Below are 443,694 nucleotides of genomic sequence, written 5' to 3'. Positions count from 1 at the left end.
GCGCGACATTTTTGTTATCGGGGCTTGCGCTTCCCAATCCATAGAGCAAGGATCGCAACTACTAGTGTAATAGGGGACACTGTAGAAATGGCGAAATCCACGTTCCTGGGCGCAACCGCGCTCCGGTCAGCCGCGCTTTTTGGCTTGGCGATCACCAGCTTCTCATCGGCGCTCGCGCAAGACTCCAGCGACACTGCGGCACAGGTAGAAGATGATGGCGACGCGGTTGTCATCACCGGTTCGCGCATTGGCAGTGTCACACCGTTCAACAGCCCGGATCCTATTTCGGTGATCGATCCGGCGATTATGACGAAGGAGGGAAAGTCCGATCTCGCCGCTATGCTGCAGAACTCACCGATTGCAGCAGGCTCGACACAGATCACGGCAGCCATTTCGTCTAACTTCGTTACCAATGGCGGTCCCGGCGCACAAACAGTCGATCTTCGCGGCCTCGGTCCCAACCGTACGCTTGTCTTGCTGAACGGCCGCCGTGCCGGCCCTGCAGGCACGCGCGGCGGCGTCTCGTCCTTCGATCTCAACGTGCTGCCGGTATCGATCGCCGAGCGGATCGACATCCTCAAGACCGGCGCCTCGTCCATCTATGGTTCGGATGCGGTCGCGGGCGTGGTCAACATCATCACCAAGGCCGATACCAACGGTATCGAGCTGAGTGGCAATGTCTCCGCGCCGTTCGACGGCGGCGGCGAACAGTATCGCATCAGTGCGATCTGGGGAAAAACCTTCGAGCGGGGCCATATCCTGATCGCGGGCGACTATAGCCACACCAACGAATTGAAGCGCGGCGATCGCGATTACCTTGCCTGTCCGGAAGCCTATACCTTCCGTGAGGACGGCAGCCGCGCCGACCTCATCAACCCGCGCACCGGCAAGTACAAGTGCGAGGATCTGACCTGGGGCCATATCTGGCTGTACAACACCGGCCGCCCCGGCAACCTGCAGCTTGACGGACCGGGTGGACCGAACACGGGGCTCAACACCTCTCCCAACCGCCAGACGATTCTGATGCAATATCAGTATCCCGGCGAGAATCTGGGTATTCCCGCCTATGGCGCGCCCGTCAATGGAAGCGATTTCGGCGCCCCCGCCGGCTGGTTCCCCACCGGCTATACGACGGGCACGCTCGCGGTACAGAATTCGTACCATCCGTTCCAGGAAGAGCAGACGATCATCCCGAAGACCGATCTCTACACGGCCTATGCAGAGGGTTCGTATGAGATCACCAACAATGTCGAACTGTTCGGTGAATTCCTGTTCAACCGCCGTGAGACCTATCAGAACGGCTGGCGCCAGTTCTGGAACTATGGCTACACCAGTTCGATCTGGGCATCGGGCTTCACGGGGCCGAACCTGCTCAGCCCGCTTGCCATCACCAATCAGAACGACAGCAGCCAGAGCGTCGACTATTATCGCGGCGTCGGCGGCCTGCGCGGCAAGTTCGGCGGCAACTGGAAGTGGGAAATCTACGGCCAGTACAGCCGGAGCGTCGGCAAGTACCGCAATCAGCAGATCCTCCGCGATGCGTATCAGGCAGGGTATTTCCAGACATCGTCGTGCGTCGGTACCACGACCCCGGTTTCCGGGCGCAAGTGCGTCGACGTTCGCTGGGGCAACCCCAACTTCCTGCGCGGCGACCTGACGCCGGAGGAAATCGGCTTCCTGTTCGAATGGGATGAAGGCAGGACCGCCTACACCCAGCTCACCGGCGAAGCGACGATTTCGGGAGAGTTGTTCAAGCTTCCTGGCGGCCCGGTGGGTATCGCGCTTGGCGCCAATATCCGACGCGACGAAATCAATGACACACCGAGCCAGATGGTGCGGGACGGCAATGCGTGGGGCACTTCGACCGCCGGCATTACCGCCGGTTCGAGCGTGACCACGGAAGCCTTCGGCGAACTCAGCCTTCCGTTGCTTGCGGATATCTCGTTCTTCCGGGAGCTCACGCTCTCGGCCGCCGGGCGCGTCACCAATGTGAAGGCAACCCGGGCCACCCCGATCCCGGGTGAAATCAACGAGTCCAGCACCAACGGCAACTGGACCTACAAGGTCGGCGCCAATTGGGCGGTGAACGATTGGCTGCGCTTCCGCGGCAGCTACGGAACATCGTTCCGGGCCCCTGCCCTGTTCGAACAGTTCCTGGCCGACGAGACCAGCTTCCCGTCGCAGGGGAACATCGATCCGTGCATCAACGTCGATACCAACCTTGCCCTTGGCCGGATCAATCAGCGGACCCGCGACAATTGCGTGGCCGGCCGATCGGCTGCCGACCGGATACCGGTCGACTATGTCGGCGGCACCATCACGGCCACGGCGGTTTCGCAGGGCGGCCTTGGCAAGCTGCGGTCCGAAACGTCCAAGGCATTCGTCGTCGGCGGGATCCTGACGCCGAAGTTCAACTTCATGGGCGAATCGACCCGTATCAGCATCGCCGTCGATTATTTCGACATCCGGGTAAAGGGAGAGATCACCCAGCTCGGTGCCCGAAACATCATCTATGGCTGCTATAACTCGCTCGATTTCCCGAACGATCCTCTGTGCAGCCTGTTCACGCGCGGTCAGAGCGGAAATCCGCTGGGTATCGATGAGGTGTTCGACAAATATGTGAACATCGCCAGCCAGCGGAACAGCGGCGTCGATCTGACCGTCAACATCCGCCAGGATCTGGGCCGCTTCGGTTCGTTCAGCGCCACCGCGGACATGACCTGGCAGACCACCGACACGTTCCAGTTGCTGCCGACCTCACCGACGACGTCGGATAATGGCGAAGCAGGCTCGCCGCGCTGGATCGGTGACTTCCGGTTCGTCTGGGATCTTCCCAGCACCGGCACGAGTGTCTTCTACGGCCTCAACGTCATTGGCGGCACGTCGGATCTTGGGGACTTCCTGCGGAACAATGGCGGAAATCGCTGCATTGTTTCGTCACTGCGCGGAACCTACTGCCCCAATCTCGATGTCCCTGCGGTCTTCTACCACAACCTGTCGGTTACGCAGGAGGTTGGCGACAGGTTCGAACTGACGCTTGGCGTCAGCAACCTGTTCAACACCCGCCCGCCGCGCGTCTCCGTGCTCAACGGGGGCGAGATCTCGATGATGGGTCCGGTGGTCGCAGCATCGCAGTACAGCTTCGTCGGGCGTCGCGCGTTCATCAACGCCCGGGCAAAATTCTAGGCATATCGAAGCTTCCGATCGACCGGGCGGCATGGCAACATGCCGCCCGGTTCTTTTGTGCCTTGGATTGAGAAAGCGTCCCGTTCATGCCTGAAGTTATGGTGAAGCCAGACACCCTCGACGCCGAAAATCGCCGCTTCGCCCAAGCGCCACTCCGCCAGCCCGTTTTTCTGAACAGCGTGCCCAAGAGTGGCAGTCATTTGCTGCGCAACATCGTGCGCATGTTCGTACCGGTCGAACAGCAATATGCCGCCGATTTCATCCAATGGCCCAACCTGCAGCAGCACCGGCACGCGTTCGACCCTCGCGCACCGAAGCTCAGTTGGGGCCACCTCTTCCTGGCAGACGCTTCCGCGATCGAGACGGCGCCCGCACGTCGTATCCTGCTCTATCGCGACCCCCATGATTGGGTGATTGCCCGCGCCCGCTTCTTCCTGTCCGAACAGTTTAGCGGCAATGTCGACCGTCTGAAGTCAGGAGACCTCAACATCGACGAACTGTTGACCATGATGATCTTCGGACTTCCGGGTAAGGCCCCTTCGCTCCGCGACATCTACGAGATGAACGCCGCCGCCTGGCTCGGCGCGCGCGCCCATGTTGTGAAGTTCGAGGATCTGAGCGCGAGTCTGCGCGATCTCGAAGCCCCTGCCGCGGCCAGTTTCTTTAGCAACCTGCTGGAAGCCTGCGGCATCGATCTTCCCGGAGATTGGCGCGAGCGTGTCCGGATCGGTTCGGATCCGCTGCAAAGCGGCACCGCGCGCGAAAATCTGACCGGGATTACAAAAGAGCTTCCGCAGACGCTCGGGCCGCGCCATCGCGCGCTGGTCGATTATCAGGCCCCCGGCCTGCGCGCGCTGCTCGGCTATCAATGACCAGAAGATCGGGACCAGCATCGATTCCATGATCACCGCCTATCCTCTCCTAAGCGAAGCGGCAGATCTCGCCGCCAATGGCCAGCTTGACCAAGCCGCGCAGCGAGCGATCGAACATCTCCGCCGGCATCCGAACGAACCTCGCGGCCTTGCCCAACTCGGTGAAATCGCGCTGCAGATGGGTGCGCTCGGCCAGGCGGAGAGCTTTCTGCGCTCGGCAATCGCGAATGGCGCGTCCGACCTCGCGGTCCGCCGCAACCTTGCGTCGATCCTCCACCAGCAGGAGCGTCTGGACGAGGCAAACGCCATACTCGAACAGCTGGAGCGGGAAACGGACGATCCCACCCTTTCGGCGACGCGCGCGCTCATCCTCGACAAGCTCGGCCGCAATGCCGACGCATTGGCGGTGCTCGAGCAACTGATCGTCTCGCACGGCGACCGCACGCATTTCTGGATCGCATACGGCCATGCGCTTCGCGCAGCGGGCCGGGTTGCCGATTCCATCGACGCCTATCGCAAGGCCGCGACCATCGATTTCGAGTGCGGCGAGGCCTGGTGGGGGCTGGCCAGTATCAAACAGCGGATCCTCACGGACGAGGATATGGTGGAAATTCGCCGTGGCATCGACATCGCGATCGATGTGCGCAACAGCGCGCCGCTCCACTTCGCCCTTGCCCGCGCACTGCATGACCGGTCGCAGTTCGAAGACGCGTTCCATCACTATGCCGAAGCCAACAGCCAACGCGCGGAAAGCATCGGCTATGACTCCCGCGAGCTTACCGGCGAGGTGACCGAGGTTGAGCGCAGGGTCGATTCTGCCTTCATGCATCGCCTCGGCACGCGGCCGGTCGGCGAAGCGACCCCCATCTTCATCGTGAGCCTGCCGCGCTCGGGCTCAACCTTGCTGGAACAGATGCTGGGCAGCCATCCGGAGATCGAGCCCACCGACGAGCTGCTCTACATTCCCGCCATCCTCCGTTCGGCGATGGAAATGGCGACGCGCCGCGGCCCCGTGACCGTGCCGCAGCTCATCGCCGGTATCAGCGACGACTATGCAGCCGCGATGGGCACGGAGTATCTGCGCCGTGCCGCGCTGCACCGAAAGACCACCCGCCCCTTCTTCATCGACAAGCTGCCGAACAACTGGAGCAATGTCCTCTTCATCCGCCGCATCCTACCACACGCCCGTTTCGTCGACATCCGTCGCAACCCGATGGATTGCTGCTTCTCGAACTTCACCCAGTCCTTCTCGAGCGCCCATGCTTCGTCGTTCGCGCTTCGCGATATCGGTCAATGCTATGCCGACTATGTCCGGTTGATGGCGCATCTCGACCAGGTCGCGCCGGGCATGATCCATCACCTAAGCTATGAGCAGCTAGTCGAGGATGCCGAGCCGAACCTGCGGCAGATGCTCAACTATCTGGGTCTCGACTGGGATCCCGCGCTGCTCGACTTCCACCGTCTCGATCGCGTCGTGCGCACGCCGAGCAGCGAACAGGTGCGCCGTCCGCTCAACCGCGAGGGAATGAACATTTGGAAGCCCTATTCGCAATGGCTGGATCCGTTGCGCGACGTACTCGGCCCGCTCGCCAGCTGACATGAAAAGGGCGCGTCCATCGCTGGACGCGCCCCTCTCGTTCGGCTTGCGCCGATCTCAGTAGCGGTAGTGATCCGGCTTGAACGGACCGTCAACCGGCACGCCGATATAGTCGGCCTGCTTCTGGCTGAGCTTGGTCAGCTTCACGCCCAGCTTCTCGAGGTGCAGCTCGGCAACCTTCTCGTCGAGATGCTTCGGAAGGACGAACACGTCGTTCGCGTACTCGCTGCCCTTGGTCCACAGTTCGATCTGCGCCAGCACCTGGTTGGTGAAGGACGAGGACATCACGAACGACGGGTGGCCGGTCGCGTTGCCGAGGTTCACCAGGCGGCCCTTCGACAGGATGATGATCTGCTTGCCGTCCGGAAACTCGACCAGGTCGACCTGCGGCTTCACTTCGGTCCACTTGTAGTTCGACAGGGCGGCGATCTGGATCTCGCTGTCGAAGTGTCCGATGTTACACACGATGGCCATGTTCTTCATGCCCTTCATGTGCTCCGCGGTGATCACATCGGCATTGCCGGTCGCGGTGCAGAAGATGTCGGCGCGCTCGACGGCCTCTTCCATCGTCACGACCTCAAAGCCCTCCATCGCTGCCTGCAGCGCGCAGATCGGATCGATTTCGGTGACGAGGACGCGCGCACCGCCGTTGCGCAGCGACTGGGCCGAGCCCTTGCCGACATCGCCGAAGCCGGCGACGCAGGCGACCTTGCCGGCCAGCATCACGTCGGTGCCGCGGCGGATCGCATCGACCAGCGATTCCTTGCAGCCGTAGAGGTTGTCGAACTTCGACTTGGTGACGCTGTCGTTGACGTTGATCGCCGGGAAGGGCAACTCGCCCTTCTTCGCGATCGCATAAAGCCGATGCACGCCGGTCGTGGTCTCTTCCGACACGCCCTTGATGTTCTTGACGGTCTCGGTGAGGTAGCCCGGACGCTTGGCGATGAACGCCTTCAGCGCGCGCTGCATCTCGACCTCTTCCTCGTTCTCGGGCTCAGGCATGGTGTGCCCGGCCTCGAGCTTCGCGCCCCACAGCGCGAACATCGTGGCGTCGCCGCCATCGTCGAGGATCATGTTGCAGGTCTGGCCTTCGACCTCGCCGTCCCAGCTGAAGATGTCGCCGACATAGTCCCAATATTCGGCCAGGCTCTCGCCCTTCACCGCGAACACCGGAACGCCCGACGCAGCGATTGCGGCGGCGGCATGATCCTGGGTCGAGAAGATGTTGCACGTCGCCCAGCGGACCTGCGCGCCGAGCGCGGTCAGCGTCTCGATCAGCACCGCGGTCTGGATCGTCATGTGCAGCGAGCCGGTGATGCGCGCGCCCTTCAGCGGCTGCGAGGCACCAAACTCGGCACGCAGCGCCATCAGGCCGGGCATTTCGGTCTCGGCGATGTTCATCTCGGCGCGGCCGAAATCGGCGAGCGAGATATCCTTGACGACGTAGTCGGTTTTTTCGAGCACGGTGGCCACGCTGGTTCTCCGGTGATGAATCTTCCTGGCGCCGGGAATCCCGGCGGCATCACCGCGCCCCTAGCGAATAAGCCGCGTCAGCGCAAATGAAACATAAAGATATCTTTATATGCCATTCGCGCCGACTGGCGAACCGCGTGCGATTCACGCCGCGACGCGGGTGAAATCCATGTGCCAGTTGCTCTCCCAGCTTTTGCCGCCGTCGGTAGAGAAAGCCTGCTCCCAATGCGCGGAGGTCGCGGTGATCGCGGACCAGCGGAACATCGCCGTTACCGGGATGCCCTCATGCGTGTCCGCGCCCATGAAGGTGCCGACCCCGTCCCGGAACTCGCCCCAGACCGGCGGCTCCATCCGGGCATAACGGGAATCGATCCACCAGATTCCCCATTTGCGGGTCTCCGGATTGAAGCAGCGCACGCTGACCCCGCGATAGTCGCCCGCGGGCAGCTCGATCACATTGTCATCGACATTCGCGGCGCCGCCCATCAGCGGCCAATTGACGCAGGTGCCGTCGAACTCCTGCCATTCGGTACTGCCAGTCAGCCGCGACTTGAGCCGGCGGTGCCGCACCTTCCAGCTTCCGGCGAGCCAGGCCCAATCCGATTCCGGACCTTTCGATGCCGGCCCTGCCGCATCGGCGCGAAAACCCTGAACCAGCAGTCCGCCGGCCGCGGCGAGCCCCAATGCCTGGACAAGCGCACTGCGGCGCGTTTCGAGAGTCGGCATATGCATAGCGTGTATCTCCGGTCGATTGCGTGCGGCCGGACATTGCGCCCCTAAAGCTGACATCTTTTGTCAGCTATTCCTGATACACGTTCGAAATGCGCGCGAGCCGCCTCGTTTCGATCCTTTTGCTGCTGCAGGCCCGCGGCCGAATGACCGCGCAGACGCTGGCGGACGAGTTCGAGGTTTCGGTCCGCACCATCTATCGCGACATCGATGATCTCAGCGCCTCGGGCGTTCCGGTCTATGCCGATCGCGGGCGCGAGGGCGGGTTTCAGCTGCTCGAAGGCTATACGACGCGGCTGACCGGCATGACCCCGGCCGAGGCGGAGTCGCTGTTCCTCTCCGGGCTCGAGGGCCCGGCGGCCGAGCTGGGTCTCGGCGAATCCACCGCAGCCGCGCGGCTGAAGCTGCTGGCCGCGCTTCCCTCCGCCCGCCGCGCCGACGCCTCGCGCGTCGCAGCCCGCTTCCACCTCGATCCGATCGACTGGTATCGCACGGCGAGCGACATCGCCTTCCTGCCCCGGCTCGCCGCTGCGGTATGGGGAGCCGAACGCATCCAGGTGCAGTATGAAAGCTGGAACGCCACGACCGAGCGCACCCTCTCCCCGCTGGGCCTCGTCCTCAAGGGCGGCATCTGGTATCTCGTCGCTGCCGGCCGCTCGGTGCCGCGGACCTACCGCGTCGATGCGATCCGCGCGCTCGACCTGACCGGCGAGCAGTTCGAACGTCCCGCCGATTTCGACCTTGCCGCGCACTGGACCGCCAGCGTCCGCGCGTTCGAGGCGAGTCTGTATCAAGGAACCGCGACGATCCGTCTTTCGCCGCTGGGCATGGAGCGGCTGCCCGTCCTTGCCGCAGCCGCGGTCGAGATGGCGCGCCGGACCGCATCTGCGCCCGGTGCCGACGGCTGGGTGCAGGCGACGATCCCGGTCGAGACCATCGACCACGCCGTGCGCGAGTTGCTCAAGCTGGGGATCGAGACCGAAGTGCTGGCGCCGCCCGGTCTGCGCGACGCAATGTGTGATGCCGCAGCAACCCTCGCCGCGCGGTACGCAAGCTAGGCGGTGCCGGTGACCGGCGCGAGCAGCCGAGGATCGATCCCTTCGCGCGCGAACCCCTGCTCCCAGCGCCGATAGACATCGACGTCATAGAGCAGATCGATCGCACCCGGCACGTTGAACCAGCCGTGGCGAGTCATTTCCTCGTCCAGCTGCCCCTCGCCCCAGCCAGCATAGCCCAAGGCGACCAGCCAGTGCGACGGCCCCTTGCCTTCGGCAATCGCACGCAACACGTCGATCGTGCCCGACAGCGCCCAGCGCCCGGCGACATCGACCGTGTCCTGCCCGCCCCAGTCGGGCGAGTGGAGCACGAAACCGCGCTGCGGTTCGACCGGCCCGCCGAAATGCACCGGCGCGTCGGGAGCCTCGCCCGGATCGATCTCGAATTGCTGGAGCAGTTCGTGCAACCCCAGGCCCGATACCGTCTGGCCAATGCCGATGCCCAATGCGCCATGCTCATCATGCGCGCACATCGCGATCACCGCGCGCTCGAACCGCGGGTCGCCGATCCCGGGCAATGCGAGCAGGATCTGGCCGACAAGATACGCTGAGGACTCCATATCCGCTCAACATATCGGCAGCCGATCGGCTCCGCCACGCTTGAAAAAGCCGCGCCGTGCGCCAATTGAGGCACGGCCCGCATGTCGCGGCGCGAGAGGAGATTCAGCATGACCATCCAAGTCGGCGATCGCGTGCCCAGCACCACCTTCGTCAAGCCCACCGAGAACGGCCCGGAACAGGTCAGCTCGGACGAGTTCTTCGCTGGCCGCAAGGTCGCGCTCTTCTCCGTACCCGGTGCCTTCACCCCCACCTGCTCGGCGCGCCACCTGCCCGGCTATGTCGAGAAGGCGGCCGAGCTCAAGGCCAAGGGCGTGGACGAGATCGCCTGCACCGCGGTCAACGATGCGTTCGTGATGGGCGCCTGGGGCAAGAGCGCCGATGCCGGCGACATCGCAATGCTCGCCGACGGCAATGGCGAGTTCGCCAAGGCGGTCGGCCTGGAAATGGACGGCAGCAAGTTCGGCCTCGGCACCCGCGGCCAGCGCTTCTCGATGCTCGTCAATGACGGCGTCGTCGAGCAGCTTCACGTCGAGGCGCCCGGCGAGTTCAAGGTCAGCTCGGCCGAGTATCTGCTCGACAATCTCTGATCGCGTTCACGATCGCCTGAAACGTTTCGCGGGCGCGACGGTCCCCTCGGCCGGGGGGAACCGCCGCGCCCGCAATCGGTTCTTTCGGTGGAAAGGAGACGCGTGATGATGGAAGAGACCACGCCGCCTGTGCTTGAGATCGAAGCCGAAGAAAAGTTGCTCGACCGGACCAGGGATGCGCTCGCCGATGCCCGCGAAGCGGTGACCGAGGCTGTGAACAGCGCGATCGAGACCGCGAAGAAGCATCCGGCGGCTACCGCAGCAGTGGCGGCCGGGGCGGCGGCTGCAGTCGCGGGCGCTGCCTATGGCATCAGCAAACTCCGCGAGAAAGAAGACGCCAAGTAAGCCGGTCTAAAACTCGGCTGGGCGCGCGGGTTCTGCCCGCGCGTCACATTCCCGGCGCGCGCCAGTCTTGCTAATGTCATCCTGGCGCATTAGCCGTGGAAGATGACAACAGCAGAAAACATCGTCGCCGAACTGGATCGGCTTTACACAGCGTCCGTCACCCGCCTTCAAGACGCCCTTACTCTTTATCTGACACAGGGTACTCCGCCGGATCCGGCGCGCCGCAAGGACGGCAGCTTCGCCTATCCCGAGATTCGCGTCAGCTACCGCAACGAAGTCGATCGCCCGACGCCGGCGCGCAGCTTCGGCCGCCTCGTCACGCCTGGCGACTACGCCATCAGCGTGACCAAGCCGGCAATGTTCGCCGACTATCTGGTCGAACAGCTCACCCTGCTGATCGAGGACTATGACGTCGAGGTGACCGCGGTTCCCGGCCGACAGGAGATCCCCTTCCCCTATGTTCTCGATCCCGGCCATGCGCTGCGGCTGGACGAGGTCTCGGCGCTGGAGCTGGCGCGCCACTTCCCCGCGACCGAGCTGGCGCATATCGGCGACGAGATCGCCGACGGCACCTGGATCAGTCTGGACCAGACCCGCCCGCTCGCACTGTTCGACGGGCTGCGCACCGACTTCAGCCTCGCCCGACTGCGCCACTATACCGGCACCCCATCGGAGCACAGCCAGCAGTACATATTGTTCACCAACTATCATCGCTATGTCGATGAATTCGTTCGCTGGGCATGCGCGCAGCTGGGCGCGAACGAGGCTGGAGAGGACAGCCGCTTCACCGGCGTTTCCGGTCCCGGCGGCATCGTCATCCGTGCGGGCGACGACCCTGAAACGCTGCTCACCGACGGCGCCTGGCGCCGGCACCAGATGCCCGCCTGGCATCTGATGGCCGAGGATGGCACCGGCATCACGCTGGTCAATATCGGCGTCGGGCCGTCCAACGCGAAGACGATCACCGATCACCTCGCAGTGTTGCGGCCCGAGGCATGGATGATGATCGGCCATTGCGGCGGCCTGCGACCCAGCCAGCGGATCGGGGACTATGTCCTCGCTCACGCCTATCTGCGCGACGATCACGTCCTTGATGATGTGCTGCCGCCCGAAATCCCCGTCCCCGCCATTGCCGAGGTCCAGCAGGCCCTTGCACGTGCCGCCGAAGTCGTTTCGGGCCAGTCGGGCGAGGAACTCAAGCGCCGCCTGCGCACCGGCACGATCGTCACTACCGACGATCGCAACTGGGAATTGCGCTTCTCGCGCTCGGCGCTGCGCTTCTCATTGAGCCGTGCCGTCGGCGTGGACATGGAGAGCGCGACGCTTGCCGCTCAGGGCTATCGCTTCCGCGTCCCCTACGGCACCCTGCTCTGCGTCTCGGACAAGCCGCTTCACGGCGAGCTCAAGCTGCCCGGCCAGGCCAACCGCTTCTACGAACGCGCGATCGCCGAGCATCTCAAGATCGGGATCGAGGCGTGCGAACAGCTCCGCCGCGAGGGCGCCAAGCTTCATTCGCGCAAGCTGCGCGCGTTCAACGAGCCGCCGTTCAGATGAACGGCGGCGGCGCTGCGCCGCCCTTCCCGCCAGCCATCCTGCATTGACGGTGGAAACCGATTTGCTTCACGGTGGTTACAGACACGAAACCACTGGAGGATCGTGATGGCCAAGGCGCCGACCAAGACGACGACCGACGGGGCCGAGGCCCCGGCCGCAAAGAAGCCCGCCGCGCGGAAGGCGCCGGCCAAGAAGCCCGCGGCAAAGCCCGCTGCTGCGCCCAAAGCGGAGGCCAAAGCTCCGGCCAAGGCCGCTGCCAAAGCTGCGCCGCCCCGCCGCAAGGCTGCCGCGCGCAAGCCCGCGGCGACCGCGGCGAAGCAAAAGGCTCCGGCCAAGCCCAAGGCCGCGTCCAGCGGCCCGCGCGCCGCCGCGCAGGCTGCAGCCGCCAAGGTCAGCGCCGCTGCCCAGTCGGCTGCGCATACCGTCAGCGAATCCGCGCCGGCCCAGTTCGTCGCCGAGAAGCGCGAGCAGATGGGCGACCGCAACTTCTTCGCCTCGGTGATCGGTGGCGTCGCTGCGATCGGCGCGGCGGCCGCGGGAATCTTCTACGCGGTAAGAAAGGGGGGCGGCGGCTCCGCCGGCACCCCGGCCGCCAAGGACGGCAAGCCGAAGAAATGACGACCCGCGCCGCGCCTCATCGAGGCGCGAGCGCGAAGCCGTTCCACAATGTCACGCGCGGGTACACCTCACCCGCCGAGATCGGTGTTCCGACATTGCCCGGCATGAAAAGCGACGTCATGGGCTCGCCGCCGAAATAAGGTGCTACTTCTTCGCCGGCCGGCAATCCTTCAGCCAGATCTGGGACCGGCCGGCCTCGTAGCTGTCGAACATACCCGTCATCTCGACATGCTTGTCCGGCTTGAGGCCCAGTGCGAACACACCCTGCCCTTTCGCCAGCACGCAGATAACCGCTAGGTTCGCGGTCGAACGCCCCGGAACGATGTCGGTCAGCATGTTGGCAAGCAGCTTGTACTCGACGCGATAGCTGTCGCCCATCGCATCGACCGAGGCGACGGGGCCATAAAGGGTGAAGGACTTGTTGCGGTAACGCAGCGGGATCGCCGCCGGGTTCTTGTTCGCCTCACCGCTCAGGTCCTGGGAGAAGCGCAGCACGCTCATCCGCAGCGGTGCCGCCGCGGCGGTCTGCGTTCCCATGCCCCTGGCTGCCAGCGCCTGCCCAGCCTTGCCGCCCTTGAGCTGCGCCAGGATACCGCACATCTCGGCCTTTGCCGCGGCTTCGGGCACGCCCATCGCGCCGCGCAATTTCGCTTCCATGCGGACCGAACCAACGCCACCGGCCTCGGTCGCGGCGATCTCGATCGGGAAGGAACGCGCCTTGCCGGTCGCGGGCTGCTCGATCAGCATCGACCCGCCTTCGGGCTCGGCGACCAGCACGTCATAACCCTTGGCGGCGACGATGCCCTTGAGCTGCCCGATCGCACTGTCCGGCGCCATTCCCGGCACCGTGGTCGTCGCGATGAAACGCAAGCCGGTCACCGGATTGCCCTTCTTGACGAAACCATCCTCGCACGGTCCCGCATGGGCCGTGCCGGCAGCGCCCAGCAGCGCCGCAGCCGTCAACATCAGCTTTCTCATTGGCTCCCGCTCCCCACTATTGATTGCAGCATAGACGGACTGGCGGATCGCAACCCGCCAGTCGGTTTGTTTCCCGCACTTACCAGCCGGTCGGCTTGCCCTTGTTCTGCTCGTCGAGCCATGCCTTGAGCGGCGCGAAATACTCGACCATCGCGGCGCCGCTCATCTCGCGGCTGCCGGTGAAGGCTTCGAGCGCGTCGGGCCAGGGCTTGGACGCGCCCATTTCAAGCATCGCATCGAGCTTCTTGCCCACGTCCTTGTTGCCGAAGAACGAGCAGCGGTGGAGCGGCCCCGTCCAGCCTGCCTGATCGCATGCTGCCTTGTAGAACTGGAACTGCAGCAGCCGCGCGAGGAAGTAGCGGGTGTAGGGCACGTTGGCCGGAATATGGTACTTCGCGCCCGGATCGAACTTGGTCTCGTCGCGCGCGACCGGCGGGGCGACTCCCTGATATTGCAGCCGCAGCGCATCCCATGCGCCCTGATAGCCGGTCGGCTTGATCCCGCCCGAGAAGACGCCCCAGCGCCATTTGTCGATCAGCAGGCCGAACGGCAGGAACGCCACCTTGTCCATCGCCTGGCGCAGCAACAGCCCGGTGTCCTTGTCCGCGCTCGGCACCTTGTCCTTGTCGAGCAGGTCGATCGAAACAAGGTAGTCCGGCGTGATCGACAGCGCGACGAAATCGCCGATCGCCTCGTGGAAGCCGTCATTGGCGCCGGTGCGGTACAGCAAGGGCTGCTTGTTGTATGCGCGCTGGTAGTAATTGTGGCCCAGCTCGTGATGGATCACGACGAAGTCGTCGCCATTCACCTTGATGCACATCTTGATGCGCAGGTCGTCGACATTGTCGAGGTTCCAGGCCGAAGCGTGGCACTGAACCTCGCGGTCGGCAGGCTTCACGAACAGCGAGCGCTTCCAGAACGTGTCCGGCAGCGGCGCGAAGCCGAGCGAGGAATAGAAGCCCTCGCCGGTCTTCACCATCTTGATCGCGTCATACTTCTTCGCGTTGAGCAGATCGGTGACGTCATAGCCCAGGTCGCCCGAACCCGGCGGTGCGACGAGATCGTAGATATTACCCCATTCCTGCGCCCACATATTGCCGAGCAAATCGGCGCGGATCGGGCCGGTCTTGGGCTGGACGGCGTCGCCATATTTCTCGTTGAGCTTCCAGCGGACATAGGTGTGGAGCGACTCGTAGAGCGGCTTCACCTCGTTCCAGAGCTTGTCGGTAAGCTTCGCGAACTCCTCGGGCGGCATGTCGTAGTTCGAGCGCCACATCGCGCCGACATCCTTGAAGCCCAGCTCGCGCGCGCCTTCGTTGAGCAGGCCGGCCGCGCGCTGATAGTCAGCGCGCTGCGGTGCGCCGACATTGTCGTGCCAGCTCGTCCACATCTCCTTGAGCTCGGCCGGGTTGCGGTTGGTGCCCATCGCCGCCTCGATGTCGCTGCCGTTGATCGGCTGCCCCTTCAGCGTGCCCTTGCCGGTCCCGTAGACCGTCTGCATGTCGGTCTGCAGCTTGGAAAGCGACGCCGCGGCGCCTGCCCGGGTCGGCGCAGGCGAAGTGATGCCGCTGCGCAAGATGTCGAGCTGGCGCTTCGTGTCGGGCGACAGGCCGCTCACCTTATCGAACCTCGCCGCTTCCAGCGCAAAGCGCACCGCCATCTCGGTGCCTTCGGCGCCGCTCTTGGCGACCAGCGCAGACGTGTCGTCGTTGATATAGGTCGCGTAGAGCCACTGGATCCGCGCATCGTCCTCGGAGAACTCGCTATACTCCTTGGTCGCGCGCTCGAGGAACGCGTCGGCTGCCGCCGGAGTCGCGGCGCCGGGCGCCACCTTCTTCTCCTGCGCGACGGCAGGCGCCGCCAGCAGCATGGCAAGCGCGATGGTCGAAATTCCGGTGCGGATCATGGGCCCCTCTTAAGACTCGTGTTTTGGGATAGCGGCGGACACTGCGCCCGCCCTCGGAACGGGTCAAGCAGTCAGGAATGTTACGATCGCGTCGCCCAGTTCCGCACGCGTCACCGCGCTCATATGGTTGCCTGGGATCTCGACGAAGCGGCCGTCAGGCAGCATCCCGACCAGCCCTTCGAACGATCCTACCTCGTCGTCTGCCTCACCGCCGACGACCAGCACCGGCAGGTCGAATGTCGCGACCTCGGCTTCCGGCGTATCCACGAAGGTGTCGAGGATGCCGAGCAGCGCCTGCGGATCGCCGCCGGTGGTCTTGAGGAAAGCCTGCGACATGAACTCCTTGTCGCCGTGCCTGAAGCTGCCGAAGTTGGTCAGCACCCGCCGGAAGAAGCCCGCGCGCCGCCCGGTATCGACCACGCCCTCGTCGCCCAGCCCCGACAGCACCGCCCGGCGCGGCCGTGGCGCGATACCGCGCGCCAGCACGCGGACAGTGGTCCGCGCACCCAGCGAATAGCCGCCAAGGTCGTAATCGGTCAGACCAAGGTGCTCGATGAACGCCTCCGCATCCATCGCCAGCGCGTCGGGCGGATAGGCCTCGCTCCCGTGCGGCCGCCCGCTTTCGCCATGCGCGCGCAGGTCGGGCATGATCACGCGGAAGCCGGCCTCCACCAGCTTCGCGGCGGTGCCATATTTGATCCAGTTGGTGTTGGCGTCCGAGAAATAGCCGTGGATCAGCACCACCGGCCTGCCCTCACCCATCTCACGCCACGCGATCCGGGTGCCGTCGAAGCTCTCGAAAAACTGAGTCTGCATCGCTGCGGGATGCCGCACTTTGCCGTACCATGAAAGCCTTGCTGGTTGCACAGGATGCAATCGTCAAATCTAACAATGCAATTCGTGAGCCTCGCAATATATAAGCGTGCTTATTATGTCGCGCGCCATGACCGACTCACTTGGCTTCCTGATCAGCGATATCTCCCGCCTGATGCGCAAGCGCTTCGACGAGCGCGCGCGCCTGATCGGCGTCACCCGCGCGCAATGGCGCACGCTTTCGATCCTCAAGCGACATGAGGGCAGCAATCAGGGCATGCTCGCCGAGCTGCTGGAAATCGAGCCGATCACGGTCGGCCGCATGATCGACCGGCTCGAGGAAGCGGGACTGGTCGAGCGCCGCCGCGACCCCGCCGACCGCCGCGTCTGGCGCATCCACCTGACCGAGAAGGCGCAGCCGGTGCTCGCCCAGCTCCGCTCGCTCGCCGATGCGATGTTCGACGAGATGATGACCGGCATTGCTCCGGAGGAGCGCGAGCAGATGCACAGCGCACTCGCCATACTCCACGCGAACCTCACCCTCGATGAGACCCGAAAGGCCGCCAATGGCTGACGCAGACCCCAAGCTCGATCCTGCCGAAGCGATCGAGATCGCTGCCCCTGCCCCCCGCAAGCGCAACTGGCTGCGCCCGATCCTGATGTTCGGGGTGCCGCTGCTGCTGATCGCGGCGGTGGGAAGCTGGTGGGCATTGTCAGGCGGAACCGTCTCGACCGACAACGCCTATGTCCAGCAGGACAAGGTCTCGGTCGCCAGCGACGTCGCCGGTCGTATCGTCGAGGTCGCGGTGAAGGAGAACCAGCCGGTCAAGGCCGGCGACCTGCTCTTCCGTATCGACCCCGAGCCCTATCGCATCGCCCTCGAACAGGCGAACGCCGCCGTCGCCAATGCGCAGGTCCAGGTCGGCACGCTCCAGGCGAGCTATGCCGGCACCGGCGCCGACATTCAGGCCGCGCGCGACCGCATCGCCTCCGCGCAGGAGGATTATGACCGGCAAAAGGCGCTGATGGACCGCGGCTTCACCACTCGCGCCCGCTACGAACAGGCGCAGCACTCGGTCGAGCAGGCCAAGGCGAGCTACCAGAGCGCCGTCGCCAGCGCCGCTGAGGCGCGCTCCAAGCTCGCCGACGGCGCCGCCGTCCCCGGCGTCAATCCTGCCATCGCCGCCGCCCGTGCCCAGCGCGACAAGGCCGCGCTCGATCTCTCGCGCACCGCGCGCTATGCCCCCGTCGATGGCATCGTCAGCCAGGCGGACCGGCTTCAGGTCGGCCAGATGATGATGTCGGGCCTGCCGGCCGTCACCGTCATCCGCTCTGGCGGCTCGTGGGTCGAGGCGAATTTCAAGGAAACCGATCTCGACAAGATGCGTGTCGGCCAGCCGGCCGAAGTGAGTTTCGACGCCTATCCAAAGCTCAAGCTCAAGGGCCATGTCGCCTCGATCGGCGCGGGCACCGGCAGCGAATTCTCGGTGCTCCCGGCCCAGAACGCCAATGGCAACTGGGTCAAGGTCACTCAACGCGTGCCCGTCCGCATCGCGATCGACGAGAAGAGCCCGCGCGAGCTGATCGCCGGTCTCTCTGCCGATGTGAAAGTGGATGTGAGCAAGTAAGCCGCGCGATGGCCACCGCCGCCGCCTCGCCCGCTGCCGCCGCACCCGCCACGCCCCCTCGGGCGCGGCGCTGCCGGTGCGCAACAAGGGGCTGCTCACCTTCGGGGTGATGCTGGCGACGATCATCCAGATCCTCGACACCACCATCGCCAATGTCGCGCTGCCGCACATGCAGACCTCACTGGGCGCAACGGCGGACACGATCACCTGGGTACTGACGAGCTATATCGTCGCCTCGGCGATCGCGATTCCGATCACCGGCTGGGTTTCCGACCGGATCGGCTCGCGCAACCTGTTCCTCATCTCGATCGTCGGCTTCGTCGTCGCCTCGGCGCTGTGCGGCATGGCCCAGAATCTCGAAGAGATGGTGTTCTTCCGCGTGCTCCAGGGCATCTCGGCGGCGTTCATGAACCCCCTCAGCCAGACGGTGATGCTCGACATCAACGAGCCGAAGGACCAGCAGCGGGCGATGGCCGTATGGGGCATGGGCATCATGATCGGCCCGATCCTCGGCCCCGTCCTCGGCGGCTATCTGACCGAGAATTTCAACTGGCGCTGGGTGTTCTACGTCAACCTCCCGCTGGGCGCGATCTGCCTCGTCATCCTGTGGTGGCTGCTGCCCAGCCGCCCGATCCGCAAGCGCGGCTTCGACGTGTTCGGCTTCTCGCTGCTCGCCATCGGCATCGGCGCGCTTCAGCTGATGCTCGACCGCGGCCAGGGGGAGGACTGGTTCAGCTCGGCCGAGATCTGGGTCGAGATGCTCGTCGCGGTCATCGCGCTGTGGATGTTCGTCGTTCACATGGCGACCGGCAAGAACCCGATGTTCGAGCGCGGGCTGTGGAAGAACCGCAACCTCGTCACCGCCCTCGCCTTCATGCAGGTCGTCGGCGTCGTGATGATGGCGACGATGGCGCTGCTCCCGCCGATGCTCCAGACTCTCTACGGCTATCCGGTGGTCGATACCGGCCTGCTGCTGATGCCGCGTGGCATCGGCGTGCTGGTCACCATGGCGCTGTCGGCCCGGCTGATCGCGCGCGGCCTCGATCCGCGCATCGCGGTCGGCCTCGGCTTCGCGCTCGCAGCCTGGTCGCTCTACGACATGACCCAATGGACGCTCGAGATGGGCAGCACGCCGTTCATCGTCTCGGGCTTCATCCAGGGGCTGGGCATGGGCCTGATCTTCATGCCGCTGAACGGCATGGCCTTCGCCACCCTCGCCCCGCACCAGCGCACCGAAGCGGCGAGCCTACTCAACCTGTCGCGCAACATCGGTGCGTCGATCGGCATCTCGGCGGTGACGACGGTGCTCGCGCGCAGCAGCCAGACCAGCCATGCCGATCTCGCCCAGCACGTCACGCCCGAACGGCTCCAGACGCTCGATCCCGGCCTGCTCGCCAATCTCGGCGGCTCGACCGATACGCTGCTGGCAATGGCCAATGCAGAGGTGACGCGCCAGGCGGCGATGATCGCCTATTTGAATGACTTCAAGGCGATGATGATCGTCACCGCGCTCGCGATCCCGCTGGTGCTGTTCCTCAAGAAGCCGAAGGGCCGGGTAGAGAACGATCCGGCCGCTGCGGGGCACTGATCCACGGCAACACTGTGAGGCACCCCAGCAGCGCCAGCGCCATGTCCTTGGGCGCGTCGAACATGTCGCCCTGCTGCCCGTTATACTGATCCGCCGCCTCGGCGTTCATGCCGATCGTCAGCATCCATTCGAAGATCTCGTAGAGCGCGCCGATCGCCAGCACCGCGAGCACCATGACGACGATCGCCATGCGCCGTGTCAGCCCGGCATAGCGCATCCCGATCTCGACCAGCGGCCGGGCGAAGCACAGGCCGGACGCGAAATGCACCAGCCGGTCGAACATGTTGCGCTTGAACCCCAGCGCATTGTCGATGCTGAACCCGAACGCCGCCTGCCCCCAGGCGTCATAGGGCACGCTGCTATAGGTCCAGCGCGCCGCGAACAGGTGAAGCAGGATGAAGGCGCCAAGCCAGCCGACACTGGCATCGCTCAGCGGCCAGCGCCGCAGCGCCCACCAGCCGAGAACGACGCCGATAACGACCGGCCCGACCTGGAGCCAGGTATTGGGCGGATACACCGCCCCCACCGCGCTCAGCGGCACGCCCGCCAGGCAGGCGAGCAGCCACCATCGCTGCACGGCGGGAGGGCGCATCCCCCTATCGATCACGCCTTTTTGAGGTGCCGGCGGCCGAGCAGTTCGGCGATCTGCACCGCGTTGAGCGCCGCGCCCTTGCGGAGGTTGTCGCTCACGCACCAGAAGGCGAGGCCATTCTCGACGGTCACGTCCTCGCGCACGCGGCTGACGAAGGTCGCATAGTCGCCGACGCACTCGACTGGGGTGACGTAGCCGCCATCCTCGCGCTTATCGACCAGCATGATGCCGGGCGCCTCGCGCAGGATCTTCTGCGCGTCCTCGGCCGACAGCTCGCGCTCCAGCTCGACATTGACCGCTTCGGAGTGGCCGACGAACACCGGCACGCGCACGCAGGTCGCGGTCACCTTCACCTTGGGATCGAGGATCTTCTTGGTCTCGACGACCATCTTCCACTCTTCCTTGGTGTAGCCATCGTCCAGGAAGCTGTCGATGTGCGGGATCACGTTGAACGCGATCTGCTTGGTGAACTTCTTGGGCTCGGCCTGATCGCCGACGAAGATGTTGCGCGACTGTTCGAACAGCTCGTCCATGCCTTCCTTGCCGGCGCCCGACACCGACTGATAGGTCGCAACGACGACGCGCTTCACACCCGCGGCATCGTGCAGCGGCTTGAGCGCAACGACCATCTGCGCGGTCGAGCAGTTCGGGTTGGCGATGATGTTCTTGGCCTTGTAGCCGTCGATCGCCTCGGGGTTCACCTCAGGCACGATCAGCGGGACGTCCGGGTCCATGCGGTAGAGCGACGAATTGTCGATCACCGTGCAGCCCGCCGCGGCGAAGCGCGGGGCGTGGACCTTGGTCGCCTCGCTGCCGATCGCGAACAGCGCCATGTCCCAGCCGGTCGGATCGAAATGCTCGATATTCTGGATCTTATACTGTTTCCCGGTCTCGCCGAAGTCGACCATGTCGCCGGTCGAGCGCGACGAGGCGAGCACCGCCAGCTCGTCGATCGGGAATTCCCGCTCGGCCAGGATGTTGAGCATCTCGCGGCCGACATTGCCGGTAGCGCCTGCGACAACGACACGATAACCCATGTGAGACCCTTTCATGCGGTCAAGCCACCCGGAATTCGGGCAGCGACATAGTCATTTTTCGGTGGGAAGTCAGCGGGCCGTTCGCCCGCCGGTTGAAGATGTTTCGCGGCATAACCCGAACGCCACGACCGGCTGGTTCAGCGGGTCGCGTTCCGGGTGGTCATAATGGGCCGTTTTCGAAACATGAGCGCGCCCCTAGCAGCCAAATTACGCGGGCGATAGCGAATTTCTTCTTTCGTTGCGGCAAAGCGCGGGTTCATCCGGTGGACGCAGCGGCGGGGCGTCGCCTAGAACGGGCCAGTTCCTCAGGAGATGACCCCTTGGCCGATCCCTATGTCCGTCCGGACGTCCGTGTCTTTCTCGACATGCTCGCCGCGATGCCCCAGCCCGAATGGCCGCCGCAGCCTGCGGTCTTTCGCGCGCAATATGCGGGGATGAAGGATCTGGTCGATCTCCCGCCCGGCGACCTCGCGGTGATGCGCGACCTCGCGATTCCCGGCCCCGCCGGCACCATCCCCGCCCGGCTGTTCGACGCGCGCGAGCGCCGCGAACCCGGCCCGGTCGTCGTCTATTTCCATGGCGGCGGCTTCGTGATCGGCAATGTCGATACCCATGCATCGATCGTCGCCGAAATGGCGCGCACGCTCGATCTGCCGATCGTATCGGTCGACTATCGCCTCGCTCCCGAACACCCCTGGCCCGCCGCCTCCGACGATGCCGAGTCCGCGGCCCGCTGGGTCGCCTCGAGTCCCGCCGAACTTGGCCGCGCGGTCACCTCGATCGCACTCGCCGGCGACAGCGCGGGTGGACAGATGTCGGCGGTTGCCGCGATCGAGTTTCGCGACAATCCCGCCGCAGTGCCGGTGATCGCCCAGCTGCTCATCTACCCCGCCGCGGATCTGCGCACCGACTATCCCTCGCTCGACAGCTTCGGGGAGGGCTATCTGCTCACCAGACGAAGCCTCGACTGGTTCGCCGAATGCTATGCCGCCGACACCGCGCACCGGCGCGCATCGCCGATGGCCAATGACTCGCTCGCCGGGCTGCCGCCCGCGGTGATCGTCACCGCCAGCCTCGATCCGATCCGCGACCAGGGCCGCGCTTATGCCGCCGCGCTGATCGGCGCCGGCGTGCCGGTGGTGTTCCGTGAGGCGGCGGGCAATATCCATGGCTTTATTACGCTGCGCCGCGCGATCCCGTCCGCGCAGGGCGATGTCGCGGGCATGCTCGTCGCCTTCAAGGACGTGCTGGTCGAGGCCGAGGGCAATCGCGTGATGATGCAGGCCGCGGCATGAAGGACCTCGCTTCCCTCCCCTACCGTCCCTGTGCCGGGGTGATGCTGCTCAGCCGCGACGGGCAGGTCTTCGTCGGCCAGCGTCTCGATTCCACGCTCGAGGCCTGGCAGATGCCGCAGGGCGGGATCGACCCGGGCGAGGACGCGCTGGAGGCCGCCTATCGCGAGCTCTGGGAGGAAACCGGCGTCGTCCGCGACGCGGTCGAGTTCGTCGCGGAAGCGCCCGAGGAGCTGCAATACGACCTGCCCGACGATCTGATCGGCAAGGTGTGGAAGGGCAAGTGGCGCGGCCAGCGCCAGCGCTGGTTCCTGTTCCGCCTCACCGCCGGCGACGAGGCGATCGACATCGCCACCGCCCACCCCGAATTCCGCGCCTGGCGCTGGATCGACCCGGCCGAGCTGCCGCATGTCATTGTCCCGTTCAAGCGCGCGCTCTATGTCCGCCTGCTCGAACTCTTCGCCGAACCACTGGGCTTTCCGTCGAGCGAACCCGATCTCGGTGGTAACGCAGTTTAAGCCCTCTCCCTTTCAGGAGTTGCTTCACTAACCTCTCCTATTCACGAGGCCGGGATTTTGGGCTGTTCTGATTGTGTTCAGCCGATAGCGGTTTGACCTGGGCGAGCGCCATCGGCGGTGTTTTTCACCGTGTCAGGAGCGATGGGCTTTTCAGGGTTGAAGGACGAGGGCTCGGGGTCTGGGCGGCGCTGCCGCGCTGGCTATGTAGGAGTTGGCCGGAAGCTGGTGGCGATGTCTTTGAACACGCTGGCATCCGGGCAGGCTGAAGCGAAGGCAATGCGGATACGCGAGGCGCTTTCGATGACGCGGGCAGCGACCTTGAGCAGCCGCAGGCGCAGGGTCGCGAACTCGGCAGCGGCCAGCGCGGTGGCCTTGGGAATGGCCTGCTGGATGCGCCACATCAGCCAGTAGGCGGCGGTGTGCAGAATGAGGCGCATCTGGTTGGCATTGGCTGAGCGGCACGAAGTGCGATCGCTGGCGAGCTGCGACTTGTGGCGCTTGATCAGGTTCTCGGCCTGGCCGCGCGCGCAGTAGAGCGTGTCGTAGATATGCTCGGCCGATCCGTCCTGAAGCGAGGTAACGACATAGCGGATGTCCATACCCAGCGTGCTGGCCTCGATCCGGGCGACGACGCGGCGCCGACACTTCCAGCTTTTGGCGCCGTAGCGGGTCTCGGCATAGTTGCGCAGGACGGGGTATTGGCGCTGAGCGCGCTTGACCGCGCAGGCATCGGCGGCCGCGACGATGACCGGATCGGCACGCAGCGCGGCGTTGGTTGGCAAGCCGAACACGTAATCGACGCGGTGCGCCTCGCAGAACGCCATGACCTCGGGCCGCCCATAGTGCCCGTCACCACGGATGGTGATGTGGGTATCGGGCCAGTGCCGGCGGATATGGCGCACCAGGCGCCGGATGTGGCCGGCAGCTTCGGCGCCCGACGGCGTCTTGCCGGTCCGCAGCAGCATCGCCACCGGGCGGCCGGTCGCAGTGTCGTAGACGTGGATCGGCAGGAAGCAGCGCTCACCGTGATGACCATTCCAGAACGACAACTGCTGGTAGCCGTGGACGACATCGCAGGTATCATCGATGTCCAGCGTCACCGCCGCCGGCGGGGCGGGATAGCTGGCGCAGTAGATGTCGATCATCGCACCCATCATCCTGGCCAACTCACGCGTGGTCGGTGCATTCTCCCACCTGCTCATCGTCGGTTGGCTCGCAAGCCCGGCACCTGATCCCGGCAACTTGCCCAGCGCCAGGCGGAAGCCTGGATCGTCGCGCAGGGCATCGAGATCATCGGCATCCTCATAGCCGCAGGCGATCGCGAACGTGCGGGCACGCAGGATGTCATCGAGGCGATGGATCACCCGCGCAGGATCGCGCGGGTCGGCAATGCAAGCCGCAAGCCGACGGCAGATCCCCATCGCGCGCTCGGCCTGCGCCAGCAGCAGCACACCGCCATCCGAGGTCAGCCGGCCACCGTCGAACGCGGCTGTGAGCTTTTTGCCGCCAATGGCTGGAAACGAAAATCCAAGCGCGTTATCCTCGCTCTCGGCGGGTGTGGCCTGTGGCATTTTTTGCCTCGCTGCAGGACTGGTCTAGACACCCATTTTCCTACTGCAAAGCAAACGCTTACGCCACTCCCGCCAACCCTTCACCCCCACCGCGGTGAATAATTCAGGCTAAATTTGCGCATGAGCCGGACAAGAACGGCAACGTGATACGCCGAACGCGCATGCAATGGCATTGAAATAGATACAACCAGATCGGAATGCAAAATGGAAAGTAGAGATTTCACGCGGGAAATATCAAGATACCGATATCGCAACACAGACTACATGTTCTTTCTGGAGCATTATAGAGATGGATTCGGCATCCTCATAGAGAACGCCGAATCAAAGTATGATCTTAAACACCATGCCAGCCGTGAAGATTCCGAAGGTAAGGTTGTGTGGCACATTTCCTGGCATCCTTCATGGGGTTCTGAAGATCTTCCGGAAACCGGGCGCAAGATTTGCGATCTGGTTCGTGAATTCCTCGTTTTCTATGAACCGGATAAGCAAGTCGAAGTCTTGTTCGGCCGATAAGTCCCATCAAGCGGGGGCGATGCGGGCCGGTAACGACATGTCGCCACTCGATCTCGATTTTGCCGCATTGCCGCATTAACAGGACGCCCATGCGCCGGACGATCCCCCTGATCCTCGCCCCGCTGCTGCTCGCAAACGCGCAGGCGGACGAAGCCCCGCCCGAGATGCCTGACACGGTCAAGGCAATGCTCGACGCTGCGATGAAGGCGGGCGACGAGGCCGCGGTCAACGCCATCGTCAAATATGCCAAGGCCGCCGACAAGGCGAGCGTCGAGGTCGCCGAAAAGGCGGCGGGCTCATGGAAGCGCGAGCGCCGCGAGGCTGCCGAACGCCGCGTGCGCGAGGCCCGCTTCCTCGATCTGGTGAAGGGCCGCGCCGAACTGGGCGGCTATGTCACCACCGGCAATTCCGAGACAGTCGGCCTCACCGGCGTGCTCGACGTCAAGCGCGAGGGGCTGCAATGGCGCCACAAATGGCGCGCGCAGGCCGACTATCAGGAAAGCCTCAACCGCGTCGTCCGCGAACGCTATCTCGCCAGCTACGAGCCCAACTACAAGGTCAACGACCGCCTCTACGCCTATGGTGCGGCGCTGTTCGAAAGCGACCGCTTCCTCGGCTTCAACGAGCGCTACTCGGTCTCGGCCGGGGCGGGCTACACCGCGGTCAACGACGGCAGGCTGCGCATCGATGTCGAGCTCGGCCCCGCCTATCGCCACACCGCCTTCACCGACGACACGATCGAAAGCCAGATCGCCGCACGCGGCAAGCTCGATCTCGACTGGAAACTTTCGTCCGCGATCACGCTCAGCCAGGACGCGTCCGCCTATCTGCAGCAGGCGAACAGCACCATCACCACCAAGACCGCGCTGCGCGTCCGCCTGTTCGGCCCGCTCTCGACGCAGATGTCCTACGCCGTGAACTATGAAAGCACGCCACCGGCCGGACGCAAGACGACGGACACGACGAGCCGCGCATCGCTGCTGATCGATTTCTAGGTACGCATGTCCGCAACCGGCTCCACGAACCGCAGCTGGTCAAGGCGGCACTTGATCGGCGCTATGGCGGCGACGCCCTGGCTCTTGCCCGGGCGCCCCACTGCGTCCGGACTCACGCCCGGCCCCCTTGCCGACCTGCCGCTGGATGGTGCGCCAGGCCTCGCCGCAGGCGTGGTTCGCAACGGCAAGGTCGTGATTGCCGGAGGCGAAGGATCGGTCCGCAGCGGATCGCAGACCGCGCCGGATGCGCAGACAGTTTTCGAGATCGGCTCGCTCACCAAGATCTTCACCGCATCGTTGATCTTCCAGCTCCAGGAAGAAGCCAGGCTCCGGACTGAAATCCCGATCGGCAGCTATGTCGCAGAGCTTCCGGCCCGATGGCGCGAGCTCACGCTTGCCCAGCTGCTCAGCCACACTTCGGGTCTTCCCGAGTATCTCGACGAGAGCAATTTCTTCGCGGTCATGGGACAGGATCTCAAACCGCGGGAAATTGTGGCGATGGCGACCGATCGGCCCATGCAGTTCGCCCCCGGCGAAAAGCACGCCTATAACAATCTCGGCTTCATTCTGCTGGGGATGGCCGCGGAAGCGGTGACCGGCAACGGCTATTGGGACGAGCTGGAGCGCCGGTTCTTTGCCCCCGCCGGCATGTTATCGACCGGCCCGCGAAACCGCCTGCCCGGCAACGCACCCTGCGCCTCGGGCCATTTCTGGAGGGGCGACAGCTATGAAGACAACCCGCCTCGCAGCGCACCGGGCGCAACCTGGTCGGCAGGCGGCCTGCTCTCGACCGCCGCCGACATCAACCGCTGGTCGGTTGCGCTCGATCGCGGAACGATTCTCAGCGCCGAGGTTCGCCGGAGGATGTGGACGCCCGCCCAGCTCGCCAACGGCCAGCCCGCCGGATGGGGCTATGGCTGGGAGGTCGAGACTGTCGGCGGACGGACAATCGTCTCGCACGGCGGTGGCACAGCCGGCTTCTCCTGCTGGTATCGCCGTGACGTCTCGCAACCGCTCTCCACGATCATCCTGACCAACCAGAATGGTCGCGCGGACCCCAAGGCGATGACCGGCAGGCTGCTGGAACTGATGGCGCGCGGCTGAGTGTCCTTTAGCCGCCGCTGGTGACCAGCGCGGAGAAGATCCGGCCCTCGCCTGCTCGATCTGCATATCGGGTCCGCAATGATCCATCCCAGCAGCGCGGCGCTCGGGCAAGATGACCCGTCTTGCTCGGTTCAGCCTGGTCAGCGTCGTACAGGTCGCACGGGCCAATTCTGCGGAATTGGGTCGGAGCCTTCCGCACACGGTCCGGGCCGCCGCCTTGCAATGTAGGATTCCCCCTGCCCCACTCTCCGTGCCCGGTATGCCGGGCCGCCCTTTGACGCCGTAGATCAGCGCCTGACACCCGCACAGAAAAACGCGCCAAAACCGTCAACTCCGTCAGCCCTTGCGGACGCGCAGGGGCGTGACCTTTGGGACTTTCCAGAGCGTCCGGCGCCCCAACCGGTACCGCAGGAAACTTTCCACGCACCGGGGGTTCACCCGCCGCGTATCACCCGATACACCTGCCGCGCATGGCTCTCACCGCAATCGAATCCGCCGCGATCGAGCACGCCCGCGCGGCCCCGATGCTCGCTCAGGTCGAACGCTGGGTCGCGGTCAACAGCGGCACGCGCAATCTTCCCGGTCTCGCCACGATGGCGGATATGCTCGCCAGCGCCTTTGCCGCGCTTCCCGGCGACCCGACCCTCGTCGATCCCGCGCCGGTCGAGACCGTCGATACCAGGGGCGAAGTCCTCCCGCTTGCCCATGGCCGCCACCTCCATCTGCGCGTGCGGCCAGAAGCGCCGGTCCAGATGCTGTTCACCGGCCATATGGACACCGTCTTCCCCGCCGATCACCCCTTCCAGTCTGCGACCTGGCTGCCCGACGGCCGTCTCAACGCGCCGGGGGCGGCGGACATGAAAGGCGGGATCGCCGTAATGCTCGCCGCGCTCCGGGCCGTCGAAACAACGCCCGCCGCCGAACGCTTCGGCTATGAGGTCGTGATCAACTCGGACGAGGAGACCGGCTCCTTCGCTTCCGCCGCGCTGATCGCACAGGCAGCCCAGGGCAAGGTCGCCGCACTCACCTACGAACCCGCCCTTCCCGACGGCACATTGGCCGGCGCACGCGGCGGCACCGGCAATTTCTCGATCGTCGTCCATGGCCGCAGCGCCCATGCCGGCCGCAATCCGGAGGAAGGCCGCAACGCGATCGTCGCCGCCGCCGACCTCGCCCTGCGCCTCGCCGCTGCGAAGGGCGAGGGCCTCGCGGTCAACCCCGCGCGGATCGAGGGCGGCGGTCCCAACAATGTCGTGCCCGATCTCGCCATCCTGCGCGTCAATTTTCGCCCCGCCTCGCATGAGGCGATCGCCCGCGCCGCCGCATTGGTCGAGACCGCGACCGCCGAAGTCGCCGCCGCGCACGACGTCCACATCCATGTCCATGGCGGCTTCAACCGCCCTCCCAAGCCCCTCGATCCCGGCGCCGAGCGGCTGTTCGGGCTGGTCAAGCAGGCCGGCGCGGATCTCGACATCCCCGTTGCGTGGAAGGCCACGGGCGGGGTGTGCGACGGCAACAACATCGCCGCCTGCGGCGTGCCCGTGGTCGACACCATGGGCGCCCGCGGCGGCGCGATCCATAGTGCAGAGGAATTTCTTATCCCTGAAAGCCTGCCCGAGCGCGCCGCGCTCTCCACCCTCACCATCCTGCGCATCATCGAGAAGGGCCGCGTATGACCTTCCTGATCCGCCCCGCCCGCGAAGACGACCTTCAGGCGCTCTATGAGATGGCGAAGCTCACCGGCGGCGGCTTCACCAATCTGCCGCCCGAAAAGCCGGCGCTGCGGGCCAAGCTCGAGCGCAGCGCGCTGGCCTTTTCCCGCACCGACGATGCGCTCAAGGACGAGCTGTTCGTGCTCGTGCTCGAGAATAGCGAAACTCACGAAGTCCGCGGCACCTGCCAGATCTTCACCCAGGTCGGCCAGCGCTGGCCCTTCTACAGCTATCGCCTCGGCATCGAGACCAAGCACAGCGAGGCGCTCGCGCGCACCTTCCGCGCCGAAATCCTCAGCCTCACCAACGATCTGGAAGGCTGCAGCGAAGTCGGCGGCCTGTTCCTCCACCCCGGCGAGCGTGCCGGTGGCCTAGGCATGCTGCTCGCCCGCAGCCGCTATTTGTTCATCGCGATGCATCGGGCCCGCTTCGGCGACCGCGTTCTCGCCGAACTGCGCGGGGTGATTGACGAGGCCGGCGGATCGCCATTCTGGGACGGCGTCGCGGGCCGCTTCTTCGGCATGAACTTCCAGCAGGCCGACGAATTCAATGCGATCCACGGCAACCAGTTCATCGCCGATCTGATGCCCAAGCACCCGATCTACACCGCGATGCTGACCGAGGGTGCGCGCAGCGTGATCGGCCTGCCCCACCCCTCCGGCCGCGCCGCGATGCGGATGCTGGAACAGGAGGGCTTCGCGTTCGAGAACTACATCGACATCTTCGACGGCGGCCCGACCATGACCGCCCGCACCGATCAGGTGATGACCGTCCGCGATTCGCGGACCGACAAGGTCGTCGACATCGCCGATGGCGGCAGCGCCAGCATCATCGCCCGCGGCACGCTGAGCGACTTCCGCGCCTGTCACGGCCGCATCGGCCTCAGCGATGGCGGAGTCACCGTGGACGCCATGTCCGCATCGATCCTCGGTGTCGAAGCGGGACAAGAGGTTCGTCATGCCCCGCGTTGAGATCAATTTCGACGGGTTGATCGGTCCCAGCCACAATTATGCCGGCCTCAGCCCCGGCAATCTCGCCGCGACCCGCAACAGCGGTGCCGTCTCGCAACCCCGCGCCGCCGCGCTTCAGGGCATCGCCAAGATGCGCGCCAATCTGGCGCTCGGGCTGACCCAGGGCATATTGTTGCCCCACGCCCGCCCCGACCATCGCTGGCTGGACTCGCTCGCGACGAGCTACACCGACGCCGCCGCGCACCTCCAGGCACAGGCACTGTCGGCCTCGTCGATGTGGGCCGCCAACGCGGCGACCGTCTCTCCGGCCCCCGACACCGCCGACGGCCGCTGCCACCTGACCGTCGCCAATCTCGTGACGATGCCGCACCGCAGCCACGAATGGCCGGGGACGCTGGCGCAGCTGCGCCTCGCCTTCGGCAACGACGCCTTCCGGGTCCACGGCCCCGTTCCCGCCCCGTTTGGCGACGAAGGCGCCGCCAACCACATGCGCCTCTGCCCGGAGCATGACGCACCCGGCGTCGAAGTGTTCGTCTATGGCGTCTCCGGCGGGCCCTTCCCCGCCCGCCAGCACCGTGAGGCCAGCGAAGCCGTCGCGCGCCGCCACGGTCTGGACCCGGCCCGCACGCTGTTCGTCCAGCAGTCGGAAGCGGCGATCGCCGCCGGCGCCTTCCACAACGATGTCGTCGCGGTCGCCAATGGCCGCGTCCTGTTCGCGCATGAGCAGGCATTCGCGGACAAGCAGGGCTTCTACGCCGACCTCCGCCGCGTGATGCCGGAGGTCGAGATCGTCGAGGTGCCCGCCTCTGCGGTCAGCCTTGCCGACGCCATCTCCTCCTACCTGTTCAACGCGCAGCTGGTGACCCTGCCCTCGGGGGAGACCGCGCTGGTCCTCCCAACCGAGGCGCGCGACACACCGAGCGTCTGGGCCTGGCTTCAGGCGCATGTCGCCGGGAACGGCCCGATCCGGCATCTGGAGGTGGTCGATGTCCGCCAGTCGATGGCCAATGGCGGCGGCCCTGCGTGCCTCCGCCTGCGCGTCGTCGCCGATCCTGCCACGATCGATCCGCGCTTCCTGGTCGATCCGGGAAAGCTCGATCGCATCGCCGCGCTGGTCGAGATGCACTGGCCCGAGACGATCGCGCAGGACGAGATCGGCGACCCGGCGCTGATCGCCCGGATCGAAGCGGCCCGCGCCGCGCTGCTCGACCTGCTGGGAATCGTCGAGTTAATTGACAGCTAACCATATCGATTGGCGCGGAATCGCGGTTTTCCGCCACTGGCCCGCTTCTTGCGTCAATCCGGCCATGCTTGCCCGCGTCAAACGCCTGTTCACCATCAAGACCCGTTTCGAAGCCTTCATGGTGATCTACGCGCTCGGCGTCGGCGCAGTAGACCGCGGCCTGCACTATCTGGAGCAATATCCCGGCATGGGCGGCTGGATGCTCTTCGCCGCCTGCCCGATCACGGTGTTCATGGCCGGCGCGCGGATTCTGGACTCGCTCGATACGGAATTGAACTAGCGCCCGCCAGCCGACGATCTCCGTCATGCCCGCCTGCGCGGGAATGAGGAAATGGATCGGTTGTCGTCAGCCTATTCGAACTCGAGGATCGCCGCGTCTACCGCTAGGCTCTCGCCCGCGCCGAAATTCACCGCCTTGACCACGCCCGTCTTCTCGGCGCGCAGGATGTTCTCCATCTTCATCGCCTCGACCACGGCGAGCGGCTGACCGGCCTCGACCTTGTCGCCCACCGCAACCTCGACCCGCGTCAGCAGGCCCGGCATCGGTGCGAGCAGGAAGCGGCTCATGTCCGGCGGAATCTTCTCGATCATGTGCTTTGCCAGCTCGGCGACACGCGGGCGATAGACCTCGACGCGATGCGCCGCGCCGCGGGTCGTCAGCACCCAGCCGGTCCGCGTCTTCGCGACCCGCACCGCCAGTTCGCCATCGTCGCCGCGCGCCACCGCAATCCGGTCGCCCGGCGCCCATTCGACGCTGCCCTCGACCAGCTCGCCATCGACGATCGCGCCGTCGCCCAGCGACACCTCATGCGCGATCGCGGCCAGATGTACGACCCAGTCGCGCTTCGCCACCGGCATCGCGCCCAGCTGGCCCGAGATCATCGACGCGCGCTCCGACTGTCGCCAGCTCAACACCGCTGCAATCGTCGCGAGCCGGCGGGTCAGCATGGCATCCGCCGGCGCACCCGCGAACCCTTCGGGATATTCCTCGGCGATGAATCCGGTGGTGAGTTCGCCCGACCGGAAGCGCGGGTGCTGCATCAGCGCGGAGAGGAAATCGATGTTGTTGCCGAGCCCCTCCAGTTCGAACCGGTCAAGCGCCGCGACCTGCAGATCGGCCGCCGCATCGCGCGTCTGTCCCCAGGTGATCAGCTTGGCGATCATCGGGTCGTAGAACATGCTGACCTCGCCGCCCTCGGCAACGCCATCATCAACGCGGACATAGCCCTCGCCACCAACCTCGCCATAGGGCGTGTCCTGCGCCGCGGGCGGGCGATAGCGCACCAGCCGCCCGGTAGAGGGCAGGAAGCTGCGATACGGGTCCTCGGCATAGATGCGGTTCTCGATCGCCCAGCCCGTTAGCTTCACATCGTCCTGCCCGAAGGCCAGCGTCTCGCCCGCCGCGACGCGGATCATCTGCTCGACCAGATCGAGGCCGGTCACCGCCTCGGTCACCGGATGCTCGACCTGAAGCCGAGTGTTCATCTCGAGGAAGTAGAAGCCCTCGCCGCTGGTGTCGGCGCCGCTGACGATCAGTTCGACCGTGCCCGCGCTGTAATAGCCCACCGCCCGCGACAGCGCGACCGCCTGTTCGCCCATTTTCCGGCGCATCTCCGGCGTGACGAAGGGCGATGGCGCTTCCTCGACAACCTTCTGGTGGCGCCGCTGGATCGAGCATTCACGCTCGCCAAGGTAGACGATGTTGCCATGCTGGTCGCCCAGCACCTGAATCTCGATATGCCGCGGGCTCTCGATGAACTTCTCGATGAACACGCGGTCGTCGCCGAACGATGCCAGACCCTCGCGCTTGGTCGCCTCGAAGCCTTCGCGCACATCCTGCTCGCTATAGGCCAGCCGCATCCCCTTGCCGCCGCCGCCGGCCGATGCCTTCATCATTACCGGATAGCCGATCTCGGCGGCGATCTTCACCGCATGCTCGGTATCGTCGATCACCCCGACGAAACCGGGCACCACGTTGACGCCCGCTTCCTTGGCGAGCTTCTTGGACTCGATCTTGTCGCCCATCGCCGCAATGGCCCCCGGCGGCGGCCCGACGAACGCGATCCCCGCCTCCGCGCACGCCCTGGCAAAGCTCTCGCGCTCCGACAGGAAGCCATAGCCGGGATGGATCGCATCCGCGCCGGTCGCCTTCGCCGCCGCCAGGATCAGCTCGGCCTTCAGATAGCTTTCCGCTGCCGGCGCCGGCCCCAGCCGAACCGCCTCATCCGCCATCAGCACGTGGGGCGCGCGCGCATCGGCATCCGAATAGACCGCAACCGTCGCGATCCCCATCCGCTTGGCGGTACGGAACACGCGGCATGCGATCTCGCCACGGTTGGCGACCAGGATCTTCTTGAACATTCGGGTTTCCCTGTTGAATCAGTTCTTGCGCAGATCGATCAGCTGTTCGGTACGATCGCGCGTCAGCGCTTCCCTGCAGCCCCACACGAGCATCGGCTCGGCCGATCCGCCGCGCATCTGGTATCCCATCGTCCGGCAATGCGCGTCGCGAAAGGCGATCCACGCGCGCTGCGCTTCGGTCAGCGCTGCGGCATAGCCGGGGCGCGTATCGCCCGCCGGATGGCTGCCCGGCTCGGCATCGAGCTTGCGCATGATCGCCATCGTCTGCCTGTACTCGGCGTTGAGCAGCGCATCGGCCTTGGCGAAGGATTGCTGCGCGCACTGCGTCATCGCGGATTGCGTGACCGCATTGTCGCAATCGATCGTCTGCGTCTGCGCAGCGGCGAGCAATGTCAGCAGGATCATGTCACTTCCCCTTTTCCGGCAGCACAGGAAAGAGCTGGCGGATCGCCGCAAGCGCGGCACCGTGATAGATGGTCGCGTGAGCCTCATCCGGCCGCGGCGCATAGGTCCAGACCAGCCCGGCAGGCGCCTGTTCCTTGAGCAGCGTGGCGAAGGGCGCGACACCCATCCCCTGCTCTTCGGCGACGGTCAGCCACAGCCGCCCTCGCGCCCTTGACAACAGTGCGGGCGCGGCCTTCACCAACGCCTCATTGTCCCACCACAGGCTGGGGCTGATCGCGATATGCGTGTCGAACAGCCCTGGCGCGCGCAGCATCGTCTCGACCACGAACAGCCCGGCGAGCGACTCCCCAATCAGCGCATTCTCGCCGCTGGTGCGAAAGGTCTTCTCGACCCACGGTTTCACCTCGTCCGCGATGAAGCGGCGGAAGCGTTCGGACTGACCCGCGGCGGGATAGTCCGCCTTGAGCCTGGCGTCGGTGACAATCGGAAAGGCCAGCTCGTTGCGCCGGTCGACCGTCTCGATCCCCACCACGATCACATCGCGCGTCGTCCCGGCGATCGTGCCGAGCTGCGCCAGCCCGGAAATATGGTGGAAGTCCTGATCCACACCGCCGTCGAGCAGGTACAGCACCGGATAGCGCTGTGTCCCCTTCTCATACCCCGGCGGCAGCCAGACATTGATCGTCCGCGCCGCCCCCATCGTGGCCGAAGGGAACGTATGGGACTGACCAATGACAATGGGTTTGTTGACGGTCTGCGCCAGCGCAGGCAGCGGAATCAACACGACCAGCAACGCGACGAGAAGTCGGACAATCACCGGCGGCTCCAGCGTCTGAAGAGGAGAAGTGTGACCTTGTACCCGGCCAGAGAACCGCCGAATGCGAGAAGCAACGCGTAGAGTATCGCATTGTCGCCTTTGCCGACAATCAGCGAGAACACGAGAAAAAGAACCGGGCCGCCGATCATAACCCACAAAGTGGAAAGCAATGCGCGGCCGAGATAGCCCCAGCTTCCCTGCTTGCGAGCGCGCCGCTCAGCCCAATTTGTGAAGCCGGCGGAGTTCACTCCGCCGCTTCCAGTTCGACCTTCACCTCGCCCTGCATCGGCCGCATCCCCAGGCGTGCGAACAGCGCCGCGTCCTTGTCGTCGCCGGCGTTGCCGGTGGTCAGCAGCTTGTCGCCGGTGAAGATCGAGTTCGCCCCCGCCATGAAGCACAAGGCCTGCGTCGAATCGCTCATGCTCTCGCGCCCGGCGGACAGGCGCACCATGCTCTCCGGCATCGTGATCCGCGCCACCGCGACCGTCCGCACGAACTCGATCTCATCGATCTTGGCGAGCGGTGTGTCGGCGAGCATGTTGCCCAGCACGGTGCCCTTGACGGGCACCAGCGCGTTCACCGGCACGCTCTCGGGATGCTTGGGCAGGGTCGCGAGCGCATGGATAAAGCCGACGCGGTCGCCGCGGGTCTCGCCCATGCCGACGATGCCGCCGCAGCACACATTGATCCCCGCCTCGCGCACATGCTCGAGCGTATCGAGCCGATCCTCGAAGGTCCGCGTGGTGATCACCTCGGCATAACGCTCGGGCGAGGTGTCGATATTGTGGTTATAATAGTCCAGCCCCGCATCGGCGAGCTGGGCTGCTTGCTTCTCGCTGAGCATCCCCAGCGTCATGCAGGTTTCCATGCCCATCTGGCGCACGCCTTTCACCATCTCGACGATGGCGGGCATGTCGCGGTCCTTGGGGTTGCGCCACGCCGCGCCCATGCAGAAGCGCGACGAACCATTGTCCTTCGCCTGCGCCGCCGCCTGCAGCACCGCGCGCACGTCCATCAGCTTGGTGGCCTTGAGGCCCGTCTCGGCGCTGGTCGACTGGTTGCAATAGCCGCAATCCTCCGGGCAGCCGCCGGTCTTGATGCTGAGCAGCGTGGACAGCTGCACCTCATCCGCCGCAAACTGCACGCGATGCACTTCCGCCGCGCGGAACAGCAGCTCCGGGAAGGGCAGGTCGAACAGCGCCGCAATCTCCTCGCGGGTCCAGTCGGTACGCATCATAACATCGGCAGTCATTCGGCCGCTTCCTCCTCGGGGGGCAAATTGTGGCCCAGCAGCGTCAACACGTCCGCGGCCGCATTTACAAGGTTCGTTCCGGGTCCGAAGATCGCCTGCACCCCGGCATCGCGCAGGAACTGATAGTCCTGCGCCGGGATCACCCCGCCCGCGATCACCTTGATGTCGCCGCGCCCGGCGTCTTTCAGATGGCCTATCATCTGCGGAATCAGCGTCTTGTGACCCGCGGCAAGGCTGGAGGCGCCGACCACGTCGACATTCTCCGCAATCGCCAGTTCGGCGGCTTCCTGCGGCGTCTGGAACAGCGGCCCCGGCACGACCTCGAAGCCCAGGTCGCCGAATGCGGAGGAGACGAGGTTGGCGCCGCGGTCGTGACCGTCCTGCCCCATCTTGGCGACCAGCATCCGCGGCTTGCGGCCGAGGCGCCGTTCGGTCGCCGCGACGCCGTCCTTGAGCCGTTCCCAGCGCCTGTCCTCGGCATAGGCGCCGCCATAGACGCCCGACACCGGCGTCGGCACGGTGCCGTGGCGTCCGAACACGTCTTCCATCGCCAGGCTGATTTCGCCCAGGGTGGCGCGATGGCGGGCGGCTTCTACGGCGAGGGCGAGGAGGTTTTCCGTCCCGCGCGCGCCTTCGCGCAGCGCATCCAGCGCCGCCTGGCACTTGGCCTCGTCGCGGGCAGACTTCACTTTCTTGATCCGCGCGATCTGCGCCTCGCGCACCGCGTGGTTGTCGACGTCGAGGATGTCGATCGGATCTTCCTCGGCCTTGCGGTATTTGTTGACCCCGACGATCACCTGCTCGCCGCGGTCGATCCGCGCCGCGGTGGCGGCCGACGCCTCCTCGATCATCGCCTTGGGCCAGCCCGCGGCGACCGCCTTGGCCATGCCACCCTCGGCCTCGACCCGCTCGATGATCTCCCACGCCTTGTCGACCAGTTCCTGGGTCAGCGCCTCGACATAATAGGAGCCGCCGAGCGGATCGACGACCTTGGTCATCCCCGTCTCTTCCTGGATCACGATCTGGGTATTGCGCGCGATCCGGGCCGAGAAGTCGGTGGGCAGCGCGATCGCCTCGTCCAGCGCGTTGGTGTGCAGGCTCTGCGTCCCGCCCAGCATCGCGGCCATCGCCTCGATCGTGGTGCGGATGACGTTGTTGTACGGGTCCTGCTCGGTCAGCGACACGCCGCTGGTCTGGCAGTGCGTCCGCAGCATCTTGCTGCGCTCGTCCTTGGCGCCGAGCTTCGTCATCACGCGATGCCACAGCACCCGCGCCGCGCGGAGCTTCGCCACTTCCATGAAGAAGTTCATGCCGATCGCGAAGAAGAAGCTCAGCCGCCCGGCAAATTTGTCGATGTCGAGGCCGCTGGCGACCCCGTATTTCACATATTCCATGCCGTCGGCGATGGTGAAGGCCAGCTCCTGCACCTGCGTCGCCCCGGCCTCCTGCATGTGATAGCCGGAGATCGAGATGCTGTTGAACTTGGGCATCTCGCGCGAGGTGTAGCCGAAGATGTCGGAGATGATCCGCATGCTCGGCTCGGGCGGGTAGATGTAGGTGTTGCGGACCATGAACTCCTTGAGAATGTCGTTCTGGATGGTCCCGTCGAGCTGCGCGCGCGGCACGCCCTGCTCCTCGCCCGCAACGATGAAGAAGGCGAGGATCGGGATCACCGCACCGTTCATCGTCATCGAGACCGACATCTCGCCGAGCGGGATGCCGTCGAACAGGATCTTCATGTCCTCGACGCTGTCGATCGCGACGCCGGCCTTGCCGACATCGCCCGGCACGCGCGGATGGTCGCTGTCATAGCCGCGGTGGGTCGCCAGATCGAACGCGACCGACAGGCCCTTCTGACCGGCGGCCAGGTTGCGGCGATAGAAGGCGTTCGATTCCTCGGCGGTCGAAAAGCCCGCATATTGCCGGATCGTCCAGGGCCGCCCCGCATACATCGATCCGCGCACCCCGCGGGTAAACGGCGCGAAGCCGGGCAGGCCCGGATCGGCCGTCACGTCCTCCGCTGTGTAGAGCGGCTTGACATCGATCCCCTCGGGCGTGCGCCAGGTCAGATCGCGGCCCTTCACTTCCTTTTCGGACAGCGCCTTCCAGGCGTCGAGCGTCGGCTTGTCAGTCATAATGCTACCTGTTCGAGCGCGGTCCATCCGAACAGATGACGTCGCCCCGCAATGGAAAAGGCGTGGACATTGCCCCCGCCGGGATGGCCGCCCTCAGCGGCCTGATCCGCCGTGCGGGCGATCGGTTCGCCCTTCACATGGCATTTGAGCAAGGTGCCGACGCCGCCATGGCCGACGAACAGCACCGGTGCTTCTCCGTCGGCCAACGCCGCATCGACTGCGCCGACGATGCGTGCCTGCGCATCCGCGGCCCGCTCCCATCCGCGCACCGACTGCTCGGGCGCGGCGAAGAAGGCGTCGGCCGTCACCTCGAACTCCGCAGGCGGCAGGAAGCCGGTTGCCGACCGGTCATTCTCATGGAAGCCGGGCAGGATCTCGACCCGCGCGCCGTCGGTCATCGGCATGAGCGCTTTCGCCGTCTCGATCGCCTTGCGCTCGTCGCTCGACACGATCCGCCGCACCGTTCCCAGCCAGCCCGCGCCGGCCAGCGTCGCCAGCCGCGCGCGGCCCGCATCCGACAGCCCCCATTCGGGCACCGGCACCGCCGGATCGATCTGCACCTGCGGGTGCGAAAGATAATAGGCGATGGTCATCGCCCCCTGAACTCCGGTGCGCGCTTCGCGAGAAACGCAGTCACGCCCTCACGGAAATCCTCGGTCTTGCCCGCGGCGCGCTGGTTCTGTGCCTCGATGCTCAGCGTTTCCGACAGCGTCGAATTGAGCGCGGCCTTCACCTGCGCACGGATCAGGCCGAGCGCGACCGTCGGCTTGGCGGCAAGCTTCGCAGCGATCCCGCCCGCCGTCGCCAGCAGTGCGTCGTCCTCGGCCACGCGCGCGACGAGCCCCGCGTCCTTGGCGTCGTCGGCGCTCACCTTCTCGCCGAGCAGCGCCATCTCCAGCGCCTTGGCGCGACCCGCCGACTTGGCGACCAGCCAGGTCGCGCCGCAATCGGGCACCAGCCCGATATTGCTGAAGGCGAGCAGCAGATAGGCCGACTTCGCCATCACCACGATGTCGCCCGCGAGCGCGATGCCCACGCCCGCCCCCGCCGCCGGACCGTTCACCGCCGTCACCACGGGGATCGGCAGCTTCGACAGCGTCTCGGCCAGCGGGTTATAGTGGAATTCCAGATTGTCGGCGGGATCGATCGGCTTGCCGTCCATCCGCCCGACCAGGTCGGCGCCCGAGCAGAAGGCTCGCCCCTCACCCGTCAGCAGCACCGCCCGCGCGCCCTCGTCCACCGCGCGCAACAGCGAGGCGCGGATCAGGTCGAGCATCTCGCCGGTCACGGCGTTCAAGCGGTCGGGCCGGTTGAGCCGCAGCGTCGCAACGCCATCGGTCAGGTCATACAGAACCGTCTCTTGGCTCATACCTGGCCCTCTCCGTCACCCCGGCCTTGTACCGGGGTCCACTTCGCCGCACGCAATGCCCTCACCTTGGGCACCATCACTCGCAGCCCTGTGGATCCCGGAACAAGTCCGGGATGATGGTGGCGAGGATCAGTGCAGATCGTCACGCGGCGACTCCATGATCTCGGTCAGCACCCCGCCCATATCCTTCGGATGGACGAAGAAGATCGGGGTCCCGTGCGCCCCGATGCGCGGCTCGCCCAGCACCTTGGCGCCCTTCGCCTCGAACCATGCCTTGGCTTCGTGGATATCGGGCACTTCATAGCAGACATGATGCTGCCCGCCCGCCGGGTTCCTGGCGAGGAAGCCATGGATCGGCGAATCCGCGCCCAGCGGCTCGATCAGCTCGATCTGGGTATTGGGCGTATCGACGAAACACACCTTCACCCCCTGCGCAGGCAGGTCGAACGGGGCGTGGATCGTCTGCGCCCCCATCACGTCGCGGTAGAAGGCAACCGATGCCTCGATCGAGGGCGTGGCGACGCCGATATGATTGAGACGGCCGAGTTTCATCATTTCTGCTCCCAGCCCAGAACGGACAGCCCCTTGCGCTGCCACTGGCCGTAGTCGCCATAGCTCGTCACTCGGATCAGCCGGCGCGTGCGCGCATGGGTGAAATTCGCCACGCAATACCCATCGCCCGAACAGGCCTCGATCTCCGGAAGCTCGCGGCAAATGTTGGGCTGGCCCGGCTTGCGGGTGCCGTCACCGCCATAGACATTCCGGACGCAGTCCGGATCGGCCTTGGCCCGCCAGCCGGCGGCCAGCAATGTGCGGCGGAACGCGGCATAATCCATGCCAGCGCGTACCACGCCCTTGGCAAGGCCCGCGGGCACCGGCGAGGCGAACGAACGCTCGCTCAGTTGGGCGGCGGCGGGGTGCGTCATCGCAAGGGCGCCAAGCGCCGCGAGGATCGGAAGCCTGCTCATCTCAGCACGTCTTCATCCGGGTCTTGCCTTCCAGCGTATAGCGTCCGTCGGCTCCGCGGACATAGCGTTCGGAAAAGCTGTCCGATCCCGCATAGCTGACAGTGAAGCTGCGGCCGGGTTCGGCGGCGGTGATCGTTCCGCGCAAGGTCGGTCCGTTGTCGCGGCTGGCGTCGGAATAATAGATGGGAAAGCGCGCGATCTCGACCGGGCCCTTGGCACCAAGTTCGGTCAGCACGGCGACGTCGCAGCTATAGCCCTGCCAGGTGCCGCCGCCCTGCGTGTAGAGCACGGGGGTGCCGGTGATCGCGTCGGTCGTGCCCCACCGCGCCGCCGGATTTCCCCAGGTGCCCCTCGCCCCGATATCCAGCCATTCTCCGATCTTCGCATAGCGATGGCCGGCCTTGTCGCGCCGCAGATAGTGGACCGAGTTGAAGCCCGCACAGGCATGGGCCTCGCAATCGCTGGCGCCGGTGCTGACCAGCGCAGTGACCTCGCCCGGCAGCTTGACCAGCGTCAGCGGGACGAAGGTGACCTTCTCCCCCTTCACCGTCCGCTCCGCTTCGTTCCTGGGCGACTCGCCGAACACCGCCCAGAACGCCTCCGGTGTTCCGGCCGGCACCGTATCGCGATCGACATCGGTAACGGGAAACAGGGGTTGAACGGTCTGCGCCGCAGCCGGAAGCGCCAGAACCAACCACGGCAGCACACCAACAAGGAGTCGCATTCACTTCACTCCGATCGCGAGATCACAACGGAATATTGTCATGCTTCTTCCACGGATTCTCGAGGCTCTTGTTCCTCAGCTTCCGCAGGCCCAGCGCGATGCGGCGGCGGGTCGAGTGCGGCATGATCACCTCGTCGACGAAGCCCTTGCTCGCCGCGACGAACGGGTTGGCGAAGCGCGCCTCATATTCCGCTGTGCGCTCGGCGATCTCTTCGGGCGTCTTGCCGCGGAAGATGATCTCGACCGCGCCCTTGGCGCCCATCACCGCGATCTCCGCGGTCGGCCAGGCATAGTTGAGGTCACCGCGCAGATGCTTCGACGCCATCACGTCATAGGCACCGCCATAGGCCTTGCGCGTGATCACAGTGATCTTGGGTACCGTCGCCTCGGCATAGGCGAACAGCAGCTTGGCGCCATGCTTGATGATCCCCGAATGCTCCTGCCCGACGCCCGGCAAGAAGCCCGGTACATCCACGAACGTCACGATCGGAATCTCGAACGCGTCGCAGAAGCGCACGAACCGCGCCGCCTTCTTCGACGAGTTGATGTCGAGCACGCCGGCCAGCACCATCGGCTGGTTGGCGACGATGCCGACGGTGCGCCCCTCGATCCGGCCGAATCCGATGATGATGTTGGCGGCGTGGGTCGGCTGCACCTCGAAGAAGTCGCCCTCGTCGACCGTCTTCCGGATCAGCTCGTGCATGTCGTACGGCTGATTGGCGCTCGGCGGGATCAGCGTGTCGAGGCTGTCCTCGATCCGGTCCCACGGGTCCTCGCACGGTCGCTCGGGAACCGGCTCGCGGTTGCTGGCGGGAAGGAAGTCCACGAAGTCGCGGGCCGCGAGCAGCGCCTCGATATCATTTTCGAAGGCCACGTCAGCGACCCCCGACTTCGTGGTGTGCGTCACCGCTCCACCCAAATCCTCCTGCGTGACGATCTCGTTGGTAACGGTCTTCACTACATCGGGGCCGGTGACGAACATGTACGACGAGTCCTTCACCATGAAGATGAAGTCGGTCATCGCGGGGGAATAGACGGCGCCGCCTGCGCAAGGGCCCATGATCAGGCTGAGCTGCGGTACCACGCCGCTCGCCAGCACGTTGCGCTGGAACACCTCGGCATAGCCCGCAAGGCTGGCGACGCCCTCCTGGATGCGCGCACCGCCGCTGTCGTTGAGGCCGATCACGGGCGCGCCGACCTTCATCGCCATGTCCATGATCTTGCAGATCTTCTGCGCGTGCCGCTCCGACAGCGACCCGCCGAACACGGTGAAATCCTGGCTGAACACGAAGACGAGGCGGCCGTTGATCGTGCCACTGCCCGTTACGACGCCGTCGCCCGGCACGACCTGATCGGGCATGCCGAAATCGACACAGTTATGCTCGACATACATGTCGAGCTCCTCGAACGATCCTTCGTCGAGCAGCACCTCGACCCGCTCGCGCGCGGTGAGCTTACCCTTGGCGTGCTGCGCGTCGATGCGCTTCTGCCCGCCGCCCAGCCGTGCCGCGGCACGGCGCCGCTCCAGTTCCTCGATCGTCGAAGACATGCCTTACTCCCTGGCTCGCGTGCCTGCACAGGACACGGCGCCACTTGCAAATGCAATGTTGCGAAGTTGCATCGTTCATATCTGCAGATATTGTGGAGTCATGGATCAGCCTCGCCGCCGCCTCTTCGCCGGAGCCCGCGTCCGCGACCTGCGCAAGCAGCTCGGCATGCCCCAGGCGGCGATGGCCGCCCGGCTCGGCGTGTCGGTCAGCTATCTCTCGCAGATCGAGAATGAGGAGCGTCCGTTGACCCCGCCGGTGCTGATCGCGCTCACCCGGGAGTTCCCCCAGACATGGGGCGATGTGGGCGAGGATCACAACGTTGGCGATCTCGTCCGCGCGATCGAGGCGGGCATGGATTCCAGCATCCCTGCCGCATTGATCGACGAACCCGCCGCGCAACGCGGGGTCGAAAAACATCCCGCGCTTACCCGCCGCATGGTCGCAATCCATGATGCATGGCGCCGCAGCCAGGCGCAGCTCCGCGTGCTCGACGACAAGGTGGAGAGCGGTGGCGGCGCGGCGGGTTCGCTTCCCTGGGAGGAAGTGCGCGACTGGTACCAGGCCGAGGGCAATTATATCGACATTCTCGACCGCGCCGCCGAATCGCTGGTCGACACGCTCGACGGCCCGCGCGGCATCGAAGGCCGCCTGCGCACCCGGCATGACGTCAAGATCGAGGAGGCGCGCGACGACGACACCCGGCTCTCGCGCTTCGCCGCCGACAGCCGTCGGCTGGTCATCAGCGGGGTGCTCCCGCCCGAAAGCCGCGCCTTCCTGCTCGCTCAGCGGCTCGCGGTGCTGGAGTTCGGGGAGGAGATGCGGGCGGTGAGCGAGGGCAGCGGCCTCGCCTCTCCCGCGGCGCGCGAATTGCTGTCGCTCGGCCTCGCCAACTATGCCGCCGGCGCGCTGCTGATGCCGTATCACCGCTTTCGCGACGCGGCTCGCGCGGTACGCCACGACATCGACCGGCTGCGCCAACGCTTCGGCACCAGCTTCGAGCAGACCTGCCACCGTCTCTCGACCCTCCAGCGGCCAGGCGCGCAGGGCATCCCCTTCTTCTTCTGCCGTGTCGATATGGCCGGCAACATTACCAAGCGCCACTCGGCGACGCGGCTGGAATTCGCGCGCTTCGGTGGTGCCTGCCCGCTGTGGGTGGTGCATGAGGCGGTGGCGATCCCCGACCGCATCCTCGTCCAGCTCGCCGAGACGCCTGACGGTGCGCGCTACGTCTCGATGGCCAAGGGGCTGGTCAAGCCGTCGGCCAGCTACGCCCGCCCGCCCCGCCGCTATGCGGTCGCTTTAGGCTGCGAGGAGGCGCACGCCGCCGACTTCGTCTATGCCGACGGCCTGCGTACCGGCGGCGTCGCCACGCCGATCGGCACCAGCTGCCGCATCTGCCCGCGCCCGGATTGCGACCAGCGCGCCTTTCCGCCGGCGGCGAGCGAGATCCGCATCGATCCGGATGTCCGCGCGCCAGTGCCCTATGAATTCTAGCGACGCACTCGACGCCACGCGTTCGTCACGGCACAACCACGCGCTGGACCGGAAGGGAGTGTGCGAATGACGGACTCGGCGCTGGTGCGATATTCACGCGGCGCGATCCTGCTTCACTGGCTGATCGCGGCGCTGCTCATCTTCAACCTCGCTTATGGCTTCCTGCACGACAGCCTGCCGCGCGACTGGCGGATCATGCCGATCCACAAGGCGATCGGGATCACCGTGCTCGTCCTGACCCTGGCCCGGATCGGCTGGCGGCTCACCCACCCTGCGCCCCGCCTGCCCGCACATATGGCCGGGTGGGAGCGGACCGCCGCGCATGTCTCCCATTTCCTGCTCTACGCCTTCATGCTCGCGATCCCGTTATCGGGTTGGGCGATGGCGTCCGATCCGAATCCGAGGCCGCTCACCTGGTTCGGCCTGTTCGACATTCCCTATCTGCCGGTGTCCGAAGCGATGTCCGAATTCGGGCATGAGGCACATGAAATCCTCGGCTATGCCGCGCTTGCGCTGCTGCTCGTCCATGTCGGGGCGGCATTCCGCCACCATTTCCTCATCCGTGACGAGGTGATGGCGCGGATGACCCCCGGGGTGCGGGTGCCCGCCCCACCGACCTGACGGTTGAGCGTCCGGCGAGCGCCGCTCGCCGGACCTTATTCCTCGCCCATCCGCAGCGCGGCGATAAAGGCTTCCTGCGGGATGCTGACCGAGCCGTACTCGCGCATCTTCGCCTTGCCCTTCTTCTGCTTTTCCAGCAGCTTGCGCTTGCGGGTCGCGTCGCCGCCATAGCATTTCGCGGTAACGTCCTTGCGCATCGCGCTGATCGTCTCGCGCGCGATGACCTTGCCGCCGATCGCCGCCTGGATCGGGATCTTGAAGAGATGGCGCGGGATCAGTTCCTTGAGCCGCTCGACCATCCCGCGGCCGCGCACCTCGGCGGTGGAACGGTGGACGATCATGCTCAGCGCATCCACGGGCTCCTCGTTGACCAGGATGCCCATCTTCACCAGATCGCCGTCGCGATAGCCGATCTGCTCGTAATCGAAGCTGGCATAGCCCTTCGAAAGCGACTTCAACCGGTCGTAGAAATCGAACACCACCTCGTTGAGCGGCAGTTCGTACGTCACCTGAGCGCGCCCGCCGACATAGGTCAGGTTCTGCTGGATGCCGCGCCGGTCCTGGCACAGCTTCAGGATCGAACCGAGATACTCGTCCGGCACGTAGATGACGGCCCGAATCCAGGGCTCCGCGATGCTCTCGATCTTGTTCGGCTCGGGCATGTCGGCCGGGTTGTGCAACTCGATATGCCCGCCGCCATGCGTCAGCTCGATCTGATAGACCACCGAGGGTGCGGTGGTGATCAGGTCGAGATCATATTCGCGCATCAGCCGCTCCTGGATGATCTCCAGGTGAAGCAGGCCGAGGAAGCCGCAGCGGAAGCCGAAGCCCAAAGCCGCCGAAGTCTCCATCTCGAACGAGAAGCTGGCGTCGTTGAGGCGCAGCTTCGAAATGCTCTCGCGCAGCTTCTCGAAGTCGTTGGCGTCGACCGGGAACAGGCCGCAGAACACCACCGGCTGAACTTCCTTGAAGCCCGCCAGCGGTTCCGCGGCAGGCCTCTTGGCGTCGGTCAGCGTATCGCCGACGCGCGCCTGCGCCACTTCCTTGATCTGCGCGGTAATGAAGCCGATCTCGCCCGGCCCCAGATCGGACAGGTTCTCGATCTTGGGCCGGAAACAGCCGACGCGATCGATCAGGTGCGTCGTGCCCGACTGCATGAACTTGACCTGCTGGCCCTTCCGGATCGTCCCGTCCATCACGCGGACAAGGATGACGACGCCCAGATACGGGTCGTACCAGCTATCGACCAGCATCGCCTTGAGCGGGGCGTCGGGGTCCCCCTTGGGCGCAGGGATGCGCTCGCACACCGCATTCAGGATCTCGTCGATGCCGATGCCCGACTTGGCCGATGCCAGCACCGCGTTCGACGCGTCGATGCCGATCACCTCTTCGATCTCGTGCCGGACCTTCTCGGGTTCGGCCGACGGCAGATCGATCTTGTTGATGACAGGCACGATCTCGTGATCATGCTCGATCGACTGATAGACATTGGCGAGCGTCTGCGCCTCGACGCCCTGCGCCGCATCCACGACCAGCAGCGCGCCTTCGCACGCGGCGAGCGAGCGGCTCACTTCATAGGCGAAATCGACATGCCCCGGCGTGTCCATCAGGTTGAGGACATAGTCGAGCCCGTCCGGTCCCTTCCAGTCGAGGCGCACGGTCTGCGCCTTGATGGTGATGCCGCGCTCCTTCTCGATGTCCATATTGTCGAGCACCTGGCTCGACATCTCGCGCTCGGTGAGGCCGCCGGTGCGCTGGATGAGGCGATCGGCCAGCGTCGACTTGCCATGGTCGATGTGCGCGATGATCGAAAAGTTGCGGATACGGGAGAGTTCGGTTGCCATGATTCCGCGCGCCTAGCAGGGGTAAAGGGTCTTGCGAAGTGGGTTGCAGCAAGACAGCCTGCACCGATGCGCAACCTGATCCTCGCTTTCGCCTGTTTCCTCGCCGCTCCCGCCCTGGCGAAGGAGCCCCCGATCTACGTCACCCGCCACTATGATACGCCCGCTGGCGAACGCGATCCCGACCTGCTCCCGCAGGGCAACGCACGGGCCGAGAAGCTCGCAAAATGGTTCAGGGGTAAGAAGCTCAAGGCGATCTACGTCAGCGATTTCAAGCGCACCCGCCAGACTGCGGGTCCCCTTGCCGCAGCGCGCGGCATCACGTTGGAAACCTATGACCCGCGCGACACCCCCGCCATCGTCGCCCGGGCAAGAGCCGCGAAGGCGCCGGTGCTGATCGTCGGCCACAGCAACACCGTGCCCGATATCGTGGCCGGGCTCGGCGCAGAACGCCCCGCCGAACTCGTGCATGAGAACTTCGGCGATCTCTGGAGGGTTAGCGCAAACACCGCGTCCCATTTCCGGATCGAGCAGGACTAGTACGTTTTTTCGCATGACGTCCGCCCTGCCCCTTTGGTAATGGCCGGGCCTCAGGGGGAGGCGCGAGCCTCCAGTGTCAGAGCGTATTCGTCGGCCGGTCGGGGGAGTCCCGAATGGCGGCATGCAGACTGCGGGACCTACTTGTCCCGCAAGGGAGGACTATTGATGCGTATCGTTCATAGTGTCGTCGCCACCGCCGCGCTCGCACTTTGCCTTGCCGCGCCCGCCGAGGCGCAGCGACTCGCAAAGAAGAGCGGCGGCCAGAAACTGCAGGACGCGACGATGCAGGATGTGCCGCGCTGCTTCCGCAAGCTCGGCACCATCTCCGTCGTCGATGGCGACGATCCCCGTCCCTGGACGCAATACTCGCTCGCTCCGCCGCAGAAGCTGCTCAAGGTGCTGATCCAGCGCTCCGGGTGCTTCAACCTGGTGGATCGCGGTTCGGGCCTGCAGGCGGCTGAACGCGAGCGCGCGATCGGCGGCAATCTCGGCCATCAGCGCGGCGCGAATGTCGGCCAGGGCCAGATCAAGGCCGCCGATTACGTCATGGTCGCCGAAATCCAGGGCGCCAACAGCAACGTCAGCGGCAGCGGCGCAGGCGGCCTTATCGGCGGCCTCATCGGCGGCCGTCTGGGCGGACTTGCCGCTGGCATCGGCAGCAAGAAGATGGAAGCCAACACCGTCCTCTCGGTCACCAACGTCCGCACGACGGAAACCATCGCCACGACCGAAGGCTATGCCGCCAAGAACAACCTGACCTTTGGCGCCGGCGGCGGTGCCGGCTTCCTCGGCGGCGGCGTGGGCGCAGTCGGCGGCGGCTATGACAACACCGATATCGGCCGCATCGTCACTCTGTCGTTTATCCAGGCTTATACCAAGCTGGTGACCGAGCTCGGGCTGGTCCGCGCCGGCGACACGGGCACCGCAGAGGCGACCCCAGCCAAGACCTTCACGGCGCAGCGCCCGGTGGCGATGCGCGCGACGGCGGCTGCCGGCGGGAAGATCATCCGCAACCTTCCGGCGGGCGCGATCGTCTATCCGACCGGCAACAAGAACGGCCTGTGGTGGGAAGTCGCCGACGAGAACGACAATGTCGGCTGGGTGCTCAACACGGGCCTGGCTCCGTCGCAATAAGCTGCTTCGGATAGGTTTCGCAAAAGGCCCGCTCCACGATCGTGAGGCGGGCCTTTTCGCTTGCGGGGCCCCACTGAAACGCACAGTCTTCCGCCGCTCAAGCCGGAGAGACCGATGCACCGCCTGATCCTCGCTGCCGCCCTCCTCGCCACCGCCGCCCTTCCCGCCGCAGCGCGTGACCTGCTGCTGGTCGGCAACAAGGGCGAAGACAGCTTCGGCATCTACGACCTCGCCGATGGCAAGCAGCTCGCCAAGCTCCCCACTGGCAGCCAGCCGCACGAGATTGCGGTGATGGGCGACGGCACCCAGGCCGCGGTCGTCAACTATGGCAGCACCACCATCGACATCATCGACCTCGACCCGCTGGGCAAGGTCGCGACGATCGAGCTTGCTCCCAACAAGCGGCCCCATGGCCTGCTCTGGATGCCGAAAAGCGAGCGGCTGATCGCGACGACCGAGGGCAGCAACTCGGTCGCGATCGTCGAACCCGACGGCAAGATCACCTCGATCGCCACGGGCCAGCAGGGCTCGCATATGGTCGCATTGCTCGGCGAGGAGCGCGCGTTTGTCGCCAATATCGGCTCCGGCACGGTCAGCGTGCTCGATCTCAAGGCCAATACCAAGCTGCGCGACCTCACCATCGGCGGCAAGCCCGAGGGGATCGCAGTCGCGAGCGGCAAGGTCTTCGTCGGCGATCTCACCGCGCTGCGGCTCAGCGTGTTCGACGCCGCGACCTACGAGAAATTGGGCGAGCTGACGATCGACGGCAATGCGATCCGCGTCATCGCCAGCCCCGACGGCAAGACCGTCGCCACCAGCAACGTCAACAAGGGCACGGTCACCCTGGTCGACGCGGAGACCCATAGCGTGCTGCGCAGCTTCCCGGTCTCGGGCGACCCGGCCGCGGCTCAGGTCACGTTGATCTGGTCGAGCGACGGCAAGCGGCTCTACGCCGCCGAGACCATGCGAAACCAGATCGCCGAGATCGATGCCGATACCGGCAAGGTGCTGCGCCGCATCGATGTGGGCAAGAATGGCGACGGGCTCGCGGTGACGCGGGTCCCTTAGTTCAGGAAGCCGCCTCGACCGCGCGCAGCACGCTCTGCCACCTTGCTTCGCCCTCGCCGCTGACCAGCGCCCAGCGTACCCCGCGCCGCTCGAGCTCGGCCTTGGACAGGTCGAAGAAGCGCTGCCGCTGCGCCGGTTCGCCGAACATCCGAGTGCCGTCTGCGACCCACGGCAGGTCGATGTCGAACAACAGATAGAGGTCCGCGGTATCGTTCCAGGCGTCGAACCACGGATCGCGCCGTCCGAACAGCATATCGGCCCACACTGCGGTCATCAGCGGATCGGTATCCAGGATCAGCGGCGTCAGCCCGGCCGCGAGCATCGTCTGCACGCCCGCGTCGTGAGTCCGCGCGATCTCGACCAGATCCTGCATCGTGAAATCGATGCCGCGCGCCTCGGCATATTCGCGGCCATATTCCTCGGCGACCTCACCGCCGAGATGGGCAGCGAGCCGTGGCGCGAGCGTCGATTTCCCGGTGCTTTCAGGGCCATGGAGGCAGATGGTACGTGGCGTCATGCGGCCGCCCTACGCCGGCTATGCGCCCGAGACCAGTCGATCAGTCCCCAGATCGAGAGGCCAAGCAGGATCACGTAGACGCCGGACGTCAGCCACAGCCCGCGCACCGCGAACAGCGGGATCGCGACGATATCGACCAGGATCCACAACACCCAATTCTCCAGATAGCGGCGCGCGAGCAGAATCTGCGCTGCAACGCTGGTCATCGCCACGCCCGCGTCCCACCAGGGCATCGCCGCATCGGTCATCCGATGCATCAGCCATCCCCAGCCGCCGGTCAGCAGGGCACATCCCGCCAGCCAGCCGAGCCGCGCAGGCCAATCGAGCGTCAACACGACAACCTCGCCGGCATCGGCCTTCGACCGAGACCAGTTCATCCAGCCATAAAGGTTGAGCGCAACGTAGAAGAGCTGCAGCAGCATGTCGCTGTAGAGCTTCGTCTGGAAGAACAATACGCCGTAGAGCGTGACCGCGGCGATCGCGAAGGGGTAGTTCCAGATACTCCGCCGCGCGACCAGCGCGATATTGGCAAGCAGCAACAGCGATGCAGCGACCTCTAACGGGTTCATGCCCTTGGCATGCCGCAGGAAATCGCCCACGTCGAGTGCTTGCCCTCGCCGCAATCCCCGCTAGGCTCGGTATCCACGTGGCGCCGGCCCGCTCCCCCGCCCGGCAACCCGGCGCCAGCATCCTATGGGTGGCCGGGCGAGGGAGCGGGCCGGCGCCGCCTCCGCGAGCCGTAAGGCTCGCCTCAAGAAACGAGGGTCGGGGCATGCGGCATATCGCGGTGATCGGTTCGGGGCCGGCGGGCTACTACACTGCAGAGGCGGCGCAAAAGCAGTTCGGGGATGATGTCCGTGTCGACATCATCGATCGCCTGCCCGTTCCATTCGGCCTGATCCGCACCGGCGTCGCACCCGATCACCAGTCGATCAAGGGAGTTTCCCGGCGCTATGAGGCCACCGCGCTGACCGAGAATGTCCGCTTCGTCGGCAATGTCACGATCGGCGAGCAGGTCACGATCCCCGAGCTGGTCGATCTCTACGACGCCGTCGTCCTCGCCACCGGCGCGCCGCGCGACCGGCCGCTCGAAATTCCCGGCGCCGACCTGCCCGGCGTCACCGGTTCGGCGGCATTCGTCGGCTGGTACAACGGCCATCCCGATTATGCCGCGCTGAACCCCGATCTTTCGGGGCCTGGCGCTGTGGTGATCGGCAACGGCAATGTCGCGCTCGACGTGGCGCGCATCCTCGCCAAGACGCAGAACGAGTTCGCCGGATCGGACATCGTCGGCCACGCGCTCGCCGCGCTGGAGGGATCGTCGATCGAGACCATCACCCTGCTCGGCCGCCGCGGCCCGCACCAGATCAACATGACCCCCAAGGAGCTCGGCGAGCTCGGCGAACTCGAGCGCGCCGCGCCGGTCATCGACGTCGCCGATTTCCCCCCCGAAATCGACGATGCGATGCTCGAGCCCGGCCACCGCAAATCGGTGACCCATCTGCGCAACTTCGCGGCCGCGCATGTCGAGAAGCCGGTCCACATCATCTTCGACTTCTATGCCAAGCCCGTGGCGATCGAAGGCGACGGCAAGGTCGAGCGGGTGATCGTCGAGCGCACCACCCTCGACGCGCGGGGCGCCGCGGTTGGCACCGGCGAAACCTATGCCGTGCCCGCCAGCCTCGTCGTCTCGTGCATCGGCTATCGCACCCCGCCGATCGACGGCGTCCCCTATGACGATCGCGCCGGACGCTTCGCCAATGACGAAGGGCGCGTGCTTCCCGGCCTTTACGCGGTCGGCTGGGCGCGCCGCGGCCCGACCGGCACGATCGGAACCAACCGGCCTGACGGGTTCGCGATTATCGAAAAGATCGCCGCGGATACCGAAGCCGGCAGCCGCAAGGCGGGCCGCCCCGGTCTCGACGCACTGCTCGCCTCGCGTAACGTCGATGTCGTCACCTTCCGCGACTGGCAGAAGATCGAGGCTGCCGAGGTCGCCGCAGCTCGCGACGGGGCCCCGCGCGAGAAGTTCACCAGCGTCGAGGCGATGCTCGCAGCACGCACCACCTGAAAAAGCTTGCGAACACCCGCTTGCGCAGCACGAAAGTGCTGGTTATAGGCGCCGCTCCAAGCGAAAGCCGGTCCGCCCAACCCGGGGCATTTTGAAGGACTCGGCACTCCGTCGGGGAGTAGCTCAGCCTGGTAGAGCACTGCCTTCGGGAGGCAGGGGCCGGAGGTTCGAATCCTCTCTCCCCGACCACATCTTCTTTCGCGTAAGCTACTGGAACATCGGCACTTTCCGCGTCTCGCCGGATTTTTTCGCGCTTTGTCGAAAATAGTTCGTCGCGCGTGTCGATTCCCCGCAAGCTCGCTCGTCGTCAGGATAGAAGGCCGATTCAGGCCTTCGCCAACGAAGGAGAATTCCGATGCGTGTGATGGTGTTCGTCAAGGCGACCGAGGACAGCGAAGCGGGCATGAAGCCGTCGCCCGAGCTCAACCAGCTGTTCATCGACATGGGCAAGTTCAACGAGGAACTGGTCAAGGCCGGCGTGCTGGTCGCGGGCGACGGCCTCAAGCCCTCGTCGAAGGGCAAGCGCGTCGCCTTCGATGGCTCCAGCCGCACTGTGATCGACGGCCCGTTCGCCGAAACCCGCGAGTTGGTCGCCGGCTATTGGCTGTGGGAAGTCAAGGACATGGACGAGGCCGTCGAGTGGGTGAAGCGCTGCCCCAACCCCATGTTCGGCCCGAGCGAGATCGAGATTCGTCCGCTCTATGAAATGGCGGATTTCGGCGACGTCATGCCGGACGAGGCCGCCGTGATCCACGACGGCATCGGCGAGAAGCTCGCGAATAGCTGATCCGCTTGCCCTGCCCCGCCATGCTCCCCTAACCCTTGGGCATGGCGACGGACAGGGAAACCCAGCGGGCGATCGAAGCGGTCTTCCGGATCGAGCGGGCGCGGCTCATCGCGAGCCTCGCCCGCATGACCCATGATGTCGATCGGGCGGAGGAGCTCGCGCAGGATGCGCTGCTCGTCGCGCTCGCCGAATGGCCGAAGACCGGCGTGCCTCAGAACCCCGGCGCATGGCTTACCGCCGCGGCGAAGCGCCGCGCGATCGATGGCCTGCGCCGCGCGAAGATGCAGGAGCGCAAACATGCCGAAATCGCCCGCGGCCTCGACGAAGCGGACAGCAGCGAGGTCGAGGCGCTGGAGGCCGCCATGGACGACGATATCGGCGACGAACTGCTCGGGCTTATCTTCACCGCCTGCCACCCGGTCGTCTCGGCCGAGGCGCGCGCGGCGCTCACCCTGCGACTGATCGGCGGCCTCACTACCGACGAGATCGCCCGCGCCTTCCTCTCGCCCGAACCGACGATCGCCCAGCGCATCGTCCGCGCCAAGAAGAGCATCGGCAATGCCGCCCTCGCATTCGAGGTACCGCGCGGCGCCGAGCGCGACGCCCGGCTCGCCTCGGTGCTCGAGGTCGTCTACCTCATCTTCAACGAAGGCTATGCCGCAACCGCCGGCGAAGACCTGATTCGCCCTGCCCTCTGCGCCGAGGCGCAGCGGCTCGGCCGTATCCTGGCTGGCCTGATGCCCGGCGAGCCCGAGGTCCACGGTCTGCTCGCGTTGATGGAGATCCAAGCCTCCCGCCTGCGCGCCCGCACTGCCCCCGACGGCGCCTTTGTCCCGATCACGCAGCAGAACCGCGCGACCTGGGATCAGCTGCTGATTCGCCGTGGCCTCAACGCGCTCGCCCAGGCCGAAGCACTGGGCGGCGCCGATGGCCCCTATGCGCTTCAGGCTGCGCTCGCCGCCTGCCATGCGCGCGCGCGCAGTTCGGAAGATACCGACTGGCCGCGGATCGCCGGGCTCTACGACCGATTGCGCATGGTGATGCCTTCGCCCGTGGTCGATCTCAACCGGGCCGTCGCGTACAGCATGGCGTTCGGGCCGGAGGCGGGCCTTATCCTGGTCGACGAACTCGCCGAGGCCGCGGCGCTGCGCAACTACGCCCCCCTTCCGGCCGCGCGCGCGGACTTCCTGTTCCGGGCCGGCCGCCTTGCCGAGGCAAAGACCGCGTTCGAAACCGCGGCCGCCCTCACCCGCAACGCGCGCGAGCGCGACTTTCTGCTCGAACGCGCCGCCGCCTGCGTTTCACACGGCTGAAGCTTTGCTTTCGTAACTCCAAAGGATGATCGCGCGGTCGCATCTTGCATGACTGCCCCCCGGTTTGGCATTTTGCGCACAAGGGAGACTGCCATGACGCTCGCGCTTGCACCCGCCCCGCATCGCTTCTCGGTGATCACGCTGAGCGAATCCGAGACGCCCGCCTGGAGCACCCGCTTCGGCTGGCCGGCATTCGGCGACACCCATCTTGCCATCAACCCGGACGCAAACCGATCGATCCTCGCGGCGCAGATCGATGATGCCGTGCTGCGGGCCGACCGCGCGGTCCTGCTGGTGGCTGAAGGGCTGGGCTGCTTTGCCGCGTCCTGGTGGGCACGGCTCTCGCCCTCCCACTATGTCGAGCGCGTCGCAGGAGCGCTGCTGTTCGATCCCGAAACCGCCGAGGAAAGCGCGGGGCGCCGCGATCGATTCGCCTCGCCGCGCATCGCGCTCCCCTTCCCCTCGATGGTCGTCGCAGACCGGCTTCCGGGCAGCGATCCCGCCGATCTTTCTCCCCTCACGCAAAGCTGGGGCAGCCGCCTGATCGCGGGCAATCGCCACCGCACTGCCGAAGCCTCGGCATGGCGCAGCGCGCAGCGGCTGGTCGGACGGCTCACGGCGTCGGTCGTCGCCCGCGATATCGAGCGCGGTCTGGCGCTGCGCGGCGAGGGTTAGGCTGGACGGGCTCAGCTTTGCTGAACCCTGGGGGCTAGAGCCCCTCGCCCCCCACCCAATGCGCATTGGATAGCCGTCGCGCGACATCCCAGGTCTGGCGACGGATGTCCGGCACCGCGACGATCTCCCAGAAGGCGCCGCGCGTCATCGGCCCCAACGCATAGAGCCGTTCGCTCGCACGTCCGTTCGCGCCGATCACCTGCCCCACGCCGTTGACGTCGATCCCCAGATGCGCCGCGTCGGGTCGGATCGCGCCGCGCTCGCGCAACGAAACCAGCAACGGATCCGTCGTCCGGTTGAGATCACCCAGCGGCCCCGTGCAGTTGACGATCCGCCGCACCGCCATGGCCTCGTTCGTATCGCCTCCGCGCGGCCGCCAGGTCATCGTCACGCCGCCATCGCTCGACGAGAATGCGATCGTCTTACCCGCCAGCACATGGAGCTGCCCGCGATCCTGCATCGCCGCCAGCCGGTCCGCCACCTCGGGCGCGAGCCGGTGCCGGTGCACGTCCCACCAGGGCCGCAGATGCCGCAGAAAGCGCGCGCGCTCTGCCTCGGTGGCGTTGGCCCACATCGGCTGGGTAAAGGGGCGCAGTTCGTCGACTGCATTGCGCCAGCCCACCGCGTCTGCACGCTCGCGAACCTGCCGCACAAGCCCCGACGCCACCGTCGCGGGCCTGTCACCGATCTTCGCCCAGTCGTTCGCGGCCTCGTGCCGCCTCGGCAGCAGCCCACGTCGGGACAGCGCGACGATCCTGCCTTGAAACCCGCGCGCTTCCAGCATCAATGCGACGTCGATCATGGTGAGCCCGGTGCCGATCACCAGCACCGTATCGTCGGCGGTCAGTCCATCGGCGACGCTGCCGGCCCAGGGATCGCCCTTGTAAAGATCGTCGGGCAGCGCGCCGTCGTTCAGTCCAGGCGGATCGTGCGGCGGCAGATTGCCCACCGCCAGCACCGCCGCATCGGCATCGAGCGCCTCGCCATCGGCCAGCTTGAGCGCGACTCCCCGCCCGCTCTCCACCGCGTCCACGACCTCGCCATAGCGCACCGTCAACCGGCCGGCGCTGGTCGCCAGCGCCGCGTCGAGCATCTCGCGCAGATAGATGCCGTAGGTGACTCGCGACGCGAACGAATTCGCCGCATCCGCAACACCGCGGGCCTCCAGCCAGCGCGCGAAATGCCCGGGATCGTCAGGCAGCGCGCTCATGTTCCCGGCGCGCACGTTGAGCACATGGCTCGGATGCGCGGCGCCATAGGCGAGTCCCTCGCCCGCGCGGCTTCCGCGTTCGATCAGCGTCGCGCGCGGACCTTCATGGCGGAGCAGGTTGATCGCCTGGAGCGTGCCCGAAAAGCCCGCGCCGACAATCGCGACATGTTCGACCGGCATCGATGCCCCCCGCCCTGACCTAGATCTCGTATTCCATCTGCCAGGACGGCTCGGTGAAGGCCGGCGGCTTCTCGGCAAAGGCGGGCTGGCGGGCCTTCATCCGGCCATAGAGGCCCTTCACCGTATCGCTCGCCGTGCGCACGAACAGCGCCGGAATAACTCCATGGACGATGCAGGCAAGCCCGCCCACCACCATGCGCGCGCCAAACCCGGTCGCGGTCGCGAAATGCTCGCCATAGCTCTCGCCCACATCGCGCGGGTGCTTCAGAAAGAGTTTGTCGAACATGTACGCTCCTTGGTTTCGGCAGAAACTATAGCCGGGTTCGCTAGCCCCTTGGGGTGAAATCTTCGACCAGTTGATAATGATCCGCCGGGAACACCTGCCGCGCAGAGGTGACGGGCTCCTTGCCCCGCCACGTCCAGCGCTCGATCTGCAGGCACGGCGCGCCCGCGACGATGCCCAGCTCCTTCGCCGCGACCGGTTCCGCGCCGACCGCGCCGATCCGGTGCCGCGCCTCGGTCCAGGGCACATTGGCCAGCAGCCACGCGCCCGGCGCATTGGCGGCGAAATCCGCATCCTCGGCGCCCGGCGCCACCGCCAGGTCGAGCCAGCGCTCCTCCCAGCCGAACGGGGTCTTGCCCGCATGATGCACGCCGCTCAGCGCCAGCCAGCATCCGCCGGCGCGTGCAGGAAAGCCCTCGGGGGCGCGGCGTTGCAGTTCGACCGATAGCAACTCCCAACGATAGGGCTCACCCCGCGCTTCGATCAGCGCGCCGATATCGGGTACACCGACCACCGCCGTGCGGATCTGCGGCCGCGCGACAAAGCTGCCCGCGCGCCGACGGCGCTCGATCAGCCCCTCGCGCGCCAACCGGCTCAGCGCCTTGTTCGCGGTCGCGCGGGCGCAGCGATAGGTCGAGACCAGCTCATGCTCGGTCGGCACGCGCATACCCGGTGCCCATTCGCCCGAGCGGATGCGAGTCTCGATATCGTTGCGGATACGCGCTTCGATGCTCACGCCATCAGCCTGTTCAGCGCCACGCGATAGCGCGCCTCGATCGCGTCGCGATCCCGATGGCGTCCGCCCGCGACCTGCTTCGCCCCGCCGCGCCACACGCAATCCACGCCGGCCCGGCTCGCAAAGACCCAGCTGTCGACCAGCGCATCGCCCTTGCGCTCGGCAAAGGCGGGATCGTCACGGTTCAACGACACGATATCCGCTGGCCGCCCCGCCGCGAGGCCCGTTTCGACGCCCAGCGACCGCCCGCCGCCAGCCACCGCCGCCGCGAACATGCGGGCGCCCGTCGCCGGGCGATCCCCGCCCGCCAGCACATTGCGGGCGCGCCGGGTCAGCCGCTGGCCATATTCCAGCAGCCGCAACTCCTCCGCCGCGTCGATCCGCACGTTCGAATCGCTTCCGATCCCGATCATGCCGCCCAATGCCATGAACTCGGCCGCGGGAAACACCCCATCGCCCAGATTCGCCTCGGTAATCGGGCACAATCCCGCCACCGCGCCGCTGGCGGCGATGCCGGCGACCTCGCCCGGCTCGACATGAGTCGCGTGCACCAGGGTCCAGCGCGCATCGACCGGCATGTTGTCGAGCAGCCAGCGCACCGGCCGCTTCCCGCTCCACGCCACGCAATCCGCCACTTCCTTGACCTGCTCGGCGATATGGATGTGCACCGGGCCGCGATCCGCCATAGCCAGCAGCGCGCGCAATTCCCCGGGCGTCGCCGCGCGCAGGCTGTGCGGCGCGATCCCGATCACCCCGTCCGACGCCAGCGTCGCCCCGGCACGCTCGACCAGCGCGGCAAAACCATCGACATCGTTGAGGAACCGCGCCTGCGCCGTCCCCGCCGGCTGACCGCCGAACCCGCCATGCGCGTAGAAGACCGGCAGCAGCGTCAGGGCGATCCCCGTAGCTGCCGCCGCCGCCGCGATCCTCCCCGACATCTCGGCAACGTCGTCGTAGCGCCCTCCGCCCGGCGTGTGATGCAGATAATGGAATTCGCCGACTCGAGTGAATCCACTCTCCAGCATCTCGGCATAGGCCAGCGCCGCGATCGCTTCGCACTCCTCAGGCCCGATCCGCCCGACGAAGCGGTACATCAGCTCGCGCCACGACCAGAAATCATCATCGGCGCGCCCGCGCGCCTCGGCCAACCCGGCCATCGCGCGCTGGAAGGCATGGCTGTGGACATTGGGAATGCCCGGAAGCGCCACGAAGTGCCGCTCGTCGCCCGCCTCCGGATCGACCCCGGCCTCGACCGTCTCGATCTGCCCGTCCGCCAGCGTCAGCCGCACGCGTTCGGACCAGCCATTTTCGAGCAGCGCGGATTCAAACCACAGGTTCATGCCGATTATGTCTAGACATATTAACGCGCTTGTCCAACCATAAGCGCATGGCGATTCCCGCGGACACACTCTGGCGCAATGCCCGTCTGGCGACGATGACGGGCGACGGGCTGGGCATTGTCGAACAGGGCGCGATCGCCGCGACCGGCGGCACGATCAGCTATATCGGCCCCGACTCGGACGCCCCCGACGCCGCCGAGATCGTCGATTGCCAGGGCCGCTGGATCACGCCCGGGCTGGTCGATTGCCACACCCATCTCGTCCATGCCGGCAACCGCGCCAGGGAGTTCGAGGCGCGGCTCGAAGGCGCGACCTATGAGGAGATCGCCCGCGCCGGCGGCGGCATTCTCTCCACCGTCACCGCGACTCGCGCCGCGAGCGAAGACGAGCTGATCGCCAGCGCCCTGCCCCGACTCGATCAGCTGATCGCGGAGGGTGTCACCACGGTCGAGATCAAGTCGGGCTATGGCCTCACCCTCGACGACGAGCTCAAGATGCTTCGCGCCGCGCGCAGCCTCGGCGAAGCACGCAACGTCCACATCCGCACCACCCTGCTCGCCGCCCACGCCGTCCCGCCCGAATATAAGGGCGATGCCGATGGCTATGTCGATCTGGTCTGCGAGACGATCATCCCCGCCGCTATCGGCCATGCCGATGCCGTCGACGCGTTCTGCGAGGGCATCGGCTTCTCGCCCGAACAGACCGACCGCGTCCTCGCCGCCGCCGTCGCCCATGGCCTGCCCGTCAAGCTCCATGCCGAGCAGCTCTCCAACCTCCATGGCGCCGCGCTCGCCGCGCACCACAATGCCCTCTCCGCCGACCATCTCGAGCATCTCGACGAGGCGGGCATCGCCGCAATGGCCGCCAGCGGCACCGTCGCCACACTTCTTCCCGGCGCCTTCTACTTCACCCGTGAGGAGCACCGCCCGCCCATCGCCGCCCTGCGTGCCGCCGGCGTCCCGATCGCCCTCGCGACTGACTGCAACCCCGGCACATCGCCAATGGCCTCGATCCTGCTCGCCGCGAACATGGGCGCGACCTTCTTCCGCCTGACCGTCACCGAATGTCTGCGCGGCATCACCGTCAACGGCGCGCGCGCGCTCGGCCTCCGGACCGGCACGCTAGAACCCGGCGGGCCGGCAGACCTCGCCATCTGGAACGTCACCGACCTTGCCGAGCTGGTCTACCGCATCGGCGCCAACCCCCTCCATTCCCGGATTTACGCAGGCACATGATCACTCCCGGCTACACCCCGCTCTCGACCTGGAACGCCATCTATCGCGGCGAGGCCGCGCCGCTCGACCCGTCGTGCCGTGACAAGATCCAGGCCAGCGCCGATGCAGTGGAGGCGATCCTCGCCCGGCACGAGCCGGTTTACGGCATCAACACCGGCTTCGGGAAACTGGCCTCGGTCCGGATCGGCGACGAGGATCTGGAGACGCTCCAGCGCAACATCGTACTCAGCCACGCCGCCGGCGTCGGCGCCCCGATGCCCGCCCCGGTCGTCCGCCTGATGATCGCATTGAAGCTCGCCAGCCTCGCGCAGGGTCATAGCGGCGTCCGCCCTGCGACGATCGCGATGCTGCAGGACATGCTCGACCGCGGCATCACCCCGATCATCCCGTCGCAGGGCTCGGTCGGTGCCAGCGGCGACCTCGCCCCGCTCGCCCATCTCGCCGCCGCGATGATCGGCACCGGCGAGGTGCTGGTCGACGGCGTCGTCCGCCCGGCGCGCGACGTGCTCGCCCCGCTCACCCTCGGTCCCAAGGAGGGCCTCGCCCTTCTCAACGGCACCCAGTTCAGCACCGCCTATGCCCTTGCCGCGCTGTTCGAGACCGAGCGGCTGTTCCGCGCCGCGCTGGTCACCGGCGCGCTCTCGACCGAGGCGGCCAAGGGCTCCGACACGCCGTTCGATCCGCGCATCCATCAGGTCCGCGGCCATCGCGGCCAGATCGAGGTCGCCGATGCGCTTGCCGGCCTCATGTCCGGCTCGGCGATCCGCGCCTCGCACCGCGAGGGCGACGAGCGGGTGCAGGACCCCTATTGCCTGCGCTGCCAGCCTCAGGTGATGGGCGCGTGCCTCGACCTGATCCGTCAGGCCGCTGCCACGCTCGCGATCGAGGCGAACGGCGTCACCGACAATCCGCTGATCTTCCCCGATACCGGTGAGGCGCTGTCCGGCGGCAACTTCCACGCCGAGCCGGTCGCCTTCGCCGCCGACATGCTCGCCATGGCATTGTGCGAGATCGGCAGCCTGTCCGAACGGCGCATCGCGATGCTGGTCGATCCCGCGCTGTCAGGGCTCCCCGCCTTCCTCACTCCGCGTCCCGGCCTCAATTCGGGCTTCATGATCCCGCAGGTCACTGCGGCGGCATTGGTGAGCGAGAACAAGCAGCGCGCGCACCCCGCCAGCGTCGATTCGATCCCGACCAGCGCCAATCAGGAAGACCATGTCTCGATGGCCGGGCATGGCGCGCGCCGCCTGATGGAGATGGCCGCGAACCTGGCCAATGTGTTGGGCATCGAATATCTCGCGGCGGCGCAGGGCTGCGACTTCCACGCTCCGCTCACCTCCAGCGAACCGCTCGAAGCCGCCCGAAGCCTGCTGCGCAATCAAGTCCCGCATCTTGAGGACGACCGCCACTTCGCCCCCGACATGGCCGCTGCCACCGCGCTGGTCGCCGGCGGGATGCTGGGTCCGTATCTTCCGGGGATCGAGCGATGATCCATGTCGAACAGGGCAGCGCTCCGCTGATCGTCAGCGTTCCCCATGCGGGTACGGTCATTCCGGCGGATATCCAGGGTCTCGTCTCGCCCGAGCTCGCCCGGTACGACGCGGACCTGTACGTCGATCATCTCTACGCCTTCGCGCGCGGGCTCGACGCGACGATCGTCCGCACCACCGTTTCGCGCACGGTGATCGACGTGAACCGCGACCCCAGCGGCCAAACCCTCTATCCCGGCCAGTTCACCACCGGCCTCTGCCCGATCCAGACCTTCGACGGCACCCCGCTCTACGAGCCCGGCGCGCTGCCGGACGCGCATGAGATCGAACGCCGACGCGCCGAATGGTTCGATCCCTATCACACCGCGCTCGCCATCCAGATCGAGCGGCTGCGCGCGATCCACCCCGCGATCGTGGTCTATGACGCCCATTCGATCCGCAGCGTCGTCCCCAAGCTGTTCGACGGCGAGCTGCCCAACTTCAACATCGGCACCAATGACGGCACCTCCTGCGCGCCCGCACTGACACAGGCGGTCGAGGCGATCTGCGACGCCAGCCCGTACAGCCGCGTCACCAACGGCCGCTTCAAGGGCGGCTGGATCACCCGTCACTATGCCCGGCCGGCCGGCGGCGTGCACAGCATCCAGATGGAGCTGGCGATGCGCACCTATCTTGTCGAGACCCCCGCCCATTGGCCTCCGCCTTGGCACGAGGAAACGGCGCAAGCCTGCCAGTCCGTCCTTCGCCCGATCCTCTCCGCAGCCATCGACTTCGCGAAAGCCCCAAAATGACCAGCGCCATGACCAACCGCACCGACAATAGCCGTCACATCAAGGCCCCCACCGGCACCGAACTGTCCGCCAAAAGCTGGCTCACCGAAGCGCCGCTACGGATGTTGATGAACAACCTCGACGCCGACGTCGCCGAGGCGCCGGAATCGCTCGTCGTCTATGGCGGTATCGGCCGCGCTGCGCGCGACTGGCAGAGCTATGACCGCATCGTCGACGCGCTGCGCGCGCTCGACGCCGACCAGACGCTGCTGGTCCAGTCGGGCAAGCCGGTCGGCGTGTTCCGCACCCATGCCGACGCCCCGCGTGTGCTCATCGCCAACTCCAACCTCGTGCCGCATTGGGCGACCTGGGAGCATTTCAACGAGCTCGATCGCAAGGGGCTGGCGATGTACGGCCAGATGACCGCGGGCAGCTGGATCTATATCGGCACCCAGGGCATCGTTCAGGGCACTTACGAGACCTTTGTCGAGGCCGGCCGCCAGCATTATGGCGGCGACCTGTCGGGCAAATGGGTCCTCACCGCCGGCCTTGGCGGCATGGGCGGCGCGCAGCCGCTCGCCGCCACCATGGCCGGCGCCTCATGCCTCGCGGTCGAGTGCCAGCCGAGCCGGATCGAGATGCGGCTCAAGACCCGCTACCTCGATCGCGCCGCCAACAGCATCGACGAAGCGCTTGAGATCATTCGCACCTCGGACAAGCCGGTCTCGGTCGGCCTTCTCGGCAACGCCGCCGAAGTGCTGCCCGAACTGGTCCGTCGCGGTATCCGTCCCGACATCGTCACCGACCAGACCAGCGCCCACGATCCGGTCAACGGCTACCTTCCCGCCGGCTGGACGCTCGACGAGTGGTTCACCAAGCGCGAGACCGCCCCGCACGAGGTCGAGAAGGCGGCGCGCGCCTCGATGGCCACGCATGTCCGTGCGATGCTCGACTTCCATGAGATGGGGATCCCGACGCTCGATTACGGCAACAACATCCGTCAGGTCGCCAAGGATGAGGGCGTCGAGAACGCCTTCGCCTTCCCCGGTTTCGTCCCGGCCTATATCCGCCCGCTGTTCTGCCGCGGCATCGGCCCGTTCCGCTGGGCCGCGCTGTCGGGCAACCCGGAGGACATCTGGAAGACCGACCGGAAGGTGAAGGAACTGCTCCCAGGCAACCACCACCTCCACAACTGGCTCGACATGGCGAAGGAGCGCATCGCGTTCCAGGGCCTGCCCGCGCGCATCTGCTGGGTCGGTCTCGGCGACCGCCACCGCCTCGCCCTTGCCTTCAACGAGATGGTCGCATCGGGCGAGCTCGAAGCCCCGATCGTCATCGGCCGCGATCACCTCGACAGCGGCTCGGTCGCAAGTCCCAACCGCGAGACCGAAGCGATGATGGACGGCTCGGACGCCGTGTCCGACTGGCCGCTGCTCAACGCGCTGCTCAATACCGCGTCGGGCGCGACCTGGGTCTCGCTCCACCATGGCGGCGGCGTCGGCATGGGCTATTCGCAGCATTCTGGCATGGTCATCGTCGCCGACGGCACCCCCGAAGCCGCCAAGCGGCTCGAGCGTGTCCTCTGGAACGACCCGGCTACCGGCGTGATGCGCCACGCCGATGCGGGCTATGAGATCGCAAAGAACTGCGCGACCGAAATGGGGCTGGATCTGCCGGGGATTCTGTAGGCCGACCGTTCAAGTCACCCCGGTAGAAGGCCGGGGTGACATCGCCAGCGTTCGACACCCCGATCGTCACACCGATCTTTCGAGCCCTATGGCCGCCCGTCGCTGAACTTGTCCACCGGGCGAACCCCTCCCGGCGACAACCGGCCGGCCACCCGTTCCTTGGCGACATGATCGATAAGCGGCTGCACAGCCTCGACCAGCAAGGTCTTCGGGTTTTCGCTACACCATTTGTCGATGACATTCTCCGTCAATGGGTCATCCGCGACCCCGATCGCATCTCCCAACGGGTCCGGCCCCCACTGGTTGTACGCGGTAATGTGGCCGTGCAGCAGGGTGACATAGGTCAGTCGCAGAATCCTGTTCTCGCGCGCGTCGATCCAGTCGCGACAGCTATATGCTGCGACAACCATCGCCTTTCTGTTGGTATTCCATTGGGCGGTCGCTGGAATTTCCCGCCGTCGAATGATTGCGGTAATGACCGGTCGCATCGCATCGACCACCATCCGCGACGGATTGCGGGTACAATAGCCGTCGATGGCACCATAGACCTCCTCGCGCGTCGCAGTGCCGAGCAGGTCGCCGGTCTGATCCGGCCCGATCATATTGAACCCCGTAATGTAACCAAGCACCCAGGTCCGGTAATAGGCGACGAACAGGTCGGCATTCTCGCCCTTGCCCGCGCGCGCGTCACGCCAACTGGCGCAGGCCGGCGAGTCGTTCGCGCGAAACACCGCCTTGGTGTCGGGAGGGAGCACCGGCGTAGGCGAGATAACCGGAGGTGTTGCTGACTGAAACGTGAGCAGCAGCACGAGATAAAGGTGATTCATTCCGCCACGATCCCCCCGATCATTCTCGCGCCGTACGTCCCGGAAGTTTGCCGCCAGCATTTAACTTGCATTCTATCTGGCCGCCACGCCGATATCCGCATCGAACGGTCTCGACGTCAAGCAGCCGTGGCTTCGTAGGCCTGGAGCCATCTGCCCGCCTTCCACCGACCACGGCCAATCGAGCCGGCCTCGCATCCGTCCAACGCCGCCCGTTCGCCTGATGCGCCGTTGAGACCCATATGTTCTTCGTCGTGCTGGCCGGGCCGATCGCTCCAGTAATCGGCTTCGCCCGGTACCAATTCGGTCTAGCGCCATGAACAGGGCGCCGCGGCGGGCCCGGTCGCAGCCGCGCAGGGGCTCGGGTTCATCACCGGGCCGCTGGCGGGCACCACGATCTCACGATCGACAATGGCCTGCCCTATGCGCTGGTCGGTGCGATGCTGGTTGTTGCCGCGCTCTGGCCGGTACGTCGCACGCTGCCCGGGCGACCCGCAACAGTCTAGGCTGCTACCCGCCGCCGCCAGTTCACGATATGCGCTCCGGCGAGCAACACGCTGCCGGCAACCGTCACGCCCGTCTCGACCGCGACCCAGCTCTCGAAGGCCAGCCCCAGGGCCAGCAACGCCAGGCCTGCGCTTCCCACGAACAACGGAGCCACCCCGCGATGCCGCCGCCACCCCTCGATCAACGCGAATGCACTGGTCGGGATTGCGAACAGCAATACGCCAAGATGGAACCCCTCACCCGGATCGAACCGGCTGGCGATGGCGGGAAGCGCCGCGATCAGCAGCGGAAGCGCAAGGCAGTGGATCAGGCACAATGCCGAAGCGCCCACTGCAAATCCGTCAAACCACTTGCCGATCGTCGTCCGCATCACGCCACTCCAAGCCTTGAGCAGCGCAGATGATATAGTATATCATAGATTTCAAGGGACTGATCGCTTCCCATGTCGGATTTCACGCGATCCGGTCTTGGCGTCGGCCTGCCCCACGCCCTTCGAACCGTCGAGCCCGCAGTGATATGCGCCGCGAAACCCCGCAATCGCGTCAACTCTGTCAAGCTGCACCGCCGCTCGCGCGCGCGGCAGTGTGACTATTGAAACTCTTGCCGCCTTCAGCCGCCCGCCAGCGGTGCCTCAGGCGGGACGGCGGCATTGCGCCAGCGTGCCACCGGCAGCACCTCGACCGAGCCGCGGTCGTCGCGCTTGCGCTGGATCAGCGTCGCACCATCCTGCGCGGTTCCGCCGATTGTCGCTCGCACCCGCACCCAGAAGGTGTTCGACTGGAACGAGGTCCCCGGGGGCTGGCGCACCTTCTGCTCCGAAAGGTCGCGTAGCGTGATCTGCCCGTTGCGCTTGCGGATCGCGACCAGCCGTTCGGCGACCACCGGGTCATCGAACAGGATCGCAAGCAGTTCCTGATCGGCCGTATTGAGGTTGACCTGCGTATTGCCCGGCAATGCGGTCACCATCCGTTCCAGCCGCGCGACGGCGTCCTGCGCCACGCCGGGCAGCAGCCGGATCGGCCGAACATCGGTCACCGGCCCCTGCCCGCGGACATAGGCGATCGCCTCCGTCACCTGCGCTTCGTCAAGCCCCGCGATCGCCGCGAGCTTCTGGAACAGCAGCACGGAGGCGACCTCCCCGCTGCGCAACGAATTGACGTTGAAGCGCCCCTCCGCATCGCTCACCGCCAGGTCGAAGCTGCCTCCGTCGATCGAGACGCCCTTTGCCCCGATCGATGCCCAGCGCTCGCCCGCATGGTCGGCGTCCGGCGCCTCCTTGGCGTCCTTCCGCAGCGCGCTGATCGCCGAAAGCTCTCCGCCGCGCACGATCGCCGCCGCCCGCGCCGCCTCGCGCCCGCGCAGCGACCGGTCGAGCGCGAGTTCCTCGCGGCTGATCATCAGCAGCACCAGCCCGCTCGCGATCGCCACGAACATCAGCACATTGACCAGGATCATGCCCTGTTCGTCGCGATCGCGCCGCATCACTTGTCCCTCGGCTGATCGGGCAGCACGACGACACGGCGCAAAGCGCCCTGGGGGCCCTGTACTCCGGCGATCTGCATCTCGAGCGAAACGGCGCGCGGCCATTCGTCCTTGCGCTGCTCGTTCACCGGCCAGCGATCCACCCAGCGGTCTTCATCGCGAAAGCGCCATCTGGCTCCAGCCACCCCCTGCAGCAACAGCTGCGGCTGCGGTGCTGACCGGACCAGCGCGCCTTGGGCTGCGTCATAGCGCACCGGCATCGGCGGCCCGCCCTGCCCCCCGGCGATCCGGGTAAAGGCTATGCCGCCGTCGCCGCCCGAAACGGCGCCTCGGGTGATCTGGTCGAGGTCGCTCTGCACCACGAACATCGCGCGCTGCAGATCGGACAGCCGATTCAGCCGCTCCTCGGTTCGCCCCTGCACGTTCAGCACGCTGTCGAGCAACCCCAGCCCCGCCACCGCGATCAGCGCGAACAGGCCAAGCGAGATGATGAGTTCGAGGAGCGTGAATCCCGAGTCCTTGTCTGAAGGACCGCACCGGCCCGCTCCCCCGCCCGGCCACCCACATGATGCTGCCGCTGGGCGGCCGGGCGGGGGAGCGGGCCGGTGCCGCTCGGCAGGCATCGTCACGCGCCCAGGCTCACCGCGACAGGCTCATAGCCCTGCGGCCCGGCGAGCAGGATCGCGAGTTCACGCGCAACGCTGCCGTCGCTGCGGAACCGGGCGTTGCCGGTCACGCAGGGATAGCTCGTCTCGGCGAGCAGCGCCTTCTCGCTGATCTCGCCCTTGCCCCTCAGCACCTTGACGATCCCGCCTGCGTCATAGGCCAGCGCCGCCAGCGCGCCGGGATCGCCGCCATGCCGCGCGCGATACTCGCCAGCGAACCGCCCGAACGCCGCCGGATCGGGACTGGCGAGCCATGCACCGTTCAGCACCTCGAGCGCCGCCGGCCGGTGATCCAGCGCCTGCACCGTGCCGAGCAACTGGATGCCGGTCTCCTTGAGGTTGCGCGCCGCCGCCAGAACCGCTTCGCCACTGCCCGGCAGCAGCACTGCGTCGGGCGCGTCGCCGGCTACCGGCAGGGGCTGTCCTTCGGTCACAGTCAGCACCCGAACATCGATCCCGACCTCGCCCTGCACCTTGCCCGCGGCCAGCGCCGCTGCGGCGCTCCAGGGCGATGCGTCGTCGATCACCACGACATTCCTGATCCCGCGCGACCGGGCATAGCGCAGGATCGCGCTGGTCACCTGGCTGGGCGTGATGCCGAACACCCAGCTGCCGGGCGCCCGAACCACCGAATTGTTGCTGAATGCGACCACCGGCACGCGCCCCGCGACCTCGCGGGCCGCCGCGGTCATTTCCTCGGCGGTCACCGGCCCCAGGATCATCGCGGATTTGGCCTTCAGCGCATTGCGCGCCGCCAGCGCGGCTCCCGCCGCCGTCCCGCCGGTGTCATAGGCGGTGATTTCCGGTCCAGAATCCGCAAGCAACGCCGCCTGCCGCATGCTAAGGCCCAGCGCGGCGCGCGGCCCGGACAGCGGCAGCAGCATCGCCACTTGCCGCTTGTCGCGCTTGGGCTTCTTGTCCTGCACGGAAACGGCCAGAACAGAGGGACTCGCAAGCAATGCCGGCGGCAGCAACAGGCCTGATTTCAACACATCGCGGCGATGAAACGCCGGTGTCCGGATTGGCATCTTGGTCGGCACGGCGGCGTCTTACCGTCTTCGTCGTGCTGGGCATAGCCGCTTATGCGCTGGCGATGTTCGCGACGATGCCCGCCAGCGTGTTCCTCAAGAACCGGCCGTGGCGCACCGGCGTCGCCGGCACCGTGTGGAATGGCGAGGTCGGCGTTGCCGGCGGCAGCAAGTTCGAATGGAGCTGGGCGCCGCTGCGCTCGCTCACCAGCCTCGCCTTTGCCGTTGACTGGAAGGCGACCGGCCCCGACACCGACATGGGCGGCCGCGGGCTGACGCGGTTCGGCCGCACGGTGCTCGACGACGTCAGCGGCAGCGCGCATAGCTCGGTCCTTCAGGCGCTCCAGCCCAATCTTCCCTTCACCTGCGATCTGGTGATGCAGCTGCAGTTCGCCCGGATCGCGATCGGCGGCGGCGATCAGGCGATCGACGGCAAGCTCACCACCGAGCCTGGCACCTGCACCGCCAAGAGTGGCGGCACTGCCACCGCGGTCCCCGCGCTTGCGCTCACCGCCGAGAAGACCGGCTCCGCGACCCGCATCCGCATCGCGCCAGCGACGCAGCGCCGCCAGACGCTGATGGAGGCGACGCTCGGCGAGGACGGCCGGCTGAGCATCCACATGACCGCCGACGGTGCCCGCATCCTGCCCTTCACCGGCATGCCCGCGGGCGCAACGATCGAAGGAGCCATGTGAGGATGCGCAGGTTTCTGGCCGCGATCGCGGCGCTGCTCGTCGCCGCTCCGGCCACCGCCCAGACCCCGGCGACCCGCTGGCCGGTGGAGGAAGCCAATTACGAGATCGCCCGGTTCCGCTTCCACGATGGTGCTACCCTCCCCACCGTCCGCATCCATTATCGCACCCTCGGCAAGCCGCACCGCGATGCCTCCGGCGCCATCGACAATGCCGTGATGGTCCTTCACGGCACCGGGGGCACCGGCGCCCAGTTCCTCCAGCCGCAATTCGCCGACCGGCTGTACGGCCCCGGCCAGCCGCTCGACATCACTCGTTACTGGATCATCCTTCCCGACAATCTTGGCCATGGCGGCTCGTCCAAACCATCGGACGGCCTGCGCATGCGCTTCCCCGCCTATGACTATGACGACATGGTCGCGGCCCAGCACCGCCTGCTCACCGAGGGGCTCGGCATCCGCCGGATGCGCCTGATCATGGGCACGTCGATGGGCTGCATGCACAGCTTCATATGGGGCGAGACCCATCCCGACTTCGCCCGTGCGCTGATGCCGCTCGCCTGCGAACCGATCGAGATCGCCGGGCTCAACCGGATGTGGCGGCAATTGCTGATCGACGGGATCAAGGCCGACCCCGCCTGGGCCAATGGCGATTACAGGGCCCAGCCTGCTCAGGGGCTTCGCACCGCGGCCAGCATGTTGTTCGTCGCTGGCGGCGCACCGCTCTACTTGCAACAACAATTCCCGACGCGCGACGCTGCCGTCGCCTATGTCCGCGAACGCGCCGAACGCTCGATCGCCGGGCTCGACGCCAACGACCTGATCTATCAGGTCGATGCCTCGCGCAGCTACAATCCCTGGCCGCGGCTCGAAGCGATCACCGCGCCGATGATGTGGATCAACTCGGCCGACGACTTCATCAATCCGCGCAATCTCGACGCGCCGGAACGCGCATTGAAGCGGATGCCCAACACCCGCTTCCGCATGATCCCCGAGACCGCCGAGACGCGCGGCCATGGCACGCATACCTGGGCGGTCTTCTGGGAACAGGATCTGCGCGACCTGCTGACCCGCACGGAGAGATAGGCTCTCTCAGGCGATCGCCCTACCTGATTTGAGGGAGGCGCGAATGCCTCAGAGCGTCACCAGATCGTTGAGGTTGATGATCGGCAACAGGATCGCCAGCACCATCATCAGCACGATCCCGCCCATCAGCAGCAGCACCAGCGGCTCGACCAGCGCCACCATCGCGCTCGTCACCGCGTCGAGCTCGCGATCGAGCTCGTCCGCCGCACGCGACAGCGCCGGACCCAGCTGCCCGCTCGCCTCCCCCGACGCGACGATCGCGGTCAGCATCAACGGGAACACCCCCGCCTCGGTCATCGCCGCGCGCAGGCTGATCCCCTCGCGCACCCGCGCCGCGACATGCAGCGCGCGCTCGCGCACCCAGCGGTTGGGCGTCACCGCCGCCGCCGCGTGCAGCGCCTCGACCAACGGAACCGCGCTCGACACCAGCGTGGCGAGGCTCCCGGCGAAGCGCGCGGCATTATGCTGGCGGCTGAAACGGCGGAACGGCCAGCGCTCGGTGAAGGCGCGATGGACCTTGAGCCGGTTCGCCGGGTTCGCCACCCAGCGGCCATAGATCACAAAGCCGATCAGTGCCGCGATCAGGATGTACAGGCCCCATGCCTGCAGGAAGCCCGAGATCGCGATCAGCGTCCGCGTCAGCAGCGGCAGATCGGTCCCGCGCGAGACGAACACCTTGACGATATCGGGGATGACATAGACCAGCAGCAGCACGATCACGCCCAGCGACACCGTCGCCAGCAGCCCGGGATAGAGCAAGGCGAGCTGCAATTTCTGGCTGTTCGCCTGCCGGTTCTCGACGAAATGCGCGAGGTGCTCCAGCACCTGAGTCAGCTTGCCCGAGGATTCCCCCGCCGCGACCGATGCGCGATAGAATTCAGGGAAAGTCTTGGGATGCGTTCCTAAGGCATTGGCAAAGCTACGCCCATCCAGGATCGCCGCGCGCACCTCAAGCAGGATCGACGAGACTCGTTGCGCCTCGGATTGGCTCGCCGCCAGCCGCAGCGCCTCCTCGACCGGAATGTCCGACCCCACCAGCGTCGCGATCTGCCGCGTCGCCGTCGCCAGCTCGCGCGCGCTCATCCCCGAACGGCCGAGCCCCGGCAGCTTGATGCTCCCGATCGAGCGCCGTTCCGAAGCTGCATCCACCGCCAGCGGCAACAGCCCCTGCTCGCGCAGCATTGCCCGCGCCGCGGCGGCGCTGGTCGCTTCGATCAGCCCCTTCTTCTCGGCGCCCGCGCTCGTCGCCGCGCGATAGGCAAAGGCGGGCATCAGGCCTCTTCCCGCACCACGCGGGCGACTTCCTCGACCGTTGTCACGCCAGCCTTCGCCTTGGCCACGCCATCGTCGAGCAGCGCAGGGCTGGTCTTGCGCGCATGCGCCTCGATCTCGGCTTCGGACGCGCCGTCATGGATCATCGCCTGAAAACGCTCGTCGACCGGCACGACTTCGTAAAGCCCCGCGCGGCCGCGATACCCGTCGCCGCCGCAATCCTCGCACCCCACCGCGCGCCACACCGGTTCACCGGCTTTGATCGCGCCGCCCAGCAGCATCGAATCGCTCTCGCTCGCGACATCCTCGCGCCGGCAGCTCGGACATAGCCGGCGCACCAGCCGCTGCGCCGCCAGCCCCACCAGCATCGGCGCGAGCAGATAGCGCTCGACCCCCATGTCGATCAGCCGCGTCACCGATCCCACCGCGCTGTTGGTATGCAATGTCGAGAGCACGAAATGCCCCGTCATCGCCGATCGCACCGCGACCTCGGCGGTCTCATGATCGCGGATCTCCCCGACCATGATCACGTCCGGGTCCTGGCGCAGGATCGCGCGCAGCCCGCGGGCGAAGGTCATGCCGGTGCGCGAATTGACCTGGGTCTGGCCGATCCCGGCGAGTTCATATTCGATGGGATCTTCGACCGTCATGATATTGCGTTTGCGGTCGTTCAGCCGCTGGAGCGCGGCGTAGAGGCTGGTCGTCTTGCCCGACCCGGTCGGCCCGGTGACCAGCAGCATCCCGTGCGGCCGTTCGAGCAGACGCGCGAACACCTCCCGGTCGCGCGCGCTCATCCCCAGATGCTCGAGATCGAGCTTGAGCGATCCCTTCTCCAGCAAGCGCATCACCACGCGCTCCCCATGCTGGGTCGGCAGCGTCGAGACGCGCGCGTCCACATCGTGCCCGCCGATGCGCAGCGTCACGCGGCCGTCCTGCGGCACGCGCTTCTCGGCGATATCGAGTTTCGCCATCACCTTGATCCGGCTGACCAGCAGCGGCGCCAGCTCACGGCGCGGCTCGAGCTTGTCGCGCAGCACACCGTCGATGCGGAAGCGCACCACGACGCGCTTCTCCTGCGTCTCGACATGCACGTCCGACGCGCCTTCCTTCACTGCTTCGAGCAACAACGCGTTGATCAGGCGGATAACCGGCGAATCGTCGCGCGTGTCGAGCAGGTCGTCCACCGCCGCAGCGCTGTCGGCCAACGCCGCGAGATCCATCCCACCCAGGTCGAACTCGGCCGCGGCGCCCGCGCTGCCCGAATAGCTCGCCGCCAGCGCCTGATCGAACGCCGCATCCTCGACCGCCACGAAGCGCGCCGCCGGTGCGATTCTCTGAACCTCGAGCAGCGCGTCGAGTGCCGCATCGGGCCGATGCACGCATTCCAGCCCGTCACTGCCTGCCCGCAGCACAACGCCCGCGCGCCGCGCATAGCCATAGGGTAAAGTCGACTCGGCGGTCATTGCGCGAACTCCACGCTCGCACTTACCCGCCCGGTCGCGCCGCCTTTGCGCAACTCGACCTTGCGCGCACGAAGCGGCGTCGTCCGTTCGACATTGGCGATCCAGCCGACCACCGATTCATAGGGTGCCTCGGCCACCTGCGCGGTCAGCCCTGCCGCACCCGGCACGATGTTCGCGGTGATCCCCGCTTCGCCCGCCGCCGCCTGCGCCGCTTCAGCGGGCGAACCGCCGCGCTGCTGTGGCTGGCTTCCCTTGGGTACCAGGGTACCCGCAGCGCGGACTCGCGCGGTCAGCGTCTCATAAGTACGGATATCCGCCAGCGCGTCGGCGCGTGCCGCCTGCAACGGCTGGATCACGGCAAACACCAGAACCAGCACGCCCAGAAGCACGCCGAGCGATCCGACCATCCACCGCTCGCGCGAGCTGAGGCCGCTCCACCATGCACCGATCTTCGCGCCCCACGCATCGAGCGTCGGGCTGCGGGTGATCCGGATCGCGCTCATGCCCGCACCGTCAGGCGCAGCGCGCCGTCCTGGCCTGCGGCGAGGTCGGCAGTCACCCCGGCCGCGCGCATCGCATCGCGCACCCGCCCGGCAAGCCCCGGCTCACCCGGCTCGATCTCCATCACAAGCGCATTTCCTTCAAATCGCATCGACCGCGCGGTCACCGCACTCGACAGCGGCGCAAGCGCGTTCGAGGTGCGGGTGACGAGCGGCACGAACTGGCTCGCGGCCGCTCCTGGCGGTGGCAGCATGTCGGCGACACTGACCCTAAGGTCATCACCCAGATTAGCCCCCGGCGCAGCCTGCGCCACCGCGGCGCGGGTATCGTCTGCGCGCCGCTCGGCGATCGCGCGCAGCATCAGCGTGTCCGCCCCGGCGATGACGACATGCGCCGCGACGCCTGCCGCCGCGATCCAGCCGAGCCGCTTGACCCAATTGCTCCCGCTCGCGGTCCGTCGTGCATAGATGCCTTGCCGCAGATCGATCGCGGGCCTGGCCAGCCGCTCCGTCAGCCCGCCATTGCCTGCGGGCCACGGTTCCTGAGGAAGTTCGCCGACCGGCGCCGCCCCGCAATTCCAGATACGTGGCCGGCCTGCGGCTTCCCATGCCTGCCCGATCAGCGCCGCCGGCATCGCAAAGCCGGTGCCGTCCGCGCCGCGCACCAGCACCCGGCCATCGCCTGCTTCGGCCGACCAGCCTTCGCCCGGCACGGGCAGCGCCAGCGCGTCGGGCACCATCGCTGCGTGCGCGAGTCCCTCGGTGTCGGCAATCTCCACCCACTCGCGCATCACCGCATGCCGCACGACAGCGACCAGATAGCGTTTGGGTGCGATCTCATCGCCCAAGGCCAGATGGACCGATTCGAGCGGGTCGGCGATTCGGTCCTCGATCGCGAAGGGAAGCGCCGTCAGCCGCTTGGCGTGCGTGCCCAACGGCAGATCGACGGCCAGGACTAATACCGATTCGCTCGGCACCAGCACGGTTGCAGGACCATCCGGCTCGGCTATGATCGCCCGCCCGCCGGACAGCGTCCAGACGCCGCCGGTGCGGGCTTCCGCGGCACCGGATTGGACTTGGCGAGTCATCATTCCGGGAACCTCGGCTGTAACATTGCTTTCACGAGAAGGACGCATGGGGCCGCGATGCGCATAGTTTTGAAACAGTTCCATGACACGGTGGCAGGCAAGCCCAATAAGGGCAAGCGCCGCAACATACCACACGCAGAAGCCGGCCTTACCCTGCTCGAGATGATCGTCGTGCTCGTCATCATCGCGATTGTCGCGGGCCTGGTGACGATGAACGTGGTCGGCCGTCCCGATCAGGCCCGCGTCACCACCACCAAGACCAACCTTGCCAGCCTGTCGAGCGCGCTCAAAATGTATCGTCTCGACAACGGCCAATACCCCACGACCGAACAGGGGCTCAAGGCGCTTGCCGAAAGGCCGGTTACGCCGCCCGTTCCCTCCGCGTGGCCCGAAGGCGGCTACGTCTCGGAAAACCCGGTCGATGCCTGGGGCAACCCCTATGTCTATTCCTCGACCGGCAACGGCTTCGACCTGAAATCGCTCGGCAAGGACGGCAAGCCGGGCGGCGAAGGGCTCGACGCCGATCTCGACGCCAAGGGCGGATAAGCCAGATGCGGGGGCGTGTCTTTTGCGGTCGCTCCGCGACGCGGGACCAGCCCGCTCCCCCTCCCGGCCACCCAACGGCAGTATCATATGGGTGGCCGGGAGGGGGAGCGGGCTGGTCCCGCACTTCTCGCAATGACTCCGGCATGACGCTCATCGAGATGCTGATCGTGCTCGTCATCATCGGCGTCGCCGCGGGCGGCGTCGCGCTGGGCGTCGGCGCCGCGACCCGCGCGCCCTCGGTCGAGACCGAAGCCCGCCGCCTTGCCCTGCGGCTCCAGGCAGCCGCGGACGACGCGATGATCGGCGATCGCGTGATCGCTTTCACCGCTCAACCGCATGGCTATGGCTTCGCGGCGATCGGCCGTGACGGCAAGCTGGCTCCGCTCGGCGACGCGCTCGCCTTCCACACGCTTCCCGGCGGCATCGTCGTCACGCTCGATGTCCGCCCGCCGGTGGTTCTCGGCGTCGACGGCGGCGGCAAGCCGCTCACTGCCACGATCGAGAATGGCGCTCAGCGCTGGGTCGTCCGCTATGACGGCATGACCGCCACCGCGACCAAGGTGGAGGCTGCTTCGTGATCGCGCTGCGCGCGATGGCGGTACCGGCCCGCTCCCCCGCCCGGCCACCCAGCGCCAGCATCCTGTGGGTGGCCGGGTGGGGGAGCGGGCCGGTACCGCGTCCCGGCAATGCCGGGACACAGATCGAAGAAGCCGGCTTCTCGCTGATCGAGGCGCTGGTCGCGCTCGCGGTGCTCGCCATCGCCACCGTCGGCCTGATCCGCGCGGTCGAAAGCCATATCGATTCGACCCGCGCGATGGAACGCCGCGCCGCCGCGATGTGGGTGGCCGAAAATCGCCTCGCCGAGATCCAGCTGGCCGATCCCGCCGCGAACGCGTCCGAGACCGATCTGCTCGGCCAGCAATGGAAGGTCGAAATCGCGCGCACCCGCACCGAAGACGCCGGAATCGACAAGGTTCGCATTCAGGTATTCGCGGCGGGCGAGCGGTCTCCGCTTGCATCGCTCGACGGGTTCGTCGAGGGCAGCCGTACATGATCCGTCTGCCCGACCTTTCGCCGCGCCAGGCCCGCACCACGCTCGACATCGCGACCGCTGCGGTGGTGGTGTCGGTGGCGATCGCGCTCGCCGGGTTGACCTGGCGAATCGCCGGTCATGCCAGCAGCGGCGCGGTCACCGTGCCTTCAGGGGTCCGCTCCGCCGCGGCCCCGGCCGACGTCACCGCCGCGCTCGCCTTCGCTCCGTTCGGCAAGGGCGCCGTCACCGATGCGTCGCAGGCGACCGCGCTCCCCCTCAAGCTCAAGGGCGTGTTCGCCGCCTCCCCGGCCGACCTCTCGGTCGCCTATATCGAAGTCGGCGGCGAACCCGCCAAGGCCTTCCGCGTCGGCGAAGCGCCGGGCGGCGGCACGATCGAAGGGATTTTGCGCGATCGCGTCCTCCTGCGCGTCAACGGCCGCATCGAATATCTCGCCTTCCCCGATCCCACCTTGACGGTCGAGCAACAGGCGCAGGCGGCGGCAGGGCCCTCACAGCCAACAGCCGCCCAGCCTTCGCCCAACACTCCACCGGCTCCATCCGCGCTGATGTCCAGCCTGACGCCGGTCCCCGGCGGGGTGCAGATCGGCAGCAATGCCCCGCCGGGACTTCAGCAAGGCGACGTCATCACTTCGGTCAACGGCCAGGCGATTTCCAGCCAGGCCAGCGCCGCTTCCGCTCTCGCCGCCGCCCAGTCGCGCGGTACCGCCCAGATCCAGATCACCCGCGACGGAAAGCCCGTGACGCTGACCGTCCCGACCCGCTAGGTATCCCGCCCGTGCCGCATCCGATCCGCAACATCGCCCTCACCTTCGCGCTTGCCTCCATGGTCGCGCAGCCGGTTCTCGCCCAGCAGGGCGAGGCCGCGGACATCGTCGTCAACATGCGCGGGGTCGAGATCGCCGATGTCGCGGACCAGATTTCGCGTCTTACCGGCCGCACGCTGATCCTCGATCCGGCGGTCAAGGGCACGGTCACCGTCACATCCGCACAGCCCCTCTCGCCCAGCGGCGTGTGGGAGCTGTTCCAGTCGGTCCTGCGCGCCAATGGCTATGCCGCGGTCCGCTCGGGCCGCGCCTGGCGCATCGTGCCTCAGGGCAATGCGGTGCGCGACGGCGGCGTGCCCTCGCGCGGCGCATCGGGCCAGGAACTCGTCACTCGCATGATCCGCCTGTCGAACGTCCCGTCGGCCGAGGCGGCACGAGTTGCGCGCCCGCTGGTCGCCAGCTTCGGCAGCGTGGAACCGCTGGCTCAGCCCAATGCCGTGGTCGTCACCGACTATGCCGACAATGTCCGCCGGATCGAAGGCATCCTGCGCGCGCTCGATGGCAATGGCAGCGGCCTCACCTTCGCCACCGTGGCGCTGCGCAACGGCAACGCGGCGGATGTCGCGCAGGCGCTTCAGGGCGTGCTCGGCGATCCAGCGGCAGGCGGCGCGCGCGTCGCGGCCGACCCGCGCAGCAACACCATCATCATCCGCGGCACGCCGTCCGCCGTCGCCGATGCCCGCCGCATGGTCGCCTCGCTCGACGCGCCGGGCGGCGCGACCCCGATCACGCGCGTCTTCCGCCTGAGCTATGCCGACGCCGAATCGGTGACGGAGGTGCTGCGCGGCGTGCTGGGCCAGGAGGCGACGACCAACAATGCCGTCGCACGCAGCCTGTCGAGCCGGAACAGCAATTATCGCAGCCCCACCAGCGTTCTCGGCGGGCTGGCCCGTTCGGGTGGCAGCAACCCCGCGGATACCGCGGCCGCCGCCGCCACTGCCGCGCTCCAGGCGCAGCAGAGCCAGCTTGGCCAGCGGACGAGCGAGACGCCGCAGGGCTTCTCCACCCCGGACCTCAGCGTCCAGCCCTCGCCCGACATCAACGCGGTGGTCGTGCGCGGCACGCCCAGCGCCATCGCCGCGATCGAGCCGCTGATCACCGATCTCGACGTCCGCCGCCCGCAGGTGATGATCGAGGCCGCGATCGCAGAGATCACCGGCGAGGAAGCCGAAGCGCTCGCCGTCCAGCTCGGCACCAGCGGCGCGGCGCTCAGCCAGATCGAAGGTGCGGCAACCTCGTTCAGCACCAGCCCGGGGCAGCTCTCGCTCGGCACGATTCTCAACGCGCTCGGCGTGCCGATGGCCAAGGCGCTCGGTCCGGGCCTCACCGCCAATATCGGCATCGGCAATGATTTCTCGATCCTGGTCCAGGCGCTCGGCACCTCGACCAAGTCGAACCTGCTTTCGACACCGCAGATCACCACGCTCGACAACAAGCTGGGCGAGTTCGTCGTCGCACAGGAAGTGCCGTTCATCACCGGATCGATCCTGACCGATTCGTCCAGCAACGTGCGCCCCTACACCTCGATCGAGCGCAAGGATGTCGGCATCACGCTCAAGGTGCTGCCGCGCATCAACGCCGGCGACACGATCCGGCTCGAAGTGGTTCAGGAAGCCTCGTCGATCGCGGCGACGCAGCTGAGCGAGGCCAGCGACCTCATCACCAATCGCCGCGCGATCAACACCACCGTCCTCGCCGACAATGGGCAGACGATCGTGCTCGGCGGTCTCACCTCGGACGATTATGGCCAGATCAAGAGCCAGGTGCCGATCCTGGGCGACATCCCGATCCTCGGCGAGCTGTTCAAGAGCCGCAAGGAATCGCGCAACAAGCGTACGCTGTTCATCTTCCTCAAGCCCACCATCCTGCGCAGCGGCGAGGAAGCGGCAGCGCTCGCCAAGGCGAAATATGCGCGCCTGCGCAGCGAGGAACTGGATCTCAACACGCCCAGCAACCTGCTGCTCAAGCCGCTCCGTCCGCGGCTGACGCTGGAGATCGACGGAATCTACTGACCGGCCGGGGCCTCGGCTTCTTCCGCCGCGGGTTCGGGCGTCGTCATCGCCACCCGCACACGCTCGCGCCCGCGGGTGAAGAACGCCGCGTCGATCGCCAGGCTCTCCAGCCGCCAGCCATCGACGCTCTCGCCGACGCTCAGGCTGCGGGCGCTTCCGTCGGCGAGCCGCACCATCGCCACCGCATCCTTGTTGAGCCGCCCCGCAATCCCGACCAGCGCGGGCGCGTCGGCAGGCGCTTCCTCTCCGCCCTCCGCGACTGCGAAGACGGGACGCTCATAGATCGCGGCAATCGCCGGCACCGGTGGCGGGATCACTGCACGCTCGGCCGCAGCAGGCGCCGGAGCCGCGCTTCGATTGTCCGGCCATAGCAGCAGCACCGGCATCGCCACTGCGAACATCGCCGCCACGCCAAGCGCGATCCCGCTTTCCCGCGTCAACGCCATGCCGCCACCGCCTCGCCTTCGACCCGCAATCCTCCGCCGGCCAATGCGCTCACCTGCCACGATGCGAAGCGCAGCAGCGGCGCCTCACGCTCGATCCGGTCGGTCAGTGCCACCACGGCCTTGTCCGGGCCCGACAGGCGAAGCCGCAGCCTCACCAGTCCTTCGCCGCCCGGAACCCGCGCCGCCTGTTCGACGAGCACGCCGCCGTCCGCGGCAAGCCGCTTTACGCGCTGCGCCAGCGCCGCAGCGGCAGCCGCCTCATTCCCGCCCGGCGCGCGCAGGCCGGCGGCGGTCAGCGGCACCGCGGCACGTACCGGCGCGTGCGCGGCTGCCCGCGCCCCGGCCGCCGCCGTGCGCGCGCGCTCGAGCTTGCCGAGTGCGGTTCCGGTCGCCGGCGCCAGCAGCGCCACTGCCGCAAGGCCACCGGCAACTCCGGCGATCAGCGTCGCCCGGTTCATGCGGCACGCCTCAGCGTCACCGCGATCATCGCCCCTGCACGGCGCTGCCCCGTCTCGCGAAACGACGCCAGCGCCGGATTCCGTCGCAGCGCCGCGCGCAACAGATCGGGGTCCGGCGCAGTGATCTCGATCTCCATGGCGCCATCCGCGGCCTTGCGCATCCGCGCGACCCGCGCATCCGCGGGGATCGCCGCCGCGACATGGTTCAGCAGGATCGCCGCCCCGGGTTGACGCACCGCTTCGCGCAGCACGGCACGGGCTGCCCGCGCGCTCGCCTCCGCCTTCAACCGCGGCGCGGCCTGCGCGGTCAACCGTTCCGCTTCTGCCCGTGCGCTCCGCTCAATGATTGCGGCCCCGGTGATCGTCGCCAACGGCCCCAGCGCGATCACCGCCGCCAGCGCCAGCGCCAGCCGCCAGTCCACCGGCGCGCCCGGCAATCGCGGTACCCGCGGCGGCCCAGCGGCCAGGCGCTGTGCCATCCGGTCGGCAAGGCTGTCCTGCTTGTCCATCGCCGCCCCCTACCCCGCACCGCCGCCCTCGAACAGCCTGTCATCGAAGAGTCGCGAAACCGACACGACTTCGTCAACGCTCGTCCATCACGCCGTAAGACGGCCCCGCCACAGCCCCGGGCAACCGCATCCGTACCGGATTCGGATCATAAAGGGGGTCTCAGAACATGACCGCGAGCACCGATCTGGCCATTGGATACAGCGACGGCGACGTCGATACCAACAACACCGCCAATCCCACGCTCAATGCGCTGATCGAACAGCGCTATTCGCGCCGCGACACGCTGCGTTCGGGCGCCTCCGCTGCTGCGGTCGCGGTGTTCGGTGGCGGCATCCTCGCCGCATGCGACAGCGCCAATGCCGGTGCGGACCCCTTCCCGAACCTGATCTCGGTCGGCTCGTCGGGTTCGGCGACCTCCGGCCAGGTGGTCACGCTCACCTCGAACGCGACCGACAATGGACCGATCACCTCGGCTTGGGTTCAGACGGGCGGCCCCGCCGTGACGCTGATCGGCGCGAGCTCGCCGAACGCCAGCTTCATCGCGCCCAGCGTCGCCTCGACCACGACCCTGAGCTTCCAGTACAGCGCCACCGATAGTGCAGGGCAGACGACTCAGGGAACCACGACGGCCGCCATATCGCCTGCCGCGCTCAGCTTCACCTCGCTGTCGAAGAACAAGAACGACGTCGTCACCGTCCCGGCCGGCTACACCGTCACCGTGATGACGCGCCTCGGCGATCCGATCGCCCCGGGCGTCGCCGCCTACAAGAATGACGGCACCGACACCAACTTCGCCCAGCGCATCGGCGACCATGGCGACGCGCTCTACTGGTACGGCCTGTCGGCCGCCGGCGCACGCGACGACAACAATTCGGTCCGCGGCCTGATGGTTCAGAACCACGAGAACCTGAACGTCCAGTACCTGCACCCCGCCGGCCCGACCAACACCCTGCCCCGCCCCGAAGCCGAGGCGATCAAGGAAATCGAGGCGCACGGCGTGTCGGTCACCGAATATGTCGAAGGGGCGAACCGCGCCTGGACCTATGTCCAGAACTCGACGTTCAACCGCCGGATCACGCCGAATACGCCGGTCGTGTTCAATGGCCCGGTGAAGGGCACGCACTGGCTGTTCACCGCCTTTTCGAACGACGGCACCGCTGGCCGCGGCACCATCAACAACTGCGCCAATGGGCACACGTTGTGGGGCACCAACATCACCTGCGAGGAAAACTGGGCGGGCTATTTCGCGCGCCCGAGCGCTGACAACGCCGCGCGCAGCCCGCGTGAACTCGTTGCGCTGCGCCGCTACGGCGTCACCAGCACCAACGGCAATTATGGCTGGGCTTCGGTCGTCCCCGCCGACGCATCGAACACCGTTTTCAAGCGCTGGGATGCCCGCGCCACCGGTGCGTCGGCCACGGCCGACTATCGCAACGAGCCGAACCAGCTCGGCTGGTGCGTCGAGTTCGATCCCTATGACAAGGCCGCCGCGCCGCGGAAGCGCACAGCGCTCGGTCGCCTCGGTCACGAGGGCGCCTGGCTCGGCAAGCTGACCCCGGGCAAGAAGGTCTCGGTCTATCTCGGCGACGATTCGCGCGGCGAATATTTCTACAAGTTCGTCTCGAACGCGAACTGGGACGCGGCCGACGCACAGAGCGCCAACCGCCTGTCGATCGGCGACAAGTATCTCGACGCCGGCACCCTCTACGTCGCCAAGTTCGCGGCGAACGGCACCGGCAGCTGGGTTCCGCTGACCTTCGGCACCGTCCCGAACCGCCCTGCCCAGGGCTCGGACATCGAATATGTGTTCGAGAGCCAGGCCGACATTCTCGTCAACACCCGCCTGGCGGGCGACGCGGTCGGCGCGACCAGGATGGACCGTCCGGAATGGACCGCAACCAACCCGGCGACGGGCGAGATCTACCTCACCCTCACCAACAACAACGCCGGAACCCGTCCGCTGAATGGCACCGACGCGGCCAACCCGCGCCACTATAACGACCCGACCGGCCCGTCGAACTCTGCTCAGTTCGGCAACCCGAACGGCCACATCCTGCGCCTGCGCGAGACCGGCGACGACCCCGCCTCGCTCACCTTCGCCTGGGATATCTATCTGTTCGGCGCCGACTCGGCGGACTCGAACAGCGACGTCAACATCTCGGGCCTCACCGCCGCCAACGACTTCTCCAGCCCCGATGGTCTGTGGTTCTCGCGCCCGACCAACGCGGGCGGCCTGGTCAAGCCGCTGCTGTGGATCCAGACCGACGACGGTGCCTTCACCGATCGCACCAACAACCAGATGCTGGTCGCGATACCCGGCACGGTCGGCGACGGTGCAGCCGTGACGATCACCAATCGCGGCACTGGCGGCGCCACCGCGACGCAGACCACCCGCCGCGGCGCACTGGCGACCGACACGACGCTCAAGCGCTTCCTGATCGGTCCGGTCGAGTGCGAGATCACCGGTGTGGACTCGACGCCGGACGGCCGCACGCTGTTCGTCGGCATCCAGCACCCAGGCGAAAACGGCACGCCCGCTTCGCCGTCCAGCGCCTGGCCGGCCAATCAGGCTACCGGCAGCGCGCCTGCCGGCACGCGTCCGCGCTCGGCGATCGTCGCGATCACCAAGAATGACGGCGGCGTCGTCGGCCTCTGAGTTCAACCCCCGACTCGATGGGGAGGCAGGTCATGGCCTGCCTCCCCTATTTTTTCGGGTCAGTTCGCGTCCGTCCGGCTGACGATCTTGGCGGTGCCGTCGCGGGTGATCGAGATGATGTGCGGGTTCTTGCCGCAATAGATGCGCCAGCTGGGATTGCTGTTGACCGGATCGATACGCTCGGTCTGCGTCACCTCCTGACAATTGAACCCGGCATCCCGCACCGCGCGCAGGAAAACGCCGTCCCGCGCCGCAGGTGCCAGCGCGATCACTTCGGCCTGATAGTTGGTCGCGTCCGCCGCATTGTCCGCAGCAGCGTTGACGGCCGCCACATTCTCGGCCTTCTCGCCGCCGCCGCATGCGCCGAGCAAAAGCGCGCCGGCCATCGCCACAACAGTTTTCCGCATGTTTCGCATCTCCTTCACGGCGACAACGCCGATCGTCACGGCTTCGATCCGACCATCTTGAGAAACAACCGCGTCGCGCGTTCGACGCGGAAGCGGATCGCATCGGGGGTGGGCGGAGGTTCCAGCCCCAGCTTGATCCCCATGTCCGAAAGGCCCTGCCACAGCCCGCACAGATCCTCCGCGGCCATCCAGGGATCGTCGATCTCGATCTCGCCCTGATCCGCAGCTTCGCTGAGCGCATCGGCCAGCCGGCCGAGGCAAAGCGCCGGCCCCGCCTGAAAGAAGCGCTCGGCCAGACGCCGCGACTGGGCGATTTCGTTCATCAGCACGCGATCGACCGCGATATGCTCCTCGCTGAAAATGAACTCCATCAACGACGTGCCATAGGCGTTGAGCCGTTCCTCGAGACAGCGGCCCGCGGCGACCCCGTCGTCGAACACCGCTGCCATCCGCCCGCTCTCCGCGCGGATCACCTCCTCGAACAGGGTCTCCTTGTCACCGAAGCGGCTGTACACGGTTACCTTGGAAACGCCTGCCGCCTGCGCGATGTCCTCGATCGTCGCGGCCTGGAAGCCGCGCGCGAAGAAGGCTGCGCGCGCGGCTTCGATGATCGCACCATATTTGGCCGGATCGCGCGGACGGCCGGCGCGTCGCGGTCCGACCGCGAAGCCGCCGGCTTTCTCGGCCACGCTCAGCGCTCGTACGCCTTGGGCAGGGCGCCTTCCTTCGGATCGAAGTAGCGCTGCTTGAGCCTGTCCTGCCGCGTCGTCAGCGGCTGCTCGACCCCGTCGATCCACACGCGCGTGGCCGCGGTGCCGATCTCCAGCGGATCGCCGTCCCACACCACCACGTCGCCGCGGCGGCCGGGACGGAGTGACCCGAACTCGCCGCCCATGCCCATCGCTTCGGCGGGCTTTGAGCTGATCGACGCGAATGCCTGTCCCCAGTCGAGGCCTGCCGCACCCGGCAGCTTGCCCAGCGCAACAAGATTCCCCGCATATTGCTTTACCAGCCGTGCCTGCCGCGTCTCGTCGTCATTGATCATGCCGATCCCAACCATCACCCCCGCCGCCTGCAGCCGCCCGATGTTGGACTGGGTTGCGGCAAGCTGCTCGAACGACGCGGGCAGATCGGCCAGCGCCGACGCCAGCACGGGCACCTTAGCCGCTGCGATCTGCCGCGCCACGCTCCAGCCCTCGGTCGCGCCGACCAGCACCAGCTTGAGCGCCGGCACCTCGCGCTTCAGATCAAGGATGACGAGGATATCCGACGCGCGCTCGACATGCACCAGCAGCGGTACCGCGCCGGTCACGACGGGCACCAGCGCCTGTGCGTCGGCGCGGGTCAGCAGCGCGTCCTTGCCGCGATCCGAGAAGCTCGCCGGCGCACGCGCGTAATCGCGGACCTCGAACAGGATGTTCTTGAGCATCGCATAGGCTGCCGGACGGCTGCCTCCGGCGCGTGCGGCGCCGGACTCGCCATATTCCATGAACTGGAAGGCGCGTGCCTTGGTCACCGCATCCATATCGGCACCCAGGTCGATGATCGCGCCCTGTCCACCGAAGATCGATCCGCGTGCCTGAGGGGCAACCACGGCGCGGGTGATTCCCTCTGCGCGATTGAGGATAATCGCGCTGGTCTTGGGGTTCACCGCGGGTACCACGTCGATTGCGGCGTTGAAGGGCGAGCTACCCGCTCCCGCGTCATTGGTCTCGCTCACCCCGTCGACCTCGACGATGCCCATGCGGGTGAAGCCGGCGAAGATACCCGGCGTCACCCAGCGGCCGCCAGCGTCCACCACCGGAACGCCTGCAGGCACTGCGACGCCGCGCCCGGCTGCGATTACCCGCCCGTCGCGTACCACCACGGTACCGCCCTCCACCGGGGCCGAGCCGTCACCGATGACGAGCTTCGCATTGGTCACCGCCACGGTCTGGGCGGCGGCGGGGAACGCCACGCCCAGCGCGACTGCTGCTGTAAGAAGGAGCACCTTCATTTCACGTCTCCCTCGCCCGGCTGTCCAAGCTCGAAGTCCGATACCGGTCTGCGTTTCGGATCATTGGCATCATAGAGCAGTGCGCCATCGATCCAGACCTTCTCCGGCCGCGTGTAGACGCTGAACGGATTGCCGTTCCACAGCACCACATCGGCCATCTTGCCCGCCTTAAGGCTGCCGGTGACCTTGTCGATTCCCAGGGCCCTGGCCGGGGTGATCGCCGCCCATTTCCACGCCACCGCCTCGGACACGTCGAAACCGGCACGCTTCGCCGACGCACGCACTTTGGCGATCTCCTGGTTGAGCCGCTGGATGCCGTTGGCGTCGTCCGAATGGATCATCCCGCATGCGCCTTCACGCTCGAGGATCGCGAGATTCTCCCCGATCGCATCATAGGACTCCATCTTGAAGCCCCACCAGTCCGCCCACACCGCTGCGCAGGTGCCGTTGGCCTTGAGCAGGTCAGCGATCTTATAGGCCTCCACCGCATGGTGGAACGTCCCCACCTTGTACCCGAACTCCTTGGCCATATCGAGGACGATGGCCATCTCGTCGGCGCGATAGCAATGGTTGTGGATGATGATCTCGCCGTCGAGCACGCCGCGCAGCGTATCCATCGCCAGATCGCGCGCGGGCGCTTCGCCGCCCTTCTCCTCATATTTGTCCCAGCGGCGCTTGTACTCCTGCGCCTTGGCCCAGGTCGCGCGATCGACCGCGATATTGCCCATCCGGGTCGACGGCATCCGCCCCTTGCCGCCATAGACGCGCTTGGGGTTCTCGCCGCACGCCATCTTGAGGCCATAGGGGGCGCCCGGGAACTTCATCCCCTGCATCGTCCGCGCATAGACGTTCTTGAGCGTCACGCTGCGCCCGCCGAACAGGTTCGCCGACCCGGGCAGGATCTGCAGCGTCGTCACGCCGCCATTGGCCAGCGCGCGGCTGAAGCCCGGGTCCTGCGGCCACACGCTATGCTCGGCCCACACCTCGGCTGTCACCGGCCCGGTCATCTCGTTGCCGTCGGAATGCGCCTGCACGCCGGGGCTGGGATAGTCGCCCAGATGGCTGTGCACGTCGATCACGCCTGGCGTCACATATTTTCCGCGCCCGTCGATCACGCTCGCGCCCTCGGGCGCCGCGATCGACTGACCGACCTCGACGATCTTGCCGTCGCGGAACAGCACCGCGCCATTGTCGATCCGTCCGCCTTCACCGTCCAGGACGGTGACGTTGGTCAGCAGCGTCGGCACCCCCGGATAGGGTTTGTAGGTCGAAGGATAGGGATTGTGATCGAACCCCTTGCCCTTGCCGGGCCCGCGCTGCGCGGGCGCATCGGATGCGGCGGTCTTGGGCTTGTCCTCCGCGCTGGCTGCGCAAGCCGCCAGGCTGGCGGCGGCGGTGACGCCGATAATGATGCGGATCAACTCGTACTGCTCCCCTGCTCGATTTGTCCGGTATCGAAAGCCACCGGTTTCCCAACCGTTAGGAGCGAAAAGCGTTGCGCGCAATTTGGCGATTTGCTCCAACCGTCGCGATGGGGGGATTCACGTGACGACGGCACCGGCCGCACAGGGAAGCGCCCCGCAGGCCCCGGTCTTTGGCGATCCTGCAGCGGTCGATGCCGCGCATCGGGCCGTCCGTGCCGATTCGTCGATCCAGTTCGACCTCCCTTGGCAGCAGCCCGACCCTTCAAATCCGCCCCCGCGCTGGCTGATCGAGCTGTTCCAGTCGCTCGGCCGTTTCGTCGAATGGGTCGGCGGCGGCTGGTATCTACTGATGTGGATCGCGATTGCAGTGGCCGTCGTCGCGATCCTGCTCGCGCTGTTTCCCGCGGCCCGCGAATGGTTCGCCGCGCGCCTGCTCCGCCGGGGCGAAGCCGCGCCCGAACCGCCGCGCTGGGCGCCCGATGCCCATGTTGCCCGCGCGCTGCTCGACGAAGCGGATCGGCTCGCCGCCGCCGGTCGCTACGCCGAAGCCGTACGCCTCATCCTGCACCGCAGCATCGAGGATATCGAAAAGTGGCGCGGCGATTCGCTCCGCCCCTCGCTCACCAGCCGCGACATCGCGGCGTTCGAAAGCCTGCCCGACACCGCCCGCAGCGTGTTCCGCCGCGTCGTCGCCGATGTCGAACGCAGCCTGTTCGGCGGCAACATGCTGGGCGAGGGTGATTGGACGCGTGCCCGCGCCGATTATGCGGACTTCGCGCTGGGCCGCCGATGAGCAGCGAGACCGTCAGCCCCTTCCGCAAGCGCACCGTGCTGCTCCTGATCGCAGCCGGCCTCGTGCTCATGCTCGGCTTTCTGCTGGTCAACGCCTATGGCGACCGTATCGACCGCCAGCGCGGCAACACCCCTAGCCCCACCTCGCGCTTTGCCACGGGCTTCAAAGGGCTCAGCGACCTGATCGAGAAGTCGGGCGGCACCGTCAGCCTTTCGGGCGATGCCGCCGATCGCCCACAGCACGGGATGATGATCCTCACCCCCAATCTTCGTACCAAACCCGACGAGCTCATGGCGTCGCTGAGCGATGCGGCGGGTGAGGCAGCGCCTGTGCTGATCGTCCTGCCAAAATGGGCGACCCGGCCGCAGAAGCGCAGCCCAAGGCGCGAGGAGCGGATGACCGGGATTCCTCCGGTGCAGCTCGCCGGGATGCTCGCTCCGCTCGTGAAGGTCGAGGTGCGCCAGACCGAAAAGGTTCAGCTGCGCTACCCCACCAGCCTCGACCTGCGCCCGTTCCGCACGCCGGAGACCCTCCAGACAATCGACGGCGAGAAGATCTACCCGTTGATCACCGCATCGGACGGGAACGCCGTGCTGGCCGAGGTGCCGGGCAAGAATATCTACATCCTCGCCGACCCCGATCTGCTCAACAATTTCGGCCTCGCCGAACGCCAGAATGCCTTCGCCGCGATCGCTCTCCTGGCAGCACTCGATCCCGACAATCCGGGAACGATCGTGTTCGACACGATGCTTCCCTTCGGCGCGGGGGGCCGGAACCTCGCCCAGCTGATGTTCGAGCCGCCCTTCCTTGGCGTCACGCTCGCTTTGCTCGCCGCCGCTCTGCTCGCCGGGATCGCCACCTGGGCACGCTTCGGCCCACCCCGGCGCGAACCGCGCGCGGTTGCGTTCGGCAAGCGTGCGCTGATCGAGAATATCGTCAGCCTCGCCCGGCGTGCGCAGCGCGTGCGCGACGGCGGCGGCGCTTATGCCGATTCGGTGCGCGACTGGGCCGCGCGCCGCCTCGCCCTTCCCCGCACCTTGCAGGGCGAAGCGCTCGACGCGCATCTCGATGCGCTCCCGACCCAAACCCCCTATGCCGCCACGATCGACCGCGTGCGCAACGCAAAGACCGAGGCGGAACTGCTCCACGCGGCGCAGAAACTCGACGATTGGCGAAAGGAAGTGAAGGCATGACACTCGAAGACGTCCGCGCGTTCGGCGCGGCGATCGATGCCGAAGTCTCGAAAGCGGTGGTGGGCCAGTCGGTCGCGACGCGCCTCCTCACCGTCGCCCTGCTATCGGGCGGCCATGTCCTGCTCGAAGGCGCTCCGGGTACTGCGAAGACCCTGCTCGCCCAAAGCTTCGCGCGCACCCTCGGCCTGCAGTTCGGGCGCATCCAGTTCACGCCGGATCTGATGCCCGGCGACATTCTCGGTACCAGCCTGTTCAACTTCCAGACCTCGACCTTCGAGCTGAAGCGCGGCCCGGTCTTCACCGAGCTGCTGCTCGCGGACGAGATCAACCGCACCCCGCCCAAGACCCAGGCCGCACTTCTTCAGGCGATGCAGGAACGCACCGTAACCATCGATGGAGACACGGAAAAACTCTCCGATCACTTCACCGTGGTCGCGACGCAGAACCCGATCGAGCAGCAGGGCGTCTATCCGCTGCCCGAAGCCCAGCTCGACCGTTTCCTGTTCAAGCTCGCGATCGACTATCCCGGCGAAGAGGCCGAGCGCGCGATCGTCGCGCAATATGGCACGCGCACCGGATCGCCCCGGCCTGAGGACAGCGGCGTCGCCCAGGTCGCCGATCATGCCGGAATCGCCGCGGCGAGTTCGGCGGTCCTCGGCGTCCGCCTTGCCGACGAAGTGATCGCCTATGTCGTGTCGCTGATCCGCTCGACCCGCGGCCATCCCGACATCGCCAATGGCGCCTCGCCGCGCGCTGCCTCGGCACTTGCCGCTGCCGCCCGCGCCGCCGCGGCGCTGGAAGGGCGCGACTACGTCATCCCCGATGACGTAAAGCTGCTCGCCCAGCCCTTGCTTCGCCACCGAGTCGTACTCTCGCCCGCGGCGGAGATCGACGGACGCCGCGCCGACGACATCGTTGCCCAGCTCATCGACCGGGTCGAGGCGCCGCGTTGATCGTTCCCACCCAGCGCGCCGTGACGCTGGTGCTGGCGGGGGCTCCGCTGGCGCTGGTGCTCGGCGTCATGCGCCCCGACGGGTGGCTGCTGGCGTTGCTCTGGATATTTGCGATCCTTGTCCTCACCGTCCTCGACGGCGCGCTGGCGCCACGGCTCCGTGACGCCGACCTTGCCGTTTCGCCGCCCGGTTCGGTCGAGGTCGGCGATCGCGTCCAGCTTGCGCCCGCGGGCGGCGGTGCCTTGCGCTACGCCGCGGATGTCGGCGCGCCGCTTGATCCAGCTGATGCGCCCCTCACCTGGTCCGCAGCCCGCCGCGGCACGGCCAGGATTGCGCGCATCTGGGGCCGCACCGGCGGTCCGCTCGGCCTCGCCTGGCGTCAGCGCAGCCGCGCGATCGACGAAGAGATTCGCGTCCTCCCCAGCCTGCGCCCGGTGCGCGAGCAGGGCATGCGCCAGTTCCTTCGCAGCCGCCAGTTCGGCTCGCGCATCCGCCCCGACAGCGGCGACGGCACCGAATTCCAGTCGCTCACCGATTTCCAGCCGGGCATGGAGCGTCGCGCGATCGACTGGAAGGCATCGGCCCGCCACTTCTCGCTGCTCGCGCGCGAATTCCGCACTGAGCGGGACAACAGCGTCGTCTTCGCGATCGACTGCGGCCGCGCGATGAGCGAGCCGGTGGACAGCCAGCCGCGTATCGACCGTGCCGTCTCGGCCGCGCTGCTTGCCGCCTTCGTCGCGTTGAAGTCGGGCGATCAGGTTCGCCTCTTCGGTTTCGCCGGCCGCCCCAGTGCGGATTCGGGCAGCGTTTCGGGCACCGCCGGCTTTGCGACGCTTCACCGTACGGCGGCGGGGATCGACTATGGCACGCAGGAGAGCAACTACACGCTCTCGCTGGTGACCCTCGACCAGCGGCTCCAGCGCCGCAGCCTCGTCATCCTGTTCACCGAGTTCACCGACCCCACCGCTGCGGAACTGATGATCGCCGCCGCCGCGCGGATGCTCAAGCGGCACCGCGTGCTGTTCGTCCTCTTCCACGACACCGAACTGGACGCGCTGCTCGGCGCCCGACCCGAAGAGGCAGACGACGTCATCCGCACCAACATAGCGCACGGCCTGATCCGCGAGCGCCGCATCGTCATCGAACGTCTCCGCCGCCTCGGCATCGACGTGCTCGAGGCCGCGCCCGACGATCTCGCCCTCGCGCTGGCGGAACGCTATGTCCGGGATCGCGAACGCCCATGAGCAGCGCAGCAACCCCCGCCTTTGGCGTCCGCCATTTTCGTGCCGAGCGCGAGGCCGACTGGCAGCGGCTCGAAGCCCTGCTCGATCTGGTCGAGAAGAAATCGCCCAAGCGGCTCACCAACGACGATCTCGTCGAACTTCCGCGCCTCTATCGTGCCACGCTGTCGGCGCTGTCGATCGCGCGCGAAACCTCGCTCGACGCATCGATGACCGCCTATCTCGAGAGCCTTTCCACCCGCGCCTATTTCGTTCTCTACGGCTGCCGCGATCCGCTCTGGCGGCAGATCGGCGGCTTCTTCACCCATGGCTGGCCCACCGCGGTGCGCGGCATTGTTGGCGAGACATTGCTGATCGCCGCGCTGTTCTTTGCCTGCGCGCTTGCCGGCTATTTCCTCGTGGCCGGCGATCCGGCCTGGTTCAACGCACTCGTCCCTGCCGAAATGGCTGGCGGGCGCGACATGAACGCCACCGCCCAGTATCTCCGCTCGACACTTTACGACGCCCCCGATCAAGGCGGGCTCGAAGTATTCGCCACCTATCTCTTCACGCACAATGCACAGATTTCGATCCTGGCGTTCGCGCTCGGCTTCGCTTTCGCCATCCCCACCTTCTTCCTGATCGCCAGCAACGGCGTGCTGCTCGGCGCCATGTACGCGGTGTTCGTGCCCAAGGGCTTGGGCTTCGGCTTCACCGGCTGGCTGCTCATCCATGGCTCGACCGAGCTCAGCGCGATCATCCTGGCGGGCGCCGCAGGCCTGCACATCGGCCGTGCTGTCGCCTTTCCAGGGCAGCGCACCCGCGTGGCCGCCGCGGGCGAAGCGGGGCGCCGCGCCGCGCTGGTGATGATCGGCGTGGTCATCATGCTGCTCGTCGCGGGCCTGCTTGAGGGGTTCGCGCGCCAGCTCATAACCGACGACTCAGCGCGCTACGGGATCGCCGCGACGATGTTCGCGTTCTGGGTCGCCTATTTCGCGCTCGGAGGTCGCCGCGCGCATGGCTAAACGTCCCAAGGTGAAGGCAACTCCGGCCAACGATATCGCCCGCCGCACCCGCGCGCTGGTGACGCCGGAAGGCGTGACGCTGCATCTGCGGCTCGCCACCGCCGGGGCCCGCGCCGGCGCCTTCACGATCGACGCGCTGATCATGCTCGCGGTGCTGATCGCGCTCACGGCCGGAGCGATCACGCTGTGGGGCAGCACGGGCAGCGGCGGCCCGGCCGCGATCATCTGGCTGCTCGGCTTCTTCCTGCTGCGCAATTTCTACTTCACGCTGTTCGAAAGCGGCACGCGCGCGGCGACCCCGGGCAAGCGTGCGCTCAAGCTGCGCGTCGTCGCGCGCGATGGTGGACGGCTGACCGGCGGCGCGATCCTCGCGCGCAACCTGATGCGCGAGGTGGAGGTATTCCTCCCCCTTATCTTCCTGATGGTCGCGCAGGCGGAGGGATTCAGCAATCGCTGGCTCGGCCTGCTCGGGCTCGGCTGGACCGCGATCTTCATGTTCATGCCATTGTTCAACCGCGACCGGCTGCGCGCGGGCGATCTGATCGCGGGAACCTGGGTGGTGGAGAATGAGCGGCCCAAGATCGCGCCCGACCTGCTCGCCGCCAACGACCGCGACGCGATCGACGCCTATGGCTTCACGCCGCAGGAACTGGAAACCTATGGCCAGTTCGAGATCCAGCGGCTCGAAGAGGTGCTCCACCGCAACGATCCCGACACGCTCACCACGGTTGCATGCGTCATCCGGCGCAAGATTGGCCGCCGGGACGAAGGCGTGACATGGGGGCACGACCGCGACTTCCTCGAAGCCTATTATGCGGCGGCTCGCCTGCATCTCGAGCGCCGCCTGCTGTTCGGTCAACGCAAGCGCGACAAGTTCGATTCCGCCGGTTAAAGGACCGGCATGACCGACACCACACCCCCCGCCGCCCGGTCCGCACGTGACACCGCCGGTGTCGTCGCGCCGCCGCCGCTGATCTATCTGGGCTTCCTGATCCTCGGCCTGGCCCTCGAATTCCTGGTGGTGCGCACTCAGGGTCTCGACATGCCTGTCTCGCTACGCTGGACGGTGGTCGCAGTCCTTATCCTCACCGGCGGTGGCGCGATCACGGCAGCGGTGCTGCGCTTCCGCCGCGCCGGTACGCCTGCTCCGCCCTGGCAGCCGACCACCGCATTCGTCGCGCAGGGGATCTACCGCTTCACGCGCAACCCGATGTACCTCGGCATGACGCTTATCTACTGTGCGCTCGCCGTCGCTGCGGACGCGCCCGTGGTGTTCTGGATGCTGATCCCGCTCTGCGTCACGATCCATTACGGCGTGGTGCTGCGCGAGGAACGCTACATGGCCGATCGATTCGGCACGGCCTATATCGACTACGCCAACAGCGTTCCGCGCTGGCTATGAGCCGCTGCGCGTGACCCGGCACGAATCCTCGCAGACGCCACAGATGTGAGCTGCCGCAAGATCGTCCGGCTGAACATCGATGCGCTGAGCGCGTCGGGCAGCGGCATCCGCTGCGCGACGCAGCAGCAGCCCGTCTGAGGGTTATCCCTCGCGCTTCCCGAAGAAATGCTCGACGATATGCTCGGCGATCCGTGCCGGGCGCAGGGTCTGCGCATCGACACAGCACCAGCGCGACTTGACCTCGGCCAGCACCTCGTCGCCGCGACGGATCACCGTTTCGTAGAAAGCGCTCACGCCCTGCACCTTCTCCAGCAGCACGGTCGCCACGACCTCGTCGTTCAGAAAGGCGGGTTTGCGATAGGTGATCTCATGCTTGAGCGCGACCCAGAGATGCTTCGCCACCTCCTCGGCCGGCGCCAGCTTCTGCCAATGGCTCAGAACGGCTTCCTGTACCCACTTCAAATAGCTGGCATTGTTCACATGCCCCATAAAGTCGATATCCGCCGGATCGACAGGGATGGGAACATCGAACGGAGCGGAAGCGCGGGTCATGAGCTCACCCTAACGTAAAGCGCGGAACTACGCGAGAAGATTCAGCTTCAACACGGTGCTTGAAGACTTTTTTGAATTGACGGTATGCTCGACACGATCAGGAGAAACACCACGATGACCGACCTTCCGTCACAAGCCCGCCAGCTCTTCTCGACCGTCACCGAGGACGGCCAGCTCCAGCTCTCCCTCCGCGAGGTCCCGGTACCCGCTCCTACAGGCGACGAAGTGCTGGTGCGGATCGACGCGACCCCGATCAACCCGTCGGACGTCGCCGTGCTGCTCAGCGCCGCCGACGGCAACGCTTTCACCGCCACCCCTGACGGCGCGACCGCCGCCATCCCCGAAGCGTTCCTTCGGGCGGTCGCCCCGCGCCTCGGCAAGCCCCTCCCGATCGGAAACGAGGGCGCCGGCACGGTCGTCGCCGCGGGCGATGATCCCGCCGCGCAGGCGCTGATCGGCAAGACCGTCGCCGCGGCCGGCGGCGCCTTCTACGCGCAATACCGCCTGCTCCGCGCGCGCGAGTGCTTCGCCCTCCCCGACGGCATCAGCGCGGAGGAAGCTGCGTCCTCCTTCGTCAATCCGATGACGGCGCTCAGCATGGTCGGAACGATGCGGCGCGAGGGCTTTACCGGCCTCGTCCACACCGCTGCCGCTTCCAATCTCGGCCAGATGCTGGTCAAGCTGACGCAAAGCGAGGACGTGCCGCTGGTCAACATCGTGCGCAGCCAGGCCCAGGCCGATCTGCTCCGCAGCCTCGGCGCAACGCATGTCGTCGACAGCAGCGCACCCGATTTCATGCCTCAGCTGATCGAGGCGATCGCGGAAACCCAGGCCTTCCTCGCCTTCGACGCGATCGGCGGCGGCAAGCTTACCGGGCAGATCCTCAATGCGATGGAGGCAGCCGCAGTCCGCACCAACCCGGCCAACGGCCCGTACGGCTCCAGCACGATGAAGCAGGTCTATATCTATGGCGGGCTCAACATGGCACCGACCGAGATCAGCCGCGGCTTCGGCATGCGCTGGGGCGTCGGCGGCTGGCTGCTCACCCCCTATCTGATGGCCGCCGGTCCCGAGGAGATCGGGCGGATGCGCGCCAAGGTCGCGGCGGAGATCCGCACGACCTTCGCCAGCAGCTACACCAGCCGCATCACCCTCGATCAGGCGATCCAGCCCGACATCATCGCCGCCTACAACCGGCGCGCAACGGGTGAGAAATATCTGATCCTGCCCAACGGCTAGGACGCGTCGACGTTCAGTTCAGGCGGAGCCGAAACCTGCGATGTTCGAGCATCGATGCGCAGCGGACTCTCGGTCCCTGAGCACCGAAGCACAGAACAGCGCGCTTTGCCGGCCCACATGGGCTGGATGTCGCTCCATCCTAGGCCACCGCCATCAGGCTGGCGTTGCCCCCCGCCGCCGTGGTGTTGACCGAGGTCGAGACTTCCTCGACCAGCCAGTCGAGCCGCGGCGTTCCGGCCTGCGCCAGCACGATCGGGCCCGGCAGCGCGGCGATCTCCGCCAGCGCCGCGCTTCGTGCCGCCGCATCGCCCTCGATCAGTGCGCCGCCATATGGCCCGGCCTTGCGCCAGTCGTCCGCCCAACTCAGCCGCGCCGCTACCCGCTCGGGCAGCCCGGCCAGCTCGCCGCGCAGCGCGGTATTGCCGATCACCGCGCGGTTCCCCGTCGCCAGCGCCGCCGACACCTGAGCGATCAGCCCTTCGCGCGTCTTCGGTAGCAACAGCACGCTCCCGCGCGGATGCAGCGCGTAGATGTTGCGCTCGCCCACCGGCCCGGGCAGTTCGACCTCGGCGCCCAGCAGGGAAGCCTCGCCCGCGGCGCGCGCGGCCTCGCCCTGCTCGCCCAGCCACAGCGCGAAATCGCGCAGTGCCGGATCACTGGTGTCCGAGGCTACGCCGGGCGGCACCGTCGCCGTCTGCACCAGCCGGCCGAGATAGAGCGGCCCGCCCGCCTTGGGCCCGGTGCCCGAAAGACCACGCCCGCCGAACGGCTGCACGCCCACCACCGCGCCGATGATGTTGCGGTTGATGTAGAGGTTCCCCGCCTCGACCCGCTGGCTGACATGCGCGATCGTCTCGTCCAGCCGGGTGTGGAGGCCGAAGGTCAGGCCGTAACCCGTGGCGTTGATGGCATCGATCACCCGATCGAGGTCGCGGCGCTTGTAGCGCACGACATGCAGCACCGGCCCGAACACCTCGCGCTCCAGATCGGCGATGCTCTGAAGCTCGATGATCGTCGGCGGTACGAACGTTCCCTGCGCGGTCTCGCCGGCGAGCTCGATCTGCTCGACCCCGCGCCCCATGCCCAGCATCCGGGCGATATGCCCCTCGATATTGGCCTTGGCCTCGGCGGTGATCACCGGGCCGATATCGGTCGACAGACTGTCGGTCCGCCCGATCGAAAGCTCGTGAAGCGCGCCCTTGAGCATCACCAGGATACGGTCGGCGACATCGTCCTGCAGGCACAGCACGCGCAACGCCGAGCAGCGCTGGCCGGCGCTGTCGAAGGCGGAGGCGATCACGTCGCCCACCACCTGCTCGGCCAACGCCGAGCTGTCGACGATCATCGCATTCTGCCCGCCGGTCTCGGCGATGAAGGGCACTGGATCGCCGCCATCGGTCAGACGCTTGGCCAGCTCCTTCTGGATGATCCGCGCCACCTCCGTCGAACCGGTGAACATCACCGCCTGCGTGCCAGGCGCGGCAACCAGTGCCGCACCGATCCGCCCGTCGCCCGGCACCAGTTGCAGCGCGGCCGCCGGAATTCCGGCCTCATGCAGGATCGAAACGCCCTGCGCGGCAATCAGCGGCGTCTCCTCGGCCGGCTTGGCCAGCACGGTGTTGCCCGCCACCAGAGCCGCCGCGACCTGTCCGGTGAAGATCGCCAGCGGGAAATTCCAGGGGCTGATGCACGTCACCGCACCCAATGGCTTGTGCGCCGCGCCCAACATCGCGCGCGCCTGTTCGGCATAGTAGCGCAGGAAATCGATCGCTTCGCGCACCTCCGCGATCGCATTGGGGGCCGACTTGCCCGCCTCTCGTATGATCAGGCCCATCAGGATCTGCATCCGATCCTGCATGATATCCGCTGCGCGATCGAGACACGCCGCGCGCTCGGCGGGCGCCACCGCCGCCCAGTCCGCCGCGGCCGCCTGCGCCGTCGCGACAGCAGTCTGCGCCGCCTCCGGCGTCACCTCGACCACGGTGCCGACCACGTCCTTGCCGTCCGCCGGATTGTACACCGGACGCGAAGTGCCGATCCGGTCGGCCGGCTCCGCCGCCCAACCCGCCGCCGCGCTCACCTTGAGTGAGGCGGCGAGCTCAGCCAGCACGTTCTCGTTCGACAGGTCCAGCCCTTCCGAATTGCGCCGCGCGCCATAAAGACCGGTCGGCAGCGCGATCAGCGGATGCTTGGCGCCGACCACGTCCATCGATCGCACCTGATCGACCGGATCGGCGACCAACTCGGCGATCGACACTTCGGGATCGGCGATGCGGTTGACGAAGGAAGAGTTCGCGCCGTTCTCCAGCAAGCGCCTAACCAGATAGGCCAGCAGCGTCTCATGCGTCCCCACCGGCGCATAGATGCGGCACGGCCGGTTGAGCTTCGTCGCGCCGACCACCTCGTCGTACAGCGGCTCACCCATGCCGTGCAGGCACTGAAACTCATAGTCGCCGACGGAAAAGTCCGGCCCCGCCATCTGGTAGATCGTCGCCAGCGTCTGCGCATTATGCGTCGCGAACTGCGGGAAGATGCGGTCGCGGTTTGCCAGCAGCTTCCGCGCGCAAGCGATGTACGCGACGTCGGTATAGATTTTCCGCGTGTAGACCGGGAAGTCGGGCAGCCCGTCCACCTGCGCGCGCTTGATCTCGGCGTCCCAATAGGCGCCTTTGACCAGCCGGACCATGATCCGCCGGTCGGCACGCTGCGCCAGATCGACGATCCAGTCGATCACGAACGGACAGCGCTTGCCATAGGCCTGCACCACGAAGCCGAGGCCGTCCCACCCCTTGAGGTCGGGATCAAGCGCAAGGCTCTCGAGCAGGTCGAGCGACAGTTCGAGCCGGTCGGCTTCCTCGGCATCGATGTTGAAGCCGATGTCATAGCCCCTGGCGAGCACCGCCAGCGCCTTCACCTTGGGCAGCAGCTCGTCCATAACCCGCCCAGCTTGGGCCCGAGCATAGCGCGGATGCAGCGCCGAGAGCTTGATCGAAATGCCCGGCCCGCCGACCACCCCGCGCCCGGCCGACGCCTCGCCGATCGCACGCACGGCATTCTCGTAATCCCGATAATAGCGATCGGCGTCCGCCATCGTCGTCGCCGCCTCGCCCAGCATGTCGTAGCTGTACTGGAAGCCGCGCGCCTCCAGCGTCCTCGCGCGCTTGAGCGCCTCGGCGATGGTCTCGCCGGTCACGAACTGCTCGCCCATCATCCGCATCGCCATGTCGACGCCGCGGCGGATCACCGGCTCGCCCGCCCGCGCGATCAGGCGGGTCAGCGCCGCGCCGAGACCGGCGTCGTTGACGCTGCCGGTCAGCTTGCCCGTGACCACCAGGCCCCAAGTCGCGGCGTTGACGAACAGCGAGCGCCCGTCGCCGATATGCGACTTCCAGTCGCCATCGGCAATCTTGTCGCGGATCAGCGCGTCGCGCGTCGCATCGTCGGGGATGCGCAGCAGCGCCTCGGCCAGGCACATCAGCGCCACGCCCTCCTGGCTCGACAGCGCATATTCCTGCACCAGCCCTTCGACACCGGTGCCCTTGTGCTTGGCACGCAGGGCAGTGATCAGCGTCGATGCCGTGATCCGGGCCGCCTCGCGCGTGCCCTCGGGCAAGCTCGCCTGCTCGACCAGCGGCGGCACGCACTCCGGCTCGGGCCGGCGATAGGCGGCCGTAATCGCGGAACGAAGCGGGGTCTGCGGGCGGATCGGCGGGGCGAAATCGGCGAAGGGCGCGGTCATCGGACAACCTCGTGAGGGGTGATTGCCGCACCATATCAGCTTTGCGAACCGCGATTGGACTTTTGCGCGCCAACCGGCGTATCACTTCGCCTTCATTTTGAGGCATTCGAAGGCAAATATGACTGAGAAATCAACCGATCCGGTCATTCTGGATGCGTTCGACCGCAAGATCATCGACGTGTTGCGCGCCGATGGCCGTATCGCGATCACCGACCTCGCCGCGCGCGTGGGCCTGTCCAAGACGCCGTGCCAGGTCCGGGTGAAACGGCTGATCGCCAACGGCACGATCCGCGGTTTCCGCGCGATCGTCGATCCTGAGCGCCTTGGCCTCGACCATATCGCCTTTGCCGAGGTGAAGCTGTCCGACACGCGCGAGGAGGCCCTAGCCGCCTTCCGCAACGCGGTACTGAAGATTCCCGAAGTCGAGGAATGCCACATGATCGCGAGCAGCTTCGACTATCTCCTGAAAGTCCGCACTGCCGATATCCGCCGTTACCGCGAAGTGCTGGGCGAGCGCATCTCCAGCCTGCCGCACGTCGCCAGCACCTCCACCTTCGTCGCGATGGAAACGATCCGCGATTCCGGCATGGGCGGCGCTTAGGCTGACCTTCCGGCCGGCATCCGTATGTCGCACGCGGTGAAGGCGCCCAAGCGACATAATTCGACATGGCCTTTGTGCGTCGGCCCAGCCACCAAAGGCACGGGCAATCCGCGCGATCACCAAAAGCGTTTGGTGTCGAACAACTCGTCATGCGCACGTTTCGCGCGCTCGAGCATTTCCTTTTTGCCTGTTTCACTGGAAAGAAACGCCTCTGCTCCGTCTTGATCGGCGATTCCAAGTTTAGTCAGCAGGACCGGGACAGTAGCGAGGTCGTTGAGCTTCCCCAGACGATCCTGTAGTTCTTCAAGCGCCACGACAAAGCGCCTGTGCCTCCGCTCCTCGCCCTTTCGATCGAACAGGGAAGCGAAAAACTCACTCGCATAGCGCAGCTTTTTCGCATCTTTGCGGAGCTCGTGGCGTGTTTCGTCGTCGGCAGATGCAAGCCCCTCACCCCGGCGTTTGACCTTGCGCCGCAGGTGCGCGAGCGCCTTTGCAGCAAAGGTACGGGCCAGATCATCTCCATCGACCTCTCCGCCATTGCCGTCAGTCCAGCGGCTCTGTTCCAGCCAATGCGAGAGGTTCAACATCACGATGCGGACCCGGTGATCCGCCAATGTTTCGATTAGCCTGAATTATTCACCGCGGTGGGGGTGAAGGGTTGGCGGGAGTGGCGTAAGCGTTTGCTTTGCAGTAGGAAAATGGGTGTCTAGACCAGTCCTGCAGCGAGGCAAAAAATGCCACAGGCCACACCCGCCGAGAGCGAGGATAACGCGCTTGGATTTTCGTTTCCAGCCATTGGCGGCAAAAAGCTCACAGCCGCGTTCGACGGTGGCCGGCTGACCTCGGATGGCGGTGTGCTGCTGCTGGCGCAGGCCGAGCGCGCGATGGGGATCTGCCGTCGGCTTGCGGCTTGCATTGCCGACCCGCGCGATCCTGCGCGGGTGATCCATCGCCTCGATGACATCCTGCGTGCCCGCACGTTCGCGATCGCCTGCGGCTATGAGGATGCCGATGATCTCGATGCCCTGCGCGACGATCCAGGCTTCCGCCTGGCGCTGGGCAAGTTGCCGGGATCAGGTGCCGGGCTTGCGAGCCAACCGACGATGAGCAGGTGGGAGAATGCACCGACCACGCGTGAGTTGGCCAGGATGATGGGTGCGATGATCGACATCTACTGCGCCAGCTATCCCGCCCCGCCGGCGGCGGTGACGCTGGACATCGATGATACCTGCGATGTCGTCCACGGCTACCAGCAGTTGTCGTTCTGGAATGGTCATCACGGTGAGCGCTGCTTCCTGCCGATCCACGTCTACGACACTGCGACCGGCCGCCCGGTGGCGATGCTGCTGCGGACCGGCAAGACGCCGTCGGGCGCCGAAGCTGCCGGCCACATCCGGCGCCTGGTGCGCCATATCCGCCGGCACTGGCCCGATACCCACATCACCATCCGTGGTGACGGGCACTATGGGCGGCCCGAGGTCATGGCGTTCTGCGAGGCGCACCGCGTCGATTACGTGTTCGGCTTGCCAACCAACGCCGCGCTGCGTGCCGATCCGGTCATCGTCGCGGCCGCCGATGCCTGCGCGGTCAAGCGCGCTCAGCGCCAATACCCCGTCCTGCGCAACTATGCCGAGACCCGCTACGGCGCCAAAAGCTGGAAGTGTCGGCGCCGCGTCGTCGCCCGGATCGAGGCCAGCACGCTGGGTATGGACATCCGCTATGTCGTTACCTCGCTTCAGGACGGATCGGCCGAGCATATCTACGACACGCTCTACTGCGCGCGCGGCCAGGCCGAGAACCTGATCAAGCGCCACAAGTCGCAGCTCGCCAGCGATCGCACTTCGTGCCGCTCAGCCAATGCCAACCAGATGCGCCTCATTCTGCACACCGCCGCCTACTGGCTGATGTGGCGCATCCAGCAGGCCATTCCCAAGGCCACCGCGCTGGCCGCTGCCGAGTTCGCGACCCTGCGCCTGCGGCTGCTCAAGGTCGCTGCCCGCGTCATCGAAAGCGCCTCGCGTATCCGCATTGCCTTCGCTTCAGCCTGCCCGGATGCCAGCGTGTTCAAAGACATCGCCACCAGCTTCCGGCCAACTCCTACATAGCCAGCGCGGCAGCGCCGCCCAGACCCCGAGCCCTCGTCCTTCAACCCTGAAAAGCCCATCGCTCCTGACACGGTGAAAAACACCGCCGATGGCGCTCGCCCAGGTCAAACCGCTATCGGCTGAACACAATCAGAACAGCCCAAAATCCCGGCCTCGTGAATAGGAGAGGTTAGATGGTCATAGGATTTCTCGCGTGCGGCAGCGATGCGATCGCGTAACGCTCCCGATGGCGCCCGTTCGAGAAGCACGTCGAGGTCGCGGGCCTCCCCAAAGCTTGCGGCGAGCCATTTAAGCTCCTCGCGCAGGCCCGCGCCATCGTCTCCGATCATCGGTCTGAAAACTGAAAAGGCCGACCGCATCCGGCGGATTGCTACACGCGCCTGGTGCACCGCATCTGGGTTGCGGCTGGAAAGGAGCAGGTCTTCGTTGAGCCGGAATTGGCGAATGCCTGACTGGACGATCTGCTTGAAGGCCGCTGCGGCGCCTATATCGGCTCCCAGGGCAAGAGGCTCGGCCTTGACGCTTGTCAGGTCGGGCTCTGCCAACCGGTAACCACGTTCCGATTTGGTCAGCACGCCGAGGCGTATCGGAGCGATGACGTCGATCTTGCGCGCAAGGCCGAAAAGTGCCGCCGGACTCCCCGCCTTTAGTTCGAGTTCGATCTCGCAGACTGCGTCCGACCGGTCGCCTGCGTTGACAGCGCCGCGATCGAGAACGACCTCGATTGACGTTCCATCCTCTTCGACAAGCCATTTGCACCGCTCGACCTTGACAATGAAGCGAGGCGTAACCTTGCCGGCATCGCCGCCGATGACGGTGAGCAGCGGGGTCGCATGGTCGAGCACGGGGGTGTCATCGTCCACCGCACGCTCCCATTCGGTGCGGGCAAAGAGCCCGGCCGAACTTCCTCCACCGGCTTTGATCGTCTGAACGCGCATATTGCCGGTGCGCCGGATGCGGAGTGAAAGGCCAGCCTTCGCAAGCGAATTCTTATCGGTATCGAAATAGGTCGAGACCTGCTCAGCGACCTTTGCCTTTTCACCGAACAGCTTCGAAGCAACGATTCGAGCCGCATCGGCAGGGGACAATTCAAGTTTCAGTTCGATTTCATCGCCCATGAAAAGCCGGTCCCGTTGAGCAAAGCTCGGCATTGCCGAGCGCGGTCGTCCAGTCCGCCGACACCGCACCATTGAGCGCTGTCGCGCCTAGCCATCCTCCTCGGCATCGATCAGCTGGTCATACACGAGTAGCTGCCCGATCTCTTCGACTCAAATCGGCCATTCCTCGATACCAACAAGAACGGTTGGTTCACGCGCAGGAATTTTTCCATCTCAAGACGCCCTGCGCGCCGGCACGGGCCCCGTGCCGGCTTCTTTCCGATCACGCTTCGTATCAGAAGATCGCGGCCTTTACCCCCAGCAGGAACCGCGGGCCGTAATATTCGACCTGCAATGGCCGCTCTTTGCTGCCGAGATAGTAGTGGAGCTTCTGGTTGGTGAGGTTGCTCGCCTCGCCGAACAGCGTGAGCGAGGGCTTCACCTTCCAGTTCACGGTGAGGTCGAGGCTGGTATAGGCGCCATAATAGCTGTCGCTCGCGGCACTTGATCCATATTCCTCGATGAACGCATCCTTGTAGTTCATCGCGAGGCGCGTCGAGAAGGCGCCGTCGTCATAATAGACCGCGACGTTGGCAAGGTTGTTCGCTTGGCGCGGCACGCGCACCTCGCGTCCGTCGGGCAGCGTGAAGTTGGAGCGGATCAGCGTGTAGTTGGCGTTGACGCCAAGGTTCGATAGCGGCCCGGGCAGGAAGGTCAGGCGACGCTGGACGTTGAACTCGAAGCCGTAAAGGTCGCCAGCCTTGCCGTTGTCGGGCGTCAGGAAGGCGACGCCGTCGATTCCGCGATAGGTGCCGATGCGGCGTGAATCGTAGATCGGGTCGCTGATGCGCTTGAAGAAGACCCCCGCCGAGATCACCCCGGCATTGCCCCAATAATGCTCGAACAACAGGTCGGCGTTCCAGGCGTAGCTCGGCTTGAGGCCGGGATTGCCGCCGGCGAACTCAAGATCGGCCTCGCTGAACGCGCCGCCGGGGGCAAGGTCACCGAAATCGGGCCGTGCGAAGCTGCGCGTGACCGCGGCGCGAATATTGGTGTCGCGGTCCAGACGATAGGTCAGGTGCAGCGAGGGCAGCACCGCAAGATAGTCGTTCGAACGGCGCTCGCGCTCAAGGGCGCCGTTGACCAGCACCTGCCCATCGACGGTGGTTTTGGTATGCTCGAGCCGCACGCCACCGAGTAGCGTGACCGACTCGCTGGGCTCCCAGGTTGCCATCGCGTAGCCGGCGAGGTGCTTCTCGGTGAGGCGGAAGGTACGACCAAGCGCGCCGCCATTCGCGGCGGTCGCCGAACCGGCGGCGTCGAAGAGCAGGTTGCCGCGATTGGCCTGATACCAGTCGACCAGCCCCTTCTCGGAAACGACCTGCGAGAATTGGCCACTATATTGCGATCCGATCGCCAGCTCGTCGAGGAAACCGCCACGGCCCGGCTGGTTCATCAGCGTGAAGTTCGCGAGCGTCGGCACCGGACCCATTGCGGGATTCCAAGTAAAGAACAGGTCCTCGAAGGTAGCGTCGCGCAGCTTGTCGCGATATTTCGCGCCGGTCTTGAAGGTCAGCCCGTCGCCAGCCGGGACGGTCAGATTGCCCTCGAGCACGATCCGGTCGGTTTCCTTGACGCGGATCTTGTAGAGTTCGACATTGGCGAGGCGAGTCAGCGCCGGATCCATCCGGAACGCGGACGGAAGATGATTGCTGATCGCCTTGGCCGGATCGCTGCCGCCGTCGATCGTGTTGTAGGCGAGCGTGCCTGCGCCACGATTCTCCAACCCCTGATAGCCGACACCGCGCTGGTCGAAGCGGACCACGAAATAGCTGTTGTCGCGCCCGTCCGGCGTATCGCCATAGCGGAACAGATTCTCGTAACGGGCGACCTTCCAGTCGAACTTGGCGCCGTCGCCCAGCGTATGGACGCCGCCAACCTCGCCACCGGCCAACTCGGTGATCAGCGTGTTGAAGATATGCTGCACCTCGACCCGGTTCGAGGCGAAGTTGAGGCGGTGTTTGTAGTGCGTCTCATCGTCGATCAGCGTGCCGTAGATGCCGCGGGCATAGAGCTTCCCACCATCATCAAAGGCATATTCCATTGCGCCGTTGATGCCGATCGTCTCGCGCACGCCGGTATAGTCGCGCAGCTCCAACCGGGTGATGCCGATGCCGTCGCCGCCGCGGCGCGGTTCGTAATTGTCGGTCGCCCATTGGCGCTTGAAATAGGTGCCGGAGAGCACGAAGCCGAACTTGCCGAGCCGGTCGCCATAGAGCGCACTGGCGAGATACCCGCCCTTGGCCGCCTTCTCCGAATAGTTGCCGCCAGCGGTGAGCTGGAGCGTGCGCTTGTCGGGCGCGGTCTTGGTGATGAAGTTGACCGAACCCCCGATTGCGTCGCCCTCCATGTCCGGCGTGATCGCCTTCGCGACGATGACCTGATCGATCAGTTCCGACGGAAAGAAGTCGAACGCGGTCGCGCGGCTGGTGGTCTCTTCCTCCGCAGTTGGCAGGCGGCTGCCGTTGATCAGGGTCGAGTTCCATTGCGAAGGCAGACCGCGCACCGCGACGAAGCGGCCTTCGCCCTGGTCGCGCTCGATCGCGACACCAGGCAGGCGCTGCACCGCCTCGGCGGCATTGCGGTCGGGCAGGCGGCCGATGCCGTCGGCGCTCAGCACGCTGACGATGTTGTCCGCCTCGCGCTGCGCCGCGATCGACTTCATCTCGCCACTGACGATCGTACCGGTGACGACGATCTCCTCGGCGGGTGCCTCTTCGGCCGGCGGCGTGCTGGCCGTACCAGCAAGCGTCTCGGCATTGACGGCGGTGGCAAGCATCAACACGCTCGCACTGACCGCCGACTTAAGAATAGCGCGCTTCATCCTGTCACCCCTTCGCAATTGACGGTGGCAACCTTGGCCACCTGATTACGAAGCGGCGCTTGCCACGTGACTCGCGCGCGCTCCAATTCATTGGGTGCATCGCAGCAATAGACGGCGGATCGCAATTCATGTACGAAAATACCCCGCCCAGCGTCGCCGGGCGAGGTTGTGATGCATATGGTTCGCGCCTTTTACTGGCGTTTCCGGTTCGACTATTTGAGACGGCTCCAGAAATAGAATGCGGAGACGGTCGCCATGGCAAAGCACATCGCGGCGCCGGCATAGGCAAGCCAGATGAAGAAGTGCAGCCAGTCGAGAGTCACGCCGGGCAGGTTACGCAGCAGCGTCAACACGACGCTTCCGGCATAGCCCGACGCGTCCGCGACATAGATCAGGAACGCGGCCGTCCCGGCCCGCCGCGTCGCCGCCACCAGCCGGTCGAACAGCATCGCGTTGAACGGGGTATAGCCAAGATAAAGCCCGAGCCCCGACAGGATCATCCAGGGCAGCGGCGCGAGCCACCCGGCCTGGAACGCAAGTGTGGACAGCGCGATCAGCGCAGCGCCGCCCACCACGATGGCATGGATCACCATCAGTGCGCGCAGATTGTCACGGATGAACACGAGGCTGGCGAGGATCGCGAGCGTGACCAGCGCGATCGGCAATTCGCTCGCGGTGAATATGCCCGAAACGCCGGCGTAACCGAGATCGGCCCAGATCTCCGCAGCGAAATTGTCTCGGAAATCGCGGATCGCAGTGAACATCACATAGGCGAGGACGATGAACGCGACGCCAGGCCCATAGTCGCGCAGAAAGGCGCGGCGTGCGGCCTGCGGCATCGGTGGCCTGGCCATGCGCTCGGCCTGTTCGGCCGGCGTTGGCGGCGGAAGCTGGGCAAGCCCGATTACTGCGGCCAGCAGCACAGGAAAGAACAGGAAGCCGGTCGCAGCGGGCATCCAGAACTCACTGACCTGCAGCTGCGTCATCAGCCAAAGGCCGACCGACTTCACCATTCCTGACGACACGATGAAGCTCGCGCACAAGATCGCGCCAAGTACCTCGCTGGTGCGGCGGCCCTCGACATAACCGAATACCAGCCCCCAGATCATGCCGAGCGGCAACCCGTTGAGGAACAGCGCCGCCACCTTCCATGCGGGCGGCAGGATCGCGAACAGGACGAGCGCGAGCCATGACAGCCCGATTAGCCCGACGATCGCCAGCCCGCGGCGTCCGGCCGCCATTTCGGAGACTACCTTGACGCCGATGAACTTGGACAGGGCGTAGCCCGCGACTTGTGCGATCACGAGCGCGATCTTGAAGTCGATCACCCCGTCCCAGCCGGGCACATCGGCATAGGTCGCTGCAGTGAATGGCTTACGAAAGGCGTACATCGAGAAATAGGCGGCGAAGGCCGCGAGACCGCCATAGAGCGCGAACAGCACGGGATGCGCGGTGGCAAGGCGCTCGCTCAGCCTCCTGCGACGCGTCACCGGCACGTCTGTCGCGGCCAGCGTGATCATACCGGCTGTTCGATAAGCGTGCGGGTCGGTCGAGCACCCGGCAGTTCGCCCTTCGCGAGTGCTGCCTCGATCGCGCCAATTGCGGCAGCGAGATCGGCGACGCTCTCGATCACGAAGTCCGCGCCGGCTTCGGCAAAGGCGTCAACCACCGGCGCCATGCGTGCAGCCCGCGCATCGAGCGGCAGCGCAGTGAAGTCCGCATGCGTCATGCCGACGCCATTGCCCGATCCGGCCACACCGATCGTCCAAAGCCCGGCATTTCGCCCCGCGGTTATCCCCACCGGCGCATCGTCGACGGCGACGCAGCCGCTCGCCGGCCAGGCGCCCAGCTGCGCCATCGCCGCCCACAGCATCAGCGGCGCGGGGCGGCCCTGCGCAGTCTCGCCAGCACAGACGATCGCATCCGGCGAATAGCCCTGTTCGGCTGCGGCGGGGATGATCTCCGCCATCATCGTGCGTGTGTAGCCTGTGGTCGAACCGACCATCACGCCCTTGTGGCGCAGCGCCGAGGCGGCGGTCGCGGCGCCCGGGATCAGCTCGCGGCACGCCCCGGCGCTGGCCTGCATCGCCGGCTCGAGCTCGATCATCAGCGCATCGACGTCGCGCTCTTGCCAATCCGCGCCCTTCGCTGCCCGCCAGCGCGTCGCCATCGCGGGTTCGGACAGGATCGACACGACATGCTCGCGCTTAGCCATGCCCATGTAGCGGCGGATCACCGCCTCGTCGGCGGGAGCGCCTGCCCGTTCGAACACCTGAGCCATCGCCATGACCGGCGCGCGCGAGCCGAAATCAATCATCGTGCCCGCCCAGTCGAACAGAACCGCAACGATATCGGACATCATGCAAACTCCTTGATCGGGGCGTTGAGCGCCGCGCCGACCACCCGCTCGCCGATGGCGAAGGCGGTCGACATGCCCGCGCCATTTGTCACGACGGTGACATGCACATCGGAGGCGACGGTGCGGCTGAACCAGTTCTGCTTTGGCGATGAGGCATAGACGCCGATCCATCGCTCGATCGTTGGCGGCGGCGCGCCCAACACCGCGCCGAACTCCTCGAGCATCAGCGCGTCGATCCGGTCGTGATGGAAGGGATCGGGGGCGTCGCCATAGTCATGGCTGTCGCCGACCACCAGGGATCCGTCGGCCGACTGGACCGCAATCAGGTGGATGCCGGCGTCGAGCTGCGCGGACTGCTCCGCATGCAACTGGGCCTTGAGCGGCTCGGCCTCGGGGAGCGCGGCATAGCCCTCATAACGGGCGAGGCCGAGGTCGCTCATCACCGGCCGCGCCATGCGCCAGCCGGGTGCAGCGAGCCGCAGCATCTGCAGCTTGCAACGAGTGACCGCATGTTCGGCCATAACCTGGGGGAACAGCGCATTGAGATCGTCGCCGGGGCAGACGAAAATCGCCTCCGCGCGTATTTCGCCTGCACTGGTGACGACGCGGCCCTGTTCGCATGCGATCACGGCTGTCGGCGGCGCGAAAGTAACGTCGAGCTCGCGCGCCATCCATTCGGCCAGCGCCGGGATCGCCGCGCGCGCCTCGACGCGCAGTTCATGGGGGCTGATCAATGCCGCCTCGCATCTGGCGAAGGGCGTATCGGGATCGAGCTGGCGCAGCCCGCTATCGTTCACCAGCGTGCAGCCCTCGCCCATCTCGGTCGCCAGAAAGGCTTCGAGGAGCGCAACGCTGGCTTCGCGGCGTACCGGCAGCACCATGCCGGTCTGTTCGATCGCGATGCCGGCGCGCGGCGCCACTTCGGCCCAGATGTCGCGCGCGCGCTTCGCCAGGGGCCACATCTCGTGGCGCTCCTGGCCGGTCACAGTAACGAAGCCGAAATTGCGGATGCTGGCGCCGGTGGCACGCGCATGACGATCCACGACCACCACGCGCTTGCCCGCGCGCGCCGCGGCGAGCGCATGAGCGAGACCCACGATCCCGCGCCCCACCACCGCCACGTCGAAATTGCTGTCCATTCTGTTGCCTGTGACCTGACTTGTAACAATCCTGCGGCACAGGGCTTTGATCGCCCCGGCGCATCAGCGCCAATGCATTGGGGGCATGGGGATCATAGACGGTGCGACGCACGCACCGCGGGAGTCGGTTTGAGCATCAATTTCCTGCATCTGCGCTCGTTCTACGCGGTCGCGAGCGAACGCAGCGTCAGCCGCGCCGCACGACGGCTGAATATTTCCCAGCCAACGCTGTCAAAGCAGCTCAAGGCGCTCGAGGAGCGTTACAAGGTCAAGCTGATCGAAGGCTCCCGCCCGCCGCTCACGCTGACCAATGCCGGCCAGGAGCTATTCGAGAAGGCGCGGCAGCTGTTCGCCGTCGCAGACGAGATCGGCGCGCTGCTCGGCGAGGACGATATCGACAGCGGCACCCTGCTCCGCCTCGGCGCGGATTCGCCCCCCTATGCCGCCGAGTTCATGGCGGCGTTCAAGGCAGCAGTGCCCAGCGCTCAGTTCCGTGTCACCATCGCCAACGCCCTCCAGACCAACGAGCTGTTGCTCCGTGCCCAGGTCGATATCGGCATCATCTGCGAACCGACAATCCAGAACGACTATACCTATTCGCCGATTTACAGCGACCGGCTCGTGGCGATCATGCCCGCCTCCTGGCCGGACGAAGGTCTTGCCGCCTTTCCGCTCGAGCGGCTCGCGCGCGAGACGCTACTGGTTCGCGAATCCACCTCGCGCACGCTCGCGACGGTCAATCGCCTGCTCGCCGATGCGGAGATCGCACCGGGCAGAACGATGGAACTGCACACGCGCGAGATGATCCGGGAGGCGGTCGCGCAAGGGATCGGCATGAGCCTGATGTTCGAGAAGGAATGCCCGCCCGACAGCCGCATTCGCGTAATGCCCCTCGATACGCGTTCGTCGCTGATCGAGATCAAGGGCTATCTGGCGGTCCGCACTGAACGCAAGCGGATGCCGTTGATCCGGCAAGCGCTGGCGATCGCAAATCGAATGTCGACCATGTGAGACAGCTTCCTGCAGCGCTCAGGACAGCAGACCGATAAATCGTGCGCTAGCCAGTCGCGCGCCCGGAAACGCCGACTAGATTTCGATAAATCCTCGCTTGGCCGCGATCACGACCGCGTGTGCGCGATCGGACGCGTCGAGCTTGGCGAAGATGCTCTTCATATGCGCCTTGACCGTATCTTCGGTGATCGAGAGCTGCCAGGCGATCTGCTTGTTGGCGTTGCCCCCGGCGGCGAGTTGCAGCACCGATATTTCGCGGTCGGTCAGGTCTTCGTCGCCGAGGTGCGCCGCAATCTGGCAGGCGATGTCCGGGGGAACGCGGCGTTGCCCCGCGTGCACGACGCGAATCGTGTCGAGCAGATCCCGTCGCACCGCACTTTTGAGAAGATAGCCGACGGCCCCGGCCTTCAGCGCCCGCACCGCCTTGTTCTCATCGGCGTAGGTCGTCAGCACGATGATCCGCGCGCTCCCGAATTCGGAGCGGATCGCGGCAATCGCGTCGAGTCCGCCCATCTCGGGCATCTGTAAATCCATCAGCGTGACGTGGGGCTGGAAGCGTCGGTAATATTCGAGCGCCTCGATCCCGTTCGAGGCTTCGGCGACCAGTTCGATATCGGATTCGGCGCGGATCAACGAAGCGAGGCCGTCGCGCAGCAGTGGATGATCGTCGACCGTCATCAGCTTGATCACGGGCGCTGGTTTTCGAGCGGGCATCATTCACTTTCCGAGCAAGGCACGGCAACCGAAGAGGCGTTTCCTTTTCCCCTTCTGCAGATAGGCTATGGACGCCGGCACGGAGAGTGTCACCTGGGTACCGCTTCCGGGCCGGCTGGCGATCGAAAAGCGGCCCCGGATTACCTCCGCCCGCTCGCGCATGCCGATCATGCCGAAATGATTGTGCCGCCCTCCCTGTTCGATCAGGTCGGGTGCGATGCCGATTCCATCGTCGTCGATGTGAAGCCTGAATTCACGCGGATGATAGACGATATTCACCACCGTCTTCTGCGCACGTGAATGGCGGATGGCATTCAGGATGGCCTCGTCGCCGATGCGGAAAATTTCAGTGCGGACGACCGGCTGAAGCGCACGGGGCCGTCCTTCGGTGACGATCTGAAACGCACCGCCGTTCGCTGCGTCGCTCTGCGCTGCGATGTTCGCGAAATGCTGCGCGACATCGTGATCGTCGACCGGGCCGGTCCGCAGATTGCGCACGCGGTCGCGTCCTTCGGCGAGTGCAACGTCGGCGAGGTCCAGCGCTTCTTCGAGATCGGCGCGCGCGCGATGCGACTTCGGGAGCTGATTGATCGCTGACTGAAAGCGATAGACGAGTCCCTGAAAGCCCTGCAGCAGCGTGTCGTGGAGTTCGCGCGCGATGCGTTCGCGCTCGCGCAAACGCTCCTCGAGCTGCAGCCGGATCGTCGCGGCGATCTGACGCATGCGCATAGAATAGAGCCACCAGGCACCGGCCAGAAGCGCGCCGGCGATCATGATCTTGAACCAGATGCTCTGCAGAAACGTCGGGGGAATGATGACGGTCAGCGTCGCGCCGGTATCGTTCCAGACTCCATCGTTGTTGGCGGCTATAACCCGGAACCGATATCGGCCAGGTCCAAGCCCGGTATAGAAGGCTTGCCGCCTCCGCCCCGGATCGACCCAACCGGGATCGACGGTTTCGAGCTGATACCGGAAGCGCACGCGTTCGGGTATCGAGAGGCTGAGCGCGGCATAGTCGATCTGGAAGCTGCTTGTTCCGGCAGGAAGCTCGATCGTCGCAAGTCCTGCGAACGATTGCCCGCCGGCAACGAGCCTGACAATCGATACGGGAGGCGGGAGCGGATTTTGCGACAGGTTGCGCGGATCGATCGACGCGACGCCATGGCTGGTGACAAACCACAGCCTGCCGTCGCTCGCGGAGATTACCGTCGGTGTATTCGAATCCTGTTGCGCGACCCCCGGCAAACCGTCGTCGAGATCGAAGAGCGTGGCGCGCAGATCGCCATCGGGACCGGCAAAAGCCGAAGCCAGATCGGCAGGCTGGATGCGAACGACACCTTTGAGCCCGTTGAGCCAGATCGCGCCGTCTGCGCCTTTGGCGATGCCTGAGATGCGGCTCAGCGCGGGATGGCGATCGGATCGCAGCGTCCGGAAGCGTCGTCCGTCGAACCAGGCCAAGCCAAAGTCGCCGAGCGCGTAGACCTTGTCATCGAGGGCCGTAACGATCTCGATGCTGCCGATCGCAAGATCCTGCTTTGCCTCGAAAACCCGCCGCTGCGCACCATCGAGCATCACGAGCTGGTCTTCGTAATTGAGCCAAAGCCGGTTCGCGTTATCCGCGATCATCTGTATCGGGGCGCGCTGCAGGGTGCCGAGCGGTGCCGGGGCGCGCACCCAACCGGTCGGACTGTCACAGTAGATGCCTTGACCGAGCACAGATGCGCAGAGCAGGCCGCCCGGGGTTTCGAGCCAGCCGAAAACGGCGCCGCTGGCACCCCCGTGCAATGTCACGAAGCGGAGACGCGTGCCATCGAGACGGGCAATGCCCCGATCGAACCCGATCCAGACGCTGCCCGCACGATCGACATGAATCGATCGAGGCCGCTGTTCAAGCCGCGTAATCACCTCGGCATTGCGGTCGGGACGGACCTTGAACAATCGGTCACCCGTGACCACGAAGACGGCGCCGTCTTTGTCGGCTGCGGCCTGGAAACCCTGGCGCGACGTGGTGGGCAAGCCTGACGCCGCGATCGCATTGGTGGCGCGAAACCGATCGAGGCCGAGATTGGTACCGACCCAGATATTCCCTTCGCGATCCTCCAGCAGCGGACTGGCGATGTCGGAGCTCAGCCCGTCGGCAAGCGTGAAGCGCTCGATCGGCAAATCGGTCGACCCGGTGCCGTGCCGCGCGGGAGCAATCCGGAAAATGCCGCCGCCCCTCCGTGCGCCCCAGAAAACATTGTCGCGATCGACCCAGAGCTGCTCACCGCTTCCCTCGACGCCCGGCGCGACGGGCGCCATCGGCGAAACACCGAGTCCCGGCGGCTGAAGCGCATCCGCGATGGCATGGATCGGCAGGCTGCCGCCCGGCGAGAGCCAGATTCGGCCGTCGCGCGCCTGGAAGATGCGCGCGCGATCGAGAGCTCGCTCACGGGTCCGCTCGAAGCGTTGCGCCTTGGGCCGCAGTACCCATAGCCATCCGGCTGTTGCGGCCCAGACCGATCCGTCGCGCGCAGCGAGCACGCTCGAGACGCCTCCGGGCGGCAAGCCGCGCTCAGGCCCCACAATCGTCCATCTGCCGCCGGCGAAGTGCGTAAGTCCGCCCTGCCCTCTGCTCGTCGTCGCCGCCCAAATGCCGCCGTTCCGATCGCCGGCAATCTGAAAGACCGACGCGCCGCTACCGGTTGGCGAGAAGGTCTTCAGCCTGCCGCCCCGCAACCGCGATATCTGCCCCGCTTCGAAGCCGATCCAGAGATCGCCGCCGGGAGCAGCGTAAAGGGAGTTGATATTGGCCGAAGGGAGGCGCTCGCCCGGAGCGGGCCGAAACTCCTCGAATCGAACGCCGTCGAACCGGTAGAGGCCGCCCCCGGTCCCCAGCCACAGAAAGCCGTCCGCCGATTGCGCGAGCGCCCAGACATCGGGCGGCGCGCCATCCTCGATCGTCCACGCCGTGTGGTGGAGCTGGGCGAGCTTGCGCTCAGGGTCGAGCGCGCGCGCGGGCAGGATCATGGCGAGCATCAGCGCGCCGATCAGCCAGGCGCCAACCCGTTTCCCACCGCGAATCCCGATGTCCCCGTCTCCTCGCAAATCCTTGCCGATGGGAGCGGCCATGCGCCGCGCGGCGAGCGTGCGGCAAACCCGAAAGTGTAGTCGCGCTTCCCCCCTTTCCGGCATAGCGAACGGCAGGCCCGCTTCCTAGTCTCGAGCTGTGACCAGGAGCCTCTTTCAGTATCCGACGGGCCTGGTTGGATGGGCTCTCCTGCTCCTCCGGTTGTCGGTGGCGGCCGCGCTGGCATTCAGCGCAACCCTGACTGCGGCGCCGTGGGCGGAGTGGCCGATCTTTATGGTCGCGGCGATGCTCGTCCTCGGCGCCCTGACGCGCTTCGCGGGGGCGTGCGGCCTGGTCGCGGCGGTGTGGATCGGTTCCGATATCGGTGGGGCGCTGGGCTTGTCCGCGCTGCTGCATGGCGTTGCCGCGGCAGCGCTCTCGATGATCGGGGCCGGTGGCTATTCGATCGATGCGCGGATCTTCGGGCGCAAGGTCATCGCGCTGGAATAGGCTCCTCGAAGGCAGGACGCGATGGGAGACGAAGGGACGGCTATGAACAAGGGACCACAGATCGAACGCCGAGAGCTTCTCGGCGGGGCCGCCGGAATGGCGGCTGCAATCGCTTTCGCGGGAACAGCGGAGGCAGGCGCCACTGCGGCCCTGCCGATCTCACACTCAGCTTCGACGGGAGATGCTCCAATGAGCCAGGATTACGTGACGACCAAGGACGGAACGGAGATTTTCTACAAGGACTGGGGTCCGAAGGACGCGCGGCCGATCGTGTTCCACCACGGATGGCCCCTGTCGGCGGACGACTGGGACAACCAGATGATGTTCTTCCGGCTGCAGGGCTTTCGCGTCATCGCGCACGATCGCCGCGGGCATGGCCGCTCGACGCAGACCGACACCGGTAACGAGATGGACACCTACGCGGCCGACGTCGCCACGCTGACCGACCATCTCGACCTCAAGGGCGCGGTGCATATCGGCCATTCGACCGGCGGCGGCGAGGTCGCGCGCTATGTCGCCCGAGCGAAGCCGGGCCGCGTCGCCAAGGCGGTGCTGATCGGCGCCGTGCCGCCGATCATGCTCAAGACACCTGCCAACCCCGGCGGCCTGCCGATCGAGGTGTTCGACGGCTTTCGTGCGGCGCTTGTCGCCAACCGCGCGCAATTCTTCCACGATGTGCCCGCGGGCCCCTTCTACGGCTTCAACCGGCCGGGCGCGAAGGTCAGCCAGGGCGTCATCGACAATTGGTGGCGCCAGGGCATGATGGGCGGCGCCAAGGCGCACTATGACTGCATCAAGGCGTTCAGCGAGACCGATTTCACCGAGGATCTCAAGGCGATCACCGTGCCGACGCTCGTCATGCACGGCGATGACGACCAGATCGTCCCCTATGCGGACTCCGCGCCGCTCTCGGTCAAGCTGCTGAAGAAGGGCGAGCTCAAGACCTACAAAGGTCTCCCGCACGGCATGTGCACAACGCACCCCGACACCATCAACGCCGACCTGCTCGCCTTCATCAAAGCCTGACCACGGAGCCAATCATGACTGACCCCAAACTTGAACTGCTGACCCCCGACAATTGCCAGCTGATCTTCATCGATCACCAGCCGCAGATGGCGTTCGGCGTCCAGTCGATCGATCGCCAGACACTCAAGAACAACACCGTCGGCCTCGCCAAGGCGGCGAAGCTGTTCGATATCCCGACGACGATCACGACCGTCGAGACGCTCGGCTTTTCGGGCCATACCTATCCCGAGCTGCTCGCCGTGTTCCCCGAGCATCCGATCCTCGAGCGCACATCGATGAACAGCTGGGACGACCAGAAGGTGCGCGATGCGCTTGCAAAGAACGGCCGGAAGAAGGTCGTTGTCTCGGGCCTTTGGACCGAAGTGTGCAACAACAGCTTCGCGCTCTCGGCGATGCTCGAGGGCGGGTACGAAATCTATATGGTCGAGGACGCCTCGGGCGGCACCAGCCAGACGGCGCACGACTATGCGATGCAGCGCATGATCCAGGTCGGGATCGTCCCGGTGACCTGGCAGCAGGTTCTGCTCGAATGGCAGCGCGATTGGGCACGCAAGGCACGCTATGACGGCGTCATGGCGATCGTCCGCGAGCATAGCGGCGCTTACGGCATGGGCGTCGATTACGCCTATACGATGGTTCACGGCGCCGACGAGCGCGTCGCGCACGGGCAGCGCCTCGATCCGGTCGCGGCAGCCTGACCCTCGCGGGCCGGCTAGCCCGGCCCGCACCCATCTTCCGGAGACCCGCGATGGCTGACTTCAAATCCTATGCGATTGCGCTGGCGGTCGGTTTGCTCGTCGGCGGCATCTATGGAGGGCTCAACGTCCGCTCACCCGCCCCGCCCGTGATCGCGCTCGTCGGCCTGCTCGGCATTCTCATCGGCGAACAGATCGTACCCGTCGCCAAGCGGCTGATGCGAGGCGACGAAGTGGCGGCATATGTCCGCACCGAATGCGCCGAGCATGTGATGGGACAGCTTCCCACGGCGCGGCCGGATCAGTCCGACAAGCAAGGGTGATGCACGCGGCCATGCCCGAAAGGAATCTGCGATGACCTATCTGCAGCTGATCACCGTGGTTCATACCGCGATCTGCTTCGCCGCGATCGGCGCCGGCGTGGTTGCGGTTGCGGGCCTGTTTCGAAGCGATGGCTACCCCGGCTGGACCCGATGGTTTCTCATCCTTGCCGCGGCCGTCAGCATCACGGGCTATGTCTTTCCGTTCCAGGGTATCACGCCCGCCGTCATCGTTGGCGTGATCGCGCTCGCCGTCATCGCCCTGGTGCTGTTCGCGGTCTATCGCTTCCGCCTCGCGGGCCGTTGGCGCGGGGTCTACGCCGCAGGCCTGGTGGCGAGCCTCTATTTCCTCGTATTTGTCAGCATTGCCCAGGCGTTCCAGAAGATCGCCCCGCTCAACCGCCTGGCGCCGACACAAAGCGAGCCACCCTTCGCAATTGCTCAGGGCATCGCCCTTCTCCTGTTCCTGATCCTGGGCTGGCGGGCCACGCTCCGATTCCAGCCGCTAGCGATCAACAGGCGAAAGGCAGAGGCTGAAGGATTTGCACCATGACCGAGCTCAACCGCCGCACCATTCTCGCAAGCGGCGCGTCCGCGCTGCTCGCGACCAACGCATGGGCCCGGAACAAGGAAAACAACATGCCCGACATCCTGATCCTCAACGCCAAGATCACAACGCTCGACCGCGCCAATCCTAGCGCGCAAGCGGTCGCGATCCGCGGGGGCAAATTCCTCAGCGTCGGAAGCGAGGCCGAGGTGCGCGCCGCCGCCGGGCCCGATGCGGAGATCATCGACGCCAAGGGCCGCCGTCTGATCCCGGGGCTGATCGACAGCCACATCCACGTCATTCGCGGCGGTCTCAACTACAATATGGAGCTGCGCTGGGAGGGCGTCCCGAGCCTCGCCGACGCGATGGCGATGCTGAAACGCCAAGCTGCGAACACGCCGCCGCCCCAATGGGTACGCGTCGTCGGCGGCTTTACCGAGCATCAGTTCGCCGAAAAGCGGCTGCCGACGCTCGACGAAATCAACGCCGCCGCGCCCGAGACGCCGGTGTTCATCCTCCACCTCTACGACCGCGCGCTGCTCAATGCCGCGGCACTCCGCGCCGTCGGTTATACGAAGGACACGCCGAACCCGCCGGGCGGCGAGATCGTCCGCGATGCCGCGGGCAATCCGACCGGGCTACTGCTCGCGCAGCCCAATGCGACGATCCTCTACGCGACCCTCGCCAAGGGACCCAAGCTTCCGCAAGACTATCAGGTCAATTCGACGAAGCATTTCATGCGCGAGCTCAATTCGCTCGGGGTCACCAGCGTCATCGACGCGGGCGGCGGCTACCAGAATTATCCCGACGACTATGCGATCATCGAGAAGCTGCACCAGGACGGCGAATTGACGCTGCGCATCGCCTACAACCTCTTCACGCAGAAGCCGAAAGAGGAACTCAAGGATTTCGCGACCTGGTCGACTAAGGTGAAACCCGGCGACGGCGACGACACCTATCGGCACAATGGCGCGGGCGAGATGCTCGTCTATTCGGCCGCCGACTTCGAGGATTTCCGGGTCGAGCGCCCCGACATGCCGCCGAACATGGAGGCCGACCTCGAACCCGTCATCCGCCTGCTCGCCGAACGCAAATGGCCTTGGCGCCTTCACGCGACCTACGACCAGACGATCTCTCGCGCGCTCGACGTGTTCGAGAAGGTGAACCGGGACATTCCGCTCAAGGGGCTCAACTGGTTCTTCGACCATGCCGAGACGATCAGCGAGCGCAACATCGACCGCATCGCAGCGCTCGGCGGCGGTATCGCGGTACAGCATCGGATGATGTTCCAGGGCGAATATTTCATCGAACGCTATGGCGCGAAAGCCGCCGAAACGACGCCGCCGATCAAGCGGATGATGGATGCAGGCCTGCCCGTCGGCGCGGGCACCGATGCGACACGCGTCGCAAGCTATAACCCCTGGGTCTCGCTGTCATGGCTGGTCACCGGCAAGACGCTCGGCGGCACGACGCTCTATCCTGTGCGCAACCGCCTCGACCGCGAGACCGCGCTGCGCCTGTGGACCGAAAAGAACACATGGTTCTCGAACGAGGTCGGCAAGAAGGGCCAGATCAAGGCCGGCCAACTCGCCGATCTCGCGCTGCTGTCGGACGATTATTTCAGCGTCGCCGAGAGCGAGATCGTCCACCTCCGTTCGGTCCTGACCATCCTCGGCGGCAAGGTCGTGCACGGCGAGGGCGATTACGGCCCGATCGCCCCTGCGCTGCCGAAACCAATGCCCGACTGGTCGCCGGTTGCCACCTTCGGCGGCTATTATCGCCGGCCCGAAGCCGCGCAGAAGATGGCTTCGGCCTGCGGCTGCGCTTCGGCCTGCGCGGTCCACGGCCACGACCATGCCGCGGCGCTCGGCGCCAATGTGCCAGCCGCCAATGTCCAGAGCTTCTGGGGCGCGTTCGGCTGCGGCTGCTGGGCGGTCTGACCGATGGCCACCCCGACCCCCATCGCTCGCCTGCTCGGCGACGATCGCTTCGCGGTCCTCGCTGCAACGCTGCTGACGCTCCCCTATTGGACGAGCGGCACCGCCAAGCTCACCGACCTGCCCGGCGCGCTCAGCGAAGCGCGGCATTTCGGGCTCGAGCCCGCGATCCTGACCGTTGCCGCGACGATCCTCGTCCAGATCGGCGGGTCGCTGCTGATCATCCTCGGCCGCCAGGCTTGGCTCGGCGCGGGCGCGCTCGGCGTGTTCACCGCAATCGCGACGCTGATCGCGCACCCCTTCTGGCAGGTATCCGACCCGATGGCGCGTTTCCACGAGCGCAACACCTTCCTCGAACATCTCGGGCTGATCGGCGGACTGATGCTGGCGGCCATCCTGCGCGACCGCAAGGGATGAGCGACGCCGCCCAACCCGATCAGCGCCCGCTGGCGAATCCCGTCTTCCGCGCGCTGTGGATCGCGACCGTCGTGTCGAACATCGGCACCTGGATGCACGATGTCGGCGCGGGCTGGCTGATGACCTCGCTCTCGCCAGATCCGCTGATGGTGGCGCTGGTGCAGGCCGCGACCACCTTTCCGATGTTCGTGCTCGCGCTCCCCGCCGGCGCGCTCGCCGATATCGTCGACCGGCGCAGGCTGCTGTTGGGCGCCCAGCTCTTCGGCCTTGTCGCCGCGATGACGCTCGCGGCAATCACGCTCGCCGGCTTCACGACCGCTTGGATCCTGCTCGTTTTCACCGCCGCGATCGCGATGGGTGCCGCATTTTCGGCGCCCGCCTTCCAGGCGATCGTCCCCGAACTCGTCCCGCGATCCGCGCTGCAACAGGCGGTCGCGCTCAATTCGCTCGGGGTGAATATCGCGCGCGCGATCGGCCCGGCGCTCGGCGGGCTGATTATCGCCGCGTCGGGACCCGCCGCGGTGTTCGCGGCCAACGCGCTCTCGATCCTCGGCATATTGGCGGTGCTAGCACGCTGGCGGCGCGTGGCGCCCGACCGCCACCTTCCCGCCGAACATATGGTCGGCGCAATGCGCGCCGGGCTCCGCTATGCGCTGCGCGCGCCGGAACTGCAGGTGGTGCTGATCCGGTCGGTCGGCTTCTTCCTCTTCGCAAGCGGGCTCTGGGCGCTGCTCCCGATCATCGCAAGGCGCGATCTCGAGCTGGGCCCGCTCGGCTATGGCGGCCTGCTCACCTTCATGGGCCTCGGCGCCATTACCGGTGCGGTGCTGATGCCGAAGCTGCGCGGGCGAATGGGTGCCAATGCGATTACGCTCGCGGCTTCGATCCTGCTCGCTGCGGCGATGGCCGGCCTGTCGCAAGCGAGCGTGTTCGCGACCGCCGCCGCCGCGCTCTTCGTTGCCGGGCTCGCGTGGATCGCGATGATGGCGTCGCTGAACGGCGGCGCGCAGGCGACCTCGCCCGGATGGGTCAAGGCGCGCGCGCTCGCCATCTATCTTCTCGTCTTCCAGGGATCGATGGCGGCGGGCTCGACCTTGTGGGGCTCGGTCGCCTCGGCAATCGGCGTGCCTTTGACGTTGCTCGTCGCGGCCGGTCTGCTCACCGCCGCCAGCCTGATCCTCGCCTGGCGCTTTCCACTCGACCGCGCGAGCACGCTCGACCTCGCCCCCTCGGCGCATTGGCCCGCGCCGCTCGTCGATGGCACGGTCGAGCATGACAGCGGCCCGGTGCTCGTGACGATCGAGTATCGCGTCGATCCTGCCAAGGTCTCCGACTTCTTTGCCGCGATGCAGGAGATGCGCCGCATCCGCCGCCGCGACGGCGCGATCCATTGGGGCGTCTACGAAGATACGTCGCAGCCCGGCACTGTGGTCGAAACCTTCACCGTCGAAAGCTGGCTCGAGCATTTGCGCCAGCACGAGCGCGTCACCAATGCCGACCGCATTCAGCAAGAGGCGCTCGCCGCTTTCCGTTCGGGAGATGCGCTGCCCGTCGTGCGCCACTTCGTCACGCGCCGCTGATGCGCGCGCTGGCGCTTCTTGCCGCACTCGCGCCCGTCGCCGCATGGGCGCAGCAGGTCGAGCAGACGAACCTGCGCTATGACGAGGACTGGTCGGTGCTGCGCGAAAAGGAGCAGCACGACTGGCGTCAGGCCAAATATTTACCGCTCGACGCGGGCGGCGACATCTATCTGACCCTCGGCGGCGAAGCGCGCGCGCGGTTCGAGGGCTTCGACAATAATCTCTGGGGCGATCCGCCCGCACCCGACAACGGCTATCTCTGGCTCCGCGCCATGCCGCATGCCGATCTGCAGGCCGGCCCGGCACGCGTTTTCGTGCAGAGTATCGCGGGCTATGCGCGCGGCGTCGGCGCAGGCAAAGGCCCGTCCGACGAGACCGGGATCGACCTGCTCCAGGGGTTCGCCGAGATCCGCTTCCCGCTCGGCCAAGAGAGCTTCCTGACCCTGCGCGGCGGGCGCGAGCTGATGGCGCTCGGATCGGAGCGGCTGGTCGGCATCCGCTACGGCCCCAATATCCCTCAGGCCTTCGACGGGGCCCGGCTCATCGCCGGGCATGGCGCGATCCGCGTCGATGCGTTCCATCTGCGCCCCGTCGCCATCGGCGGCGGCGATTTCGACGACGAGGCCTCCAGGACCCGGCGGCTCGACGGCATCTACGCGACCATCACCGCCGCAAAGGAAGTCGGTATCGACGTCTATTGGCTCGGCTATGAAAATGAAGCCGCCGGCTTCGCCGGCCGTACCGCACTCGAGACACGCGGCACCTTCGGCATCCGCTTCTTCGGCAAGCGGGGCAATTTCGGCTGGAACTGGGAAGCGATGCTCCAGCGCGGACGCTTCGATGGCGACAGGATCCGCGCCTGGTCGCTGGCAACCGAGACCGCGTGGAGCTTCCCGCACACGCCCCTCAGCCCTCGCTTTCGCTTGCGCGCCAATATCGCGAGCGGCGATCGGGACGCAGCCGATGACAAGCTCGGCACCTTCAACGCGCTCTTTCCCAAGGGCAAGTATTTCGGCGAACTATCGCCGATCGGCCCGCGCAACATCGTCAATATCCATCCAAGCACCGATCTCGACCTGGGCTCCGGGGTCAGTGTCGAGATCGCCGCCGCTGCCTTCTGGCGTCAAAGCCGCGGCGACGGCATCTACGATATTCCCGGCCAGCTGATCCGGCCGGCAGCCGGAAGCACCGCGCGCCATATCGGCAATCAGGTCGAGATTTCGGCGAGCTGGCAGGCGAGCGAGATCCTTTCCTTCACCGCCTCGCTGTCGGCCTTTCGCCCCGGTGCCTTCATCGAGGAAACGGGTCCCGCACGCACGATCCGGATGGTCGGGGCGGAATTCATGCTGAAACTCTAGTCTCCGCATGCGTTGGCCGGCAAACGGACTGTTGCCCCATCGTCACGAACGCCCGGGCGAATGCGATACGTTTGCTCCACTTCCCTGGAACCCCGGCCGTATACCCGCCTGGCGAACGTACTGATTGGCGCTTCCCATGAGGCAGATATGCTGAGCCAGGGCCTCAGATGTCGGGAAGTCCCGGTCGGACCCCGGCTTCGTCGCCGATCGCCACGAACCGGTCCAGTAACCAGGCTGCGGCAGGGCCCGGTGGGGTGTCTCGGCGATAGATGCCAGAAAAACGATAGGCGCCGCCCGGCTGCTCGGGCATCGCGAGCCGAACCAGCGTGCCGTCCACCAGATCGGGCTCGACCATCGGCAGCGGCATATTGCCCCAACCGATCCCCTGGCGCAGCAACTGGTGCTTGGCGCCAAGATCGGCGAGACGCCAGGTCCGAGGACTTTGCACGGCGAAATCGCGCCCCTGCGTGAGCGGAGAGCGATCGGTCAAGACGAGCTGGATATGCCCTCGCGCGGCACCTGGCGGCATCGGATGAAGCTGTGCGAGCGGATGATCGGGCGCGGCGACCGGGATCATCTCCACCGATCCCGCCGCGACCAGTTCGATGCCATCGGCATCGGTGGCAAGCGGACCGCTGATCCCTACTCCGGCCTTCCCATCGAGCACCAGCGCGGTCACCGCGCCCAGCGCCTCGACGTGCAACCTCAGCGACACGGTCGGAAAGGCGATGCGGAACTCGCGGAGCGCAGTACCGAGCCTCTCTGCCGGAACCATGACATCGACCGCTAGGCTCACCTCCGCCTCGAGTCCCTCAAGCAGCCCGCGCACCTTGGCCCGCAACCCGTCCATTCCCTGCGCGACCGTTCGCGCTTCTGCCAGAACAGCACGCCCAGCAACGGTGAGTTGCGGGCGCCGCGAGCCTTCACGCTCAAACAGGTCGACGCCAAGCTGCGCCTCGAGATTGGTGATGCCGTAGCTGATCACCGAGACCGCGCGGTTGAGCCGACGCGCCGCCGCGCCAAAGCTCCCCGCCTCAACCACGGCGAGGAAAATGCGGAGCTGGTCGTAGGTCGGCGTACCGGGCTGAACCATTCTATTTTCTCGAACAAATCGAACGATTTTATTCCACTGATCAATACCCATGACAAGGCCTATCTCCGCCTCACAGCTGCCGCGACCAGACAGCGCGGCAGCAAGGAGACAAACAATGATCGAACTTCGTCCTTTCGACAGCCTTGGCGGCGACAATCATGGCTGGCTGGATGCCAAGCATCATTTCTCGTTTGCCAATTATCACGATGAGAAGCGCGTCAACTGGGGCAATCTGCGCGTCTGGAACGACGACACGATTCAGCCCAAGACCGGCTTTCCGCCTCACCCCCATCGCGACATGGAAATCATCACCTATGTCCGAAAGGGTGCGATCACCCATCAGGATAACCTCGGCAACAAGGGCCGCACCGAAGCGGGCGACGTACAGGTGATGAGCGCCGGCACCGGCATCACGCACAGCGAATATAATATGGAGGATACGGTCACCCAGATCTTCCAGATCTGGATCATTCCGACCCGCAATGGCGAGAAGCCGAGCTGGGGCTCGCGACCCTTTCCCAAGGGCGATCGCACCGGCCAGTTCGTGACGCTGGCGAGCGGTTACGATGGCGATGGCGACGCGCTGCCGATCCGTACCGATGCGCGTGTGATCGCTGCAACGCTCAAAGCGGGCGAGAGTGCGGAGTATCCGCTGACCGCAGCGCGCAAGGCCTATCTCGTCCCCGCGACGGGATCCGTGGAAATCGAGGGCGTTCGCGTCAACGCCCGCGACGGCGCCGCGATCAGCGATCTCGAGACGCTGCGCGTCACCGCGATCGAGGACAGTGAGATCGTGCTCGTCGACGCAGCCTGATCCCCCGGCCGCCGGGCCATACCCCTCCCCTGCCCGGCGGCCACCTTTTTTGAAGACAACAGGAGACCCAAGACATGAACACCACCACCGCTTCGCCTGCCCTTGCCACGGCTTCGGCCGTCACCACCGCCGGCGTGCTTCCGCTGATTGCACGCGTGTCGATCGCCGCGATCTTCATTCTCAGCGGCCTGTCCAAGCTCGGCGCGCCGGCCGGCACGATCGGCTACATCGCCTCGGCGGGACTCCCGTTGCCCGAGGCAGGCTATGCCATCGCCCTTCTGGTCGAGATCGTCGGCGGGCTCCTGCTCGCTATCGGCTACCGCACCCGCTTCGTAGCGGCCGCGCTGGCGCTCTTCACCGTCGCCGCGGCAATCTTCTTCCACAATGCACTGGGCGACCAGAACCAGTTCATCCACTTCTTCAAGAATCTCGCCATCGCCGGCGGCCTGCTCCAGGTCGTCGCATACGGAGCCGGCCGGATCAGCTTCGACAAGCGCTGAGCCAGCATACAGACAAAGAGACCGGGCGGCCGAGGGGTGGCCCGGTCTCCTATGTCTGCGACACACGCAATTTAGGATTGGTAGCGGAGGAGGGACTTGAACCCCCGACCCCAGGATTATGATTCCCGTGCTCTAACCAACTGAGCTACTCCGCCCTACCAAGGCGGCCCGCGATGCGGGCGAGCGGCGCACATAAGAGCGGTTTGAAACCGGGTCAAGCGAACATATGTCGCGACAGCGGTTCCCATGGCCCGCCGCGATACCACCACGCCGCCAGCCCCGCGATCTCCACATCCCGCGCGCGGAATTCCTTGCCCAGCGCGCCCAAAAGCAGCTTCGCCATCGACGGAGCGACCTTGTTCTGGATCGTGATGTGCGGCCGCCATCCGCCGGCATCCTGCGGCATCAGCAATCCCGCAAACGCTTCGCTCAATTCGTTGCGGATCGCAGCGAGCCCCGGCGATTCGATCTTCACTGCGACCCCGCGCCCCAGCGACATCAGCCCCGCCGCCTTTGCCGCCGGCGCCCGTACGCCACGCGTGGCCGCGTTCAGACGATGTTTCAGTTCCTCCTCCACCGAAGGCGGGAGGTGATGGAACAGCGTCAGATGCGCGGGCAGCACGTTGCGATCGGGCGGATAATGCTCGCGCCGCATTGCATCCAGCGCCGCCTGATCCGCACGCCCGAGCAGCGCGGTAACGATGATCGGCGCGCTGCCCGCCCGGACCTGATCCGGGGTCAAATCTCGACCTGGCTGCCCAGTTCGACGACGCGGTTGGTGGGCAGGCGGAAGAACTCCATCGCGCTTTCCGCGTTGCGCAGCATCCAGGCGAACAGCTTTTCGCGCCAGATTCGCATCCCCGGCCGTTCCGAGGGCAACAGCGTCTGGCGGGACAGGAAAAAGCTCGTGTCCATCATGTTGAACGCACCGCCGCACTTGCCGCCACAGGCCCCCACCGCTTTCAGCGCTCCGGGCACGTCGGCTTCCTGCATGAAGCCGTAATAGAGCAGCATACGGTGAAAGCCCTGCCCCAGATCGTCGACCTTCACCCGTGCTTCCTCGGCGACATAGGGCATGTCGGCGATCTTGACGGTCAGCAGGATCACCCGCTCGTGCAGCACCTTGTTGTGCTTCAGATTGTGAAGCAGCGCATGCGGCACGCCTTCGGGGGTCGAAGTCATGAACACCGCGGTCCCCGGCACCCGCGCCGCCGATCCCGCGGCGGACTGGATGAACACCTTGATGGGCATCGCGCTCTCACGCATCCGCTCGACCATCAGGCGGCGCCCCTTGGCCCAGGTGGTCAGCAACGTGAAGATCACCACGCCCGCCAGCAGCGGGAACCAGCCGCCATCGGGAACCTTGGTGAGGTTGGCAGTGAAGTAGGCGAGATCGACGAGGAAGAAGAGCGCGAGCAGCGGAATCGCGTAGCGCTTCTTCCACTTCCACAGCGTGAACAGCACGACCGCGATGAGGAAATTGTCGATCAGCATCGCCCCGGTCACCGCGATGCCATAGGCCGCGGTCAGGTTGGACGAGGTCTGGAAGGTCAGCACGAGCAGGATGATCGCGATCATCAGCGCCCAGTTGATCAGCGGGATGTAGATCTGTCCCGCGGTCGACGCGCTGGTGTGCGTGATGCGCAGGCGCGGGATGAAACCGAGCTGGATGCCCTGCTGGGTCACCGAGAAGGCGCCGGTGATTACCGCCTGCGACGCGATGATCGCGGCCATCGTCGCAATCCCGACGAGCGGCAACCGCAGATATTCGGGCGCGAGCATGTAGAACGGGTTCTGTAGCGCCGTCGCGTCGCGCATCAGCAGCGCGCCTTGCCCCAGATAGTTGCACATCAGCGCAGGCAGCACGAACCACAGCCACGAGAAGCGGATCGGCTTGCGGCCGAAATGCCCCATATCGGCGTAGAGCGCCTCGGCGCCCGTCACGGCGAGCACCACCGAACCCAGCGCAAGGAACGCCGCGAATGGATCGACGACAAAGAAATTAAACGCGTAGCTGGGCAGAAAGGCCCACAATACGCCGGGCGTCTGCGACGCGCTGATCAGCCCAAGCGTCGCGATCGTCGCGAAATAGGTGAGCATGATCGGCCCGAACATCGCGCCAACCCGCGCGGTGCCGGTGCGCTGGATCGAAAACAGGATAACCAGGATCGCGATCGCGATCGGAAGCACCCAGTTCGAGAAGGCTGGCGCGGCGACCGCAAGCCCCTCGACCGCCGACAGCACCGAAACCGCCGGGGTAATCATCGAATCGCCATAGAAGAGCGCCGTGGCAAACACGCCCAGCAACACGATTCCCGCGGTCCATCGCTTCTGCCCGCTCGACCTGTTGATCAGCGCGAGCAGTGCCAGGCTTCCGCCCTCGCCCTTGTTGTCTGCGCGCATGATGATGCTGACATATTTGAGCGTCACCACCACCATCATCGACCAGAACATCAGGCTGATGACGCCGAGGATGTGCAATTCGTCGAGCGGCAGGGGGTGTTCGGGGTGATGCGCCGCGCTGAACGTCTCGCGAAACGCATAGAGCGGGCTGGTGCCGATATCGCCGAACACGATTCCGATCGCACCGACCGCGAGCTTCCACAACGCGGCCTCGCGGCCATGCCCATGATGCTGAGCGTGCGTGGGATGCGAAGACGAGTCGTCGGCCGGCTCGGGGCTTCCGTTGGCCTCGCTCACGGGAGAAACTTGCGCACCGTGGCGAGCAATGCAGTGGTCATGTCAGACCGGCTACCTGTCCGTTGAAACGGCGGCGCAGTTAGCACGTGCAACATCAAGGTGCAATTGCGGGGACCTTTACCGTCCCGTCGCTGGAAACAGCGCATTGGCCTCGCTCCGTGTCGGCACGGCACGCAGCACGAAGCTGGAGCTGATCTTCACCACGCCGGGCAGCCGCCCCATCTCCTCTCGGTGAAGGCGCTCATAATCGTCCAGATCACGGCACAGTATCTTGAGGCGATAGTCGTATCCGCCCGAAACCAGCGCGCATTCGACGATTCCGTCGATCTGCGCCACCGCCGCCTCGAATCGCGCCAGATCCTCACCCACTTCGGTCCCCAGCGTGATATCGACCATCGCGGTGACGCTATAGCCCAGCCGCCGCAAACCCAGCCGGGCGCTGTAGCCCAGGATATGCCCCGACGCCTCGAGCGCCTGGATGCGGCGGGTGCAGGCCGATTGCGACAGGCCCACCTGCCCCGCAATCTGGCTCACAGGCGCACGGGCGTTGAGCGAAAGCTGCTTCAGGATCGCTTCGTCAATCCGGTCCATTTTGCATAAATCTCACTTAAGGGCGCAAGGATCAGCATATTCATGCAATCCGACCACGCAAGGCACATAAGTTTGCAGAGATTCACGGCGGTATCCTGCGTTACGCTCCGCTTCGAGACAAATCGAATCCAACAGATCGAATCCGGAGAGTGAAGATGCGCGTCGGCGTTCCCAAAGAGATCAAGAATCATGAATATCGCGTGGGCCTCACGCCCCCGCTGGTCGCCGAACTGACCGCGTCGGGTCACGACGTGATCGTCGAGACCAAGGCGGGCTCGGGCATCGACTTCGAAGACAGCGACTATGTCGCCGCCGGCGCGCGCATCGTCGCCACCGCCGCCGAGGTCTTCGCGCAGGCCGACATGATCGTGAAAGTCAAGGAGCCGCAGCCGCAGGAAGTGGCGATGCTCGAACCGCGCCACACGCTCTTCACCTACCTTCACCTCGCCCCGGATCCCGAGCAGGCGGCAGGCCTGATCAAGTCGGGCGCGACCTGCATCGCCTATGAGACCGTCACCGCCAACGATCGGTCGCTCCCGCTGCTCAAGCCGATGAGCGAGGTCGCAGGCCGCATGTCGGTGCAGGTCGGCGCGCACTATCTTGAGAAGGAACAGGGTGGCCGCGGCGTGCTGCTCGGCGGCGTTCCGGGCGTCGCGCCTGCCAAGGTCGCGATCCTCGGCGGCGGCGTGTCGGGCATCAACGCGGCGCAGATGGCGACAGGCCTGCGTGCCGACGTCACCATCTATGACATCAACAACTCGCGCCTTGCCGAACTCGACATGCATTTCGGCAGCCAGATCAAGACCGCCTATGCCAGCAAGGCGGCGATCGCCGCCGCGGTGGCGAACGCCCATCTCGTGATCGGCGCGGTGCTGGTGCCCGGCGCCGCTGCACCGAAGCTGGTGACGCGCGACATGCTCAAGACGATGAAGCGCGGCTCGGTGCTGGTCGATATCGCGATCGATCAGGGCGGATGTTTCGAGACCAGCCATGCCACCACGCATGAGGATCCGGTCTACGAGATCGACGGCGTGATCCACTATTGCGTCGCCAACATGCCGGGCGCGGTCGCGCGCACCAGCACCTTTGCACTCAACAACGCGACGCTGCCCTTCGTGATGAAGCTCGCCAATCTCGGCGCGGAGAAGGCGATGGCGGCCGATCCGCACCTCGCCGCCGGTCTCAACGTCTACAAGGGCGCGATCACCCATGAGGCGGTGGCCGAAGCGCTCGATCTCCAGTTTACGGCCTGGAAGCCGTAAGCCGCTCGCTCGCCGCCGCCTTTCCCTCTTCCCGGGCGGCGGCGGGCAACCCTGAACGGTCCTAGTCCAGCGCCGTCAGCCAGGTCTCCGCCGCGCTCGGCGACAGGAAGATGTTCTGATATTCGACCAGCGTACGGCGGAGCTGCATCTTGAGCAGGCTCGATTCCACGATCAGCGCGACTCGATCGCCGTCGCGATACAGCGCCAGATTCCCCGTCCGCATCCGCTCGGCCGCTTCCTGGGTACGGATCGGCGAATTGCGCAGATCGGCAAGGACACGCACCTTGCCGAAGCGAAGCCGTGCATCGCGCACGACATCGCCCAGTGTCGCCAGATAGCGATCGACATCGGCGAGCTGCTGAACGGCAACGCTGTTGATCCGCAGAATCTTGACCCGGTCGTCGCGGACGATCTCGTACAGGCCGGGCTCCGACGCCACGACCACGCACTCCGCATCCGCCGCCGATGATGCCACCGGTGCCACTGCCCCTCCCCCGCTATCTGTTGGGCGCGTGGTTTGGCGTGCCAAGGTAAACAATCCGTGTTGACCCATGGTGCGGCACGCGAATTCTGGGATTTCCTTGCCTTTCGCACCCGCTGCGGCTAAGGCGCGCTCCGTCCGGCGGGCAAGTGCTCGCGGAGGGGGGCGCGGAGAGATGATCTCACGCGCCATTTTCGCTTTGAACAAAGCGCGACACCCGCTCCGCAGCGCGCGCTCACCGGATGCCGTGACCGGCATGCGGCCGCCACGGCATTTCGGCCTTCAAGACCGCTGGATCCAACCAGCCGGCCGGAAAAACGATAGTTAGGACTGAACCCTTTATGGCCACTTCGGCAAACCCAACGCGCGACGATTTCGCCGCGCTGCTCGACCAGACCCTTGGCGGTGCGGAGAGCTTCGAAGGCCGTGTCGTCATCGGCACCGTCACCGGCATCGAAAACGACCTCGCCATCATCGACGTCGGCCTCAAGAGCGAAGGCCGCGTGCCGCTGCGCGAGTTCGCAGCCCCCGGCCAGCCCGCCGAACTCAAGGTCGGTGACGAAGTCGAGGTCTATGTCGACCGCGTCGAGAATGCGAACGGCGAAGCGATGCTCAGCCGCGACCGCGCCCGCCGCGAAGCGGCATGGGACAAGCTCGAGCTCGAATTCTCGCAGGGCAACCGCGTCGAGGGCATCATCTTCGGCCGCGTCAAGGGCGGCTTCACCGTCGACCTGTCGGGCGCCGTGGCGTTCCTCCCCGGTTCGCAGGTCGATATCCGTCCGGTGCGCGACGTGCAGCCGCTGATGGACCTGCCGCAGCCGTTCCAGATCCTCAAGATGGACCGCAAGCGCGGCAACATCGTCGTGTCGCGCCGCGCCGTTCTCGAAGAGAATCGCGCCGAGCAGCGTTCGGGCCTGATCCAGTCGCTGGCCGAGGGCCAGGTGATCGACGGCGTGGTCAAGAACATCACCGATTACGGTGCGTTCGTTGATCTCGGCGGCATCGACGGCCTGCTGCACGTCACCGACTTGAGCTACAAGCGCGTCAACCACCCGTCGGAGATGCTGAACATCGGCGACACGGTGAAGGTGCAGATCATCCGCATCAACCGCGACACCCAGCGCATCTCGCTCGGCATGAAGCAGCTCGAAAGCGATCCGTGGGATGGCGCGGGTTCGAAGTACCCGGTCGGCGCCAAGCTGTCGGGCCGCGTGACCAACATCACCGAATATGGCGCGTTCGTCGAGCTCGAGCCGGGCATCGAGGGCCTCGTCCACGTCTCGGAAATGAGCTGGACCAAGAAGAACGTCCATCCGGGCAAGATCGTCTCGACCTCGCAGGAAGTCGATGTCGTGGTGCTCGAGGTCGATCAGGACAAGCGCCGCATCTCGCTGGGTCTCAAGCAGGCCCACCAGAACCCGTGGGAAGCCTTCGCCGCTGCTCATCCGGTCGGCACCGAGGTCGAGGGCGAAGTCAAGAACGCCACCGAGTTCGGCCTGTTCATCGGTCTGGACAACGACGTCGACGGCATGGTCCACATGTCGGACATCGCCTGGGGCATCTCGGGCGAGGACGCGCTGGCGCTTCACCGCAAGGGCGAGATGGTCAAGGCCGTCGTCCTGGCCGTCGAGCCGGACAAGGAGCGCATCTCGCTCGGCATGAAGCAGCTCGAGCGCGGTGGCGTCCCCACCGGTGCGGCTGCTGCCGGCGCGAGCGCACGCGTCAACAAGAACGAAGTGGTTACGGTCACGGTTCTGGAAGTGCGTGATGCGGGCCTCGAAGTGCAGGTCGGCGACGACGGCGCAACCGGCTTCATCAAGCGCACCGATCTCGGCCGCGACCGCGACGAGCAGCGTCCGGAGCGTTTCCAGGTCGGCCAGAAGTTCGACGCGATGGTCACCGGTCTCGACCGCTCGAAGAAGCCGACCTTCTCGGTGAAGGCGATGCAGATCGCCGAAGAGAAGCAGGCCGTTGCGCAGTATGGCTCGTCCGACTCGGGCGCGTCGCTGGGCGACATTCTCGGCGAAGCTCTCAAGGCGCGCGAAGAGAAGAAGTGATTTGGTGCGGGGCGAGCGGTTTTTACCGCCCGCCCCGCCAATCTTTTCAACAGCTTCCCTGCCGCCCCTCCAAAAACGGGATTCCCGCCGCAAGATTTTATTGATGCCGCTGCGGAATCGGGCCTAGACTCAGTCCCACGCTCCCCCTGCGAAGGGCCGAGAGGTGATTTCCCGGTTTGATGACACCGCCGGGCATTTTGGGGACACGGAATGATCCGTTCTGAACTCGTGCAGATGCTGGCGGCGGACAATCCCGACCTGTCTGCGCGTGAGATCGAACGCATCGTCGATACTTTCTTCGAAGAAATCACCACGCGCCTGGTTTCCAATGGCCGCGTCGAATTGCGCGGTTTCGGCGCTTTCTCCACCCGCGCCCGCGATGCACGCACCGGCCGTAACCCCCGCACCGGCGAGACCGTCGATGTCGGTGCGAAGCGGGTCCCCTATTTCAAGCCCGGCAAGGAAATGCGCAGCCGCCTCAACGTCTAGAGGCTGCACCGCCAACGCGCTTGGCACCCATCCATTGAACCGATAGAGGCTTTCCGCACGCGCGGGCGTGGCGGAATGGTAGACGCACCGGACTTAAAATCCGTTGGGCTTAGGCCCGTGGGGGTTCAAGTCCCCCCGCCCGTACCAGCAGCATTCTCGGGCCGTACCGGGACCTCATCGATGATCAGCCCCGGCGCGGCCCTGTCGATTGGCGCACAGTCAGTGACGGGAAAACCACAACCGGCCCGTCTGGTGCGGCCTCCCCGCCCCGTTCGGCGATGATCAGTTCGACGGCGCGCGCCGTCACATCAGCGATGGGTTGCGTAACCGCGGTCAGGGACGGGTGGTGAAATCTTGCGATCGGCGTGTCGTCGAAGCTGATGAGAGAGAGATCACCAGGTACCTCCAGCCCGCGCTCGCGCGCGATTTCCAGCGTTCCCAGCGTCATCTGGTCATTGCTTGCGATGATCGCAGTCGCCCCCGCCTCCAGCAGGCTCGGGGCTGCGGCACGGCCCGACTGACGCGAGAAGTCGCCTTGCGCCAGCAGTCCTTCAATCGACAGCCCTGCCTCGGCCATCGCCGCGCGCCAGCCATCGACACGCCAGCCGCTCAGTTCATACTCGTCCGGCCCGGCGATCAGCCCGATCCGCTCATGGCCCAGCTCGATCAGATGCCGGGTGGCGAGCCCTGCCGCGATATCGTCCCCCATCGTCAGCCGGAACCCTGGCCCTTCGGCCAGCGACCCGATCCGGGCGAGCCCAATATGCGCGTCGTCGAGCAAGGCCAGAATCGCGGGATTGGCCGAGTGCGGCGGAGTCAGGATCACGCCATCGGGCTGCAGCGCCGCAAGGGCCGCGCTCAGCTCGCGCTCGATATGGTCGCTATGTGTGTCGACCAGCTCGACGATCAGTCGGTAACCATGTTCGGCGCAGGTCAGCATGCCGCCGAGCAACATCTGATCGACCCAGTCGGTGCCGTCGCGCGCACGCCAGCCGTCGATCGTGCGCTCGCGATCGTTGAGCGCCATGATGAGATAGGACCGCGATCCGCTCATTCGCTGCGCCGCGATCGAGGGGACATAGCCCAGCTTGGCGATCGACGCGCGGACACGCTCGGCCATTTCGGGCCGGACATTCGGCTCCTTGTTGATCACGCGGCTCACCGTCTGGAGCGAAACCCCAGCATCGGCGGCGACGTGCCGGATCGTGACGGCCTGTTTGCGGCGTGCCATGTGTTCGTTCGTTCCTTCAGGCCGCCAGCGGATCGGCCGCGCCGCAATATTGTGCGACATAGGTATGATGTTCGGGCAGCGTCGCCACGGTTCGCGTCACGTCCTCACGCAGCGTCGACATCAGGCGCATCAGTTCCTCGTCGGACAGCTTCTCCGCGATCGGGTGCCAGCTCTGCGGATCGATCCCCTGCCCCATCATCACCTGCACCCAGCTATTCTCCGCGAACAGTTCCTCGTTCCTGCGGAAGGTACGGCCGGTCTCGCGGAACAGCTCGATCTTCTGAGACAGCGAATCCGGCACCGGCATTGCGGCAACGTGCCGCCAGAAGGCACTGTCACGCCGGTCCGTCGCTTTGTAATGCAGGATCACGAAGTCGCGGATCTGCTCGATATCCTGGCGCTGCTGCTCGTTGAACTCGGCAGCATCGCGCTCGCTTACCCGGCCGTTGGGCATCAGCCGCACGAAGCGCAGCACCGCGCGCTGGATCAGGTGAACCGTCGTCGCCTCCAGCGGCTCGACAAAGCCGCCCGACAAGCCGATCGCGACGCAGTTGCGATACCATTGCTTTCGCCGCACGCCGCCGCGGAACTTGATATCAAAGGGCTCGATCAGTGGTTCGCCCACGGTCGAGATCAGCCGGTGATGCGCCTCGTCGCGCGACAGATAACCGCTCGAATAGACGATGCCCGCGCCCATCCGGTGCTGGAGCGGGATGCGCCATTGCCAGCCGGCATCGTGCGCGATCGCCTGCGTATAGGGTTGCGGTGGCCCCAGATGCCTCGCCTGCACCGCGATGGCGCTGTCGTTGGGCAGCCAATGGCCCCAATCCTCGAACCCGGCATGCAGCGCGCCTTCGATCAGCAGGCCTCGAAAACCGGTGCAATCAACGAATACATCTCCCTCGATCCGCCGCTCACCATCGAGGTGCAGGGCGGCGATGTCGCCGGTTTCTCCATTCAATTCAACGCGTTGGATCTTGCCCTCGACGCGCTTCGTTCCGGACTCCTCCGCGAGTTTGCGCAGATAACGGCCGTATAGCGTCGCATCGACGTGATAGGCATAGTTCATCCGGTCCTGCGGCAGGTGCGCGAACTTGCCCTGCATCGCCGCAGCAAGCTCAAGGCAATAGTCGTCATAGGGCTCGGGACAGCCTCGCGAGCGCGCGTACAGCCAGAAATGCTGAAACCCCGCCGACCAGTGATCCTTCCCCGACAGGCCGAAGCTGTGGAAATAGCTGTGCCCGTCATGCTTCCAGTTGTCGAACAGGATGCCGAGCTTGAACGTCGCCTGCGCCGCGGCCATGAACTCGGCCTCGCCGATCCCGAGGATGCGGTTGAAGTTGACCAGCGGCGGGATGGTCGACTCCCCCACTCCGATCGTACCGATCTGCTCGGATTCGACCAAGGTCAGGTCGACCGTGCGGCCCATCGTCCGGCTGATCGCGGCGGCGGCCATCCAGCCCGAGGTGCCGCCACCGGCAATGACGACGCGCGTGGGGCGTTTCTCCGTCATTGGCTGAGCTGCCGCAGCAGATAGGCGCGGATGCGCGACGCGGTTTCGGGTGTCAACGGATCGAGAATGCCGCGCGCTCCTTCGGGCAGATGTTCCGTCACGTCATCCCCATTGGCAAAGACATAATGATCGAACAGCGCGCGCCACCGCGCCTTCTCCTCCCGCGGCAGATCGCGGATCGCGAGCAGCGCATGGTGCAGCGCATCCTCGGGCTGGCCAAGCCAGCCGGGCGTCTCGCGCCACCAATAGTTGATCAGCACGTTGAACGCCGAGCGCCCCTCGACATTGTGGTACCACATCGAAGGGATGAAGATCGCGTCACCGGGCTCCAGTTCGGCGACCTGGGCGTGCGCCAGCGCCTCGCGGAACCTGGGGTGCGCAGCGAAATCGGGCTCCGCGAAATCGACCATGCTCACTGCGCGGCCCGCAGGTGTGTTGTCGAGCGGCCCCAGATAGAGATTGCCGAACTGATCCGGCGGAAACAGCGTGAAACGCCGCCGCCCCACCGCGACGCAGGCGAGATTGTCCGGGAAATCGTTATGCGCCGCGATCCGCGTGCGCGTGCCGATCCAGATGCCCGCCCGGCAGCGGCGGTCGCCCAGCGCGACATGATTCTCGGCGTGCAGCCCGTCGAAATAGTCGTGCACGTCGGTCGATGCGACATAGATGGGCGGCGCGGCAGGATCGTTCTCCGCCGCATCGATGTCCGCGAAAATGTCGCTCAGCCGCCCGCGCAGGGTCCGGAAGTTCACCGCCATTGCAGGATCGTAGAAGATCCGCGCATCCCCGGCCGCATTGCCGACCGCGACGGTGAAGGGCACGTCGCGATGTTTGCCCAGCAGATAGTCGCGCGCAGCCTGGCCCGACCACTTGCCCGCAGCGACCAGCGGCCAGTCCACGACCAGCCCGCGCACCACGAACGGCGCCCCGGCGGTACGCAAGCGCGCATCGAGTTCGGCCGCGCTCGCCACCGCGATCTCCGGCACCGTGGCCAGTCCGCTCAGGGCGCCGGGATCGGCTTCAGCCATTGCTCAGCCGCAGGTTCTTGCGCGCGACCAGCGCGTTGAAATTGCCGATCGACGCGACCGCCATGAAGATGGGCATCAAATGCCCCTCCGCATGCAGCGCGCCGAGCGCTGAGGCATCCAGCGCAGCCAGCCGTGCCTCGTCGATCACATGAAACCCGACCAGCCGGTTGACCGATCCGTCGTCCAGCGTGATCTCCAGCGTCAACGGCTCGAGCAGCTCGTATCGCCGCAGCGCCGCGAAGAAATCGCCCGACGCGCGATAGCCTTCGTCGAGCTCGCCCAATTGCCCGGCGACCGCCTCGAGATAGGGGGTCGGCTGTCCCGCATCGTCGAACACGCGCTCGCCCGCGCCGATCCGCGGGCTGGCCAGATCGACATGCACCTGTCGCGCATCGGCCGTCCCGCCGATCAGGAAGGGCTGGATATCGATCGCGAGCGGCACATAGTCCGCACCCCACATCCCGCCTTCCAGGAACAGGTTCTCGCCCTCCTGGAAGCCGAACAGCGCGATCGCGGTGAACGCGTCGCGCTCGGCATTGCGCCGGAACAGGATCGGATAATGCACCTGCACCCGCCGGAACTCGGCGGGCATGGTCACGCAGCTCATCACCGCATCGCCCAGCGCCGGCCCGCGGTCGCGGCGGACGCTCAGCTCGCGATGCGCCTCCGCCGTCAGCAGTGCGTGACCCGTCGTCGTCACCGTTTCGCCCATTGCCTCTCCAGTTTCCCCACCCGTAACAAAAAAAGGCCACCCTCCGAAGAGGGTGGCTGGGGAGGAGGCTCAGAAATTGAAACGGACACCGGCCGCGTAGCGGGCATAGCCAGGCGAGGCGAAATAGACGTTGCGATCCGACCGGCGATGTCCGCGCCGGCTTTCGCCCGTCAGGTTGATCACCTCGCCGAATACGGTCAGCCCGGGCATGAACTCGTAGCTCGCACTGGCGTCGATCTGGCCATAATCCTCGACATAGGACGGGTTGGCCCCCGTCCCGGACAGGAATTTCTGGCGCCAGTTGTACGCGACGCGGGCCTGGATACCGTTCTTGTCGTAGAACAGCACCGCGTTCGCGCTGTCGCTGAGGCCGGTCAGCGCGAACTGAGGCGGCGTCACCGAGGACGGCTTGCTGTTGTCGTAGGTCGCATCGCCCCGGACGATCGTATAGTTGAGGATGGCCCCGAAGCCGGTATCCCAGAAGCTGTGCTGGACCGCGAATTCGAAGCCGTAGAGGTTCGCCGTCCGGTCGTTGTTGACCGGCGTGTTGACCTGGAACGGCACCAGCGGATCTTCGGGCAACGCAAAGATCTTGCCGGTGATGTAGCCAGACGGATCGACGCCGGTCCGCTGGGTCGAACCCGGGAAGTTCACGAAGATATATTGGCGGATATCCTGCGCACTGGCGTTGGAGCCGAGTGCCGCGAGCGCCGCCTGGTAGCGCGGCCCGCCCGCCACGGTGCGCAGACCGAACGCAGTTTGGGTCACGCGGTCTTGCGCGATGAAGTTCTCGACATCCTTGTTGAAGAAGCCGACCGAGATGTAGCTGCTCGGCCCGTAATACCATTCCGCCGACAGATCGATATTCTTCGACTTGTACGGAAGCAGACCTGGGTTGCCGCGGCTGCCGCCGCCGAACGCGATACGGAACTGGGTGTCGAGCGTCAGACCGCCCTGGAGGCTCGCATAGTCCGCACGGGTGATGGTGTGGCTGTACGAAGCGCGCAGCTTCACATTCTCGAACGGCGAGATGTCGAAGTCGATGGCGGGCAACCAGAGCTCGTAATCGCCCTTGAAGCGCGAGAAATCCGACTGGCCCGAATAGGAGATATAGAATTCGTTGGCCGCGTCCCACGACGTGCCGTTGGGGATCGGCACCAGCGCCATCGAATCGATGCTGGTATGCTCGTATCGAAGACCGGCAACGACATGCGCGTCGTTTCCGAAGGCGCTGAACTTGCCCGCGACCTGTACATAGGGCGACAGCGTCTTCTCGGTGATGCGCCGGTCGATCGTGAAATCGGCCAGGCAGCTTCCCGCCGGCGCCTTGCCCGTCTGCGGACGGCTGCAGGTGCCGTAGCGCTGCTCGATGATATCGACCATCCGCTCGAAATCGAAGCTGTAGAGGCTGGGGATGATATTGCCTGCGCCGTCCAGCCCGCGGAACTTGTCGGGCAGGCTCACCAGCTTGAAGATATCGTCGGGAATGTCCGAAGCCGGCCCTGCCCCGCTCCAGGTTTCGTTCTGAAGGAATCCATAGGCCGAACGGACCTTGTTCTCGACGTACGAGACGCCGAAATCGATGCTGTCGAGCAGCCCGCCTTCGTGATCGTAGCGCGCCTTCAGCTGCGCCTGATTGATCTCGTCCCGGAAATAGGCGTTGCGGAACGCGTTGCCGGTCGGGGTGATCTGTGACGTGTCGAGTGGATTGAAGCCAGGGTGGAAGCTGGTGGTGATGACCGGCAGATAGGTGTCGAAGTTGATCCGCTGGTTCGCCAGGCCGAATACCGCGTTCCCTACCGATACGCTGGTGCCGTACTTGTTGGTCGGCTTCGACGTCGCGGTCGAATGATGGAAATCGAGCTGCGCAGTAACGCCGCCAGGCGCCTCCCAGGCCAGGTTGCCGCCGAACGAGTGATTCTCGCTGCGGTTCGCGGTCAGCGCGCCGCTGTACGACAGGTCCTTGCGCTCGTTCGCGCCGAACGCTTCCGAATAGAAGACCGGTCCGGCGACCGGCCCGTCGGTCCAAGCGCTCGATGTGTCGTTGTGGTTGAACCAGATGCCGACGCTGCTCGTCCGCACCTCCACCGTATTGCGGGAATAGGTGTAGTCGAACGTCGCGGTCAGCGATTCGATCGGGCGGAATTGCAGCACCAGCTGGCCGTTGATCCGCTCGCGCTCGATATCGTTGAGGTTGTACGATCCGTTCTGCGCGACCTCGTACACGTCATTCGCATCGGGCCGGTTGGTGATGTTGGCGTAGCGCGGGTCGCCCGGCTGCGCGAGCGAGCCCCAGTTGTTCTCGCTGCCCAGATAGCCGTCGCGCCAGTCGGTCTTGTAGTCGTTGTTGCTCGCCTTGCGCTTCTGGTACGAGCCCGCGATCAGGATCCCCACCTTGTCGTCGGCAAGGGTCGTGCTGAAGATGCCCGACACTTCGGGCGTGATCTCGTCGCCCTGATTGTAAGAACTGTCGAGCACGCCCTTGACCGCGATGCTCCCGCGCAGACCGGGCCGGTCGAGCGGGCGCGGCGTCTTGATGTTGATCGACGAACCGATGCCGCCCGAAGGGATCGCCGCACGGCCGGTCTTGTAGACCTCGACCCCGGCAATCCCTTCGGACGCGAGATTGGCGAAATCGAAGGAACGCGTGGCCGGCGCGCTGGCGCCGTCGCCAAGACCCGATGTCGGCATCTGCCGGCCATTCAGCGTCACCAGGTTGAATTCCGGGCCGAAGCCGCGGACCGTGACGAACGAACCCTCGCCGTTCGAACGATCGATCGAAACGCCGGTGATGCGCTGAAGCGATTCCGCCAGATTCGTATCGGGAAATTTGCCGATATCCTCGGCGGAGATCGCATCGACCACGCCCTGCGCGTCGCGCTTGATCGTCATCGCCTGCGCGAGGCTGGCACGGATGCCGGTGACGAGAACCTCTTCCGCTTCCTCGGTCGGAGGCGGCGCGTCCTGCGTGTCCTGAGCCAGTGCCGGAGTCGCGGCGATCGCGAGGCTCGAAGCCCCGATCGCCAGTCGAATCGAAAGGCGCGCATTGTTCAGGCGCGCATTTGAGCGAGTCGTGCCCCGCATCCTCATCCTCCCCTTCAGCGGCACGGTGAATCCGCACTCGTTGAGAACGTTCACTTGAACCCGTTGTACAACGTTGTCAAGTGCCGCGCACCCGGTGCACGATCTACAGAAATGGCGGAAAACCGATATTGTGAACGTTCCCAAATTATGCTGTTTTGCCTGCACGCAGCCAGACCGGGCGCACCGAAAATCAGGAGAGGAAAACGCATGAGCAGGACCATCGCCGCATTGCTTACGGCCAGCGCGCTCGCTGCCTTCACGGCGACGCAGGGTGTTGCGCAACAGGCGCCTGTCCCCGCCGCGACCGACGCCCGAGTCCGTGCCGAATCGATCGTCGCGCGGATGACGCTCGATGAGAAGATCGCGCTGGTCCACGGCCTGTTCCCGCCCCTGACTAAGGTAAAGCCGGTCAACGAACTGGTGCCGTCGGCGGGACATATCGAAGGCAATCCGCGCCTTGGCGTGCCGCTTGTACGGGAGAGCGATGCGTCGCTCGGCGTGGCCAACCAGGTCGAGCAGCGCAAGGGCGACGTCGCCACCGCCCTCCCCTCCAGCCTCGCCACCGCCGCGACCTTCGATCCGGAGATCGCGCGTGCAGGCGGCGCGATGATCGGCGCAGAGGCGCGCGCCAAGCGCTTCAACGTGCTGCTCGCGGGCGGGGTCAACCTCAACCGCGACCCATGGGGCGGGCGCAACTTCGAATATCTGGGCGAGGACCCGCTGCTCGCCGGCGAGCTGGCCGGCGCGCATATCGCTGGCGTCCAGTCGAACCGGATCGTCTCGACGATCAAGCATTTCGCGCTCAATTCGCAGGAAACCGGCCGCATGGTGCTCGACGCCCGCATCGGCGAGGCGGCGCTGCGCGAGAGCGACCTGCTCGCCTTCCAGATCGCGATCGAAAAGGGCAAGCCGGCGTCGGTCATGTGCGCCTACAACAAGGTCAATGGCGACTGGGCGTGCGAAAACGACTTCCTGCTCAATCAGGTGCTGAAGCGCGACTGGGGCTTTTCCGGCTGGGTGATGAGCGACTGGGGCGGCGTCCATTCGACCGAAAAGGCGGCGAAGGCCGGGCTCGACCAGCAATCGGGACAGGAACTCGACCGCGCGATGTATTTCGATGCGCCGCTCAAGGAGGCCGTCGAGAACGGCCGCGTGCCGATGGCGCGGCTCGACGACATGGTCGTGCGCTATCTGACCGGCCTGATCGAGAGCGGCGCCTATGACACGCCGATGCCGGCCACCGCACAGACTCCCGACTATGCAGCGAACGCGCTGGTCGCGCAGCGCGCGGCCGAGGCGGGGATCGTGCTGCTCAAGAACCAGGGCGGGATCCTGCCCCTTGCCGCCACCGCGAAGAAGATCGTCGTGATCGGCGGCGGCGCGGACGTGGGTGTGCTCTCGGGCGGCGGGTCGAGCCAGGTGCGGTCGGTCGGCGGCGCGCCGATCGAGATCCCGCTGGCGCACGGCCCGGCGGCTTCGTTCGTGCGCGTGACCTATCACGCCTCCTCCCCGCTCGAAGCGCTGCGCAAGGCTCTGCCGGGGGCGCAGGTGAGGTTCGTCGACGGGCGCAACCTCAACGCCACGGTCGATGCGGCGAAGGCCGCCGATCTCGCCATCGTCTTCGCGACCCAATGGACGACGGAGGCAGAGGACGTGCCCGACCTCAGGCTCCAGAACCATCAGGACGCGCTGATCGCGGCGGTCGCCGCCGCGCAGCCGAAGACGGTCGCCGTGCTCACCACCGGCGGGCCGGTGACGATGCCCTGGCTCGATCGGGTGCCCGCGGTGGTCCAGGCCTGGTATCCGGGCCAGCGCGGGGGCGAGGCGATCGCCAATATCCTGACCGGCAAGGTCAATCCGTCGGGCCGGCTGCCGATCACCTTCCCCGCGCATGAGGGGCAGGCGCCGCGCCCGCAGCCGGTGGGGCTCGATACCTTCACCGCGCTTCAGGCGGCCGCGGCGGCGAACCCTGCCAATCCCGGCGGCTACGAACTCAAAAGCTTCCCGGTCGACTATGTCGAGGGCAGCGATGTCGGCTATCGCTGGTACGAGAAGCAGGGTCACAAGCCGCTCTTCGCCTTCGGCCATGGCCTCAGCTACACCAGCTTCGCCTATGGCAAGGCGGCCGTCACCGGCGGCAAACGCCTCACCGTCGCTTTCGATGTCACCAATACCGGCAAGCGCGCGGGCGCCGACGTGCCGCAAGTCTATGTGACCCGCGAAGGATCGAACATCCCGATGCGCCTCGCCGCCTTCAAGCGCATCGAATTGCAGCCGGGCGAGACGCGTCGCGTCACGCTCACCGCGGAACCGCGCATCCTTGCCGACTACGACACCAGCCTGCCCGGCTGGCGCATCCGCGGCGGCACCTATCGCATCGCCATCGCGCGCGATGCGACCGATCGTTCGATGCTGCTCACGACGAGCCTCGACCCTGCGACGATGAAGCCCTAGCTTCGCGATCGCTCCGGCGGTGCCTGCGACCCATGCGGGCGCGACGACCGGTGCGCGGGGGTGCAGGTTGGCGAGCGAGTTTCAGTCCGGGCGACGGTCGCTTCGCTTCATCCTGCTCGTCGCGCTCGCAAATGCCGGCGGTGTCATCGGCTTTCTGCCGCTGCTCACGCTGCTGCTTCCGGTCAAGATCGCCGAGGTGGCGGGCGACGATCGCATCGCCGTCTTCACCGCCACCGTCATCGCCGGAGCGATCGCGGCAAGCGCATCGAACATCCTGTTCGGCTGGCTCAGCGACCGCTCGGTCGCCCGCGGCAACGGACGGCGCAAGTGGATCGTCCTCGGCTTGGCCGGTCTCGCCGCGTCCTTTGCAGCGGTTGCCGCCGCCGCCGCGCCATTGCAGATCATTCTGGCGGTGGTGCTGTTCCAGATCGCGCTGAACGCCGTCCTTGCCCCGATGTTCGCAGTCATGGCCGACGAAGTCCCCGACTCGCAGAAGGGCCTGTCCGGCGGCCTGATCGCCTTGGGCGCGCCGCTTGCCTCCGCAGTCGCCGCGCTGATGCTTGCGATCGGGTTCAGCGACGAACCGACACGGCTTGCCTTCGTCTTCGCCGCAGCGCTGCTCTGCATCCTGCCGCTGATCGTCACGCCCGCACGGACCGCGCCCGCGGCCATTGCCGCGGAGGAAGACCCGCTGCTGGGTCGCGACCTCGCGATCGCCTGGACATCGCGGCTGCTGGTGCAGGTCGCCGGCAATGTGCTGTGGCTCTACCTCGTCTATTACTTCGCCAGCATCGACCCCCACACCCCCGCATCGAAAAGCGTGGGACCGCTCGGTCAGCTGATGACCATCGCCTATTTTGCCTCCGTACCCGTCGCGGTGCTGGCGGGGCGCTGGTCGGACCGGATCGGGCAGCGGAAGCCGTTCCTGATCGCCTTCGCGCTGTTGGCTGCGCTGGGCCTGGTCGGCCTCGCCTTCGCGCGCGACTGGACTATGGCGGCTTCGTCGTTCACGCTCTACGCGCTTGGCTCCGCGGCCTTCCTCTCACTCCATTCGGGCTTCGCCATGCAGTTGCTGCCCGATCCGCGCCACCGCGGCCGCGATCTGGGGATCATCAACCTGACCAACACGCTGCCCGCGCTGATCGGGCCCCTGCTCACCTGGGCGCTCGCCAAGCCGCACGATTTCCGCGCGGTGATGCTGGTGCTGGCCGGCCTTACTCTGCTGGGCGGGCTGCTGGTCCCGGCGATCCGGCATCGGCGCTAGCCCAGTAGCGCACGTAATCGACCTGCATGCGCTGCGGCAGCGCGGTATCGTCCACGCCCTTCTGCCCGCCCCAGTCGCCGCCGACCGCCAGGTTGAGGATCAGCTCGTACGGCTTGGTGAACGGCCATGCCGCCGCACCACCGGGCTGATCGTCCTTCACCCGCATATGTCCACGCCCGTCGATGCCGATCGTGATCGAATCCGGCCGCCAGTCGAGTTGGTAGGTGTGATATTGCGTACAAGCCGTGGGCAGCCTCACCTGCGCCCCGCGCTGCGTTCCCTTGACGTGGTAGAATGCGGAGCTGTGGACGGTCGCGTGGATCACGTTCGCGTCCCAGCCGACCATCTCCATGATGTCGATCTCGCCGCCTTCAGGCCATTTGCCGTCGGTCGGCAGCATCCAGATCGCCGGCCACATGCCGCGCCCGCACGGCAGCTTGGCGCGGATCTCGTAGAAGCCGTAGCCGTAGCGCTGGCGCGTCACGAGTTTGGCCGAAGTGTAGGCCTGCCCGCCCCAGTCCTTCGCCCTCTCGAGCGCTTCCCGCCGCGCCTCGATCACCAGTGCGCCCTTCTCGATCCGGGCATTCTCGGGCCGGCCGTCGGCGTAATATTGCAGCTCGTTATTGTACCAGCCGGTCTTGTTGCGGTGCGTGTCGAACAGCCATTTACCGGTGTCGATCCGGGGCCCGTCGAACTCGTCGGCGAAGCTGGGCTTGGTCGTCGGCGCGACCATGGGCACGTCGGCGGAGACGTTGGTCGCGCTCAGGGTCGATTGCAGCGCCAGCGCAAACGTGACGAACATCGCCTACCCTCCCCTCGGCACTGTGAACGTTCACAAGATGCCAGATTGGAGGCGCTTTGCAAGAGCGGCAGTCAGGCCTGCGGGGCGACCAGCCGGTAGCCGACGCCCGGTTCGTTGCGGATCAGCGCGGGGCGGCTGGCGTCGGCCTCGAGCTTCTGGCGGAGGTTGCGGACGACGATACGCAGATAGTCGACGCGGCCCTCATGCGCCGGGCCCCAGACGGTGCGCAGCAATTGTGCGTGGCTGATCACCCGGTCGGGGCGTTTCGCCAGTTCGGCGAGGACGTCATATTCCTTGGGCGAGAGATGGACTTCCTCCCCCGCCCGCTTCACACGGCGATGGGTCAGGTCGATCTCGACCTCGCCCAGCGACACCGTCGCCTGTTCGGCATCGCTCGCCAGCCGGTGACGCAGCGCGGTGCGAATGCGCGCGAGCAGCTCGTCGGTGTCAAAGGGCTTGGTCAGATAATCGTCGGCGCCGAGATCGAGCGCGGCGACCTTTTCCGCCACATCCTCGCGCGCGGAGACCACCAGCAGCGTGGCGGTCGAGCGCGCCTTGATCGGCTGGATCAGCTCCAACCCGTCGCGGTCGGGCAGGCCGAGGTCGAGCAGCACCGCGTCGGGCTTGTCGATGTCGAGCAGCGACAGCCCCTCGCGCGCAGTCGCAGCCTCGACCACCGCATGCCCCGCGCGCTGGAGGGCGGCGCGGAGCAGGCGGCGGATGTGGACATCATCCTCGACGATCAGAACCTTGGTCGGCAATGCCATCCCCGGGGCTTAGCGCCCGGCCGTCATCTGGTCGAGCGCGCGGTTGAGCGCGAGGACATTCACCCGCGGCTCGCCAAGGAAGCCAAGCAACGCGCCTTCGCGATGCTGCTCCACCAGCGCCCGCAGCTTTTCCGGTGCGATCCCGCGCGCTCTGGCGACGCGATCGACCTGAAAAAGAGCCGCCTCGGGGCTCACATGGGGGTCAAGCCCCGAGGCGGAGGTCGTCACCAGGTCGGTTGGGACCGAATTGGCTGGTGCGTTGCGGATGGCATCGGCATCGGTCTTCACGCGATCGATCAGCGCTTGCGATGTCGGGCCGAGGTTGGAGCCGGCGGAGGCGGCAGCGTCGTAGCCGTCACTGCCCGCCGCGGAGGGGCGGCCGTGGAAATAGCCCGCGCCCGCGAACTTCTGGCCGATCAGTTCGGAGCCGATCACGCGGTCTCCCTCTCGGATCAGGCTGCCATTGGCCTGATGCGGGAAGACCGCCTGACCAATGCCGGTGAGCAGGGCGGGATAGGCGAGACCGAGCAGCGCAGCGAATAGCAATGTCAGCACGATCGCCGGGCGCAGAGCGGATTTGAGGTCGGTAAGCATGTCTATTGTCCTCAGGCGAGGTTGAGGCCGGTGACGGCGAGGTCGATCAGCTTGATGCCGATGAACGGTGCGACCAGGCCGCCAAGGCCGTAGATCGAGAGGTTGCGCGCGAGCAGCGGCCCCGCCCCCATCGGCTTGTAGGTCACGCCCCGTAGCGCCAGCGGCACGAGGCACGGGATGATCAGCGCGTTGAAGATGATCGCGCTGAGGATCGCGCTCTCGGGCGAGCCGAGGCCCATCACGTTGAGCACGCCCAGCCCCGGATAAAGGGTGACGAACATCGCCGGGATGATCGCGAAATACTTCGCCACATCGTTGGCGACCGAGAAGGTCGTCAGCGCCCCGCGCGTCATCAGCAGCTGCTTGCCGAGGCCGACGATCTCGATGAGCTTGGTCGGATCGCTGTCGAGATCGACCATGTTGCCCGCTTCGCGCGCCGCCTGGGTGCCGGTGTTCATCGCCACGCCGACGTCGCTCTGGGCGAGCGCGGGCGCGTCGTTGGTACCGTCGCCGCACATCGCGACGAGCTTGCCGCCCGCCTGTTCCTTGCGGATCAGCGCCAGCTTGTCCTCGGGCGTCGCCTCGGCGAGGAAGTCATCGACCCCCGCTTCGGCCGCGATCGCCGCGGCGGTGAGCGGGTTGTCGCCGGTGATCATCACCGTGCGGATGCCCATGCGGCGCAGCTCGGCGAAGCGTTCGCGCACCCCGGCCTTGACCACGTCCTTGAGCGCGACCGCGCCGAGCAGTCGCCCGTCCTTGGCCACCGCGAGCGGCGTCATGCCGGCGCGGGCGATCTCGTCGGTCAGCTTGCGCAGTTCCGCGGCGGCAGGCGTGTCGCCCAGGCCGGGATTGGCGCGAAGCACCGAATCCACTGCCCCCTTCTGGATCAGCGTCCCCTCGACCTTCACGCCCGAGATGCGGGTCTGCGCGGTGAAGGGGATCACTTCGGCGCCAGCGGGCAGGTTCGGCACCGAGATGCCGAACTTCTCGCGCGCCAGCGTCACGATCGAACGGCCCTCGGGCGTCTCGTCGGCAAGGCTTGCGAGCAGCGCGGCACGGGCAAGGTCGTCGACCTGTACCGCCGCGAGATGGCGGAACTCGCTCGCCTGGCGGTCGCCGATCGTGATCGTGCCGGTCTTGTCGAGCAGCAGCACGTCGACATCGCCCGCCGCCTCGACCGCGCGGCCCGATTTGGCGAGCACGTTGAAGCGCACCAGCCGGTCCATGCCCGCAATGCCGATCGCCGACAGCAGCGCGGCAATGGTGGTGGGGATGAGGGTGATCAGCAGCGCGGCGAGGATCGCGACCGGGATGCTGCCGCCGGCATAGCTGGCGAAACCGGGGATGGTCGCGACCGCGATCAGGAAGATGATGGTCAGGCCGACGAGCAGGATCGTGAGGGCAATCTCGTTCGGGGTCTTCTGGCGCTCGGCACCCTCGACCAGCGCGATCATGCGATCGAGGAAGCCCTGTCCCGGCTCCTGCGTCACGCGCACCTTGATCCGGTCGGAGATGACGCGCGTGCCCGCGGTGACGGCCGAGCGATCGCCGCCCGCCTCGCGGATCACCGGCGCGCTTTCGCCGGTGATCGCCGCCTCGTTGACCGAGGCCACACCCTCGATCACCTCGCCATCGGCGGGGATCAGGTCGCCGGTCTCGACCAGCACCACCTCGCCCCGCTCGAGCCGGGCCGCGCCGACCAGCTCCCACGCCTCACCCGTGCCGATCAGGCGCTTGGCCTGAAGCTCGGACTTGGTGGCGCGCAGCGACGCGGCCTGCGCCCGGCCCCGGCCCTCGGCCAGCGCCTCGGCAAAGGTGCCGAACAGCACGGTCAGCCACAGCCACACGATCAGCTGCGCCTGGAAGGGGATCGAGAGCCTCTCCCCGCCCAGCGCAAGCAGCACCGTCAGCAGCAGTGCCACCACCGCGGTGGTGAACAGCACCGGGTTCTTGATCAGATCCCGCGGGTTCAGTTTCTTGAAGGCGTCGCCGATCGCCGGAAGGATCAGCTCGCCCGAGAACATCGTCTTGGTCGTCATGGAATGCGTCCTCAGAAGAGCTGGCCGTTGATCATCGAGAGATGATCCGCGATCGGGCCGAGCGCGAGGCTGGGAAGGAAGGTCAGGCCGCCCACGATCAGGATGATCCCGACGAGCAGGCCCACCCACAGCGGTCCGGTGGTCGGGAACGAGCCCGCGGTGGCCGGGGTGTACTTCTTGGCGGCAAGACTGCCCGCGATGGCGAGCACCGGCACGATCATGAAGAACCGGCCGAGCCACATCGCGACGCCGAGCAAGCCGTTGTAGAAGGGCGTGCCCGCGGTGAGGCCGGCAAAGGCCGAACCGTTGTTCCCGGTTGCCGAGCTATAGGCGTAGAGGATCTCGCTGAAGCCGTGCGGGCCCTTGTTGAGCGGCCCGGCCAGGCCCGCCGGAAGGACGGCGGACAGCGCGGTGAAGCCGAGCACGCAGAGCGGCACGATCGCGATGGCGAGCACCGCCAGCTTGACCTCACGGCTTTCGATCTTCTTGCCGACATATTCGGGTGTGCGGCCGACCATCAGGCCCGCGACGAACACCGCGAGGATGGCGAACAGCAGGAAGCCGTAGATGCCCGCGCCGACGCCGCCGATCACGATCTCCCCCAGCTGCATGTTGAACAGCGGGATCATGCCGCCCAGCGCGGTGAAGCTGTCGTGCATCGCATTGACCGCGCCGCACGATGCCGCGGTGGTGATGACCGAGAAGAGCGCACTGGCGGCAATGCCGAAGCGAACTTCCTTGCCCTCCATATTGCCGCCCATCGCACCCAGCGCATGCAGGTTCGGGTTGCCCGCGGCCTCGGCCCAGTAGGTGACGCTGACGCCGGCGAGGAACAGCACCAGCATCGCCGACAGGATCGCCCAGCCCTGGCGCGGGTTGCCCACCGCCTTGCCGAAGGTCCATGTGAGGCCTGCGCCGATCACGAAGATCGACAGCATCTGGACGAGGTTGGTAAGCGCGGTCGGGTTCTCGAACGGATGCGCCGAGTTGGCGTTGAAGAAGCCGCCGCCATTGGTACCGAGCATCTTGATCGCCTCCTGCGAGGCGACCGGGCCGAGTGCGATCGACTGTTTCGCACCTTCGAGCGTGGTGGCGTCGATCATCGCGGCGAAGGTCTGCGGCACGCCGCTGGCGATCAGGAAGGTCGCATAGACGATGCAGACCGGGAGCAGCAGATAGAGCGTCACGCGCGTGAGATCGGCCCAGAAATTGCCGACCGTGCCGCTTTCCCGGCGCGCAAAGCCGCGGAAGATCGCGAAGGCGATGGCGATGCCGGTCGCGGCGGAGAGGAAGTTGTGGATGACCAGGCCGAGCATCTGGCTCAAGTTGCTCAGTGCGACTTCGCCCGCATACCATTGCCAGTTGGTGTTGGTGGTAAAGCTGATCGCAGTGTTGAACGCGCCGTCCGCGCCGACCGGCGCCAGCTCGCGCGGGTTCATCGGCAGCACGCCCTGCAGGCGCAGCACGGCATAGGTGAACAGGAAGGTCGCCAGCTGGAACAGCAGCATATGGATGGCATAGCGGCGCCAGCCCTGCTCCGCCGCGGGATCGACCCCGGCAAGCTTGTAGAAACCCCGCTCGACCGGCCCCAGCACGACGTGGAGCGGCGTGCGGCGGCCTTCATAGAGCGCGAACAGCCACATCCCCACCGGCTTCGCGAGCGCGACGAGAATGGCGACAAAGACGAGGATCAGCCCCCAGCCCTGGATGGTCATGTCGGTTCTTTCAGAACTTCTCGGGCCGCACGAGGACGGCGACGAGGTAAAGGAGGAGGCCGAGCGCGGTCAGCCCGGCGAGCGTCAGATGGATGCTCATCTCAGGCCTCGTCGCAGAGGCGAAGATAGGCGAGCGTCACGAGGAAAAGCCCGCCGAGCGCGGCGAGCCAGATCACGTCCTGCATGGGGCAGACTCCGAATGGTTTCGGACGCTCAATTAGGCGTGCATGCCGTTAAGGTTCGCCGGTGAAAGCCGCGGGCGGGCATTAAGAAAGCATAAGGATGAAACCCCGCCGGTGGCGTTCGCCGCTGCGCGCGCGTAATTGTCGCGCGATGGAATCGCGTCCCTCGCCCGAAGCCCTGCTCCGCGCCGCCAAGCGCGAGGCGCGCGGCAAGCTCAAGATCTTCCTCGGCGCCGCGCCCGGCGTCGGCAAGACGTTCGAGATGCTGCGGGAGGGGGCGGAACGGCTCAAGGCCGGCACCGATGTCGTCGTCGCGGTGGTCGAGACGCATGGCCGCGCCGAGACCGCGGCGCTGCTCGAACCGTTCGAGGTGATCGCGCGCCGGACCATCGACTATCAGGGCCACGCGCTGCCCGAGATGGATCTCGACGCGATCCTCGCGCGGCGCCCGTCGCTCGCGCTGGTCGACGAGTTCGCGCACACCAATGTCGAGGGCAGCCGCCATCCCAAGCGCTGGCAGGACGTGCAGGAATTGCTCGACGCCGGGATCGACGTCTACACCACGCTCAATATCCAGCATGTCGAGAGCCTCAACGACGTCGTCGCCAGCTTCACCCGCGTCCGCGTGCGCGAGACCGTGCCCGACAGCGTGTTCGAAGGGGCCGAGATCGAGGTGGTCGACCTTCCCCCCGACGAGCTGATCGAGCGCCTGAAACAGGGCAAGGTCTATATCCCGGACGAGGCCAGCCGCGCGCTCGGCCACTTCTTCTCCAAGCCCAACCTCTCGGCGCTGCGCGAGATGGCGCTGCGCCGCGCCGCGCTGAGCGTCGACCGGGCGTTGCTCGACGAGCTTGATGCAAGCGCGGTGCAGGGCACCTTCGCCGGCGGCGAGCGGGTGCTGGTCGCGGTGAGCGAGCTGGCCGGGTCCGACACGCTGGTGCGCGCCGCCAAGCGGCTTGCCGATGCGCTGCGCGCGCCGTGGCAGGCCGTCTATATCCGCACGCCCCGCGCCGAGGGGTTCGACGAGGCGCAGAAGCGCCGCATCGCCGATACGCTGCGGCTCGCCGCCAGCCTGGGCGCTACGATCGCGACGGTGCCTGCCGAAAAGGTGATCGACGGGCTGGCCGAGCATATCCGGATGACCCGCACGACTCAGCTCGTCATCGGCAAGTCGGTGCGCAGCTGGTGGTTCGAGCTGCGTCACGGATCGGTGGTCAACACGATGCTGCGCACTGGCGACGGCGTGGCGGTGCATGTGATCCCCGCGGTGGTATCGGGCGAGAGTTCGTCTCGCGCGCCACGCACGCTTGGGCGTTGGGGCAATCCCGCCACCTATGCGGTGGTCGCTGCGCTGGTTGCGGCGGCAACGCTGCTCGGCAAGCTGGTCGAGCCGCTGATCGGGCGCGGCGGGGTGGACCTGATCTACCTCTCGCCGGTGATCCTCGCCTCGGGCCGCTATGGGCTTCGCCCGGGCCTGCTCACCGGGTTCGCCTCGGCAATGGCGTATAATTTCTTCTTCCTGCCGCCGGTTCATACCTTCACCATCGCCGATCCGCAGAGCCTTCTGACGATGTTCGTGCTGATCGGGATCGCGGCCTTCACCGCCAACCTTGCCGGACGGCTCAAGACGCGCGCCACGCTCGGCGCCCGCAGCGCACAGGAGAATGCCGCGGTCGCTGCCTTCGGCCAGATGCTCGCGCGCGTCTCCGACTGGCAGACGACCAGTCAGCTGGTCTGTGAGGAGATGGCCCGGCTGCTCGAAGTCAACATCATCCTGCTGCGTGAACGCGGTGGCGAACTCGTCCGCGCTGGTGCCTCGCCGGAAACCGGCCCGCTCAATCCGGTCAACCAGGCCGCCGCGGAGTGGGCGATGAAGCGGGGCGAGCCTGCCGGTGCGGGCACCGCCACGCTCAACGCCGCGGACTGGCAGTTCCATCCGCTCAAGACCGCGCTCGGCGTGCTCGCCGTGGTCGGCCTGTCGCGCGACGACGGCCGCGAACCGGTAACCGCCGATCGCGCGGTGCTGCTTTCCACCCTGCTGGGCCAGGCCGCGCTCGCACACGAGCGGCTGAAGCTCGAGAGCGAGGTACGCGAGGTCTCGGTGCTCAAGGAACGCGACCGGCTACGCGCGGCTCTGCTCTCCTCGATCGGGCATGATCTGCGCACGCCGCTCACTTCGGTCGCCACCGCGATCGAAGGACTGGGCGTCGAGCAGCCCGGCTCCCCTGCCCTCCCTGTCGCTCGGATGGAGGTCGCGCGCCTGCGCCGCTTCCTCGACAATCTGCTCGACATGGTCCGCATCGATTCCGGCGCGCTCACGCTCGCGCCCGAGCCGATCGACCTGACCGATGCAGTCGCCAGCGCCGTCCATGACCTCAAGGATCTGTTCCGCGGCCGCCATATCGACCTCAAGGTTCCCGCAAACCTGCCTTTCGTCACCGCCGATCCGACGCTGCTCCACCACATCCTGATCAACCTGCTCGCCAATGCTGCGCAGCATGGCGGAGAAGCGGGCCGGATCACGATCGAGGGTTCGCGCACGCCCGATGCGGTGCTGCTCGCGATCCGCGATCAAGGACCAGGTCTGGAGCCCGGGATGGAAGAACGCATCTTCGAGACGTTCGCGCAGGGCCGCGGCAGCGATCGCCAAGGCGGCAGCGGTCTCGGCCTGGCGATCGTCAAGGGCTTTGCAGATGCCATGTCGATCGGCGTGCGGGCGGGCAACGGCCCGGACGGCGGCGCGGTGTTCACCATCGGCTTCCCGAACCAGCTCGTCCATAGCGGGACGCATGCGGGCGAGGTCTAGCGCCTCCCCGATTGCACGCACTCGCGATACACCGACGCCACACCCGAAAGCTGCTGGCACCAATCGTGGGACAAGGCCGATCGCGCCGCCGCAGCGCCAAGCGCCGCGCGCAGCGGGCGGGAGATGACGAGCCGCTCCAACGCATCGGTGTAGGCCGCTATCGCCCCGGCCTCGACCAGCAGCCCCGAAGATCCGTGTGCGATCAACGCCTCGGCGCTGGCCACCCGTGCCGAGATCACCGGAACGCCACAGGCCATGGCTTCGAGGTTCACATTGCCGAACGCCTCGGTCACCGACGGGTTGATGAGGACATCCGCGCTGGCGACAGCCATGCCGAGCCGCTCGCCCGAAAGATGCCCGAGGAAGGTCGCATCCGGCAGCTGCCCTGCGAACCACCGGCGCGCGGGTCCCTCGCCGACGATCATCGGCCGCAGCCGGTACCCCCGCTCGCGCGCGGCGCGGATGACGCCGGCAAAGACGGCAAGACCCTTTTCGTGCACCAGCCGGCCGAAGAAGAGCGGCGCGATCTCGTCCGGTGCGTAGCCCAGTTCGCGGCGCAGTTCCGGGCTCCGGCGTCCCGGGTTGAACTGGCCGCGATCGACACCGCGCCCCCAGACCGCGACACGCCCGTCCAGCCCCTGGCTCCGGAATGCGCCGGCAATCGCCTCGGTCGGTGCAAGGACGCGATCGCATCCGCGATAGAAGCGGTTCAGATAGTGTTCGACCGGCGCCCTGAGCAGCCGGAGGCCGTAATAGTCGAGATAGGTCTCGAAGCGGGTGTGCAGGCTGCTCACGACAGGCACTCCGATCTCGCGCGCGAAACGCTGGGCGCTCCGGCCCAGCCAGTCGGGTGCCGACAAATGCACGATATTGGGGGCGAAACGCCGGATATCCTCCCGCACTTTCGCCGGGAGTCCGAGCGCGACCCGGTACTCGCTGCGACCAGGAATTGCGACGGAGGGCACCGGAACGACGTCGCCGGCCGACTTGAACGCCGGCACCGCCGCCACCGGCGAATAGACGCGCACGGCGGCACCTTCCTCGGTCAGCAGATGATCGACCAGCCGGTTGAGCGCCTGGTTCGCACCGTCCCGCACGCAATCGTAATTGCCGGAGAACAGGGCGATGCGCAGCCCCGGCCCCTCGGTCCGTGGCGCTTCCCAGGCGCGCGCGCCGTTCATCGGATATGCCGCCATCACTCGCCTGCATCGAAGCTGTTCATCGCATTGCGGTGAGCCGGTTCGATGCAGCCTGCGTCGGCAGAGGATGGAGATTCCATGGATCGCCCGCCGGATCGGTTCCAACGCGCCTGGCTCGACCCGGCATCGGCACAGCCTCCACCGAAGCTCCACGGATCGGCGCCAGAGGACGTTCCGTCGATCCGATCCGGGTCGCTGTTGTGGAGTTAGATCAATGAAGAAGACTATCCTGCTTAGCGGGCTCGCGCTTGTCGCCGCCCAGACCGCGCATGCGCAATCCGGCGAAGACAAGTCGTTCGACGGGTTCAAGGTCGGTGCCTCGGCCGGCCGGACCAGCCAGGATGTCGATCGCAAGATCACCGGCGAGACCGCCAAGCTCGACATCGACAAGAAGTCGTTCGATTGGCGCGGCTATCTCGGCTACGATATCCAGACCGACAGCAACATCGTGATCGGCGCCGAAGTCGGCATCGGCGGCGGCGGCAAGACCCTCGAGCAGAAGGTCGGCGCGACCAACGTCAAGGTCAATCCGCGCCGCACGATCGATGCGACCGGCCGGATCGGCTACGCCGCGGGCAATTCGGTCCTCTTCTTCGCCAAGGGCGGCTGGGCCTGGCAGCGCTTCGACGTCAACGCCAAGTCGACCGCGGCGGGCGCGAAGGCCGTCGACACCAAGATCAAGGAAAACGGATTCCTGTATGGCGCAGGTATCGAATACGCGCTGAGCCCCTCCTTCTCGCTCCGCGGCGAATTCGACCGGGTCAAGTTCAGCGATGAACTGAAGCGCGACCGCCTCCTGGTCGGCGCAGCGGTCCGCTTCTGATCTTCCTTGCAGGACTGAGGCGGTTCGCTTCGGCGGGCCGCCTCTTTTTGTGCCTGCGCTTCCCTCCATCAACTCTCCACAATTCGTCCGCTTGGCCTCGACCGTGTAGGGACAGAGCGATTCCCGGGAGTTGTACATGGAAAGCGCATTGATCCTGATTGTCGAGGACGAGCCGGAAATCGCGTCGATCCTCGATGCCTATTTCACCCGGGACGGCTTTCGGACGGTGCTGGCCTCCAATGGCGAGATCGCGTTGCAGCATCATGCGATGCTCTCGCCCGACCTGATGGTCCTCGACGTCAAGCTGCCCAAGGCGGACGGCTTCGCGGTGCTGGCGGAGATTCGCCACCGCGGCGGAACACCGGTGATCATGGCGACCGCGCTTGCCGAGGATCTCGACAAATTGTCGGCGCTGCGCCTTGGCGCGGACGACTATGTCGTGAAACCGTTCAACCCGCTCGAGGTCGTCGAACGGGCGAAGGCGATTCTGCGCCGGGGCCGGATGCGTAGCGACGGCGTCGTGCGGCACGGACCGCTCGAGCTCGATAGCGCGGCGCATGCCGCCTATGTACAGGCTGGCGGCCGGCGGCAGCTGCTCAATCTCACCACAACCGAGTTCAAGCTGCTCGCGCACATGATGCGGACGCCGACCAAGGCCTTTTCGCGCGGCGAGCTGCTCGATGCGTGCATGCCCGACAGCGATGCGCTCGAGCGTACGGTCGACAGCCATGTCAGCAATCTGCGCCGCAAGCTGCACGTCGCGGGGGCCACCGATCTGCTCGGGGGTGTACGGGGCGTTGGGTACCGCCTGCTGCCGCTGTGAGGCGCACGGTCGCTCGTCCGCAATGGCACGGCACGATGCCGTGCTGGGCATCAACTCTTGCGGCGCACGGGAACGAACCACAGCAGCCAGAGAAACCAGCCCAGCGAAAGAAATTGCCACGCGCTTTCGCGCCCGTGCAGGGCAAGGAGCATGTCGGGGACGTTGTAGAAACCGATCAGACCGAAAAACCCAAGCCACCATCGTTGCTGCATCTGCACGGTCAACTCCTCGCAATGCGCTTGCCCCTGTGCAGCGCGGATCCGCTATCACGACGGCGCGTCGAGATACGGTCGAGAGTTGATGCGTGCATCGGGCAGCGGCCGGCGCATCCGGACTTCAACCCCATGGCCTGTGGCAGACGCATATGAAAGCTGACCCCGACACCTATCCGCGCCGGGCAAGCCGGCCAAGTCCGACCAGCCTTGCGGGATTGCGCGGGGTGATCGGCCGCGCGCGGCACCGCCGCCGCGCGCGGCTCGCGACCCAATTGACCGCCGCCATGGCGATCATCACCTTTCTGAGCGTCGTGGTGATGCTCGGCGGCATGATCGCCTTCTATGTCTGGTCCTACAATCTGTTCCGCGGCACGCTCTCTCCAAGCGCGCAGCGTGCCTACGATCTGGTCGAGCTGAACCAGCTCCCGTCGCAGACGGAGCTCGAAGCGCTGCTGAACGCCTATCAGGCATGGGAATCCGGCTTCGAGTTCCGGGAGCTGATCGCACTGATCGGGCTCGGCATCGTCGCGCTTCTGGTCGGCATCATCGCCGGGCGATGGCTCGCGGCGCGGATCAGCGACCCCGTGCACCGGGTCGCCGCCGCCGCCCGGCGCGTGGCAGCGGGGGACCGCACGGTGCGGGTCGCGGTGCCCGGCCACGGTGTGGGTGAAATCCATCAGCTGATCGCGGACTTCAACATGATGGCGCGCGAAATGGAGCGATCGGAACGCGAGATGCGCGAGAGCATCGCGGCCATCGCGCACGAACTGCGCACCCCGCTGACGGTCCTGCGCGGTCGCCTGCAAGGCATGGCCGACGGCGTCTTCGCGCCCGACCGGAACGGACTGGACGGCCTGATCCTGCAGACCGATGCGCTTTCCCAGATCATCGAGGACCTTCGGATCCTCAGCCTTGCCATGTCGGGCCGGCTGGTGATGCGGCCAACGATGATCGAGCTAGCGACGGAAGCCGGCCAGACGATCGATGCCTTCTCCGCCGAGCTGGCACGAGCGGGCATGACCGCCGAACGCGATCTCGGGCCGGTACGCCTGGCGGCGGATGGCGCGCGATTGCGCCAGATCCTGCTCGCGCTGCTCGACAATGCGCGCCGCTACGCCGCATCGGGCGGGACGGTAAGGATCGAGACGGGCTCCGACGCCCGGGGCGCTTTTCTTCGCGTACTCGACCGCGGCCCCGGCATCAGCGCCGAGGATGCCGAACGCCTGTTCCAGCGCTTCTGGCGTGCCGACGATTCCAGATCGCGCGATTCGGGCGGGACCGGCCTTGGACTAGCGGTGGTGAAGGCGATCGCCGAAGCGCATGGCGGCAGCGCGTGTGCGGCGCGGCGCGACGGCGGCGGCGCCCAGTTCGAAGTCCGCCTCCCCTGTTGAGCCTCGCTCTCGACAGCGCCTCCACATTCCGCGGGGCCTAGCTCCACGCTCCCCCGTCATTGCGCCAGTCATGATCTCGCTGGCCCGCAAATCCATCCTGCACGAATGGCGCCGCTTCGCGCCTGCGATCTTCGCGATCGCCTTCTCCGGCATCCTGCTGGTGATCCAGGCGGCGCTCGCTGTCGGCCTCTTCGCGACGGTCGCCGTCTATATCGAGAAGTCGGACGCCGAACTCTGGGTCGGATTCCCGGGCACCCCGAGCATCGATCAGGGCCGCTATATCTCCAGCCGCACCGAATCCTTCGTGCGAATGCATCCCGATGTCGACCGGACCGAGCCCTTCTCCTGGGCCGGCGGCGTCTGGCGCTCGCGGCCCGGCGCGGGCGACGTGAGCGTCGTGCTCGCGGGGATCGATCCCCGCCCCGGCTCGCTGACCTTCGCGCATGCGGTCTCGCCCGACCTGCGCGACAAGCTGACGATCCCCGGTGCCGTGCTGGTCGACATCGCCGACCGCGACAAGCTGGGCGTCTCGATCGGGTCGAATGCGGAGATCAACGGCAAGAAGGTCCATGTCGCCGGCTTTACCGAAGGGCTGCGCGGCATCGGCAGCATCAACGTCATCTCCTCGCTCAGCACCGCGCGGCATCTCGATCCCGGCCTCCACCACACCGACGACGTCGCTTATTATCTGGTGAAGCTGCGCGCCGGCGCCGATCCGGCAGCGGTCAAGGACGCCCTCTCGCCCAAGGAGCAGAACGCCCGCTACCAGGCGTGGACGGCGAAGGAATTCGGCGACCGTTCGACCAATTACTGGCTGTTCGAATCGGGCATGGGAACCGCGTTCGGCCTCTCCTCGCTCGTCGCGGTCATCGTCGCGATCGTGATCACCAGCCAGACGCTGATGGCCGCCGTCGCCGCATCGATCCGCGAGTTCGCGACGCTGCGAGCGCTGGGCGCACCCGGCAGTCATCTGCGCAGCGTCGTGCTGCAGCAGGCGCTGTGGGTCGGCATGGTCGGCCTGGTGGTCGCGGGCCTCGTTTCCGCGCTCATCCTGTGGCTCGCGAAGCTCGCCTACATCCCGGTCTCGGTCTCGGTGCCGATCACCACCGGCTGCGCCGTACTCGTTCTCTGCGTCGCGATCCTTTCCGGCTTCGTCGCGCTCAGTCAGCTTTCCAAGGCCGATCCGGCCGCTCTCCTCCGGTGACCATGATGATCAAGGCCGATGCGGCAATCGACGCCCGCGAAGTCAGCAAATCCTACACGGTGGGCCAGGTCCGCACTCAGATTCTGTTCGGCGTCAGCGTATCGGTGATGCCCGGCGAGTTGACGCTGGTGGTAGGCCCCTCGGGCTGCGGCAAAAGTACGCTCCTCGCCATTCTTTCCGGGCTGACGCTTCCCGACCAAGGTGAAGTCGACGCACTCGGCAACCCGATCTGCCGGATGAAAGCCGGTGCGCGTGATGCCTTTCGTCTGGCGAATACCGGCTTCGTCTTCCAGGGCTTCAACCTGTTCAACGCGCTCACCGCCGAAGAACAGGTCGCCTATGTGCTCCAGTGCATGAAGGTGAAGCCCGCTGAGGCAAGGCAGCGCGCCCGCGCTGCGCTCGAGGCGGTCGGGCTCGGCCCGCGGATGCGATTGCGGCCGTTCGAGCTGTCGGGCGGCGAGAAACAGCGCGTCGCGATCGCGCGCGCGCTGGCGAAGCAGCCCCGCATCCTGTTCGCCGACGAGCCGACCAGTGCGCTCGATTCGCACAATGGCCATGCCGTCATCGCCCTGCTGCGCGACATCGCCCACAATCAGGGCGCTGCCGTCCTGTGCGTCACCCACGACCCCCGGCTGCTCAGCTTCGCCGATCGCATCATCCACATGGAGGATGGCCGGATCATCCGCGACGAGCGCCCCGATCCCACATCCGCCGTTCAACGCGAGACCCATTGATCATGTCCAACCGCTCCATCGTGCCGAGCTTCGGCCTCATGTTCCTTTCCGCTGCCTTGTTGAGCGGTTGCGGGGATCCGGCCGAGCTTCCCGCCGCCACTGCGACTCAGCGCGACTTCGTCGCGATCGCCAAGGGCAAGATCGACGTCGAAGGCGGGGTGATCCGCCTCGCCGCCCAGCGCGAAGGCCTGATCCAGGCCGTGTTCGTCGAGGAAGGCGATCGCGTAAAGAAGGGGCAAGTGCTCGCCCAGATCGATACCCGTCAGGCCGAGTTGGGCGTGGCACAGGCACGTGCCGACTTAGGCGAGGCGCAGGCCCGGCACGGCATCGCAGCGGCGCGGCTGCAAGCCGCCGAGCGCGAGGCCAAGCGCCTCGCCGACCTGGCCGCGACCAAGGCGGTTCCGGTGCAGGACGCCGACAAGGCGCGTGACGAGGCACGCGTCCAGCGCGGCGAACTGGCCACGGCCGCGGCCGCAATCGCGGTGGCGCGGGAGAAGCTCAAGCGCGAACTGTTCGAGATCGAAGCACGCCGGATCCGAGCGCCGCTTGACGGCCGCATCGTCCGCCGCTCGGCGAAGCCCGGCGACGGCGCCTCCACCTTCAACGTGACCGAATTGTTCTTGCTCGCCCCCGAAAGCGACCGCATCGTCCGCGCCGAGCTCGACGAACAGTTCGTCAGCAACGTCCGCCCCGGCCAGCGGGCGCGGATCCTGCTGGACTATGACGGCAAGCAGGCCTTTGCCGGCCAGGTCTTGCGGCTGGGCGAAGTGTTCGGTGCGCGCAAGCTCGCCAATGACGATCCCAACGAACGCCAGGATATGCGAGTGATCGAAATGGTCGTCAGCGTCCGCGACAGCCAGGCGCTTCGCATCGGGCAGCGTGTCCAGGTCCAGGTGCTCAAATGAGCCGCGCTGCCACCCTCCTGCTACTGACGGGAGCGGCGCTCGCCCTCCCCGCATGCGCGAGCTTTCCCGATGCGGCGGGCGCAGGGCGAATCGTCCGCGCCGCCGATCTCCAGCCCGCGACCCCGCGCAGCTGGCATTATGATCTGGGCGACCCGGCCTTCGCCGCGCTTCTCGATCGCGCCGATCTCGGATCGCTCGACGTGAAGGCCGCGCTCGCCCGGGCAGCGGCGCGTGACGCGGCGATCAGCGTCCAGCGCGGCGGGAACCAGCCTGGGGTCGAGGCCTCTGCCGGATGGCAAACAACGCTCACCGGTGCGGAGCGCCATTCGCGGGGAGTCGATCTGGGTGTGACCGCGAGCTGGACGCCCGATCTCTGGGGCAGCGTGCGCGCTGCGGTCGATTCCGCGCGTGCCGAAGCGCGAGCGGCGGGCCACGATGTGGAGGCGGCCCGCGCCCTGCTCGCCGCCGATCTGGCACGCAGCTGGCTTGCGCTCGTCGCCACTGACGACAAGCTGGCCCGCATCGCCCGGCGCGAGGCGATGGAGCGCGAAGGCCATGCCCTTGCCGGCCGGCGCATCGCGGCCGGCTATGCCACGCGCGACGAACTGCTGGCCCGTGAGACCGCGCTTGCGCGGCTTGCCGACGAGAGGCTGACCGCTGCAAGCGATCGCGAGACGATCCGCCTGCGCCTGGTCGCACTCGCCGGGCTCGGCCCAACCGCTCGTTTCGACGCGCCGCAAGGGCTCGACGCGCTCCAGCTCTACCGGCCCGCAACGCTGACGCTCGAGCAGCTCGATACCCGTCCCGATATCAAAGCCGCCGAGGCGCGGCTGGCCGCCGCGGACTCGCAGCGCCTTGCGGAGATCCGCAACGCCCGCCCGCGGATCGCGCTCAGTATCGGCGGCCAGGGCGGCAACCAGACGCTCTCCAGCTTCCTCAGCAATCCCGGCTTCAGCCTCGTGCCCGGTATCCGGCTCGAAGGTGCGATCTTCGACGGCGGCAAGTCCCGCGCACGCGCGGACAGGGCCGCCGCCGAGGCTGCCGAGGCAGAAGCTCTGTATCTGAAGACGATGATCGGGGCGCAGCGTTCGCTCGCGACAGCGCTTGCTGCGTTCATGTCCGCGCAGGATCGCCAGGCACCGGCGGGCGCCGCCGTCGGACATGCACGGGAACGGCTGAAACTGGTCGGTGACCGCTTCGCCCGCGGTACGGCGAGCCGGATCGACCAGATCGAAGCCGAACGCGCGCTGGTCGAGGCCGAGGAAGCCGGCGCGGAAGCCCGCCGCGCATGGCTGGCCGCCAGCATCGAGGTCCATGCCGCCTTGGCGGGCGCATGACCGCCACCGTCCTGATCGTGGCGAAATCCCGTTTGATCCGGGAGCGATAGCGCGACTTTGTCCGGCGTCGTCGGCGCGGCTATGGTCCGGGGCGCGTGCCGCGGGATCAAGGCGCGCGGGAGCGGAATCGAGTGAGCGAGATGCAGGAAATGCGCGGGTTCGAACGGATCGATCCCTCCGGCAAGCACCAGGCGGTGGATCGTCTTCTGGCTCAGGAAGTGCCGGTCGCACTCGAGTTCAACGGCATCGGCTACGCGACGCTCATGGCGACGCCGGCGGATCTGGAGGATCTCGCCCGCGGCTTCGCGTTGAGCGAGCGCCTGATCGACCGCGCATGCGACATCCTCGACCTGGAGGTCCACCCGGTCGAAGGCGGGTTCATCGTCCGCACGACGCTTGTCGCGCATCTGTCCGATCGCCTCTTCGAGCGGGTGCGGCATCGCACGACCGATTCATCGTGCGGCCTGTGCGGTATCGAGAACATCGAACAGGCCATGCGCCCGCTCCCGCGTGTCGCCGAGCGCTGGTCGGGCTCAGCCGATGCGGTCTTCGCAGCGGCTGCGGCGCTCTCCGTGCACCAGCCGCTCAACCGCGCGACCGGAAGCGTCCACGCCGCCGCGCAGTGCGCGTTCGACGGCACGATCCTCGCGGTGCGGGAAGATGTCGGCCGGCATAACGCCTTCGACAAGCTGATCGGTGCGATGCTGCACGCCGGGGCCGGATGGGATGGCGGGTTCGCCCTGCTCTCGTCACGCTGCTCGTACGAGCTGGTCGAGAAAGCCGCGATCTCCGGGTGCCCGATGCTGGCGACGATCTCCGCACCGACGGACCTGGCACTGCGCCGGGCACGCGAAGCGGGCCTGACCCTCCATGTGCTCGTCCGCCCCGACGCGCTGCTGGCGGCGCGCGTATGATTCTCGGTGCGATCCTCGCCGGAGGGCAGTCCTCGCGCTTCGGAAGCGACAAGGCGATTGCGCTGCTCGAAGGACGCACACTCATCGAGCACGTCGCGAGGGCGATATCGGGCGAAGTCGACGGCATGATCGTTTGCGGGCGCGCCTATCCGGGCCTGCAAGCCGTGCCGGATCGGCCCCGCTCCGCGCTCGGCCCGCTCGGCGGGATCAATGCGGCGCTCCGCTACGCGGCGGACAATGGCTTCGCGAAGGTTCTGACGGTGCCGTGCGATACCCCCTATATCGGCAGCGATCTGCTCGCCGCCCTGATTTCGGCCCCGGCACCGGCCTATCTGGCTTCGCTGCCCGTGCTGGCATGCTGGCCTGGCGATCTGGCGGTTCGGCTCGATGCCTATCTCGATCAGGCCGCCGATCGCTCGGTCCGGGGCTGGGCCCGCACCGTCGGCGCGACGGCGCTGGACCATCCGGCGCCGGTCAACCTCAATTCGCGCAACGATCTGGATATGCTGAGCCGCCGCTGACCAGCCCGGCTAGCCGCCGCACAACCCCGTCAGTACGCGGCGCGACGGCGCAAAGAAGACGGTGCCGGTCGTTGCCGTCGAAAAGTCCAGCAGCCGGTCGTAGCTGCCCGGCGGATCGCCCACGAACATCCGTTCGAGCATCCTCTCGATCACCCACAGGCGGCGCGAATAGCCGATGAAATAGGTCCCGAACTCGCCGCGCCCGGGGCTCCCGAACGGCATGTTGTCGCGCAGGATGTCGAGCTCCTCGCCATGCTCGTCCTCGATCGTCGCGAGCGATTTGTGCGACTTGCGCGGGGCATCGTCGTCGTCGATCTCGACATTGTCGATCTTGGTGCGACCGACGATCGCTTCCTGCTCGCCGGTGGGCACGGCATTCCATGCGGCGAGGTCGTGCAGATATTTCTGCACCACGACATAGCTGCCGCCCGCGAAATCGGGATCCTCATCGCCCACCAGCGCCGCGAGCGGAATGTCGTTGCCCGCCGGATTAGCGGTGCCATCGACGAAGCCGAGCAGGTCGCGCGCATCGAAATATCGGAAGCCAGTTACTTCATCGACGACGCGCACGGCATCACCCAAAGCCGCAAGCAGCAGGCGCTCGAACTCGAAGCACAGATCGGCACGCTCGGCCCGGATGTGGAACAGGATGTCCCCCGGCGTCGCCGGCGCTGCGTGCACCGGGCCCTGCACCGGCCTGAACGGGTGGAGCTCGGCGGGGAGCGAGGCCGCGCCCAGCCGCACCCACAGCCCGTGCCCGATGCCGACGACACAGGACAGGCGTCCGGACAGGTCGCGGAACCCGACCGTCTTGATCAGGTCGTCGATCGCCGCCAGTTGCCCGCGCACGCTGGCCAGTGCGGTTTCCCCCTCCGCGACATCGACCACCAGGAATACCGCCGCGCTCGACAACGGCGCCTCGACGCTCTGCGCATCGATTGGAACGCGTTCCCAGGTCTGTCCGGTCATGGTCTGCTGTTTCCCCGCCATTCTCTATGCCGGTGCGGCCTCAAGGACCGTCACGCCGCGACGACCTTGACCGGGATCGACTTCGCCGTCGGTGTCCCGCTGATCTCGTCATAATAATCAAGCGGCAGTAGCGGGTTGAGCTCCGGATAATAGCCCGCCACCGCGCCGCGCGACATCGGATAGTCGATCACCGTCAGCCCCTCGACCCGGCGGGTGACCCCGTCGCGCGCGATCGTCTCCAGCGCGATGCGCGCGCCCGCCTCAAGCCCGCGCGCCGCACGATCCTCGGCGCTCATGAACAGCACCATGCGATCATTGTACACGCCGCGATAGCGGTCGTTGTAGCTGTAGATGGTGGTGTTGAACTGATCGTGGGAGCGGACCGTCGCGAGCCGCAGCATCGCCGGATCGTCGATCACGTCGTTCACTTCGAGGCCCGGCAGCGGCAGGAAATTGGCCTTGCCGTTCGGGGTCGGCCACACGCGCCGGCGTGGCGGGATGTCGAGGTGGAACCCCGCGGGGTTCTCGATACGCTTCGAGAAATCGGTGTAGATCGCGGGATAGACTTCAGCGATCTTGTCGCGGATCGGGCCATAGTCCGCGATGTAGCTCGCCCACGGTACCTTGCTGTCCGGCAAGGTCGCCATCGCCATGCGGCAGACGATCTCGACCTCGGGCAGCAGATCGGGGCTGGCGGGTGCGAGCACGCCGCGCGACGCGGTGACGTTCGACATCGAATCCTCGATCGTCACGAACTGCTCGCCGGCTTCGGTCTCGATCCGTTCGGATCGCGCGACTACCGGCAGCAGCAACGCCTCCTTGCCATGGATCAGGTGCCCGCGGTTGAGCTTGGTCGTAATCGCGACAGTCAGGTCGAGCTTGCGCATCGCCGCATAGGAGCGCTCGGTGTCGGGGATGGCGCGGACGAAGTTGCCGCCGAGTGCAATGAACACCTTGGCGGTCCCGCGATGCATCGCCTCGACCGCCTCGACCGTGTGGTGGCCGTATTCGCGCGGCGGCTCGAAGCCGAACACGTCGCGGACCCGGTCGAGATAGGCCTGTGACGGTTTCTCGTCGATCCCGACGGTACGGTCGCCCTGAACGTTGGAGTGGCCGCGGATCGGCGAGATGCCAGCGCCCGGCTTGCCGAAATTACCGCGCAACAGCAGCAGGTTCGCGATCTGGCGGACCAGCCTCGATCCCTCGCGATGCTGGGTAATACCCATGCCGTAGCAGATGATCGTCGCCTTCGAACGGATGTAGATTTCCGCACAGCGCCGGATCTGCGCCTCGTCGATCCCGGAGACGCGGACGATATCGGCCCAGTCGAGCGAGACGACCTCATCGCGGATCGACTCCATCCCGACGGTGTGCTCGCTCAGGAAGTCATGGTCGAGGATGGTCTCGCCCGCCGCCTCGCGCTCGAACATGACCTTCATCATGCCCTTGATCAGCGCCAGGTCGCCGCCGATGCGGATGTGCACGAACTCGCTCGCGATCGGCGTCGAGCCGAACGTCGCCATCTGGACGATGTCCTGCGGTTCGGTGAAGCGGATCAATGCGCGTTCCGGCATCGGGTTGACCGCGACGATCGGCACGCCGCGTTTGCGCGCCTCGACCAGGTTGGTCATCATCCGCGGCGAGTTGGTGCCGGTATTCTGCCCGATCACGAAGATCGCCTCGGCATGCTCGAAATCCTCGAGCACCACAGTCCCCTTGCCCACGCCGATCGCCGGAGGCAGGCCGCGGCTGGTCGGCTCGTGGCACATGTTGGAGCAATCGGGGAAATTGTTGGTCCCGAACTCCCGCACGAAGATCGAATAGAGGAACGCCGCCTCGTTGGGCGTCCGGCCCGAGGTGTAAAACTCCGCATGGTCCGGGCTGTCGAGTGCGCGCAGGTGCCGGCCGATCGTCGCAAAGGCATCGTCCCATGCGATGGGGACATAGCGGTCGCTTGCCGCGTCGTAGCGCATCGGCTCGGTCAGCCGGCCCTGCATCTCGAGCCAGTAGTCGGACTTCTCGTTAAGCTCGGTCACGCTGTGCTGCGCGAAGAAGTCGCGAGTAACGCGGAACTTGGTCGCCTCGTGCGCCAGCGCCTTGGCGCCGTTCTCGCAGAACTCCAACTTCTTCGTGCAATCGGCATCGGGGAAGGCGCAGCTCGGGCATTTGAATCCGCCCGGCTGGTTCATCGCCAGCAAGGCGCGCGAGCCCTTGGTCACCACACTCTGTTCGAGCAACACCTTGGCGGTCGCTGCGGCGGCCCCCCATCCCCCCGCAGGACTGTTGTAGGGGGCGTATCTCGCTTTACCGTCCGCCACGATCCGACTCCATCCAGGCGGAGGCATCGTCGCATCGATTGCCGCGCGCAGCAATCTGGCTCAGGCCCTGAGCCAGAAGCGGATGACGAATGCGACCGCGCCCAGCACGGCGAGGCTCATCGCCCAGATCGCCACCAGCCAGGCGACTCGCTTCCACCAGGGACCTGCGTCCTCGCCGTCCATCGTCAATGATATCCCTCTGCGGTCACCTTCCCGCGGAAAACCCAGTAGGAAAAGGCCGTGTAGCTGAGGATGATCGGGATCAGTACCACCGCACCGACCAGCATGAACCATTGGCTCGATGCGGGCGCCGCGGCCTCCCAGATCGTGAGGTGATCCGGCACGATATAGGGATACATGCTGATGCCGAGACCGATGAAGCTCATCAGGAACAGCGCCAGCGCGAGGAAGAAAGGCCGCGCCTCGCGCCGCTTGCGGATCGAGCGGTAGAAGGCGAAGGCGATGATCGCGGTGAGCAGCGGCACCTGAGCGGTCAGCAGCACCGCCGGATAACCGAGCCACTTCTCGCGATAAGCATAATCGAGATTGAGCGTCGCGAGGCTGACCAGCCCGATCACCGCCAGCGTCGCGATGCCGGCGGGCTTGGCGAGGCGGAAGGCGCGCTCCTGTATGCTGCCGTCGGTCTTCCAGATCAGCCAGGTCGCACCGAGCAGCGCATAGCCGCATACCACGCCGGCGCCGGTCAGCAGGCTGAACGGGGTCAGCCAGTCGAGCCAGCCGCCCGCATAGACGCGGTTCTCGATCGCGATACCCTGAAGCATCGCGCCGAGCGTGACGCCCTGACAGAAGGATGCGACGATCGATCCGCCGGCAAAGGCGATGTCCCACCAGCGCCGGTGATCAGGATCGCGCCAGCGCGCCTCGAACGCGACGCCGCGAAACACCAGCCCCAGCACCATCGCGATGATCGGCGGGTAAAGCGCGGTCATCACCACGCCATAGGCCAGCGGAAATGCCGCCATCAGCCCGCCGCCGCCCAGCACCAGCCAGGTTTCGTTGCCGTCCCACACCGGCGCGATCGAATTCATCGCGGTATCGCGCTCCTGCCCGACCTTGAAGGTCGGAAAGAGGATACCGATCCCGAGGTCGAACCCGTCCATGACGATGTATGCGAAGACCGCAAAGGCGATGATGAACGCCCACACCGTCGCGAGGTCGAAATCGACGGCGTTCATTGCTTGCCCTCCGGGCGCTGTGCGGGTCCGGGGGTGATGCCGGCGGTGCGGATCGGTGCGTCCACGTCGATGGCGTCCTCGCCGCGATGCGCGCCCTTGGCCATCAGCTTGAGGATGTACCAGGTGCCGAAGCCGAACACCGCGAAATAGACCAGAACGAAGGCGATCAACGATGCGCCCACTGCGGGCGCTTCCAACGGTGACGCGCTATGGGCGGTGCGCAGGAAGCCATAGACGGTGAAGGGCTGACGCCCGACCTCGGTGGTCACCCATCCTGCCAGCACCGCGACGAAGCCGGATGGCCCCATCACCAGCGCAGCGCGGTGCAGCAGCGGCCAGTCGTACAGCCGCTTGCGGAAGCGCGCGAACAGACTCCACAGTCCGATGCAGAGCATCGCCATGCCCATGCCCACCATGATGCGGAACGACCAGAAGACGATGCCGACCGGCGGCTGGTCTTGTGGTGCGACCGTGTCGAGCCCGGCGAGCGGCGCGTTCGCATCATGCTTCAGGATCAGCGACGAAGCCTTGGGAATCTCGACGGCATAGTCGACGCGCTTTTCGGCCGAATTGGGGATGCCGAACAGGATCAGCGGCGCGCCGTCCGGGTGGCTCTGATAGTGGCCCTCCATCGCCATCACCTTGGCCGGCTGATGCTCAAGCGTGTTGAGACCATGCATGTCGCCTGCGACGATCTGAACCGGCGCGACGATCGCCGCCATCCACATCGCCATCGAGAACATTTTCCGCGCATGCGGATCGGCGCGATCCTTGAGCAGATGCCACGCCCCGACCGCGCCGACGACGAACGCGGTGGTAAGATAGGCGGCGATGACCGTGTGGGCTAGGCGATAGGGGAAGCTCGGGTTGAACACGATCGTCCACCAGCTGCCCGACGGGACGAACTGGCCCGCCGCGTTGATCTCGAACCCGACCGGCGTGTGCATCCAGCTGTTCGCCGAGAGGATCCAGGTGGCGGAGATCAGCGTGCCGATCGAGACCGCGAGGGTGGAGGCGAAGTGCAGTCCCCGGCCCACCTTGTTCATCCCGAACAGCATCACGCCGAGGAAGCCGGCCTCGAGGAAGAAGGCGGTCAGCACCTCATAGGCCATCAGCGGCCCGATGATCGGCCCAGCCTTGTCGGAGAATACCGCCCAGTTGGTCCCGAACTGATAGGACATGACGATCCCGGACACGACACCCATCGCGAATGCGACGGCGAAGATCTTCACCCAGAATTTGAACAGGTCGAGATAGAGCTGCTTGCCGGTCTTGAGCCAAAGCCCTTCCAGCACCGCAAGGTAGCTCGCCAGCCCGATCGAGAAGGCGGGGAAGACGAAGTGGAAGCTGACGGTGAACGCAAACTGGATCCGCGCCAGCAGGATCGGGTCAAAGCCCTCGAACATGAAATCCAACCTCATGCCCTTGCCCGCCTGGAATGCGCCGGGCTTCGGGTGCCGGTCAATCCCTGGATCGAACCGGGCGGCGATCCCATTGGACAGATTGTCTTGGACAAATCGTCCAGGGCACTCGCTCATTGCGACTAACCGGTTATCTGCTGTCTGGCCCGCCCTTTTCGGCCTCGCGCCGTCCCCAACGGCCAAGGCGCAGGAACGCGATCGTTCCGTAGAGCAGGGTCAGCCCCAGGAGATTGACCAGCTCCGGCCATTGCTCGGTGAGCGACGCCCCCATCTGGTTGACCCCGACCATCAGATGGATGCCCGGTGTCGTCGGAAGCAGGCGGCCGAGCATCGCGAGCCAGTCCGGCGTCGCCTCCACCGGCCAGGACAGACCGGACAGGAAGAAGATCGGAACGGAGGTGACGATCCATAGCTGGATCGGCCGCTCGCGCGTGCGGAAGAAACTTGCCAAGGCAAGCGCCCCCGCCACCGTCGCGGCGATGAACGCAGCCGCCGACACCAGCAAGACACCGATATTGCCCTGCGCCCGGGGATAGTCCTGAAACCAGAAGACGAAGCCGGTGAAATAGGCAACGTCGGCGCAGCCGATCACGAAGAAGGCAAGCGCGACACCCAGCAGCGTTGCTGGCGCCAGCCGCCGCATGCCGTGCCGTTCGCGGATCGTGCCCGCCAGCAGCGCGAGCCCCATCAGCAGTGTCTGATGGATGATCAGAAAGGCCACGCCGGGAAAGATCGTGCTGCCATAGCCTTCGCGCGTGTTGAACAGCGGCCGCTGGATCAATGCGAGCGGCGGCGGCGCAGGGGCACCCAGCGCCATCGCCTGGCCGGTCGCCGCCTCCAATCCAAAGGCGCCAATCGCGCTGCCCACCCCGGCCAGCGCGGTGCTGCTGCGCAACAGATAGGCCCCGTTACCGTATAGCGCGACATTGCCCTGCTCGCCGCGCAGGATACGCTGTTCGAACCCCGCCGGGATAACCACCGCAGCGCTGGCGCGACGATCCGCGATCCACTTCGCGGCTTCGTCGGGCGAGGACAGCCGCGCGACGAGCCGAGCCGACTGAACCGCCGCGAGCTTGGTCGTGAGCGACCGGCTCGATCCGCTATGATCGAGATCGACCGAGACCACCGGCATCCGCTCCGGCACCTCTCCCGAATAGGCGGTGGGATAGAAGAAGGAATAGAGGATCGCCGATCCGATCAGCAGAAGCAGGGCGCTGCGATCGCTCAGGATCGTTCGGAACGCACCGGCGAACCCGCGCCAGATCACCGGCGCCCCCAGCTGTCGGGCTGTGCCGCGGCGGCGATGTAGCGCGGCAGGCCGATGGCGAGGCCGACGGGGAGGAAGATCAGCATGACCAGCAGATGCCGCAGCGAGACCACCACCGGCGATCCCATCATCCATTGCTCCGCCAGCAACTGGGCGAAGGCGGTATAGGGAAGCAAGGCGCTCCACAGTTGCGCAAAGGCCGAGGCAGCCTCGATCGGAAAGATCGCCCCGGCAAAGGCGAAGGAGGCACCGGCATAGAGGCCAGTCAGTGACAGCGCCGAACCCATCGACAGGGTCAGCCCGGCGAACAGCAACGCGACCCCGACATAGGCGAAGTACATTGCCGCATATCCCGCCAGCAGCAGCGCGACGCTCCCCGTCACCGGCCAGCCCCGCCCAAGCGCGAGATAGGCGGTCGCGAGTGCGCCCCAGCCCATGAAGACCAGGAAGTACGGCGCGATCTTGCCCGCGATCCGCATCGCGGCCTCTCCCTTGCCCGTCTCGCCGATCCACGCGCCGATGGTGCCGTCGCGCAGTTCCCGTCCCAGCGCGCCGGCGACCGCGACCATGAAGATGAGGTGGAGCAGCGCCGGATGAATGAGCGCTACCAGCTGGAGTTCGTAGCTTCCCTGCGGGTTGAACAGGATGCGCGACTGGACCGCGATCGGCGGGCGGCGGACCTTGCCGGGCCCGGCGACGATCGCGGACTGCTCCGCCGCGAGCTTCGCGGCGTAAGCCTGAACCACGCCCGCAATCTCGCGCAGCGCGGCCCCCGACGCGGTCGAGTAGCTGGCATTGTGGAAGGCGAGCACGCGCGCGGTTCCACCGCGCATCACGGTGCGTGCGGTCCCGGTGGGGATCAGCACCACCGCATAGGCATGCCGCGCACGCACCAGACGCTCGGCCTCTTTCATGTCGCCCGCGAGCGCGGCGACGCGAAGGCCAGGTGCTGCGTCCAGACGCCGCGCGGTCTCGCGCGCGATGCCGCTGCCGTCCTGATCGACGACGATGATGGGCAGGTCGCGCATGACCCCCGCCGAAAGCTGGATCGCCACCGCCGCAAGCAACAGCAGGGGCACCCAGGTCAGCAGCGCCAGGTCCCAGAAACTGTGCCGCAGGAACCGCGCTTCCCGCCGGAACCCCGCAGCAAAGGCGGCGGCTGGCTTCATTGCGGCCAGTCGAACAGCACGGTCATCCCGGGTCTGAGATTGCGGATCGGCGCCACCGGCACCACCCGGATCTCGAAGCTCTTGACGTCGAACCCGCTAGATTGGCGGGTCGCGCGCCAGGTGGCGAAATCGCCCGCCGGCGCCAGATAGGCGACGCGGAAGCGCGCGCGCTGCCGGCCGAGCGCCGGGATCGTGCCGCTGATCTCGGCGCCGCGGGCAAGGCCGCGCAGCTGATCCTCGCGCAGGTTGAGCGTGACCCAGGGCCGCGCCACGTCGGTCAGCAGGAAGACGGGAAAGCCCTGCGGCACCAGCTCGCCCGGCTGGGCAAGGCGCTTGCCGACTTCGCCGTCCGATGGCGCAAGGATGCGCGTCTCGGCCGCGGCTGCCGCGACTTCCGCCGCAGCGCCGCGCGCCTGCTGCACCTGCCCGGCCGCCGCCGCCTTGTCCTGCCGCCGCGCACCTGCACGCGCCAGGTCATATTGCGCGCGCGCGGCCTTGGCCGCTTCGGCGGAGGCGATGGCGTTCGTGCGCGCCTCGTCCGCCTTCTGCCCGGCGATCACGCCTTCGTTGAACAGCCGCTGAGTCCGCGCCGCCGTCGCTCCGGCCAGATCAGCCGCAGCCTGTGCACGGCGCCACTGGGCTTCGGCAGCGCGAATATCCTCGGTCCGCGCGCCCTCCTCGGCCTTGCTCTCCACCGCCTGTGCTGCTGCAAGCGCGCCGCCGGCCTGCTGCTCCTTCGCGGCGACTTCGGGGCTGGTGATCGTGTAGAGCAGCTGCCCTGCACGCACCGCCTGGCCTTCCTCGACATGGAATGCGGCGATTCGCCCGGTCACCTTGCTGGTGACGCGCAACTCACGCGCATCGACCATGCCCTGAATCTGGTCGGGCACGGGCCGGTAGCTGAGCCACAAGCCAGTGCCGAGCGCTGCAATGATCGCAATGACGATGACCTGGAGCAACCAGCGAGGCCGATCGCGCTGTGCCGGCTCCGCTTCAGGTACGGGATCAGGCTCCGTCGCCGGGGCGGGCGCAGCTTCCGGCTTTTCAGGCACCACAGCCTTACGAGGGGGCGGCTCGGGCTTGGCGGCTTCTGCGGGCGTCTCTTCGTTCATGGGATCACCTTGTCGGCCTGTGCGACATAGTCCGGCATCTTCGACATCTGCCCGCTGACATTCAGCAACTGGGCGAGCGCCTGCACATATTCGTTCGCCGCCTGCGCGCGCTGAACGCGGACGCGACCCAGCCCCAGCTCGGCATCGATCACGTCGAGCGACGTCGCCTGCTGCTCGCGGAAGGACAAGGTCTGCAGCCGCAGATTTTCCTGCGACGAGGCCACCGCGCCGTCGAGAAGCAGGAAACGTTTCCGTGCGGCCTCGACCGCGTACCAGGCTTGGGTGACGCCGATCTCAAGCTGCGTCCGTGCCTCCCGGACGCCCGCTCTTGCCTGCTCCGCGACCTGCCTTGCGGCCTCAACCGACTGGCGACGGCCAAGGCCTGAGGCGAGCTTGTACTTGACCCCGATCCCGACGGACCAGTCCGGATCGGTGAGCAGCGAATCCCGGCGGTCGAAATTATACTGGCCGAATGCATAGACCGTCGGCCGCAGCTTGCTCTGCTGCAGCGTGACGCCGGCCGCCGCCTGATCCTCGAGCGCCTCCAGCCGGGCAAGCTGCGGGTGGTGGTCGAGCGCCGCCGCCTTGAATACCGCAAGAGGGGGAAGGCTGTGCGAGATAATGAACAGCGGACTGATCGGTCGTACCCCGGCAGGCGCGCGGAGCAGGCCGGCAAGTGCCGCGTTCGCCGTGGCTAGGTCCGCGATCGCCTTTTCATATTCGCGCGCCGCATCGTCGCGCGCGACTTCGGCCTGCAGCCGTTGCGCCCGGCTGATGAACCGTTCGCGTTCCAGTTTCGTCGCGTCGGACACATGGCGCTCGAGACCGGTCAGAACATCGCGGCGTACCCCCAGCGCCCGCTCCGCCAGCTGCTGCCCGTAATAGGCGTTCACCAGCTGAACGAGCGCATTGTCGACCGCGAGCGCCTGGTCCGCCCTCGCCTGCGCGACCTGTGCCTTCGCGCCGGCCTGGGTGCCGGAAATCTGCCCGCCGGTATAGATCGGCAGCGTCGCGGTGACGATCGGCCTGGCGCTGTCGCGCCGCTGCTGGAAGCGCAGCGGATCGCGGATCCCGAACGCCTGCGCCACCGGTGCCAGCGAGCCGAGCGGCAGATACAGGGTCTTCTGATATTCGAGCAGCTGCGCCTCGAAATCCACATCCGGACGAGTCAGCGTGCGCGTTGCCCCTTCCTGCGCCTCCTTGCTGCGAACATTGGCGTCCGACGCGGCGATGGCATCCGATCGCTGAAGCAGCCGCGCCTGCGCAGCGCCATAGTCGAGTGCGGCCGGATCGGCATCTTGGGCCAATGCGGGTGTCGCGACGGCGGCAGCGCAGATCCAGAACCACCGGTAGATACTCATCGCCCCTCCCGAGCCTGATGCGGGGTCCCGCCAGTCTAAGCCGAACCACGCCGGGACCGCCACGGGATTTTCGCGCACGGTGCCCGCCAATCGGAATTGCCGCAAAGGGCGTCCGATCCGTCGCGCGCGTGCCGAACGATTCGGCAAGATGCGCAGAAACGGAATCGATCTCGTGGCGCCGCCGTTCCGGGCGTTTCGACGCGGATGTTCGGTCAGATCAAAGCCATCGGAACCATCCCCCCCTCCGCACGCTTGACGGTCTGGAGGTTCCGCATGGCTGCACGCGCATATTGGCAAGGCCAGATCAAGCTGGCGCTCGTGTCCATCCCGGTCGAGGTCTATCCCGCGACCAAATCCGGCGCCGCGGTGAGTTTCCGCCAGATCCACGAACCCACCGGCAAGCCGATCCGGTACGAAAAGGTGGTCAGCGGCGTCGGGCCGGTCGATCGCGACGAAATCCTAAAAGGGTATGAGCTGTCGAAGGGCAATTACGTCCTGCTCGAGCAGGACGAGATCGACGCGGTGAAGATCGAGAGCCGCAAGACGCTGGATCTCATCCAGTTCGTCGACGCGGACGCGATCGACGTCCTCTATTACGAAAAGCCCTATTTCGTCGTCCCCGCCGACGATCTGGCGGAAGAGGCCTATGCCGTGCTGCGCGACGCCCTGCGCCAGACGAGGAAGGTCGGCCTCGGCCAGCTTTCGGTGCGCGGGCGCGAGCAGCTTGTCTCGCTCAAGCCGTGCGGGCGCGGACTGGTGCTCGAAGTGCTGCGCTATGCCGATGAGGTGAACAAGGCGCAGACCTATTTCCGCGGCATGCCGGAGGAGACCGCCGATGAGGACATGCTCGACCTTGCCACCAGCATCATCGAGAAGCGCACCGCCCCGTTCAAGCCGGAGGAGTTCCACGATCGCTATGTCGATGCGCTCCACCGGCTGATCGACAAGAAGAAAAAGGCCAAGGGCAAGCGCATCATCGAGGAGGTCGACGACCAGCCGGGCGGGCGAAGCGGAAGCAACGTCATCGACCTGATGGCCGCTCTCAAGAAATCAGCCGGCGAGGCCGCACGCAAGCCCGCCGCGAAGAAGGCGCGTAGCCCAGCGAAGGCACCCGCGACAACCAAGCGGGCAAGCCCCGCCAAACGCAAGCGCGCAGGATGATCCTAAACCCGGATACACCGCTTCACCTGATCGACGGGCCGGTGCTGCTGCGGCTCGGGGCCGCGACCGTCCTGGGGCTGCTGCTGGGACTGGACCGGGAGCTTCGCGGCCATCCCGCGGGTCTGCGCACGCATGGCATGATCTGCTTCACCAGCGCGCTGATGACGGTCTGTGCCATCGCCCTGCACGGACAGCTGCGCGGACAGGGCAGTATTGACCCGCTGCGGGTATTCGAGGCGTCGGCCGCGTTCACCGGCATCATCGCGGCCGGGCTGATCGTGTTCAGCAAGGGCGAGATCAGGAATCTCACCACCGCCGCGCATGTCTGGCTCGCCTCGATGATCGGCATCGCCTGCGGCGCAGCGCTGTGGCCGCTCGTCGTCAGCGCCACCATCGTCGCGGTCGCGATGCTGAGCCTGCTCGGCTTTGTCGAACGCCGCTGGCTGAATCCGGATGGCGAGGACAAGCAATGACGGCCGCGAACCCCCTGGATATCTACAACGCTAAACGCGACTTCACCCGCACGAAGGAACCCAGGGGCAAGGTCGCGAAGAAGCGCGGCAACAGCTTCGTCGTCCAGAAGCACGCCGCGACGCGGCTTCACTGGGATTTCCGGCTCGAGATCGACGGCGTCCTCAAAAGCTGGGCGGTCACAAAGGGCCCGAGCTGCGACCCCGCCGACAAACGCCTGGCGGTCCGCACCGAGGATCACCCGCTCGACTATGGGGAGTTCGAGGGGAATATCCCGAAAGGCGAATATGGCGGCGGCACCGTCATGCTGTGGGATCGCGGCACCTGGGAGCCGGTCGCTGGCAAGCGCGCCGACGACCTGGAGGACGGCCATCTCCACTTCGTCCTCCATGGCGAGCGGATGAAAGGCGAATGGCTGCTGGTGCGCATGAAGGGTCGCCCGGGCGAGAAGCGCGAGAACTGGCTGCTACGCAAGATCGACGATGCGGAGGCGGGCCAGGGCGACACGCTGGTCGAACGCGGCCTCACCAGCGTGCTCACCGGCCGGTCGCTGGCGCAGATCGAGGCGGACACCGCCGGCACCCAGTCGCTCAAGGGCATCAAGGGCAAGGCATTCGCCCGGAAGATGCAGGCGGCGAAAGTGCACAATGCCCGCATCGGGGGCAAGGCACAGGAAAAGAGCAAGTCGCGCGCGGCCCCGCTCCCCCGCTTCGTCAAGCCGCAGCTGGCGACGCTGGTCGATGATGTGCCCACCGGCAATGAGTGGCTGCACGAAATCAAATATGACGGTTATCGCCTGCTGATCGCGGCGCGCGGCGGCGAAGTGAAGGTCTACACCCGCAACGGCCTAGACTGGACCGCCAAGTTCGGGCCTCTGGTACAGGCCATCGCCGCGCTCGACCTTCCGCCCGCGCTGATCGACGGCGAGGTGGTCGCCTTCGATGCGAACGGCAATCCTAGCTTCTCCGTGCTGCAATCGGTGCTCAAGCGCGGCCACGGCGAACAGCGCGCCGACACGCCCTTTCACTTCTTCGCCTTCGACCTGCTCTCGCTCGACGGAGCCGACCTCAAGCCGCTGCCCATGATCGAGCGCAAGGAGCGGCTGGAAGCGCTGCTCGCCCATGCCGAGTCACCGATCCGAGTTGCCGATCACCTGATCGGCGCGGGGGAAAGGCTCTACCGGTCGCTATGCGATGCGGGGCAGGAAGGGATCATCGCCAAGCGCATCGACGACGCCTATCGCAGCGGTCGCACTCGCAACTGGGTCAAGGTCAAATGCACCCGCCGGCAGGAATTCGTGGTGATCGGCTGGACCGCGAGCAAGGCGAAGGGCCGCGCCTTCGCCTCACTCCTCCTCGCCCAGCATGAGGGGAAGACGCTGACCTACAAGGGCAAGGTCGGCACCGGCTTCGACTCGGGCACGATGGACGAACTCGCCGCCGCGATGAAACCGCTCGCCACCCGGGACGCCCCCGCCGAAGTTCCCCGCGCCGAGGCGCGCGGCGCGCACTGGATCGAGCCGAAGCTGGTCGCGGAAGTCGCCTTCGCCGAATTCACCGGTGACGGTCGCGTCCGCCATGGCAGCTTCCTCGGCCTGCGCACCGACAAACCGGCAAAGTCTGTGAAACCGGAAAAGCCGGCCCCCGCGCCGCCGCCCGAGAGCGGGGTGAAGATCAGCAGCCGCGAACGCGTCATCTTCCCCGACAGCGGTCAGACCAAGGGCGATCTGGCCGACTATTATGCGCGCATCGCCCCGCTGATGCTCCCCTTCGCCGCCAACCGCCCGGTCAGCCTGGTCCGTTGCCCGCAGGGGCGCTCCAGGAACTGCTTCTTCCAGAAGCACGACAGCGGCGCATTCGGTGATCATGTCCATCACGTGCCGATCCGCGAGAAGGACGGCGGGACAGAGGACTATATCTATGTCGACGATGCCGACGGCCTCCTCGCCTGCGTCCAGATGGGAACGATCGAATTCCATGGCTGGGCGTCTCGCGCCGACGCGGTCGAGCTGCCCGACCGGATGATCTTCGACCTCGATCCGGACGAGGGCATGGACTTCGCCCGCGTGCGGACGGCTGCCGCCGACATCCGCGACCAACTGAGCGCCATCGGTCTCGTCTCCTTTGCCATGTTGTCGGGGGGCAAGGGCGTGCATGTCGTCGTGCCGCTGACGCCCGGTCATGACTGGGAAACGCACAAGGATTTCGCTTCCCGCTTCGCCCATGCGCTTAGCGCGGCCGAACTGGATCGCTTCGTCGCGACGATGAGCAAGGCGAAGCGCAAGGGCCGCATCTTCATCGACTGGCTTCGCAACCAGCGCGGCAGCACCGCAATCCTGCCCTATTCCGCGCGGGCGCGGGCAGGCGCGCCTGTCGCGATACCGATCGACTGGACCGAGCTTTCGGGGATGAAGGACGCGCACCCGTTCGATATCGGGGACGCCGAAACGCTGTGGGAACGGTCGAAGACGCTGAAAGGCTGGGGCTTCGCGGCGCAGCGATTGCCGCAACTATGAATCCCTCCATCGGCCTGCCCGCTGCGCACCGATCCGGCGAAGATCTTCCACGAAGCGCGCATATTCCTCGTCTTTGTCCTCCCGCACGCGCAGCAAATAGCTGGGATGGACGGTGACCCAGGCCTCCCCGCCCTCGGGCAGCGGCTGCGCTTCGCCGCGCAGCGCCGAAACCGTCACGGCCCTGCCGAACAGCGATCGCGCCGCCGTCGCGCCGAGCGCGACGGTGATCCGCGGGCGGATCAGCGTCAGTTCGCGTTCCAGCCACCAGCGGCAGGCTGAGATTTCACCCGCGTTGGGCTTGTCGTGAATGCGCCGCTTGCCCCGCCGCTCGAACTTGAAATGCTTGACCGCATTGGTGACGTAGGCGCGCGTGCGATCGATTCCGGCCTCAACCAGCGCACGGTCGAAAAGCTGCCCCGCTGGGCCGACAAAGGGTCTGCCCGCGAGATCCTCCTGATCGCCCGGTTGCTCGCCGACGAAGACAATGTCGGCATCCAGCGGCCCCTCACCGAACACCGTCTGCGTCGCGCATCGATGAAGGTCGCAGCGGGTGCAGCGCTTGGCCTCGGTGCGCAGCGCGTTCCAGCTCTTCGTCGCATTGTCGCCGGTCATCCCGGCGGCGGAGGTCGCGACCATTGCCCTCTCCTGCCTCTGTGCGCCCGCGATCAGGCCCGGCACCAGCGCGGTCTCGGGCATGTTTCTCCAGTACTTCTTCGGCATCTCCTTCAGCATCGCGCCGATCTTCACGCGCGCCGGGTTGAAGATTGACGCATAGTAAGTCTTCCAGACTGCCTCCACCGGATCACCGTCCGGCGCCTCGGCCCTGCTCGCGCCCGGCCCTTCCGACAGCGCTTCACCGTCCCAGTGGAGCGAGAGGTCGGGGGTCAAAATCGACCAGCGCATGCTGGCAAAGCGGCGCACGAAGAACCCCGCATTGGCGCGCACGATGTGATGCTCGGGCTCGAACCAGGCGACATAGCGCCCCTCCTCCCCCTCACTCAGCTCGCGGAAACGCAGAAAGGCGCGCATCTTGTGCATGTCGCGCCGGACCGCGCTGGCCAGGCGGGCGAGCCGGCGAATCAGCGGATCGGCCCCGTCCTCCATCGCCCGCGGCTCTTCGCGCAGACGGCAGAGCAATCCGAATAGCAGCGAGAAGCGCTCGGGATCGCGGTGACAGATCACGGTCCGCGCGAGATCGACGAAGGGCCGCGGAACGGAAAAGGCACCTTCGGCAATGGCGGCCATCGTGGGTGGCGCACCGAACAGATCGTCTTCGCCTTCGACCTGCCATAGCACGTCATCCGGCGCGGTGCCGTCCAGGATCAGCGCCCGGGCCGCGCTTCGCCAGCCATCGAAATCGTCCGGCGCGGCAAGATGGGCCGTGCGGAGTTCACGCACCGAACAGCTCCAGCTGCCTCGCCTTGGGTGCGCGCGGCGCCAGCAGCGCATCGGCGAGCGCGGTGGGGCGCCAGTCGGCGGCGATGAGGAACGGGCGCAATCGCGCGATCGAGACGGTCAGGCGGCCGATATCCTCGAGCCGAAGCCGGCGATGGCGCCGCGCGGCGATGATGCCGTCCACCGCGCGCACACCGAGCCCAGGAATGCGCAACAATGCCTCGCGCGGTGCCCGATTGGCGTCGAGCGGAAAGAAGTCGCGGTGCTTGAGCGCCCAGGCGAGCTTGGGATCGATATCGAGCGGAAGGTTGCCCCCGGCGTCCGCCGAATCCGCGACCTCACGACTGGAATAGCCGTAGAAGCGCATCATCCAGTCCGCCTGGTAGAGCCGGTGTTCGCGCATCAATGGCGGCCGGATGAGCGGGAGCACCGCGCTCGCATCCGGAATCGGCGAGAAGGCCGAGTAGTAGACGCGGCGGAGGTGAAACCGGTCATAAAGCGACGCCGCGCGTTTCACGATCGCCGCATCGGTGGCCGCGTCCGCCCCGACGATCATCTGGGTCGACTGGCCTGCCGGGGCAAAATCGGGCGCCGACCTGTAACGCGCCTTCGCATCGGCGCCGTCAAGTATCGCCGCGTCCATCGTGCCCATCGCACCCTCGATCCGTCCCGCGTTCTTCTCGGGCGCTAGCCGCTCCAGGCCCGCGACGGTCGGCAGCTCGACATTGATCGAGATCCGGTCGGCGTGGAGGCCCGCACGGCGGATCAGGTCGGGATCGGCATCGGGAATGGTCTTGAGATGGATATAGCCGCGAAAATCATGATCTTCCCGCAATGTCCGGGCCACCTCGACGATCTGCTCCATCGTATAGTCGGGTGAGCGGATGATGCCGGACGAGAGGAATAGCCCCTCGATATAATTGCGCCGGTAGAATGCGAGGGTGAGATCGGCCACTTCCCGCACCGTGAAGCGCGCACGGCGAACGTTCGAACTCTTGCGGTTGATGCAATAATGGCAGTCGAAGATGCAGCTGTTGGTCAGCAGGATCTTGAGCAGGCTGATGCAGCGGCCGTCCGGCGCATAGGCGTGACAGATGCCCATACCTTCGGTCGATCCGATCCCCTTACTGCCGGCGCTGTCGCGCTTCTTCGTCCCGGACGAGGCGCACGACGCGTCATATTTTGCCGCATCGGCAAGGATCGCGAGCTTTTCCCGGACATCGAGCTGGGCCATGAGTTCTTTATATGTTCCACATTTTCCCGCATCAAGACAGTATGTTGGTCAGATCCAACCCCCGCCATGGATAGGGGCACTTCAAGATAGGCACGCAACCGCCGCCTTCGATTCAGCCGGACGCAAGCCTGAGCGCCGAGAACATCCAGCGCGCGGCTGGTGGGAAGAAGTTACGGTAGGTCGGCCTGGAATGGCCGACCGGGGTCGCGAGCGATCCACCGCGCAAGACCATCTGATTGACCATGAATTTCCCATTATATTCGCCGACGGCTCCTGCAGCGGGCGCGAAGCCGGGATAGGCGACATAGGGGGAAGCGGTCCATTGCCAGCCCTGGTCGAATAGCTGCCGGAGCGAAGATCGGGTCGCCGCGGTCTCCCATTCCGCTTCGGTCGGCAGGCGGTGGCCCGCCCAACGGGCATAGGCATCCGCTTCATAATAGCTGAGATGGAGAACGGGCTCGGAGAGATCGAGCGGCTGGCGTCCGTCCAGGGCAAAACGGGTCCAGCCGGAGTCGCTCTGATGCCAGTAGAGCGGCGCGCCCCAGCCGTTCGCCTCAACCGCGGCCCACCCGTCGGACAGCCACAACTCCGGCCGCCGATAGCCATTATCCTCAATGAAGCGGAGATACTCGCCCGCCGTTGTCAGCCGGTTGGTGATACGAAAGGGCTCCAGCCATATCCGATGACAAGGCCCCTCGTTGTCGAAGGCGAAGCCTTCGCCGTTATCACCGATCGTGTACAAGCCACCCGGGATCTCGCTCCATTCAAGCTCGCCTGGTGCGGCGAACCCGGGGCCCTTCTCACGATAGGCCGGCGCGATCGGATTGCAGGAAAGCGCATGCTGAATATCCATCAGAATGAGTTCCTGGTGCTGTTGCTCGTGATGGATACCGAGCTCAAGCAGACCCAGCCACCGCGCCGGAGCGACGCTGGCGATGAGATGGAGCATGGCCTTGTCGATATGCCGGCGATAGGCATGGATATCTTCGAGCGAGGGGCGTGAGATCAGGCCCCGTTCGGCGCGCGGGTGGCGCGCGCCGACACCCACATAGTAAGAATTGAAGAGGGTCGCATAGGCGGGATCGAAGGCGCGATAGCCGGGAAGCAACGGCAAAAGGAGGAATGTCTCGAAGAACCAGCTTGTGTGTGCAAGATGCCATTTCGCCGGACTGGCGTCGGGCATCGACTGAACCTGACAATCTTCCGCCGACAAGGTCGCGGTGAGGGCTTCGGTTGCATCGCGGACCAATCGAAAGCGCTGCTCGGGATCCGGTCGGCCGGACCGCACCGGTCGGGCGTTCTGCGTCACGGCCCGGCCTCATCGTCGGCCGCGGCCCAGACATGCAGGCCGAAACAATTGTGCGGATCGGTCCAGAACGCCAGCGGCTCCCACCCCGAGGCTCGCGCGAGCAGCCGCGCTTCCTCAGGGGTATACTTGTAGCTGTTCTCGGTATGGATCGTTTCGCCCGCTCGCATGCTGAACTGCTGCCCCGCCACACGGAACGTCATATCCATATTCGCAAGAAGGTGCATCTCAATCCGGCCAAGCCCATCGTGCCAGACCGCACGATGCTCGAAGGCGTCCACGGCTATCGTCCCGCCGAGCTCGCGATTGATCCGGTGAAGAAGGTTGAGGTTGAAGGCAGCCGTCACGCCGCACGCATCGTCATAGGCCGCTTCGAGAAGCCGCGGATTCTTGCGTGTGTCGATGCCGATGACGAGACGGGCATTCTCGCCGAGGATCGCGCGAAACGAACGCAGCAGGTCCGTCGCGGCCCGGTGTCCGAAGTTACCGATGGTCGAACCGGGGAAGAAGCCGGTAAGCGGGCCACTGAAACGGGGAAGAACAAGGGACTTGGTGAAATCGCCGATAACCGGGAGCACCTGCACCGTCGGATAGCGTTGCTTGAGGGCGGCGGCCGAATCGTTCAGGAACTCGCCCGAAATGTCGATCGGGACATAGGTGGGCGCGGCAATCGCGGTCAGAAGCAAAGGAGTCTTGGTCGCCGAACCCGCCCCGAATTCAACCAGCGTACGGCCGTAACCGGCAAGCCGTGCGAGATCGCCGGCATGCACGCGGAGAAGATCGGTCTCGGTACGGGTCGGGTAATATTCGGGGAGCCGAGTGATTTCCTCGAACAGCTCGGAGCCGCGCCGGTCATAGAAATAGCGCGCAGGGATCGCCTTCTGCGCAAGCGAGAGGCCGTTGAGAACCGCCTCGCCAAAGTCGTCCAGGACGTCCGTATCCGTTTCGAGCATGCGCCCTCCTTCTGTCTGGGTGCTAGGCGGCCAACGCGTCGAGGCTGCCGCTTTCGGGCACCGCACGGCCGCGCGCCTTTGCGCCTTCGATATATGCGAAGATGCTAACGACCGGATCGTCCGCCTCGTCGAACTCGGCCCGTGTCTGCGCCAGCTTTCCGTCTCCCATCAGCGCCTCGAGCGTGGCCCGGGCTCGCGAAACCCGGCTCTTCACCGTACCGGTCGCGACGCCGGTGATCTTCGCCGCCTCTTCGTAGGAGATGCCTCCGGCGCCGACGAGGACCAGCGCTTCTCGCTGGTCCGGCGGAAGTTGCTGAAGCGCGCGCAGCATATCGCGAAGCTCGACGACACCATCCTGCGCGGCCGGCGCGCAGAGCAGGCGCTCGGCGACCAGATCGTCCCACTGCCCAACGAAGCGCTTGCGGCGCTGAAGCGTGAAATAATGGTTCCGCAGGATCGTGAAGGTCCAGGCCCGAAAGTTGGTGCCGGGTTCGAACACCGTCCTGGCTCCCCAAGCCTTGAGCATCGTCTCCTGCACCAGGTCATCGGCAAGCTCGCGTTCGCCGCAAAGGCTGCGTGCGAATGCGCGCAATTGGGGAATGACGTCGGCCAGCATTTGCTTGAAATCGCGATCCGCGATCGGCGTTGAACAGGAATCCGATGATAGCGCGCCACCCATGGCATCTTCCCAGCTGCTAGAGATAAAAGCACAACATTCCAATCACGTAACGGTTCCCCAGCAGATTTGGCGGGCGCTTCCGGACGGCTGTCCTGGCGTGCCTCCAGAGTGGATAGGCGAAGCGGGAACTCTTCCCCCGTGCGGCGGTTTTCTGCGAGAGGATCGGCGAGAGCAGAGCACCAACCCGAATGCGCCCAAGGTCACCCTCGCCGGCCGTCTCCGCCCGCCCGGCACATGATGAGCACGCGTTGACTTCGTCGTGGTGAGCGCGGGCGCGGCGAGCTGGGTCGAACCCCATTCACACGGGCTGTATGTGCGGCCTGCCGATCTGTGGATTGATCCGTCCCAACCGGTAGAACGCGCCGTCGTGACGCATGGCCATGCCGATCATGCGCGCAGCGGGCATGGCGCCGTGTTCGCAACGCCTGAGACATTAGCAATCATGTCGCTGCGCTACGGTGTGGATGCCGGGGCGGCTCACAATGCTGCCTTTTCCTATCAGGACGGATTCGAACGCGGCGGGGTGCGTTTCACCTTTCATCCGGCCGGGCACGTGCTGGGCAGCGCACAGATCGCGATGGACTATGCAGGCGAACGGATCGTCGTGACCGGGGACTACAAGCGACGGCCGGACCCGACCTGCGCGCCGTTCGAGGTTGTGCCGTGCGATATCCTCGTTACCGAGGCGACCTTCGGCCTGCCGGTGTTCCGACACCCGCCGACCGCGGACGAGGTTGGCAAACTGATCGCCGCGGTCCGCGCCGAACCTGAGCGCTGCGTCCTCGTCGGCGCCTATGCGCTGGGCAAGGCGCAGCGGGTGATCGCCGAACTGCGCGCGGGTGGATGGGCGCTGCCCATCTATATCCACGGCGCGCTGGAACGGATGTGCGCGCTCTATACCGAGCATGGCGTCGAACTGGGTGATTTGCGGCTGGTCAGCGAAACCGCCAAGGACGCGATGCGGGGACAGATCGTGCTCGCGCCACCCGCCGCCCTGAATGACCGCTGGTCCCGGCGGCTGCCCGATCCCATCACCGCCATGGCCTCGGGCTGGATGCGTGTGCGGCAACGCGCGCGGCAGCGGATGGTCGAGCTGCCGCTCGTGATTTCGGATCATGCAGACTGGGATGAACTGACGACGACGATCGCAGAGGTGAACCCGAAGGAGAGCTGGATCACGCATGGCAGTGAGGAAGGCTTGTTGCGCTGGTGCGCGCTCAACCAGCGCAAGGCGCGAGCCCTGCATCTCGTTGGACGCGACCTGGAGGAGGAGGCTTGAAGCGATTTGCCGCCCTGATCGACCGGCTGATCTACACCCGCTCCCGCAATACCAAGCTGGCACTGATCGCCGACTATCTGCGCCATACCCCCGACCCCGATCGTGGCTGGGCGATCGCCGCGCTGACCGAGACGCTCGATTTTCCGGCGGTTAAATCCGCGATGGTACGGGCATTGCTCGCGACGCGAGTCGACGAGGAGCTGTTCCGGCTGTCCCGGCATTTCGTCGGCGATACGGCGGAGACGGCGGCCCTCCTCTGGCCGGACGCGCTGCGCAAGCAGGATGATCCCAGCGTATCCGAGGCGGTCGCCGCGCTTTCCGCCGCGACGCGCGCCGATGCCCCGCAGGTCGTCGCGGGGCTGCTCGACCGGCTCGATGCCGATGGGCGATACGCGCTGCTCAAGCTCGCGCTTGGCGGCATGCGGATCGGGGTATCGGCGCGGCTGGCGAAACAGGCATTTGCCCAGGCTTTCGACGTGCAGATCGACGATGTCGAGGAGGTCTGGCACGCGATACCGCCACCCTACGCGCCGATCTTCGCATGGGGCGAAGGCAGAGCGGCGCGGCCGGATCTTTCCGATCTTCCCTTCTTCCGCCCGTTCATGCTGGCGCATCCGCTCGAGGCCGGGTCCGTCGATCTCGATGACTATGCCGCAGAATGGAAATGGGACGGGATCCGCGTCCAGATCGTGCATGGCGGTGGCGAGACCCGCATCTACAGCCGCGGCGGGGAGGAAATCAGCGGAGCGTTCCCGGAACTGATCGCGGCATTCGATCAGGATGCGGTGATCGACGGCGAGCTGCTGGTACGCGGCGACGCGCAGGGCGGTGAGGCGGCAAGCTTCAACGCCCTCCAGCAACGGCTCGGCCGCAAGACGGTGTCGAAGCAGATGCTGGCCGAGTATCCGGCATTCGTGCGGGTCTATGACTTGCTGGCGGTGGATGGCGAGGATCTGCGCAGTCTGGCCTGGCATGATCGGCGGCGCAGGCTCGAGACCTTCCTGCCCCGTCTTGCCGCCAGCCATTTCGATCTTTCGCAGGTGATCGATGCCAAGGACTGGGACGACCTTGCCGCGCGGCGTACGGGCGCGCGCGACGCTGCGATCGAGGGCGTCATGCTCAAGCGGCGGGATGCTCCCTATGTCCCGGGACGGCGTGCCGGCCTGTGGTATAAATGGAAGCGTGATCCGCTTACCGCCGATTGCGTGATGATGTACGCGCAGCGCGGCAACGGGCGCCGTGCGAGCTTCTATTCGGATTACACATTCGGCTGCTGGAGCGATGCGGGCGAATTGCTCCCGGTCGGCAAGGCCTATTCGGGGTTCACCGACGAAGAGCTGAAATGGCTAGACAATTTCGTGCGCAACCACACCGTGGCCCGGTTCGGGCCGGTCCGTGAGGTGGAGAAAACGCTGGTACTCGAAGTGGTCTTCGACTCCATTCATTTGTCGAAGCGGCACAAATCGGGATTGGCGATGCGCTTTCCCCGGATTCTGCGGATCCGTCGCGACAAGCCCGCCGAGGAAGCCGATCGGGTCGCCACCCTTCGGGTCATGGCAAGCTGATTGCCGTATCTCCACTCAGCCCGAGATACACAGGGAACTGCCGATCCATTCGCGATTGCACGCCGCCCCCACCAGCGAACCGGACCGCTCAAATCAGGAATTCAGTGAAGAACTGGCTGGGGCGGCTGGGTTCGAACCAGCGCATGGCGGTAGCAAGAACCGAATTCCTACCGCCGGCAAGCGCTCGAAAAAGCCTATAAGCACTTGAAATGCGGTATATTCTCTTGTGAATTTGACCCACTGTCCCAACCGAGCCACCCGACGAAGCTTCTTCTCCCGCGGGCCAACGGCAGTGTCAGGCGGCTTCAAGCCGTGAATTTTCAACAGCTTCGTATGCTAGCTCATCGTTCAGCCCGAGACCTTGGACGTCGATTGACGGCGCTGCTTCCGGTATCGGGGCTCGCCGCCGCTCGGAAAGCGAACCCCAGAATATAGACGTAACCGATCATCGGTATCACGAAGGTCCAACCGAGGCCGGCCAGATCAGCGATCCGGCCGACCAGGAAGGGCAGCACTGCGCCAGCGCCGATGGCGACGCACAGCAGTCCCGACGTCGCCGCCTCACTCACGCCAGACCGTTCGAGCGTTAGGCCGAAGACGGTCGGGAACAGGATCGAGTTGAACAACCCGATCGCGAGCACGCACCAGGCTGCGGCCGGTCCGGGCAGGACAAGCGCCGCCAGGCACAGGGCTGCGGCGCTCCCCGCGAACAGTGCCAGCAGTCGCGCCGCGGGGATGAAGCGCAACGCCCAGCTGCCGAGAAAGCGTCCGGCCAGCGCGCCACCCCAGTAGAGATTGGCGACATAGGCCCCCGCGACCGCGGCGGGGAGCCCCAGCGTGTCGGGAGATGACAGAAACGGGATCAGCACGCTACCGATCGATACCTCGGCGCCGACATAGAGGCCGATCGCAGCTGCGCCCGCGATCGCCCAGCGCGACCGCAACGCATCGCCCAGCCCGCCCCCCGGCGCAGGGGCTGGCGCAGCACGCTCGATCGTCCGACGCACGGCCAGGGTCAGCAGGGCGAGACCGAAGGTGAGGCCGCCGATCACCAGAAAGGCGTGCGCGATGGTCGGTGCGCCAGCGACGCGACTGGCGGGCATCGCCGGCGTGAGATTCACTTCCGCCAGCAGGAACTGCGCGCCGAAATGGGCGCCGCAGACCATGCCGAGCGAGTTGAGCGAATGTGCCAGCGTGAGGCGGAAGTGACGCTGCCCGGGCGGTCCCAGCGCCGCCGCGAGCGGGTTGGCGGCGACCTGAAGCGTGGCGACACCGGCGGCGAGCAGGAATAGTCCGCCGAGGACGACTCCAAACGCTGGTACCCAGCGCACCGCCTGAATGACGAGGCAACCGGCTAGCATCGACCCAAGCGCGATCAGGATCGTCCGCGTCGCCCCTGCCCGTGCGAGCAATGCAGCAGCCGGAAGCGAGACGGTCGCGAAGGCGAAGAAGAAGACGATATGCGTAAGCAGCGCCTCGGTCCAGGACAGGCGGAAGACGTGACGAACCGCCGCAATCAGCGGATCGTTATTGGCGCAGACGAAGCCCCAGGCGAAGAAGAGCGCCGCGACCGCAGCAAAGGCGGCGCGGGTGCTCAGCGCGGCGCCCGCCATCGGAAGGTGACCGCCGCGCCCGGCGCAAGAGTATAGGCGAAACGTCGGCCATCCGCCTCGACGGCGAAGGCCTGCCCCGCGGCGCCCGCATTGAACGCCAGCAGCACTCGCGTCCCCCCCGGGTTGAGGAACGCGACAGTCTCGATCCCGCCCGGAGTGCTCGCGGAGGCGATGCGCCATGCGCCCTGCTCGACGAAGCGGCTGGCATGGCCGAGCGCATAATATTCAGGGTTGCGGGTCACCTGGCCGGTCTTGCTGTCGATCCTGACCACGCCGCGGCAGTTCCCGCACCCGCCGAGACGCGGCCCGTAATTCTCGTCAAGCGCCAGGTTCCACATCAGCACGCCGCGCGCCCAATGCCGGACACTACCGATCACCAGCGTCCGCACCGTCCAGGCCCAGCTGTCGGGCCAGGCCTTTGACCATTCGCCGCCCGAGCATTCGGTGAAGAAGGCATCCTTGTCGGGATGCGCCTCCCGCACCTTCGACTGCGCGGCGACATCGCCGCCATAGCAGTGCCACGCGACACCCGAGACATATTTGGCAGCCACCGGATCGGCCAGCACGCCGAGCGGCTGTTCGGGTTTGTCCCAGTTGTGGTCCCAGTCGAGGATCTTCGTATTCAGCCCCGCACGCGCGAATTCGGGTCCGACATGCCGGCCGATCACCTCGGCGCGCTGGGCGGGGCTGAGCCGCATGCCCGGATAGTCTTCGGGTTCGAAATCCGGCTCGTTCTGGATGCTGAGATAATCGACCGGCCCGGCCTCGCGTGCGAATTCCTGCGCGGTGCGGCGCAGATAGGCGGCGAAGGGCGCATAGGCCTCCGGCTTTAGCGTGCCCTTGATCAGCGAATCCGTGCTCTTCATCCAGCCCGGCGCGCTCCACGGCGATATCATCAGCGCGATCTTCGGATTGATCCGCCGGGCAGCCCGTACGGCGGGGAGCACCACCTCTCTTGCCGGAGCGATCGAGAAATGCCTTAGCTGCGGATCGGTCTGGCCTTTGGGCCTGTCGTCATAACTGTAGTGCGTGCGCGAGAAATCGGACGCGCCGACGGTCAGGCGGGTGAAGCTCAGATTGATCCCCGGCGCGGGACCGAACAGGTCCTTGAGCAGCGCGTCACGCTGCGCCGGAGACATCTTCTTCTCGATCAGCCAAGCCGAAGCGTCGGTGATCGAGGCCCCAAAGCCGACAATCTTCTGAAAGCGCTGCGCGGGGTCGACAGCGATCACTATCGTCCCGCCCTCGCCACCGAAAGGAATCGGGGATTGCTGCGCGAGCAGCGCCGACTGGTCCGGCAGCGTCAGCCATGCCTCGACGCTGTCCGTCCCCGGCGTCGCAGCGGCGGCACATCCAGCCAGCGCCAGCGTGGAAAATCCGGCCATGATCCGCATCGTTTCTCTCCTCACCACGCCGTCAGGAAGCTCGTGCCGGGCAGGTCCTCGCGACATAGGCCGCGTGGTCGGGCATCACATCGACGCACTTGCGGATGACCCGCTCGATGTCGCCCAGATACTGCGCGATCTCGCCCTCGTCCTTGACATCGACCAGCGGGTCATAGCCGCGCGGCATCACGCCCTGGCCCAGCAACACCTGGATCCAGCTCTCTTCCGCGAACAGCTCTTCGTCCTCGCGGAAGATGCGGCCGTTGGCCGCGAACAGGTCGATCTTGCGCTGGAGCGTGGTGGGGACGTCCATGTCACGGCAATAGCGCCAGAAGGGCGTGTCGTCCCGCTCCGTCGCCTTGTAGTGAAGGATGATGAAGTCGCGGATGCGCTCGTACTCGAAGTCGGTCTGACGGTTGAATTCGGCGATGCCGGCGGGATCGAAGCCGGCATCGGGCAACAGCCGCACCATCCGGATGATCGACGACTGGATCAGGTGGATGCTCGTCGATTCGAGCGGCTCGAGAAAGCCCGAGGCGAGCCCGATCGCGACGCAGTTGCGGTTCCAGATCTGCTTGCGCTTGCCGGTGGTGAAGCGGATGCGGTTGGGCTCGGCGAGTTGCGCGCCGTCGAGATTGTCGAGAAGCTGACGCTCGGCCTCGGCATCGTCGATATACTGGCTCGAATAGACATGACCGTTGCCGGTGCGGTGCTGGAGCGGGATGCGCCACTGCCAGCCCGCAGTGCGCGCCGTCGCCCGCGTATAGGGAGTGAACGGCTCGATCCGCGCGCAGGGCACCGCGATCGCGCGGTCGCAGGGCAGCCAGTGCGTCCAGGTCTCATAGCCGGTCTGCATCGCCTGTTCGATGATCAGTCCGCGGAAGCCCGAGCAATCGACGAAGAAATCAGCGGCGATCACTTCGCCGTCGGCCATCGTCACGGATTCCACGAACCCGTCATCGCCCCGCAGCGTTACGTCCATCACCTTGCCCTCGCGCCGCCGGACGCCGCGCGCCTCGGCGTAGTCGCGCAGGTATCGGGCATAGAGGCCAGCGTCGAAGTGGAACGCGTGCGCAATATGCCCGATCGGCGATTCAGTCATCCGCGGATCGGCGCGCATGAACTTGTCCGCGAGCGCGGCGGCGGTGTTGATCGAATAATTTGAGAAGTCCGATGCGCGGCCCTGCCCACGCATCTTGAGCCAGTAATGGTGGCAGCGCAGCCAGCCGAGGTCCTGGCCGATCAGGCCGAAGCCGTGGATATAGCTCTCGCCGTTGCGCCACCAGTCGACGAACTGGATACCCAGTTTGAAACTGCCCTGCGTACGGCGCATGAAATCGTCTTCGTCGAGCGCCAGGAGTTCGTTGTACTTCTTGATCGCGGGGATCGTCGCCTCGCCCACGCCGATGGTGCCGATCTCCTCGGACTCGACGAGGGTGATTTCGTAAAGCCCCTCGAACAGGCGCGCGAGCAGCGCGGCGGTCATCCACCCCGCCGATCCGCCGCCGACGATCAGTATGCGCTTGATCTGCTTCATGTTCCCCCCGGGAACGTCATCGGCATGCGGCGGGCACCGCCGGCTCGGGAAGCCGAACGGTCCGCTTCGCCTTGCCATAGCTCAGCCCATAGCCGCGCGGAAACTGCACGATGTCTCCTGGCGCCTCGCCGGTCGAGCACGCCGAGCCTGGCCAGGCGAAGGACAGCCGCCCGGTAAAGTCATGCCCGCGCTTCAGCAGCACGTCTGCCAGGCCATCCGCCTCGGTCCCCGGAAGGAACGCCGCCACGAACGCATCGGAGCGGTTGATCAGGTCGTTCGCATAGGCCGGGCGCCCCGAATAGAGGATTGTCACGACCGGCACGCCCTTCCCCGCAACCGCGTCGATCACCGCGCGGTCGGACGGGCGCAGCTGGCTGTGCGCCACCGGCCTGGGGAAGCGGACGTCGCCGTGATATTCGGCATAGGGCGTCTCGCCGATCACCGCGACAACGCGATCGAACCGCGTCACATCGACGTTGCTCCCGTCGGGCGAATAGGTGACGTTGGCCTCGCCGAGCGCCTTGCGCAACGCGGCGAGCAGCGTCGTGCCACCGCGGAAATCGGCATTGCCGTTCTCGGTTCCCTGCCAGGTGAGCGACCACCCGCCGGTCTGGTTGGAAAGGCTGTCCGCGCTTGCGCCCACCACCAGTACGCGCTTGTCCGGCGCCAGGGGCAGCGCACCGCCGTTCTTGAGCAGCACGACCGACTTGCGCACCGCCTCGCGTGCCAGCGCGCGATCGTCGAGCGCCTCGGGCCGCGCCGCCCAGGCGGTTGCAGCCGGATTGCGCTCGAACAGTCCTGAGCGGAGCTTGACGCGCAGGATGCGGGTCACCGCGTCATCGATCCGCGCCATTGCGATGCGGCCTTCGCGCACATCGGCGACGGTGTTCGCGATGAACGCCTTCCAGTCCTCCGGTACCATCACCATGTCGATCCCGGCATTGATCGCCTGCGGGCAATGCGCCTTGCTGCAACCGGGCACCTGCTCGATGCCGTTCCAGTCGGAAACGACGAAACCGTCAAAGCCCAGCCGCCCCTTGAGCACGTCCGTCAGCAGCTCGCGGTTGCCATGAATCTTTCCGTAATCCTTGCTGGCAGCGACATCCTTCCAGCTGTTGTAGGTCGCCATCACCGTCTGCACGCCGGCATCGAGCGCAGGATAATAGCCCGCAGCCTGGACCTGGATCATGTGCTTGCGGCTCGCGCGGTTCTCGCCCTGATCGACGCCCTGGAAGGTGCCGCCATCGCCCAGATAGTGTTTCGCGGTCGCGACCACGTCGCCGTCGCCCTTGAGGCCGCCCTGCAGCCCCCGCACCATGGCCGCGCCATAGCTGGCAACGATCGCCGGATCGCTCGAATAGCTTTCATAGGTCCGGCCCCAGCGGCGATTCTCGCCGACCGCGAGCGTAGGCGCGAACACCCAGCTTATGCCGGTCGCGCGAACCTGCTTCGCGGTCGCGCGGCCGATCCGCTCGACCAGGCCGGGATCGCGCGCCGCGCCGAGGCCGATATTGTGCGGAAACAGCGTCGCGCCGGCGACATTCCCATGTCCATGTACCGCGTCGGTGCCCCAGATCACCGGCACTTGCACCTTCATGTCGGTGGACATCGACGCGCGGTAATAGGCGTCGGACAAGGCAGTCCAGTCGGCCAGCGCAGCGTCCTTCCGCATTCCCGGCCATGCGCCGCCGCCGTTCAGGACCGAGCCGATATAGTGGGTCCGCACCTCATCGGGCGTGACGTAGCGGATATCCGGCTGGGTCATCTGCCCGATCTTCTGCTCGAGCGTCATCGCTGCCACGATCCCGGCGATCCTCGCCTCCATCGCGTCATCGCGCAGAATCGGCGAAGTCTGCACAGGCCAGTCGTCCCCCCGCCATGACGTACTGCGCCGCGCGTCCTGCGCGGCCGTGGACCCGACAAGGATCGGGAGGAGCAAGGCAAGACCAGTCAGGCTACGCATCATTGCAGGCACTCTTGGCTAGGCCGGATCAGCCCGGCACCGTCGAAAAAGGGGCGGGAAGGCACTCGCATGCCCTCCCGCAATGCCCCGGGGAAGCGATTGTCCGGGGAGAGGATCAGAACCGGTAGTTGAACCCCAGAAGGAACTGCCGGCCGTACTTCTCGTAAGTCTCGAGCAGCGTACCGCCATCGGCAGTCGTCGTGCCGCCGCCATCGAGGCCGAGCCGCGTACGATAGGGCGAGTCCGTCACGTTGTTCACCTGGAACAGCACGCCGAGCCCTTGGAGCGGCCCGCGCTCGAACGTATAGCCGATCTGCGCATCGACCTGCCGGTCGGCGAGAATTTCGGTAAAGCCGCGCGTCGCGAACAGCTGCACCACCTCGCCCTTGAACTTCGACCGGTAGCGATAGCTGGCGCGCGCCTGGAAGCCGCCGCTCTCATAATAGCCGGTGATATTGTAGATCGTGCCCGACAGGCCCGGGATCCGCACGTCCTGACCATTGTCGGCGGGGTTGAGGTCGGAGTCGGTCAGCGAGAGGCTGCCGATCACGCCGAGCCCGGCGAGCGGCCGGACGATCGTGCCGAAATCCAGCGCGCCGCTGATTTCGACTCCCTTGATGATGCCGCCATTGCCGTTGGCGGGCAGCGTGATCTGTCCGATCGGACTGATCACCTGATTGGCATAGGCGGTCTGGCCGATGACGGGAACCGGAATGCCGCTGAAATCGAACTTATCGGTTCGCTGATAGATATAGGTATCGAGATCCTTGTAGAACCCGGCGACCGAGAAATAGGTCGTCCGATTGATATACCATTCATACGCCACGTCGAACGCCGTGGCCCGCCACGGCTTGAGGTTGGGGTTGCCGCCCGTGGCCGACCAAGGATTGACCGTCTGCCCCGGCGCGCAGCCCGGACCGCTCGAACATTGCATCGCGTTGAAGCTGGGCGTGACGTTCGCGCGCATCTCGTCCATGCGCGGGCGCGCCATGGTCTTGGACGCCGCAAAGCGCAGCCGGTGCCCCCCGCCGAGTTCCCAGATGATGTTCGCGCTGGGCAGGATATCGAGATACTCGGCGCCCGCGGTGCGCGTCGTCGGCACGATCGGCTGACCGGGCTCAAGCCCGTTGATCACCATACCGGTCGATTTCTGCCGCTGCTGGACGAACTGGACGCCGATATTGCCGCGCACCGGCCCGGCTTTGAAGTCGGCCTTGACGAAGCCGGTGAGCAGCTCTTCCTCGATATCCCAATTCTTGTCGAAATAATTGGCGTCTAGGATCGGCGCGCGATTCCAGTAGACGTCGAGCGCCCGTTCCAGGTCGATCGCGAGGACGTCGCCGAAGCCGGTATAGCCGAGCGAGGTCGGCTTCTCCAGATACTGGGGATCGACATAGACCTGCTGGCGGCCATTCTTGAGGAACAGGTCGAAATCATCGACGCGCTTGCTCTTTTCGCGACGCGTGAAATTGATGCCGGCGGTCAGCTTGTCGATGAAGCCGCCCACCCTGTGCTCGATGCCAAGGTCGATCGCATAGATGCTTTCCTTGACATCGGGGAAGCGGATCGAACCGTCATGCGCCCAGCCGCCCCAGGGCGCACGGTCGCCGAGCGAGACCTGCGCCGCATCGGCATAATTCAGCCCCGCACGATAGGTCGGATAGCCATTGTCGGGCACGTTGAAATCGATCGAGTCCATCGTGCGCCCGACATTCGGCGTCGCGCCCGAGACGAAGCCGGTGCCCCGGCCATAGCCCGCATAGGTTTCCAGGATCTGCTCGCGGCGCTTGTTGGTCGAATAGGACAGATCCGCCTCGAACGTCGTCCGGTCGTCCATCTTGAACTCGCCGTTGAGGCCGGCGGAGAACAGTTCGTCGTTGCGCGTGTTGCGGTCGTTGCGGATGATCGGCGCGACATTGTTGACCCTGCCGCTGACGCCGAACAGCGATCCGCCGCGGTCCTCCGTCTGGACGTTGGTGAAGGTCGCATTGTCGGCCCAGCCGTTCGAGAACCATTGCGCGCCGCGCATCGTCTCTTCCTGCCGGAACTTCGAATAATAGAGATCGGCGGTCACGTGCACGGTCTCGCCCGGCTGCCATTCGAGGATGCCGATCCAGGCGTCGCGCCGGTTGAGGCGCGAGGTGGCGAAGACCTCCTGGCCGTTGAGCAGCAGCGCCTTGTCAGCGCTGTCGGGCGTCACCGCAAAGCCGAACGCCTCGTAGCCATAGGCCTTGTAGTGCATGTTCTTGGACGGCGAATCGAGATGCGCATAGCCGATCGCGATGCCGATCGTATCGTTGGCGAACTGGTCGATATAGCTGGCGCTTATGCGGCCGCCCCAGTTGCGGACATCGGCGTTCAGCCGCTTGCCCTCGGTAAGCTCGCCGCGGATGTTGAGCGCGATCGCCTGCTTGCCGAAGGCGAGCGGTCGAACGGTGCGCAAGTCCGCGGTGCCCGACAGGCCCATGCCCGAGATGCCCGCATCGGGCGTCTTGTAGATGACGACGCTCGACAGCAGCTCGGAGGGATATTGGTCGAACTCGACGGCACGGTTGTCGCCCGAACTCGCCTGCGGGCGGCCGTTGAGCAGCGTGGTGGTGAAATCCGGCGCCAGGCCGCGGATGGAGATGACCTGCGCGCGGCCGTTGACGCGCTGGGCGGCAAGGCCGGGCAGACGCGCAATCGACTCGGCGATCGAGGTGTCGGGCAGCTTGCCGATATCCTCGGCCGAGACCGCCTCGACGATCGAGGTTTCGTTCCGCTTGGTGTTGATCGAGCTTTCAAGCCCGGCGCGCAGGCCGGTGACGACCACCTCCGCCTCGGGTTGAACCGGATCATCCTGCGCTGCGGCCTCCTGTGCGACGGCGATCGACGGCACGCCCGCGATCAGCGCCAGCGACGATGCCGTCAGGCCGAGCTTCCACAATGCTGAAGTGACGCAACCTGCCCCAGGCGCCTGCCCCATCTCGAACTCCTCCCCTTCATTCTACGTGCGGACTACCTGTCCTGCATCCTTGGAACACCACCGATTGGAAGCGCTTCCAGTTTCTCTATCGCTGAAGCTGGCACTCGTCAATCTGTGCTCATCAAAGGCCTCTGGCAGCGGCTATATGGAAGCGCTTCCAGAGACACGGAATCTCACATGCAATGATGGCCGCGGGCAGATGGCAGATGGAGTCTAGCGGTGCTCTGAATGCGGAGCGGCGGCCGATTCGCGTATGACGAGGCGATGTTCAACCGCTTCGAACGCGGCCATCGGGGCCGGGCCGCGTGTCGCGATGTCGATCAGAAGCTCGACCGCGCACGTCGCGATCGCGCGGACGGGCTGATGGACAGTGGTCAGCGGCGGCCAAGTATGGGCCGAAATCGGCGCGTCGTCGAAGCCGACGACCGACAGGTCGGCAGGCAGAGCGAGGTTCATCCGGTGCGCTGCCAGCAGCGCTCCGACCGCCATGTCGTCGTTCGCGCAGACGATCGCGCTGGGCGGTTCGCCGGTATCGAGCAGCTGTTGGGTGCAAATCACGCCGCTGCGAAAAGTGAAGTCGCCGCGCACCGCGGTGACGGCGCTCCGGGGCAGGCCAGCCTCGCGCAATGCCCGCAGGAAACCGGCATAGCGCTCCCCCGCGGACCGATGGCCCTCGATACCGAGCAGGTAGCCGAAACGGCGATGGCCGAGCGAGATCACATAGGCGCCCATCTCGTGTCCTGCGGCCTCCTCATCGAGACCGACGCCGGAGAGGATGCCTCGCACCTCCTCTCCGGGCGCGATGCAGACCACCGGGCAGCCCAATTCGACAAGGCGACGCGCGAGCGCAGCGTCGTCCGACATGGGGGGCGTCAGGATCGCGCCTGCGCAACGCCCGGACGTCAGCAAGGCGACCAGCCTGTCGGCGCCGCGCGGGTCGTTGGTGAACAGGCTGAGGGTGGACAATTCGAACCCCGCCGCCGTAGCGGCGCGCAGCGCGCCGAGCTCGAGCGCGGAATCATAGTAGGAATTGGGGTCCGCATCGGGCGCGGTGCAATGCACCAGCACCAGCGTCTTGCCGACCTTACTGGCGAGGCCGCGCGCCTGCGGATTGACCCGATAGTTGAGCACATCGATCGCGCGCATGACCCGGTCGCGCACTTCCGCGCGGACATGGGCGTGCTGGCTCAACACCCGCGAGACCGTCGATCGTGCGACACCGGCAAGTGCAGCAACGTCGTCCATCGTCGGCTGTGCAGGCTTGCCTGCGCCCGAACGCGCGGCTTCGGATCTCGAACGGGATTGCATTGCGCGGCAGTTGGCTGGGACGGCGCTGCGCTGTCAAGCACGTCCCGTCGATGGCCAGAGCACCGCCTGATCGACGTTCATGCCGGTCGTTCACGAGCGCCTGCAGACAGCCAATGAGCGACGCGACATCGTTCCTCCTCAACGCCGGATCGGGAATGGCCAGTGCCGAAGGCTTGGCACCAACCCAGATCAGTCGATACCGCCGGGCGGCTCCGCAGCTGCCTTGCCCTCCAGGTCGGGATCCTTTCCACGCTGGCACCAGGCAGTCTGCGCGGCTTCGATGAGGTTCCGGCCGGTCACGTCGGCAGCGTGCGGGGTCATCGTCATGGCAATGCCATTGGGCCCGTCGAGCAGCACAAAGCCCTGCTCGGCCGTGGCGATGCCGGGATCGTCGCGCGGCATCGACAAATCGGATGGGGTAGTCATCACGCTCTCCTTCCGCGACCTCGCAAATAACGGCTGAGTTTCCAGCGTGTTGCGTAGGAAACTGAAGAATTATGCTGATCCAGATCAAGGACTGGGCCTGCTAAGCCAGTAACAGGCTGATAATCGTATCGCCCAACGTCCATGGTGGGTAAGCTCGGCGCGATGATCGACCTCGCACGTCACCTTACCCGCGTCTCGCAGCGCCATGTCCTCAATGCCGACGAGATCGCGGCGATCCGTGCCCTGCCCGATGAGGTTCGCATCTTCCCGCCGCGCTCCACCGTGATCCGGGAAGGCGAGGTCATCGACCGCAGCACGCTCCTGCTCAGCGGCTTCATGTGCCGCGCCAAGCAGCTTCCCAATGGTAAACGGCACATGGCGGAGCTCCATGTCTCGGGCGACTTCATCGACCTGCACAGCTACACGCTCAAGCGCCTCGATCACGACATCGAGACGCTCAATTCATGCCAGCTGGCATTCGTACCGCACCATCGCCTTCAGGCGATGTTCGAAGCCTTTCCCCGCCTTGCGCGGATCTACTGGTTCCACACGAGCCTTGATGCCGCCAACCATCGGCACTGGGTGACGTCTATCGCGCAAGCGCCGGCGCTCGAGCGCATCGCGACGCTGTTCTGCGAAATGGCGCTGCGCCTTGAGATCGTCGGCCTGACGCGCGAGGGCAGCTTCGACTTCCCGTTGACCCAGACCGATCTGGGCGATTGCCTGGGCCTCACACCGGTTCATGTTAACCGGGTTCTCAAGACATTGCGCGAGCGCGAGCTGGCCGTGTTCCGCAACGGGCGCGTAGATATTCTCGATCAGGCTGGCTTGCGCGATCTTGCACAGTTCGATCCAGCCTATCTTTATCTTGAGCCAGAACCGCTTTGAGCGCCCAGTTGCCATGACGCGCATTGGTAGTCAGCGCAGTGGCGCAAACCAGCCGACATAAGGCGTGTTGCGTGCCAGGTGACGGCGCAAGTCAGGTTGCCCCATGCTGGCCCCGTTCGCGCTCCATCTCCATCGCCCGCGCGATCGCTTCGGCAAGGTGAACCTGGTTGAACGGCTTGCTCAAGCGCACGGTGTCGCGGCCCGGCGTCTCGACACCTTCGCCATAGCCGCTGGCGATGATCACCGGCGTGCCGGGCCGGATGCCGTCGATGGCGGCGATCAGATCGACTCCGGTCATATTGGGCATCGCCTGATCGGTGACTACCAGATCGATATCGTCGCGGTCCTGAAACGCCTTGAGCGCTTCAGCACCCGAATCCGCCTCGATCACCTCATGTCCGAGATCCTCGAGCAGCGCAGCAGTGTTGATAAGGACAAGCGCATCATCGTCCACCGCGAGGATGCTGAGGCGGGCGGTGTGCCGGGGGCCTTCCTTGGCGGGAGCAGAGTCTGCAACCGCGGCCGGAGCCTCCTCCGCCACCGGCAACCACAGCACCGCCCTCGTCCCCTCGCCGATCTCGCTCAGCAGCTCGAATGTGCCACCGATCTGCTGCGCCATGCCGTGCACCATCGGCAAGCCGAGCCCGGTGCCCTTACCCACACCCTTGGTCGTGAAGAACGGCTCAGTCGCGCGCCGCAGCGTTTCTGCGTCCATGCCCATACCCTTGTCCTTTACCACCAGCTTTACATAGCTGCCTGCCGGCAAGCTGGCGGCCATGCCTTGTTTCGTCATCTCGCAGCTGGCCGAGATCAGGATCGGCCCCCCGGCAGGCATCGCGTCGCGCGCATTCACGATCAGATTGAGCAGCGCCATCTCCAGCTGGTTGGCGTCGGCGCGTACCGCGGGCAGCTTGAGCGGGAAGCTGGTCGAGATTGGCCACTCCGGGCCGATCGAACGCTGGACGAGGTCGTTCATGCCGGTGAGCAGCTGCGAGAGATCGACCCGATCGACCTTGAGGTCCTCGCGCCGGGCAAAGGCGAGCATGCGTTGGGTCAGCGTCGCGCCACGCTGGGCACCCTCGACGGCATTATTGAGCAGTCGCTGCGACAGCGGATCCTCGGGCAGGCGCCTGCGCAGGAGCTCCAGGCTGCTCAGCACCGCCATGAGCAGATTGTTGAAGTCGTGGGCCACGCCACCGGTCAGCTGCCCGATCGCATCCATCTTCTGCGACTGGAACAAGGCCTCGCGCGCCACCTCGAGTTCGCGCTGGGTCTGCTCGCGCTCGGTGATGTCACGCGTGATCTTGGCGAAACCGATCGGCCGGCCTTCGTCGTCGCGGATCGCATCGATCACCACACTGGCACGAAAGCGCTCTCCATTCTTGCGGACCCGCCAGCCCTCGGCAATGAAACGCCCTTCGCTCCGCGCGGTCTCCAACGCACGAGACGGCTCCCCGGCCTCGCGATCCTCCTCTGTATAGAAGCGCGAGAAGTGCTTGCCGATGATATCGCCCGGCTCATAGCCCTTGATCCGGCGCGCGCCCTCGTTCCAGCTCGAGACGCGGCCGTCCAGATCGACCATGTAGATAGCATAGTCGGTGACGCCTTGGACCAGATGACGGAACTGCTCCTCGCTGTCGCTCAGCTTATCCTCGACCAACCTGCGCTCGGTCACATCGCGCCCATAGGCATAGACCAGCCCGTCCTCGAGGGTCGTATGCCATTCGATGCGATGATAGCTGCCGTCCGTGGCCAGTAAGCGGTTCTCGTAGTTCGTCAGCTCACGCGCGCCGAACGCGTTCGCGAGCGCCTTGTTGCTCGCTGCGACATCGTCGGGATGCATGAACTCTGTGAAAGGATGCCCGATCACGGCTTCGACCGGATGCCCCAGGATGCGCGTCCAGGAGGGGCTAACCAGGCGGAATACGCCGCTCGCGTCGACCGCGACCATCAGGTCGCGCGAGATGCTCCACATCCGGTCACCGCGCCGCCGCTCGGCCTGGAGGGCGGCGATACTGGCGAGCGCACCGCCGATCTGCCCGGCGATCAGCCGCGCGACATCCAGGACTTCCGTATCATCCCCGCGATAAGGATTGAGCCCCAGCAAAAGCGCGCCGGCGTCGGCCCCACCGGCGATACCGGGGATTGCAATCGCGATCGCCTCTCGAGGCGGCCGGTCCCAGTCGCCGGCAGGCCAGGCCATGTCCGGCGAAAGGGCAACGATCTGCCCGGCCTCAGTCAACTGCGCGGGCAAGCTCGGGGCAGCGGGCTCGAACAGCAACTCGTCATCCTCAGCGGACGCGCCGTCAGCAATGCGCAAAGCGATGAACGGAAAATCGCGTCGATTGGCGGCAAAGGCACCGTGCACCGCAGCCCGAACCGCATCATGATCGATGGTGCCGGCTAGTGCGAGCCCGAGTTGACGCATGGTTTCGAGACGCCGCTCGCCGATGATCCGCGCGGTCTCCTCATTGACCACGCAAAGCAGACCGCCGACGCTCCCGTCGGCCTGGTGAAGCGGACTGTAGGAGAAGCTGTGATAAGTCTCTTCGGGAAACCCGCTGCGCTCGAGCAGAAGGCACAGCGCCTTGTTCCAAGTCGCCTCGCCCGCCCGAACGCGTTCGACCTGATCGGCAACCTCGTCATAGACTTCTGCCCATACCTCGCGGAATGGCCGGCCGAGCATCGCCGGATGCTTGATGCCGAGCGTCGGGATATAGGCGTCGTTGTAGAAGAAGCGCAGATCCGGCCCCCAGCCGAGCCACATTTCGAAGCGGGTCGTCAGTAGCATCCGCAGCGGGATCTTGAGCGCGTCGGGCCACCCGCTGGCGTCGCCCAGCGGCGTGTCCTCCCAGCGATGCTCGCGCATGATGCGCGCCATCTCTCCCTTGCCGGGAAAAATGTCGGCGTTCCCCTCAACCATGCCCAGCCCATCTCCTCGTAGAAGCCCTTCCTAACGCCTGCATATTCAAATGTATTCAAGTGGATGCGTTCAATCATCTGCTGTTCGGCGCGAAGTCGCCGGCCTATCACGGCCAGGTGAGGATCTGCGCAGCGGGTTGGCCGCCTAGGCGCGACCAGGCGGCGGGACCCGAAAAGCGTGGCGGAAGATTGGGGGCGAGCGATTGCAGGCCGGCGAGATCCGCGATCCTGAGCCACCCCCTCCCCCTGACGATGAAACCGGTCTGGTCGAGCCGCTTCAATGTGCGATTGACGTGCACCGCGGTAAGCCCGAGCAACTCGCCCAATTGCGGCTGCGTGAGCGGGAAATCGAAGCGCCCGCCCTCCGTCAGCCGCCCAGCATCGAGCCGGGCAAACAGATCGAGCAAAAAGGCGGACATCCGCTCCATCGCATTACCCGCGCCCACCCAGGAAAGTTTCTGGGTCAAGGCGACATGCTCCATCTGGGCGTTCAGGAACAGGCCGATGGCAAGGCGCGGACGATGCTCGAACAGCTCTCCGATCGCGGCGGCGGGAATGAGCGAGACCTTGATGTCTGTAACGGCTTCGAGCGTTTCGCCCGCGGTCGGCAGCACGAGGCTCGGTATGCCGAGCATGTCGCCGGGCAGATGTACTTTCGCGATCTGCCGCCGCCCATTGCGCAACATCAGGGACGAGCACACCCATCCCTCGAGCAGAAAATACACGCCAGTCACGGGATCACCTTCCCGCCGCAGCGTCCGCAAACGGGAAACCTTGCGGTATCCGGCAAGCCATCCGTTCATGACGTCCATATCCTGCGACGTCAGGCTCACGAATTCCGCAAGCCTGTGAAAGGGTGGCTGCATTCCAGTCTCCTGAATTGCAGTACCCATCGATAAAGATTTAACCTCATGCACTTACCGAGGTTAGTCGCGCTGAAAGAAGCCGATGCCCAAGCAGGCGAAAAGCAATTGGCGGTCGCGCCATCAGGTCAGGCGCCGCTGCCTCCCGCTCGGTTCAGTTCGGTCTGATCAAAGCGAAGTTGGGTCATGCCCCTGCCGCCCTCATCTATGACTGCGATCGAACCGGAAATATCCGCGGACTGCTCTGCCGCTGCCAAGAGAGGATGGGACGCTCGCCGCAAGCGCGGTCGCACCTGACATCGGGCCTTACAGCCCGGTGGGCTCGGCATGGGCCGGCGATACCGCATCCTTGAGCATCTGAGCGCGGCGCTCATACTCATCCGCCATCCGCAGATGCACCAGCGCTACGCAATTGTCTTCGCTGGCGAGCGCGACGGTGCGTTCGTGACGCGCGCGCGCTCGTAGATAGTTGAGGTTAGAGTCGTTCATGGCTTCTCTCCTGACCCCACCCGATTTGCGCCATCCTACAGGGATTCGAGCGGGCTTCCCTAAACCAGGTTGGTGTTCAAGGCGCTGACTGCGCATCCTCGTTATCGCGTCAATGCGGCTGCGCATGGCCGTGCGTGCGCAGGAAACGGTGGTCGATATCGGCGATGATGGCGTCGGCTTCGTCGCCGGCCTTGAGCCGGATCAGCGCGTCGATCTTCTCCTCCAGCCGGTCATATCCTCCTTGGACGCTGATCCAGCGTAAGCAGATTTCTTGGCGGAACTGCTGGCGTCGCCTCAGATTCACGACACGCCACCAAAGCCTGCTGGGCAGGGTGAGACCCCTACGATCTCAATAGCATAACATGGGTTAGAGCACGGCCATTCTTGCTTCGCTGCGTGGAACTCCACACGAAGTCGGGCTTTGCTGTGCAGTGTCACTATGCACGGAGAGACCCATGGCAGAGCAATCCTATACCGACGCGATCGCAGTGCTGAAGGCCGACCATCGCAAGGTCGAGGACCTGTTCGAGCAATTCGAAAAGGCCGGCGGCGCCGCAGCGAAACGCAAGCTCGCGCAGCAGATCTGCCTCGAGCTCAAGATCCACACGATGATCGAGGAAGAGATCTTCTATCCGGCGTTCCGTGGCAAGATCGACGACGACCTGCTCGACGAGGCCTATGTCGAGCATGATGGCGCGAAGGTCCTGGTCAACGACATTGCGGCGGCCGAGCCGGGCGACGATTTCTACGATGCGAAGGTCATGGTGCTCTCCGAAGAGATCAAGCACCATGTCCATGAGGAGGAGATGCCTTCCGAAGGCATGTTCGCTCAGTGCCGCAAGACCGACGTCGACCTGGTCGCGCTGCGCGATGCGCTGCTCGCCCGCAAACAGGAATTGATGACGCAGGCGGAGACCGGCGGTCTGCCTCCGGCAGAGCCACGTGCGATACGACTGCAACCGGCCTGAGCGGGGCACCGCTGACAAGCGCGACGAGGCGTCGCATGCTGGCTGGGCGGCTGGATTCGAACCAGCGCATGGCGGTACCAAAAACCGAATCCCTACCGCTTGGGATTGCCCACTAGAGCTGAAAACCCTTGAAGAATGCGGTATATTTTCTCGGTGATTTCGCCCGCATGTCTCAACCCAAAATAGTGAGACAAGTCGTAAGACAGACGCCGAGTGTCGAATGGCGGCAATTGGGCCTGTAGCTGCATGTCCGCTCATCTCTGCACCCATGCGAAAGCTGCCATTCGCGCTTTGGTTGATCGCGCGAACGCTACTGTGTCCAATGCAAGGCTCGCGTCTCTCATGAACTCTCAATTTGCGGGTTGGTGGCACGCCGCACGCGGCTCGCTCCAGAACGCCTGCCCATCACATGGGCGGTCAGGCATCGGCCAGGGCACGTGAGGAAATCACCTCGAAGCACAGCGTCTCGCCCGACGCCTCGGTCAAGGTCAGGAAGTCACCTTCGCGCAGCGGATGCGTTTCCAGATGAAACAGCGCTTCGTCATCGCCCTCGCCCGGCTCATATGAAAACACCCAGCCCGCACCCGCGCGACCCACATGTCCGGTGCGCTCGGGCTGGTCGGGCCGCGATCGCAAGACCGTTGCCTGCTCCGGCGCGGCGTGAAGCGCTGCCTGGTCGATCAGGCCCGCGTCATCGAGCGGGAGGCGTAGCAGATAGCAATGCTCGTGCGACCCATCCGGGTAAGCAGCGGCGCGCGCGAGATCGAGGCGGATCAGGTGCCAGGTCATGGAAATATCCTTCAATGCGAGAGCAGGACGGGGATCCGCGCATCATCGATGATGCGGCGTGTGACGCCGCCGAGCATCACTTCACGGATCCGCGAATGCGCGAAGCCGCCGAGCGCGAGCAGGTCGGCATGCCTCTCGATCGCGAATTGCTGGAGCGCATCCGCCTCGCAGAGTCCGCCATCCGCAACGCGGTGAAGCTCGGCGGCGAAACCGTGCCGGGTGAGGTGCCGCTTCACTTCCGCCCCGGTGTCGTCGCCCGCCTGCCGGGGCCGGTCGCTCACCATCACGATGTCCACTCGCGCTTCGGGCTCGAGCAAGCGGACAAGATCGTGCAGGGCGCGGATGGCCTCCGGGCTCGGCTTCCAGCCGAACACGGCGTGACGCACGCGCGCGATCCGATGATCCGGGGGAAGAATCAGGATCGGCGTTCCGGATGAAAGAATGAGGGTCTCGACCACCCGGCGCCGCAGCCAGTGGAGTTCCCACGCCTCGGGCGTGCCGATCACGGTGAGATCGGCGATCTGCCGACTTCGGCGCAGATCGCCGGCAAGCCAGGCGACGTCATCGTACAACCCGAACACAGCCACGGAGCAAGATGCACCTGCGACGAGCGCCTCGACCGCAGCGACATTCGCCCGCGAGTCGCGCGCCACCACCTCATCAAGCAGGTACATCGCGCCAAAGGGAACCAGCGCCGGGCTCGCCACGGGCCCTGGCGTGAGAACGGCAATGTCGAGGCACGCTTCATGCGCCAGCGCGAGCGCTGTCGCGGCGTCGACAATCGGCGCGGCTTTTGCGGGGGCTTCCACGATCACCAGAATATTCTTCGGCATCCGTCTTCTCCAGGACTCGCCCGGCGCCGTATGGCGTGGGCAAGTCGAAAGACGACGGCGCTCGCGCGGGTGCGGAGGGTGTGCGGCGCGCGAGCGCCGTCGCATGCTCAGCCGGCGTTGACCGGGATCTTGCGCGCCTGCTGCGCTTTTCGCTGGTCCTTCGCGATGGTCAGCGTGAGCACGCCCTTCTTGAACTTGGCATCGATCTTGTCGGCGTCCGCGTCGGACGGCAGCCGGATCTGCCGTTCGAACGCACCATAGCGCCGCTCGCTCAGCATGAAGCTGCCGTCCTTGCGCTCCTCGTTCTCGTGCTTCTCGCCCTTCAGCGTGAGGACGCCATCGGTGATGGAGAGGTCAACATCGTCTTCCTTCACGCCGGGAAGCTCGGCGGTCAGGCGATAGTCCTCTTCGCGCTCGACTAGTTCGACGACCGGCACCGGGCCAAACCCGGCCGCTAGGTGCGTGAGCCCGCGCGCGGGGCGTCCGACATCCTCGAACAGCCGATCGATCTCGTGCCGGAGCCAGCCGAACGGCGTCTCCGGGGCGGGGGAAGGGTCGCGTGCAATCGGTGTAATGTCATTCATCGCATCTCTCCTGGTCGAATGAACTGAACTCAGGCGAACAAAGCTCGCTCGCCCGCCTCCTCGATCGGTTTGGGGACGGCAAAGTCATGATCGGCGGATCGCCGCCCGTATGGCGGGCAGGCAGGGCACCAGCTGTCCAGCACGAGATTCCACCACGCCGCGAACAGCATCATCGGCAGATACTCGGGCTGGAGATCCGGCGATGGCGTCGAACCGCGAACCAGTTCACGATCAAGCATGGCAATCCTCCATGACTTCGATCGAGGCTAGGCAACCCGCCACTCGCGCATAATCGGTAGATTCCCGAAGGCGGCATCTACGGGCCATCCCGGATAGGCCGCGCCCACCAAGCCGAGCACCCTTTGCGGGATCACCAGCGAAAGGGCGCCCCGATGACCATTCGAAACCTCGACAAGCTGCTGCAGCCGCGCAGCGTGGCGATCGTCGGCGCATCGAGCCGTGCCGGCGCCCTCGGACAGCGCGTGCTTGAGAATATGCTGGACGGCGCCTTCGATGGACCCGTGTTCACGGTCAATCCCAAGCAGGTCGAGCTCGACGGCGACTGGTGGGTGCCGAGCGTGACCGACCTGCCCGTCGCACCCGATCTCGCGATCATCGTGACGCCGGCCTCCACCGTTCCGGACATCATCGCCGAGCTGGGCGCCAAGGGCACGCGCCTCGCTATCGTGATCTCATCCGGGTTCCATGAGCCGGCGCTGCGCCAGGCGATACTCGACGCCGCGCAACCTCACCTCCTCCGCATCATCGGGCCGAACTGCCTCGGCGTGATGATGCCACACGCGCGGGTCAACGGCTCGTTCGCACAAGCGGCACCCCGCCCGGGCGGGCTCGCGCTGGTGTCGCAAAGCGGGGCTCTGGTGACCTCGATGATCGACTGGGCCAACGAGCGCGATGTGGGATTTTCCGGGATCGTATCGCTCGGCGACGCAGCGGACGCGGATTTCGGCGACCTGATCGATCTGTTCGCCGCCGACCCGAAGACCGATGCGATCGCGCTCTACATCGAGAGTATCAGCGACCCAGCGAAGTTCATTTCGGCTGCGCGCGCCGCAGCGCGGATCAAGCCCGTCATTGCGCTCAAGGCGGGACGCACCGAAGCCGCCGATCGCGCGGCACTGACGCATACCGGCGCGATCACCGGCGCTTACGACGTGCATCTGACCGCCTTTCGGCGCGCCGGGATCGTCACGGTGGAGACGCTCACCGAATTGTTCGACGCGACCCAAGTGCTGGCGCGCCGTCAACCATTTCGCGGCGACTCGCTCGCGATCGTCACCAATGGCGGCGGCGCGGGCGTGCTTGCGGCCGATGCCGTTCAACGGGTTGGCGGCCGCCTCGCCCAGTTCGCGCCGAAAACCATCGCAGAGCTCGATGCAACACTGCCGCGCGGATGGTCGCGCGCCAATCCGGTCGACGTCGTCGGCGATGCGCGCGCCGAGCGCTTCGTCGCCGGCCTGGAGGCCGCGGCGGCGGACCCCAACGCCGACGCCATTCTGATCATGCACTGCCCGACGGCGTTGGCGGCCGGAACCGAGATCGCGCGAGCGATCGTGGATCAGGTCGGCAGGAACGACTTTCCCCGCCACAAACCGGTGCTGGCCTGCTGGATGGGACCACATAATGCCGATGCCGCAAGACCGATATTCGCTGGTACGGGAATTCCGGTGTTCGACAATCTGGACGATGCCGTGCGCGGCTTCGGCTATCTGATCGCGGCGCGCGCCGCTCGCGAATTGCTGATGCGCGCGCCCGCGCGCCTCGGCATGGCGGTCCGGGACCGCGCCAAAGCGATGGCCGTGATCCGCGGCGCACGCCTCGATCGACGGACCACGCTCACCGCCACGGAGGCGAAGGCGATCCTCGAGGCATTCGGCGTGCCGATCCAGCATGGCCGCTTCGCCCAGACCGCCGGGGCGATCTGGGCCGCATGCGCGCTGATCGACCCGCCCTATGCGGTGAAGATCGTGAGCCACGAGTTGACGCACAAGTCGGATGTCGGCGGCGTCGCGCTCGATCTCCACGATGCCGCAAGCGCGGTCCACGCCGCCGAGGCGATGGCCAGGCGCATCGCACAGGAACATCCGTCGGCAAGGCTGCTCGGGTTCGAGGTCGAACCGATGGCGGACCTGCAGGGCAAGCACGAGCTTCTCGTCGGCATGTCCGACGACCCGACCTTCGGCCCGGTGCTCGCGGTCGGAGCCGGCGGCAAGGCGGTCGAGGTGATCCATGATCGCGCGCTGGGATTGCCGCCGCTCGACGATGCGCTCGCCCGCGACATGATCGCAGGCACGCGGGTCGCACGGCTGCTCGCCGGTTATCGTGACAAGCCGGCAGCGGATATCGACGCGCTGGTGCAGGTCCTCAATGCGGTCGCAAGGATCGCGGCGGAGCTGCCGGATATCGCCGAACTCGATATCAATCCGCTTCTCCTGGACCAGAATGGCGCCCTCGCCCTCGATGCGCGGATGCAGATCACCGAGCGGCCGGCGCAATCGCGCATGGTGATCCGCCCGGTGCCGGCCGAATGGGCCGCCGATCTCACCACGCGCGAGGGGGTTGCGCTTCACGTGCGGCCGGTGATGCCCGACGATGAGCCCCGGCTCGCCGAGTTCTTCGGCCAGGTCTCGCCCGAGGACCTGCGGTTCCGCTTCCTCTCCGCGATCCATGAGGTCGGTCACGAGCGCCTCGCCGCGATGACCCAGATCGATTACCGCCGCGCCATGCACTTCCTCGCCTTCGCCGGGGATGAGCTTGTCGCCAGCGCCTTCCTCGTCAGCGATCCGGATCGCACGCGCGCCGAAGTTGCGATCTCGGTTCGAACCGGATGGAAACGCAAAGGCGTCAGCTGGACGCTCATGCAGCACGTGCTGCGTTACGCCGAAGCGGAGGGGATCGGCAGCGTCGAGTCGCTCGAAAGCAGCGAGAACCATGCCGCACTCCAGCTCGAGCGCGAGATGGGCTTCACGACCACGCCATGCCCCGACAGCCCGACCGAGACGCTCGTCCGCAAGGTGCTGCGGCAGCCCGAACCGGTCAGCTGACATGGCGACGCAAGCCAAGCGCCGGATCGCGATCATCGACGGGCATCCCGATCCCGACCGCGCCCGCTTCGTCCACGCGCTGGCCGACGCCTATGCGGACGGCGCGCTGATCGGCCGTCTCGAGGCCCGGCGGATCGAGCTGGCCGGGATGGATTTTCCGCTGATCCGCTCGCGCACCGAATGGACCGACGGCAAGCCCGTGCCGGAAATAGCGGAAGCGCAAGCGACCATCGCCTGGGCCGACCACCTCGTGATCCTGTATCCGCTGTGGCTGGGCGATGTGCCCGCGCTGCTCAAGGGCTTTCTCGAGCAGGTCGCGCGGCCGGGCTTCGCGATCGCCGAAGGGCCACGCGGACCGCGCGGCCTGCTCAAGGGCAAGTCCGCGCGCCTTGTGGTGACGATGGGCATGCCGGCCTTCTTCTATCGCTTCTATTTCGGCGCTCACAGCGTGAAGAGCCTGGAGCGCAACATTCTGAAGCTTGCGGGCATCCGGCCGGTCGCTCAGACGCTGATCGGCGGTGTCGAGGGCTCGGCCGAGCAGCGCGAGGAATGGCTCGCCGAAATGCTCGATCTTGGCAGCCGCGGGGCGTGAAACGCATCCCGGCGTTCGCCATCGCCGTCGGGCTGGCCTGCGGCGCCACGATCAGCGCAGCAGGCCATTCGCTGGACTCGGGCTCGGTGCGGGACGCAGTCGAGCGGTTGAAGCCGGGCGCCACGGCTATCCTCACGCCCGATGCGCTCAAGCCTGGTGCGGCACGGGATCTCCTGGAGTCCCATGCGTCCCCCGCCCGCTTGAACTGACGGGCGTTAGATCCTGCTTCAAAGACGCGCACCCGCGCCAAGCCTGCGACAATCGGATCGATGCTGTCGCCGACTGTGACCTCCCCGCCCGGGAAAGCGGGGAACACTGGGGGCCGACAAAGCGATCATGCTCCCCATCCGAATCAGAACGTCTTCCGCTTCGGTCCGGGCATCGGCAGGTCTCGCCAGCACACCGGCGACGGCAGGTGCGAGAAGGCAAGCGCGCATTCAAGATCTCCTCCATCCAGGAGGTTCGCTTAAGAGTCGCCGGGAAAGCCACCCATGGGTAATGTTCCGAATGGGATTGTACCGCAGTGGACGGGATGGAGACTTCGTGACCAGCCAAGCGCTTCCTGACCCGGACGAACTCGCGCTCTTCGTCGAGAGCGTGAACGATCGTGCATCCTTCCTCATCGACACCGAGGGTCGGATCAAATCGTGGAACCGGGGTGCGGAACTGCTCACCGGCTGGACCGCCGAGTCGGTGCTCGGTCAGCCGTTCGATCTGCTTTACCCCGCCGACCGGCGCGAGCGAGGCAGTCCCGCCGACGATCTTGCCAAGGCGCGCGAGCGGACGCACCTTCGCGATGAGGGCTGGCGCGCGCGCCGCGACGGCTCGGAATTCTTTGCCGACATCACCTTGATCGCGCTGTGGGACACCGATTGCGTCCTGCGCGGCTTTGGCCAGACGCTCTACGACATCACCGCGCGCAAGGCGACGGAGACCGCGCTCGCGCGCAGCGAGCTGCACTTGCGCTCGATCCTCGCGACCGTGCCTGACGCGATGATCGTGATCGACGAACATGCGACAATCCTGTCGTTCAGCGCGGCGGCGGAGCGGCTGTTCGGCTGGACCGAGGCGGATGTGGTAGGGAAGAACATCGACATGCTGATGCCTTCGCCGGACCGCGAGCGGCACGATCATTATATTGAGCGGTATCTCGATACCGGCGAGCGGCGGATCATCGGCATCGGCCGGATCGTGTCCGGCCAGCGGCGGGACGGCACCATATTCCCAATGGAACTTGCCGTCGGCGAGGCGGCCAGCGAAGGGCATCGCATCTTCACCGGCTTCATCCGCGACCTCACCGAGCAGCAGCGCGCCGAGTTGCGGCTGAAGGAACTCCAGTCGGAGCTCATCCATGTCTCGCGTCTCAGCGCGATGGGCACGATGGCATCAACGCTGGCGCACGAGCTCAACCAACCGCTCGCCGCGATCACTTATTTCATGCAGGGCGCGCGCGACCTGCTGGCGGATCCGGGCAGCGACGCCCGTGCCATGCTCGAGGAGACGCTGGACGAAACCGCGAACGAAGCGCTGCGTGCTGGCAATATCGTCCGGCGCCTGCGCGAGTTCGTCGCGCGGGGCGAGGTCGAGAAGCGGGTCGAGGACCTCAATCACCTGGTCGATGAGGCCAGCCGGCTCGCCCTCATCGGCGCGCGCGAGCGCGGCATTCGTACATTCTTCGAACTCGATACGCGCGTGAGGCACGTGCTTGTCGAACGCGTGCAGATCCAGCAAGTGCTGGTCAATCTGCTTCGCAATGCGGTCGAAGCGCTCGCCGGCTGCTCGATCTGCGATCTGACGATCCGTACCGCGCGCGAGCCCGGTGGCATGGTCCGCATCTCAATCGCCGATACCGGCGCCGGCATTCCCGAGAGCATTGCGCCGCAGCTGTTCCAGGCCTTCGCCACCACCAAGGACAGCGGCATGGGGCTCGGTCTCTCGATCTGCCGTACCATCGTCGAAGCGCATGGCGGGCGCATCTGGGCCGAGTCGCGCGAAGGCGGCGGCAGCATTTTCAACTTCACTTTGATGAGCGCGGAAGTCGAGGCAAATGATGGAAAAGAAACTGGTTCATCTCGTCGATGACGATCCGGCGATCCGGCGATCTGTCAGCTTCGTGCTGAAGACCTCTGGATTCGAGGTCAAACCCTATGAATCCGGTGCGATCTTCCTGAAGGAGGTCCGCCATGCCGACCCCGGATGCATCCTGCTCGACATCCGGATGCCCGACAAGGACGGGCTTGAGGTGCAGCGTGATCTCAACGCCATGGGAGTCAGCATGCCGGTAGTGATGCTCACGGGCCATGGCGACGTGACCGCCGCGGTGCAGGCCATGAAGGAAGGTGCCGTCGACTTTCTCGAGAAGCCCTCCGACAAAGCCGACCTGCTTCGCGCTGTCGAAGCGGCCTTCGCTCGCCTCAATCGAACGGACGATGTCGCCGCGACCGAATCGGAGGCGAAGGTACGGATCGCGGCGCTTACACCGCGCGAGCAGGAAGTGCTCGAGGGGCTTGCGCAGGGGCTGCCCAACAAGACGATCGCCTATGATCTCGGCATCTCCCCCCGGACTGTCGAGGTTCATCGCGCCAATGTGATGACCAAGCTTGGTGTGCATACATTTCCCGACGCGCTGCGGATCGCATTCGCAGCGGGTTTGGGAAAGATCGCAGCTTCGTAGGAATACGTAACGACCAGGGGCTCGCCGGTACGCATGAGTCCTTGGGTGATGCAGGAAAGTATGCGCTTGTCGCCCTCCCCTTCGGCTCTGCGGAAACGCCCCCAGTTGCTGCTGGTCGAGGACGATGACGCGCTGCGGCGGGGGCTGCAGCTGATGCTCTACAATCGGGGGTTCGAAGTTCGCGCATACCCCTCCGCGGCGCATGCGCTTGCCGACCCCTCGGCACCGCAGGCCGCCGTGCTGGTGGCGGATTATCGGTTGCCCGATTCGGACGGCATTGCACTCTTGAGCGAACTGCGCTCGCGCGACTGGAACGGACGTGCGGTGCTCGTAACCGGATTTCCTTCCGCCAAGCTCAAGGCAAGCGCTGTCGCGATGGGCTACGCAGCAATTCTCGAGAAGCCGGTTCCCGACCATCGCCTCCTCGCCGCGATCGGACCGGGCTGAATCGCAACCTTTCAGGCGGCCGCGCTGACGATCGGTCGCTCCAGACTGACAAACCGGTCCGCGACGGCATGCGCGAACGCCGCGCGATGACTCACCAGCAACAGGCCCTGCCCCGTCCTGGCCAGCCGTGTTCTCAGCCGCTCGGCCACCTTGTCCTCGGTCTCGCGGTCCAGGCCTTCGGTCGGTTCGTCGAGCAACAGCCAGGGAAGATGAGCGAGATAGGTGCGCGCCAGTGACAGCCGCCGGCGCTCGCCGCCGGACAAGCGCTCGCCATTTTCGCCGATCCAGCTGTCGAGCCCGTCCGGAAGCGCGCGCACCCGCGCGTCGAGCGCGGCATCGTGCAGCGCCTGCCATAACCGTGCGTCACTCGCGTGTGGATCGGCGAGAAGGAGATTCTCGCGCACCGTTCCGGCCAGCAGTGCCGAATCCTGGGGCGACCACGCGAAAGTGCGACGAAGCGTCTCGACCGGGAGAAACGCGATATCAACGCCGTTGAGCCTCGCCTGCCCGGGTCGCACTGGCCGGAGCCCGATGAGCTGCTCGATCAACGTCGTCTTGCCGCTTCCGGATCGCCCGACCAGCGCGCCGCGAGTTCCGGCTGGCAGCGCGCCGCTCTCGAGCTGCGGAAACTCAAGTGTCGGAAGGTCCGTCAGCTCATATGACACCGAGGACACGTGCTCGGCTTGCGAGAGCGCGGCGGCGAGCCGTTCCCCGGCGGCGCCCGTGCTGCCGCGCTCGGCAAAGCGTCGCAGCAATGGTGCGGCACCATCGATCGTCATCGCCGCCGCGAGCGCAGCAAGCGCTGCGTTCGCCGCGCCGGCGGGTGCAGCCAATGCGAGCGCGGACACTCCGGCGACCGCGACGGCCCCACCGTGCAATATGGCACTCCATCCCAGTTGATCGGCCTGCGCGACCCGCGCGGCCGCGAGCTCGCGGCTTGCAGACCCGGCGATGCGCGTGGCCCAGTCGTCAAGTCCATAGCAGCGCAGTTCCGGCGCCGCCTCGGCCAAGCTCCCTACCACCGCCTTGAGTTCGCCATTGGCGCGCTGCACGCGCATGCCCAGCGGCTCGAGGCGGCGGGCGAGACGATCGCCTGCCCAAAGTGTTCCGCCGAAGCATAAGGCGACCGCCGCAGCCGCTTCCCAGCCAGCGAGCGCGACAAGGCAAATACCGGAGACCAGCGCGGCGCCGGCGCCAGCGCTCGCGGAGCGGCGCACCATGTCCTGCTCAAGCGCGCTCACATCGTTCACCAGCCGTGCGCTGGCATCCCCGGGCGTGAAGGCAAGCGCTTGCCCGACCGGAGTCGCCGCGATGCCGCGGAACAGCGCTGGGCGGATCCGAGCAAGGGCATGGAGGGAGGCTGCATGCGCGGTTACGGCTTCGCCATAGCGCGCGCCGGTTCGCACGATCGCGAGCAGCCGGATTGCCGCGCTTGGTAGCATATAGTTGAACGTATGCGCCGCCACGGGTCCTGCGGCGCCGGCGAGTGCGGCTGCGGTGATGAACCAGCCCGACAAGCCGAGCAGCACCACCGAGGCAGCGCTGACGAGCGCAGCGAAGATACTCGCGCGCAGCAGGTTCCGGCGTTCGCGCCGACGCTCTCGCGCCAGCAGGAAGGACAGCGGTTCGTTCATCGGATTCCCTCGAGCTCGACAACCTGATCCGCGATCGCCGCGAGCCGTTCGCTATGGGTCGCGAGGATCGTCGTCCGTCCGCGCGCTGCCCTCGCGATCAAACGGACGAGATCGTCTTCGGCTTCGCGATCGAGATGCGCGGTCGGCTCGTCGAGCAGCAGGATCGGCGCGGGCTTGAGGATGGCGCGGGCCAAGCCGATGCGCCGCCGCTCGCCACCCGAAAGACCGCCGCCGCGCAGGTCCACGCGGCCGTGCAGGCCGCCGGGCCGCGTTGCCAGCATCATGTCCATGCCGGCTTCGCATGCCGCGCGTGCAATATCCGACGAGGTCGCGGCCGGAGCGGCCAGGCCGATATTGAATGCGATCGTTCCGGGCAGGATGAGCGGCGCCTGTCCCGCCCAGGACGACGAGTCCGCGAGGCTCGCTCCGGGCGGCAAGGGTTTCCCGTCGATCAGGATCGTGCCGCTGCCGAGCGGCGCCAGGCCGAGCAGAAGATGCAACACGCTCGATTTGCCGCTTCCCGAAGGGCCGACCAGCGCCACGATCTTTCCGGGTTCGGCATGAAATGACAGGCCGCGGACGACTGCATCGCCATCCGGGTAGCAGATCGCGACATCGACCAAGCGCAGCGACGGCGCGTGCGCGCACCACGGCTCTGCCGCGACGGCAGGCGCAGCGGCCGCCTGCAGCGCGCCAAGGCGCTCAGCCGCGCTCTCGGCCGCCTGCCGGTCATGATAGGCGGCCGCTAGGCGCCGCATCGGCAAGTAGAATTCCGGTGCCAGCGCCAGCACCAGAAAGGCGCGGCCGAGGTCAAGTTGCTCGGGCGCCGGAAACGGCAGCTCACCCAGCAGATTGAAACCGGCATAGACCGCGACCAGCGCGACTGACAGCGCCGCGAAAAATTCGAGCGCACCGGTGGACAGGAACGCGACGCGCAGGACCTTCATCGTGCGCCGCGCCACTTCCTCCGCCGCGACACCGATGCGGTCTGCCTCGCGTCCTTCGGCCCGGAAGGCGAGGATCACGGGCAAGGCGCGGACACGATCGGCGAGCAACCCCGAAAGGCGCGACAGCGCCTTGAATTGGCGTCGCGACTCGCTCGCGGCCGCTCCGCCGGCGAGCGCCAGCCCGAAGACGAACGGAAGCAACGTCCCGGCGAGGAGCGCCGCGGCAACCGGGCTGGCGATCGCGACGGCACCCAGCACGAGCAGCGGCGCCATCGCCGCCGCGCGACGGGCCGGCAGGAAACGCGCGATATGGCCGTCGATCGCCTCGACCTCATCGACAACGGCTTGGATCAGCGCGCCCGTCTCGCTGTCGCTGCCGCGCGCACGGCGAAGCGTCGCGCCCAACGCGGTTTCGCGCAGGCGCAGCTTGACCTCACGGGCGCGGCGTGCCCCGACACGCAGCGCGAGCATGGCAGCAACCGCCCGCGCGCCCCCCGCAGCGACCGCGATCGCCGCCCCCGGCAGCATCGACCCGCCATCGGCCAGCCCCGCAACGGCCATCGCCAGACCGGCCGCAAAGCCGATCGCCGTCAGCGCATCGCACAGCAGCAACGTCGTCGAAAGCGCAGCCGATGCATCGCCGACAAGCTCCGCAAGGCCATGGCGGCGACGGCGGGTCGCCTCGCGTTGAAGGGCAATCGTGGACATTGCCATTCGCTAGGTTTCGGCCGTGGCGCGCTGAATACGGGAATTCCCCAATATTGGCAGCACCGGTTCTGGCGCTTGAAAGCGCGCATTCGGCCATGTGCCGCAGGGACGGAGACTTGACCCCATGGATTCGCTCGACCCGAGCGTCGTCGACCTGTCGCGACTGCAGTTCGCGCTGACCGCGCTCTACCACTTCCTGTTCGTGCCCCTGACGCTCGGGCTGAGCTTCATGCTCGTCATCATGGAAGCGATCTATGTCATGACTGGCCGCCCGATCTGGCGGCAGGTCACCCGCTTCTGGGGCAAGATCTTCGGGATCAACTTCGTGCTGGGGGTCGCCACCGGCCTTACCATGGAGTTCCAGTTCGGCACCAACTGGTCGTACTTTTCGCACTATGTCGGCGACATTTTCGGCGCGCCGCTGGCCATCGAGGGGCTGATGGCCTTCTTCCTAGAGGCGACCTTTGTCGGCCTGATGTTCTTCGGCTGGGAGCGGCTGTCGAAGGTCGCGCATCTCGTCGTCACCTTCCTCGTTGCGCTCGGCACCAATCTGTCGGCGCTGTGGATCCTGATCGCCAATGGCTGGATGCAAAACCCGGTCGGCGCGGCGTTCAATCCTGAGACGATGCGCATGGAGGTGACCGACTTCGGCGCGGTGATCTTCAATCCGGTCGCCCAGGCCAAGTTCGTTCACACGGTAAGCGCCGGCTATGTCACCGCCGCCGTCGTCGTGCTCGGCGTATCCTGCTTCTACCTGCTGCGCGGCCGATGGACCGCATTTGCCCGTCGCTCCTTCGTCGTCGCGGCGGCCTTCGGTCTTGCCTCCTCGCTCTCGGTCGTCGTGCTTGGCGACGAGAGCGGCTACGCGCTGACCGACAACCAGAAGATGAAGCTCGCCGCGATCGAAGCCGCCTGGCACACCGAAGCGGCGCCGGCCGGCCTGACGCTGATCGGCATGCCCGACTCCGCCGCACAGACGACGCGCTATTCGGTCGAGATTCCCTGGGCGCTCGGCCTCATCGCCACGCGCAGTCTCGATGGCGAAGTGACCGGCATGTCCGAGCTGGTGCTGCACGCGCAGGAACGCATCGCTTCTGGGCAGATTGCCTATCGCGCGGTCGAGGTGCTGAAGCGCGATCCGCAAGATGCCAGCGCGCGCGCGCAATTCGAGGCGCACAGGCGCGACCTCGGCTTCGCCCTGCTGCTCAAACGCCATGTCGCCGACCCGGCGGCAGCGACTCCGGAGCAGATCCGCACGGCGGCATGGGACACGGTGCCGAGCGTGCCGCTGATGTTCTGGAGCTTCCGCGTCATGGCCTTGATCGGCTTCTTCATGATCGCGCTGTTCGCCACCGCCTTTGCGTTGGCGAGCTTCAGGCGGCACCTCGAGGCGCGCTGGTTCCACCGCCTGGCGCTGTTCGCGATCCCGTTGCCATGGGTAGCGATCGAACTTGGCTGGATCGTCGCCGAGATGGGCCGTCAGCCCTGGGCGATCGACGGCGTGCTGCCGACCTTCCTGGCGACTTCGACGCTGACGCCGGCGGCGCTCTGGACGACGATCATCGGCTTCACCCTGCTCTACGGCGCGCTCGCGGTCATCGAGATTCGCCTGATCCTGGCCGCCATCAGGCACGGTCCCGTGGAAGATGAGCCGGACGCCTTCCCGTCGCCCGCAACCGTCGCACAGGCCGCCGAATAAGGAACCAAGCCATGGAATTCCTCGACTATGAAATGCTGCGCCTGATCTGGTGGGGCCTGCTCGGTATCCTGCTGATCGGCTTCGCGCTGACCGACGGATATGACATGGGCGCGGCCGCGCTGCTCCCCTTCGTCGCCCGCACCGATGTTGAGCGCCGTATGGTGATCAATTCGGTCGGCCCGCACTGGGAAGGCCACCAGGTCTGGTTCATCCTTGGCGGCGGCGCGATCTTCGCCGCCTGGCCGTTCGTCTATGCGGTGAGCTTCTCCGGCTTCTACCTGGCCATGTTCCTGGTGCTCTCCGCGCTGATCCTGCGGCCGGTCGGGTTCAAATACCGCTCGAAAAGAGCCGATCCGAAATGGCGCACCCGCTGGGACTGGGCATTGTTCGTGGGCGGGCTGGTTCCTCCGCTCGTGTTCGGCATCGCGGTGGGCAATGTGCTCGCCGGAGCCCCCTTCCGGATCGATGGTGATCAGCGCGCCTGGTATGAGGGCGGCCTGCTCGGCCTGTTCACCCCGTTCACCCTGGTGTGCGGCCTGCTCTCGGTCGCCATGCTGGTGCTCCACGGGAGCGCCTGGCTCGCGATCAAGGTCGAGCATGGCCCCGTCCACCGCCGCGCCCGCCGCTTTGGCGTCGTCGCCGCGCTTGCCGCGATGACCCTGTTCGCGATCGGCGGCGCGTTCGTCGCGTGGACCGGGCTCGGCTACCGTGTCGTAGCGAGCCCGGGTCCGCTCGGCTTGTCCAACCCGCTGCGCACGGTGACCGAAGCCGCGCCTGGTGCCTGGCTCGACAACTATGCAGCTTTTCCGTGGACGCTCGCGGCGCCGCTACTCGGCTTTGCCGGCGCGCTGCTCGCGCTCTTCGGCATCCTTCGTCAGCGCGAAGGTGCGGCGTTTCTCGGTTCCTCGCTGTCGGCAACGGGGATCATCGCGACGGTGGGTCTCTCGATGTTTCCGTTCATCCTGCCGTCCAGCATCGACCCGCGCTCGAGCCTGACCGTGTGGAACGCCTCGTCCAGCGAGTCGACGTTGCTCCTGATGCTGATCGTGACCTTGATCTTCCTCCCGGTCGTACTCGCCTACACGGCCTGGGCGATGCGCGTGATGTGGGGCCGGGTGACAGCGCAACAGGTCACCACCTCCGCCGACTTCTACTGAGGATCAACGATCATGTGGTATTTCACCTGGGTATTGGGCCTCGGGCTCGCGGTCGGGTTCGGCATCATCAACGGCTTGTGGCACGAGTTCCACCTGCCGGTGGACGACGGCGAGCCGTTCGGCGCCGACGAGGCCTGAGCCCGGCGCACCGCTACCTGCCCGATCATTTCGCGCGACCCGAGGACGCCCGGCAGCGTGGTCACACGACGCAGGTCTTCGCCGAATCGCTCGCGCGGCTGGGTCCGCTGGTTGAACGCGGGATCGTCACGCTCGGCAAGGACAGGATCGCCATCGCTTCCTGGGCCCGTCCTTACGGGCGGGTCGTGGCATCGGCATTCGACGCGTATCGAGGCACCGAGACACCGCGCTTCAGCCGGGCGGTGTAGGTATATATCCCAGTGACGGTGCGCCGCCCCCCGCAATAGCCTCTCATCAGAACAGTGATGGAGGCGATCCCATGAAGAATGTTCTGGTGCTCCTGCACGACGATGCGGGGCAGGAAGCGCGCTTCCAGTGCGCTCTCGACCTCACCCGCGCGATCGACGGTCATCTTACCTGCGTCGATGTCGCGATGCTGCCCGTGGCCGTCGAAGACTACGGGGTGTTCGCCAGCACGGCGACGCTTATCGCCGACGAACAGGCAGCCGAGCGAGCAAACCGCGCACGGATGCAGCCGCGACTGGCCGATGAAGAGGTGGGCTATAGCTGGATCGACGTAACCGGCGACCTCGCTTCTTCGCTCCGCGATGCAGCCGCGATCAGCGACATCCTCGTGGTCAACCGGCAGCTCGATAGCACGAGCTATCCGGACATGTTCGGCACGGCCGGCGAGGTCGTGGTGAAGTCGGGCAAGCCGGTGCTCGCGGTACCGGAGACCGCGCGCCGTTTCGATGCCTTCGGCCATGCAATGGTCGCGTGGGACGGATCGCGCGAGGCTGAAGCCGCGCTGCGCGCCGCGGTGCCGCTACTCCAGCTTGCCGATCGCGTGACGATCCTCGAAGTCGATGACGGCTCGATCAGGGTGCCGGCGTTCGAAGCGGCGGAGTATCTGTCGCGGCACGGGGTCAAGGCGAGCCTGCTGCAGCGGTCCTCGGGCGTGGACATTCCGAGCACGGTCATTCTCGACGAACTCGAGGAGATGACGGCGAGCTATCTCGTCATGGGTGGGTTCGGACACAGCCGGATGGTCGAGGCGATGATCGGCGGCGTTACGCGGCGTATGCTGCGCGAATGCCCAGTGCCGCTGTTCCTCGCGCACTGAAAGGAGGAAAGGATGCCGACCTCCGCAGTGTCGGCGCGCCATCTGATCGTGCTCGGTCATCCGGCGCCCGGCAGCTTCAATCATCAGGTTGCCGAGACCTATCAAACTGTCGCGCGCGAGTGCTGGCAGGACGCTGACATCCGCGACCTCTATGCACTCGACTTCGATCCGCTGCTACGCGCTGGTGCATCGCCCTCGCCGGACGTCGAGGCCGAGCTTGCAATGCTGCAGGCTTGCGACGTGCTGGTGTTCGTCTACCCGATCTGGTTTGGCACGCCGCCTGCGATCATCAAGGGCTATGTCGAGCGCGTGCTCGGCGCCAACTTCCGTCCCGCCTACCTCAAGAGCGAGGCATCCGCGGCGCTTTTCCACGGCAAGCGGCTACTCACGCTGTCAAGCTCCGCGACCAGCCTGCCCTGGCTCAACGAGCGGGGTCAGTGGCTCTCGCTTCGCCAGGCCTTCGACACCTACCTCGCCAACCTGTTCGGTTTTCGCGAGGCGGAGCATGTGCATTTCGAATCCGTGGTTGAGGGTGCGCGCGAAAACTACATCGCGGAGCTGCTCGGCCGGGTGAAGCAGACCGCACGCTTCATGTGCAGCGAGCTCGCCCGGGAGCGCCATGCAAGAAGGACCGCACAGCATCTGGACCCAGCGAACAGCTAATCGCCTGCTACCGTCAAGGAATGCGACCGATGCCGACTCGACCGCCAATCGCCCCAAACGATCCCGCGAAACCGCCCTGCCCGCCCGAGGCGCCACGGGCACCACTGCCCGAAGCACCGGTGCCCGCCGTGCCCGAGTTCGCGCCGCCGCCGCCCGATCGCTGCGACCCCGACACGACGCCGATGGAGGATCCGCAACCCGACGAATCTCCCCCCGCGATCCTGCCCGGCGAGGACGAATAGCCAGATTGCGCAGTCTCTCCGGCCATGGGAAAGCTCGACGATGGCTCCGCAAAGCGCTGGCGTGCTTCTCTATCGTCTCACCAATATAGGGCTCGAAGTTCTGCTCGTGCATCCTGGAGGTCCTTTCTGGCGCAATAAGCAGATCGGTGCCTGGCAGCTTCCCAAGGGCCTGATCGAAGCCGGGGAGGCGCCTGAGACCGCCGCGCGGCGCGAGGTCGAGGAGGAGCTGGGGATCGCGATAAGCGGCACGTTGCTCCCGCTCGGCAGCATCCGTCAGGCCGGCGGCAAGATCGTCCATGCGTTTGCTTGCGAGGGCACGTTCGATCCCGCGGACTTGCGCAGCCATACGTTTGATCTCGAATGGCCGCCCCGCAGCGGCCGGCAGATGCGCTTTCCCGAGATCGACGCAGCGCGCTGGATGCCGCTCTCCGAAGCTTCGGACTGGATCCTGCCAAGCCAGCGGCCGGTCCTCGGCCGACTGAAGCAGACGCTCGCCCTGTGATGCGGGGCGGCGCTAGGGTTGCAGCCAAGCGATGACGATGATCCAGAAATCGCGGACGAGCATCATGCCGAGCTTGACGAGCACGCCGACACCCGCCAGCCCGAGGACGATCGTCAAGAGCATGGCCGCCGGGTACCGGGCGGCGTCACACCGCGCCGTTCTTCGATGATTCATCGCAGTGGCTGAAGCGCCGCGATTGCGGCGAGCATGACCACTATCCCGACCAGCAGCCAGACACCCGAAAGCGCGCGGCGGTTGCGGTTGGCCTGAATCGTGGCAAGCGAGACATATTTCGGTTCGATCATGACCGGCTCCTCCGATTGGAGACCTCGATTTGGTCGAGACGCCGAGGTACCGGAATCCGTGGGTATACGGATGCACGCTGCTCGCTCCGGTTCGGTGAGGCGGACATTAGGGACATTCCCAATGCCGCCTCTCTTCGAGCGCCATCACTCTCGTTTCCGGCTCGAGGCATGCAACCAAGCATGCCCGGGGCAACGCAAGCGAGAAGGCTCACCGGACCGCATATGTCGCTCGAACTCACCTTTCACGGCGCAGCAGGCACGGTCACCGGATCGTGCATGGAGCTCTGCTCGGAGCGCCATCGCGTGCTCATCGACTGCGGCCTCTACCAGGGTTCCCGCTCACTCGAAGCGCTGAACTACGAGCCACTGCCCTTCGATCCCGCCGAACTCGACCTCGTCATCCTGACGCACGCACATCTCGATCATTCCGGTCGCTTGCCGCTTCTGGTCCGCGAAGGATTGACCGCACCCGTCTGGTGTGCGCCGCCCAATCGACAGCTTCTCGGACCATTGCTCGCGGATGCCGCGAACCTGCAGGCGGCCGACGCGGAGCGCCGGAATGAACGGCCCGACCGGACGGGCCTCCCCCCCTTCGAGCCACTTTACGACTTCGACGATGTCGAGCGGCTTATCGGGCAGGTCAAAGGACTCGCGATCGGCAAATGGCTGGAGCCGCTTCCTGGCGTGTCGTTGCGCTTCTGGGACGCGCATCACATCCTCGGCGCCGCGTCGGTCGAGCTCAGGATCGATGGGCAGTCCCTGCTTTTCTCCGGCGATATCGGTCCGGGCGCAGCTACAATATCGGGCCCGTCCGCGCCGGCGGGCGGCTGGGACCATGTCATATGCGAGGCGACCTATGGCAATCGCGACCGCACGATTCCGACGATCGGCCAACGTCGCGAACTGCTCGCCCGCGAGATCGAGGCGGCACTCGGGCACGGCGGCAACCTGGTCATTCCGGCTTTCGCGCTCGAACGCACGCAAGTTCTGATCGAGGATATCGTCGCGGGATTCGACGCGGGACGTATCGCGCCGGTGCCGGTGTTCGTCGACGCGCCGCTCGCCGACCGGGTCACCCAGGCGTATCGCCGGTTCCAAGGCCCGCCCCATGGCGGTCCGTCCCCGTTCGATCATCCTGAGGTGCGCTTTACGCGCAGTGTCGAGGAGTCGAAGAGCCTCAACCGGCTGTCGGGCGCCATCATCATTGCCGGTTCTGGCATGTGCACCGGTGGCCGGGTGCGCCATCATCTGCTTCGCAACCTGCCAAGGGGCGACTCGACCATATTGCTGGTTGGCTATCAGGCGCAGGGCACGCTCGGCGCGGTGCTTGCCGCCGGCGCAACAGCCGTCCGAATCTCCGGTGCCGATGTGCCGGTGCGGGCGCGGCTGCGCACGATCGACGCATATTCCGCTCACGCCGATCGTGATGGCCTGCTCAGATGGCTCACCAAACGGGCGCCGGTGAGAGGTACGATCTTCCTCGATCATGGCGAACAGCCAGCGCTTGTGCAGCTTGTTCGCGATGCCGCGGCAATTCCCGGCCTCCCTCAGCCGCTCGCACCCCTGCTCGGGGAACAGTTCAGACTTGAGGTTGGAGAACCGGCCCGGCGCATCCGCGGCGCGCGGCCTGACGCCGCGACACTCCTCGCGCCGGATGACTGGCGCAACCGCTACGCCGCATTCATCGCGAAGCTCGAGGCCCGACTGCTCGCACTGCCCTCCGACGCGGAGCGCCGGACCGCGCTGGATGCTGCCGATCAGGCAATTGCCGCGGTGGGCCGCTCGCCGTTGCGCAGGGTGCTGCCCCGAGCGCGTGATCCTCGGAGCGAGCGCCGGCCCGCGGAGGACGCCCGTGCCGAATAGCCAGCGACGCAAATCGCCAGACGATCGGCATGCCGCATCCGACTGGCGGGCGAAGCGTGCTGCGCGGAGGGCTGCAATCATGGCAACCTATGCTGTTAGCGGGCTGCTCCTTTTCTGGCTGCTGCAATTCATCTCGACCGCGCTGATCGATGGCTGGGTGGCAGTGATCGCCTGGACCCATCGCTGAGCACGAGGGCCTCTGCCCTCGCGAGGTGACCGCAAGGAGGATTTCACATGGCCAACAAGATGCGCGCGACGATCTTCCTTGAGCCGGGCCGGCTGGTCCTGGGTGAAAAGCCGGTGCCCGAGGTCGGCCTGCTCGATGCGCTGATGCGCATCACCACGACGACCATCTGCGGGACGGATATCCATATCCTCAAGGGCGAATACCCCGTCGCTCCGGGCCTGACGATCGGCCACGAACCAGTCGGCATGATCGAGAAGCTCGGCTCGGCCGTGCAAGGCTATCGCGAAGGCCAGCGAGTCATCGCCGGTGCGATTACGCCGTCGGGCTGGTCCAACGCATCGCTCGACGGCTGCCACGCGCAGTGCGGTGCAGGCACCGCGCACGGCTGGAAAGCGATCGGCGGCTGACGTTTCGGCGACACGGTCGACGGGGCGCAGGCCGACTATCTGCTTGTCCCCAACGCGATGGCCAATCTCGCGCCGATCCCGGACGGTCTCACCGATGAGCAGGTGCTGATGTGACCCGACATGCTCTCGACCGGCTTCGGAGGCGCGGAGACGGGCAAGATCCGTATCGGCGACGCGGTCGCAGTGTTCGCGCAAGGGACCGATCGGCCTCTGCGCGACGGCTGGCGCTCGGCTCATGGGGGCGGCAGCGATCGTTCCGAACGTCAGAAATGGGGGCGCGTTGCAGTCTTTCAGCAACAGCCAATGAAGAGACGCTCAGATTCCCTGCCACGGCCCGCTGATACGCGCATCAATTATCAGGATTACGACACGGTGCCCCTTTTTCGGCCCGGGCCTTGTCTCTGATGGCGATGTCGCCGACGCGCTGGTGAACGGGCTCGGTCCGGCCAGAATGTAGATCGCGTGTGGGCACCAACTCTACGACCGGGATAGCTGACGTTCTGTTCCGGACGCTTCGCAAGGTTGGTATCTGGCTTCGTTCTCACGGAATTTGAGTCTCACCGACTGTCAGCTACAACGTAGTTCTAACTCCCACACTCATCATCGTTCGCCGCACGAGGCCGCGGCGCATCAAGCGCGGCAGCACGCGATCCCGTGCCTGGTACCAACCCTGTGTGCGCGGACCTTCCATTCGTTCGGCCGGGAAAACCCACTCATGATTGGATGGATCAGTCGCCGCCCCCAAGCAACAAGCTCGATACGACGCGCGCAGCTGTTCTTGGCGCGATGGGCGGGTATCTCCCATACCCCCCGACGACTTCATCGCATAGATGCAACGCTGAGCCAGCGTCGGCGCGATATCGCGGGTGTAGATGCCCAACTTGTCCTTGATCGTACGGGGCTTGTTCGGCTTTTTCGCACGAGAAGCACGCGCTTCACGTGCACGCTCTGCGGCTTCTTCCGCTCGTCTGACCTCACGCGGATCGATGCCGGTCTCGACCTGATCATTTAATGCGGCCGCCCATTCGCGGGCGTCCTCATCCTATGCGTGGGGAACCTACCGAGGGTCCGCCTGATCAATGCGCCGTCGCCGGCCAGCCGACGCTCGTACTTCCACACCTTCCTGCCGCTTGGCAGCACCTCGATCATCAGGTCTGGCGTGCGAGGGTCCTGTAGCCTGCCCTGCCTGAGCGAATCGATCGACGCAGGGCTGAAGGTTGCAATTCGTGCCAGTGCCGACTCCTTGGCCGGCACCCCGAAGGCACAAAATCATGAGACAAATCGTGAGACAATTGCCGCCCAAACCGGTCAAACCCGGTCCAACTCGCCGAACAACTCATCGCAGTGCTTCTCCCGTGATTTCAACTCCTTGGAGCCGAAACACAAGGGAATGCTGGCTGGGGCGGCTGGATTCGAACCAGCGCATGGCGGTACCAAAAACCGCTGCCTTACCGCTTGGCTACGCCCCAGCATGTGCGGAAGGCACGCCCTTAGAGCGCGCCTTCCGACTTGAAAAGGGGGTCAACCGAAACGATGCACCCAGCCATGGATGTCGGGCGCCTGGCCGCGCTGGATCGCGGTGAGGCGGGCCTTCAGCGCTTCGGTCACCTGGCCCGGACCGCCGCTGCCGATCGTGAACTCGCCATCCCGGCTCTTCACCTTGCCCACCGGGGTCACCACCGCTGCGGTGCCGCAGGCAAAGGTCTCGACCAGCTTGCCGCTTCCCGCGTCCGCCTTCCACTGGTCGATCGCATAGGGTTCCTCGCGCACCGTGATGCCCTGCTCGCGCGCCAGCGTCAGGATCGATTCGCGGGTGATGCCGGGCAGGATCGTTCCGCCCAGCGGCGGGGTGACCATGCTGCCGTCGTCGAACACGAAGAACAGGTTCATGCCGCCCAATTCCTCGACCCAGCGGCGCTCGACCGCATCGAGGAACACCACCTGATCGCAGCCCTCGCGGATCGCTTCGGCCTGCGCAACGAGGCTTGAGGCATAGTTGCCGCCGCACTTGGCCGCGCCCGTGCCGCCCGGCGCTGCGCGGGTATAGTGGTCGGAAACCCAGATCGTCACCGCCGGCGCGCCGCCCTTGAAATAGGCGCCCGCGGGCGATGCGATGACGAGGTAGAGATATTCCGACGCCGGCTTCACGCCCAGGAACACCTCGCTCGCGAACATGAACGGACGCAGATAGAGCGAGCCGCCCTCGATCTGCGGGATCCACTCGCGATCGGCCTTCACCAGCGCCTCGATCGATCCCAGGAACAGGTCGTCGGGCAGTTCGGGCATCGCCATGCGCTGCGCGGATTCGCGGAAGCGACGAGCATTCTCCAGCGGACGAAACAGCGCGGTGCCTTCGTCGCCGGTACGATAGGCCTTGAGGCCCTCGAAAATCTCTTGGGCATAATGGAGCACCGCGGTCGCGGGATCGAGGCTGAGCGGCCCCCGCGCGACGACCTTGGCGTCGTGCCAGCCTTTGGTATCGCTCCAGCGTACCATCGCCATGTGATCGGTGAACAGCTTGCCGAAACCGGGGTTCTCCAGAAGCGCGGCACGCTCGCTGGCGGGAACCGGATTGGGGTTGGCTTCGAACTCGAACATTGCGCTGCTCACGTCACTCTCTCCTGTTCAAGGCGTCAGCACCATCACGCCAATGGCATCCAAGATGCCGGTTGCGCACGCCTAAGCCCGATGGCAAAACAGGTCAACATGGCTGTCCCAACTGCCTCTCCCCTGTTCCTCCGCGAAGCCGAGATCCGGCGCGGCGTAGAGCTGCTCTATTTCGGCTACAGCCATTTGACGCGCTCGATCGACGAGGGGCTGGCGGCGCAGGGCCTTGGTCGCGCGCATCACCGCGCGCTCTACTTCATCGCGCGCCAGCCCGATCTGACGGTGGGGGAGCTGATCGCGCTGCTCGCGATCACCAAACAGTCGCTCGGCCGCGTCCTTGCGGATCTCACCGATCGCGGGCTGATCGAGACGCGCCCGGGCCGCGAGGACCGCCGCCAGCGCCTGCTGCGCCTGACCGCAGAGGGAACGGCGCTGGAGAGCCAGCTCTTCGAAGCGCTGCGCGACAAGCTCGCCGCTGCCTATTCGAGCGCGGGCCAGGGTGCGGTCGGCGGCTTCTGGGCGGTATTGGAGGGGTTGATCCCCGAGGCCGAGCGCAAGCGCGTCTCGGCCCTGGGGCGATAGTTCAGGCGACCTTGAACCCTTCCTTGTTCATCGCCTTGGTGAGCAGCGCATTCTTCTCTTCCGTCAGCTGCGTGCGCAGCGCAGGAAACAGCCGCTCCTCCTCCTCGTCCATATGCTCCTCAAGATCGGCGCGGAACTTCCGCACCTTCTCAAGGAACGCCGGACCGGTCTTGGGCATGTTCTCCAACTCGTAGAGATACTGCTTCACATAGCCGTGCTCCTTGGTGAGCGCGTCGGCCTCCTCGATCTTCCCCGCCTCGCGCAGCGCGGGGTAGATCACATTCTCTTCCTCGATCGCGTGCTTGGCGAGCGCGTGCTTGATCTGCATCAACAGCATCGTGCGCCGTCCCGTGTCCTTGTCGTCCGTCGCCTCGATGGTATCGAACAGTTTGAGCACCGCCTGATGCTCGGCGATCAGCCCGTCCATCCAGTCACCGGCCAGCGCCGTTGCCGATTGTACTGCGGCCTTGCGGCCCAGCATCGCCAGCACGCCGAGCGCAGCACCGCCTGCGACCGCGCCGGCGATCGGACCGTAGCCGCCGAACCACGAACCATTTTCTTCCTTGAAGCGGCCCTTGCTGTCGCGGGCCTGCGTCGTCGTCGCCATGATCTGCCTCCGTCGAAAGGGTGTGGCACATCAACCCTTTGCGACCGGCGACGTTCCGTTCAGCCGCGTGCGGCAGCGGCCATTTCGGCGTCCCGGCGCACCGATGCGGCGAGCGTCTCCGTTATCAGCCGAATGAGCGCATCGTCGGCGTCGAGCACATTCAGGCCGGCACGCGTCGATCCGCCCGGGCTCGCCACCTTGTCGGCCAGCATGCCCGGCGTGTCCGTCGATCCCGCCGCCAGCAGCGCCCCGCCCTCGGCCGTCGCCAGCGCCAGCCGCAGCGCCTGCTCCGCCGGAAGCCCGAGCGCGGCCCCGCCTGCTGCCAGCGCATCGACGAACCGGTAGACAAACGCAGGCCCGCTCCCGGCGAGCGCGCCAACCACGGCGAAGTGCACCGCCTCGACCCACTCGACCAGCCCGAGCGGCGCCATCAGCGCCTGGGCCTGCGCGCGCGCATCTGCGCTCGCGCCCTCCGAATGGAGCGCCACGACGCCCATGCCGATCTCGACCGGAAGATTGGGCATCGCGCGCACGATCGCCCGCGCCTCGAACCGCGCCGCCAGCGCAGCCTCGTCCGCGCCGGCAAGGATGGAGATCAGCAACGGCACCCCGGCAATCCGCCCGGCGATCTGCCCCGCGACCTCGTCGATCTGCTGCGGCTTCACCCCCAGCATCACCGCATCGGGCAGCGCGCCTTGGGGCAGTACCCGCCCCTGCCGCACGCCCTCGGGCAGGTCCTGCTCGCGCCGGTTGAGCACGAACACGTCCGCGCCACGCACGGTCCCCGCCGCAACCCAGCGCCGCAGCATCGCCCCAGCCATATTGCCGCAACCGATCAGCCAGAGGGTCTTTGGAAGGGTCACAGGGCGTTGCCTCACTTGTTCAGCTCGATCCGGATACTGTCAGCCAAACGGACATTCAGAGCAGCGACATGCTCCATGATCCCATCAAGACGCCCGGCCGTTAGCGGTTCTTCCTGGTTGGTCAGTGCCATCAAATGGCCCGCGAGATAATGGAGCAGACGTTCCCGTGACGCCGTTGCGAGTTCAGTTCGAAGCAAGGCCGGCATCCCTTATCAACCCCGCCGAAGCGCAGATGATCGCCGATCGCGAGCCTGATCCTCAGGCCTCGCCCTGCGTCTCGATCAGCGCTGCGGCGATCGCCTCACGCGGCGACTTGCCGCCCCACAGCACGAACTGGAACACGGGGTAGAAACGCTCGCACTCGTCGATCGCGCTTTCGACCAGCAATTCGGTCTGGGCGAGCGTCATCGACGCGCCGCTCGTGTCGCCGTCGCCCTCGCCCGGAATCATCGCAGCGTGGCGGAACAGCAGGATGCCGCTCGACGACCACAGCTCGAAATGGCCGATCCACAGCTGCTCGTTGACCAGCCCGATCGTCTCGTAGATGTCGCCGCGCCGCTCCTCGGGCACGCGCACGTCGGGGAAGCCCAGGAACTGGAGCACGCCGTCATCCTCGCGCCAGATCGCGCGCAGCTCATATTCGGTCCAGCTGCCCTTTACGCGTGCGACGATCTCGTCGTCCTCGCGCTCATGGCTCCAGCCATGCGCGGCGTAATAGGTTTCCAGCATGTCGATCGGCGCGGCATCGTCGCGCTCATATTCGCTCTCATCGAGCATCCGGTCGTCCCTCCGCCCGGCCCTTGCCTGAGCGCATGGGTGCCTTGCGGCGCTGCGCCGCACAAGCGGGTTATGGTTATTATAGCCTAAATAGGTGTGGAAAAGCGGGGCTTACGCTTCAGCCGCACCCTTTTTCGGCTTTGCGGCCTTCGGGGCCGCCTTGGGCGCCGCAGCACCGGCCAGCTTCGCCTCGAGCGCGTCGATCCGCGCCTTCAGCGCCTCATTCTCGTCGCGTGCGGCCGCTGCCATCGCCTTCACCGCCTCGAACTCGTCGCGCGCGACGAAGTCCATGCCACCGACGAAACCCTTGAATCGCTCGCGCGCCGCCGCCTCACCCTCGCGGGCCATGCCCGCCATGGTGCCGGCCGCGCCGTTCACGAACTTCACGAAATCGTCGAAAATGCGGTTGTCGCTCTGCATGTCAGTCAAGGCCCAGATAGCACGTGTTTCAAACACTCATTTGGGATGTCGAAGAGCCGGGCACAAGAGTTTCCGCATTCGGGTTCAGCCGGTCGATCTGGTAATTGAGCACCGCGGCGAAGCAGAGCCAGGCCAGATACGGCACCATTAGCCACGCCGCACCCTTGCGAATCCGTGCGAAGACGAACGTCGTCGCGAGCGCCAGCGCGAGGATCAGGACGAGCAGCAGCAATGCCGCCGACACCTGATGATAGCCGAAGAACAAGGGGGACCAGGCAAGGTTCGCCGCCATCTGCGCCGCAAAGAGGATCAGCGCCGGCCGTCGCAGCCGCGAACCGCGCGCATTGACGATCATCGCCAGCGCCAGCCCCAGCAGCACGTAGAGCGTGGTCCATGCCACGGGAAACACCCGTCCCGGCGGCGTCGCCTCCGGCTTGACCAGCATCTGGTACCAGCCATTCTCCTCTCCGCTCGGGAACAGCCGTCCCGACGCGAAGCCCAGCAGCAGGATGAACGGAACCGTGACGATCGCCCAGCGCAGAAAGGCGAGGCGCAACTGACCCTTGGACGCTATCTCCATCGCACCCCTCTACCGGGCGAGTTTTACCCGGACGTTACGCGACCATATCCATTCCGCGGCCGTCACTCGGCAGCCTGGGGTTCGCCCATCGCCGCTTCCAGCTCGCGGCTCACTGCTTGGGGCGAACCGGTCCACTTCGCAAGCCTGCTGTACAGGATCGGGATGAGGAACAGGGTGATCATCGTCGCGAGGATGACGCCAAACACGATCACGACGCCGATCGCCTGCCGCGCCGCCGCACCCGCGCCGCTCGCGAACATCAGCGGCACCGCGCCCGCGGCCATCGCGATCGAGGTCATCAGGATCGCCCGCAGGCGGCGGGCAGAGGCCTGGCGGATCGCCTCGGCGATGCTCCTGCCCTCGTCGCGCAGCTGGTTGGCGAACTCGACGATCAGGATGCCGTTCTTGGCCGCGAGGCCTACCAGCATCACGATGCCGATCTGGCTGTAGAGGTTCAGCGTCTTCCCCATCACCGCCAGGCCGAGGACGCCCCCGGCCACCGCCAGCGGCACGGTCATGATGATCACGCCGGGATGGACGAAGCTCTCGAACTGCGCCGCCAGCACCAGATAGACGATCAGGATGGTCAGGCCGAATACCAGCAGGATCGACCCGCCGGTCTCGACGAACGCCTGGCTCTCGCCGCGATAGCCCACCGCGATCACCTCGGGCGACGCCGCGGCCTGTTCCTGCAGGAAGGTCAGCGCCTCGCCCAGCGAATAGCCGGGCGCGACCGCACCCGACAACGTGATCGCGCGCAGCTTGTTGAACCGGCCCAGGTCGCGCGGCCCCGAAACCTCGCGCGTGGTGACCAGGTTCGACAGCGGCACCAGCGACCCGTCGCGAGCGCGCACCTGGATGGTCGACAGGTTCGCCAGCGTCGCGCGGCCCGCCGCGTCTGCCTGCACGATCACGCGATATTCCTCGCCGCGATCGACATAGGTCGATACGCGCCGCGAACCGAGCAGGGTCTGCAACGCCTGGCTGACATCGTTCACCGACACGCCGAGGTCGCCCGCACGCGTCGTATCCACATCGACGCGAAGCTGCGGCTTGGTTTCCTTGTAATCGGAATCGAGGTTGATGATTCCCGGATTCTGCGCCGCCGCGGCCAGGATGCGGTCGCGCGCCTTGGCCAGATCCTCATAGGTCGTCCCCGCCAGCACGAAGCCGATCGGCTGCCCGCGTCCGCGGCCCAGTGCCGAGCGGACCTGCGCGTTGCCGCGTATCGCCGGCTCGTTGACGAGGATGCGGTTGATCTGCTGCGCGACCTGCTGCGTGGTCGTCGTTCGGTCCTCCCAAGGCTTGAGGAAGACGATGAACATGCCGCTGTTGAAATCGTCGCTCGCGCCGAACCCGCCCGGGGTGCGGCTGATCACGGTGCGAACCGCACCTTCGTTGAGCAGCGGGAGCAGCTTTTCCTGCGTCTGGACGACATAGCGGTCCATCTGGTCGAAGCCGGTACCCTCCGGCGCGCTCAGCTGCACCTGCGCCACGCCCTGATCCTCGGCCGGCACCAGCTCGGACTGGAGCGTCAGGAAGCCGCCCACCGCGACGCCGAGAAACAGCAGAACGCCGATCATCGGGATCAGCGGCCGGTTGATCGCCTTGTCGAGCCAGCGGCCATAGAAATTCTCGAGCTTCTGGAACTTGTCGTCCACCCAGCCGGTGAAACGCCCGCGCTCCTGCTTCTTGAGCATCTTGGAGCACAGCATCGGCGTCAGGCTGAGCGCAAGGAAACCCGAAAACGCCACTGCACCGATCATCGCCACCGCGAGCTCGCGGAACAACAGACCGGTCTGCCCGGCGAGGAAACAGATCGGCACGAACACTGCGCACACGACGAGGGTGGTGGAAATCACCGCGAAGCCCACCTGCCGCGTGCCCTTGAACGCTGCGACCAGGGGCGGTTCGCCTTCCTCGATGCGATGGTACACATTCTCGAGCACGACGATCGCGTCGTCGACGACCAGGCCGATCGCCAGCACCAGCGCCAGCAGCGTGAGCAGGTTGATCGAGAAGCCGAACGCCCACAGCACCGCGAACGCGCCGAGCAGGCAGATCGGCACCGTCACCGCCGGGATCAGCGTCGCGCGCCAAGATCCCAGGAACAGGAAGATGACCAGCACCACCAGCACCGCGGCTTCGGCCAGCGTGTGCCACACGCCCTCGATCGCGCGGCCTATGAACAGCGAATCGTCCGATCCGACCGTGATCGTCATGCCTTCGGGCAGGTCCAGCCCGGCCGCGGTCTTCTTGGCCGCATCGGCCACTGCCAGCGTGTTCGCGCCCGATTGGCGGACGATACCCATGCCGACCGCCGACTGGCCGTTCATGCGGAAGGTCGTGTACGGGTTCTCCGCGCCCTGCTCGACCTTGGCGATGTCACCCAGCTTGACCTGATAGCCGTCCGGGCCGCGCCCGACCACCAGCCGCGTGAAGCTCTCCGCCGACGCAAAGGGCCGGTCGACGCGCAGCGTCACATTCTGCTGCTGCGATTCGATGCGTCCGGCCGGAAGCTCCACATTCTGCGTGCGCAGCGCGGTTTCGACGTCCGCCGGGGTCAGCTGGAACGCGGCGAGCTTGTTGGCGTCGAGCCATACGCGCATCGACGGCCGCGCCTCGCCGCCGACGAAGACGCGGGCAACGCCATCGATCGTGCTGAACCGGTCGACCAGGTTGCGGTCGACATAGTCGCTGAGCTCCAGCCGCGACCAGCCCGGACGCGATACGACCAGGAAAAGGATCGGACTGGAATCGGCGTCCACCTTGCGCACTTCGGGTGCCAGCGCTTCCTCGGGCAGATCTTCGGTCACGCTGCCGATGCGGTCGCGCACGTCGTTGGCGGCGGAATCGATGTCGCGGCCCGGGCGGAACTCGATCGAGATGTCCGAGGATCCGTCGCGCGATCGCGAGGTGATCGTCTGGATCCCTTCGATCCCCGACAGTGCTTCCTCGATCGGCTGGGTGATCCGCGCCTCGACCACACTGGCCGCGGCGCCGGTATAGACCGTCTCGACCGACACGACCGGTGGATCTGTGTCCGGATATTCGCGAACCGACAGGCTCAGGAACGCGACCACGCCGACGATCGTCAGCAGGATCGAAAGGACGGCCGCGAAGACCGGCCGCCGGACCGAGACGTCGGAAAGCTGCATCAGCCGGCCTTGCCGCCAGCCTTGGGCTCATCCGCCTTGGCGGCCGCGCCCGATCGTCCCTTGGCATTGTCCGCCGCGCCGGTGCGCACCGCCTGGCCATCGGCAATCTTGACGACCCCCTCGGTCACCACGCGCTGACCGGCGCGCAGACCGTCGACGATCTCGACCATCCCGTTCTGACGCAGCCCGGTACGGACCTGCACCCGCTTCGCCTTGCCGTTCTCGACGGTGAAGACGAACATGTTCTCGCCCTCGCCCACCAGCGCCAGCTCGGGAACCGCGGGCACGGTTCGTTCGGCGGACTCGATCGTCACCGTCAGCAACATGCCCGGCTTCAGCCTGCGGTCGCCATTCGCCAGCACCGCGCGCACGGTCGTCGCGCGGGTCTGGGGGTTCAGTACGGGATCGACGGTATCCACCGTCCCTCGAAAGGGTTGGTCGGGATAGGCGGCGGCGACTGCCACGATCGGCTGGCCAGGCTTCAACTGCGCCAGCAGCGTCTCGGGCACGGGGAAATCGAGCTTGATGCGGCTGACGTCGCTGACGGTCACGATCTCGGTCCCCGCCGTCACCACCGCCCCGGCGGAGATGTTGCGCAGCGAGACCCAGCCGCCGAACGGCGCGCGCACGACGCGGTCGTTGATCCCGGCGCGGGCCTCTGCGGCCTGGGCGTTGGCCTGCCCTGCGAGCGCGACCTGCGTATCGACCGCGCTGCGCGTCGCGAAACCGCGCGCCTTCAGCGCCTCCAGCCGCTCGAGTTGCTGATGCGCCTCGCGGGCCCGTGCCTGTGCCTGTGCAAGCTGGGCGCTCTGCGTCGCGGTCTCGAGCACAGCGATCACCTGTCCCTTCGCCACATAGGCGCCGTCGTCGAAATTGAGGCGAACGATGCGCTGGGTCACCGGCGCGGTCAGCGTCACCTGCTCGTTGGCGCGCGCGGTGCCGACTGCATCGATCCGCTCGACGAAGCGCGCCGGCTGGACCGCCGCCAGCGTCACCAACGGGGCTTCGCGCCCCTTCTTGAGCGCCGCATCGTTGCCGCCGCAGGCCGCCAGAAGGGTTGCGGACGCGCAAAGGGTGAGAATCATTCGCATGGGGGAACGCGCTATGAATACCGGGGAAGGAAGGCAAGCTTGTCTCACCTATTTGTCGCAAAAGTGTGTCAACACCTTGCGCCGCAGCATTGCCACGCCCCGCCGCTGTCCACAGGCTTTGACGTCACACAAACGTCACATCATTGTAACATTCGGCAAAATCGGGCATCGGCGCGCCGGGAGCCGCCACCATTCGCCAGATCGCCGCCTTGCCGTACCGTTCCGAAGGGACCGCCATCGATGCGCCCGTGCGCATCCTGCTGGTCACGTCGCGCGGCACCGGGCGCTGGGTGATCCCCAAGGGCAATGCCGCGGCCGCCGGCTCGGTGCCGCACGCCTGCGCCGCGCGTGAGGCGGAGGAGGAAGCCGGCGTCCACGGCGCCGCCTGCCCCACCCCGCTCGGCTCGTTCCGCTATCGCAAGACGCGCGGCAACGGCGCCTCGCTGATGGTCGATGTCGATGTGTTCCCGCTCGCCGTCACGCATGAGCTGCCCAAATGGAAGGAGCAGCATCAGCGCGAACGGCGCTGGTTCACCCTCGCCGAGGCCGCCAATGCGGTGGACGAGCCCGACCTCGCCGATCTCATCCGCAGCTTCGGCGCTTCCGAATTCAACGCGGCCGCGCGCCGCACCGGCGTGCTTGCCGCCGCCGCCCATAAATCAAGGGTTTCCGAGATGTTCGCCTGGTTCCAGCGCCTGCTCCCGAAGACGGGCAATTTCTTCGAGCTGTTCGAGGCGCATGCGGTGACGATCACTGCGTCGGCCGATGCCCTCGCCCGCCTGTTCCAGGGCGGCGGATCGCCGCAGGACCATATCCGCGAGATCATGGAGCGCGAGCATGATGCAGACGGCATCATCCGCGAAGTGCTTCAGACCGTGCGCAAGACCTTCCTCACCCCGTTCGACCGCAGCGCGATCACCAGCCTGATCGGCGCGATGGACGATGCGGTGGACGAGATGCAGGCCGCCGCCGCCGCGGTCGACCTATACGAGGTCACCGAGTTCGAGCAGGAAATGCGCGACATGGCCGCGATCATCGTCGATGCCGCACGCCTCACCGCCGAGGCGATGCCGCTGCTGCGCGACGTCGCCAAGAACGGCGTCCGCCTCCACGAGCTGACCGAACGTCTGGTCCGCATGGAGGGCCATGCCGACGACATCCACGACGCCGGCGTCAAGCGCGCATTCAAGGCCTATGGCCACGACCCGATGAAGTTCATCGTCGCGCGTGAGATCTACAAGCATCTCGAACGCATCACCGACGCGCTCGAGGACGTCGCGAACGAGATCGACGGCATCGTCATCGATCACGCCTGAGCCGCACGATGCACGAGCTCGCCTTCCCGCTCCTTGTCGGCCTGATCCTGGTCGCGCTGGCGTTCGACTTCCTCAACGGCCTGCACGACGCCGCCAATTCGATCGCCACCGTCGTCGCGACCCGGCTGCTCGGGCCGGTCCAGGCGGTCGCCTTCGCCGCCTTCTTCAACTTCGCCGCCTATTTCCTGACGCTCGCCTGGCCGGAGCTGCACAAGGTCGCCGAAACGATCGGCAAGGGGATCATCGACAAGGACCTGGTCACGCCGGGGGTGGTGTTCGGTGCGCTGATCGGGGCGATATTCTGGAACGTCGTCACCTGGATCAAGGGCATCCCCTCCTCGTCCAGCCACGCGCTGGTCGGCGGCATCGTCGGCGCCGGCGTCGCGCATGCCGGGGTCACCGGCATCGAGTGGAGCGGCCTCAACAAGACGCTCATCGCCATCGTCCTCTCGCCGCTGCTCGGCATGATGCTGGCGATGCTGATCATGCTCGTATCGAGCTGGGCCTTCGCCCGCGCGACCAACCGCACGGCGGAGAAGAGCTTCCGCGCCCTCCACCTCTTCTCCTCGGCCGCCTATTCGGTCAGCCACGGCCTCAACGATGCGCAGAAGACGATGGGGATCATCACCGTCCTGCTCTACTCGACCGGCTACCTCTCGGGCGAGTTCCACGTGCCGCACTGGGTCGCCATCGCCTGTTATGTCGCGATCGCGCTCGGCACGCTGTCGGGCGGATGGAAGATCATCGAGACGATGGGCAGCCGCATCACCAAGCTGTCGCAGCATCAGGGGTTCAGCGCCTCGATGGGCGGGTCGATCATGGTGTTCACCGCGTCGCTGCTCGGCATCCCGGTGTCGACCACCCACACGATCACCGGCAGCATCATCGGCGCCGGCACCGCCCGCCGTGCCTCGGCCGTGCGTTGGGGCGTCGCGCGCAACGTCATCTGGGCGTGGTTCATCACCATCCCCGCGTCCGCCGCCGTCGGCGCGCTCTTCTACCTGCTCACGCGCCTGTTCTAGAGGACGTTTTCCAGCCGCCCCCCTTACAATCCGGTTCCGGCACCCCATATAGGGCCTGCTTTAGTCGCAAATCGACGGTACTCGGAGCTTTGCGGCCCCTTTCTCCTTCTTTCTGCAACCGCGGCACCGGGCGAATCCGGTCTTCGGCTCGCCCAAACAAGAAGGAAATATCATGAGCATCACCGGCACCGTCAAATTCTTCAACCCCGACAAGGGCTTTGGCTTCATCGCTCCCGATGGCGGCGGCAACGACGCCTTCGTCCACATCTCGGCGGTCGAGCGTTCGGGCATGGCCACCCTCAACCAGGACCAGCGCGTCAGCTACGATCTGGAAGAGGATCGCCGCGGCAAGATGGCCGCGGTCAACATTCAGCACGCCGAATAATCCGTGATCCGCGTGCGGCCTCGCGCCGCACGCGGCTTGCCTCAAGGGAGCCCTGCATGGCCCAAGTCCCCTATCGCGAGCACGCCGCGCGTGCGCGTGCCGATGCCGAATCCGCAACGCTGGACAATGTCCGTGAGCGGTGCCTTCGCGCCGAAGCCGCCTGGCTGGAAATGGCCGAACGGCAGGAAGGCGTCGACCGCGCCCGCGCCAAGCGCGAGCAGCAACATCTTATCCAACAGGAACCTACGTGAATTTCAATTACCACTCTATCGAACGCCCTCTCTTCACCCCACTTCGCGACGCGCCCTACCGGCCTCGCACCTGCCGCCGGAGCGCGGCTGACGCCCGCGCCGCCGCGATCGCCTTCGCCGCAGCTCGCGAGATTCTCGGCTAGCACGCTTTCGCTGGCCGCGCGGGCTCCCGCCTGCTAGACCGGCGGGATCAGCGGACCTTCCTTCGTAAGCACCGTTGGCTGAGAGACATTGCGCGCTCCCGCTTACCCGCCGGAGACACGCTATCGATCCCCAACTGATGAGCGCCTATGCCGTCGCGATCGCGCTTGCCGCGGTGGTCATGACCTTCGCCACGGCCGCCTTTCACCGCGCGCGTGCCCGCCATACCCTGCGGCAAGGCTCGCTTCTCCGGCAGCAACGCCTGCTCGGCTGGTGGCGGCGCTGAGCCGCCCCCTTTTCCCGCACGCGCGTTGACACAATGCCAACCTTTGCCTGCCAACGCCGGGTGACGCCGGATCACAAGCAGGAAGCGCGGCCCCGGGAATGTTCCAGTCGATCGAATTCAGCAGCAAGCCGGGAGACCGCTATGCGCAGCAATTGCGCCGCGGTTTCCGGCGGCTGCGGTTCGAGCCCGAGATCGAGGCCGAGTATCGCCGCAAGCTGATCGAGACCGAACGCCTCCCCGCCGCGATCTGTGCCGGCGCGGGTGCGCTTGTCTGGTTCGCCTTCACCCTGCTCGACCTTCATCGCCTCACGATTCTGGGCCTCTGGGGCCATTTCGATCCGATGGTCTGGCTCTGGGTCGGCGCGCGCTGGTCGGTGCTGGCCCTGCTGGTCGCCGGCGCGATCGTCATTCGAAGGGGGCGTGGCGACTATGGCTGGCTTTCCTGGACGATGTACTCCGCGATGGGCCTCGCCATCGCGGTCACCACAATGATCGTCCACGGCAAAGGCGCGTTCGCGGCGGAGAATGCCCAGATCGTGGTGGTGATGGCGGCCTTCCTCCCGCTCGGCCTCACCTTCCGCCGGGCGCTTGCCGCGGCGCTGCTGGTCGCGCTCGTCTCGGCCTTCATGCTGCTCTTCCTCGATACGCGCCACGGGTTCGGGCACAGCCTCCAGATCGTCGCGATGCTGCTGATGGCGGTGCCGGTCTCGGCGATGGGCGGCTATCTGCGCGAGCATTCGCAACGCCGCCAGTTCCTGCTCACCGCGATTCTCGACCGCCAGGCCAATACCGATCCCCTCACCGGCCTCGCCAATCGCCGCAGCCTGTTCACGCATGCCGAGCGGATCGTGCATCTCGCCACGAAGCAGGGCGTGGCGGTCGCGCTGGCGATCATCGATGTCGATCATTTCAAGCGCTTCAACGACAGCTACGGGCACGGCGCGGGCGATCTGGCGCTTCAACGGATCGCCCACACGCTGTCGGCCGATCTGCGCCACCCGCTCGATATCGCCGCACGCCTTGGCGGCGAGGAATTCTGCATCCTGCTCTACGGCGCCACGCCCGACGACGCGCACGCCCGGTTCGATGGCGTGCTCGCGCGCATCCGCCGCCTCGCCATCCCGCACATCAGATCGCCGGGCGGATTTCTGACCCTCAGCATCGGTGCCGCGACCCTCGCCCGGGGCGAGCGCTTCAACACGCTCGTGTCCCGCGCCGACGCCGCACTCTACCGCGCGAAGCATGAGGGCCGCGACCGGTTGTGCTGGGCGTAGGCCATGCGCCTCCTTCCAGAACCCAGAGAGCGAGAGACCGCCATTCTAAGGATTAGCGGCCAATCCAGACAACCGGGTCTGTGCGGCTTCCCGAAGTTCTGGCCATTGCCGCTCCGGCTTGAGCTGCAATGGGCCTGCCTTCTCACTGATGGCGGCGCTCATTGCAGCCATGCCGGACCTGCAAACCCACCAGGGCTGCGTATCGGCCGGCAGCTTCCGTTCTTCGGCCAACGCAGCATCTACAATCGCGGGCGAAGGCCGCCCGGCACCGAAGAGAAAGCGCAAATCGGGCAGGATGAGCATGTCCCATGCCCGCAGGCTTTCGAGGCTCGCCGGATCGGCGCAGCGGCTCGCATCGTAGGTCATTCGCGTACGCGCGACGAGATACGTCGTCAGGCTTCTGGGCGCATCCTTTACCGCCAACCGCCGGGCGAGTTCATAGAGGTAAGGTGTCGGCAGGCTGGCGGCTTCCCGTTCCAGCCGGGCCAATGTGGCCGGGTCATCATAGGGTGCGTCGTGCACTGCCTGAAACGCGGGATCGAAACCGAAGTTCGGCGGGATGTCCGGATTGTCGAAGGTGCCGTATCGTACCGCCTTGACTTCCGCGGGGTTGGCTGAAGGAACAAGCTGGAAATTCGTAACCTTCGCCTGATTTCTTGCCAGAGCGGCAAGGTGCGCTGCTTGGGCCGTGTTCACGGCTGCAGCCGCATCCAGCCAGGCCAGCCCACGCGCTTCGTCCTTGGGCACAAGCCTACCGGCCAGATATAGCTTGCCGAGTGCCACCGCCGCCTTCGGGAAGCCGTTTGCGGCAGCCATCTCGTACAGGCGTATCGCGCGAGGCACATCGCGCGGCGCTCCTTTGCCGGCCAACAACAGATTGGCGAGAAGGTCGGCCGCCGCCGGGTTACCTCGAGAAGCCGCAGTATCGAGATGTCGAACGGCTTCCGTGTAATTTGGCTGAACTCGCTCGGCCGTTCCGAGAACCGATCCCAGAAAATAGTGCACGGCAGGGTGGTCAGTCGCTGCCGCTGAACGCTTCAACAAATGCACGGCGTCGGCGCTTTTCGCGGGCAAGGACTGTAACGTCGTTACTGCGATTGCCAATGACGGTGCAGCCTCTCCTTTTGCCACACGGGCCGCACAGCTTGGATTGGATTGAACCGTGTCGAGCGTATAGTCTCGACACGCCGGGTCAAACTGCAACGCGCCGTCGTCGCCTTTGAACGGAGCCGTAGGGTCGGCAGGGTTGACCGTAACTGCGGACTGGGGAGTCGCAGCGGCGAGCAAGAGGACAAGTAACGCCATAGCTCGATATGGCACGAATTCTATCGTCTTGGGAATCCCGGCAACCGCAGATATCTTCGTGCGTTACCCGGCTTCTTTCTACCCCTTGCCTCTCGCTTCTCAATCCCCCGCAAACCCGAACGGCGACACCCCTGCCTCGCGCTCGTTGACCAGCATCGTCCGGCCCGCAGGCGCTGCGCTCCGCTGCGGACATTCGCGCGTGCACGCCCGGCAGCCCAGCCCCACCGGGGTTGCCTCGCCGCCGAAGTCCAGCCCGCGCGCCGCCGCCAGCCCGCGCGCCGCGTCCGCCGCCAGCCCCAACGTCACCACGAACCGCGCCTTGACCGCCCCGGCCCAGCCGCCGGGCGGGAAGACGCAGCGCGACGAGGTGAACCAGCGCGACCCGTCCTCCAGCTCGACCAGCTGAACCACCCGCTCGTCGGCGCGCTGGAACGCGGCGTAGGCGTCGAGCAACGGGCACGGCACCGACGATTCCACCAGCGGCGATCCGCTCGCCCCGGCGAAGCGTTTCGACACCTGCCCCGCCCGGTCGATCCGCAGCATGAAGAAGGGCAGTCCACGTGCGCCCACGCGTTGCAGCGTGGTCAGCCGGTGCGCCACCTGCTCCGCGCTCGCCCCGAAGCGCCGCCGCAGCAGTTCCAGGTCATAGCCCGTCGCCTCGCATGCACGCAGGAAGCGGGCATAGGGCATCATCACCGCCGCAGCGAAATAGCTCACCAGATGGCGGCGATAGAGCCGCTCCGCCACGCGGTCGGCGAACCCCGCGCCGCGCACCAGCGCATCGATCTCCGCCCGCGCCTCGACCGCCAGCTGCCGCGCCAGCGCGAACACCCGGCTCGGCGGATCGAGCGCTTCGCTCAGCTGCAATTGCCGCGCATGCAGGTCGAGCCGCACGCGCAGGCCCGATAGTACCTCGATCGGCAGCACCCGGATCGACAGCTGATGCTTGACGCGCAGCCGTTCGGCCATCGCACCCAGCGGGTCGCTCGATGCGATGCGCAGCTCGTCGGCCAGCGTCTCGGCCGCAGCGTCGAGATCGGCGAAATGGTTGCGCCAGCGCTCGACCTCGCGGCGCACCGCCATGCCGGGGTCCTCGCCCTCGCCCGGCATCGCCGCTCCCGCGCCGCCCGCGCCGATCCGGTCATAGGCGCGCGCGAACGCCTCGGCCCCGCCCGGCGCCCCCGCCAGCCATTCGGTCAGCTCGGCACGGTCGATCTCGATATCGGCGAACAGCGGATCGGCCAGCCGTCGCCGCATCGCTTCCTCGCCTCCGCCCGGCTCGCCCGCCGCCAGCGCGCGCGGATCGAAGTCGAACGTCTGGGCAAGGCCCAGCAACAGGGTTGCCGACAGCGGCCGCTGGTTGCGCTCGACCAGGTTGAGATAGCTTGCGGAGACGCCCAGCATCTCCGCCATCGCGGCCTGGGTCAGCGCCTGCGCGCGCCGCAGCCGCCGCACCGCATGCCCCGCGAACAGCTTGCGCTCCGCCATTTTCCTACACGCCCCGTTCCTGTTACGTTCGCCACGCAAAGCGCATGAATACGATTGTCAATTCTTTACAATGTTTCGGATCGCCTGTCACGTGCCAATCACACCGTGACCACGCGCAATCGGCATCGTCTGTATGAACTTCGGGAATCACGAGTCATACAGGATGCAGAGAAATTTACAGGAGAAGCCACCATGAAGACGCCCGAACCCGCCAGCGCCCGCCCGGTCTTCTCGACCGCCGACTTCGCGCTGCTCAAGGAAGCGGTCGCCGACTATACGCGCAAGATCGCCGACGATCCCCGCTCGGTCCAGTTCGCGAACCTCTATCACCGCCTCGGCCGCCTCGGCTGAAGCAAGATTCCTGGGGAGGAAGGTGCCCGCTGGAGGAAGCTCCGGCGGGCACTCCGTCTCACCCCTTCGCGGCGCCGATCCGCGCATCATGCTCGGCCTTGCCGAACGGGAAATGCGCGTAGAACCACGCCGCGGCCCAGCCGAGCGCGAGATAGCAAAGGGTGAAGATGATGGTCAGCCGATCGACCGTCTCGGCCGGCACCTGCCCCGGCTTCGCCCCGTCGGGAAACCCGGCGATCCACAAGATCAGCCCGGCCAGCCCGATGCCGACCCCGCTCGTGCATTTCTGGACGAAGAAGGATCCGGCAAAGAATACGCCCTCGGACCGCCGCCCGGTCTGCGCCTGCGACTGTTCGACCACGTCGGCCATCATCGATCCGCCGAGCATGAAGGCGGAGACGCTGCATGCGACGTTGACGATGTAGATGCCGAACAATGTGGGCAGCAGGGCCGGATCGCCCGGTTCTGGAAAGACGCCGGCCAGCCGCAGCCAGAACGGCAGGCCGAGCAGCACCGGCGCCAGGGTCATGAACACCGCCGCCGCCTTGCGCTTGCCCCATCGCCGGGCGACCCGCGGCGCGATGAAGAAGGCGGCGAGCACGCCAGCGAACAGCACCCCGCCCAGTGCAGCGAAGGCTGCGGCCGGGAACAGCCAGACGAAGGTGTAGAGATAGTTGGACAGCGCAAAATTGACCCCTTGCGCCGAATAGGCACAAAGACCGGCAAGCATCAGCAGCGCAAAGGCGCGGTTGTGCACCGTCTCGATCAACTCGCCGAACGTTTCCCTAAGCGTCGCCTTCCCGATCTCGGGTCGCGGCAGCCGCGCGATCTCGTGATGGGTGCCCAGTGCGGAGATCAGGATCGCGCCCGCCATCGCCGCCGCGCCGACGGCCGCGAACAGGCCATAGCCTTCGCGGTTGAGCAGGCCGTTGGGTTGCCCCTCGCCAGGAACCAGGAACAGCGTGTACGCCGCGACCAGCATCGCCAGACCGCCCGCCCAGCCGAACAGATAGCGATAGGCCATGATCCGCGTCCGCTCGTCATAGTCCGCCGTCAGCTCCGGCGTCAGCGCGACCGACGGCACCTCATAGGCAGACACCGCCGTGCGTACGACCACGGCGGTCGCGAACACCCAGGCGAGCATCGCCGCGTGCGGCAGCTCGGGCGGGTTCCACAGCAACAGCCAGCCGAGCGCGATCGGAATCGCCGATCCGTACATCCATGGATGCCGCCGCCCCCAGCCGCTGCGGGTGCGGTCCGACGCCGCGCCGATCGCCGGATCGATCATCGCGTCCAGGATCAGTGCGGCCATGATCGCCGCGCCCACCTGCACTGCGGGCAGCCCGATCACCTGATTGTAGAACAGCAGCAGAAAGGTCTGGAAGCCCGCGTCCTTCACCCCATAGGCGACAGCGCCGAAGCCATAGGCCAGCATCGACCGGCTGCTGATCCGTCGCGCCCGGGGCGCCGCCGCGGGTTGAGTCGTGCCGTCCATCGCTCTCTCCCGCTGCCGCCGGCCGCATCGTACGCGCCGCATTTTGCAGTTTTCGGTCAGCATATGGCCGCCCTGCAATGCGTCAATCCGTCAATTTTCAAAATCGGGGTATGTTGCGGAGCCGCACCCTTCGGGTATAGCTGGGGCAAATTTCAGGAGAGGATGGCATGGCGCTCGACCCCGAGACGTTCGACGCCCTGATCGATACGGTCCGCCGCTTCGTCGCGCAGCGGTTGCGCCCGCTCGAGAGCGAAGTCGAGGCCGCCGACGCGATCCCCGACACCATCGTCGAGGAGATGAAGGCGCTCGGCCTGTTCGGCCTGTCGATCGCGGAGGAGTTTGGCGGGCTCGGCCTGACGATGCTTGAGGAATGCCGCGTGGCGATCGAGATGGGGCGCACCACCCCCGCCTTCCGCTCGACTTTCGGCACCAATGTCGGCATCGGCTCGCAGGGCCTGGTCATGGCCGGCACGTCCGAGCAGAAGGCCGCGTGGCTGCCCAGGATCGCCAGCGGCGAGATCATCACCAGCTTCGCGCTCACCGAACCCGATGTCGGCAGCGACAGCGGCGCGGTGAAGGCGCGCGCCGTCCGTGACGGCGACGTCTATCGCCTCTCCGGCACCAAGCGCTTCATTACCAATGCCGACAAGGCGTCGCTGTTCACCGTCATGGCCCGCACCGGCGACGAACCCGGGGCGCGCGGCGTCTCGGCCTTCCTCGTACCCAGGGACCTGCCCGGCATCTCGATCGGCGAGCCCGAGAAGAAGATGGGGCAGAAGGGGGCGAAAGTCGCCGACGTGATCTTCGACGATGTCCCCGTCCCCGCCGCCAACCGGCTCGGCGAAGAGGGCGAAGGCTTCAAGATCGCGATGCGCGTGCTCGATCGTGGCCGCCTGCATATCAGCGCGGTCAGCGTCGGCGTCGCCGAGCGGCTGATCGCCGACTGCGTCGCCTATGCGTCCGAGCGCAAGCAATTCGGCAAGCCGATCGCCGAGCACCAGCTGATCCAGGCCATGCTCGCCGACAGCAAGACCGAATGCCTCGCCGCGCGCGCACTCGTCCTCGAAACCGCCGCCGCCAAGGACGCCGGCAAGGATGTCGTCATGGAAAGCGCCGCGGCCAAGCTGTTCGCGACCGAGATGGTCGGCCGCGTCGCTGACCGCGCGGTCCAGATCTTGGGCGGCGCGGGCTATATCGAGGATTACGGCATCGAGCGGCTCTATCGCGACGTCCGCCTGTTCCGCATCTACGAAGGCACCAGCCAGATTCAGCAGCTCATCATCGCGCGCGAGACGCTGAAACGCGGGGGCTAGACAACACAAACCGTCACCCCAGCGAACGCTGGAGCCTCCGTGGCGGAGCGAACGGCCTGACGAACAAGACTCCGGCCTCTAGCTGGGGAGACGAATTGGGAGAGAGACGTGGACACCAGCAACTTCTTCAGCCTCAAGGGCCGCATCGCACTCGTCACCGGCGGCAGCCGCGGCATCGGCAAGATGATCGCCGAAGCCTTCATCGCCCAAGGCGCCAAGGTCTATATCTCCTCGCGGAAGGCCCCGGCGTGCGAGGAGACCGCCGCCGAGCTCGGCCCCAATTGCATTCCGATCCCGATGGATGTGTCGACGGTCGAGGGCTGCAAGGCGCTCGCCGCCGAACTCGCCAGCCGCGAAGACCATCTCGACGTCCTCGTCAACAATGCCGGCGCGGCCTGGGGCGTAGCGTTCGAGGAATTTCCGGAAAGCGGCTGGGACAAGGTCATGGACTTGAACGTCAAGTCGCCCTTCTTCCTCACCCAGGCATTGCACGATCTGCTCAAGACCAATGCCAGCCACGCCGCCCCGTCCAAGGTGATCAACATCACCTCGATCGACGGGCTGCGGCTCAATCCGTGGGAAACCTATAGCTATCACGCGTCGAAGGCGGCGCTGATCTACCTCACCAAGCGCATGGCCGCCCGGCTTATCCGCGATGGGATCATCGTCAACAGCCTCGCCCCCGGCGCCTTTGCCAGCGAGATGAACAAGGCGGCGCGCGACCATGGCGATACCGTCGCCAAGGCGATCCCCATGCGCCGGGTCGGTACGCCCGACGACATGGCCGGCGCCGCGATCTTCCTCGCCAGCCGCGCCTCGGACTATGTCGTCGGCGATACGCTGGTGGTCGATGGCGGGCTGGTCAATGCGTCGCTCGGCGTCAGTATCGACGGCTAGAGCTGCCGTCCCTTTACCCCGGCCTCCTTCCGCGCGAGGAAATAGGCGCGGCGGAGGTCCGGACGCATCTTGCCGACGATCCACGACCGAAACATGTCGGCGCAATAATAGGGATCGGCGCGCGCGCCATGCGGCGTCATTTCCGCACCGTAGACCGCACAGTAGGTCTGCGCCGCCCGGGTCACGCGCTGCCGGAGCGCCGCCCTTCCATCGCGACTCTCGAGTGCAAGGTCGCCATAGGCCAGCTTCGCGACCGGCTCCGCCCGTCCCTCGGCACAGGCGCTCAGCAGCAGGATCGAAAACAGGATCGTCCGTCGCATCTTCCTTCTCCCTTCAATGTCGTCAGGCAAGCCGCTCCCGTGGCGGGAATCCCGCTTCCGGTCGCAATCCTGATGATGTTCGCCGGCTAGTCGGCGATCAGCCGCCCGGCCCTCTCAATGCGCGTGCCCGCGCCTCGAATTCGTCGGCCTGCGCACGCATCTCCCTGACTTGCTTGGCAATGTCTGCGCGTTCTTCGCCATCGACCCCGGGCAGTTCCGCGGTCAGTTCGACATTGCGCGCGCCGTTCCGGATTTCCCGGGCGGCCTGGCTAATCTCGTTGGCAGCTTGCTTCGCCCACTCGGGCGTTTCCTCGCTCCGCGGCAGGGGTGGCGACGAAGGCGATGCCGTGACCGCCTCGTCACCCCGCCTGATCACCGACGCGCCTGTCTGGCCGACGATACGGAGGGGTGCCGACTGCGGCGCGCTTGCGACCCGCGCCGCCGGGACCGGGGTGGGTTGAGGCAGCGCCCTCGACGGATCGCCTGCGAACGGTAGCGGCGCCCTTGCAGCCGGACGCGCCGAGAGACGATCTGGCTCTGCCCGGGCGGGAGCGGTGGCCGACGCGGTCGCTTGAGCCGCCCCGGGGCCTGCCGCCCGCGTGATGGGCGTGTCGCTGGCTGGCGCAGCAGGCACCAGCCGGGCGACCGCGAGCGGCGGCGCCGCAATCGCCGTGCAGACCAACGCCGCCGCCGGGATCGCGCAGCTTCCGGGGCGGTGCCGGTGCGTCGCGATATGCGTGATCCGTTCGGCCAGCGCGTTGGGCCACAATGCCATCCCGGTCGCCACCCCGCGCGCTGCCGGCGCCGTCGCGAAGCTGAGCAGCGCTTCGGCATAGTCGGCGCGTTCGATTCCGCGAACCGCGGCCTCGTCCGCAGCGGTCTCGCCACGGCGCACGAGCGTCCGGTTGAGCAGCCAGACCAGCGGGTTGAACCACAACAGCGCTGCTACAATCCGCGCCGTAACCAGCATCGGCCAGTCGAACCGGCGGATATGCGCCATCTCGTGCGCGATCACCGCATCCGCCTGCGCTGCACGTTCCAGCGTCGCGCGATCGATCAGAATCCAGGCCGGCGCGATACCCCAACTGATTGGAGTCACGACATCGTCGGAAACCAGCAGCCGCACCGGCCGCCGGAGCTGTGCGCGGCTCCGGGTCAGCGCTGCCTGCCAGCGCGGTTCGACTGCGTCCTTGCCCCGACTCGTCCATCGCGCCAGAACGGCCATGCCGATGCCGAGATGGAGCAGCGCCGCCCCGGCCCCCAGCATATAGAGCAGCCCGACAAGATCGATACCCGTTCCGGTCGCCGTCGGCGGGATCGGCGCAACCGCTGCCGACGTGGGCGCGCGTACTCCTTCCACTGCCTCCGGGGCTGGAAGCAACGCGACATCCAGCGACGGCAGCAACAGAATCGCGGCCGGAAGCAGCACGAGCGCGACCACCGCGGCCCGCAACACGAACACCCGCTCCGCTGCGGGTCTGCCGCGCATCGCCCGATCCGCAATCAGCGCCAGCACGGCGATCAGCGCAGATTTCCACCCTAGTTCGATCAGAACCGGCAGCATCACTTCGCCTCCTTCCGCGCCTGATCGATCACACGCTGGATCGCGTCGATCTCGTCGGGCTCCAATCTTGGCTGCATGCCCAGCAACGCCGTCGCCGCGCTGGCGGCGGAACCTTGGAAGAAGGTCTGCACCAGCTTCTGCAGCGCAGTCTCGGCGACCGCCCCGGCGCGCGGCGCGGGCGCATAGACATAGGCCTGGTTGGCGGTGCGGTGCGTCACCAACCGCTTCGCTACGAGCCGCCCAAGCAGCGTGCGCACCGCCGAATCCGACGGCGGATCGGTCATCGCGTTGCGCACCGCGGAGGCGGTCGCCTCTTCCAGCCCGCACAGGATTTCGAACACCTCTCGCTCACGGCGTGGCAACGACTCGATCATACCCATCTCCTGCTACACCTGTAGCATGCTACAAATGTAGCAGCAACCGGTTACATGATCATGGCCGATCGAGACGCGGAACGGCGCCCGCCCGCCTTGCCAGCACGCCGCTGGCCGCCGCCTTCACGATCCGCCGAAAGGTCGGACACTCCATATGGCTTGGCGCCGGACAGGCCGCCGCATGGCGCAGCCCGTCGCGCATCGCACTCAGCCTTCGGACCAGCGTATCGATCTCGTCCGCCTTCGCCATCAGCATGCCGCGATCGATCACCGCCATCCCGCGCGGATCGAACATCGCCGCGATCTCGTCGAGCGAGAACCCTGCTTGCCGCCCCAGCGCGATCAGCGCCAGCCGATCGAGCACGCCCGCCCCGAAAATCCGCCGCAATCCGCGCCGCCCGATCGATTCGATCAACCCGCGCTCCTCATAGTAACGTAGCGTCGATGCCGGCACGCCGGAGCGTTTCGCAACCTCGGCAATATCGAGCGGCATCATGGCTTGACCTCAAGTCGGCTTGAAGTGGCAGGGTGCGGCACCAGCACCCCCGAATCAAGCGAAAGGAGTCTTTATGGGTGAGCAGAACATCGCGGCGATGAGCCAGTCCGACCTATGGAACGGGCCTGCCGGTCAGGCATGGCTGCACATGCAGGCCCTGCTCGACAGCCTGTTTGAGCCCTTCGAGGCGTTGCTGGTGGATGCCGTCCGTTGGCATGGTCCGCATGCGGTTCTCGACATCGGCTGCGGCACCGGCGCAACCACACTCGCCATTGCCCGCGCGCTCGCCCCGTATGGGAGCTGCACCGGTGCCGATCTGTCGCAGATGATGATCGATCGCGCCCGCCAGCGCGCGGCCCAGGAGGCCGAAGGCGTCCACGCCAACTTCCGCAGCGGCGACGCTTCACGCCTCGAAGGCGCCGGTCCGTTCGACATGGCGACCTCGCGCTTCGGCGTCATGTTCTTCGACGATCCCGCTGCAGCCTTCGAACGCATCCGTGCCGCGATGGTGCCGGACGCGCCGCTCGCTGCGATCGCCTGGCGTTCGCCCGCCGAGAACCCGTTCATGACCTGTGCCGAACGCGCCGCCGCACCGCTGCTGCCCCCGCTCCCGCCGATGCAGCCCGGCGCGCCCGGTCAATTCGCTTTCGCCGATCCGGAGCATGTCCGCGCGATCCTGGACGCGAGCGGCTGGCGCGACGTCACGCTCAGCCCGATCGACATCGCCTGTACCATGCCCGAAGCGGAGTTGATGCCTTATCTCTCCAATCTCGGCCGGATCGGCATTGCGTTGCAGAAGGCGGACGCGGCGACCCGCGACCATGTCTTCGGCATCGTCCGCGCCGCCTTCGACCCGTTCGTCGATGGCAACACCGTCCGCTTCAACGCCGCTTGCTGGATGATCGAGGCCCGCGCCTAGCGGGTAACGCCCCCGGCCGCGAGCACCGCCAGCGTCACCAGTTCGCTTGCAGTGCTCGTCATCGGCGCGACCTGAACGGGCTTTTCCATGCCCACCAGCATCGGCCCGATCACCGAATCCCCGCCCAGCTCGCGCAGCAGCTTCGCCGAGATGTGCGCCGACTGGAGGCCCGGCATGATCAGCACGTTCGCCGGGCCGGAGAGGCGAGCGAACGGATAGTTCGCCAGCTGGCGCGGGTTGAGCGCGACGTCGGGCGTCATCTCGCCCTCATATTCGAAGTTCACCTTGCGCTCGTCGAGCAGCTTCACCGCCTCGCGCATATTCTCGAGGAACGCGCCCTTGGGATTGCCGAAGTTGGAGTAGCTCAGGAACGCGACGCGCGGCTCATGCCCCATGCGGCGCGCGACCTGTGCGGTCTGCTCGGCAATGTCGGCCAGTTCCTCGGCGTTGGGCCGTTCGTTCACCGTCGTGTCGGCGATGAACACCGTGTGGCTTTGTCCGACCAGCAAATGAACGCCGAACGCGGTGCGTCCCTCGCCCACATCGATCACGCGCCGGATCTCGCGCATGTTCTGCGAATAAGGGCGGGTGATGCCGGTGATCATCGCATCGCCCTCGCCCAGCTGCAGCAGCAGCGAACCGAAGATATTGCGGTCCTGATTGACCATCCGCTCGCAATCGCGGCGCAGATAGCCGCGGCGCTGAAGCCGCTTGTAGAGGAAATCGACCATCGCCGGCACCAGCGGCGAATGACGGCTGTTGTGCACCTCGAAGCTCTCGGGGTCGCTCACGCCCAGCGCCTTGAGGCGATCATGGACATCGTCGCGGCCGACCAGCACCGGCGTGCCGTAGCCGCCTTCGCGGAACGCGATCGCCGCGCGCAGCACCACTTCTTCCTCGCCCTCGGCAAAGATCACGCGCTTGGGATGCGCGCGTGCGCCTTCATAGGCCAAAGTCAGCACCGACGTCGTCGGGTTGAGGCGACTGCGCAGCGTGTGGCGATAGGCCGCCATGTCGAGGATCGGCTTGGTGGCGACGCCCGAATCCATCGCGGCCTTGGCGACGGCGGCGGGGACGACTTCCATCAGCCGCGGATCGAACGGCGCCGGGATGATATAGTCGGCACCGAAGCTGTGCGCGCGGCCATAGGCCATCGCCACTTCCTCGGGCACCTGCTCGCGCGCCAGCTCGGCGATCGCCTGCGCCGCGGCGATCTTCATCTCGTCGTTGATCCCGGTCGCGCGCACGTCGAGCGCACCACGGAAGATGAACGGGAAGCCGAGGACGTTGTTGACCTGGTTGGGATAGTCCGAGCGCCCGGTGGCCACGATCGCGTCGGGGCGAACGCCCTTGGCCAGTTCGGGCCGGATCTCGGGCTCGGGGTTGGCCATCGCAAAGATGATCGGCGCAGGCGCCATGTCCTTGACCATCTCGGGCTTGAGCGCGCCCGCGGCCGAAAGGCCCAGGAACACGTCGGCGCCGACCAGCGCGTCGGTCAGCGTCTCGCGGTCGGTGGCGACGGCGTGCGCCGACTGCCACTGGTTCACGCCTTCACGGTCCGGGGTGATCACGCCCTTGCGGTCGCACATCAGCACATGGTCGTGCTTGACGCCCAGTGCCTTGATCAGCTCGGTGCAGGCGATCGCCGCGGCGCCCGCGCCGTTCACCACCACCTTGATCTCGCTCATCCGCCGGCCGGTCAACAGGCAGGCGTTGATCAGGCCCGCCGCGGTGATGATCGCGGTACCGTGCTGGTCGTCATGGAACACCGGGATGTTCATGCGTTCCCGAAGAGTCTGCTCGATGATGAAGCATTCGGGCGCCTTGATGTCCTCAAGGTTGATGCCGCCGAAGCTCGGCTCCATCAGCTCGACCGCGTCGATGAAGCGATCGACATCCTCGGTCTTGAGCTCGATGTCGATCGAATCGACGTCGGCGAAGCGCTTGAACAGTACCGCCTTGCCTTCCATCACCGGCTTGGACGCGAGCGCTCCGAGATTGCCCATGCCCAGGATCGCGGTACCGTTGGAGATCACCGCGACGAGGTTGCCCTTGGCGGTATAGTCATATGCCGTCGCCGGATCGTCGGCGATCGCCTGCACCGGGACGGCGACGCCCGGCGAATAGGCGAGTGCCAGGTCGCGCTGGGTGGTCAGCGGCTTGGATGCGACGATCTCGATCTTGCCCGGCCGGCCCTCCGAATGGAACAGCAGCGCCTCGCGCTCGGAAAACTGGACATTGGCTTCTTCGGACATTCTTCTCTCCCGGTCACGATCCCTTTAGGCACGGCCCCGCGTCACCGCAATCTGGCGCTTTGCAAGAGACACGCGGAAACCCGATCCTGCGCCGGCCCCGAAATCGAGCCATTCTGTGCGGAAATCCGCACATGGTGATCCGCCGTCGCGCGATTGCCGCATCTCGGAGCCTTCGGTATCCAGCGATCATGACAGTCGATACGCCCGATCAGGACCGCATTGCTCAGCTTGAGGCGAAAGTCGCCGAGCTCAGCACCCGTGAAGCCGTTTTCGGCCCGCGCCTCGGCAAGCTGGTCAAGCTGCTGCCCTGGCTGATGGCCAGCCATCTCCTGATCGGCGCACCGGCGATGCTGATTTCGGTCGGAGTCGCCTATTTCACCTTCGTCCAGGCGGAGGCGACGAAGAAGATGCAGCAGGCCGATGCCTGGCCCTTCCTCTCCTATGGCACCAGCAACAGCGGCCTCAACGACAAGGGCGAGCGGATGATCTCGCTCAACCTCTCCAATAACGGCGTCGGCCCCGCGCTGCTCGGGCCGGTCGAGATCCGCTATCAGGGTCAGCCGGTGCGCGACCCGCGCGATCTGCTCACCAAATGCTGCGGCTTCCAGCCCGATAGCCGGCTCAATCTCTCCACCTCGCCATCGTCCGGAATTGTTGCCCGCCCCGGGGAGTCGGTCAAGTTCATGCAGGTCGCCGAGATCCCTGCGAGCAAGGCACTGTGGAACCGCTTCGAGACCGAACGGTGGAAGCTTCAGGTCCGCTCCTGCTATTGCTCGATCTTCGACGAATGCTGGACGATCGAAGGATCGCAGGCCAGGCCCAAGCCGGTTGCGCAATGCCCCACCGACTGGGTCCAGTTCCGCGAGCGGTGATCCATCCACAGTTTGTCGGCGCGTCCGCTCTTGCCGCTCGCGCCTGAATCCCTATCGAGTCCCCTGATGGCCGACGCCGCTCCCACCCCCATGATGGCGCAGTATCTCGCGCTCAAGGCCGAGGCGGCCGATTGCATGCTCTTCTATCGCATGGGCGATTTCTACGAGCTGTTCTTCGATGATGCGAAGCTCGCCAGCGGAATCCTCGACATCGCGCTGACAGCGCGCGGTGAGCATGGCGGTGAGAAGATCCCGATGTGCGGCGTGCCGGCCCATGCGATGGACGGCTATCTCGCCCGCCTGATCAAGGCCGGACAGCGCGTCGCCATCGCCGACCAGATCGAAACGCCCGAGGAAGCGAAGAAGCGCGGCGGCTCCAAGGCGCTGGTCGCGCGCGCGATCATCCGCGTCGTCACCGCCGGCACGCTGACCGAGGAATCGCTGCTCGACAGCCGCTCGGCCAACTGGTGCGCCGCGATCGGCGAAGCGGGCGGCGAAACCGCGATCGCCGCCGCCGACATATCGACCGGCCGGTTCGAGATCCTCGAATGCGCGCCCGAAGCGGTCGGCGCAGCCCTCGCCCGGCTCAGTGCCGCCGAGGTGATCGCCGCCGACGGGAGCGAAGCGCTCGACGTCACCGGCTACCGCCCGCGCGGCGAGTTCGACAGCAGCGGCGGCGAAACTCGCCTCAAGCGCCTGTTCGACGTCGCAACGCTCGACGGTTTCGGCCAGTTCGGCCGAGCTGCCCTGTCCGCCGCGGGCGGCCTCGTCGCCTATCTCGAACATACCGCCAAGGGCGCGCTGCCGTTCCTGCGCCCGCCGCGTATCACCCGCTCCGACGCCAGCATGGCGATCGACGCGGCGACCCGCGAAAGCCTCGAGCTGACCCAGAGCCAGGCCGGTACGCGCAAAGGCAGCCTGCTCGATGCGGTCGACCGCACCGTCACCGGCGCGGGCGCGCGCCTGCTCGGCGCCGACATCGCCGCGCCGCTGATGGACCGCCCGGCAATCGAGACGCGGCTCGACCTCGTCCAGCGCTTCCACGACGAGCCGGGCCTGCGCGAAGACCTGCGCGCATCGCTCCGCGCCCTGCCCGATATCGGCCGCGCCATCGGACGCCTTGCCGCAGGCCGCGGTTCGCCCCGCGATCTCGGCCAGCTGCGCGACGGTCTCGACGGCGCATGGCGCCTCGGCGAGACGCTCGGCAAGCTGCCCGAACCGCCCGCGCTGCTGGCGTCGCTAGCGCCCGATCTGCGCGGCCATGGCGCGCTGATCGACCTGCTCCAGCGCGCGCTCGTCCCCGCCCCACCCATCGACGCGTCCAATGGCGGATACATCGCCGAAGGCTATGACGCCGCGCTCGACGATCTGCGCGACGCGGGCGCCGGCGGTCGCCGCGCCATCGCCGCGCTCGAGGCCGATTACAAGCAGCGCACCGGCATCGCCGCGCTCAAGATCAAGCATAACGGTGTGCTCGGCTATCATATCGAAGTCGCCGCCAAGCATGCCGACGACCTCATGCGCCCCGACAGCGGCTTCACCCATCGCCAGACGCTCGCAGGGGTGGTCCGCTTCAACGCACCCGAGTTGCACGAGATCGCGATCAAGGTGACCCAGGCCGGTGCCCATGCACTCGCCGCCGAGGCCGCGCATCTCGAAGACCTCACCGCCGCCGCGCTCGCCCGCAGCGAGGCGATCGCCGCCACCGCCGATGCGCTCGCCCGGCTCGACGTGGCATCCGGCCTCGCCGAACGCGCGGCCGAGGGCGGCTGGACTCGCCCGGCGCTGGTCGACCATGCCTGTTTCGAAGTCGAGGGCGGGCGTCACCCGGTTGTCGAGGCGGCGCTCGCACGCAGCGGAGAACGCTTTGTCGCCAACGACTGCGTTCTTTCCGAAACCGACCGGCTCTGGCTCGTCACCGGCCCGAACATGGGCGGCAAGTCGACCTTCCTGCGCCAGAACGCGCTGATCGCGGTACTCGCCCAGGCCGGCGCCTATGTCCCTGCCACCCGGGCGAAGCTCGGCCTGGTCGATCGCCTGTTCAGCCGCGTCGGCGCGTCGGACAATCTGGCGCGCGGCCGCTCGACCTTCATGGTCGAGATGGTCGAGACCGCGGCGATCCTGGCGCAGGCGACCCCGCGCAGCTTCGTCATCCTCGACGAGGTCGGCCGCGGCACTTCGACCTATGACGGACTCGCCATCGCCTGGGCGGTGGTCGAGGCGATCCATGAGGACAATCGCTGCCGCTGCCTGTTCGCGACGCACTATCACGAGCTGACCCGCCTCGCCGAGCGTTGCGACGCATTGTCGCTGCACAATGTCCGCGCGCGCGAGTGGAAGGGAGACCTCATCCTGCTGCACGAGGTCGCCGAAGGGCCGGCCGACCGCAGCTACGGTCTCGCCGTCGCGCGACTTGCGGGCCTCCCGCCCGTTACCATCGCGCGCGCCAAGGCGGTGCTGGCCAAGCTCGAGGCCGGACGCGAAAAGACCGGCGGCATCGCCGCAGGCCTTGACGATCTGCCGCTGTTCGCCGCCGCCGCCGAGCATGAGGAGGAGGCCGTCGATGCCCTCCGCACCGAGCTTTCCAGCCTCGACATCGACAGCCTCAGCCCGCGCGATGCGCTCGATGCGCTCTACCGGCTCAAGGGGTTGATCGAGGCGTGATGCGCGAATCCGGCTTTCTCGGGCTGCTCCAGATCATCTTCGACTGCGTGCGCGACGGCTTCGGGCTGCGGCGCGCCTGGGCAGTGATGGCCGTCATCGTATTGATCCTCGCCGCACCCTTCCTGTTGTTCGCGCTGCTCGTCTATCTGATTTCGCTCATCTTCTAGCCGCTCTTCGCGCGCTGAGCGCTAGCTGCCTCGATCCACCACAGGAACTCCGCCGCGAAGCGCCCAAAGCCGCGCTCCAGCGCCGCGCCGCCCTCTCCCTGGGGCACGTCGTCCGCGTCGAGCGTCTGGCCGATCTGCGCGACGGTGATCGTCGCCGGCACCACCGCCATGCCCATCTCGGTCAGCGTCGGATGCCACATCGAGTTGCTCCGCGCGCCGGCCAGCCGCCCGCCCGAATAGCTCACGATCGCCGCAGGCCGCCGCGCCCACTCGGCCAGGAAATGATCGGTCAGGTTCTTGAGCCCTGGCTGCATGCCCCAATTATACTCGCCCGCGACGAACAGAAATCCGTCGGCATTGCGCAGCTTCTCCGCCAGCGCCTCCATCGCCGCCGGCGCCTCGCCCGGCGCATAGTCGATATAGCGCTTGTCGAGCATCGGAAGGCCGACCGCCTTCGCATCGATCAGCTCGGCGTCGCAGCCGCGCTCGGCCATCCGTGCGGTCACCCAGCGCGCCAGCCTGATGCCCATGCGGGCCTCGCGGTACGAGCCATAGAAGGTGAGGATCCGGTGTTCTGGCATCTGATTCCACTTTCGCATCAAGCCGACGGGTTGGGTTTGGCCGCCTTAGCTGATAGGGTCCCCATGCCAAACCGGCCGGACCATTCTGGTCCATTTCATCGAGCGCCATCCAGCGCCGCGCCCTGCCATCTGCGGGGCAAAATCGTCCGCGCTACGCCACAGCACGCGCCTCATGCCCGGACAAAAGTCAGAAGGGGAACACCCAATGTCTCAGCCGATCATCGTCGATCAACCCGGAGAAACCAAGGCGAACATGGACGCCATCTACGGTGAAGCCGATCCGCGCGCCTATTTCCGGGAACTCGGCAAGTTGGACTACCGGATTCCCGAGCTCGCCAAGCCGATCTTCGAACGCATCGTCGGGCTGCTGCGGCGCGAGCGGCCGGCACCGATCCATGCGCTGGACCTTGGCTGCTCTTACGGAATCAACGGCGCGCTGCTCAAGCATGGCCGATCGATCGACGAGCTTGGAAACCACTGGTCCCGGCCCGAAATTGCCGCGGCGGACTCCGCCGAGGTGATCGCCGCCGATCGCGACTATTTCGATCCCGCCCGTGCCGATGACGATCTCGTCCTGCTCGGCCTCGACGTGTCCCGCCCGGCGATCGACTATGCCGAGCAGGCCGGTTTGATCGACAAGGGGCTGGCGATCAATCTCGAGACCCAGCCCCTGCCCGGGGATGCCCATTCCCTGTTGGAACCGGTCGATCTGGTGATGTCCACGGGCGCCGTGGGCTATGTGACCGAAGCGACGTTCGAACGGCTGCTGCCGGCCGTGACCACCAGCAACCCGCCTTGGATCGGCAACTTCGTCCTGCGCATGTTCCCCTTCGACGCGATCGACGAAACCCTGAGCCGCTGGGGCTATGTCACGGAGAAGCTGGAAGGACACAGCTTCATCCAGCGCAGCTTCGCATCAAGCGAGGAAGAGCAGCGCATCTTGGCCGAGCTCGAATCGATCGGGCTGGACCCGACCGGACTGGAGGCCGAGGGCAACCTTCACGCGGAGTTCTTCCTGTCTCGCCCTCGCGCGCAGGCCGGATTGACCGTCAACGAATTGCTCGCCGCCTAGAGTATCGCGCAAAATGAAAGAGGCCACCGGGGCCATCCCTGGCACCCGGTGACCTCCGACATGGTCAGCGGCCGGAAGCTCCAGCCCGGGAGACCATGCGGGCCGCTTGTCCGCTGCTGGCGCCGTTGATTGGGGGAGGATACCCCCCGTGCGCCTTACCGGTGGAGGGCTTCCACCGGATGCAGTCTGAACTTAGCGGCGCGTCTCCCGAACGAACTGAACCGACCCCATTGCTGAACCATGAGACATCGGATCACCTCCTTTCGCTTGTTAGAACGCTGTACCCGGCCTGGATACAAGGCGACTTTGAATCATCCGGATTCGGAGAACAAGTCTTGTTTTAAATTGCGAAATCGGCGATTCATGGAGGTCTGGGCGTTTAACCCCGGCAATCCTCCACTACCCGCAGCACTTCAGCCCAGGCCGGCACCACCAGCGGTGGCGCGCCGGGTGTCTCGACGATGAAACGCCCGCGGCTGTAGCCCATCGCATCGACCAGCTGATCGCTTGCGGGCAGCGTCGCCGACGCACCGTCGGTCGAACCATTGGTGGTCAGGCTGCGCGCGGTCGAACTGGTCCGCACCGTCATCGTCCCCGGCGCGACGCCGCGCCGGGTGAGCTGCAGCTGGCGCACCGAGCGGTCGCAACGCAAGGTAAGCGCCGGATCGCCCCCTTGCCCGAACAGAGCGAGCGAACCGCGCGAATCCTGCCGGTAGTTCCACCCGCCCGGCGTCAGCGGCCAGTCGCGCCAGTCGCTGCTCGCGGGCGGCGGTGGGGGCTCCGGCGCTGGGGCGGGAGCCGGAACCGGGAGGGGCCGCGCGGGCGCTGGTGGCGGGGCGGACGGCGCCACGCAACCGGCGAGGACGGCGAGCGACGCGAAAGCAAAAATGACACGCATATCGAGCCTTATGGGCGAAGCCGCCCGGCGGCTCAACCGCATGGGACGCCTCAGCGCCGCCCCCCGCCCCACTTGCGCTGCACCTTGCCGAACCTACCCTTGCGCGTGCCCGGCTTGCCTTCGTTGCTGCGACCCATCACCGGCGCGCGATGCTGGTCGTGCGGCAGGCCCAGTTCCTCGGCCTCGAGCGAGCGGATCTCGTCGCGCAGGCGGCCGGCTTCCTCGAATTCGAGGTTGGCGGCAGCATCGCGCATCTTCTTCTCGAGCTCCTCGATATACGCGCGCAAATTGTGGCCGACCATGTGCGCGGGGCCGTCCTCGATCTCGACCGTCACCTGATCCTTCGACGCGACATGCGCGATGATGTCGCCGATGTTGCGCTTGATCGTGGTCGGGGTGATGCCGTGCTCGCGGTTATAGGCTTCCTGCTTCTCGCGGCGGCGGCTGGTCTCGTTGAGCGCGCGCTCCATGCTGCCGGTGATGCGATCGGCATAGAGGATCACGCGCCCCTCCACGTTGCGCGCGGCGCGGCCGATCGTCTGGATCAGCGAGGTCTCCGATCGCAGGAACCCCTCCTTGTCCGCGTCGAGGATCGCAACCAGCCCGCACTCGGGGATATCAAGCCCTTCGCGCAGCAGATTGATCCCGATCAGCACGTCGTACACGCCCATGCGCAGATCGCGAATCAGCTCGATACGCTCCAGCGTCTCGACGTCCGAATGCATGTAGCGGACCTTGATCCCCGCCTCGTGCATATACTCCGTCAGGTCCTCGGCCATGCGCTTGGTCAGCGTGGTGACGAGCGTGCGATACCCCTTCTCGGCGGTCTTGCGGCACTCGACGATCAGGTCCTGCACCTGCTCCTCGACCGGCTTGATCTCGACCGGAGGGTCGATCAGGCCGGTGGGGCGGATCACCTGCTCGCTGAACACGCCGCCGGTCTGGTCCATCTCCCATCCGCCCGGCGTCGCCGATACGCATACCGTCTGCGGCCGCATCGCATCCCATTCGTTGAAGCGCAGCGGGCGGTTGTCGATGCAGCTCGGCAGGCGGAAGCCATATTCGGCCAGCGTGATCTTGCGCCGGTGGTCGCCGCGCGCCATCGCGCCGATCTGCGGCACGGTCTGATGGCTCTCGTCGACGAACAGCAGCGCATTTTCGGGCAGATATTCGAACAGCGTCGGCGGCGGCTCGCCGGGCAGGCGGCCGGTGAGGAAACGGCTGTAATTCTCGATCCCCGCGCAACTGCCGGTCGCGGCGATCATCTCCAGGTCGAAATGGGTGCGCTGCTCCAGCCGCTGATGCTCGATCAGCTTCCCCTCGGCCTGCAATTCCTTGAGCCGCTCGGCCAGCTCGTGCTTGATCGCCTCCATCGCCTGTTTGAGCGTCGGCCCGGGCGTGACGTGGTGCGAGTTCGCATAGACGCGGATGTGATCGAGGTTCGCGACCTTGGCGCCGGTCAGCGGGTCGAATTCGGTAATCTCCTCGATATCGTCGCCGAAGAAGCTGATCCGCCAGGCGGTATCCTCATAGTGCGACGGGAAGATCTCCAGGCTGTCGCCGCGCACCCGGAAATTGCCGCGCGCGAAGGCGGCGTCGTTGCGCTTGTACTGGAGCGCGACGAGCTTGCGGATGATCTCGCGCTGGTCGGCGACCTGGCCCTTTTTCAGGTCGAAGATCATCGCCGAATAGGTCTCGACCGATCCGATGCCATAGAGGCACGAGACCGAGGCGACGATGATCACGTCGTCGCGTTCGAGCAGCGAGCGGGTGGCGGAATGGCGCATCCGGTCGATCGCCTCGTTCACCGAGCTTTCCTTCTCGATGTAGGTGTCCGACCGCGGCACATAGGCCTCGGGCTGGTAATAGTCGTAATAGCTGACGAAATACTCGACCGCATTCTCGGGGAAGAAGCTCTTGAACTCGCCATAGAGCTGCGCGGCGAGGATCTTGTTGGGCGCGAGGATCAGCGCTGGGCGCTGAAGCGCCTCGATCACCTTGGCCATGGTGAAGGTCTTGCCCGAACCGGTGACGCCGAGCAGCACCTGATCGCGCTCCCCCGCCAGCGCCGCCTCGGTCAGTTCCTTGATCGCGGTCGGCTGGTCGCCCGAGGGAGTGTATTCGCTGACCAGCTTGAACGCCTTGCCGCCCTCGCTCTTCTCGGGACGGGCGGGTCTGTGCGGTACGAAACCCGGTCCGGTCTCAGGCTCGGCAAGGCTGGTGCGGATCTGAATCGTCATGGCGCGAATATGGGGCCTTCAGATGGGGGTGCAATCGGGTCCGGTTGGCAGCCGATTCACAATGTTCACGGAGATGCGGGGTTTTGCACGGCGGCCCCAGAGAGAGGGGCATGACACGCGACCGCGACGCGACAGGTCGGCGACAGTGACGCGACACCTGCGCGACGGGAACGCGCCTGACAAGCGACGGAAATTGTCAGTGCGAGCCTAGACCTACAATCGACCGGATTCTGCATTGGCACCTCACCCATGAGAGGTTAGCACGATCCAGAGAACAAATAAAGAACAATCTGTGCCGCCACGAACCAGACTGCTGCTTGCGCCTCCTTTGTGGTCGCTCGCGATGAAATACTAACGTGGGTGGCTGAATACCGTCCGTGATCTGACCCCACAACAGGGCCATTGGGCAATCGATACATCGATGGTGTGGATCAAGTCGTTGATCATGCGGCTCTAGCTGTTCGGAAATACGGCGAGCAACAGCAAGGGAGTTGAGTCAATATGACGAACGCCCAGCCAGTTCGTGCGGACAAGTAAAATATGTCTAAAATACGGCAAACTTCGCCACATTGTTGACAAATTTTGTTCCGCGTGCGTTATGCGCAACGGGCCGTGCCCCAAGCGTAACGAAGCAGGAGCCAATTATGTCCCGACTGAACCCGCTGTTGTTGCTTTGCCCCCTCGCCCTTGCCGCGTGCGGCGGTGGCGGGCCCACCGTGAAGGGTGAGAATGTGTCGGTCGCCGACGTCGCCAAGGCGACTCAGGATGCCGTGAAGATGCAGCCCGGCCAGTGGCAGACCCAGATCAAGTTCGTCTCTGTCGACATGCCGGGCCTGCCCAAGGCGCAGGCCGATGCGATGGGCCAGCAGATGGCCAAGGCATCGGAAACCACCGTCGAGACCTGCCTGACCCCCGAAATGGTCAGCAAGCCGCCCAGCGAGATGTTTGGCGGCAAGGCCGGCGGCGGCTGCATCTATGACAAGTACGAACTGGCCGACGGCAAGCTCAACGCGGTGATGACCTGCAAGCCGCAGGGCGGCGCCGGCGGCGAGGTGAAGGCGACGACGACCGGCACGATCGGCAGCGCTGCCTATGAACTGGCCAGCGACACCGAAATCTCCGGCGGCCCCGGCGGCACGATGAAGATGAAGACCCAGGTCATCGGAAAACGCGTGGGCGAATGCACCGCGCCGCAGACCAAGGGCTGATCCAGGCCCTAGTCCGCGGGGCGATAAGCCACCCGCCACATCGCCAGCGCAATTCCGGCCGCGGCCAGTGCGATCAGCGCACTGGTCGCGGTTGCGCTCAGCCAGCGGAACAGCGCAACCCGCCCGTCACTGGGCGGCGCATCGAACAGACCGAAGCCATGGGTCTGCGCGGCGACGAACACGACCATCGCCAGTGCCGCGCCCAGCGCCGCAGCATGCCACGGCTTGCGCCAGCCCATGACATGAAAGCCGAGCCACAAGGGCGCAGCGACCGCCGCGATCCCGAGCGTCACGAACAGCGCGCCCAGTGCCCAGGCGACCATCAGCGACGTCGCGTCGGCCTGCCCGCCTGCGAGGACGAGCAGCAGGACCAGCACCCCGCCCAACGTCCCGCCCGTGGCGAACGCGAAGCCCACCCGGTCCAGCGTCGTTTCGTAGCGGCGCAGCGGCGCACGCGAGCGATCTTCGTCCACCCAGCCCCTCCCCGGAGGCGCGCTGCATATCACCAGCGCGCGCCGTCGCTCAAGCGGAACGGACCGTCTCATGCGTAACCGCTTGCACCGTGTATCAGCTTTGCGCCACACCTCCCCGGCATCATAGGGAGAATCGCATGCCCCGCTGGCTTCGCCGCGCACTGATCGTCAGCCTCGCCACCACCGCCGTCCCGGCGCTGGCGCAGGACGCCCCCAGGCCACCCGTCGCGGCCAAGAAACCGCATCAGGTGAAGGCGCCGTTCGGCGCGAGCCGCGAGGACGAATATTACTGGCTGCGCGACGACACGCGGAAGAATCCGGAGATGCTCGCCTATCTCAAGGCCGAGAACGCCTATGCCGATGCGGTGATGGCGCCGACCAAGCCGGTGCAGGAGGCGCTGTACAAGGAGATCGTCGGCCGCATCAAACAGGACGACAGCACCGTCCCCTATCTCGACAACGGATATTGGTACTACACCCGGTTCGAGACCGGCGGGAACTATCCGATCGTCGCGCGCAAGAAGGGCAGCATGGAGGCGGCGGAGGAAATCATCCTCAACCAGCCGGAAATGGCCAAGGGCGCGAACTTCTTCCAGATCGGCGGACGCGCGGTCAGCCCGGACAACCGCCTGCTCGCCTATGCCGAGGACAAGGTCGGCCGCCGCCAGTATATCCTCAAGGTCAAGGACCTGACGACCGGGCAGACGCTCTCCGACGAGATTCCCAATGCGCAGCCGGGCTTCGCCTGGGCGGGCGACAACAAGACGATCTTCTACATCGAGAAGGATCCCGTCACGCTGCTCGGCAAGCGGGTGAAGGCGCATGTGCTGGGCACGCCGGTCAGCCAGGACCGGCTGGTCTATGAGGAGAAGGACGACACCTTCTCGCTCGGCATCGGCACGACCAGTTCGGAGAAGTTCATCTGCATCTATTCGGGCAAGACCGTCAGCGACGAGCAGCGCTGCGCGCCGGTCGACAATCCCGAGACCTTCACCGTGCTGGCGCCGCGCGAACGCGACTTCCTCTATGGCGCAGACCATGTCGGCAATCGCTGGGTGATCCGCACCAACTGGCAGGCACCGAACTACCGCCTGATGACGGTGCCCGACAGCGCGACCGGCGCAGGCAAGGTGGCGTGGAAGGACATCGTCCCGCACAGCGCAGACGTCTTCATCGAGAATGTTCAGCCCTTCGACGCCTACCTCGCGATCGAGGAGCGCTCGGGCGGCAACAAGCGGCTGCGGCTGCTGGGCAATGACGGCAAGTCGAGCTTCGTCGAGGCGGACGAGCCGGCGTACAGCATGGGCCTCAGCACCAATGCCGAGACCGCGACCGACTGGGTTCGCTACACCTATAACTCGCTGACCACCCCGGCGACGGTGATCGAGGCGAACATGAAGACCGGCGAGCGCAGGACGCTCAAGGTCACGCCCGTTCCCGGCTACGACAAGTCCAAATACGTCACCGAACGGGTGTGGGCGACCGCGCGCGACGGGACCAGGGTTCCGGTGAGCCTGATCTATGCCAAGGGGTTCAGGAAGGACGGCACCGCGCCGCTCTTTCAATATGCCTATGGCAGCTACGGCTATTCGACCGATCCGGCCTTCTCGCCGATGCTGCCAAGCCTGCTCGACCGCGGCATGGTCTATGCCATCGCGCATATCCGCGGCGGGCAGGAAATGGGCCGCAAATGGTATGATGACGGGCGGATGTTCAACAAGAAGAACAGCTTCACCGACTTTATCGACGTGACCGAGCATCTGGTGAAGGCAGGCTATGCGAAAAAGGGCCGCGTCGCCGCGATGGGCGGCAGTGCCGGCGGGCTGCTGATGGGCGGAGTCACCAACATGGCGCCGCAGGATTATGGCGCGATCATCAGCCTGGTCCCGTTCGTCGATGTCGTGACGACGATGCTCGATCCCACCATCCCGCTCACCACCGGCGAATATGACGAGTGGGGCAATCCGGAGAACAAGGCGAGCTACGACTATATGCTCAGCTACTCGCCCTATGATCAGCTGAAGCGCGGCGCTTATCCGGCGATCTTCGTCGGCACCGGCCTGTGGGACAGCCAGGTGCAATATTATGAGCCGGCCAAATATGTCGCACGGCTGCGCACGCTGAAGACCGACGCCAACCCACTGCTGTTCCGCGTCAACATGGAGGCGGGACATGGCGGCAAGTCGGGCCGGTTCGAGCGGTATCGCGAGCAGGCCGAATATCTCGCCTTCGCGCTGGATCAGTTGAAGGTAAAGTGAGGTCGCGGTAGCGGGGAGCCATGAGCAAGCTCCCCGCCACCGAAGCCGAGGCCGCCGCCGAACTCGAAACGCTGGCGAGCGAGATCGCGCGCCACAACCGGCTCTACCATACCGACGACGCGCCCGAGATCAGCGACGCCGACTATGACGCGCTGATGCGGCGCAACACCGCGATCGAGGCGGCCTTCCCGCACCTCGTCCGCGACGACTCTCCCTCCAAGCTGGTCGGCGCCGCGCCTGCGGGGAACCTCGCCAAGGTCCGCCACGCTCAGGCGATGATGAGCCTCGACAACGCCTTCTCGGACGAGGAGGTGATCGAGTTCGTGCTGCGCGTGCGGCGCTTCCTCAAGCTCGGCGAGGACGACCGCGTCGCGCTGACCGCCGAACCCAAGATCGACGGCCTGTCCTGCTCGCTGCGCTACGAGAACCGCAAGCTCGTGCTCGCCGCCACCCGCGGCGACGGACAGGTTGGGGAGAATGTCACGCCCAACGTGCTGACCATTTCCGACATCCCGACCGACCTGCCCGCCGGCGCGCCCGACACGTTCGAGGTGCGCGGCGAGATCTATATGGCGAAGGACGACTTCTTCGCGCTCAACGCCCGGCTGGCGGCCGAAGCTGAGGAAAGCGGCAAGGAAGCACGCCAGTTCGCCAACCCGCGCAATGCCGCCGCGGGATCGCTGCGCCAGAAGGACCCCGCGGTCACCGCCTCGCGCCCGCTGCGCTTCCTGGCGCATGGCTGGGGTGAGACCAGCGCCCTGCCCGGCGACACCCAGTTCGCCGTGATGAAGGCGATCGAGGCCTGGGGCTTTCCGCTTCATCCGCTGTTCGTCGATTGCGTGCAGGTCGAGCCGGCACTGGCGCAGTATCGCAAGATCGAGAAGCTGCGTGCCGACCTGCCCTTCGACATCGACGGCGTGGTCTACAAGGTCGATCGGCTCGACTGGCAGGCACGGCTCGGCAGCGTCGGCCGCGCGCCGCGCTGGGCGATCGCGCACAAATTCCCGGCCGAACGCGCGGAGACGACGCTCAACGCCATCGACATCCAGGTCGGCCGCACCGGCAAGCTCACCCCCGTGGCGCGGCTCGAACCGGTGACCGTCGGCGGCGTCACCGTCACCAACGCGACGCTGCACAATGCCGACGAGATCGAGCGGCTCGGCGTGCGTCCGGGCGACCGCGTGCTGCTCCAGCGCGCGGGCGACGTGATCCCGCAGATCGTCGAGAACCTCACGCGCGACGAACCGCGCGAACCCTATGTCTTCCCGACCCATTGCCCGATCTGCCAGTCCGAGGCCACGCGGGAGGAGGGCGAGGTCGACTATCGCTGCACCGGCGGGCTGATCTGTCCCGCCCAGCGTCAGGAACGGCTGCGCCATTTCGTCAGCCGCGGCGCACTCGATATCGAGGGACTGGGCGAGAAGACGATCGTCGAGTTCCTCGACCTTGGCTGGATCGCCGAACCCGCCGACATCTTCCGCTTGCACAAGCATCGCGACGCGCTGCTGGAGCGCGAGGGGTGGAAGGACAAATCGGTCGACAACCTGCTCGCCGCGATCGAGGCGAAGCGCGCGCCCGACGCCGCGCGGCTGCTGTTCGGCCTCGGTATCCGTCACATCGGGTCGATCACCGCGCGCGACCTGATGAAACGCCTCACCACCCTCCCCGCCCTCGCCACGCTGGCGGACGAGGTGATTGCGTTGCGCGAGAGCATCGCCCCCGCGATCGGCGAGACGGATGCCAAGTTCCTAGCCCGGCTGGACAAGGCGATCGCCGAGCATATCGGGATCGAGAATGTCGGTGCCGCCGTCGGCCACGCGCTCGCCGATTTCTTCCACGAGCCGCACAATCGCGCGGTGTGGGACGATCTGCTCGCCGAGGTTGCCCCGCCCCCCTTCCTGGTCGAAGCGCGTGCGTCGGAAGTGACTGGAAAGACGATCGTCTTCACCGGCAGCCTCGAGACGCTGAGCCGCGATGAGGCGAAGGCGCAGGCGGAGTCGCTCGGCGCCCGAGTCGCGGGTTCGGTGTCCGCAAAAACCGATCTGGTGGTCGCCGGCCCGGGCGCCGGATCGAAACTCAAAAAGGCTGCCGATCTCGGAATCCAGGTGATCGACGAGGCGAAATGGGCGGAAATCGTAGGGTCCGCCCACTAACTTGGGGGGTGATGCTTTTTTGCAACGCACAATGGACTTGAATCAATTGTAACAATCTCGCAAAGAATCCTTCCCATGGGCGGCACAAGACGGTGGGAGGACCATCGCAGCGTAGGCTTTGAACGGCCGCTCCTAAGGGGACAAATATGCGAAACTATCTGCTTTTCAGCGTGGCTGCTGCCGCGCTCATCCTTCCGGCTGCAGCGAACGCGCAGTCGACCGGCTCGACCGAGTTCGACGAGGGTGAAATCGTCGTCACCGGCACGAACGTCACCAGCGTCGGCGGTGTCGAAATCCCGAGCTCGCCGAAGGCGAAGGTTGTTCTCGACAAGGAGATCATCCAGCGTCAGCGCCCGGGCCAGTCGGTCAACGAGATCATCAACCTCGTGCCGGGCGTGAGCTTCACGAACAATGATCCCTGGGGTTCCAGCGGCGGTTCGTTCACCATCCGCGGCTTTGACTCGGCGCGTATCTCGCAGACGTTCGACGGCATTCCGCTCAATGACTCGGGCAACTATGCGATCTACACCAACCAGCAGCTCGATCCCGAGCTGATCGAGACGGTCAACGTCAATCTGGGCTCGACCGACGTCGACAGCCCGACCGCGGCGGCGGTCGGCGGCACCGTCAACATCAACTCGATCACGCCTTCCGACCAGCTCAGCGCGATGTTCAGCGCGAGCTATGGCGACATCGTCGCCAAGGGTTCCGGGCACCGCCCCTATCACCGCGTGTTCGGCCTCATCCAGACCGGCGACCTCACTGGCGCGGGCACCAAGGCATGGATCTCCGCCTCGCGCGCCTATAACGAGGCGACGTTCTCCGACTACGGCAAGATCGACAAGCAGCAGTACAACGCCAAGATCTATCAGGAGCTCGGCGCGAACGGCGACTTCATCTCGCTCGCCGGTCACTACAACGTGAACCGCAACAACTTCGGCGGCTCGCCCTTCCGCGCCAACGCCGTCGCGGGCGACAAGAATGCGCGCTTCTATAAGGTGGCCAACGGCGCGGTCTGCAACACCGACACGCCGCAGACCGGAGTGGTCGACCGCCCGAACAATTGCGGTTCGGATTTCGAGCGCCGCTACAACCCGTCGAACACCGGCAACGTCCGCCTGAACTCGCGCTTTAGCCTGAGCGATAAGCTGACGCTCACCGTCGACGGCTCGTATCAGCATGTGAAGGCCAATGGCGGCGGCACCAGCGTTGCGCTCGAGCGGACCCACGCGACCGGCGCCACCGGCGTCATCTTCGCGACCGTGCCGGCGTTCGGTTCCTCGGGCAGCTCCTATTACTTCGCCAATCGCGACCTGAACGGCGACGGCGATCTGCTTGACGGCGTTCGCGTTGTTTCGCCGAGCCAGACGCAAACGACCCGCTGGGGCGCGATCGTCAACCTCGCCTACGAGCTGAACGACGCCAACCGCATTCGTCTGTCCTACTCGTTCGACCGCGCGCGTCACCGCCAGACCGGCCAGGCCGGCTTCCTCACCGTCGGTGGCGAGCCGTTCGACGTGTTCCCGGTGAACGATCCGATCGGCGATAACGGCGGCAACGTGCTCAACAAGCGCAATCGCAAGTCGTTCGCGACCCTGCACCAGATCGCCGGCGAATATCGCGGCAGCTTCCTTGCCGACGCGCTGGTGGTCCAGATCGGCGGGCGTCTGCCTTTCTTCGAGCGTGACCTGAACCAGTATTGCTACACCACGTCGGCGAGCGGGTTCGTGGATTGCATCGCCAATCCGGCCACGGCTGCGGCCTATGCAGCGGCCAATCCCTATGTGATCAACCCGACGACCGGCCGGCCGACCGGCTCGGCACCGCCCCAGAGCCGGAAGTACGACTACAACAAGTTCCTGCCGAATGTCGGCCTGACCTACAACTTCACCCAGGCGCTGAGCCTGGCCGGCAACTATGCGAAGAACCTGTCGGTTCCGGGCACGGACACGCTCTACAACTCGCTGTACGTTCCCGCGGACAACCCGGCGGCGAAGCCGGTGGCGGAGACGTCCGACAGCTTCGACCTGAGCCTGCGATACAAGTCGGGCAAGGTGCAGGCGGCGCTGACCGGCTGGTACTCCAACTACCAGAACCGCATCGTCTCGGCCTACAATATCGACTGCGACTGCAACGTCGACACCAACCTTGGCGAGGTCAAGAAGTACGGTTTCGATGCAAGCATCTCGATCCGTCCGATCCCCGAAGTTCTCGTCTATCTGTTCGGCTCGTACATCAAGTCGGAGATCCAGGAGAACGTCCGGACCGCGACGGGCGAGCTGCCCACGGCAGGCAAGCGTGAACGCGGCGCGCCCGAATATCTGTGGGGTGGCCGCATTCAGGGAACGCTGGGTTCGTTTGACCTGGGCGCCCAGATCAAGCGCACCGGTTCGCGTTTCCTCAACGACATCAACAGCTTCAAGTTCGACGGCTATACGGTGGTGGACCTCGACGTGCGTTACTCGCTCGCCGATGCGGGCCTGAGCAACACCTATTTCCAGCTGAACGTGTCCAACCTGTTCGACGAATACTATGTCGGTTCGTTCAGCGGGGGTCTCGACCAGGCTCCCGGGTCGAGCTCTTCCTTCGTCAACTTCGGCGCGCCGCGCGCCATCAGCGCCTCGCTGATCGTCGGCTTCTGATCCGGCCATCGCCCTTGGCGAAACGAAGCCGCCGCTCCGGAAACGGGGCGGCGGTTTTCATTTGAGAACAAGGGGCTAGCGCAGGACACGGCGCACGCTACTCTGCCCCCGGGGAAGTCGGGGGAGCAACGCCATGAGTCCGTTCGAGCTGGTTTTCGCGGTCTACGGCCTGTTGCTCGGCCTTGCCATCGCTGAGGTGCTCGGCGGTTTTTCGCGCACGCTCAAGCTCAAGCGCGGTACCCGGCCAGTCAAGATCGGCTGGCTCACCCCGCTGCTGGGCCTTCTGGTCATCCTCGATCTCACCAGCTTCTGGGTGATCGCCTGGGAAGTCCGCGAGCAGATCGCCGCCAATTATCTGACGCTGATCGGGGTGCTGACCATCGTCGGCATCTACTATCTCGCCGCCACGCTGATCTTCCCCGACGCCCCGGAGGAATGGCCTGACTTCGACGACTGGTACGACAAGCAGAACCGCCTGGTGATCGGCGGGCTGCTCGCCGCCAATGTCGGGACCTGGATCGGCCATATCGGGCTGGAGATCGCCAAGCCGACGCCCGACGCCGAACTGGCGATGACGGAGTCGGAGATGGTCGTGGTCTGGGTCGGCCTCGCTGTGCTGGCGCTGCTGATCGCGCTGCTCAAGGTGAAATCGCGTCGGTGGAATGTCGCGCTGCTCGTGACCATCAGCGCGCTCCTGCTGGTGTTCGGGATCGCCGAGGAGTTCGTCTGAGCCCCGTTGACTGCCGCCCGGCCGGCCACCACCTTGCCGTGATCGAAGGAGAGCAGCATGGTCCAGGGGATTGCAATGGCAGCACTCTTTGCCGTCGCCGCACCCGCCGACGCGCAGAGCCATGTCGTCGCCGCGCCGGTCTACCAGCTCCGCGTCTATGAACTCTATCCGCACAGCAAGGCGGCGTTCCACGACCGCTTCCGCGATCATGCCACGCGCATCATGCGCCGCCACGGGTTCGAAATCGTCGCGATGTGGGAGAGTGGGACCGCCGAGAAGCCCGAATTCGCCTATCTGCTGCGCTGGCCGGACGAGGCGCGGATGAAGGCGGCGTGGAGCGCGTTCATGGCGGACGCGGAATGGGCGCGGATCAAGCGCGAGACGCCCGCGGAGCATCGCCCGATCGTCGGCGCGATCCAGGATCGCACGCTGCGCCTGACCGATTATTCGCCGACGGTGAAGTGAAGGTGGGAGCCGGGACGACCCGACACGAAAATCGTTACGGCTGCTTCCTTCCGGACCTGACCGGGTTGGCGACGGCATCGTCCGCCCGACTCCCGCGGCGCATATGGGGGAAAGTCCCCGCGATTGCAACGCCGCCGGTTCGCATGCCTCAGCCGAACAGAAGACCCACCAGTTCACCGACCTTGGCATGCGCGGCATTGGCCTTCGCCGCCGGCAGCATCGGTGCATCCATATAGCAGGTGATCAGCAGCGGCTTGCGCCCCGGCGGAGTTGCGATGGCGACGTCGTGGACATAGCCTTCGCCGCTCGTCCCGGTCTTGTCGCCGACGCGCCACGTCTTGGGCAGTCCGGCACGCAGGCGGTCCTTGCCGGTGGGGGACGCTTCCATCCAGCCGATCAGCTTCGTGCGCGATGCCGGCGCCAGCGTTTCGCCGAGCAGCAGCGCGTTGAGCAGCCACAGCATCGCCTGCGGCGTGGTGGTGTCGCGCACCTCGCCGTTGCGGACATTGTTGAGCGTCGGCTCGTCCCGGTCCGAGCGGGTGAGCGTGTCGCCGGCCGAGCGGATGAAGGCGGTCAGCCCGCGCGGGCCGGAGATCTGCCCGAAGACGAGGTTGGCGGCGGCATTGTCGCTCATCACCACCGCCGCCTCCAGCAATGCCTCGATCGACATCGCTCCCTTCGCCAGATTCGCCTTCACCACCGGCGCATAGTCCAGCAAGTCTGCCTCGCTGAACCGAAGCTCCCGCGTCAGGTCGATCTCGCCGCGATCGGCGCGTGCCAGCACCGCCGCGGCCAGCGGCACCTTGAAGGTCGAGCACATCGCAAAGCGCGCCTCGGCCCCGTCGAAATAGCGCCGCCCGGTGCCGCTGTCATACACCGCCAGACCGATGCGGGCGCCGGTCTCCTCGCGAAGCTGGTCCATCCCGCTCTTCCACTGCGCCAGCGCGGCGGAGGGGAATGCGGCGAGCGCTGCGGCTCCGGCGATCATCTGGCGGCGATTGGGTGTCATGGTCATCGTCCCTGCATATCGCGATGTTCTGAAGGCAAGCTGACCGTCAGGCCGTCAAGCTCGGGCGTCAGGACGATCTGGCACGAAAGCCGGCTGGTCCGCGTCGCCCCGACGGCAAGGTCGAGCATGTCCTCTTCCTCCTCGCTCGCCCGTGGCAAGCGGTCGAAATCCGCGGCGGAGACGATGACATGGCAGGTCGAGCAGGCCATCTGCCCCTCGCACGTCCCCTCCAGCGGCATGCCCTTCGCCTGCCCCAGCTCGAGCAGCGAGAAGCCCGCCTCCCCTTCGGCGTCGCAGGCGAGGTCGCCATCGGGGGTGAGGAACCGCACCCGGATCATGCCGCGAACCGTTGTTCGCGCGCCGCCGCATCGATCCGCTCGACCGCGGCGAGCAGTTCCTCCTCGGTGGTGTAACGCCCGAAGCCCAGCCGGATGCTCGACCGCGCATCGATATCGCTCAGCCCCATCGCCTTCAGCACATGGCTCGGCCGCCCCGATCCGCTCGCGCAGGCCGATCCGGCGGAGAAGGCGATGTCGCGCAGATCGGACATCAGCCGCGCGACGTCGAGGCCGGGGTAGCGCATGTTGAGATTGCCCGGATAGCGGTCGTCCATCGATCCGTTGAGCGTCCAGCCCGATCCGCCCAGCGCCTGATAGGCCTTGCGGAACAACTGCGACACATGCCCGCGATCGGCGCCGAACCGCTGCTTGGCGAGCGTCGCCGCGGCGCCGAACCCGGCGCACAAGGCCGGCGACAGCGTGCCCGATCGCCCGCCCGGTTCCTGCCCGCCGCCATGCAGCAGCGGCTCCAGCTCGACCCCGTCGCGGATCCACAGCGCGCCCACGCCCTTGGGACCATGAACCTTGTGTGCCGACACCGCCACCAGATCGCACTCCGCGGGGATGATCTCGCGGCCATAGCCCTGCACCGCGTCGCACAGCAGCAGTGCGCCCGCCTGCTTGGTCAGCGCCGCCAGTTCCTCGATCGGCTGGACCGTGCCGATCTCGTTGTTGACCAGCATCACCGCGACCAGCCCCGTGCCCGGCCGGATCGCCTCGCGCGCCGCAGCCAGCTCGACCAGCCCGTCGCTGCCCACCGGCAGCACGGTCACATCGCGCCCGCGCCGCATCTCGGCCGCAACCGTGTCGAGCACCGCGGCATGTTCGGTCGCGATCGTCACGATCGGCCCGGTGCTGCCCTTGATCGCCCAGTTGAGCGCCTCGGTCGCGCCGCTGGTGAAGCTGACATTGCCATTGTCGGGCATCAGGTCGGCGACCGCCTCGCGCGCCGCCTCGACCGCAGCCTTGGCCTTGCGCCCGGCGGCGTGCGCCGAATGGGGGTTGGCGAACCCGGCATTGAGCCAGGGCAGCATCGCCTCGACCGCTTCGGGCGCTAGCGGCGTGGTCGCCTGATAGTCGAGATAGGTCATCCTGCTTTCGCCGCTGCCCCCATTGCAATATCGATCCAAGTGTCGGTGAAACGCCGGATTTCTTCGGCGGTGGTGCTCCAGCCCATGCTGACCCGGATCGTCCGCGCCGCCACCTCCGGTTCCACCCCGAATGCTTCCAGCACCCGGCTCTGCTTCAACGTTCCCGATGCGCAAGCGCTCCCGGCCGATACCGCGAAGCCCTTCATGTCGAAGCGCACCAGCTGCGCCGCGGCGCTGAGGTTGGGCATGGCGATCGCACGGATCTCGCTCACATAGTCGCCATAGCCCATCAGCTGCTCGCCGCCGTAGCTCTTGAGCGTGCGGAACATGTCGACCAGCGCCTCGTGCCGGTCCATGTCGGGCGCAGCCACCCGCTTCGCCGCCCAGCCCTCGACCGCCGCGGCGAAGCCCAGCACCGCGGGCAGATTCTCGGTCCCTGCGCGATAGCCGAACTCCTGGCCGCCCGACGGTTCGAGCAGGCCAAGGTCGCCGACCAGCAGCGCGCCGATGCCGATCGGTCCGCCCAGCTTGTGGGCGGAGATGACCATCATCTGCGCCTGTGTCGGAAAGCGCGTCAGCCCCCACAGCTGCGACGCATCCGTCACCAGAACGCCCCCGCCCGCCTCGATCATCGGGGCATAGCGTTCGATCGGCTGGACCTTCCCGGTCTCGGGATTGACCCACTGGATCGCGATCACCGGCCGGTCGCCCGCGGCCAACGCGTCTTCGATCGCGTCGGGATCGACGTCCCATTCGCGGTTGACCGGCAGCAGCTGTGCCTCGGGCGCGGCGCGCAGCACCGCGTCATGCTCGACCGAGGAGCGCCAGCGCGTGCCGCCCTTGGTCCGCCGCATCGCGATCGCCAGCGCCTCGCTCGCGCCGCTGGTGAACAGGACCTGCCCCTCCCAGCCCAGCGCCGCCTTGATCCGCGCCCGCGCATCCTCCAGCGCCGCACGTGCCGCGCGACCCTCGGCATGGGGGGAGGACGGGTTCGCCCAGCGCAGCATCCCCTCGATCATCGCTTCGCGCACCTCGGGCCGGAGCGGCTGGGTCGCGGCATGGTCCAGATAGATGCGGTCGCTCAGGACGGGACTCGTTTGAAATTGCGTGAAGGGGCTTCACGACTATATAGCCAGCATCGCATTCCGCGCCACCGCGCGTCTTTTCAAGCAGGTAGCATTTTGCCCGAAGTCATCATTCCCGGTCCCGAAGGCCGTCTCGAAGGGCGTTTCGCCCCCGCTCCCCGTCCCCGCGCACCGGTGGCGATGATCCTCCACCCGCATCCCAATGCGGGCGGCACGATGAACAACCGAATCGTGCAGGAGCTGTACAAGACCTTCCAGCGCCGCGGCTTCGCGACCCTGCGCTTCAACTTCCGCGGCGTCGGCAAGAGCCAGGGCGTGTTTGACAACGGCACCGGCGAGCTGTCGGACGCGGCGTCGGCGCTCGACTGGGTGCAGAGCTTCCACCCGGAAGCGTCGACCACCTGGATCGCGGGCTTCGGCTTCGGCGCGTGGATCGGCATGCAGCTGCTGATGCGCCGCCCCGAGATCCGCGGCTTCATCTCGGTCGCGCCGCCCGCGAACATGTTCGACTTCACCTTCCTCGCCCCCTGCCCCTCGTCGGGCATCATCATCCAGGGCGAGAATGACGAGGTGGTGACCCCGGGCGCGGTCCAGAAGCTGGTCGACAAGCTGCGCACGCAAAAGCACATCACCATCCACCACGACACCATCCCCGGCGCGAACCATTTCTTCGAGCATGAGATGGACGAGCTGATGGGCAGCGTGGACAAATATCTCGACATGCGCCTCGACCCGAACTCGCCGATCCGGTGAGGGGCGCGCCAGCAAGGGCGATCACGGATATTGCGAAAGGCCGGAGGCAAGCTCCGGCCTTTTTGCGTTTAGGAAACGCCTGCGTGCCGTGACCCGTTTTCTTTGCTGAAGAACGACGCCCTAAGGCCCCCGGCGCTCCCACGCCTTGTCTTCAATGCCTGGGTCGAATGAGATTGTCAGGCTTCCCGGCGGGAGCGACATCTGTCGCTGATACGCTGCGAAAAAGGCACCGAATAGCGTAGCATAGGTCTCAACGCCGACGCTGGTTTGTGCGGTGCCCTGGGAAGCGCCTATCGTCCAATTATACTCCGGCCCTTGAAGGCCGGAAGTCTGATCGACCCAAGCGAAGAACGATACTTCGCGCCTCCCGTCTATGAAGAGCGTGAAGCGCTCACCGACTCGTCTCCCCTCACGTCGCATCTCGTACTTGGCGCCTTGGGCGAACCAGCCTTGCGGAGTGCGTTCAAAATGGATCGGCATATGCGGAAGCATAGCCGCGATCTGTGCACGTCCGCTACCACGAGTCATCGCGGTCGCTCCTCATTGGATTCTCCCTTCACCCCCTATCCTTCCACCGCTCCCCAGCGCATGATGCCGTCATGAAGCAATCGACCGCGATCAAGATCGCCACCGGCGTCGCCGCCGCCGCCATCGGCGGGCTGTTCCTCTATTCGCGCGCCTCGCGCCCACCGGTGATCAACCCCAGGGTGTCGCAGCCGGCCAAGCCCGTCGAGCTCGCCCGCTACCTCGGCAAATGGTACGAACTCGCCCGGCACGAGAACCGCTTCCAGAAGGGCATGGACGCGGTCACCGCCGAATATTCGCTGGAAAAGGACGGCAAGGTCCGCATCCTCAACAGCGGCCTGCGCGCCGGCGAGACCGAACGCGACACCGCCGAGGGCCATGCGATCGTCGCGGACGAGGAGACCAACGCCAAGCTCAAGGTCTCGTTCTTCGGCCCGCTCTACACCGGCGACTATTGGGTGCTCGATCATGGCGACGATTATGACTGGTCGATCGTCGGCGAGCCGGGCGGCCGCTATCTCTGGGTGCTGAGCCGCGATCCGCACCCCTCGCCCGAACTGGCCCAGATGCTCCGCGACCGGGTCGAGGCGCTGGGCTATGATCGCTGGGCGCTGCGCATCACCCAGCACGATTGAGCGCACGGATCAGGGCAGCGCGTCAATCCACGCATCGACGATGCCCGTTCCTGGATAGTCCGGATCGCCGAGCGCGCGGTTGATCTCCATATGCCCGCGCAGCCCCCGGCCGCGCAACGCGCGCACCTCCGCCTGCGTCCCTGCCTTGCGCAGCGCCGCCGCAAGCGCCTCGGACTGGCGCCGCCCGTCCTCTCGCTCGACATGGAGGATCAGGAAGCGCGGCGCGTTGGGCGCGGCGGCGTGGAGCGTGGGCGACAGCGCCCGCTGCCGCGCGGGATCGGTCCCGAACGCCTGGGTATAGGTCGGCCGCATGATCCCCGGCCCCTCGCCCGCCTGAACCGGCACGTCATAGGCCGCGCCGTCGAGCAGGATGACGCCCTTGATCCGCTCCATCCCCACCCCGGCGCGCCTGAGATATTGCGGGTCGGTGGCGACCAGCGCCGACAGATGCGCGCCCGCGCTGTGCCCGGCCAGCACGATGCGGCCCGGATCGACGCCCAGCGAACGCGCATCGCGGATCAGCCGGGCGATCGCATTGGCGACGTCCTGCGCCTGATCCTCGACCCTGGCATCGGGCACCAGCCGGTAGTTGACCGAGGCAAAGGCATGGCCGCGCCCGGTGAAGTGCGCGATCTTGGCCGCACCCGTCGCGTTGCGCTTGTCCCCGCGCTTCCATCCGCCGCCATGGACGAAGACGAACAGCGGCGCGGCCCCGCTGGCATTGGCGGCAGGGTAGAAATCGAGCCGCTGGAGCGGGTCCGCGCCAAAGGCGATCTCGCGCGGCTGCGGCAGCGCCGGGCGCTGCGCCGCGACGGGCGCCGCCAGCAGCGCGGCAAGGATCAGCGGCGAGACGATCGATCGGAAACGCATCGGGCGGCACCTGTCGGTTGGTCGAAAAAACCTATCCCTCACCGCCCGGCGCGGCCATCAAAACAGTGTATCAATTTGTCGCGAGGACCCCATGAAACGGATCGACGTCACGGTGACCGGCGGGTGCCAGTGCGGCGCGGTCCGCTATCGCGCCACCGCGATGCTCGACAATTCGCACCTCTGCCATTGCCGCATGTGCCAGAAGGCGGTGGGCAACCTCTTCGCCGCGCTGGTCGCCGCGCCCAACGACGCGCTGACCTGGACCCGCGGCACCCCCGCCGCCTTCCGCAGCTCGCAGCATGTCGATCGCGGTTTCTGCGCCGACTGCGGCACCCCGCTCTACTATCGCAACCTTGAGGGCAGCCGCACCAACCTCACGCTGGGCTCGCTCGACGATCCCGCCGCCTTCCCGCCCAGGACGCAGATGGGCAGCGAAGCGCGGATGCCCTGGTTCGGCGACCTCCCCGCACTCGAGGATATCGGCGCGACCGAGGCGCAGGATGCCGATTGGGCGGCAGCGATCGCAGCGAGCAACCGGCAGGCGCCCGACCGGGACTAGCCTTCGCTCAGCCCGTGCGTTCGAGCCAGCGTTCCACCGCCGTCACGAAGTTCCGCCCTTCGCTGGCATCGAAGCGGGGGTAGAGATACAGTTCGATCAGTTCGCACTCCATCACCGCCAGCACGCCGTCGGAACGGCGCACCAGATCGATGCGCGCATAGAGCGCCGCCGCCCCCAGCGAGTCGACCACCGCCTGCGCGCTCGCCAGATCGCTCGCCGCCGGAGCGAAGGCGTGTTCTGCGCCGTCAAAGGCCGACTGGACGCGATAGTCGGCACGCGCCGGGGTCTTGCGCACCGCGTGGCTGAACACCCCGTCGAAGAAGATGAAGCTGAGCTCCCCCTCCTCCGCAATGCTCGCCATGAACGGCTGGATCATCACGCCCTGGTGCCACAGCGGGTGGTCGCGCGCCGGCAGCGTGTCCAGGCCTCCCTTATACTGGTTCACCCCGCCCGCACCGATCACGGGCTTGATCACGATCTGCTGGGCCTCGATGCCCGTGCGGATATCCTCGGGCGTCAGGTCGGCAAGCCGGTCCGCCCACAGGGTCGGAATGGAAGGAACCCCCTGTTCGGCGAGCTCGGCCAGATAGCGTTTGGACAAATTCCACTCGATCAACGCCGGCGGGTTGGCGAGCGGGATGCGCGAACCGATCGCCTTCAGGGTCGCCAGGAACCGGTCGGGCTGCGCCGCATAGTCCCAGGTCGTCCCGACGATCGCCGCGTCGAAATCTTCCCAGGCGACCTCGGGTGAATCCCAGGCGATCTCCTCGAGGCGATAGCCCCGTGCCGCGAAAGCCGGACCGAAGATGCGCAGCGAATGATCATGCTCGAACGCGTCGTGGCGCCGTTCGGACGAGCTGGTCACCGTCCCGCGGCAGGCAAGATAGGCGATGCGCCCGGAATTGCGTGTCATGACCGTTCTTTAGCGCCGCGCCGCTGGGCTACAACGTCCAGATCAGCACATTCCCCAGCGCCACCAGCGCGCACACGATCATCAGCACGCCCTTCTGCCGCTCGCCCCTGCGGATCAGCCGCACCCCGCCCCAGGCCAGCGCAAAGGCGGCAAGCATCAGGATCGCAAGGACGGTGGCGCCGGCGGTCGGAAGTTCCTGCATCACGCCACCTTGCCCAAAGCTGTCCTGCGCGTCGAGCGGGAAGATCGATGCGTCCTGCGCGCTGGGCGCGAAGATATTGCGATTGACTCGCAATAGCCGCATGCTAGGAGCGGCGGCGAAGGGAGTACCCGTGTACCATTATCTCGACCGCACGACCTCGTCGCTTGATCTGGGCGGGCGTTTCATCGTCTGGGCGACGCGCGGCTGGGTGCAGGCGGTCGGCCGGCGGCATTGTCCGTGCAACGCCCTGATCGAGGGATTCACGCGCTGGAATGCGGCGGAGGCATTGCAGCCCTTTTCAATGGCCATGGCAATTCTTCATTGCGAAGCGCGCGAACCGCTTTATTTCCGCGCTCCGGGCCATAGCCGCGTCAGCGACGACGAGGCGCTGATGCTCGACCTGTTCGAGCAGGCGCCGCGCCGGCCCCAAGCCGAGATGCGGGAGATGCTGGGGATGATCGTGCCCCCGGAGAGCGCACCTGCGCTTCAGATCGCGATCGAAACCGCGGCGGCGGCGTTCGAGGCCATTGGCCTCAGCCCATCGGCGCAACAGTAAGTTGAAGTGCTGGGAAACCGAACTGATGAGTGACCGCAACCATATCCCCCTCGCCCCTTCGGCGGCGCTGACGGTCGAGACCGTGACCAGCGTGCGTCACTGGAACGAGCATCTGTTCAGCTTCACCATCACCCGCCCGCAAAGCTTCCGCTTCCGCTCGGGCGAGTTCGTCATGCTCGGCCTGCCGGGTGAAGGGCGCCCGCTGCTGCGCGCCTATTCGATCGCCAGCCCCGCTTATGCAGAGGAGCTGGAGTTCCTGTCGATCAAGGTGCCTGACGGTCCGCTGACCTCGCGGCTCCAGCTGATCCAGCCGGGCGACCAGCTGTTCCTCGGCCGCAAGCCCACCGGCACGCTCGTCACCGACGCGCTGCTGCCCGGCAAGCGGCTGTTCTTCCTGTCCACCGGCACCGGCCTCGCGCCCTTCCTCAGCCTCGCGCGCGACCCCGACGTCTATGACATGTTCAACCAGATCCTGCTGGTCCACTCGGTCCGCCGCGTCAGCGACCTCGCCTTCCGCGAGGAGCTGGAATCGCAGCTCGCCGGCGACCCGCTGGTCCAGGATCAGGCGCTGCTCCAGTTCGGCTATCTGCCCACCGTGACGCGCGAACCCTTCCCGACCAGCCAGCGCATCGGCACGCTGATCGAAAATGGCGCGCTGTTCGGCCCGCAGATGGGCGGCGAGAAGCGCCTCGATCCCGAGACCGACCGCATCATGCTGTGCGGCAGCATGGAGATGATCAAGGACCTCTCCGCGATGCTCGACGGCCTCGGCTTCGAAGAAGGCTCGAACGCCAAGCCGGGCCATTATGTGATCGAGCGCGCGTTCGTCGGATAAACGGGCGCGCCGTCGCCACCCCGCTGGCTGGAACCGCTATAGCCCATTGAGGTCCAGCTGGCCGGCGAGCAGCTTCACGAATTCCCGAACCTTTGCCGGCGCCAGTCGATTCTCCTGCCACAGGACGTTGATTGGCACCGGTGCGGGTTCGAATTCCTCCAGGACCGTCTCGACCTCGCCGGTTTCCACCAGATGGTGGATTTGCCAGAGCGGCGAATATCCCAGCCCCATGCCGCTTCGAACCGCCGAGTAGATCGCGGTCATGGTGTTGGTCCGGAAACTGCCCTGCACGGCTACGCTGCGGCTCTTTCCGGCGATCTGGAAGGTCCAATGCCCCACCCGCCGATCGATAGTCCTGACAATGCAGGAATGTCTGCGTAGTTCGCTCGGATGCTGTGGCCGGCCATGTTTCTCGAAATATGACGGAGCGCCGAACACCACTCTTCTCAGCGCGCCCAACCGCCTGCTTTGCAGTCCCGAATCGGGCAGGTCGGCAATGCGGATGACAACATCCAACCCCTCTTCCGCGAGGTTCGCAAAGGAATCCGCAAGCTGGAGATCGATCTCCATTGCCGGATATCGCGCGGCATAGGCGCTCAGGATCGGAACGAGAAAGTCAGGTCCGAACAGGACCGGAGCGCCAACGCGAAGCGTTCCCCTCGGCTCCATCCGGCTGTCCGCCATCTCACCTTGCGCTTCCCGTATATCCGTCACCGCCGGCTTCACCCGTTGATAGAAGGCTCTCCCCGCCTCGCTCATCGTCGAATGGCGGGTGGTACGGTGGACAAGCTCGACACCCACATCGGCTTCGAGTGCGGCCAGCGATCGGCTCACAGTCTGCAAGGATCGCCCAAGTTCCCGGGCAGCTGCCGTCAACGAGCCCGCCTCTGCAATTGCGACAAATGCCTCCAGGTCGGTGATGCGCAACGATTATCTCGATCCAGTTGATAAAGCTTATCGAATACCATCAATTATCTCGATTTCCGACATGATCTAGATCTGCTCCGACAGCTTCTGAAAGGGCAGCATATGGAACGATCTTCGATCAGGGTCCTGGTCATCGGCGCGACCGGCAAGTTCGCCGGTCTCGTGGTACCGGCATTGCGCAGACAGGGTGCGTCTGTTCGGGCGCTGGTTCGGGACGAACGCCGCGCCGCGATCGCCACCGCTGCGGGTGCGACCGAAACGGTGTTGGGCGATCTCCGCGATCGCCAGTCGCTCATCAGGGCGGCCGACGGAATGGATGGCGTCTTCTACATCGGCCCCGCCTTCGCCGCGGACGAGGCGGCGATGGGTCTGGCGGTCGTGGAGGCGGCCATCAAGGCGAACGTCCGCAAGTTCGTCTTCTCGTCGGTGATCCAGCCGACGAACCTGCGGCTGCAGAATCATGCGAGCAAGGTCCCGGTCGAGGAAGCGATCTACGCGTCCAGCCTCGAATACACGATTCTCCATCCCGCCAACTTCATGCAGAATATCGGCCTGATGTGGCCGTCCATCCTGCGCACCGGCCGATTTGCCGAACCATTCCCCAACGGCAGCCGAATTGCCCGCGTCGATTACCGCGATGTCGCAGAGGTGGCCGCGACCGCATTGACGCGCGACGGTCTCGCCTATGCCACGCTCGACCTATGCGCCGGGATGTACAGCCGTGTGGAGATCGCCCGGATCATGTCGGAGGAGCTGGGCCGTCCGATCGAAGCGCAGGAATTGCCCTTCTCCGAATGGGCGCTCGCGTCGCAGCTCCCCTATGACGATCGCCAGTTGGGGCTGCTTGCCAAGGTCCATGATCACTATCGGCGATACGGCCTTGGGGGGAATCCGCTCACGCTCGCCGCCGCGCTGGGCCGTCGCCCGACCACGCTGAAGGACTATGTCCGCGATCTGGCCGCAGACTGGAACCTCACCGGAAACCCGGGGGAGACGCTTGATGCATGACGGCGCCCGGCCCGACCGTCGAAAGCTACCCGCCGCCTGTGCGCGATGGCTGGCGCCGCTCCTGATCTCGATCCTCATGTCGGCCATCGTATCCGCGGTGGCGACCCTCATGAATACCGGACCGGGCACCGCATTCATGCTGTCATGGCCCCGGGCCTGGGGCACGTCCTGGGCAGTCGCCTTCCCCGCGTTGCTGGTCATCCTGCCCCTGGTCCGACGAATCGTGGCAGCAGTCGTGCAGCAGCCGGAATAGGGGCGGCGCGCCCTTCCAATGTTGGAATTCGTCTGATCTATCCTGATCGGTGGAATACCGGCCAGCATCTTCCGGCTGCAACACACATCGCTCTTCGCTGGCGCATGGGTGTCGCGCACCTGTCGCGTCGGTGGCGCGGAGGTGTCGCGTCACCGTCGTCTATGTGTCGCTTGGCTGTCGCGTTCCCGTCCCGAACCCGCCGCGTTTCCGTCGCATCGCCCGCAAACCCCGCATTGCGGACTACCTTCGCGAACTTCGCCGGCGCTCAGTCGCTCGACGCCAGCACCCTGGCATAGGCATCCGGATCGGCATTGCCGCCCGACAGGATCACCAGCGTGTCCGGCGTCGGATCGACCTTGCCAGCCAGCAATGCGGCGAGCGCCACCGCGCCGCCCGGCTCGACCACCAGCCGCAGCTTGCGCGCCGCCCAGCGCTGCGCCGCCCGCACCTCGGCTTCGCTCACCGCCACGCCGGTCGCGCCACGCCGCGACAGCACGTCGAAGGTCAGTTGTGCGGGCTGGAAGGTCTGGAGTGCGTCGCACGCCGTCGGCGGCGGGGACTCGCCGATCGATTCAATCCAGCCATTGGCGAGGCTGCGGCACATGTCGTCCCAGCCCTCCGGCTCGACGATCGTGGTCTGCGCCTCGGGCAGCGCCAGCGTCACGCCCGAGGCCAGCCCGCCGCCGCCGCACGGCACGACGATCCGGCCAGGATCGGGCAGCCGCATCTCCGCGGCTTGCGTGAGCACCTCGATCGCCATGCTCCCCTGCCCCTCGATGATCCACGGATCGTCGAACGGCGGCACCAGCGTCGCGCCGCGGGCATGGGCGAGGTGCGCGGCGATCTTGACGCGATCTTCCTTCATCCGGTCGTACGCCACGACCTCCGCGCCCAGCGCCAGCGTCGAATCGCGCTTCGCCGCCGGCGCATCGGCCGGCATCACGATGACCGCGGGGATGCCGAGTCGCTTCGCGGCCCAGGCCACGCCCTGTGCATGGTTGCCCGACGAGAAGGCGACGACTCCCTTCTCGCGCTGCTCGGGGTCGATCGCGGTCAGCCGGTGCCATGCGCCGCGGATCTTGAACGCGCCGATCGGCTGCAGGCACTCGGCCTTGAACATCACCGGAATTCCGCGGATTTCCGCCACAAGCAGCGGCGTCGGCGGCAGGATCGCCGCCACCTTTGCTGCCGCATCCCGCACCCCGGCCCGTGTCGGCTGTCTCAGAATCGTCACAAATCACCCCGCATCGTTAATTCGCCCCCGGAATCACTTTACAAGGGGGGGGACCGACCCTAAATGACCCCTCCGCTGCCCCATGGGACTTCCACCGCAAGGCAGTGTTTTCACCGTATGCCGCAAGGCAATTGGAGGTCCCTTGAGTTGCACAAGCATCATAGCGCGCTCGGGCTAGCGAAAGCCCTTCGTCCCGTCGAGCCGGTAACGCTCGTTCGTCCGCACGCAGCAAAGCGAGCAGCCCGATTCTTCGTCGAGAAGTTTCCGGGGACGACGATGTATGCCGTCAAGGCCAACCCGTCTCCTGAGCTTCTCCAGATCCTCTGGGATGCCGGAATCACGCATTACGACGTCGCGTCGATCGGCGAGGTGCGCATGGCGCGCCGCGCCCTGCCCAAGGCCGTCCTGTGCTTCATGCACCCGGTCAAGGCCGAGGAAGCGATCGAGGAAGCGTATTTCGTCCATGGCGTGCGCACCTTCAGCCTCGACACGATGGACGAGCTGGAGAAGATCGTCCGTGCCACCCGTGGTGCGCAGGATCTGAACCTGTGCGTGCGCATCCGCGTCTCGTCGGATCACTCGAAGCTCAGCCTCGCCGCCAAGTTCGGTGCGGAGCCGGAGGATGTGGCGGAGCTGCTCGTCGCGACCCGCCAGGCCGCCGACGCGCTCGGCATCTGCTTCCATGTCGGTAGCCAGGCGATGACCCCCGCGGCCTATGCCGAGGCGATGGAGCGCGTTCGCGTCGCCATCGTCGCCTCGTCGGTCACGGTCGACATCGTCGATGTCGGCGGGGGCTTCCCCTCGACCTATCCGGGCATGGAGCCGCCGCCGCTCGACGCCTATTTCGGCGTGATCCACAATGCGTTCGAGAATCTGCCGATCTCGTACAGCGCCGAGCTGTGGTGCGAGCCGGGCCGCGCGCTGTGCGCCGAGTACAGCTCGCTGATCGTGCGCGTCGAAAAACGCCGCGGCGACGAACTGTACATCAACGACGGCGCCTATGGCGCGCTGTTCGATGCGGCGCATGTCGGCTGGCGCTTCCCGGTCACGCTGTTGCGCGAGGGCGTGGCTGCAGAGACCGAGGCGTTCAGCTTCTACGGCCCGACGTGCGACGACATGGATCACATGGCGGGTCCGTTCGAGCTGCCGGCGGACGTGGCTGCGGGCGACTATATCGAAGTCGGCATGCTCGGCGCCTATGGCTGCGCAATGCGGACCGCGTTCAACGGCTTCGGGTCCGACACCGTCCATGAAGTGACCGACGAACCGATGGCGACGCTCTATTCGGGCATCGCGATCGAGCGGCCGACCAACGTCGTCAGCCTCGACCAGTTCAAGCGCCGCGCGCGCCGCTGAGGGTCGAGACCGGACCAGAAAACCGGGCCGTCGTCCTCCGGGGCGGCGGCCCTTTTCCTTGCACGGCAGGGCGCGCTACTGACACCAAAACGCAGCGAAAGCGTCTATACTCCGCCAGCGCCGCGTCAGGCGGCCGAACCAAGGAGAGCCTGTCATGAAAATCGTGACCAGCCTGAGCTTTCAGGGCCAGTGCCGCGAAGCCTTCGAATTCTACGCCAAGGTGCTGGGCGGCACGATCACCGCCGCCATGCCCTATGGCGACGCACCGCCCGAAATGCCCGTCGCCGAGGACAAGAAGGACTGGCTGATGCATTGCTGGATGGACGTGGGCGATCAGTCGATCATGGGCGCCGACATGGACATCGAATGGGCCCCGAACATCGACAAGCCCAAGAACGGCTTCGACGTCACCCTGCACAGCGAGGACAAGGACGAGGCCCAGCGCTGGTTCGATGCCCTGTCCGAGGGCGGCCGCGTGGTCATGCCCTTCGCCGAGACCTTCTGGTCGCCCGGTTACGGCTCGTTGGTCGACCGGTTCGGCGTGCCGTGGATGGTCAACACCAACCCCACCGACGGCTGGACGCCTGGACAGGGCTGATCGCCGGATGAGCCGGGCCGCTGTCCTTGGAGGCGGCGGCCCGCTTCACAATAGGCCGTGACCGCGACCGGTGCGGAAGGGCCGAGCCTGCGCGCCGACAAAGAACAGGCCGCCTGAAACCGCCGCTGGCCCCCGCCGCTTTTATCGGTTGGACGTATCCGGAGCGCGCAGGTCTGCCTTAGATGGTCCGATGCGAACCGATCCCGAACCGAACGGCACGCCGATCACGCGCCGCGCCCTGCTCGCCGCTCCCGCAGCCTTCGCCGCGTCCCAGGCCCTAGCCACCTCCCGTCCTGTCGTCGGGACGAACTCGATCACCGCGATGGACGCCGTCGACCTCGTCACCGCCATCCGTCGCCGCGTCTTGTCGGCGCGGGAGGTGATGACCGCGCACCTCGAGCAGATCGACACGCTCAACCCGCGCTTCAACGCGATCGTCTCCCGCGTCGCTCCCGAACGGCTCCTCAAGGCGGCGGCCGCCTGCGACGCGGATGCCGCCGCCGGACGCTTCCACGGCCCGCTCCATGGCTTTCCCCACGCCGTGAAGGATACCGCGCCCGCAGCCGGCATCCCGTTCACCCAGGGCACCCCGATCCTGCGCGAGAATGTCCCGACCGCCGACTCGCTCGTCGTGTCGCGGATGCGCAACGCCGGCGCGATCTTCATCGGCAAGACCAACGTCCCCGAATTCGCGCTGGGCTCGCACAGCTTCAATCCGCTGTTCGGCGTAACGCGCAATGCCTGGAACCCCGCGGTGTCGGCCGGAGGCAGCAGCGGTGGAGCCGCGGTCGCGCTGGCACTCCGCATGGTGCCGCTGGCAGATGGCAGCGATTTCGGCGGCTCGCTGCGTAACCCGGCGGGCTGGAACAATGTCTTCGGCTACCGCCCCTCGTTCGGCCGCGTACCGTCGGTGCCGTCGAGCGACGTGTTCGGCCAGACCTTCGCAGTCTCGGGCCCGATGGCGCGGCGTGTCCGTGACGTCGCCTTCCTGCTTTCGGTTCAGGCCGGGCCGGATTCCCGCTCCCCCTTCTCGCTCACGGAGGATCCCGCCCGCTTCGCCGGATCACTCGACCGCGAGTGGAAGGGCCGCCGCGTCGGCTGGCTCGGCGACCTGCAGGGTGCGCTTGCAACCGAGCCGGGTGTGCTCGACACCTGCGAAAAGGCGCTGTCGGCCTTCCGCAGCATCGGCATGGCGGTCGAGGCGGCGCGGCTGAGCCTGTCCGCCGAGGAGATGTGGCGCACCGCGGTAACGCTCCGCCACTGGTCGGTCGGAGCCGACCTGATCGGTCATTACTCCGACCCGGCCAAGCGCCGCCAGATGAAGCCGGAAGCAATCTGGGAGGTTGAGGGCTATCTCAAGCTGACCGGTCGGCAGGTCGCCGAAGCCTCGGAAGGACGCGCGCGCATCTATCAGGCGTTTCGCGATCTGTTCGACCGCTACGATTTCCTGATCCTGCCCACCGCGCAGGTCTTCCCGTTCGACGTCGAACAGCACTGGCCGCGCAGCATCGCGGGACGCGAGATGGACAGCTATCACCGGTGGATGGAGGTCACCCTACCCGCGACGATGGCAGGACTGCCGGTCCTGGCGGCACCCGCCGGGTTCGGCGGGGCGCGGCGGCTTCCGATCGGGATTCAGATCATCGGCCCTAACCATGCGGACCTCGCCGTCCTGCAGGTCGGCCATGCCTATGAGAACGCATCGCCCTGGATAGCGCAGGCGCTTCCCGGCGCGCTCCGGCGCTGACCGCCGCGCCCCGTGATCGGGGCGCGGGCGGCATACCCTATTTGCCGTCCAGGATCGCCTCGATCGCCGCGGTCACCTCGGCGATATCGGCCATGCCATCGACGCGCTTCACCAGGCCGCGCGCTTCGTAGATCGGCAGGATCGGCGCGGTCTTGGCGCGATACTCAGCCATGCGGGTGCGCACCGTTTCCTCATTGTCGTCGGGGCGGCGCTTGAACTCGGTCCCGCCGCACTGGTCGCACTTGCCCGCGACCTTCGGCTGCTTGAACGTGTCGTGATAGCCCTCGCCGCAGTTGGCGCAGGTGAAGCGGCCGGTGATGCGCTCGACCAGCGCGTCCTCGTCCACCACCAGCTCGATCACATGGTCGAGCGTGCGGCCGCGGTCGGCCAGGATCGTGTCGAGCGAGTCGGCTTGCGCAGCGGTGCGGGGATAGCCATCGAAGATCGCGCCCTTCTCGCCGAGGCCGTCAAGGCTCTCGCCGATGATGCCGCTAACGATCTCGTCGGAGACGAGCTCGCCCGCCTCCATCACCGCCTTGGCCTTGAGACCAACCGGCGTGCCCGCCTTCACCGCAGCGCGCAGCATGTCGCCGGTCGAAAGCTGGACCATGCCGCGCTCGTCCTCGAGCCGCGACGCCTGGGTACCCTTGCCGGCCCCCGGAGGCCCCAACAGGATGATGTTCATGCGCTCCTTACCCCCAAACCCGTTCGTACTGAGCCTGTCGAAGCACCGTTCTTCGCTTTCAGCCAGAAAGGAAAATCAGCCCCTCGACAAGCTTGGAGCGGACGCCCCGCCTGTTAGCGGAGACGGCCGCCCTTCAGCTTCGCCTTCTTGATCAGGTCGCCATACTGATGTGCCAGCAGGTGCGACTGGATCTGCGTCACCGTATCCATCGTCACGTTGACGACGATCAGCAGGCTGGTGCCGCCCAGATAGAAGGGGATGGCCAGCGCCGACACCAGATATTCCGGCAGCAGACAGATGATCGTCAGATAGGCTGCGCCGATCACGGTAATGCGCGTGAGCACGTAATCGAAATAGGCCTCTGTGTTCTTGCCGGGGCGGATGCCCGGGATGAACCCGCCATATTTCTTGAGGTTGTCGGCGGTCTCCTCGGGATTGAACACCACGGCGGTGTAGAAGAACGAGAAGAAGATGATGCCGGCGCCGTAGAGCAGCATGTACACGAGGCTGCCGTGCTGCAGATACTGGTTGAGGCTGATGATGAAGTCGCCCCACCAGCCCTGGCCGGCCTGCTGCTGGCCTGCGAACTGGCTGATCGTCAGTGGCATCAGCAGCAGCGAGCTGGCGAAGATCGGCGGGATCACGCCCGCGGTGTTGATCTTGAGCGGCAGGTGGCTGCGCTCCGACTGGACACCGCGTTGGGTCTGGCGCTTGGGATACTGGATCAGGATGCGGCGCTGGGCGCGCTCCATGAAACAGATGAACAGAACGAGCAGCGCGACGGCGACGAGAATCGCGACCAGCGTCACCGGGTTCATCGAACCGCTGCGGCCGCCTTCGAACAGCTGGACCAGCGTGGTCGGCAGGTGGGCCACGATGCCCGCCATGATGATCAGCGAAATGCCGTTGCCGACACCGCGGCTGGTGATCTGCTCGCCCAGCCACATCAGGAACATGGTGCCGCCGATCAGCGAGATGACCGCGGCGACGCGGAACAGCATGCCCGGCTCGACCACCGGGGCAAGGCCCTGGGTCGCGCCCAGCGTCTCGAGGCCCACGGCGATGACATAGCCCTGCACCGCAGTCAGCGCGACCGTGCCGTAGCGGGTATACTGGTTGAGCTTCTTGCGCCCGCTCTCCCCTTCCTTCTTGATCGCGGCAAGCGCCGGCGACAGCGAAGTCGCAAGCTGAACGACGATCGACGCGGTGATGTACGGCATCACGCCCAGCGCGATCACCGACATGCGCTCCAGCGCACCGCCCGAGAAGGTGTTGAAGAAATCCAGCACGCCGCCCTGCGTGCGCTGTGCGAGCAGGCCCAGCTGCGTGGGATCGACGCCCGGCAGCGGCACATAGCTCAGCATCCGGAAGATGATCAGCGCGCCCAGGGTGAACCACAGGCGCTTCTTGAGTTCGGTGGCCTGACCGAATTTGGACAGGTTCAGGCCGGATGCGAGTTGATCGGCTGCGGATGCCATTCAGATATTTCCCGGAAACCAAAGCGGCGGAGAAGCGTCAACCGCTGCCCCGCCGCTCATATAGGTTACTGTAGGATCAGGGCAATGGATGCCATCGCCCCGTCCACAGCTAAGTCAGGCCTTACCGGCCTTCTTCGCGGCGATGACCTTCTGCACCGAACGATGCTTCGCAGCATGCTTATCTGCAGCCGGAACGATCGTCGGCACGGTGACCGAGCCGCCAGCCTTCTCGACCGCCTCGATCGCGCCCTTCGATGCGCCGGCAACGGTGAAGTTCAGCTTCGCCTTCAGCTCGCCCTTGGCCAGCAGACGGACGCCGTGCTTGCCGCCGCGCGCCAGGCCGACTGCCTTCAGCGCCGCGTGGTCGATGTCGGTCGCGGTCAGCTTGCCGGCATCGACCAGCTTCTGGATCGCACCCAGGTTGACCTCGGCATAGTCCTTGGCGTTCGGGTTGTTGAAGCCGCGCTTCGGGATGCGCATGTGGAGCGGCATCTGACCGCCCTCGAAGCCGTTGATCGCAACACCCGAGCGCGCCTTGGCGCCCTTCTGGCCGCGGCCCGCGGTCTTGCCCTTGCCCGAGCCGATGCCGCGTCCGACGCGCATCCGGCCCTTGCGGGCGCCTTCATTGTCCTTGATGTCGTTCAGTTTCATTGTCTGCACTCGCTTTCGCTTCTGTCGCGCTCGATTCCCGGGGAGTCCGGAAATCGGAAAGGGGGCCGATAGCCCCCTCCCCTTCATCTGTCACCTGGAAAGGTGCCTAAGGCCTCAGCCCTCGATCACCTCAACCATGTGATGCACCTTGCGGATCATGCCGCGAACTTCAGGCGTGTCCTGCAGTTCGCTCACCTTGTGCATCTTGTTCAGGCCCAGCCCGACCAGCGTCGCGCGCTGGTCCTTGGTGCGGCGGATCGGCGAACCGGTCTGCTTCACCTTGACGGTCTTGGCGGCTTCCTTCTTGGCCATGCGCCTTACTCCACGATGGCCGCGGCATCAGCCTCGGCGGTTTGCGAACCGCCGCGGCCGAGCAGGTCGGCAATCTTCTTGCCGCGCCGCTGAGCAACCGCCTTCGGCGAGGTCTGGTCGTTCAGCGCCTCAAAGGTGGCGCGGATCATGTTGTAGGGGTTCGACGTGCCGACCGACTTGGTCACGACGTCCGCAACGCCCAGGCTCTCGAAGACGGCGCGCATCGGGCCGCCCGCGATGATCCCGGTGCCCGGAGGCGCCGAGCGGACGGTCACGTTGCCGGCACCGAAATGGCCGCGGCCATCATGGTGCAGGGTCCGGCCCTCGCGCAGCGGCACGCGGACCATCGCCTTCTTGGCGGCAGCAGTCGCCTTCGAAATGGCTTCCGGCACTTCGCGCGCCTTGCCATGGCCGAAGCCGACACGGCCCTTGCCGTCGCCCACGACGACCAGCGCCGCGAAGCCGAAGCGCTTGCCGCCCTTCACCGTCTTCGAGACGCGGTTGATGTGGACCAGCTTCTCGATCAGCTCTTCGCCGCCGTCTTCCGCGCCACCGCGACGATCGTCGCGACGCCCACGGTTGCCGTCACGGCCGCCACGATTGTTGCCGCCACCGGGACCGCCACGGCCACGGCCGCCACGGCCACCGCGCGGCGCACCCGCGTCGGGAGCGGCGGCGCCTTCGACCGGGGTTTCGGTCGTGTTGATTTCATCCGCCATGCTTAGAACTCCAATCCGCCTTCACGGGCGGCATCTGCCAGCGCCTTGACGCGTCCGTGGAACAGGAAACCGCCACGGTCGAACACGACCTGCGTCACGCCGGCCTTCTTGGCGGCTTCTGCGATGCGCAGGCCAACGGCCTTGGCAGCGTCGATGTTCGCGCCGGTCGTGCCGCGCACGTCCTTTTCCAGCGTCGAAGCGGCGGCCAGGGTCTTGCCCTGGGCGTCGTCGATCACCTGCACATAGATGTGCTTGCCCGAACGATGGACCGACAGCCGGGGACGGCTGCCCGCACGCGCCTTGAGCGCGGTACGGTTGCGGCGGCGGCGCTTCTCGAAGAGAGAGAGACCCTTGCTCATTACTTCTTCTTCCCTTCCTTGCGGAAGATGAACTCGCCCTCGTACTTGATGCCCTTGCCCTTATAGGGCTCCGGCTTCCGCCAGCGGCGAATTTCGGCCGCGAACTGGCCGACCTTCTGCTTGTCGTTGCCCGAAATCTCGACCGTGGTCTGATCCGGAGTCTTCACCTCGACGCCTTCCGGCACGTCGAGATCGACGTCGTGCGAATAGCCGAGCTGAAGCTTCAGCTTCTTGCCCTGCGCGTTCGCGCGATAGCCGACGCCGGTGATGAGCAGCTTCTTCGAGAAGCCCTCGCTCACGCCCGTCACCAGGTTCTGGACCAGCGTGCGCTGCATGCCCCAGAACGCCTTGGCGCGCTTGGTGTCGTTCGCCGGCTTCACGGTGATCGTGCCGTCGCCCACCTCGTACGAGATGTCGTCGGCGGTCGGCATCGTCAGGGTGCCCTTCGGCCCCTTGACGCTGATCTGGCCCGCCTCGACGCTGGCGGTGACGCCAGCGGGGACGGTGATCGGCTTCTTACCGGTGCGGCTCATCAGAACACCTCCGCCAGCACTTCGCCGCCAACATTCTGGTCGCGCGCTTCCGCGTCCGACAGAACGCCACGGGGCGTCGAAACGATGGTGATGCCCAGACCGTTGCGGATCTTCGGAAGCTCCTTCGAGCCCGAATAGACGCGGCGGCCCGGCTTCGAGATGCGCGCGATCGACTTGATCGCGGGCTGGCCCTCGAAATACTTCAGCTCGATGCGGATGCCGGCCGCGGGGCCCATCTGCTCTTCGCTGTAGCCACGGATATAGCCTTCGCGCTGAAGCACGTCGAGCACGCGGGCGCGCAGCTTCGACGCGGGCGTCAGGACACTGTCCTTGCGCGCGCGCTGGCCGTTGCGGATGCGGGTGAGCATATCACCCAGGGGATCGGTCAATGCCATCTTCTAACCCTTACCAGCTCGACTTGGTGACGCCGGGGATCATGCCCTTGTTGGCAAGATCACGCAGAATCACGCGCGCCAGACGGAACTTGCGGTAGTAACCGCGCGGACGGCCGGTCAGCTCGCACCGGTTACGGATGCGGGTCGGATTCCCGTTGCGGGGGATCTCGGCCATCTTGAGACGCGCAATCAGACGCTCGGTCTCGTCGAGCGACTTGTCAGCCGCAATCGCCTTCAGCTTCGCATACTTGCCGGCATACTTCTTCACCAGCTGCTTGCGACGCTCGTTCTTGTTCACGGAACTCAGTTTCGCCATGACTTAAGTTCTCTTTCCCTTACGCTGCCTGCTTCGCTTCGCCGTCCGCATCGCGCGGGAACGGGAAACCGAAGAGACGGAGAAGCTCGCGAGCTTCCTCGTCGGTCTTGGCGGTGGTGGTCACGATCACGTCCATGCCGCGCACCTTGTCGATGCGGTCATAGTTGATCTCGGGGAACACGATCTGTTCCTTGATGCCGCAGGCATAGTTGCCACGGCCGTCGAACGACTTGTCGTTCAGCCCGCGGAAGTCGCGAACGCGCGGCAGCGCGATCGTGATGAAGCGGTCGAGGAACTCGTACATCCGCTCGCGGCGCAGCGTGACCTTGCAGCCGATCGCCATGCCCTCGCGCAGCTTGAACTGCGCGATCGACTTCTTCGCCTTGGTGACGACCGGCTTCTGGCCAGCAATCAGCTCCATTTCAGAAGCGGCCGATTCGACCTTCTTCTTGTCCTGGGTGGCTTCGCCGACGCCCATGTTGAGCACGATCTTCTCGATCTTCGGCACTTCCATGACGTTCTTGTAACCGAACTTCTCGGTCATCGCCTTGGCGATGGTCTCGTCATAGAGCTTCCGCATGCGCGGCGTGTAGGTGTCAGCCATTGATGACCTCCCCGGTCTTGACCGCAACGCGCACCTTCTTGCCGTCACGCTCCTCGAAGCGGACGCGGGTCGCCTTGCCGTCCTTGGTCACGTGCGCGACCTTGGAGACGTTCAGCGGCGCCTCGGCGCGCTCCAGGCCACCCTGCGGGTTGGTCTGGGTCGGCTTGCGGTGACGCACCGCGATGTTGACGCCCGATACGACGACCTTGCCGTCCTTCGGGAGCGCCTTGGTGACTTCGCCGGTCTTGCCCTTGTCCTTGCCGGACAGGACGATGACCTGGTCACCCTTCTTGATCTTGGCAGCAGCCATCACAGCACCTCAGGGGCGAGCGAAATGATCTTCATGAAGCCCTTCGAGCGGAGCTCGCGGACCACCGGGCCAAAGATACGGGTGCCGATCGGCTCCTCGTTCTTGTTGACCAGGACGGCGGCATTGCCGTCGAAGCGGATCACCGAGCCATCGGCGCGGCGGACGTCCTTGGCGGTGCGGACGATGACGGCGCGGTGCACGTCACCCTTCTTCACCTTGCCGCGGGGCTGTGCTTCCTTGATGCTGACGACGATGACGTCGCCCACGCCGGCGAAGCGACGCTTCGACCCGCCCAGCACCTTGATGCACTGCACCCGCTTCGCGCCGCTGTTGTCCGCGACGTCGAGATTGGATTGCATCTGGATCATCGATCCGGTTCCTTCTCGTTTGGCCTACCGGGACGTGTCGCCCGGCGGTTCCAGTTGAACTCTCGAGTCCCAGAGGGACTTAAGCGATGTCGGCCCGCTCGGGCGTCGCGTGGGTATTCACCCGCTCGATCACCTTCCAGGTCTTCAGCTTGCTGATCGGCGCAGTCTCTTCGATGCGCACGGTCTCGCCAGCCTTGTACTCGTTCGCCTCGTCATGGGCGTGATACTTCTTCGAGCGGCGGATGATCTTGCCATAGAGCGGGTGCTTGACCTTGCGCTCCACGTTCACGACCACCGTCTTGTCGCCCTTGTCGGACACGATCTGCCCGGTCAGCACGCGCTTCGGCATGTTCGTAGTCCTCTTACTTCGCAGCCGAGCGCGAACGCTCGGACTGCAGCGTCTTGATGCGGGCGATGTCCTTGCGGACTTCCTTCACGCGGCTCGGCTTCTCGAGCTGGCTGGTCGCTGCCTGGAAACGGAGGTTGAACGCCTCGCGCTTCAGGTTGCCCAACTCCTCGGTAAGCTGATCGTCGCTCTTCGCGCGCAGATCGGTTGCCTTGGTCATTATACTCAACCCTCCAGGTGCGACGTGTCGCCGAGGCGGGCCACGACCTTGGTCTTGATCGGCAGCTTCATCGCCGCGCGCTCGAACGCTTCCGCCGCGAGCGGGCCGGGAACGCCGTCCAGCTCGAACAGGATGCGGCCGGGCTTGACGCGAGCGGCCCAATATTCAGGAGCCCCCTTGCCCGAGCCCATGCGGACTTCGGCCGGCTTGCTCGACACGGGCAGGTCCGGGAACACGCGGATCCAGAGACGGCCCTGACGCTTGATGTGACGCGTGATCGCGCGGCGAGCCGCCTCGATCTGGCGTGCGGTGATCCGCTCCGGCTCCATCGCCTTCAGGCCGTACGAGCCGAAGTTCAGGCTCGCGCCGCCCTTGGCCTCGCCCTTGATGCGGCCCTTGAAGGCCTTGCGGAACTTGGTGCGCTTCGGTTGCAGCATTGTCCTTAACCCTTAGCGACGGTCGTCGCGCGCAGGGCGAACGCCCGACGTCTGCGATTCCATGTTCAGGCGATCGGTCGCCATCGGATCATGGCCCAGGATCTCGCCCTTGAAGATCCAGACCTTCACGCCGCAGACGCCGTACGCGGTGTGCGCTTCGGCAGTGGCGTGGTCGATGTTGGCGCGCAGCGTGTGCAGCGGAACGCGGCCCTCGCGATACCATTCCGAACGCGCGATCTCGGCGCCGCCCAGACGGCCGCCGCAGTTGATGCGGATGCCCTCGGCGCCCAGACGCATCGCCGACTGAACGGCGCGCTTCATGGCGCGGCGGAACGCGATGCGGCGCTCCAACTGGTCGGCAATGCCCTGCGCGACGAGCTTGGCGTCGACTTCAGGCTTGCGGATCTCGACGATGTTCAGCGACACGTCCGAGCTGGTCATCGAGCCGAGCTTCTTGCGCAGCTTCTCGATGTCCGAGCCCTTCTTGCCGATGATCACGCCGGGACGCGCAGCATAGATGCTGACGCGGCACAGCTTCGCCGGACGCTCGATCACCACCTTCGAGATCGCGGCCTGCGGCAGCGTCTTGAGGATGTACTGGCGGATCTTCAGATCCTCCAGCAGCAGGCGGCCATAGTCCTGGCCTTCCGCGAACCAGCGGCTGTCCCAGGTGCGGTTGACCTGCAGGCGCAGGCCGATCGGGTTGCTCTTGTGACCCATTATGCTTCTTCCTGCACTTCGCGCACCACGATCCGGAGCCGGCTGAACGGCTTCAGGATGCGGGTCGACTTGCCGCGACCACGGGTGTGGAACCGCTTCATGGTGATCGACTTGCCGACCGACGCCTCGGTGACGACAAGTGCGTCGACGTCGAGGTTGTGGTTGTTCTCGGCATTGGCGATGGCCGAAGCCAGCACCTTGCGCGCGTCAACCGCCATCGCCTTCTTCGAGAAAGCGAGGATGTTCATCGCGTCGCCGGCCTTGCGGTTGCGGATCAGCGCCGCCACCAGGTTCAGCTTCTGCGCCGAACCGCGGATCTGCGTGCCGACCGACAGCGCCTCGTTGTCGCCGACGCGACGGGGAGCCTTAGGCTTCGACATTAGCGCTTACCCTTCTTGTCGGCCGCGTGGCCCGGGAAGTACCGGGTCGGCGCGAACTCGCCGAGCTTCATGCCGACCATGTCCTCGTTGACCGACACCGGCACGAACTTGCGGCCGTTGTAGACGCTGAAGGTCAGGCCGACGAACTGCGGCAGGATGGTCGAACGACGCGACCAGGTCTTGATCGGACCGCCACGGCCCGAATTCTCCTGCGCCGTCTCGGCCTTCTTCAGGAGATGCAGGTCCACGAAAGGACCCTTCCATACGGAGCGAGCCATCGTTTAGCCCTTCTTCTTCGCGTGGCGGCTGCGGATGATGAACTTATCCGTCGCCTTGTTGTGACGGGTGCGAGCACCCTTGGTCGGCTTGCCCCACGGGGTGACCGGATGACGGCCGCCCGAGGTCCGGCCTTCACCACCGCCGTGCGGGTGATCGACCGGGTTCTTGGCGACGCCACGGGTCAGCGGGCGGATGCCCTTCCAGCGGTTGCGGCCAGCCTTGGCGAGGTTGGTGTTGCCGTTGTCGGGGTTCGACACGGCGCCAACGGTGCACATGCACTCGCCGCGGATGTAGCGCTGCTCGCCCGAGTTGAGACGAACGATCACCATGCCGCGATCGCGGCCGACGACCTGTACATAGGTGCCTGCCGAACGTGCGATCTGACCGCCCTTGCCGGGCTTCATCTCGACGTTGTGGACGATCGTGCCGACCGGAGCCTGGCCGATTTCCATCGCGTTGCCCGGCTTCACGTCGGTCTTCTTGGCCGCGATCACCTTGTCCCCGACGCCGAGGCGCTGGGGAGCGATGATGTAAGCCAGACGATCCTTGCCGTTCTCGTCCGCGCCATAGTTGATCAGCGCGATGAAGGCGGTGCGGTTGGGATCATATTCGATCCGCTCCACGGTGCCGTCGACGTCCCACAGGCGGCGCTTGAAATCGATGATACGATAACGCTGCTTGTGGCCGCCCGCGATGCCGCGCGAGGTCACGTGGCCCTTGTTGTTGCGGCCGCCGGTCTTGCGCTTGCCTTCGGTCAGCGCCTTGACGGGGCCGCCCTTGTGCAGACCCGAACGGTCCACCAGGATCAGGCCACGCCGCGCCGGCGAGGTCGGGTTGTAGTTCTTGAGCGCCATGGTCAGTTGACCCCCTGCGTCACGTCGATCGAGTCACCGTCCTTGAGGGTGACGATCGCCTTCTTGATGTCGCTGCGCGTGTAGGGCTTGCCCTTCCAGCGCTTCGTCTTGCCCTTCTGGACGATCGTGTTCACCGCGGTGACACCGACGCCGAAGATCGCCTCGACCGCCGCCTTGATCTGCGGCTTGGTCGCGTCGTTGGCGACCTTGAAGACCACCGCGTTCGCCTCGGAGACGAGCGTGGACTTCTCGGTGATGTGCGGCGCGACGATCACGTCATAATGACGGATGTCCACCTGCTTGCCCTGCTTAGCCATTGAAGCGAGCCTCCAGCTTCTCGACGGCAGCGCGGGTCAGGACCAGCGTGTCGTGCTTCAGGATGTCATAGACGTTGGCACCCGCCGCCGGGAGGACGTCGACGCCCACCAGGTTGCGCGCGGCCAGGAAGCCGTTGCTGGCCTCACCGTCGATCACGAGCGCGGTCTTGCCGACCTTCAGACCAGCGAACTGATCCTTGAGCGCGGAAGTCTTGCTCGCCTCGAAACCGTCGAGGACGATCAGCGAGCCCGCCTTGGCGTGGCTCGAAAGCGCCATCTTCAGGCCGAGCGCGCGAACCTTCTTGTTCAGCGAGATGTTGAAGTCCCGCTTGCGCGCGCCGTGGGCCTTGCCGCCGCCGATGAAGATCGGAGCCGCACGATCGCCGTGACGAGCCGTACCGCCGCCCTTCTGGCGACCGAACTTCTTGCCGGTGCGCGACACTTCCGAACGCTCACGCGTCGGACGAGCCGTCTCGCGGCGGTTCCACAGCTGCCAGGTGACGACGCGATGCAGGATGTCGGCGCGCGGCTCGAGGCCGAACACGTCGTCATTCAGCTCGATGTCGCCCGATGCCTTGGCGTCGAGGGTCTGTACCTTGACCTTCACGTTCAGCCCTCCTGGCCGTCGGTCGCCTCGGGAGCCTCGACCGTATCGGCCGGGGTATCCGCGGGGGCGTCGTTGTTGCTGTTGGCGGCCTGCTTGATGCTGGCCGGGAACGGCGCGTCGGCGTGACGCGCGACCTTCACCGAGTCCTTGACGAACAGCCAGCCACCCTTCGAGCCAGGGACCGAGCCCTTGACGAAGATCAGGCCGCGCTCGACGTCGGTACCGACGATCTCGAGGTTCTGCTGGGTGCGGTTCTTGTCACCCATGTGGCCGGCCATCTTCTTGTTCTTGAAGACGCGGCCCGGATCCTGACGGTTACCCGTCGAACCCAGCGCACGGTGCGAGATCGAAACGCCGTGGGTGGCGCGCATGCCGCCGAAACCCCAGCGCTTCATGCCGCCCGCAAAGCCCTTGCCCTGCGTACGACCCTGAATGTCGACGAACTGGCCCGCGACATAATGGTCGGCCGAAATCTCGGCACCCACGTCAAGCAGACCGTCCTCATCCACGCGGAACTCCGCGAGGATCGCCTTAGGCTCCACTTCGGCCTTGCCGAACTGGCCGCGCTGCGGCTTGGCGACATTCTTCGCCTTGGCGCTGCCAGCGCCAAGCTGCACGGCGGTGTAGCCGTCCTTGTCCATTTCGCGACGGGCGACGACCTGAACGCCTTCAAGACTCAGAACGGTGACCGGCACGTGGCGGCCGTCGTCCTGAAACAGGCGGGTCATCCCCAACTTCTTCGCGATCACGCCAGTGCGCATGATCAGTTCACTCCATAACAGAGGCACCCCTCGGACCATTCCGAAGGGTGCGTGCCTCAGCCCGTAGATGCGATGCGAGCCCCCGTCCGGGCTGAATTCCTGCCCGAAGGCAGGAAAGACGGGGGACGCAGACCCGGACCGAAGTCCGGCGGTATCCCTATGTCGTTTGAGCTTTACGCTCCGGCCGGAACATCAGGTCGGGATCGACCTGGCCAACCCGCGCGATCCCGATGGAATCGCGAATCTCGTGTGGGAAGCGGCGCCTTTACGTGAGCTTCACTTCCCTGTCCACCCCTCACCCGGCCTTTTGCGCGAATGGGGAACGGAAACAGCCCCGATCGACGATCGGGGCTGCGTCAGCCGGCTCAGGCCAGCTTGATCTCGACGTCGACGCCGGCGGCGAGGTCGAGCTTCATCAGTGCATCGACGGTCTGCGGAGTCGGCTGCACGATGTCGAGCATGCGCTTGTAGGTGCGCACTTCGAACTGCTCGCGGCTCTTCTTGTCGATGTGGGGGCCACGGTTGACCGTGAACTTCTCGATCTTCGTCGGAAGCGGAATCGGGCCACGGATGAGAGCGCCGGTGCGGCGCGCAGTGTCGGCAATGTCGCCGGTCGCCTGATCGAGCACGCGGTGATCGAACGCCTTGAGGCGAATGCGGATGTTGTTGTCCATGTCCCTACCGATGTGAAAGAGCGGACCCCGTTGCCGGGGTTCTTGCTGGTTGAACTCAAACTGGAGGCGGGCCCATACCGGCAGACGCCGGCGATATCAAGCCCCCAGATCGCGGTCCGCAGCCGGAAAACGCACTTCACGCGCCTGCGCAAGCGAAAGCGCCTCGATCGCAGCCACCGCCTGTTCGGGGTCGGGCAGCCCGAACAGATCATGTTCCCGGACATCGCCCCCGACCTGCTGGGTCACCGAGACCCAGCCACGCCGGCCTTTCCGATCCACCAGCGCCGCGCCGATGATGCTGTCCCCGGCGATCTCACGATACGCCGCGCCCCGCACCGGCGAGAGCCACACGATACGCCGGTCGGTGACCGCGACATTCCCAAGCGCGTCGAGAACCCAATTACTCAGCATCCGGCGGGCTAGGAGGATCGCCGGGACGATCGACCCGAAGAGCAGGCCGATCGGCAGCAGCGCCCAGAACGCCCTAGGCCAGACGCCCTCCCCAGTCACGATTCTCCAGAACCACCAGCCGATCAGGACCGGAGTCAGCGCCGTCAACGAGAGCACAAGCGCCCGTGACCCCGTCAAGGTCTGCCAGCCCGGTCGCGCGGTCCAAAGGACACGCTCCCCCAGTTTCAGCCCCTCGGCAGCGTGAGAACCTGAAGGATCCGCCGCACGCCGTGCCACACGGGGTATTCGCGCGAACAGCACTGCCAGCATCGCCAGGAACAGGGCGCCGGCAACGATCAGAACCGGCCGAACCTGTTCAAGGGGAACAGGAATGCGCAAGGCTCCGCCCCGGGAGCCCGTCCAACCCGTTTCGTGGGAAGCAGCGATCACCTGAAAGAGAAACAAGCCGATAAAGCACAGCGGCACCACCATGGCTGAGGCGATCAACCCAATCCGGACCCAGCGCGGCTGGCCGCTCAGAAGACCTCTGCCATCTTCTTCGGGCTCGCCCATCTTTCCTCCCCCAGCCCCTGTCCGCCCCAAGCAAAAAGCCCGGCCTCCCCAAGGGAAGCCGGGCTCTTCGATCTCAGCCCTTGCGGGCGTCGATTACTTGTCGATGCCGCTGACGACGCCGGCGCCGACGGTGCGGCCGCCTTCGCGGATCGTGAAGCGCTGGCCGACGTCCATGGCGATCGGCGCGATGAGCTTGACGCCCAGCGCGACGTTGTCGCCCGGCATGACCATCTCGGTGCCCGAGGGCAGCTCGATCGTGCCGGTCACGTCCGTGGTACGGAAGTAGAACTGCGGACGATAGTTCGCGAAGAACGGCGTGTGACGGCCACCCTCGTCCTTCGACAGGACGTACACTTCCGACTGGAAGTCGGTGTGCGGGGTGATCGAACCCGGCTTCGCAAGAACCTGGCCGCGCTCGACTTCGTCACGAGCGACGCCACGGATCAGTGCACCGATGTTGTCGCCGGCCTGGCCCTGATCGAGCAGCTTGCGGAACATTTCGACGCCGGTCACGGTGGTCTTGCGGACTTCCGGATGGATGCCGACGATCTCGACTTCCTCACCAACCTTGACGATGCCGGTCTCGACGCGGCCGGTCACCACGGTGCCGCGGCCCGAGATCGAGAACACGTCTTCGATCGGCATCATGAACGGCTTGTCGAGCGGACGATCCGGCTGCGGGATCGACTCGTCGACGGCAGCCATCAGCGCCAGGATCTGCGCCTTGCCAATGTTGTCGTCGCGGCTCTCGAGCGCTGCGAGCGCCGAACCACGGATGATCGGAATGTTGTCGCCGTCAAAGTCGCGCTTCGAAAGCTCTTCACGGATTTCCATCTCGACGAGCTCGAGGATTTCCTCGTCGTCGACCTGGTCGACCTTGTTCAGGAACACGACCATCGTGGGAACGCCGACCTGCTTGGCGAGCAGGATGTGCTCCTTGGTCTGCGGCATCGGGCCGTCAGCGGCCGACACGACCAGGATCGCGCCGTCCATCTGCGCGGCGCCGGTGATCATGTTCTTCACATAGTCGGCGTGACCCGGGCAGTCGACGTGCGCGTAGTGGCGGTTGGCGGTTTCGTACTCGACGTGCGCGGTCGAGATGGTGATGCCGCGCTCACGCTCTTCCGGAGCCTTGTCGATGTTCTCGAAGTCCACCTTCTCCGACAGACCTTCTTCAGCGAGCACCTTGGTGATCGCAGCGGTCAGCGAGGTCTTGCCGTGGTCGACGTGACCGATGGTGCCGATGTTGAGGTGCGGTTTGGTCCGCTCAAACTTTGCCTTCGCCATTGTTTCCTACCTTCTGATTCAAATTTCCCGGACCGCTACGGGAATCGCGAGAACGCGGCCCCATAGCGGTTCAATTCACGTAACGCCAGCCTTACGCCAGCTTGGCCTTCACTTCGTCGGCCACGTTCGGCGGCACTTCGTCATAGTGCGAGAACTGCATCGAGTACTGCGCACGACCCTGCGTGAACGAGCGGAGCTGGTTCACATAGCCGAACATGTTCGCCAGCGGGACCATCGCCTCGACCGTCTGCGCGTTGCCGCGGCTGTCGGTACCCTGGATCTGGCCACGGCGGCTGTTGATGTCGCCGATCACGTCGCCGAGATAATCCTCGGGGGTCACGACCTCGACCTTCATGATCGGCTCGAGCAGCTTGATGCCCGACTTCTGCGCCGCTTCGCGCATCGCGCCGCGGGCAGTGATTTCGAACGCCAGCGCCGACGAGTCGACGTCATGGTACGCGCCGTCATACAGCAGGACTTCGAAGTCGATGATCGGGAAGCCGACCAGCGAACCGGTCTCCGCGGTCTCGCGGAAGCCCTTCTCGATCGCGGGGATATATTCCTTGGGAATATTACCGCCCTTGATCTCGTCCTTGAAGACGAAGCCCGAACCGCGCTCACCCGGAGTCAGCTTGACCTTGACGCGGCCGAACTGGCCGGTGCCGCCCGACTGCTTCTTGTGGGTGTAGTCGATGTCCACCGGCTTCGCGAGATACTCGCGATATGCCACCTGCGGCGCGCCGACATTCGCCTCGACCTTGAACTCGCGCTTCATGCGATCGACCAGGATCTCAAGGTGAAGTTCACCCATGCCCTTGATGATCGTCTGGCCCGATTCATGGTCGGTCGAAACGCGGAACGAGGGATCCTCGGCGGCCAGGCGGTTGAGGGCGATGCCCATCTTCTCCTGGTCGGCCTTGGTCTTCGGCTCCACCGAGAGCTCGATCACCGGCTCGGGGAATTCCATCCGCTCGAGGATGATCGGGTGCGCGCTGTCGCACAGCGTGTCGCCGGTCGTGGTCTCCTTGAGGCCCGCGATCGCGACGATGTCGCCTGCACGCGCCTCGTCGATGTCCTCACGCGAGTTCGCGTGCATGAGGAGCATACGGCCGATCTTTTCCTTCTTGTCCTTCACCGAGTTCAGATACTGGCCCTTGCTGAGCGTACCCGAGTAGATGCGCGCGAAGGTGAGCGAGCCGACGAACGGGTCGTTCATGATCTTGAACGCCAGCAGCGACATCGGCGCGTCGTCCGCAGGCGGACGCGAATCCGGGGTCTCGCCATCGAGCTTCACGCCCTGGACGTCGGGAATGTCCAGCGGGCTCGGCAGATAGTCGACGACCGCATCCAGCAGGGGCTGAACGCCCTTGTTCTTGAACGACGAACCGCACAGCACCGGCACGAAATCGAACGCCAGCGTCCCCTTGCGGATCAACGCCTTGAGCGTGGGGATATCCGGCTCGTTGCCTTCGAGATACGCGTCCATTGCCGCGTCGTCCTGCTCGACGGCGATCTCGATCAGTTCGCCACGGGCAGCCGCAGCCGCATCCTTCATGTCGTCGGGGATATCGCGATATTCGAACTTCGCGCCCAGCGACTCGTCGAGCCACACGATCGCGCGGTTCTCGACCAGGTCGACGAGGCCGACGAACTGGCTCTCGATGCCGATCGGCAGATACAGAACGGCGGTACGCGCGCCCAGGCGATCCTTGATCATGTTGACGCAACGCTCGAAGCTCGCACCGGTACGGTCCAGCTTGTTGACGTAGCACAGGCGCGGCACGCGATACTTGTCGGCCTGACGCCACACGGTCTCAGACTGCGGCTCGACGCCGGCAACGCCGTCGAAGCAGGTGACCGCGCCGTCCAGCACGCGCAGCGAACGCTCGACTTCAATCGTGAAGTCGACGTGGCCCGGCGTGTCGATGATGTTGATCAGATGCTCTTCGCCCTTGCCCTCGGCAGCGCGCCACTTGCAGGTGGTCGCAGCGGAGGTGATCGTGATCCCGCGCTCCTGCTCCTGCTCCATCCAGTCCATCGTCGCAGTGCCTTCATGCACTTCGCCGATCTTGTAGGACTTGCCGGTGTAATAGAGGATGCGCTCGGTCGTCGTGGTCTTGCCGGCGTCGATGTGCGCCATGATACCGATATTGCGATAACGCTCGAGCGGATGGCTGCGGGCCATGATCGGGGTTCCTTAGCGATGTGGGGAGCCGGACGATCCGGCTCCCCAGAATATAGGTAAGAAAATTACCAATGCCACCCGCCGGCCGCAGCCGGCGGAGAGGCGATTACCAGCGGTAGTGGCTGAACGCGCGGTTCGCTTCCGCCATGCGGTGCGTATCCTCGCGCTTCTTCACCGCATTGCCGCGGTTGTTCGAAGCGTCCAGCAGCTCGCCCGACAGGCGCGCCGACATGGTGTTCTCGCTGCGGTTGCGGGCCGAGGTGATCAGCCAGCGGATCGCCAGCGCCTGCGCACGCTCTGGACGGACTTCGACGGGGACCTGGTAGGTCGCACCGCCGACGCGCCGGCTGCGGACCTCGATGCCCGGCTTGATGTTGTTGAGCGCGTCATGGAACACGCCAAGCGGATCCTTCTTCGCGCGCTGCTCGACGGTGTCGAGCGCCGAATAGACGATACCTTCAGCGACGGCCTTCTTGCCGTCCAGCATGACGCTGTTCATGAACTTGGAGAGAACCACATCTCCGAACTTCGGATCGGGCAGGATTTCCCGCTTCTCGGGACGACGACGACGTGCCATCTTTGAATTCCTTCTAAAACTTCAGCGTATCCGGAACCTGTCCGGGGCTTACTTTGGCTTACTTGGGACGCTTCGCGCCGTACTTCGAACGGCTCTGCTTGCGGTCCTTGACACCCTGGGTATCGAGAACGCCGCGCAGAACGTGATAGCGCACACCGGGAAGATCGCGCACACGGCCGCCACGGATCAGGACCACCGAGTGCTCCTGCAGATTGTGGCCCTCGCCGGGGATGTACGAGATGACTTCGCGGCTGTTGGTCAGACGGACCTTGGCCACCTTGCGAAGCGCCGAGTTCGGCTTCTTCGGGGTCGTGGTGTACACACGGGTGCAAACGCCGCGCTTCTGCGGGTTCTGCTCCATCGCAGGGACCTTGCTCTTGGCCTTCTGCGGTTCGCGGCCCTTGCGGACCAGCTGGTTGATCGTCGGCATGAAGCCCTTCACCTTTTTCGTTACCGGTTGCCCGGCGGTTACTGTGCGGGAGCCCTGGTAGTGCAATACAAAAGGGCCTGGTGGGCGAACCCCCTGGCCCCAAGTCTCCGACACCGTTCAGCTCTGCTCCACCCGGAACGGCGAAAAGCCGACAGAATCGACTCCCTGCCCGGGTGCGGAACGCGCGGCCTATACGCTTGCGGCCCTGGCCGGTCAATGGCGGCGCGGAGGACGGTTCAGCGTACCGCTGTCCGCACCACGCCCCGGCACACCGCAGGCCGTTTGTCCGGTGGCGGCACATGCCACAAATGCACGATCGCACCCCCTGCCCGCCGTGTCGCATCGGGCTTCCAGTCGCCCATGTCGAAGGCATGGCTGACGATCCGCGCGCCGGGCTTCAACTGCGTCAGCAGCCGCGGGCAGAGCCGGTAGTTCACTTCGGGCAGCAGGTACATGGTCACCACGTCGGCGGCGGACAGATCGGCCTTGAACAGGTCACCTGTCTCGAATCGCACCCGGTCCGCGACCCCGGCACTCCGGGCATTGGCCTGCGCCTTGCCGATCAGCACCGCATCGAGATCGATGCCGACACCGCGGGCGCCGCGCTCACGCGCTGCGGCAATCAGGATACGCCCGTCGCCCGTACCCAGGTCGATGACGTGATCGCCCGCCCTGACCTCGGCCATTTCCAGCATCCGCGCAACCACGGCGGGCCGGGTGCCCTTGTACGGCACGTCGAGCTTCGGCCCTCCGCTGAACAGCGTCTCCGCAGAACAGCTTACCATCGTCGGCGACATGCAGCGCCCGCCCAGCGCGATCAGGCCAAGCGCCACCACCGCGGCGGCCGCACCAGCGATCCGGACGGCTACGGGCGACGAAGGGATCGACAATCCGCCCAGCCTGCTCCGAAAGCTCTCGCGGTCCGCCATTCGCCCCCCGGTGCTTGCGATCCTTAACCCGATCTTCAGGCTCGTCGTCCAGGTGCAGACTATGCCGCCACTGCCGCTCAGTCCAGCAACGCCCGCCCCCGCGAAGGCGCTGGCCGTGGCCGCCCTCCCCTTCATTCTGCTCAGCGGCTCACTTTCCGGATGGGGCGCTGCGGCGGGGATCGCCGCGTGCCTGATCGCAGTCGCGGCCGCGATCGGCCGGCAGCATCTCGCCATGAGCCTCGGCTTCGGTCTTGCCGTGGTGTTCAACGTCCATGCCCTGGTCCTCGCGCCCTTCTTCCTCGCGATCGCGATCCGCGACCGGGCCGGCATCCGTACATGGCTCGCCGCGCCGTCCATCTGGCTGGCGCTCGTGCTGCCCTGGCTGATCGCCGGCGGGCGGCCGGCGAATTTCGATCCGAGCGTCGGCGACGCACCCGGCATCTGGTCGATCGCTACGGCAATTCTGCCCGAACACGCGCCGCAGCTTGTCGGGCTGGCCCTCGCCGCATCGCTCGGCACCGCCGCAATCTTCGTCGCGCGGATGCAGGTCGTGCCGCTGGATCGCCGGGGGTTGATCGGTATGGCCAGCCTTTCGTCGCTTCTCACCGCCGGCCTTTTTCCCGGCATTCGGCCCGACGCCTTCATTCTCGCTGCGATTCTAACGCTAACCTGCGCCGCCATCCGTCCGGGCCGTTCCACGCTCCTGATAGCGGGATTGGTCCAGGCCGGACTCTTCGCGACCATCGGCGTCATTCCCGGCGCGAGCGCAGTGCCGGTCGCGGTCGGCGCGTTCTGCATGATCGCCGCGACATGGATCGCAGCACAGCCGCTGATTGCCCCCCACGCGAATGATAATCGCGACGGATCGCATCGAATCCCGCCGGCATACGGGCTGCACGGTACCCTGTCCTTTGATATGATGAGCGCGCGGCCCGCACGGTCGCGGGGGAGTAACACGGATGTTCGGAAGCAAGACGCGTGATGACCGGCCGGCGATGCCGCTGGCGACCGGAGGCAACGGCAATGGTCGGCGCGGCATGTTTTCCGTGATCGGCGCCGATGTCGTGATCGCCGGGAACATCAACGCCAGCGCCGAATTGCATGTCGAGGGCCGGATCGAGGGCGACGTCGATTGCGCCGCGCTGATCCAGGGGGCCGAGAGCCACATCGTCGGCGCCGTCACCGCAGAAAGCGCCCGGATCGCCGGCACGATCGAAGGCACGGTCCGCGTCCGCCAGCTCACCGTGGAGCGCAGCGCACGCATCACCGGCGATGTCGAGTATGAGAATATCACGATCGAGAATGGCGGCCATATCGACGGCCGGATGCGCCGTATCGGCGCCACCACCGTCACCATTACCCCGCTGATCGGCAGCGACGCGCCCCGCGCGCCGCTCGCGACGACGGTCGAAGCCGCGGCCGGTTAGTCGCCGGAGACGAGCTTTCCGCCCTTGATCACCGCCTTGACCGCGGTGAGCACCCCGACATCCTTGAGCGGATCGCCGTCCACTGCGACGATGTCGCCATAGCGACCCACCGCAATCGCGCCGACATCCTTGCTCCGTCCCAGCGCCTCGGCCGCGTTGAGCGTCGCCGCGCGGATCGCTTCCAGCGGGGTCATCCCATAAGTGACCATGGTGCGGAACTGCCCGGCGGCCGTGCCATGGGGCATCACCCCGGCGTCGGTGCCGAACACCATCTTCACCCCGGCCGCATGCGCCTTGCGGAAATTGTCGCGCTGGATCTGCGCCACCTCGCGGTCCTTGCGCAGATTGTCCTCGAGCACGCCGTTCTTCTTGCCCTCCGCCTGGGTATAGTCGGTGTTGAAGATATCCATCGAGAACCAGACCGGCTGCTTGCGCGCGACGGCCAGCCTGATGCCCTCGTCATCGACCAGACTGACATGCTCGATCGTGTCGACCCCCGCGCGGATCGCTGCCTTGATCCCTGCCGCGCCATGGGCGTGCGCGGCGACCCTCAAACCCCATTGATGCGCCTCGTCGGCGATCGCGCGCATCTCCTTTTCCGAGAGCTGCTGCTGTCCCGGCTCGGTGTTACGCGAGAAGACCCCGCCCGTGGCGCAGATCTTGATGACTTCGGCGCCGTATTTCCGCTGCTCGCGCACCTTGACGCGCAGTTCCTGCGGCCCGTCGCCCACCGCCACACCCTTCGCCTTGAACGAGGGGGGCAGATAGGTCTGGTCGCAATGCCCGCCGGTCGCGCCCAGCGCATGCGCCGCCGGCACGATCCGCGGCCCTTCGATCAGTCCCTCCTCGATCGCCTGCTTGTAGCCGACATCGGCATAGTTCTCCGACCCGACATTGCGGATCGTCGTGAAGCCGGCCTTCAGCATTGCGCGGGCATTGGCGACGCCCTGGATCGCCCAGAAGCTGTCGGTGAACTGGAGCCCCGTATAGCCGCCATAGAGCGGGTTGGCGTCGAGATGGACGTGCATGTCGATCAGCCCGGGCAGGATCGTCTTGCCGGAAAGGTCGATATGCCGGACGTCGCTGCCCCAGCGCACCGTGCGCGCGTCGGCGATGCTCTTGATCCGCCCGTCCTCGATGAAGACCGCAGGATGCTCGACCACCGTTCCGGCAACGACATCGACCATGCGGTCGGCGGTGACGACGACGGTCTCTGCAGCCGCAGGCGTGGCGGCAAGCACGGCTACGGCCGCAACGATCATCTGGCGCTTCATCGGATCCCCCGCTGGTGTTTTTCAGAGGCTCGCCGTCACCGCGTCAAAGGTCAACTATTTCAGCGGATCGTGCCCCCAGTTCATCAGCGAATAGCGCCAGCGCGAGGTCGGGATTCGAAATTCGTCATGCGGCCCCTGTCCGCGATGGCGCCGCACGAAACCGACCACCTTGCGCATATGCGCATAGTCCCCGCCGTCGAGTTCGGCCTTCTTCCTGCGCAGGATCGCCACGATCCGCCGGCCCGAAGCGCGCCCGACGCTCTCGCTCTCCCCCGGCCGTGTGAAGCCGACCTTGCGGCTCTCATCGGTCTCCAGCCACGCCTCGATCTCGCCCGCGGTCATGTTCACCGCCTCGCGAAAATTCCGCCACACCTGATCGTGATCGTCCCGCTTCGCCATCTTGCCCCAACGCTCAGACCCGGTCCGGGTTCGCGATCACCCCGTCCGGCACCGATTTTACGCTTGCGATATCGATCACAAATATCGGGGCCACGAGCGCGAATCTGGACCACAGGATCGAAATACCCATGCCCCCGCCCCCTTCTTCGGTTATGGGACGCAAGGTGACGGCGCATGGCTGAACTGTAAAGCGGGGGATCGGATGATGACGGGTCAGGAAGGCGGATGCCGCTGCGGCAAGATACGGTTCCGCATCAACGCCGAGCCCTTCGTCACCGCCGTCTGCCATTGCCGCGGCTGCCAGAAGATGAGCGCAAGCGCCTTCTCCACCACCCTCACCTTGCCCGCCGACGCGCTCGAGATCCTCGAAGGTGAACCGGTGATCGGCGGCCTGCATGGCGACGAAGCGCGCCACCATCATTGCGACTGGTGCAAGAGCTGGCTCTTCACCCGCCTGCCGCCCGAATACGGCGCGGTGAACGTGCGCGCGACCATGCTCGACGATGCGAGCGGCTTCGTGCCGTTCATCGAGACCTATACCAGCGAGAAGTTGCCCTGGGCGCAGACCGGCGCAGCGCACAGCTTCGAACGCTTCCCCGAACCGTCCGATTATCCGCGGCTGATGCAGGCGTTCGCGGAAGCGCGCTGAGCGTCAGACCTTGCGGCCGAAGGTGGGTCGTGGTGCGGCGCTGTCGGGCACCGTGAAGTTCGCCTCTCCGGCGGCCTTCTTCTCGAGATAGCGGCTGATCGCCGCGTCTGCGTCGAAATCGCCGGGCGCGCTGTCGTTGCTCCCCAAGGCCTTCTTGCCTTTGGGCTTCGTCGCCAACCCAAGCAGCTTGAACAGGATCGGAAGGCTGAGCAGCAGGCTGATCGCAGCCAGCCCCATCACCGTGGGCATCAACTGCTGCGACGCCACTCCGCCCAACGCGCCATTGACGCGATAGAGATAGATCGCCAGCCCGCCGAACCAGAAGACGGGCACGATCCCCAGAAACGTCTTTGCCGACATGCCATGCTCCCGCAAATCGCGCGGCAGCATGGCAGGGTTTCACCAATAAAGGCTGAACGGGGCTTGAGAATGCGCTGACCAACGCAGTCTCAAGCCGCCCCTCACATGTGTAGCTGGCGCCCATAAGCGGCCAGCACCGCCTCGTGCATCGTCTCGCTGATCGTCGGGTGCGGGAACACCGTTTCCATCAGCTCCGCCTCGGTGGTCTCCAGCGTCTTGCCGATGGTGTAGCCCTGGATCATCTCGGTCACTTCCGCGCCGATCATGTGTGCGCCCAGCAGCTCGCCGGTCTTGGCGTCGAACACCGTCTTCACAAAACCTTCCGGCTCGCCCAGCGCAATCGCCTTGCCGTTGCCGATGAAGGGGAAGTTGCCGACCTTGACCTCGTAACCGGCTTCCTTCGCCTTCGCTTCGGTCAGGCCGACCGACGCGATCTGCGGGTGGCAATAGGTGCAGCCCGGAATGTTGCGCGGGTCCATCGCGTGCGGGTGCTTGCCCGCGATCGCCTCGGCGGCGATCACGCCCTCATGGCTCGCCTTGTGTGCCAGCCAGGGTGGCGCGGTGATGTCGCCGATCGCGTAGAGGCCGTCGATGTTGGTCTTGCAGTCCGGCCCGGTCCTGAGGAACCCACGGTCGTCGACATCGACGCCCAGCTCCTTGAGGCCGATGTCGGCGGTATTCGGCACGATGCCGATCGCGACGATGACATGGCTGAATTGCCCGTCCACCGCCTTGCCGTCCTTCCCGGTGATGGTCGCTTTCACGCCGGTCGCATCGGCGGCGATCTTGTCGACCTTGGCGCCGGTCATGATCGTCATACCCTGCTTCTTGAGCGCCTTTTCCAGGTGCGCGGAGATGTCGGCATCCTCGACGGGAACGATGCGGTCGAGCATCTCGACCACCGTCACCTCGGAACCCATGTCGTTGTAGAAGCTGGCGAACTCGATCCCGATCGCGCCCGATCCGATGACCAGCAGCTTCTTGGGCATCTCCTTCGGCGTCATCGCGTGGCGATAGGTCCACACCTTGTTGCCGTCGGCGGGCAGGTTCGGCAGGTCGCGGGCGCGCGCGCCGGTGGCGAGGATGATGTTCTTGGCGGTCAGTTCCGTCACCTTGCCGTCCTCGGCCGTGACGCTGAGCTTGCCCTTGCCGGTCAGCTTGCCAGTGCCGAAATGCACCGCGACCTTGTTCTTCTTCATCAGGTGCGTGACGCCCTGATTGAGCTGCTTGGCGACCCCGCGCGAGCGCTTGACCACGGCCTCGAGGTCGGCGGTGATCTTCTCGGCGGCAAGGCCGTAATCCTTGGCGTGCTGCATGAAGTGGAAGATCTCGGCCGAGCGCAGCAGCGCCTTGGTCGGGATGCAGCCCCAGTTCAGACAGATCCCGCCCAGAAGCTCGCGTTCGACGATCGCGGTCTTGAGGCCGAGCTGGCTCGCCCGGATCGCGGCGACATAGCCGCCGGGTCCGGAACCGAGCACGATCACGTCATAGGATTCAGCCATTGTCTCTAGAGCCCCTGGGGAGTGAGGATTGAAGGATAGATAGGGTCGGCGAACGCGCCTTGCATCAGCCGTCCACCGGGCGCGGCTTGCGATCCTCGCCCACCGCAACGAAGGTAAAATTGGCCTGCGTCACCAGCTCGCGCTCCTCGCCGTGGCGGCCGCGGCGCCAGGCTTCGACGTCGATCTTCATCGAACTGCGGCCAACCTTGGTGAGCGCGGCATAAACCGACACCTCGTCGCCGACGAAGACCGGTGCGTGGAACTGCATCGCGTCCATCGCCACCGTGACGGCCCGGCCCTTGGCGCGGCGCGCGGCGACGAGGCCGGCGGCCATGTCCATCTGCCCGATCAGCCAGCCGCCGAAGATATCGCCATAGGCATTGGCGTCGGCGGGCATCGTCGTCACGCGGATCGTCGGCTCGAAAGCCGGCGGCGACCGGTCAGGCATCACTTGCATTCCTCTTGGCGCGGTCCGCTGCCATTGCCCGCCGCATCGGGGCGACACCCATGCCGATCACGCACAGGATGGCGACGGCCGTCACCAGCCACACGTCGCGGGCGGCGAGCGGATAGGCCCAGGCCGAAACCGCCGCGATCAGCAGTGCGACCGCGATTCCGGCGGCGATGTGCAGGGCTTCGACCAGGACGCGCATCGCGGCGTCAGGCCAGCAGGCCCATCGGCGACTCGACGAGCGCCTTGAACACCTTCATCAGCTCTGCGCCATCGGCTCCGTCCACCGCGCGGTGATCGAAGCTGCCGGTCGCCGACATGACGGTCGCGACGCCCAGCGCGTCGTCGACGATGTACGGGCGCTTCTCGCCCGCGCCGACCGCCAGGATCATCGCCTGGGGCGGATTGATCACCGCATCGAACTGCTTGATCCCGAACATGCCCATGTTGGAGATGCTGGCGGTGCCGCCCTGATATTCGTGCGGCTGCAGCTTGCCTTCCTTGGCGCGCTGGCCAAGCTCCTTCATCTGGGTCGAGATCGACGCCAGACCGATATTCGCGGCATCGCGGATGATCGGGGTGATCAGGCCGGTCGGCGTGGAAACCGCGACCGAGATGTCCGAGCGGCTGTACTTGACCAGCTTGTCGCCCGCATAAGTGACGTTGCACTTGGGCACCTGCGCCAGCGCGACGGCCAGCGCCTTGATCAGCATGTCGTTCACCGACAGCTTCACGCCGCGGGCTTCCAGGCTCTTGTTGAGCTGGCCGCGCAGTTTCAGCAGCGCGTCGAGCTGGACGTCGACGGTCAGGTAGATATGCGGGATCGTCTGCTTCGCCTCGGTCAGGCGGCGCGCGATCGTCTTGCGGATGTTGCTGAGCTTTTCTTCCTCGTGCGGGATGCTCTCGTCATACCAGACCGAGGCAGGCGCTGCCGGAGCCGCAGCAGCGGGCGCCGCCGCAGGAGCCGCCGGTGCAGCAGCAGCGGGCGCGGCGCCGGGCTTGGCGCCCTCGACGTCCGCCTTGACGATGCGGCCATTCGGGCCCGAACCGCTCACGCTGCCCAGCTCGACACCCTTCTCAGCCGCGATACGGCGCGCCAGCGGACTGGCCTTAACGCGGTCACCGCTCGCCGCCGCAGGAGCAGCCACGGGAGCCGGCGCAGCGGCAGGAGCAGCCTTCGCTTCTTCCTTCGGCGCTTCGGCGGCTTTGGGCGCCTCGGCCTTGGGTGCAGCGGCTGCCGCGGAGACGTCCTCGCCCTCACCCGCCAGCACCGCGATCACGGTGCCGACCTTCACGCCATCGGTGCCCTCGGCGATCAGGATCTTGGCGATCACGCCCTCATCGACCGCTTCGAACTCCATCGTCGCCTTGTCGGTCTCGATCTCGGCCATCAGATCGCCGGCCTTGACGGTATCGCCCTCCTTCACCAGCCATTTGGCGAGAGTGCCCTCCTCCATCGTCGGGGAAAGGGCCGGCATCTTGATGTCGATCGACATGGGCGGGGAGGATCCTGTCGCAGGGTGGTGGTTTGGCCCTCCCTTGCGCGATGAACGGCGCGGGTCAAGCCTCCCGCACCCGTCAACCTCTTGCGCTCTGGCCCTTCCCGCGTCACCACCAAGGGGAAACGGGAGGGGATGGTTTCATGCGTACCTATCTTGTGGTGATCGATGAAAGCCCTGAAGCGCAGATTGCCCTGCGGTTCGCCGCGCGCCGCGCGGTCAAGACCGGCGGCGGAGTCGAGATTCTCTCCCTGATTCCCAAACCCGATTTCGTCCAGTGGGGCGGCGTGATGGCGACGATCGAGGAAGAGGCCCGTCAGCGCGCCGAAGCACTGGTTGCGGGCGCGGCCGGAACCCTGATCCAGGAATCGGGGCTGAAGCCCACCATCACCGTCCGCGAAGGCGACGGGCCAAAGATCATCCGCGAGTTGATGGACGCCAACCCCGAAATCGCCGCGCTCGTGCTCGGCGTGGCGGTGGGCGGCAAGCCGGGGGCGCTGGTCAGCCATTTTACCGGCAGCGACATGGCCGCCCTTCCCGTCCCGCTGATGCTGATCCCCGGCAGCCTCGACCGCGATGCGATCGACCGGCTAAGCTGAGTCTCATGCGAACCCTCCCCTTCCTCGCGCTGCTCCTCGCAGCCCCCGCCGCCGCACAGGAGTCTCCCAGCCCCGAACGTCTGAAAGCGGACGTCGAGAAGCTGGTGAGCTTCGGCACGCGCCACACCCTTTCCTCCGCCACCGATCCCGTCCGCGGCATCGGCGCCGCGCGCAAATGGGCAGCGGACGAGCTCAACCGCATCGGCGAAGCCTGCCAGTGCATCGAAGTCGCCAACATCGCCCGCACCTTCACCGGCCCGCGCGCACCCAATGGGGTCGAGGTGGTCAACGTCCTCGGCTTCCAGGCCGGCGAGGACCCCAAGCGTGTGGTGATCGTGCAGGGGCATATCGACAGCCGTGTGTCGGATCCGCTCAACTTCACCGCCGACGCCCCCGGCGCCAATGACGACGCATCGGGCGTCGCCCTGGTGATCGAGGCGGCGCGCATCCTCTCCAAGCAGAAGCACCGCGCGACGATCATCTACGCCGCGCTGTCGGGCGAGGAACAGGGGCTGTGGGGCGGCACGCTGCTGGCCGAAACCGCGAAGGAGCGCGGCTGGACCGTGATCGCCGTGCTCAACAACGACATTGTCGGCGGGACGATGGGCCAGAACGGTGTCCGCGTCGCCGACCGGGTTCGTGTCTTCTCTGAAGGTATCCGCGCGTCGGAGACGATCGAGGAGCAGCTGCGCCGCCGCGGCGATGGCGGCGAGGATGACGGCCCGAGCCGTGCGCTCGCCAAGGCGATCGACAAGGTCGCCGATGGGCTGAGGAAGGACTCGCCCGACGCGCTCGACGCCTTCATCGTCCGCCGTCCCGATCGGTTCGGACGCGGCGGCGATCACGAGCCCTTCCTGCGGCTCGGCTATCCCGCCGTCCGCTTCTCGGTCGGCGCCGAGCATTACGACCAGCAGCATCAGGATCTGCGTACCGAGAATGGCCGCGTCTATGGCGACACGGTCGACAAGATGGACTTCCCCTATCTGGCGAAGGTCACCGCGCTCAACGTCGCGACGATCCGCCGCCTCGCCAACGCGCCCGACGCGCCATCATCCGTGGTGCTCGACGGGGCGCTCTCGCACGACATCAAGGTGAAGTGGAGCCCGGTCGCGGGCGCAAAGGGCTATCGCGTCTACTGGCGCCGCAACGACATGCAGGACTGGACCGATGTGCGCGGCGTGGCGGGCCTGACCGAAACCGTGCTCAAGGACGTCCCGGTCGATGATCACTTCGTCGGCGTAGCGTCCGTCGCCGCGGATGGCAGCGAGAGCATCGTCACCTTCGGAACGCGCCCGCCGCGTTGAAACCAGGAGCCCGCCGCCGCCGTCTCCCCCCATGGAACGGCAGCGGCGGGTAGCGCCTCAACGGCAATAGCAGTTCTTGCTTTTCACCGGCGCGCGATAGAGTTTCTTGGTCGGAGCGCGGCGCACGACCTTGCGCGCGCCATAGGTCACATATTCCTCGGTCACGGTCGTCGTGGTGGTCACGACCGGGGCCGACTGGATCACCACCGTCGTCGATGCCGGTGCGGAATAGTATCCGCCATAGCAGTTCGCGACGCATACCATCGGCCGCCGCGCATAGCCGCGATAGCCATGTTCTCCGCGATACGCGTACCGGTCGCCGTGGCGCGCATCGCGATCATAATCGCGTTCGTCATAGCCGGGCGCATCGTAATCGGCGCCACGTTCGCGGTCATCGCGGTCGCGATCGGCATAGTAGCCGTCATCGTCGTCATAGTCATAGCCATGACCGTCGCGGTCCCAGTCGAGGCCGCTCACCGAATCCCACACCTTGCCGCGGCGGTCGATCAGCACCGCATCGTCATAATAGCGGACCCAGTCATAGCCCGCCGCCGGGCGGCTGAGCCCCCAGCTCGACCAGTCGTTGATCCAGAAACCCCCGCCGATCCAGTAGCTGGGCAGCGTCCAGCCGCGGACCGGCCGGCGATAGGCACCCCACCCGCCCGGCGCGCGCCACCCGGCGTACCAGCGCCCGTCGATCCGCTTCCCCCAGCGCCCGGGGCGCGCCGGCTGCCAATTGCCCGGCCGCGGCGTGCCCGGAGTCCAGCTACCGGGGCGCGGATGGCCCGGTTTCCACCCGCCCTGGGGCGGCCGCGCCGGTTGCCAGCCACCCGGCCGCGGCGTTCCCGGCCGCCAGTTGGGGCGTTGTGGTGCGTGGGCCGCCGGCGCCGCTGTTGCGGGCACCACCGCTACCGGCGCGGCCGGCACCATTGCGGCGGGCGCGGGATAGTTGGCACCCCGGGTCTGCTGCGCCTCCGCGGGCGCGGCGAGCGCCAGGCCGCTGACGGCTGCGACGATCAGGGTGGCGGTACGCATGGGCGGCAACTCCTCGTTGGAATCGCGCCAGGCTCAGGCGAAGACGCGAATCTTCACCTTTCCTTAACACCTTCGTTACGGCCGCTCCAAGTCACCCCGCATCCGGTCAAGTCCCAAATCGGGCCAATGACTTAACCATGGCTCCACCGGATCGCGCGAAAGCCGTGCCAATCCGGAACAGGCGACTCGGCCGTTAACCCGCGATCCGCGGCGCCAGCAGCGCCGCCAGCGCCTCGCATCCCGCGGCGTCTTCGGCGTCGAACCGGCCACGTGACGGGCTGTCGAGATCAAGAACGCCGATCAGCCGGCCCTGGTGCGAAATCGGCACGACCAGTTCGGCGTTGCTTGCCGCGTCGCAGGCGATGTGGCCGGGAAAGGCGTGGACGTCCTCGATCAACTGGGTCTCGCCGCTCGCCGCCGCGGCGCCGCACACGCCCTTGCCGAACGGGATGCGGATGCACGCCGCCTTGCCCTGGAATGGTCCGAGCACCAGCTCATCGCCGACATTGCGGTAGAAGCCGGCCCAGTTGAGGTCGGGCAGATATTGCCAGATCAGCGACGCCGCATTCGCCATATTTGCGATCGCATCGTCCTCCCCCGCAGTCAGCGCGTCGAGCGCGGCCAGCAGGTCGCGGTAAAGCTCGGCCTTCGATCCGGCCGCGATGTCGAAACTGTACATGGCGACGCAGGTGGCCTGTCGCGCCACCGCACGCAAGGGGTCAGCTCGCTGCCGCGTTCTTCGCGTCGGCCTTGGCGAAGGCACGCAACGCGTCCTTGCCGTTCCAGCGCGCGGTCCGGTCGGTCGATACCGCGAGCTTCGTCGCCAGTGCGCGGGCCGCCGCGCGCAGCGCCGGATCCTTCTTGCCGCCGATCGCGCGCAACGCCCAATTGGCGCCCTTCTTCACGAAATTGCGATCGTCCTCGGCCGCGCCTTCGATGAGCGTGAGGCCATGCAGATAATCCGCCGGCCGGCGATGCAACGCTAGGCAGGCGAGCAGCGCAAACCCCGCGCGCCGCCCCATCTCGTCGTTGAGCTGAGTCCAGGGCTCGACCAGCGCCGCTGCGCCCTCGACCTTGTCGAACAGCTTGAAACAGGCGGTATCGGTCACCGCCCAATTATCGAACTGCGCGCGCCACGCATCCATCTGCGCGTGAGTCACCATCGCCGGATCGTCGATCAGGAAGGCGATCATCCGCCCCTCATAGACCCGCGTGGCCCACATCGCCGCGGCCAGATCATGGTCCTTGCCCAGCGGTTTGGCGATCGCCTGGATTCGCGCCATCGGCACTCCGAACACGCGGTCGGCGGTGACGATCCCGTAGCGCGGTCCCATCTCGGTGCGGGTCTTTTCCAGCCCCTCGGCTTCCAGCGCCGCCAGCACCGCTTCGACCCGGTCCGTCATTCGACGCGCACCTTGCCGCGACCCGCCTTGATCGCTGACCGGCCCTTCTTTTCGTCCACCCGCCGTGCCCTGGCCGCCTTGCTTGGCTTGGTCTTGATCCGGCGCGCGTCGCGCTCATGCGCCCTCACCAGCAGCTCGACGATGCGGGCGCGGGCGTCCTGCCGGTTCGCTTCCTGCGTGCGGAATTTCCGCGCAGTCACCACCAGTTCGCCGCTCGCGGTCATGCGGCTTCCAGCCAGCTCCTTGAGCTTGGCATAGGCCCATGGCGGCAGGCCGAGCCGGAACACGTCGATGCGCAGCTGCACCGCGGTCGCGACCTTGTTGACATTCTGACCACCCGGGCCGGATGCGGCGAGGAACTTCTCCTCGACCACCGCGGCCTCGGGGAATTCAGGCGGCGTCATCGGCCTGCGCGAACCCGCCGAACCCCATCGCCTTGAAACGTTCGGGCGTCGGCGCCTCGGCATGGACATCGGGCTTGCCCGGCCGCGGCACGGTGAGCTGTGCGGCGTGGAGCATCATCGTCCGTCCGCCCGCGACGCCATAGACCGGGTCGCCGGTGATCGGGATGCCCAGGCCTTCGGCGGCATGGACACGGATCTGATGCGTGCGTCCGGTCTCGGGATAGAAGGCGACGAACGCCCGGCCGTCCTTCGAATCCAGCACCCGCCAGCGCGTCCGCGCCGCCTTGCCTTTCGGATCGCCCGTCATCCGCCAGCCGCGCTCGGCGCTCGATACCTTGATCAGCGGCAGCTCGATCAGCCCCGACGGCTCCTCGGGCACGCCGTCGATCACCGCCAGATAGCGTTTGGTCACCGCGCCCGCCTCGAACGCTTGCTGGAAACGGGCATGCGCCTTGGGATTGCGCGCCAGCAGCAGGCAGCCGCTGGTGTCGCGATCGAGCCTGTGCACCGGTGTCGGCCAGCGCTGGAAGCCGAAGGTCAGGTTGCCAAGATAATTCTCCAGGCTGATCGATCCGTCACGCGGCGGATCGACGGGCAACCCGGCGGGCTTGTCGATGATGATTGCCTCTCCGTCGATGAAGAGAACATGGTCCTGGATCATGCCTCCGCTTTGGGCGTTGCCGCGTCCGCGCGCAATGGCAGAACTAGCGGAGCGAGGTTTGGAACACCGGCAGCGCCTGCCGCGCCGACTGGACCATGGGCCGCTCGCAGCCGCGCTCTGCCGAACGGTCGAGCGACAGGCCGAGTTGCGCAAGCATCATCGACGATACGCGATAGCGCGTGCGATAGCCGCCCTGCCCGTCACTCACCAGCGGTTCGTCGAACTCGACACCCTGATGCGTGCCGCGCGAGCGGCGCACGGTCGCCACCGTCCATTGGCGGTCGCCGAAATCGATCACGAACCGCGTGCCCACCGGCACGTCGACCAGCCCCTCGATCAGCGCCCCCGTCCTGGACAGATTGCGCAGGATCACCGGGTAATAATGGTCGCCATGCACCGCGCCGATGCGGCGGAAGGTCGCGACGCGACTGCCCCGCTGCTTGGCGGGGCCGATCGGCTGGATCGCCGGCTGCGCTTCCGCCACCATCTCCATTGCCGCTGCCGCCGAGACCGGCAGGCTGTAGAGATAGCCCTGGATCAGCCCGACATCGAGCGCGCGGAGCGCTTCGAGCTGGTCGAGCGATTCCACACCCTCCGCCGTGGTCTCCATCCCCAGCGTGCGGGCCAGCGCAACGATAGCAGTGATGATCGCATTGTTGCGCGACGCGGGATCGGCGACCAGGCGCACGAAACTCTGATCGATCTTGATCTTGTCGAACGGCGCGGACCGCAGATAGCCGAGCGAGGAATAGCCGGTGCCGAAATCGTCCAGCGCCAGCCGCACGCCGATCTTCTTGAGCGTGGCAAAGGTGGCCTCCGCTTCGGCGCCACCGTCGATGAACACGCTTTCGGTGATCTCGAGCTCGAGCCGCTCGGGGTTCAACCCGGAATGGGCGAGCGCGCTGAGCACGACCTGAGGCAAGCTCGGATTGGCGAACTGGATCGGCGAAACGTTCACCGCAACGCGCAGATCGCCCGGCCAGGTCGCGGCATCGACACAGGCCTGCCGCATCGTCCATTCGCCCAGCCGTGCGATCAGGCTGGTTTCCTCGGCAATCGGGATGAACAGCGCGGGCGAGATGCGTCCGCGATCGGGGTGGTTCCAGCGCAGCAGCGCCTCGAACCCGGCAATCACATTGGTCTTCGCATTCACCAGCGGCTGATAGTTGACCTCCAGCTCGCCGCGGTCGAGTGCGTCGAGAAGGTCCTGTTCCAGCAATCGCCGGTCTTCCGCCGCCTCCAGCATGTCGCGCGCGAAAAAGCGGTAGCAGCCCCGTCCGGCGTCCTTGGCGGCATAGAGCGCCAGATCGGCGTTGCGGATCAGATCTTCGGCCATGTCGCCGTCATGCGGCCCCAGAACGATGCCGATCGACGCACCGATCACGCAGCGGCTGCCGTTGATGAAATAGGGCTGCGACACGGTGCGGATGATATCTTCGGCCAGCGCCGCCAGCGCGTTGCGATCGGCAGGAACGCTAAGCACGATCTGAAACTCGTCGCCGCCGATCCGGCCCACGCAATCTTCATGGTTCAGCACCCGGCTCAGCCGCGCAGCGACCTGCGTCAGCAACTGATCGCCCGCCGGGTGACCGAGCGTGTCGTTGACCAGTTTGAACCGGTCGAGATCGACCAGCAGAATCGCGAAGGACCGGTCGGACCGCATCGATGCCAGCAAAGCCTGCTCGACCAGGGCGGAGATGCCGCGCCGGTTGCGCAGGCCGGTCAGCGCGTCGTGGCTGGCCAGACGCGAGATCGCCTCGGCCGATTCCTGCACTGCGGTGATATCCGCGCCGATTCCCTGGAAGCCCGTGAAGTTCCCCGCGTGATCGAATTGCGGACTGCCGGACATCGTCCATATCCGCTCCTGCCGGTCGTGGGTGCAGCGCATGTTGACGCCGCGAAAGGGCTTCTGCTTCGCGAGCAGGAAGCCGATCGGCCCGGACGTCTCGGCCGCGTCGCTCTCGATCCTGAATACCGCGGTGAGCTCGCTGCCCGCGATCCCCTGACCGGCAATCGCAAACTCGTCCGCTACCCAATCGCTGATATATGAGAGCCGGCCTTCGCCATCGGTGGACCAGAACCAGTTGGTCCGCAGCCCTTCGATCGAGGCGAGCAGTTCACCCTGCGCCGGATGCGGGGCTGCATTGCCCCCATTCCGCAACTTGCGCTGCGGACGAATCTTCGCCCCGATCAATCGACAGCTCCCGCCTGAATGACGTTACCCAGCGAGCGCTAGAGAGGCTGTACTTGCGAATTGGTGAATTTGCTCCGGACCGGAACCGACTTTGCTACCCGAACTGATAAGCGTCCATCGCCAGCACCCCATAGGTGTAGCTGTGATGCAGCCGCTCACCCGGAATGCCGCCAGCGCCCATCGCGGTGAACAGCGGCAGGATATGGTCCATCGTCGGGTGGTTCTGCTTGCCGAAGGGCGCGCGTTCGACCGCATTCAGCACCGCATCGGCGTCGCCTGCGTCGATCCGCGCCTTCACCCAGTCCGCGAACGCCGACACCCATTCGGGCACCGCCGCGTCGTGATCGCGCCCTTCGACAAAGATCGCGCGCAGATTGTGCGTCAGGCTGCCCGATCCGATGACAAGCACGTTGCGGTCGCGCAGCGGCGCCAGCGCCTGCCCGATGCGGTAATGCCATTCGGGCGCATGGGCGCTGCTGATCGACAGCTGCACCACGGGCACGTCAGCCTCCGGCCATGCCAGCATCAGCGGCACCCATGCACCATGGTCGAGCCCGCGCTTGGGGTCGAGAAAGGCGGGAATCCCCGTCCCCTCCACCAGCGCCGCGACCTCCGCCGCCAGTGCCGGATCGCCCTTGGCCGGATAGCGCAGGTCGAACAGCTTCTGCGGAAAGCCGCCGAAATCGTGGATCGTCGCCGGTGCCTCGACCGACGTCACGACCGCCTCCGCCATGTCGTGATGCGCGGAAACCATCACGATCGCGTCGGGCCGCGCGACCTGCCCGGCCAGCCCGGCGAGGAACTCCCGCGCCGGGCTGGGCTCGAACATGATCATCGGCGAGCCGTGCGATACGAACAAGGCGGGCTGGCGCGCCATGACCCGTCTCAGGCGGCCAGCTTCGCCGCGACTTCGGCGATGCGGCGGCCCTGATAGCGCGCACCGTTGAGGTCGATCGCGCTCGGCTGGCGGCTGCCGTCGCCGGCCGCCACCGTGGTCGCGCCATAGGGCGCGCCGCCCAGCACCTCATCGACCTTCATCTGGTCGGTATGCCCATAGTCGAGGCCGACGATGGTGAGGCCGAAATGCAGCAGGTTGGTGATGATGTTGAACAGGGTCGTCTCGTTGCCGCCATGCTGCGTCGCGCTGGAGGTGAAGGCGCCGCCCACCTTGCCGTGCAGCGCGCCCGACGCCCACAGGCCGCCCGCTGTGTCCCAGAAGCTCGCCATCTGGCTCGACATCCGTCCGAAGCGGGTCGGCGTGCCGACGATGATCGCGTCATAGGCCTTGAGCACGTCGGGGCCGGCAATCACCGGGTGCGCGCTGTCCGTCTTGAAGTGCGCAGCCTTGACCACCGCCTCGGGCGCGGTCTCGGGCACGCGCAGGATATCCACCTGCGCACCCGCGCCGCGGGCGCCTTCGGCGACGGCCTCCGCCATCTGCTCGATATGTCCGTAGGACGAGTAATAGAGGACCAGAACCTTGGCCATTGCATGTCTCCTGATGAAAAGGGGGGTGGAGCGGCCCGCCTTGGGAGGGGGAGGTCGCGGACCGCTCCGGGGGAGGTCTTGTCAGTCGGCATCGACCAGAACGATCTCGGCGTCTTCGATCGCCTTGATCGTCACGGTCTGCCCGCCGGTAAGCGCTGCGCCGTCACGCGCGTCGAAGGGGTTGCCGTCGATCTCGATCTTGCCCACCGCGGGCACGAGATAGGCGTAGCGCCCCTCGCCGACGGTGTGCGTCAGGCTCTCGCCCGCCTTGATCGTCGCGCCCAGCACCCGGGCGTCGGCGCGGATCGGCAGCGCATCGGTGTCTTCCTCGAAGCCCGATGCGAGCGTCACGAACTTGCCCGAGCGCTCGCCCTTGGGGAACGGCTTGGCCCCCCAGCTCGGCGCGCCGCCATTGGCCCGCGGCATGATCCAGATCTGGAACAGCGTCGTGGTTTCCGGCTCGAGATTGTATTCCGCGTGCCGGACCCCGGTGCCCGCGCTCATCACCTGGACGTCGCCGGCACCGGTCTTGCCCTTGTTGCCCATCGAGTCCTGATGCGTGATCGCCCCCTTCCGGACATAGGTGATGATCTCCATGTCCTTGTGCGGGTGCGGCGGAAAGCCGCTGTTGGGCGCGATCTCGTCGTCGTTCCACACGCGGATCGCTCCCCAGCCCATCCGGTCGGGGTCGTAGTAATTGGCAAAGCTGAAGTGATGGCGAGCATTGAGCCACCCATGATCGGCATGGCCCAGGCTGTCGAACGAGCGCTTCTCGATCATGTGTGCCTCCTTGGTTGACGCCCAAGATAGGCTCTGCGATCAGTGCGTAAATGGAAACGTCTGAAACTGATCGTTTCAAGAATCTAGCGGAGATTCACCTTGCGGCTACCCGATTTTGAGGCCTGGGCGATCTTCGCCTGCGTGGTCGAGCACCGCTCGTTCAGCGGCGCCGCGGAGGCGATCGGCGTCTCCAAGGCGACCGTGTCCAAGGCGATCGCCCGGCTCGAGGCGCAGCTCGGCACCGCGCTGTTCCATCGCACCTCGCGCCGCCTGACCCTAACCGACAGCGGCAATGCGCTTGCCGAGCGCGCCGGCCGCATCCTCGCCGAAGCGCAGCAGGCAGAAGAAGCCGCGCTCGACGCGGCCAAGGCGCCTTCCGGCCTCGTCCGCATCGCGGCGCCGATCACCTTCGGCATCCGCTTCGTCGCCGATGCGATCGCCGATCTGCTCGCCGAGCATCCCGGGATCGAGATCGACCTGCGCCTGTCCGATGCCCGGGTCGATATCGTGGCCGACGGGTTCGACATCGCGCTGCGCATCGCCGATCTGCCGGACAGTTCGCTGCGCGCGCGCCGCCTTGCTCCGATCACCGCGCGCGTCGTCGCGGCGCCAAGCTATCTCGAAAAGCACGGCACACCCAAGCACCCGGCAGATCTCGCCCATCATGCCTGCTTTCTCTACGCCAACGTGATCGGCGCCTGGCATTTCCGCAAGGCGGATGGCGAGGAGGCCGCGGTGCGCCCCGCCGGTCCGCTGATCACCGACAATGGCGACGCGATGCTCCCAGCGCTCCGCGCCGGGCTCGGCATCGCCCGCCTCCCCGGCTTCATCATCGACGAGGAGCTGGAGAAGGGCAATCTGGTCGAGCTCCTCACCGGCTGGTCGCCGATGAACATCGCGCTCCATCTCCTCACCCCGCCCAGCACGCTGCGCCCGGCGCGCGTGGAGCTGGTGATCGACTATCTCTCGCACCGCTTCCGCAACATCTGCGTCAAGGAAACGGCAGCGCGGGCGGCGAAGCGCGCCTGACCTTCCACGCAAAGAAAGGCCGGCCCACGCATCCGCGGACCGGCCCTGTTTGTCGAGGCGTGCGATCAGTTGGTCTTGAAACGCACGCCGATGCGGAACCGGCGACCCAGCAGATCCGAATAGGTGCTGTTCGCAGCAAGTCCGGTTTCCGGAAGGAGCAACGGCCAACGGTTGAATAGGTTTGTGACGTTGAAGAAGACCTGTGCTTCCGAGCTGCCGACCGTGATTTTCTTGGTCAGGTTCAGATCAACATAGAAGGTGCCCGAGACATTGATCTCGTCATAGGTCTGATAGGTAGATGTCGTGGTGGTCACCGGGCATCCGGTAGTGCACTCGATCGCGTTCGCCAGATACTTGCCGGCGCTCGTACCGCGCGCAACGGTCGTGATCGAGAAGCTCGGCGTTTCGTAGGCGAGGCTGCCACGGAAGATCCACGTCGGCGTCGTATACTGGCCGCCGTTCGAACCCACACTATCAAGCGGCACGACGCCCGGGATGCCCGTGTCGACGATGTTCTCGATGTAGCGCGTGGCCAGACCACGCAACGTGATGTCGCCCTCGGCATTGTCGAAGATACTGTTCAGGGGCAGGCGATAAGAGGCGTCGAAGTCGATACCGCGCGCAATCCGCTTCGCAAAGTTGAACGGCTGGTTGCGAATGAGGACGCGTGCCGAGCTGTTCGGATCCTGCGTGATCGCCGCGCAATATTCGGCGCGCCCATCAAAACAACGATTAACAATATCCTGCGCCGAAAGCGTATCGATCGCGTCGTCGAGGTCGATCCGGAAATAATCGACTGCTAGGTTGAACCCGGGCAGGAAGCGCGGCGAGAACACGCCGCCGATATTCCACGAATCAGCCTTCTCCGCGCTTAGGGTCGGGTTGCCAACGCTCAGCTGCGAGTAGGAAATGCTCGTGCCATAGCTGCCGCCATTCGGTCCGCTGCCCGCGCCCCAGGGGTTGCTCACCGCATCCGTATTCGACGACCCCGCCTGATACAGTTCGTTGAGGTTCGGCGCCCGGATGTCGCGCGAGCGTGTCACACGTAGACGGATATCGTCGATCGGTTGCCAGGTCGCACCTGCCTTCCAGGTGGTGACATAACCCGACGTCGAATAGTCGGTCGCACGCACCGCACCGTTGAACTCAAGGCCAAAGCCGAGCGGAACCACTGCTTCGAGATAGGCTTCCTTGACGTTGTAGCTACCGTTGCTGGGCAGATAATTGCCCACCGACCAGGTATTGGTGGTGGTCAGGCCACCGCCCGGGTTGGAAGTGACGGTCGGCCGGAACTCAGGCGGGACATAGCCGCTGATCTTCTCTTCACGATACTCGCCACCGACGGCAAGGCTGACGTCGCCCGCCCAGGTCGCGAACGGAGCAAAGGAGAGATTCGCGCCGACGACGAACTGCTCCGCGACCTCGTCGCGATAGGGATTGCCCAGAATATACTTGACCGCTGCAGGATCGGCGACGCCGATGCCCAGACGGTTGAGCGGGCGGCAATTCGGATCGTTGTTGTTCGGGTCCGCATCGACGTTGATCCGGCACTGAATCGATCCGACGGCATAATTGCCCGGATTGCCCGCCTGCGCGAACACCGCGTCCACTGCGCTCGCCGTGCGCTGGGTATGCATGATGTTGGTCAGCTCTTCGTGCATCTCGGCGCGGCCATATTGCCCGAAGATATCCCAGCGCGCCGCCTTGCCGAACGCATCGAACTGGCCTTCCAAGCCCACGACATAGCGCTGCACTTTGCGCTCGTTGTTAACGCCGCGATAGGGCAGATCTGCCGCGGTTGTACCGATCGTGACACCAGTGATGCCGGCAAGCTGCACAGCGCCAAGCGCCTGGATCAGATAAGCGTTATCGGCAGCCAGCGTGCTGGCGCCAGCGGCACCGCGGCCGACATTGGCGGCATTGAACGCTGTCGTGGTGGATGCCAAGTTCGGACCGGCATTAAACACTATCTTCTGGCGATTGTACGAGCCTTCGGCGAAGAAATCGACGCCGTCCGCGATCTCATAGCTGAGGCGCGCGAACAGGCCATAGCGGTCGTCCTGGGGGTCAAGGCCGATGCGGCGACCCGAATCGTTGACCTGCCAGCTGCCGCCCTGATTCAGCGTGGGCGGCGAGGAGCCGTTCGCAGCCGGGAAGGTCAGCCCGCCATATTGGTATTGCAGCACCTGACCGGCCTGGCCGAAATAGATACCGCGCAGCCTATTGGCCGTGCCGCCCGACGAGTTGAGGATCATACTGCCTGGCGTCGAGTTGGCTGCGCCGACCTGGCGACGGATCAGATATCGCGGCGTGGTGCTGACGCCCGACACCCAGTTCGGGTCCTGGATCCGGACATAGCCCGTGTGGTTCCACTCGCGATCGACCGAGAAGATGCCGTCGCGGCGCGCAAGCTCGCCGCTGATCAGCAGGTGGCCACGCCCTTCCGCGAACGACCAGCCACCCGCCGCATTCACTGAATAGTTGAAGCCGTCGCCTTCCTCGGTCACGCCAACATCGGCACCGATCTTGATCCCCTGATACTTGTTGTCGAGGATGAAGTTGACCACGCCGGCTACCGCGTCGGAACCATAAGCTGCCGATGCGCCGCCCGTAACGACCTCGACTTGCTTGACCAGCGCCTGCGGGATCGTGTTGACGTCCACCAGCCCGGTGATCGTGGAGCCTACCGATCGGCGGCCATTGACCAGCACGAGCGTTCGCGTCTCACCCATGTTGCGCAGGTTCAGCGCGTTAATACCCGCCTGGCCGCTCGAGAGATTGAGGCGAGAGTTCGACGGCTGCGTCGAGCCGGCGAGCGCCGGCATCTGATTAACGAAATCGGCGATGTTGTTCGAGGACGAACCGTTCTGGATGTCCTCCAGGTTCAGCACCATGACCGGAGTCGGCGCCTGATATCCGTCACGCACGATGCGCGTGCCGGTGACGACCACTTCGCCCTCACGTTCCGCCTCTGGGGTTGCCGAGGTCGGCGCGGGGGAAGTGTCCTGTGCGAAAGCCGGGTGCGCGAGCGCGCAAACCGTGACGAGAAGCGCGGCTTTGATCTTCATACTGACCCCCTGATTGTCCCGGCCCGCGTTATCGCGTGACCACCCCGGAAATGACGAAACTAACCATGCCTGCTCTCGGGCAGCAAACGCAAAAAAAGGATGAAGCCTATAGACTAGGGATATAGGCAGTCCGGTACGCGATCTATCGCGTCGAGCGCACGCGCTGCCGCCTCCCTGCTCCGGAGCCGGCGCGACATCGAACCGTGCAGATTCGCCGCGACTCGTGGATTCCTGCGGGTTAGCACAAAATTAACCTTTTGCCTTCAGACCTGTTTAGGTTAATGAATCAGTCGCGTTGCGGGTCACAGGGGGCTGCGCAACCGGCACAGGGGGAACCCGCAAATGCGCGTGCTGCTGATCGAAGACGAGCCAACGACTGCCAAGGCGATCGAGCTCATGCTCTCGACCGAGGGCTTCAATGTCTACACCACCGATCTGGGCGAGGAAGGCCTCGATCTCGGCAAGCTGTACGACTACGACATCATCCTGCTCGACCTCAATCTGCCGGATATGCATGGTTACGACGTGCTCAAGAAATTGCGCGTCGCCCGTGTTCAGACCCCGGTGCTGATCCTGTCGGGTATCAACGAGATGGACAGCAAGGTGCGCTCGTTCGGCTTCGGCGCGGACGATTATGTGACCAAGCCGTTCCACCGCGAGGAACTGGTGGCGCGCATCCACGCCGTGGTCCGCCGCTCGAAGGGCCATTCGCAGTCGGTCATCCGCACCGGCAAGCTGGCGGTGAACCTGGATGCCAAGACCGTCGAGGTCGACGGCGCCCGCGTCCACCTGACCGGCAAGGAATATGCGATGCTGGAGCTGCTCTCGCTCCGCAAGGGCACCACGCTCACCAAGGAAATGTTCCTCAACCATCTCTATGGCGGGATGGACGAGCCCGAACTCAAGATCATCGACGTCTTCATCTGCAAGCTGCGCAAGAAGCTCAGCATGGCATGCGACGGCGAGAACTATATCGAGACCGTCTGGGGCCGCGGCTATGTGCTGCGCGACGCCGAAGAGGCGGCGGCACCGGTCAGCGCGGTCGCCTGACGACAGACTTCACGCAGAGGGGCAAATGGCCGCGGCGTCCAACCGGACTCCGCGGCCATCTCTTTTTCGGCACCCCGCCCGCCCGCGGATATGTCGCTTGACTCATTTCGATGATTAGCTAATTATCGATTTATGAGCCAGGTGTTCAAAGCGCTGTCCGACCCCACCCGCCGCCGCGTGCTTCAGCTGCTGCGCAAGGGACCGATGAGCGCGGGCGAGCTCAGCGACCAGTTCGACGTGTCGAAGCCGACCATGTCGGCGCACTTCGCGGTGCTGAAGGAGGCCGATCTGGTCCACACCGAAAAGGACGGCAAATCCGTCATCTATCACCTCAAGCTCAGCGTGCTCGAAGAGGCGCTGCTGGGCTTCGTCCATTCGTTCGGCATCGGCGCCGGGGCGCCCGATCCTGAAAAGGAGACTGCACGATGAACAAGGAACTGATCCCGGGCATCGTCTGGGCCGCCGGTGCCATCGGCACCGCCCTCGCCGCAACCGCCGCGCGCAAGGCCGGGCTGACCGACGGCGACACCGTCACCCGCCTCGTCATCGGCCTCAACGGCCTGATGGTCATGTGGTTCGGCAACCGCATGCCCAAGAATTACGTCCCCAGCGCCCGCGCGCGCCAGGTCGCACGCGTCGGCGGCTGGTCGATGGCGCTGAGCGGCCTCGCCTATACCGGCTTCTGGGCGGTCGCCCCGATCCAGACCGCAGTGATCGGCGGCAGCGCCGCGATCATCCTCGGCATCGCGGTAACGGTGGGTTACTGCCTGTCGCTGCGCAGCAAGGCCAACGTGGCCTGAGCGCGGACTACGCGGTTTCGGCGGGCACGGGGTGTATAGCGGACGCCGATGCGCAAGTTTAGCAGTGCTGTGGCAATGGCATAACGGTAACTTGTGAGACGCTATCTAGTGTCGCGTTATATTGGAAGTGTACCTTCCTCCCCTCATGGTTGAACCAATCCCAAGGGTAAACAGTAAGAGGGTAGTCCATGAATGTTCGGTCATTGCTGGCGACAGGGTCGCCCATCGCTTCCCGAACGGCAAACCGAGAACTTGAAAATGAGAGATTGAATGGTAAGTGGCCTGTATACTCTTCGTAGTGAGCAGAGTTCTTTTCACCAAAGAATTGTACACAGCTGCAAATGTCGTTCCAATCGATCAGTATACAGACACCTTGATCAGGCAGCTCTATATAGCGGTCTAATCCAAACTCCGGGTCGTTCTCGGGTGGGCGGTCCGGAACGATGACTGGATACCCAAGCACGGATATGAATTGCGACAGGTGTTTGCCGATAAGTTGCGATTCTATCATCCTGATCAGGATAGCGCACATTTGACCGGGGTCTACAATTGGTCGCCAGCCGCCCCGCACGCCCCGCCCCGCCCAACCCTTCCAATGTTGGATTTCATCTGATCTACCCTGATCGATGGAACAGGGCGCAAAACCCGGCCGGCTATGTCCGCCATCGCGCTATCCGCGCACCGGTTCAGCCCGAGTGTGGCGTCGGCGTTGCGCCCCTGTCGCGTGCGCGTCGCCTGTCTGTCGCGCCGTGCCGTTTCACGGTCGCGTCCGTGTCGCCTGCCTGCCGCGCCGGTGTCGCGTCACTGTCGCGTCACGGGCGCAAACCTGTCGCGAACCCGTCGCTTCGCGGGCGCATCGCCCGTCAAACACCGCTTTCGTGTCAGCTTTGTCAGGCGCCCCGCGGCGTCAGCGCCCTTCCCCCGCCTTCGCCGCGTCGCTCCGCCGATACACGCGCTGCCCGCCGACCCAGGTTTCCAGCACCACCGTCGCCCGCAAGTCGGTGGGCGAGGCGAGCAGCGGATCACGGTCCAGCACGATGAAGTCCGCCAGCATCCCCGGCGCCAGATGACCGAACAGTTTCTCCCCGAACCCGGCATAGGCGGCATCGATGGTGAAACCCTTCCACGCCTGTTCGCGGCTCACCGCCTCCTCGGGCCGCCAGCCGCCGAACGGCTGGCCCTGCGCGTCCTGCCGGGTGAACCCGGCCGCCCAGCCCTCGAACGGGTTGGGGCTCTCGACCGGATAGTCCGATCCGAACGCCAGCCGCACATTGTTCGCCAGCATCGACCTCCAAGCATAGGCACCCGTCAGCCGGGTCTGACCCAGCCGCGCCTCGGCCATCGTCCGGTCGCTCGTCTGGTGAACCGGCTGCATCGACGCGATGATGCCATGCTTCGCGAAGCGCGGCAGATCGGCCGGATCGACGATCTGCGCGTGCTCGATCCGCCAGCGCCGGTCGCCGTTGAACGTGTCCGCAACCTCGTCGATCGCATCAAGAACCTGCTGATTGCCGCGGTCGCCGATCGCATGGATCGCGATCTGGAAATGATCCATGGCGCCGCGGCTGATCGAGTTGAGCAGTTGCGCGTCGCTCAGGAACGGGAGGCCGGTGACGCCGGGCGCATCGGCATAGGGTGCCTTGAGCCACGCCCCCCGCGAACCGAGCGCACCGTCGACCATCAGCTTGATCCCGCCCATGCGCAGCTTGTCGCCGTACAGCCAAGGCGTCGGACCGGTGCCCGCCGTGACCAGCGCCGTCTCGACGCCCGCCGCATAGCTAATGATCCGCATGCGGAGCGCGCCGAGATCGCCCATCCGGCGGAAGGTCTGCCAGTCGTCCAGGCTGGTGCCCATGTCCGCGCTCGCGGTGACGCCAAGCGCCAGAAGCTGGTCCTGCGCCTTGAGGAATGCGGCGTTGCGGTCACGCGGCGTAGGCTTGGGCAGTGCCTTCTCGATCAGGTCCATCGCCGCATCGACGAACACGCCGCCCGGCTTGCCCGCGATCAGCTCGATCCGGCCACCCGCAGGCGATTTGGTCGCGGGCGTGATCCCAGCGGCCTTCATCGCCGCACTGTTCGCCCAGCCGGCATGGCCGTCCGCGCGGGTGAACCAGGCGGGTTTGTCACCAGTCGCGGCGTCCAGTTCGGCTGCAGTCGGAAAGCGGCCCAGCGCCCAGGCTTCCTGGTTCCACCCGCCACCGGTCAGCCAGGGCCGCGCAGCATTCTCAAGCGCATAGCGGCGGATCGCCTCCTGCGCCTGTGCCAGCGAGGTCGTCGCCGAGAGGTCGAGCGCCAGCGCACGGAACCCCAGCCCCATCACATGGCCATGACCGTCGATCATCCCGGGAATGACCGTCCGGCCCTTCAGGTCCTCCTTCCAGTCGGGTCGCTCAGGGCGCTTCTCGCCGCGCTTGAGCAGCTTCACGATCTTGCCGTCCGGCGCGATGACGATGCCGGTAAAGCGCACCACCTCCCCCTTTTCGTCCAGCGTCATGCCATCGACATTCTCGACCAGCGCATCGGCAGATGCGGGCGAGGCGAGCAGCAGTGATGCGGCCAGTGAAAGCGAAACGGGAAGGCGCACAGGGATCTCCGGACGAACTGACTGAAAAGCCACGCTTGGTTGCGCCCTCGAATAGGCGGTGTTCCCCCATCGCGCCAGATGGTCTACGGCCCGCCCATGGCAACTCAGGCAGCAACCGCAGCGCAACCCCTTCCCGTCACCCTCGCCGACGTTCAGGCGGCGGCGGCGCGGATTATGGGCGCCGTGGTCCACACCCCGACGCTGCACAGCAAGACGCTGTCGGACCTGACCGGCGCGACCGTCTATCTGAAGTTCGAGAATCTCCAGTTCACCGCCGCGTACAAGGAACGGGGCGCGCTCAACACTTTGCTCCAGCTCGACGATGCCGCGCGCGCCAAGGGCGTGATCGCGGCCTCGGCGGGCAATCACGCGCAGGGCCTCGCCTATCACGGTAACCGGCTCGGCATCCCGGTGACGATCGTGATGCCCAAATCGACCCCGACGGTGAAGGTCATGCAGACCGAGAGCCACGGCGCCACGATCATCCTCGAAGGCGAGACCTTCGACGAGGCCTATGCCCATGCCCGCCAGCTCGAGGCATCGAACGGCTACACCTTCGTCCATCCGTTCGACGATCCGCGCATCATCGCTGGACAGGGCACCGTCTTCCTCGAGATGCTGGCCGATGCGCCCGCGATCGATACGCTGATCGTTCCGATCGGCGGCGGCGGCCTCATCTCCGGGGCGCTGACCGTCGCCAAGGCCGCCGACAAACCCATCGAGGTGGTCGGCGTCCAGGCCGAGCTGTTCCCGTCGATGTTCAATCGCTTCACCGGCGCGCACGAGCCGATCGGCGGCGACACGCTGGCCGAAGGTATCGCGGTCAAGGAACCGGGCGGCCTTACCGCCCAGATCGTCGAGGCGCTGGTCGACGAGATCATGCTGGTCAGCGAGCGGAGCCTCGAGGAGGCGGTCAGCCTGCTGCTTCAGATCGAGAAGACGGTGGTCGAGGGCGCCGGCGCCGCCGGCCTCGCCGCGCTGATGACCCAGCCCGAGCGGTTCCGGGGCAAGACCGTCGGCGTGATCCTGACCGGCGGCAACATCGACACACGGCTGCTCGCCAACGTCCTGTTGCGCGATCTCGCGCGTTCGGGCCGTCTCGCCCGGCTGCGCATCCGACTGCAGGACCGCCCCGGTGCGCTCTATCAGGTCGCCCGCATCTTCCAGGAGCAGACGGTCAACATTCTTGAGCTGTCGCACCAGCGGATTTTCACCAACCTGCCCGCCAAGGGCCTCAGCCTCGATGTCGAGTGCGAGACCCGCGACCGCGCGCATCTGGAGCGCCTCATCTCAGCGCTTCAGGAAGCAGGCTATGAGGTGCGGCTGATCGAACTGGCCTAGGGGCCGGGCCCAGCGCGAAGAAATCGGGACGGAACAGAGCAGACAGCGCGCTAGCCGGCGCTGCTTGAACGCGGTCTGGCGCGCGCCGGGCTGCCCGATCCCTGCCCATTCCAGAAAACCCGCCCGCCGTTCGGGCCGGGTCGATACCCTGAATCACAATGGTTACTATCCACGTTTTCCACAGGATGTGGACGAATTGAATCACACGCACGACGAACCGAGTCGCGCGACTCTTTCCGGTGACTCATCAACTCAGTAAGAGCAGTCGCAGATGCGCCCGGCATGGCTCTCCGCGTCGTCCACAACTCCTTACTTCCGTTAACTCTCTTTCATGGTGAATCGCCTTTTCATCACGAATCGGCTGATTCATAATGGCGCCATCGCAACACGCTTCGTCGATCGGCAGGGGGACGGACTAGGGTGACGGCACTGACCCGATTTCCACGGTTCTTCGTAACCAGCCCCTCACCGTGCCCGTATCTTCCGGGCCGGCAGGAGCGGAAGATCTTCACCGAGCTTTCGGGGCCTCACGCCGGCGAGCTCAACGACGCGCTCGGCCGTATCGGCTTCCGCCGCAGCCAGTCGGTCGCGTACCGGCCGAGCTGCGTCGGCTGCAACGCCTGCCTCTCGGTCCGTGTGGTCGCCGACGAGTTCAAGCCGAACGCGACCCAGCGCAAGCTTATCCGCCGCCATTCGGATCTGGAGGTCACCGCCTGCCGCCCTTGGGCGACGGAGGAGCAGTTCGACCTGCTCCGCCGCTATCTTTCCAGCCGCCACCCCACCGGGGGCATGACGGCAATGGACGAGAGCGACTATGCCGACATGGTCGAGCAGTCGCCGGTCGGCACCTATGTCATCGAGTATCGCGAACCCGCCGAGCGCGGGGGCGCGCTTGTGGGCGCGTGCATCACCGATCAGCAGGCCGACGGCCTCTCGATGATCTACAGCTTCTTCGACGCCGACAATGCCGACCGCCCGGGCCTCGGCAATCTCATCATCATGGATCACATCATCCGTGCCCGTGCCGCAGGGCTGCCCTATGTCTATCTCGGCTATTGGGTGAAGGGCAGCGCGCGCATGGCGTACAAGACGCGCTACCAGCCGATGGAAGTGCTCGGCCCCAATGGCTGGCGTCCGTTCAGCGAGGAAGAGATCGCGGTGCGCACGCCGATGCCGGTGCGCGAACTCGCCTGACGCCTAGGCGTCGTTCCCGAGGCGGCCGACGTGCAGGTCCACGTCCATCTCTTCGCCGCCCTGCCCCAGCCTTGAGCCGGCAATCGACGCCGCACCTGGCGCATCCAGCCCTATTGCGACCCGCACATAGCGCTCGTCGGGGCTGATGCCTGCCGACGGGTCAAACCCCACCCAGCCGAGATCGGGCACCCATGCCTCAGCCCAGCCATGCGGCGCGCAGGCGTCGTTGGCGCCTTGCCGGTACCCCGACACATAGCGCGCCGGCACGCTGATCGCGCGCGCGCCCGCGATGAAGATATGGGCGAGATCACGCGAGCTAGGAAGCTGCTTCGCAAAGGCCTGCGCTGCGGAAAGGCCAGTATCGGGCACATCAGGCACACCGGGGAAGCGTTGCGCCAGCGCGATGTTCCAGCGATGGAGGCAATCAAGCGGGCCGCTGCACGCTCCACGCGACTCCTCCGCAAATGCACTCAGCGCCGCGCTGGTGGTGGTCCGTGCCGTCTCGCGCAGGAACAGCCCTTCGGGCAGCGGCTCGTAGCTGCCGCGCACCAGGCCGTTGGACTCGGTCGTCAGCACCTGCCCCGCCACGGTCACGTCAATGCTCTCCAGCGGCCCTTCGGCATAGAGCATCGTCACCTTGTTTCCGAACCCGTCGGTGGTGTCACGCAACCGCACATCGCAATCGACATCGACCCGCCAGCTCAGCACTGTCTGATCGATCGTGTCACTTGGCGTCAGCCGCAGCATCTGCACCAGCCGAGACTGCGGTTCGCTGAACCGGTATTGCGTGTGATGTTCGATCGCCAGACGCATGCCAGCCTCAAATAAACCTGAACTGCCGCGCGATCGAAGCATCGAGCATCGCATTCTCGCGGATGAACGCTTCGAGATACTCGTGCAGGCCGCTCACCAGCACCTCGTGGCTGCGCGTCTTCTGCATCCGGGCGATCCGTCCGCGCGCCATCCGGTCGGCCTCCCCCTGCAGCCCCGTCCGCTTGGCGAGTGCGTTGAGCAGTTCGACGACCTCCTCCACGCACGCCGCCAGACTGCGCGGCAACTCCGCGTGACAGACGAGCAGGTCGATGACGTTCACCGGCTTGAGGCCATCGGAGTAGAGCCAGCGATAGGCGGTGACCGCCGACACGGTCTGGAGAATGGTCGTCCACTGGTCACGATCGACCACGCCGCCCACCCGCTCCCCCTCGGGCAGCAGAAGATGGTATTTGACGTCGAGCAGCCGGGCAGTGTTGTCCGCCCGCTCGATCGCAGCGCCGAGCTGAATCAGCAGCGTCGCCTCGTTGCGCATCATGCGGTGGATCGCGCCCTCGAACCCGCGCGCCTCGGCCATCACCCCTTCGACCAGGTTGAGCGTCGCCGCCGACCCGCCCGGACTGGAGCGATTGGCGAAGAGCAGCCAGAGCCGGTTGATCGCGGTCCACGCCTCACGCGTTAGCGCCGTCCGAACCGCCCGCGCATTGTTGCGCGCCTGCTCCAGACAGCGCACGATCGATCCCGGATGCGTCGTGTCGAGCGTCAGGTAGCGCGCGACCGGCTGCTGCGAGACAGTCTGCCCGGTCGCGGCGAACCCCTCGGCATTGTAGGTGACGCTAAGCGCGCTGGCCCAGGCCGCCTCGCCCGCCGGGCGCGCCGACAGCGCGTCGAGCCGCACCGTCGCCTCCACCAGACGCGCGGTGAAGTCGGCACGCTCGACATAACGGCCGAGCCAGTAGAGCGCCGCCGCGGTGCGTGAGAGCATCCGCATCAGCCAAGCACCTGGGTCTGGCTTTGCGTATCCCCGTCGGGCAGCAGCACGAAACTGTCTTTGGTGCCGCCGCCCTGGCTGGAATTGACCACCAGCGATCCTTCCTTGAGCGCCACGCGGGTCAGGCCGCCCGGCACCACCCGCACCCCGTCCGATCCGGTGAGGACGAACGGCCGGAAGTCCACATGCCGCGGCGCCAGCCCGGTCTCGGTGACGGTCGGCACGGTCGAGAGCGCCAGCGTCGGCTGAGCGATATAGCGATGCGGCTCGGCCTTTAGCGCGCCGCGGAACGCCTCGATCTCCGCCTTGCTCGCAGTCGGCCCGACCAGCATGCCATAGCCCCCCGACCCGTCGACCAGCTTGACCACCAGCTCGCCCAGATGATCGAGCACATAGTTGAGCGCCTCGGGCTCGCGGCAGCGCCAGGTCTCGACATTGGGCAGCTTCGCCTCGCTGCCCGAGTAGAATTTCACGATCTCCGGCATGTAGCTGTAGATCGCCTTGTCGTCGGCGATTCCGTTGCCGGGCGCATTGATCAGCGCCACATTGCCCGCGCGATAGGCCGAAATGAGCCCCGGCACGCCCAGCAGCGAATCCGGCCGGAACACCAGGGGATCGATGAAGTCGTCGTCGATCCGGCGATAGATGACGTCCACCTTCACCCGCCCGGCGATCGTCTGCATGTAGACCACATCGTCATCGACCACGAGGTCAGCGGCTTCGACCAGCTCGACCCCCATCGTGTCAGCGAGAAAGCTGTGCTCGTAATAGGCCGAATTGAAATGCCCCGGCGTCAGCACCACGCATACCGGCACGCCGCCCGAACCGGCGCGCGGGGGCGCGACCGACCGCATCGTCTCGCGCAGCATGTCGCTGTAGCTATCGACTGCCGCGACGCGAAAACTGCGGAACAGCTCGGGGCACAGCCGGATCATCGCCTCGCGGTTTTCGAGCATGTAGGACACGCCCGAAGGGGTGCGGGCATTGTCTTCCAGCACCCAGAATTCGTCCGGCCCGGTCCGCACCAGGTCGATCCCGCAAATATGCGCCCAAATGCCGTGCGGCGGACGAATCCCGGCGACCTCGGGCCGGAATTGCGGATTCTTGAGGATCAGCTCCTCAGGCAGCACACCTTCCCTCAGGATGCGGCGCTCGCCGTAAATGTCCTCCAGGAACGCGTTGATCGCCTCGACCCGCTGGACGAGCCCCTCGCTCAGCCGCTGCCATTCATCGTGCAGGAAGATGCGCGGAACGATATCGAACGGGATGATGCGTTCGCTCGCATCGCTGTCGCCATAGACGGCAAAGGTGATACCGAGCTGGCGAAAGGTCGCTTCCGCGGATTGCTGGCGGCGATGCAATTCGGATTGGGGGGTTTCCGCGATCCACTCGGAAAGAGCGGTGAAATCGGCTCGCGGGTTATCCGGCCCGCCATGACCCCAGATTTCATCGAACGCGCGGCCTGTCCCCATTCAGCCTCCCGGTGCCGATCCCAATTGCGGGCGTGACGGCGCCGCCATGCTGCAACGCTTTGCTGCGTCGCACAAGGGACTTTGCTACCTAGGTTGAAGCCGCCGCGGACAACAAAAAAGGCCGGGGTTCCCCCCGGCCTTCTCGTCGCTCCTGCCCCCTATAACAGGAACGAATGGCTCATTCGGCGTATTTGACCGAGCAGCCATAAGGCTGGCTGCTCGCCACCGAAACGGCCTTACCCGCTTTCATCTCGCCCAGCGCGGCCAGGACATGGTTGCGCGCAGCCCCCATCTCTTCGACCCGCGCGGCGGGCTTGTCGTCGATACCGCCCTGATACCGCAACACGCCCTGTCCATCGATGATGTACATGTGCGGCGTCGTCTTGGCAGCATAACCCTTGCCGACGATCCCCTTGGGATCGAGCAGATAATGTGCAGGCACTGCCTTCTGCTCGGCCACCCATTTCTTCGCGCCCGCGCCATCGACATGGCCCTGTTTGCCCGGAGCGCCCGAATTGATCGTCAGCCAAACCACGCCGCCGGCCTTCGCCGCGGCCTGGGTCTTCTGCATATTGCCCTGATAGTGGCGTTGCACGAACGGACAGCCCGGGTTGTTCCACTCCAGAACCACCGTCTTGCCCTTGAAGTCAGAGAGCTGGACCGTCTTGCCATTGGCATCGGTCAGCTTGAAATCGGTCGCCTTCTGACCGTTCACCTGCTCGGCCGCGACGGGCATCGCCCATGCCGCAAGCATGGCCGCACCAATCGGGATCAACTTGTTCATCACCCTATCTCCTGGTTTCGCGTTACGCGCCGTCCCCCGGAAGTGCCGACAACATGCCTTGCGTCAGCACCTGGGGCAAGACCTTCGGTTCGCTCGATCCCTTGGGATACCAGAGGTATAGCGGCACGCCCGCGCGATTGTGCCGCTCGATGAAGCGGCCCAGCGCCGGATCGCCGCCGGTCCAGTCGCCGACCAGCACTGCGACATTGTTGTCACTGAACGCCTTGTTGACCGCATCGGTCTCGATCGCAGTCTTCTCGTTGACCTTGCAGGTCACGCACCAGTCCGCGGTGAAATAGGCGAAGACTGGACGCCCCTCGGCGCGAAGCGCGGCGAGACGCGCCTCGCTGAACGGCTCGGCGCCCGCCGCCTTGGCTTCCGCTGCCGCGGCGGGCTTGTCGATCATTGCGACCGCCCAGACCCCTGCCGCGGTCACCGCCGCTGCTGCAATCCACGCCGCGCCATTGCCCGCGCCACGCGCCTGCCGCCGTCCGAGCGCCCACAGCACAATCGCCAGCGCCAGCGCGACGATCAGCCCCACCGCCATGCCGTTGACGCCCTTGAGCCCGCCCAGCACCCAGGCAAGCGCGATCGCGGTGAGGAACATCGGGATCGACAGGATCTTGCGGAAAGTGTCCATCCATGCGCCAGGCTTGGGCAGCAGCCGCCGCAGCGCCGGAACGAATCCCAGCAGCAGGAACGGCAGCGCCAATCCCAACCCGAGACCCAGGAAGATCAGCGACGCGACATACCAAGGCAGCACCAGTGCCGCGCCCAGCGCCGCGCCCATGAACGGTCCGGTGCAGGGCGTCGCGATGAACGCGGCCAGCGCGCCGGTCACGAACGCACCTCCGGACCCACCGCCTGCAAGCTTGCCCGCGAAGCGCGGCGTCATCAGCTCGAACAGTCCGGCGAGGTTGAGCGCGATCCCCAGCACCAGCAGCAGCAGGAACAGGATCACCCGCGCATCGGTCAGCTGGAACGCCCAGCCGACGCTCGCCCCTGCCGCGCGCAGGCCCAGCATCGCGCCGCCCAGCGCCAGCACGACCAGCACGACGCCGGCGGTGTAGGCCAGTGCCTCCGCCCGGGCATGGCCCTCGCTCGTCCCGCTCTTGGCCAGGCTCAGCGCCTTGAGGCTCAGGATCGGAAAGACGCAGGGCATGATGTTGAGGATCAGCCCGCCGAGCAACGCCCCGCCCAGCGCGACCAGCGCCGCAGTCCAGTCGATCGCGCCGCCGCCCGCCGGGCTCCCGGCGACCGAGCCCGGCACTGCCGTTAGCGCGAAACCCTGCCCCGACCCAACCGACAGCACGCCCTCGAGCTTTGTCGGCGTCTTCGTTCCTGCCTTCACCTCGACCACGAGGCTGTCGCCGTCACGGGTCAGCTTCTGCGGCGCGGAATAGTTCATCGCCTCGAGCGTCAAGGGGAAGAAATAGGCATCGGCACCCAGCGGCGCGCTTGCCGGATAGGGGATCGCGACCCGCAGAATGCCGTCGGCAACCGCGAACCGGCCTTCGCTTCCCAGCGGCTTGGGGAAGGTTCGGCGCCATTCGTCAAACCGCGTCCGCCGTTCTGCCGAAATCGCGCCGTCGCCGACAATCAGGTTGATCGACAGGTTCTCGGTCTCGGGTACGCACACCTCGTCGGTGCAGACGAGGTAGTCGGCGCGCACGGTGACCGGCAGCGCGGTACCCGGTTTCAGCCCGGCCGGAACCTTGAGCGTCACCAGCTGGGTGTAGCTGCCCTTATAGACATAGTTCATGATCCCAGCGACCATCAGCCGCGTCGGCACCGGATAGCGCAGCTCGCCCGCAGTCACGCCCTGCGGCAGCTTCCAGTCGAGCCGGGTGTCGAGCCCGGCATCGCCGGGGTTCTTCCAATAGCCGTGCCAGCCCTCGTCGGGCTTCGCGACGAAGGCTAGCGTCACCTCGCCTCCAGGCGCCGGATTATCGGTTTCGGCGACCAGCTCGACGGTCAGGTTGTCCTGGCCGGCCTGCTGTGCCTCAGCGGGCAATATTACGGCCAGCACCCAAGCGAACGCTGTCACCAACGCGAAACTCAACTTGCGCATTCACCAGTCCTTGCCGTGCGGGAGCGAAAGGAACATAGCGCCCCCGGCTCGATTTGCCATCCGGAGGAAAGATGCTTCGTTCGTTCGCCGCCGCCCTGCTCCTCGCATCGCCCGCATACGCGCAGGAAACGCCGCCCGCTCCTCCGCCGGCGCCCGCCGGTCCGCCCAAGCTGATCGTCGCGATCTCGGTCGATCAGTTCTCGGCCGACGTCTTCGCCGAGTATCGCCAGCATTTCACCGGCGGCCTCGCGCGGCTCGCCAATGGCGTGGTCTTTCCCTCGGGCTATCAGAGCCATGCCGCGACCGAGACCTGCCCGGGCCATTCGACGATCCTGACCGGCAGCCGCCCTGCCCGCACCGGCATCATCGCGAACGACTGGATCGACCTCAAGACGCCGCGCAAGGACAAGACGATCTATTGCGCGGAGGACGAGAGCGTTCCCGACAGTAATTCCTCGAACTACACCGTCTCGCCGCTCCATCTGAAGGTGCCGACACTGGGCGAGCGGATGCAGGCCGCGACCCCCGCCACGCGCATCGCCGCGGTCGCGGGCAAGGATCGCGCCGCCGTCATGATGGCGGGCCACAAGGCCGACCAGGTCTGGTGGTGGGGTGGCAAGGCGTTCGTGAGCTATGCCGGGCGCCCCATCCCGGAGGCGATCACACGGGGCAACGCCGCCACCGCGGCCCGTATCGGGCAGGCGCAGCCCGCGATGGAGCTGCCGGCCTTCTGCCAGTCGCGCGACATCGCGATCCCGATCGGGGCGGGCAAGACCGTCGGCACCGGGCGTTTCGCGCGCGATGCGGGCGACAGCCGCCGCTTCCGCGCTTCGCCCGAGTTCGACATGGCGGTGATCGGCATCGCCGCCGACCTGCGCGCTGAGATGAAGCTTGGCGAAGGCGCCGCGACCGACCTGCTGATCGTCGGCGCCTCGGCGAGCGACTATGTCGGCCATACCTATGGCACCGAAGGCACCGAAATGTGCCTGCAGATGGTCAATCTCGACCGTACGCTCGGCAAGTTCTTCGATATCCTCGACAAGACCGGGATCGATTATCAGGTGGTGCTGACCGCCGATCATGGCGGGCACGACCTGCCCGAGCGCCACAACCTGCACGGCATCCCCGAAGCGGCGCGCGTCGCCTCCGGCATGGGCGCCAAGGCGATGGGCGAGAAGGTCGCGGCAAAGCTCAAGCTCGGTGATCGTCAGTTGCTGTGGGGCGGCAATTTCGGCGACATCTATGTCGATCCCTCGCTCCCGAAAAAGAAGCGCGAGGCGGTGACGCGCGAGGCGATCGCGCTCTATCGTGCCAACCCGCAGGTCGCCGGCGTCTATACCCGCGCCGAGATACTCGCGACGCCCAGCCCGAGCGGCCCGCCCGAGACCTGGTCGATGCTCGAGCGCGCCCGCGCGTCGTACTTCCCCGAGCGGTCGGGCGATTTCGTGGTTGCGCTCAAGCCGCGGATCACGCCGATCTCGGATCCCACCAACGGCGCGGTCGCGACGCATGGCAGCTTCTGGGACTATGACCGTCGCGTACCGATCCTGTTCTGGCGCAAGGGCCAGACCGGATTCGAACAGCCGATGTCGGTCGAAACTGTCGACATCCTTCCGACGCTGGCCGGCGTCATCGGCCTGCCGATCCCGGCGGGCGAGATCGACGGTCGCTGCCTCGATCTGGATGCTGGCCCGGGCACGACCTGCTCGGCCAAGTGACTCCCGCCTGATCCGTCATCCCGGTCTTGCGCCGGGGTCCACATCGCCGCGCGGCATGCGATGGAGCCTCTACTTCATCGCTCGCCGCGCGGTTGATCCCGGCACAAGGCCGGGATGACGACCGTTGGGATTACACCTTCCCGTCGCCCAGCATCTTGATGATGCCGGAGAAATCGACGCCAGCATTCCCGGCATCGGCGAACTTGGTATAGAGTTCAGCAGCGCGCGCGCCCATCGGCGTCTCACTGTGCGTGCTCTCCGCCGCCTCCATCGCAAGCTTCAGATCCTTGAGCATCAGCCCCGCGGCGAACCCGCCCTGATAGCCGTTGTCGGCTGGAGTCTGCGGACCCATGCCCGGCAGCGGGGCATAGGTGTTGAGCGACCAGCACGCCCCCGACGAGACCGAGGCGATATCGTAGAACGTCTGCGGATCGAGCCCCAGCTTCTGCGCGAGCAGCAGCGCCTCGCAGGTTGCGACCATGGTCGCGCCGAGCAGCATGTTGTTGCAGATCTTCGACGCCTGCCCCGCGCCGTTGCCGCCGGCATGGATCACCGCCTTGCCCATCGCCGCCAGGAAAACCTCCGCCCGCTCGAACGCCGCGGCGTCGCCACCGACCATGAAGGTCAGCGTGCCGCCCGCCGCAGCCGCGATCCCGCCCGAGACCGGCGCATCGACTGCCGCGAGGCCCTTGGCCTGCGCCGCATCGGCGACGCGTCGCGCGGTGGCGACATCGATCGTCGAACAGTCGATCAGGATCGCGCCGGTGTCCGCCGCACCGAACACGCTGTCCTCATAGACCTGTTCGACATGCTTGCCCGCGGGCAGCATGGTGATGACCGCCTCGGCACCCTCGGCAGCGGCAGCAGCGCTCTCGACCGGCAGGCAGCCCGCCGCCTTGGCGCGCTCCAGCGCGTCGGCGGAGAGATCGAAGGCACGAACGTCGTGTCCCGCCTTGGCCAGATTCGCGGCCATCCCGCCGCCCATGTTGCCGAGCCCGATGAAACCAACCCGCGCCATGTTACTTCCCCGTCCAGTTGCCGGGACGCTTCTCGACGAACGCAGCCATGCCCTCCTTCTGGTCGGCAGTACCGAACAGACCGTGGAACAGCCGCCGTTCGAACTGCACGCCCTGCGCCAGCGTCGTCTCGAACGCGGCGTTGACCATTTCCTTGTTCGCCAGCACCGACAGCGGCGCCATGCCCGCGATCGCCGCGGCGGTCTTGAGCGCATCGTCGAGCAGGTCGGCGGCGGGCACGATACGGCTGACGAGACCGGCGCGTTCGGCTTCCTCCGCGCCCATCATGCGGCCGGTGAGGCACATCTCCATCGCCTTGGCCTTGCCTACCGCGCGGGTCAGGCGCTGCGAGCCGCCCATGCCGGGCGCGACCGCCAGCTTGATCTCGGGCTGGCCGAATTTCGCGGTGTCGGCGGCTAGGATGAAGTCGCACATCATCGCCAGCTCGCACCCGCCGCCGAGTGCGAAACCCGAGACGGCTGCGATGATCGGCTTGCGTGTGCGCGTGAACTGGTCCCAGCCAGCGAAAAAGTTATGGCCGTACATGTCGGCGAAGCCCTGTGCCTGCATCTCCTTGATGTCGGCACCAGCGGCGAACGCCTTCTCGCTGCCGGTCAGCACCGCGCAGCCCTGTGACGGATCGGCATCGAACTTCGCGAAGGCATCGAGCAGCTCGGTCAGGACCTGGCTGTTGAGCGCGTTCAGTGCCTGCGGCCGGTTCAGCGTCACCAGCGTGACGGCCCCGTGCTGTTCGACGAGGATGGTTTCGTAGTTCATTTGGACTCCTGATGCAGGCGCTCGACATTGGCGAGGAGAGCGGCGAGCTGCGCGGGAGTCGCGTGCTCATGCGCTTCCTCGGTCGAACTGGGGCTGTTGTCGTAGGGGATCGGCTCGTCGAACTGGTCGGCTGCGAGGTCCCAATAGCGTCCGTCGATCCGGTTGTAGAAATGGGTGCCGCCCTTGGTCGCGGTCTTGAAGATCTCCCCGCCAAACAGATGCTGAGTGGCGAGCGCCGTGACCGCGCACTGGTTTCGGCACGGGTTGAGCGGATCGAAAGCGTCGGGGATCGTTTCCGCGCTCCAGGCGCGTTTGACCATGTGATAGAAATCGGCCGGGGTCTCGTAGCGCATCAGGGCTCCCATTGTTGATCCGCGGACAAAGGGGCAAAAATCTGGTCGATCAGATGATCGCTCACCTCCTCGACATTCGCCGGATTCCATTTCGGCGCATTGTCCTTGTCGATGATCAGCGCGCGGACGCCCTCGATGAAATCGTGGCGCTGCACGACATGGCTGCCGACTGCGAACTCCTGCCGCATTTCGTCCTCGAAGGTCGGCATGGTCTTGCCGTCGAGCAGCAGCTTGAGGCTGACCTTCATCGTCTGCGGCGACTTGGTGCGCAGCGTCGCGAGCTGCTGCGCCGCCCATTCGCCGCCATCCGCTTCGAGCGCGGCGAGCACGTCTTCAAGCCTGTCCGATGCGAAGAGACGGTCGATCGCGCCGCGATGGGCAAGGATACGGGCATCGGGCGCGGGCGAGGACAGCGCGTCCAGCACCGCATCGATCGCCTGAGGATCAGCGATGATCCGCGCCTTGGCATCTTCCAGCGCTTCGGAATGGAGGTAGTGGCTCGCCAACCCCAGCGCGAGGCACTCGGCGCCGTCGAGGCGGTGCCCGGTCAGTGCGAGATACTGGCCGGTGCGCCCCGCAAGCCGCGAGAGATACCAGCCGCCGCCGACATCGGGGAACAGGCCGATCCCGGTCTCCGGCATCGCCAGCTTGGTATTCTCGGTTGCCACCCGATACTTGGCCGGCTGCGAAATCCCGACACCGCCGCCCATCGTGATGCCGTCCATGAAGGCGACGACCGGCTTGGCATAGGTGAACAGCGCATGATTCATCCGGTATTCGACCCGGAAGAAGTCGCGCGCCGCGCTGCCGTCGCCCGCGCCACTCTCAGCGATCATGCGGATATCGCCGCCGGCGCAGAAACCCCGGCCCTCGGCGTGATCGATCATCACCACCTCGACCGCGGTATCGTCGCGCCATGAAATCAGCGCATCCAGGATTGCGGCGCACATACCGGTGTTGAGTGCATGGATTGCCTTGGGCCGGTTGAGCCGGATGCGACCGACCTGGCCTTCGACCGAAATCAGGACATCGCTCATTCGGATTTCGCCCCGGTCATGTTGCCGAGACCCGGATTGGCGTCACGCGAGGGCACGCTGATCAGCGTCACGCCTTCATGGGTGCCGACCACCTTGCCGCTTCCGGCCAGCGCCTGTGCCGCCACGGAACGCGCATCACCGGGGCAGCCGACCAAGGTGGCGCTGTCGTCGAGATAGTCCACCGTCGCCACGCTTTCGCCGATGCGGCGGCACGGATCACCCGCGTTCGGATAGCCATCCCCCACGACATACAGCGTGTCAGGCCAGACGAACGCCGTGTCCGCGGCATTGCCCAGCCCGGCATCGTTCGCGATCAGCGCCGGGCTATTGTCGACCGCGTTCTCGGCAACGGTGTTGGCGTTGTCCGCACCATTGCAGCCGGCGACGAGCACCAGTGCCAGCGGCGCGATCCAGTGTCGCTTCATGGTCATGTCTCCCATCACTGGCGGGTCAACTCCCGTCCGACGATCATCCGCATCACCTGATTGGTGCCCTCGAGGATCGAATGGACGCGCAGGTCGCGCCAGAAGCGTTCGATCGGATAGTCCATGAGGTAGCCATAGCCGCCATGGAGCTGAAGCGCGCGATCGACCACCGACGATCCGGTATCGGTCGCGAAACGCTTGGCCATCGCCGCGAACTTGGTCTTGTCGGGCGCGTTCGAAGTCACCTTGGCCGCGGCGAGGTAAAGCAGCGCGCGCGCAGCCTCCAGCTCGGTCGCCATGTCGGCGAGCATGAACTGAGTGTTCTGGAAATCGGCGATCGCCGAGCCGAACTGCTTGCGGTCCTTGGTGTACTGCACCGCTTCGTCGAGGCAGCGCTGCGCCCCGCCGAGCGAGCAGGCGCCGATGTTGAGCCGCCCGCCGTCGAGCCCCATCATGGCGATACGGAAGCCCTCCCCCTCGCCGCCGACGAGATTTTCTACGGGCACGCGGACATTGTCGAACGTCACCTGGCGTGTTGGCTGCGCATGCCAACCCAACTTGCGCTCATTGGCGCCGAAGCTGACGCCGGGCATGTCCTTTTCGATCGCGAGGCACGAAATGCCCTTGGGGCCGTCGGCGCCGGTGCGGACCATGGTGACATAAAGCTCGTTCTCGCCCGCACCGGAGATGAATTGCTTCGAGCCGTTGACGATGAAGTGATCCCCGTCACGCTTCGCCGTGGTCTTGAGCGCGGCAGCATCGGAGCCCGAGGACGGCTCGGTCAGGCAGTAACTCGCCAGCCAGTCGGCGGTGACGAGCCGGGGCAGATACTTGTCCTTCACCGCCTGCGACCCGAAACGGTCGATCATCCAGCTCGCCATATTGTGGATCGAGATGAACGCGCTGGTCGCGGGACAGCCATAGGCCATCGCCTCCATGATCAGCGCCGATTCGAGCCGACCGAGGCCGATCCCGCCGCTCTCCTCGGAGACATAGATCGCGCCGAAGCCGAGTTCGGCCGCGGCCTTCACTGTCTCACGCGGGAAGATGTGCTTCTCGTCCCACTCGGCGGCGTGCGGGGTGATCGCGTCCGCGGTGAACTTGCGCGCCATCTCCTGGATCGCGCGCTGGTCTTCGTTGAGATCGAACTGCTCCATCATCCCCTCTTTTCATTCGCCGGTTGAACGCCGCCCAGGTCCGTGCGATCCGATGCCGCACAGATCGGGGAGGTTCACCGCATGAAGCTTCGTCTTTTGCTCGTCGCGCCGCTGCTTGCTACCGGCGCCTGCGCCACGCCCGAGACGCTCAACAGCCTTGCCGTCAGCATCTGCCAGAAACAGGAAGGATGTCATGTCCGCGATCAGGCGCCCCGCCACGGATCGCAGCAGCAACGCGCGGTCGAGGACGTGATCGAAGGCCGTCAGGAGCCGATGTAGCGCGACGCTCATTCCGCCTCGCCCAGCACGCGGCGGCGGAAGAGCGGGCCCATGAGATCGGGATCGTTGCGCGCGTACCAGCGCGGCGCGGGCAGACCTTTCTGCCAGGCCAACGCCTCGGTCAGCGTGCCCTGAGCGATGGGAGCGTCGGGAACCAGCGCGCCGAGCGGATCGGCATAGGCGGCGTCGGCGGTGACGATCTCCCACCCCTTCGCCCGCAGCGCCGCGACCAACTCGTCCAAGAACATCGCCGCAACGTCGTTCTCGTGCAGCAGCAGCATCTGGACGGGCTGACGGCCGACGGCCTTCACCATCAGCCCGTCATAGAATTCGGCGGCCTCAACATGGCTTTCGACATAGAGGTCGCGCAGCGCATCCAGATCGACGCGCTTCCCGGCCTTTTTAGCCGCCATCGCCTGATCGTCGATGAACCAATCGACCGATTCGGCGGTGACATAGCCGTTGGACAGGCCGCGCGCCTTGAGCCCCGCACGCACGACGTCGCGCTTGGCCTTGTCCTTGCCGCCTTCGTCGAGAAACGGGAAGCGGAACCAGGGGCGGTAACCGGGGCGATCCTTGAGCCAAGTCCCGGCGCGGTCGATATCGGCAAGATACGCCTCAGCCGTCATCCCGCTCAGCCGTTGATGCGCGAAGCTGTGGTTGGCGATGACATGGCCGGCGGCGACATAGGCTGCGATGTTCGCGGCGCCATTGCCAAAGCCCGCCTTTTCCAGATTGCCGACGGTGACGAAGAAGGCGGCCTGCTTGACCCTGGCCTTGCGCAGCGACTGGACCAGCATCTTCGCCCGCGCATCGGGGGGCATGAAACCGCCCGCATGGCGCGGGGTATCATCGAAGCTGATCGCGATCCGTTTCTGCGCGGCGGCGGGAGCGAGCGTCAGCAGAAATCCGCAAAATGCCGCGATCCATTTCATGCGCCTTGCCTCATCTGCGGATTGCCGGTCGGGATTCGCGATCCTAGCATCGTCGCGACGGAAACGAGAGGACGCCGATGCTCACCACGCTGATGATCGCCGCCGCCGCCCAGGCAAGCTTTACCGCGACGCTCGAACGACACGTCGCCGCCATCCCAAAGCGCGACTTTACGGAGATCGAGGCGACGATCACCAGGGGCGACCGGCTCGAGCTGATCCTTCCCAATGGCAAGCGCATGACCACGCGGGCCGAATTCCTTGCCTTCCACCGCGAATTCTTTGCGGACAAGAGCTGGTCGATGCGCTTCGAACGCCAGTCGCTGATCGAGGGCAAGGACATCGCGATCGCCACCTACCGCACCTACTTTTCCTCGTCCGACGAGGGAAAGCCGGTCAACACCAGCAGCTGGCTCACGCTCACCTTCCGCCGGGAAGGCGGCGAATGGCGGCTGGTTCACGACCAGAATACGCGCATTCCGGCCAGCTGAAGCTTTCCCCAGAGGTTCGCCAGATGCCCGCGCCACGATTCACCCCATTGTCGGGATGACGAACGCGTTGCCGCCGTCCGGCGAACCGTCCGGCCAGCGCTGAGTGACCGTCTTCACCTTGGTGAAGAACTTGATCCCTTCCATGCCGTGCTGGTTGGTGTCGCCGAAGGCCGAGCGCTTCCAGCCGCCAAAGGTGTGATAGGCGACCGGCACCGGGATCGGCACGTTGATGCCGACCATGCCGACATTGACGCGCGCCGCGAACTCGCGCGCGGCATGGCCGTTGCGGGTGAAGATTGCGACGCCGTTGCCATATTGGTGCTCGCTCGGCAGGCGCAGCGCGGTCTCGAAATCGGGGGCACGGACGATCTGGAGCACCGGGCCGAAAATCTCTTCCTGATAGCTCTGCATCTGCGGAGTGACTCGATCGAACAAGGTCGGACCGACGAAGAAGCCCTGCTCATGCCCCTGAAGGGTGAAGCCGCGGCCATCGACGACCAGCTCCGCGCCCTCGTCGACGCCCATCTGGATGTAGCTTTCGATCTTCGCCTTGTGCGCGGCAGTCACGACCGGGCCGTAATGCGCCCCGGCATCGGTCGAGACGCCGACGCGCAGCGCCTCGATCGCGGGCAGCAGCTTGGCGCGCAGCGCATCGGCGGTCTTGTCGCCGACCGGCACGACCACCGGAAGCGCCATGCAGCGCTCGCCCGCCGAGCCGAAGGCGGCGCCGGCGAGGTCGTTGACGACCTGATCGAGATCGGCGTCGGGCATGACGATGCCATGGTTCTTGGCACCGCCCATCGCCTGGACGCGCTTTCCGGCTGCAACGCCGCGGCGATAGACATAGTGCGCGATGTCGGACGAGCCGACGAAGCTGACCGCCTTGATCTCGGGATGGTCGAGGATCGCGTCGACCATCTCCTTGTCGCCCTGCACGACTTGCAACACGCCTTCGGGTAGCCCGGCCTCAAGCATCAGCTCGGCGAGGCGAACGGGGACGCTCGGGTCGCGCTCCGAGGGCTTCAAGATGAAGGCGTTGCCGCAGGCGATGGCGACGCCGAACATCCACATCGGGATCATCGCCGGGAAGTTGAACGGGGTGATGCCCGCGACCACGCCTAGAGGCTGGCGCATCGAATAGACGTCGATCCCTGGCCCGGCGCCCTGAGTGTACTCGCCCTTGAGCACATGCGGGATGCCGCAGACGAACTCGATCACTTCGAGGCCGCGCTGGATATCGCCCTTGGCGTCGGCGATGACCTTGCCATGTTCGGAGCTGAGCAGATGCGCCAGCTCCTCCATGTTCTTTTCGATAAGCGCCTTGAAGTTGAACATGACGCGCGCGCGGCGCTGCGGGTTGGTCGCCGCCCAGCTGATCTGCGCCCTGACAGCATTAGCCATCGCCGCGTCGAGATCGGCCTGCGCGCCCAGCGTCACCTGTGCCTGTACCGCACCGGTATTGGGATCGAACACGTCGGAACGACGCGTGCCGGTCCCGGCCGTCGCCGCATTGCCGATGAAGTGCGAAATCTCACGGACCGCCGTCGCCATTTGAACCTCTCCAAGTTCTTCACCGCCATCCCCGCGAAGGCGGGGATCCATTCTGGCTGGCTTCGCGAGAGAGCCTCAGCACCCAATCGATGGATTCCCGCTTTCGCGGGAATGACGAACCATTAACTTTCTGCACCCGCGCCCACCACGCGAGCAACCCATCGACATGCAGGTAGAAGCTGCATATTTGCAGGCAATGGACTGGAGCGATCTGCCGATCTTCCTCGCGATCGCCCGCACCGGGCAGCTGGCAAAGGCTGCGCAAGCGCTGGAGATCGACGCTACGACGGCAGGACGGCGCCTGCGCAGACTGGAAAAGGCGTTGGGCGAGCGTCTGTTCGAGCAGGGCCAGGATGGCCAGTCGCTGACCCCGGCGGGCGAACGGCTGCTGACCCATGCCCGCGCGATGGAACGTGCCGCCGCCGCGATCGGCAGCCGCGACCCGGGCGGCGCCGTACGCGGCACGATCCGGGCGAGCGTGTCCGAAGGCTTCGGCACCTGGTTCGTCAGCCGTCATCTTGGCGATCTCGCCGACGCGCATCCGGGGCTGGCGGTCGATCTGGTCGCGACCAGCGGCTTCCTTAATCCGACGCGGCGCGAGACCGATGTCGCGGTGCTGCTCGCCCGCCCTCGCCGCGGGCCGTTGCTGACGCGCAAGCTCGCCGACTATGGGCTGCGGCTCTACGCCTCGACCGACTATCTTGCCCGCAGCGCGCCGCTCAACGCGCCTGACCAGCTGCGCGACCATCGCCTGATCGGCTATGTACCCGACATCCTCTACGCGCCCGAACTGCGCTATCTGGACGAGGTTCCCGGCGCGCCCGAGCCGCAGCTGCGATCGTCGAGCATCAACGCGCAATACCGGATGACCACGGCAGGCGCAGGCGTCGCGGTGCTGCCCTGCTTCATCGGCGACGCGGACCGCAAGCTGACGCGCGTGCTGCCCGATATCCGCATCCGGCGAAGTTTCTGGATGGTGACCCATGAAGAGACGCGGCACTTCCCCCATGTGGCGGCGTTCGCCGATTGGCTGACCGCGCTGGCGGGGCGGCATCGCGCGCAGCTGGAAGGTTAACCGCGAAAAGGCGCGAAAAACCGCCATTTGTCTTCAAACTGTCACGCCCGGATAAGGTCGCATTTACCCTGAGCGCCCTAGGTGGACGCCATGTTCCGCGCATCCGCAGCCCCGGTCGACCTGCCCCACGCCCTCACGATGCGGGATTGGCTGACCACGATCGAGCGAACCCCGCCCTTCCTTCGTCAGACCGATACGCTGTTCAAGGCGATCGACCTGTTCCAGACCAACATGGAGCTGCGCCTGCTCCCCGTGGTCGATAGCCGGCATCGCGCGATCGGCGCGGTGTTCGAGAAGGACGTGCGGCGCCTGCTGCTCAATCCATTCGGCCATGCGCTCATGCGCAACCCGGCCTATGGCAATGGCCTTGCAGCGCATATCCGCGCCTGCCCGACCGCCGAGGTCGATCAGGACCCTGGCGCGCTGATCGATGCCTATCGCGCCGCCAACGGGGCCGAGGGGATGATCGTCACGCATCAGGACCGGCTGTTCGCGGTGGTCGCCAACCGGCGCCTCGTCCATCTTGCATCGACCCGCGATCTCGCCGCCGCGCATGTGCGGGTCGAGCGAGCACAGCGGATCGAAGCAGCAACGGCGCGATTCGAGCGGCAGGTAGCGGGGCTCTCCCGCGCGCTCACCGATCTCGCCCGCTTCATCGCGGGCAACGCCAAGGAAACCGAGAGCCGGGCCGCCGACACCGGCGATCGCGCCGCGGCGGTCGCCGCCGCCGCCGGGCAGACCAGCCTTTCGATGCGCGACATCGCCGACCGGGGCCGTCTGCTCGCCGGCGCCTTTGCCGCGATCAACAGCGACACCGCACGCGCCAAGACCGCTGCGGCGGATGCGGTGGCACTGGTGAGTGCGGGCAGCGCGCGGATGGACGGGCTGATGCACTCGGCGCAATCGATCGACGCCGTGATCGGTCTGATCGGCGAGATCGCCAAACAGGTGAACCTGCTCGCGCTCAACGCGACGATCGAAGCCGCGCGCGCCGGCGATGCGGGACGCGGCTTCACCGTTGTCGCGAACGAAGTGAAGATCCTTGCCACTCAGGCCGGCGTCGCCGCCCAGCGCATCACCGCGCATGTCGAGGAGATTCGCGGCGGGATCGTCCAGGTCGCCGATGGCCATGCTCAGGTCGAGGCCGCGATCGCGGCGATGGCGCGCCTGTCCGACACGGTCGAGGACGCAGTCGGCACGCAGCGCGACACGACTAGCCTGATCGCCGCCACGGTCGAGGAAGCCGTCTCTGCAGGCGCGCAGATCCACGACGATGTCGAGGCGATCGGCGCGACCGCACGCTCGGCATCGAGCAGCGCGGGCGAGATGGGCGGCCTTGCCGGACGCATCCGTGCCGAAGCGGACGCGCTGGGGAATACGGTCAACGCGTTCCTTGCGGAACTGCGCGCGGCCTAGGGTCCTACGCCTCGAGCGCCTCCCCAATCACGGTGTAGACGCGCGCCAGATCCTCGTCCGAGATGCAATAGGGCGGCATGACATAGACGGTGTTGCCGAGCGGGCGCAGCAACACGTTGCGCTCGCGGAAGAAGCTCATCAGCCGCGGCCCGAGTACCGAGAGATACGCTCCCTGCGGTGCCTGCACCTCCATCGCGACGATCGTGCCCAATTGGCGCAGGTTGTTGACCTTCCCCGCCAGCGCACGGCTGTAGCTGCGCTGGCGGTGCGCCAGATGCGCGACCCGCTCGAGCACGGGTTCCTCGCGCCAGATGGCGAGGTTCGCGGCAGCGGCGGCGCAGGCGATGGGGTTGGCGGTGTAGCTCGACGAGTGGAAGAACATCTTCGAACGGTCCTTCGACCGGTGCGATTCGAAGATTTCGGGCGTCGCCATCGTCACCGCGAGCGGCAACGATCCCCCGGTCAACCCCTTGGACAGGCAGAGCAGGTCGGGCACGACCGCCGCCTGCTCGCACGCCAGCAGGGTGCCGGTACGGCCCCAGCCGGTCATCACCTCGTCCGCGATGAACAGCACGCCATGCGCCGCGCAAATCTCCCGCATCGCACGCAGCACGCCCGGCGGGTACATCTTCATGCCCCCGGCGCCGAGCACCAGCGGCTCGACGATCATCGCGGCGGGCAGCGGCGACTGGGCGCAAAGCTGTTCGAGCGCGTCGAGCGCGCGATACTCGTTCGCGCCTTCGGGAAACGGGATTGTGTCAACGTCGAAGAGCAACGGCGCATAGCTGCGGTTGAACACGCCGCGTGCGCCGACCGACATGCCGCCGATCGTGTCGCCATGATAGCTGCCCTGCATCACGATGATGCGGTGGCGCGGCTCCCCGCGATTGGCGAAATGGCCCAGCGCCATCTTGATCGCGACCTCGACGCTGGTCGACCCGCTGTCGGAGAAAAAGACATGGTCGAGCGGGCGCGGCATCATCGCCACCAGGTCGCGCGCGACCGTCTCGGCAGGTTCGTGGGTCCAGCCGGCGAAGATCAGCTGATCGAGCTTCTCTGCCTGATCGCGGATCGCTGCGACGATGCGCGGATTGCCATGGCCGTGCGTGGTCACCCACCAGGATGAGATCGCGTCGATCACCCGCCGCCCATCAGCGGTATGCAGCACCGCACCTTCGGCATGGGTCACCAGCGGCACCGGCTCGTTGAGGCCGTGCTGGGTGAAGGGGTGCCAGACCGGGGACTGCTTCATGCCAGATCTGCCAGATCGAGCGCCTGGGCTGCCGTGCGCAACCTCTCCGGCGTCAGCGGATCGAGCACGGGAATCCGCCCGAGCGAGCGGACCTTGCCCATCGCGCAGATCGTCGCCTCGCTGTCCGGCATCGCATTCCCCGAGAAGAGAATGCCACCTACCCATATTGAGCGTGCGCGCAAAGCTTCGACAGTCAGCAAAGTGTGGTTAATGGTTCCGAGGGTCGTGCGCGCGACGACCACGACGGGCAGCCCCCAGCGCGCGAATATATCCGCATAGACCAAGTCGCGGGTCAGCGGCACCAGTGCTCCGCCCGCCCCCTCGATCACCAGCCGACCGGGCGGTGGGGAGAGGCGGTCGAGATCGATCGTCGCGCCGTCGATCTCGGCGGCGCGATGCGGCGAGCAGGGCGTGGTCAACCGATAGGCCTCGGGCAGAACCTCGACGCTAGCGAGCCGCGCGACAACCTCGCTGTCGGTCTCCTCATCCAGCCCGGCCTGGACCGGCTTCCAATAGGACGCCCCGAGGCGCCACGCCAGCGCGGCGGCGGCGACCGTCTTGCCGACGCCCGTATCCGTTCCGGTAACGACGATCACTTCAGCGCATCCGCCAGCCGGTCGATATCGCCCTGAGTGACGTTGAGCGTCAGCGAGATGCGCAACCGCGCCGTCCCCGCCGGCACGGTCGGCGGGCGGATGCCGCGCACGTCGAAGCCCTTCGCCTGCAACGCAGCGGCACGCGCCATCGTCTCGGCGTCGCCGCCGACGATCAGCGGAAGCACCTGCGACCCGGTCGGGGTGACGCCGAGCGGCGCCAGCACGCGCTCGGCATGGGCGATCAGCCAGTGCAGCGTCTCGCGCCGCGCCGGTTCGTCGGCGACGATCCGCAGCGCCTCCCGTACCGCAGCCGCCATCAACGGCGAGGGCGCGGTCGAGAAGATGAAGGGACGCGCGCGGTTGACGAGGAAATCGATGAACACGCGCGCTCCGCACACCAGAGCGCCTTCGCATCCCAGCGCCTTGCCGCATGTATGCAGGGTGATGATGTTGGGCTGCCCCTCCAGCGTCGCGGCGAGACCGCGTCCGCCGTTGCCCCATATGCCGGTCGCATGCGCCTCGTCGATGATCAGCATGGCGTCATGCCGTGCCGCCACCTCGGCGAGCGCGGCAATTGGGGCGCGATCGCCATCCATCGAATACAGGCTCTCGACCGCGATCCAGGGTGTGCCGGCGCCGCCCTGCCCCCGCCATGAAGCGATTGCGTCGTCGACCGCCTGCGCGTCGTTATGTGCTGCCGCCACGGACGGTGCGCGCGACAGCTTGAGGCCATCATGCACGCTGGCATGGATCAGCGCGTCATGGACAATCAGGTCGCCGGGCTGCGGCAATGTCGCGAGCAGCGCCACATTTGCCGCAAAGCCGGTCGAGAAGAACAATGCAGCCTCGGCGCGAAACATCGCCGCGGCCTCGGCTTCTAGCGTTGCGATCTCCGGATCGTTGCCGCGCAGCAGTCGCGATCCCCCCGATCCCACGGCAAGCCCGCGGTCGAGCGCCGCCGCGACCGCGTCTCGCAGCCTTTGGTCGTTAGCCAGGCCGAGATAGTCGTTGGAGGCGAAGTCGATGCCGGTCCGTGGCGTCAGCGAGCGGTAGCGGCCCGCGTTTCGCAACCGCTCCAGATCGCCGCGATGGAAATCCCCGCTCACTCGACGCCGGCGCGCTTCAGAAGGGCCTCGGCTTGCTTGAGGTGCGGGGCGTCGATCATCTTGCCGTCGAGTTGGAGGGCACCCGCCTCCGGATTGGCCGAAAACGCCGCGACGACGCGCTGGGCGTGTGCCACGGCCTCCTCGGAAGGCGTGAAGGCAGCATTGATAATCTCGATCTGAGCGGGGTGGATCGCCATCATGCCCGTAAAGCCGTCGCGCATCGCCCGCGCGCAATAGGCCTTGAGCCCGTCAAGGTTACGGAAATCGGGATAGACGGTCTCGATCGCGCGCACGCCGGCGGCATGGGCACCGAACAAGGTCAGCGCACGAACGATCTCATAGGGTGACGTGTAGCTCCCGTCCTTCTCGCGTGAGGAGACCGCACCGATCGCCGCGGGCAGATCCTCGGCGCCCCAGGTGATCCCAGCGAGGCGCGGCGAGCAGCCGGCATAGCTGCCCAGGCCGAACACCGCAGCCGGAGTCTCGGTCGCGATCGGCAGGATACGCGCGGCGATCCCGCCCAGCATCGCATCGAGCGAGGCGACATCGGCGCCATTCTCCGCCTTGGGTAGCACAATGCCGTCGGCACCATGCGCGGCGGCGAGGTCATCCTGCGTCATCCCCGAATCGAGCGGATTGATCCGTACCCAGTGGCTGACCTCGCTGCGAGTCTCCGCCAGGAACTTCGCCACTGCCAGCCGCGCAGCACCCTTGTTGGCTGGAGTCACCGAATCCTCCAGGTCCAGAATCAGGGCATCGGCACCGCTGGCGAGTGCCTTTTCCATCCGGTCGGGCCGGTCACCAGGAACGAACAGCATGGAACGCAGCTTCATCGGGTACCTCTCTTTGCGCTGCCCCATCCGCCCGATTGCGTGGAAGTTCAAGAAGGGACTTGAACCACAAGCCGCCCGCATCCTATGGCAGCGCTCACCCGAGCGGGTGTAGCTCAATGGTAGAGCAGAAGCTTCCCAAGCTTACGACGGGGGTTCGATTCCCCTCACCCGCTCCAGTTCCCCCTGATCCGCACGCGCGAAATTGGAACGCAGATGCGCCTATTGAGTACCGGGCGACGCAAGGCATTGATCGCGCTTTCCGTGCTGACGCTGGGCGCGGGCGTTCTCACCGCCTCCCACTTCGCCACGCTCCAATCCACGCCCGCTCAACCGCCCGAGGCGACCGCGAATGGCGAGGTGCATCGGCCCGAAACCCCAGCACGCGTCGATTACATGCGGCTAGAGGCACGCATTGCGCGACTGATGCAGGAGCCGGATATGGCCGGCCTTGCGGTCGGGACGGTCGAGAACGGGCAGGTCCGCTTCGTCAAGGGTTTCGGCGAGACGGTCGCGCATAGCGGCACCGCCGTGACCCCGGACACGGTGTTCCGCTGGGCATCGGTGTCCAAGGGCGTCGCCTCTGCGCTGGTGATCAAGCTTGTCGAGGAAGGGAAGCTGTCGCTCAACGCGCCGGTGGCGTCGTTGAACACGACGCTGACGCTGCCCGGCGATTGGAGCAACGTCACCGTCGCCAACCTCTTGTCGCACCGCGTCGGGCTGGTCCGGAACGCTTGGGACGACCGGCTGGAAGCGGGTGACGACCCGAGGGCTTTGCGCGCCGCGCTGGGCACCCTGCCCGTCCATTGCCCGCCGGGAACCTGCTACGGCTATCAGAATATCGCCTATGACGCCGCGACCGAGATCGTCGAGAACGCGACCGGCGAGGACTATGCCAGCCTAGCGCGCAAACGCCTGTTCGAGCCACTGGGGATGCGCAACGCCAGTATCGGCCGCGCGGGGCTGCAAACCGCGACAAGCTGGGCGCAGCCGCACCGCAAGGGCAAGGCGCTCGTCACGGTCAACGACGCCTATTACCGCGTGCCCGCCGCGGGCGGGGTCAATTCGTCGATCCGCGACCTGCTGATCTGGATGCAGACGCAGATGGGCAATGCGCCAAGCGTGCTGTCACCGGCCGCGCTCGAAACCATGCACCGCGCCCGCGTCCCGACGCCGCCGCATGGACCGCGCGGGCCGATGGATCGCGCGCTGACGGACGCATCCTACGGATTGGGCTGGCGCAGCTTCGTCTATGCCGGCCACCCGCTGGTCGGGCATCGCGGATCGGTGGACGGCTATGGCTCGCTCGTTCTGTTCGACCCGGCTGACAAGAGCGGGATCGTGATGCTGTGGAACAGCAACACGGGCAAGCCGGCGCGATTGCAGCTGGAGTTCTTCGACCTGCTTTATGGCTTGCCGTTCACGGACTGGCTCGAGTTCACCGCACCACCGGGCGCTTCCGCGACGCCCACGGCCGGTGCTATACAGGCCCCGCCTAGATCTCGATAATCCGCTGCCCCAGCCGTTCGGCTTCGACGGGATCGTGAGTGACCATCAGGATCGGGAGCGCCGCTTCGTCGCGCAGTCGCTCGATCACTCGCGTCACCTCTTCGCGCCGCGCGCGGTCGAGCGACGAAAGCGGCTCGTCGAGCAGCAGGAAGCGCGGCTTGGCCAGCAGCGCCCGCCCGATCGCCACGCGCCGCGCCTCGCCGCCCGAAAGCGAGCGTGGCCAGCGGTCGAGCAGATGCGCGATATCGAACCGGGCCGCCAGATCGCCCAGCCCGGACGGATCGCCGCCCGCGCCGTAGAGCAGGTTCGCGCGGACGCTGAGATGCGGGAACAGCCGCGCATCCTGGAACACATATCCGGCGCGGCGGCGCTCAGGGGGAACATCCTCGCCGATGGCCGCATCGAACAATGTCTCGCCGCCGACGCGCACATGGCCCGTGTCCGGCTCCAGCAGCCCCGCGACCATGTCCAGCACACTGGTCTTGCCGACGCCCGAGGGGCCGAACAGCACGATGATCCCCTCGCCGCCTTCGATCCGGCAACTGATCTGCGCATCGCCCCGGCGCTTCTCGATCGCGATGTCAAAGGACATGCACGCCCCGCCCTGCCCGGCGCGCGAGCAGTTCCGACGCCACCAGCGCCGCGAGCGACAGCGCGACCGAGATCAGCGCCAGCCGCAGTACCTGCGCCTCGCCATCGGGCGTCTGGAGCGCAGCATAGATGGCGAGCGGCAAGGTCTGGGTCTCGCCCGGCACGTTGGAGACGAAGGTGATCGTCGCCCCGAATTCACCCAGCGCCCGCGCGAAGCCGAGCACCGCTGCGGCCAGCACGCCGGGAAGCGCGAGCGGCAGGGTGATCGTCCGGAACACCCGCTCCCGGCTCGCGCCCAGAGTGCGCGCCGCATTCTCCAGCCGCCGATCGACCGCCTCGATCGACAGGCGCATCGCGCGCACCATCAGCGGCAGCGCCATCACCCCCGCCGCGATCGCCGCGCCCGTCCAGCGGAACATGACGCTGATCCCGAACCAGTTCTCGAGCCAGCCGCCCACCGGGCCCGCGGGCGCGAAGGCAAGCAGCAGCAGCCAACCGGTCACCACCGGCGGCACGACGAGGGGCAGATGCACCAGCCCGTCGATCAGGATCTTTCCCGGAAAGCGCGTGCGGGCGAGCAGCCAGGCGAGTGCGAAGGCAATCGGCAGCGTGACGACGGTCGCGACCAGCCCGACCTTGAGCGACAGAGCGACGACCGGCCAGATACCGCCTTCCAGCATCAGCGCCGCGAGAAACCGAAGCGGAAGAAGATCGCACGGCCTTCGCCCGACAGCAGAAACCGCCGAAAGCCTTCCGCCTCGGGGTGCGTTGAGGTCTTCAGCCGCGCGAGCGGATAGACAATCGGCGGGTGGCTCGATTGCGGGAACACACCCGCGACGCGTACCCGCGCCGAAGCCCGCGCGTCGGTTGCGTAAACGATGCCATAAGGAGCCGCGCCACGCTCGACCAATGCCAGCGCCGCGCGCACATTCTCCGCCCGAACCAGTTGCGGCGCGGCCTTGCCCCAGAGCTTGAGTTTACGCAGCGCCTCCTCGGCATAGCGCCCCGCCGGCACCGACGCCGGATCGGCCACCGCGATCCGCCCGCGCAGCATCGCTGCCAGCGGCCGCCGCTCGGCCAGGGTAGTCGCCCGCGCGACCAGCACCAGCCGGTTGCCGAGAAACGGCGCGCGCGTGGCCGGCGCGAGCATCGCCCGCTGATCGAGGAAATCCATCCACTCCAGATCCGCCGACACGAACAGATCCGCCCGCGCACCCGCCGTCACCTGCCGCGCCAGCACAGAGGATGCGGCGAACGAGATCACCGGCCGTGGATGCCCCTTGTGCGCCCAGGCATCGGCCGCGGCGGTCATCGATTCCTGCAGGCTCGCCGCCGCCAGTACCAGCGGCCCGTCGCGCCCCTGCGCCGCTGCCGGGATCGCCGCCAGGCCCAGCCCTAGCGCGAGCCCGATCAGCCAGCGGCGCGCGATGCGCATTGCGGCTATTCCACCGTCACCGACTTGGCGAGGTTACGTGGCTGGTCGACATCGGTGCCCTTGGCGACTGCGACATGATAGGCGAGCAGCTGGACGGGCACCGCGTAGACGATCGGCGCGATCAGCGGATGGACCTTGGGCATGGTGATGGTCGCGATGCATCCGTCACCCGCCGCCGCGATCCCGTCATAGTCGCTGATCAGCACGACCTTTCCGCCACGCGCCTGCACTTCCTGCATATTGCTGACGGTCTTCTCGAACAACGGCCCCGATGGCGCGATCACGATCACCGGCACATTCTCGTCGATCAGCGCGATCGGCCCATGCTTCATCTCGCCCGCGGCATAGCCTTCGGCGTGGATGTAGCTGATTTCCTTGAGCTTGAGCGCACCTTCCAGCGCCAGCGGATAGTCGGTCCCGCGCCCCAGATAGAGCACGTCACGCGCACCAGCGACCGCACCTGCCATTCCCTCGATCGCTTCGTCATAGGCGAGCGCGGCGTTGAGCGCGGCCGGCGCCTCGGCCAGATGCCGGACGATCTCCTTCTCCTCGGCCGCGTCCATCCGCCCCTTCGCCTTGGCCAGATTGGCAGCAAGCGCGGCGAGCACCGCGAGCTGGCAGGTGAACGCCTTAGTCGACGCGACGCCGATCTCCGGCCCGGCATGGGTGGGTAGCAGCAGGTCCGCCTCGCGGGCCATCGTGCTGGTTGGCACGTTGACCACGGCGGCAATCGTCTGCCCCTCCGCCTTGGCGTGGCGCAAAGCGGCGAGCGTATCGGCGGTCTCGCCCGACTGGCTGATGACGATCATCAGCCCGCCATCCTCCATCACCGGCGCGCGATAGCGGAACTCGGAGGCGACATCGATGTCGACCGCGACGCGCGCAAACTGCTCGAACCAGTATTTGGCGACCATCCCGGCATAATAGCTGGTGCCGCATGCCACGATCGTCACGCGCTTGACCGAAGACAGGTCGAAGTCGGGGATCGGCAGCGTCACCGTATCCTCGAGCCGCTGGAGATAACCGCGCAGCGTCTGCGCCACCACGATCGGCTGCTCGTAGATCTCCTTCGCCATGAAGTGGCGATGATTGCCCTTGTCGATCAGCTGGCCCGACGCGCCCGAGTTGACGATCGGCCGATCGACCGGATTGTTATCGACATCATAGACCTGAACGCCCGAGCGGGTCAGCACGACCCAGTCGCCCTCCTCCAGATACGAGATGCGCTGGGTCAGCGGGGCAAGCGCCAGTGCGTCGGAACCAAGATAGGTTTCATCGTCGCCATAGCCGACCACCAGCGGCGAGCCGAGCCGCGCGCCGATCAGCATGTCGGGATATTGGCGGAACAGGATGGCCAGCGCGAAGGCGCCATGCAGCCGCGGCAGCACGCCCTTCACCGCCTCGACCGGATCGACGCCATTCTCGACCTGCTCGCTCACCAGATGCGCGACGATCTCGGTGTCGGTCTCGCTCTCCAGCTTGCGGCCCCGCGCCAGCAGTTCCTCGCGCAGCGGCTTGAAATTCTCGATGATCCCGTTGTGGACCAGCGCCACCTCGCTCGTCGCGTGCGGATGGGCGTTATTGGTGGTCGGGCCGCCATGCGTCGCCCAGCGCGTGTGTGCGATGCCGACATGGCCGGGCAGCGGATCCGCCGCCAGTTCTCGACCGAGGTTGATCAGCTTGCCCGACGCGCGGCGGCGATCGATCGCGCCGTCGACGATCGTTGCGATGCCCGCCGAGTCATAGCCGCGATATTCGAGACGCTTGAGCCCGTCGAGCAGCCGGTCGGCGACATCTTCCTTGCCCAGGATTCCGACAATTCCACACATTTCAGTTCATCCCCAGCCGCATCAGTGCGGAAAATTGGTATCGACGAAGAACCGGGTAAATTCCTCCGGGTCGGGCGCGCGCCCGTTCGCCGCGACGAACCGGGCATGGCCGCTGTCCCAGACCTGGCGGATTGCACCCGCCATGCCTTCGGGGAACTGCATCCGCGCCACCACGATCTCGCGCCAATCGCCCTGTTCGCCGAAGATCTCGCGGAACTTCGGCGTCATCTCGATCAATTGCGCATCCTGATCGGGATCGAGATGCCCGATCGCATCGAGCACATAGCAATCGACCAGACGGAGGAAGGGCTTGCCTTCGTAGCGGTCACTCATTTCGTTGCCTTCCTCGCCTGCATCATCGCTCTAAACCGCTTCGCCCAGCCAGGCTTGGCCACCTGTTCGGGGCGCACCAGCGCCAAAGCATCGGCCTCGACGTCCTTGGTCACCACCGCGCCCGCCGCCACGATCGCGCCCTCGCCGATCGCTACCGGCGCGACCAATGCGCTGTTCGACCCGATGAAAGCGCCCGCGCCGATCCGCGTGCCGTATTTGAAGAAGCCGTCATAGTTGCAGGTGATGGTCCCCGCGCCGATGTTCGCCCCAGCGCCGACCTCAGCATCGCCCAGATAGGTGAGGTGATTCGCCTTCGCCCCCTTGCCCAGCACCGTCTTCTTGGTCTCGACGAAATTGCCGATCTTCGCCTTCTCGCCCACTACCGTGCCGGGGCGCAGCCGGGCATAGGGGCCGATCTCGGCGCCGGTCGCGATGCTTGCGCCCTCGATATGGCTGAAGGCGCGGATATTGACGTCATCCGCAACCGTTACCCCCGGGCCGAACACGACATTGGGTTCGACGGTCACATCGCGGCCCAGCACCGTATCATAGGCGAACCACACCGTCTCCGGCGCGGTCAGCGTCACGCCTTCGGCCATCGCCCGCGCTCGGCGCACCTGCTGCCAAGCAGCCTCCACCGCCGCCAGATCGCTGCGACTGTTCACCCCGGCCACTTCGGCCGCATCGGTCTCGATCACCGCCGCACCGCGCACATGCGCGTTGGCAAGCTCGACGATGTCAGTCAGATAATATTCGCTCGCGGCATTGTCGTTGCCCAGCCGGTCGAGGAGGGCAAACAGGTCGGCCGATCGCACCGCCATCAGGCCGGAATTGCACAACGTCACCGCGCGCTCCTCGGGTGAGGCGTCCTTATATTCGACAATCTTCTCGATCCGGCCGCCGCCGTCGACGATCACCCGGCCATAGGCGGCGGCATCGGCAGGGCGGAAGCCAAGCACCACCACGCTGGGCGCGTCGGACTCGTGCAGCCGACCGACCATCCGACGCATCGTCTCTTCGGTCACCAGCGGCACGTCGCCGTAGAGGACCAGCACGTCGCCGTCGAAGCCAGCCAGTGCCTCGCGCGCCTGCATGACGGCGTGACCGGTCCCGAGCTGTTCGGCCTGATGTGCGCTGGCCACGCCATGCGGCGCCACCGCGGCCTCGACCTGCTCACGGCGCGCGCCGACCACCACCACCGCCCGCTCGGGCGACAGGCTGGCGACAGTATCGATCAGATGCAGCAGCATCGGCCGCCCGGCAATCGGGTGCAGAACCTTGTGCAGATCCGACTTCATCCGCGTGCCGCTGCCCGCGGCCAGGATGACAGCGGCGATGGGTGATGTGGTCATGGTCGAAATCGGCCTCCAGTCGCGCGCCCCTGCCACGATCATATTGCAATTTCCATAGCTGGGCAGGCATTTGCGCCGATATGACCAATTTCCCTTTCGACATTGTCGGCTTCGATCTCGACGGCACGTTGTTCGACACCAGTGCCGACCTCGCCGCCGCGACCAATCACGCGCTTGCGCTGGCGGGCCGGCCTCTGCTTTCCCTCGACGCGGTCAAGTCGATGCTTGGCCGGGGCGCCAAGCATATGCTCGAACAGGGGCTTGAGGCATCGGGTGGCTATGACGCGGAAACGATGAGCCGCGTCTATCCCGAACTGCTCGATTACTATGATGCCAATCTGACGCGCGGCACGGTCGCCTTCCCCGGATTGATGGCCGCGCTGGACGATCTCGACTCGCGCAGCGTGAAGGTCGCGATCGTCACCAACAAGTTCGAGCGGTTCGCGACGAAGCTGGTGGCGCAGCTTGGCCTTGATCATCGCTTCGCCTGCGTGATCGGCGGCGACACGATGGGCAAGGGCAACGCCAAGCCCTCCGCCGCGCCGATCCACGAGATGATCGCGCGCTGTGGCGGCGGGCGCGCCGCGTTCGTCGGCGATTCGATCTACGACATCCAGGCAGCGAAAAACGCCGGCATTCCGTCGATTGCCGTCAGCTTCGGCTTCCTGATGCAGCCGGTCGAGGAACTAGGCGCGGACGCGGTGATCGACGGCTATGACGAGCTGGTTCTCGCGCTCATCCAGCTGGGCGGCGCCTGCTAGCTATTTTTGGCTTTCCGCCATTTCGTCCACAGGTGCCGCGCCAGCATGAGCGGCGGCATCCGCAGCCAATGGCCGCGCAGGTAGAAGGCCAGCTCGGTCAGCTTGCGCGTCGGCCGGCCCCAACCGTCGCGGGCGAGCAGGCGGCGAACATAGAGGCGATCGACCAGCTTCAGATCCGCGCCTTCGCCGAAAAGATAATCCGAGAGACGTAGCGCCCGCTCCACCTCGCGTGTCAGGCCGTGCTGCGCAGCGCAAGCGGCGAGCTCCAACCCGAACTCGGCGCTCCCGAACTCCTCGGTCAGGCAGCGGATATCCCACAGGTTGCGCAACCCGCCCTGCAAATCGCCATCCGCGAACAGATGTGCGGCGGCATGGACCACCATCCCCTCGGGCGGCAGCACGAACAGCCCGTTCTCCAGCGCGACGCGGCTCTCGATCAGCGCCGCCGCGTCGGGCGTGATCCGCGCGGTGAGCGGCAGGATCGTGTGGTGGACGTCGATCATCCGGTCGCGCTCGCGGTGGATCAGCGGCGGCAGCTCGTGCATCCAGCGGCGGTAATAGTCGTCGTCATAGGGATCGGGCTTCACCCATTCCCATCCCGCCGCGATCAGCGCCGCCTCGGCGTCGCCGATCCGCTCACGCGGCACGAGGATATCGAGATCGCCGATCTGGCGTCCCTGCCCCGCCGACAGCCCTGCCGCGACGAACGCCGTGCCCTTGAGCAGCACGACGGGCATTCCGGTCGGGGCGAGTGCACGCCGCGCCATCTCCGCCTCCCACAGCGCGACCAGCCGCCCCTGCTCGACCGCCGCGCGCGCATCCCCCAGCACGCGGCGTGCCGCGTCGGGTATCCTCAGCCCCTCGACGCGCCAGGCCAGTGTCCCGATCAGTTGCTCTGCCCGCGCGGCGGCGAGCAATGTCGTCCAGCTCGCCGCATTCAGCCCCTCGACCGAGGCAGGGTCGCGCAACGCCTGTGCGAGCAGCACCCCGCTCATGCGAGTTCGCTCCACAGCCGTTCGACCGTCGCGATCGCGGTGCGGGTGTCGGGATAGTCGATCGCCCGCGCCGGCACGTCGCGCACCAGCCCGGTCAGCGCATCGAACCCGGCTTCGCCCAGCGCGACGTAGTTGGTCGATGCCTGGGTCAGGCGCACGAAGCATTCGCTCGGAAACACCTCGCGCTCGGCCGGTTCGAAGCCGAAGGAGGGAAACAGCACAAAAGCGGGCTTTGCCGGTTCGGCCATCGCTGCGATCGACCGGGCGTCTGGCACCAGATGCCGGATCGTGCCCTTGGGCGTGCCCTCCAGCAACGGCCCCCAGCGCCCGCCCTTCGCCTCGCGCGCCATCACACCGATCGCGTCGTTCTTGAGGCTGATCAGCCGCGGAAAGCCATGTACCAGCCCCGTCGCGGGGTCGAGCAATGCAAACTCGTCCCCCAGAAGGCGCCACCCGCGCGTCATCAGCAACGCCGCCAGCGTCGACTTACCCGCCCCGGATTCGCCGGTCATCAAAAGCACCTTGCCGTCGCGCTCGACCGCCGAGGCATGCAACAGCAGATAGCGGCGCTGGCCCAGCGCCATCTGCAGGTTCATCGCCATCTCCGCCGCCAGGAGCCCCTGTGCCAGCGGCAGCGGAGCGGCGTCCGGGATAACGAAGTCCCCGCCGATCTGCACCGACGGCCGCACCCAGCGCCGCCAGAAGCGCGCAGCGAACAGGCGCACGTTGAAGTCCGGGATGCCGTCCTGTGGGGCAGGATAGTCGCGATACAGGTCTTCCAGCGCCGCAACCGGCGCGCGCCAATCGCTGCCGACGCGGAAGCCCACCGGGCCGATGCGGAGTTGCGTCGAATGGCGCATCAGACCGTCTCGACCAGACCTGCGGCGACCAGTTCGTCAAGCCGCGCCGCCAGTGCAGCGCGATCCGGATCGATCAGGTCATGTGCCGCCGCGAGCGCGGTCAACGTCTCATCGAGCGTAAGCGATCGGCCACCAAGTGTGTCGAGCAGTTCCGGCACCGGCGCATCGACGACATGCGTGATTCCCGATGATCGATGATAGACCAAAGTCAGGACATCGAGCGGTACGATCCGAAGCGTCGCGGCGGGCGCGGCGCGATAGCGAGTCACGGACGGCGCCTAGCCGCGCGGCATCTGGAGCGATGCAAAACAGGTAAAGCCGCTCGTCCCGCGCTGCAGGCGGCGGATATAGTTGGTATAGGCGCGGCTCTGCTCGGAACTCGTGCCCGGCAGGATCCCACCGTTCATCGCCTTCCTGACGTCCTCGCCCCGGAAGGGCCGCACGGCCGGCGGAAACGCCCCCTTGGTTCCCGGCGGCACGACCTTTCCATTGGCATCGATATAGCTGCCCGCACGGCCCGGATCGGGCACGGGGATCTCGCAATTGAGCACCGACCCCGCGGTCTGCGCCAGCGCCGGCTTGATCGAGACGATCGCCGAAGCGCTCGCGGCGCCCAGCATCAGCGCGCGGCGACTCGGCCGCGACGTCTCACCTGCGTCCGGCCCGCTATCCTGGGAATGTTCGTCGGCCATGCTCTACTCCCTGCCACATCTGCCTTTCACAAAGGTGAATCGGGCGCAAGCACCGAAGCGGTGGCGAAGTGTCCCGGATGTGGGCTAGAGCCCCGTTATGTTTGGGCTTTCCAGAACCCGCACCGCTTTCGTGCTGCTCACCGTGCTCGTCACGGCCATTGCGGCCTTGCTGGCAGCCGGGATCGAGGCTGGCGGAATCGCGCTGGTCGGCGCGATTATTGCCGCAATGATCGCCGCTTCGCCGGCCGAACATGCGGCATCCGGTCTCCTTGCCCCCGCCCCCGTCGCCGACAGCATCGCCGACGCGATCGAGGCGATCTTCGAGCCGGTGCTACTGGTCGCCGAGAATCGCGTCATCGCCGCCAATCAGGCCGCGCGGACGCTGCTCGGTGCACATATATTGGGCGAGGACGTCCGCGTCGCGATCCGCCACCCCGCCGCTGCGGAACGCCTGCTCAATCCCGAGGACGCTTCCGGCGCCCCGATCCAGCTGGTCGGCCTTGGCGCGCGGGACCAGCATTGGGAGATGCGGGTACGCACGCTGCCGGGCGGACATCGTATCGTGCATCTGGGCGACCGCACCGGCAGCCACGCCGCCGACCGCATCCGTGTCGATTTCGTCGCCAATGCCAGCCACGAGCTACGCACGCCGCTCGCCTCGATCCTCGGCTTCATCGAGACACTGGAGGACGCCGCCGACGATCCCGAGACCCGAACGCGCTTTCTGGGCGTCATGGGCAATGAGGCGCGGCGGATGCAGCGGCTGATCGACGACCTCATGTCGTTGTCGCGGATCGAGGCGGAGAAATATCGCGCGCCCGACGATTCGGTCGACCTGCCCTTGCTGATCGACGAGGTTCAGGCCGAGCTTGCCGCGCTCTCGCCGAAGCGCGCGGGAGATATCGTGGTCGATGCCGATCCCGTAGTCCCGATCCGCGGCGATCGCGTCCAGCTCTCGCAGCTGCTCCACAATATCGTCGGCAACGCGATGAAGTACGGCCGCGCCGGAACCCCCGTCTCGGTCTCGCTTCGTGCCGCGGGCGAATCGATGGTGCGGCTGTCGGTGACGGATGAGAGCGAAGGGATCGCGCCCGAGCATCTGCCCCGCCTGACCGAACGATTCTATCGCGTCGATTCGAGCCGCAGCCGCGCCGCGGGCGGCACCGGCCTCGGCCTCGCCATCGTCAAGCATATCGTCGAGCGGCATCGCGGACGATTGGATATCGCCAGCACCGTCGGTACGGGTACGTCAGTGACGATTCTTCTGCCCACCGCCCCCCATCCGGGGTCGTTGTCATCATAACGTAACGCAACTGCAACACAGGCCCGACGACGGGGCCGGCCACCCGCCACTCGCGACTCGCAAAACGGCCGAGGGGACTTTTCAGATGCGCAGCTTCACTCTGATCGCGCTCACCGCGCTGGCGCTTGCCGGCTGCGACCGTCAGGCGACCCGTGACCAGATCAAGGTGGTCGGTTCCTCGACCGTCTATCCGTTCACCACCGCCGTCGCCGAAGCCTTCGTCAACAAGAGCACCCAGGCCAAGGCCCCTGTGATCGAGCAAGGCGGCACCGGCGCGGGCATGAAGCTGTTCTGCGGCGGCATCGGCGTCGCGCACCCGGATATCGTCAACGCATCGCGCCGGATGAAGAAGTCGGAGCTGGAGCTGTGCCAGAAGAATGGCGTCACCGAGGTGATGGAGATCCAGATCGGCAATGACGGCATCGCGCTGGCCGAATCCAACGCCGGCCCGAAACTGTCGCTGACCCGCAAGGACATCTACCTGGCTCTCGCTGCCAACCCGATGGGCAAGCCCAACACGGCGAAGACCTGGAAGGACGTCAATGCGTCGCTTCCGGCGATCCCGATCAAGGTGCTCGGCCCGCCCTCGACCAGCGGCACGCGCGATGCGTTCGCCGAGCTGATCCTGGAGAAGGGCTGCGAGGAAGCCAATCCCGAGGCCAAGGCGCTCAAGGATTCGGACAAGAACAAGTTCGAGAATCTCTGCCTGCTGATCCGGAGCGACGCCGCCTATGTCGACTCGGGCGAGAACGACAACCTCATCGTCCAGAAGCTGTCTACCGACCCGAACGCGCTCGGCATCTTCGGCTATTCCTATCTCGAAGAGAACAAGCAGCGCCTGCATGGCGTGCCGATCGACGGCGTGACGCCGAGCTATGAGACGATCGCCGGCAACAGTTACCCCGGCGCCCGCGCGCTCTACATCTACGTCAAGAAGCAGCATCTGAAGGCGGTACCGGGGCTCAAGGAGTTCCTGACCCAGTATTCGCAGATGTGGGCGCCGGACGGCCCGCTGGTGAAGCGCGGCCTGATCGCCAGCCCGCAGGCTGCGCGCGACGCCGCGACCAAGGCGATCGACAGCGAGACGGTGCTCGACGCCGCGTCGCTGAAGTAAGGCGAGAGCCAGCCCCGTGAACCCCTACGCGCTTCTCTTCCTCGTCGCGGGGCTGGGCGTCATCGCCTGGCTCACCGGCCGCGCGCGCGCCGCGCGGTTCGGTGCGGCCAGCAAGCACCGGCTCCATTCGCTCCCGGGCCAGCACGGCCTGTACGTGGCGATGTGGACGGTCATCCCGGCCCTGATCTTCGTGATTGCATGGGGCATCCTTACGCCGAGCCTCGCCACCGATGCGGTGCTGAAGGCGCCGCAGGCATCGGGCCTACCACTGTTCGGATACGAGCGCGACGCGATCCTCAACGAGGTACGCGCGCGGGCGGCGGGCGGCGGCTACGGCTTCTATCCGCTCGCCGAGCAGCTCGCTCCGATCTACAGTCAGGCCAGCCGCTTCTACGGCTGGCTGGGCACCGGCATCGCAATCCTGCTCGCCTTCGCGACCGGTGCATTCGCCTATACCCGCATCAAGGCTGAGTTCCGCGCGCGCACCCGCGTCGAGCGGACGGTGATGCTCGCCCTATTGGTCGCATCGCTCATCGCGATCCTGACCACGCTCGGCATCTTCCTGTCGCTGCTGTTCGAATCGCTGCGCTTCTTCTCGATGGTGCCGATCACCGATTTCCTGTTCGGCACATTGTGGAGCCCACAGGTGATCGACCCGGCTGATCCGGGCGCGACGCTAGGCGCAGTGCCGCTGTTCTGGGGCACCTTCTTCATCGGCGCGGTGATTGCGATGCTCGTCGCCATCCCCTTCGGGCTGATGAGCGCGATCTACCTCACTCAATATGCCCGCCCCGCGGTGCGCCAGTGGATGAAGCCGCTGCTCGAAATCCTCGCAGGCGTACCGACCGTGGTCTATGGCTATTTCGCCGCGCTCACCGTCGGCCCCGCGATCCGCGACGTCGCGGTTTCATTGGGCTTCACCTATGCCAGCTCCGAGAGCGCACTGTCAGCGGGGCTCGTCATGGGCGTGATGATCATCCCGTTCGTCTCTTCCATGGCCGACGATTCGATCGCCGCGGTACCTCGCGCAATGCGCGACGGCAGCCTGGCGATGGGCGCGACGACCAGCGAGACGATCCGCCGCGTGCTGCTGCCGGCCGCGCTCCCGGGGGTGGTCGCAGGCGTGCTGCTCGCGGTCAGCCGAGCGATCGGCGAGACGATGATCGTTGTGATGGCCGCGAGCGGCGCCGCCAACATCACGCTCAATCCGTTCGAGAGCGCCACCACCGTCACCAAGCAGATCGTCGATCTGCTGACCGGCGAGGCCGAGTTCGACAGCCCCAAGACCCTCGCCGCCTTCGCGCTGGGCCTGACGTTGTTCATGATCACCTTCCTCCTCAACATCGTCGCCCTGCGCGTCGTGAAGAAGTATCGCGAAGCATATGAGTGAGCTGAGCCACCGCGCGCCCACCGACTGGAAGACGGATGAGATGCAGAAGCGCATCCGCAAGCGCTATCGCGCCGAACGCCGGTTTCGGCTGATCGGCATGAGCGCGGTCGTCATCTCGGCGGCGTTCCTGTTCTTCCTGCTCGCCACGATGATCGGCAACGGCGCCGCCGGGTTCATGCGGACCGAGGTTTCGTTGCCGATCGACTTCAAGTCGGCGCCGCTCGAGGTCGATCGCGCCCAGCTTGCCACGCGCGGCGCCGATCTGGCGCTGGCGGGTGCAGGCCTGGAGGATCGCGTCCAGAACGCCGCGACCGCGGCGTTCGGCGAGAAGGGCGAGGAGCTGATCGCCGAGAACGCCTGGACCGCCGTTCGGGACGCGATCAAGGAAGACCCCAATCTGCTGAGCCAGAGTACGCATATCTGGGTGCCGGCATCGAGCGAGCTCGATGCCGCCGCGGACGGCGGCGGCGAGCCGGAGTTCCGCACGATCGTCCAGCAACTGCGCGAACGGGGTGCACTGCAGAGCGGCTTCAACGCGAGCTTCCTGAGCCGCGCCGACTCGACCGATCCCACCGCGGTAGGCATCTGGGGGGCGCTCAAGGGCTCGATGCTCACCATGCTGGTGACGCTGCTGATCGCCTTCCCGATCGGCGTGCTCTCGGCCGTGTATCTTGAGGAATATGCCCCCAAGAACCGTTGGACCGACCTGATCGAGGTTTCGATCAACAACCTCGCCGCGGTGCCCTCGATCATCTTCGGCCTGCTCGGCCTGGCCGTGTTCCTGGGCATGCTCGGGCTGCCACGCTCGGCGCCCCTGGTCGGCGGGTTGACGCTTGCGCTGATGATCATGCCTGTGATCGTCATCGCCGGACGCAACGCGATCAAGGCCGTGCCGCCATCGATCCGCGACGCCGCGCTGGGCATTGGCGCCAGCCGCGTACAGGTGGTCTTCCATCATGTGCTGCCGCTCGCACTGCCCGGCATCCTCACCGGCACGATCATCGGCATGGCGCGTGCGCTGGGCGAGACAGCGCCGCTGCTGCTGATCGGCATGCGCGCCTTCATCGTCACGCCGCCGGGCGGCGTGTTCGATCCCGCCACCGTGCTGCCCGTCCAGATCTTTCTCTGGTCGGACGAGGTCAGCCGCGGCTTCATCGAGAAGACCAGCGCGGCGATCATCGTGCTCCTGGCTTTCCTGCTCGCGATGAACGCCCTCGCCATCTATCTTCGCAACAAATTCGAGACCCGCTGGTGATGACCTCAGTTATGACCCAAACCGACCTAGCAGACTCCGCCGACACCAGCGCCGCTCCCGCACGGCCGGCTGAACACGCCAAGATGGCGGCGCGCGGCGTCAACGTCTTCTATGGCGAGAAACAGGCGATCCGCGACGTCTCGATCGACGTCGATATGGAGAATGTCACTGCCTTTATCGGCCCCTCGGGCTGCGGCAAGTCGACCTTCCTGCGCACGCTCAACCGCATGAACGACACCGTCGCGAGCGCGCGGGTCGAGGGCGAGATCACGCTTGACGGCGAGAACATCTACGACAAGTCGATGGACGTGGTGCAGCTGCGTGCACGCGTCGGCATGGTGTTCCAGAAGCCGAACCCTTTCCCAAAATCGATCTACGAGAATGTCGCCTACGGCCCGCGCATTCACGGGCTGGCACGCGCCAAGGGCGACATGGACCAGATCGTCGAGCGCTCGCTCAAGCGGGCGGGCCTGTGGGAAGAGGTCAAGGATCGCCTGAACGACAGCGGTACCGCGCTGTCGGGCGGCCAGCAGCAGCGCCTGTGCATCGCCCGCGCAATCGCGGTCGATCCCGAAGTGATCCTGATGGACGAGCCATGCTCGGCGCTCGACCCGATCGCGACCGCCAAGATCGAGGAGCTGATCCACGAGCTGCGCGGCCGCTACGCGATCGTCATCGTCACGCACAACATGCAGCAGGCGGCGCGCGTTTCGCAGCGTACCGCCTTCTTCCACCTCGGCACGCTGGTCGAGTATGGCGAGACGGATCAGATCTTCACCGCCCCGCGTCAGGAGCGGACCAAGGACTATATTACCGGAAGGTACGGGTAATGGCGACGACCGGTCACGAACATACCGTCAAGGCGTTCGACGAGGACATCAAGCATCTGCGTGCGCTGATCTCGCAAATGGGCGGGCTGGCCGAGGAAGCGATCCGCGACGCGATGATCGCGCTTCAGCGGGGCGACACCAAGCTCGCCAAGGAAGTGCGCCGCAAGGACAAGGCAATCGACGCGATTGAGGCTGAGGTCGAGAAGCTCGCCGTCCGCGTCATCGCCCTGCGCGCGCCGATGGCCGATGACCTGCGCGAAGTGGTCGCCGCGCTCAAGATCGCCGCCGTGATCGAACGCATCGGCGACTATGCCAAGAACATCGCCAAGCGCACCCCGCTGATCCACGCCAGCGACGGCGAGCGGATCGAAGCGATCTCGCTGCTGCCGGCGATGGCGCAGATGGCGGGCGACATGGTGCACGACGTGCTCGACGCCTTCTCCGCCCGCGATGCCGAAGCGGCGATCCGCGTGTCCGAGCGGGACGCACGGCTGGACGACTTCTACGACAGCATCTTCCGTACGCTGGTGACCTATATGGTCGAGAATCCGCGCACGATCAGCGAGGTCGCACACCTGCTGTTCGTCGCCAAGAACATCGAACGGATCGGCGATCACGCCACCAACGTCGCCGAGATGGTGTATTTCGCTGCAACCGGACAGTATCTGGCCGATCGCGATACGGATACCGCGGAGAACTGACATGAGCCGCGCACGCATGCTGCTGGTCGAGGACGATGCCGCACTCGCCGAACTGCTCACCTACCATTTCAAGCGTGAGGACTTCGACGTCCGCCACACCCCAGACGGCGAGGAGGCTTTGCTGCTCGCCAAGGAAAGCGCCCCTGACATCGTCCTGCTCGACTGGATGGTCGAGAGCCTGTCCGGGATCGAGGTGTGCCGCCGCCTGCGCCGGATGAGCGAGACGGCCAACGTCCCGATCATCATGCTGACGGCGCGCGGCGAGGAAGAGGACCGCGTTCGCGGGCTCGAGACCGGCGCGGACGACTATGTCACCAAGCCCTTCTCGCCGCGCGAGCTGGTCGCGCGCGTCGGCGCGGTGCTGCGCCGCGTTCGCCCGGCGCTCGCCGGGGAGGCGCTGACCTATTCGGACATCGAGATGGACACGGTCGGCCACAAGGTGCGCCGTGGCGGCGACGTCGTGCCGCTCGGCCCGACTGAGTTCCGCCTGCTCAAGCATTTCCTTGAGCATCCGGGCTGGGTGTTCTCGCGCGAGCGGCTGCTCGATGCGGTATGGGGGCATGACAGCGACATCGAGAGCCGCACCGTCGATGTGCACATCCGGCGCCTGCGCAAGGCGATCAATACCGGCAACCGCCCCGATATCATCCGCACGGTGCGCTCGGCCGGATACGCGCTCGACGCGGGATAGATTCCTGCCCTGACGCGTTGGCGGGCTGAGCAAAATGCTCTGACCCGACCAACGTCAGGAGAGAATCCCATGAAGCTTCCCGCTGTTGCCGCGGCTGCCGCGGCGCTCGCGATGACCAGCGGCTCCGCGCTGGCCCAGGACACCCATGCCGCACCGGCGGCTAGTGCGCCCGAAGCCGCGCCCGCCCCGGACCCCGTCGGCGGCTATCAGCCCTCCACGCCCGCGATCCAGGGCGACACCAGCAGCGGGCAGAAACCGGTCTTCCAGCCCAACCCGCAGACGCCGAGTCAGGCCTTCCCGCCCCCGCCGCCGCTGCAGAAATATCCGCTGTGCAAGAAAGGCCAGACGGACAATTGCCGCCAGCGCGGCGGCTGATTCCGTGGGCGCGGCGGTCCGCCGTCGCGCCCATCGTCAGCGGGGCTTCACGATCCAGTTTCGCTTGGAGAGCCGCACCATCGGCACGTGGCAATAGGCACATTTGCTTTCGTAGGTATCTCCGACAGGACGCACGGCGGACTCTGCGCGCGTATGCTTCCCTCTCAGACAATTCAACCGCCCCTTCAACCACTTGACCATTGAGCCCCCCGCCAGTTGGCCGGGAGAACATGGCTCAGACCCACCGGTCCCGTCGAGTGCCATTTAGCACTGGCGAGCCGTTCACTCTCTTTGCGAGTCTTGCGAAAGTGATGCGCGCGCGCCACTAGCCGTACGAAGATTCGAGGAGGCGGTATGGCGATCAGGTTCGACGGGCGTGTGGCGATCGTGACAGGAGCCGGAGGTGGCCTCGGCCGCGCCTATGCGCTCGAGCTGGCGCGGCGCGGCGCAAGGGTCGTGGTCAACGACCTTGGTGGCTCACGCGACGGTACCGGTCACTCCGATGCCGCCGCAAAGGTCGTCGAGGAGATCGAGGCACTGGGCGGCGAGGCGCTGGCCAACGGCGGCAGCGTCACCGACTATGCCCAGATGGAAGCGATGGTCGCCGCCGCAAAAGAAAAATGGGGCGGCGTCCACATCCTGATCAACAATGCCGGCGTCCTTCGCGACAAGAGCTTCGCGAACATGGAGCCGGAAGATTTCCGCTTCGTGGTGGACGTTCATCTCAATGGTTCGGCCAACGTCACCAAGGCCGTCTGGTCGACGATGCGCGACCAGAATTATGGCCGCATCCTGATGACAGCATCCTCGACCGGCCTCTACGGCAATTTCGGCCAGGCCAATTACGGGGCAGCGAAGCTCGGGCTCGCCGGCCTCACCAAGACGCTGTATCTGGAAGGCGCAAAGTACGACATCCGCGTCAACACCATCGCTCCCACGGCGGGAACACGGATGACCGAAGATATCTTCCCCGAAGCCGCTTTCCAGGCATTCACGCCTGAAAGCGTCGCGCCAGCGGCCCTGTTCCTGGTAAGTGAGGATGCGCCGACCAACATGATCGTCGGGGCAGGCGCCGGGGTGTTCCAGGCTGCCTATATCACGCTGACCCCGGGGGTCCGGCTTGAGGGAGAGGATCTCACCCCGGAGGGTATCGCCGCGAACTGGAGCGCTATTACGGACCGGATGGGAGAAATCGTCCCCAAGTCCGGCGGCGAACAGGCGATGACGATCATGGCCAAGCTTCAGCGTTGATCCCGCCGGGAATCGGCGGAAAATAGACATCCGTTCGCAGTCGGAATGATCCAGCGAACCGCCCGAACGGCCGGATTACGGCGGTCCGGGTGCTTCGTTCCGCCCGAAACTACTCAAAATGACATGACTTCCCGTTCAATCGCGCAAAATGAGTAGTTGATCCGTTGCGCATGTCCTGAATTCCGCCTTCACTTCTCCCGAATTGGGGGATTTCAAAGCGTTGGTGCGTTGCGATTTCATTGCTGGAGAGGCGCCCAGTGATGGCGTTTGAGCCGGCTCAACAGCATCAGGCTGCGGCCCCGCTGCAAGGACCGTTGTTCGAGGGGCTGCTGGCCGAGTTCGCGGCATCCGCAATATCCGCCGGTATCGGAGCGCTCGGAGCCCCCAATCGCGTACTGATCTTCGCCGCTGCAGCGCGGGCCTGCGGGCCATTCGACTATGGGCCCGGGCGATCCTATCCGGTCAGCGTCAATGCGCTCGCCGCTTCGCTCGCCCGCCCTTTCGAGACGATCCGCAGGCAGGCGAACCAGCTGATCGACGATGGCCTGCTGGTCCGCGGCGAAACGGGCCTGTCCGTTCCCCTGCAGGTGATCTGCGACCCCCGGGTCGCGCTGATGGCCGACGGCTGCCACGATCTGCTCGTCCGATTGGTGGAGGATGTGCGCGCCGCCAATCTGATGCTGCCCGAACCGCGGCCGGACCGCGTTTATGACCCGCGCGCGGGGATCGGAATCGCCTTCGACCTGTTGCTCGCGACGATCGAATGCCATCATCACCGGCGCGAGAACTGGACGCGCCTTGCGCTGATCTTCGCGATCGAATGGGCCAATCGCCGCTTCGCACATGCCGCCGGCCCCTACTTGGCGCCGGTCAAACCGAGCACGGTCGCGCGCATCCTGGGCCTCCCCTACGCGACGGTCTCACGTAATATCGAAGGGCTGGTCGCGTCCGGAAAGCTGCGCCGCGTGCCGGAGGGGCTGGTGATCGCACCCGATCTGGTCACCGCACCCGCCGCGATCGACGCAAGGCTTGCGCTCACCAATCGTGCGCGCCAATTGCTCGGCCGCCTGGGTCAAGTGGGCTTTCCGCTCGACCAGCCGGCACACGCCTATATCGGCGCACGGCCCGCGCTTCCGGCGCTCGGCTGAAACCGCTTCCAGACGAAACGCCGGAACCTGGCCAGTGCTCCGGCCGTTCGGACTGCATCTACTTCTCAGGAGATGCATGATGGCCAACCAACAGGAACTCCAAGATAAATTCTGGAAAGCGCTCGACAGCGACAGGACCCTGTTTCTCGGTCTTGACGGTATCGACGACGGTCACGCCCAGCCGATGACAGCGCTGCGCGACGAAGACGCCGCTGGCGGCCCGATCTGGTTCTTCACTACAAAGGACAATGGTCTCGTCCGAGCAATGCGCGAAGGTCATCGCGCGATGGCACATTTCGCATCCAAAGGGCACGACCTCTGGGCGACGATCCACGGCAATCTTGTCCTCGATCATGATCGTGCGACGATCGACCGGTTGTGGAATCCCTTCGTCGCCGCCTGGTTCGAAGGCGGCAAGGAAGATCCCAACCTCCAGCTTGTCCGGCTGGATACTGAGCGCGCGCAGATCTGGCTCAATGAGAACAGCCTGCTTGCTGGCGTGAAGCTCCTGCTCGGTGCCGACCCGAAGCAGGAATATCGCGACAAGGTCGCGGAAGTTTCGTTGAGCTGAACCCATGACTTCGCCCGCGCAACGAATCCCTCATTGCGCGGGCGGGCACCGGCGGCCTACAGGCGCCTGACGCCGCCCGTTCCCCGGCCGCGGCCCGACAGGATCGCCCGACACTCTCCATGGCCGCTCATCCCTTCGCCATCCGCAACTACCGCGTCTACTGGATCTCGCGCCTCGCCTCGACGCTGGCGGGCCTGTCGATGGTCGTGGTGATCGGCTGGCAGGTCTATGACCTTGCGCGCGAGACGATGGGGATCAAGCAGGCTGCCCTCCAGCTTGGTCTTGTCGGCCTCGCCCAGTTCCTGCCGCTGCTCGTCCTCACCTTGTTCACCGGCTGGGTCGCCGACCGGCTCGACCGGCGCTGGATCATCCGCGCGGCGATCGGACTCGAGGTATTCTGCGCGCTCAGCCTCGGCTGGCTGACCTGGAGCGGCACCGTCACCCTCCCCGCGCTGTTCGGCGTCGCCGCATTGCTCGGCGTCGCGCGCGCTTTCCTCGCGCCCGCGCAACAGGCGCTGGCGCCCAATCTCCTCCCCGCCGCGTCGTTGCCCACTGCGATCGCGCTGAGTGCGCTCGCCTGGCAGGTCGGATCGATCGCAGGCCCGGCAATGGGCGGCTATCTCTACGCCGCCGCCCCTGCCCTGCCCTATGCGGTTTCGGGCGGCCTGTTCCTGATCTCGCTGACGATGATGTTCCTCGTGACCCCGGTGCCGCGCAGCCAGATCGCGCGCACCGGCAGCCCGCTCCGCCAGATGCTCGACGGGCTCCATTATGTCCGCCAGAACCGGCTGGTGCTCGGCGCGATCTCGCTCGACATGTTCGCGGTCCTGCTCGGCGGCGCAACCGCAATGCTGCCCATCTATGCCCGCGATATCCTGATGATCGGCGCTGATGGCCTCGGCCATCTGCGCGCTGCGCCTGCGTTGGGTGCGGTGGCAGTCGGCCTCGTCCTCTCCTGGCGGCCGCTCAAGACCAATGTCGGGGTTAAGATGCTGTGGTCGGTGATCGGATTCGGCGCGGCAACCGTCGTGTTCGGGTGGGCCGGGCCGCTGATGCGCAACTGGTGGGGACCTTCGATGATCGGGAGCGATTTCGCCCCGGCGGTGATCGTTTCGCTCGTCGCGCTGGCGGCGCTGGGTGCATTCGACATGATCTCGGTCTATGTCCGCTCTTCGCTAATCCAGCTCTACACGCCGGACGCGATGCGCGGCCGGGTCGGATCCGTCTCTACCCTGTTCGTGTCGAGCTCAAATGAGCTGGGCGAGGCGCGCTCGGGCTTTCTCGCCGCAGCCATCGGCCCGGTGGTCGCGACCGTGGGCGGCGGCTTCCTCGCCATCTTGGTAACTGCCTATTGGGCGCGTATCTTCCCAGAGTTGCGGCGTGCGCGAACCTTCGACCCGCCGGTACACCTTGCGGAGCCTATTCCTGAGGAGACGAAAACGTGAAGGCCAACACCATCCTCGAGACGATCGGCAATACGCCGCACATCCGCATCCAGCGCCTGTTCCCCGGCGCCGAAGTGTGGGTGAAGTCCGAACGCTCCAATCCCGGCGGATCGATCAAGGACCGCATCGCACTGTCGATGGTCGAAGCGGCGGAAGCCGATGGCAGCCTGAAGCCCGGCGGGACGATCGTCGAGCCGACCAGCGGCAATACCGGTGTCGGTCTCGCGATGGTCGCCGCGGTCAAGGGCTACAAGCTCATCCTCGTCATGCCCGAGAGCATGAGCATCGAGCGCCGTCGCCTGATGCTGGCCTATGGCGCGACCTTCGACCTCACCCCGCGTGAGAAGGGCATGAAGGGCGCGATCGAGCGCGCGGTGGAGATCGTCGAATCGACCCCGGGCGCCTGGATGCCGCAGCAGTTTGAGAACCCGGCGAACGTGGACGTCCATGTGAAGACCACCGCGCAGGAGATCCTCAATGACTTCGCCGACGCGCCGGTCGACGTAATCATCACCGGCGTCGGCACCGGCGGCCATATTACCGGCGTTGCCGAGACGCTCAAGAAGAGCTGGCCGAACCTCAAGGTCTACGCGGTGGAACCCGAGCTTTCGCCGGTGATCTCGGGCGGCCAACCCGGTCCGCACCCGATCCAGGGCATCGGCGCGGGCTTCGTGCCCAAGAACCTGCACACCGACGCCATCGACGGCGCGATCCAGGTCGATGCCGGCAATGCCAAGGACTATGCCCGCCGCGCTGCGCGTGAGGAAGGGCTGCTGGTCGGCATCAGCTCGGGCGCGACCCTGGCGGCCATTGCCAAGAAGCTGCCCGACCTGCCCGCCGGATCGCGGGTGCTCGGCTTCAATTACGACACCGGCGAGCGCTACCTCAGCGTTCCCGATTTCCTGCCCGAAAGCTGATCGCGGTACCGGAGCGGAGGCACGCGCCGCCGCTCCGGATGCCCCTCGATGGTTCCAACTTCGTCACGCGTGCGTTATGGGCGGCGGCCTTCGCCGGAAAAAGGATAGCGCACGCCCGTGATCGACCCTCTTTCCTCCACCGACTCTGCGCGTATCTCGCCCGGCCTTTGGGTTGCGCTCGCCCTCACCGCCCTAGCGGCGATCCTGGCGCCGCTGCTGATCGTCCTCAATGCGCCCCCGGTGCCACCGGCCGATGCGGTGACCCTGGCGGAAATCCGCAAGCCCAAGCGCGTCGTGCCCAAGGCAGAGCTCCCCTCGGTCGAGCCGGTCCGCCTCGCCGAGCTTCCCATGGATGAAGCGCGGCGTTTCAATGCGACCATCCCCTTCTCCAGGGCGCCCAACCCCGCAGCGCGCCCCTTCTTCCTCACCGGTGCCGCAGACGATCAGGCGCGCGCGGTCGACTGCCTTGCCGCCGCGACCTGGTACGAGGCCGGCGACGATGCCGTCGGGCAGCGTGCGGTGGCCCAGGTGGTGATCAATCGCATGCGCCACCCCGCCTTCCCCAAGAGCGTGTGCGGCGTGGTGTTCCAGGGGCAGGAACGAAATACCGGCTGTCAGTTCACTTTCACCTGCGACGGCGCCATGGGCCGCACACCATCCGCGGCAGCGTGGAGCCGTGCGCGCGACATCGCGCGGCAGGCATTGGCTGGATATGTCTATACAAAAGTGGGCCACTCGACCCATTACCACACCGATTGGGTCGTGCCATATTGGAGCTCTAGCCTGGACAAGGTTGCGGAGGTGAATACGCACCTGTTCTTCCGCTGGACCGGATGGTGGGGCACTCCGCCCGCCTTTCGCCATTCCTATGCCGGTGCCGAACCCGTGATCGCCAAGCTGGCGCGGCTCTCTCCCTTCCACGCCAGCGGGACCGGCCCGGCGGCGCTCGCAGGACTCGCCGTGGAAGGCGTTGCGGTCGATCCCGCCACGATCCCCGAATCCGCGATTCCCCAGCCGGTGACGGGGGAAGCCAGCAACGTCTTCCACGCCGCTTTGGACACCAGCATGGGCGCGGACGCCTTCGCCGCACTCGCGATCCGCACGTGCGGCGAGCGGCCCTTCTGCAAATTCCTCGGCTGGACCGACCGCAGCAAGGTGCCGTCGGCCGGCGCTGCGCCGAATCCCGGGCAGATCGAGGCGATGTCGTTCAGCTATCTGCGCGATCAATCGCAAGGCTTCGGCAAGGCGTTGTGGAACTGCAACGAATTCAAGCGGCCGAGCCCGGTCCAGTGCATGCGCCGCATGCCGATGCAGCCCGCAGCAGTGCCCACGCCCCTGACCGAGAGCGATCCCAAACGCGCCGCCGCGCCCGACGGTTTGACTGGCATCCGCCGCAAGAGCGATGCCGTCGTACCACCGGTCGTGACCGTGCCCGCAGCCCAGCCGGCGCCCGCGCGCTAGCCGATCCGTTCGACCAGCCCGGTTGCCAGTGTCCGCGCATCGGCGCGATTGAGGTCGACGACATCGGGCGCGCCGCCACCGCCAGCGCCTGCGGTATCGACCAGCACGCTCGCGACGCCGAGCCAGCGCTGGACCAGGCCGGCACGGAGCGTGACCGTCTGCACGTTCTCGAACGGGACGATCCAGTCGCGCTGGGCGATGACCCCGCGCATCACCTGCAGGCTGGTATCGCGCAGCGCATAGCGATGGAAACGGCGCTGGAGCAGCGCCGCCCCGGCGATCGGGATCAGCAGCAAGCTGCCTAGCCAGGCAAACGGAGTCACCGCCAGCGCAGCCCCAAGCATGAGCAGCGGCCAGGGGAGCGCCATCAGCACACAACGGATGACGTGCCCGGCTGCAACCGGACGGAGCGGAAGCCGCTCGAAATGCGGCAGGCCTGCCGTCTCGACGATCCATGCGACTTCATGCTCGCGCGCCAGCGGCGCCATCGTCTGCCGCCCGCTGGGATCGTTGCTCCCGCCGAGCGTCTGGAAACTGAGCGCGTTCCAGCCGAGAGCGCCACGCAGCGGACCGCGCTGGACCATGGCGAGCTGGATGCGGCGCATCGCCACCACCACCTCGCTGCGGGTCAGAAGCCCGCGCGTGCGACGGAAACGCCCGCCCCCTGCGCGCAGCGTGAAGCCGTAATCACGCAAGGTTGTGCGAACGACTCCGCTGACCACGCCCAGAACGAGCGCGACCCCGGCGACCGCCAGCGCAGCGGCGATGCTGAAACGTGCCTGCACCTCATCCTTCGCGACCTCGGCCCAGTCGCGCGCGCGATCGATGCCGAAATCGATGAACTGATCGAAGAACTGCAGCATACCGAACAACGCCGCGATCCAGACCAGCGAAAAGCTGAAGATACCGAGCAAGAGGACCCGTGGGAGGGACATGCGGAAGATGACCGGAAGCGCGGCGGCATCCGCAGCCGCCACGCCGATGTCGCCCGATTCAAGCGGCACCGTGGGCGCATGATGCCCGCGCAGCGCTGCGCGCAACCGCTCCGCCTCGGCGAGCGAGACGCTGTCGAGCACCGCCTCGTCCTTTTCGCCGCCGCCGGTTTCCACCTTCACTTCGGCAAGACCGAACAGGCGCGCGAGCGGCTTGCGCTCGATCGACACGTCCTGGATCCGTGCAAGCGGGATCGATCGGCGGCTGCGGTTGAGCAGCCCGCGTTCGATCACCAGCTCATGCTCGGCGACAGTATAGGTGAAACGCCGCCAGCCGACCCAGGTGATCGCCAGCATCACCGCGCCCAGTACCGATGCGGCAAGCAGGATCCAGCCGATGCTGCGTCCCGACGTATATCCGGCAATCGCAGGGAGGCCGATCACCGTCTGGGGCGCGCGGCGCAGGAAATCGATCGCGATGGTGCCCGGATGGACGCGTTTGGGCTCGTTGTCGCTCACGCCTTCGCTCACCAGGGATCGCTCGACAGATGCTCGCGGATCGCGTCGCGGATCTCCTCGGCGGTCTCGCGCGAGATGCCGGGAAGATCGACCTCGCTGTTTGCCGTGCCCGCCGTATGGAGCACCAGGGTCGCCACGCCGAACATCCGCTGAACCGGCCCCTGCGTCACATCGATATGCTGGACGCGCGCGGCAGGGACAATGGTGTGGGACTGAATCAGCCAGCCCGAAGCGACGTGAAGCTCCCTGCCCGTCCACGCCCAGCCCCAGCGCGCCCAGCGTCGGCGCGCAAGCAGGGTCGACCAGACGCCAGCCAGCGCAACTGCCAGCGGTGCGGCCCAGACCGGCAGCCACTCCCAGCTATGCGAGAGTGCCCAGCTCGGAATCGCCACCGCAATCGTCGCGACGACAAAGCCGATGACGCCGGTCAGGCGCATCACGTTGAGCTGACCGCGTTCGAGCGGCTGGAGCGGAATATCGGGGAGTAGCATCGCCGCCGGTTATGCCTGAGGCGCGATCAGGCTCAAGAGGAGATCAGCGGGTTTCGATGCCGACGATCAGCCCCTCGCCGAGCCACTGGCCGAGCATCTGTCCGGCCAGTGCGATGCCATCATCGTTGCCATAGGCATCGACCATCGCGGCGCAGAGTGCTGCGAAGGACACCCCCTGACACGCCAGGAGCAACGCCTGCCGCTCCCGCATATCGATCGCGCGGAAACACGAAACCCCGGCATGGCGCCAGACGATCATGGCACCGGCTTCGGGCAGCATCTCGACACCCGGCGGAATGACGCCATCGGCGAGCGCCGACCAGATCGCGGTGGCGTTGGTGGTCAGTTCGGCGAGATCGATCGTGGGCGTAAAACGCAGCACGGCGCGATCCCAGTCGATCCCGGTAAGATCGTCGTCCAGGGTCTGGCTGTCGGGTCCGACGAAAGCCTCCCCAAGCGCCATGTCGAGCCAAGCCAGCTCAGCGACGTCGGGATCGCCGGGATAGAGGATCGCCAGCGTCGCGGGGAAATCGCGGGGATAGGCGTCGAGCGTCCAGCTGCTCGGCGGGACGCGCGCGATATGCGCGATCACCGCCGCTTCGAACGCCTCGCCGCCGATCCAGTCGCGGGTGCGGGCGAAGCTGTCCTCAAGGCAGGCGACAAGCTGGGCACGGTAGTTGTTGAGATAGGCACGAAGGCCAGGCCCCGAGCCGGAGCCGGAGCCGAGGCGGGTTGCGATTGCCTCATCCTCCCGCGTCAGCCAGCTGCGCATGTCGCGCTGAAGATCGAGCAGGCTCATGCCGCCGCCCGCGCCCCGTCCGCCGCGATCCGGCGGGCGGCGCCCAGTTCGGCGAGCAGTTCGTGCAGCGGCGGGATCGCATCGTCACGCTCGATCATCGTCGCGACCGGGCCGAGACGCGGCAGGACGTGCGCGTAGAGGTCCCAAACCGCGACAGGGACCGGCTGGTCATGAGTGTCGATCAGCAATTCGCCGCCCTGGCTGTGGCCGGCGAGGTGAATCTGGCGAACCCGATCATGCGGCACGCCGTCGAGATAGGCGATCGGGTCGAAGCCATGGTTGATGGCGCTGACGAAGACATTGTTCACGTCGAGCAGCAATTCGCAGCCGGTACGCACGCACATCGCCGCGAGAAACTCCCATTCGGTCATGTCGGCAGGGGCGATGTCGAGATAGCTCGATGGGTTCTCGATCAGCATCGAGCGCCCCAGGGCATCCTGCGCCCGGCTGATATTGGCGCAAACCAGATCGAGCGCTTCAACCGTATAGGGGAGCGGGAGCAAGTCGTGCGAGTTGAACCCATCGATCCGGGACCAGCTCAGATGATCGGAGACGAACAGCGGGTCGATCTCATCCACCAGCGCGCGAAGCCGGGCGAGATAGGCCGGATCGAGCCCGTCGGCCGAACCGATCGACATCGAAACGCCGTGCAACGCCACCGGGTAGCGCGAGCGGACGTCGCGCAATATCCGACGTGGCTGCCCACCATCGACCATGAAATTCTCGGAAATCACCTCGACGAAATCGACGGCGACACGGTGATCGAGGAACTCGGCATAATGCGGCTTGCGCAGGCCGAGGCCGAAGGCATGGCGGGAGAGCGGCATCTTGGTTTCCTGAACTGGCCGGCCCGGCAGGCATTCACCGGGCCGGCGCGGGATCAGTTGGTCTCGGTAAGGCTGCCGCCGGCGGCCTTGCACGCCTTGACCGTCAGCGACTTGAAGCCCTGGCCCTTGCAGCTGTTCTGGCCGCGGCATTCGTTGCTCGCTGTCTTGCAGTCCGAGGTGCCCTTGCAGGTGTTGATGCCGTAGCAATGGACGGTCTTGGCAGCGCCCGCCTTTTCCTTGGCCACGGCGACCGAGGGCATGGCGGCAAGCGCGACGACGGCGGCAGAAGCGGCAACGCTGGCGCCGGTGCGAAGGATAATCATGGGAATGTCTCCAGAATTGGATAGAGCCGGATTGGCTTCCCCCAATTCGGCGCCGCCGCCCCGGCGGTTACAACCGGGGCGGAATTTACCAGCGCAGCAGGCGCGGTCCGACCAGCGCGCCGAGCGCCGAAGCGAGCAGGATGCCGAGCGAATACCAGGTGAGCACGAACACCGCCGACACTTCGGGGCAGTGGAGACAGTAGATGGTCGCCGAGAACGCCCCCGCAGCCAGCCCCGCCGCCGCCCCCGCCGCGCGGAGCCGGGTGGGCGCCAGCCGGCGGAACGACCAGAGCAGACCGACAAAGATCGGGATGGCGAGCAGGAGGACATGCCATGGGCAGCTCGCCCAACTATGCCCGAGCAGCATGTGGAGCCAGTGGCTGGTCGGGACCCGGCTCATTTCCATCGCGCCCATCACGGCCAGCGGCACCACCGGGACGACGAGCAGCCAGCGCCAGCGGAGCATGTTGCTGTCCGGGCGAGCGAGCTGAACGGCGAGGACGAACGCGATGACCGTCAACGAAATGGTGTAGCCCCATTTCATCCAGAAGCTGATCCCGCGCATCGCCAGCATCAGATCGGGACGAATCCCGAGCAACAGCAGCGCGCAGACCGCCGACACCAGCGCACCGAGCAGCAGGCCGACCGCCAGCCGGCGGCCGACCGCATTTCGGCGGACCGGAGGCACGTCGCCCGAGAGGCGGCGGATGAGATCGCCCGTATCCATCATGCCCTCCCCTGTATCCGCGCCGCGAGCGCCTTCAACCCGCGATGCACCGAGACCTTGACGTCGGACTCGCCGAACCCGCCCGCCGTCGCGGCCTCCGCAACGCTGAACCCGTCGATGCGGGTCGCGCGGATCAGCCCCGCCTGTTTGGCGGGCAGGCTATCGAGCAAGTCATCGATATCGATCCGAGCTGCCGTGACGCTTTCGAAATCCTCGGCGACCAGCACTTCTTCCAGTCCCTCGATCGGGCGGAGGCGGCGGTTGCGGCGGAAATGGTCGATCATCTTGTAGCGCGCGATCGCGAACAGCCACGCGGTGAAGGCGCGGCATGGGTCATAGGTTGCGCGGCGCACATGCACCGCAATCAGCGTTTCCTGCACCAGATCCTCGATATCGTCGTCCGAGCCGCTGGCGCGGCGCCGGTAGAAGCCCCGCAGCAGCGGGACGAGCACGCCGAGCAGCGCCGCGTGCGCCGTGGCGTCACCCCCAAGCCCCGCGACCATCAGCTCGCGCAACGCGTCTTCGTTCGCCCGCATGCATGCTCCTCGACCGGAGTTCGGCGTAGCCGGGGAGAAGGTTACACCCGTTCGCAGCGAAATTTCCCAAAGCATTTGTAACCGCGACAGGAGTGCGCGCGAACCTGGTCATGTGACCCGGGCACCCCGCCTCCTCCCCGGATCACCGCGCGGCCCGGCGCCCCTGTACCGGGCCGCGCACCGGAGGTTCCCGATCGAAAGGACAATGAATGCGTTCGACTCATGCCACGCTGGCCGCCGGCCTCGCCCTCGCCACCCTTGGCGGCGCAGCCCTTACCGGGACGGCATCGGCCCAGACCAAGCCCAAGATGGAGAAATGCTATGGCGTTTCACTGGCGGGCAAGAACGACTGTGCGGCGGGCCCCGGCACCAGCTGCGCCGGCACGTCCAAGGTCGATTATCAGGGCAATGCCTGGAAGCTGGTCAAGGCCGGCACTTGCACCACGATCCAGACCCCCAAGGGCAAGGGTTCGCTGACCCCCAAGGCCTGAACCCGCGCCCGGCCGGACACCACCGGCCGGGCCAGCCGGAGACGATGATGATCTCGCTCTATCGCCGCTTCGCGCGGCTCGCATCGGTGCTGTTGCCCGACGCCCTGTTGCTGCTGATTGCGCGGCTGGGCATTGCCGCGGTCTTCTTCCTGTCGGGCCGGACCAAGGTCGAGGGTCTGCTGACCCTAACCGACTCCACTTATGCGCTATTCGAGAGCGAATATGCGCTGCCACTGATCCCGCCGAATGTCGCCGCGGTCGCGGCGACCTGGTCCGAGCATCTGTTCCCGGTACTGCTGGTACTGGGGCTGGGCACGCGGATATCAGCGCTGGCGTTGCTCGTCATGACGGCGACGATCCAGATCTTCGTCTATCCCGACGCCTGGCCGACGCATCTGAGCTGGGCCGCGATCCTGTTGCCGCTGGTCGCACGCGGCGGCGGAACACTCAGTATCGATGCGCTGTTTGCCCGCCGTCAGCCCGTTTCGGGCTGACGGCGCTACAGGCGATTACGCCGCGCGGAACATCTCGGGCGGGAGCGCCATGATGGTCTCCGAACCGCCCTCGATCTTCCGCCGCAGCGCGCCGGCGTCAGGCATGATCCGCTCGGCATAGAAACGCGCGGTGACGAGCTTGGCTTCGAGGAACGCCTTGTCCTCCGCTTCGCCCGAGGCGAGCGCGGTGACCGCGGCGTCGGCCATGCGCAGCCACATCAGGCCAATGGCGACGATGCCGGTGAGCTGCATGTAGCTGTAGGCACCGGCGCCGACCTGATTGGGGTTCTGCATCCCGTTGGCCATGAACCACATGGTCGCGGCCTGAAGCTGGCCATTCGCCTTTTCCAATGCTTCGGCGAAGCTTGCGAGTTCGGGCTTGCCCTTGGCGGCGGCGATTTCCTCACCGACCACCTTGAAGAAGGTCTGGATCGCGCGACCGCCATTCTGGGCAAGCTTGCGGCCGACCAGATCCATCGCCTGCACGCCGTTGGTGCCTTCATAGATCATCGCGATACGGGCATCGCGGACATATTGCTCCATGCCCCATTCGGCGATGTAGCCATGGCCGCCATAGACTTGCTGCGCGTCGGTCGCGATCTTGTAGCCGGCATCGGTGCCGACGCCCTTGATCACCGGGGTAAGCAGGCCAACAAGGTCGTCGGCGAGCTGCCGTTCTTCCTCGGTCGCGGCGAGATGAGCGAGATCGACCTGGAGGCCACCCCACAGGCACAGCGCGCGCAGCCCCTCGGTCATCGCCTTGGCTTCCATCAGCATGCGGCGGACGTCGGGATGAACGAACAGCGTATCGGCCTTCTCCTCCGGGTCCTGCGCGCCGGTGAGCGCGCGGCCCTGGCGCCGGTCGCCGGCATATTGGACGGCGTTCTGATAGGCGACCTCGCCGATGCCCAGGCCCTGAAGCCCGACGCCGAGACGCGCGGCGTTCATCATGATGAACATTGCGGCGAGGCCCTTCATTTCCTCACCGACCAGCCAGCCCGTGGCGCCGTCATAGTTCATGACGCAGGTCGAGTTGCCGTGGATGCCCATCTTGTGCTCGATCGAGCCGCACGACACGGCGTTGCGATCGCCTAGCGAGCCGTCGTCGTTCACGATGAACTTGGGCACCACGAACAGCGAAATACCCTTGCTGCTCTCCGGAGCGCCGGGTGTCTTGGCCAGTACGAGGTGAATGATGTTGCTCGTCAGGTCATGTTCGCCGGCCGAGATGAAGATCTTGGTGCCGGTGATCGACCAGCTGCCATCGGCGTTCGGCTCGGCACGGGTCTTGATGAGGCCGAGATCGGTGCCGCACTGCGGCTCGGTCAGGTTCATCGTGCCGCCCCATTCGCCCGAGATCATCTTGGGGACGTATTTGGCCTGCTGTTCGGGGCTACCCTTGACCAGCAGCGACGCGATCGCGCCATGGGTGAGGCCCGGATACATGGCGAAGGCCATGTTCGAGCTGATCATGAACTCCTGAAACGCGGTCGAGACGACGTGCGGCATGCCCTGCCCGCCGAATTCCACGGGCGCGGAGAGCGTGCCCCAGCCGCTCTCGACGAACTGGGCATAGGCTTCCTTGAACCCGTCCGGCGTGGTGACGCTTCCGTCGGGGTTGCGCTTGCAGCCCTGCTGGTCGCCCGAAAGGTTGATCGGGAACAGCACCTCAGCGACGAACTTGCCGCCCTCTTCCAGCACCGCGCTGACCACATCGGGGGTCGCGGCGGCGAAACCGGGAAGGTTGGCGTAGCGATCGATCTTCAGGACGTGATCGAGCACGAAACGGGTATCGCGCACGGGGGGCGTATATTGCGGCATCTCTCTGTTCCTGTTCTTATTTCGCGGGTTGTGCGCGGCCTTCGAGGACCGCGACGAAATCTTCGAGTTCGGCGATGTGCGCGTCGATATCGACCTTCTGGCGCTCGAGAAGCTCGATGCGCGCGCGGCACTTGTCGAGCGTCACCTGATGCTGGGTCTTGCGGCCGTCGCCGACGTCGTAGAGGTCGATCATCTCGCGGATCTCGGCGAGGCTGAAGCCGACGCGCTTGCCGCGCAGGATCCAGGCGAGTCGCGCGCGATCGCGGTGCGAGTAGATGCGGGCAAGGCCGCGTCGCTCGGGCCCGATCAGCCCCTCATCCTCGTAGAAGCGCAATGCTCGCGCCGTCACCTCGAACTCGGCGCACAGGTCCGAGATCGAGAAGCTCTCCTTGTCAGGCCGGGCTTCGGTCGGAGCGAAGCTGGCGACATGCTTCATGGTCGTTGCCATGAAGCCGATCTACGCCAGCCTTACGTTAACGTCAATCGTCGCAAAGCCGCTTTCCTTCGGCGCTGCGCAATGCCCGTGCTTCGGCCGCCGATCCGCTCAGCCGTTCGGCATCCAGCGCGGCGAAGGACGCGCGTGGGCCGCAGAATTTGGCGCATTCGGGCGGCACCGTCGCGGGGAAGCGGATATGTTCGCCATCGAAGCGGGCGTCGAAGGAGCAGCTGACGCCGTTCTTGCCGGTGAGCGTCACCGCCAGCGTCTCACCTGATCGCGTGACGGCGCCGGTGCCGGTGCACGACAGGCCATCGCCATAGTCGACGAACGCGCCGATGCGGTAGCTGTCGCCCTTCCGGACGACACAGACCCGGTCGGTATCGCGCGCGTAGAGGCCGGTCAGATCGGTCTCCGCCGGATCGCGGACGAGGCCGCGTTCGATCGCAGCGGACTCGAGGTCCTGGGGCGTGGCGGACTGATTCCCGTGCCCGCCACCCGAGCAGGCGGCAAGGAGGAACAGCGCCGCAACCGCAAGCCTCATGCGTCGCGCACCAGCGCGCCGCTCTCGATCCGCCGGAAGAAGCAGCTGCGCTCGCCGGTGTGACAGGCGGGACCAGCAGCATCGACCTTAAGCCACAGCGCATCCTGATCGCAGTCGATCCGCGCCTCGACCACGCGCAGGACGTTGCCGGAGCTTTCGCCCTTCTTCCACAGCCGCCCCTTGCTGCGCGACCAGAACCACGCCTCCCCGCTCTCCAGCGTCTTCGCCAGCGCATCGGCATTCATATGCGCGAGCATGAGCAGTTCGCCGGTCGCGACGTCGGTGGCGACGGCGGTGATGAGGCCGTTGGCATCATATTTGGGGTTGAGGGTCAGGGTGGAGTCGCGCGGGTCGGTCATGCGGTCTTGTTAGCGCCAACCCGCGCCAGCCGTCATCCCCGACATGTCCTGTGCCGTTCGCAATACCCGCTTTGCTTTCGCACCGTAGCGGAATAACGCCGCGTCAAGGCAAGTTTGCGGTTCGCCAAGGGGAGGATGCCGGGAATGAAATCGGGTCTGATACTGGCAAGCTTGGGGCTACTGCTTCTGCCTGCCAAGGCGTCGGCAACCTTTTCGATCATCGCCTGCGACGAAACACGGGCATGCGGCGCCGCGGTGGCGACCAACAACCTCGCCGTCGGGGCCAGCGTCATCTATGCTCAGGCCGGGGTGGGCGCGATCGCCACCCAGTTTGAGACCAACCCGAGCTATGGCCCCAAAGGGCTGGCACTGCTGGCGCAAGGCCAGGCGGCGGACGCGACGCTGAAGGCGCTGCTGGACGGGGACGGGAATTTCGAGGGGCAGGACATCGGCTATCGCCAGGTCGGCGTGGTCCGGCTGAACGCGCCGGGCGTTGCCTATACTGGTACGGAGGCGCTGGCGTCGGGCTGGTCCGGGACGCTGACCGGCCAGGGCTACAGCGTCCAGGGCAACGGCCTTGCCGGCGAAGCCGTGCTGACCGCGATCCGCGACTCCTTCCTGAAGACGAAGGGACCGCTCGCCGAGCGCCTGCTTGCGGCGATCCAGGCAGGAGAGGCAGCGGGCGGCCAGACCAACGGGCGCCTATCGGCCGCTCTACTAGTCCGCACGATCGAGGGCGGCTGGCAGGATGTCGACTTCAGAGTCGACGCCGCCGCCGCGCCCATCACCGAGTTGGAGCGCCTGCTGGGCATGCGCCGCGCGAACGATGCGATGATCGACGCCGAACGCGCGTGGCGGAAGGGCAACAAGGAAGAGACCGTGCGCTACATGACCAAGGCCGCACTGCTTGGGCCGGGATGGGACCGGATCTGGCGCCGGATCACGCGCCTGTCGCTGACGATGGGCGACACGGATCGGGCTTGCCGGGCCTTCACCACCTTCGCCACCCTCAACCCAGTCTGGGCCGGAATCGAACGGAAGGACCCTTTCTACGCGCCGCTCGCCGGATCGGCGTCCGGCAAATGCGAAGCGGCCGCAGCTTCACGCCGCGGCCGCCCCTGATCGCATCGACGTCGCTCAGGCGAGGTCGAATCGGTCCGCGTTCATCACCTTGGTCCAGGCTGCGACGAAGTCCTTGACGAACTTCTCCTCATGCCCGGTCTCCGCATAGACCTCCGCCACCGCACGCAGTTCGGAGTTCGACCCGAAGATCAGGTCGGCACGGCTGGCACGCCAGGTCTCGCCGCCGCTGGTGCGGTCGGTCGCGACATATTCTTCGTCGTCCGAGCCATCCACGGCCTTCCAGACATTGGTCATGTCGAGCAGGTTGACGAAGAAGTCGTTGGTGAGCTGGCCGGAGCGTTTGGTGAAATGGCCATGGCCGCGCTCGCCGTGATTGGCGCCGAGTACGCGCAGGCCGCCGATCAGCACCGTCATCTCCGGCACTGACAGGCCGAGCAGCGAGGCGCGGTCCAGCATCATCTCCTCGGTCTTCACCGCCAGCTTCTTCGGCAGATAGTTACGGAAGGCGTCCGCCTGCGGCTCCATCACCTCGAAGCTGTCGGCGTCGGTCTGTTCCGCGGTCGCGTCACCGCGGCCACCGGTGAACGGGACGGCGACGCTGAAGCCAGCGTCCTTGATCGCCTTTTCCAGCGCGACCACGCCGCCGAGCACGATGGCGTCGGCCATCGACAGGCTGCCGCGCAGCCCGTCGAGTGTTTGGAGCACCCTGGCGAGCATCGCGGGCTCGTTGACCTCCCAGTCCTTTTGCGGGGCGAGCCGGACGCGCGCGCCATTCGCGCCGCCGCGATGGTCTGACTTGCGATAGGTGCTGGCCGAGGCCCAGGCGGTCTTGACGAGCTGGCTGACCGTCAGGCCGCTGGCGGCGATCTTCGCCTTTACCGCGGCGACCTCGGCGTCGGACGGCATGGTGCCGGCGGGGATCGGATCCTGCCAGATCAGGTCTTCGGCGGGCACTTCCGGGCCGAGATAGCGGACCTTGGGCCCCATGTCGCGATGGCACAGCTTGAACCAGGCGCGGGCAAAGGCGTCCTTGAACGCTTCATGGTCGTTGCGGAACTTCTCGCTGATGACGCGGAACTCCGGGTCCATCTTGAGCGCCATGTCGGCGGTGGTCATCATCGTCGGCACCTTCTTTGAAGGGTCATGCGCCGCGGGGGCCATGTCCTCTTCCTTCTGGTTCACCGGCTGCCACTGCTGCGCCCCCGCGGGCGAGCGGACCAGTTCATAATCATAGTCGAGCAGCAGGCGGAAATAATTCTCGCTCCACTCCGTCGGCGTGTTGACCCAGGCACCCTCGATACCGCTGGTCACGGCATGCTCGCCGATGCCGCCGCTTTCATGGCTGCTGACCCAGCCAAAGCCCTGTGCGGCAAGGTCGCCGCCCGCGGGCGCAGCGCCGAGCAGCGAGGCGTCGCCATTGCCATGCGCCTTGCCGAAGGTGTGGCCGCCGGCGGTCAGTGCGACGGTCTCCTCATGGTTCATCGCCATGCGCTCGAACGTCGCCTTGATGTCCCGCGCAGAGGCCAGCGGATCGGGCACGCCGCCCGGCCCCTCCGGATTGACGTAGATCAGGCCCATCTGGATCGCGGCGAGCGGCCCCTCAAGCGCCTCCATGCCCTTGTCGGGATCGATGCGGGTCTGGACGCCCTCATTCACCCATTTGTCCTCGGAGCCCCAATAGATGTCGCGTTCCGGCTCGAACACGTCGGCGCGGCCGCCGCCAAAGCCGAACACGGGACCGCCCATGCTTTCGATCGCGACATTGCCGGTCAGGATGAACAGATCGGCCCAGCTGATATGCTTGCCGTATTTGCGCTTGATCGGCCACAGCAGGCGGCGCGCCTTGTCGAGATTGCCGTTGTCGGGCCAGCTGTCGAGCGGCGCAAAGCGCTGCTGCCCGCTATTGGCGCCGCCGCGGCCGTCCGCGGTGCGATAGGTGCCCGCCGCGTGCCAGGCCATGCGGATGAAGAACGGGCCGTAATGCCCATAGTCCGCCGGCCACCAGGGCTGGCTGTCGGTCATCAGCGCGGTCAGGTCCGCCTTGAGCGCAGCGTAATCCAGTTGCTTGAAGGCCTCCGCATAGTCGAAATCGGGACCCATCGGGTTTGACGGGCCATTGGGGTTGAGGATTTCGGTAGCCAGCATTTCGGGCCACCAGTCGCGGTTGGTGCGCCCGAGCAGGGCGCGAACGCCGCCGTTGAACGGGCAGCCGCCGCCGTCGATCGATCCGGTCTTCGCGTCCATGTGCTGATCCCTCCTTATGATGTGGTTCTGGAGGGAGGCTAAGCGAACGCTCGCCGCGACCAAAACGAGATAAACAGGTCAGTGCCAGCGGGAAAATCGATCAATAGGACCCGTTTTGACATATTCGATCAATGATCGCGGATCGCCTCGATCAGCTCGTCCTTCGTCATGTCCGACCGGCCCTCGATGCCAATCTCCTTCGCTTCCGCATACAGTGTTTCCTTGCTGCGATTCTCGAGGTGCGTGCTGTCATGGTCGAGCGATCCTTCGGCCTTCGCATTGGCGATCCGCGCAGCCTTTTCCTTCGATGCGCCTTCCTCTCTCAGCTTCTCGTAGAGCGAATCGTCCTTGATCTGAGGCCCGTGATCCTTGGCCATTTCCGGTCTCCTTCGGGTCTCTAACGCAAATGGAAACGGTGAGGTCCGATGGTTGATGTTACAAAAGGGCGACAAGTGCCGATCGAGCGCCTATATGCGCGCCCATCGACCAACGATTCCCCCGCGAAGGGCCGATGCTGACCACGAATCCGTTTGATGACGACAAGCTGCGCGAAGAGTGCGGCATCTTCGGCGTTTCCGGCGCCGACGGTGCGGCTGCACTGGTCGCGCTTGGCCTCCATGCGCTCCAGCACCGCGGCCAGGAGGCCGCCGGGATCACGAGCTGGGACGGCACCCATTTCCACAGCCATCGCGCGATGGGCCATGTCGCGGGCAATTTCGACCGCGACGAGGTGATGCGTACGCTGTCGGGCAGCGTTGCCTGCGGCCATGTCCGCTACGCGACGACTGGCGATTCGGGAATGCGCAACGTCCAGCCGCTCTATGCCGAGCTGGCGAACGGCGGCTTCGCGGTGGCGCATAACGGCAACATCTCCAACGCGCTGCACGTGCGCCGCGAGCTGATCCAGCGCGGTTCGATCTTCCAGTCCACATCGGACACCGAGACGATCATCCACCTGGTCGCGACCAGCGGATACAAGGACCTGCTCGACCGCTTCATCGACGCACTGAAGCAGATCGAGGGCGCCTATTCGCTGATCTGCATGACGCCCGAGGGCATGATCGCGTGCCGCGACCCGCTGGGCATCCGCCCGCTGGTCATGGGCAAGCTGGGCGACGCGTACATCTTTGCGTCGGAAACGGTCGCGCTCGACGTGGTCGGCGCCGATTTCGTCCGCGAGATCGATCCGGGCGAGCTGGTGATCGTTCAGGACGGCGAGCTGCGCTCGATCCGCCCCTTCACCGCGATCGCGCCGCGCCCGTGCATCTTCGAATGGGTCTATTTCAGCCGCCCCGATTCGATCGCGCAGAACCGTTCGGTCTATGGCGTGCGCAAGGCGATCGGCGCGCAGCTCGCAATCGAATCCGGGATCGATGCCGATCTGGTCGTGCCGGTGCCCGATTCGGGCGTGCCCGCCGCCATCGGCTATGCCCAGCAATCGGGTATACCGTTCGAACTCGGCATCATCCGCTCGCACTATGTCGGCCGCACCTTCATCCAGCCGAGCGCGGAAGTCCGCCGCCTCGGCGTCAAGCTCAAGCACAACGCCAATCGCGACCTGATCCAGGGCAAGCGCATCGTGCTGATCGACGATTCGATCGTGCGCGGCACCACCAGCCTCAAGATCGTCGAGATGATGCGCGAAGCCGGCGCCGCCGAAGTGCATATGCGCATCGCCAGCCCGCCGACGACGCACAGCTGCTTCTACGGCGTCGACACGCCCGAGCGCTCCAAGCTGCTCGCCGCCAAGATGGACGTGGCTGGCATGGCCGAGTTCATCAAGGCCGACAGCCTCGCCTTCGTGTCGATCGACGGTCTGTACCGCGCGCTGGGCGAGGCGGAGCGGACCCGGGTGCTGCCCAAATATTGCGATGCCTGCTTCACCGGCGAGTATCCGACGCAGCTGACCGACCATAATGAGCAGGCCGTGAGCCAGCTCGCCCTTCTCGACGAACCGGCCTGACCTCCATGACCGAACAGACCCTTGCAGGGCGCGTCGCGCTCGTCACCGGCGCGAGCCGCGGCATCGGCGCGGCGACCGCGATCGCGCTTGCCGCGCAGGGCGCGCATGTCGTGCTGACCGCTCGCACCGCCGGCGGCCTCGAGGAAGTCGAGGAAGCGATCTTCGCGGCGGGCGGATCTGCCACCATCGCGCCGATGGACCTGCTCGAGACCGATTCGATCCCGCGCCTCGCCGCCGCCGTGGCCGAACGCTGGGGCAAGCTCGACCTGCTGGTGCTCAATGCCGCCGCGCTCGGCACGCTGTCGGCGATCTCCGCCTTCGACCCCAAGGAAGTCGCCAAGACGCTGGCGCTCAATGTCAGCGCACAGGCGGCGCTGATCGGTGCGTTCGATCCGCTGCTGCGCAAGGCCGACAATGGTCGGGTGATCGGACTTACCTCAACCGTCGCGCGCACGCCGCGCGCCTTCTGGGGCCTGTACGGGGCGACCAAGGCGGCGTTCGAGAATCTCGTGCTGAGCTATGGCGAGGAAGTGCGCAACCTGACCAGGGTGCGCGTCGCCCTGCTCAATCCCGGCGCCACCCGCACCAAGATGCGCGCGCGCGCCTATCCGGGCGAAGCGCCCGAGAGCGTCAAGCCGCCCGAAGCGGTGGCCGAGCGGATCGTCGCGATGTTGGCCGAGGACTTCGAGACCGGGGCATTCGAAGCGCTCGACTAGAGTTTGATTGAGCTTGGCTGAATCGCGGCACCGGACTCCTGAACCTCGCCGCTCGGGCCCAATCGGACTCGGTTCATCGCAATTGCGACTGGCTCGCCCTTCCGATCTGCGGATCGCTTCCTAGCTAATGCCCGAAAGGGAGAGCAGGAATGTATTCGCCGCCAGCGACTATCGCCCCGGAGATCATCGCCTGCATCGCCGAGGGGCGTCTCCCTACCATGCGTGAATTGCGGCGCGTCGCCGAACGAATCCGCAGCGAGCTTCGCGGCGCGCAGAGCGTGTTCCGCTGGGGCCGCTCGCACCAGGCGCGGTTCGAACGGCGCCTGATACTGCGTGCGGCGCTGGCCGCGCTTGCCGGCACCGGCGGCCGGATTGCCCAGCCGGCCGCGATCGACGCCTGATCCCTACTCCGCGAGGAACGCCTTCACCTCGTTCTGGAAGAAGGGCGCATTGTCCCACATCAGGAAGTGCGCGGCGTCGGGAACGCGCTTGAGCGTCGCGCCCTTCAGGGGCGCGTAAGATGCCTGATAATAGCCGTCGATCTGCGCGTCGGTGACCGGCGCGCCTCTCGGCGTCACATAGAGTACCAGCGTCTTCGCAGTGACCTTTGGCAGCTCGGGCATCAAATTGGTCATGACGAGCTCGCCATAGGCACGCGCCGCGACGTCGCGGTCGGACTTCATCGAATCCTCGAGCGCGCCGGCGCGCATGCTCTCGGTCGCGACCATAGAAGCGATCGTCTGCTCGAGCCGCTTGGCATAGGCGTCTTCGGGGGCCGTCCGCATGCTGGTCATGATGCCTTCGGCGATCGGCTTAAGCGTCTCGGGTGTCGCGTTGGGCCCGCCGAACATCGCGCCCATGAACGGGAACATGTCGACGACCATCAGCTTCGACACGCTGGCGGGATGGCGCGCGGCGAGCATCATCCCCATCGTCCCGCCCATCGAATGGCCGATCACGGCGACCGGACCCAGCTTCTGCTCGGCGATATAGCGGGCGATCTCTTCCGCCACCGGCGCGGCGACATTGCCTTCGGCGTTGCCGCCCTTGCCGGTTCCGGCGAAACCATGGACCAGCACCTTGTGCCAGCGATAGCCGGGAGTCGCGGCGATCATCTCCGTCCACACGCGCGGGCTGGAGCTGAGGCCCGGGATGAGGATGACGTCCTTGCCCTCCCCTTCGACCGTCACCGTGATGCGGGAGGAGGCGAACCCCTTCGCCGTGGCGGGTGCCGCCGTCAACATGGCAGCGAACAGCAGGGCGACGAACGCGAACAGGCCGCGGCGGTGAATCATGGCAGTTTCTCCCGGTTTCGGGCGAAACTATCGGGGAGGAATCGGCTCGTCCATCTCGATCACGATACCCTCGTCTGCCGCGACTTCCTCGTCGAGTTCTTCCGCGCGAAAGGTCTCGCGGTTCATCACGAAGCTGCCGTGATAGCCCGAAAACCGCCATTCTCCGGTAACTTCGGTGCCGTCGTCGCTGATCGTACCGGCATAGGCGACCGAATGCGCAAGCGGCCCCGCCGGATCGTACTGCTTCATGAAGCGCAGCCGGCTTCCCATCCGGTCGCCATCGACAAAGGCGCGGCGGACCTCCTCCATCCAGGTCGTGTCCGGCTCGGTGATCGTCCCACTCACGTCGCCTGCCATCTCGTCCAGATGCGCGATGAAGCTGTTCTCCTCGACCCCGGCGGACGAGGCGAAGTAGCGGCCGTACCAGACCCCGGTCACATCCTGCGGATCGTTCATTGCGCCTCCACCAGCGTGTCCAGCTCGATCAGGGTCAGGGGTTCGGCGCAGAGATAGCCCTGATAGAACTGGCACCCTTCCTTGGCGAGCAGTTCGAGCTGCTCCTGCGTCTCCACCCCTTCGGCAACGACCGCGAGGCCCAGCGAACGCGCCATGTCGATCACCCCGCGCACCACCACCCGGTCTCGCGCCGAACCGGTGATGTCCTGGGTGAGCTTGCGGTCGATCTTGAGATAGTCGAGCGGAAGCGCCTTGAGATAGGCTAGGCTGGAATAGCCGGTCCCGAAATCGTCGATCGCGACCCGGCATCCCGCCGTGCGCAGCACGGCGAGCAGGCGCGCCGCCTCGCTGAGGTCGCCGATCAGCCCGCCCTCGGTGATCTCGACCGTGAGGCGGCTGCGCGGAAATCCGCTCGCGTCCACCCAGTCGAGGAACAGATCTGCGAAATTGCTCCGTGCGACATCCGCAGCGGTGACGTTCACCGAGAGGCGAAGCGCCCGCAGCGCCGCGGGCCAGTGTGCGGCCTGATCCAGCGCGAGCCGCTGTACATGTTCCGACAGCGCCAGTTCGAGCCCTCCTCGCGCCGCCGCTGCAAACAGCATCTCCGCGCCGATCTCGCCCGAAGCATGGCGCCACCGGGCGAGCGCCTCGACCCCGACGATCGCACCTGCCGAAACGGCAACCTGCGGCTGGAAACGCAGCTCGATCTCTCCCGCTTCCATCGCGCGGCGCAGGTCGAGCGCGAGCGTGTCGAGCGGCACCGACCCCGGGGCGGCATCGTTTCCGGCCAGCGCATCGCTGGCACGGCGCAGCAGCTCCGCGGCGCTGTCGTCGGGTTCGGAGAGCGCCACTGCAGTGCGCGCGCCGAGCGGCATGATCTCGTCGCCGATCACGAACGGCCTGGACAGTGCCTCGCCGACGCGCGCAGCGACCGACGCAAGCAACTCCGGTGCAGCGCTCTCGGATGCGACGACGAACTCGGGGCCCGCGATCCTTGCTGCGACAAAATGCCGGCCCAGCACCTCGCGCGCTGCCTCGCCAAGCCGGCCCGATGCGGCGCGCAGCAGCGCGTCCCCCGCCGGACGGCCATAGGCGGTGTTGACCATCTCGAACCGGTTCAGTGCCGCGAGGACGACGCCCACCGGTTGACCGTCGCTCAACCGCCGTTCGATCCAGCGGCGCACCCCTGCACCGTCATGCACGCCTGACAGCGCATCGCGTACGGCGGCTCCGGCATCGACCTCGGCCAGCCGCTCGATCAGCGCGTGGATCCGTCCCGTGCGCTGGTCGTGCTGCAGATGCTCGACGACGCGGCCCGCCCCCTTGAGCTCGTGCGCGAAGGCGGTCGCCGAAAGCCCGTCGCGCAGGCGGCCGAATGCGGCGCGCAGCGCCCCCCGGTCGCTCGCGTCCACCCGGCGCAACATGGCGTGCACCGAAGGCTGCTCCGCCAACCCCAGCAACGCTGCGAGCGCGGGCGTGACCTGGACCGAAGCCAGCGCGGGATCGTAGCGCCAGCCCAACGGCTCGGCATCGCCCACGATCACCGGCCCTTCTCCTCCAACGCGCTCCGCATGCCGCGCGGCAAAGCGAAGCGCCTGGACGAATTCCGCTTCGCGCATCGGGCTGGCGAGGAAGTGCGTGGCGCCGGCGTCGTAGAATTCCCCGAGACGGGCTGCATCGTTGCGCGAAACCAGCGCAAGCAATGCGCCGCCGGTCGCCCCGGCGACACCTGCTAACGCGCGCACTGCGGCCAACCCCTCCTCGACTGCGCCGCGCGCATCGACCACCGCAACCGCGGCCCCGCTCGCCAGCAGCCGCCGCTCGGCACCGTCGGCACGGCGCGCTGCGACGACCCGCCATCCTGCCCCGGCGGCAAGCGCGGCAAGCTCGTCACGCTGACGAAACGACAGCAGGAAAACCGGCCGTTCGCGCCCGGTCATCGGCGTGGCTTGAATGGGCGCGAGGTCGGTCATCCGAATCAACCTAACCCAAGGCTTGCTGCGAAGTCATCAACGGCTTAGCTGCATATTTCATGGCGACCGCGCCCGCCCTGATCGACCGTCACGGCCGCACGATCCGCTACCTCAGGGTATCGGTAACCGATCGGTGTGATCTGCGCTGCCGCTATTGCATGGCCGAGAAGATGACCTTCCTTCCGCGCAGCGAATTGCTTGCGCTCGAAGAGATCGCACTGATCGCCGAACGCTTCATCGCACGGGGCGTCGCCAAGATCCGGCTGACCGGCGGCGAACCCCTGGTGCGCCGCGACGTGATCGATCTGGTGCGCCGGCTGGGGCGGCATGTCGGATCGGGGCTCGACGAACTGACATTGACCACCAACGGCATGCGGCTGGCCGAATATGCCGGGCCGCTCGTGCAGGCAGGCATCCGGCGGATCAACGTCAGCCTCGACAGCCGCGATCCGGAGACGTTCCGCCACATCACCCGCCACGGCGATCTCCAGCAGGTGCTGGACGGCATCGCCGCCGCCCGCACGGCTGGGCTGTCGGTCAAGATCAACATGGTCGCGCTCAAGGGGCTCAACGAGGCCGAGATCGCGCCGATGCTCGCCTGGACGGGCGCTTCGGGCATGGACCTGACGTTGATCGAGACGATGCCGCTCGGCGCGATCGATGAGGATCGGGCGGACCGTTTCCTGCCGCTGACCGAAGTGTTCGACGATCTGTCGCGCCGCTTCACATTGTCGCCCGACCCGCACCGCAGCGGCGGCCCTGCACGGTATTGGCAGGTCGCAGAGACCGGCGCGCGATTGGGATTGATCTCGCCGCTTACCGGCAATTTCTGCGAAAGCTGCAACCGCGTGCGGCTGACCACGGAGGGGAAGCTGTTCACTTGTCTCGGTCATGAAGACCATGTCGATCTGAAGACCGCCATTCGCGAAGGGGGCCTGACGGCGCTCGATGCCGCAATCGATGAAGCGCTCGCCGCCAAGCCGGCGCGGCATGACTTCAGCGTCGCGCGCGGCGCAGGCCCCGCCGTCGGCCGCTACATGAGCGTGACCGGCGGATGAGCGGTATCCGCCGGGCGCTCGTCGCTTCCCCCACCAACCCCGCCGAGGTCGCCGCGCACGAGCTGCTCGCCGCCCATGACTGGGTGCATCCCGACGAAGCCGAGATGATCGTCGCACTGGGTGGCGACGGGTTCATGCTTCAGACGTTGCACATGCTGCTGGAGAAGCATCGCAACCTGCCGGTATTCGGGATGAATCTCGGGACGATCGGCTTTCTGATGAACGAGTGGCGGCCCGACGGGCTCGACGCACGCCTTGCCCGCGCGCGACCGTTCAGGGTGACCCCGCTGGTGATGACCGCGACCACGGTCGAGGGCGACACGCATGTGCTGCCCGCGATCAATGAGGTGTCGCTGCTGCGCGAGACGCGCCAGACCGCCAAGCTCGAAGTGACCGTGAACGATCGCATCGTGCTGCCCGAACTGGTCTGCGACGGCATTCTGGTGGCCACCCCCGCGGGATCGACGGCGTACAACCTCTCGGCGCACGGGCCGATCCTGCCGCTGGGCTCGCAAATGCTGGCCCTGACCCCGATCAGCCCGTTCCGCCCGCGGCGATGGCGCGGCGCGATCCTTCCCGAAAAGACGCGAATCTCGCTGCAGGTGCTCGATCCGGGCAAACGTCCGGTGAGCGCAGTCGCCGATCAGCGCGAAGTCCGCGACGTCGCCCGCGTCGACATCGAGATCGATCCCAAGCGTGATCTGACGCTGTTGTTCGACCCCGAACATGCGCTGGACGACCGGATCACGATGGAGCAGTTCGTCGCTTAGCAAGCATCCGCCAGAATCTTTCCAAAATTGTTGTCCGCACCCGCTTGCCAAGCCTGAAACCCCCTCGTATAGGCGCCGCTCGCTGTTGTTCCCTGATAGCTCAGCGGTAGAGCTCTCGACTGTTAATCGAGCGGCCGTAGGTTCGAATCCTACTCAGGGAGCCAGCGATTCCTCCCAAATCGCCATTTCGCGTGATCGGCCCCGATCGGTTCCGGGCCGTTACGGGTATGCGCGCGCCATTCCGTTCCTTGAATGACGTTCAGCGAATGGACATTTGCGTTACACTATTCGTTACAACCACATATCGGCACGAGTCGCCGCAGTTGATTAGGAGGAATATCATGCGCACCAGTCAGTCCCGCCGGTCGCGGGTCGCGGCGCTTGCCCTCGCTCTCGCGTCGGCATCGGTGCTTGCGTCCTGCGCGACGCCCACGCCCTATCAGCCCGCCACCGGCAGCGGTTCCTACCGCACCGGATATTGGGACGAGCAGATCGAAAGCGACCGGTTCCGCGTCACCTTCGCAGGCAACAGCCTCACCTCGCGCGAGACGGTCGAGCGCTATCTGCTCTACCGCGCCGCCCAGCTGACCGTGGAGCGCGGCTTCGACTATTTCACCCTTTCCGACCGCGACACCGAAAAGAAGACGCGGACCTATGTCGACCGGCCGTTCGGGCCGGGGCCGTGGGGCTATTGGGGTCCGTCGTGGCGCTATTACAGCCCGCGCTGGGGCTGGCGCGGCTGGAGCCCCTTCTATGGCGATCCCTTCTGGGACCGCGACATCGATGTCCGCACGGTTGATCGCTACGAGGCGAGTGCCGAGATCGTCGTCGGCCGCGGCCGCAAACCCGACAATGTCCGTGCGTTCAGCGCACGCGAAGTGCTTGAGAATCTGGGCCCGTCGATCAGCCAGCCGCCGCGCCCGCGCTGAACCGAGCCGAAGACAAGCAAAAAGGGCCGTCCGGGAGATCGGACGGCCCTTTTCTATTCCAGCCCCTCCGAAGAGGAGCTAACGTAGCTCACAGCGCGCCGTGACAGTGCTTGTACTTGTTGCCCGAGCCGCAGGGGCACGGTGCGTTGCGGCTGACACGGCCCACCCATTGCGCGGGATCGTCACCCAGCGCTTCAGCATCCGGGCGCGGAATCTGCAACGCGGGCAGTTCGTTCGAGATCAGCCCGGCGGCGCCGGCATCCCAGTCGGCACTGTTGTCGATACCGGTGAGCGGATCGATATGCGTCGTCAGGAAGTCCGGCAGCTCGGGAAGTTCGGGCGGCGGCGAGAACTGGAACTCGGCCCAGGCGAGCGTGCGGGTCACATCCTCGCGGATGTTGCCGAGCATGCGCTCGAACATCGCGAACGCTTCCTGCTTATACTCGTTGATCGGCGTCTTCTGCGCATAGGCGCGCAGGTGGACCACCTGGCGCAGCGCATCGAGCATGCCGAGATGCTCCTTCCAGTGATGGTCCAGATTCTGCAGCAGGATCGACTTTTCGATCTGCATCCAGGTTTCCGGGTCGAGATCGTCGGACTTCGCCTTCACCCTCGCATCGGCCAGCGCGCGAATCTTGTTCTCGACGTCCTCGGGCTCGATCCCGTCCTGCTCGGCGATCCACGCCTCGATCGGCGCCTCGACGCCCAGCGTCTTCTGGACGCTTTCCTTGAGGCCTTCGACATCCCACTGCTCCGGGTAGGTTTCCGGCGGGCACGAGCGACCGACGATGTCGTTGACCGTCTCGGCACGCATGTCCTCGACGACATCGCCGACAGTCTCGGCGTCCATGATGTCTGAGCGCTGTTCGTACACCACCTTGCGCTGGTCATTCATGACGTCGTCATATTCGACGACCTGCTTGCGAATGTCGTAGTTGCGCGCCTCGACCTTCTTCTGCGCGGTCTCGATCGCCTTGGTCAGCCACTTGCTGCCGATCGCCTCGCCGTCGGCGATGTTGTTGCGCATCATCTTGGCGAACAGCGTGTCCGGGCCGAAGATGCGGAGCAGATCGTCGTCGAGGCTCAGGTAGAAGCGGCTGAGGCCCGGATCGCCCTGACGGCCCGAACGGCCGCGCAGCTGGTTGTCGATGCGACGGCTCTCATGCCGCTCGGTGCCGAGCACGAACAGCCCCCCGGCTTCGAGCACCTTCTGCTTCTCGGCCGAAACCTCGGCCTTGATCTGCTCGATCGCGGCATCGCGCTCCGGCCCTTCGGCCATGTCCTTGAGCTCGTCCTCGATGCGGAACTCGACGTTACCGCCAAGCTGAATGTCGGTGCCGCGGCCGGCCATGTTGGTGGCGATCGTCACCGCGCCCAGGCGGCCGGCCTGCGCGACAATGTGCGCTTCGTTCTCGTGCTGGCGCGCATTGAGCACCGAGTGATCGACGCCCTCCTTGGCAAGATACTCGGACAGCAGCTCCGACTTTTCGATCGAGACGGTACCGACCAGCACCGGCTGGCCCTTCGCCGCATGCTCCTTGATCGAGCGCGCGATCGCGATGAACTTGTCCTGCTGGGTCTTGTAGAACTCGTCGTCCTGATCGACGCGCTGCACGGGCTTGTTGGTCGGGATGGTGACCACGTTCATCTTATAGATGTCGAAGAATTCGGGCGCCTCGGTCGCCGCCGTGCCGGTCATGCCCGAGAGCTTCGGGTACATGCGGAAGTAATTCTGGAAGGTGATCGAGGCGAGCGTCTGGTTCTCCGGCTCGATGTTCACGCCTTCCTTGGCCTCGACAGCCTGATGCAGGCCGTCCGACCAGCGGCGGCCGTCCATCATGCGGCCGGTGAATTCGTCGATGATGATGACCTTGCCGTCCTTGACGACGTAGTCGATGTCGCGCTTGCGCATGACGTTCGCCTGCAACGCCTGGTTGAGGTGGTGGACCACCTGCGTGTTCTCGAAATCGTAGAGGTTCGCACCCTGAAGCAGTCCGGCAGCCTCTAGCATCCGTTCGGCGGTCTCGATCCCCTCCTCGGTCAGGACGACGCTCTTCTGCTTCTCGTCCTTCTCGTACAAGCTGTCATCGAGTTGCTTCACGATCGCATCGACGCCGATATAGAGTTCGGACTTGTCGTCGGTCGGGCCCGAGATGATCAGCGGGGTGCGTGCTTCGTCGATGAGAACCGAATCGACCTCATCGACGATTGCCATCGCGAACGGGCGCTGCACCATCGATGCGCGCTCATACTTCATGTTATCGCGCAGATAGTCGAAGCCGAACTCGTTGTTGGTGCCGTAGGTGATGTCCGCGGCATAGGCTTCGCGGCGCTGGTGATCGGCGAGGTTGGGGACGATCACGCCTACAGTCAGGCCGAGGAACTTGTAGATCTGTCCCATCCACTCAGCGTCGCGGCGGGCGAGATAGTCGTTGACCGTGATGACGTGCACGCCCTGCGCCGGCAGCGCATTCAGATAGGTGGCGAGCGTCGCCACCAGCGTCTTGCCCTCGCCCGTTCGCATCTCGGCGATCTCGCCACGGTGAAGCACGATGCCACCGATCATCTGCACGTCGAAATGACGCATGCCGAGCACACGGCGCGACGCCTCGCGCACCGTGGCGAAGGCTTCGGGAAGAATCGAGTCGAGCTTCTCGCCATTGGCCAGCCGCTCGCGGAACTTCACGGTCTGCGCCGCAAGCTCCTCGTCGGACAACGCCTGCAGCGCTGGCTCGAAGCCCGCGATCTTCTGAACGATCGCCCCCAGGCCTTTGACGTAACGGTCGTTGGACGAGCCGAATAGGGATTTGGCCAAACCGCCGAGCATGATGGATTCCAGTCATATGAAATTGCGGGATGCGCGCCCGCATCGCGGACGCAAGGATTCGGTGTACGAAAAGACCGCCCGGAGGCGGCGGCGCGGCTATTCCAGCCGGCGCTCGCTGGTCAGGCGCGCGGGACGAAGTGCCGGCGCGTCATGAATTGCGAAGAGCGCTGCGGCGGGCCGCTGCGGTATTGCGGTGGGGATCGCGGCGCTGGCCTTGGCGACGGCGGCAATCGCCTCCGCGGCGACTTCAGCGGCACGGGTGATCGCCGTCTCGCTTTGCCGCTGCGCCGCACGCAGATCACGGTCGCCGGCGAAAGCGCCGGTAAGACCCGCCAGCAGAGCGGAAAGGAACAGCAGCAATTGCACGATGTACCCTGTAACAACCCCATGTTGCCCGCCGCTGAACGGCGGAACGTGCAGGACATAGGGCGGGAGTCGGCTTCCTCCAACCCAAAAACTCGAAAATCAGTCGCCAATCACCCAACGCACCGGCAGGACCACCGACGCCCTCACCACTTCCCCCGCCACGCGCATCGGCGTGTAGCGCGCACGTGCAGCGATCTGGAAGGCGGCGGTATCGAGGTCCGCTGACCCCGAACTCTGGTGCACGCCGCAATCGATCAGCGTGCCTTCCTGGGTCAAGGTGCAGCGCAGCGATGTCGTTCCTTCACGCTCCTCCGCAAGCGCGGCGGGCGGGTAGTAGGTGCTGGGATTGGGCAGGAAGGTGAGACGCGGCCGCTCGTCTCCAGTCGGGTTATCGATGGCGGCGATCGGTGCCGTGGGCGTCGGGCGTGACGCGGGAAACGGCGCGGGACGTATCGGTGGCGACGACTGGGCCGCGACCAACAATGCGACCAGAATAGCCTGCAACATCGATCCAATCCCCCAGATCAATCGCGCATTCGTTCGACTTCGCATCCTACGCGCGCATCGGGATAGACGTCGAGCTTCATCGACCGAACCTTGACCGAACGCACCCGCGGATCAGCGGCAAGCGCGAGCCGCGCGACTTCTTCGCATAGCGTCTCCTGCAGTTCGATATGCCGCGCCGCGGCCAGCGCGCGGATTCCCGCACGCAGATAGTCGTAATCGACCACCGCCTCGATCAGGTCCGCGGGCACCGCGTCATAGGCACAGGTCAGCCACACGCTGACGGCGACCCGCTGGGGTGCTGCGCGCTCGTGATCGTGGATGCCGAGACCGATCGTGACTTCGAGCCCCTCGAGCAGGATCGTATACTCAACCATCGGGGCGCACTCGCCCCTCAAACATCACGTCCCCTTCACGCCGCACGAAACGCTGGCCGCAATCGACAAAGACATTCTGGCCGGTGATGCTGCGCACGGTGAGCAGATGCTCGACCGTGCGCGCGATGTCCACCAGGTCCACGCGCCGTTCCAGCAGGTTGCACGACGCGACCGCAGCAAATTCCGCTTCGCTCTGGTCGAGGCTCGGCAACGAAATTCCGGGCGAGACCGCATTGACGCGGATACGTGGCGCGAGCGCCATCGCAAGCAGCCGCGTTGCCTCGGCCAGTCCCGCCTTGCTCAGGGTATAGGTGAGAAAATCCGGGTTCGGGTTCTCCAGCTTCTGGTCGAGCAGATTGACGATCGCGCCGTCGCCAAGGCCGGTCTGCGACGCCATCGCCGAAGCGAGCAGCAACGGCGCGCCGAGGTTGACGTGCATATGCCGCTCGAGCCCCGAATAGTCCGCGAGCGGCAACGCGTCCCAGACGAAGAGCGAGGCATTGTTGACCAGCCCTTCGACCGGACCGCCCAATGCCGCCGCCGCCGCCTGGACCAATCCGCGCGTATCCGCCGCGTCGGCGAGATCGGCGGTGACGAGCGCAACGCCCAGTTCAGCCGCCAACGCCTCGGCCTCGTCATGCGAATCGTGATGATGCACCGCGACGCTGTGCCCGGCGGCGACAAGATACCGCACGATTGCCGCGCCGATCCGGCGCGCGCCACCGGTGACCAGAACGCGCATCAATAGCCCATCAGCGCCAGCACTTCCTTGCGGCTGCGCTCATCCTCGCGGAACACGCCCATCATCCGGCTGGTGACCATACCGACGCCCGGCGTACGCACGCCGCGCGCGGTCATGCAGGCATGGCTCGCCTCGATCACCACCGCGACGCCGCGCGGGTGGAGATGGTTCCAGATACAGTCGGCGACTTCCGCGGTCAGCCGCTCCTGCACCTGCAGCCGCCGCGCATAGGCGTGGAGCACGCGCGCCAGCTTCGAGATGCCGACGACATGGTCCTGGGGCAAATAGGCGATCGATGCCTTGCCGATGATCGGCGCCATGTGATGCTCGCAGTGCGACTGGAACGGGATGTCCTTCAGCAGAACGATCTCGTCATAACCGCCGACCTCCTCGAAGATCCGGGAGAGGTGGTGCGCGGGATCCTCGCCATAGCCCTGGCAATATTCCTTCCATGCGCGTGCGACGCGTTTGGGCGTATCGAGCAGCCCCTCTCGACTCGGATCGTCACCTGCCCAGCGCAGAATCGTGCGCACCGCCTCCGCGACCTCGTCCGGGACCGCGATCTTGGGCGGCGAAGCGACGATATCGCCGTCGCCGGGCTCGTGGTGATCGTGACAGCTCATCGTCCTGCAAATCCTGTCTTTTGTGCGTGACGCTACGGCAAGCACGCCTGCCTGTGTTGCGCTTCGGCAACAACCCTGCCTGAACCGGAATAGCAAGCATTTCCGCGGGATTCCTAGCGTGATTTGACGTTGACGTAAGGATTCCGGGAACGGTAGCTTCCGCAACAACACACACAGGTGACCGACAAAGAAGCGGCACCGCCCCAGAGAGGAGGCCTTTCATGCGGAAGTTCCAACTGCTCACCGCGTCTGCCATCGCGCTGATGGCCACGTCACCCGCCTTTGCGCAGGATACCGCCCCGGCTGCACCCGCCGCCGAGGAGGACGAAGTCGTCGTCGTCACCGCCACAGGCCGCGCCCAGGCGGCACAGGACGTGCCGATCGCGGTCAGCGTCGTCGGCGCCGAACAGCTCGAAAATGCCGGCGTCAGCGACATTCGCGGGCTGCGTCAGGTGACACCGAGCCTTCAGGTCACCACGGGCCAGTCGGCTGCGACAGGCGTGGTGCTGCGTATCCGCGGGATCGGTACCGCGGGCGACAACCCCGGTTTCGAACCGGCGGTGGGCGTGTTCATCGACGGCGTGTTCCGCGCCCGCGCCGGCGTTGCGCTGTCCGACCTGCCTCCGATCGATCGCGTCGAAGTACTGCGCGGCCCGCAGGGAACGCTGTTCGGCCGCAACACTTCGGCCGGTGCGCTCAGCATCACTACCCAGGGCCCTTCGTTCGACCTCGGCGGCTATCTCGAGGCGAGCTACGGCAACTATGACGAGATCGAAGTCAAGGGCGGCATCACCGGCGGCGTGACCGAGCAGCTCGCGCTGCGCGTGGACGGCGGCTACCACAAGCGCGACGGCTATATCACCGATCCGAACACCGGCCGCGACTTCAACAATATCGACCGCTATTTTGTGCGGGGCCAGGCGAAATTCGAGACCGCGGACGTCACCTTCCGCCTGATTGGCGACTATGCCGAAACCGACGAAGCCTGCTGTGGCGCGATCAACACCGGATCAGGCTTCGAACTGTTCCCATCCGGTCGCGATACCAGCACTGCGGGCGGCTTCCTTGGCTTCGTCACCAGCAATCTGATCAACACGCTGGCGCAAACGCCTGCGCTGGGTGGCGCAACCGGCCGCGTCGGTATTGTCCGGCCATTCGATCGCGAGGGGCGGCAGATGGCGACATCGCCGAACCGCAACCTGACCGAAAAGGTCAAGGAATGGGGCGTTTCAGGCCAGCTCGACTGGAATCTGGGCGACGTCACCCTCACTTCGATCACCGCTTATCGCGACTGGCGCGCGGTGCGCAGCCAGGACATCGACTTCTCCGGCGCCGACCGCGCTTATCGTGACGGCTACCGCACGGGCATCAAGGATTTCACCCAGGAACTCCGCCTCAAGGGCAGCGCGTTCGACGGGAAGCTCGACTGGCTCGTCGGCGGTTTCTACCTCAACGAGAAGCTGAACCTGACCGACGTGGTGCGTTACGGCACCCAGGCCGATCAGTTCGTCGACGGCCTCTTCAGCCAGCTGACCACCAGCCGGAATGCACTCGGGCAGCCTATCCTCCCCCTCCCTAACGGCACGCAGCTGTTCGGAACGCTGGGTGCAGGGGTGCCGCTGTTCGGCCAGGTCGCGTTCTCGCAGCTCACTGGACCGCAGCAGGCGTTCGTCCTCGCAAATCCCGGCATTCGCGACACTTTCTTCCTGCCGATTCCGCGCACACCCGACGGCGCGGGTCAGGTTGCCGACCGCTACAAGGTCGATACCCAGGCGTTCGCGCTGTTCACCCACAACATCATCAACTTCACCGACAACCTCTCGCTGACGCTGGGTCTGCGCTACAACCGCGAGACCAAGAAGATCGACGCCAACCTCAACTCGTCGGTGCCGTCGTGCAGCTTCTGGCTCAATCCGAACTCGGCGCTGTTCCGGCAGGCGCTGGCCTCGCAGGGGGCAAGCGCGACGAACCCCCAAGGTCTGTTCGCGCTCGCGCACCTCTATACCTGCAACCCGACGATCAATTCGGAGTTCAACGGCGCGTATAACGGCAAGCGGACCGAGGACGAGTTCACTGGCACCGCGAAGCTCGCGTTCAAGCTCTCGGATAACTATCTACTCTATGGCGGCTATGACCGCGGCTACAAGTCGGGCGGCTACAACCTCGACCGCGGCTCGTTCGACTCCCGCCTGTTGGTCATCGGCCGGGACGCCTCCAACAATCCGATCTTCGGTAACGGCGCGCAGATCAGCGATCTCGAGTTCGGCAACGAGCTGGTCGATGCCTTCGAAGTCGGCATCAAGAGCAACCCGATCCGCGGCCTCCAGATCAACCTCGCGGGCTTCTATCAGGAGTTCAAGGGCTACCAGAACAACTCGTTCGAAGGCACGCGCTTCGTCACCCGCAACTTCGCCAAGGTGATCTCGAAGGGCATCGAGCTCGAATCGGTGATCCGCCCCAGCTCGAACCTGACCTTCGCGCTCAACTACACCTTGCTCGACACCGAGGTGAAGGATCCGCTTGCCGGCTCGGACAATGGCAAGCCGCTGACCAACTCGCCGCGCAACGTCATCACCGGCGCGGTGACCTGGACCCCGCAGATCAGCGAGAATGTCGGCGCGCTGTTCCATGTCGACTGGCGCACGAACAGCGATGCGAACACGATCAACAATCCGCTCGCGCGGCCGTACACCACCAATGACGGCTACAGCATCGTCAACGCCCGTGTCGGCCTGAATTTCGGCGAAGGCGGCCGGTTCGGAATCGAAGCCTATGTCGAGAACCTCTTCGACACCTATTACAATATCACTGCTTTCCCGATCCCCGAGCAGGGCAGCAGCTTCGCGGTCTATCCCGCCCCGCCGCGCTTCTACGGTGTGAAGGCGCGCGTGAAGTTCTAAGGCCAGATCGGACCAGCCGGGGCATACCGGCGGCAAAGTGGCGCGTCCGGGCAACCGGGCGCGCCCTTCGCCGTTTAGGCCTCAGGATGAGAATCACCCAACCCCGCGCCCGCCCGTTCAGGCCCGGCGGCGAACAAATGCCGTGGAGGCGCCCTCAGAGGGCGAGTTCTCCACAAACAAACGCCCGTTATGGCCTTGAAAGGCCATCAAGTACGTGCATCGCACAGAGAACCACAGTACATCGTTTCCAGCGACAACGGTGGGAACGCAGCCCACAAACCGTCGGCGCTGGAGCATATCTGAGCCCGGGGGCTTGTCACCGGCTCACAGAGGAGAAGAAAATATGGCGGAAAAGAAGGCATCCGGCGGGGCCCGTGGCGGCATCGCGAAGCCCGTCACCCCCTCGGCAGACCTCGCCGCGATCGTCGGCGCCGGCCCGCTGCCGCGCAGCGAGATCGTCAGCAAGATGTGGGATCACATCAAGAAGAACAATCTCCAGAACCCCGCCAACAAGCGTGAGATCCTGGCCGACGACAAGCTGAAGAAGGTCTTCGGCGGTGACAAGGCGACGATGTTCGAACTGAACAAGCACATCGCCAAGCACGTCAGCTAATCCACGACCGGCAAGCCTGCCGGTCAGGACAGCGGAAAGCCCCCGAGGTTCACCTCGGGGGCTTTTTTTTTTCATGGCCTGGCCGCCTGCCCCGGAGGCCCCTCCCGCGAAATCGCTGCGCCTACCAGTTGAAGCGCAACGATCCCGTCACAGTGCGCCCGGCACCGAAATAGCAGCTGTTGTTGAACGGGCACGCGCTGACATGGCGCGTGTCGAACAGGTTCGCGGCGTTCACCGCCAGGCTGATGCCGGCCAACGTGCTGCTCGCCTTGCCCAGATCATAGCCCAGCAGCGCATCGACCAGCGTGAACGAATCCGTCGTGAAACGCTCGAAGATCGCGAGCCCGTTCACCACCTTGTACTGGGTGGCACCGTCCGACCCGCCGACATGGCGGACGCCGGCGCCAAGCTTCAGCCCGCCGAGTGGACCGGCCACACCACCATTGCGGCCGAAATCATAGGAGACGAAGCCCGAAGCGAGCCATTCGGGCGTGCCTAGCTGGCGCGTACCGGTGGTGGTCGGCACCGCGCCGACGGTGGCGGTCGCCGCGGTCGCCTTGGTCCCCTGGGTGATGATCGCATCGGTGTAGCTGCCCGCCACGATCACATCGAGACCGGGGGCAACTTCGCCCCGCCCTTCAAGCTCGACGCCGCGTACCCGCACCTCACCGATCTGGATCTGCGAGTTGGACGGCAAGCCGTTGGCGGGCGCGCCGGGGTCCGCCACCGGCACCTTGCGGCGCCGCAGGTCATAGACCGATGCAGTGAAGATCGCATTGGTGCCTCTGGGCTGGAATTTCAGCCCAGCCTCATACTGGCGGCCGGTCACCGGCTCGAACGGCTCGGTCTGCAAGGGGCTGGTCCCGGGCACATAGCGAGTCCCCGTCTGCGGTTCGAACGATTCAGAGAAGCTGAAATAGGGCGAGAGGCCGAACTCGAATTCGTAGAGCGCGCCCAGCCGCGCGGTGAAAGCGTTCTGCGACAGGAAGGTCGCGGCGCCGTTGCCGCCCGCCGCGACGCGCTTGTTCCGCGTCGTCTGATCATACCAGTCGAAGCGGCCGCTCGCGATCAACTGGAGCCGGCCGATCGCGATCTGATCCTGCAGATACACACCGACCTGAGTGCGCTTGCCATAGGTGTTTACATAGCCCGACGAGAGCAGGGTCAGGTCAAAACTGGGCATCGTGCCGCCATAGACGGGCTTGAACAGGTTGAGGGTCGGGATGCTGGTCAGCGGGTTCGTGGAAACCCCGGTGTTGAACTGCTGGAAATTCTCGCCCGTGATGTGCTGATAATCGATACCGAGCAGTACATTGTGCTGGAGTGGCCCGGTCGCGAACTTCGCCGCGAAATGGTTGTCGAGCGTCAGCGTATCGAAATCCTCGTCCGCCCCGCCACCGCCGCGGATGATCGTCGAGAAGTCGCTGTTGCGGTTGGCCCCGTTGCCCGTGGTTGCAAAGCCCGCGACATAGAGCTGGCGGTAGCTCAGCTGGTTGTTCTGGAAGCGGAAGTTCGAACGGAAGCTCAGACTATCGTCGAACTCGTGGCGAAAGAAGGCGGCGATCGCCTTCTGCTTGTGGTCGTAGCGCTCATAGGCGGGGTCGCCGGTGTTGATGTCGCGCGAAAATTCCCCAAGCGGATTGGTCAGCACCGAGCCATAGGCCGGAACGCCTGAATAACCGCCGCCCGAGGGCGATCGCTGATAGGTGGCGATCAGCGTGAGACTGGTCCGGTCGGTCGGCGCGAAGGTGAGCATCGGGCTGACATGATAGCGTTCGCTGAACGTGCCCCGGGTCAGGCCGTCGTTCTTCTGCCAGCCGCCGACGACGCGGAACAGGAGCCGTCCCTGGCTGTCGAGCGGCTGGTTTATGTCGGCTACCGCACGCAGCGTGTCGTAATTGCCCGCCTGCAGTTCGACCCGGCCGAACTCGGTCGCCTCGGGCATCTTGCTGACAAGGTTGACCAGCCCTCCGGGCGTCGAGTTGCCGTAGAGAACCGAGGCAGGCCCCTTGACGATATCGATCCGCTCGACGCGGTTGAAATCGATCTGCGGCGTCGAATACGGCCCTGCAATCAGCCGCATCCCGTCCTGATAGACGCCGGGAGCGAAGCCACGCAGGATCAACTGGTCGTAACGCGTGACCATGCCGCCGCGCTGGTTGGGGGAAACGCCCGCGACATAACCCAGCGCCTGGTTGATCGACTGCGCGTTGCGCAACGTCAGTTCCTCACCGTCGATCACGGTGATGCTTTGTGGGGTCTCCATCAACGGCGTGTCAGTCTTGGTGCCTGATCCGATACCCTGGGTGTTGACGCCGGTAATGACCACCGTGTCGCTGCGGCCATCCTCCGCCTCGTTGCCCTCGTTCGCCGCGGCAAGCATTGGCATCGCCAGCGAGCAGACGATCAACGCAGACCGTGACAAGCCGTTGAACAATTTTCCTGAACGACGAGCGACCTGCATCTTGCACCTCTGCTAATGATAACGATTCGCATGAGCCGTTATTAGCATGGGAAGAGTGTTGCAAGCGCGACGGGAGGCCAGCGCTTCCGGCACGGTGATCCACGCCGGAAGCGCTGGCGGCTCAGGCTAGGTCGGGCTGGCTGACCCGGACGATGGTCAGATCACGCTCGCGACCATCGCGGTCGGGCCACAGGATCTGCTGCCCTTCGCGCAACCCGATCAGCCCTGCCCCGATCGGGGTGAGGATCGAGATGCGGCCCGCAGCGATATCCGCGTCCTGCGGCCAGGCGAGGATCACGGTGCGCGTGACACCGCTCGCCTCGTCGCGATACTCAACCTCGGCCCCCATCGTCACCACGTCTGCAGGCATCGCGGCCGCGCGATGAGTCCGGGCGCGCGTGGTCTCACGCAACAGCAATTCGCTCACCTGCGGCATCGCAGCCTCGATGTTCATGGCAAGCTCCGAAAGCCGCTCGGCCTCGGTGTCGATCATATGGATTTGTGGCCGGGTCCTGGCCGTGCGCGTCGCGCTCATTGTCATTTCTCCTGAAGGCATAACACGCCCTTCCCGATGGAAGGGCGGTGCGGATCGTCGATCCTTGGCCCCGAGCTCCTCGGGACATGCCGGTGGAGAGCCCGGGGCTAGACGCCCGCCAGGAGTTGTCCCGCATGGGTGCGGTATCGCCGCCGATGTTCGAAACAGGACATGCCATGGAGATGTGCGTCCGCGACCATGAAGTCAAACCGTTCGGCGGCCGCAGGCTGAAAAATGGTGACCCCGGCGCGATTCGAACGCGCGGCCCTCAGATTAGGAATCTGATGCTCTATCCTGCTGAGCTACGGAGTCACTCAACGCCCCAATAGCCAGCTTTTCCAGGCGCGGCCAAGTCCTGTTTACAGGGACGGAACGGATCAGTTGCGCTGCTCGGGCGGCACCACGGGCAGTGGAAGCGGCGCGACAGCCACCCCCTCCTCGATCAGCGCCTTCGCTTCCTCCGCGCTGGCCTGGCCGTGGATCGGGACATGCGCCTCATCCCCCAAATGCATCGCGAGCGCCTTCTCGGCAAAGGCCATCCCCACCCATTGCGAGCCTTCGAGCATCTTTGCCTGCGCTTCGGCGAGCGCAGCCATCAACTGCTTCGGATCGGATTTCGCAGGCGATTGAGTATCGCCACGCCGGTTGCCCTTGGCAGCGACATTGGGCGCCATCACCGCCTTGTCGATCGCGATATCGCCGCACATCGGACAGGCGATCAGCGATCGCTCGCGCTGGCTTTCATAATCGGCAGTCGATCCGAACCACGCCTCGAAAACATGGCCGCCACCGCATTTGAGATCGAAGACGATCATGCGATCACCGCAACCGGCGGGATCGCGCGACGATGGGCGATCGCAGGAACGCGCGAGCGCACATCAGCGACCCGTGCCGGATCGATTTCAGCAAAGCCAAGGCCCGCGCCTTCGCCCATATCGAGCAGCACCTCGCCCCAGGGATCGATGGCGACGCTGTGGCCATAGGTCGCACGGCCGTCTTCATGCTCGCCCGTCTGCGCCGCGGCGATGACATGCACCCCTGCCTCGATCGCCCGCGCGCGCAACAGCACATGCCAATGCGCCTGACCGGTTGGCCGCGTGAAGGCAGCGGGCACCGCCAGCAAGGTCGCGCCCGCATCGGTCAATGCACGGAACAGATCGGGGAAACGCAGGTCGTAGCAGATGGCGAGGCCAAGCTTGCCGAGCGGCGTTCCGACCACCGCAGCACTCGCTCCGGGGGCATAAGCGTCGGACTCGCGCCAGCGCTCCCCGGTAGGCAGATCCACGTCGAACAGATGCAGTTTGTCGTAGCGCGCGCGGATTTCGCCGCTGCCGTCGATCACGAAGCCGCGATTGACGAAGCGCCCGTCCGCCTCCCCTTTGAGTGCCAGCGAACCCAGATGCACCCAGACGCCATGCTTCGCCGCCGCCTCACGCACCGCAGCGAGGACGCGGTCTTCGCTCTCCAGAACGATATTCGCCGCCGCGCGCTCGCGCTGGCGGTCGAGCAGGCCCGACATTTCCGGCGTGAACAGCATCGCCGCGCCGCCGGCCGACGCCTTTGCCACGCCATCGGCCAGGGTCGCGGCATTGGCGAGCGCGTCGATCCCGCTCGTCATCTGGAGGATTGCGGCCCTCATCGGCCCAGCAGCGCGTCCAGCCTGCCCTCGCGCTCCAGCGCAGCCAGATCGTCCGATCCGCCGACATGTGCGCCGTCGATGAAGATCTGCGGCACGGTGGTGCGGCCATTGGCGCGCTGGATCATCTCCGCACGCTTCGGCCCGCCCATCGTCAGGTCGAACTCCTCGTAAACGGCGCCCTTGCTGTCGAGCAGCGCCTTGGCCCGCGCACAATAGCCGCAGAACGCCTTGGTATAGATTTCGATCTTTGCCATCGCATCCCGAGGTGAGAGCGCGGGCCGCGCTTGTCAATCTTCGGCATCCGGGTCGAGCACGCGCGCCCAGCACAGGATGGTCACCTTTGCCGCCCCCGCCCGTTTGAGGACACGCACGCAAGCATCGGCGGTAGCGCCGCTGGTATGGACATCATCGACCAGTACCACTGCCTTTCCCTTCAGCGTCTCACGCGCCCCCGCGGCCGCCGCGAAAGCCCCCGCCACCGCCTTATTCCGCCCGCGTGCGCCCAGACCGCGCAGCACTGGCGTCGCCTTGACCCGGCGGAGCAGATCCAGCTCGACCGGTACGTCCGAACGCCGCGACAATTCGCGCGCGATCAGGGCTGCCTGATTAAACCCTCTCCCCCAGATGCGCCCGCGATGCAGCGGCACCGGCACAAGGAGTTCGGCGCCTTCGGGCATCAACCGCGCCATCAGCCGTGCGGCGGTCGCGGCATAGGCGGTGCGGCCGCCATATTTGAGCCGGAGCGCAAGCGTGCGCGCCGCAGGGCCATAGGCGACCGCCGCGCGCACCCCGTCATGCCCCGGGGGCGCGGCAAGGCACCGGCCGCATTGCGCATCCGGTCCGCGGTCGTAGTCGAACGGCAGGTTGCAGGTGGCGCACCAGGGCGGCGCGATCAGCGTGAGCCCGCTCCAGCAGGCGGCGCAGAACCGGTGATCGGCATCGACCACCTCGCCGCACCCGGGACAGCGCGGCGGGAGCGCGAGTGCGACGAGCTTGCGAACCGGTTCGGCTACCCCCATGACACCCCCTATCCTGCTTGTCGCGCGCCGGCGAACGCGGCACAAGCCGCCGCGTGACCGCCGCGACTCCCCCCGAAATCTTCGATCGCGCCCGCCGCCGTGCCCGCCGCGACCGCGCAGCCGCCCATTTCACCGACGCCGCCTTCATTCGCGACTGGATGCTTGAAGGGATATTGGAACGGCTCGACGCGGTGCGCCGTGACTTCATCGAGGTGCTCGACCTCGGCTGTTTCGACGGCAGCTTCGTGCCGCCCGTCGGCGCACGCGTGACGCGAATCGACGCTGGCGCGCGCTTCGCCGCGATGGCAGGCGGGCTTCAGGGCGAGGAGGACCAACCACACTTCCCCGAAGCCAGCTTCGATCTCGTCATCGCCGCGGGCAGCCTGGATACGGTCAACGATCTGCCCGGTGCGCTCAGCTTGATTCGGCGGGCGTTGCGCCCCGACGGGCTTTTCCTCGGCGCATTCCTGGGCGGCTCTACTCTGTCAACGCTTCGATCGGTACTGCTTGAGGCGGAGGCGGAACGGCCCGCCGCGCGCGTGCATCCGCAAGTCGATGTGCGTGCGGCCGGGGATCTGCTGATGCGCGCGGGCTTTGCACTGCCGGTCGCCGACGTCGAGACGCTCAGCGTCCGCTATGCCAGCCTGTTCGATCTGGTGCGCGACCTGCGCGGGATGGCGGGAACCAGCCTGTTGCCGTCCTCGCCGCCGCTCAGCCGGGAGACGGTGGCGCGCGCCGCCGCCGGCTTCGCCGCGCGCGCCGATGCCGAGGGGCGGACTGTCGAGCGGTTCGACACAATCTTTCTGACTGGCTGGGCGCCCGACCCTTCGCAGCCCCAGCCAGCCCGCCGCGGCTCGGCCACGGCATCGCTGGCGGAAGCGCTGAAGCCCAAACCCTAGATCAAGGCTTCCAGCAACCCGATCAACGGCTTGTCCGCGGGGGGCATCTCCAGCCGGTGGAGTTCGAGCGGGCGCACCCATTTGAGCGCGGTTGCGTGGTGCGCCTGGGGCATGCCGCTCCACTTGCGCAGCGCATAGAGCAGCAGCAAGAGATGCCGGTCGCCGAGCGACTCGCTCGCAAAGGTCGCTGGGGCAAGGCAGGCACGCTCTACACCGATCCCCAGTTCCTCTTCCAGTTCGCGGCACAGCGCCGCCTCGGGCAGTTCACCGGGGTCGACCTTTCCTCCGGGAAACTCCCACAGCCCCGCCATCGGCTTGCCGGGCGGGCGTTGCTGAACCAGCACGCGGCCGTCGCTATCCACCAATGCGGCGGCAACGACCATCAGGATCTCACGCGGCTTATCCTCCGAATCGGAGTGGCTGGAATCCGGCATCGACATTTCGTTAATCTTGTTTCCCTAGTTTCCAGTAATTCAACTCGAACGAGGTTGTACGGATGCGAGTGCCGACAACAGTTTTCAGCCGTCTATTGCATTGCCGCCGCGCTGCAACCGCTGTTGAATACGGCCTTATCCTTGCGCTGATCGTCCTCGCGCTCATGGGCGCACTCATTGGACTCGCTGACGTCACAACCTCCATGTGGACCAACGTCAGCGATGCTGTGCAAACCGCTCGATGATTTGACGCGACTCGGCGCGTCTAAGTCCTTTGTTAACTTCCCACCCCTAATTTCCGTCCTTGCTGGACACGGGCTTTACCCGCGGACAGCCGGGTAACTGAAGCCAAGTGAACAGGATGGAGACCGGTATGAAGACGATCCGCAAGATTTTTGGCAACAAGAAGGGCGCCACCGCCATCGAGTACGGCCTGATCGCCGCTCTGATCGCCGTTGCCGCGATTGCCGCGATGCAGGGCCTGGGCAACCAGCTCAAGACCACCTTCGGCAACGTTTCGTCGAACATGAAGGCCGGCTAAGCCTTCCGACGAACGCGAAAACGGGGCGGCGGACCGATGGGTCCGCCGCCCTTTTTCGTTGGCGCCGGTACAGCAGGGGCACCACCCGCCCGCACGCTGAAGCTGGAGCGGGTTCAGGCGCGGCCCATTGCAAGGAACTTAGCGCGGCGGCTCTGGCGCAGCGATTCGGGACTTTGCCCGGAAAGCTCCTTCAGCGCCGATTCGATGGCATTGCCCAACGCATCGATGGCCGCATCGCGATCGCGATGCGCGCCGCCCAACGGCTCGGGCACGATCGTGTCGATTACCCCGAGTTCCTTGAGGTGCTGCGCGGTGACCTTCATCGCCTCTGCCGCTTCCGGGGCCTTGTCGGCGGTGCGCCACAGGATCGACGCGCATCCTTCGGGCGAGATCACCGAATAGACAGCATGCTCCATCATCAGCACGCGGTTGCCCGCGGCCAGCGCCACCGCACCGCCCGAGCCGCCCTCGCCCAGAATCGACGCGATCAGCGGCACGCCAGCATTGAGGCACGCCTCGGTCGAGCGGGCGATCGCCTCGGCCTGGCCGCGCTCTTCGGCCTCCATTCCGGGAAAGGCGCCGGAAGTATCCACCAAGGTGATCACCGGGATGCCGAACTTGCCCGCCAGTTCGACGAGGCGGATCGCCTTGCGATAGCCCTCAGGCTTACCCATGCCGAAATTATGCTTGAGGCGGCTGGCGGTATCGTCGCCCTTCTCGTGCCCGATCACCATCACGCGTTGGCCGCGGAACCGGCCGAGACCGCCCTGGATCGCCGCATCGTCGGCAAAGGCCCGGTCACCGCCAAGCGGCATGAAATCGTCGATCAGCCGCGCGACATAGTGCTTGAAGTGCGGCCGTTCCGGGTGGCGGGCGACCAGCGTCTTTTGCCATGGGGTCAGACGCGCATAGGCGTCGCGCAGGAATTTATCCGACTTGGCCTGAAGCTTCGCGACTTCGCTGTCGATGTCGACCTCACCACCGGCCGCGGCGTCGCGCAGCTCGTCGATACGGGCCTGAAGCTCGGCAATCGGCTTCTCGAATTCGAGGAAAGTAGCCATCGCGGCGCCCTATGCCCCCTCTTTGCTCACGTCAACGCGCGGTTTGTCGGCAAGCGGATGCCGCTCATTGACGAGCTGTACCAGCCGGCCGCTGTCGACATGGGTGTAGATCTCGGTCGTGGCGATATCGGCGTGGCCGAGCATCGCCTGCAGCGCGCGCAGATCTGCGCCGCCTTCGAGCAGGTGCGTGGCGAAGGCATGGCGCAGGACGTGCGGGCTGATCCGGTCGGGCGGGATGCCCGCCTCAGCCGCGATCGCGCGGATCATCTGGTAGAGCCGTATACGGGACAGGTGGCTCTTGCCCGAGGGGAAGAGCCAGGGCCGCTTGGCATCGACATGCTCGCGCCACACCGCGACGGCGGCACGCGCACGGTCCGACAGCGGCACGAGCCGCTCGCGCCCGCCCTTGCCGCGCAGGATCAGATAGGGCTTGTCGGGCTGCACGGAATTACGCGGCAGCGACACGAGCTCGGTCGCGCGCAGGCCCGATCCGTAGAGCAGTTCAACCAAGGCGAGCAGCCGCAAGTCGCGCGGGTCGTTCGGTTCTCGATCAATTCGTGCCTGGATCGCAGCGAAGATTCGCTCGACATCGCCGGAGGACAGCGTCTTGGGCAGCACGCGCCCGCCGCCCGGCTTTGGCAGCGCGGCGCCGGGGTCGTCGGCACGCAGGCTCTCGTCGGCGAGAAAGGCGAAGAAGCGCCGCAGCGCCGCCGATTTGCGCGCGACGGTGGCACGGGAGAGATCGCGCCATTCATGCGCCAGCCGTTCGATCGCCGCGCGATCGGCATCGGCCAGCCCGCCTGCCAGCACCGCCGAGGCAAGGCGCAGATCGGTGCCATAGGCAGCGATTGTGTTGGCCGAAGCGCCAGCCTCCGCTGCCATCATCTCCAGAAAGCGCTCGATCAGCGCGCGATCGTCGCCGGTCGCGATGCTGCTCAAGTGCGCGTGATCGCCTCGACGGCGATCATCCGCGCATAACCGCCCAGCCCGACGCGGGTGAGCGCGCGGGTGATGTGATAGAGCGTCTCGGGAGATACGCCGGCCCAAACTCGCGTTTGCATACCGGTCGCCGCGAGCAACACCACCGTGCCCGCCTCGCCGCGCTGCGCCGCCTCGTCGATCGCGCGCGTCCAGGCGTTCGCGACCTCCAAATTGACGCCCGCGCTACGCATCAGCTGCGCGCCGTCGCCTTCGGAAACCCGGCCCGCTCCGGCCATCGCTGCAGCATAGAGCGCAGCATTCTCACCGCGATAGGCGCCCGCATCGCCCGCCGCGACCGGGCGGCCCGAAGGATCGGCGAGCAGCAGCAGCGCCGCGCCCTTGCTGCCGCGTTCGGCAACGCCCCGCCAGCGCATCGCCGCGCGATCGAGCCCTGCGCTCAGCATCGAGGCGATCAGCCGGTCGGCATCGTCGCGTAGCGCCGCATCCGGGTGGAGGCGTGCCGCGGCGCGCGCGGTCAGGATCAGGCGGCTGTAGCGCCCGCCCGCGCTCTGCGGCTCGTCCCACAGCGCACGCATCCGCTCGACCCGCTCGACCCGCTCGGCAGGCGTCGCCGCGGTGAACGCAGAGCGCAAGTCGCGGGCGACCGCCACCTCAGTCGTGGTCGCGTCTTCCTGCTCCTCGATCTCGCCATAGAGATCGGTCAACGCCTGGCTCGAGAAGACGCCCTGCCCCGCCGCAGCTTCCGCCGCACCAATCCGATCGCGCCAGCCCAGCATCGGCGCGGTCGCACGCCAGTAATTCACTTGCGGCCCGACGCTGGCGTAGAGCTCGGCCGGCACATCGGTCGCCGAGGCGACCGCAAGCCCCCAGCGCCAAGCACTCAGCCGATCGACGGCATCCCATTCGATTGTCACCGCGCGGCGGCCCGACACGCCCATGCCCACGATCTTCTCCGCCAGAAGCAGATCGATCGAATTGTTCATGCGGCGCCGCGCCGCATCGATCAGCGGCCCGGCCTTGTTGGGATCACCCTCAAGCCCCGCGCACATCGCCTCCGCGAAACGCCAGTTGCGGTCGGGTGCAACGCGCAGCGCAGGCACGACCATCGGGCACATGCCGCCCGGATCGGCATTGGCGAGCATCGCTTGCATGCCGATTTGAAACAGCTTTGGGGTGTAGTTGCCGATATCGACCGACTGCACCATCGCGCGCGCGGCATCGGCCTCACCCATGCGGATCAGCAGCCAGGCCCGCTCGGCGGCGAAATCAGCGCCGTTGAGCCCCGCGGGCGTATCGACCCGCGACAGCAAGGCGCGACGCAGCGCGATCGACAGCCAGCGCGACGCGACTGGCGCCTCGAGCCGACGCATCAACGTCTGAAGGAAGCCTCCATCGGCGCGGCCGAAGGCGTTGGTGGGAAGCCCGTCGCTCGCGGGTGAAGACGGCCCGACCTGCGCCAGCGAACGCCGCGCGAAATCGGGGAGTTCGTAACGCTGGATCACCGCATAATCGATTTCGCCCGGAACGCCGGTCGGCGTCGCACCGGGCGTAGGCAGCGGCAAGGGTGCACCGGGCAGCGGGCTCGCGACCCCGGCGGGCGTAGCAGGACGCGGCACACCCGGCTGTGCGGGTGCGGGTGCGGGTGCAGGCGCGGGGGCCGGCGCCGGAGCGGGTGCAGGATCGTTGAACCCGGGCGGCAGCAGCGATTCGGGGCGGTCCTGGCCCAGCGCGGGGATGCCCACACCGGCCGCCAGCACCACGCCGAGCGCGGTCAGCCCGAAACTAGTTGGCGAGATTTTCAAGCGGCACGACCTTCTCGACGGTCACCGGCTGCTTCTCGGTGTTGCGCCCGGACAGGAAGAACAGGCCGCCGATCAGGAGTACGGCAACCACAATGATGATGACGAGCGAACGGGACATCGACCCCCTCAAGGAACGGAATATGGTACAGGCGATCAGGCCTTTTGCCCGAGCGCGGCCCTCGCTGTATAGCCCCCGCGACCATGCTGCAAACCCACACCGCCGATCCCTATACCCCGTCGCGCCCGATCGTGCTGATCGGACTCATGGGCGTAGGCAAGACCACGATCGGCCGCCGCCTCGCCCAGCGGCTGAACCTTCCCTTTGTCGATGCCGATGTGGAGATCGAATCGGCTGCAGGGATGACCATCGCCGAAATCTTCGAGCGGTTCGGCGAATCGCATTTCCGCGACGGCGAACGCAGGGTGATCGCGCGGCTGGTGGACGGCACCCCCAAGGTGATCGCGACCGGTGGCGGCGCCTTCCTGAATGTCGAAACCCGCGCGCTAATCCTTGACCAGGCGATAACGATCTGGCTGGACGCGCCGCCGCATATTCTGGCCGAACGCGTCGCCAAGCGCGATCACCGGCCGCTGCTTCGTGGAAAGGATCCGCTCAAGGTGCTCACCGAACTCGCCGCTGTCCGCAACCCGGTCTATGCGCTCGCGCCGATTCATGTGGTGAGCAAGTCCGCGCCGCACGACGCGACGGTAAGCGCAATTCTGAAAGCCCTCACCGCATGAGGACAGTGCCGGTCGCGCTCGGCGCGCGCAGCTACGAAGTGCGGATCGAAAGCGGGCTGCTGGGCCGCGCCGCCGAACAGCTGGCCCCCTTCGTGCGCAAGCGCCCGTTCGTGATCGTCACTGACGCCAATGTCGCGCCGCATGGCGAACGGCTCGCCGCGAACCTTGCCGCCGCGGGTATCGCGAGCGAGACGATCATCCTTCCGCCCGGTGAAGGCACCAAGAGCTGGACCCAGCTCGAATCGCTGCTCGACCGGCTGCTCGATCTGGGCATAGAGCGCGGCGATCATGTCATCGCGCTCGGTGGCGGGGTGATCGGCGATCTCGTCGGCTTCGCCAGCGCGATCCTCAAGCGCGGCTGCAATTTCGTGCAGATCCCGACCACGCTGCTGGCCCAGGTCGACAGCTCGGTCGGCGGCAAGACCGCGATCAACGCGCGGGCCGGGAAGAATCTGGTCGGCGCCTTCCACCAGCCTTCGGTCGTGCTGATCGACCCCGATCTGCTCGACACGCTCCCGCTGCGCGAACAGCGCGCGGGCTATGCCGAGGTGGTGAAATACGGGCTGATCGACGACGCCGACTTCTTCGCGTGGTGCGAGGGGAATGGCGCGGCTCTGCTTGCCGGCGATCCGAACGCCCGCGAATATGCCATCGCCCACTCCGTCGGTGCCAAGGCGCGGATCGTCGCCGACGACGAGCGTGAGACCACCGGGCGGCGCGCGCTGCTCAATCTCGGCCATACCTTCGGTCATGCGCTGGAGGCCGAGACGGGATTCTCCGACCAGTTGCTTCATGGCGAGGGCGTGGCTGCGGGCATGGCGCTCGCCTTCGCCTTTTCGGCCCGGCAGGGCCTCTGCCCCGCGACGGATGCCGAGCGGGTCGCGGCGCATCTCAAGGCCAGCGGGCTGCCGCACGACCTCGCCAGCGCGGGCATCGCCACAAACGGCGCGCGGCTGGTCGAGCACATGCTCCACGACAAGAAGATGGACGCCGGCACGCTCCCCTTCCTGCTCACACGGGGGATCGGGGCGACCTATCTCGACAAACAGGTGAACCTCGCCGACGTCGAGACCTTTCTGGACGAGCTGCCGCGCTAGCGCGCGCCGATTGTGCCCAATCCCTCGGCGAGTGCGTCGAAGATAATGCGGCAGGCTTGGTTGCTGCGCAGATCTTCGTGCATCACGATCCACATGCCGAACTCGAAGCTTACCTCCGCCGCCAGCACGCGCACCAAATCGGGGTCGCGGCGCGCCACCTGAACCTGGCAAAAGCCGATCCCGAATCCTGCGCGGATCGCCGCGAGCTGGGCGATGTCACTGTCGGCACGCAGGGCGAAAGCTGCGCGGTTGAGTTCTGGAAAGCGGGCGCCGACCGCACGGATCATCGGCGTCTCGGTATCGAACCCGATCAGATTATGCGCGCTCAGCGCTGCCAGGCTGCGCGGTATCTCGCGATCTGCCAGATATCGACCGTGCGCGTGCAGTCCGACCTCGACCGCCCCGGCACGGCGGACCACCAACGCCTGCTGCACCGGCTCCACCATGCGCACGGCGATATCGGCGTGGCGCTGTAGAAGATCGTCGACCGCATTGGACAGCACCAACTCGACATGGAGCGCCGGGTGACGCTGCCGAACCCGGGTGAGGATCGCCGGAAGATGCTCGGTCCCGACGATCTCGCTCGCGGTGATCCGCACCGTGCCCGCAGTTGGATCGGTATCGGAAGCGACCGCCCTGCGCAGTGCCGCCGCCGTCGCCTCGAGCGATTCGGCATAGGGCCTGAGCCGGAGCGCCGCGTCGGTGGGTGAGAGGCCGCGCTGGGTGCGCACGAACAGGTCGATGCCGAGCGCATCCTCAAGCGCATCGACATGGCGGGCGATGCTTGGCTGGGTCATGCCAAGCATGCGTGCCGCGCCGGAAAGCGAGCCGGCCCGCAACACCGCGGCGAAGCTTCGATAGAGATCCCAGCCAGGGTCGGTATTCATCTATTCTCGTATATCAGATGGACTATTTTATACAATTTTGTTCCGAATGCCGTGCCGCCATCTCTGCGTCATCGACGATGGAGGTCTAGATGGAACGGAAGATTGCACTGGTATTGGGAGCGACAGGGGGCATTGGCGGCGAGGTCGCGCGGCGCCTACTCGCCGATGGCTGGCACGTCCGCGCCCTCAGCAGCGGCGGGCGCGGAACTGATCGTCCATGCCGTGAACCCGCCCGGCTATCGCGACTGGGACAGGCTGGTGCTGCCGATGCTCGACAACAGCATTGCCGCAGCGAATGGCGCCCGCATCCTGCTGCCCGGCACGGTCTACAACTATGGCCCGGACGCTTTTCCTTCGATCAGCGAGGACGCGCCGCAACATCCACTAACGCGCAAGGGGCGTATCCGGGTCGAAATGGAGCAGCGGCTGGAGGAAGCGGCCCGAGCGGGCCAGGCGCGCGCGCTGATCGTGCGGGCAGGCGACTTTTTCGGGCCGCAGGCGGGGAATAGCTGGTTCAGCCAGGGTCTGGTCGCACCGGGCGGCCGACCGGGGAAGATCCAGAACCCGGCGCGTCGGGGTATCGGCCATCAATGGGCCTATCTGCCCGATGTTGCAGAGACGATGGCACGGCTGCTTGCACTCGAGACGCTCGACGATTTTGCGCGCTTTCACATGGACGGTCATTGGGATGTCGACGGCACGCAAATGGTTGGGGCGATCCAGTGCGCTTTGGGCGCGCCGTCGGTATCGATCAAACCGATGCCGTGGTGGGCGATGCGGCTCGCGGCACCGTTCGTGCCACTGCTACGCGAGTTGCTTGAAATGCGCTATCTGTGGGAGGAGCCGGTGCGCCTCGACGATAGCCGGCTACGCGCGGCGCTGGGCGAGGAGCCGAGTACCCCGCTTGACGTTGCGGTTCGCACGATACTGGCTGCGATGGGCAGTCTATCCGCCTGATGGCGCACGGGGCGGAAGATCCAAGACCTTCCGCCCCGCCCCCATCCCGCTCGGCGGAACGCTATGCTTCCAGCTGGCGCATCAGGTTGCGGACGGCGGTGTCGATTTCGCTGTCGGTGCCGCGCAGCTCCTCGATACGGCGGACGGCGTGGATCACGGTGGAGTGATCCCGATTGCCGAACTTGCGGCCGATCTCGGGCAGCGAGCGCGTGGTGAGGCGCTTGGCGAGGTACATCGCGATCTGGCGCGGGCGCGCGATCGCGACGGCGCGGCGCTGCGACACAAGGTCGAGCTGCTTGACATCGAAATGCGACGATACCGCCTTCTGGATCTCGTCGATCGTAATGCGGCGCTGGCTGCCGCGCAGCGCTTCGCCCAGCACCGATTCGGCGAACGCGATCGTCACCGTCTCGTCGTTCAGCTGCGCATAGGCGACAAGGCGGTTGAGCGCGCCTTCGAGTTCGCGCACGCTGCTGCTGATCCGCGCGGCAAGCAGATCGAGCACTTCGGCCGGAACCTGGGCTCCAGGCATGTCCTCAAGCTTGCGGCCGAGGATCGCGCGGCGCAGGCCGAGCTCGGCCGGCTTGATGTCGGCGGCGAGGCCAGCGCCCAGCCGCGACGCCAGCCGCGCCTCGATCCCCTCGAGCGCCAGCGGGCTGCGGTCGGCGGCGATCACCAGCCTTTTGCCCTCGCGCATGAACTCATCCACGGTGTGGAAGAATTCCTCCTGCGTCGATTCCTTGCCCGCGATGAACTGGAGATCGTCGATCATCAGCAGATCGACCCCGCGCAGCCGCGCCTTGAACGCGAACGTATCCTTCTCGCGCACCGCACGGACGAATTCGAACATGAAGCGCTCGGCGGGCATGTAGATCGCGGTCGCGTCCGGGCACGCCTCGAGAAAGGCATGGCCGATCGCGTGCATCAGGTGCGTCTTGCCCTGGCCGGTCGAGCTGTGAAGATAGAGCGGGCTGAAGCGCGGCTTGCCTGGCTCGGCCAGCGCCCTCGCGGCGTTGAACGCGACACGGTTCGACGTGTCGACGACGAATCGCTCGAAGGTGAAGCGCGAATCGAAGCGCGGACGCTCGGCCGACGCCGCCGGAGTGGCCGCGAGCGGCGCCGCCGCGGGGACGGCTGCCGCAGGCGACTCAGCCTCGGGCGCGAGCTCCCGCGATTCGCGCGCGAGCGTTTCGATCGAGACGGTGCGCACATCGGGCAGCTGCGAACGGAACTCCATCAGCAGCCGTTCGGCGTAATGGCCCTTCACCCAGTTGGTCATGAAGGGCGAAGGCAAGCCGAGGCGCACGGTTTCGGGGTCGCTGCCCTCGATCAGAACGATGGGCTTCAGCCACTGGTCGAACAGCCGCTGGCCTGCAGAGAGCCGCAGGTTACCGCGCACGCGTGTCCAGGCCTTGGCTTGATCCATCCTCTTAGACACCCCTCTAAAATTACCGTGCGCGCGGGCAAAACTTTCCCGATGCGGAAAAGCCCCCTTCTCCGCACCTCGTTCCCAATCAGGCAAAAGCTACCCTCAGCCGGAATCGCATCCGCACTGATCCGAAGCCCTTCGCTGAATCCGCCTTCGAGAAACGCCGCGGCGGAAGGTCGTTTTAGGGATGGTTTTTCGAGTCGATCAAGGGGGCGGGGTGTAAAGATTCTGAAATAAGTAGGCTTGACTCGTTCCCGGCCCGGAATTCCGCGATTCAAGGCGTAACCGCCTGAAATCGCATACAGAATTCCCAACGTTACAATGGCGTGACGACGCGACTCGCGCGAATCCGCGGGTTCCCCGATTCTCCGCGCGCCAAGTCCCTGAACAAGCAGCAAAAACCCCGCCGGATCGCGCCGGCGGGGTTTCTAAACCACTGAAATCGCGTGGGTCAGGCGAGCGCGGCGAGGCGCTTCGTCAGACGCGAGAATTTCCGGGCAGCGGTGTTCTTGTGCACGACACCCTTGGCCACGCCGCGCGCCAGTTCCGGCTGCATCGCCTTCAGCGCCGATTCGGCCGCCGACTTGTCGCCCGACTCGAGCGCGCTCTCCGCCTTCTTGACGAAGGTACGGATGCGGCTGACGCGCGCGCCGTTGACGTCGGCGCGGCGGGCGTTGCGGCGGATGCGCTTCTTGGCTTGCGGCGTGTTCGCCATGTAATTTCGTTCCTGTTTTCGATGCGAAAAGAGGCGCGGAAATCACATCCCCACGCCGGGAAAGCGCGCCCCTTAGCGACGGTGCGCGATTCGGTCAACCTTTGGACGCATCATCCCTTCTGGCATTTCGCGCAGAAAAAGGTCGATCGGCCACTGTCGACGCGCCGCTGGACGGGGGCACCGCACAGGCACGGTTCCCCCTCACGCCCATAGACGCGCCATTGCTTCGAGAAATAGCCCAGCTCGCCATCGGGGCGGGCATAGTCGCGCAAGCTCGATCCCCCCGCCTCGATCGCCGAAGCCAGCACCGCGCGAATCGCATCGACCAGCTGCGCAAGCCGCGGCGTGGCGATCCTGCCCGCGGCGCGGGTCGGCGCGATCCCGCTCATGTGCAGCGCCTCGCAGACATAGATATTGCCGAGACCCGCGACGATTCGCTGATCGAGCAGCAGCGCCTTGACCGGCGCGGCCCGCCCGTCGAACGCCGCGGCGAGATGCGCGGCGGTGAAATCGGGCCCCAGCGGCTCCGGGCCCATCGCCGCGAAGGCGGGCCAGGCGTCGAGCGCATCGGTGGGCACAAGATCGATCGAGCCGAAGCGCCGCGGATCGTTGAGCGCGAGCGAGCGCCCTTCGTCGGTTTCGAGAATCAGATGGTCGTGCGTGAGCGTTTCCGACGGATCGACGCGCCAACGTCCCGACATGCCGAGATGGAAGATCATCGTGTCGCCGCGATCGGTGTCGATCAGGCCATATTTGGCGCGGCGGCCGAGCGCGGTGACGCTCGCGCCCGTCAGCCGCTGGCCCAGATCCTGCGGCATCGGGCGGCGCAGATCCGGGCGCCGCATCAGCACGCGGCGGATCCGCCGCCCCTCCAGCGCGGGGGCGAGACCGCGGACCGTGGTTTCGACTTCGGGAAGTTCGGGCATCGCATTGAGCTAAGCGGGCTTTGCGCCGCTCACAAGGGCCGCTAGGAGGGCGCGCATGACCGACACCGTCTCCTTCGGCTACGAAGATGTCGCCCCCGAGGACAAGACCCGCCGCGTCGGCGGCGTCTTCTCCAGCGTCGCCTCCAGCTACGACCTGATGAACGACGCGATGTCGGGCGGTCTGCATCGCATCTGGAAGGATGTGTTCGTCCGCCGGGTGAAGCCGCGCGAGGGCGAGGCGATCCTGGACATGGCCGGCGGCACCGGCGACATCGCCTTCCGCATGGCCGAATCGGGCGCGGCGGTGACCGTCGCCGACATCAACCCGGACATGCTCGCCGTCGGCATCGAGCGCGCGGCCAAGCGCGGCATCGATGGCCTGGTGTGGAGCGAGGCGAACGCCGAGACGCTGCAATGGCCCGATCGATTCTTCGACGCCTACACCATCGCCTTCGGCATCCGGAACGTCACCGACATTCCCAAGGCGCTGCGCGAGGCCCATCGCGTGCTCAAGCGCGGCGGACGCTTCTTCGTCCTCGAATTCTCGACCACCGTCTGGCCGGGTTTCTCCGACGTCTACGACGCCTATTCGCACCATGTCGTGCCCAAGCTCGGCAAGCTGCTGGCGAATGACGAGGACAGCTATCGCTACCTCATCGAATCGATCCGCCGCTTCCCCGACATGCCGACCTTCGAGCGGATGATCAAAGACGCCGGCTTCGTGCAGACCCGCGTCGAGCCGATGCTGGGCGGCCTTGTGGCGATTCATAGCGGCTGGAAGATTTGACAGCCCCCGCCGTTCATCTGTGGCGCCTCCTGAAATGGGGCCGCACGCTGGCGCGCCACGGCGCGCTGCGCGGGATCGAGCGCGACCGCAACACGCCGCGCCCGGTACGCCGCCTTGCGCGGCTCGCCCGCTTCGGCGCGCGCGTGCCGGCGACACCGCAATATGCCGACGCGCTGCAAGCCATCGGCCCGGCCGCGATCAAGCTCGGCCAGACGCTCGCGACGCGCGCCGACCTGATCGGCGAGGCCGCGGCGCACGATCTGATGCGGCTGCAGGACGCGCTGCCGCCCGTCCCCTTCCCGGTGATCCGCGCCGCGATCGAGCGCAGCTTCGACCGGCCGATCGAGGACCTGTTCGCCGAGATCGAGGAAGTGCCGATCGGCGCCGCGTCGATCGCGCAGGTCCACCGCGCCACCACCACCGACGGCCGCAAGGTCGCGGTCAAGGTGCTGCGCCCGGGGATCGAGGCCGAATTCGCCAAGGCGATCGACACCTATGAATGGGCAGCGGCCCAGCTCGAGGCACAGGGCGGCGAGGTCGCACGGCTGCGTCCGCGCCTCGTCATCGAGACGTTCAAGCGCTGGACCGCCCGCGAACTGGACCTGCGCCGCGAGGCGGCTTCGGCCTCCGAGCTTTCGGAATCGATGGAGGCGGAGCCCGACTTCACCGTCCCCGCGATCGACTGGCAGCGCACCACCGGCAAGGTGCTGACGCTGGAGTGGATCGACGGCATCAAGCTGTCCAATCGCGACGCGATCATCGCCGCGGGCTATGACACCCGGAAGCTCGCCGACACGCTGGTCCGCGCCTTCCTGCGCCAGGCGATCTCCGAAGGCTTCTTCCACGCCGACATGCATCAGGGGAACCTCTTCGCGCTCCCCGGCAATCATATCGCGGCGATCGATTTCGGGATCATGGGCCGCATCGACCGGCGCGCGCGCGTCTGGCTGGCCGAAATCCTCTACGGCCTGATCACCGGCAATTACCGCCGCGTGGCCGAGATCCATTTCGAGGCGGGCTATGTTCCCGCGCACCACAATGTCGCCGAGTTCGCGACGGCGTTGCGCGCGGTGGGCGAGCCGATGCGCGGCCTTCCGGTCAAGGACATGAGCGTCGGCATGATGCTCGACAGCCTGTTCAACATCACCCGCGACTTCGACATGCAGACCCAGCCGCATCTGCTGCTGCTCCAGAAGACGATGGTGATGGTCGAGGGCGTGGCGACGCGGCTGCACCCCGACATCAACCTGTGGGACAGCGCGGCGCCGTTCATCCGCGAATGGATCCGCACCGAACTGGGGCCGGAGGCGTTCATCGCGGACCGCCTGTCGGAGGACCTCAAGACACTTGCCCGGCTGCCCAAACTGATCCGCAACATCGAGCGCCATTTTCCCGATCCCGGCGGCGCGCCGCCCGCCCCGCCGCTCAGGGAGATCGAGGTGGTGCGCGTGGGCGGCGGCTGGCGCTATGCCGTCGTCGCCCTGCTGGCCGCGGGTGCCGGCGTCGCAGCGACGCTGCTGCTGCGTTGAGCCCGCTCCTCCCCGCCCGGGGGCATTGGATTTCGAATCCCCGCAACCCTATACCGCCTGCGAAATGAAACCCGCCCTTGCCCCGATCTGGCTCGCCCGGCCCGGCCGTTTCGCAGCGCTTCCGGCGGCGCAGGCGCGGATCGTGCTGGCGATGCTCGCGGCGTTGCTGCTCGGTTCGCTCACCGTGCTCGCACTGCCTGCGCCGCCCGCCGGCAGCAGCACCCCGCAGAGCGATGTCGCCCTCTATGAGGGGATCGTCTCCGCAGTCGCGCATGGCGAGGATTACTACCGCGCCGCCGCCGATGCGCTGCGGGCAGGCAGCTATCCGCTGCGGCCGTTCCTGACCTTCCGCATGCCCGGCCTTGCGACGGTGCAGGCCGCGCTGCCGCCGCTCGCGACACTGATACTGCTCGGGCTGCTCGCAGCGGCGACCGCTTATGCCTGGTACCGGCGGTTGCGCGACGCGGTGGCACGGGTGCCCGCCCTGCTCGCCGCGCTGTTCCTGCTGACGGCGGGGATGCTCGCCTTCGTCCAGCCGGGGCTGATCGCCTTTCACGAGATCTGGGCGGGGCTGCTCGTCGCGCTCAGTCTGGCGCTGCGGCGGCCGGGGCACTGGATCGAGGCGGCGGCCGTGGCGCTGATCGCGATGCTGATCCGCGAGACCGCGGCGCTCTATGTGCTGGTGATGGCCGGGCTTGCCTTTGCCGAGGGATTCCGGCGCGAGGCGTTGGGCTGGCTCGCCGCGCTGGGCATCTTCGTGCTGGTGCTGGCGGCGCATGCGATGGCGGTGCACGGCGTGACCGGCCCGCTCGACGCCGCCTCGCCGGGCTGGGCGGGCATGCACGGGTTCGGGCTGTTCGTGCGGGCGATGACGCTGGCGACGGGACTGACGCTGCTGCCCGCGATCGCCGCGGCGCCGCTGGTCGCGCTGGCACTGTTCGGCTGGGCAAGCTGGCGCGATCCGCTGGCGCTGCGTGCTGGGGCGACCTTCTGCGCCTACGCGCTGGTGATCAGCCTGTTTGCGCGGCTCGATACCTTCTACTGGGGGCTGATGATCGCGCCGGCGTTCCTGATCGGCCTCGTCTTCGTGCCCGACGGGTTGCGCGACCTGATGGTCCGCGCCCTCGACAGGCGGCGCGTGCAGGTGCAGAGGATCGAACGATGAAGCGCATCCTCCTGATCGTCGGCGGCGGGATCGCGGCCTATAAGGCGTGCGAGCTGATCCGCCTGACACGCAAGGCCGGAATCCGCGTCACCTGCGTGCTCACTGCGGGCGGGCAGCATTTCGTGACGCCGATGACGCTCGCCGCGCTGTCGGAGAACCAGGTGTTCACGACGCTGTGGGACCTCAAGGACGAGGCGGAGATGGGGCATATCCAGCTCAGCCGGAACGCCGACCTGGTCGTCGTCGCGCCCGCCACCGCCGACCTGCTGGCGAAGATGGCCACGGGACAGGCCGACGACCTTGCCACCACGCTCCTCCTCGCCACCGACAAGCCGGTGCTCGCCGCTCCGGCGATGAACGTGCGGATGTGGCAGCACGCCGCGACCCGGCGCAACGTCGCGCAGCTCCGCGCGGACGGCGTCACCGTGATGGAGCCCGACGAGGGACCGATGGCGTGCGGCGAGTACGGCCCCGGCCGCCTGCCCGAGCCGCAGGCGATCCTCAAGGCGATCCTGGCGGCGCTGGCGCCCGAGGCGGGACCGCTGGCGGGCAAGCACATCCTCGTCACCGCCGGGCCGACGCACGAGCCGATCGATCCGGTGCGCTACATCGCCAACCGCTCTTCGGGGAAGCAGGGGTTCGAGATCGCGGGCGCGCTGGCCGAGCTGGGCGCGCGCGTCACGCTGGTCGCCGGGCCGGTGACGCTGGAAACGCCGCGCGGCGTGGACCGGGTGGATGTCGAGACCGCGCGCGAGATGGCGGCGGCGGTCGATGCGGCGCTGCCCGCCGATGCTGCGGTGATGGTCGCCGCAGTTGCCGACTGGCGCACCGCCGATGCGGCGGAACAGAAGATCAAGAAGGGCGCCGACACGCCCGCGCTCAGCCTGACCGAGAACCCCGATATCCTCGCCACGCTGGGCCATGGCGCGCGCCGGCCGAAGCTGGTCGTGGGGTTCGCCGCCGAAACCGAACGGGTGATCGAACACGCCACCGCGAAACGGACTCGCAAGGGCGCAGACTGGATTGTCGCCAACGATGTTTCCGGCGATGTCATGGGCGGAGATGCGAACACCGTCCACCTTGTCACCGCCGGACGCACGGAGAGCTGGGAAAGGCTGTCCAAGCAGGACGTTGCGCACCGCCTGGCGCAGCGGATCGCCGATGCGCTCTAACCTGACCGCGCTGCTGATCGCGCCGCTGCTGCTCGCGGGCTGCGCCACCATGCCGCGCGGCGCAACCGAAGCCCCGCTGCCCGAGCCGCCGCTGTTCACCGAAACCGCCGGCGCGCCGACGCGCGACGCCGAGACGCTGTTCGTGATCGTCCATGGCGACGGCAAGGGCGGCACCTCGATCGACCTCAGGCCCTTCGCCCAGTCGCTCGCGACCGCCGCGCCGGGAAGCGCCGTCGTCCGGCTGCTGCGACCAGGCTTTGCCGATGGCGCAGGCAATCAATCGACCGGCGTGCAGGGCGACGGCAATGGCGACAACTATACCGCCGATCGCATCGCGACGGTCGCCGAAACCATCGCCGCGCTGCGCGCACGCTATCGCCGTGCACGCGTGATCGCGATCGGCGAAGGCGGCGGCGCGGCGATCGTGGCGAACATCGCCGGCCTCAAGCCTGAACTGCTCGACGGGATGGTGCTGGTTTCCTGCCCCTGCGCGCTGCCCGAATGGCGCCGCTACATGGCCGGGCGCGGGAAACCCGCCGATCCGTGGCGCGCCAAGGTCGAGAGCCTCGACCCGCTCCAGACTGCGGGCGGTATCGCGCCCGACCTGCGCGCGGCATTGCTGAGCGGCGGCGACGACCAGAAGGTGCCTGCCCGCTTCGCGCGATCCTATGCCGAGGCGCTGACCTTGCGCGGCATCGCCACCGATTTCCGCATCCTGCCCGCGCGCGGGAGCAACATCCTCGACGATCCTCAGGTGATCGAGGCGGCGCGCCGTCTTGCCGCCGCCCTGCCCCGGAAACCCGCATGACCGCTGCGCCGATCACGATCCAGCTGACCCGCCTGCCGCATGGCGAAGGCCTTCCGCTCCCTGCCTATGCCACCGCCGGCGCCGCCGGGATGGATGTGGTCGCGGCGGAGGACCTGATCCTTGCGCCGGGCGCGCGCCACGCCGTCGCCACCGGCTTCGCGATCGCGATCCCGGAAGGCTATGAGGTGCAGGTGCGCCCGCGTTCGGGCCTGGCGCTCAAGCACGGCATCACCTGCCTCAACACCCCCGGCACGATCGACAGCGACTATCGCGGCGAAGTGAAGGTGATCCTCGCCAATCTGGGCGGCTACCCCTTCACGATCACGCGGGGCGAGCGGATCGCTCAGCTGGTCGCGGCACCGGTGCAGCGCGCGGTCTTTGCCGAAGTGGATGCGCTTGACGACACGGCGCGCGGTGCCGGCGGGTTCGGATCGACGGGGCGCTGATGCCGGAAGCCTTGCTTCCTTTCCTTCTGCTTGCCGCTGGAGTGCAGGAAACTCCGGCACCCGCGCCTGCGCCCCAGCAAGGCGCGGGGATCGACTGGACCAAGCTTCCCGACCTTCCCTATCGCCTGCCCCCGCAGATGACCCCGGCGATGAACGCCTATGTCCAGGGGCAGGTGCGCGTGCACAAATGCCGACAGCGGCGGACCATCGACGGCCGGCCGGCGATGCGGGTGGAGGTCGCGGTGCTGGTCCATCCCGAGGACGGGGTACGCGCATCGATCCCGCGCGCGATCGGCTGCGCGACGGTCGAGCAATATGCCGCCGGGCTCGTCTCCAGCTTTGCGCGCAACAACCTTGCACCCCGCACGATGGCGGCGGAGCAATGGTACCGCGCGACCGTGACCTTCATCTGGAAGTGATGAACCTCTCGGACGAAGAACTCGAGCGTTACGCCCGCCATATCATCCTCAAGGAAATCGGCGGCGCGGGACAGATGCGGCTCAAGGCCGCGCGGGTCGCGGTGATCGGCGCGGGCGGGATCGGGTCGCCCGCCCTGCAGTATCTCGCCGCGGCGGGAGTCGGCCGGCTGACAGTGATCGACGACGACCGGGTCGATCTGTCCAACCTGCAGCGCCAGACGCTGTTCGGCACGGACGATGCGGGCACCGGCAAGGGCGATGCGGCTGCGCGCGCGCTGGGCAGGCTCAATCCCCATGTCGCAGTCACCGTGCAGCCCGTGCGGATCGACGCGGCCAATGCTTCCACGCTGCTCGCCGGCCATGACGTCGTCCTCGACGGCACCGACAATTTCGAGACCCGCCTGCTGGTCGCCGACGCCGCGCTGTGTCACCGCATCCCGCTGGTCAGCGCCGCGGTCGGCGAGTTCGAAGGCCAGCTCGGCGTGTTCCGCGGCTGGGAGGCGGGCAAGCCCTGCTATCGCTGCTTCACTGGCGCCGACCCGGAAACGCCCGGCATCAACTGCGCCGAACAGGGCGTGATCGGCGCGCTGACGGGGCTGATGGGCAGCCTTGCCGCGCTGGAGACGATCCGCGCAATCGTGCCGTTCGGCGAGGACAGCGCGGGCAAGCTGCTGATCGCCGACACGCTGGCATTGCGCTTCCGCACGCTGGCGCTGCCCAAGGACCCCGGATGCCCGGCATGCGCGGGCTGACGATCATCGCCGCGACAGGCGACGCGGAACCGTTCCGCGCCGCACTCTCGCTCGCCTGCGCCCATGCCGCGCTGAGCGGCGCCACGCGCCTCTATTGCCATGAGGCGGCGGTGGCGTTGCTCGTCCCCGGCAGCGATCCGGGCGACGCCGGTCTCGCCGCCAAGGGCCTGGCGAGCCGCGCACAGCTGATCGCCGAAGCGCAGGAGAGCGGCGTCATGCTGATCGCCTGCCAGACCGGGCTGGCGGCCGCCGGGATCGCGTTCGAGATGCTGCCACCGGGCGTCGAGCCGGGCGGGCTGGTCTCGTTGCTCGCCGCGCTGGGCGAAGACCGGCTGGTCGCCTTCTAGGACAACCGGCCGGTCGTCGCGTCAATCGGCCGGGAAAGCGCGGCGCGTGCCGTTCGCCTTGTGCACCACGCCGTGGCGCATCACGAAATCGACCTTCTCCATCCGCGTCACATCCTCGAGCGGGCTGCCGGCGACGGCGATGATGTCGGCATCCTTGCCCGGCTCGATCGTGCCGATCGATGCCGACCGGCCCAGCGCTTCGGCGGCGTTGACGGTGGCGGCCTTGAGCGCCTGGGCGGGGGACATCCCCGCCTTCACCATCATCGCGAACTCCTTCGCATTGTCGCCGTGCCTCGACACGCCGGTGTCAGTGCCGAACGCAACCTTCACCCCGGCGGCAAAGGCCTTGGAATGGCTGGCGAAGGCGGCCGCGGCAGCTTCCTCGGCCTTCGGAATCGTCGCCGGCGGCAGCAGCCCGGCACGCGCGAACTCAAGCGCGGCGGCAGGTGCCATCATCGTCGGGACCAGCCAGGTGCCGTTGGCCTTCATCGCCCGGATCGCCTCGTCGTCGAGGAACGAGCCGTGATCGATCGTATCCACCCCGGCCGCGACCGCCGCCTTGGTTCCCGCAACGCCGTGGCTGTGCGTCGCGACCTTGCGGCCGAGGCCATGGGCGGTATCGATAATCGCCTTCATCTCTTCGTCGGTCATCGCGCGGCCGAGCCCGCCCGAAACGTTGGAGAGCACGCCGCCGGTGGACATGTATTTGATCACCTGCGCGCCGAGCGCGACCTGCTGCCGCACCGCGCGGCGGCAATCGTCGGGGCCGTCGCAGGTGTTGATTTTGTGCTGGTGAACGGCGTCGGCGAATTCGGCGCCGAGGCCGTTGGTGGGATCGGCATGGCCGCCCGAGACCGAGATCGCGGTGCCCGCATTGACGATGGTGGGTCCGGCGATCACGCCGCGCTCCACCCCTTCGCGCATCGCACGCATGCCGCGCGGATTGCCGCCGAGATCGCGCACCGTGGTGAAGCCCGCCTCGAGCGTCACCCGGGCGTTGGTGAGCGCGTACATCATGTCGTCGGCATCGTCGCGATTGACCGCGGTCAGCCGCTCGCGCAGCGGATCGCCGCCGATCCCCCAGAGATGGACATGCATATCGACCAGCCCGGGCATCACGAACCGGTCCTTGAGATCGATCAGCTCGGCGCCCGCGTCCGGCGTGACGAAGCCGTCGCGTACCTCGGCCACCTTGCCATCGCGCACGACGATCGTGCTGGCGCCGCGCGGCGCCTCGCCCGGCTTCGCCAGCAGCGCGCCGGCATGGATGAACCGAACCTTGGGCGCCGGAGCGGTCTGGGCGGCAAGCGGGGTGGCGGCAAGCAAAGCGGCGGTGACGACGGCGATACGGCGCATTTCAGAACTCCCCTTTTTTCGTTGCGCGGGAAACTAGCGGCAACCCCGCCTGCCGCCATCACTTTTTCGTATCGCCCCGGGTCAGCGGCAACACGTCGCGGAGCAGCGCGGCGAAGGTGCGCCCCGGTTCCTCGATCATCGGGAGATGCGCCGAATGTTCGAACCAGACGACCTGCTTGCGTGGCGCGGTGGTAGAAATTCGCATCGGCGCGATAGGCGGCGAGCGAGCCGTAGCGGATCGCATATTTGCGCCATTCGTCAGCCTGCTGGATCGTGAAGCGATCGCCATCAATAAACGGGACGCTTCCAGGTCAGGCGATCCGGTCCGATGACGGGGTGAAGGGCAGGATGCCGCGATACTGCTCCAGCGGCGGCGCGCCGGGGACCAGCGCGCCATGGCGGAGCAGGAAGATATGACGGATGATCTCGGCCTGCTGTTCGAGCCCATAGCGTTCGAGCCGCCAGCCGGGCTTCAGACTGTAGGCGTAGCGGCAAAAGGGATGGCGGCGCAGCGGCAGGAAGATGCCTTTCTGATGCTGCCAGATGTGCGTCATCTCGTGAATGAACAGCCCTTGGAGATGGAGCGGGGCGAACGCGAAATCGTCGCGATAGTTGCACCCCTTGGGGTGGAAGTGAATGCAACCCATCGGGGCCATGGTGATCGTGCGCGGCTGGAAGAACATCCATTTGCGGTTCGCGACCCGAGCGCGATCATAGTCGATCGCGTCGCCGAAGATGCCGGCGGCAAGCGCGATTTCCCCGACCGTGAGCGGGCGCCGCTCCCCGCTGCGCAAAGGCTCCGTCACTTCAGATATCTTCGTGCACCATGTCGATCTCGCGCACCCCGCGCAGGCGGCGCGCGGCGTTGACGAGCTCGCGCAGTTTCTCGCGCCGGGCGCGCGCCTGGTCCACATCGCGGATCACCAGCGGCCCTGCCTTGGTGGTCTCGTCCGACGAGTTGATCGTGATCGTGCCGATATCCGCCCATTGGTTGATCAGACTGAAGTCGATCCGCACATCCTTGACGCGGTAGAGCTCGATCTCGTCGATCGACTTCACGAAGATGCCCCTGTGCAGGATCAGCCGGTCCTGAGTCACCTCATAGGTGGTGGCGAGGTTGGCGATCCACTTGACCAGGATGATGATCAGCCCGACCCCGATCAGGCAGAGCAGCAGCGTTCCCCACCCCGCCAGCGTGCCGCGTAGCCAGCCCCAGGTCGAAGAGCGAAAGCGGTCGATCGATTGGGACATGCCGGTTCCTTGTCGCTTCGGTACGCAAGCATAACGCAAAGACGGGCGGCGGACAGCCCGGGTGCGACGGGTTTGCGCCCGTGATACCGTCGATGGAACGAGGCAGCGGAGGAAAATATGCAGATCATGATGCGGGCCGCTCTGGCCGTCGCCCTGATGACGGGGACCGTTGCTGGCGCAGCGCCATCGCAGCAGCAGCCGGCACAGCAACCGGCGGCAACTGCCCGCCCGCTGTTCGCGATCGTCTATCGCGCCGGCCCGGCATGGAAGCCCGGCGTGCCGATGAAGGACCAGGGGCTGCGTGACCATTTCTACTATGTGAAGGCGCTGCACGAGCGCGGCGGCATCGTCTATGCGGGTGCGATGGGACCCGATGGCGGCCTGATCATCCTCCACGCAGCCGACCAGGCCGCGGCTGAAGCGGTCATCGCGGACGATCCTGCGGTGAAGGCCGGAATCTTCACCGGTGAAGCGCGCCGCTACACCCCGCGCTTCATCGGCACGGGCGCGCCGGCCGCCGCCAATCCCTGATCCGTAATCGTCCTAGTGCGCGCCGTGATCCGCGGGGTCGCCCGCGGCGCGTGTCGCCGCCTTGACCTCGATCGTCCTGCCGTCGGCAAAGGACAGGCGCAGCGGAACCGTGTCGCCGGAACGCACCGAGGGAGAGACATCGAACAGCATGACATGCTTCCCGCCGGACTTGAATTCGACCGTGCCGCCCGCGGGAATGGCGACGTCCTTGAGGGGCGCCATCGTCATCATCCCGCCTTCCTGCTTCATCTCGTGCATTTCGGTGCGGATCGCCACGGGCGTCGAGACCGCGACAAGGCTGGTTGTCTGCGCCCCGCCCTTCACGGTGAAATAGGCCGCTCCGGGACGCCCGCTCACCACCGGGAGTTGCACTGAGGCATCCGTGACGGCGAGTTCGGCCTGCTGGCAACCCGCCAGTACCGCGCCCGCAAAAACCACCCCGAAAACTGCCCGCATCATGCCTGCTCCTCCCGATTCGGGAACCTTGGGAGCGGTCCTATGCCTCGCCCCGCCTTGCGACAAGGCGCAGTCCACCTATATCGCCACTGGTAATAGCCGGATTGCCGATTCAGGGGTCCGGTAAATGGTTGAAACTTTTAGATTAGGACACGGGGGCCAGTAAGGACTCATGGCAAAGGTTATCGGAATCGATCTCGGCACCACCAACAGCTGCGTTGCAGTGATGGAGGGCGGCAAGCCCAAGGTGATCGAGAATGCGGAAGGCGCACGTACCACGCCTTCGATCGTCGCGTTCGCCAAGGACGGCGAGCGTCTGGTCGGCCAGCCGGCGAAGCGCCAGGCGGTGACCAATGGCGACAATACCATCTTCGCGGTGAAGCGCCTGATCGGCCGACGCTTCGACGATCCGATCACCAAGAAGGACACCGAGCTGGTCCCGTACACGATCGTCAAGGGTCCGAACGGCGACGCATGGGTCAAGGCCGGCGGCGAGGATTATTCGCCCAGCCAGATCAGCGCCTTCATCCTGCAGAAGATGAAGGAAACCGCCGAATCCTATCTCGGCGAAACCGTGACCCAGGCGGTGATCACCGTCCCCGCTTACTTCAACGACGCGCAGCGCCAGGCGACCAAGGACGCCGGCAAGATCGCGGGCCTCGAAGTGCTGCGCATCATCAACGAGCCGACTGCCGCGGCGCTCGCCTACGGGCTCGAGAAGACCGACGGCAAGACGATCGCGGTCTATGACCTTGGCGGCGGCACCTTCGACATCTCGATCCTCGAGATCGGCGACGGCGTGTTCGAGGTGAAGGCCACCAATGGCGACACCTTCCTGGGCGGCGAGGACTTCGATTCGAAGATCGTCCAGTATCTGGCCGACGCCTTCAAGAAGGACGAAGGCATCGACCTCACCAAGGACAAGCTGGCGCTCCAGCGTCTGAAGGAAGCCGCCGAAAAGGCGAAGATCGAGCTGTCGTCGGCCGCGACGACCGAGGTCAACCTGCCCTTCATCACCGCAGACCAGAACGGGCCGAAGCACCTGGTCAAGACGATCACCCGCGCCGACCTGGAGAAGCTGGTCGACGACCTGATCCAGCGCACGCTCGAGCCGTGCAAGAAGGCGATGGCCGATGCCGGCGTGAAGGCGAACGCGATCGACGAGGTCGTGCTCGTCGGCGGCATGACGCGCATGCCCAAGGTGCGCGAAGTCGTGAAGTCGTTCTTCGGCAAGGAGCCGCACACCGGCGTCAACCCGGACGAGGTCGTCGCGATCGGCGCCGCGATCCAGGCCGGCGTGCTGCAGGGCGACGTCAAGGACGTGCTGCTGCTCGATGTGACCCCGCTGAGCCTCGGCATCGAGACGCTGGGCGGCGTGTTCACCCGCATGATCGACCGCAACACGACGATCCCGACCAAGAAGTCGCAGACCTATTCGACCGCTGACGACAATCAGCAGGCCGTGACGATCCGCGTCTTCCAGGGCGAGCGCGAAATGGCCGCTGACAACAAGATGCTGGGCCAGTTCGACCTGGTCGGCATCCCCCCTGCCCCGCGCGGCGTGCCGCAGATCGAGGTGACGTTCGACATCGACGCCAACGGCATCGTCAACGTCAGCGCCAAGGACAAGGGCACCGGCAAGGAGCAGCAGATCCGCATCCAGGCCTCGGGCGGCCTCAGCGACGCCGACATCGACCAGATGGTTCGCGATGCCGAGAATTTCGCCGAAGAGGACAAGAAGCGCCGTGCCGCGGCCGAAGCCAAGAACAACGCCGAGAGCCTGGTCCACACCACCGAGCGCCAGCTCGCGGAGAATGGCGACAAGGTCGACGAAGCGCTGAAGGGCGAGATCCAGACCGCGATCGACGAGACCAAGGCCGCGATCGAAGGCGGCGACGCCGATGCGATGAACGAAAAGAGCCAGGCCCTCGCGCAGGTCGCGATGAAGCTGGGTCAGGCGATCTACGAGAAGCAGCAGCAGTCCGAGGCTTCGCCTCAGGCCGATGCCGCAGCGGCTGCGGAGAAGGCGGACGGCGACGATGTCGTCGATGCCGAATTCTCCGAGGTGGACGACAACAAGGCGTAAGCTATGCTCGCCCCCGCCATTTTCGAATTTCGGGAATGGCGGGGGGATGAGCGGGGGCCGAGTGAATGACCACCCAGATTGACTATTATGATCTGCTCGAAGTCGAGCGCACCGCGGACGACGCGACGATCAAGTCCGCCTTTCGCAAGCTCGCGATCAAGTTCCACCCGGACAAGAATGGCGGGTGCAAGGATCACGAGGCGAAGTTCAAGGCGATCAACGAAGCCTATGACGTCCTGAAGGACCCGCAGAAGCGCGCCGCGTACGACCGGTTCGGCCATGCCGGTCCGGGCGGGATGGGCGGCGGCGGCCAGGGACCCGGCTTCGACGCCTTTTCCGACATTTTCGAAAGCGTGTTCGGCGAGTTCATGGGCGGCGGCCGCGGCGGCCAGCAGGCCCAGCGGCGCGGCGCCGACCTGCGCTACGACATGGAAATCAGCCTGGAAGACGCGTTCCACGGCAAGCAGACCGACATTACGATCGATGTCTCGGGTATCTGCGAGCCGTGCGGCGGCACCGGCGCATCGCCGGGCACCATGGCCAAGAGCTGCGGCACCTGTCGCGGGCATGGCAAGGTGCGCGCGCAGCAGGGCTTCTTCATGGTCGAGCGGACTTGTCCGTCCTGCCATGGCGCCGGGCAGACGATCACCGATCCGTGCCGCAATTGCCGCGGCGAGGGCCGGGTCGACCGCACCGTGACGCTCGCGGTCAACGTGCCGCCGGGCGTGGACGAGGGTACGCGCATCCGCCTGTCCGGCCAGGGCGAGGCGGGCGCACGCGGCGCCCCGCCGGGCGACCTCTACATCTTCCTCCACATCGCGCGGCACCCGATCTTCGAGCGCGAGGGCACCACCCTCTATGCGCGGGCGCCGATCAGCTTCACCACCGCGGCATTGGGCGGCGAAATCGAGATTCCGGGTCCGGACGGCGAGCTCCACCAGATCCGAATCAACCCCGGCACGCAAAGCGGCCGCGAGGTGCGCCAGCGCGGCGCCGGCATGCCGGTGCTGCAGGGCCGCGGGCGCGGCGACCTGGTCGTCAAGATCGAGGTCGAGATCCCGACCAAGCTGTCCACCGAGCAGCGCGAATTGCTCG

The 443,694-nt window shown here is 66.2% G+C and carries 442 protein-coding genes, 8 tRNA genes, 1 other RNA gene and 2 pseudogenes (1 of these 453 only partly in view); 198 read left to right on the top strand and 255 right to left on the bottom strand.

The annotated features are described in order from the left end of the window. Positions 1 to 87: 87 nt before the first annotated feature. The 3 genes from BDW16_RS19845 (at position 88) to BDW16_RS19835 (ending at position 5,655) form a co-directional block, all read left to right on the top strand. Positions 88 to 3,186 (top strand): TonB-dependent receptor domain-containing protein, encoded by a 3,099-nt coding sequence (locus BDW16_RS19845; RefSeq protein WP_066581158.1) that lies wholly within the window; start codon positions 88 to 90, stop codon positions 3,184 to 3,186. Between the two features lie 86 nt (positions 3,187 to 3,272). Further along, entirely contained in the window at positions 3,273 to 4,058 is a 786-nt protein-coding gene (locus BDW16_RS19840) for a hypothetical protein (RefSeq protein ID WP_066581164.1), read from the top strand. A gap of 28 nt (positions 4,059 to 4,086) precedes the next feature. Next, positions 4,087 to 5,655 carry a tetratricopeptide repeat-containing sulfotransferase family protein gene (locus BDW16_RS19835; RefSeq protein ID WP_066581166.1) on the top strand — a complete coding sequence of 523 codons (1,569 nt, stop codon included), beginning with the start codon at positions 4,087 to 4,089 and terminating at the stop codon, positions 5,653 to 5,655. Between the two features lie 57 nt (positions 5,656 to 5,712). On the opposite strand, the gene ahcY is transcribed toward BDW16_RS19835, so the two are convergent. Together ahcY and BDW16_RS19825 are read right to left on the bottom strand one after the other, a co-directional pair. Continuing rightward, entirely contained in the window at positions 5,713 to 7,128 is a 1,416-nt protein-coding gene (gene ahcY / locus BDW16_RS19830; RefSeq protein ID WP_066581168.1) for an adenosylhomocysteinase, read from the bottom strand. A gap of 144 nt (positions 7,129 to 7,272) precedes the next feature. After that, a complete protein-coding gene (locus tag BDW16_RS19825; protein WP_198585808.1) occupies positions 7,273 to 7,860 on the bottom strand; it encodes a DUF1579 domain-containing protein in 588 nt (195 codons plus the stop codon). A gap of 89 nt (positions 7,861 to 7,949) precedes the next feature. On the opposite strand from BDW16_RS19825, the gene BDW16_RS19820 reads away from it, so the two are divergent. Continuing rightward, entirely contained in the window at positions 7,950 to 8,915 is a 966-nt protein-coding gene (locus BDW16_RS19820; protein WP_066581170.1) for a helix-turn-helix transcriptional regulator, read from the top strand. On the opposite strand, the gene BDW16_RS19815 is transcribed toward BDW16_RS19820, so the two are convergent. Next, positions 8,912 to 9,472: a YqgE/AlgH family protein gene (locus BDW16_RS19815; RefSeq protein ID WP_066581171.1), complete on the bottom strand. Its 561-nt coding sequence runs from the start codon at positions 9,470 to 9,472 to the stop codon at positions 8,912 to 8,914. The genes BDW16_RS19820 and BDW16_RS19815 overlap by 4 nt on opposite strands. 108 nt (positions 9,473 to 9,580) lie before the next feature. Here BDW16_RS19815 and BDW16_RS19810 point away from each other — a divergent pair, with 108 nt between their 5' ends. From BDW16_RS19810 to BDW16_RS21535, 4 genes are all read left to right on the top strand, one after another. Continuing rightward, positions 9,581 to 10,060, top strand: a complete 480-nt coding sequence (locus tag BDW16_RS19810; protein ID WP_066581172.1) for a peroxiredoxin — start codon at positions 9,581 to 9,583, stop codon at positions 10,058 to 10,060. Positions 10,061 to 10,165: 105 nt separating this feature from the next. Then, positions 10,166 to 10,405, top strand: coding sequence for a hypothetical protein (locus BDW16_RS19805; RefSeq protein WP_066581173.1), 240 nt, complete (start codon positions 10,166 to 10,168; stop codon positions 10,403 to 10,405). A 102-nt stretch (positions 10,406 to 10,507) separates the two neighbouring features. Continuing rightward, complete coding sequence (locus BDW16_RS19800) at positions 10,508 to 11,959, top strand: AMP nucleosidase (protein ID WP_066581175.1); 1,452 nt, start codon at positions 10,508 to 10,510, stop codon at positions 11,957 to 11,959. Positions 11,960 to 12,064: 105 nt separating this feature from the next. Further along, on the top strand, positions 12,065 to 12,577 hold the full coding sequence (locus BDW16_RS21535; protein WP_066581178.1) for a hypothetical protein: 513 nt from the start codon (positions 12,065 to 12,067) through the stop codon (positions 12,575 to 12,577). A 144-nt stretch (positions 12,578 to 12,721) separates the two neighbouring features. Here the strand turns inward: BDW16_RS21535 and BDW16_RS19790 are convergent, their stop codons facing one another. From BDW16_RS19790 to BDW16_RS19780, 3 genes are all read right to left on the bottom strand, one after another. After that, on the bottom strand, positions 12,722 to 13,543 hold the full coding sequence (locus tag BDW16_RS19790) for a hypothetical protein (protein WP_125958869.1): 822 nt from the start codon (positions 13,541 to 13,543) through the stop codon (positions 12,722 to 12,724). Positions 13,544 to 13,634: 91 nt separating this feature from the next. After that, positions 13,635 to 15,461: a M2 family metallopeptidase gene (locus BDW16_RS19785; RefSeq protein WP_066581181.1), complete on the bottom strand. Its 1,827-nt coding sequence runs from the start codon at positions 15,459 to 15,461 to the stop codon at positions 13,635 to 13,637. Positions 15,462 to 15,524: 63 nt separating this feature from the next. Next, on the bottom strand, positions 15,525 to 16,277 hold the full coding sequence (locus BDW16_RS19780) for an alpha/beta fold hydrolase (RefSeq protein ID WP_066581183.1): 753 nt from the start codon (positions 16,275 to 16,277) through the stop codon (positions 15,525 to 15,527). Between the two features lie 127 nt (positions 16,278 to 16,404). On the opposite strand from BDW16_RS19780, the gene BDW16_RS19775 reads away from it, so the two are divergent. The 3 genes from BDW16_RS19775 to BDW16_RS19765 all read left to right on the top strand — a co-directional run bounded on the left by BDW16_RS19775 (position 16,405) and on the right by BDW16_RS19765 (position 19,490). After that, positions 16,405 to 16,848, top strand: coding sequence for a MarR family winged helix-turn-helix transcriptional regulator (locus BDW16_RS19775; protein WP_066581208.1), 444 nt, complete (start codon positions 16,405 to 16,407; stop codon positions 16,846 to 16,848). Beyond that, on the top strand, positions 16,841 to 17,902 hold the full coding sequence (locus BDW16_RS19770) for an HlyD family secretion protein (protein WP_066581184.1): 1,062 nt from the start codon (positions 16,841 to 16,843) through the stop codon (positions 17,900 to 17,902). The genes BDW16_RS19775 and BDW16_RS19770 overlap by 8 nt, the downstream gene beginning before the upstream one ends. Before the next feature lie 76 nt (positions 17,903 to 17,978). Further along, positions 17,979 to 19,490 carry a DHA2 family efflux MFS transporter permease subunit gene (locus BDW16_RS19765; RefSeq protein ID WP_241910314.1) on the top strand — a complete coding sequence of 504 codons (1,512 nt, stop codon included), beginning with the start codon at positions 17,979 to 17,981 and terminating at the stop codon, positions 19,488 to 19,490. Here the strand turns inward: BDW16_RS19765 and BDW16_RS19760 are convergent. Both BDW16_RS19760 and BDW16_RS19755 read right to left on the bottom strand, forming a co-directional pair. Further along, a complete protein-coding gene (locus BDW16_RS19760) occupies positions 19,438 to 20,082 on the bottom strand; it encodes a DUF2238 domain-containing protein (protein WP_066581191.1) in 645 nt (214 codons plus the stop codon). The two genes, BDW16_RS19765 and BDW16_RS19760, sit on opposite strands and share 53 nt — an antisense overlap. 11 nt (positions 20,083 to 20,093) lie before the next feature. Next, a complete protein-coding gene (locus tag BDW16_RS19755) occupies positions 20,094 to 21,119 on the bottom strand; it encodes an aspartate-semialdehyde dehydrogenase (protein ID WP_066581192.1) in 1,026 nt (341 codons plus the stop codon). A gap of 320 nt (positions 21,120 to 21,439) precedes the next feature. Here BDW16_RS19755 and BDW16_RS19750 point away from each other — a divergent pair, with 320 nt between their 5' ends. Both BDW16_RS19750 and BDW16_RS19745 read left to right on the top strand, forming a co-directional pair. Next, a complete protein-coding gene (locus BDW16_RS19750) occupies positions 21,440 to 22,414 on the top strand; it encodes an alpha/beta hydrolase (RefSeq protein ID WP_066581194.1) in 975 nt (324 codons plus the stop codon). Further along, positions 22,411 to 22,929 (top strand): RNA pyrophosphohydrolase, encoded by a 519-nt coding sequence (locus BDW16_RS19745; protein ID WP_066581195.1) that lies wholly within the window; start codon positions 22,411 to 22,413, stop codon positions 22,927 to 22,929. The genes BDW16_RS19750 and BDW16_RS19745 overlap by 4 nt, the downstream gene beginning before the upstream one ends. Before the next feature lie 200 nt (positions 22,930 to 23,129). Here BDW16_RS19745 and BDW16_RS19740 read toward each other — a convergent pair whose 3' ends face one another. Beyond that, positions 23,130 to 24,500 carry an IS1380 family transposase gene (locus BDW16_RS19740; RefSeq protein ID WP_066582092.1) on the bottom strand — a complete coding sequence of 457 codons (1,371 nt, stop codon included), beginning with the start codon at positions 24,498 to 24,500 and terminating at the stop codon, positions 23,130 to 23,132. 264 nt (positions 24,501 to 24,764) lie between these two features. On the opposite strand from BDW16_RS19740, the gene BDW16_RS19735 reads away from it, so the two are divergent. From BDW16_RS19735 to BDW16_RS19705, 7 genes are all read left to right on the top strand, one after another. Then, positions 24,765 to 25,013, top strand: coding sequence for a hypothetical protein (locus tag BDW16_RS19735; RefSeq protein ID WP_125958865.1), 249 nt, complete (start codon positions 24,765 to 24,767; stop codon positions 25,011 to 25,013). An 89-nt stretch (positions 25,014 to 25,102) separates the two neighbouring features. Then, positions 25,103 to 26,008 carry a DUF481 domain-containing protein gene (locus tag BDW16_RS19730; RefSeq protein WP_066580614.1) on the top strand — a complete coding sequence of 302 codons (906 nt, stop codon included), beginning with the start codon at positions 25,103 to 25,105 and terminating at the stop codon, positions 26,006 to 26,008. 63 nt (positions 26,009 to 26,071) lie between these two features. Beyond that, positions 26,072 to 27,112, top strand: coding sequence for a serine hydrolase domain-containing protein (locus BDW16_RS19725; RefSeq protein ID WP_066580612.1), 1,041 nt, complete (start codon positions 26,072 to 26,074; stop codon positions 27,110 to 27,112). A 470-nt stretch (positions 27,113 to 27,582) separates the two neighbouring features. Further along, positions 27,583 to 28,788: a hydrolase gene (locus BDW16_RS19720; protein ID WP_066580610.1), complete on the top strand. Its 1,206-nt coding sequence runs from the start codon at positions 27,583 to 27,585 to the stop codon at positions 28,786 to 28,788. After that, a complete protein-coding gene (locus BDW16_RS19715; protein ID WP_066580608.1) occupies positions 28,785 to 29,795 on the top strand; it encodes an arginine N-succinyltransferase in 1,011 nt (336 codons plus the stop codon). Before BDW16_RS19720 ends, BDW16_RS19715 begins: the two co-directional genes overlap by 4 nt. Next, on the top strand, positions 29,782 to 31,038 hold the full coding sequence (locus BDW16_RS19710; protein ID WP_066580606.1) for an N-succinylarginine dihydrolase: 1,257 nt from the start codon (positions 29,782 to 29,784) through the stop codon (positions 31,036 to 31,038). The genes BDW16_RS19715 and BDW16_RS19710 overlap by 14 nt, the downstream gene beginning before the upstream one ends. A gap of 64 nt (positions 31,039 to 31,102) precedes the next feature. Next, on the top strand, positions 31,103 to 31,318 hold the full coding sequence (locus BDW16_RS19705) for a hypothetical protein (RefSeq protein ID WP_066580603.1): 216 nt from the start codon (positions 31,103 to 31,105) through the stop codon (positions 31,316 to 31,318). Positions 31,319 to 31,389: 71 nt separating this feature from the next. Here BDW16_RS19705 and BDW16_RS19700 read toward each other — a convergent pair whose 3' ends face one another. The 12 genes from BDW16_RS19700 to BDW16_RS19650 all read right to left on the bottom strand — a co-directional run bounded on the left by BDW16_RS19700 (position 31,390) and on the right by BDW16_RS19650 (position 42,618). Next, positions 31,390 to 33,399: an acetyl-CoA carboxylase biotin carboxylase subunit gene (locus tag BDW16_RS19700; RefSeq protein ID WP_066580601.1), complete on the bottom strand. Its 2,010-nt coding sequence runs from the start codon at positions 33,397 to 33,399 to the stop codon at positions 31,390 to 31,392. Between the two features lie 18 nt (positions 33,400 to 33,417). Continuing rightward, positions 33,418 to 33,804 carry a lysozyme inhibitor LprI family protein gene (locus tag BDW16_RS19695; protein WP_066580600.1) on the bottom strand — a complete coding sequence of 129 codons (387 nt, stop codon included), beginning with the start codon at positions 33,802 to 33,804 and terminating at the stop codon, positions 33,418 to 33,420. Between the two features lies 1 nt (position 33,805). Beyond that, positions 33,806 to 34,621, bottom strand: a complete 816-nt coding sequence (locus BDW16_RS19690; protein WP_066580599.1) for an alpha/beta hydrolase — start codon at positions 34,619 to 34,621, stop codon at positions 33,806 to 33,808. Next, positions 34,618 to 34,869: a hypothetical protein gene (locus BDW16_RS21190; protein ID WP_125958864.1), complete on the bottom strand. Its 252-nt coding sequence runs from the start codon at positions 34,867 to 34,869 to the stop codon at positions 34,618 to 34,620. Before BDW16_RS21190 ends, BDW16_RS19690 begins: the two co-directional genes overlap by 4 nt. Continuing rightward, a complete protein-coding gene (gene bioB, locus BDW16_RS19685; protein WP_066580598.1) occupies positions 34,866 to 35,873 on the bottom strand; it encodes a biotin synthase BioB in 1,008 nt (335 codons plus the stop codon). The genes BDW16_RS21190 and bioB overlap by 4 nt, the downstream gene beginning before the upstream one ends. Continuing rightward, on the bottom strand, positions 35,870 to 38,008 hold the full coding sequence (scpA, locus tag BDW16_RS19680; protein WP_066580596.1) for a methylmalonyl-CoA mutase: 2,139 nt from the start codon (positions 38,006 to 38,008) through the stop codon (positions 35,870 to 35,872). Before scpA ends, bioB begins: the two co-directional genes overlap by 4 nt. Then, positions 38,005 to 38,601 carry a histidine phosphatase family protein gene (locus BDW16_RS19675; RefSeq protein WP_066580594.1) on the bottom strand — a complete coding sequence of 199 codons (597 nt, stop codon included), beginning with the start codon at positions 38,599 to 38,601 and terminating at the stop codon, positions 38,005 to 38,007. Before BDW16_RS19675 ends, scpA begins: the two co-directional genes overlap by 4 nt. Continuing rightward, entirely contained in the window at positions 38,598 to 39,377 is a 780-nt protein-coding gene (locus BDW16_RS19670; protein ID WP_066580592.1) for an enoyl-CoA hydratase-related protein, read from the bottom strand. Before BDW16_RS19670 ends, BDW16_RS19675 begins: the two co-directional genes overlap by 4 nt. Positions 39,378 to 39,506: 129 nt before the next feature. Next, a complete protein-coding gene (gene mce / locus BDW16_RS19665) occupies positions 39,507 to 39,929 on the bottom strand; it encodes a methylmalonyl-CoA epimerase (protein ID WP_066580591.1) in 423 nt (140 codons plus the stop codon). Then, complete coding sequence (locus tag BDW16_RS19660) at positions 39,929 to 40,345, bottom strand: hypothetical protein (protein WP_066580589.1); 417 nt, start codon at positions 40,343 to 40,345, stop codon at positions 39,929 to 39,931. The genes mce and BDW16_RS19660 overlap by 1 nt, the downstream gene beginning before the upstream one ends. A 1-nt stretch (position 40,346) precedes the next feature. After that, entirely contained in the window at positions 40,347 to 41,069 is a 723-nt protein-coding gene (locus tag BDW16_RS19655; RefSeq protein WP_125958863.1) for a hypothetical protein, read from the bottom strand. Positions 41,070 to 41,091: 22 nt separating this feature from the next. Beyond that, entirely contained in the window at positions 41,092 to 42,618 is a 1,527-nt protein-coding gene (locus tag BDW16_RS19650) for an acyl-CoA carboxylase subunit beta (protein ID WP_066580586.1), read from the bottom strand. Between the two features lie 100 nt (positions 42,619 to 42,718). Here BDW16_RS19650 and BDW16_RS19645 point away from each other — a divergent pair, with 100 nt between their 5' ends. Next, the gene (locus BDW16_RS19645; protein ID WP_066580585.1) at positions 42,719 to 44,113 is read left to right on the top strand and encodes a helix-turn-helix domain-containing protein; all 1,395 of its coding nucleotides are present in this window, start codon (positions 42,719 to 42,721) and stop codon (positions 44,111 to 44,113) included. A gap of 66 nt (positions 44,114 to 44,179) precedes the next feature. After that, the gene (locus tag BDW16_RS19640) at positions 44,180 to 44,734 is read left to right on the top strand and encodes a cytochrome b (RefSeq protein WP_100362809.1); all 555 of its coding nucleotides are present in this window, start codon (positions 44,180 to 44,182) and stop codon (positions 44,732 to 44,734) included. A gap of 35 nt (positions 44,735 to 44,769) precedes the next feature. Here the strand turns inward: BDW16_RS19640 and lepA are convergent, their stop codons facing one another. After that, a complete protein-coding gene (gene lepA, locus BDW16_RS19635; RefSeq protein WP_066580583.1) occupies positions 44,770 to 46,578 on the bottom strand; it encodes a translation elongation factor 4 in 1,809 nt (602 codons plus the stop codon). A 66-nt stretch (positions 46,579 to 46,644) separates the two neighbouring features. On the opposite strand from lepA, the gene BDW16_RS19630 reads away from it, so the two are divergent. The 3 genes from BDW16_RS19630 (at position 46,645) to BDW16_RS19620 (ending at position 49,317) form a co-directional block, all read left to right on the top strand. Then, the gene (locus tag BDW16_RS19630) at positions 46,645 to 47,115 is read left to right on the top strand and encodes a histidine phosphatase family protein (RefSeq protein WP_066580582.1); all 471 of its coding nucleotides are present in this window, start codon (positions 46,645 to 46,647) and stop codon (positions 47,113 to 47,115) included. Between the two features lie 165 nt (positions 47,116 to 47,280). Then, a complete protein-coding gene (locus BDW16_RS19625; RefSeq protein ID WP_066580580.1) occupies positions 47,281 to 48,249 on the top strand; it encodes a CsgG/HfaB family protein in 969 nt (322 codons plus the stop codon). Between the two features lie 114 nt (positions 48,250 to 48,363). Further along, positions 48,364 to 49,317, top strand: a complete 954-nt coding sequence (locus BDW16_RS19620; RefSeq protein ID WP_066580579.1) for a YncE family protein — start codon at positions 48,364 to 48,366, stop codon at positions 49,315 to 49,317. A gap of 1 nt (position 49,318) precedes the next feature. Here the strand turns inward: BDW16_RS19620 and BDW16_RS19615 are convergent, their stop codons facing one another. Together BDW16_RS19615 and pnuC are read right to left on the bottom strand one after the other, a co-directional pair. Then, complete coding sequence (locus tag BDW16_RS19615) at positions 49,319 to 49,834, bottom strand: AAA family ATPase (protein ID WP_066580578.1); 516 nt, start codon at positions 49,832 to 49,834, stop codon at positions 49,319 to 49,321. Further along, positions 49,831 to 50,433, bottom strand: a complete 603-nt coding sequence (gene pnuC, locus BDW16_RS19610) for a nicotinamide riboside transporter PnuC (protein WP_338325270.1) — start codon at positions 50,431 to 50,433, stop codon at positions 49,831 to 49,833. The genes BDW16_RS19615 and pnuC overlap by 4 nt, the downstream gene beginning before the upstream one ends. A gap of 173 nt (positions 50,434 to 50,606) precedes the next feature. Here pnuC and BDW16_RS19605 point away from each other — a divergent pair, with 173 nt between their 5' ends. From BDW16_RS19605 to BDW16_RS19585, 5 genes and pseudogenes are all read left to right on the top strand, one after another. Continuing rightward, a complete protein-coding gene (locus BDW16_RS19605) occupies positions 50,607 to 51,905 on the top strand; it encodes an FAD-dependent oxidoreductase (protein ID WP_066580577.1) in 1,299 nt (432 codons plus the stop codon). 112 nt (positions 51,906 to 52,017) lie between these two features. Then, positions 52,018 to 52,094, top strand: a tRNA-Pro gene (locus BDW16_RS19600). A gap of 166 nt (positions 52,095 to 52,260) precedes the next feature. Next, positions 52,261 to 52,620 (top strand): annotated as a pseudogene (locus BDW16_RS19595) (YciI family protein); the annotation flags it as partial. A 113-nt stretch (positions 52,621 to 52,733) separates the two neighbouring features. After that, complete coding sequence (locus BDW16_RS19590) at positions 52,734 to 54,005, top strand: RNA polymerase sigma factor (RefSeq protein ID WP_066580573.1); 1,272 nt, start codon at positions 52,734 to 52,736, stop codon at positions 54,003 to 54,005. Between the two features lie 93 nt (positions 54,006 to 54,098). Beyond that, positions 54,099 to 54,680, top strand: a complete 582-nt coding sequence (locus BDW16_RS19585) for an alpha/beta hydrolase (protein WP_066580571.1) — start codon at positions 54,099 to 54,101, stop codon at positions 54,678 to 54,680. Between the two features lie 34 nt (positions 54,681 to 54,714). On the opposite strand, the gene BDW16_RS19580 is transcribed toward BDW16_RS19585, so the two are convergent. Genes BDW16_RS19580 through BDW16_RS19565 form a run of 4 tightly spaced genes read right to left on the bottom strand, consistent with a single transcriptional unit; the run spans position 54,715 to position 58,429 of the window. After that, positions 54,715 to 56,070, bottom strand: coding sequence for an FAD/NAD(P)-binding protein (locus BDW16_RS19580; RefSeq protein WP_066580569.1), 1,356 nt, complete (start codon positions 56,068 to 56,070; stop codon positions 54,715 to 54,717). 19 nt (positions 56,071 to 56,089) lie between these two features. Beyond that, positions 56,090 to 56,356, bottom strand: a complete 267-nt coding sequence (locus BDW16_RS19575; RefSeq protein WP_066580567.1) for a DUF6356 family protein — start codon at positions 56,354 to 56,356, stop codon at positions 56,090 to 56,092. Between the two features lie 40 nt (positions 56,357 to 56,396). After that, positions 56,397 to 57,089 carry a UTRA domain-containing protein gene (locus BDW16_RS19570; protein WP_066580565.1) on the bottom strand — a complete coding sequence of 231 codons (693 nt, stop codon included), beginning with the start codon at positions 57,087 to 57,089 and terminating at the stop codon, positions 56,397 to 56,399. Then, entirely contained in the window at positions 57,086 to 58,429 is a 1,344-nt protein-coding gene (locus tag BDW16_RS19565; protein WP_066580563.1) for a formimidoylglutamate deiminase, read from the bottom strand. Before BDW16_RS19565 ends, BDW16_RS19570 begins: the two co-directional genes overlap by 4 nt. 53 nt (positions 58,430 to 58,482) lie before the next feature. Here BDW16_RS19565 and hutI point away from each other — a divergent pair, with 53 nt between their 5' ends. The 4 genes from hutI to hutU are packed head-to-tail and all read left to right on the top strand — an operon-like array spanning position 58,483 to position 63,612. Beyond that, positions 58,483 to 59,664 carry an imidazolonepropionase gene (hutI, locus tag BDW16_RS19560; RefSeq protein WP_100362893.1) on the top strand — a complete coding sequence of 394 codons (1,182 nt, stop codon included), beginning with the start codon at positions 58,483 to 58,485 and terminating at the stop codon, positions 59,662 to 59,664. After that, positions 59,661 to 61,154, top strand: a complete 1,494-nt coding sequence (gene hutH, locus BDW16_RS19555) for a histidine ammonia-lyase (RefSeq protein WP_066580557.1) — start codon at positions 59,661 to 59,663, stop codon at positions 61,152 to 61,154. The genes hutI and hutH overlap by 4 nt, the downstream gene beginning before the upstream one ends. Next, a complete protein-coding gene (hutG, locus tag BDW16_RS19550) occupies positions 61,151 to 61,945 on the top strand; it encodes an N-formylglutamate deformylase (RefSeq protein ID WP_066580556.1) in 795 nt (264 codons plus the stop codon). Before hutH ends, hutG begins: the two co-directional genes overlap by 4 nt. 8 nt (positions 61,946 to 61,953) lie before the next feature. Then, positions 61,954 to 63,612: a urocanate hydratase gene (gene hutU, locus BDW16_RS19545; protein WP_066580632.1), complete on the top strand. Its 1,659-nt coding sequence runs from the start codon at positions 61,954 to 61,956 to the stop codon at positions 63,610 to 63,612. Between the two features lie 86 nt (positions 63,613 to 63,698). Here the strand turns inward: hutU and BDW16_RS19540 are convergent, their stop codons facing one another. The 5 genes from BDW16_RS19540 to BDW16_RS19520 all read right to left on the bottom strand — a co-directional run bounded on the left by BDW16_RS19540 (position 63,699) and on the right by BDW16_RS19520 (position 68,016). Beyond that, the gene (locus BDW16_RS19540) at positions 63,699 to 64,499 is read right to left on the bottom strand and encodes a hypothetical protein (RefSeq protein ID WP_125958862.1); all 801 of its coding nucleotides are present in this window, start codon (positions 64,497 to 64,499) and stop codon (positions 63,699 to 63,701) included. 439 nt (positions 64,500 to 64,938) lie between these two features. After that, complete coding sequence (locus tag BDW16_RS19535; RefSeq protein ID WP_066580551.1) at positions 64,939 to 65,313, bottom strand: MerC domain-containing protein; 375 nt, start codon at positions 65,311 to 65,313, stop codon at positions 64,939 to 64,941. Between the two features lie 239 nt (positions 65,314 to 65,552). Next, positions 65,553 to 66,425, bottom strand: a complete 873-nt coding sequence (locus BDW16_RS19530; protein WP_066580549.1) for a type II secretion system minor pseudopilin — start codon at positions 66,423 to 66,425, stop codon at positions 65,553 to 65,555. Further along, positions 66,425 to 67,048, bottom strand: coding sequence for a type II secretion system protein GspJ (locus tag BDW16_RS19525; RefSeq protein WP_083954390.1), 624 nt, complete (start codon positions 67,046 to 67,048; stop codon positions 66,425 to 66,427). Before BDW16_RS19525 ends, BDW16_RS19530 begins: the two co-directional genes overlap by 1 nt. 2 nt (positions 67,049 to 67,050) lie before the next feature. Then, a complete protein-coding gene (locus BDW16_RS19520; RefSeq protein WP_241230597.1) occupies positions 67,051 to 68,016 on the bottom strand; it encodes a penicillin-binding protein activator in 966 nt (321 codons plus the stop codon). Between the two features lie 86 nt (positions 68,017 to 68,102). On the opposite strand from BDW16_RS19520, the gene gspN reads away from it, so the two are divergent. Continuing rightward, positions 68,103 to 68,813 (top strand): type II secretion system protein N, encoded by a 711-nt coding sequence (gene gspN, locus BDW16_RS19515; RefSeq protein WP_241910313.1) that lies wholly within the window; start codon positions 68,103 to 68,105, stop codon positions 68,811 to 68,813. 2 nt (positions 68,814 to 68,815) lie between these two features. Next, the gene (locus BDW16_RS19510; protein ID WP_066580546.1) at positions 68,816 to 69,895 is read left to right on the top strand and encodes an alpha/beta fold hydrolase; all 1,080 of its coding nucleotides are present in this window, start codon (positions 68,816 to 68,818) and stop codon (positions 69,893 to 69,895) included. Positions 69,896 to 69,943: 48 nt separating this feature from the next. Here the strand turns inward: BDW16_RS19510 and BDW16_RS19505 are convergent, their stop codons facing one another. The 4 genes from BDW16_RS19505 to gspL are packed head-to-tail and all read right to left on the bottom strand — an operon-like array spanning position 69,944 to position 74,218. Beyond that, positions 69,944 to 71,167 carry a type II secretion system F family protein gene (locus BDW16_RS19505; protein WP_066580544.1) on the bottom strand — a complete coding sequence of 408 codons (1,224 nt, stop codon included), beginning with the start codon at positions 71,165 to 71,167 and terminating at the stop codon, positions 69,944 to 69,946. After that, on the bottom strand, positions 71,167 to 72,630 hold the full coding sequence (locus BDW16_RS19500) for a GspE/PulE family protein (RefSeq protein ID WP_066580543.1): 1,464 nt from the start codon (positions 72,628 to 72,630) through the stop codon (positions 71,167 to 71,169). Before BDW16_RS19500 ends, BDW16_RS19505 begins: the two co-directional genes overlap by 1 nt. After that, positions 72,627 to 73,133, bottom strand: coding sequence for a type II secretion system protein GspM (gene gspM, locus BDW16_RS19495; RefSeq protein ID WP_066580541.1), 507 nt, complete (start codon positions 73,131 to 73,133; stop codon positions 72,627 to 72,629). Before gspM ends, BDW16_RS19500 begins: the two co-directional genes overlap by 4 nt. After that, complete coding sequence (gene gspL / locus BDW16_RS19490) at positions 73,130 to 74,218, bottom strand: type II secretion system protein GspL (RefSeq protein ID WP_066580625.1); 1,089 nt, start codon at positions 74,216 to 74,218, stop codon at positions 73,130 to 73,132. Before gspL ends, gspM begins: the two co-directional genes overlap by 4 nt. 57 nt (positions 74,219 to 74,275) lie before the next feature. Here gspL and gspG point away from each other — a divergent pair, with 57 nt between their 5' ends. The 5 genes from gspG to gspD are packed head-to-tail and all read left to right on the top strand — an operon-like array spanning position 74,276 to position 78,654. After that, positions 74,276 to 74,764 (top strand): type II secretion system major pseudopilin GspG, encoded by a 489-nt coding sequence (gene gspG, locus BDW16_RS19485; protein ID WP_066580539.1) that lies wholly within the window; start codon positions 74,276 to 74,278, stop codon positions 74,762 to 74,764. 5 nt (positions 74,765 to 74,769) lie between these two features. Then, entirely contained in the window at positions 74,770 to 75,342 is a 573-nt protein-coding gene (locus BDW16_RS19480; protein WP_371836717.1) for a prepilin-type N-terminal cleavage/methylation domain-containing protein, read from the top strand. Continuing rightward, positions 75,339 to 75,818, top strand: coding sequence for a type II secretion system minor pseudopilin GspI (gspI, locus tag BDW16_RS19475; RefSeq protein WP_241230594.1), 480 nt, complete (start codon positions 75,339 to 75,341; stop codon positions 75,816 to 75,818). Before BDW16_RS19480 ends, gspI begins: the two co-directional genes overlap by 4 nt. Further along, on the top strand, positions 75,815 to 76,582 hold the full coding sequence (locus BDW16_RS19470) for a type II secretion system protein N (protein ID WP_066580536.1): 768 nt from the start codon (positions 75,815 to 75,817) through the stop codon (positions 76,580 to 76,582). The genes gspI and BDW16_RS19470 overlap by 4 nt, the downstream gene beginning before the upstream one ends. A gap of 11 nt (positions 76,583 to 76,593) precedes the next feature. Continuing rightward, the gene (gene gspD / locus BDW16_RS19465) at positions 76,594 to 78,654 is read left to right on the top strand and encodes a type II secretion system secretin GspD (protein WP_241230593.1); all 2,061 of its coding nucleotides are present in this window, start codon (positions 76,594 to 76,596) and stop codon (positions 78,652 to 78,654) included. On the opposite strand, the gene BDW16_RS19460 is transcribed toward gspD, so the two are convergent. Genes BDW16_RS19460 through BDW16_RS19450 form a run of 3 tightly spaced genes read right to left on the bottom strand, consistent with a single transcriptional unit; the run spans position 78,648 to position 80,067 of the window. Next, positions 78,648 to 79,100 carry a hypothetical protein gene (locus BDW16_RS19460; RefSeq protein WP_066580535.1) on the bottom strand — a complete coding sequence of 151 codons (453 nt, stop codon included), beginning with the start codon at positions 79,098 to 79,100 and terminating at the stop codon, positions 78,648 to 78,650. The two genes, gspD and BDW16_RS19460, sit on opposite strands and share 7 nt — an antisense overlap. Next, entirely contained in the window at positions 79,091 to 79,558 is a 468-nt protein-coding gene (locus tag BDW16_RS19455; protein ID WP_066580534.1) for a GspMb/PilO family protein, read from the bottom strand. The genes BDW16_RS19460 and BDW16_RS19455 overlap by 10 nt, the downstream gene beginning before the upstream one ends. Then, a complete protein-coding gene (locus tag BDW16_RS19450) occupies positions 79,555 to 80,067 on the bottom strand; it encodes a hypothetical protein (protein ID WP_066580533.1) in 513 nt (170 codons plus the stop codon). The genes BDW16_RS19455 and BDW16_RS19450 overlap by 4 nt, the downstream gene beginning before the upstream one ends. A gap of 167 nt (positions 80,068 to 80,234) precedes the next feature. Here BDW16_RS19450 and BDW16_RS19445 point away from each other — a divergent pair, with 167 nt between their 5' ends. Then, positions 80,235 to 82,724, top strand: a complete 2,490-nt coding sequence (locus tag BDW16_RS19445; protein ID WP_066580531.1) for a PhoX family protein — start codon at positions 80,235 to 80,237, stop codon at positions 82,722 to 82,724. Between the two features lie 59 nt (positions 82,725 to 82,783). Here BDW16_RS19445 and BDW16_RS19440 read toward each other — a convergent pair whose 3' ends face one another. From BDW16_RS19440 to BDW16_RS19420, 4 genes are read right to left on the bottom strand one after another with little or no spacing between them, the layout of a single operon-like run. Next, positions 82,784 to 83,131 carry a hypothetical protein gene (locus BDW16_RS19440; RefSeq protein ID WP_075153306.1) on the bottom strand — a complete coding sequence of 116 codons (348 nt, stop codon included), beginning with the start codon at positions 83,129 to 83,131 and terminating at the stop codon, positions 82,784 to 82,786. Between the two features lie 35 nt (positions 83,132 to 83,166). Further along, positions 83,167 to 83,820 (bottom strand): TetR/AcrR family transcriptional regulator, encoded by a 654-nt coding sequence (locus BDW16_RS21185; protein ID WP_066580527.1) that lies wholly within the window; start codon positions 83,818 to 83,820, stop codon positions 83,167 to 83,169. Positions 83,821 to 83,822: 2 nt separating this feature from the next. After that, positions 83,823 to 85,127: an amidohydrolase family protein gene (locus BDW16_RS19425; protein ID WP_066580525.1), complete on the bottom strand. Its 1,305-nt coding sequence runs from the start codon at positions 85,125 to 85,127 to the stop codon at positions 83,823 to 83,825. Beyond that, complete coding sequence (locus BDW16_RS19420) at positions 85,124 to 86,548, bottom strand: amidohydrolase (protein WP_066580523.1); 1,425 nt, start codon at positions 86,546 to 86,548, stop codon at positions 85,124 to 85,126. The genes BDW16_RS19425 and BDW16_RS19420 overlap by 4 nt, the downstream gene beginning before the upstream one ends. A gap of 124 nt (positions 86,549 to 86,672) precedes the next feature. Between BDW16_RS19420 and BDW16_RS19415 the strand changes: the two genes are divergently transcribed. Genes BDW16_RS19415 through BDW16_RS21750 form a run of 8 tightly spaced genes read left to right on the top strand, consistent with a single transcriptional unit; the run spans position 86,673 to position 93,275 of the window. Next, positions 86,673 to 87,344 (top strand): hypothetical protein, encoded by a 672-nt coding sequence (locus BDW16_RS19415; protein ID WP_083954389.1) that lies wholly within the window; start codon positions 86,673 to 86,675, stop codon positions 87,342 to 87,344. Next, positions 87,341 to 88,537 carry a hypothetical protein gene (locus BDW16_RS19410; protein ID WP_066580521.1) on the top strand — a complete coding sequence of 399 codons (1,197 nt, stop codon included), beginning with the start codon at positions 87,341 to 87,343 and terminating at the stop codon, positions 88,535 to 88,537. The genes BDW16_RS19415 and BDW16_RS19410 overlap by 4 nt, the downstream gene beginning before the upstream one ends. Next, a complete protein-coding gene (locus BDW16_RS19405) occupies positions 88,534 to 89,490 on the top strand; it encodes an AAA family ATPase (protein ID WP_066580518.1) in 957 nt (318 codons plus the stop codon). Before BDW16_RS19410 ends, BDW16_RS19405 begins: the two co-directional genes overlap by 4 nt. Further along, a complete protein-coding gene (locus BDW16_RS19400; protein ID WP_066580516.1) occupies positions 89,487 to 90,734 on the top strand; it encodes a DUF58 domain-containing protein in 1,248 nt (415 codons plus the stop codon). Before BDW16_RS19405 ends, BDW16_RS19400 begins: the two co-directional genes overlap by 4 nt. Then, entirely contained in the window at positions 90,731 to 91,735 is a 1,005-nt protein-coding gene (locus BDW16_RS19395) for a stage II sporulation protein M (RefSeq protein ID WP_066580514.1), read from the top strand. Before BDW16_RS19400 ends, BDW16_RS19395 begins: the two co-directional genes overlap by 4 nt. Continuing rightward, on the top strand, positions 91,728 to 92,627 hold the full coding sequence (locus tag BDW16_RS19390) for an RDD family protein (protein WP_066580512.1): 900 nt from the start codon (positions 91,728 to 91,730) through the stop codon (positions 92,625 to 92,627). Before BDW16_RS19395 ends, BDW16_RS19390 begins: the two co-directional genes overlap by 8 nt. 9 nt (positions 92,628 to 92,636) lie before the next feature. Further along, on the top strand, positions 92,637 to 93,137 hold the full coding sequence (locus tag BDW16_RS19385) for a methyltransferase family protein (protein WP_066580510.1): 501 nt from the start codon (positions 92,637 to 92,639) through the stop codon (positions 93,135 to 93,137). 45 nt (positions 93,138 to 93,182) lie between these two features. Further along, positions 93,183 to 93,275 carry an agmatine deiminase family protein gene (locus tag BDW16_RS21750; protein WP_164519428.1) on the top strand — a complete coding sequence of 31 codons (93 nt, stop codon included), beginning with the start codon at positions 93,183 to 93,185 and terminating at the stop codon, positions 93,273 to 93,275. Positions 93,276 to 93,278: 3 nt separating this feature from the next. Here BDW16_RS21750 and BDW16_RS19380 read toward each other — a convergent pair whose 3' ends face one another. After that, entirely contained in the window at positions 93,279 to 93,689 is a 411-nt protein-coding gene (locus BDW16_RS19380) for an acyl-CoA thioesterase (protein ID WP_066580508.1), read from the bottom strand. A gap of 114 nt (positions 93,690 to 93,803) precedes the next feature. On the opposite strand from BDW16_RS19380, the gene BDW16_RS19375 reads away from it, so the two are divergent. Continuing rightward, positions 93,804 to 94,928 (top strand): zinc-binding dehydrogenase, encoded by a 1,125-nt coding sequence (locus tag BDW16_RS19375; RefSeq protein ID WP_066580621.1) that lies wholly within the window; start codon positions 93,804 to 93,806, stop codon positions 94,926 to 94,928. Between the two features lie 139 nt (positions 94,929 to 95,067). Here the strand turns inward: BDW16_RS19375 and putA are convergent, their stop codons facing one another. Further along, the gene (putA, locus tag BDW16_RS19370; RefSeq protein ID WP_066580506.1) at positions 95,068 to 98,667 is read right to left on the bottom strand and encodes a trifunctional transcriptional regulator/proline dehydrogenase/L-glutamate gamma-semialdehyde dehydrogenase; all 3,600 of its coding nucleotides are present in this window, start codon (positions 98,665 to 98,667) and stop codon (positions 95,068 to 95,070) included. 118 nt (positions 98,668 to 98,785) lie between these two features. Here putA and BDW16_RS19365 point away from each other — a divergent pair, with 118 nt between their 5' ends. Next, the gene (locus BDW16_RS19365) at positions 98,786 to 99,268 is read left to right on the top strand and encodes an Lrp/AsnC family transcriptional regulator (RefSeq protein WP_066580620.1); all 483 of its coding nucleotides are present in this window, start codon (positions 98,786 to 98,788) and stop codon (positions 99,266 to 99,268) included. A 116-nt stretch (positions 99,269 to 99,384) separates the two neighbouring features. Here the strand turns inward: BDW16_RS19365 and BDW16_RS19360 are convergent, their stop codons facing one another. Further along, positions 99,385 to 99,891 (bottom strand): CHAD domain-containing protein, encoded by a 507-nt coding sequence (locus BDW16_RS19360; protein WP_277600054.1) that lies wholly within the window; start codon positions 99,889 to 99,891, stop codon positions 99,385 to 99,387. Between the two features lie 111 nt (positions 99,892 to 100,002). Between BDW16_RS19360 and BDW16_RS19355 the strand changes: the two genes are divergently transcribed. Beyond that, positions 100,003 to 101,373 (top strand): IS1380 family transposase, encoded by a 1,371-nt coding sequence (locus BDW16_RS19355; protein WP_066582092.1) that lies wholly within the window; start codon positions 100,003 to 100,005, stop codon positions 101,371 to 101,373. Positions 101,374 to 101,477: 104 nt separating this feature from the next. On the opposite strand, the gene BDW16_RS19350 is transcribed toward BDW16_RS19355, so the two are convergent. The 5 genes from BDW16_RS19350 to BDW16_RS19330 all read right to left on the bottom strand — a co-directional run bounded on the left by BDW16_RS19350 (position 101,478) and on the right by BDW16_RS19330 (position 108,852). Then, the gene (locus BDW16_RS19350; RefSeq protein ID WP_164519414.1) at positions 101,478 to 102,491 is read right to left on the bottom strand and encodes a CYTH and CHAD domain-containing protein; all 1,014 of its coding nucleotides are present in this window, start codon (positions 102,489 to 102,491) and stop codon (positions 101,478 to 101,480) included. Positions 102,492 to 102,765: 274 nt separating this feature from the next. Continuing rightward, complete coding sequence (locus BDW16_RS19345; protein ID WP_083954171.1) at positions 102,766 to 105,354, bottom strand: TonB-dependent receptor; 2,589 nt, start codon at positions 105,352 to 105,354, stop codon at positions 102,766 to 102,768. Positions 105,355 to 105,566: 212 nt separating this feature from the next. Continuing rightward, on the bottom strand, positions 105,567 to 106,874 hold the full coding sequence (locus BDW16_RS19340; protein WP_066573986.1) for a DUF5690 family protein: 1,308 nt from the start codon (positions 106,872 to 106,874) through the stop codon (positions 105,567 to 105,569). Next, on the bottom strand, positions 106,871 to 107,713 hold the full coding sequence (phnX, locus tag BDW16_RS19335; protein ID WP_241230555.1) for a phosphonoacetaldehyde hydrolase: 843 nt from the start codon (positions 107,711 to 107,713) through the stop codon (positions 106,871 to 106,873). Before phnX ends, BDW16_RS19340 begins: the two co-directional genes overlap by 4 nt. Then, positions 107,713 to 108,852, bottom strand: a complete 1,140-nt coding sequence (locus BDW16_RS19330; RefSeq protein WP_066573992.1) for a TIGR03364 family FAD-dependent oxidoreductase — start codon at positions 108,850 to 108,852, stop codon at positions 107,713 to 107,715. The genes phnX and BDW16_RS19330 overlap by 1 nt, the downstream gene beginning before the upstream one ends. A 129-nt stretch (positions 108,853 to 108,981) precedes the next feature. On the opposite strand from BDW16_RS19330, the gene BDW16_RS19325 reads away from it, so the two are divergent. Continuing rightward, complete coding sequence (locus tag BDW16_RS19325; RefSeq protein WP_066573998.1) at positions 108,982 to 109,863, top strand: LysR family transcriptional regulator; 882 nt, start codon at positions 108,982 to 108,984, stop codon at positions 109,861 to 109,863. A 75-nt stretch (positions 109,864 to 109,938) separates the two neighbouring features. Here the strand turns inward: BDW16_RS19325 and BDW16_RS19320 are convergent, their stop codons facing one another. Both BDW16_RS19320 and BDW16_RS19315 read right to left on the bottom strand, forming a co-directional pair. After that, positions 109,939 to 110,541, bottom strand: coding sequence for a response regulator (locus tag BDW16_RS19320; protein WP_241910312.1), 603 nt, complete (start codon positions 110,539 to 110,541; stop codon positions 109,939 to 109,941). A gap of 39 nt (positions 110,542 to 110,580) precedes the next feature. Then, the gene (locus tag BDW16_RS19315) at positions 110,581 to 113,688 is read right to left on the bottom strand and encodes a sensor histidine kinase (RefSeq protein WP_066574000.1); all 3,108 of its coding nucleotides are present in this window, start codon (positions 113,686 to 113,688) and stop codon (positions 110,581 to 110,583) included. A 97-nt stretch (positions 113,689 to 113,785) separates the two neighbouring features. Here BDW16_RS19315 and BDW16_RS19310 point away from each other — a divergent pair, with 97 nt between their 5' ends. The 9 genes from BDW16_RS19310 (at position 113,786) to BDW16_RS19270 (ending at position 122,016) form a co-directional block, all read left to right on the top strand. After that, complete coding sequence (locus BDW16_RS19310; RefSeq protein ID WP_100362804.1) at positions 113,786 to 114,136, top strand: hypothetical protein; 351 nt, start codon at positions 113,786 to 113,788, stop codon at positions 114,134 to 114,136. 189 nt (positions 114,137 to 114,325) lie between these two features. Continuing rightward, complete coding sequence (locus BDW16_RS19305) at positions 114,326 to 115,162, top strand: alpha/beta fold hydrolase (protein ID WP_066574006.1); 837 nt, start codon at positions 114,326 to 114,328, stop codon at positions 115,160 to 115,162. Between the two features lie 14 nt (positions 115,163 to 115,176). Continuing rightward, complete coding sequence (locus BDW16_RS19300; RefSeq protein ID WP_066574008.1) at positions 115,177 to 115,860, top strand: hydrolase; 684 nt, start codon at positions 115,177 to 115,179, stop codon at positions 115,858 to 115,860. Between the two features lie 50 nt (positions 115,861 to 115,910). Next, a complete protein-coding gene (locus tag BDW16_RS19295) occupies positions 115,911 to 116,180 on the top strand; it encodes a XapX domain-containing protein (RefSeq protein ID WP_066574010.1) in 270 nt (89 codons plus the stop codon). Between the two features lie 31 nt (positions 116,181 to 116,211). Next, positions 116,212 to 116,730 (top strand): hypothetical protein, encoded by a 519-nt coding sequence (locus BDW16_RS19290; protein WP_066574012.1) that lies wholly within the window; start codon positions 116,212 to 116,214, stop codon positions 116,728 to 116,730. Next, positions 116,727 to 118,664 carry an amidohydrolase gene (locus BDW16_RS19285; protein WP_066574013.1) on the top strand — a complete coding sequence of 646 codons (1,938 nt, stop codon included), beginning with the start codon at positions 116,727 to 116,729 and terminating at the stop codon, positions 118,662 to 118,664. The genes BDW16_RS19290 and BDW16_RS19285 overlap by 4 nt, the downstream gene beginning before the upstream one ends. 3 nt (positions 118,665 to 118,667) lie before the next feature. Then, complete coding sequence (locus BDW16_RS19280; RefSeq protein WP_066574015.1) at positions 118,668 to 119,078, top strand: DoxX family protein; 411 nt, start codon at positions 118,668 to 118,670, stop codon at positions 119,076 to 119,078. Then, a complete protein-coding gene (locus tag BDW16_RS19275) occupies positions 119,075 to 120,658 on the top strand; it encodes an MFS transporter (protein WP_066574018.1) in 1,584 nt (527 codons plus the stop codon). Before BDW16_RS19280 ends, BDW16_RS19275 begins: the two co-directional genes overlap by 4 nt. Beyond that, on the top strand, positions 120,658 to 122,016 hold the full coding sequence (locus tag BDW16_RS19270; protein ID WP_066574021.1) for an alginate export family protein: 1,359 nt from the start codon (positions 120,658 to 120,660) through the stop codon (positions 122,014 to 122,016). The genes BDW16_RS19275 and BDW16_RS19270 overlap by 1 nt, the downstream gene beginning before the upstream one ends. A 163-nt stretch (positions 122,017 to 122,179) precedes the next feature. On the opposite strand, the gene BDW16_RS19265 is transcribed toward BDW16_RS19270, so the two are convergent. Continuing rightward, the gene (locus BDW16_RS19265) at positions 122,180 to 123,109 is read right to left on the bottom strand and encodes a LysR family transcriptional regulator (protein ID WP_066574023.1); all 930 of its coding nucleotides are present in this window, start codon (positions 123,107 to 123,109) and stop codon (positions 122,180 to 122,182) included. 115 nt (positions 123,110 to 123,224) lie between these two features. Between BDW16_RS19265 and BDW16_RS19260 the strand changes: the two genes are divergently transcribed. Together BDW16_RS19260 and BDW16_RS19255 are read left to right on the top strand one after the other, a co-directional pair. Then, positions 123,225 to 123,923 (top strand): pirin family protein, encoded by a 699-nt coding sequence (locus BDW16_RS19260; protein ID WP_066574026.1) that lies wholly within the window; start codon positions 123,225 to 123,227, stop codon positions 123,921 to 123,923. Positions 123,924 to 123,997: 74 nt separating this feature from the next. Further along, positions 123,998 to 124,423, top strand: coding sequence for a DoxX family protein (locus BDW16_RS19255; RefSeq protein WP_066574028.1), 426 nt, complete (start codon positions 123,998 to 124,000; stop codon positions 124,421 to 124,423). Between the two features lie 78 nt (positions 124,424 to 124,501). On the opposite strand, the gene BDW16_RS19250 is transcribed toward BDW16_RS19255, so the two are convergent. The 4 genes from BDW16_RS19250 to BDW16_RS19235 all read right to left on the bottom strand — a co-directional run bounded on the left by BDW16_RS19250 (position 124,502) and on the right by BDW16_RS19235 (position 127,714). Beyond that, a tRNA-Met gene (locus tag BDW16_RS19250) sits at positions 124,502 to 124,578 on the bottom strand. Between the two features lie 59 nt (positions 124,579 to 124,637). Then, on the bottom strand, positions 124,638 to 125,165 hold the full coding sequence (locus BDW16_RS19245) for a 2'-5' RNA ligase family protein (protein ID WP_066574029.1): 528 nt from the start codon (positions 125,163 to 125,165) through the stop codon (positions 124,638 to 124,640). Further along, the gene (locus BDW16_RS19240; RefSeq protein WP_066574030.1) at positions 125,162 to 127,123 is read right to left on the bottom strand and encodes a potassium transporter Kup; all 1,962 of its coding nucleotides are present in this window, start codon (positions 127,121 to 127,123) and stop codon (positions 125,162 to 125,164) included. Before BDW16_RS19240 ends, BDW16_RS19245 begins: the two co-directional genes overlap by 4 nt. A gap of 117 nt (positions 127,124 to 127,240) precedes the next feature. Further along, positions 127,241 to 127,714, bottom strand: a complete 474-nt coding sequence (locus BDW16_RS19235; protein ID WP_066574033.1) for an Lrp/AsnC family transcriptional regulator — start codon at positions 127,712 to 127,714, stop codon at positions 127,241 to 127,243. 155 nt (positions 127,715 to 127,869) lie between these two features. On the opposite strand from BDW16_RS19235, the gene ald reads away from it, so the two are divergent. Continuing rightward, on the top strand, positions 127,870 to 128,976 hold the full coding sequence (ald, locus tag BDW16_RS19230; RefSeq protein WP_066574936.1) for an alanine dehydrogenase: 1,107 nt from the start codon (positions 127,870 to 127,872) through the stop codon (positions 128,974 to 128,976). 61 nt (positions 128,977 to 129,037) lie between these two features. Here the strand turns inward: ald and BDW16_RS19225 are convergent, their stop codons facing one another. Beyond that, positions 129,038 to 129,460 carry a SpoIIAA family protein gene (locus BDW16_RS19225; RefSeq protein WP_100362802.1) on the bottom strand — a complete coding sequence of 141 codons (423 nt, stop codon included), beginning with the start codon at positions 129,458 to 129,460 and terminating at the stop codon, positions 129,038 to 129,040. Between the two features lie 338 nt (positions 129,461 to 129,798). On the opposite strand from BDW16_RS19225, the gene rpsA reads away from it, so the two are divergent. From rpsA to BDW16_RS19210, 3 genes are all read left to right on the top strand, one after another. Continuing rightward, the gene (gene rpsA, locus BDW16_RS19220) at positions 129,799 to 131,514 is read left to right on the top strand and encodes a 30S ribosomal protein S1 (RefSeq protein WP_066574037.1); all 1,716 of its coding nucleotides are present in this window, start codon (positions 129,799 to 129,801) and stop codon (positions 131,512 to 131,514) included. 210 nt (positions 131,515 to 131,724) lie between these two features. Continuing rightward, complete coding sequence (locus tag BDW16_RS19215) at positions 131,725 to 132,003, top strand: integration host factor subunit beta (RefSeq protein WP_066574039.1); 279 nt, start codon at positions 131,725 to 131,727, stop codon at positions 132,001 to 132,003. Between the two features lie 61 nt (positions 132,004 to 132,064). After that, positions 132,065 to 132,150 (top strand) — tRNA-Leu (locus BDW16_RS19210). A gap of 37 nt (positions 132,151 to 132,187) precedes the next feature. Here the strand turns inward: BDW16_RS19210 and BDW16_RS19205 are convergent. From BDW16_RS19205 to BDW16_RS19185, 5 genes are all read right to left on the bottom strand, one after another. Then, positions 132,188 to 133,234, bottom strand: coding sequence for a LacI family DNA-binding transcriptional regulator (locus BDW16_RS19205; protein WP_066574938.1), 1,047 nt, complete (start codon positions 133,232 to 133,234; stop codon positions 132,188 to 132,190). Positions 133,235 to 133,250: 16 nt separating this feature from the next. Further along, on the bottom strand, positions 133,251 to 134,747 hold the full coding sequence (locus BDW16_RS19200) for a tryptophan halogenase family protein (RefSeq protein WP_066574042.1): 1,497 nt from the start codon (positions 134,745 to 134,747) through the stop codon (positions 133,251 to 133,253). Further along, complete coding sequence (locus tag BDW16_RS19195; RefSeq protein ID WP_066574046.1) at positions 134,744 to 135,775, bottom strand: cupin-like domain-containing protein; 1,032 nt, start codon at positions 135,773 to 135,775, stop codon at positions 134,744 to 134,746. Before BDW16_RS19195 ends, BDW16_RS19200 begins: the two co-directional genes overlap by 4 nt. Continuing rightward, positions 135,768 to 136,487 carry a SapC family protein gene (locus tag BDW16_RS19190; RefSeq protein WP_066574049.1) on the bottom strand — a complete coding sequence of 240 codons (720 nt, stop codon included), beginning with the start codon at positions 136,485 to 136,487 and terminating at the stop codon, positions 135,768 to 135,770. The genes BDW16_RS19195 and BDW16_RS19190 overlap by 8 nt, the downstream gene beginning before the upstream one ends. A 69-nt stretch (positions 136,488 to 136,556) precedes the next feature. Continuing rightward, positions 136,557 to 139,571, bottom strand: a complete 3,015-nt coding sequence (locus tag BDW16_RS19185; RefSeq protein WP_066574050.1) for a TonB-dependent receptor — start codon at positions 139,569 to 139,571, stop codon at positions 136,557 to 136,559. 207 nt (positions 139,572 to 139,778) lie between these two features. Between BDW16_RS19185 and BDW16_RS19180 the strand changes: the two genes are divergently transcribed. After that, positions 139,779 to 142,025 carry a beta-glucosidase family protein gene (locus BDW16_RS19180; protein WP_066574051.1) on the top strand — a complete coding sequence of 749 codons (2,247 nt, stop codon included), beginning with the start codon at positions 139,779 to 139,781 and terminating at the stop codon, positions 142,023 to 142,025. Between the two features lie 67 nt (positions 142,026 to 142,092). Next, positions 142,093 to 143,289, top strand: a complete 1,197-nt coding sequence (locus tag BDW16_RS19175) for an MFS transporter (RefSeq protein WP_066574052.1) — start codon at positions 142,093 to 142,095, stop codon at positions 143,287 to 143,289. On the opposite strand, the gene BDW16_RS19170 is transcribed toward BDW16_RS19175, so the two are convergent. The 6 genes from BDW16_RS19170 to BDW16_RS19145 form a co-directional block, all read right to left on the bottom strand. Further along, positions 143,240 to 144,091 (bottom strand): glycoside hydrolase family 16 protein, encoded by an 852-nt coding sequence (locus BDW16_RS19170; protein WP_066574054.1) that lies wholly within the window; start codon positions 144,089 to 144,091, stop codon positions 143,240 to 143,242. The genes BDW16_RS19175 and BDW16_RS19170 overlap by 50 nt on opposite strands. A 71-nt stretch (positions 144,092 to 144,162) precedes the next feature. Next, positions 144,163 to 144,858, bottom strand: coding sequence for a response regulator (locus BDW16_RS19165; protein ID WP_174532030.1), 696 nt, complete (start codon positions 144,856 to 144,858; stop codon positions 144,163 to 144,165). Positions 144,859 to 144,867: 9 nt separating this feature from the next. Further along, positions 144,868 to 145,452: a potassium-transporting ATPase subunit KdpC gene (gene kdpC, locus BDW16_RS19160; RefSeq protein WP_066574057.1), complete on the bottom strand. Its 585-nt coding sequence runs from the start codon at positions 145,450 to 145,452 to the stop codon at positions 144,868 to 144,870. Between the two features lie 11 nt (positions 145,453 to 145,463). After that, entirely contained in the window at positions 145,464 to 147,491 is a 2,028-nt protein-coding gene (gene kdpB / locus BDW16_RS19155; RefSeq protein ID WP_066574059.1) for a potassium-transporting ATPase subunit KdpB, read from the bottom strand. An 11-nt stretch (positions 147,492 to 147,502) separates the two neighbouring features. Further along, entirely contained in the window at positions 147,503 to 149,206 is a 1,704-nt protein-coding gene (kdpA, locus tag BDW16_RS19150; RefSeq protein WP_066574061.1) for a potassium-transporting ATPase subunit KdpA, read from the bottom strand. A 10-nt stretch (positions 149,207 to 149,216) separates the two neighbouring features. After that, positions 149,217 to 149,306 carry a potassium-transporting ATPase subunit F gene (locus BDW16_RS19145; RefSeq protein WP_066574064.1) on the bottom strand — a complete coding sequence of 30 codons (90 nt, stop codon included), beginning with the start codon at positions 149,304 to 149,306 and terminating at the stop codon, positions 149,217 to 149,219. 233 nt (positions 149,307 to 149,539) lie between these two features. On the opposite strand from BDW16_RS19145, the gene BDW16_RS19140 reads away from it, so the two are divergent. Continuing rightward, positions 149,540 to 152,194 (top strand): sensor histidine kinase, encoded by a 2,655-nt coding sequence (locus BDW16_RS19140; RefSeq protein WP_066574067.1) that lies wholly within the window; start codon positions 149,540 to 149,542, stop codon positions 152,192 to 152,194. Here the strand turns inward: BDW16_RS19140 and BDW16_RS19135 are convergent. Next, positions 152,191 to 153,390: a glycosyltransferase family 4 protein gene (locus tag BDW16_RS19135; protein WP_066574069.1), complete on the bottom strand. Its 1,200-nt coding sequence runs from the start codon at positions 153,388 to 153,390 to the stop codon at positions 152,191 to 152,193. The genes BDW16_RS19140 and BDW16_RS19135 overlap by 4 nt on opposite strands. Before the next feature lie 217 nt (positions 153,391 to 153,607). On the opposite strand from BDW16_RS19135, the gene BDW16_RS19130 reads away from it, so the two are divergent. Both BDW16_RS19130 and BDW16_RS19125 read left to right on the top strand, forming a co-directional pair. Then, the gene (locus BDW16_RS19130; protein ID WP_066574071.1) at positions 153,608 to 154,216 is read left to right on the top strand and encodes an outer membrane protein; all 609 of its coding nucleotides are present in this window, start codon (positions 153,608 to 153,610) and stop codon (positions 154,214 to 154,216) included. A 136-nt stretch (positions 154,217 to 154,352) separates the two neighbouring features. After that, complete coding sequence (locus tag BDW16_RS19125) at positions 154,353 to 155,039, top strand: response regulator (protein ID WP_066574074.1); 687 nt, start codon at positions 154,353 to 154,355, stop codon at positions 155,037 to 155,039. A gap of 50 nt (positions 155,040 to 155,089) precedes the next feature. On the opposite strand, the gene BDW16_RS21420 is transcribed toward BDW16_RS19125, so the two are convergent. Continuing rightward, positions 155,090 to 155,257, bottom strand: a complete 168-nt coding sequence (locus BDW16_RS21420) for a hypothetical protein (protein WP_157081367.1) — start codon at positions 155,255 to 155,257, stop codon at positions 155,090 to 155,092. Positions 155,258 to 155,403: 146 nt separating this feature from the next. Here BDW16_RS21420 and BDW16_RS19120 point away from each other — a divergent pair, with 146 nt between their 5' ends. The 7 genes from BDW16_RS19120 to mobA all read left to right on the top strand — a co-directional run bounded on the left by BDW16_RS19120 (position 155,404) and on the right by mobA (position 162,260). Continuing rightward, complete coding sequence (locus tag BDW16_RS19120) at positions 155,404 to 156,645, top strand: sensor histidine kinase (protein WP_083954174.1); 1,242 nt, start codon at positions 155,404 to 155,406, stop codon at positions 156,643 to 156,645. Between the two features lie 70 nt (positions 156,646 to 156,715). Further along, positions 156,716 to 157,849, top strand: a complete 1,134-nt coding sequence (locus BDW16_RS19115; protein ID WP_066574076.1) for an ABC transporter permease — start codon at positions 156,716 to 156,718, stop codon at positions 157,847 to 157,849. A gap of 2 nt (positions 157,850 to 157,851) precedes the next feature. After that, a complete protein-coding gene (locus tag BDW16_RS19110; protein WP_066574078.1) occupies positions 157,852 to 158,583 on the top strand; it encodes an ABC transporter ATP-binding protein in 732 nt (243 codons plus the stop codon). A 2-nt stretch (positions 158,584 to 158,585) separates the two neighbouring features. Then, positions 158,586 to 159,488: an efflux RND transporter periplasmic adaptor subunit gene (locus BDW16_RS19105; protein WP_066574079.1), complete on the top strand. Its 903-nt coding sequence runs from the start codon at positions 158,586 to 158,588 to the stop codon at positions 159,486 to 159,488. Then, a complete protein-coding gene (locus BDW16_RS19100) occupies positions 159,485 to 160,825 on the top strand; it encodes a TolC family protein (protein ID WP_066574082.1) in 1,341 nt (446 codons plus the stop codon). The genes BDW16_RS19105 and BDW16_RS19100 overlap by 4 nt, the downstream gene beginning before the upstream one ends. Before the next feature lie 140 nt (positions 160,826 to 160,965). Next, positions 160,966 to 161,739, top strand: a complete 774-nt coding sequence (gene fdhD, locus BDW16_RS19095) for a formate dehydrogenase accessory sulfurtransferase FdhD (RefSeq protein WP_100362890.1) — start codon at positions 160,966 to 160,968, stop codon at positions 161,737 to 161,739. After that, positions 161,736 to 162,260 (top strand): molybdenum cofactor guanylyltransferase, encoded by a 525-nt coding sequence (gene mobA, locus BDW16_RS19090; RefSeq protein ID WP_066574092.1) that lies wholly within the window; start codon positions 161,736 to 161,738, stop codon positions 162,258 to 162,260. The genes fdhD and mobA overlap by 4 nt, the downstream gene beginning before the upstream one ends. Before the next feature lie 9 nt (positions 162,261 to 162,269). Here mobA and BDW16_RS19085 read toward each other — a convergent pair whose 3' ends face one another. The 9 genes from BDW16_RS19085 to BDW16_RS19045 form a co-directional block, all read right to left on the bottom strand. Next, entirely contained in the window at positions 162,270 to 163,229 is a 960-nt protein-coding gene (locus BDW16_RS19085) for a Dyp-type peroxidase (protein WP_066574094.1), read from the bottom strand. Between the two features lie 50 nt (positions 163,230 to 163,279). Next, positions 163,280 to 165,574 (bottom strand): FdhF/YdeP family oxidoreductase, encoded by a 2,295-nt coding sequence (locus tag BDW16_RS19080; protein WP_371836682.1) that lies wholly within the window; start codon positions 165,572 to 165,574, stop codon positions 163,280 to 163,282. Between the two features lie 33 nt (positions 165,575 to 165,607). Further along, entirely contained in the window at positions 165,608 to 165,730 is a 123-nt protein-coding gene (locus BDW16_RS19075; RefSeq protein ID WP_075152437.1) for a DUF2474 family protein, read from the bottom strand. A 2-nt stretch (positions 165,731 to 165,732) separates the two neighbouring features. Then, positions 165,733 to 166,743, bottom strand: coding sequence for a cytochrome d ubiquinol oxidase subunit II (gene cydB, locus BDW16_RS19070; RefSeq protein WP_066574096.1), 1,011 nt, complete (start codon positions 166,741 to 166,743; stop codon positions 165,733 to 165,735). Continuing rightward, positions 166,740 to 168,149 carry a cytochrome ubiquinol oxidase subunit I gene (locus BDW16_RS19065; protein WP_066574952.1) on the bottom strand — a complete coding sequence of 470 codons (1,410 nt, stop codon included), beginning with the start codon at positions 168,147 to 168,149 and terminating at the stop codon, positions 166,740 to 166,742. Before BDW16_RS19065 ends, cydB (BDW16_RS19070) begins: the two co-directional genes overlap by 4 nt. A 145-nt stretch (positions 168,150 to 168,294) precedes the next feature. Then, a complete protein-coding gene (locus BDW16_RS19060; RefSeq protein ID WP_066574099.1) occupies positions 168,295 to 169,431 on the bottom strand; it encodes an ABC transporter permease in 1,137 nt (378 codons plus the stop codon). Beyond that, positions 169,428 to 170,600, bottom strand: coding sequence for an ABC transporter permease (locus BDW16_RS19055; protein ID WP_066574101.1), 1,173 nt, complete (start codon positions 170,598 to 170,600; stop codon positions 169,428 to 169,430). The genes BDW16_RS19060 and BDW16_RS19055 overlap by 4 nt, the downstream gene beginning before the upstream one ends. Continuing rightward, the gene (locus BDW16_RS19050; protein ID WP_083954175.1) at positions 170,597 to 171,712 is read right to left on the bottom strand and encodes an efflux RND transporter periplasmic adaptor subunit; all 1,116 of its coding nucleotides are present in this window, start codon (positions 171,710 to 171,712) and stop codon (positions 170,597 to 170,599) included. Before BDW16_RS19050 ends, BDW16_RS19055 begins: the two co-directional genes overlap by 4 nt. Then, positions 171,709 to 173,073 carry a TolC family protein gene (locus BDW16_RS19045; RefSeq protein WP_066574105.1) on the bottom strand — a complete coding sequence of 455 codons (1,365 nt, stop codon included), beginning with the start codon at positions 173,071 to 173,073 and terminating at the stop codon, positions 171,709 to 171,711. Before BDW16_RS19045 ends, BDW16_RS19050 begins: the two co-directional genes overlap by 4 nt. A gap of 273 nt (positions 173,074 to 173,346) precedes the next feature. On the opposite strand from BDW16_RS19045, the gene ku reads away from it, so the two are divergent. The 3 genes from ku to ligD are packed head-to-tail and all read left to right on the top strand — an operon-like array spanning position 173,347 to position 177,220. Further along, the gene (ku, locus tag BDW16_RS19040) at positions 173,347 to 174,234 is read left to right on the top strand and encodes a non-homologous end joining protein Ku (protein ID WP_066574955.1); all 888 of its coding nucleotides are present in this window, start codon (positions 173,347 to 173,349) and stop codon (positions 174,232 to 174,234) included. Further along, positions 174,231 to 174,707 carry an MgtC/SapB family protein gene (locus BDW16_RS19035; protein WP_066574107.1) on the top strand — a complete coding sequence of 159 codons (477 nt, stop codon included), beginning with the start codon at positions 174,231 to 174,233 and terminating at the stop codon, positions 174,705 to 174,707. Before ku ends, BDW16_RS19035 begins: the two co-directional genes overlap by 4 nt. Next, on the top strand, positions 174,704 to 177,220 hold the full coding sequence (ligD, locus tag BDW16_RS19030; protein WP_066574110.1) for a DNA ligase D: 2,517 nt from the start codon (positions 174,704 to 174,706) through the stop codon (positions 177,218 to 177,220). The genes BDW16_RS19035 and ligD overlap by 4 nt, the downstream gene beginning before the upstream one ends. Here the strand turns inward: ligD and BDW16_RS19025 are convergent. From BDW16_RS19025 to BDW16_RS19005, 5 genes are all read right to left on the bottom strand, one after another. Beyond that, positions 177,215 to 178,618, bottom strand: coding sequence for a UdgX family uracil-DNA binding protein (locus BDW16_RS19025; protein WP_241230553.1), 1,404 nt, complete (start codon positions 178,616 to 178,618; stop codon positions 177,215 to 177,217). The two genes, ligD and BDW16_RS19025, sit on opposite strands and share 6 nt — an antisense overlap. Then, positions 178,611 to 179,849 (bottom strand): putative DNA modification/repair radical SAM protein, encoded by a 1,239-nt coding sequence (locus tag BDW16_RS19020; RefSeq protein ID WP_066574115.1) that lies wholly within the window; start codon positions 179,847 to 179,849, stop codon positions 178,611 to 178,613. Before BDW16_RS19020 ends, BDW16_RS19025 begins: the two co-directional genes overlap by 8 nt. A gap of 112 nt (positions 179,850 to 179,961) precedes the next feature. After that, complete coding sequence (egtB, locus tag BDW16_RS19015; protein ID WP_066574117.1) at positions 179,962 to 181,158, bottom strand: ergothioneine biosynthesis protein EgtB; 1,197 nt, start codon at positions 181,156 to 181,158, stop codon at positions 179,962 to 179,964. Next, positions 181,155 to 182,108 carry an L-histidine N(alpha)-methyltransferase gene (gene egtD, locus BDW16_RS19010; RefSeq protein ID WP_066574120.1) on the bottom strand — a complete coding sequence of 318 codons (954 nt, stop codon included), beginning with the start codon at positions 182,106 to 182,108 and terminating at the stop codon, positions 181,155 to 181,157. Before egtD ends, egtB begins: the two co-directional genes overlap by 4 nt. A 22-nt stretch (positions 182,109 to 182,130) precedes the next feature. Then, positions 182,131 to 182,787, bottom strand: a complete 657-nt coding sequence (locus tag BDW16_RS19005; protein WP_066574122.1) for a sigma-70 family RNA polymerase sigma factor — start codon at positions 182,785 to 182,787, stop codon at positions 182,131 to 182,133. Positions 182,788 to 183,049: 262 nt separating this feature from the next. On the opposite strand from BDW16_RS19005, the gene BDW16_RS19000 reads away from it, so the two are divergent. Both BDW16_RS19000 and BDW16_RS18995 read left to right on the top strand, forming a co-directional pair. Then, on the top strand, positions 183,050 to 184,066 hold the full coding sequence (locus tag BDW16_RS19000) for a ligase-associated DNA damage response exonuclease (RefSeq protein WP_066574957.1): 1,017 nt from the start codon (positions 183,050 to 183,052) through the stop codon (positions 184,064 to 184,066). After that, complete coding sequence (locus BDW16_RS18995; RefSeq protein ID WP_066574127.1) at positions 184,063 to 185,631, top strand: cisplatin damage response ATP-dependent DNA ligase; 1,569 nt, start codon at positions 184,063 to 184,065, stop codon at positions 185,629 to 185,631. The genes BDW16_RS19000 and BDW16_RS18995 overlap by 4 nt, the downstream gene beginning before the upstream one ends. A gap of 341 nt (positions 185,632 to 185,972) precedes the next feature. Here the strand turns inward: BDW16_RS18995 and BDW16_RS18990 are convergent, their stop codons facing one another. From BDW16_RS18990 to BDW16_RS18960, 7 genes are all read right to left on the bottom strand, one after another. Further along, complete coding sequence (locus tag BDW16_RS18990; protein ID WP_066574130.1) at positions 185,973 to 187,244, bottom strand: MFS transporter; 1,272 nt, start codon at positions 187,242 to 187,244, stop codon at positions 185,973 to 185,975. Then, positions 187,226 to 188,638: a glycoside hydrolase family 30 protein gene (locus BDW16_RS18985; RefSeq protein ID WP_066574132.1), complete on the bottom strand. Its 1,413-nt coding sequence runs from the start codon at positions 188,636 to 188,638 to the stop codon at positions 187,226 to 187,228. Before BDW16_RS18985 ends, BDW16_RS18990 begins: the two co-directional genes overlap by 19 nt. Before the next feature lie 22 nt (positions 188,639 to 188,660). Further along, the gene (locus BDW16_RS18980; RefSeq protein ID WP_066574134.1) at positions 188,661 to 190,166 is read right to left on the bottom strand and encodes a tryptophan halogenase family protein; all 1,506 of its coding nucleotides are present in this window, start codon (positions 190,164 to 190,166) and stop codon (positions 188,661 to 188,663) included. A gap of 16 nt (positions 190,167 to 190,182) precedes the next feature. After that, entirely contained in the window at positions 190,183 to 192,129 is a 1,947-nt protein-coding gene (locus BDW16_RS18975) for a glycoside hydrolase family 3 protein (RefSeq protein WP_100362889.1), read from the bottom strand. Between the two features lie 115 nt (positions 192,130 to 192,244). Continuing rightward, positions 192,245 to 195,094, bottom strand: coding sequence for a TonB-dependent receptor (locus tag BDW16_RS18970; RefSeq protein WP_066574139.1), 2,850 nt, complete (start codon positions 195,092 to 195,094; stop codon positions 192,245 to 192,247). Between the two features lie 213 nt (positions 195,095 to 195,307). Then, positions 195,308 to 196,402, bottom strand: a complete 1,095-nt coding sequence (locus BDW16_RS18965; protein ID WP_066574141.1) for a LacI family DNA-binding transcriptional regulator — start codon at positions 196,400 to 196,402, stop codon at positions 195,308 to 195,310. A 189-nt stretch (positions 196,403 to 196,591) separates the two neighbouring features. Next, entirely contained in the window at positions 196,592 to 196,828 is a 237-nt protein-coding gene (locus BDW16_RS18960; RefSeq protein ID WP_307694168.1) for a hypothetical protein, read from the bottom strand. A gap of 144 nt (positions 196,829 to 196,972) precedes the next feature. Here BDW16_RS18960 and BDW16_RS18955 point away from each other — a divergent pair, with 144 nt between their 5' ends. Beyond that, positions 196,973 to 197,716, top strand: coding sequence for a Crp/Fnr family transcriptional regulator (locus BDW16_RS18955; RefSeq protein WP_241230551.1), 744 nt, complete (start codon positions 196,973 to 196,975; stop codon positions 197,714 to 197,716). Between the two features lie 91 nt (positions 197,717 to 197,807). Here BDW16_RS18955 and BDW16_RS18950 read toward each other — a convergent pair whose 3' ends face one another. From BDW16_RS18950 to BDW16_RS18935, 4 genes are all read right to left on the bottom strand, one after another. Beyond that, positions 197,808 to 200,639 (bottom strand): PAS domain S-box protein, encoded by a 2,832-nt coding sequence (locus BDW16_RS18950; protein WP_083954176.1) that lies wholly within the window; start codon positions 200,637 to 200,639, stop codon positions 197,808 to 197,810. 106 nt (positions 200,640 to 200,745) lie between these two features. After that, the gene (locus BDW16_RS18945) at positions 200,746 to 201,555 is read right to left on the bottom strand and encodes a Crp/Fnr family transcriptional regulator (RefSeq protein WP_237241141.1); all 810 of its coding nucleotides are present in this window, start codon (positions 201,553 to 201,555) and stop codon (positions 200,746 to 200,748) included. A 252-nt stretch (positions 201,556 to 201,807) separates the two neighbouring features. Beyond that, positions 201,808 to 201,990, bottom strand: coding sequence for a hypothetical protein (locus tag BDW16_RS18940; RefSeq protein WP_066574153.1), 183 nt, complete (start codon positions 201,988 to 201,990; stop codon positions 201,808 to 201,810). Between the two features lie 109 nt (positions 201,991 to 202,099). Then, positions 202,100 to 202,294, bottom strand: a complete 195-nt coding sequence (locus BDW16_RS18935; RefSeq protein WP_066574160.1) for a hypothetical protein — start codon at positions 202,292 to 202,294, stop codon at positions 202,100 to 202,102. A gap of 151 nt (positions 202,295 to 202,445) precedes the next feature. On the opposite strand from BDW16_RS18935, the gene BDW16_RS18930 reads away from it, so the two are divergent. Continuing rightward, positions 202,446 to 202,958, top strand: a complete 513-nt coding sequence (locus BDW16_RS18930) for a hemerythrin domain-containing protein (protein ID WP_066574162.1) — start codon at positions 202,446 to 202,448, stop codon at positions 202,956 to 202,958. 39 nt (positions 202,959 to 202,997) lie between these two features. On the opposite strand, the gene BDW16_RS18925 is transcribed toward BDW16_RS18930, so the two are convergent. The 5 genes from BDW16_RS18925 to BDW16_RS18905 form a co-directional block, all read right to left on the bottom strand. Then, a tRNA-Gln gene (locus BDW16_RS18925) sits at positions 202,998 to 203,070 on the bottom strand. Between the two features lie 305 nt (positions 203,071 to 203,375). Next, positions 203,376 to 203,747, bottom strand: coding sequence for a hypothetical protein (locus tag BDW16_RS18920; RefSeq protein ID WP_066574169.1), 372 nt, complete (start codon positions 203,745 to 203,747; stop codon positions 203,376 to 203,378). Positions 203,748 to 203,758: 11 nt separating this feature from the next. Next, on the bottom strand, positions 203,759 to 204,562 hold the full coding sequence (locus BDW16_RS18915; RefSeq protein WP_157926361.1) for a universal stress protein: 804 nt from the start codon (positions 204,560 to 204,562) through the stop codon (positions 203,759 to 203,761). Positions 204,563 to 204,687: 125 nt separating this feature from the next. Next, complete coding sequence (locus tag BDW16_RS18910) at positions 204,688 to 205,164, bottom strand: Hsp20/alpha crystallin family protein (protein ID WP_066574178.1); 477 nt, start codon at positions 205,162 to 205,164, stop codon at positions 204,688 to 204,690. A 29-nt stretch (positions 205,165 to 205,193) separates the two neighbouring features. Beyond that, positions 205,194 to 205,403 carry a hypothetical protein gene (locus BDW16_RS18905; RefSeq protein ID WP_066574181.1) on the bottom strand — a complete coding sequence of 70 codons (210 nt, stop codon included), beginning with the start codon at positions 205,401 to 205,403 and terminating at the stop codon, positions 205,194 to 205,196. 153 nt (positions 205,404 to 205,556) lie between these two features. On the opposite strand from BDW16_RS18905, the gene BDW16_RS18900 reads away from it, so the two are divergent. The 6 genes from BDW16_RS18900 (at position 205,557) to BDW16_RS18875 (ending at position 211,939) form a co-directional block, all read left to right on the top strand. Beyond that, positions 205,557 to 208,226: a bifunctional acetate--CoA ligase family protein/GNAT family N-acetyltransferase gene (locus tag BDW16_RS18900; RefSeq protein WP_066574183.1), complete on the top strand. Its 2,670-nt coding sequence runs from the start codon at positions 205,557 to 205,559 to the stop codon at positions 208,224 to 208,226. Position 208,227: 1 nt separating this feature from the next. Beyond that, positions 208,228 to 208,818 (top strand): NAD(P)H-dependent oxidoreductase, encoded by a 591-nt coding sequence (locus BDW16_RS18895; protein ID WP_066574187.1) that lies wholly within the window; start codon positions 208,228 to 208,230, stop codon positions 208,816 to 208,818. After that, on the top strand, positions 208,815 to 209,027 hold the full coding sequence (locus tag BDW16_RS18890; protein ID WP_066574189.1) for a hypothetical protein: 213 nt from the start codon (positions 208,815 to 208,817) through the stop codon (positions 209,025 to 209,027). Before BDW16_RS18895 ends, BDW16_RS18890 begins: the two co-directional genes overlap by 4 nt. A gap of 334 nt (positions 209,028 to 209,361) precedes the next feature. Beyond that, positions 209,362 to 210,900, top strand: a complete 1,539-nt coding sequence (locus BDW16_RS18885) for a PAS domain-containing sensor histidine kinase (RefSeq protein WP_066574198.1) — start codon at positions 209,362 to 209,364, stop codon at positions 210,898 to 210,900. Next, complete coding sequence (locus tag BDW16_RS18880) at positions 210,866 to 211,492, top strand: response regulator transcription factor (RefSeq protein ID WP_066574201.1); 627 nt, start codon at positions 210,866 to 210,868, stop codon at positions 211,490 to 211,492. Before BDW16_RS18885 ends, BDW16_RS18880 begins: the two co-directional genes overlap by 35 nt. Before the next feature lie 48 nt (positions 211,493 to 211,540). Beyond that, positions 211,541 to 211,939, top strand: coding sequence for a response regulator (locus BDW16_RS18875; protein ID WP_100362801.1), 399 nt, complete (start codon positions 211,541 to 211,543; stop codon positions 211,937 to 211,939). 11 nt (positions 211,940 to 211,950) lie between these two features. On the opposite strand, the gene BDW16_RS18870 is transcribed toward BDW16_RS18875, so the two are convergent. Then, positions 211,951 to 213,573: an ATP-binding cassette domain-containing protein gene (locus BDW16_RS18870; protein WP_066574203.1), complete on the bottom strand. Its 1,623-nt coding sequence runs from the start codon at positions 213,571 to 213,573 to the stop codon at positions 211,951 to 211,953. Further along, positions 213,570 to 215,228, bottom strand: coding sequence for a thiol reductant ABC exporter subunit CydD (gene cydD / locus BDW16_RS18865; RefSeq protein WP_066574205.1), 1,659 nt, complete (start codon positions 215,226 to 215,228; stop codon positions 213,570 to 213,572). The genes BDW16_RS18870 and cydD overlap by 4 nt, the downstream gene beginning before the upstream one ends. Positions 215,229 to 215,352: 124 nt before the next feature. Here cydD and BDW16_RS18860 point away from each other — a divergent pair, with 124 nt between their 5' ends. From BDW16_RS18860 to BDW16_RS18835, 7 genes are all read left to right on the top strand, one after another. Beyond that, complete coding sequence (locus tag BDW16_RS18860; RefSeq protein ID WP_066574207.1) at positions 215,353 to 216,927, top strand: cytochrome ubiquinol oxidase subunit I; 1,575 nt, start codon at positions 215,353 to 215,355, stop codon at positions 216,925 to 216,927. Positions 216,928 to 216,938: 11 nt separating this feature from the next. Then, the gene (cydB, locus tag BDW16_RS18855) at positions 216,939 to 218,084 is read left to right on the top strand and encodes a cytochrome d ubiquinol oxidase subunit II (RefSeq protein WP_066574209.1); all 1,146 of its coding nucleotides are present in this window, start codon (positions 216,939 to 216,941) and stop codon (positions 218,082 to 218,084) included. 12 nt (positions 218,085 to 218,096) lie between these two features. Next, positions 218,097 to 218,222: a cytochrome bd-I oxidase subunit CydX gene (gene cydX / locus BDW16_RS18850; protein WP_075152478.1), complete on the top strand. Its 126-nt coding sequence runs from the start codon at positions 218,097 to 218,099 to the stop codon at positions 218,220 to 218,222. A gap of 319 nt (positions 218,223 to 218,541) precedes the next feature. Continuing rightward, complete coding sequence (locus tag BDW16_RS18845; protein ID WP_066574211.1) at positions 218,542 to 219,345, top strand: universal stress protein; 804 nt, start codon at positions 218,542 to 218,544, stop codon at positions 219,343 to 219,345. Positions 219,346 to 219,357: 12 nt separating this feature from the next. Beyond that, positions 219,358 to 220,008 (top strand): NAD(P)H-dependent oxidoreductase, encoded by a 651-nt coding sequence (locus BDW16_RS18840; protein ID WP_066574213.1) that lies wholly within the window; start codon positions 219,358 to 219,360, stop codon positions 220,006 to 220,008. Between the two features lie 29 nt (positions 220,009 to 220,037). After that, a complete protein-coding gene (locus BDW16_RS21180) occupies positions 220,038 to 220,250 on the top strand; it encodes a hypothetical protein (protein ID WP_125958840.1) in 213 nt (70 codons plus the stop codon). Positions 220,251 to 220,290: 40 nt separating this feature from the next. Continuing rightward, on the top strand, positions 220,291 to 220,752 hold the full coding sequence (locus BDW16_RS18835; RefSeq protein WP_066574216.1) for an NUDIX hydrolase: 462 nt from the start codon (positions 220,291 to 220,293) through the stop codon (positions 220,750 to 220,752). Positions 220,753 to 220,922: 170 nt separating this feature from the next. On the opposite strand, the gene BDW16_RS21830 is transcribed toward BDW16_RS18835, so the two are convergent. Then, the gene (locus BDW16_RS21830; protein ID WP_255265760.1) at positions 220,923 to 221,057 is read right to left on the bottom strand and encodes a hypothetical protein; all 135 of its coding nucleotides are present in this window, start codon (positions 221,055 to 221,057) and stop codon (positions 220,923 to 220,925) included. A 15-nt stretch (positions 221,058 to 221,072) separates the two neighbouring features. Here BDW16_RS21830 and BDW16_RS18830 point away from each other — a divergent pair, with 15 nt between their 5' ends. After that, positions 221,073 to 222,920 (top strand): MBL fold metallo-hydrolase, encoded by a 1,848-nt coding sequence (locus BDW16_RS18830; protein ID WP_241910311.1) that lies wholly within the window; start codon positions 221,073 to 221,075, stop codon positions 222,918 to 222,920. Positions 222,921 to 223,154: 234 nt separating this feature from the next. Continuing rightward, on the top strand, positions 223,155 to 223,514 hold the full coding sequence (locus tag BDW16_RS21745; RefSeq protein WP_075152482.1) for an alcohol dehydrogenase catalytic domain-containing protein: 360 nt from the start codon (positions 223,155 to 223,157) through the stop codon (positions 223,512 to 223,514). A gap of 1,394 nt (positions 223,515 to 224,908) precedes the next feature. Here BDW16_RS21745 and BDW16_RS18815 read toward each other — a convergent pair. After that, a tRNA-Gln gene (locus BDW16_RS18815) sits at positions 224,909 to 224,983 on the bottom strand. 52 nt (positions 224,984 to 225,035) lie between these two features. Next, the gene (locus BDW16_RS18810) at positions 225,036 to 226,112 is read right to left on the bottom strand and encodes a branched-chain amino acid aminotransferase (protein WP_066574229.1); all 1,077 of its coding nucleotides are present in this window, start codon (positions 226,110 to 226,112) and stop codon (positions 225,036 to 225,038) included. 108 nt (positions 226,113 to 226,220) lie between these two features. On the opposite strand from BDW16_RS18810, the gene BDW16_RS18805 reads away from it, so the two are divergent. Continuing rightward, positions 226,221 to 226,703, top strand: coding sequence for a MarR family winged helix-turn-helix transcriptional regulator (locus tag BDW16_RS18805; RefSeq protein ID WP_066574965.1), 483 nt, complete (start codon positions 226,221 to 226,223; stop codon positions 226,701 to 226,703). A 1-nt stretch (position 226,704) separates the two neighbouring features. Here the strand turns inward: BDW16_RS18805 and BDW16_RS18800 are convergent, their stop codons facing one another. The 7 genes from BDW16_RS18800 to BDW16_RS18770 all read right to left on the bottom strand — a co-directional run bounded on the left by BDW16_RS18800 (position 226,705) and on the right by BDW16_RS18770 (position 234,199). Beyond that, positions 226,705 to 227,310: a hemerythrin domain-containing protein gene (locus BDW16_RS18800; protein WP_066574231.1), complete on the bottom strand. Its 606-nt coding sequence runs from the start codon at positions 227,308 to 227,310 to the stop codon at positions 226,705 to 226,707. Between the two features lie 59 nt (positions 227,311 to 227,369). Next, positions 227,370 to 228,173 (bottom strand): pyrroline-5-carboxylate reductase family protein, encoded by an 804-nt coding sequence (locus tag BDW16_RS18795; protein WP_083954179.1) that lies wholly within the window; start codon positions 228,171 to 228,173, stop codon positions 227,370 to 227,372. Positions 228,174 to 228,431: 258 nt separating this feature from the next. Next, the gene (locus BDW16_RS18790; RefSeq protein ID WP_066574236.1) at positions 228,432 to 228,950 is read right to left on the bottom strand and encodes a type III secretion system chaperone family protein; all 519 of its coding nucleotides are present in this window, start codon (positions 228,948 to 228,950) and stop codon (positions 228,432 to 228,434) included. Between the two features lie 111 nt (positions 228,951 to 229,061). Further along, on the bottom strand, positions 229,062 to 229,370 hold the full coding sequence (locus BDW16_RS18785) for an accessory factor UbiK family protein (RefSeq protein WP_066574239.1): 309 nt from the start codon (positions 229,368 to 229,370) through the stop codon (positions 229,062 to 229,064). Positions 229,371 to 229,398: 28 nt separating this feature from the next. Next, positions 229,399 to 229,950 carry a TspO/MBR family protein gene (locus BDW16_RS18780; protein ID WP_066574243.1) on the bottom strand — a complete coding sequence of 184 codons (552 nt, stop codon included), beginning with the start codon at positions 229,948 to 229,950 and terminating at the stop codon, positions 229,399 to 229,401. Positions 229,951 to 230,012: 62 nt separating this feature from the next. Next, positions 230,013 to 233,108, bottom strand: coding sequence for an efflux RND transporter permease subunit (locus tag BDW16_RS18775; RefSeq protein ID WP_066574247.1), 3,096 nt, complete (start codon positions 233,106 to 233,108; stop codon positions 230,013 to 230,015). Further along, a complete protein-coding gene (locus BDW16_RS18770) occupies positions 233,108 to 234,199 on the bottom strand; it encodes an efflux RND transporter periplasmic adaptor subunit (RefSeq protein ID WP_066574251.1) in 1,092 nt (363 codons plus the stop codon). The genes BDW16_RS18775 and BDW16_RS18770 overlap by 1 nt, the downstream gene beginning before the upstream one ends. Before the next feature lie 209 nt (positions 234,200 to 234,408). On the opposite strand from BDW16_RS18770, the gene BDW16_RS18765 reads away from it, so the two are divergent. The 6 genes from BDW16_RS18765 to BDW16_RS18745 all read left to right on the top strand — a co-directional run bounded on the left by BDW16_RS18765 (position 234,409) and on the right by BDW16_RS18745 (position 238,874). Further along, a complete protein-coding gene (locus tag BDW16_RS18765; protein ID WP_237241143.1) occupies positions 234,409 to 235,515 on the top strand; it encodes a DUF47 family protein in 1,107 nt (368 codons plus the stop codon). 8 nt (positions 235,516 to 235,523) lie between these two features. Further along, complete coding sequence (locus BDW16_RS18760; RefSeq protein ID WP_066574256.1) at positions 235,524 to 236,537, top strand: inorganic phosphate transporter; 1,014 nt, start codon at positions 235,524 to 235,526, stop codon at positions 236,535 to 236,537. Between the two features lie 172 nt (positions 236,538 to 236,709). Further along, positions 236,710 to 236,922 carry a cold-shock protein gene (locus BDW16_RS18755; protein WP_066574259.1) on the top strand — a complete coding sequence of 71 codons (213 nt, stop codon included), beginning with the start codon at positions 236,710 to 236,712 and terminating at the stop codon, positions 236,920 to 236,922. 56 nt (positions 236,923 to 236,978) lie between these two features. Continuing rightward, positions 236,979 to 237,173 carry a hypothetical protein gene (locus BDW16_RS18750; RefSeq protein ID WP_075152499.1) on the top strand — a complete coding sequence of 65 codons (195 nt, stop codon included), beginning with the start codon at positions 236,979 to 236,981 and terminating at the stop codon, positions 237,171 to 237,173. 280 nt (positions 237,174 to 237,453) lie between these two features. After that, complete coding sequence (locus BDW16_RS21410) at positions 237,454 to 237,600, top strand: hypothetical protein (protein WP_157081369.1); 147 nt, start codon at positions 237,454 to 237,456, stop codon at positions 237,598 to 237,600. A 98-nt stretch (positions 237,601 to 237,698) separates the two neighbouring features. Beyond that, complete coding sequence (locus BDW16_RS18745) at positions 237,699 to 238,874, top strand: GGDEF domain-containing protein (RefSeq protein WP_066574263.1); 1,176 nt, start codon at positions 237,699 to 237,701, stop codon at positions 238,872 to 238,874. A gap of 45 nt (positions 238,875 to 238,919) precedes the next feature. Here the strand turns inward: BDW16_RS18745 and BDW16_RS18740 are convergent, their stop codons facing one another. Both BDW16_RS18740 and BDW16_RS18735 read right to left on the bottom strand, forming a co-directional pair. Next, positions 238,920 to 240,179: a tetratricopeptide repeat protein gene (locus tag BDW16_RS18740; protein WP_083629761.1), complete on the bottom strand. Its 1,260-nt coding sequence runs from the start codon at positions 240,177 to 240,179 to the stop codon at positions 238,920 to 238,922. A 99-nt stretch (positions 240,180 to 240,278) separates the two neighbouring features. Continuing rightward, a complete protein-coding gene (locus tag BDW16_RS18735; RefSeq protein ID WP_066574267.1) occupies positions 240,279 to 241,667 on the bottom strand; it encodes a helix-turn-helix domain-containing protein in 1,389 nt (462 codons plus the stop codon). Positions 241,668 to 241,859: 192 nt separating this feature from the next. On the opposite strand from BDW16_RS18735, the gene BDW16_RS21530 reads away from it, so the two are divergent. After that, positions 241,860 to 242,018 carry a hypothetical protein gene (locus BDW16_RS21530; RefSeq protein WP_164513740.1) on the top strand — a complete coding sequence of 53 codons (159 nt, stop codon included), beginning with the start codon at positions 241,860 to 241,862 and terminating at the stop codon, positions 242,016 to 242,018. Positions 242,019 to 242,076: 58 nt separating this feature from the next. Here BDW16_RS21530 and BDW16_RS18730 read toward each other — a convergent pair whose 3' ends face one another. Then, positions 242,077 to 243,513, bottom strand: coding sequence for an MFS transporter (locus BDW16_RS18730; RefSeq protein WP_241230550.1), 1,437 nt, complete (start codon positions 243,511 to 243,513; stop codon positions 242,077 to 242,079). A gap of 167 nt (positions 243,514 to 243,680) precedes the next feature. Between BDW16_RS18730 and BDW16_RS18725 the strand changes: the two genes are divergently transcribed. Then, entirely contained in the window at positions 243,681 to 244,826 is a 1,146-nt protein-coding gene (locus BDW16_RS18725) for an acyl-CoA dehydrogenase family protein (protein WP_066574279.1), read from the top strand. 108 nt (positions 244,827 to 244,934) lie between these two features. Further along, positions 244,935 to 245,723, top strand: coding sequence for an SDR family oxidoreductase (locus BDW16_RS18720; RefSeq protein ID WP_066574281.1), 789 nt, complete (start codon positions 244,935 to 244,937; stop codon positions 245,721 to 245,723). On the opposite strand, the gene BDW16_RS18715 is transcribed toward BDW16_RS18720, so the two are convergent. The 4 genes from BDW16_RS18715 to BDW16_RS18700 all read right to left on the bottom strand — a co-directional run bounded on the left by BDW16_RS18715 (position 245,720) and on the right by BDW16_RS18700 (position 248,477). Further along, complete coding sequence (locus BDW16_RS18715) at positions 245,720 to 246,043, bottom strand: UrcA family protein (protein ID WP_066574283.1); 324 nt, start codon at positions 246,041 to 246,043, stop codon at positions 245,720 to 245,722. The genes BDW16_RS18720 and BDW16_RS18715 overlap by 4 nt on opposite strands. 97 nt (positions 246,044 to 246,140) lie before the next feature. After that, positions 246,141 to 247,607: a M56 family metallopeptidase gene (locus BDW16_RS18710; protein WP_066574285.1), complete on the bottom strand. Its 1,467-nt coding sequence runs from the start codon at positions 247,605 to 247,607 to the stop codon at positions 246,141 to 246,143. After that, positions 247,607 to 247,981, bottom strand: coding sequence for a BlaI/MecI/CopY family transcriptional regulator (locus tag BDW16_RS18705; protein ID WP_066574984.1), 375 nt, complete (start codon positions 247,979 to 247,981; stop codon positions 247,607 to 247,609). The genes BDW16_RS18710 and BDW16_RS18705 overlap by 1 nt, the downstream gene beginning before the upstream one ends. Positions 247,982 to 248,039: 58 nt before the next feature. Continuing rightward, positions 248,040 to 248,477 carry a helix-turn-helix domain-containing protein gene (locus tag BDW16_RS18700; protein ID WP_066574297.1) on the bottom strand — a complete coding sequence of 146 codons (438 nt, stop codon included), beginning with the start codon at positions 248,475 to 248,477 and terminating at the stop codon, positions 248,040 to 248,042. 73 nt (positions 248,478 to 248,550) lie between these two features. Here BDW16_RS18700 and BDW16_RS18695 point away from each other — a divergent pair, with 73 nt between their 5' ends. Further along, positions 248,551 to 249,396, top strand: coding sequence for a class I SAM-dependent methyltransferase (locus BDW16_RS18695; protein WP_066574302.1), 846 nt, complete (start codon positions 248,551 to 248,553; stop codon positions 249,394 to 249,396). Here the strand turns inward: BDW16_RS18695 and BDW16_RS18690 are convergent. After that, entirely contained in the window at positions 249,393 to 251,651 is a 2,259-nt protein-coding gene (locus tag BDW16_RS18690) for an NADP-dependent malic enzyme (protein WP_066574304.1), read from the bottom strand. The genes BDW16_RS18695 and BDW16_RS18690 overlap by 4 nt on opposite strands. Before the next feature lie 188 nt (positions 251,652 to 251,839). On the opposite strand from BDW16_RS18690, the gene BDW16_RS18685 reads away from it, so the two are divergent. The 3 genes from BDW16_RS18685 (at position 251,840) to BDW16_RS21405 (ending at position 255,354) form a co-directional block, all read left to right on the top strand. After that, the gene (locus BDW16_RS18685; RefSeq protein ID WP_100362800.1) at positions 251,840 to 252,523 is read left to right on the top strand and encodes a hypothetical protein; all 684 of its coding nucleotides are present in this window, start codon (positions 251,840 to 251,842) and stop codon (positions 252,521 to 252,523) included. Positions 252,524 to 252,613: 90 nt separating this feature from the next. After that, complete coding sequence (gene mutS, locus BDW16_RS18680) at positions 252,614 to 255,187, top strand: DNA mismatch repair protein MutS (protein WP_066574311.1); 2,574 nt, start codon at positions 252,614 to 252,616, stop codon at positions 255,185 to 255,187. Then, complete coding sequence (locus BDW16_RS21405) at positions 255,184 to 255,354, top strand: hypothetical protein (RefSeq protein ID WP_157081371.1); 171 nt, start codon at positions 255,184 to 255,186, stop codon at positions 255,352 to 255,354. The genes mutS and BDW16_RS21405 overlap by 4 nt, the downstream gene beginning before the upstream one ends. On the opposite strand, the gene BDW16_RS18675 is transcribed toward BDW16_RS21405, so the two are convergent. Further along, entirely contained in the window at positions 255,351 to 255,935 is a 585-nt protein-coding gene (locus BDW16_RS18675) for an NADPH-dependent FMN reductase (protein ID WP_066574992.1), read from the bottom strand. The two genes, BDW16_RS21405 and BDW16_RS18675, sit on opposite strands and share 4 nt — an antisense overlap. 205 nt (positions 255,936 to 256,140) lie before the next feature. Between BDW16_RS18675 and BDW16_RS18670 the strand changes: the two genes are divergently transcribed. Further along, positions 256,141 to 257,007 (top strand): hypothetical protein, encoded by an 867-nt coding sequence (locus BDW16_RS18670; protein ID WP_066574314.1) that lies wholly within the window; start codon positions 256,141 to 256,143, stop codon positions 257,005 to 257,007. 379 nt (positions 257,008 to 257,386) lie between these two features. Here BDW16_RS18670 and BDW16_RS18665 read toward each other — a convergent pair whose 3' ends face one another. Both BDW16_RS18665 and uvrB read right to left on the bottom strand, forming a co-directional pair. Next, complete coding sequence (locus tag BDW16_RS18665) at positions 257,387 to 257,905, bottom strand: hypothetical protein (protein WP_066574317.1); 519 nt, start codon at positions 257,903 to 257,905, stop codon at positions 257,387 to 257,389. 50 nt (positions 257,906 to 257,955) lie between these two features. Next, positions 257,956 to 260,145: an excinuclease ABC subunit UvrB gene (gene uvrB, locus BDW16_RS18660; RefSeq protein ID WP_066574319.1), complete on the bottom strand. Its 2,190-nt coding sequence runs from the start codon at positions 260,143 to 260,145 to the stop codon at positions 257,956 to 257,958. A gap of 644 nt (positions 260,146 to 260,789) precedes the next feature. On the opposite strand from uvrB, the gene BDW16_RS18655 reads away from it, so the two are divergent. Beyond that, complete coding sequence (locus tag BDW16_RS18655; RefSeq protein ID WP_083954180.1) at positions 260,790 to 261,353, top strand: DUF3617 domain-containing protein; 564 nt, start codon at positions 260,790 to 260,792, stop codon at positions 261,351 to 261,353. Between the two features lie 8 nt (positions 261,354 to 261,361). Here the strand turns inward: BDW16_RS18655 and BDW16_RS18650 are convergent, their stop codons facing one another. Next, on the bottom strand, positions 261,362 to 261,826 hold the full coding sequence (locus BDW16_RS18650; protein WP_066574323.1) for a hypothetical protein: 465 nt from the start codon (positions 261,824 to 261,826) through the stop codon (positions 261,362 to 261,364). 137 nt (positions 261,827 to 261,963) lie between these two features. Here BDW16_RS18650 and BDW16_RS18645 point away from each other — a divergent pair, with 137 nt between their 5' ends. From BDW16_RS18645 to BDW16_RS18625, 5 genes are all read left to right on the top strand, one after another. Further along, positions 261,964 to 264,084 carry a S9 family peptidase gene (locus tag BDW16_RS18645; protein ID WP_066574325.1) on the top strand — a complete coding sequence of 707 codons (2,121 nt, stop codon included), beginning with the start codon at positions 261,964 to 261,966 and terminating at the stop codon, positions 264,082 to 264,084. 20 nt (positions 264,085 to 264,104) lie between these two features. Then, positions 264,105 to 266,237, top strand: coding sequence for an NAD-dependent DNA ligase LigA (gene ligA, locus BDW16_RS18640; RefSeq protein ID WP_066574327.1), 2,133 nt, complete (start codon positions 264,105 to 264,107; stop codon positions 266,235 to 266,237). A 146-nt stretch (positions 266,238 to 266,383) separates the two neighbouring features. Beyond that, on the top strand, positions 266,384 to 268,879 hold the full coding sequence (locus BDW16_RS18635) for a TonB-dependent receptor (RefSeq protein ID WP_066574329.1): 2,496 nt from the start codon (positions 266,384 to 266,386) through the stop codon (positions 268,877 to 268,879). 133 nt (positions 268,880 to 269,012) lie between these two features. Further along, positions 269,013 to 269,609 (top strand): hypothetical protein, encoded by a 597-nt coding sequence (locus BDW16_RS18630; protein ID WP_066574331.1) that lies wholly within the window; start codon positions 269,013 to 269,015, stop codon positions 269,607 to 269,609. A 75-nt stretch (positions 269,610 to 269,684) separates the two neighbouring features. Next, a complete protein-coding gene (locus BDW16_RS18625; RefSeq protein WP_241230483.1) occupies positions 269,685 to 270,074 on the top strand; it encodes an NIPSNAP family protein in 390 nt (129 codons plus the stop codon). On the opposite strand, the gene ffs is transcribed toward BDW16_RS18625, so the two are convergent. From ffs to BDW16_RS18600, 5 genes are all read right to left on the bottom strand, one after another. After that, positions 270,073 to 270,171: signal recognition particle sRNA small type (ffs, locus tag BDW16_RS18620), an RNA gene on the bottom strand. The genes BDW16_RS18625 and ffs overlap by 2 nt on opposite strands. Positions 270,172 to 270,222: 51 nt before the next feature. After that, complete coding sequence (bla, locus tag BDW16_RS18615; RefSeq protein WP_066574339.1) at positions 270,223 to 271,083, bottom strand: class A beta-lactamase; 861 nt, start codon at positions 271,081 to 271,083, stop codon at positions 270,223 to 270,225. 2 nt (positions 271,084 to 271,085) lie between these two features. Then, positions 271,086 to 271,421 carry a 2Fe-2S iron-sulfur cluster-binding protein gene (locus tag BDW16_RS18610; protein ID WP_066574341.1) on the bottom strand — a complete coding sequence of 112 codons (336 nt, stop codon included), beginning with the start codon at positions 271,419 to 271,421 and terminating at the stop codon, positions 271,086 to 271,088. Further along, positions 271,418 to 272,512 carry a cysteine desulfurase family protein gene (locus tag BDW16_RS18605; RefSeq protein ID WP_066574342.1) on the bottom strand — a complete coding sequence of 365 codons (1,095 nt, stop codon included), beginning with the start codon at positions 272,510 to 272,512 and terminating at the stop codon, positions 271,418 to 271,420. The genes BDW16_RS18610 and BDW16_RS18605 overlap by 4 nt, the downstream gene beginning before the upstream one ends. Continuing rightward, positions 272,509 to 273,579, bottom strand: a complete 1,071-nt coding sequence (locus BDW16_RS18600) for a cysteine desulfurase family protein (protein ID WP_338417964.1) — start codon at positions 273,577 to 273,579, stop codon at positions 272,509 to 272,511. Before BDW16_RS18600 ends, BDW16_RS18605 begins: the two co-directional genes overlap by 4 nt. 114 nt (positions 273,580 to 273,693) lie before the next feature. Between BDW16_RS18600 and BDW16_RS18595 the strand changes: the two genes are divergently transcribed. Both BDW16_RS18595 and BDW16_RS18585 read left to right on the top strand, forming a co-directional pair. Further along, positions 273,694 to 274,350, top strand: a complete 657-nt coding sequence (locus BDW16_RS18595; protein ID WP_066574346.1) for an alpha/beta hydrolase — start codon at positions 273,694 to 273,696, stop codon at positions 274,348 to 274,350. Between the two features lie 599 nt (positions 274,351 to 274,949). Beyond that, complete coding sequence (locus BDW16_RS18585; RefSeq protein ID WP_066574351.1) at positions 274,950 to 275,510, top strand: lipocalin family protein; 561 nt, start codon at positions 274,950 to 274,952, stop codon at positions 275,508 to 275,510. A gap of 9 nt (positions 275,511 to 275,519) precedes the next feature. Here the strand turns inward: BDW16_RS18585 and BDW16_RS18580 are convergent, their stop codons facing one another. Beyond that, entirely contained in the window at positions 275,520 to 276,380 is an 861-nt protein-coding gene (locus BDW16_RS18580; protein ID WP_066574354.1) for an alpha/beta hydrolase, read from the bottom strand. Between the two features lie 91 nt (positions 276,381 to 276,471). Between BDW16_RS18580 and BDW16_RS18575 the strand changes: the two genes are divergently transcribed. After that, positions 276,472 to 276,939, top strand: a complete 468-nt coding sequence (locus tag BDW16_RS18575; protein ID WP_066574357.1) for a GFA family protein — start codon at positions 276,472 to 276,474, stop codon at positions 276,937 to 276,939. 7 nt (positions 276,940 to 276,946) lie between these two features. On the opposite strand, the gene BDW16_RS18570 is transcribed toward BDW16_RS18575, so the two are convergent. Both BDW16_RS18570 and BDW16_RS18565 read right to left on the bottom strand, forming a co-directional pair. Beyond that, positions 276,947 to 277,852 carry an ATP-grasp domain-containing protein gene (locus tag BDW16_RS18570; RefSeq protein WP_066574359.1) on the bottom strand — a complete coding sequence of 302 codons (906 nt, stop codon included), beginning with the start codon at positions 277,850 to 277,852 and terminating at the stop codon, positions 276,947 to 276,949. 28 nt (positions 277,853 to 277,880) lie between these two features. Beyond that, on the bottom strand, positions 277,881 to 278,156 hold the full coding sequence (locus BDW16_RS18565; RefSeq protein ID WP_066574362.1) for a hypothetical protein: 276 nt from the start codon (positions 278,154 to 278,156) through the stop codon (positions 277,881 to 277,883). A 28-nt stretch (positions 278,157 to 278,184) separates the two neighbouring features. On the opposite strand from BDW16_RS18565, the gene BDW16_RS18560 reads away from it, so the two are divergent. Further along, entirely contained in the window at positions 278,185 to 278,610 is a 426-nt protein-coding gene (locus BDW16_RS18560) for a hypothetical protein (RefSeq protein WP_066574365.1), read from the top strand. A gap of 25 nt (positions 278,611 to 278,635) precedes the next feature. Next, complete coding sequence (locus BDW16_RS18555) at positions 278,636 to 279,445, top strand: ferredoxin--NADP reductase (protein ID WP_066574995.1); 810 nt, start codon at positions 278,636 to 278,638, stop codon at positions 279,443 to 279,445. A 36-nt stretch (positions 279,446 to 279,481) separates the two neighbouring features. Here BDW16_RS18555 and BDW16_RS18550 read toward each other — a convergent pair whose 3' ends face one another. Continuing rightward, positions 279,482 to 280,372 carry a LysR family transcriptional regulator gene (locus BDW16_RS18550; protein ID WP_066574368.1) on the bottom strand — a complete coding sequence of 297 codons (891 nt, stop codon included), beginning with the start codon at positions 280,370 to 280,372 and terminating at the stop codon, positions 279,482 to 279,484. A 102-nt stretch (positions 280,373 to 280,474) separates the two neighbouring features. On the opposite strand from BDW16_RS18550, the gene BDW16_RS18545 reads away from it, so the two are divergent. Together BDW16_RS18545 and BDW16_RS18540 are read left to right on the top strand one after the other, a co-directional pair. After that, entirely contained in the window at positions 280,475 to 281,380 is a 906-nt protein-coding gene (locus BDW16_RS18545) for an NmrA/HSCARG family protein (RefSeq protein WP_066574371.1), read from the top strand. Beyond that, complete coding sequence (locus BDW16_RS18540) at positions 281,373 to 281,633, top strand: DUF2798 domain-containing protein (RefSeq protein ID WP_066574374.1); 261 nt, start codon at positions 281,373 to 281,375, stop codon at positions 281,631 to 281,633. Before BDW16_RS18545 ends, BDW16_RS18540 begins: the two co-directional genes overlap by 8 nt. 265 nt (positions 281,634 to 281,898) lie before the next feature. Here the strand turns inward: BDW16_RS18540 and BDW16_RS18535 are convergent, their stop codons facing one another. Next, on the bottom strand, positions 281,899 to 282,867 hold the full coding sequence (locus BDW16_RS18535; RefSeq protein ID WP_174532031.1) for a threonine ammonia-lyase: 969 nt from the start codon (positions 282,865 to 282,867) through the stop codon (positions 281,899 to 281,901). 147 nt (positions 282,868 to 283,014) lie between these two features. Here BDW16_RS18535 and BDW16_RS18530 point away from each other — a divergent pair, with 147 nt between their 5' ends. The 3 genes from BDW16_RS18530 (at position 283,015) to BDW16_RS18520 (ending at position 286,568) form a co-directional block, all read left to right on the top strand. Beyond that, on the top strand, positions 283,015 to 284,223 hold the full coding sequence (locus BDW16_RS18530; protein WP_066574378.1) for a type III PLP-dependent enzyme: 1,209 nt from the start codon (positions 283,015 to 283,017) through the stop codon (positions 284,221 to 284,223). Between the two features lie 154 nt (positions 284,224 to 284,377). Beyond that, positions 284,378 to 284,821 carry a VOC family protein gene (locus BDW16_RS18525; protein WP_066574382.1) on the top strand — a complete coding sequence of 148 codons (444 nt, stop codon included), beginning with the start codon at positions 284,378 to 284,380 and terminating at the stop codon, positions 284,819 to 284,821. 190 nt (positions 284,822 to 285,011) lie between these two features. Next, complete coding sequence (locus BDW16_RS18520; RefSeq protein ID WP_083954182.1) at positions 285,012 to 286,568, top strand: amidase; 1,557 nt, start codon at positions 285,012 to 285,014, stop codon at positions 286,566 to 286,568. 37 nt (positions 286,569 to 286,605) lie between these two features. On the opposite strand, the gene BDW16_RS18515 is transcribed toward BDW16_RS18520, so the two are convergent. The 29 genes from BDW16_RS18515 to BDW16_RS18375 all read right to left on the bottom strand — a co-directional run bounded on the left by BDW16_RS18515 (position 286,606) and on the right by BDW16_RS18375 (position 305,264). Further along, positions 286,606 to 287,253 carry an adenylate kinase gene (locus BDW16_RS18515; RefSeq protein WP_066574385.1) on the bottom strand — a complete coding sequence of 216 codons (648 nt, stop codon included), beginning with the start codon at positions 287,251 to 287,253 and terminating at the stop codon, positions 286,606 to 286,608. 113 nt (positions 287,254 to 287,366) lie between these two features. After that, positions 287,367 to 288,731, bottom strand: a complete 1,365-nt coding sequence (secY, locus tag BDW16_RS18510; protein ID WP_066574388.1) for a preprotein translocase subunit SecY — start codon at positions 288,729 to 288,731, stop codon at positions 287,367 to 287,369. Positions 288,732 to 288,845: 114 nt separating this feature from the next. Next, positions 288,846 to 289,382, bottom strand: coding sequence for a 50S ribosomal protein L15 (gene rplO, locus BDW16_RS18505; RefSeq protein WP_066574390.1), 537 nt, complete (start codon positions 289,380 to 289,382; stop codon positions 288,846 to 288,848). Between the two features lie 114 nt (positions 289,383 to 289,496). After that, the gene (gene rpmD / locus BDW16_RS18500; RefSeq protein WP_066574399.1) at positions 289,497 to 289,694 is read right to left on the bottom strand and encodes a 50S ribosomal protein L30; all 198 of its coding nucleotides are present in this window, start codon (positions 289,692 to 289,694) and stop codon (positions 289,497 to 289,499) included. Between the two features lie 5 nt (positions 289,695 to 289,699). Further along, a complete protein-coding gene (gene rpsE / locus BDW16_RS18495; RefSeq protein WP_075152531.1) occupies positions 289,700 to 290,413 on the bottom strand; it encodes a 30S ribosomal protein S5 in 714 nt (237 codons plus the stop codon). A 2-nt stretch (positions 290,414 to 290,415) separates the two neighbouring features. Further along, the gene (gene rplR / locus BDW16_RS18490) at positions 290,416 to 290,772 is read right to left on the bottom strand and encodes a 50S ribosomal protein L18 (RefSeq protein WP_066574402.1); all 357 of its coding nucleotides are present in this window, start codon (positions 290,770 to 290,772) and stop codon (positions 290,416 to 290,418) included. Further along, a complete protein-coding gene (gene rplF, locus BDW16_RS18485; protein ID WP_066574406.1) occupies positions 290,772 to 291,305 on the bottom strand; it encodes a 50S ribosomal protein L6 in 534 nt (177 codons plus the stop codon). Before rplF ends, rplR begins: the two co-directional genes overlap by 1 nt. Beyond that, a complete protein-coding gene (gene rpsH, locus BDW16_RS18480; protein ID WP_066574409.1) occupies positions 291,305 to 291,700 on the bottom strand; it encodes a 30S ribosomal protein S8 in 396 nt (131 codons plus the stop codon). The genes rplF and rpsH overlap by 1 nt, the downstream gene beginning before the upstream one ends. A 10-nt stretch (positions 291,701 to 291,710) precedes the next feature. After that, positions 291,711 to 292,016: a 30S ribosomal protein S14 gene (gene rpsN, locus BDW16_RS18475; protein ID WP_066574416.1), complete on the bottom strand. Its 306-nt coding sequence runs from the start codon at positions 292,014 to 292,016 to the stop codon at positions 291,711 to 291,713. 19 nt (positions 292,017 to 292,035) lie between these two features. Next, positions 292,036 to 292,620 (bottom strand): 50S ribosomal protein L5, encoded by a 585-nt coding sequence (gene rplE, locus BDW16_RS18470; protein ID WP_066574419.1) that lies wholly within the window; start codon positions 292,618 to 292,620, stop codon positions 292,036 to 292,038. Further along, a complete protein-coding gene (gene rplX, locus BDW16_RS18465; RefSeq protein ID WP_066574424.1) occupies positions 292,613 to 292,930 on the bottom strand; it encodes a 50S ribosomal protein L24 in 318 nt (105 codons plus the stop codon). Before rplX ends, rplE begins: the two co-directional genes overlap by 8 nt. Then, positions 292,930 to 293,298: a 50S ribosomal protein L14 gene (rplN, locus tag BDW16_RS18460; RefSeq protein ID WP_066574426.1), complete on the bottom strand. Its 369-nt coding sequence runs from the start codon at positions 293,296 to 293,298 to the stop codon at positions 292,930 to 292,932. Before rplN ends, rplX begins: the two co-directional genes overlap by 1 nt. 79 nt (positions 293,299 to 293,377) lie before the next feature. Beyond that, the gene (gene rpsQ, locus BDW16_RS18455) at positions 293,378 to 293,647 is read right to left on the bottom strand and encodes a 30S ribosomal protein S17 (protein WP_066574429.1); all 270 of its coding nucleotides are present in this window, start codon (positions 293,645 to 293,647) and stop codon (positions 293,378 to 293,380) included. Positions 293,648 to 293,660: 13 nt separating this feature from the next. After that, positions 293,661 to 293,864, bottom strand: coding sequence for a 50S ribosomal protein L29 (gene rpmC, locus BDW16_RS18450; RefSeq protein ID WP_066574432.1), 204 nt, complete (start codon positions 293,862 to 293,864; stop codon positions 293,661 to 293,663). A gap of 5 nt (positions 293,865 to 293,869) precedes the next feature. Further along, positions 293,870 to 294,301: a 50S ribosomal protein L16 gene (rplP, locus tag BDW16_RS18445; RefSeq protein ID WP_066574435.1), complete on the bottom strand. Its 432-nt coding sequence runs from the start codon at positions 294,299 to 294,301 to the stop codon at positions 293,870 to 293,872. Between the two features lie 12 nt (positions 294,302 to 294,313). After that, the gene (rpsC, locus tag BDW16_RS18440) at positions 294,314 to 295,021 is read right to left on the bottom strand and encodes a 30S ribosomal protein S3 (RefSeq protein ID WP_066574441.1); all 708 of its coding nucleotides are present in this window, start codon (positions 295,019 to 295,021) and stop codon (positions 294,314 to 294,316) included. Further along, entirely contained in the window at positions 295,021 to 295,401 is a 381-nt protein-coding gene (gene rplV, locus BDW16_RS18435) for a 50S ribosomal protein L22 (protein ID WP_066574444.1), read from the bottom strand. Before rplV ends, rpsC begins: the two co-directional genes overlap by 1 nt. Then, positions 295,401 to 295,679: a 30S ribosomal protein S19 gene (gene rpsS, locus BDW16_RS18430; RefSeq protein WP_066574451.1), complete on the bottom strand. Its 279-nt coding sequence runs from the start codon at positions 295,677 to 295,679 to the stop codon at positions 295,401 to 295,403. Before rpsS ends, rplV begins: the two co-directional genes overlap by 1 nt. Before the next feature lie 3 nt (positions 295,680 to 295,682). Then, positions 295,683 to 296,534, bottom strand: coding sequence for a 50S ribosomal protein L2 (gene rplB, locus BDW16_RS18425; protein WP_066574454.1), 852 nt, complete (start codon positions 296,532 to 296,534; stop codon positions 295,683 to 295,685). Positions 296,535 to 296,536: 2 nt separating this feature from the next. Then, entirely contained in the window at positions 296,537 to 296,851 is a 315-nt protein-coding gene (locus BDW16_RS18420) for a 50S ribosomal protein L23 (protein WP_066574460.1), read from the bottom strand. Beyond that, positions 296,844 to 297,458 carry a 50S ribosomal protein L4 gene (gene rplD, locus BDW16_RS18415; RefSeq protein WP_066574462.1) on the bottom strand — a complete coding sequence of 205 codons (615 nt, stop codon included), beginning with the start codon at positions 297,456 to 297,458 and terminating at the stop codon, positions 296,844 to 296,846. The genes BDW16_RS18420 and rplD overlap by 8 nt, the downstream gene beginning before the upstream one ends. 2 nt (positions 297,459 to 297,460) lie before the next feature. Beyond that, entirely contained in the window at positions 297,461 to 298,219 is a 759-nt protein-coding gene (gene rplC, locus BDW16_RS18410; RefSeq protein WP_066574464.1) for a 50S ribosomal protein L3, read from the bottom strand. A 365-nt stretch (positions 298,220 to 298,584) separates the two neighbouring features. Beyond that, complete coding sequence (rpsJ, locus tag BDW16_RS18405; RefSeq protein WP_066574470.1) at positions 298,585 to 298,893, bottom strand: 30S ribosomal protein S10; 309 nt, start codon at positions 298,891 to 298,893, stop codon at positions 298,585 to 298,587. Positions 298,894 to 298,989: 96 nt separating this feature from the next. Continuing rightward, on the bottom strand, positions 298,990 to 299,856 hold the full coding sequence (locus BDW16_RS18400; RefSeq protein ID WP_066574473.1) for a hypothetical protein: 867 nt from the start codon (positions 299,854 to 299,856) through the stop codon (positions 298,990 to 298,992). A gap of 93 nt (positions 299,857 to 299,949) precedes the next feature. Further along, positions 299,950 to 301,143 carry an elongation factor Tu gene (gene tuf, locus BDW16_RS18395; protein ID WP_066574475.1) on the bottom strand — a complete coding sequence of 398 codons (1,194 nt, stop codon included), beginning with the start codon at positions 301,141 to 301,143 and terminating at the stop codon, positions 299,950 to 299,952. A 91-nt stretch (positions 301,144 to 301,234) separates the two neighbouring features. Continuing rightward, positions 301,235 to 303,328 (bottom strand): elongation factor G, encoded by a 2,094-nt coding sequence (gene fusA, locus BDW16_RS18390; protein WP_066574477.1) that lies wholly within the window; start codon positions 303,326 to 303,328, stop codon positions 301,235 to 301,237. A gap of 106 nt (positions 303,329 to 303,434) precedes the next feature. Next, positions 303,435 to 303,905: a 30S ribosomal protein S7 gene (rpsG, locus tag BDW16_RS18385; RefSeq protein WP_066574482.1), complete on the bottom strand. Its 471-nt coding sequence runs from the start codon at positions 303,903 to 303,905 to the stop codon at positions 303,435 to 303,437. Between the two features lie 58 nt (positions 303,906 to 303,963). Then, positions 303,964 to 304,335, bottom strand: coding sequence for a 30S ribosomal protein S12 (gene rpsL / locus BDW16_RS18380; protein ID WP_010545715.1), 372 nt, complete (start codon positions 304,333 to 304,335; stop codon positions 303,964 to 303,966). Positions 304,336 to 304,571: 236 nt separating this feature from the next. Continuing rightward, positions 304,572 to 305,264, bottom strand: coding sequence for an SAM-dependent methyltransferase (locus BDW16_RS18375; protein ID WP_198585807.1), 693 nt, complete (start codon positions 305,262 to 305,264; stop codon positions 304,572 to 304,574). Positions 305,265 to 305,379: 115 nt separating this feature from the next. Here BDW16_RS18375 and BDW16_RS18370 point away from each other — a divergent pair, with 115 nt between their 5' ends. After that, positions 305,380 to 306,246, top strand: a complete 867-nt coding sequence (locus tag BDW16_RS18370; RefSeq protein ID WP_164519404.1) for a hypothetical protein — start codon at positions 305,380 to 305,382, stop codon at positions 306,244 to 306,246. Further along, a complete protein-coding gene (locus BDW16_RS18365) occupies positions 306,224 to 306,691 on the top strand; it encodes a bactofilin family protein (protein WP_083954183.1) in 468 nt (155 codons plus the stop codon). Before BDW16_RS18370 ends, BDW16_RS18365 begins: the two co-directional genes overlap by 23 nt. On the opposite strand, the gene BDW16_RS18360 is transcribed toward BDW16_RS18365, so the two are convergent. From BDW16_RS18360 to BDW16_RS21550, 3 genes are read right to left on the bottom strand one after another with little or no spacing between them, the layout of a single operon-like run. Further along, on the bottom strand, positions 306,688 to 307,965 hold the full coding sequence (locus BDW16_RS18360; protein WP_066574489.1) for a Xaa-Pro dipeptidase: 1,278 nt from the start codon (positions 307,963 to 307,965) through the stop codon (positions 306,688 to 306,690). The two genes, BDW16_RS18365 and BDW16_RS18360, sit on opposite strands and share 4 nt — an antisense overlap. 54 nt (positions 307,966 to 308,019) lie before the next feature. Continuing rightward, positions 308,020 to 308,364 (bottom strand): DUF3140 domain-containing protein, encoded by a 345-nt coding sequence (locus tag BDW16_RS18355; protein ID WP_066574492.1) that lies wholly within the window; start codon positions 308,362 to 308,364, stop codon positions 308,020 to 308,022. A 13-nt stretch (positions 308,365 to 308,377) separates the two neighbouring features. Further along, complete coding sequence (locus BDW16_RS21550) at positions 308,378 to 308,653, bottom strand: hypothetical protein (RefSeq protein WP_164519403.1); 276 nt, start codon at positions 308,651 to 308,653, stop codon at positions 308,378 to 308,380. On the opposite strand from BDW16_RS21550, the gene BDW16_RS18350 reads away from it, so the two are divergent. After that, the gene (locus tag BDW16_RS18350; RefSeq protein ID WP_066574494.1) at positions 308,567 to 309,013 is read left to right on the top strand and encodes a GFA family protein; all 447 of its coding nucleotides are present in this window, start codon (positions 308,567 to 308,569) and stop codon (positions 309,011 to 309,013) included. The genes BDW16_RS21550 and BDW16_RS18350 overlap by 87 nt on opposite strands. Before the next feature lie 3 nt (positions 309,014 to 309,016). Here BDW16_RS18350 and BDW16_RS18345 read toward each other — a convergent pair whose 3' ends face one another. The 5 genes from BDW16_RS18345 to BDW16_RS18325 all read right to left on the bottom strand — a co-directional run bounded on the left by BDW16_RS18345 (position 309,017) and on the right by BDW16_RS18325 (position 312,822). After that, complete coding sequence (locus BDW16_RS18345; protein ID WP_125958808.1) at positions 309,017 to 309,373, bottom strand: hypothetical protein; 357 nt, start codon at positions 309,371 to 309,373, stop codon at positions 309,017 to 309,019. 101 nt (positions 309,374 to 309,474) lie between these two features. After that, positions 309,475 to 310,875, bottom strand: a complete 1,401-nt coding sequence (lpdA, locus tag BDW16_RS18340) for a dihydrolipoyl dehydrogenase (RefSeq protein ID WP_066574499.1) — start codon at positions 310,873 to 310,875, stop codon at positions 309,475 to 309,477. Between the two features lie 64 nt (positions 310,876 to 310,939). Further along, positions 310,940 to 311,332 carry an acyl-CoA thioesterase gene (locus BDW16_RS18335; RefSeq protein WP_371836681.1) on the bottom strand — a complete coding sequence of 131 codons (393 nt, stop codon included), beginning with the start codon at positions 311,330 to 311,332 and terminating at the stop codon, positions 310,940 to 310,942. Then, the gene (locus tag BDW16_RS18330) at positions 311,316 to 311,528 is read right to left on the bottom strand and encodes a hypothetical protein (protein ID WP_066574508.1); all 213 of its coding nucleotides are present in this window, start codon (positions 311,526 to 311,528) and stop codon (positions 311,316 to 311,318) included. The genes BDW16_RS18335 and BDW16_RS18330 overlap by 17 nt, the downstream gene beginning before the upstream one ends. A gap of 7 nt (positions 311,529 to 311,535) precedes the next feature. After that, entirely contained in the window at positions 311,536 to 312,822 is a 1,287-nt protein-coding gene (locus BDW16_RS18325) for a pyruvate dehydrogenase complex dihydrolipoamide acetyltransferase (RefSeq protein WP_066574511.1), read from the bottom strand. 146 nt (positions 312,823 to 312,968) lie between these two features. Here BDW16_RS18325 and BDW16_RS18320 point away from each other — a divergent pair, with 146 nt between their 5' ends. Further along, a complete protein-coding gene (locus tag BDW16_RS18320) occupies positions 312,969 to 313,424 on the top strand; it encodes a universal stress protein (RefSeq protein WP_066574514.1) in 456 nt (151 codons plus the stop codon). Between the two features lie 5 nt (positions 313,425 to 313,429). Next, the gene (locus BDW16_RS18315; protein ID WP_066574522.1) at positions 313,430 to 314,728 is read left to right on the top strand and encodes a M20/M25/M40 family metallo-hydrolase; all 1,299 of its coding nucleotides are present in this window, start codon (positions 313,430 to 313,432) and stop codon (positions 314,726 to 314,728) included. 57 nt (positions 314,729 to 314,785) lie between these two features. On the opposite strand, the gene BDW16_RS21825 is transcribed toward BDW16_RS18315, so the two are convergent. From BDW16_RS21825 to BDW16_RS18270, 9 genes are all read right to left on the bottom strand, one after another. Further along, the gene (locus BDW16_RS21825) at positions 314,786 to 315,763 is read right to left on the bottom strand and encodes an RcnB family protein (protein WP_066574525.1); all 978 of its coding nucleotides are present in this window, start codon (positions 315,761 to 315,763) and stop codon (positions 314,786 to 314,788) included. 193 nt (positions 315,764 to 315,956) lie between these two features. Then, a complete protein-coding gene (locus BDW16_RS18305) occupies positions 315,957 to 316,442 on the bottom strand; it encodes a GAF domain-containing protein (protein ID WP_066574527.1) in 486 nt (161 codons plus the stop codon). Positions 316,443 to 316,482: 40 nt separating this feature from the next. Continuing rightward, positions 316,483 to 317,166 (bottom strand): DNA alkylation repair protein, encoded by a 684-nt coding sequence (locus tag BDW16_RS18300; protein WP_083954184.1) that lies wholly within the window; start codon positions 317,164 to 317,166, stop codon positions 316,483 to 316,485. After that, positions 317,163 to 317,570, bottom strand: a complete 408-nt coding sequence (gene arfB, locus BDW16_RS18295) for an alternative ribosome rescue aminoacyl-tRNA hydrolase ArfB (protein WP_066574529.1) — start codon at positions 317,568 to 317,570, stop codon at positions 317,163 to 317,165. The genes BDW16_RS18300 and arfB overlap by 4 nt, the downstream gene beginning before the upstream one ends. Beyond that, on the bottom strand, positions 317,557 to 318,231 hold the full coding sequence (locus tag BDW16_RS18290; RefSeq protein ID WP_066574531.1) for an RluA family pseudouridine synthase: 675 nt from the start codon (positions 318,229 to 318,231) through the stop codon (positions 317,557 to 317,559). Before BDW16_RS18290 ends, arfB begins: the two co-directional genes overlap by 14 nt. Positions 318,232 to 318,274: 43 nt before the next feature. Next, positions 318,275 to 320,425, bottom strand: coding sequence for a sensor domain-containing protein (locus BDW16_RS18285; protein WP_066574533.1), 2,151 nt, complete (start codon positions 320,423 to 320,425; stop codon positions 318,275 to 318,277). Between the two features lie 94 nt (positions 320,426 to 320,519). Continuing rightward, entirely contained in the window at positions 320,520 to 321,302 is a 783-nt protein-coding gene (locus BDW16_RS18280; RefSeq protein ID WP_066574543.1) for a dioxygenase family protein, read from the bottom strand. An 8-nt stretch (positions 321,303 to 321,310) separates the two neighbouring features. Further along, complete coding sequence (gene wrbA / locus BDW16_RS18275) at positions 321,311 to 321,913, bottom strand: NAD(P)H:quinone oxidoreductase (protein WP_066574545.1); 603 nt, start codon at positions 321,911 to 321,913, stop codon at positions 321,311 to 321,313. A gap of 81 nt (positions 321,914 to 321,994) precedes the next feature. Further along, on the bottom strand, positions 321,995 to 322,693 hold the full coding sequence (locus BDW16_RS18270) for a pirin family protein (RefSeq protein WP_066574548.1): 699 nt from the start codon (positions 322,691 to 322,693) through the stop codon (positions 321,995 to 321,997). A 99-nt stretch (positions 322,694 to 322,792) separates the two neighbouring features. Between BDW16_RS18270 and BDW16_RS18265 the strand changes: the two genes are divergently transcribed. Next, positions 322,793 to 323,722, top strand: coding sequence for a LysR family transcriptional regulator (locus BDW16_RS18265; RefSeq protein WP_066574554.1), 930 nt, complete (start codon positions 322,793 to 322,795; stop codon positions 323,720 to 323,722). A gap of 65 nt (positions 323,723 to 323,787) precedes the next feature. On the opposite strand, the gene BDW16_RS18260 is transcribed toward BDW16_RS18265, so the two are convergent. Further along, a complete protein-coding gene (locus BDW16_RS18260) occupies positions 323,788 to 326,790 on the bottom strand; it encodes a TonB-dependent receptor plug domain-containing protein (RefSeq protein ID WP_066574568.1) in 3,003 nt (1,000 codons plus the stop codon). Positions 326,791 to 327,132: 342 nt separating this feature from the next. On the opposite strand from BDW16_RS18260, the gene ctrA reads away from it, so the two are divergent. The 3 genes from ctrA to BDW16_RS18245 all read left to right on the top strand — a co-directional run bounded on the left by ctrA (position 327,133) and on the right by BDW16_RS18245 (position 328,640). Beyond that, positions 327,133 to 327,840, top strand: coding sequence for a response regulator transcription factor CtrA (gene ctrA / locus BDW16_RS18255; protein WP_066574571.1), 708 nt, complete (start codon positions 327,133 to 327,135; stop codon positions 327,838 to 327,840). 132 nt (positions 327,841 to 327,972) lie between these two features. Beyond that, on the top strand, positions 327,973 to 328,269 hold the full coding sequence (locus BDW16_RS18250) for an autorepressor SdpR family transcription factor (RefSeq protein ID WP_066574573.1): 297 nt from the start codon (positions 327,973 to 327,975) through the stop codon (positions 328,267 to 328,269). Further along, positions 328,266 to 328,640, top strand: a complete 375-nt coding sequence (locus tag BDW16_RS18245) for an ammonium transporter (protein WP_066574576.1) — start codon at positions 328,266 to 328,268, stop codon at positions 328,638 to 328,640. The genes BDW16_RS18250 and BDW16_RS18245 overlap by 4 nt, the downstream gene beginning before the upstream one ends. A gap of 907 nt (positions 328,641 to 329,547) precedes the next feature. Here the strand turns inward: BDW16_RS18245 and BDW16_RS18240 are convergent. Further along, positions 329,548 to 331,224 (bottom strand): amidohydrolase, encoded by a 1,677-nt coding sequence (locus tag BDW16_RS18240; protein WP_241230485.1) that lies wholly within the window; start codon positions 331,222 to 331,224, stop codon positions 329,548 to 329,550. 96 nt (positions 331,225 to 331,320) lie between these two features. On the opposite strand from BDW16_RS18240, the gene BDW16_RS18235 reads away from it, so the two are divergent. Together BDW16_RS18235 and BDW16_RS18230 are read left to right on the top strand one after the other, a co-directional pair. Next, positions 331,321 to 332,565 (top strand): threonine ammonia-lyase, encoded by a 1,245-nt coding sequence (locus BDW16_RS18235; protein ID WP_066574579.1) that lies wholly within the window; start codon positions 331,321 to 331,323, stop codon positions 332,563 to 332,565. A 420-nt stretch (positions 332,566 to 332,985) separates the two neighbouring features. Beyond that, the gene (locus BDW16_RS18230; protein ID WP_066574582.1) at positions 332,986 to 333,759 is read left to right on the top strand and encodes an arginyltransferase; all 774 of its coding nucleotides are present in this window, start codon (positions 332,986 to 332,988) and stop codon (positions 333,757 to 333,759) included. 3 nt (positions 333,760 to 333,762) lie between these two features. Here BDW16_RS18230 and BDW16_RS18225 read toward each other — a convergent pair whose 3' ends face one another. From BDW16_RS18225 to BDW16_RS18205, 5 genes are all read right to left on the bottom strand, one after another. Further along, positions 333,763 to 334,572 carry a transglutaminase family protein gene (locus tag BDW16_RS18225; RefSeq protein WP_066574585.1) on the bottom strand — a complete coding sequence of 270 codons (810 nt, stop codon included), beginning with the start codon at positions 334,570 to 334,572 and terminating at the stop codon, positions 333,763 to 333,765. Positions 334,573 to 334,579: 7 nt separating this feature from the next. Then, complete coding sequence (locus BDW16_RS18220; RefSeq protein ID WP_174532036.1) at positions 334,580 to 335,515, bottom strand: alpha-E domain-containing protein; 936 nt, start codon at positions 335,513 to 335,515, stop codon at positions 334,580 to 334,582. Between the two features lie 5 nt (positions 335,516 to 335,520). Beyond that, on the bottom strand, positions 335,521 to 336,993 hold the full coding sequence (locus BDW16_RS18215; protein WP_066574593.1) for a circularly permuted type 2 ATP-grasp protein: 1,473 nt from the start codon (positions 336,991 to 336,993) through the stop codon (positions 335,521 to 335,523). A gap of 178 nt (positions 336,994 to 337,171) precedes the next feature. Continuing rightward, positions 337,172 to 337,777 (bottom strand): redoxin domain-containing protein, encoded by a 606-nt coding sequence (locus BDW16_RS18210; protein WP_066574596.1) that lies wholly within the window; start codon positions 337,775 to 337,777, stop codon positions 337,172 to 337,174. 22 nt (positions 337,778 to 337,799) lie between these two features. Next, on the bottom strand, positions 337,800 to 339,848 hold the full coding sequence (locus BDW16_RS18205; RefSeq protein WP_066574598.1) for a protein-disulfide reductase DsbD family protein: 2,049 nt from the start codon (positions 339,846 to 339,848) through the stop codon (positions 337,800 to 337,802). A 71-nt stretch (positions 339,849 to 339,919) separates the two neighbouring features. Between BDW16_RS18205 and BDW16_RS18200 the strand changes: the two genes are divergently transcribed. After that, positions 339,920 to 341,566: an alkaline phosphatase family protein gene (locus tag BDW16_RS18200; RefSeq protein ID WP_066574600.1), complete on the top strand. Its 1,647-nt coding sequence runs from the start codon at positions 339,920 to 339,922 to the stop codon at positions 341,564 to 341,566. Between the two features lie 130 nt (positions 341,567 to 341,696). On the opposite strand, the gene mmsB is transcribed toward BDW16_RS18200, so the two are convergent. The 6 genes from mmsB to BDW16_RS18170 are packed head-to-tail and all read right to left on the bottom strand — an operon-like array spanning position 341,697 to position 346,331. Next, on the bottom strand, positions 341,697 to 342,584 hold the full coding sequence (mmsB, locus tag BDW16_RS18195) for a 3-hydroxyisobutyrate dehydrogenase (protein ID WP_066574602.1): 888 nt from the start codon (positions 342,582 to 342,584) through the stop codon (positions 341,697 to 341,699). A gap of 1 nt (position 342,585) precedes the next feature. Next, complete coding sequence (locus tag BDW16_RS21730; RefSeq protein WP_066574605.1) at positions 342,586 to 343,359, bottom strand: enoyl-CoA hydratase; 774 nt, start codon at positions 343,357 to 343,359, stop codon at positions 342,586 to 342,588. After that, positions 343,356 to 343,712, bottom strand: coding sequence for a YunG family protein (locus BDW16_RS18185; RefSeq protein WP_174532032.1), 357 nt, complete (start codon positions 343,710 to 343,712; stop codon positions 343,356 to 343,358). The genes BDW16_RS21730 and BDW16_RS18185 overlap by 4 nt, the downstream gene beginning before the upstream one ends. After that, the gene (locus BDW16_RS18180; RefSeq protein ID WP_066574610.1) at positions 343,712 to 344,749 is read right to left on the bottom strand and encodes an enoyl-CoA hydratase/isomerase family protein; all 1,038 of its coding nucleotides are present in this window, start codon (positions 344,747 to 344,749) and stop codon (positions 343,712 to 343,714) included. The genes BDW16_RS18185 and BDW16_RS18180 overlap by 1 nt, the downstream gene beginning before the upstream one ends. Continuing rightward, positions 344,746 to 345,174 (bottom strand): hypothetical protein, encoded by a 429-nt coding sequence (locus BDW16_RS18175; RefSeq protein WP_125958809.1) that lies wholly within the window; start codon positions 345,172 to 345,174, stop codon positions 344,746 to 344,748. The genes BDW16_RS18180 and BDW16_RS18175 overlap by 4 nt, the downstream gene beginning before the upstream one ends. 14 nt (positions 345,175 to 345,188) lie before the next feature. Beyond that, a complete protein-coding gene (locus tag BDW16_RS18170) occupies positions 345,189 to 346,331 on the bottom strand; it encodes an acyl-CoA dehydrogenase family protein (RefSeq protein ID WP_066574616.1) in 1,143 nt (380 codons plus the stop codon). An 81-nt stretch (positions 346,332 to 346,412) separates the two neighbouring features. Between BDW16_RS18170 and BDW16_RS18165 the strand changes: the two genes are divergently transcribed. Continuing rightward, positions 346,413 to 346,610: a hypothetical protein gene (locus tag BDW16_RS18165; RefSeq protein WP_066574618.1), complete on the top strand. Its 198-nt coding sequence runs from the start codon at positions 346,413 to 346,415 to the stop codon at positions 346,608 to 346,610. Positions 346,611 to 346,618: 8 nt separating this feature from the next. Here the strand turns inward: BDW16_RS18165 and BDW16_RS18160 are convergent, their stop codons facing one another. Then, complete coding sequence (locus BDW16_RS18160) at positions 346,619 to 347,545, bottom strand: polysaccharide deacetylase family protein (RefSeq protein WP_066574621.1); 927 nt, start codon at positions 347,543 to 347,545, stop codon at positions 346,619 to 346,621. 77 nt (positions 347,546 to 347,622) lie between these two features. Here BDW16_RS18160 and BDW16_RS18155 point away from each other — a divergent pair, with 77 nt between their 5' ends. Beyond that, complete coding sequence (locus tag BDW16_RS18155; RefSeq protein WP_066574622.1) at positions 347,623 to 348,033, top strand: YybH family protein; 411 nt, start codon at positions 347,623 to 347,625, stop codon at positions 348,031 to 348,033. A gap of 39 nt (positions 348,034 to 348,072) precedes the next feature. On the opposite strand, the gene BDW16_RS18150 is transcribed toward BDW16_RS18155, so the two are convergent. Next, positions 348,073 to 349,584, bottom strand: a complete 1,512-nt coding sequence (locus BDW16_RS18150) for a CoA-acylating methylmalonate-semialdehyde dehydrogenase (protein ID WP_066574625.1) — start codon at positions 349,582 to 349,584, stop codon at positions 348,073 to 348,075. Between the two features lie 196 nt (positions 349,585 to 349,780). Here BDW16_RS18150 and BDW16_RS18145 point away from each other — a divergent pair, with 196 nt between their 5' ends. Beyond that, the gene (locus BDW16_RS18145; RefSeq protein ID WP_126004064.1) at positions 349,781 to 350,659 is read left to right on the top strand and encodes a LysR family transcriptional regulator; all 879 of its coding nucleotides are present in this window, start codon (positions 349,781 to 349,783) and stop codon (positions 350,657 to 350,659) included. A gap of 90 nt (positions 350,660 to 350,749) precedes the next feature. Next, on the top strand, positions 350,750 to 352,075 hold the full coding sequence (locus BDW16_RS18140) for a methyl-accepting chemotaxis protein (protein WP_066574629.1): 1,326 nt from the start codon (positions 350,750 to 350,752) through the stop codon (positions 352,073 to 352,075). 4 nt (positions 352,076 to 352,079) lie between these two features. Here the strand turns inward: BDW16_RS18140 and BDW16_RS18135 are convergent, their stop codons facing one another. The 4 genes from BDW16_RS18135 to BDW16_RS18120 are packed head-to-tail and all read right to left on the bottom strand — an operon-like array spanning position 352,080 to position 355,862. Further along, a complete protein-coding gene (locus BDW16_RS18135; protein WP_066574633.1) occupies positions 352,080 to 353,327 on the bottom strand; it encodes an adenosylmethionine--8-amino-7-oxononanoate transaminase in 1,248 nt (415 codons plus the stop codon). After that, positions 353,324 to 353,923: a dethiobiotin synthase gene (gene bioD / locus BDW16_RS18130; protein ID WP_066574635.1), complete on the bottom strand. Its 600-nt coding sequence runs from the start codon at positions 353,921 to 353,923 to the stop codon at positions 353,324 to 353,326. The genes BDW16_RS18135 and bioD overlap by 4 nt, the downstream gene beginning before the upstream one ends. Continuing rightward, the gene (locus tag BDW16_RS18125; protein ID WP_066574638.1) at positions 353,920 to 355,029 is read right to left on the bottom strand and encodes an 8-amino-7-oxononanoate synthase; all 1,110 of its coding nucleotides are present in this window, start codon (positions 355,027 to 355,029) and stop codon (positions 353,920 to 353,922) included. Before BDW16_RS18125 ends, bioD begins: the two co-directional genes overlap by 4 nt. Continuing rightward, entirely contained in the window at positions 355,026 to 355,862 is an 837-nt protein-coding gene (locus BDW16_RS18120; protein WP_066574641.1) for an HpcH/HpaI aldolase/citrate lyase family protein, read from the bottom strand. Before BDW16_RS18120 ends, BDW16_RS18125 begins: the two co-directional genes overlap by 4 nt. A 102-nt stretch (positions 355,863 to 355,964) precedes the next feature. On the opposite strand from BDW16_RS18120, the gene BDW16_RS18115 reads away from it, so the two are divergent. Beyond that, a tRNA-Gly gene (locus BDW16_RS18115) sits at positions 355,965 to 356,038 on the top strand. Positions 356,039 to 356,075: 37 nt separating this feature from the next. After that, positions 356,076 to 357,368: a serine hydrolase domain-containing protein gene (locus BDW16_RS18110; RefSeq protein ID WP_083954186.1), complete on the top strand. Its 1,293-nt coding sequence runs from the start codon at positions 356,076 to 356,078 to the stop codon at positions 357,366 to 357,368. On the opposite strand, the gene BDW16_RS18105 is transcribed toward BDW16_RS18110, so the two are convergent. The 6 genes from BDW16_RS18105 to glmU are packed head-to-tail and all read right to left on the bottom strand — an operon-like array spanning position 357,355 to position 362,908. Next, positions 357,355 to 357,960: an ATP-binding cassette domain-containing protein gene (locus tag BDW16_RS18105; RefSeq protein WP_066574645.1), complete on the bottom strand. Its 606-nt coding sequence runs from the start codon at positions 357,958 to 357,960 to the stop codon at positions 357,355 to 357,357. The two genes, BDW16_RS18110 and BDW16_RS18105, sit on opposite strands and share 14 nt — an antisense overlap. Next, positions 357,950 to 358,639, bottom strand: coding sequence for a molybdate ABC transporter permease subunit (gene modB, locus BDW16_RS18100; RefSeq protein WP_066574653.1), 690 nt, complete (start codon positions 358,637 to 358,639; stop codon positions 357,950 to 357,952). The genes BDW16_RS18105 and modB overlap by 11 nt, the downstream gene beginning before the upstream one ends. After that, entirely contained in the window at positions 358,639 to 359,394 is a 756-nt protein-coding gene (modA, locus tag BDW16_RS18095; RefSeq protein WP_066574656.1) for a molybdate ABC transporter substrate-binding protein, read from the bottom strand. The genes modB and modA overlap by 1 nt, the downstream gene beginning before the upstream one ends. Before the next feature lie 5 nt (positions 359,395 to 359,399). Beyond that, complete coding sequence (gene glmS / locus BDW16_RS18090) at positions 359,400 to 361,223, bottom strand: glutamine--fructose-6-phosphate transaminase (isomerizing) (RefSeq protein WP_066574658.1); 1,824 nt, start codon at positions 361,221 to 361,223, stop codon at positions 359,400 to 359,402. A 21-nt stretch (positions 361,224 to 361,244) separates the two neighbouring features. Further along, positions 361,245 to 361,556, bottom strand: coding sequence for a hypothetical protein (locus tag BDW16_RS18085; protein WP_066574660.1), 312 nt, complete (start codon positions 361,554 to 361,556; stop codon positions 361,245 to 361,247). Next, a complete protein-coding gene (gene glmU, locus BDW16_RS18080; RefSeq protein WP_066575005.1) occupies positions 361,553 to 362,908 on the bottom strand; it encodes a bifunctional UDP-N-acetylglucosamine diphosphorylase/glucosamine-1-phosphate N-acetyltransferase GlmU in 1,356 nt (451 codons plus the stop codon). The genes BDW16_RS18085 and glmU overlap by 4 nt, the downstream gene beginning before the upstream one ends. Before the next feature lie 80 nt (positions 362,909 to 362,988). On the opposite strand from glmU, the gene BDW16_RS18075 reads away from it, so the two are divergent. Beyond that, positions 362,989 to 363,669: an HAD-IA family hydrolase gene (locus tag BDW16_RS18075; RefSeq protein ID WP_066574662.1), complete on the top strand. Its 681-nt coding sequence runs from the start codon at positions 362,989 to 362,991 to the stop codon at positions 363,667 to 363,669. Here BDW16_RS18075 and BDW16_RS18070 read toward each other — a convergent pair. Genes BDW16_RS18070 through BDW16_RS18055 form a run of 4 tightly spaced genes read right to left on the bottom strand, consistent with a single transcriptional unit; the run spans position 363,666 to position 366,216 of the window. Further along, positions 363,666 to 364,664, bottom strand: coding sequence for a nucleotidyltransferase domain-containing protein (locus BDW16_RS18070; RefSeq protein WP_066574664.1), 999 nt, complete (start codon positions 364,662 to 364,664; stop codon positions 363,666 to 363,668). The two genes, BDW16_RS18075 and BDW16_RS18070, sit on opposite strands and share 4 nt — an antisense overlap. Beyond that, a complete protein-coding gene (locus tag BDW16_RS18065) occupies positions 364,661 to 365,524 on the bottom strand; it encodes an HprK-related kinase A (protein ID WP_066574666.1) in 864 nt (287 codons plus the stop codon). Before BDW16_RS18065 ends, BDW16_RS18070 begins: the two co-directional genes overlap by 4 nt. Next, entirely contained in the window at positions 365,524 to 365,793 is a 270-nt protein-coding gene (locus tag BDW16_RS18060; RefSeq protein WP_066574667.1) for an HPr-rel-A system PqqD family peptide chaperone, read from the bottom strand. The genes BDW16_RS18065 and BDW16_RS18060 overlap by 1 nt, the downstream gene beginning before the upstream one ends. Positions 365,794 to 365,802: 9 nt before the next feature. Then, complete coding sequence (locus BDW16_RS18055) at positions 365,803 to 366,216, bottom strand: hypothetical protein (protein WP_066574668.1); 414 nt, start codon at positions 366,214 to 366,216, stop codon at positions 365,803 to 365,805. A 97-nt stretch (positions 366,217 to 366,313) separates the two neighbouring features. Here BDW16_RS18055 and BDW16_RS18050 point away from each other — a divergent pair, with 97 nt between their 5' ends. The 14 genes from BDW16_RS18050 to BDW16_RS17985 all read left to right on the top strand — a co-directional run bounded on the left by BDW16_RS18050 (position 366,314) and on the right by BDW16_RS17985 (position 380,668). Then, positions 366,314 to 367,519 (top strand): ATP-binding protein, encoded by a 1,206-nt coding sequence (locus BDW16_RS18050; protein WP_066574671.1) that lies wholly within the window; start codon positions 366,314 to 366,316, stop codon positions 367,517 to 367,519. An 85-nt stretch (positions 367,520 to 367,604) separates the two neighbouring features. Further along, positions 367,605 to 368,633, top strand: a complete 1,029-nt coding sequence (locus tag BDW16_RS18045) for a substrate-binding domain-containing protein (RefSeq protein ID WP_066574674.1) — start codon at positions 367,605 to 367,607, stop codon at positions 368,631 to 368,633. A 16-nt stretch (positions 368,634 to 368,649) separates the two neighbouring features. Then, on the top strand, positions 368,650 to 370,023 hold the full coding sequence (gene pstC, locus BDW16_RS18040) for a phosphate ABC transporter permease subunit PstC (protein WP_066574675.1): 1,374 nt from the start codon (positions 368,650 to 368,652) through the stop codon (positions 370,021 to 370,023). Continuing rightward, the gene (gene pstA, locus BDW16_RS18035; protein WP_066574676.1) at positions 370,016 to 371,278 is read left to right on the top strand and encodes a phosphate ABC transporter permease PstA; all 1,263 of its coding nucleotides are present in this window, start codon (positions 370,016 to 370,018) and stop codon (positions 371,276 to 371,278) included. The genes pstC and pstA overlap by 8 nt, the downstream gene beginning before the upstream one ends. 83 nt (positions 371,279 to 371,361) lie before the next feature. Next, positions 371,362 to 372,108: a phosphate ABC transporter ATP-binding protein PstB gene (gene pstB, locus BDW16_RS18030; protein ID WP_066575006.1), complete on the top strand. Its 747-nt coding sequence runs from the start codon at positions 371,362 to 371,364 to the stop codon at positions 372,106 to 372,108. Next, the gene (phoU, locus tag BDW16_RS18025; protein WP_066574677.1) at positions 372,108 to 372,809 is read left to right on the top strand and encodes a phosphate signaling complex protein PhoU; all 702 of its coding nucleotides are present in this window, start codon (positions 372,108 to 372,110) and stop codon (positions 372,807 to 372,809) included. The genes pstB and phoU overlap by 1 nt, the downstream gene beginning before the upstream one ends. A gap of 1 nt (position 372,810) precedes the next feature. After that, entirely contained in the window at positions 372,811 to 373,500 is a 690-nt protein-coding gene (gene phoB, locus BDW16_RS18020; protein WP_066574681.1) for a phosphate regulon transcriptional regulator PhoB, read from the top strand. A 69-nt stretch (positions 373,501 to 373,569) separates the two neighbouring features. Then, a complete protein-coding gene (locus BDW16_RS18015) occupies positions 373,570 to 373,875 on the top strand; it encodes a hypothetical protein (RefSeq protein WP_066574684.1) in 306 nt (101 codons plus the stop codon). Between the two features lie 354 nt (positions 373,876 to 374,229). Further along, the gene (locus BDW16_RS18010) at positions 374,230 to 375,126 is read left to right on the top strand and encodes an SDR family NAD(P)-dependent oxidoreductase (protein ID WP_066574686.1); all 897 of its coding nucleotides are present in this window, start codon (positions 374,230 to 374,232) and stop codon (positions 375,124 to 375,126) included. Positions 375,127 to 375,386: 260 nt separating this feature from the next. After that, positions 375,387 to 376,274, top strand: coding sequence for a hypothetical protein (locus BDW16_RS18005; protein WP_066574688.1), 888 nt, complete (start codon positions 375,387 to 375,389; stop codon positions 376,272 to 376,274). A gap of 79 nt (positions 376,275 to 376,353) precedes the next feature. Then, complete coding sequence (locus BDW16_RS18000; protein WP_066575007.1) at positions 376,354 to 376,845, top strand: pyridoxamine 5'-phosphate oxidase family protein; 492 nt, start codon at positions 376,354 to 376,356, stop codon at positions 376,843 to 376,845. Between the two features lie 119 nt (positions 376,846 to 376,964). Then, positions 376,965 to 378,290, top strand: coding sequence for an MFS transporter (locus BDW16_RS17995; protein WP_066574689.1), 1,326 nt, complete (start codon positions 376,965 to 376,967; stop codon positions 378,288 to 378,290). After that, on the top strand, positions 378,287 to 379,207 hold the full coding sequence (gene cysK, locus BDW16_RS17990) for a cysteine synthase A (RefSeq protein ID WP_066574691.1): 921 nt from the start codon (positions 378,287 to 378,289) through the stop codon (positions 379,205 to 379,207). Before BDW16_RS17995 ends, cysK begins: the two co-directional genes overlap by 4 nt. A 117-nt stretch (positions 379,208 to 379,324) precedes the next feature. Then, entirely contained in the window at positions 379,325 to 380,668 is a 1,344-nt protein-coding gene (locus BDW16_RS17985; RefSeq protein WP_241230486.1) for a cell wall hydrolase, read from the top strand. On the opposite strand, the gene BDW16_RS17980 is transcribed toward BDW16_RS17985, so the two are convergent. From BDW16_RS17980 to BDW16_RS17950, 7 genes are all read right to left on the bottom strand, one after another. Next, entirely contained in the window at positions 380,665 to 382,119 is a 1,455-nt protein-coding gene (locus BDW16_RS17980) for a PH domain-containing protein (RefSeq protein ID WP_125958810.1), read from the bottom strand. The two genes, BDW16_RS17985 and BDW16_RS17980, sit on opposite strands and share 4 nt — an antisense overlap. Before the next feature lie 8 nt (positions 382,120 to 382,127). Next, entirely contained in the window at positions 382,128 to 382,610 is a 483-nt protein-coding gene (locus tag BDW16_RS17975) for a PH domain-containing protein (RefSeq protein WP_066574697.1), read from the bottom strand. A gap of 43 nt (positions 382,611 to 382,653) precedes the next feature. After that, positions 382,654 to 383,409, bottom strand: coding sequence for an HvfC/BufC N-terminal domain-containing protein (locus BDW16_RS17970; protein WP_066574699.1), 756 nt, complete (start codon positions 383,407 to 383,409; stop codon positions 382,654 to 382,656). Further along, positions 383,406 to 384,236, bottom strand: coding sequence for an MNIO family bufferin maturase (bufB, locus tag BDW16_RS17965; RefSeq protein ID WP_066574702.1), 831 nt, complete (start codon positions 384,234 to 384,236; stop codon positions 383,406 to 383,408). The genes BDW16_RS17970 and bufB overlap by 4 nt, the downstream gene beginning before the upstream one ends. Positions 384,237 to 384,289: 53 nt before the next feature. Continuing rightward, the gene (gene bufA2, locus BDW16_RS17960) at positions 384,290 to 384,559 is read right to left on the bottom strand and encodes a BufA2 family periplasmic bufferin-type metallophore (protein WP_066574703.1); all 270 of its coding nucleotides are present in this window, start codon (positions 384,557 to 384,559) and stop codon (positions 384,290 to 384,292) included. Between the two features lie 85 nt (positions 384,560 to 384,644). Continuing rightward, positions 384,645 to 385,286 (bottom strand): DUF1109 domain-containing protein, encoded by a 642-nt coding sequence (locus BDW16_RS17955; RefSeq protein WP_066575012.1) that lies wholly within the window; start codon positions 385,284 to 385,286, stop codon positions 384,645 to 384,647. After that, entirely contained in the window at positions 385,286 to 385,822 is a 537-nt protein-coding gene (locus BDW16_RS17950; protein ID WP_066574704.1) for a sigma-70 family RNA polymerase sigma factor, read from the bottom strand. Before BDW16_RS17950 ends, BDW16_RS17955 begins: the two co-directional genes overlap by 1 nt. Before the next feature lie 209 nt (positions 385,823 to 386,031). Here BDW16_RS17950 and BDW16_RS17945 point away from each other — a divergent pair, with 209 nt between their 5' ends. Both BDW16_RS17945 and BDW16_RS17940 read left to right on the top strand, forming a co-directional pair. Next, the gene (locus BDW16_RS17945; protein WP_066574707.1) at positions 386,032 to 386,313 is read left to right on the top strand and encodes a BufA1 family periplasmic bufferin-type metallophore; all 282 of its coding nucleotides are present in this window, start codon (positions 386,032 to 386,034) and stop codon (positions 386,311 to 386,313) included. A 44-nt stretch (positions 386,314 to 386,357) separates the two neighbouring features. After that, complete coding sequence (locus BDW16_RS17940; RefSeq protein ID WP_066574710.1) at positions 386,358 to 386,807, top strand: DoxX family protein; 450 nt, start codon at positions 386,358 to 386,360, stop codon at positions 386,805 to 386,807. 15 nt (positions 386,808 to 386,822) lie between these two features. Here BDW16_RS17940 and BDW16_RS17935 read toward each other — a convergent pair whose 3' ends face one another. From BDW16_RS17935 to hisI, 4 genes are read right to left on the bottom strand one after another with little or no spacing between them, the layout of a single operon-like run. After that, positions 386,823 to 388,628 (bottom strand): acyl-CoA dehydrogenase C-terminal domain-containing protein, encoded by a 1,806-nt coding sequence (locus BDW16_RS17935; RefSeq protein WP_066574713.1) that lies wholly within the window; start codon positions 388,626 to 388,628, stop codon positions 386,823 to 386,825. A 16-nt stretch (positions 388,629 to 388,644) separates the two neighbouring features. Then, on the bottom strand, positions 388,645 to 389,064 hold the full coding sequence (locus BDW16_RS17930; RefSeq protein ID WP_066575014.1) for a MerR family transcriptional regulator: 420 nt from the start codon (positions 389,062 to 389,064) through the stop codon (positions 388,645 to 388,647). Positions 389,065 to 389,107: 43 nt separating this feature from the next. Continuing rightward, positions 389,108 to 389,608 (bottom strand): hypothetical protein, encoded by a 501-nt coding sequence (locus tag BDW16_RS17925; RefSeq protein WP_066574715.1) that lies wholly within the window; start codon positions 389,606 to 389,608, stop codon positions 389,108 to 389,110. Next, positions 389,605 to 389,967, bottom strand: coding sequence for a phosphoribosyl-AMP cyclohydrolase (gene hisI, locus BDW16_RS17920; RefSeq protein ID WP_066574720.1), 363 nt, complete (start codon positions 389,965 to 389,967; stop codon positions 389,605 to 389,607). The genes BDW16_RS17925 and hisI overlap by 4 nt, the downstream gene beginning before the upstream one ends. A gap of 171 nt (positions 389,968 to 390,138) precedes the next feature. On the opposite strand from hisI, the gene BDW16_RS17915 reads away from it, so the two are divergent. Beyond that, on the top strand, positions 390,139 to 391,089 hold the full coding sequence (locus tag BDW16_RS17915; protein WP_157926360.1) for a DUF1028 domain-containing protein: 951 nt from the start codon (positions 390,139 to 390,141) through the stop codon (positions 391,087 to 391,089). Positions 391,090 to 391,104: 15 nt separating this feature from the next. Here BDW16_RS17915 and katG read toward each other — a convergent pair whose 3' ends face one another. Together katG and BDW16_RS17905 are read right to left on the bottom strand one after the other, a co-directional pair. Further along, positions 391,105 to 393,294, bottom strand: a complete 2,190-nt coding sequence (gene katG / locus BDW16_RS17910; protein WP_066574725.1) for a catalase/peroxidase HPI — start codon at positions 393,292 to 393,294, stop codon at positions 391,105 to 391,107. Between the two features lie 128 nt (positions 393,295 to 393,422). Beyond that, a complete protein-coding gene (locus BDW16_RS17905; protein WP_066574727.1) occupies positions 393,423 to 393,671 on the bottom strand; it encodes a DUF7218 family protein in 249 nt (82 codons plus the stop codon). A gap of 134 nt (positions 393,672 to 393,805) precedes the next feature. On the opposite strand from BDW16_RS17905, the gene purF reads away from it, so the two are divergent. From purF to BDW16_RS17890, 3 genes are all read left to right on the top strand, one after another. Then, positions 393,806 to 395,257 (top strand): amidophosphoribosyltransferase, encoded by a 1,452-nt coding sequence (gene purF / locus BDW16_RS17900; protein ID WP_066574729.1) that lies wholly within the window; start codon positions 393,806 to 393,808, stop codon positions 395,255 to 395,257. Between the two features lie 5 nt (positions 395,258 to 395,262). Beyond that, positions 395,263 to 395,973 carry an SDR family NAD(P)-dependent oxidoreductase gene (locus BDW16_RS17895; protein ID WP_066574731.1) on the top strand — a complete coding sequence of 237 codons (711 nt, stop codon included), beginning with the start codon at positions 395,263 to 395,265 and terminating at the stop codon, positions 395,971 to 395,973. Positions 395,974 to 396,122: 149 nt separating this feature from the next. Next, positions 396,123 to 396,374: a hypothetical protein gene (locus BDW16_RS17890; protein ID WP_066574734.1), complete on the top strand. Its 252-nt coding sequence runs from the start codon at positions 396,123 to 396,125 to the stop codon at positions 396,372 to 396,374. Between the two features lie 3 nt (positions 396,375 to 396,377). On the opposite strand, the gene BDW16_RS17885 is transcribed toward BDW16_RS17890, so the two are convergent. Genes BDW16_RS17885 through BDW16_RS17875 form a run of 3 tightly spaced genes read right to left on the bottom strand, consistent with a single transcriptional unit; the run spans position 396,378 to position 399,697 of the window. Beyond that, positions 396,378 to 397,268, bottom strand: a complete 891-nt coding sequence (locus tag BDW16_RS17885; protein WP_066574736.1) for an alpha/beta fold hydrolase — start codon at positions 397,266 to 397,268, stop codon at positions 396,378 to 396,380. 27 nt (positions 397,269 to 397,295) lie between these two features. Beyond that, positions 397,296 to 397,724, bottom strand: coding sequence for a hypothetical protein (locus BDW16_RS17880; RefSeq protein WP_066574738.1), 429 nt, complete (start codon positions 397,722 to 397,724; stop codon positions 397,296 to 397,298). Continuing rightward, positions 397,721 to 399,697, bottom strand: coding sequence for a putative bifunctional diguanylate cyclase/phosphodiesterase (locus tag BDW16_RS17875; protein WP_066574740.1), 1,977 nt, complete (start codon positions 399,695 to 399,697; stop codon positions 397,721 to 397,723). Before BDW16_RS17875 ends, BDW16_RS17880 begins: the two co-directional genes overlap by 4 nt. A 59-nt stretch (positions 399,698 to 399,756) precedes the next feature. Here BDW16_RS17875 and moaA point away from each other — a divergent pair, with 59 nt between their 5' ends. The 4 genes from moaA (at position 399,757) to BDW16_RS17855 (ending at position 402,454) form a co-directional block, all read left to right on the top strand. Continuing rightward, a complete protein-coding gene (moaA, locus tag BDW16_RS17870) occupies positions 399,757 to 400,755 on the top strand; it encodes a GTP 3',8-cyclase MoaA (RefSeq protein WP_066574754.1) in 999 nt (332 codons plus the stop codon). Beyond that, a complete protein-coding gene (locus BDW16_RS17865; RefSeq protein WP_066574756.1) occupies positions 400,752 to 401,525 on the top strand; it encodes an NAD kinase in 774 nt (257 codons plus the stop codon). Before moaA ends, BDW16_RS17865 begins: the two co-directional genes overlap by 4 nt. A gap of 89 nt (positions 401,526 to 401,614) precedes the next feature. Beyond that, positions 401,615 to 401,689, top strand: a tRNA-Asn gene (locus tag BDW16_RS17860). Positions 401,690 to 401,866: 177 nt separating this feature from the next. Next, positions 401,867 to 402,454: a CC0125/CC1285 family lipoprotein gene (locus tag BDW16_RS17855; protein ID WP_066574759.1), complete on the top strand. Its 588-nt coding sequence runs from the start codon at positions 401,867 to 401,869 to the stop codon at positions 402,452 to 402,454. Positions 402,455 to 402,542: 88 nt separating this feature from the next. Here BDW16_RS17855 and secA read toward each other — a convergent pair whose 3' ends face one another. From secA to folE, 6 genes are all read right to left on the bottom strand, one after another. Next, a complete protein-coding gene (gene secA, locus BDW16_RS17850; RefSeq protein WP_066574761.1) occupies positions 402,543 to 405,281 on the bottom strand; it encodes a preprotein translocase subunit SecA in 2,739 nt (912 codons plus the stop codon). Positions 405,282 to 405,377: 96 nt separating this feature from the next. Continuing rightward, complete coding sequence (locus tag BDW16_RS17845) at positions 405,378 to 405,647, bottom strand: hypothetical protein (RefSeq protein WP_075152603.1); 270 nt, start codon at positions 405,645 to 405,647, stop codon at positions 405,378 to 405,380. Positions 405,648 to 405,746: 99 nt separating this feature from the next. Continuing rightward, a complete protein-coding gene (locus BDW16_RS17840; RefSeq protein ID WP_066574768.1) occupies positions 405,747 to 406,154 on the bottom strand; it encodes an energy transducer TonB in 408 nt (135 codons plus the stop codon). A gap of 17 nt (positions 406,155 to 406,171) precedes the next feature. Then, complete coding sequence (locus BDW16_RS17835) at positions 406,172 to 406,528, bottom strand: dihydroneopterin aldolase (RefSeq protein WP_066574769.1); 357 nt, start codon at positions 406,526 to 406,528, stop codon at positions 406,172 to 406,174. Continuing rightward, positions 406,521 to 407,270, bottom strand: a complete 750-nt coding sequence (locus BDW16_RS17830) for an SDR family oxidoreductase (RefSeq protein WP_066574773.1) — start codon at positions 407,268 to 407,270, stop codon at positions 406,521 to 406,523. The genes BDW16_RS17835 and BDW16_RS17830 overlap by 8 nt, the downstream gene beginning before the upstream one ends. Beyond that, positions 407,270 to 407,893: a GTP cyclohydrolase I FolE gene (folE, locus tag BDW16_RS17825; protein ID WP_066574776.1), complete on the bottom strand. Its 624-nt coding sequence runs from the start codon at positions 407,891 to 407,893 to the stop codon at positions 407,270 to 407,272. The genes BDW16_RS17830 and folE overlap by 1 nt, the downstream gene beginning before the upstream one ends. Positions 407,894 to 408,114: 221 nt before the next feature. Here folE and BDW16_RS17820 point away from each other — a divergent pair, with 221 nt between their 5' ends. The 3 genes and pseudogenes from BDW16_RS17820 (at position 408,115) to BDW16_RS17810 (ending at position 411,406) form a co-directional block, all read left to right on the top strand. Then, entirely contained in the window at positions 408,115 to 410,793 is a 2,679-nt protein-coding gene (locus BDW16_RS17820) for a TonB-dependent receptor (RefSeq protein WP_066574783.1), read from the top strand. Positions 410,794 to 410,940: 147 nt separating this feature from the next. Continuing rightward, a pseudogene (locus BDW16_RS17815) lies at positions 410,941 to 411,096 on the top strand (hypervirulence associated TUDOR domain-containing protein); the annotation flags it as partial. A gap of 40 nt (positions 411,097 to 411,136) precedes the next feature. Beyond that, positions 411,137 to 411,406 (top strand): SWIB/MDM2 domain-containing protein, encoded by a 270-nt coding sequence (locus BDW16_RS17810; RefSeq protein WP_066574787.1) that lies wholly within the window; start codon positions 411,137 to 411,139, stop codon positions 411,404 to 411,406. Positions 411,407 to 411,527: 121 nt separating this feature from the next. On the opposite strand, the gene BDW16_RS17805 is transcribed toward BDW16_RS17810, so the two are convergent. From BDW16_RS17805 to BDW16_RS17775, 7 genes are all read right to left on the bottom strand, one after another. Beyond that, positions 411,528 to 413,795: a TonB-dependent siderophore receptor gene (locus BDW16_RS17805; protein ID WP_157926359.1), complete on the bottom strand. Its 2,268-nt coding sequence runs from the start codon at positions 413,793 to 413,795 to the stop codon at positions 411,528 to 411,530. A gap of 196 nt (positions 413,796 to 413,991) precedes the next feature. Next, complete coding sequence (rnk, locus tag BDW16_RS17800) at positions 413,992 to 414,405, bottom strand: nucleoside diphosphate kinase regulator (RefSeq protein WP_066574792.1); 414 nt, start codon at positions 414,403 to 414,405, stop codon at positions 413,992 to 413,994. Positions 414,406 to 414,640: 235 nt separating this feature from the next. Then, a tRNA-Arg gene (locus BDW16_RS17795) sits at positions 414,641 to 414,717 on the bottom strand. A gap of 65 nt (positions 414,718 to 414,782) precedes the next feature. Beyond that, positions 414,783 to 415,220 (bottom strand): DUF1178 family protein, encoded by a 438-nt coding sequence (locus BDW16_RS17790; RefSeq protein ID WP_066574799.1) that lies wholly within the window; start codon positions 415,218 to 415,220, stop codon positions 414,783 to 414,785. Next, positions 415,217 to 416,044 (bottom strand): carbon-nitrogen hydrolase family protein, encoded by an 828-nt coding sequence (locus tag BDW16_RS17785; protein WP_066574801.1) that lies wholly within the window; start codon positions 416,042 to 416,044, stop codon positions 415,217 to 415,219. Before BDW16_RS17785 ends, BDW16_RS17790 begins: the two co-directional genes overlap by 4 nt. After that, a complete protein-coding gene (gene grxC / locus BDW16_RS17780; protein WP_066574804.1) occupies positions 416,041 to 416,298 on the bottom strand; it encodes a glutaredoxin 3 in 258 nt (85 codons plus the stop codon). Before grxC ends, BDW16_RS17785 begins: the two co-directional genes overlap by 4 nt. 33 nt (positions 416,299 to 416,331) lie before the next feature. Further along, complete coding sequence (locus BDW16_RS17775; protein WP_066574807.1) at positions 416,332 to 417,063, bottom strand: ComF family protein; 732 nt, start codon at positions 417,061 to 417,063, stop codon at positions 416,332 to 416,334. Positions 417,064 to 417,116: 53 nt separating this feature from the next. Between BDW16_RS17775 and BDW16_RS17770 the strand changes: the two genes are divergently transcribed. After that, positions 417,117 to 417,962, top strand: a complete 846-nt coding sequence (locus BDW16_RS17770) for a methyltransferase domain-containing protein (protein WP_066575016.1) — start codon at positions 417,117 to 417,119, stop codon at positions 417,960 to 417,962. Here the strand turns inward: BDW16_RS17770 and BDW16_RS17765 are convergent. Continuing rightward, positions 417,959 to 418,402: a (deoxy)nucleoside triphosphate pyrophosphohydrolase gene (locus tag BDW16_RS17765; RefSeq protein ID WP_083954190.1), complete on the bottom strand. Its 444-nt coding sequence runs from the start codon at positions 418,400 to 418,402 to the stop codon at positions 417,959 to 417,961. The two genes, BDW16_RS17770 and BDW16_RS17765, sit on opposite strands and share 4 nt — an antisense overlap. Before the next feature lie 56 nt (positions 418,403 to 418,458). On the opposite strand from BDW16_RS17765, the gene BDW16_RS21725 reads away from it, so the two are divergent. Next, positions 418,459 to 418,641 carry a Flp family type IVb pilin gene (locus tag BDW16_RS21725; RefSeq protein ID WP_083954191.1) on the top strand — a complete coding sequence of 61 codons (183 nt, stop codon included), beginning with the start codon at positions 418,459 to 418,461 and terminating at the stop codon, positions 418,639 to 418,641. A 128-nt stretch (positions 418,642 to 418,769) separates the two neighbouring features. After that, a complete protein-coding gene (locus BDW16_RS17755; protein ID WP_066574808.1) occupies positions 418,770 to 418,937 on the top strand; it encodes a Flp family type IVb pilin in 168 nt (55 codons plus the stop codon). A gap of 113 nt (positions 418,938 to 419,050) precedes the next feature. On the opposite strand, the gene BDW16_RS17750 is transcribed toward BDW16_RS17755, so the two are convergent. The 4 genes from BDW16_RS17750 to BDW16_RS21525 are packed head-to-tail and all read right to left on the bottom strand — an operon-like array spanning position 419,051 to position 422,860. Then, complete coding sequence (locus tag BDW16_RS17750) at positions 419,051 to 419,998, bottom strand: acetyl-CoA carboxylase carboxyltransferase subunit alpha (protein ID WP_066574811.1); 948 nt, start codon at positions 419,996 to 419,998, stop codon at positions 419,051 to 419,053. A gap of 9 nt (positions 419,999 to 420,007) precedes the next feature. Then, on the bottom strand, positions 420,008 to 420,937 hold the full coding sequence (locus BDW16_RS17745; protein ID WP_255265761.1) for a tyrosine-type recombinase/integrase: 930 nt from the start codon (positions 420,935 to 420,937) through the stop codon (positions 420,008 to 420,010). Beyond that, positions 420,934 to 422,742, bottom strand: a complete 1,809-nt coding sequence (locus BDW16_RS17740) for a hypothetical protein (protein WP_066574812.1) — start codon at positions 422,740 to 422,742, stop codon at positions 420,934 to 420,936. Before BDW16_RS17740 ends, BDW16_RS17745 begins: the two co-directional genes overlap by 4 nt. Beyond that, positions 422,723 to 422,860: a hypothetical protein gene (locus tag BDW16_RS21525; RefSeq protein WP_164519405.1), complete on the bottom strand. Its 138-nt coding sequence runs from the start codon at positions 422,858 to 422,860 to the stop codon at positions 422,723 to 422,725. The genes BDW16_RS17740 and BDW16_RS21525 overlap by 20 nt, the downstream gene beginning before the upstream one ends. 83 nt (positions 422,861 to 422,943) lie before the next feature. Here BDW16_RS21525 and BDW16_RS17735 point away from each other — a divergent pair, with 83 nt between their 5' ends. Both BDW16_RS17735 and aroB read left to right on the top strand, forming a co-directional pair. Further along, positions 422,944 to 423,483, top strand: a complete 540-nt coding sequence (locus BDW16_RS17735) for a shikimate kinase (RefSeq protein ID WP_066574814.1) — start codon at positions 422,944 to 422,946, stop codon at positions 423,481 to 423,483. Continuing rightward, entirely contained in the window at positions 423,480 to 424,580 is a 1,101-nt protein-coding gene (aroB, locus tag BDW16_RS17730) for a 3-dehydroquinate synthase (protein WP_066574817.1), read from the top strand. Before BDW16_RS17735 ends, aroB begins: the two co-directional genes overlap by 4 nt. Here the strand turns inward: aroB and BDW16_RS17725 are convergent. Then, positions 424,577 to 425,467 (bottom strand): LysR family transcriptional regulator, encoded by an 891-nt coding sequence (locus tag BDW16_RS17725; RefSeq protein WP_066574819.1) that lies wholly within the window; start codon positions 425,465 to 425,467, stop codon positions 424,577 to 424,579. The genes aroB and BDW16_RS17725 overlap by 4 nt on opposite strands. A gap of 165 nt (positions 425,468 to 425,632) precedes the next feature. On the opposite strand from BDW16_RS17725, the gene BDW16_RS17720 reads away from it, so the two are divergent. Next, on the top strand, positions 425,633 to 426,424 hold the full coding sequence (locus BDW16_RS17720; RefSeq protein WP_241230488.1) for a Rossmann-fold NAD(P)-binding domain-containing protein: 792 nt from the start codon (positions 425,633 to 425,635) through the stop codon (positions 426,422 to 426,424). A gap of 61 nt (positions 426,425 to 426,485) precedes the next feature. On the opposite strand, the gene dnaA is transcribed toward BDW16_RS17720, so the two are convergent. The 3 genes from dnaA to mutM all read right to left on the bottom strand — a co-directional run bounded on the left by dnaA (position 426,486) and on the right by mutM (position 429,494). After that, positions 426,486 to 427,850, bottom strand: a complete 1,365-nt coding sequence (dnaA, locus tag BDW16_RS17715; protein ID WP_066574820.1) for a chromosomal replication initiator protein DnaA — start codon at positions 427,848 to 427,850, stop codon at positions 426,486 to 426,488. A 454-nt stretch (positions 427,851 to 428,304) separates the two neighbouring features. Further along, positions 428,305 to 428,568 (bottom strand): 30S ribosomal protein S20, encoded by a 264-nt coding sequence (gene rpsT, locus BDW16_RS17710; protein ID WP_066574822.1) that lies wholly within the window; start codon positions 428,566 to 428,568, stop codon positions 428,305 to 428,307. Between the two features lie 110 nt (positions 428,569 to 428,678). Next, positions 428,679 to 429,494, bottom strand: a complete 816-nt coding sequence (gene mutM, locus BDW16_RS17705) for a bifunctional DNA-formamidopyrimidine glycosylase/DNA-(apurinic or apyrimidinic site) lyase (protein WP_066574826.1) — start codon at positions 429,492 to 429,494, stop codon at positions 428,679 to 428,681. Positions 429,495 to 429,549: 55 nt separating this feature from the next. On the opposite strand from mutM, the gene BDW16_RS17700 reads away from it, so the two are divergent. The 9 genes from BDW16_RS17700 to BDW16_RS17660 all read left to right on the top strand — a co-directional run bounded on the left by BDW16_RS17700 (position 429,550) and on the right by BDW16_RS17660 (position 436,919). Further along, positions 429,550 to 430,281, top strand: a complete 732-nt coding sequence (locus BDW16_RS17700; protein ID WP_066574829.1) for a class I SAM-dependent methyltransferase — start codon at positions 429,550 to 429,552, stop codon at positions 430,279 to 430,281. Continuing rightward, positions 430,278 to 431,810, top strand: coding sequence for a 2-polyprenylphenol 6-hydroxylase (ubiB, locus tag BDW16_RS17695; RefSeq protein WP_066574833.1), 1,533 nt, complete (start codon positions 430,278 to 430,280; stop codon positions 431,808 to 431,810). Before BDW16_RS17700 ends, ubiB begins: the two co-directional genes overlap by 4 nt. A gap of 64 nt (positions 431,811 to 431,874) precedes the next feature. Beyond that, positions 431,875 to 432,975, top strand: a complete 1,101-nt coding sequence (locus BDW16_RS17690; RefSeq protein WP_066575023.1) for a hypothetical protein — start codon at positions 431,875 to 431,877, stop codon at positions 432,973 to 432,975. Further along, a complete protein-coding gene (gene coaBC, locus BDW16_RS17685; RefSeq protein WP_066574836.1) occupies positions 432,972 to 434,147 on the top strand; it encodes a bifunctional phosphopantothenoylcysteine decarboxylase/phosphopantothenate--cysteine ligase CoaBC in 1,176 nt (391 codons plus the stop codon). The genes BDW16_RS17690 and coaBC overlap by 4 nt, the downstream gene beginning before the upstream one ends. Further along, on the top strand, positions 434,137 to 434,955 hold the full coding sequence (locus BDW16_RS17680) for an alpha/beta hydrolase family protein (protein ID WP_237241154.1): 819 nt from the start codon (positions 434,137 to 434,139) through the stop codon (positions 434,953 to 434,955). Before coaBC ends, BDW16_RS17680 begins: the two co-directional genes overlap by 11 nt. Next, positions 434,952 to 435,401 (top strand): dUTP diphosphatase, encoded by a 450-nt coding sequence (gene dut, locus BDW16_RS17675; RefSeq protein WP_066574839.1) that lies wholly within the window; start codon positions 434,952 to 434,954, stop codon positions 435,399 to 435,401. Before BDW16_RS17680 ends, dut begins: the two co-directional genes overlap by 4 nt. A gap of 41 nt (positions 435,402 to 435,442) precedes the next feature. Beyond that, positions 435,443 to 435,820 (top strand): hypothetical protein, encoded by a 378-nt coding sequence (locus BDW16_RS17670; RefSeq protein ID WP_066575027.1) that lies wholly within the window; start codon positions 435,443 to 435,445, stop codon positions 435,818 to 435,820. Next, positions 435,820 to 436,572 (top strand): HesA/MoeB/ThiF family protein, encoded by a 753-nt coding sequence (locus BDW16_RS17665; protein ID WP_066574842.1) that lies wholly within the window; start codon positions 435,820 to 435,822, stop codon positions 436,570 to 436,572. The genes BDW16_RS17670 and BDW16_RS17665 overlap by 1 nt, the downstream gene beginning before the upstream one ends. Then, positions 436,551 to 436,919, top strand: a complete 369-nt coding sequence (locus BDW16_RS17660; RefSeq protein WP_241230489.1) for a DsrE family protein — start codon at positions 436,551 to 436,553, stop codon at positions 436,917 to 436,919. Before BDW16_RS17665 ends, BDW16_RS17660 begins: the two co-directional genes overlap by 22 nt. Positions 436,920 to 436,940: 21 nt before the next feature. On the opposite strand, the gene BDW16_RS17655 is transcribed toward BDW16_RS17660, so the two are convergent. The 4 genes from BDW16_RS17655 to BDW16_RS17640 all read right to left on the bottom strand — a co-directional run bounded on the left by BDW16_RS17655 (position 436,941) and on the right by BDW16_RS17640 (position 439,526). After that, entirely contained in the window at positions 436,941 to 438,275 is a 1,335-nt protein-coding gene (locus tag BDW16_RS17655; protein WP_066574845.1) for a metal-dependent hydrolase family protein, read from the bottom strand. 58 nt (positions 438,276 to 438,333) lie between these two features. Beyond that, complete coding sequence (locus tag BDW16_RS17650; protein ID WP_241230490.1) at positions 438,334 to 438,480, bottom strand: hypothetical protein; 147 nt, start codon at positions 438,478 to 438,480, stop codon at positions 438,334 to 438,336. 106 nt (positions 438,481 to 438,586) lie between these two features. Then, the gene (locus tag BDW16_RS17645) at positions 438,587 to 439,081 is read right to left on the bottom strand and encodes a vgr related protein (RefSeq protein WP_237241155.1); all 495 of its coding nucleotides are present in this window, start codon (positions 439,079 to 439,081) and stop codon (positions 438,587 to 438,589) included. A gap of 1 nt (position 439,082) precedes the next feature. Beyond that, positions 439,083 to 439,526, bottom strand: a complete 444-nt coding sequence (locus BDW16_RS17640) for a PH domain-containing protein (RefSeq protein WP_066574849.1) — start codon at positions 439,524 to 439,526, stop codon at positions 439,083 to 439,085. Positions 439,527 to 439,643: 117 nt separating this feature from the next. Between BDW16_RS17640 and BDW16_RS17635 the strand changes: the two genes are divergently transcribed. Beyond that, the gene (locus tag BDW16_RS17635) at positions 439,644 to 440,057 is read left to right on the top strand and encodes a YciI family protein (RefSeq protein WP_066574851.1); all 414 of its coding nucleotides are present in this window, start codon (positions 439,644 to 439,646) and stop codon (positions 440,055 to 440,057) included. A gap of 12 nt (positions 440,058 to 440,069) precedes the next feature. Here BDW16_RS17635 and BDW16_RS17630 read toward each other — a convergent pair whose 3' ends face one another. After that, positions 440,070 to 440,516, bottom strand: a complete 447-nt coding sequence (locus BDW16_RS17630) for a copper chaperone PCu(A)C (protein WP_241230491.1) — start codon at positions 440,514 to 440,516, stop codon at positions 440,070 to 440,072. Between the two features lie 169 nt (positions 440,517 to 440,685). Between BDW16_RS17630 and dnaK the strand changes: the two genes are divergently transcribed. Beyond that, the gene (gene dnaK / locus BDW16_RS17625; protein WP_066574854.1) at positions 440,686 to 442,599 is read left to right on the top strand and encodes a molecular chaperone DnaK; all 1,914 of its coding nucleotides are present in this window, start codon (positions 440,686 to 440,688) and stop codon (positions 442,597 to 442,599) included. Positions 442,600 to 442,664: 65 nt separating this feature from the next. Next, positions 442,665 to 443,694, top strand: the 5' portion of a protein-coding gene (gene dnaJ / locus BDW16_RS17620; RefSeq protein ID WP_066574857.1) for a molecular chaperone DnaJ. It continues 89 nt past the right edge of the window; 1,030 of the gene's 1,119 nt are visible here — the first part of the coding sequence; it begins with the start codon at positions 442,665 to 442,667; its stop codon lies off the right edge, out of view.

Origin of the sequence: Sphingomonas koreensis (genome assembly GCF_002797435.1) — a bacterium.
GTDB lineage: Bacteria > Pseudomonadota > Alphaproteobacteria > Sphingomonadales > Sphingomonadaceae > Sphingomonas > Sphingomonas koreensis.
The sequence above is the reverse complement of the archived record's forward strand: the minus strand, read 5'-3'. Positions and strand labels throughout refer to the sequence as shown.

What these genes read in the sequence shown, in the direction of transcription:
- BDW16_RS17785 (WP_066574801.1), bottom strand. Translation starts at nt 416,044, where the DNA reads ATGAGGGCCGCAATCCTCCAGATGACGAGCGGGATCGACGCGCTCGCC.
- BDW16_RS18775 (WP_066574247.1), bottom strand. Translation starts at nt 233,108, where the DNA reads ATGCAGCTTTCCGACGTCTCGGTCCGGCGGCCGGTCTTCGCGGCCGTC.
- BDW16_RS19715 (WP_066580608.1), top strand. Translation starts at nt 28,785, where the DNA reads ATGACCTTCCTGATCCGCCCCGCCCGCGAAGACGACCTTCAGGCGCTC.
- BDW16_RS17700 (WP_066574829.1), top strand. Translation starts at nt 429,550, where the DNA reads ATGACCGACACCGTCTCCTTCGGCTACGAAGATGTCGCCCCCGAGGAC.
- BDW16_RS18990 (WP_066574130.1), bottom strand. Translation starts at nt 187,244, where the DNA reads ATGGCGGGCGCCGCGCTGAGCACCCGCGCCGCCTTTGCTGCGGTCGCG.
- BDW16_RS18155 (WP_066574622.1), top strand. Translation starts at nt 347,623, where the DNA reads ATGCTCACCACGCTGATGATCGCCGCCGCCGCCCAGGCAAGCTTTACC.
- BDW16_RS19575 (WP_066580567.1), bottom strand. Translation starts at nt 56,356, where the DNA reads ATGTTCGACAAACTCTTTCTGAAGCACCCGCGCGATGTGGGCGAGAGC.
- BDW16_RS19445 (WP_066580531.1), top strand. Translation starts at nt 80,235, where the DNA reads ATGACCGCGAGCACCGATCTGGCCATTGGATACAGCGACGGCGACGTC.
- BDW16_RS19820 (WP_066581170.1), top strand. Translation starts at nt 7,950, where the DNA reads ATGCGCGCGAGCCGCCTCGTTTCGATCCTTTTGCTGCTGCAGGCCCGC.
- BDW16_RS17755 (WP_066574808.1), top strand. Translation starts at nt 418,770, where the DNA reads ATGAAGACGATCCGCAAGATTTTTGGCAACAAGAAGGGCGCCACCGCC.
- BDW16_RS18205 (WP_066574598.1), bottom strand. Translation starts at nt 339,848, where the DNA reads ATGCGCAAGTTGAGTTTCGCGTTGGTGACAGCGTTCGCTTGGGTGCTG.
- phnX (WP_241230555.1), bottom strand. Translation starts at nt 107,713, where the DNA reads ATGTCCGATATCGTTGCGGTTCTGTTCGACTGGGCGGGCACGATGATT.
- BDW16_RS19615 (WP_066580578.1), bottom strand. Translation starts at nt 49,834, where the DNA reads ATGACGCCACGTACCATCTGCCTCCATGGCCCTGAAAGCACCGGGAAA.
- BDW16_RS18140 (WP_066574629.1), top strand. Translation starts at nt 350,750, where the DNA reads ATGTTCCGCGCATCCGCAGCCCCGGTCGACCTGCCCCACGCCCTCACG.
- BDW16_RS18565 (WP_066574362.1), bottom strand. Translation starts at nt 278,156, where the DNA reads ATGCGGCTATTGCGAGTCAATCGCAATATCTTCGCGCCCAGCGCGCAG.
- BDW16_RS19645 (WP_066580585.1), top strand. Translation starts at nt 42,719, where the DNA reads ATGGATCAGCCTCGCCGCCGCCTCTTCGCCGGAGCCCGCGTCCGCGAC.
- pstB (WP_066575006.1), top strand. Translation starts at nt 371,362, where the DNA reads ATGGCGGCGCGCGGCGTCAACGTCTTCTATGGCGAGAAACAGGCGATC.
- BDW16_RS18260 (WP_066574568.1), bottom strand. Translation starts at nt 326,790, where the DNA reads ATGAAGATCAAAGCCGCGCTTCTCGTCACGGTTTGCGCGCTCGCGCAC.
- BDW16_RS18950 (WP_083954176.1), bottom strand. Translation starts at nt 200,639, where the DNA reads ATGGTTGAGGGGAACGCCGACATTTTTCCCGGCAAGGGAGAGATGGCG.
- BDW16_RS18150 (WP_066574625.1), bottom strand. Translation starts at nt 349,584, where the DNA reads ATGGCGACGGCGGTCCGTGAGATTTCGCACTTCATCGGCAATGCGGCG.
- BDW16_RS19670 (WP_066580592.1), bottom strand. Translation starts at nt 39,377, where the DNA reads ATGAGCCAAGAGACGGTTCTGTATGACCTGACCGATGGCGTTGCGACG.
- BDW16_RS19350 (WP_164519414.1), bottom strand. Translation starts at nt 102,491, where the DNA reads ATGGGCGATGAAATCGAACTGAAACTTGAATTGTCCCCTGCCGATGCG.
- BDW16_RS18420 (WP_066574460.1), bottom strand. Translation starts at nt 296,851, where the DNA reads ATGGCTAAGCAGGGCAAGCAGGTGGACATCCGTCATTATGACGTGATC.
- BDW16_RS19340 (WP_066573986.1), bottom strand. Translation starts at nt 106,874, where the DNA reads ATGATCACGCTGGCCGCGACAGACGTGCCGGTGACGCGTCGCAGGAGG.
- lpdA (WP_066574499.1), bottom strand. Translation starts at nt 310,875, where the DNA reads ATGGCTGAATCCTATGACGTGATCGTGCTCGGTTCCGGACCCGGCGGC.
- BDW16_RS18700 (WP_066574297.1), bottom strand. Translation starts at nt 248,477, where the DNA reads ATGATGCCGCTCGATATTGCCGAGGTTGCGAAACGCTCCGGCGTGCCG.
- BDW16_RS19650 (WP_066580586.1), bottom strand. Translation starts at nt 42,618, where the DNA reads ATGTCTTCGACGATCGAGGAACTGGAGCGGCGCCGTGCCGCGGCACGG.
- BDW16_RS17665 (WP_066574842.1), top strand. Translation starts at nt 435,820, where the DNA reads ATGAACCTCTCGGACGAAGAACTCGAGCGTTACGCCCGCCATATCATC.
- BDW16_RS19725 (WP_066580612.1), top strand. Translation starts at nt 26,072, where the DNA reads ATGGCGGCGACGCCCTGGCTCTTGCCCGGGCGCCCCACTGCGTCCGGA.
- BDW16_RS18835 (WP_066574216.1), top strand. Translation starts at nt 220,291, where the DNA reads ATGGCTCCGCAAAGCGCTGGCGTGCTTCTCTATCGTCTCACCAATATA.
- kdpC (WP_066574057.1), bottom strand. Translation starts at nt 145,452, where the DNA reads ATGCTTACCGACCTCAAATCCGCTCTGCGCCCGGCGATCGTGCTGACA.
- BDW16_RS18185 (WP_174532032.1), bottom strand. Translation starts at nt 343,712, where the DNA reads ATGCGCTACGAGACCCCGGCCGATTTCTATCACATGGTCAAACGCGCC.
- rplV (WP_066574444.1), bottom strand. Translation starts at nt 295,401, where the DNA reads ATGTCGAAGCCTAAGGCTCCCCGTCGCGTCGGCGACAACGAGGCGCTG.
- BDW16_RS17650 (WP_241230490.1), bottom strand. Translation starts at nt 438,480, where the DNA reads ATGCGAATTTCTACCACCGCGCCACGCAAGCAGGTCGTCTGGTTCGAA.
- mobA (WP_066574092.1), top strand. Translation starts at nt 161,736, where the DNA reads ATGATTCTCGGTGCGATCCTCGCCGGAGGGCAGTCCTCGCGCTTCGGA.
- BDW16_RS19630 (WP_066580582.1), top strand. Translation starts at nt 46,645, where the DNA reads ATGCGCAACCTGATCCTCGCTTTCGCCTGTTTCCTCGCCGCTCCCGCC.
- BDW16_RS19005 (WP_066574122.1), bottom strand. Translation starts at nt 182,787, where the DNA reads ATGGGTGGCGCGCTATCATCGGATTCCTGTTCAACGCCGATCGCGGAT.
- BDW16_RS21410 (WP_157081369.1), top strand. Translation starts at nt 237,454, where the DNA reads ATGAGCGCCTATGCCGTCGCGATCGCGCTTGCCGCGGTGGTCATGACC.
- BDW16_RS18985 (WP_066574132.1), bottom strand. Translation starts at nt 188,638, where the DNA reads ATGCGGATCATGGCCGGATTTTCCACGCTGGCGCTGGCTGGATGTGCC.
- BDW16_RS19480 (WP_371836717.1), top strand. Translation starts at nt 74,770, where the DNA reads ATGCGGGGGCGTGTCTTTTGCGGTCGCTCCGCGACGCGGGACCAGCCC.
- BDW16_RS18735 (WP_066574267.1), bottom strand. Translation starts at nt 241,667, where the DNA reads ATGGCGGAGCGCAAGCTGTTCGCGGGGCATGCGGTGCGGCGGCTGCGG.
- BDW16_RS18655 (WP_083954180.1), top strand. Translation starts at nt 260,790, where the DNA reads ATGTCCCGACTGAACCCGCTGTTGTTGCTTTGCCCCCTCGCCCTTGCC.
- BDW16_RS18975 (WP_100362889.1), bottom strand. Translation starts at nt 192,129, where the DNA reads ATGCGTAGCCTGACTGGTCTTGCCTTGCTCCTCCCGATCCTTGTCGGG.
- BDW16_RS18280 (WP_066574543.1), bottom strand. Translation starts at nt 321,302, where the DNA reads ATGGCGCGCCAGCCCGCCTTGTTCGTATCGCACGGCTCGCCGATGATC.
- BDW16_RS18750 (WP_075152499.1), top strand. Translation starts at nt 236,979, where the DNA reads ATGGCCCAAGTCCCCTATCGCGAGCACGCCGCGCGTGCGCGTGCCGAT.
- BDW16_RS19285 (WP_066574013.1), top strand. Translation starts at nt 116,727, where the DNA reads ATGACCGAGCTCAACCGCCGCACCATTCTCGCAAGCGGCGCGTCCGCG.
- phoU (WP_066574677.1), top strand. Translation starts at nt 372,108, where the DNA reads ATGGCGACGACCGGTCACGAACATACCGTCAAGGCGTTCGACGAGGAC.
- BDW16_RS19760 (WP_066581191.1), bottom strand. Translation starts at nt 20,082, where the DNA reads ATGCGCCCTCCCGCCGTGCAGCGATGGTGGCTGCTCGCCTGCCTGGCG.
- BDW16_RS18375 (WP_198585807.1), bottom strand. Translation starts at nt 305,264, where the DNA reads ATGGCGGACCGCGAGAGCTTTCGGAGCAGGCTGGGCGGATTGTCGATC.
- BDW16_RS18725 (WP_066574279.1), top strand. Translation starts at nt 243,681, where the DNA reads ATGGCGCTCGACCCCGAGACGTTCGACGCCCTGATCGATACGGTCCGC.
- secA (WP_066574761.1), bottom strand. Translation starts at nt 405,281, where the DNA reads ATGCTCGGCGGTTTGGCCAAATCCCTATTCGGCTCGTCCAACGACCGT.
- cydB (WP_066574096.1), bottom strand. Translation starts at nt 166,743, where the DNA reads ATGAACGCCGTCGATTTCGACCTCGCGACGGTGTGGGCGTTCATCATC.
- BDW16_RS18665 (WP_066574317.1), bottom strand. Translation starts at nt 257,905, where the DNA reads ATGCGTGTCATTTTTGCTTTCGCGTCGCTCGCCGTCCTCGCCGGTTGC.
- rpsS (WP_066574451.1), bottom strand. Translation starts at nt 295,679, where the DNA reads ATGGCTCGCTCCGTATGGAAGGGTCCTTTCGTGGACCTGCATCTCCTG.
- BDW16_RS19785 (WP_066581181.1), bottom strand. Translation starts at nt 15,461, where the DNA reads ATGATCCGCACCGGAATTTCGACCATCGCGCTTGCCATGCTGCTGGCG.
- rplC (WP_066574464.1), bottom strand. Translation starts at nt 298,219, where the DNA reads ATGCGCACTGGCGTGATCGCGAAGAAGTTGGGGATGACCCGCCTGTTT.
- BDW16_RS18110 (WP_083954186.1), top strand. Translation starts at nt 356,076, where the DNA reads ATGCGCCTATTGAGTACCGGGCGACGCAAGGCATTGATCGCGCTTTCC.
- BDW16_RS19265 (WP_066574023.1), bottom strand. Translation starts at nt 123,109, where the DNA reads ATGGTTCAGCCCGGTACGCCGACCTACGACCAGCTCCGCATTTTCCTC.
- rpsE (WP_075152531.1), bottom strand. Translation starts at nt 290,413, where the DNA reads ATGGCGGATGAAATCAACACGACCGAAACCCCGGTCGAAGGCGCCGCC.
- BDW16_RS19365 (WP_066580620.1), top strand. Translation starts at nt 98,786, where the DNA reads ATGACTGAGAAATCAACCGATCCGGTCATTCTGGATGCGTTCGACCGC.
- BDW16_RS18345 (WP_125958808.1), bottom strand. Translation starts at nt 309,373, where the DNA reads ATGTCGGCAAAGACGTTTCTGGGGATCGTGCCCGTCTTCTGGTTCGGC.
- BDW16_RS19605 (WP_066580577.1), top strand. Translation starts at nt 50,607, where the DNA reads ATGCGGCATATCGCGGTGATCGGTTCGGGGCCGGCGGGCTACTACACT.
- BDW16_RS17890 (WP_066574734.1), top strand. Translation starts at nt 396,123, where the DNA reads ATGTATTCGCCGCCAGCGACTATCGCCCCGGAGATCATCGCCTGCATC.
- BDW16_RS19500 (WP_066580543.1), bottom strand. Translation starts at nt 72,630, where the DNA reads ATGACCGCCGAGTCGACTTTACCCTATGGCTATGCGCGGCGCGCGGGC.
- BDW16_RS19655 (WP_125958863.1), bottom strand. Translation starts at nt 41,069, where the DNA reads ATGCGACTCCTTGTTGGTGTGCTGCCGTGGTTGGTTCTGGCGCTTCCG.
- BDW16_RS18785 (WP_066574239.1), bottom strand. Translation starts at nt 229,370, where the DNA reads ATGCAGAGCGACAACCGCATTTTCGACGATTTCGTGAAGTTCGTGAAC.
- arfB (WP_066574529.1), bottom strand. Translation starts at nt 317,570, where the DNA reads ATGACGCCGCCTGAATTCCCCGAGGCCGCGGTGGTCGAGGAGAAGTTC.
- BDW16_RS18520 (WP_083954182.1), top strand. Translation starts at nt 285,012, where the DNA reads ATGCGAACCGATCCCGAACCGAACGGCACGCCGATCACGCGCCGCGCC.
- BDW16_RS18625 (WP_241230483.1), top strand. Translation starts at nt 269,685, where the DNA reads ATGGCAGCACTCTTTGCCGTCGCCGCACCCGCCGACGCGCAGAGCCAT.
- BDW16_RS19270 (WP_066574021.1), top strand. Translation starts at nt 120,658, where the DNA reads ATGCGCGCGCTGGCGCTTCTTGCCGCACTCGCGCCCGTCGCCGCATGG.
- BDW16_RS19565 (WP_066580563.1), bottom strand. Translation starts at nt 58,429, where the DNA reads ATGAACCTGTGGTTTGAATCCGCGCTGCTCGAAAATGGCTGGTCCGAA.
- BDW16_RS17955 (WP_066575012.1), bottom strand. Translation starts at nt 385,286, where the DNA reads ATGGATACGGGCGATCTCATCCGCCGCCTCTCGGGCGACGTGCCTCCG.
- putA (WP_066580506.1), bottom strand. Translation starts at nt 98,667, where the DNA reads ATGACCGCGCCCTTCGCCGATTTCGCCCCGCCGATCCGCCCGCAGACC.
- BDW16_RS18740 (WP_083629761.1), bottom strand. Translation starts at nt 240,179, where the DNA reads ATGGCGTTACTTGTCCTCTTGCTCGCCGCTGCGACTCCCCAGTCCGCA.
- BDW16_RS18645 (WP_066574325.1), top strand. Translation starts at nt 261,964, where the DNA reads ATGCCCCGCTGGCTTCGCCGCGCACTGATCGTCAGCCTCGCCACCACC.
- BDW16_RS17775 (WP_066574807.1), bottom strand. Translation starts at nt 417,063, where the DNA reads ATGGGGGTAGCCGAACCGGTTCGCAAGCTCGTCGCACTCGCGCTCCCG.
- BDW16_RS19390 (WP_066580512.1), top strand. Translation starts at nt 91,728, where the DNA reads ATGGCTAAACGTCCCAAGGTGAAGGCAACTCCGGCCAACGATATCGCC.
- BDW16_RS18300 (WP_083954184.1), bottom strand. Translation starts at nt 317,166, where the DNA reads ATGACGGACCGGGTCGAAGCGGTGCTGGCGGCGCTGGAAGCCGAGGGG.
- fdhD (WP_100362890.1), top strand. Translation starts at nt 160,966, where the DNA reads ATGCAGGAAATGCGCGGGTTCGAACGGATCGATCCCTCCGGCAAGCAC.
- BDW16_RS17880 (WP_066574738.1), bottom strand. Translation starts at nt 397,724, where the DNA reads ATGAACGATCCGCAGGATGTGACCGGGGTCTGGTACGGCCGCTACTTC.
- rpsH (WP_066574409.1), bottom strand. Translation starts at nt 291,700, where the DNA reads ATGGCATTGACCGATCCCCTGGGTGATATGCTCACCCGCATCCGCAAC.
- kdpA (WP_066574061.1), bottom strand. Translation starts at nt 149,206, where the DNA reads ATGACCATCCAGGGCTGGGGGCTGATCCTCGTCTTTGTCGCCATTCTC.
- BDW16_RS21180 (WP_125958840.1), top strand. Translation starts at nt 220,038, where the DNA reads ATGCCGACTCGACCGCCAATCGCCCCAAACGATCCCGCGAAACCGCCC.
- BDW16_RS19710 (WP_066580606.1), top strand. Translation starts at nt 29,782, where the DNA reads ATGCCCCGCGTTGAGATCAATTTCGACGGGTTGATCGGTCCCAGCCAC.
- BDW16_RS17895 (WP_066574731.1), top strand. Translation starts at nt 395,263, where the DNA reads ATGACCGAACAGACCCTTGCAGGGCGCGTCGCGCTCGTCACCGGCGCG.
- rpmD (WP_066574399.1), bottom strand. Translation starts at nt 289,694, where the DNA reads ATGGCCAAGAAGGAAGCCGCCAAGACCGTCAAGGTGAAGCAGACCGGT.
- kdpB (WP_066574059.1), bottom strand. Translation starts at nt 147,491, where the DNA reads ATGACGACCAAGACGATGTTCTCGGGCGAGCTGATCCTTCCGGCGATC.
- BDW16_RS18685 (WP_100362800.1), top strand. Translation starts at nt 251,840, where the DNA reads ATGACAGTCGATACGCCCGATCAGGACCGCATTGCTCAGCTTGAGGCG.
- BDW16_RS18910 (WP_066574178.1), bottom strand. Translation starts at nt 205,164, where the DNA reads ATGAATGACATTACACCGATTGCACGCGACCCTTCCCCCGCCCCGGAG.
- BDW16_RS18610 (WP_066574341.1), bottom strand. Translation starts at nt 271,421, where the DNA reads ATGATCCGGGTGCGGTTCCTCACCCCCGATGGCGACCTCGCCTGCGAC.
- BDW16_RS18160 (WP_066574621.1), bottom strand. Translation starts at nt 347,545, where the DNA reads ATGAAATGGATCGCGGCATTTTGCGGATTTCTGCTGACGCTCGCTCCC.
- BDW16_RS19145 (WP_066574064.1), bottom strand. Translation starts at nt 149,306, where the DNA reads ATGAGCATCCATCTGACGCTCGCCGGGCTGACCGCGCTCGGCCTCCTC.
- BDW16_RS18545 (WP_066574371.1), top strand. Translation starts at nt 280,475, where the DNA reads ATGGAACGATCTTCGATCAGGGTCCTGGTCATCGGCGCGACCGGCAAG.
- BDW16_RS18960 (WP_307694168.1), bottom strand. Translation starts at nt 196,828, where the DNA reads ATGACTACCCCATCCGATTTGTCGATGCCGCGCGACGATCCCGGCATC.
- modA (WP_066574656.1), bottom strand. Translation starts at nt 359,394, where the DNA reads ATGCGCATCGCGCGCCGCTGGCTGATCGGGCTCGCGCTAGGGCTGGGC.
- dnaK (WP_066574854.1), top strand. Translation starts at nt 440,686, where the DNA reads ATGGCAAAGGTTATCGGAATCGATCTCGGCACCACCAACAGCTGCGTT.
- rplO (WP_066574390.1), bottom strand. Translation starts at nt 289,382, where the DNA reads ATGAAACTGAACGACATCAAGGACAATGAAGGCGCCCGCAAGGGCCGG.
- BDW16_RS17635 (WP_066574851.1), top strand. Translation starts at nt 439,644, where the DNA reads ATGCAGATCATGATGCGGGCCGCTCTGGCCGTCGCCCTGATGACGGGG.
- rpsJ (WP_066574470.1), bottom strand. Translation starts at nt 298,893, where the DNA reads ATGGACAACAACATCCGCATTCGCCTCAAGGCGTTCGATCACCGCGTG.
- BDW16_RS18715 (WP_066574283.1), bottom strand. Translation starts at nt 246,043, where the DNA reads ATGCGACGGACGATCCTGTTTTCGATCCTGCTGCTGAGCGCCTGTGCC.
- BDW16_RS19770 (WP_066581184.1), top strand. Translation starts at nt 16,841, where the DNA reads ATGGCTGACGCAGACCCCAAGCTCGATCCTGCCGAAGCGATCGAGATC.
- dut (WP_066574839.1), top strand. Translation starts at nt 434,952, where the DNA reads ATGACCGCTGCGCCGATCACGATCCAGCTGACCCGCCTGCCGCATGGC.
- BDW16_RS18845 (WP_066574211.1), top strand. Translation starts at nt 218,542, where the DNA reads ATGAAGAATGTTCTGGTGCTCCTGCACGACGATGCGGGGCAGGAAGCG.
- rnk (WP_066574792.1), bottom strand. Translation starts at nt 414,405, where the DNA reads ATGAGCGCGACGCGCACGGCCAGGACCCGGCCACAAATCCATATGATC.
- BDW16_RS18540 (WP_066574374.1), top strand. Translation starts at nt 281,373, where the DNA reads ATGCATGACGGCGCCCGGCCCGACCGTCGAAAGCTACCCGCCGCCTGT.
- BDW16_RS19275 (WP_066574018.1), top strand. Translation starts at nt 119,075, where the DNA reads ATGAGCGACGCCGCCCAACCCGATCAGCGCCCGCTGGCGAATCCCGTC.
- rplX (WP_066574424.1), bottom strand. Translation starts at nt 292,930, where the DNA reads ATGGCTGCTGCCAAGATCAAGAAGGGTGACCAGGTCATCGTCCTGTCC.
- pstA (WP_066574676.1), top strand. Translation starts at nt 370,016, where the DNA reads ATGAGTGAGCTGAGCCACCGCGCGCCCACCGACTGGAAGACGGATGAG.
- BDW16_RS21730 (WP_066574605.1), bottom strand. Translation starts at nt 343,359, where the DNA reads ATGAACTACGAAACCATCCTCGTCGAACAGCACGGGGCCGTCACGCTG.
- BDW16_RS19055 (WP_066574101.1), bottom strand. Translation starts at nt 170,600, where the DNA reads ATGAAGCCAGCCGCCGCCTTTGCTGCGGGGTTCCGGCGGGAAGCGCGG.
- BDW16_RS19050 (WP_083954175.1), bottom strand. Translation starts at nt 171,712, where the DNA reads ATGAACGAAGAGACGCCCGCAGAAGCCGCCAAGCCCGAGCCGCCCCCT.
- gspM (WP_066580541.1), bottom strand. Translation starts at nt 73,133, where the DNA reads ATGAGCGCGATCCGGATCACCCGCAGCCCGACGCTCGATGCGTGGGGC.
- rpsA (WP_066574037.1), top strand. Translation starts at nt 129,799, where the DNA reads ATGGCCACTTCGGCAAACCCAACGCGCGACGATTTCGCCGCGCTGCTC.
- phoB (WP_066574681.1), top strand. Translation starts at nt 372,811, where the DNA reads ATGAGCCGCGCACGCATGCTGCTGGTCGAGGACGATGCCGCACTCGCC.
- BDW16_RS17945 (WP_066574707.1), top strand. Translation starts at nt 386,032, where the DNA reads ATGCGTTCGACTCATGCCACGCTGGCCGCCGGCCTCGCCCTCGCCACC.
- BDW16_RS18980 (WP_066574134.1), bottom strand. Translation starts at nt 190,166, where the DNA reads ATGAAGCAGATCAAGCGCATACTGATCGTCGGCGGCGGATCGGCGGGG.
- BDW16_RS19355 (WP_066582092.1), top strand. Translation starts at nt 100,003, where the DNA reads ATGCCACAGGCCACACCCGCCGAGAGCGAGGATAACGCGCTTGGATTT.
- BDW16_RS19505 (WP_066580544.1), bottom strand. Translation starts at nt 71,167, where the DNA reads ATGCCCGCCTTTGCCTATCGCGCGGCGACGAGCGCGGGCGCCGAGAAG.
- BDW16_RS18810 (WP_066574229.1), bottom strand. Translation starts at nt 226,112, where the DNA reads ATGTTCGAGTTCGAAGCCAACCCCAATCCGGTTCCCGCCAGCGAGCGT.
- BDW16_RS17750 (WP_066574811.1), bottom strand. Translation starts at nt 419,998, where the DNA reads ATGGCTACTTTCCTCGAATTCGAGAAGCCGATTGCCGAGCTTCAGGCC.
- BDW16_RS17975 (WP_066574697.1), bottom strand. Translation starts at nt 382,610, where the DNA reads ATGCTACTCCCCGATATTCCGCTCCAGCCGCTCGAACGCGGTCAGCTC.
- BDW16_RS19845 (WP_066581158.1), top strand. Translation starts at nt 88, where the DNA reads ATGGCGAAATCCACGTTCCTGGGCGCAACCGCGCTCCGGTCAGCCGCG.
- BDW16_RS18325 (WP_066574511.1), bottom strand. Translation starts at nt 312,822, where the DNA reads ATGTCGATCGACATCAAGATGCCGGCCCTTTCCCCGACGATGGAGGAG.
- BDW16_RS21530 (WP_164513740.1), top strand. Translation starts at nt 241,860, where the DNA reads ATGAAGACGCCCGAACCCGCCAGCGCCCGCCCGGTCTTCTCGACCGCC.
- BDW16_RS19185 (WP_066574050.1), bottom strand. Translation starts at nt 139,571, where the DNA reads ATGCGGGGCACGACTCGCTCAAATGCGCGCCTGAACAATGCGCGCCTT.
- rpsC (WP_066574441.1), bottom strand. Translation starts at nt 295,021, where the DNA reads ATGGGTCACAAGAGCAACCCGATCGGCCTGCGCCTGCAGGTCAACCGC.
- ctrA (WP_066574571.1), top strand. Translation starts at nt 327,133, where the DNA reads ATGCGCGTGCTGCTGATCGAAGACGAGCCAACGACTGCCAAGGCGATC.
- BDW16_RS19695 (WP_066580600.1), bottom strand. Translation starts at nt 33,804, where the DNA reads ATGATCCTGCTGACATTGCTCGCCGCTGCGCAGACGCAGACGATCGAT.
- BDW16_RS19790 (WP_125958869.1), bottom strand. Translation starts at nt 13,543, where the DNA reads ATGTTGACGGCTGCGGCGCTGCTGGGCGCTGCCGGCACGGCCCATGCG.
- hisI (WP_066574720.1), bottom strand. Translation starts at nt 389,967, where the DNA reads ATGACCGACCCGCGCGACTCCACCCTGACCCTCAACCCCAAATATGAT.
- BDW16_RS19825 (WP_198585808.1), bottom strand. Translation starts at nt 7,860, where the DNA reads ATGCATATGCCGACTCTCGAAACGCGCCGCAGTGCGCTTGTCCAGGCA.
- folE (WP_066574776.1), bottom strand. Translation starts at nt 407,893, where the DNA reads ATGAGCTGTCACGATCACCACGAGCCCGGCGACGGCGATATCGTCGCT.
- BDW16_RS17855 (WP_066574759.1), top strand. Translation starts at nt 401,867, where the DNA reads ATGCGCACCAGTCAGTCCCGCCGGTCGCGGGTCGCGGCGCTTGCCCTC.
- BDW16_RS18760 (WP_066574256.1), top strand. Translation starts at nt 235,524, where the DNA reads ATGCACGAGCTCGCCTTCCCGCTCCTTGTCGGCCTGATCCTGGTCGCG.
- BDW16_RS19810 (WP_066581172.1), top strand. Translation starts at nt 9,581, where the DNA reads ATGACCATCCAAGTCGGCGATCGCGTGCCCAGCACCACCTTCGTCAAG.
- BDW16_RS19805 (WP_066581173.1), top strand. Translation starts at nt 10,166, where the DNA reads ATGATGGAAGAGACCACGCCGCCTGTGCTTGAGATCGAAGCCGAAGAA.
- secY (WP_066574388.1), bottom strand. Translation starts at nt 288,731, where the DNA reads ATGGCATCCGCAGCCGATCAACTCGCATCCGGCCTGAACCTGTCCAAA.
- BDW16_RS19640 (WP_100362809.1), top strand. Translation starts at nt 44,180, where the DNA reads ATGACGGACTCGGCGCTGGTGCGATATTCACGCGGCGCGATCCTGCTT.
- BDW16_RS21725 (WP_083954191.1), top strand. Translation starts at nt 418,459, where the DNA reads ATGCGAGTGCCGACAACAGTTTTCAGCCGTCTATTGCATTGCCGCCGC.
- BDW16_RS19440 (WP_075153306.1), bottom strand. Translation starts at nt 83,131, where the DNA reads ATGCGGAAAACTGTTGTGGCGATGGCCGGCGCGCTTTTGCTCGGCGCA.
- BDW16_RS18900 (WP_066574183.1), top strand. Translation starts at nt 205,557, where the DNA reads ATGACCATTCGAAACCTCGACAAGCTGCTGCAGCCGCGCAGCGTGGCG.
- BDW16_RS19775 (WP_066581208.1), top strand. Translation starts at nt 16,405, where the DNA reads ATGACCGACTCACTTGGCTTCCTGATCAGCGATATCTCCCGCCTGATG.
- BDW16_RS18575 (WP_066574357.1), top strand. Translation starts at nt 276,472, where the DNA reads ATGAAACGGATCGACGTCACGGTGACCGGCGGGTGCCAGTGCGGCGCG.
- BDW16_RS18965 (WP_066574141.1), bottom strand. Translation starts at nt 196,402, where the DNA reads ATGCAATCCCGTTCGAGATCCGAAGCCGCGCGTTCGGGCGCAGGCAAG.
- BDW16_RS21535 (WP_066581178.1), top strand. Translation starts at nt 12,065, where the DNA reads ATGGCCAAGGCGCCGACCAAGACGACGACCGACGGGGCCGAGGCCCCG.
- BDW16_RS19840 (WP_066581164.1), top strand. Translation starts at nt 3,273, where the DNA reads ATGCCTGAAGTTATGGTGAAGCCAGACACCCTCGACGCCGAAAATCGC.
- BDW16_RS18005 (WP_066574688.1), top strand. Translation starts at nt 375,387, where the DNA reads ATGGCGTTTGAGCCGGCTCAACAGCATCAGGCTGCGGCCCCGCTGCAA.
- dnaA (WP_066574820.1), bottom strand. Translation starts at nt 427,850, where the DNA reads ATGGATCAAGCCAAGGCCTGGACACGCGTGCGCGGTAACCTGCGGCTC.
- katG (WP_066574725.1), bottom strand. Translation starts at nt 393,294, where the DNA reads ATGGACGCGAAGACCGGATCGATCGACGGCGGCGGCTGCCCGTTCAAC.
- BDW16_RS18250 (WP_066574573.1), top strand. Translation starts at nt 327,973, where the DNA reads ATGAGCCAGGTGTTCAAAGCGCTGTCCGACCCCACCCGCCGCCGCGTG.
- BDW16_RS19455 (WP_066580534.1), bottom strand. Translation starts at nt 79,558, where the DNA reads ATGAACCGGGCGACGCTGATCGCCGGAGTTGCCGGTGGCCTTGCGGCA.
- BDW16_RS18070 (WP_066574664.1), bottom strand. Translation starts at nt 364,664, where the DNA reads ATGAGCGGGGTGCTGCTCGCACAGGCGTTGCGCGACCCTGCCTCGGTC.
- BDW16_RS17735 (WP_066574814.1), top strand. Translation starts at nt 422,944, where the DNA reads ATGCTGCAAACCCACACCGCCGATCCCTATACCCCGTCGCGCCCGATC.
- BDW16_RS18875 (WP_100362801.1), top strand. Translation starts at nt 211,541, where the DNA reads ATGCAGGAAAGTATGCGCTTGTCGCCCTCCCCTTCGGCTCTGCGGAAA.
- purF (WP_066574729.1), top strand. Translation starts at nt 393,806, where the DNA reads ATGCTGACCACGAATCCGTTTGATGACGACAAGCTGCGCGAAGAGTGC.
- BDW16_RS18920 (WP_066574169.1), bottom strand. Translation starts at nt 203,747, where the DNA reads ATGACCTGGCACCTGATCCGCCTCGATCTCGCGCGCGCCGCTGCTTAC.
- modB (WP_066574653.1), bottom strand. Translation starts at nt 358,639, where the DNA reads ATGCTGGAAGGCGGTATCTGGCCGGTCGTCGCTCTGTCGCTCAAGGTC.
- BDW16_RS19780 (WP_066581183.1), bottom strand. Translation starts at nt 16,277, where the DNA reads ATGCAGACTCAGTTTTTCGAGAGCTTCGACGGCACCCGGATCGCGTGG.
- BDW16_RS19135 (WP_066574069.1), bottom strand. Translation starts at nt 153,390, where the DNA reads ATGGCGGCATATCCGATGAACGGCGCGCGCGCCTGGGAAGCGCCACGG.
- BDW16_RS19580 (WP_066580569.1), bottom strand. Translation starts at nt 56,070, where the DNA reads ATGCCGGTCGAACATGTCGCGATTGTCGGCGCGGGCTTTTCGGGCACG.
- BDW16_RS18270 (WP_066574548.1), bottom strand. Translation starts at nt 322,693, where the DNA reads ATGATCGAGAAGCGCTCGTTCGACAGCCTGGGCCATGCCGATCATGGG.
- BDW16_RS19190 (WP_066574049.1), bottom strand. Translation starts at nt 136,487, where the DNA reads ATGGGCGAAACGGTGACGACGACGGGTCACGCACTGCTGACGGCGGAG.
- BDW16_RS17830 (WP_066574773.1), bottom strand. Translation starts at nt 407,270, where the DNA reads ATGCGCGTTCTGGTCACCGGTGGCGCGCGCCGGATCGGCGCGGCAATC.
- BDW16_RS18880 (WP_066574201.1), top strand. Translation starts at nt 210,866, where the DNA reads ATGATGGAAAAGAAACTGGTTCATCTCGTCGATGACGATCCGGCGATC.
- BDW16_RS17970 (WP_066574699.1), bottom strand. Translation starts at nt 383,409, where the DNA reads ATGAGCCTGCTCGATCTTCAGCGCGACATGCGCAGCTGGCTGACGCGG.
- BDW16_RS17690 (WP_066575023.1), top strand. Translation starts at nt 431,875, where the DNA reads ATGAAACCCGCCCTTGCCCCGATCTGGCTCGCCCGGCCCGGCCGTTTC.
- BDW16_RS21525 (WP_164519405.1), bottom strand. Translation starts at nt 422,860, where the DNA reads ATGTCCCGTTCGCTCGTCATCATCATTGTGGTTGCCGTACTCCTGATC.
- BDW16_RS19835 (WP_066581166.1), top strand. Translation starts at nt 4,087, where the DNA reads ATGATCACCGCCTATCCTCTCCTAAGCGAAGCGGCAGATCTCGCCGCC.
- BDW16_RS19590 (WP_066580573.1), top strand. Translation starts at nt 52,734, where the DNA reads ATGGCGACGGACAGGGAAACCCAGCGGGCGATCGAAGCGGTCTTCCGG.
- BDW16_RS19110 (WP_066574078.1), top strand. Translation starts at nt 157,852, where the DNA reads ATGATGATCAAGGCCGATGCGGCAATCGACGCCCGCGAAGTCAGCAAA.
- BDW16_RS18135 (WP_066574633.1), bottom strand. Translation starts at nt 353,327, where the DNA reads ATGAAGCAGTCCCCGGTCTGGCACCCCTTCACCCAGCACGGCCTCAAC.
- BDW16_RS19180 (WP_066574051.1), top strand. Translation starts at nt 139,779, where the DNA reads ATGAGCAGGACCATCGCCGCATTGCTTACGGCCAGCGCGCTCGCTGCC.
- aroB (WP_066574817.1), top strand. Translation starts at nt 423,480, where the DNA reads ATGAGGACAGTGCCGGTCGCGCTCGGCGCGCGCAGCTACGAAGTGCGG.
- rplF (WP_066574406.1), bottom strand. Translation starts at nt 291,305, where the DNA reads ATGAGCCGCACCGGTAAGAAGCCGATCACCGTCCCCGCTGGCGTCACC.
- BDW16_RS19315 (WP_066574000.1), bottom strand. Translation starts at nt 113,688, where the DNA reads ATGGCCGCTCCCATCGGCAAGGATTTGCGAGGAGACGGGGACATCGGG.
- BDW16_RS19675 (WP_066580594.1), bottom strand. Translation starts at nt 38,601, where the DNA reads ATGACCATCGCCTATTATCTTTCGCACCCGCAGGTGCAGATCGATCCG.
- BDW16_RS19450 (WP_066580533.1), bottom strand. Translation starts at nt 80,067, where the DNA reads ATGGACAAGCAGGACAGCCTTGCCGACCGGATGGCACAGCGCCTGGCC.
- BDW16_RS17630 (WP_241230491.1), bottom strand. Translation starts at nt 440,516, where the DNA reads ATGATGCGGGCAGTTTTCGGGGTGGTTTTTGCGGGCGCGGTACTGGCG.
- BDW16_RS19125 (WP_066574074.1), top strand. Translation starts at nt 154,353, where the DNA reads ATGGAAAGCGCATTGATCCTGATTGTCGAGGACGAGCCGGAAATCGCG.
- rpsN (WP_066574416.1), bottom strand. Translation starts at nt 292,016, where the DNA reads ATGGCGAAACTGAGTTCCGTGAACAAGAACGAGCGTCGCAAGCAGCTG.
- BDW16_RS19200 (WP_066574042.1), bottom strand. Translation starts at nt 134,747, where the DNA reads ATGACGGAGAAACGCCCCACGCGCGTCGTCATTGCCGGTGGCGGCACC.
- BDW16_RS19745 (WP_066581195.1), top strand. Translation starts at nt 22,411, where the DNA reads ATGAAGGACCTCGCTTCCCTCCCCTACCGTCCCTGTGCCGGGGTGATG.
- cydX (WP_075152478.1), top strand. Translation starts at nt 218,097, where the DNA reads ATGTGGTATTTCACCTGGGTATTGGGCCTCGGGCTCGCGGTCGGGTTC.
- BDW16_RS19080 (WP_371836682.1), bottom strand. Translation starts at nt 165,574, where the DNA reads ATGCCTCCGCCTGGATGGAGTCGGATCGTGGCGGACGGTAAAGCGAGA.
- BDW16_RS17905 (WP_066574727.1), bottom strand. Translation starts at nt 393,671, where the DNA reads ATGGCCAAGGATCACGGGCCTCAGATCAAGGACGATTCGCTCTACGAG.
- mce (WP_066580591.1), bottom strand. Translation starts at nt 39,929, where the DNA reads ATGAAACTCGGCCGTCTCAATCATATCGGCGTCGCCACGCCCTCGATC.
- BDW16_RS19755 (WP_066581192.1), bottom strand. Translation starts at nt 21,119, where the DNA reads ATGGGTTATCGTGTCGTTGTCGCAGGCGCTACCGGCAATGTCGGCCGC.
- BDW16_RS19115 (WP_066574076.1), top strand. Translation starts at nt 156,716, where the DNA reads ATGATCTCGCTGGCCCGCAAATCCATCCTGCACGAATGGCGCCGCTTC.
- BDW16_RS18305 (WP_066574527.1), bottom strand. Translation starts at nt 316,442, where the DNA reads ATGTACAGTTTCGACATCGCGGCCGGATCGAAGGCCGAGCTTTACCGC.
- BDW16_RS19620 (WP_066580579.1), top strand. Translation starts at nt 48,364, where the DNA reads ATGCACCGCCTGATCCTCGCTGCCGCCCTCCTCGCCACCGCCGCCCTT.
- BDW16_RS18215 (WP_066574593.1), bottom strand. Translation starts at nt 336,993, where the DNA reads ATGGGGACAGGCCGCGCGTTCGATGAAATCTGGGGTCATGGCGGGCCG.
- BDW16_RS18175 (WP_125958809.1), bottom strand. Translation starts at nt 345,174, where the DNA reads ATGAAGCGACACTGGATCGCGCCGCTGGCACTGGTGCTCGTCGCCGGC.
- coaBC (WP_066574836.1), top strand. Translation starts at nt 432,972, where the DNA reads ATGAAGCGCATCCTCCTGATCGTCGGCGGCGGGATCGCGGCCTATAAG.
- BDW16_RS19300 (WP_066574008.1), top strand. Translation starts at nt 115,177, where the DNA reads ATGACTGACCCCAAACTTGAACTGCTGACCCCCGACAATTGCCAGCTG.
- BDW16_RS18940 (WP_066574153.1), bottom strand. Translation starts at nt 201,990, where the DNA reads ATGAACGACTCTAACCTCAACTATCTACGAGCGCGCGCGCGTCACGAA.
- BDW16_RS18555 (WP_066574995.1), top strand. Translation starts at nt 278,636, where the DNA reads ATGAGTGACCGCAACCATATCCCCCTCGCCCCTTCGGCGGCGCTGACG.
- BDW16_RS19290 (WP_066574012.1), top strand. Translation starts at nt 116,212, where the DNA reads ATGACCTATCTGCAGCTGATCACCGTGGTTCATACCGCGATCTGCTTC.
- grxC (WP_066574804.1), bottom strand. Translation starts at nt 416,298, where the DNA reads ATGGCAAAGATCGAAATCTATACCAAGGCGTTCTGCGGCTATTGTGCG.
- hutU (WP_066580632.1), top strand. Translation starts at nt 61,954, where the DNA reads ATGACCAACCGCACCGACAATAGCCGTCACATCAAGGCCCCCACCGGC.
- BDW16_RS18145 (WP_126004064.1), top strand. Translation starts at nt 349,781, where the DNA reads ATGGACTGGAGCGATCTGCCGATCTTCCTCGCGATCGCCCGCACCGGG.
- BDW16_RS17725 (WP_066574819.1), bottom strand. Translation starts at nt 425,467, where the DNA reads ATGAATACCGACCCTGGCTGGGATCTCTATCGAAGCTTCGCCGCGGTG.
- BDW16_RS19705 (WP_066580603.1), top strand. Translation starts at nt 31,103, where the DNA reads ATGCTTGCCCGCGTCAAACGCCTGTTCACCATCAAGACCCGTTTCGAA.
- BDW16_RS19385 (WP_066580510.1), top strand. Translation starts at nt 92,637, where the DNA reads ATGACCGACACCACACCCCCCGCCGCCCGGTCCGCACGTGACACCGCC.
- BDW16_RS18200 (WP_066574600.1), top strand. Translation starts at nt 339,920, where the DNA reads ATGCTTCGTTCGTTCGCCGCCGCCCTGCTCCTCGCATCGCCCGCATAC.
- BDW16_RS19375 (WP_066580621.1), top strand. Translation starts at nt 93,804, where the DNA reads ATGACCGACCTTCCGTCACAAGCCCGCCAGCTCTTCTCGACCGTCACC.
- BDW16_RS18015 (WP_066574684.1), top strand. Translation starts at nt 373,570, where the DNA reads ATGAAGCTTCCCGCTGTTGCCGCGGCTGCCGCGGCGCTCGCGATGACC.
- BDW16_RS17680 (WP_237241154.1), top strand. Translation starts at nt 434,137, where the DNA reads ATGCGCTCTAACCTGACCGCGCTGCTGATCGCGCCGCTGCTGCTCGCG.
- BDW16_RS18605 (WP_066574342.1), bottom strand. Translation starts at nt 272,512, where the DNA reads ATGACCTATCTCGACTATCAGGCGACCACGCCGCTAGCGCCCGAAGCG.
- BDW16_RS18165 (WP_066574618.1), top strand. Translation starts at nt 346,413, where the DNA reads ATGAAGCTTCGTCTTTTGCTCGTCGCGCCGCTGCTTGCTACCGGCGCC.
- BDW16_RS18210 (WP_066574596.1), bottom strand. Translation starts at nt 337,777, where the DNA reads ATGAACAAGTTGATCCCGATTGGTGCGGCCATGCTTGCGGCATGGGCG.
- BDW16_RS18930 (WP_066574162.1), top strand. Translation starts at nt 202,446, where the DNA reads ATGGCAGAGCAATCCTATACCGACGCGATCGCAGTGCTGAAGGCCGAC.
- BDW16_RS17720 (WP_241230488.1), top strand. Translation starts at nt 425,633, where the DNA reads ATGGCTGGCACGTCCGCGCCCTCAGCAGCGGCGGGCGCGGAACTGATC.
- BDW16_RS18805 (WP_066574965.1), top strand. Translation starts at nt 226,221, where the DNA reads ATGGCTGTCCCAACTGCCTCTCCCCTGTTCCTCCGCGAAGCCGAGATC.
- cydD (WP_066574205.1), bottom strand. Translation starts at nt 215,228, where the DNA reads ATGTCCACGATTGCCCTTCAACGCGAGGCGACCCGCCGTCGCCGCCAT.
- BDW16_RS18695 (WP_066574302.1), top strand. Translation starts at nt 248,551, where the DNA reads ATGGGTGAGCAGAACATCGCGGCGATGAGCCAGTCCGACCTATGGAAC.
- rplP (WP_066574435.1), bottom strand. Translation starts at nt 294,301, where the DNA reads ATGCTGCAACCGAAGCGCACCAAGTTCCGCAAGGCCTTCAAGGGCCGC.
- BDW16_RS19045 (WP_066574105.1), bottom strand. Translation starts at nt 173,073, where the DNA reads ATGAGTATCTACCGGTGGTTCTGGATCTGCGCTGCCGCCGTCGCGACA.
- mutM (WP_066574826.1), bottom strand. Translation starts at nt 429,494, where the DNA reads ATGCCCGAACTTCCCGAAGTCGAAACCACGGTCCGCGGTCTCGCCCCC.
- BDW16_RS18120 (WP_066574641.1), bottom strand. Translation starts at nt 355,862, where the DNA reads ATGAAGCTGCGTTCCATGCTGTTCGTTCCTGGTGACCGGCCCGACCGG.
- BDW16_RS18330 (WP_066574508.1), bottom strand. Translation starts at nt 311,528, where the DNA reads ATGCGCGTCCTGGTCGAAGCCCTGCACATCGCCGCCGGAATCGCGGTC.
- gspL (WP_066580625.1), bottom strand. Translation starts at nt 74,218, where the DNA reads ATGACTCGCCAAGTCCAATCCGGTGCCGCGGAAGCCCGCACCGGCGGC.
- BDW16_RS17640 (WP_066574849.1), bottom strand. Translation starts at nt 439,526, where the DNA reads ATGTCCCAATCGATCGACCGCTTTCGCTCTTCGACCTGGGGCTGGCTA.
- BDW16_RS17995 (WP_066574689.1), top strand. Translation starts at nt 376,965, where the DNA reads ATGGCCGCTCATCCCTTCGCCATCCGCAACTACCGCGTCTACTGGATC.
- BDW16_RS19170 (WP_066574054.1), bottom strand. Translation starts at nt 144,091, where the DNA reads ATGTTCGTCACGTTTGCGCTGGCGCTGCAATCGACCCTGAGCGCGACC.
- ligD (WP_066574110.1), top strand. Translation starts at nt 174,704, where the DNA reads ATGACGGCCGCGAACCCCCTGGATATCTACAACGCTAAACGCGACTTC.
- BDW16_RS19405 (WP_066580518.1), top strand. Translation starts at nt 88,534, where the DNA reads ATGACACTCGAAGACGTCCGCGCGTTCGGCGCGGCGATCGATGCCGAA.
- BDW16_RS19305 (WP_066574006.1), top strand. Translation starts at nt 114,326, where the DNA reads ATGAGCCAGGATTACGTGACGACCAAGGACGGAACGGAGATTTTCTAC.
- mutS (WP_066574311.1), top strand. Translation starts at nt 252,614, where the DNA reads ATGATGGCGCAGTATCTCGCGCTCAAGGCCGAGGCGGCCGATTGCATG.
- BDW16_RS19295 (WP_066574010.1), top strand. Translation starts at nt 115,911, where the DNA reads ATGGCTGACTTCAAATCCTATGCGATTGCGCTGGCGGTCGGTTTGCTC.
- BDW16_RS17950 (WP_066574704.1), bottom strand. Translation starts at nt 385,822, where the DNA reads ATGCGGGCGAACGAAGACGCGTTGCGCGAGCTGATGGTCGCGGGGCTT.
- BDW16_RS18895 (WP_066574187.1), top strand. Translation starts at nt 208,228, where the DNA reads ATGGCGACGCAAGCCAAGCGCCGGATCGCGATCATCGACGGGCATCCC.
- BDW16_RS19530 (WP_066580549.1), bottom strand. Translation starts at nt 66,425, where the DNA reads ATGCGGCGCGATCGCGACGAACAGGGCATGATCCTGGTCAATGTGCTG.
- rplN (WP_066574426.1), bottom strand. Translation starts at nt 293,298, where the DNA reads ATGATCCAGATGCAATCCAATCTCGACGTCGCGGACAACAGCGGCGCG.
- BDW16_RS18055 (WP_066574668.1), bottom strand. Translation starts at nt 366,216, where the DNA reads ATGGCCGACGAACATTCCCAGGATAGCGGGCCGGACGCAGGTGAGACG.
- BDW16_RS19165 (WP_174532030.1), bottom strand. Translation starts at nt 144,858, where the DNA reads ATGGCATTGCCGACCAAGGTTCTGATCGTCGAGGATGATGTCCACATC.
- BDW16_RS18245 (WP_066574576.1), top strand. Translation starts at nt 328,266, where the DNA reads ATGAACAAGGAACTGATCCCGGGCATCGTCTGGGCCGCCGGTGCCATC.
- BDW16_RS18355 (WP_066574492.1), bottom strand. Translation starts at nt 308,364, where the DNA reads ATGGCGAAGCGGGACGATCACGATCAGGTGTGGCGGAATTTTCGCGAG.
- glmS (WP_066574658.1), bottom strand. Translation starts at nt 361,223, where the DNA reads ATGTGTGGAATTGTCGGAATCCTGGGCAAGGAAGATGTCGCCGACCGG.
- BDW16_RS19700 (WP_066580601.1), bottom strand. Translation starts at nt 33,399, where the DNA reads ATGTTCAAGAAGATCCTGGTCGCCAACCGTGGCGAGATCGCATGCCGC.
- uvrB (WP_066574319.1), bottom strand. Translation starts at nt 260,145, where the DNA reads ATGACGATTCAGATCCGCACCAGCCTTGCCGAGCCTGAGACCGGACCG.
- BDW16_RS19460 (WP_066580535.1), bottom strand. Translation starts at nt 79,100, where the DNA reads ATGGCGTTGACGCGGGAAAGCGGGATCGCGCTTGGCGTGGCGGCGATG.
- BDW16_RS19120 (WP_083954174.1), top strand. Translation starts at nt 155,404, where the DNA reads ATGAAAGCTGACCCCGACACCTATCCGCGCCGGGCAAGCCGGCCAAGT.
- BDW16_RS18780 (WP_066574243.1), bottom strand. Translation starts at nt 229,950, where the DNA reads ATGGAGATAGCGTCCAAGGGTCAGTTGCGCCTCGCCTTTCTGCGCTGG.
- BDW16_RS19410 (WP_066580521.1), top strand. Translation starts at nt 87,341, where the DNA reads ATGAGCAGCGAGACCGTCAGCCCCTTCCGCAAGCGCACCGTGCTGCTC.
- BDW16_RS21550 (WP_164519403.1), bottom strand. Translation starts at nt 308,653, where the DNA reads ATGGCAGACGGCGGTGACGAAGGGCTCGGCGTTGATGCGGAACCGTAT.
- ald (WP_066574936.1), top strand. Translation starts at nt 127,870, where the DNA reads ATGCGCGTCGGCGTTCCCAAAGAGATCAAGAATCATGAATATCGCGTG.
- BDW16_RS19525 (WP_083954390.1), bottom strand. Translation starts at nt 67,048, where the DNA reads ATGCCTGCCGAGCGGCACCGGCCCGCTCCCCCGCCCGGCCGCCCAGCG.
- BDW16_RS21830 (WP_255265760.1), bottom strand. Translation starts at nt 221,057, where the DNA reads ATGATCGAACCGAAATATGTCTCGCTTGCCACGATTCAGGCCAACCGC.
- ku (WP_066574955.1), top strand. Translation starts at nt 173,347, where the DNA reads ATGGCTGCACGCGCATATTGGCAAGGCCAGATCAAGCTGGCGCTCGTG.
- BDW16_RS17805 (WP_157926359.1), bottom strand. Translation starts at nt 413,795, where the DNA reads ATGCCAATGCTTGCCGCGGCGAACGAGGGCAACGAGGCGGAGGATGGC.
- BDW16_RS19215 (WP_066574039.1), top strand. Translation starts at nt 131,725, where the DNA reads ATGATCCGTTCTGAACTCGTGCAGATGCTGGCGGCGGACAATCCCGAC.
- fusA (WP_066574477.1), bottom strand. Translation starts at nt 303,328, where the DNA reads ATGGCCCGCAGCCATCCGCTCGAGCGTTATCGCAATATCGGTATCATG.
- BDW16_RS17925 (WP_066574715.1), bottom strand. Translation starts at nt 389,608, where the DNA reads ATGAGGCTTGCGGTTGCGGCGCTGTTCCTCCTTGCCGCCTGCTCGGGT.
- BDW16_RS18050 (WP_066574671.1), top strand. Translation starts at nt 366,314, where the DNA reads ATGTTTGGGCTTTCCAGAACCCGCACCGCTTTCGTGCTGCTCACCGTG.
- BDW16_RS19425 (WP_066580525.1), bottom strand. Translation starts at nt 85,127, where the DNA reads ATGAAGGTGCTCCTTCTTACAGCAGCAGTCGCGCTGGGCGTGGCGTTC.
- BDW16_RS18000 (WP_066575007.1), top strand. Translation starts at nt 376,354, where the DNA reads ATGGCCAACCAACAGGAACTCCAAGATAAATTCTGGAAAGCGCTCGAC.
- BDW16_RS19735 (WP_125958865.1), top strand. Translation starts at nt 24,765, where the DNA reads ATGTTCTTTCTGGAGCATTATAGAGATGGATTCGGCATCCTCATAGAG.
- BDW16_RS18075 (WP_066574662.1), top strand. Translation starts at nt 362,989, where the DNA reads ATGACCAATTTCCCTTTCGACATTGTCGGCTTCGATCTCGACGGCACG.
- BDW16_RS19035 (WP_066574107.1), top strand. Translation starts at nt 174,231, where the DNA reads ATGATCCTAAACCCGGATACACCGCTTCACCTGATCGACGGGCCGGTG.
- BDW16_RS18360 (WP_066574489.1), bottom strand. Translation starts at nt 307,965, where the DNA reads ATGAAGCGCCAGATGATCGTTGCGGCCGTAGCCGTGCTTGCCGCCACG.
- BDW16_RS19105 (WP_066574079.1), top strand. Translation starts at nt 158,586, where the DNA reads ATGTCCAACCGCTCCATCGTGCCGAGCTTCGGCCTCATGTTCCTTTCC.
- BDW16_RS19540 (WP_125958862.1), bottom strand. Translation starts at nt 64,499, where the DNA reads ATGCTGGCGGCAAACTTCCGGGACGTACGGCGCGAGAATGATCGGGGG.
- BDW16_RS19020 (WP_066574115.1), bottom strand. Translation starts at nt 179,849, where the DNA reads ATGGCCCAGCTCGATGTCCGGGAAAAGCTCGCGATCCTTGCCGATGCG.
- BDW16_RS19395 (WP_066580514.1), top strand. Translation starts at nt 90,731, where the DNA reads ATGAGCAGCGCAGCAACCCCCGCCTTTGGCGTCCGCCATTTTCGTGCC.
- wrbA (WP_066574545.1), bottom strand. Translation starts at nt 321,913, where the DNA reads ATGGCCAAGGTTCTGGTCCTCTATTACTCGTCCTACGGACATATCGAG.
- BDW16_RS17790 (WP_066574799.1), bottom strand. Translation starts at nt 415,220, where the DNA reads ATGATCGTCTTCGATCTCAAATGCGGTGGCGGCCATGTTTTCGAGGCG.
- tuf (WP_066574475.1), bottom strand. Translation starts at nt 301,143, where the DNA reads ATGGCGAAGGCAAAGTTTGAGCGGACCAAACCGCACCTCAACATCGGC.
- BDW16_RS17930 (WP_066575014.1), bottom strand. Translation starts at nt 389,064, where the DNA reads ATGAAGCATGTCGCCAGCTTCGCTCCGACCGAAGCCCGGCCTGACAAG.
- BDW16_RS18525 (WP_066574382.1), top strand. Translation starts at nt 284,378, where the DNA reads ATGAAAATCGTGACCAGCCTGAGCTTTCAGGGCCAGTGCCGCGAAGCC.
- BDW16_RS17820 (WP_066574783.1), top strand. Translation starts at nt 408,115, where the DNA reads ATGCGGAAGTTCCAACTGCTCACCGCGTCTGCCATCGCGCTGATGGCC.
- BDW16_RS17765 (WP_083954190.1), bottom strand. Translation starts at nt 418,402, where the DNA reads ATGTCGATGCCGGATTCCAGCCACTCCGATTCGGAGGATAAGCCGCGT.
- BDW16_RS18335 (WP_371836681.1), bottom strand. Translation starts at nt 311,332, where the DNA reads ATGCAAGTGATGCCTGACCGGTCGCCGCCGGCTTTCGAGCCGACGATC.
- BDW16_RS18065 (WP_066574666.1), bottom strand. Translation starts at nt 365,524, where the DNA reads ATGCGCCATTCGACGCAACTCCGCATCGGCCCGGTGGGCTTCCGCGTC.
- BDW16_RS19195 (WP_066574046.1), bottom strand. Translation starts at nt 135,775, where the DNA reads ATGGCTGAAGCCGATCCCGGCGCCCTGAGCGGACTGGCCACGGTGCCG.
- BDW16_RS18220 (WP_174532036.1), bottom strand. Translation starts at nt 335,515, where the DNA reads ATGCTCTCACGCACCGCGGCGGCGCTCTACTGGCTCGGCCGTTATGTC.
- rpsG (WP_066574482.1), bottom strand. Translation starts at nt 303,905, where the DNA reads ATGGCACGTCGTCGTCGTCCCGAGAAGCGGGAAATCCTGCCCGATCCG.
- BDW16_RS19660 (WP_066580589.1), bottom strand. Translation starts at nt 40,345, where the DNA reads ATGAGCAGGCTTCCGATCCTCGCGGCGCTTGGCGCCCTTGCGATGACG.
- egtD (WP_066574120.1), bottom strand. Translation starts at nt 182,108, where the DNA reads ATGCTCGAAACGGATACGGACGTCCTGGACGACTTTGGCGAGGCGGTT.
- BDW16_RS19470 (WP_066580536.1), top strand. Translation starts at nt 75,815, where the DNA reads ATGATCCGTCTGCCCGACCTTTCGCCGCGCCAGGCCCGCACCACGCTC.
- BDW16_RS21825 (WP_066574525.1), bottom strand. Translation starts at nt 315,763, where the DNA reads ATGCGTACCGCCACCCTGATCGTCGCAGCCGTCAGCGGCCTGGCGCTC.
- BDW16_RS19235 (WP_066574033.1), bottom strand. Translation starts at nt 127,714, where the DNA reads ATGGACCGGATTGACGAAGCGATCCTGAAGCAGCTTTCGCTCAACGCC.
- BDW16_RS19330 (WP_066573992.1), bottom strand. Translation starts at nt 108,852, where the DNA reads ATGGACAGCAATTTCGACGTGGCGGTGGTGGGGCGCGGGATCGTGGGT.
- BDW16_RS18585 (WP_066574351.1), top strand. Translation starts at nt 274,950, where the DNA reads ATGAAGCAATCGACCGCGATCAAGATCGCCACCGGCGTCGCCGCCGCC.
- BDW16_RS18790 (WP_066574236.1), bottom strand. Translation starts at nt 228,950, where the DNA reads ATGCTCGATGAGAGCGAATATGAGCGCGACGATGCCGCGCCGATCGAC.
- BDW16_RS18225 (WP_066574585.1), bottom strand. Translation starts at nt 334,572, where the DNA reads ATGCGTCTGGCGATCGAACATCACACGCAATACCGGTTCAGCGAACCG.
- BDW16_RS18290 (WP_066574531.1), bottom strand. Translation starts at nt 318,231, where the DNA reads ATGATCCAGGACCATGTTCTCTTCATCGACGGAGAGGCAATCATCATC.
- BDW16_RS18320 (WP_066574514.1), top strand. Translation starts at nt 312,969, where the DNA reads ATGCGTACCTATCTTGTGGTGATCGATGAAAGCCCTGAAGCGCAGATT.
- BDW16_RS18350 (WP_066574494.1), top strand. Translation starts at nt 308,567, where the DNA reads ATGATGACGGGTCAGGAAGGCGGATGCCGCTGCGGCAAGATACGGTTC.
- BDW16_RS18705 (WP_066574984.1), bottom strand. Translation starts at nt 247,981, where the DNA reads ATGATCGAGTCGTTGCCACGCCGTGAGCGAGAGGTGTTCGAAATCCTG.
- bioB (WP_066580598.1), bottom strand. Translation starts at nt 35,873, where the DNA reads ATGACTGCCGATGTTATGATGCGTACCGACTGGACCCGCGAGGAGATT.
- BDW16_RS17875 (WP_066574740.1), bottom strand. Translation starts at nt 399,697, where the DNA reads ATGACCGACCTCGCGCCCATTCAAGCCACGCCGATGACCGGGCGCGAA.
- BDW16_RS18690 (WP_066574304.1), bottom strand. Translation starts at nt 251,651, where the DNA reads ATGTCCGAAGAAGCCAATGTCCAGTTTTCCGAGCGCGAGGCGCTGCTG.
- BDW16_RS18630 (WP_066574331.1), top strand. Translation starts at nt 269,013, where the DNA reads ATGAGTCCGTTCGAGCTGGTTTTCGCGGTCTACGGCCTGTTGCTCGGC.
- BDW16_RS18570 (WP_066574359.1), bottom strand. Translation starts at nt 277,852, where the DNA reads ATGACACGCAATTCCGGGCGCATCGCCTATCTTGCCTGCCGCGGGACG.
- BDW16_RS18045 (WP_066574674.1), top strand. Translation starts at nt 367,605, where the DNA reads ATGCGCAGCTTCACTCTGATCGCGCTCACCGCGCTGGCGCTTGCCGGC.
- BDW16_RS19205 (WP_066574938.1), bottom strand. Translation starts at nt 133,234, where the DNA reads ATGGCACGCCGCAAACAGGCCGTCACGATCCGGCACGTCGCCGCCGAT.
- BDW16_RS18580 (WP_066574354.1), bottom strand. Translation starts at nt 276,380, where the DNA reads ATGCGTTTCCGATCGATCGTCTCGCCGCTGATCCTTGCCGCGCTGCTG.
- rpsQ (WP_066574429.1), bottom strand. Translation starts at nt 293,647, where the DNA reads ATGCCGAAGCGCGTGCTGACCGGGCAGATCGTGTCCGACAAGGGCGAC.
- BDW16_RS17865 (WP_066574756.1), top strand. Translation starts at nt 400,752, where the DNA reads ATGAGCGGTATCCGCCGGGCGCTCGTCGCTTCCCCCACCAACCCCGCC.
- BDW16_RS21745 (WP_075152482.1), top strand. Translation starts at nt 223,155, where the DNA reads ATGGCCAACAAGATGCGCGCGACGATCTTCCTTGAGCCGGGCCGGCTG.
- hutH (WP_066580557.1), top strand. Translation starts at nt 59,661, where the DNA reads ATGATCACTCCCGGCTACACCCCGCTCTCGACCTGGAACGCCATCTAT.
- BDW16_RS18105 (WP_066574645.1), bottom strand. Translation starts at nt 357,960, where the DNA reads ATGTCCTTTGACATCGCGATCGAGAAGCGCCGGGGCGATGCGCAGATC.
- BDW16_RS18635 (WP_066574329.1), top strand. Translation starts at nt 266,384, where the DNA reads ATGCGAAACTATCTGCTTTTCAGCGTGGCTGCTGCCGCGCTCATCCTT.
- gspG (WP_066580539.1), top strand. Translation starts at nt 74,276, where the DNA reads ATGCGCATAGTTTTGAAACAGTTCCATGACACGGTGGCAGGCAAGCCC.
- BDW16_RS18085 (WP_066574660.1), bottom strand. Translation starts at nt 361,556, where the DNA reads ATGAGTGACCGCTACGAAGGCAAGCCCTTCCTCCGTCTGGTCGATTGC.
- BDW16_RS17810 (WP_066574787.1), top strand. Translation starts at nt 411,137, where the DNA reads ATGGCGGAAAAGAAGGCATCCGGCGGGGCCCGTGGCGGCATCGCGAAG.
- BDW16_RS18870 (WP_066574203.1), bottom strand. Translation starts at nt 213,573, where the DNA reads ATGAACGAACCGCTGTCCTTCCTGCTGGCGCGAGAGCGTCGGCGCGAA.
- BDW16_RS19065 (WP_066574952.1), bottom strand. Translation starts at nt 168,149, where the DNA reads ATGTTCGAGGGCTTTGACCCGATCCTGCTGGCGCGGATCCAGTTTGCG.
- BDW16_RS19280 (WP_066574015.1), top strand. Translation starts at nt 118,668, where the DNA reads ATGGCCACCCCGACCCCCATCGCTCGCCTGCTCGGCGACGATCGCTTC.
- BDW16_RS18970 (WP_066574139.1), bottom strand. Translation starts at nt 195,094, where the DNA reads ATGGGGCAGGCGCCTGGGGCAGGTTGCGTCACTTCAGCATTGTGGAAG.
- BDW16_RS18365 (WP_083954183.1), top strand. Translation starts at nt 306,224, where the DNA reads ATGTTCGGAAGCAAGACGCGTGATGACCGGCCGGCGATGCCGCTGGCG.
- BDW16_RS18730 (WP_241230550.1), bottom strand. Translation starts at nt 243,513, where the DNA reads ATGGACGGCACGACTCAACCCGCGGCGGCGCCCCGGGCGCGACGGATC.
- BDW16_RS18905 (WP_066574181.1), bottom strand. Translation starts at nt 205,403, where the DNA reads ATGCTTGATCGTGAACTGGTTCGCGGTTCGACGCCATCGCCGGATCTC.
- BDW16_RS17660 (WP_241230489.1), top strand. Translation starts at nt 436,551, where the DNA reads ATGCCCGGCATGCGCGGGCTGACGATCATCGCCGCGACAGGCGACGCG.
- BDW16_RS18755 (WP_066574259.1), top strand. Translation starts at nt 236,710, where the DNA reads ATGAGCATCACCGGCACCGTCAAATTCTTCAACCCCGACAAGGGCTTT.
- BDW16_RS17940 (WP_066574710.1), top strand. Translation starts at nt 386,358, where the DNA reads ATGATGATCTCGCTCTATCGCCGCTTCGCGCGGCTCGCATCGGTGCTG.
- BDW16_RS18770 (WP_066574251.1), bottom strand. Translation starts at nt 234,199, where the DNA reads ATGCGAATGATTCTCACCCTTTGCGCGTCCGCAACCCTTCTGGCGGCC.
- BDW16_RS17835 (WP_066574769.1), bottom strand. Translation starts at nt 406,528, where the DNA reads ATGGTTGAGTATACGATCCTGCTCGAGGGGCTCGAAGTCACGATCGGT.
- rplB (WP_066574454.1), bottom strand. Translation starts at nt 296,534, where the DNA reads ATGGCGCTCAAGAACTACAACCCGACCTCGCCGGCGCGGCGTGGCCTG.
- BDW16_RS18170 (WP_066574616.1), bottom strand. Translation starts at nt 346,331, where the DNA reads ATGGAGCAGTTCGATCTCAACGAAGACCAGCGCGCGATCCAGGAGATG.
- BDW16_RS18010 (WP_066574686.1), top strand. Translation starts at nt 374,230, where the DNA reads ATGGCGATCAGGTTCGACGGGCGTGTGGCGATCGTGACAGGAGCCGGA.
- BDW16_RS18840 (WP_066574213.1), top strand. Translation starts at nt 219,358, where the DNA reads ATGCCGACCTCCGCAGTGTCGGCGCGCCATCTGATCGTGCTCGGTCAT.
- BDW16_RS18315 (WP_066574522.1), top strand. Translation starts at nt 313,430, where the DNA reads ATGCGAACCCTCCCCTTCCTCGCGCTGCTCCTCGCAGCCCCCGCCGCC.
- BDW16_RS19510 (WP_066580546.1), top strand. Translation starts at nt 68,816, where the DNA reads ATGCGCAGGTTTCTGGCCGCGATCGCGGCGCTGCTCGTCGCCGCTCCG.
- BDW16_RS19730 (WP_066580614.1), top strand. Translation starts at nt 25,103, where the DNA reads ATGCGCCGGACGATCCCCCTGATCCTCGCCCCGCTGCTGCTCGCAAAC.
- BDW16_RS18860 (WP_066574207.1), top strand. Translation starts at nt 215,353, where the DNA reads ATGGATTCGCTCGACCCGAGCGTCGTCGACCTGTCGCGACTGCAGTTC.
- BDW16_RS18710 (WP_066574285.1), bottom strand. Translation starts at nt 247,607, where the DNA reads ATGCTGCCGGTTCTGATCGAACTAGGGTGGAAATCTGCGCTGATCGCC.
- bufA2 (WP_066574703.1), bottom strand. Translation starts at nt 384,559, where the DNA reads ATGATTATCCTTCGCACCGGCGCCAGCGTTGCCGCTTCTGCCGCCGTC.
- rpsL (WP_010545715.1), bottom strand. Translation starts at nt 304,335, where the DNA reads ATGCCGACGATCAACCAGCTGGTCCGCAAGGGCCGCGAACCGCAGAAG.
- BDW16_RS19815 (WP_066581171.1), bottom strand. Translation starts at nt 9,472, where the DNA reads ATGGAGTCCTCAGCGTATCTTGTCGGCCAGATCCTGCTCGCATTGCCC.
- BDW16_RS17840 (WP_066574768.1), bottom strand. Translation starts at nt 406,154, where the DNA reads ATGTTGCAGGCTATTCTGGTCGCATTGTTGGTCGCGGCCCAGTCGTCG.
- BDW16_RS19255 (WP_066574028.1), top strand. Translation starts at nt 123,998, where the DNA reads ATGAACACCACCACCGCTTCGCCTGCCCTTGCCACGGCTTCGGCCGTC.
- rplE (WP_066574419.1), bottom strand. Translation starts at nt 292,620, where the DNA reads ATGGCTGACACCTACACGCCGCGCATGCGGAAGCTCTATGACGAGACC.
- BDW16_RS19140 (WP_066574067.1), top strand. Translation starts at nt 149,540, where the DNA reads ATGGAATCGCGTCCCTCGCCCGAAGCCCTGCTCCGCGCCGCCAAGCGC.
- rpsT (WP_066574822.1), bottom strand. Translation starts at nt 428,568, where the DNA reads ATGGCGAACACGCCGCAAGCCAAGAAGCGCATCCGCCGCAACGCCCGC.
- hutG (WP_066580556.1), top strand. Translation starts at nt 61,151, where the DNA reads ATGATCCATGTCGAACAGGGCAGCGCTCCGCTGATCGTCAGCGTTCCC.
- BDW16_RS19345 (WP_083954171.1), bottom strand. Translation starts at nt 105,354, where the DNA reads ATGAAGCGCGCTATTCTTAAGTCGGCGGTCAGTGCGAGCGTGTTGATG.
- ligA (WP_066574327.1), top strand. Translation starts at nt 264,105, where the DNA reads ATGAGCAAGCTCCCCGCCACCGAAGCCGAGGCCGCCGCCGAACTCGAA.
- BDW16_RS19585 (WP_066580571.1), top strand. Translation starts at nt 54,099, where the DNA reads ATGACGCTCGCGCTTGCACCCGCCCCGCATCGCTTCTCGGTGATCACG.
- BDW16_RS19130 (WP_066574071.1), top strand. Translation starts at nt 153,608, where the DNA reads ATGAAGAAGACTATCCTGCTTAGCGGGCTCGCGCTTGTCGCCGCCCAG.
- rpmC (WP_066574432.1), bottom strand. Translation starts at nt 293,864, where the DNA reads ATGACCAAGGCAACCGATCTGCGCGCGAAGAGCGACGATCAGCTTACC.
- bufB (WP_066574702.1), bottom strand. Translation starts at nt 384,236, where the DNA reads ATGCCGCTCTCCCGCCATGCCTTCGGCCTCGGCCTGCGCAAGCCGCAT.
- BDW16_RS19535 (WP_066580551.1), bottom strand. Translation starts at nt 65,313, where the DNA reads ATGCGGACGACGATCGGCAAGTGGTTTGACGGATTTGCAGTGGGCGCT.
- BDW16_RS18235 (WP_066574579.1), top strand. Translation starts at nt 331,321, where the DNA reads ATGGCAACTCAGGCAGCAACCGCAGCGCAACCCCTTCCCGTCACCCTC.
- BDW16_RS18670 (WP_066574314.1), top strand. Translation starts at nt 256,141, where the DNA reads ATGTCTCAGCCGATCATCGTCGATCAACCCGGAGAAACCAAGGCGAAC.
- BDW16_RS19720 (WP_066580610.1), top strand. Translation starts at nt 27,583, where the DNA reads ATGGCTCTCACCGCAATCGAATCCGCCGCGATCGAGCACGCCCGCGCG.
- BDW16_RS18675 (WP_066574992.1), bottom strand. Translation starts at nt 255,935, where the DNA reads ATGCCAGAACACCGGATCCTCACCTTCTATGGCTCGTACCGCGAGGCC.
- bla (WP_066574339.1), bottom strand. Translation starts at nt 271,083, where the DNA reads ATGACACCCAATCGCCGCCAGATGATCGCCGGAGCCGCAGCGCTCGCC.
- BDW16_RS19320 (WP_241910312.1), bottom strand. Translation starts at nt 110,541, where the DNA reads ATGACGGTCGACGATCATCCACTGCTGCGCGACGGCCTCGCTTCGTTG.
- BDW16_RS18400 (WP_066574473.1), bottom strand. Translation starts at nt 299,856, where the DNA reads ATGGGCGAGCCCGAAGAAGATGGCAGAGGTCTTCTGAGCGGCCAGCCG.
- moaA (WP_066574754.1), top strand. Translation starts at nt 399,757, where the DNA reads ATGGCGACCGCGCCCGCCCTGATCGACCGTCACGGCCGCACGATCCGC.
- BDW16_RS19085 (WP_066574094.1), bottom strand. Translation starts at nt 163,229, where the DNA reads ATGACCGGACAGACCTGGGAACGCGTTCCAATCGATGCGCAGAGCGTC.
- BDW16_RS19625 (WP_066580580.1), top strand. Translation starts at nt 47,281, where the DNA reads ATGCGTATCGTTCATAGTGTCGTCGCCACCGCCGCGCTCGCACTTTGC.
- scpA (WP_066580596.1), bottom strand. Translation starts at nt 38,008, where the DNA reads ATGACTGACAAGCCGACGCTCGACGCCTGGAAGGCGCTGTCCGAAAAG.
- cydB (WP_066574209.1), top strand. Translation starts at nt 216,939, where the DNA reads ATGGAATTCCTCGACTATGAAATGCTGCGCCTGATCTGGTGGGGCCTG.
- BDW16_RS18800 (WP_066574231.1), bottom strand. Translation starts at nt 227,310, where the DNA reads ATGGCGACGACGACGCAGGCCCGCGACAGCAAGGGCCGCTTCAAGGAA.
- BDW16_RS17935 (WP_066574713.1), bottom strand. Translation starts at nt 388,628, where the DNA reads ATGCCGCAATATACGCCCCCCGTGCGCGATACCCGTTTCGTGCTCGAT.
- glmU (WP_066575005.1), bottom strand. Translation starts at nt 362,908, where the DNA reads ATGACCACATCACCCATCGCCGCTGTCATCCTGGCCGCGGGCAGCGGC.
- lepA (WP_066580583.1), bottom strand. Translation starts at nt 46,578, where the DNA reads ATGGCAACCGAACTCTCCCGTATCCGCAACTTTTCGATCATCGCGCAC.
- BDW16_RS17885 (WP_066574736.1), bottom strand. Translation starts at nt 397,268, where the DNA reads ATGATTCACCGCCGCGGCCTGTTCGCGTTCGTCGCCCTGCTGTTCGCT.
- BDW16_RS19100 (WP_066574082.1), top strand. Translation starts at nt 159,485, where the DNA reads ATGAGCCGCGCTGCCACCCTCCTGCTACTGACGGGAGCGGCGCTCGCC.
- mmsB (WP_066574602.1), bottom strand. Translation starts at nt 342,584, where the DNA reads ATGGCGCGGGTTGGTTTCATCGGGCTCGGCAACATGGGCGGCGGGATG.
- BDW16_RS19740 (WP_066582092.1), bottom strand. Translation starts at nt 24,500, where the DNA reads ATGCCACAGGCCACACCCGCCGAGAGCGAGGATAACGCGCTTGGATTT.
- BDW16_RS18515 (WP_066574385.1), bottom strand. Translation starts at nt 287,253, where the DNA reads ATGAACATCATCCTGTTGGGGCCTCCGGGGGCCGGCAAGGGTACCCAG.
- BDW16_RS19075 (WP_075152437.1), bottom strand. Translation starts at nt 165,730, where the DNA reads ATGGACGGCGAGGACGCAGGTCCCTGGTGGAAGCGAGTCGCCTGGCTG.
- rplR (WP_066574402.1), bottom strand. Translation starts at nt 290,772, where the DNA reads ATGAGCAAGGGTCTCTCTCTCTTCGAGAAGCGCCGCCGCCGCAACCGT.
- BDW16_RS18745 (WP_066574263.1), top strand. Translation starts at nt 237,699, where the DNA reads ATGTTCCAGTCGATCGAATTCAGCAGCAAGCCGGGAGACCGCTATGCG.
- BDW16_RS18180 (WP_066574610.1), bottom strand. Translation starts at nt 344,749, where the DNA reads ATGAGCGATGTCCTGATTTCGGTCGAAGGCCAGGTCGGTCGCATCCGG.
- BDW16_RS17655 (WP_066574845.1), bottom strand. Translation starts at nt 438,275, where the DNA reads ATGCGCCGTATCGCCGTCGTCACCGCCGCTTTGCTTGCCGCCACCCCG.
- BDW16_RS19800 (WP_066581175.1), top strand. Translation starts at nt 10,508, where the DNA reads ATGACAACAGCAGAAAACATCGTCGCCGAACTGGATCGGCTTTACACA.
- BDW16_RS19260 (WP_066574026.1), top strand. Translation starts at nt 123,225, where the DNA reads ATGATCGAACTTCGTCCTTTCGACAGCCTTGGCGGCGACAATCATGGC.
- BDW16_RS19380 (WP_066580508.1), bottom strand. Translation starts at nt 93,689, where the DNA reads ATGACCCGCGCTTCCGCTCCGTTCGATGTTCCCATCCCTGTCGATCCG.